The 460,107-nt window shown below is 63.9% G+C and carries 419 protein-coding genes, 9 tRNA genes, 3 rRNA genes, 9 pseudogenes and 1 riboswitch (2 of these 441 only partly in view); of the genes and pseudogenes, 158 read left to right on the top strand and 282 right to left on the bottom strand.

Annotated elements, in window-relative coordinates; genetic code table 11:
- Positions 1–393 carry the 3' portion of an aldo/keto reductase gene (locus V3C33_08200; protein ID XAS69219.1) on the top strand. Its footprint begins 543 nt before the window's first position, so only the last 393 of its 936 coding nucleotides appear in the window; its start codon lies beyond the left edge, outside the window; the stop codon is at positions 391–393.
- Positions 394–428: 35 nt separating this feature from the next.
- Here V3C33_08200 and V3C33_08195 read toward each other — a convergent pair whose 3' ends face one another.
- The gene (locus V3C33_08195) at positions 429–692 is read right to left on the bottom strand and encodes a hypothetical protein (GenBank protein ID XAS69218.1); all 264 of its coding nucleotides are present in this window, start codon (positions 690–692) and stop codon (positions 429–431) included.
- Positions 693–731: 39 nt separating this feature from the next.
- Between V3C33_08195 and V3C33_08190 the strand changes: the two genes are divergently transcribed.
- The gene (locus V3C33_08190) at positions 732–965 is read left to right on the top strand and encodes a DUF5703 family protein (GenBank protein ID XAS69217.1); all 234 of its coding nucleotides are present in this window, start codon (positions 732–734) and stop codon (positions 963–965) included.
- A gap of 32 nt (positions 966–997) precedes the next feature.
- On the opposite strand, the gene V3C33_08185 is transcribed toward V3C33_08190, so the two are convergent.
- Both V3C33_08185 and V3C33_08180 read right to left on the bottom strand, forming a co-directional pair.
- A complete protein-coding gene (locus V3C33_08185; protein XAS69216.1) occupies positions 998–2,158 on the bottom strand; it encodes an acyl-CoA dehydrogenase family protein in 1,161 nt (386 codons plus the stop codon).
- Between the two features lie 12 nt (positions 2,159–2,170).
- On the bottom strand, positions 2,171–3,475 hold the full coding sequence (locus V3C33_08180) for a M20/M25/M40 family metallo-hydrolase (protein XAS69215.1): 1,305 nt from the start codon (positions 3,473–3,475) through the stop codon (positions 2,171–2,173).
- 177 nt (positions 3,476–3,652) lie between these two features.
- On the opposite strand from V3C33_08180, the gene V3C33_08175 reads away from it, so the two are divergent.
- The 5 genes and pseudogenes from V3C33_08175 to V3C33_08155 all read left to right on the top strand — a co-directional run bounded on the left by V3C33_08175 (position 3,653) and on the right by V3C33_08155 (position 6,747).
- Positions 3,653–3,735, top strand: a tRNA-Leu gene (locus tag V3C33_08175).
- 663 nt (positions 3,736–4,398) lie between these two features.
- Complete coding sequence (locus tag V3C33_08170; protein XAS69214.1) at positions 4,399–4,695, top strand: hypothetical protein; 297 nt, start codon at positions 4,399–4,401, stop codon at positions 4,693–4,695.
- 158 nt (positions 4,696–4,853) lie between these two features.
- The gene (locus V3C33_08165) at positions 4,854–5,225 is read left to right on the top strand and encodes a VOC family protein (GenBank protein ID XAS69213.1); all 372 of its coding nucleotides are present in this window, start codon (positions 4,854–4,856) and stop codon (positions 5,223–5,225) included.
- 454 nt (positions 5,226–5,679) lie between these two features.
- Positions 5,680–6,159, top strand: coding sequence for a hypothetical protein (locus V3C33_08160; protein ID XAS69212.1), 480 nt, complete (start codon positions 5,680–5,682; stop codon positions 6,157–6,159).
- A 98-nt stretch (positions 6,160–6,257) separates the two neighbouring features.
- Positions 6,258–6,747: pseudogene (locus V3C33_08155) on the top strand (IS1380 family transposase).
- 122 nt (positions 6,748–6,869) lie between these two features.
- On the opposite strand, the gene V3C33_08150 reads toward V3C33_08155, so the two are convergent.
- Positions 6,870–7,334 (bottom strand): GatB/YqeY domain-containing protein, encoded by a 465-nt coding sequence (locus tag V3C33_08150; GenBank protein XAS69211.1) that lies wholly within the window; start codon positions 7,332–7,334, stop codon positions 6,870–6,872.
- A 515-nt stretch (positions 7,335–7,849) separates the two neighbouring features.
- Between V3C33_08150 and V3C33_08145 the strand changes: the two genes are divergently transcribed.
- The 7 genes and pseudogenes from V3C33_08145 to V3C33_08115 all read left to right on the top strand — a co-directional run bounded on the left by V3C33_08145 (position 7,850) and on the right by V3C33_08115 (position 13,259).
- Positions 7,850–8,203: a TraR/DksA C4-type zinc finger protein gene (locus V3C33_08145; protein XAS69210.1), complete on the top strand. Its 354-nt coding sequence runs from the start codon at positions 7,850–7,852 to the stop codon at positions 8,201–8,203.
- Positions 8,200–8,751 (top strand): M50 family metallopeptidase, encoded by a 552-nt coding sequence (locus tag V3C33_08140; GenBank protein XAS69209.1) that lies wholly within the window; start codon positions 8,200–8,202, stop codon positions 8,749–8,751. Before V3C33_08145 ends, V3C33_08140 begins: the two co-directional genes overlap by 4 nt.
- A 62-nt stretch (positions 8,752–8,813) precedes the next feature.
- Positions 8,814–10,370, top strand: a complete 1,557-nt coding sequence (locus V3C33_08135; GenBank protein ID XAS69208.1) for an IS1182 family transposase — start codon at positions 8,814–8,816, stop codon at positions 10,368–10,370.
- A gap of 183 nt (positions 10,371–10,553) precedes the next feature.
- A pseudogene (locus tag V3C33_08130) lies at positions 10,554–10,763 on the top strand (M50 family peptidase).
- 91 nt (positions 10,764–10,854) lie between these two features.
- A pseudogene (locus tag V3C33_08125) lies at positions 10,855–11,261 on the top strand (hypothetical protein).
- A complete protein-coding gene (locus V3C33_08120; protein ID XAS69207.1) occupies positions 11,255–12,364 on the top strand; it encodes a serine hydrolase domain-containing protein in 1,110 nt (369 codons plus the stop codon). Before V3C33_08125 ends, V3C33_08120 begins: the two are co-directional and overlap by 7 nt.
- Positions 12,365–12,608: 244 nt before the next feature.
- Positions 12,609–13,259, top strand: coding sequence for a hypothetical protein (locus V3C33_08115; protein XAS69206.1), 651 nt, complete (start codon positions 12,609–12,611; stop codon positions 13,257–13,259).
- Between the two features lie 348 nt (positions 13,260–13,607).
- Here V3C33_08115 and V3C33_08110 read toward each other — a convergent pair whose 3' ends face one another.
- The 3 genes from V3C33_08110 to V3C33_08100 are packed head-to-tail and all read right to left on the bottom strand — an operon-like array spanning position 13,608 to position 17,224.
- The gene (locus tag V3C33_08110; GenBank protein ID XAS69205.1) at positions 13,608–14,519 is read right to left on the bottom strand and encodes a MaoC/PaaZ C-terminal domain-containing protein; all 912 of its coding nucleotides are present in this window, start codon (positions 14,517–14,519) and stop codon (positions 13,608–13,610) included.
- Complete coding sequence (locus V3C33_08105; protein XAS69204.1) at positions 14,516–15,856, bottom strand: 3-oxoacyl-ACP reductase; 1,341 nt, start codon at positions 15,854–15,856, stop codon at positions 14,516–14,518. The genes V3C33_08110 and V3C33_08105 overlap by 4 nt, the downstream gene beginning before the upstream one ends.
- A gap of 9 nt (positions 15,857–15,865) precedes the next feature.
- Positions 15,866–17,224 carry an acetyl-CoA C-acetyltransferase gene (locus tag V3C33_08100; GenBank protein XAS69203.1) on the bottom strand — a complete coding sequence of 453 codons (1,359 nt, stop codon included), beginning with the start codon at positions 17,222–17,224 and terminating at the stop codon, positions 15,866–15,868.
- A 62-nt stretch (positions 17,225–17,286) separates the two neighbouring features.
- On the opposite strand from V3C33_08100, the gene V3C33_08095 reads away from it, so the two are divergent.
- Both V3C33_08095 and V3C33_08090 read left to right on the top strand, forming a co-directional pair.
- The gene (locus tag V3C33_08095) at positions 17,287–18,081 is read left to right on the top strand and encodes a TetR/AcrR family transcriptional regulator (protein XAS69202.1); all 795 of its coding nucleotides are present in this window, start codon (positions 17,287–17,289) and stop codon (positions 18,079–18,081) included.
- On the top strand, positions 18,074–20,200 hold the full coding sequence (locus tag V3C33_08090; GenBank protein XAS69201.1) for an acyl-CoA dehydrogenase: 2,127 nt from the start codon (positions 18,074–18,076) through the stop codon (positions 20,198–20,200). Before V3C33_08095 ends, V3C33_08090 begins: the two co-directional genes overlap by 8 nt.
- Before the next feature lie 78 nt (positions 20,201–20,278).
- Here V3C33_08090 and glgA read toward each other — a convergent pair whose 3' ends face one another.
- Positions 20,279–21,517 (bottom strand): glycogen synthase, encoded by a 1,239-nt coding sequence (gene glgA, locus V3C33_08085; protein XAS69200.1) that lies wholly within the window; start codon positions 21,515–21,517, stop codon positions 20,279–20,281.
- A gap of 101 nt (positions 21,518–21,618) precedes the next feature.
- On the opposite strand from glgA, the gene glgC reads away from it, so the two are divergent.
- Genes glgC through V3C33_08070 form a run of 3 tightly spaced genes read left to right on the top strand, consistent with a single transcriptional unit; the run spans position 21,619 to position 25,054 of the window.
- Entirely contained in the window at positions 21,619–23,037 is a 1,419-nt protein-coding gene (gene glgC / locus V3C33_08080) for a glucose-1-phosphate adenylyltransferase (protein XAS69199.1), read from the top strand.
- 46 nt (positions 23,038–23,083) lie between these two features.
- Complete coding sequence (locus tag V3C33_08075; GenBank protein XAS69198.1) at positions 23,084–24,535, top strand: SDR family NAD(P)-dependent oxidoreductase; 1,452 nt, start codon at positions 23,084–23,086, stop codon at positions 24,533–24,535.
- A 51-nt stretch (positions 24,536–24,586) separates the two neighbouring features.
- The gene (locus V3C33_08070) at positions 24,587–25,054 is read left to right on the top strand and encodes a pyridoxamine 5'-phosphate oxidase family protein (protein XAS69197.1); all 468 of its coding nucleotides are present in this window, start codon (positions 24,587–24,589) and stop codon (positions 25,052–25,054) included.
- 33 nt (positions 25,055–25,087) lie between these two features.
- Here V3C33_08070 and V3C33_08065 read toward each other — a convergent pair whose 3' ends face one another.
- The 3 genes from V3C33_08065 to V3C33_08055 form a co-directional block, all read right to left on the bottom strand.
- Positions 25,088–25,939, bottom strand: coding sequence for a transglutaminase family protein (locus V3C33_08065; protein XAS69196.1), 852 nt, complete (start codon positions 25,937–25,939; stop codon positions 25,088–25,090).
- Positions 25,936–26,862 (bottom strand): alpha-E domain-containing protein, encoded by a 927-nt coding sequence (locus V3C33_08060; protein ID XAS69195.1) that lies wholly within the window; start codon positions 26,860–26,862, stop codon positions 25,936–25,938. Before V3C33_08060 ends, V3C33_08065 begins: the two co-directional genes overlap by 4 nt.
- Before the next feature lie 75 nt (positions 26,863–26,937).
- The gene (locus V3C33_08055) at positions 26,938–28,494 is read right to left on the bottom strand and encodes a circularly permuted type 2 ATP-grasp protein (GenBank protein ID XAS69194.1); all 1,557 of its coding nucleotides are present in this window, start codon (positions 28,492–28,494) and stop codon (positions 26,938–26,940) included.
- A gap of 119 nt (positions 28,495–28,613) precedes the next feature.
- On the opposite strand from V3C33_08055, the gene V3C33_08050 reads away from it, so the two are divergent.
- The gene (locus tag V3C33_08050; protein XAS69691.1) at positions 28,614–29,666 is read left to right on the top strand and encodes a putative sulfate exporter family transporter; all 1,053 of its coding nucleotides are present in this window, start codon (positions 28,614–28,616) and stop codon (positions 29,664–29,666) included.
- Between the two features lie 4 nt (positions 29,667–29,670).
- On the top strand, positions 29,671–32,289 hold the full coding sequence (pepN, locus tag V3C33_08045) for an aminopeptidase N (GenBank protein XAS69193.1): 2,619 nt from the start codon (positions 29,671–29,673) through the stop codon (positions 32,287–32,289).
- On the opposite strand, the gene V3C33_08040 is transcribed toward pepN, so the two are convergent.
- The 5 genes from V3C33_08040 to V3C33_08020 form a co-directional block, all read right to left on the bottom strand.
- The gene (locus V3C33_08040; protein ID XAS69192.1) at positions 32,286–33,380 is read right to left on the bottom strand and encodes a biotin/lipoate A/B protein ligase family protein; all 1,095 of its coding nucleotides are present in this window, start codon (positions 33,378–33,380) and stop codon (positions 32,286–32,288) included. The genes pepN and V3C33_08040 overlap by 4 nt on opposite strands.
- 80 nt (positions 33,381–33,460) lie before the next feature.
- Positions 33,461–33,718 carry a type B 50S ribosomal protein L31 gene (locus V3C33_08035; protein XAS69191.1) on the bottom strand — a complete coding sequence of 86 codons (258 nt, stop codon included), beginning with the start codon at positions 33,716–33,718 and terminating at the stop codon, positions 33,461–33,463.
- 187 nt (positions 33,719–33,905) lie between these two features.
- Positions 33,906–34,715, bottom strand: coding sequence for an RNA methyltransferase (locus tag V3C33_08030; protein ID XAS69190.1), 810 nt, complete (start codon positions 34,713–34,715; stop codon positions 33,906–33,908).
- A gap of 7 nt (positions 34,716–34,722) precedes the next feature.
- Positions 34,723–35,508, bottom strand: a complete 786-nt coding sequence (locus V3C33_08025; GenBank protein XAS69189.1) for a sulfite exporter TauE/SafE family protein — start codon at positions 35,506–35,508, stop codon at positions 34,723–34,725.
- 14 nt (positions 35,509–35,522) lie between these two features.
- Complete coding sequence (locus tag V3C33_08020) at positions 35,523–36,308, bottom strand: ABC transporter ATP-binding protein (protein ID XAS69188.1); 786 nt, start codon at positions 36,306–36,308, stop codon at positions 35,523–35,525.
- A 121-nt stretch (positions 36,309–36,429) separates the two neighbouring features.
- On the opposite strand from V3C33_08020, the gene serB reads away from it, so the two are divergent.
- The gene (serB, locus tag V3C33_08015; protein ID XAS69187.1) at positions 36,430–37,323 is read left to right on the top strand and encodes a phosphoserine phosphatase SerB; all 894 of its coding nucleotides are present in this window, start codon (positions 36,430–36,432) and stop codon (positions 37,321–37,323) included.
- 128 nt (positions 37,324–37,451) lie between these two features.
- Here the strand turns inward: serB and V3C33_08010 are convergent, their stop codons facing one another.
- Positions 37,452–38,210 carry an SDR family oxidoreductase gene (locus V3C33_08010; GenBank protein XAS69186.1) on the bottom strand — a complete coding sequence of 253 codons (759 nt, stop codon included), beginning with the start codon at positions 38,208–38,210 and terminating at the stop codon, positions 37,452–37,454.
- Between the two features lie 156 nt (positions 38,211–38,366).
- A complete protein-coding gene (locus V3C33_08005) occupies positions 38,367–39,092 on the bottom strand; it encodes a beta-ketoacyl-ACP reductase (protein XAS69185.1) in 726 nt (241 codons plus the stop codon).
- A gap of 142 nt (positions 39,093–39,234) precedes the next feature.
- Between V3C33_08005 and V3C33_08000 the strand changes: the two genes are divergently transcribed.
- From V3C33_08000 to V3C33_07985, 4 genes are read left to right on the top strand one after another with little or no spacing between them, the layout of a single operon-like run.
- On the top strand, positions 39,235–39,666 hold the full coding sequence (locus tag V3C33_08000) for a DUF3099 domain-containing protein (protein XAS69184.1): 432 nt from the start codon (positions 39,235–39,237) through the stop codon (positions 39,664–39,666).
- Entirely contained in the window at positions 39,663–39,944 is a 282-nt protein-coding gene (locus tag V3C33_07995) for a hypothetical protein (protein ID XAS69183.1), read from the top strand. The genes V3C33_08000 and V3C33_07995 overlap by 4 nt, the downstream gene beginning before the upstream one ends.
- Positions 39,945–40,817, top strand: a complete 873-nt coding sequence (locus V3C33_07990) for an SURF1 family protein (protein XAS69182.1) — start codon at positions 39,945–39,947, stop codon at positions 40,815–40,817. It begins immediately after the preceding gene.
- A 26-nt stretch (positions 40,818–40,843) separates the two neighbouring features.
- Positions 40,844–41,311, top strand: coding sequence for a YbaK/EbsC family protein (locus V3C33_07985; GenBank protein XAS69181.1), 468 nt, complete (start codon positions 40,844–40,846; stop codon positions 41,309–41,311).
- Here V3C33_07985 and V3C33_07980 read toward each other — a convergent pair.
- Positions 41,308–42,906, bottom strand: a complete 1,599-nt coding sequence (locus V3C33_07980; protein XAS69180.1) for an ABC-F family ATP-binding cassette domain-containing protein — start codon at positions 42,904–42,906, stop codon at positions 41,308–41,310. The genes V3C33_07985 and V3C33_07980 overlap by 4 nt on opposite strands.
- 279 nt (positions 42,907–43,185) lie before the next feature.
- Between V3C33_07980 and V3C33_07975 the strand changes: the two genes are divergently transcribed.
- The 3 genes from V3C33_07975 to V3C33_07965 are packed head-to-tail and all read left to right on the top strand — an operon-like array spanning position 43,186 to position 45,203.
- Positions 43,186–43,815, top strand: coding sequence for a biotin transporter BioY (locus V3C33_07975; protein XAS69179.1), 630 nt, complete (start codon positions 43,186–43,188; stop codon positions 43,813–43,815).
- Between the two features lie 6 nt (positions 43,816–43,821).
- Entirely contained in the window at positions 43,822–44,568 is a 747-nt protein-coding gene (locus tag V3C33_07970; protein ID XAS69178.1) for an ABC transporter ATP-binding protein, read from the top strand.
- Positions 44,565–45,203, top strand: a complete 639-nt coding sequence (locus tag V3C33_07965; protein ID XAS69177.1) for an energy-coupling factor transporter transmembrane protein EcfT — start codon at positions 44,565–44,567, stop codon at positions 45,201–45,203. The genes V3C33_07970 and V3C33_07965 overlap by 4 nt, the downstream gene beginning before the upstream one ends.
- On the opposite strand, the gene V3C33_07960 is transcribed toward V3C33_07965, so the two are convergent.
- Together V3C33_07960 and V3C33_07955 are read right to left on the bottom strand one after the other, a co-directional pair.
- Complete coding sequence (locus tag V3C33_07960; GenBank protein XAS69176.1) at positions 45,200–46,402, bottom strand: thiolase family protein; 1,203 nt, start codon at positions 46,400–46,402, stop codon at positions 45,200–45,202. The two genes, V3C33_07965 and V3C33_07960, sit on opposite strands and share 4 nt — an antisense overlap.
- Positions 46,374–47,792: an AMP-binding protein gene (locus tag V3C33_07955; GenBank protein ID XAS69175.1), complete on the bottom strand. Its 1,419-nt coding sequence runs from the start codon at positions 47,790–47,792 to the stop codon at positions 46,374–46,376. Before V3C33_07955 ends, V3C33_07960 begins: the two co-directional genes overlap by 29 nt.
- Positions 47,793–47,853: 61 nt before the next feature.
- Between V3C33_07955 and V3C33_07950 the strand changes: the two genes are divergently transcribed.
- Positions 47,854–48,744: a neutral zinc metallopeptidase gene (locus V3C33_07950; GenBank protein ID XAS69174.1), complete on the top strand. Its 891-nt coding sequence runs from the start codon at positions 47,854–47,856 to the stop codon at positions 48,742–48,744.
- Positions 48,745–48,867: 123 nt separating this feature from the next.
- On the opposite strand, the gene V3C33_07945 is transcribed toward V3C33_07950, so the two are convergent.
- From V3C33_07945 to V3C33_07920, 6 genes are all read right to left on the bottom strand, one after another.
- On the bottom strand, positions 48,868–49,200 hold the full coding sequence (locus tag V3C33_07945; GenBank protein ID XAS69173.1) for a metal-sulfur cluster assembly factor: 333 nt from the start codon (positions 49,198–49,200) through the stop codon (positions 48,868–48,870).
- Positions 49,201–49,212: 12 nt separating this feature from the next.
- Positions 49,213–50,007: a Fe-S cluster assembly ATPase SufC gene (gene sufC, locus V3C33_07940; protein XAS69172.1), complete on the bottom strand. Its 795-nt coding sequence runs from the start codon at positions 50,005–50,007 to the stop codon at positions 49,213–49,215.
- A gap of 83 nt (positions 50,008–50,090) precedes the next feature.
- Positions 50,091–50,450: a non-heme iron oxygenase ferredoxin subunit gene (locus V3C33_07935; protein ID XAS69171.1), complete on the bottom strand. Its 360-nt coding sequence runs from the start codon at positions 50,448–50,450 to the stop codon at positions 50,091–50,093.
- A 17-nt stretch (positions 50,451–50,467) separates the two neighbouring features.
- Entirely contained in the window at positions 50,468–51,754 is a 1,287-nt protein-coding gene (sufD, locus tag V3C33_07930; GenBank protein ID XAS69170.1) for a Fe-S cluster assembly protein SufD, read from the bottom strand.
- Between the two features lie 2 nt (positions 51,755–51,756).
- A complete protein-coding gene (gene sufB, locus V3C33_07925) occupies positions 51,757–53,220 on the bottom strand; it encodes a Fe-S cluster assembly protein SufB (protein ID XAS69169.1) in 1,464 nt (487 codons plus the stop codon).
- Complete coding sequence (locus tag V3C33_07920; GenBank protein ID XAS69168.1) at positions 53,220–54,008, bottom strand: MarR family transcriptional regulator; 789 nt, start codon at positions 54,006–54,008, stop codon at positions 53,220–53,222. Before V3C33_07920 ends, sufB begins: the two co-directional genes overlap by 1 nt.
- A 115-nt stretch (positions 54,009–54,123) precedes the next feature.
- Between V3C33_07920 and V3C33_07915 the strand changes: the two genes are divergently transcribed.
- Genes V3C33_07915 through V3C33_07905 form a run of 3 tightly spaced genes read left to right on the top strand, consistent with a single transcriptional unit; the run spans position 54,124 to position 56,799 of the window.
- Complete coding sequence (locus V3C33_07915) at positions 54,124–55,092, top strand: ABC transporter ATP-binding protein (GenBank protein ID XAS69167.1); 969 nt, start codon at positions 54,124–54,126, stop codon at positions 55,090–55,092.
- Positions 55,089–55,847 (top strand): ABC transporter permease, encoded by a 759-nt coding sequence (locus V3C33_07910; protein XAS69166.1) that lies wholly within the window; start codon positions 55,089–55,091, stop codon positions 55,845–55,847. Before V3C33_07915 ends, V3C33_07910 begins: the two co-directional genes overlap by 4 nt.
- 7 nt (positions 55,848–55,854) lie before the next feature.
- Positions 55,855–56,799 (top strand): COX15/CtaA family protein, encoded by a 945-nt coding sequence (locus V3C33_07905; GenBank protein XAS69165.1) that lies wholly within the window; start codon positions 55,855–55,857, stop codon positions 56,797–56,799.
- Positions 56,800–56,818: 19 nt separating this feature from the next.
- Here V3C33_07905 and V3C33_07900 read toward each other — a convergent pair whose 3' ends face one another.
- The gene (locus tag V3C33_07900) at positions 56,819–57,703 is read right to left on the bottom strand and encodes a dihydrodipicolinate synthase family protein (GenBank protein XAS69164.1); all 885 of its coding nucleotides are present in this window, start codon (positions 57,701–57,703) and stop codon (positions 56,819–56,821) included.
- Positions 57,704–57,718: 15 nt separating this feature from the next.
- Positions 57,719–58,684, bottom strand: a complete 966-nt coding sequence (locus tag V3C33_07895) for a heme o synthase (GenBank protein ID XAS69163.1) — start codon at positions 58,682–58,684, stop codon at positions 57,719–57,721.
- 499 nt (positions 58,685–59,183) lie between these two features.
- Here V3C33_07895 and tkt point away from each other — a divergent pair, with 499 nt between their 5' ends.
- From tkt to pgl, 6 genes are read left to right on the top strand one after another with little or no spacing between them, the layout of a single operon-like run.
- On the top strand, positions 59,184–61,301 hold the full coding sequence (gene tkt / locus V3C33_07890; GenBank protein XAS69690.1) for a transketolase: 2,118 nt from the start codon (positions 59,184–59,186) through the stop codon (positions 61,299–61,301).
- A 31-nt stretch (positions 61,302–61,332) separates the two neighbouring features.
- Positions 61,333–62,451: a transaldolase gene (gene tal / locus V3C33_07885; GenBank protein ID XAS69162.1), complete on the top strand. Its 1,119-nt coding sequence runs from the start codon at positions 61,333–61,335 to the stop codon at positions 62,449–62,451.
- A 5-nt stretch (positions 62,452–62,456) separates the two neighbouring features.
- A complete protein-coding gene (locus V3C33_07880) occupies positions 62,457–64,091 on the top strand; it encodes a glucose-6-phosphate isomerase (GenBank protein ID XAS69161.1) in 1,635 nt (544 codons plus the stop codon).
- A gap of 15 nt (positions 64,092–64,106) precedes the next feature.
- A complete protein-coding gene (gene zwf / locus V3C33_07875; protein ID XAS69160.1) occupies positions 64,107–65,666 on the top strand; it encodes a glucose-6-phosphate dehydrogenase in 1,560 nt (519 codons plus the stop codon).
- Positions 65,663–66,604: a glucose-6-phosphate dehydrogenase assembly protein OpcA gene (locus V3C33_07870; protein XAS69159.1), complete on the top strand. Its 942-nt coding sequence runs from the start codon at positions 65,663–65,665 to the stop codon at positions 66,602–66,604. Before zwf ends, V3C33_07870 begins: the two co-directional genes overlap by 4 nt.
- Complete coding sequence (gene pgl, locus V3C33_07865; protein ID XAS69158.1) at positions 66,594–67,412, top strand: 6-phosphogluconolactonase; 819 nt, start codon at positions 66,594–66,596, stop codon at positions 67,410–67,412. The genes V3C33_07870 and pgl overlap by 11 nt, the downstream gene beginning before the upstream one ends.
- Here pgl and V3C33_07860 read toward each other — a convergent pair.
- From V3C33_07860 to V3C33_07780, 17 genes are all read right to left on the bottom strand, one after another.
- On the bottom strand, positions 67,365–67,760 hold the full coding sequence (locus V3C33_07860) for an RNA polymerase-binding protein RbpA (protein ID XAS69157.1): 396 nt from the start codon (positions 67,758–67,760) through the stop codon (positions 67,365–67,367). The two genes, pgl and V3C33_07860, sit on opposite strands and share 48 nt — an antisense overlap.
- Positions 67,761–67,881: 121 nt before the next feature.
- The gene (gene secG, locus V3C33_07855) at positions 67,882–68,139 is read right to left on the bottom strand and encodes a preprotein translocase subunit SecG (protein XAS69156.1); all 258 of its coding nucleotides are present in this window, start codon (positions 68,137–68,139) and stop codon (positions 67,882–67,884) included.
- A gap of 49 nt (positions 68,140–68,188) precedes the next feature.
- Positions 68,189–69,004, bottom strand: a complete 816-nt coding sequence (tpiA, locus tag V3C33_07850) for a triose-phosphate isomerase (protein ID XAS69155.1) — start codon at positions 69,002–69,004, stop codon at positions 68,189–68,191.
- Between the two features lie 72 nt (positions 69,005–69,076).
- Positions 69,077–70,303, bottom strand: coding sequence for a phosphoglycerate kinase (locus tag V3C33_07845; protein XAS69154.1), 1,227 nt, complete (start codon positions 70,301–70,303; stop codon positions 69,077–69,079).
- Positions 70,304–70,313: 10 nt separating this feature from the next.
- A complete protein-coding gene (gene gap, locus V3C33_07840) occupies positions 70,314–71,324 on the bottom strand; it encodes a type I glyceraldehyde-3-phosphate dehydrogenase (protein ID XAS69153.1) in 1,011 nt (336 codons plus the stop codon).
- Positions 71,325–71,591: 267 nt separating this feature from the next.
- Positions 71,592–72,215, bottom strand: coding sequence for a superoxide dismutase (locus V3C33_07835; protein ID XAS69152.1), 624 nt, complete (start codon positions 72,213–72,215; stop codon positions 71,592–71,594).
- A gap of 181 nt (positions 72,216–72,396) precedes the next feature.
- Positions 72,397–73,377, bottom strand: a complete 981-nt coding sequence (whiA, locus tag V3C33_07830; protein ID XAS69151.1) for a DNA-binding protein WhiA — start codon at positions 73,375–73,377, stop codon at positions 72,397–72,399.
- Between the two features lie 9 nt (positions 73,378–73,386).
- A complete protein-coding gene (gene yvcK / locus V3C33_07825) occupies positions 73,387–74,406 on the bottom strand; it encodes a uridine diphosphate-N-acetylglucosamine-binding protein YvcK (GenBank protein XAS69150.1) in 1,020 nt (339 codons plus the stop codon).
- Positions 74,406–75,329: an RNase adapter RapZ gene (rapZ, locus tag V3C33_07820; GenBank protein XAS69149.1), complete on the bottom strand. Its 924-nt coding sequence runs from the start codon at positions 75,327–75,329 to the stop codon at positions 74,406–74,408. The genes yvcK and rapZ overlap by 1 nt, the downstream gene beginning before the upstream one ends.
- 100 nt (positions 75,330–75,429) lie before the next feature.
- Positions 75,430–77,436 (bottom strand): excinuclease ABC subunit UvrC, encoded by a 2,007-nt coding sequence (gene uvrC, locus V3C33_07815; protein XAS69148.1) that lies wholly within the window; start codon positions 77,434–77,436, stop codon positions 75,430–75,432.
- A 71-nt stretch (positions 77,437–77,507) separates the two neighbouring features.
- Positions 77,508–78,176, bottom strand: a complete 669-nt coding sequence (locus V3C33_07810; GenBank protein ID XAS69147.1) for a lysophospholipid acyltransferase family protein — start codon at positions 78,174–78,176, stop codon at positions 77,508–77,510.
- The gene (locus V3C33_07805; GenBank protein ID XAS69146.1) at positions 78,163–78,879 is read right to left on the bottom strand and encodes an HAD hydrolase-like protein; all 717 of its coding nucleotides are present in this window, start codon (positions 78,877–78,879) and stop codon (positions 78,163–78,165) included. Before V3C33_07805 ends, V3C33_07810 begins: the two co-directional genes overlap by 14 nt.
- A gap of 111 nt (positions 78,880–78,990) precedes the next feature.
- Positions 78,991–81,918, bottom strand: a complete 2,928-nt coding sequence (gene uvrA, locus V3C33_07800; protein ID XAS69145.1) for an excinuclease ABC subunit UvrA — start codon at positions 81,916–81,918, stop codon at positions 78,991–78,993.
- Between the two features lie 45 nt (positions 81,919–81,963).
- Entirely contained in the window at positions 81,964–82,344 is a 381-nt protein-coding gene (locus tag V3C33_07795) for a GntR family transcriptional regulator (protein ID XAS69144.1), read from the bottom strand.
- Positions 82,341–84,062 (bottom strand): ABC transporter ATP-binding protein, encoded by a 1,722-nt coding sequence (locus tag V3C33_07790; GenBank protein ID XAS69689.1) that lies wholly within the window; start codon positions 84,060–84,062, stop codon positions 82,341–82,343. Before V3C33_07790 ends, V3C33_07795 begins: the two co-directional genes overlap by 4 nt.
- A gap of 89 nt (positions 84,063–84,151) precedes the next feature.
- The gene (locus V3C33_07785; protein ID XAS69143.1) at positions 84,152–85,903 is read right to left on the bottom strand and encodes an ABC transporter ATP-binding protein; all 1,752 of its coding nucleotides are present in this window, start codon (positions 85,901–85,903) and stop codon (positions 84,152–84,154) included.
- A gap of 154 nt (positions 85,904–86,057) precedes the next feature.
- Positions 86,058–86,837, bottom strand: a complete 780-nt coding sequence (locus V3C33_07780) for a trans-aconitate 2-methyltransferase (protein XAS69142.1) — start codon at positions 86,835–86,837, stop codon at positions 86,058–86,060.
- Positions 86,838–86,960: 123 nt separating this feature from the next.
- On the opposite strand from V3C33_07780, the gene V3C33_07775 reads away from it, so the two are divergent.
- The 3 genes from V3C33_07775 to V3C33_07765 all read left to right on the top strand — a co-directional run bounded on the left by V3C33_07775 (position 86,961) and on the right by V3C33_07765 (position 91,364).
- Positions 86,961–89,507, top strand: a complete 2,547-nt coding sequence (locus V3C33_07775; GenBank protein XAS69141.1) for a DUF3516 domain-containing protein — start codon at positions 86,961–86,963, stop codon at positions 89,505–89,507.
- Between the two features lie 23 nt (positions 89,508–89,530).
- Positions 89,531–90,031 (top strand): GNAT family N-acetyltransferase, encoded by a 501-nt coding sequence (locus V3C33_07770; GenBank protein XAS69140.1) that lies wholly within the window; start codon positions 89,531–89,533, stop codon positions 90,029–90,031.
- Between the two features lie 61 nt (positions 90,032–90,092).
- Complete coding sequence (locus tag V3C33_07765) at positions 90,093–91,364, top strand: alpha/beta fold hydrolase (protein ID XAS69688.1); 1,272 nt, start codon at positions 90,093–90,095, stop codon at positions 91,362–91,364.
- A gap of 4 nt (positions 91,365–91,368) precedes the next feature.
- Here the strand turns inward: V3C33_07765 and V3C33_07760 are convergent, their stop codons facing one another.
- The 4 genes from V3C33_07760 to coaE form a co-directional block, all read right to left on the bottom strand.
- Positions 91,369–92,745 carry an MFS transporter gene (locus tag V3C33_07760; protein XAS69139.1) on the bottom strand — a complete coding sequence of 459 codons (1,377 nt, stop codon included), beginning with the start codon at positions 92,743–92,745 and terminating at the stop codon, positions 91,369–91,371.
- Positions 92,746–92,801: 56 nt separating this feature from the next.
- Positions 92,802–93,830, bottom strand: coding sequence for a TerC family protein (locus V3C33_07755; protein XAS69138.1), 1,029 nt, complete (start codon positions 93,828–93,830; stop codon positions 92,802–92,804).
- A 205-nt stretch (positions 93,831–94,035) separates the two neighbouring features.
- Positions 94,036–96,135, bottom strand: coding sequence for an excinuclease ABC subunit UvrB (uvrB, locus tag V3C33_07750; protein ID XAS69137.1), 2,100 nt, complete (start codon positions 96,133–96,135; stop codon positions 94,036–94,038).
- A 79-nt stretch (positions 96,136–96,214) separates the two neighbouring features.
- Positions 96,215–97,429, bottom strand: coding sequence for a dephospho-CoA kinase (gene coaE, locus V3C33_07745; protein XAS69136.1), 1,215 nt, complete (start codon positions 97,427–97,429; stop codon positions 96,215–96,217).
- Between the two features lie 22 nt (positions 97,430–97,451).
- Between coaE and V3C33_07740 the strand changes: the two genes are divergently transcribed.
- Together V3C33_07740 and V3C33_07735 are read left to right on the top strand one after the other, a co-directional pair.
- Positions 97,452–98,153, top strand: a complete 702-nt coding sequence (locus V3C33_07740; GenBank protein ID XAS69135.1) for a YigZ family protein — start codon at positions 97,452–97,454, stop codon at positions 98,151–98,153.
- Complete coding sequence (locus V3C33_07735; protein ID XAS69134.1) at positions 98,137–98,709, top strand: GNAT family N-acetyltransferase; 573 nt, start codon at positions 98,137–98,139, stop codon at positions 98,707–98,709. The genes V3C33_07740 and V3C33_07735 overlap by 17 nt, the downstream gene beginning before the upstream one ends.
- 132 nt (positions 98,710–98,841) lie before the next feature.
- Here the strand turns inward: V3C33_07735 and rpsA are convergent, their stop codons facing one another.
- From rpsA to polA, 4 genes are all read right to left on the bottom strand, one after another.
- A complete protein-coding gene (gene rpsA, locus V3C33_07730) occupies positions 98,842–100,323 on the bottom strand; it encodes a 30S ribosomal protein S1 (GenBank protein XAS69133.1) in 1,482 nt (493 codons plus the stop codon).
- Between the two features lie 168 nt (positions 100,324–100,491).
- On the bottom strand, positions 100,492–101,445 hold the full coding sequence (locus V3C33_07725) for a polysaccharide deacetylase family protein (GenBank protein XAS69132.1): 954 nt from the start codon (positions 101,443–101,445) through the stop codon (positions 100,492–100,494).
- A 30-nt stretch (positions 101,446–101,475) separates the two neighbouring features.
- A complete protein-coding gene (locus V3C33_07720) occupies positions 101,476–102,762 on the bottom strand; it encodes a GNAT family N-acetyltransferase (GenBank protein XAS69687.1) in 1,287 nt (428 codons plus the stop codon).
- A 123-nt stretch (positions 102,763–102,885) separates the two neighbouring features.
- The gene (gene polA, locus V3C33_07715; GenBank protein XAS69686.1) at positions 102,886–105,525 is read right to left on the bottom strand and encodes a DNA polymerase I; all 2,640 of its coding nucleotides are present in this window, start codon (positions 105,523–105,525) and stop codon (positions 102,886–102,888) included.
- Between the two features lie 178 nt (positions 105,526–105,703).
- Between polA and V3C33_07710 the strand changes: the two genes are divergently transcribed.
- Positions 105,704–106,168, top strand: a complete 465-nt coding sequence (locus V3C33_07710; protein XAS69131.1) for a hotdog fold thioesterase — start codon at positions 105,704–105,706, stop codon at positions 106,166–106,168.
- Between the two features lie 23 nt (positions 106,169–106,191).
- Here the strand turns inward: V3C33_07710 and V3C33_07705 are convergent, their stop codons facing one another.
- The 3 genes from V3C33_07705 to V3C33_07695 form a co-directional block, all read right to left on the bottom strand.
- On the bottom strand, positions 106,192–106,767 hold the full coding sequence (locus tag V3C33_07705; protein ID XAS69130.1) for a dihydrofolate reductase family protein: 576 nt from the start codon (positions 106,765–106,767) through the stop codon (positions 106,192–106,194).
- A gap of 102 nt (positions 106,768–106,869) precedes the next feature.
- A complete protein-coding gene (locus V3C33_07700; GenBank protein XAS69129.1) occupies positions 106,870–107,091 on the bottom strand; it encodes a hypothetical protein in 222 nt (73 codons plus the stop codon).
- On the bottom strand, positions 107,088–108,299 hold the full coding sequence (locus V3C33_07695) for an inorganic phosphate transporter (GenBank protein XAS69128.1): 1,212 nt from the start codon (positions 108,297–108,299) through the stop codon (positions 107,088–107,090). The genes V3C33_07700 and V3C33_07695 overlap by 4 nt, the downstream gene beginning before the upstream one ends.
- Positions 108,300–108,618: 319 nt before the next feature.
- On the opposite strand from V3C33_07695, the gene V3C33_07690 reads away from it, so the two are divergent.
- Positions 108,619–108,747, top strand: a complete 129-nt coding sequence (locus tag V3C33_07690) for a hypothetical protein (GenBank protein XAS69833.1) — start codon at positions 108,619–108,621, stop codon at positions 108,745–108,747.
- A gap of 31 nt (positions 108,748–108,778) precedes the next feature.
- On the opposite strand, the gene V3C33_07685 is transcribed toward V3C33_07690, so the two are convergent.
- Complete coding sequence (locus tag V3C33_07685; protein XAS69127.1) at positions 108,779–109,429, bottom strand: hypothetical protein; 651 nt, start codon at positions 109,427–109,429, stop codon at positions 108,779–108,781.
- 121 nt (positions 109,430–109,550) lie between these two features.
- Here V3C33_07685 and V3C33_07680 point away from each other — a divergent pair, with 121 nt between their 5' ends.
- Positions 109,551–109,772: a hypothetical protein gene (locus V3C33_07680; GenBank protein XAS69126.1), complete on the top strand. Its 222-nt coding sequence runs from the start codon at positions 109,551–109,553 to the stop codon at positions 109,770–109,772.
- Positions 109,773–109,828: 56 nt separating this feature from the next.
- On the opposite strand, the gene V3C33_07675 is transcribed toward V3C33_07680, so the two are convergent.
- The gene (locus V3C33_07675; protein XAS69125.1) at positions 109,829–110,269 is read right to left on the bottom strand and encodes a VOC family protein; all 441 of its coding nucleotides are present in this window, start codon (positions 110,267–110,269) and stop codon (positions 109,829–109,831) included.
- A 552-nt stretch (positions 110,270–110,821) separates the two neighbouring features.
- Between V3C33_07675 and V3C33_07670 the strand changes: the two genes are divergently transcribed.
- Positions 110,822–111,442 (top strand): L-threonylcarbamoyladenylate synthase, encoded by a 621-nt coding sequence (locus tag V3C33_07670; protein ID XAS69124.1) that lies wholly within the window; start codon positions 110,822–110,824, stop codon positions 111,440–111,442.
- Between the two features lie 221 nt (positions 111,443–111,663).
- Here the strand turns inward: V3C33_07670 and ligD are convergent, their stop codons facing one another.
- The 8 genes and pseudogenes from ligD to V3C33_07630 all read right to left on the bottom strand — a co-directional run bounded on the left by ligD (position 111,664) and on the right by V3C33_07630 (position 116,398).
- Positions 111,664–112,686, bottom strand: a complete 1,023-nt coding sequence (gene ligD, locus V3C33_07665) for a non-homologous end-joining DNA ligase (protein XAS69123.1) — start codon at positions 112,684–112,686, stop codon at positions 111,664–111,666.
- A gap of 245 nt (positions 112,687–112,931) precedes the next feature.
- Positions 112,932–113,387 (bottom strand): DUF6176 family protein, encoded by a 456-nt coding sequence (locus V3C33_07660; GenBank protein ID XAS69122.1) that lies wholly within the window; start codon positions 113,385–113,387, stop codon positions 112,932–112,934.
- A 114-nt stretch (positions 113,388–113,501) separates the two neighbouring features.
- Positions 113,502–113,855 (bottom strand): hypothetical protein, encoded by a 354-nt coding sequence (locus tag V3C33_07655; GenBank protein XAS69121.1) that lies wholly within the window; start codon positions 113,853–113,855, stop codon positions 113,502–113,504.
- Entirely contained in the window at positions 113,852–114,124 is a 273-nt protein-coding gene (locus tag V3C33_07650) for a PadR family transcriptional regulator (protein ID XAS69120.1), read from the bottom strand. Before V3C33_07650 ends, V3C33_07655 begins: the two co-directional genes overlap by 4 nt.
- 222 nt (positions 114,125–114,346) lie before the next feature.
- Positions 114,347–114,670: a recombinase family protein gene (locus tag V3C33_07645; GenBank protein ID XAS69119.1), complete on the bottom strand. Its 324-nt coding sequence runs from the start codon at positions 114,668–114,670 to the stop codon at positions 114,347–114,349.
- Positions 114,671–114,916: 246 nt separating this feature from the next.
- Positions 114,917–115,471, bottom strand: coding sequence for an SDR family oxidoreductase (locus tag V3C33_07640; protein ID XAS69118.1), 555 nt, complete (start codon positions 115,469–115,471; stop codon positions 114,917–114,919).
- A 46-nt stretch (positions 115,472–115,517) separates the two neighbouring features.
- Positions 115,518–115,691 (bottom strand): annotated as a pseudogene (locus V3C33_07635) (SDR family NAD(P)-dependent oxidoreductase).
- Positions 115,688–116,398, bottom strand: coding sequence for a hypothetical protein (locus tag V3C33_07630; protein XAS69117.1), 711 nt, complete (start codon positions 116,396–116,398; stop codon positions 115,688–115,690). The pseudogene V3C33_07635 and the gene V3C33_07630 overlap by 4 nt, the downstream one beginning before the upstream one ends.
- Before the next feature lie 81 nt (positions 116,399–116,479).
- On the opposite strand from V3C33_07630, the gene V3C33_07625 reads away from it, so the two are divergent.
- From V3C33_07625 to V3C33_07610, 4 genes are all read left to right on the top strand, one after another.
- On the top strand, positions 116,480–116,980 hold the full coding sequence (locus V3C33_07625) for a MarR family transcriptional regulator (protein ID XAS69116.1): 501 nt from the start codon (positions 116,480–116,482) through the stop codon (positions 116,978–116,980).
- A 101-nt stretch (positions 116,981–117,081) separates the two neighbouring features.
- Positions 117,082–117,285 (top strand): hypothetical protein, encoded by a 204-nt coding sequence (locus V3C33_07620; protein ID XAS69115.1) that lies wholly within the window; start codon positions 117,082–117,084, stop codon positions 117,283–117,285.
- 128 nt (positions 117,286–117,413) lie between these two features.
- Positions 117,414–117,689: a hypothetical protein gene (locus V3C33_07615; protein ID XAS69114.1), complete on the top strand. Its 276-nt coding sequence runs from the start codon at positions 117,414–117,416 to the stop codon at positions 117,687–117,689.
- A gap of 291 nt (positions 117,690–117,980) precedes the next feature.
- The gene (locus tag V3C33_07610) at positions 117,981–118,205 is read left to right on the top strand and encodes a hypothetical protein (GenBank protein XAS69113.1); all 225 of its coding nucleotides are present in this window, start codon (positions 117,981–117,983) and stop codon (positions 118,203–118,205) included.
- A gap of 110 nt (positions 118,206–118,315) precedes the next feature.
- On the opposite strand, the gene V3C33_07605 is transcribed toward V3C33_07610, so the two are convergent.
- Positions 118,316–119,599 (bottom strand): cyclopropane-fatty-acyl-phospholipid synthase family protein, encoded by a 1,284-nt coding sequence (locus tag V3C33_07605; protein ID XAS69112.1) that lies wholly within the window; start codon positions 119,597–119,599, stop codon positions 118,316–118,318.
- A gap of 431 nt (positions 119,600–120,030) precedes the next feature.
- On the opposite strand from V3C33_07605, the gene V3C33_07600 reads away from it, so the two are divergent.
- From V3C33_07600 to V3C33_07570, 7 genes are all read left to right on the top strand, one after another.
- Positions 120,031–121,302 carry a 3-hydroxyacyl-CoA dehydrogenase family protein gene (locus V3C33_07600; protein ID XAS69111.1) on the top strand — a complete coding sequence of 424 codons (1,272 nt, stop codon included), beginning with the start codon at positions 120,031–120,033 and terminating at the stop codon, positions 121,300–121,302.
- Between the two features lie 80 nt (positions 121,303–121,382).
- Positions 121,383–122,564: an acyl-CoA dehydrogenase family protein gene (locus V3C33_07595; GenBank protein XAS69110.1), complete on the top strand. Its 1,182-nt coding sequence runs from the start codon at positions 121,383–121,385 to the stop codon at positions 122,562–122,564.
- 9 nt (positions 122,565–122,573) lie between these two features.
- Complete coding sequence (locus V3C33_07590; GenBank protein ID XAS69109.1) at positions 122,574–124,199, top strand: AMP-binding protein; 1,626 nt, start codon at positions 122,574–122,576, stop codon at positions 124,197–124,199.
- On the top strand, positions 124,196–125,395 hold the full coding sequence (locus tag V3C33_07585) for an acetyl-CoA C-acetyltransferase (protein ID XAS69108.1): 1,200 nt from the start codon (positions 124,196–124,198) through the stop codon (positions 125,393–125,395). Before V3C33_07590 ends, V3C33_07585 begins: the two co-directional genes overlap by 4 nt.
- The gene (locus V3C33_07580; GenBank protein ID XAS69107.1) at positions 125,379–126,062 is read left to right on the top strand and encodes a helix-turn-helix domain-containing protein; all 684 of its coding nucleotides are present in this window, start codon (positions 125,379–125,381) and stop codon (positions 126,060–126,062) included. Before V3C33_07585 ends, V3C33_07580 begins: the two co-directional genes overlap by 17 nt.
- 28 nt (positions 126,063–126,090) lie before the next feature.
- Positions 126,091–126,960: a helix-turn-helix transcriptional regulator gene (locus V3C33_07575; protein ID XAS69106.1), complete on the top strand. Its 870-nt coding sequence runs from the start codon at positions 126,091–126,093 to the stop codon at positions 126,958–126,960.
- 117 nt (positions 126,961–127,077) lie between these two features.
- Positions 127,078–128,433, top strand: a complete 1,356-nt coding sequence (locus V3C33_07570) for an MFS transporter (protein ID XAS69105.1) — start codon at positions 127,078–127,080, stop codon at positions 128,431–128,433.
- Between the two features lie 328 nt (positions 128,434–128,761).
- Here V3C33_07570 and V3C33_07565 read toward each other — a convergent pair whose 3' ends face one another.
- The 6 genes from V3C33_07565 to V3C33_07540 form a co-directional block, all read right to left on the bottom strand.
- Complete coding sequence (locus tag V3C33_07565; protein XAS69104.1) at positions 128,762–129,817, bottom strand: DUF2891 family protein; 1,056 nt, start codon at positions 129,815–129,817, stop codon at positions 128,762–128,764.
- 24 nt (positions 129,818–129,841) lie between these two features.
- Positions 129,842–130,813 (bottom strand): DUF979 domain-containing protein, encoded by a 972-nt coding sequence (locus tag V3C33_07560; protein ID XAS69103.1) that lies wholly within the window; start codon positions 130,811–130,813, stop codon positions 129,842–129,844.
- Positions 130,810–131,532, bottom strand: a complete 723-nt coding sequence (locus tag V3C33_07555; GenBank protein XAS69102.1) for a DUF969 domain-containing protein — start codon at positions 131,530–131,532, stop codon at positions 130,810–130,812. Before V3C33_07555 ends, V3C33_07560 begins: the two co-directional genes overlap by 4 nt.
- A 206-nt stretch (positions 131,533–131,738) precedes the next feature.
- Positions 131,739–132,419 (bottom strand): GntR family transcriptional regulator, encoded by a 681-nt coding sequence (locus V3C33_07550; protein ID XAS69101.1) that lies wholly within the window; start codon positions 132,417–132,419, stop codon positions 131,739–131,741.
- A 437-nt stretch (positions 132,420–132,856) separates the two neighbouring features.
- Positions 132,857–135,517, bottom strand: coding sequence for an ATP-dependent helicase HrpB (gene hrpB / locus V3C33_07545; GenBank protein ID XAS69100.1), 2,661 nt, complete (start codon positions 135,515–135,517; stop codon positions 132,857–132,859).
- A 496-nt stretch (positions 135,518–136,013) separates the two neighbouring features.
- Positions 136,014–136,211, bottom strand: a complete 198-nt coding sequence (locus tag V3C33_07540; protein XAS69099.1) for a hypothetical protein — start codon at positions 136,209–136,211, stop codon at positions 136,014–136,016.
- 388 nt (positions 136,212–136,599) lie between these two features.
- On the opposite strand from V3C33_07540, the gene V3C33_07535 reads away from it, so the two are divergent.
- Complete coding sequence (locus tag V3C33_07535) at positions 136,600–137,205, top strand: PadR family transcriptional regulator (GenBank protein ID XAS69098.1); 606 nt, start codon at positions 136,600–136,602, stop codon at positions 137,203–137,205.
- A 273-nt stretch (positions 137,206–137,478) separates the two neighbouring features.
- Here the strand turns inward: V3C33_07535 and V3C33_07530 are convergent, their stop codons facing one another.
- Positions 137,479–138,735 carry an FAD-dependent oxidoreductase gene (locus V3C33_07530; GenBank protein XAS69097.1) on the bottom strand — a complete coding sequence of 419 codons (1,257 nt, stop codon included), beginning with the start codon at positions 138,733–138,735 and terminating at the stop codon, positions 137,479–137,481.
- Positions 138,728–139,033: pseudogene (locus tag V3C33_07525) on the bottom strand (MFS transporter). Before V3C33_07525 ends, V3C33_07530 begins: the two are co-directional and overlap by 8 nt.
- A 533-nt stretch (positions 139,034–139,566) precedes the next feature.
- Between V3C33_07525 and V3C33_07520 the strand changes: the two are divergent.
- The gene (locus V3C33_07520; protein ID XAS69096.1) at positions 139,567–140,151 is read left to right on the top strand and encodes an HhH-GPD-type base excision DNA repair protein; all 585 of its coding nucleotides are present in this window, start codon (positions 139,567–139,569) and stop codon (positions 140,149–140,151) included.
- A 230-nt stretch (positions 140,152–140,381) separates the two neighbouring features.
- On the opposite strand, the gene V3C33_07515 is transcribed toward V3C33_07520, so the two are convergent.
- Complete coding sequence (locus V3C33_07515; GenBank protein XAS69095.1) at positions 140,382–141,938, bottom strand: IS1182 family transposase; 1,557 nt, start codon at positions 141,936–141,938, stop codon at positions 140,382–140,384.
- Between the two features lie 194 nt (positions 141,939–142,132).
- On the bottom strand, positions 142,133–142,408 hold the full coding sequence (locus V3C33_07510; GenBank protein XAS69094.1) for a hypothetical protein: 276 nt from the start codon (positions 142,406–142,408) through the stop codon (positions 142,133–142,135).
- A gap of 352 nt (positions 142,409–142,760) precedes the next feature.
- On the opposite strand from V3C33_07510, the gene V3C33_07505 reads away from it, so the two are divergent.
- Together V3C33_07505 and arfB are read left to right on the top strand one after the other, a co-directional pair.
- Positions 142,761–142,982 carry a hypothetical protein gene (locus V3C33_07505; protein XAS69093.1) on the top strand — a complete coding sequence of 74 codons (222 nt, stop codon included), beginning with the start codon at positions 142,761–142,763 and terminating at the stop codon, positions 142,980–142,982.
- A gap of 347 nt (positions 142,983–143,329) precedes the next feature.
- Positions 143,330–143,752, top strand: coding sequence for an alternative ribosome rescue aminoacyl-tRNA hydrolase ArfB (gene arfB, locus V3C33_07500; protein ID XAS69092.1), 423 nt, complete (start codon positions 143,330–143,332; stop codon positions 143,750–143,752).
- A gap of 147 nt (positions 143,753–143,899) precedes the next feature.
- Here the strand turns inward: arfB and V3C33_07495 are convergent.
- The 5 genes and pseudogenes from V3C33_07495 to V3C33_07475 all read right to left on the bottom strand — a co-directional run bounded on the left by V3C33_07495 (position 143,900) and on the right by V3C33_07475 (position 147,000).
- A pseudogene (locus tag V3C33_07495) lies at positions 143,900–144,097 on the bottom strand (DUF4913 domain-containing protein).
- 359 nt (positions 144,098–144,456) lie between these two features.
- Positions 144,457–144,876: a transposase family protein gene (locus V3C33_07490; GenBank protein ID XAS69091.1), complete on the bottom strand. Its 420-nt coding sequence runs from the start codon at positions 144,874–144,876 to the stop codon at positions 144,457–144,459.
- 335 nt (positions 144,877–145,211) lie between these two features.
- The gene (locus V3C33_07485) at positions 145,212–145,580 is read right to left on the bottom strand and encodes a Fic family protein (GenBank protein XAS69090.1); all 369 of its coding nucleotides are present in this window, start codon (positions 145,578–145,580) and stop codon (positions 145,212–145,214) included.
- Complete coding sequence (locus tag V3C33_07480; GenBank protein XAS69685.1) at positions 145,577–145,777, bottom strand: ribbon-helix-helix protein, CopG family; 201 nt, start codon at positions 145,775–145,777, stop codon at positions 145,577–145,579. The genes V3C33_07485 and V3C33_07480 overlap by 4 nt, the downstream gene beginning before the upstream one ends.
- Before the next feature lie 311 nt (positions 145,778–146,088).
- Positions 146,089–147,000, bottom strand: coding sequence for an SDR family oxidoreductase (locus V3C33_07475; GenBank protein ID XAS69089.1), 912 nt, complete (start codon positions 146,998–147,000; stop codon positions 146,089–146,091).
- A 345-nt stretch (positions 147,001–147,345) separates the two neighbouring features.
- Between V3C33_07475 and V3C33_07470 the strand changes: the two genes are divergently transcribed.
- Together V3C33_07470 and V3C33_07465 are read left to right on the top strand one after the other, a co-directional pair.
- Positions 147,346–147,669 (top strand): hypothetical protein, encoded by a 324-nt coding sequence (locus V3C33_07470; protein ID XAS69088.1) that lies wholly within the window; start codon positions 147,346–147,348, stop codon positions 147,667–147,669.
- A gap of 491 nt (positions 147,670–148,160) precedes the next feature.
- Positions 148,161–149,093, top strand: coding sequence for a ribonuclease Z (locus V3C33_07465; protein XAS69087.1), 933 nt, complete (start codon positions 148,161–148,163; stop codon positions 149,091–149,093).
- 793 nt (positions 149,094–149,886) lie between these two features.
- Here V3C33_07465 and V3C33_07460 read toward each other — a convergent pair.
- Positions 149,887–149,968: transfer RNA gene (locus tag V3C33_07460), tRNA-Leu, on the bottom strand.
- A gap of 207 nt (positions 149,969–150,175) precedes the next feature.
- Here V3C33_07460 and V3C33_07455 point away from each other — a divergent pair.
- Positions 150,176–150,781, top strand: a complete 606-nt coding sequence (locus V3C33_07455; protein XAS69086.1) for a response regulator — start codon at positions 150,176–150,178, stop codon at positions 150,779–150,781.
- 115 nt (positions 150,782–150,896) lie between these two features.
- Here V3C33_07455 and pyk read toward each other — a convergent pair whose 3' ends face one another.
- From pyk to hisI, 11 genes are all read right to left on the bottom strand, one after another.
- Positions 150,897–152,387, bottom strand: a complete 1,491-nt coding sequence (gene pyk / locus V3C33_07450; GenBank protein XAS69085.1) for a pyruvate kinase — start codon at positions 152,385–152,387, stop codon at positions 150,897–150,899.
- A 73-nt stretch (positions 152,388–152,460) separates the two neighbouring features.
- A complete protein-coding gene (locus V3C33_07445) occupies positions 152,461–153,918 on the bottom strand; it encodes a glutamate synthase subunit beta (protein XAS69084.1) in 1,458 nt (485 codons plus the stop codon).
- Positions 153,911–158,527, bottom strand: a complete 4,617-nt coding sequence (gene gltB / locus V3C33_07440; protein XAS69083.1) for a glutamate synthase large subunit — start codon at positions 158,525–158,527, stop codon at positions 153,911–153,913. The genes V3C33_07445 and gltB overlap by 8 nt, the downstream gene beginning before the upstream one ends.
- A gap of 265 nt (positions 158,528–158,792) precedes the next feature.
- Complete coding sequence (gene lgt / locus V3C33_07435) at positions 158,793–159,953, bottom strand: prolipoprotein diacylglyceryl transferase (protein ID XAS69082.1); 1,161 nt, start codon at positions 159,951–159,953, stop codon at positions 158,793–158,795.
- Between the two features lie 3 nt (positions 159,954–159,956).
- Positions 159,957–160,763: a tryptophan synthase subunit alpha gene (trpA, locus tag V3C33_07430; protein XAS69081.1), complete on the bottom strand. Its 807-nt coding sequence runs from the start codon at positions 160,761–160,763 to the stop codon at positions 159,957–159,959.
- Positions 160,763–162,172, bottom strand: a complete 1,410-nt coding sequence (gene trpB, locus V3C33_07425) for a tryptophan synthase subunit beta (protein XAS69080.1) — start codon at positions 162,170–162,172, stop codon at positions 160,763–160,765. Before trpB ends, trpA begins: the two co-directional genes overlap by 1 nt.
- Before the next feature lie 94 nt (positions 162,173–162,266).
- Positions 162,267–163,085, bottom strand: a complete 819-nt coding sequence (trpC, locus tag V3C33_07420; GenBank protein ID XAS69079.1) for an indole-3-glycerol phosphate synthase TrpC — start codon at positions 163,083–163,085, stop codon at positions 162,267–162,269.
- A 2-nt stretch (positions 163,086–163,087) separates the two neighbouring features.
- Complete coding sequence (locus V3C33_07415) at positions 163,088–163,375, bottom strand: HGxxPAAW family protein (protein XAS69078.1); 288 nt, start codon at positions 163,373–163,375, stop codon at positions 163,088–163,090.
- Between the two features lie 89 nt (positions 163,376–163,464).
- Entirely contained in the window at positions 163,465–164,130 is a 666-nt protein-coding gene (locus tag V3C33_07410) for a Trp biosynthesis-associated membrane protein (protein ID XAS69077.1), read from the bottom strand.
- Complete coding sequence (locus V3C33_07405) at positions 164,130–165,704, bottom strand: anthranilate synthase component I (GenBank protein XAS69076.1); 1,575 nt, start codon at positions 165,702–165,704, stop codon at positions 164,130–164,132. The genes V3C33_07410 and V3C33_07405 overlap by 1 nt, the downstream gene beginning before the upstream one ends.
- A 76-nt stretch (positions 165,705–165,780) precedes the next feature.
- Complete coding sequence (gene hisI / locus V3C33_07400) at positions 165,781–166,188, bottom strand: phosphoribosyl-AMP cyclohydrolase (protein XAS69075.1); 408 nt, start codon at positions 166,186–166,188, stop codon at positions 165,781–165,783.
- 112 nt (positions 166,189–166,300) lie between these two features.
- Between hisI and V3C33_07395 the strand changes: the two genes are divergently transcribed.
- The gene (locus V3C33_07395; GenBank protein ID XAS69684.1) at positions 166,301–166,945 is read left to right on the top strand and encodes a TIGR03085 family metal-binding protein; all 645 of its coding nucleotides are present in this window, start codon (positions 166,301–166,303) and stop codon (positions 166,943–166,945) included.
- Between the two features lie 75 nt (positions 166,946–167,020).
- Here the strand turns inward: V3C33_07395 and hisF are convergent, their stop codons facing one another.
- The 15 genes from hisF to V3C33_07320 all read right to left on the bottom strand — a co-directional run bounded on the left by hisF (position 167,021) and on the right by V3C33_07320 (position 178,938).
- Positions 167,021–167,797 (bottom strand): imidazole glycerol phosphate synthase subunit HisF, encoded by a 777-nt coding sequence (gene hisF / locus V3C33_07390; GenBank protein ID XAS69074.1) that lies wholly within the window; start codon positions 167,795–167,797, stop codon positions 167,021–167,023.
- Between the two features lie 44 nt (positions 167,798–167,841).
- A complete protein-coding gene (gene hisG / locus V3C33_07385) occupies positions 167,842–168,684 on the bottom strand; it encodes an ATP phosphoribosyltransferase (protein XAS69073.1) in 843 nt (280 codons plus the stop codon).
- Between the two features lie 109 nt (positions 168,685–168,793).
- Positions 168,794–169,057 carry a phosphoribosyl-ATP diphosphatase gene (locus V3C33_07380; protein ID XAS69072.1) on the bottom strand — a complete coding sequence of 88 codons (264 nt, stop codon included), beginning with the start codon at positions 169,055–169,057 and terminating at the stop codon, positions 168,794–168,796.
- A gap of 136 nt (positions 169,058–169,193) precedes the next feature.
- A complete protein-coding gene (ribH, locus tag V3C33_07375) occupies positions 169,194–169,679 on the bottom strand; it encodes a 6,7-dimethyl-8-ribityllumazine synthase (GenBank protein ID XAS69071.1) in 486 nt (161 codons plus the stop codon).
- A gap of 19 nt (positions 169,680–169,698) precedes the next feature.
- Positions 169,699–170,418: a GTP cyclohydrolase II gene (gene ribA / locus V3C33_07370; GenBank protein XAS69070.1), complete on the bottom strand. Its 720-nt coding sequence runs from the start codon at positions 170,416–170,418 to the stop codon at positions 169,699–169,701.
- Positions 170,415–171,128: a 3,4-dihydroxy-2-butanone-4-phosphate synthase gene (gene ribB, locus V3C33_07365; protein XAS69069.1), complete on the bottom strand. Its 714-nt coding sequence runs from the start codon at positions 171,126–171,128 to the stop codon at positions 170,415–170,417. The genes ribA and ribB overlap by 4 nt, the downstream gene beginning before the upstream one ends.
- Positions 171,125–171,790 carry a riboflavin synthase gene (locus V3C33_07360; protein ID XAS69068.1) on the bottom strand — a complete coding sequence of 222 codons (666 nt, stop codon included), beginning with the start codon at positions 171,788–171,790 and terminating at the stop codon, positions 171,125–171,127. Before V3C33_07360 ends, ribB begins: the two co-directional genes overlap by 4 nt.
- Entirely contained in the window at positions 171,790–172,893 is a 1,104-nt protein-coding gene (gene ribD / locus V3C33_07355) for a bifunctional diaminohydroxyphosphoribosylaminopyrimidine deaminase/5-amino-6-(5-phosphoribosylamino)uracil reductase RibD (GenBank protein ID XAS69683.1), read from the bottom strand. Before ribD ends, V3C33_07360 begins: the two co-directional genes overlap by 1 nt.
- Before the next feature lie 44 nt (positions 172,894–172,937).
- Complete coding sequence (gene pnuC, locus V3C33_07350; protein XAS69067.1) at positions 172,938–173,651, bottom strand: nicotinamide riboside transporter PnuC; 714 nt, start codon at positions 173,649–173,651, stop codon at positions 172,938–172,940.
- Between the two features lie 95 nt (positions 173,652–173,746).
- Positions 173,747–173,900, bottom strand: a riboswitch (FMN riboswitch).
- Positions 173,901–174,002: 102 nt separating this feature from the next.
- Entirely contained in the window at positions 174,003–174,668 is a 666-nt protein-coding gene (rpe, locus tag V3C33_07345) for a ribulose-phosphate 3-epimerase (protein ID XAS69682.1), read from the bottom strand.
- Between the two features lie 78 nt (positions 174,669–174,746).
- A complete protein-coding gene (locus V3C33_07340; GenBank protein XAS69066.1) occupies positions 174,747–176,312 on the bottom strand; it encodes a transcription antitermination factor NusB in 1,566 nt (521 codons plus the stop codon).
- Complete coding sequence (gene fmt, locus V3C33_07335; protein XAS69065.1) at positions 176,309–177,229, bottom strand: methionyl-tRNA formyltransferase; 921 nt, start codon at positions 177,227–177,229, stop codon at positions 176,309–176,311. The genes V3C33_07340 and fmt overlap by 4 nt, the downstream gene beginning before the upstream one ends.
- Complete coding sequence (def, locus tag V3C33_07330) at positions 177,226–177,828, bottom strand: peptide deformylase (protein ID XAS69064.1); 603 nt, start codon at positions 177,826–177,828, stop codon at positions 177,226–177,228. The genes fmt and def overlap by 4 nt, the downstream gene beginning before the upstream one ends.
- A 99-nt stretch (positions 177,829–177,927) precedes the next feature.
- Positions 177,928–178,773 carry a cytochrome gene (locus V3C33_07325; GenBank protein ID XAS69063.1) on the bottom strand — a complete coding sequence of 282 codons (846 nt, stop codon included), beginning with the start codon at positions 178,771–178,773 and terminating at the stop codon, positions 177,928–177,930.
- Between the two features lie 90 nt (positions 178,774–178,863).
- A tRNA-Val gene (locus V3C33_07320) sits at positions 178,864–178,938 on the bottom strand.
- 229 nt (positions 178,939–179,167) lie between these two features.
- Between V3C33_07320 and V3C33_07315 the strand changes: the two genes are divergently transcribed.
- The 7 genes from V3C33_07315 (at position 179,168) to V3C33_07285 (ending at position 181,000) form a co-directional block, all read left to right on the top strand.
- Positions 179,168–179,240, top strand: a tRNA-Gly gene (locus V3C33_07315).
- Positions 179,241–179,286: 46 nt separating this feature from the next.
- A tRNA-Cys gene (locus tag V3C33_07310) sits at positions 179,287–179,357 on the top strand.
- 39 nt (positions 179,358–179,396) lie between these two features.
- Positions 179,397–179,471 (top strand) — tRNA-Val (locus V3C33_07305).
- A gap of 58 nt (positions 179,472–179,529) precedes the next feature.
- A tRNA-Gly gene (locus V3C33_07300) sits at positions 179,530–179,602 on the top strand.
- Between the two features lie 52 nt (positions 179,603–179,654).
- Positions 179,655–179,729, top strand: a tRNA-Val gene (locus V3C33_07295).
- Between the two features lie 145 nt (positions 179,730–179,874).
- Positions 179,875–180,132, top strand: coding sequence for an antitoxin (locus V3C33_07290; protein XAS69062.1), 258 nt, complete (start codon positions 179,875–179,877; stop codon positions 180,130–180,132).
- A gap of 256 nt (positions 180,133–180,388) precedes the next feature.
- The gene (locus V3C33_07285) at positions 180,389–181,000 is read left to right on the top strand and encodes a benzoate/H(+) symporter BenE family transporter (protein XAS69061.1); all 612 of its coding nucleotides are present in this window, start codon (positions 180,389–180,391) and stop codon (positions 180,998–181,000) included.
- 12 nt (positions 181,001–181,012) lie between these two features.
- Here V3C33_07285 and zapE read toward each other — a convergent pair whose 3' ends face one another.
- The gene (gene zapE / locus V3C33_07280) at positions 181,013–182,050 is read right to left on the bottom strand and encodes a cell division protein ZapE (GenBank protein ID XAS69060.1); all 1,038 of its coding nucleotides are present in this window, start codon (positions 182,048–182,050) and stop codon (positions 181,013–181,015) included.
- 210 nt (positions 182,051–182,260) lie between these two features.
- Here zapE and V3C33_07275 point away from each other — a divergent pair, with 210 nt between their 5' ends.
- From V3C33_07275 to ybaK, 3 genes are read left to right on the top strand one after another with little or no spacing between them, the layout of a single operon-like run.
- Complete coding sequence (locus tag V3C33_07275; protein XAS69059.1) at positions 182,261–183,178, top strand: sulfurtransferase; 918 nt, start codon at positions 182,261–182,263, stop codon at positions 183,176–183,178.
- 54 nt (positions 183,179–183,232) lie between these two features.
- Positions 183,233–183,694 (top strand): SufE family protein, encoded by a 462-nt coding sequence (locus V3C33_07270; protein XAS69058.1) that lies wholly within the window; start codon positions 183,233–183,235, stop codon positions 183,692–183,694.
- A gap of 18 nt (positions 183,695–183,712) precedes the next feature.
- On the top strand, positions 183,713–184,210 hold the full coding sequence (ybaK, locus tag V3C33_07265; GenBank protein ID XAS69057.1) for a Cys-tRNA(Pro) deacylase: 498 nt from the start codon (positions 183,713–183,715) through the stop codon (positions 184,208–184,210).
- A 32-nt stretch (positions 184,211–184,242) separates the two neighbouring features.
- Here ybaK and V3C33_07260 read toward each other — a convergent pair whose 3' ends face one another.
- Positions 184,243–185,439, bottom strand: a complete 1,197-nt coding sequence (locus V3C33_07260; protein ID XAS69681.1) for an alpha/beta fold hydrolase — start codon at positions 185,437–185,439, stop codon at positions 184,243–184,245.
- Between the two features lie 192 nt (positions 185,440–185,631).
- Here V3C33_07260 and V3C33_07255 point away from each other — a divergent pair, with 192 nt between their 5' ends.
- From V3C33_07255 to V3C33_07215, 9 genes are all read left to right on the top strand, one after another.
- Positions 185,632–186,123: a hypothetical protein gene (locus tag V3C33_07255; GenBank protein ID XAS69056.1), complete on the top strand. Its 492-nt coding sequence runs from the start codon at positions 185,632–185,634 to the stop codon at positions 186,121–186,123.
- Positions 186,124–186,137: 14 nt separating this feature from the next.
- A complete protein-coding gene (msrB, locus tag V3C33_07250) occupies positions 186,138–186,617 on the top strand; it encodes a peptide-methionine (R)-S-oxide reductase MsrB (protein ID XAS69055.1) in 480 nt (159 codons plus the stop codon).
- Between the two features lie 168 nt (positions 186,618–186,785).
- Positions 186,786–188,180, top strand: a complete 1,395-nt coding sequence (locus V3C33_07245; protein ID XAS69054.1) for a DUF6421 family protein — start codon at positions 186,786–186,788, stop codon at positions 188,178–188,180.
- Complete coding sequence (locus tag V3C33_07240; protein XAS69053.1) at positions 188,180–188,953, top strand: SDR family oxidoreductase; 774 nt, start codon at positions 188,180–188,182, stop codon at positions 188,951–188,953. Before V3C33_07245 ends, V3C33_07240 begins: the two co-directional genes overlap by 1 nt.
- 93 nt (positions 188,954–189,046) lie before the next feature.
- On the top strand, positions 189,047–190,156 hold the full coding sequence (locus tag V3C33_07235; GenBank protein ID XAS69680.1) for a low specificity L-threonine aldolase: 1,110 nt from the start codon (positions 189,047–189,049) through the stop codon (positions 190,154–190,156).
- A gap of 61 nt (positions 190,157–190,217) precedes the next feature.
- Positions 190,218–190,868 (top strand): DUF3000 domain-containing protein, encoded by a 651-nt coding sequence (locus V3C33_07230; GenBank protein ID XAS69052.1) that lies wholly within the window; start codon positions 190,218–190,220, stop codon positions 190,866–190,868.
- Positions 190,869–190,926: 58 nt separating this feature from the next.
- Positions 190,927–192,312, top strand: coding sequence for an HRDC domain-containing protein (locus tag V3C33_07225; protein ID XAS69051.1), 1,386 nt, complete (start codon positions 190,927–190,929; stop codon positions 192,310–192,312).
- Positions 192,313–192,602: 290 nt separating this feature from the next.
- Positions 192,603–193,880, top strand: coding sequence for a thiolase family protein (locus tag V3C33_07220; protein XAS69050.1), 1,278 nt, complete (start codon positions 192,603–192,605; stop codon positions 193,878–193,880).
- A complete protein-coding gene (locus V3C33_07215) occupies positions 193,877–196,033 on the top strand; it encodes a 3-hydroxyacyl-CoA dehydrogenase NAD-binding domain-containing protein (GenBank protein XAS69049.1) in 2,157 nt (718 codons plus the stop codon). Before V3C33_07220 ends, V3C33_07215 begins: the two co-directional genes overlap by 4 nt.
- A 70-nt stretch (positions 196,034–196,103) precedes the next feature.
- Here the strand turns inward: V3C33_07215 and V3C33_07210 are convergent, their stop codons facing one another.
- From V3C33_07210 to V3C33_07160, 11 genes and pseudogenes are all read right to left on the bottom strand, one after another.
- Positions 196,104–197,672: an ATP-binding cassette domain-containing protein gene (locus tag V3C33_07210; GenBank protein XAS69048.1), complete on the bottom strand. Its 1,569-nt coding sequence runs from the start codon at positions 197,670–197,672 to the stop codon at positions 196,104–196,106.
- Positions 197,656–198,495 carry an energy-coupling factor transporter transmembrane component T gene (locus V3C33_07205; GenBank protein ID XAS69047.1) on the bottom strand — a complete coding sequence of 280 codons (840 nt, stop codon included), beginning with the start codon at positions 198,493–198,495 and terminating at the stop codon, positions 197,656–197,658. Before V3C33_07205 ends, V3C33_07210 begins: the two co-directional genes overlap by 17 nt.
- A complete protein-coding gene (locus tag V3C33_07200) occupies positions 198,416–199,225 on the bottom strand; it encodes an ECF transporter S component (GenBank protein XAS69046.1) in 810 nt (269 codons plus the stop codon). Before V3C33_07200 ends, V3C33_07205 begins: the two co-directional genes overlap by 80 nt.
- Positions 199,226–199,364: 139 nt before the next feature.
- The gene (locus tag V3C33_07195; protein ID XAS69045.1) at positions 199,365–200,402 is read right to left on the bottom strand and encodes a nucleoside hydrolase; all 1,038 of its coding nucleotides are present in this window, start codon (positions 200,400–200,402) and stop codon (positions 199,365–199,367) included.
- 11 nt (positions 200,403–200,413) lie between these two features.
- Positions 200,414–201,391, bottom strand: a complete 978-nt coding sequence (locus V3C33_07190; protein ID XAS69044.1) for an aldo/keto reductase — start codon at positions 201,389–201,391, stop codon at positions 200,414–200,416.
- Between the two features lie 154 nt (positions 201,392–201,545).
- Complete coding sequence (locus tag V3C33_07185) at positions 201,546–202,106, bottom strand: hypothetical protein (GenBank protein XAS69043.1); 561 nt, start codon at positions 202,104–202,106, stop codon at positions 201,546–201,548.
- Positions 202,103–202,496: pseudogene (locus V3C33_07180) on the bottom strand (DUF402 domain-containing protein). Before V3C33_07180 ends, V3C33_07185 begins: the two are co-directional and overlap by 4 nt.
- A 13-nt stretch (positions 202,497–202,509) precedes the next feature.
- Positions 202,510–204,483 (bottom strand): 1-deoxy-D-xylulose-5-phosphate synthase, encoded by a 1,974-nt coding sequence (dxs, locus tag V3C33_07175; GenBank protein XAS69042.1) that lies wholly within the window; start codon positions 204,481–204,483, stop codon positions 202,510–202,512.
- A 134-nt stretch (positions 204,484–204,617) separates the two neighbouring features.
- Positions 204,618–207,446 carry an aconitate hydratase gene (locus tag V3C33_07170; protein XAS69041.1) on the bottom strand — a complete coding sequence of 943 codons (2,829 nt, stop codon included), beginning with the start codon at positions 207,444–207,446 and terminating at the stop codon, positions 204,618–204,620.
- Between the two features lie 177 nt (positions 207,447–207,623).
- On the bottom strand, positions 207,624–208,988 hold the full coding sequence (locus tag V3C33_07165; protein XAS69040.1) for a TRAM domain-containing protein: 1,365 nt from the start codon (positions 208,986–208,988) through the stop codon (positions 207,624–207,626).
- Positions 208,985–210,961, bottom strand: coding sequence for an APC family permease (locus V3C33_07160; GenBank protein XAS69039.1), 1,977 nt, complete (start codon positions 210,959–210,961; stop codon positions 208,985–208,987). Before V3C33_07160 ends, V3C33_07165 begins: the two co-directional genes overlap by 4 nt.
- 120 nt (positions 210,962–211,081) lie before the next feature.
- Between V3C33_07160 and V3C33_07155 the strand changes: the two genes are divergently transcribed.
- The gene (locus V3C33_07155) at positions 211,082–211,753 is read left to right on the top strand and encodes a TrkA family potassium uptake protein (protein ID XAS69679.1); all 672 of its coding nucleotides are present in this window, start codon (positions 211,082–211,084) and stop codon (positions 211,751–211,753) included.
- Positions 211,753–212,514, top strand: a complete 762-nt coding sequence (locus V3C33_07150; protein XAS69038.1) for a TrkA family potassium uptake protein — start codon at positions 211,753–211,755, stop codon at positions 212,512–212,514. Before V3C33_07155 ends, V3C33_07150 begins: the two co-directional genes overlap by 1 nt.
- On the opposite strand, the gene V3C33_07145 is transcribed toward V3C33_07150, so the two are convergent.
- From V3C33_07145 to dut, 4 genes are all read right to left on the bottom strand, one after another.
- Positions 212,481–213,242 carry a DUF3159 domain-containing protein gene (locus V3C33_07145; GenBank protein XAS69037.1) on the bottom strand — a complete coding sequence of 254 codons (762 nt, stop codon included), beginning with the start codon at positions 213,240–213,242 and terminating at the stop codon, positions 212,481–212,483. The two genes, V3C33_07150 and V3C33_07145, sit on opposite strands and share 34 nt — an antisense overlap.
- Entirely contained in the window at positions 213,239–213,547 is a 309-nt protein-coding gene (locus V3C33_07140) for a hypothetical protein (protein XAS69678.1), read from the bottom strand. The genes V3C33_07145 and V3C33_07140 overlap by 4 nt, the downstream gene beginning before the upstream one ends.
- A 76-nt stretch (positions 213,548–213,623) precedes the next feature.
- Positions 213,624–214,355 (bottom strand): DUF3710 domain-containing protein, encoded by a 732-nt coding sequence (locus V3C33_07135; protein ID XAS69036.1) that lies wholly within the window; start codon positions 214,353–214,355, stop codon positions 213,624–213,626.
- Between the two features lie 111 nt (positions 214,356–214,466).
- Positions 214,467–214,997, bottom strand: coding sequence for a dUTP diphosphatase (gene dut, locus V3C33_07130; protein ID XAS69035.1), 531 nt, complete (start codon positions 214,995–214,997; stop codon positions 214,467–214,469).
- Positions 214,998–215,093: 96 nt separating this feature from the next.
- On the opposite strand from dut, the gene V3C33_07125 reads away from it, so the two are divergent.
- Positions 215,094–215,582: a DUF3093 domain-containing protein gene (locus V3C33_07125; GenBank protein ID XAS69034.1), complete on the top strand. Its 489-nt coding sequence runs from the start codon at positions 215,094–215,096 to the stop codon at positions 215,580–215,582.
- A gap of 30 nt (positions 215,583–215,612) precedes the next feature.
- Here V3C33_07125 and V3C33_07120 read toward each other — a convergent pair whose 3' ends face one another.
- Positions 215,613–215,912: a DUF4193 domain-containing protein gene (locus V3C33_07120; protein ID XAS69033.1), complete on the bottom strand. Its 300-nt coding sequence runs from the start codon at positions 215,910–215,912 to the stop codon at positions 215,613–215,615.
- 263 nt (positions 215,913–216,175) lie between these two features.
- Here V3C33_07120 and sepH point away from each other — a divergent pair, with 263 nt between their 5' ends.
- Complete coding sequence (gene sepH / locus V3C33_07115) at positions 216,176–217,558, top strand: septation protein SepH (GenBank protein XAS69032.1); 1,383 nt, start codon at positions 216,176–216,178, stop codon at positions 217,556–217,558.
- 16 nt (positions 217,559–217,574) lie between these two features.
- On the opposite strand, the gene V3C33_07110 is transcribed toward sepH, so the two are convergent.
- The 4 genes from V3C33_07110 to V3C33_07095 form a co-directional block, all read right to left on the bottom strand.
- The gene (locus V3C33_07110) at positions 217,575–218,285 is read right to left on the bottom strand and encodes a thymidine kinase (protein XAS69031.1); all 711 of its coding nucleotides are present in this window, start codon (positions 218,283–218,285) and stop codon (positions 217,575–217,577) included.
- Complete coding sequence (locus tag V3C33_07105) at positions 218,278–219,447, bottom strand: nucleotide pyrophosphatase/phosphodiesterase family protein (protein ID XAS69677.1); 1,170 nt, start codon at positions 219,445–219,447, stop codon at positions 218,278–218,280. The genes V3C33_07110 and V3C33_07105 overlap by 8 nt, the downstream gene beginning before the upstream one ends.
- Before the next feature lie 70 nt (positions 219,448–219,517).
- Entirely contained in the window at positions 219,518–220,261 is a 744-nt protein-coding gene (locus tag V3C33_07100) for a DUF5998 family protein (protein ID XAS69030.1), read from the bottom strand.
- A gap of 45 nt (positions 220,262–220,306) precedes the next feature.
- Entirely contained in the window at positions 220,307–223,042 is a 2,736-nt protein-coding gene (locus V3C33_07095; GenBank protein XAS69029.1) for a GNAT family N-acetyltransferase, read from the bottom strand.
- A 65-nt stretch (positions 223,043–223,107) separates the two neighbouring features.
- Here V3C33_07095 and V3C33_07090 point away from each other — a divergent pair, with 65 nt between their 5' ends.
- Both V3C33_07090 and V3C33_07085 read left to right on the top strand, forming a co-directional pair.
- Complete coding sequence (locus V3C33_07090; GenBank protein ID XAS69028.1) at positions 223,108–225,624, top strand: DNA topoisomerase IV subunit A; 2,517 nt, start codon at positions 223,108–223,110, stop codon at positions 225,622–225,624.
- Between the two features lie 19 nt (positions 225,625–225,643).
- Positions 225,644–226,162: a DinB family protein gene (locus V3C33_07085; GenBank protein XAS69027.1), complete on the top strand. Its 519-nt coding sequence runs from the start codon at positions 225,644–225,646 to the stop codon at positions 226,160–226,162.
- A gap of 8 nt (positions 226,163–226,170) precedes the next feature.
- Here V3C33_07085 and V3C33_07080 read toward each other — a convergent pair whose 3' ends face one another.
- The 5 genes from V3C33_07080 to V3C33_07060 are packed head-to-tail and all read right to left on the bottom strand — an operon-like array spanning position 226,171 to position 232,979.
- Complete coding sequence (locus tag V3C33_07080; protein XAS69026.1) at positions 226,171–226,515, bottom strand: GNAT family N-acetyltransferase; 345 nt, start codon at positions 226,513–226,515, stop codon at positions 226,171–226,173.
- Between the two features lie 27 nt (positions 226,516–226,542).
- The gene (locus V3C33_07075; GenBank protein ID XAS69025.1) at positions 226,543–226,806 is read right to left on the bottom strand and encodes a hypothetical protein; all 264 of its coding nucleotides are present in this window, start codon (positions 226,804–226,806) and stop codon (positions 226,543–226,545) included.
- Between the two features lie 9 nt (positions 226,807–226,815).
- Positions 226,816–230,283 carry a thiol reductant ABC exporter subunit CydD gene (cydD, locus tag V3C33_07070; protein ID XAS69024.1) on the bottom strand — a complete coding sequence of 1,156 codons (3,468 nt, stop codon included), beginning with the start codon at positions 230,281–230,283 and terminating at the stop codon, positions 226,816–226,818.
- 6 nt (positions 230,284–230,289) lie between these two features.
- A complete protein-coding gene (cydB, locus tag V3C33_07065) occupies positions 230,290–231,339 on the bottom strand; it encodes a cytochrome d ubiquinol oxidase subunit II (GenBank protein XAS69023.1) in 1,050 nt (349 codons plus the stop codon).
- 32 nt (positions 231,340–231,371) lie between these two features.
- The gene (locus V3C33_07060; protein XAS69022.1) at positions 231,372–232,979 is read right to left on the bottom strand and encodes a cytochrome ubiquinol oxidase subunit I; all 1,608 of its coding nucleotides are present in this window, start codon (positions 232,977–232,979) and stop codon (positions 231,372–231,374) included.
- A gap of 270 nt (positions 232,980–233,249) precedes the next feature.
- Between V3C33_07060 and V3C33_07055 the strand changes: the two genes are divergently transcribed.
- Together V3C33_07055 and V3C33_07050 are read left to right on the top strand one after the other, a co-directional pair.
- Positions 233,250–233,636 (top strand): BlaI/MecI/CopY family transcriptional regulator, encoded by a 387-nt coding sequence (locus V3C33_07055; protein ID XAS69021.1) that lies wholly within the window; start codon positions 233,250–233,252, stop codon positions 233,634–233,636.
- A gap of 6 nt (positions 233,637–233,642) precedes the next feature.
- Positions 233,643–234,632 carry a M56 family metallopeptidase gene (locus V3C33_07050; GenBank protein XAS69020.1) on the top strand — a complete coding sequence of 330 codons (990 nt, stop codon included), beginning with the start codon at positions 233,643–233,645 and terminating at the stop codon, positions 234,630–234,632.
- Positions 234,633–234,697: 65 nt separating this feature from the next.
- Here the strand turns inward: V3C33_07050 and V3C33_07045 are convergent, their stop codons facing one another.
- Positions 234,698–236,806: a DNA topoisomerase IV subunit B gene (locus tag V3C33_07045; protein ID XAS69019.1), complete on the bottom strand. Its 2,109-nt coding sequence runs from the start codon at positions 236,804–236,806 to the stop codon at positions 234,698–234,700.
- A 224-nt stretch (positions 236,807–237,030) separates the two neighbouring features.
- Here V3C33_07045 and V3C33_07040 point away from each other — a divergent pair, with 224 nt between their 5' ends.
- Entirely contained in the window at positions 237,031–237,252 is a 222-nt protein-coding gene (locus V3C33_07040; GenBank protein ID XAS69018.1) for a hypothetical protein, read from the top strand.
- A 123-nt stretch (positions 237,253–237,375) separates the two neighbouring features.
- Here V3C33_07040 and V3C33_07035 read toward each other — a convergent pair whose 3' ends face one another.
- The 4 genes from V3C33_07035 to V3C33_07020 form a co-directional block, all read right to left on the bottom strand.
- Complete coding sequence (locus V3C33_07035; GenBank protein ID XAS69017.1) at positions 237,376–238,710, bottom strand: RNA polymerase sigma factor; 1,335 nt, start codon at positions 238,708–238,710, stop codon at positions 237,376–237,378.
- Positions 238,711–239,002: 292 nt separating this feature from the next.
- Positions 239,003–240,226: a DUF4192 domain-containing protein gene (locus V3C33_07030; protein ID XAS69016.1), complete on the bottom strand. Its 1,224-nt coding sequence runs from the start codon at positions 240,224–240,226 to the stop codon at positions 239,003–239,005.
- A 93-nt stretch (positions 240,227–240,319) separates the two neighbouring features.
- Positions 240,320–241,660 carry an MFS transporter gene (locus tag V3C33_07025; protein ID XAS69015.1) on the bottom strand — a complete coding sequence of 447 codons (1,341 nt, stop codon included), beginning with the start codon at positions 241,658–241,660 and terminating at the stop codon, positions 240,320–240,322.
- 35 nt (positions 241,661–241,695) lie between these two features.
- Positions 241,696–242,634 carry a PAC2 family protein gene (locus tag V3C33_07020; protein ID XAS69014.1) on the bottom strand — a complete coding sequence of 313 codons (939 nt, stop codon included), beginning with the start codon at positions 242,632–242,634 and terminating at the stop codon, positions 241,696–241,698.
- Positions 242,635–242,894: 260 nt separating this feature from the next.
- Between V3C33_07020 and V3C33_07015 the strand changes: the two genes are divergently transcribed.
- The 4 genes from V3C33_07015 to V3C33_07000 all read left to right on the top strand — a co-directional run bounded on the left by V3C33_07015 (position 242,895) and on the right by V3C33_07000 (position 248,507).
- Positions 242,895–244,421: a leucyl aminopeptidase gene (locus V3C33_07015; protein XAS69013.1), complete on the top strand. Its 1,527-nt coding sequence runs from the start codon at positions 242,895–242,897 to the stop codon at positions 244,419–244,421.
- A 330-nt stretch (positions 244,422–244,751) separates the two neighbouring features.
- On the top strand, positions 244,752–246,134 hold the full coding sequence (gene lpdA, locus V3C33_07010; protein XAS69012.1) for a dihydrolipoyl dehydrogenase: 1,383 nt from the start codon (positions 244,752–244,754) through the stop codon (positions 246,132–246,134).
- 115 nt (positions 246,135–246,249) lie between these two features.
- Positions 246,250–248,022: a 2-oxoglutarate dehydrogenase, E2 component, dihydrolipoamide succinyltransferase gene (sucB, locus tag V3C33_07005; protein XAS69011.1), complete on the top strand. Its 1,773-nt coding sequence runs from the start codon at positions 246,250–246,252 to the stop codon at positions 248,020–248,022.
- 131 nt (positions 248,023–248,153) lie between these two features.
- Positions 248,154–248,507 (top strand): hypothetical protein, encoded by a 354-nt coding sequence (locus tag V3C33_07000; protein XAS69010.1) that lies wholly within the window; start codon positions 248,154–248,156, stop codon positions 248,505–248,507.
- Here the strand turns inward: V3C33_07000 and V3C33_06995 are convergent.
- Positions 248,504–248,635: a hypothetical protein gene (locus V3C33_06995; GenBank protein XAS69009.1), complete on the bottom strand. Its 132-nt coding sequence runs from the start codon at positions 248,633–248,635 to the stop codon at positions 248,504–248,506. The genes V3C33_07000 and V3C33_06995 overlap by 4 nt on opposite strands.
- Positions 248,636–248,918: 283 nt before the next feature.
- Here V3C33_06995 and V3C33_06990 point away from each other — a divergent pair, with 283 nt between their 5' ends.
- Positions 248,919–249,347: an OsmC family protein gene (locus tag V3C33_06990; protein XAS69008.1), complete on the top strand. Its 429-nt coding sequence runs from the start codon at positions 248,919–248,921 to the stop codon at positions 249,345–249,347.
- Between the two features lie 111 nt (positions 249,348–249,458).
- Here V3C33_06990 and V3C33_06985 read toward each other — a convergent pair whose 3' ends face one another.
- A complete protein-coding gene (locus V3C33_06985) occupies positions 249,459–252,935 on the bottom strand; it encodes a S41 family peptidase (GenBank protein XAS69676.1) in 3,477 nt (1,158 codons plus the stop codon).
- 74 nt (positions 252,936–253,009) lie between these two features.
- Between V3C33_06985 and V3C33_06980 the strand changes: the two genes are divergently transcribed.
- Positions 253,010–253,906, top strand: coding sequence for a TIGR01777 family oxidoreductase (locus V3C33_06980; protein ID XAS69007.1), 897 nt, complete (start codon positions 253,010–253,012; stop codon positions 253,904–253,906).
- A gap of 34 nt (positions 253,907–253,940) precedes the next feature.
- Here V3C33_06980 and V3C33_06975 read toward each other — a convergent pair whose 3' ends face one another.
- The gene (locus tag V3C33_06975) at positions 253,941–255,671 is read right to left on the bottom strand and encodes a serine/threonine-protein kinase (GenBank protein XAS69006.1); all 1,731 of its coding nucleotides are present in this window, start codon (positions 255,669–255,671) and stop codon (positions 253,941–253,943) included.
- Positions 255,672–255,813: 142 nt separating this feature from the next.
- Between V3C33_06975 and lipB the strand changes: the two genes are divergently transcribed.
- From lipB to V3C33_06955, 4 genes are all read left to right on the top strand, one after another.
- Positions 255,814–256,482 (top strand): lipoyl(octanoyl) transferase LipB, encoded by a 669-nt coding sequence (gene lipB, locus V3C33_06970; protein XAS69005.1) that lies wholly within the window; start codon positions 255,814–255,816, stop codon positions 256,480–256,482.
- The gene (gene lipA, locus V3C33_06965; protein XAS69004.1) at positions 256,479–257,486 is read left to right on the top strand and encodes a lipoyl synthase; all 1,008 of its coding nucleotides are present in this window, start codon (positions 256,479–256,481) and stop codon (positions 257,484–257,486) included. Before lipB ends, lipA begins: the two co-directional genes overlap by 4 nt.
- 90 nt (positions 257,487–257,576) lie before the next feature.
- Entirely contained in the window at positions 257,577–258,329 is a 753-nt protein-coding gene (locus V3C33_06960) for a DUF4191 domain-containing protein (protein ID XAS69003.1), read from the top strand.
- Between the two features lie 105 nt (positions 258,330–258,434).
- Positions 258,435–258,791 (top strand): DUF3817 domain-containing protein, encoded by a 357-nt coding sequence (locus V3C33_06955; GenBank protein XAS69002.1) that lies wholly within the window; start codon positions 258,435–258,437, stop codon positions 258,789–258,791.
- Between the two features lie 3 nt (positions 258,792–258,794).
- On the opposite strand, the gene V3C33_06950 is transcribed toward V3C33_06955, so the two are convergent.
- Complete coding sequence (locus V3C33_06950) at positions 258,795–259,232, bottom strand: RDD family protein (protein ID XAS69001.1); 438 nt, start codon at positions 259,230–259,232, stop codon at positions 258,795–258,797.
- Positions 259,233–259,505: 273 nt separating this feature from the next.
- Between V3C33_06950 and glnA (V3C33_06945) the strand changes: the two genes are divergently transcribed.
- On the top strand, positions 259,506–260,930 hold the full coding sequence (glnA, locus tag V3C33_06945; protein ID XAS69000.1) for a type I glutamate--ammonia ligase: 1,425 nt from the start codon (positions 259,506–259,508) through the stop codon (positions 260,928–260,930).
- A 146-nt stretch (positions 260,931–261,076) separates the two neighbouring features.
- Here the strand turns inward: glnA (V3C33_06945) and V3C33_06940 are convergent, their stop codons facing one another.
- On the bottom strand, positions 261,077–261,277 hold the full coding sequence (locus V3C33_06940; protein XAS68999.1) for an AsnC family protein: 201 nt from the start codon (positions 261,275–261,277) through the stop codon (positions 261,077–261,079).
- Between the two features lie 480 nt (positions 261,278–261,757).
- Between V3C33_06940 and V3C33_06935 the strand changes: the two genes are divergently transcribed.
- A complete protein-coding gene (locus V3C33_06935; GenBank protein XAS68998.1) occupies positions 261,758–263,242 on the top strand; it encodes an EAL domain-containing protein in 1,485 nt (494 codons plus the stop codon).
- 28 nt (positions 263,243–263,270) lie between these two features.
- Here V3C33_06935 and V3C33_06930 read toward each other — a convergent pair whose 3' ends face one another.
- The 6 genes from V3C33_06930 to glnA (V3C33_06905) form a co-directional block, all read right to left on the bottom strand.
- The gene (locus V3C33_06930; protein ID XAS68997.1) at positions 263,271–263,807 is read right to left on the bottom strand and encodes a GNAT family N-acetyltransferase; all 537 of its coding nucleotides are present in this window, start codon (positions 263,805–263,807) and stop codon (positions 263,271–263,273) included.
- Positions 263,808–263,887: 80 nt separating this feature from the next.
- Positions 263,888–264,319: a VOC family protein gene (locus V3C33_06925; GenBank protein XAS68996.1), complete on the bottom strand. Its 432-nt coding sequence runs from the start codon at positions 264,317–264,319 to the stop codon at positions 263,888–263,890.
- A gap of 97 nt (positions 264,320–264,416) precedes the next feature.
- Positions 264,417–265,166 carry an amino acid ABC transporter ATP-binding protein gene (locus tag V3C33_06920; GenBank protein ID XAS68995.1) on the bottom strand — a complete coding sequence of 250 codons (750 nt, stop codon included), beginning with the start codon at positions 265,164–265,166 and terminating at the stop codon, positions 264,417–264,419.
- Positions 265,163–266,656, bottom strand: a complete 1,494-nt coding sequence (locus V3C33_06915) for an amino acid ABC transporter substrate-binding protein/permease (GenBank protein XAS68994.1) — start codon at positions 266,654–266,656, stop codon at positions 265,163–265,165. Before V3C33_06915 ends, V3C33_06920 begins: the two co-directional genes overlap by 4 nt.
- Before the next feature lie 123 nt (positions 266,657–266,779).
- Positions 266,780–269,791, bottom strand: a complete 3,012-nt coding sequence (locus tag V3C33_06910) for a bifunctional [glutamine synthetase] adenylyltransferase/[glutamine synthetase]-adenylyl-L-tyrosine phosphorylase (protein XAS68993.1) — start codon at positions 269,789–269,791, stop codon at positions 266,780–266,782.
- A 9-nt stretch (positions 269,792–269,800) separates the two neighbouring features.
- The gene (gene glnA / locus V3C33_06905) at positions 269,801–271,141 is read right to left on the bottom strand and encodes a type I glutamate--ammonia ligase (protein XAS68992.1); all 1,341 of its coding nucleotides are present in this window, start codon (positions 271,139–271,141) and stop codon (positions 269,801–269,803) included.
- Between the two features lie 262 nt (positions 271,142–271,403).
- On the opposite strand from glnA (V3C33_06905), the gene panB reads away from it, so the two are divergent.
- Positions 271,404–272,309, top strand: coding sequence for a 3-methyl-2-oxobutanoate hydroxymethyltransferase (panB, locus tag V3C33_06900; protein XAS68991.1), 906 nt, complete (start codon positions 271,404–271,406; stop codon positions 272,307–272,309).
- Between the two features lie 100 nt (positions 272,310–272,409).
- On the opposite strand, the gene V3C33_06895 is transcribed toward panB, so the two are convergent.
- Positions 272,410–272,574: an SPOR domain-containing protein gene (locus V3C33_06895; protein ID XAS68990.1), complete on the bottom strand. Its 165-nt coding sequence runs from the start codon at positions 272,572–272,574 to the stop codon at positions 272,410–272,412.
- A 124-nt stretch (positions 272,575–272,698) separates the two neighbouring features.
- Here V3C33_06895 and map point away from each other — a divergent pair, with 124 nt between their 5' ends.
- The 3 genes from map to V3C33_06880 all read left to right on the top strand — a co-directional run bounded on the left by map (position 272,699) and on the right by V3C33_06880 (position 275,225).
- Positions 272,699–273,577, top strand: a complete 879-nt coding sequence (map, locus tag V3C33_06890) for a type I methionyl aminopeptidase (protein ID XAS68989.1) — start codon at positions 272,699–272,701, stop codon at positions 273,575–273,577.
- Between the two features lie 72 nt (positions 273,578–273,649).
- Positions 273,650–274,453, top strand: coding sequence for an ROK family protein (locus V3C33_06885; GenBank protein XAS68988.1), 804 nt, complete (start codon positions 273,650–273,652; stop codon positions 274,451–274,453).
- A gap of 13 nt (positions 274,454–274,466) precedes the next feature.
- The gene (locus V3C33_06880; GenBank protein ID XAS68987.1) at positions 274,467–275,225 is read left to right on the top strand and encodes an SDR family oxidoreductase; all 759 of its coding nucleotides are present in this window, start codon (positions 274,467–274,469) and stop codon (positions 275,223–275,225) included.
- Between the two features lie 99 nt (positions 275,226–275,324).
- Here the strand turns inward: V3C33_06880 and nrdR are convergent, their stop codons facing one another.
- From nrdR to V3C33_06865, 3 genes are all read right to left on the bottom strand, one after another.
- Positions 275,325–275,822 (bottom strand): transcriptional regulator NrdR, encoded by a 498-nt coding sequence (gene nrdR, locus V3C33_06875; GenBank protein ID XAS68986.1) that lies wholly within the window; start codon positions 275,820–275,822, stop codon positions 275,325–275,327.
- A 145-nt stretch (positions 275,823–275,967) separates the two neighbouring features.
- Entirely contained in the window at positions 275,968–277,344 is a 1,377-nt protein-coding gene (gene hisD, locus V3C33_06870) for a histidinol dehydrogenase (GenBank protein ID XAS68985.1), read from the bottom strand.
- Positions 277,345–277,388: 44 nt separating this feature from the next.
- The gene (locus tag V3C33_06865; protein XAS68984.1) at positions 277,389–277,922 is read right to left on the bottom strand and encodes a hypothetical protein; all 534 of its coding nucleotides are present in this window, start codon (positions 277,920–277,922) and stop codon (positions 277,389–277,391) included.
- 138 nt (positions 277,923–278,060) lie between these two features.
- Between V3C33_06865 and V3C33_06860 the strand changes: the two genes are divergently transcribed.
- Positions 278,061–278,561, top strand: a complete 501-nt coding sequence (locus V3C33_06860; GenBank protein ID XAS68983.1) for a flavin reductase family protein — start codon at positions 278,061–278,063, stop codon at positions 278,559–278,561.
- A 26-nt stretch (positions 278,562–278,587) separates the two neighbouring features.
- On the opposite strand, the gene dnaE is transcribed toward V3C33_06860, so the two are convergent.
- From dnaE to dinB, 23 genes are all read right to left on the bottom strand, one after another.
- Positions 278,588–282,118, bottom strand: coding sequence for a DNA polymerase III subunit alpha (gene dnaE / locus V3C33_06855; protein ID XAS68982.1), 3,531 nt, complete (start codon positions 282,116–282,118; stop codon positions 278,588–278,590).
- A 51-nt stretch (positions 282,119–282,169) separates the two neighbouring features.
- Complete coding sequence (locus V3C33_06850) at positions 282,170–283,096, bottom strand: RluA family pseudouridine synthase (protein ID XAS68981.1); 927 nt, start codon at positions 283,094–283,096, stop codon at positions 282,170–282,172.
- Positions 283,089–283,661 carry a signal peptidase II gene (gene lspA / locus V3C33_06845; GenBank protein ID XAS68980.1) on the bottom strand — a complete coding sequence of 191 codons (573 nt, stop codon included), beginning with the start codon at positions 283,659–283,661 and terminating at the stop codon, positions 283,089–283,091. The genes V3C33_06850 and lspA overlap by 8 nt, the downstream gene beginning before the upstream one ends.
- Positions 283,662–283,742: 81 nt before the next feature.
- Positions 283,743–284,435, bottom strand: coding sequence for a DivIVA domain-containing protein (locus V3C33_06840; GenBank protein XAS68979.1), 693 nt, complete (start codon positions 284,433–284,435; stop codon positions 283,743–283,745).
- Between the two features lie 176 nt (positions 284,436–284,611).
- Positions 284,612–284,899: a YggT family protein gene (locus V3C33_06835; protein ID XAS68978.1), complete on the bottom strand. Its 288-nt coding sequence runs from the start codon at positions 284,897–284,899 to the stop codon at positions 284,612–284,614.
- Between the two features lie 119 nt (positions 284,900–285,018).
- Positions 285,019–285,549, bottom strand: coding sequence for a cell division protein SepF (sepF, locus tag V3C33_06830; GenBank protein ID XAS68977.1), 531 nt, complete (start codon positions 285,547–285,549; stop codon positions 285,019–285,021).
- 88 nt (positions 285,550–285,637) lie between these two features.
- Complete coding sequence (locus V3C33_06825; GenBank protein XAS68976.1) at positions 285,638–286,405, bottom strand: YggS family pyridoxal phosphate-dependent enzyme; 768 nt, start codon at positions 286,403–286,405, stop codon at positions 285,638–285,640.
- On the bottom strand, positions 286,398–287,090 hold the full coding sequence (locus V3C33_06820; protein XAS68975.1) for a polyphenol oxidase family protein: 693 nt from the start codon (positions 287,088–287,090) through the stop codon (positions 286,398–286,400). The genes V3C33_06825 and V3C33_06820 overlap by 8 nt, the downstream gene beginning before the upstream one ends.
- Positions 287,091–287,098: 8 nt before the next feature.
- Positions 287,099–288,337 (bottom strand): cell division protein FtsZ, encoded by a 1,239-nt coding sequence (gene ftsZ, locus V3C33_06815; GenBank protein XAS68974.1) that lies wholly within the window; start codon positions 288,335–288,337, stop codon positions 287,099–287,101.
- 189 nt (positions 288,338–288,526) lie between these two features.
- Complete coding sequence (locus V3C33_06810; protein XAS68973.1) at positions 288,527–289,417, bottom strand: FtsQ-type POTRA domain-containing protein; 891 nt, start codon at positions 289,415–289,417, stop codon at positions 288,527–288,529.
- Positions 289,410–290,786, bottom strand: coding sequence for a UDP-N-acetylmuramate--L-alanine ligase (murC, locus tag V3C33_06805; GenBank protein XAS68972.1), 1,377 nt, complete (start codon positions 290,784–290,786; stop codon positions 289,410–289,412). Before murC ends, V3C33_06810 begins: the two co-directional genes overlap by 8 nt.
- Positions 290,783–291,883: an undecaprenyldiphospho-muramoylpentapeptide beta-N-acetylglucosaminyltransferase gene (gene murG / locus V3C33_06800; GenBank protein XAS68971.1), complete on the bottom strand. Its 1,101-nt coding sequence runs from the start codon at positions 291,881–291,883 to the stop codon at positions 290,783–290,785. The genes murC and murG overlap by 4 nt, the downstream gene beginning before the upstream one ends.
- Positions 291,884–291,889: 6 nt before the next feature.
- Positions 291,890–293,224 (bottom strand): putative lipid II flippase FtsW, encoded by a 1,335-nt coding sequence (ftsW, locus tag V3C33_06795; protein XAS68970.1) that lies wholly within the window; start codon positions 293,222–293,224, stop codon positions 291,890–291,892.
- A 2-nt stretch (positions 293,225–293,226) separates the two neighbouring features.
- A complete protein-coding gene (murD, locus tag V3C33_06790; GenBank protein ID XAS68969.1) occupies positions 293,227–294,804 on the bottom strand; it encodes a UDP-N-acetylmuramoyl-L-alanine--D-glutamate ligase in 1,578 nt (525 codons plus the stop codon).
- A complete protein-coding gene (gene mraY / locus V3C33_06785) occupies positions 294,786–295,895 on the bottom strand; it encodes a phospho-N-acetylmuramoyl-pentapeptide-transferase (protein ID XAS68968.1) in 1,110 nt (369 codons plus the stop codon). Before mraY ends, murD begins: the two co-directional genes overlap by 19 nt.
- Positions 295,892–297,364: a UDP-N-acetylmuramoyl-tripeptide--D-alanyl-D-alanine ligase gene (gene murF, locus V3C33_06780; protein ID XAS68967.1), complete on the bottom strand. Its 1,473-nt coding sequence runs from the start codon at positions 297,362–297,364 to the stop codon at positions 295,892–295,894. Before murF ends, mraY begins: the two co-directional genes overlap by 4 nt.
- A gap of 6 nt (positions 297,365–297,370) precedes the next feature.
- Positions 297,371–299,026, bottom strand: a complete 1,656-nt coding sequence (locus V3C33_06775; protein XAS68966.1) for a UDP-N-acetylmuramoyl-L-alanyl-D-glutamate--2,6-diaminopimelate ligase — start codon at positions 299,024–299,026, stop codon at positions 297,371–297,373.
- An 81-nt stretch (positions 299,027–299,107) separates the two neighbouring features.
- Positions 299,108–300,922, bottom strand: a complete 1,815-nt coding sequence (locus V3C33_06770; GenBank protein XAS69675.1) for a penicillin-binding protein 2 — start codon at positions 300,920–300,922, stop codon at positions 299,108–299,110.
- Positions 300,923–301,035: 113 nt separating this feature from the next.
- Positions 301,036–301,716, bottom strand: a complete 681-nt coding sequence (locus tag V3C33_06765) for a hypothetical protein (protein XAS68965.1) — start codon at positions 301,714–301,716, stop codon at positions 301,036–301,038.
- Positions 301,713–302,705 (bottom strand): 16S rRNA (cytosine(1402)-N(4))-methyltransferase RsmH, encoded by a 993-nt coding sequence (gene rsmH, locus V3C33_06760; protein ID XAS68964.1) that lies wholly within the window; start codon positions 302,703–302,705, stop codon positions 301,713–301,715. Before rsmH ends, V3C33_06765 begins: the two co-directional genes overlap by 4 nt.
- Positions 302,706–302,900: 195 nt before the next feature.
- Positions 302,901–303,329 carry a division/cell wall cluster transcriptional repressor MraZ gene (gene mraZ, locus V3C33_06755; protein ID XAS68963.1) on the bottom strand — a complete coding sequence of 143 codons (429 nt, stop codon included), beginning with the start codon at positions 303,327–303,329 and terminating at the stop codon, positions 302,901–302,903.
- 361 nt (positions 303,330–303,690) lie between these two features.
- The gene (locus tag V3C33_06750; protein XAS68962.1) at positions 303,691–304,065 is read right to left on the bottom strand and encodes a DUF3040 domain-containing protein; all 375 of its coding nucleotides are present in this window, start codon (positions 304,063–304,065) and stop codon (positions 303,691–303,693) included.
- 261 nt (positions 304,066–304,326) lie between these two features.
- Positions 304,327–305,553: a DNA polymerase IV gene (gene dinB, locus V3C33_06745; GenBank protein XAS68961.1), complete on the bottom strand. Its 1,227-nt coding sequence runs from the start codon at positions 305,551–305,553 to the stop codon at positions 304,327–304,329.
- 74 nt (positions 305,554–305,627) lie between these two features.
- On the opposite strand from dinB, the gene V3C33_06740 reads away from it, so the two are divergent.
- Positions 305,628–306,158 carry a hypothetical protein gene (locus tag V3C33_06740; GenBank protein XAS68960.1) on the top strand — a complete coding sequence of 177 codons (531 nt, stop codon included), beginning with the start codon at positions 305,628–305,630 and terminating at the stop codon, positions 306,156–306,158.
- A complete protein-coding gene (locus tag V3C33_06735) occupies positions 306,155–307,249 on the top strand; it encodes a polyprenyl synthetase family protein (protein XAS68959.1) in 1,095 nt (364 codons plus the stop codon). Before V3C33_06740 ends, V3C33_06735 begins: the two co-directional genes overlap by 4 nt.
- A gap of 56 nt (positions 307,250–307,305) precedes the next feature.
- On the opposite strand, the gene V3C33_06730 is transcribed toward V3C33_06735, so the two are convergent.
- Entirely contained in the window at positions 307,306–307,659 is a 354-nt protein-coding gene (locus V3C33_06730; GenBank protein ID XAS68958.1) for an Rv2175c family DNA-binding protein, read from the bottom strand.
- A 242-nt stretch (positions 307,660–307,901) separates the two neighbouring features.
- Between V3C33_06730 and V3C33_06725 the strand changes: the two genes are divergently transcribed.
- Together V3C33_06725 and pknB are read left to right on the top strand one after the other, a co-directional pair.
- Complete coding sequence (locus V3C33_06725) at positions 307,902–309,254, top strand: LysM peptidoglycan-binding domain-containing protein (GenBank protein XAS68957.1); 1,353 nt, start codon at positions 307,902–307,904, stop codon at positions 309,252–309,254.
- A 110-nt stretch (positions 309,255–309,364) separates the two neighbouring features.
- Positions 309,365–311,476: a Stk1 family PASTA domain-containing Ser/Thr kinase gene (gene pknB / locus V3C33_06720; GenBank protein ID XAS68956.1), complete on the top strand. Its 2,112-nt coding sequence runs from the start codon at positions 309,365–309,367 to the stop codon at positions 311,474–311,476.
- A 73-nt stretch (positions 311,477–311,549) separates the two neighbouring features.
- On the opposite strand, the gene V3C33_06715 is transcribed toward pknB, so the two are convergent.
- Positions 311,550–312,941, bottom strand: coding sequence for a 3-deoxy-7-phosphoheptulonate synthase class II (locus V3C33_06715; protein ID XAS68955.1), 1,392 nt, complete (start codon positions 312,939–312,941; stop codon positions 311,550–311,552).
- A 72-nt stretch (positions 312,942–313,013) separates the two neighbouring features.
- On the bottom strand, positions 313,014–313,877 hold the full coding sequence (locus V3C33_06710; protein ID XAS68954.1) for a lysophospholipid acyltransferase family protein: 864 nt from the start codon (positions 313,875–313,877) through the stop codon (positions 313,014–313,016).
- 111 nt (positions 313,878–313,988) lie between these two features.
- Between V3C33_06710 and V3C33_06705 the strand changes: the two genes are divergently transcribed.
- From V3C33_06705 to V3C33_06695, 3 genes are read left to right on the top strand one after another with little or no spacing between them, the layout of a single operon-like run.
- Positions 313,989–314,777, top strand: a complete 789-nt coding sequence (locus V3C33_06705; protein XAS68953.1) for an alpha/beta fold hydrolase — start codon at positions 313,989–313,991, stop codon at positions 314,775–314,777.
- Positions 314,774–315,589 (top strand): alpha/beta fold hydrolase, encoded by an 816-nt coding sequence (locus V3C33_06700; GenBank protein XAS68952.1) that lies wholly within the window; start codon positions 314,774–314,776, stop codon positions 315,587–315,589. Before V3C33_06705 ends, V3C33_06700 begins: the two co-directional genes overlap by 4 nt.
- Positions 315,582–316,169 carry a hypothetical protein gene (locus V3C33_06695; protein ID XAS68951.1) on the top strand — a complete coding sequence of 196 codons (588 nt, stop codon included), beginning with the start codon at positions 315,582–315,584 and terminating at the stop codon, positions 316,167–316,169. Before V3C33_06700 ends, V3C33_06695 begins: the two co-directional genes overlap by 8 nt.
- 33 nt (positions 316,170–316,202) lie before the next feature.
- Here V3C33_06695 and V3C33_06690 read toward each other — a convergent pair whose 3' ends face one another.
- Positions 316,203–317,228 (bottom strand): ROK family glucokinase, encoded by a 1,026-nt coding sequence (locus V3C33_06690; protein ID XAS69674.1) that lies wholly within the window; start codon positions 317,226–317,228, stop codon positions 316,203–316,205.
- A gap of 243 nt (positions 317,229–317,471) precedes the next feature.
- On the opposite strand from V3C33_06690, the gene V3C33_06685 reads away from it, so the two are divergent.
- A complete protein-coding gene (locus V3C33_06685) occupies positions 317,472–319,286 on the top strand; it encodes a long-chain fatty acid--CoA ligase (protein ID XAS68950.1) in 1,815 nt (604 codons plus the stop codon).
- 103 nt (positions 319,287–319,389) lie between these two features.
- Here the strand turns inward: V3C33_06685 and V3C33_06680 are convergent, their stop codons facing one another.
- Positions 319,390–320,763 carry a hypothetical protein gene (locus V3C33_06680; protein ID XAS68949.1) on the bottom strand — a complete coding sequence of 458 codons (1,374 nt, stop codon included), beginning with the start codon at positions 320,761–320,763 and terminating at the stop codon, positions 319,390–319,392.
- A 106-nt stretch (positions 320,764–320,869) separates the two neighbouring features.
- A complete protein-coding gene (locus V3C33_06675; GenBank protein ID XAS68948.1) occupies positions 320,870–324,265 on the bottom strand; it encodes a pyruvate carboxylase in 3,396 nt (1,131 codons plus the stop codon).
- A 309-nt stretch (positions 324,266–324,574) separates the two neighbouring features.
- Here V3C33_06675 and V3C33_06670 point away from each other — a divergent pair, with 309 nt between their 5' ends.
- Entirely contained in the window at positions 324,575–325,396 is an 822-nt protein-coding gene (locus V3C33_06670) for a ParA family protein (protein ID XAS68947.1), read from the top strand.
- Between the two features lie 77 nt (positions 325,397–325,473).
- Here the strand turns inward: V3C33_06670 and V3C33_06665 are convergent, their stop codons facing one another.
- The 5 genes from V3C33_06665 to gcvH all read right to left on the bottom strand — a co-directional run bounded on the left by V3C33_06665 (position 325,474) and on the right by gcvH (position 328,551).
- Positions 325,474–326,070, bottom strand: a complete 597-nt coding sequence (locus tag V3C33_06665; protein ID XAS68946.1) for a MerR family transcriptional regulator — start codon at positions 326,068–326,070, stop codon at positions 325,474–325,476.
- Positions 326,071–326,311: 241 nt separating this feature from the next.
- Positions 326,312–326,815: a bifunctional nuclease family protein gene (locus V3C33_06660; GenBank protein ID XAS68945.1), complete on the bottom strand. Its 504-nt coding sequence runs from the start codon at positions 326,813–326,815 to the stop codon at positions 326,312–326,314.
- On the bottom strand, positions 326,815–327,531 hold the full coding sequence (locus tag V3C33_06655) for a MerR family transcriptional regulator (GenBank protein ID XAS69673.1): 717 nt from the start codon (positions 327,529–327,531) through the stop codon (positions 326,815–326,817). The genes V3C33_06660 and V3C33_06655 overlap by 1 nt, the downstream gene beginning before the upstream one ends.
- A 23-nt stretch (positions 327,532–327,554) precedes the next feature.
- Positions 327,555–328,031 (bottom strand): FHA domain-containing protein, encoded by a 477-nt coding sequence (locus V3C33_06650; protein ID XAS68944.1) that lies wholly within the window; start codon positions 328,029–328,031, stop codon positions 327,555–327,557.
- 133 nt (positions 328,032–328,164) lie between these two features.
- A complete protein-coding gene (gene gcvH, locus V3C33_06645) occupies positions 328,165–328,551 on the bottom strand; it encodes a glycine cleavage system protein GcvH (GenBank protein XAS68943.1) in 387 nt (128 codons plus the stop codon).
- A gap of 118 nt (positions 328,552–328,669) precedes the next feature.
- Between gcvH and V3C33_06640 the strand changes: the two genes are divergently transcribed.
- The 3 genes from V3C33_06640 to V3C33_06630 are packed head-to-tail and all read left to right on the top strand — an operon-like array spanning position 328,670 to position 329,901.
- Positions 328,670–328,828, top strand: a complete 159-nt coding sequence (locus V3C33_06640) for a hypothetical protein (protein XAS68942.1) — start codon at positions 328,670–328,672, stop codon at positions 328,826–328,828.
- Positions 328,825–329,022: a hypothetical protein gene (locus V3C33_06635; protein XAS68941.1), complete on the top strand. Its 198-nt coding sequence runs from the start codon at positions 328,825–328,827 to the stop codon at positions 329,020–329,022. The genes V3C33_06640 and V3C33_06635 overlap by 4 nt, the downstream gene beginning before the upstream one ends.
- Positions 329,023–329,025: 3 nt before the next feature.
- A complete protein-coding gene (locus V3C33_06630) occupies positions 329,026–329,901 on the top strand; it encodes a DNA-formamidopyrimidine glycosylase family protein (GenBank protein ID XAS68940.1) in 876 nt (291 codons plus the stop codon).
- Between the two features lie 131 nt (positions 329,902–330,032).
- Here V3C33_06630 and V3C33_06625 read toward each other — a convergent pair.
- The 10 genes from V3C33_06625 to V3C33_06580 form a co-directional block, all read right to left on the bottom strand.
- Positions 330,033–330,109: transfer RNA gene (locus V3C33_06625), tRNA-Pro, on the bottom strand.
- Positions 330,110–330,248: 139 nt separating this feature from the next.
- Entirely contained in the window at positions 330,249–331,799 is a 1,551-nt protein-coding gene (gene der / locus V3C33_06620; GenBank protein XAS68939.1) for a ribosome biogenesis GTPase Der, read from the bottom strand.
- On the bottom strand, positions 331,796–332,494 hold the full coding sequence (locus V3C33_06615) for a lysophospholipid acyltransferase family protein (GenBank protein XAS69672.1): 699 nt from the start codon (positions 332,492–332,494) through the stop codon (positions 331,796–331,798). Before V3C33_06615 ends, der begins: the two co-directional genes overlap by 4 nt.
- A gap of 67 nt (positions 332,495–332,561) precedes the next feature.
- Positions 332,562–333,275, bottom strand: a complete 714-nt coding sequence (gene cmk / locus V3C33_06610; GenBank protein ID XAS68938.1) for a (d)CMP kinase — start codon at positions 333,273–333,275, stop codon at positions 332,562–332,564.
- Positions 333,275–334,384 carry a prephenate dehydrogenase gene (locus V3C33_06605; GenBank protein ID XAS68937.1) on the bottom strand — a complete coding sequence of 370 codons (1,110 nt, stop codon included), beginning with the start codon at positions 334,382–334,384 and terminating at the stop codon, positions 333,275–333,277. The genes cmk and V3C33_06605 overlap by 1 nt, the downstream gene beginning before the upstream one ends.
- Before the next feature lie 3 nt (positions 334,385–334,387).
- A complete protein-coding gene (locus V3C33_06600; GenBank protein XAS68936.1) occupies positions 334,388–335,638 on the bottom strand; it encodes a pseudouridine synthase in 1,251 nt (416 codons plus the stop codon).
- A gap of 109 nt (positions 335,639–335,747) precedes the next feature.
- Positions 335,748–336,428, bottom strand: coding sequence for an SMC-Scp complex subunit ScpB (locus V3C33_06595; protein XAS68935.1), 681 nt, complete (start codon positions 336,426–336,428; stop codon positions 335,748–335,750).
- Positions 336,425–337,210 carry a ScpA family protein gene (locus V3C33_06590; protein XAS69671.1) on the bottom strand — a complete coding sequence of 262 codons (786 nt, stop codon included), beginning with the start codon at positions 337,208–337,210 and terminating at the stop codon, positions 336,425–336,427. The genes V3C33_06595 and V3C33_06590 overlap by 4 nt, the downstream gene beginning before the upstream one ends.
- Before the next feature lie 107 nt (positions 337,211–337,317).
- Positions 337,318–338,217 carry an AAA family ATPase gene (locus tag V3C33_06585; GenBank protein ID XAS68934.1) on the bottom strand — a complete coding sequence of 300 codons (900 nt, stop codon included), beginning with the start codon at positions 338,215–338,217 and terminating at the stop codon, positions 337,318–337,320.
- A 267-nt stretch (positions 338,218–338,484) separates the two neighbouring features.
- Entirely contained in the window at positions 338,485–339,825 is a 1,341-nt protein-coding gene (locus V3C33_06580; GenBank protein XAS68933.1) for a cation:dicarboxylase symporter family transporter, read from the bottom strand.
- Between the two features lie 139 nt (positions 339,826–339,964).
- Between V3C33_06580 and V3C33_06575 the strand changes: the two genes are divergently transcribed.
- Both V3C33_06575 and V3C33_06570 read left to right on the top strand, forming a co-directional pair.
- On the top strand, positions 339,965–341,602 hold the full coding sequence (locus tag V3C33_06575) for a sensor histidine kinase (protein ID XAS68932.1): 1,638 nt from the start codon (positions 339,965–339,967) through the stop codon (positions 341,600–341,602).
- Entirely contained in the window at positions 341,599–342,318 is a 720-nt protein-coding gene (locus tag V3C33_06570; protein ID XAS68931.1) for a response regulator, read from the top strand. Before V3C33_06575 ends, V3C33_06570 begins: the two co-directional genes overlap by 4 nt.
- A 48-nt stretch (positions 342,319–342,366) precedes the next feature.
- Here V3C33_06570 and V3C33_06565 read toward each other — a convergent pair whose 3' ends face one another.
- The gene (locus V3C33_06565; protein ID XAS68930.1) at positions 342,367–343,785 is read right to left on the bottom strand and encodes an AMP-binding protein; all 1,419 of its coding nucleotides are present in this window, start codon (positions 343,783–343,785) and stop codon (positions 342,367–342,369) included.
- On the opposite strand from V3C33_06565, the pseudogene V3C33_06560 reads away from it, so the two are divergent.
- From V3C33_06560 to V3C33_06550, 3 genes and pseudogenes are all read left to right on the top strand, one after another.
- Positions 343,736–344,728: pseudogene (locus V3C33_06560) on the top strand (MmgE/PrpD family protein). The gene V3C33_06565 and the pseudogene V3C33_06560 sit on opposite strands and share 50 nt — an antisense overlap.
- Complete coding sequence (prpB, locus tag V3C33_06555) at positions 344,729–345,634, top strand: methylisocitrate lyase (GenBank protein ID XAS68929.1); 906 nt, start codon at positions 344,729–344,731, stop codon at positions 345,632–345,634.
- 67 nt (positions 345,635–345,701) lie between these two features.
- Complete coding sequence (locus V3C33_06550; GenBank protein ID XAS68928.1) at positions 345,702–346,841, top strand: bifunctional 2-methylcitrate synthase/citrate synthase; 1,140 nt, start codon at positions 345,702–345,704, stop codon at positions 346,839–346,841.
- Between the two features lie 74 nt (positions 346,842–346,915).
- On the opposite strand, the gene V3C33_06545 is transcribed toward V3C33_06550, so the two are convergent.
- The 4 genes from V3C33_06545 to V3C33_06530 form a co-directional block, all read right to left on the bottom strand.
- Positions 346,916–347,407, bottom strand: coding sequence for an 8-oxo-dGTP diphosphatase (locus tag V3C33_06545; GenBank protein XAS68927.1), 492 nt, complete (start codon positions 347,405–347,407; stop codon positions 346,916–346,918).
- Positions 347,408–347,539: 132 nt separating this feature from the next.
- Positions 347,540–348,538: a site-specific tyrosine recombinase XerD gene (gene xerD / locus V3C33_06540; GenBank protein XAS68926.1), complete on the bottom strand. Its 999-nt coding sequence runs from the start codon at positions 348,536–348,538 to the stop codon at positions 347,540–347,542.
- A complete protein-coding gene (locus V3C33_06535) occupies positions 348,538–349,200 on the bottom strand; it encodes an NUDIX hydrolase (GenBank protein XAS68925.1) in 663 nt (220 codons plus the stop codon). Before V3C33_06535 ends, xerD begins: the two co-directional genes overlap by 1 nt.
- Before the next feature lie 38 nt (positions 349,201–349,238).
- Positions 349,239–351,011, bottom strand: a complete 1,773-nt coding sequence (locus tag V3C33_06530; protein XAS68924.1) for a CTP synthase — start codon at positions 351,009–351,011, stop codon at positions 349,239–349,241.
- Between the two features lie 78 nt (positions 351,012–351,089).
- On the opposite strand from V3C33_06530, the gene V3C33_06525 reads away from it, so the two are divergent.
- Positions 351,090–351,608, top strand: a complete 519-nt coding sequence (locus V3C33_06525) for a DUF2867 domain-containing protein (protein XAS68923.1) — start codon at positions 351,090–351,092, stop codon at positions 351,606–351,608.
- Between the two features lie 26 nt (positions 351,609–351,634).
- On the opposite strand, the gene recN is transcribed toward V3C33_06525, so the two are convergent.
- The 14 genes from recN to V3C33_06455 form a co-directional block, all read right to left on the bottom strand.
- Positions 351,635–353,374, bottom strand: coding sequence for a DNA repair protein RecN (gene recN, locus V3C33_06520; GenBank protein ID XAS68922.1), 1,740 nt, complete (start codon positions 353,372–353,374; stop codon positions 351,635–351,637).
- 3 nt (positions 353,375–353,377) lie between these two features.
- Positions 353,378–354,418: an NAD kinase gene (locus tag V3C33_06515; GenBank protein ID XAS68921.1), complete on the bottom strand. Its 1,041-nt coding sequence runs from the start codon at positions 354,416–354,418 to the stop codon at positions 353,378–353,380.
- Positions 354,419–354,431: 13 nt separating this feature from the next.
- Complete coding sequence (locus V3C33_06510; protein ID XAS68920.1) at positions 354,432–355,244, bottom strand: TlyA family RNA methyltransferase; 813 nt, start codon at positions 355,242–355,244, stop codon at positions 354,432–354,434.
- Between the two features lie 2 nt (positions 355,245–355,246).
- Complete coding sequence (locus V3C33_06505; GenBank protein XAS68919.1) at positions 355,247–355,501, bottom strand: hypothetical protein; 255 nt, start codon at positions 355,499–355,501, stop codon at positions 355,247–355,249.
- A 9-nt stretch (positions 355,502–355,510) separates the two neighbouring features.
- On the bottom strand, positions 355,511–356,500 hold the full coding sequence (locus tag V3C33_06500; GenBank protein ID XAS68918.1) for an HAD-IIA family hydrolase: 990 nt from the start codon (positions 356,498–356,500) through the stop codon (positions 355,511–355,513).
- Positions 356,501–356,506: 6 nt separating this feature from the next.
- The gene (locus V3C33_06495; GenBank protein ID XAS68917.1) at positions 356,507–358,072 is read right to left on the bottom strand and encodes a hypothetical protein; all 1,566 of its coding nucleotides are present in this window, start codon (positions 358,070–358,072) and stop codon (positions 356,507–356,509) included.
- A 257-nt stretch (positions 358,073–358,329) separates the two neighbouring features.
- Positions 358,330–359,726 (bottom strand): IS3 family transposase gene (locus V3C33_06490; GenBank protein ID XAS69670.1). Its coding sequence is split into 2 segments (ribosomal slippage): positions 358,330–359,348 and positions 359,348–359,726, totalling 1,398 coding nucleotides; the frame shifts between segments, so codons are not numbered across the junction.
- A 221-nt stretch (positions 359,727–359,947) separates the two neighbouring features.
- Positions 359,948–360,064 (bottom strand): 5S ribosomal RNA (gene rrf / locus V3C33_06485).
- Between the two features lie 205 nt (positions 360,065–360,269).
- Positions 360,270–363,408 (bottom strand): 23S ribosomal RNA (locus tag V3C33_06480).
- Between the two features lie 523 nt (positions 363,409–363,931).
- A 16S ribosomal RNA gene (locus V3C33_06475) occupies positions 363,932–365,458 on the bottom strand.
- The 16S, 23S and 5S rRNA genes sit together here, the layout of an rRNA operon.
- Before the next feature lie 274 nt (positions 365,459–365,732).
- Positions 365,733–365,918 carry a hypothetical protein gene (locus V3C33_06470; protein ID XAS68916.1) on the bottom strand — a complete coding sequence of 62 codons (186 nt, stop codon included), beginning with the start codon at positions 365,916–365,918 and terminating at the stop codon, positions 365,733–365,735.
- A 66-nt stretch (positions 365,919–365,984) separates the two neighbouring features.
- Positions 365,985–367,298 (bottom strand): tyrosine--tRNA ligase, encoded by a 1,314-nt coding sequence (tyrS, locus tag V3C33_06465; GenBank protein ID XAS68915.1) that lies wholly within the window; start codon positions 367,296–367,298, stop codon positions 365,985–365,987.
- Positions 367,299–367,366: 68 nt separating this feature from the next.
- Positions 367,367–369,595 (bottom strand): AAA family ATPase, encoded by a 2,229-nt coding sequence (locus V3C33_06460; protein XAS68914.1) that lies wholly within the window; start codon positions 369,593–369,595, stop codon positions 367,367–367,369.
- A 105-nt stretch (positions 369,596–369,700) separates the two neighbouring features.
- Positions 369,701–370,258, bottom strand: a complete 558-nt coding sequence (locus tag V3C33_06455; GenBank protein ID XAS68913.1) for an adenine phosphoribosyltransferase — start codon at positions 370,256–370,258, stop codon at positions 369,701–369,703.
- On the opposite strand from V3C33_06455, the gene V3C33_06450 reads away from it, so the two are divergent.
- A complete protein-coding gene (locus V3C33_06450) occupies positions 370,240–370,824 on the top strand; it encodes a GNAT family protein (GenBank protein ID XAS69669.1) in 585 nt (194 codons plus the stop codon). The two genes, V3C33_06455 and V3C33_06450, sit on opposite strands and share 19 nt — an antisense overlap.
- On the opposite strand, the gene V3C33_06445 is transcribed toward V3C33_06450, so the two are convergent.
- Positions 370,794–371,447 carry a DNA-3-methyladenine glycosylase gene (locus V3C33_06445; GenBank protein XAS68912.1) on the bottom strand — a complete coding sequence of 218 codons (654 nt, stop codon included), beginning with the start codon at positions 371,445–371,447 and terminating at the stop codon, positions 370,794–370,796. The two genes, V3C33_06450 and V3C33_06445, sit on opposite strands and share 31 nt — an antisense overlap.
- 81 nt (positions 371,448–371,528) lie before the next feature.
- On the opposite strand from V3C33_06445, the gene V3C33_06440 reads away from it, so the two are divergent.
- Both V3C33_06440 and V3C33_06435 read left to right on the top strand, forming a co-directional pair.
- Positions 371,529–373,022 (top strand): AlkA N-terminal domain-containing protein, encoded by a 1,494-nt coding sequence (locus V3C33_06440; protein XAS68911.1) that lies wholly within the window; start codon positions 371,529–371,531, stop codon positions 373,020–373,022.
- A complete protein-coding gene (locus V3C33_06435) occupies positions 373,019–373,528 on the top strand; it encodes a methylated-DNA--[protein]-cysteine S-methyltransferase (GenBank protein ID XAS68910.1) in 510 nt (169 codons plus the stop codon). The genes V3C33_06440 and V3C33_06435 overlap by 4 nt, the downstream gene beginning before the upstream one ends.
- A gap of 43 nt (positions 373,529–373,571) precedes the next feature.
- On the opposite strand, the gene V3C33_06430 is transcribed toward V3C33_06435, so the two are convergent.
- From V3C33_06430 to argC, 9 genes are all read right to left on the bottom strand, one after another.
- Complete coding sequence (locus V3C33_06430; protein ID XAS68909.1) at positions 373,572–374,327, bottom strand: maleylpyruvate isomerase family mycothiol-dependent enzyme; 756 nt, start codon at positions 374,325–374,327, stop codon at positions 373,572–373,574.
- A gap of 118 nt (positions 374,328–374,445) precedes the next feature.
- Complete coding sequence (argH, locus tag V3C33_06425) at positions 374,446–375,897, bottom strand: argininosuccinate lyase (GenBank protein XAS68908.1); 1,452 nt, start codon at positions 375,895–375,897, stop codon at positions 374,446–374,448.
- Positions 375,898–375,902: 5 nt separating this feature from the next.
- Positions 375,903–377,108: an argininosuccinate synthase gene (locus V3C33_06420; protein XAS68907.1), complete on the bottom strand. Its 1,206-nt coding sequence runs from the start codon at positions 377,106–377,108 to the stop codon at positions 375,903–375,905.
- 97 nt (positions 377,109–377,205) lie between these two features.
- On the bottom strand, positions 377,206–377,742 hold the full coding sequence (locus tag V3C33_06415) for an arginine repressor (GenBank protein XAS68906.1): 537 nt from the start codon (positions 377,740–377,742) through the stop codon (positions 377,206–377,208).
- On the bottom strand, positions 377,743–378,756 hold the full coding sequence (gene argF, locus V3C33_06410) for an ornithine carbamoyltransferase (GenBank protein ID XAS68905.1): 1,014 nt from the start codon (positions 378,754–378,756) through the stop codon (positions 377,743–377,745).
- Positions 378,753–380,012, bottom strand: coding sequence for an acetylornithine transaminase (locus V3C33_06405; protein ID XAS68904.1), 1,260 nt, complete (start codon positions 380,010–380,012; stop codon positions 378,753–378,755). The genes argF and V3C33_06405 overlap by 4 nt, the downstream gene beginning before the upstream one ends.
- Positions 380,009–380,965, bottom strand: a complete 957-nt coding sequence (gene argB / locus V3C33_06400) for an acetylglutamate kinase (protein XAS68903.1) — start codon at positions 380,963–380,965, stop codon at positions 380,009–380,011. Before argB ends, V3C33_06405 begins: the two co-directional genes overlap by 4 nt.
- Positions 380,966–380,999: 34 nt before the next feature.
- Positions 381,000–382,166, bottom strand: a complete 1,167-nt coding sequence (gene argJ, locus V3C33_06395) for a bifunctional glutamate N-acetyltransferase/amino-acid acetyltransferase ArgJ (GenBank protein ID XAS68902.1) — start codon at positions 382,164–382,166, stop codon at positions 381,000–381,002.
- The gene (argC, locus tag V3C33_06390) at positions 382,163–383,206 is read right to left on the bottom strand and encodes an N-acetyl-gamma-glutamyl-phosphate reductase (protein ID XAS68901.1); all 1,044 of its coding nucleotides are present in this window, start codon (positions 383,204–383,206) and stop codon (positions 382,163–382,165) included. The genes argJ and argC overlap by 4 nt, the downstream gene beginning before the upstream one ends.
- A 176-nt stretch (positions 383,207–383,382) precedes the next feature.
- On the opposite strand from argC, the gene V3C33_06385 reads away from it, so the two are divergent.
- The 4 genes from V3C33_06385 to V3C33_06370 all read left to right on the top strand — a co-directional run bounded on the left by V3C33_06385 (position 383,383) and on the right by V3C33_06370 (position 391,086).
- Positions 383,383–384,471, top strand: a complete 1,089-nt coding sequence (locus tag V3C33_06385) for an acyl-CoA desaturase (protein ID XAS68900.1) — start codon at positions 383,383–383,385, stop codon at positions 384,469–384,471.
- Positions 384,472–384,606: 135 nt separating this feature from the next.
- Positions 384,607–385,572 (top strand): quinone oxidoreductase, encoded by a 966-nt coding sequence (locus tag V3C33_06380; protein ID XAS68899.1) that lies wholly within the window; start codon positions 384,607–384,609, stop codon positions 385,570–385,572.
- Between the two features lie 199 nt (positions 385,573–385,771).
- Positions 385,772–389,680, top strand: a complete 3,909-nt coding sequence (locus V3C33_06375) for a Pls/PosA family non-ribosomal peptide synthetase (protein XAS69668.1) — start codon at positions 385,772–385,774, stop codon at positions 389,678–389,680.
- Positions 389,681–389,718: 38 nt separating this feature from the next.
- Entirely contained in the window at positions 389,719–391,086 is a 1,368-nt protein-coding gene (locus V3C33_06370; GenBank protein XAS68898.1) for a M1 family metallopeptidase, read from the top strand.
- On the opposite strand, the gene V3C33_06365 is transcribed toward V3C33_06370, so the two are convergent.
- From V3C33_06365 to pheS, 3 genes are all read right to left on the bottom strand, one after another.
- Positions 391,079–391,714, bottom strand: coding sequence for a 4'-phosphopantetheinyl transferase superfamily protein (locus V3C33_06365; GenBank protein XAS68897.1), 636 nt, complete (start codon positions 391,712–391,714; stop codon positions 391,079–391,081). The two genes, V3C33_06370 and V3C33_06365, sit on opposite strands and share 8 nt — an antisense overlap.
- 312 nt (positions 391,715–392,026) lie before the next feature.
- Positions 392,027–394,585, bottom strand: a complete 2,559-nt coding sequence (gene pheT / locus V3C33_06360; protein ID XAS68896.1) for a phenylalanine--tRNA ligase subunit beta — start codon at positions 394,583–394,585, stop codon at positions 392,027–392,029.
- A gap of 2 nt (positions 394,586–394,587) precedes the next feature.
- A complete protein-coding gene (gene pheS, locus V3C33_06355) occupies positions 394,588–395,649 on the bottom strand; it encodes a phenylalanine--tRNA ligase subunit alpha (protein ID XAS68895.1) in 1,062 nt (353 codons plus the stop codon).
- Between the two features lie 250 nt (positions 395,650–395,899).
- On the opposite strand from pheS, the gene V3C33_06350 reads away from it, so the two are divergent.
- Both V3C33_06350 and V3C33_06345 read left to right on the top strand, forming a co-directional pair.
- Positions 395,900–396,346, top strand: a complete 447-nt coding sequence (locus V3C33_06350) for a hypothetical protein (GenBank protein ID XAS68894.1) — start codon at positions 395,900–395,902, stop codon at positions 396,344–396,346.
- The gene (locus V3C33_06345) at positions 396,346–396,996 is read left to right on the top strand and encodes an SIMPL domain-containing protein (protein XAS68893.1); all 651 of its coding nucleotides are present in this window, start codon (positions 396,346–396,348) and stop codon (positions 396,994–396,996) included. The genes V3C33_06350 and V3C33_06345 overlap by 1 nt, the downstream gene beginning before the upstream one ends.
- Before the next feature lie 14 nt (positions 396,997–397,010).
- Here the strand turns inward: V3C33_06345 and pcp are convergent, their stop codons facing one another.
- On the bottom strand, positions 397,011–397,652 hold the full coding sequence (pcp, locus tag V3C33_06340; protein ID XAS68892.1) for a pyroglutamyl-peptidase I: 642 nt from the start codon (positions 397,650–397,652) through the stop codon (positions 397,011–397,013).
- Between the two features lie 100 nt (positions 397,653–397,752).
- Between pcp and V3C33_06335 the strand changes: the two genes are divergently transcribed.
- On the top strand, positions 397,753–398,898 hold the full coding sequence (locus tag V3C33_06335) for an Rv2578c family radical SAM protein (GenBank protein XAS68891.1): 1,146 nt from the start codon (positions 397,753–397,755) through the stop codon (positions 398,896–398,898).
- On the opposite strand, the gene V3C33_06330 is transcribed toward V3C33_06335, so the two are convergent.
- Positions 398,895–399,332, bottom strand: coding sequence for a (deoxy)nucleoside triphosphate pyrophosphohydrolase (locus tag V3C33_06330; protein ID XAS68890.1), 438 nt, complete (start codon positions 399,330–399,332; stop codon positions 398,895–398,897). The genes V3C33_06335 and V3C33_06330 overlap by 4 nt on opposite strands.
- A 192-nt stretch (positions 399,333–399,524) precedes the next feature.
- Here V3C33_06330 and V3C33_06325 point away from each other — a divergent pair, with 192 nt between their 5' ends.
- Positions 399,525–400,733 carry an MFS transporter gene (locus V3C33_06325; protein XAS68889.1) on the top strand — a complete coding sequence of 403 codons (1,209 nt, stop codon included), beginning with the start codon at positions 399,525–399,527 and terminating at the stop codon, positions 400,731–400,733.
- Here V3C33_06325 and V3C33_06320 read toward each other — a convergent pair.
- Positions 400,730–401,659 carry a cation diffusion facilitator family transporter gene (locus V3C33_06320; protein ID XAS68888.1) on the bottom strand — a complete coding sequence of 310 codons (930 nt, stop codon included), beginning with the start codon at positions 401,657–401,659 and terminating at the stop codon, positions 400,730–400,732. The two genes, V3C33_06325 and V3C33_06320, sit on opposite strands and share 4 nt — an antisense overlap.
- 206 nt (positions 401,660–401,865) lie before the next feature.
- Between V3C33_06320 and V3C33_06315 the strand changes: the two genes are divergently transcribed.
- A complete protein-coding gene (locus tag V3C33_06315) occupies positions 401,866–402,135 on the top strand; it encodes a GlsB/YeaQ/YmgE family stress response membrane protein (protein XAS68887.1) in 270 nt (89 codons plus the stop codon).
- 106 nt (positions 402,136–402,241) lie between these two features.
- Here the strand turns inward: V3C33_06315 and V3C33_06310 are convergent, their stop codons facing one another.
- The 4 genes from V3C33_06310 to infC form a co-directional block, all read right to left on the bottom strand.
- On the bottom strand, positions 402,242–403,150 hold the full coding sequence (locus tag V3C33_06310) for an RNA methyltransferase (GenBank protein ID XAS68886.1): 909 nt from the start codon (positions 403,148–403,150) through the stop codon (positions 402,242–402,244).
- 25 nt (positions 403,151–403,175) lie between these two features.
- Complete coding sequence (gene rplT, locus V3C33_06305; GenBank protein XAS68885.1) at positions 403,176–403,700, bottom strand: 50S ribosomal protein L20; 525 nt, start codon at positions 403,698–403,700, stop codon at positions 403,176–403,178.
- Between the two features lie 119 nt (positions 403,701–403,819).
- The gene (rpmI, locus tag V3C33_06300; GenBank protein ID XAS68884.1) at positions 403,820–404,014 is read right to left on the bottom strand and encodes a 50S ribosomal protein L35; all 195 of its coding nucleotides are present in this window, start codon (positions 404,012–404,014) and stop codon (positions 403,820–403,822) included.
- 118 nt (positions 404,015–404,132) lie between these two features.
- A complete protein-coding gene (infC, locus tag V3C33_06295) occupies positions 404,133–405,374 on the bottom strand; it encodes a translation initiation factor IF-3 (GenBank protein XAS69667.1) in 1,242 nt (413 codons plus the stop codon).
- Between the two features lie 375 nt (positions 405,375–405,749).
- Between infC and V3C33_06290 the strand changes: the two genes are divergently transcribed.
- Positions 405,750–406,136, top strand: a complete 387-nt coding sequence (locus V3C33_06290) for a DUF1844 domain-containing protein (protein ID XAS68883.1) — start codon at positions 405,750–405,752, stop codon at positions 406,134–406,136.
- A gap of 89 nt (positions 406,137–406,225) precedes the next feature.
- Here the strand turns inward: V3C33_06290 and V3C33_06285 are convergent, their stop codons facing one another.
- From V3C33_06285 to V3C33_06250, 8 genes are all read right to left on the bottom strand, one after another.
- Positions 406,226–407,527, bottom strand: a complete 1,302-nt coding sequence (locus tag V3C33_06285) for an MFS transporter (GenBank protein ID XAS68882.1) — start codon at positions 407,525–407,527, stop codon at positions 406,226–406,228.
- A gap of 59 nt (positions 407,528–407,586) precedes the next feature.
- Positions 407,587–408,417 (bottom strand): SseB family protein, encoded by an 831-nt coding sequence (locus V3C33_06280; GenBank protein ID XAS69666.1) that lies wholly within the window; start codon positions 408,415–408,417, stop codon positions 407,587–407,589.
- An 88-nt stretch (positions 408,418–408,505) separates the two neighbouring features.
- A complete protein-coding gene (gene priA, locus V3C33_06275; protein ID XAS68881.1) occupies positions 408,506–409,252 on the bottom strand; it encodes a bifunctional 1-(5-phosphoribosyl)-5-((5-phosphoribosylamino)methylideneamino)imidazole-4-carboxamide isomerase/phosphoribosylanthranilate isomerase PriA in 747 nt (248 codons plus the stop codon).
- A gap of 71 nt (positions 409,253–409,323) precedes the next feature.
- Complete coding sequence (locus tag V3C33_06270; GenBank protein XAS68880.1) at positions 409,324–409,482, bottom strand: hypothetical protein; 159 nt, start codon at positions 409,480–409,482, stop codon at positions 409,324–409,326.
- The gene (hisH, locus tag V3C33_06265; GenBank protein ID XAS68879.1) at positions 409,483–410,244 is read right to left on the bottom strand and encodes an imidazole glycerol phosphate synthase subunit HisH; all 762 of its coding nucleotides are present in this window, start codon (positions 410,242–410,244) and stop codon (positions 409,483–409,485) included.
- On the bottom strand, positions 410,241–410,867 hold the full coding sequence (gene hisB, locus V3C33_06260; protein ID XAS68878.1) for an imidazoleglycerol-phosphate dehydratase HisB: 627 nt from the start codon (positions 410,865–410,867) through the stop codon (positions 410,241–410,243). Before hisB ends, hisH begins: the two co-directional genes overlap by 4 nt.
- 58 nt (positions 410,868–410,925) lie before the next feature.
- Positions 410,926–412,044: a histidinol-phosphate transaminase gene (locus tag V3C33_06255; protein ID XAS68877.1), complete on the bottom strand. Its 1,119-nt coding sequence runs from the start codon at positions 412,042–412,044 to the stop codon at positions 410,926–410,928.
- A gap of 101 nt (positions 412,045–412,145) precedes the next feature.
- A complete protein-coding gene (locus V3C33_06250; GenBank protein XAS68876.1) occupies positions 412,146–412,529 on the bottom strand; it encodes a LysM peptidoglycan-binding domain-containing protein in 384 nt (127 codons plus the stop codon).
- Between the two features lie 338 nt (positions 412,530–412,867).
- On the opposite strand from V3C33_06250, the gene lexA reads away from it, so the two are divergent.
- Complete coding sequence (gene lexA / locus V3C33_06245; GenBank protein ID XAS68875.1) at positions 412,868–413,617, top strand: transcriptional repressor LexA; 750 nt, start codon at positions 412,868–412,870, stop codon at positions 413,615–413,617.
- A gap of 64 nt (positions 413,618–413,681) precedes the next feature.
- Here the strand turns inward: lexA and V3C33_06240 are convergent, their stop codons facing one another.
- Together V3C33_06240 and hflX are read right to left on the bottom strand one after the other, a co-directional pair.
- The gene (locus tag V3C33_06240) at positions 413,682–415,751 is read right to left on the bottom strand and encodes an ATP-dependent DNA helicase (GenBank protein ID XAS68874.1); all 2,070 of its coding nucleotides are present in this window, start codon (positions 415,749–415,751) and stop codon (positions 413,682–413,684) included.
- Positions 415,744–417,327, bottom strand: coding sequence for a GTPase HflX (gene hflX, locus V3C33_06235; protein XAS68873.1), 1,584 nt, complete (start codon positions 417,325–417,327; stop codon positions 415,744–415,746). Before hflX ends, V3C33_06240 begins: the two co-directional genes overlap by 8 nt.
- 330 nt (positions 417,328–417,657) lie before the next feature.
- Between hflX and V3C33_06230 the strand changes: the two genes are divergently transcribed.
- Positions 417,658–418,272: a methyltransferase gene (locus tag V3C33_06230; protein XAS68872.1), complete on the top strand. Its 615-nt coding sequence runs from the start codon at positions 417,658–417,660 to the stop codon at positions 418,270–418,272.
- Here V3C33_06230 and dapF read toward each other — a convergent pair.
- From dapF to V3C33_06200, 6 genes are all read right to left on the bottom strand, one after another.
- Positions 418,253–419,197: a diaminopimelate epimerase gene (dapF, locus tag V3C33_06225; protein XAS68871.1), complete on the bottom strand. Its 945-nt coding sequence runs from the start codon at positions 419,195–419,197 to the stop codon at positions 418,253–418,255. The two genes, V3C33_06230 and dapF, sit on opposite strands and share 20 nt — an antisense overlap.
- 117 nt (positions 419,198–419,314) lie before the next feature.
- Positions 419,315–420,241 (bottom strand): tRNA (adenosine(37)-N6)-dimethylallyltransferase MiaA, encoded by a 927-nt coding sequence (gene miaA, locus V3C33_06220; GenBank protein ID XAS68870.1) that lies wholly within the window; start codon positions 420,239–420,241, stop codon positions 419,315–419,317.
- Positions 420,231–421,781: a tRNA (N6-isopentenyl adenosine(37)-C2)-methylthiotransferase MiaB gene (gene miaB, locus V3C33_06215; protein ID XAS68869.1), complete on the bottom strand. Its 1,551-nt coding sequence runs from the start codon at positions 421,779–421,781 to the stop codon at positions 420,231–420,233. The genes miaA and miaB overlap by 11 nt, the downstream gene beginning before the upstream one ends.
- A gap of 55 nt (positions 421,782–421,836) precedes the next feature.
- Entirely contained in the window at positions 421,837–422,337 is a 501-nt protein-coding gene (locus V3C33_06210; GenBank protein ID XAS68868.1) for a regulatory protein RecX, read from the bottom strand.
- Between the two features lie 73 nt (positions 422,338–422,410).
- Positions 422,411–423,463: a recombinase RecA gene (gene recA / locus V3C33_06205; GenBank protein XAS68867.1), complete on the bottom strand. Its 1,053-nt coding sequence runs from the start codon at positions 423,461–423,463 to the stop codon at positions 422,411–422,413.
- 203 nt (positions 423,464–423,666) lie between these two features.
- On the bottom strand, positions 423,667–423,891 hold the full coding sequence (locus V3C33_06200; GenBank protein ID XAS68866.1) for a DUF3046 domain-containing protein: 225 nt from the start codon (positions 423,889–423,891) through the stop codon (positions 423,667–423,669).
- A 41-nt stretch (positions 423,892–423,932) separates the two neighbouring features.
- On the opposite strand from V3C33_06200, the gene V3C33_06195 reads away from it, so the two are divergent.
- Entirely contained in the window at positions 423,933–424,442 is a 510-nt protein-coding gene (locus tag V3C33_06195; GenBank protein ID XAS68865.1) for a MarR family transcriptional regulator, read from the top strand.
- Positions 424,443–424,529: 87 nt separating this feature from the next.
- Here the strand turns inward: V3C33_06195 and V3C33_06190 are convergent, their stop codons facing one another.
- The 12 genes from V3C33_06190 to V3C33_06135 form a co-directional block, all read right to left on the bottom strand.
- Positions 424,530–424,982: a helix-turn-helix transcriptional regulator gene (locus tag V3C33_06190; GenBank protein XAS68864.1), complete on the bottom strand. Its 453-nt coding sequence runs from the start codon at positions 424,980–424,982 to the stop codon at positions 424,530–424,532.
- Between the two features lie 137 nt (positions 424,983–425,119).
- Entirely contained in the window at positions 425,120–425,614 is a 495-nt protein-coding gene (locus tag V3C33_06185; GenBank protein XAS68863.1) for a CinA family protein, read from the bottom strand.
- Positions 425,611–426,267 (bottom strand): CDP-diacylglycerol--glycerol-3-phosphate 3-phosphatidyltransferase, encoded by a 657-nt coding sequence (gene pgsA / locus V3C33_06180; GenBank protein ID XAS68862.1) that lies wholly within the window; start codon positions 426,265–426,267, stop codon positions 425,611–425,613. Before pgsA ends, V3C33_06185 begins: the two co-directional genes overlap by 4 nt.
- Positions 426,268–426,276: 9 nt before the next feature.
- Positions 426,277–429,180 (bottom strand): DNA translocase FtsK 4TM domain-containing protein, encoded by a 2,904-nt coding sequence (locus tag V3C33_06175; GenBank protein XAS68861.1) that lies wholly within the window; start codon positions 429,178–429,180, stop codon positions 426,277–426,279.
- 93 nt (positions 429,181–429,273) lie between these two features.
- Positions 429,274–430,965, bottom strand: a complete 1,692-nt coding sequence (locus V3C33_06170; GenBank protein ID XAS68860.1) for a ribonuclease J — start codon at positions 430,963–430,965, stop codon at positions 429,274–429,276.
- Positions 430,966–431,006: 41 nt separating this feature from the next.
- A complete protein-coding gene (dapA, locus tag V3C33_06165) occupies positions 431,007–431,915 on the bottom strand; it encodes a 4-hydroxy-tetrahydrodipicolinate synthase (GenBank protein ID XAS68859.1) in 909 nt (302 codons plus the stop codon).
- A 79-nt stretch (positions 431,916–431,994) separates the two neighbouring features.
- Positions 431,995–432,753: a carbon-nitrogen hydrolase family protein gene (locus V3C33_06160; protein XAS68858.1), complete on the bottom strand. Its 759-nt coding sequence runs from the start codon at positions 432,751–432,753 to the stop codon at positions 431,995–431,997.
- Between the two features lie 82 nt (positions 432,754–432,835).
- Complete coding sequence (locus tag V3C33_06155; GenBank protein XAS68857.1) at positions 432,836–433,231, bottom strand: hypothetical protein; 396 nt, start codon at positions 433,229–433,231, stop codon at positions 432,836–432,838.
- Between the two features lie 350 nt (positions 433,232–433,581).
- Positions 433,582–434,604 (bottom strand): agmatine deiminase family protein, encoded by a 1,023-nt coding sequence (locus V3C33_06150; protein XAS68856.1) that lies wholly within the window; start codon positions 434,602–434,604, stop codon positions 433,582–433,584.
- On the bottom strand, positions 434,601–435,605 hold the full coding sequence (locus tag V3C33_06145; protein XAS68855.1) for a nitrilase-related carbon-nitrogen hydrolase: 1,005 nt from the start codon (positions 435,603–435,605) through the stop codon (positions 434,601–434,603). Before V3C33_06145 ends, V3C33_06150 begins: the two co-directional genes overlap by 4 nt.
- Positions 435,606–435,701: 96 nt before the next feature.
- Complete coding sequence (locus V3C33_06140) at positions 435,702–436,295, bottom strand: TetR/AcrR family transcriptional regulator (protein ID XAS68854.1); 594 nt, start codon at positions 436,293–436,295, stop codon at positions 435,702–435,704.
- A complete protein-coding gene (locus V3C33_06135; protein XAS68853.1) occupies positions 436,288–437,826 on the bottom strand; it encodes a cytosine permease in 1,539 nt (512 codons plus the stop codon). Before V3C33_06135 ends, V3C33_06140 begins: the two co-directional genes overlap by 8 nt.
- Before the next feature lie 207 nt (positions 437,827–438,033).
- Here V3C33_06135 and V3C33_06130 point away from each other — a divergent pair, with 207 nt between their 5' ends.
- Positions 438,034–439,269 (top strand): heparan-alpha-glucosaminide N-acetyltransferase domain-containing protein, encoded by a 1,236-nt coding sequence (locus tag V3C33_06130; protein XAS68852.1) that lies wholly within the window; start codon positions 438,034–438,036, stop codon positions 439,267–439,269.
- A 36-nt stretch (positions 439,270–439,305) separates the two neighbouring features.
- Here the strand turns inward: V3C33_06130 and V3C33_06125 are convergent, their stop codons facing one another.
- The 9 genes from V3C33_06125 to V3C33_06085 form a co-directional block, all read right to left on the bottom strand.
- The gene (locus V3C33_06125; protein XAS68851.1) at positions 439,306–439,812 is read right to left on the bottom strand and encodes a hypothetical protein; all 507 of its coding nucleotides are present in this window, start codon (positions 439,810–439,812) and stop codon (positions 439,306–439,308) included.
- Positions 439,813–439,817: 5 nt separating this feature from the next.
- Positions 439,818–440,576 carry a 4-hydroxy-tetrahydrodipicolinate reductase gene (dapB, locus tag V3C33_06120; GenBank protein ID XAS68850.1) on the bottom strand — a complete coding sequence of 253 codons (759 nt, stop codon included), beginning with the start codon at positions 440,574–440,576 and terminating at the stop codon, positions 439,818–439,820.
- Positions 440,577–440,677: 101 nt separating this feature from the next.
- The gene (locus V3C33_06115; protein ID XAS68849.1) at positions 440,678–441,175 is read right to left on the bottom strand and encodes a molybdenum cofactor biosynthesis protein MoaE; all 498 of its coding nucleotides are present in this window, start codon (positions 441,173–441,175) and stop codon (positions 440,678–440,680) included.
- Positions 441,165–441,689: a MogA/MoaB family molybdenum cofactor biosynthesis protein gene (locus tag V3C33_06110; GenBank protein ID XAS68848.1), complete on the bottom strand. Its 525-nt coding sequence runs from the start codon at positions 441,687–441,689 to the stop codon at positions 441,165–441,167. Before V3C33_06110 ends, V3C33_06115 begins: the two co-directional genes overlap by 11 nt.
- Complete coding sequence (gene moaC / locus V3C33_06105) at positions 441,686–442,180, bottom strand: cyclic pyranopterin monophosphate synthase MoaC (protein ID XAS68847.1); 495 nt, start codon at positions 442,178–442,180, stop codon at positions 441,686–441,688. The genes V3C33_06110 and moaC overlap by 4 nt, the downstream gene beginning before the upstream one ends.
- Positions 442,168–443,391 carry a gephyrin-like molybdotransferase Glp gene (glp, locus tag V3C33_06100; protein ID XAS68846.1) on the bottom strand — a complete coding sequence of 408 codons (1,224 nt, stop codon included), beginning with the start codon at positions 443,389–443,391 and terminating at the stop codon, positions 442,168–442,170. The genes moaC and glp overlap by 13 nt, the downstream gene beginning before the upstream one ends.
- A 23-nt stretch (positions 443,392–443,414) precedes the next feature.
- A complete protein-coding gene (locus V3C33_06095) occupies positions 443,415–445,064 on the bottom strand; it encodes a molybdopterin-dependent oxidoreductase (GenBank protein ID XAS68845.1) in 1,650 nt (549 codons plus the stop codon).
- Complete coding sequence (locus V3C33_06090) at positions 445,054–446,259, bottom strand: HAMP domain-containing sensor histidine kinase (protein XAS68844.1); 1,206 nt, start codon at positions 446,257–446,259, stop codon at positions 445,054–445,056. The genes V3C33_06095 and V3C33_06090 overlap by 11 nt, the downstream gene beginning before the upstream one ends.
- Positions 446,246–447,016, bottom strand: a complete 771-nt coding sequence (locus V3C33_06085) for a response regulator transcription factor (protein XAS68843.1) — start codon at positions 447,014–447,016, stop codon at positions 446,246–446,248. Before V3C33_06085 ends, V3C33_06090 begins: the two co-directional genes overlap by 14 nt.
- Positions 447,017–447,148: 132 nt before the next feature.
- Here V3C33_06085 and moaA point away from each other — a divergent pair, with 132 nt between their 5' ends.
- Together moaA and V3C33_06075 are read left to right on the top strand one after the other, a co-directional pair.
- Positions 447,149–448,306, top strand: coding sequence for a GTP 3',8-cyclase MoaA (gene moaA / locus V3C33_06080; protein ID XAS68842.1), 1,158 nt, complete (start codon positions 447,149–447,151; stop codon positions 448,304–448,306).
- A 4-nt stretch (positions 448,307–448,310) separates the two neighbouring features.
- Positions 448,311–448,577 carry a MoaD/ThiS family protein gene (locus V3C33_06075; GenBank protein XAS68841.1) on the top strand — a complete coding sequence of 89 codons (267 nt, stop codon included), beginning with the start codon at positions 448,311–448,313 and terminating at the stop codon, positions 448,575–448,577.
- A 95-nt stretch (positions 448,578–448,672) separates the two neighbouring features.
- Here the strand turns inward: V3C33_06075 and V3C33_06070 are convergent, their stop codons facing one another.
- Entirely contained in the window at positions 448,673–449,797 is a 1,125-nt protein-coding gene (locus V3C33_06070) for a helix-turn-helix transcriptional regulator (protein XAS68840.1), read from the bottom strand.
- 110 nt (positions 449,798–449,907) lie between these two features.
- Here V3C33_06070 and V3C33_06065 point away from each other — a divergent pair, with 110 nt between their 5' ends.
- Positions 449,908–450,189 (top strand): hypothetical protein, encoded by a 282-nt coding sequence (locus V3C33_06065; GenBank protein XAS68839.1) that lies wholly within the window; start codon positions 449,908–449,910, stop codon positions 450,187–450,189.
- Positions 450,190–450,274: 85 nt separating this feature from the next.
- Here the strand turns inward: V3C33_06065 and V3C33_06060 are convergent, their stop codons facing one another.
- Both V3C33_06060 and V3C33_06055 read right to left on the bottom strand, forming a co-directional pair.
- Complete coding sequence (locus tag V3C33_06060; protein XAS68838.1) at positions 450,275–450,736, bottom strand: DUF1579 family protein; 462 nt, start codon at positions 450,734–450,736, stop codon at positions 450,275–450,277.
- A 68-nt stretch (positions 450,737–450,804) separates the two neighbouring features.
- Entirely contained in the window at positions 450,805–452,148 is a 1,344-nt protein-coding gene (locus V3C33_06055) for a pitrilysin family protein (GenBank protein XAS68837.1), read from the bottom strand.
- A 239-nt stretch (positions 452,149–452,387) separates the two neighbouring features.
- On the opposite strand from V3C33_06055, the pseudogene V3C33_06050 reads away from it, so the two are divergent.
- The 4 genes and pseudogenes from V3C33_06050 (at position 452,388) to V3C33_06035 (ending at position 455,283) form a co-directional block, all read left to right on the top strand.
- A pseudogene (locus V3C33_06050) lies at positions 452,388–452,957 on the top strand (hypothetical protein).
- Positions 452,941–453,690: a 5-oxoprolinase subunit PxpA gene (locus V3C33_06045; GenBank protein XAS68836.1), complete on the top strand. Its 750-nt coding sequence runs from the start codon at positions 452,941–452,943 to the stop codon at positions 453,688–453,690. The pseudogene V3C33_06050 and the gene V3C33_06045 overlap by 17 nt, the downstream one beginning before the upstream one ends.
- Before the next feature lie 73 nt (positions 453,691–453,763).
- Positions 453,764–454,411, top strand: a complete 648-nt coding sequence (pxpB, locus tag V3C33_06040; protein XAS68835.1) for a 5-oxoprolinase subunit PxpB — start codon at positions 453,764–453,766, stop codon at positions 454,409–454,411.
- A complete protein-coding gene (locus V3C33_06035; protein ID XAS68834.1) occupies positions 454,411–455,283 on the top strand; it encodes a biotin-dependent carboxyltransferase family protein in 873 nt (290 codons plus the stop codon). Before pxpB ends, V3C33_06035 begins: the two co-directional genes overlap by 1 nt.
- 16 nt (positions 455,284–455,299) lie before the next feature.
- Here the strand turns inward: V3C33_06035 and V3C33_06030 are convergent, their stop codons facing one another.
- On the bottom strand, positions 455,300–456,628 hold the full coding sequence (locus V3C33_06030) for a DUF445 domain-containing protein (GenBank protein XAS68833.1): 1,329 nt from the start codon (positions 456,626–456,628) through the stop codon (positions 455,300–455,302).
- A gap of 50 nt (positions 456,629–456,678) precedes the next feature.
- Between V3C33_06030 and V3C33_06025 the strand changes: the two genes are divergently transcribed.
- Genes V3C33_06025 through V3C33_06010 form a run of 4 tightly spaced genes read left to right on the top strand, consistent with a single transcriptional unit; the run spans position 456,679 to position 459,139 of the window.
- Positions 456,679–457,554, top strand: a complete 876-nt coding sequence (locus tag V3C33_06025) for a glycerophosphodiester phosphodiesterase family protein (protein ID XAS68832.1) — start codon at positions 456,679–456,681, stop codon at positions 457,552–457,554.
- Between the two features lie 39 nt (positions 457,555–457,593).
- Complete coding sequence (locus V3C33_06020) at positions 457,594–458,073, top strand: hypothetical protein (GenBank protein ID XAS68831.1); 480 nt, start codon at positions 457,594–457,596, stop codon at positions 458,071–458,073.
- Positions 458,070–458,831, top strand: coding sequence for an AzlC family ABC transporter permease (locus tag V3C33_06015; GenBank protein ID XAS69665.1), 762 nt, complete (start codon positions 458,070–458,072; stop codon positions 458,829–458,831). Before V3C33_06020 ends, V3C33_06015 begins: the two co-directional genes overlap by 4 nt.
- A complete protein-coding gene (locus V3C33_06010; GenBank protein XAS68830.1) occupies positions 458,828–459,139 on the top strand; it encodes an AzlD domain-containing protein in 312 nt (103 codons plus the stop codon). The genes V3C33_06015 and V3C33_06010 overlap by 4 nt, the downstream gene beginning before the upstream one ends.
- 170 nt (positions 459,140–459,309) lie before the next feature.
- Here the strand turns inward: V3C33_06010 and V3C33_06005 are convergent, their stop codons facing one another.
- Positions 459,310–460,107 carry the 3' portion of a transposase family protein gene (locus tag V3C33_06005; protein ID XAS68829.1) on the bottom strand. 324 nt of this gene lie beyond the right edge of the window, so 798 of the gene's 1,122 nt are visible here — the last part of the coding sequence; its start codon lies beyond the right edge, outside the window; the stop codon is at positions 459,310–459,312.

The following is a 460,107-nucleotide window of genomic DNA, read 5'->3' as shown; positions in this document are numbered from 1 at the left end:
AAGCCCGAAGGCGAGCTTATTCCGGCGATTGAAGATGCGGGGCTGGGGCTGATGGCGTGGGCGCCGCTGGGCCGCGGGGTGCTGAGCGGAAAGTACCGTGGCCATATCCCGTCCGACTCCCGGGCCGCGCACAACAGGCTTGCCACCTATGTGGAGCCCTATCTTGAGGATCCTGCCTCCCGGGTAGTGGAAGCAGTGGCCATGGCCGCGCGCGGGCTGGGCCGGACATCCCTGGATGTATCACTGAGCTGGCTGCTCTCGCAACACGGCGTGGCCACGGCAATTGTGGGGGCAAGAACCCCGGTGCAGCTCAAGGATATTCTGGACTCTCAACTGACACCGCTGCCGGCCGAGATATCCCGCGCCCTCGAGGACGTCTCCAGCCTTTCCTGACAGGCAGGCCCACAGGTATTGCCTGACGCGGGAACTCAGTCTTCGAGGATCTCCAGGTCCTCGTCTTCAACGTCCGCGTCATCCTCGTCATCCTCTTCGTCATCAAAGACCTGAAGAGGAGTCACTTCGCTATAGGCCTCATAGAGTGAGTCCTCATAGACTTCGAACGCATCTGCAACGGCAAAAAACGCCGCTTCCACCGCGGGATCCCCCTCGCCACGGCGGGCAGAAGCTGCCACCAGATGTTCTTCCAGTGCGGAGGTCAGGGACTGAAGCGCGACACGCGGATCGATGCTCATGAGTTCACGTTAGCCGGAAAAGGACGAAAATGGAGAGCAATGAAGGAACAATTTCTCACCAGCTCGGTCCTGCGGGAACGGGATTACCTGAGGCAGTACGAGTATCTGGTACTGACGGTCAGTCCTGACGATTCGCTGCCCGATGCGCGCAGACGCATTGTGGAACATTCTGAATACGGCAAGTGGGAGCTTGAACGCAGCCGGATCTATGTGGGCGGCGGAAGGCGCTTCTGGCTGCGGAGAAGGGTTACCCAGGTCCGGAGGACCGTCTGACTCGCCAGTCCGGTGGGACTGCCTGAATTTTTCTAGCTTTCCAACGGTCCCAGCCATGCGTTGGCAACGGTGTTGTGCGCCGATTCGTCGTCGGACGGGTGGAACATTCCGGCCAGCACGTCCCGATACAGCCTCTCGAGTTCCGCACCCTGATAGTAGCTGGAGCCGCCGGATACCCTGATGGCCAGGTCAACCACACGGCGAGCCGTCTCGGTGGCGTGGATCTTCAGCCCGACAAGTCTCGGAAACCACTGCGGTCCGTGGTCCGCCAGCTCATCCACGTCCCGGGAGACTTCAGCCAGCTGCGGGTAGAGCGAGTCCATGGCCATGGCGGCCTTGGCCACTTTCCACCGGATGTCCGGATCCTGGGCGTAGCTGCGCCCGCCGTTTTTGAACGATGTCCGTCGTTTCACAGCCTCCACTCCCAGCGCGAGGGCGCGTTCACCGATGCCTGAGTAGACGGCGGCGAGCAGGGTTTCAAAACAAGAAAAGACAGCGAAGATCAGCGGATCCTGATTCGGCCCAACCGGCAGCTTGCGGAATACCCTCTCAGCGGGCACCACAACGCCCTTCAGCACAGTGGTGTTCGATTGGCTCGCCCGCATGCCCAGGGTGTTCCAGTCATCCAGGATTTCGTAGCCCGGAGCGTCGCGGGCGATGAAGCCGTGCACCAACTCCCCCTCGCCGTTACGTCCTGCACTGTCCTTGCCGAAGATCCCCAGCCGGGTCCAGGCCGGGGACAGGCTCGTGAAGATTTTGGTTCCGGTGAAGCTATAGCTGCCATCCGGACGAGCCGTGGCGTCGGTGCGGGAGTCAAAGAGCACGGAGTCGTTTCCTGCTTCGGAATTCCCGAACGCGAAGATCTCGCCCCTGCCTGCCTCCTCCAACACAAAATCAAGGGAGTGATCTCCCCTTGCCGCGAGCACGTGCGCGACGCCGGTCCAGACCAAATGCATGTTGATGGCCAGTGCGGTGGCCGGGGCTGCCGTCGCCAGTCTGCGCTGAAAGCCGGCGGCCGCTGCGAGACCGAGCCCCAGTCCGCCGTCGGCTACCGGAACAAAAATCTTCAGGTAACCCGCGTCCGCAAGCTCCGCGAGATCCTCGTGGAAGAAGGAGTTGTCACGGTCATAACCCGCGGCCCTGCCGCGGATCCGTTCCAACAAGGCGTCAGGAAGCAGCTCTTCCGGCGTCACTGACTGGCCCGATCAGTAGTTGGTAAGCAGGGTATTGAGCACCCTGGCACCGAATTTGAGGGAATCCGCGGGGACCCGCTCGTCCACGCCATGGAACATGCCCGTGAAGTCGAGGTCGTCCGGCAGAAGCAGCGGCGCAAAGCCGTAACCGGTGATCCCGAGCTTGCTGAGGGCTTTGTTGTCGGTTCCGCCGGACAGCGTATAAGGAAGCACCCGGGCGCCCGGATCCTCCGAGTGGAGCGCATCAATCATGGAGTCCACCAAATTGCCCGCGAACGGAACCTCCAGGGAGACGTCCTGGTGGACGTAGCTGACGTCCACACCGGCGCCCGCAAGTTCGCGGACGATTTCCAGCACCTGGTCCTGCTGACCTGGAAGAGTCCGGCAATCCACCAGTGCCTCGGCCGACTCGGGGATGACATTGTGCTTGTAGCCGCCCTTGAGCAGAGTGGGATTAGCGGTGTTCTGGAGCGTGGCGCCGACAAAACGGGCTACCGTGCCCAGCTCCTTCAGGATCTTCTCCGGGTCATCGGGATCGAACTCAACGCCTGTCAGCTCTGTGACGCCGTCCAGGAACTGCCGTGTGGTGGGCGTCAGTTCAATTGGCCATTTGTATTCGCCGATCCGGGTTACGGCGCCGGCCAGCCGCGTTACTGCGTTGTCCGTGTTGATCTGCGAGCCATGGCCGGCCCGGCCATGGGCGACCAGCCGGAGCCAGGAGATGCCCTTTTCCGCCGTCTGCAGCAGGTAGGTCCGTTGTCCGCCAATAGTGGCCGAAAATCCGCCCACCTCCGAAATTGCCTCGGTGGCGCCCTCGAAAATATCCTGCCGGTTCTTCACCGCGTACTGGGAACCGTGGGTGCCGCCGGCCTCCTCGTCAGCGAAAAAGGCAAAAATAATGTCCCGCTTGGGCTTGCGTCCGGTACGGGCAAAATTGCGCATAACAGACAGGATCATTGCGTCCATGTCCTTCATGTCCACAGCACCGCGGCCCCAGATCAGGCCATCCTTCAGCTCTGCACCGAAGGGATCCACAGACCATTGTTCCTTCAGCGCCGGGACAACATCCAGGTGTCCGTGGACCACCAGGGCACTGGCCGAAGGATCCTCACCTGCGAGCCTGGTAACGACGCTGGCGCGGCCTGGTCCGGACTCGAAAATTTCAGCGTCCAGCCCCACCTCAGCAATCAGTCCCGCCGTGTACTCCGCGGCAGCCCGCTCGCCGGGACCTGAGCCGTCTCCGAAGTTGGACGTATCAATCCGGATGAGCTCCTGGCAGATCCGGACAACTTCATCCTCGGGCCGGATGTCAGACATTATTCACTCCTGGTGCACTGGGGAAGACAGTTCAGGACCAGAGCCGGTCCGTGTAGGTTCAGCCTACCCACTCGCCACGATTCCATCTTTCCGCAAAGTTCGTGTTAGAGTTTTTCTCGCTGCTTCGGAGAAAAGCGAACCGCTGAAAGGCGCAAGTCGTGGTCCGAAATACCACCTGCGCGGGTGGCGGAATGGCAGACGCGCTAGCTTGAGGTGCTAGTCCTCGAAAGGGGGTGGGGGTTCAAGTCCCCCTCCGCGCACAAAGGGAAACCCCTAGAATCCAAGGATTCTAGGGGTTTTTTTGTGTCTTCAACCATGGGATGGGCGTTTTCACCACACGTACCCTCAGATACGCTACCCGTCACCGGTTCGACGCATAGTGATGGTCGTCGCATACATAGAACCAGGGGAACGAAAAGACGGCACGATTACGCACCGGTGGATTGACCCGGACACCGATGCGCGTAGAACCCCGAAGATGGACTCAAAGAAAAGCGCGAATTTCCTCCTCACAGTCCTCAAAGCCCATGCCTGCAGCAACGCTGAGTCGGCGCTGGACAACGCCAGGGACTACTTCGCGGGCGCGGCTATGCGGTGTCTCGCCTCACAGGTGGAGTTTCGAGACATGGTGACCTGGATCATCAGCACGCCGCGGCTGCTTGTTGGCGGCTACGCTCGCACGGCCATCGGCAGGCATGGGTGCTCCGCTGACGCCACGGTATTCGGCGTTCGGTGCGGTTCACGCCCGGCTAGCAGTTCGGCATTTTTTGGCGGGCGTGTCGTACAGACTCGGGGTCCGGGCGTCGATCCGTCCCTCGGCGTCGGTGGTCATGGGCGCAGTGTACGTCAGCTACTTGACATGCCAAGGGACTGGGTCGAGTACTTGGCATGTCAAGTACGTCCCCGCCATCTAAGGAGCAGATATGGACGCCAAGCCCTACGGAGTTGTGCACTTCTTCGCAGGAGGAACCCAGGAGCAGTACGAGGCATCGATTGCCGCGGTTCACCCAGGCGATGGGCGCTTGCCTGACGGCCAGACCTTCCACGCGGCGGGCGCTTCCGCCGGTGGCTGGACGATCATGGCCGTCCACAATTCGAAGGAGAGCTGGGAACAGTTCCGCGACAGCATCCTCCTTCCACGGATGCAGCAGGGCATCGAGGGTGGATTCGCATCGCCCCCTGAAGAGACTGTCTTCGAGGTGTACAAGATCGTTTCCTAGCGGTACGGAGCGGTATGGGAGGCCGCCCGAGTGGTCTGGGCGGCGGCCTCCCCTGCGCTTGTCGGCTTCGGTGCAGAAGCTTGTCCGCGCCCGGCACGACTTCAGATATGACAGTCTGTTCACGCCGACCGGTACGGGCCGGCCCAAGGAGGTTACTGATGATCACTGCAACGATGGTCGTGGCGACGATTCCGGTCACGGACCTGGATCGCGCGAAAAAGTTCTACGGCGACACCGTCGGCCTGACGTTCCTGTGGGAGACCCCAGTCGCCGTCCGGTACCGCTGCGGGTCCGTCAGCGAGATCTCCGTCTTCAAGCGCCCGCCCATCGCGACCGAGCACACCCTTGCCCACTTCGAGGTGGATGACATCGAGGCCGTGGTCCAGGACTTGGCCGCCAGGGGCGTCGAGTTCCTCGACTACGCCGAAGGTCCCCTCGCCACCACGGGCCACATCGCTCAGCTCGGTCCCGCGCGCGCCGCGTGGTTCCGCGATCCCGACGGCAACACCCTCGGGCTCCGACAGGGTTAGTTCGACGCCCTCGTCGCGTCACCCCGACGAGCCGCCACAGGTCAACGGGGGCTTCTGGTGTCGACCGCGACTCGGCTATGTCGGTTCGCATTTTTGCTGCCGTCATCGTTCCGATAGTGGAACCTTGAGTGGGCATTTAATCTGGCGCTCGACTTGAACGCCGGCCTGGTCGAGACAACCCCCGTCGCGACAAATCTGGGCTCAGGCGGCTCACGGCGATGACGGGTTCTCCCGACCGCTTGACCACCAAATGCTTCGGCCCCTGCGGGAAGCCCCCGCGCCTACGACGTCGTCGACGATCCGGAAGTCGAAGAGACTGAATGCACGGCCCAGCATCGCGATTGTATTGAGGCGTTGCCCACGTACTGCCACACTCTATCCATTCGTTCGGGTTGCCCTCATGACAAGCACCCCTCATCGAGGCGGGACGCTGCATTCGACGAAAGAGTCGCGCATGACACTCAAGATTGTCGGCGCGGTGTGTGGACTCGCGTGGGCGTCCAGCCTCCGCGGATACATGGCCGAGGTCGCCGGTGCAGGCTTGACGGTGGACCGGCTCGGCACGTTCGGTCTCATTCTCCTTCCCGGCGCGGTCGCGGGCGCGCTCCTGGGGTGGTCCGAGTACCTCCGGAGGTCCGGCGGTGCTCGCGGCTGGCGCTGGCTCGCACTCGCGCCCCTCGCTTTCCTCGCGGTGTTCGCGAGCCCGGACGCGATCGTCGCGCTCGTGACGACGGGGAACGGCGGCGGCGCCGTAGAGGTGGTGCTGGTCGGGATACTCGGCGGCTACGCGCTCTCCAGCCGAGAGCCGACCTGGGCGCGCGTCGTCTGGCATCGTCGCACTCGCCATCGTTCCTGGGCCGTCCAGTTCTTCTCGCTCCTCGCAGTGCTCGCGCTGGCGAGTGCGATTCCGCACCGGAAGGTCATCGCCGCCTGATCCGAGCCGCTCCCAAGCTTGGCTCCTGCCTCGCCGCCCGCCGATCGGAACAACTACATCGAATTCCCGTATCGCACCCTCTCGAATCCCATGCGGCCGTGAGCGCCGCGCTCAATGCCGGGGCCGCCGTCTCGATCACCGCCCGGATGAACCGCACATCAAACGGGCCATCGCGGGCATTGCCGAGGCCGCATGGATCCCGATCCAAGACACCAACGCGGACTGTGACGAGGCCACCGGACAATGGATCTCGGCCGTGGAGGTCGCCGAAGCCCCTTCGCCGCGTTCCCCTCCGAGAGCAAATCCCGGCAGGCGCCCGGGAGCCTGATCGTGCGCAGGATTCCGGAACTAAATCCGCAAGAGAGTACCGGGCAGGAGACGCTCTTTGCTACCCACCGGTTCCATACATTCTTCACCACCGCGCCGGCCGGGAACTCGATAGCCTGGCGGCGGACAAAACCCATCGCGGAAATGCCACTATCGAGCAGATTAGTGCTGATCTGAAGGACGGTGACCTGGCCCACCTGCCGTCCGGGAACGGCGAACGCCGCCTGGCTGGTCCTGTCCGTGATGGCGTTCAATCTCACAGACCTCTTCGAAAAGACCGGTCACGGGGCAGGGAGGCCGATCATTTCCTGCTGCCGTGACAGCATTTTCACGGAATCCGCCGAAAATCGCAGACCCTCAATCAGCGGCCCGGTGGAGCAAGGCTAAGTGAGGCGGTTGCGGACGATCTCGCTGACAGCCTTGCCGTGGAAGCGGCCGGCGACCTTGGCGGTGACAGGCTTCATCACTGCGCCCAACTGCCGCATCGTGAGTTCCTGGCCGTCGGCCCTCAGGTCCGCAATGGCCTCGTCGACGATGGTCTCAACCTCAGCCTCAGTCAGCGGCTTCGGCAGGTATGCCTCGATGATCTGTGCTTCGGCAATTTCCGACACGGCACGGTCTGTCTCTCCGGCCTTGGTGTAGATGCCGGCGGTGTCGCGGCGTTTGGCGGCTTCCTTCTGCAGCAGGGCCGTCACTTGTGCGTCGTTCAGCTCAACCGGCGTCCTGCCGGACTTCTCGCGGGTTTCAATCTCGCCCAGCACATTACGCACCGTGGTGAGTGCGACCTTGTTGCGGTCCTTCATGTGGATGACGACGTCAGCGTGCAGGCGTTCCTTCAGGGTAGTCATGGTTCTCCCCGCTCCTTGATGTGTTCCTCATGTGCGTATCCCGTGCACCCCTGCCGCACTTCCCGGAAGGGAATCGACCACGCCCCGGAACCAGGTCCAGCCACAGCACGATCACTTTCAGTCTAACCGGGAGGTCATGGTCAGAGTCCCATCGGTCACGGGATGCGCACCGTCGACCTGAATGCCCCGTCAATGACGTGTAGCCGGGTCGGCATCCCACTATGCGCACCTTGGTGGTGCCGTAGCGGTGCTGCGGAGACCTCCGGCGCGGATGCCTCGAGAACACCGGACAGGGCGTGATCGACTTCTCGGGCGGGTGTAAGTTCAAGCAACAACGGCACTTCGCGCGTCTTCCCAAGCGACTTTGAAGAAGTTCGCACGCCTGGCCTCGCTCATGGGTGGCGTGGTTGGAACAACGGATAATCCTCATCGTTCAGTGGAACAAAAATGCCCTGTTTCGTTTGTCGTAAATTATGTCCCGAGCGAACGCCATTCCCGCGCTAGCCTTGATCCCTATGGCTGACTACGAAACTTTTCGGATGCTCCTCGAAGACGAACGCGCGCGCAAACTTGCGTTGTTGCCTGCGCTGCGGGAGGACATACGCTCGGCAAGCGCGGCCCGGCGGGATTCAAATGTCGACGACGAACACGATCCGGAAGGTGCCACGATCGCCTTTGAGCTATCCCAGGCCTCAGCATTGCTGGAGCAGAGCAGAGCCGGACTCGTGCAGGTCGAAGGGGCCCTTGCACGGATTGCCGACGGCAGTTATGGAAATTGCGCTGTGTGCGGCGAATCCATTGCGGAGGGGAGGCTGGAGGCGAGGCCCTGGACTCCCTACTGTCTGGTTCATGCAAAAGGCAAAGCATGACTGACCTGTTCCGGGGGCTGTGGGAAAAGATCATCTCAGGCTTCGGCCAGGCTGGGGTCCCCGAGGTGTCAGTCGGCGAGCTGGCCCTGGTGGTTCTGATCGCCACGGTGCTATCAATCCCGCGGGCGACTTGGAAGTACTTCGGTCTTATGGCCACGGTGACCCATGAGCTCGGTCACGCGTTCGCCGCCCTGATGAGCGGTCAGCGGCTGGGCGGCATCAAGCTCAGGCTGGATCATTCCGGCACCACCACGTCTTTCAGCCGGGGCCGGCTCCCTGCCGTCTGGTCCGGATTCTGGGGTTATCCGGTCCCTGCCGTGACTGGCGCAGCCTTGGTGTGGTCCGGTTTCAATGGCTGGGGTCCTGCCGCCATGTCAGTGGGAACCCTGATTCTGCTTGCAGCCCTCGTGTTCATCAGAAACGCCATCGGGTTGCTGATCATGCTGGCGGCGGCCATTGTTGCCGCCGCGCTGGTTCTGTTTGTTCCGGCGGAACTGACCGGCCACGTGGTGATCATCTTGGGGCTTGCCTTCCTAGGACGCTGCTGATTAATCCGGCACTTTAAGGCGCGCCTCCGGGCGGATTCCCGGGGATGGTTAAGACTTGGTGTATGCAGGGTCGCGATGATGGTCAACGTCAGCTTTTGGATGCCGATGCCCTGGCCGGGCATATGCTCCCGGCCGGGTCGGTGTTCAGGTTCCTCGCCGAGAACCGGCACGAGTTGTTCCCGGACGATGCGTTCGCGGACCTGTTCGCCTCCGGCCGCGGCCGCCCGTCGACCCCGGCGGACGTGATCGCTTCGGTCATGGTCCTGCAGACCCTCCATAATCTCTCCGACCGCGAAACCGCCGAGGCATTGACCTTTGACCTGCGGTGGAAGGCGGCGTGCGGGTTCGGCCTGGATCAGGGCGCGTTCCACCCGACGGTGTTGACGTATTGGCGCCGGCGCCTGGCGAAAAGTGACCGTCCGCACCGTATCTTCGAGGCCGTCACGGAGGTCATCGCCGGCTCGGGTGCGCTTTCCGGACGCAGGCGCCGGGCCATTGATTCAACAATCCTTGAGGACGCGGTGGCCCGGCAGGACACGGTCACCCAGTTGATCGCGCAGATCCGCCGGGTCGGCCGGGAAATCCCCGGCGCGGACCTGGTGGTAGCGGGTCTGAGCGGCCATGATTACGCCAAGCCCGGGAAACCCGACATCGCCTGGGATGACAGGGGTGCCCGGGATGATCTCGTGTCCGCGCTGGTCGCCGACGCCCTGACCCTGCTGAGCAGTATCGATGCCGAATCCCTGGACGATGCGCAGCAGGAAACGGTCGCACTCCTGGCCTTGGTCGCCGGACAGGACGTCGAACCGGCCGAAGGGTCCGACGGCACGGACGGGCGGTGGAGAATCGCCCGCAAGGTCGCCCCGGACCGGGTCATTTCCACGGTTGACCCGGAAGCCCGGCACGCGCATAAGAGCCGGCAGAAGAAGATCGACGGGTTCAAAAGCCACATCGTGATAGAGCCCGAGACCGGCCTGGTCACCGCCGCGGCCCTGACGAAAGCGGCCGGCGCGGACAACAGCGACGCGGCCCGCGGTGCCGAACTCATTGCCGCCGACACCAGCATCGGAACCGGGCAGGTCGACGTTTTGGGTGATTCAGCGTATGGCAGCGGCGATTTGCTGGCCGCTGTCACTGCCGCCGGCCATACCCCGATCATCAAACCGATGCCACTGGGCCGTGCCGTCCCCGACGGTTTCACTGTCGATGACTTCAGCATCGACGAGAGCGCGAAAACCGTGACCTGCCCGGCGAAGATCACCCGTGCGATCAGTGCGAAAGGACGGGTAAGTTTTGGTGGAGCCTGCGCATCGTGCCCGCTGATGAGCCGGTGCACGACGGCGAAGAACGGGCGGAAAATGCAGATCCACCCCCACGACCGGCTCCGCCGTGAACACCGGGCCAAGGCTACTGACCCGGAGTTCCTGGCGGACTACCGGCAACACCGGCCCATGGTCGAACGCTCGATCGCGTGGATGACCCGCGGAGCCAGACGCGTCCCTTACCGCGGGGTCACCAAGAATAATGCCTGGTGGATGACCCATGCTGCCGCAATCAACCTCAAACGACTCCTCAACCTCGGATTGACCGGCCGGAACGGGACGTGGGCACTTGGATAACACCCCGGACCAGGACCGCCACGCAGAGACCGGCCCGAACGGCGGCCAGAAGCCCCGCGGAGCGCCCAAGACTGGCGACGGACCAGGATTTCAGCCCCGCAGGGCCCCAACCGACGTCCGGCTCCGGCAAAAAAATGGCCCTCCGGAATACCCGGGCGTCATAGATCCGCCTAAATCAGCAGGCTCCTAGTGGCCGCCGTCCGGGACCTCGGGAAGCTGGTGCACGTCCATCTCAGACGAAGGGATCAGCTGCCGACGTCCGATGCCTACCTGCTGTACAGGGCCACGTCCATCCCCTCCGTCGTATGGATCGCACTCTTTGCGGGCCTTGTAGCAGGGTCATGGTTTGTAGCCTGGCAACCGATCTCCCGGATTCTGGCCACTGCAACATAGGCCCGGAGCATGAGCCGGGATCCCAGCAGCACGGTAGCAAGCGCCACGGAACCCAGCGCCGTAGAACACGGCGACGTAGGGGCCCGGCTCCCCGTTGCTCTATCCGGAACACCTGCCCGAAGAGATCGATTCGGTCCACAAACGAGTCTCCACTGAGGTGAACAACGGCGTGTACCGTTGCGGCTTTGCCGGTTCGAGGAGGCCTACGATGCCGCGTATCTCCGCCTTTGGACCGCCCTCGGCTGGCTGGAGGGGCGGCTATCACCGCAGCACTACTACATCGCGCATCAGGACATCAATCCCCGCCGGGATCTTCCCGCAGGGCCCCGATCTCCGGGGCTGGCTGACACCCCGCGGCAGGAAGTCCCTCGGCGGCAGGCCATTCGGCGGTGGACCTCGCCGGGGTCACGTGAAGCCGGGGAGGAAATCTTGCCCGGAGACGGAGCGGAATGGGCGCACTGCCCCGCCTTCGGAGCCACTAGGGTTGATCCATGCTAATTTCCCAGGGATCTGTTTTGCACGGCTATGACAAGGTCAGGGAGCTGTTTGAGTCTTTCCTCCTCGAGGACCCGGACTACAGCGCGCAGCTTGCCGTCTACCGGAACGGCGTCAAAGTGCTGGACCTGAGCGGCGGCCCGCACATCGCGGCCGATTCGATCACGGGCGCTTACTCGTGCTCCAAGGGTGTCGCCGCCATGGTGGTTGGTCTGCTGGTCCAGGACGGCCTGCTGGATCTTGACCGGACGGTGACCCACTATTGGCCCGAATTCGGCGTGCACGGAAAGGACCGGCTCACAGTCCGCGGGGCGTTGTCCCACCAGGCTGGCCTGCTCGGTGTGGAGGGCGGCTTTGCCCTCGAAGAATTCACCACCGCCGCAGCGGCTGCCAGGCTGGCCGCTGCCGAGCCGCTGTGGCGCCCTGGGAACGCATTTGGCTATCATGCACTCACCATCGGGATACTGATGGAGGAACTGTGCCGGCGCACTACAGGTGACACCCTGCAGAACATCTATGATCAGCAGATCCGACAGCCGTACCGCGTCGACTTCTTCCTGGGTCTCCCCGAAGACCAGGAACCCCGGTACAGGGCCGTGATGTACGACGACGACCCCCTCCAGCCGTGGCAGGATCCGCTGGGTCTGGACGGACTTAACGGCAACGCCGCCGTAAGCACCGTTATGGAGCTTCCCAATCAACGTGCCATCCGTGCGGGTGGCATGAGCAGCGCGGGAGGGGTGGGATCGGCCGACGGGCTCGCCCGTGCCTACGCCGCCGCCACAACCGGCGTCGACGGCCTTGCACCACTCCTGACAGGGGAGACCATCCGAATCATGGCCCAGGAACAGGTGTGGGGCCTGGACCGGACGTCCGGCCTGGACAACGCCTTTGCCGTGGTGTTCATGAAACCGCATCCGTCCAGGAATTTCGGCAGCCACCGGGCATTCGGGCACGAGGGCGCCAACGCCGCTCTCGGGTTTGCCGATCCCGCCTACGGCCTGGGGTTCGGCTATATTCCGCAACGGCAGGAGGAGGGCCGGACCCCTGGTCGTGCGCACCGTCTGGCAGCTGCCGTGCGGCAGTCTTCCAGCGTCTTGTCGTAGTGATGTCCTGGCCCTGGGGTGGGCGGGATGCCAGCGGTGGGCACGGGCCAGCAACCCGGCCGGCTTTCGCCCGACAGCTCCTGAAGGCACAAACGCGGGCCTGTCAGCTGCCTTCGCCTGGTCAAGGCTGCAGCTTGCCGCCAAAGGAGCGCTGGCCGCAGGCCTTGCATTTCTCATTGCGCCACTGATGCCAGGCTCGGCGGCGGAGTATCCCTACTATGCCCCACTTGGCGCGCTGGTTTCGATGTACCACAACGTAGCCGGGTCGGTCGGACAGGGTCTGCAGACTTTGCTGGGCCCGGCCTTGGGAATAGGCCTGGCGTTTCTCCTGGTAAGCATCAGCGATCCCTCCCCGTTGACGGTCGCCGTGGTCATGGGCCTGGGGGTACTTCTTGCGGGATTGCCCGGAATCGGTTCGGGCCGGGACTGGATTCCGACGGCGGCCCTGCTGGTATTGCTGACAGGCGGCAGCAACCCGGAAGATTCCTCCTTCGGGTACCTCGTCCAGATGGATGGGCGTTGCTGTGGGAATAACGTGAACTTATTGGTCTTCCCGCCACTGCACTTCAACGCGGCGGCGGTCAGCCTGGCTGAACTCCGGCTGGCTCTGGCGCGGCAGCTGGCGGACATGGCCGCGGCGCTCAAAGAGAAATGGCCGCCGGAGCACGAGGACTGGTCGCGCCTTTCTGAAAATCTCGCGGAGGCGGCACGCACGGTCCGGGAGGCCGTCAACGAAGCCGATGCCAGCCGCCGGGCCAATCCGCGCCGCCGCTTCCATCCCCGGGATGTGGATCTTGACTACCAGAACCTCCGCGAGCTGGAACGCGTGACTTTCCACATCCAGGACATGACCGATGTCTTATCCGACGTCATCTGGGAGGACAACGCACCGTAAGTCATAGCGTTCCGGGACAGCGGGCCGCTCGCTGAGGCAACGGCTGCGGTAGGCCGAGTCCTTAAATCGTTCCACGATGGGGACCTTGTGACGCAGCGCCAGCTGTTCGCCGACGCCGAAGCGTCCGTAGCAGCCGCAATAGCGGGCACAGCCGGCGCAAGACAGGACGATGCCGCTGCGAGCGCGGCGGAATCCATTCTGCTGAGTCTGCACCGGATACTCCGTGTGGTCCGGCCTGCTGGCTAGGGGACGGCAAAGAGCGCGAAGCGATATGGGCGGCCACCCAAAAGGGTGAGCGCCCGCCGTCGTACGCCCTTTTTGCCCGGGATGCCATGAATCTGCCGGCAGCTACAGAGCAGCGACCGAGCCGCTGAAGTGCCGGCGGCCGGACCGCGGATTCCAGGCGACATAGTCGGAACGGCGCCACGCCCCGCCTTCCGGCTGGACGGTAGTGATGTCCAGGGCGACGCGGGCCGGCAGGAAAACCGGTGCTTCGAAGGAGACCTCCCAAATGAAGGAATCGCCCTTGGCCGCCCCCACATCCGCCAGGGCCCTGGATGCCAGGTACATTCCGTGCGCGATAGAGCGGCGCATACCCAATGCCTTGGCCGACAGCACGCTGAGGTGGATCGGATTGAAGTCTCCCGAGACAGCTGCGTAGGCGCGGCCCGTGTCCACCCCCAGATGCCAGAGCGCCGTGGGATCCGGGGCCCTGAATGCCACGGGCTCAACAGGAGACGAAGGCTTGTCTATGCCCGGCACGAACACACCCTTGGCGAGGTAGGTGGAGGTCCCCCGCCAGCGGATAGCGGTGTTTCCCGAGCCGCGGACCTCGGCAATGACGTCCAGCTGGGTTCCCGCGCGGTGCCCCCGCAGGTTCTCTGCCCAGGCAGTGACATCCAGTGCTTCAGTGAACAACACTGGACTGTGCTGCTCCACCCGGTTTTTCAGGTGGATCATGCCCAGCAGCGGCAGCGGAAAGTCATCGCGGTTCATAACGCTCATGGCTACCGGAAAAGCCAGTGCATGGATAAAGCCGGCCGGGAGGATATCGCTTCCTGTTTCTCCGATCAGGTGCTGGTAGGCCGTGAGGTTTCCCACTCCGGCCTGCACGCCCCTGACTTCGTGGGATGCAACGGGCAACGTGTCACCGGCACTGGATCCCAGCACACGACGCCGGGCGGCTGCTGCGGCGGCGTTCACGTACAGCTTTGACAGCGACGGCATCTCTCCCAGGATGACGGGGGGAACGCCGGTCATGCCCCGACCAGGTTCTGTCCGCAGACCCGCAGCACCTCGCCGGAGATGCCTCCGGCGGCGTCGCTGGCCAGGAAGGCGATGGCTTCGGCCACATCCCCGGGCTGCCCGCCCTGTTGCAGCGAGTTGAGCCTGCGGGCAATTTCGCGGGTGGCGAAGGGAATCCGGGCCGTCATCTCTGTTTCGATGAAACCCGGCGCCACTGCGTTGATGGAGCCTCCGTGGGCTGCCAGCAGCGGCGCCGTGGCGCGGACCATGCCCATCACGCCGCTCTTGGAGGCGGCATAATTGGTCTGCCCGCGGTTGCCGGCGATGCCGCTAGTGGACGCAACCGACACAATGCGGGGTGCGTCCCGGAAGTGCTCCGATGCCAGCAGCGCGTTGTTGATCCGGAGCTGCGCGGCAATGTTAACAGCGATCACCGAGCTCCACCGGCCCTGGTCCATGTTGGCGAGAAGCCTGTCCCGCGTAATCCCGGCGTTGTGAATGACGATGTCCAGGCGGCCGTGTCTTTCAACTGCGTGGTCGATGATCCGCCGGCCCGCATCTTCCCTGCTGATGTCCAGCTGAAGTGCGGTTCCCCGGACTTCGTTGGCGACCTCGGCGAGGTGGTCCCCTGCCCCGGGAATGTCGACGACGATCAGTGTGGCACCGTCGCGGTATAGAGTCCGCGCGATCGCGGCACCGATCCCACGTGCGGCACCCGTAACAACGGCGACTTTGCCGGCGAGGGGCTTCTCGACGTCGTCGGGCAGCTTTCCTTCGGCCGAGGTTACGGTAAGGAACTGGCCATCGACAAAAGCGGAACGGCCGGACAGGAAGAACCTCAGCGCGCCCAAAACACTGGGACTCGTGGTGATCACATCCTCAGCCAGGACAATCCCGTTCCCCGTGGCGCCGGAACGGAGCTCCTTCGCCAGCGAGCGCAGCAGGCCATCCACCCCCTGACGTGCAGCCGCAGCCGCCGGTGTGCCGGCGGCGCCTGACTCATGTGAAATAGTGACCACTCTCGCATTGGAGGCGAGGTCCCGCAGTGACGATGCAGCAGACAGGACAGGCTTTTCCAGGTCCTCGGGGCTGGCCAGCTCGTCCAGGACCAGGATGATGGCGCCGAGTCTTTCCTTGGGTACTGCGTGGCGGCGTACATCGAGATCCCAGGACAGGAGCGTTGCTGCGAGCCTGTCTGCGCCGTCGGTGGAGCCCTGGATCAGGATGGGGCCGGTGATGAGCGGCTGCCCTGGCTTGTGGCGGCGAAGCACGACGGGCTGCGGAAGTCCCAGTTTTCTGGCGATGTCCCTGCCAAAGCCCCCGCTCACAAAGTGGGTGTATTTGTCTGTCATCCGGTCCCCCTAGTGTGATTCGAGAATTGCGGCGACGCCCTGGCCGCCGGCGGCGCAGATGGAGATGAGGCCGCGTGCCGGGCGTCCATCAACCTGGCCCCTGGCATGAAGCATTTTGGCCAGCGAGGCCACGATGCGGCCGCCGGTGGCCGCAAAAGGGTGTCCCGCCGCCAGGGACGAGCCATTGACGTTCAGCTTGGCACGGTCAATGCTGCCAAAAGCCCCGTCCAGGCCCAGACGGGTGCGGCCGAACGCCTCGTCTTCCCAGGCGGCCAGGGTGCTCAGCACGGTGCCTGCGAAGGCTTCGTGGATTTCGAAGAAGTCGATGTCGTCGAGGGTCAGGCCGTTTCGGGCCAACAGGCGCGGCACCGCGAAGGCCGGTGCCATCAGCAGTCCGTCCTTGCCGTGGACGAAGTCCACCGACGCCGCTTCACCGTCCAACACGGTGGCCAGTTTGGGAAGATCATGGGCATCCGCCCACTCTTCGGAGGCCAGCAGCACGGTGGCAGCGCCGTCGGTGAGCGGAGTAGAGTTGCCGGCCGTCATAGTGGCCTCTGCGCCGAGGTTCTTGCCGAAGACAGGCTTGAGTGTGGCCAGTTTTTCCATAGTGGTGTCGGCACGGAGGTTGGAGTCCTTGCTGAGGCCGCGGTATGGGGTCAGGAGGTCATCAAAGAAACCCGCGTCGAAGGCGGCTGCCAGGTTGTGGTGGCTGTCGCAGGCCAGTTCGTCCTGAGCCTCGCGGGTGATCTTCCACTGGGCAGTGGTGAGTGCCTGATGCTCCCCCATGGACAGCCCGGTGCGTGGCTCACCCGTGTTGGGGGCATCCGGCGCAAGGTCCTTCGGCCGAAGCCGGCTGAGGATCTGCAGGCGCTGCGGGAGTGTTTTGGCCCGGTTCAGGTCCAGGAGCACCTCGCGGAGTCCTTCGCTGACGGCGATGGGGGCGTCCGATGCCGAGTCGACGCCCCCGGCGATGGCGGAATCGATCTGGCCCAGTTTGATCTTGTTGGCCATTCCAAGAACCGTCTCCAGCCCGGTGGCGCACGCCTGCTGCAGGTCGTAGGCAGGGGTTTCCGCAGAGAGTGCAGAGCCCAGAACTGCCTCACGGGTGAGGTTGAAGTCCCGGGAGTGCTTGAGGACAGCGCCCGCGGCCACCTCGCCGATCCGCTCCTCCTGAAGCCCGAAACGGGCGATGAGGCCATCCAGCGCTGCCGTAAGCATGTCCTGGTTCGAAGACTTGGTGTATGCCCCTCCGGTCCGGGCAAACGGGATCCTGTTGCCACCCACCACCACTGCCTTGCGAATCTGCCGTGCAGGCTGGTGTGCGGCTGTTTCCTCTGGTCCGGTTTCGGACTGTCCGTTTACGGACATGTGCTGTCTCCTTTGATCAAAGCTGGTTACCGATACCCAGCGTACCTGATACGCTGGGTATCGTGAACATCCTCCATCCAGAACTTTCGGCGGCCTCCGGTGCTGCCGCCGTTGACGGCCGCGCCGCCCGCTGGCAGTCCCACCGTGAGGAACGACGCCGTGAACTCATCAAGTCGGCACGCCGGGCAGTACACGCGCTCGGCAGCGACGCGTCCATGGAAGACATAGCCGCGGCGGCAGGGACATCGAAGTCTGTTTTCTACCGTTACTTCGGCGACAAAGCCGGCCTCCAGCAGGCGGTGGGCGAAGTGGTCCTCAGCCAGATGCAGCGGCGCATCCGTGATGCGGCTCAGAGTGCCCAGACTCCGCGCGAAGGACTGCTGGCCATGGTGTCCGCCTACCTCCAGATGGCGGAGACCAGCCCCAACGTCTACACCTTTGTCACACGCCATTCCCCCGGCGATCCGGACGGTGGCCAGGGTGTCATTGCCACGGCAGGCGCCCTGGGGCACTTCTTCGAATCAATCGGGGACATGATCGCCCGTCCCATGCGCGCCCACCTCGGTCAGGGCACCGGCAAGGAAGCGGTGATCGGCTACTGGCCCACCGCCGCAATCGGTCTGGTGCGCAACGCCGGGGAACAGTGGCTGGGGAGCCCCGCCGCACCCACGAAGCCGAACCAGGAGACCATGGCGCGGCAGATAACCGACTGGCTGTGTGTGGGCATCGCCCCGGAGCTGGACACCGGGGCGGCCCCCACCGAATCGGATGGTTTTTCGCCGGAACAACCTTCGGCAGAGAAACCCTCGCCAGAGAAACAACTTGTCAGAACCAAAGAAGGAAATCGACATGACTGAAGTAGTGGACCGCCCCGCCGGCGATGCCACCCGGCCGGCAGCTGCCGCCGTGCCCGCTCACGGCCGGCCCGCTGACGGCCAACCGGCCGTCGACGTCGCCGCACTCGGCGAGCAACTCCTGGGCAAGTGGGCCCACATCCGCAAGCAGGCCCGCGGACTGGCCGCACGCCCGGAAATGCACAAGACCGAAGGACTGACCCACACCGAACACCGCAAGCGTGCGTTCGGTCAGCTGAAGTATCTGGTGGACAACGACGCCGTCCACCGCGCGTTCCCGTCCGCACTCGGCGGCTCGGATGACCACGGCGGAAACGTGGCCGGCTTCGAGGAACTGGTCACTGCCGATCCGTCCCTGCAGATCAAGGCCGGCGTGCAGTGGGGTCTCTTTGGCTCCGCAGTGATGCACCTGGGCACCGATGAGCACCACACCAGGTGGCTGCCGGGCATCATGAGCCTGGAGATTCCTGGTTGCTTCGCCATGACCGAGACCGGCCACGGCTCGGACGTTGCCAGCATTGCCACCACCGCCACCTACGACGCCGCAACGCAGGAATTCGTGGTGCACACACCCTTCCGTGCAGCCTGGAAAGATTACATCGGCAACGCCGCCATTGACGGACTCGGGGCCGTGGTCTTCGCCCAGCTGGTCACCAAGAACGTCAACCACGGGGTGCACGCGTTCTACATGGACCTGCGTGATCCCCTGACCAAGGAATTCCTGCCGGGTATCGGCGGCGAGGACGACGGCATCAAGGGCGGCCTTAACGGAATAGACAACGGCCGGCTGCACTTCAACAACGTCCGGATCCCCCGCACCAATCTGCTGAACCGATATGGCAACGTAGACCCCGGCGGCTCGTACACCTCACCGATCGCCAGCCCTGGCCGCCGCTTCTTCACCATGCTGGGCACTCTGGTCCAGGGCCGGGTGTCCCTCGACGGCGCTGCTGTTGCCGCTTCCAAGATCGCCCTCAAAACTGCCATCCAGTACGCCACCGAGCGCCGTCAGTTCAACGCCTCCTCGCTCACCGAAGAAGAGGTCCTGCTCGACTACCAGCGCCACCAGCGCCGTCTCTTTACCCGGCTGGCAACCACATACGCCGCCAGCTTTGCACACGAGCAGCTGCTGCAGAAGTTCGATGACGTCTTCTCCGGCGCCCACGACACCGATGAAGACCGGCAGGATCTCGAAACACTGGCCGCCGCCCTCAAACCGCTCAGCACGTGGCATGCACTGGACACACTCCAGGAATGCCGCGAGGCCTGCGGCGGCGCCGGCTTCCTGATCGAGAACCGCTTCGCCTCGCTGCGCGCCGACCTGGACGTCTATGTCACCTTCGAAGGTGACAACACGATCCTGCTCCAGCTTGTGGCCAAGCGGCTGCTCGCGGACTATGCCAAGGAATTCCGCAGTGTCAATTTCGGTGTGCTGGCGAGGTATGTGGTGGGCCAGGCAGCTGACGTTGCCATCCACCGCACTGGCCTGCGGCAAGTGGCCCAGTTCGTGGCCGATACCGGTTCGGTCCAAAAGTCCGCTTTGGCTCTTCGGGACGAGGAAGGACAGCGCACGTTGCTGACGGACCGCGTCCAGTCCATGGTGGCTGAGGTAGGCGCTGCCCTCAAGGGCACCAACAAACTGCCCCAGCACCAGGGCGCAGCCATATTCAACCAGCATCAGGATGACCTGATCGAAGCGGCCCAGGCACACGCCGAACTGCTGCAGTGGGAAGCCTTCACCGAAGCCCTCGGCAATGTCACCGATCCGGGCACCAAGAAGGTGCTGACGTGGCTCCGCGATCTCTTCGGCCTCTCGCTGATCGAGAAGAACCTGTCCTGGTACCTCATGAACGGCCGCCTCTCCATGCAGCGCGGACGCACTGTGGGCGACTACATCAACCGGCTTCTGGTCAAGATCCGCCCGCATGCAGTGGATCTGGTGGATGCCTTCGGCTACGGCCCCGAGCACCTCCGCGCCTCCATCGCCACCGGCGTTGAAAAGGTCCGTCAGGACGAAGCCCGTGAGTTCTTCCGCGCGCAGCGTGCCAGCGGCCGGGCTCCGGTGGAAGAAAAAGTGATCCTGGCCCGCAAGAAGATTGAAGCCGGCGTCGCCAAGCGCTGATGCGCCAGGCACCGTCTATCTCAACGGGCTGACCACGACGGCGCCGCTCCCCACATCTGGGGAGCGGCGCCGTCGTGGTTAATTGCCGGCTGTAACGGCTGATGTCGCCGGCAAGTCGCCTCCGGCGAGCACTGAACGGTACACCGCGAGTGTGGATTCCGTAATGGAATCCCAGGAAAAGTGTTCCTCGGCCCTGCGGCGGCCAGCCTCCCCCATGGCCCGGGAACGCTCGGGATCAGACACCACCTCGGTGAGGGCGGCCGCGAATTCGGTGACGAATTTTTCCGGGTCCAGGGGCGTGCCCGTGCCGTCGGTCACCTGCTCGATCCCGACCAGAAGCCCGGTTTCGCCGTGAAGGACAACCTCGGGGATACCGCCGGTGGCGCTGGCCACCACGGCCGCACCGCAGGCCATGGCCTCAAGGTTGACGATGCCGAGCGGTTCGTAGATGGACGGGCAGGCGAAAGCGGTGGCATGGCTGAGGACCTGGATGAGCTCGTTGCGGGGCAGCATCCGTTCGATCAGCACCACTCCGCTGCGCTGGCTCTGGAGCTCCTCGATCAGCCGGGCGGTCTCGGCCGCCAGCTCGGGAGTGTCCGCTGCACCGAGGCACAGGACCACCTGCACATCCGCCGGAAGCTTCGCTGCGGCCCTCAGCAGGTACGGCACGCCCTTCTGGCGGGTATTGCGGCCGACGAACACCACGCTGGGCTTCTCCGGGTCGATGCCCAGGGCGCGGATGGCGTCGTCGTTTTCGTCGCGGGCCCACATCGCGACGTCGATGCCGTTGTGGACCACACGGACCTTGGCGGGATCGACATCCGGGTAGCTGCGCAGGATGTCCTGGCGCATGCCTTCCGACACGGCAATGATGGCCGCGGCGGCTTCGTAAGCGGTCTTCTCCACCCAGGACGACACCGCATAGCCGCCGCCCAGCTGCTCCGCTTTCCAGGGACGCAGCGGCTCAAGGCTGTGGGCGCTGAGCACGTGCGGGATGCCGTGCAGCAGGGATGCCAGGTGGCCGGCCATGTTGGCGTACCACGTATGTGAATGGACCAGATCGGCGCCCGCAACGTCCGGGACAATCCTCAGATCCACGCCAAGGGTCTGGACCGCGGCGTTGGCTTCGCCGAGGTCCTCCGGCACCGGATAAGAGGTCACTCCGGCCCCGTGGTAGTCAGCGTCCCGGGGGGCACCGAAGGCACGAACCTGCAGGTCAACATGCTTTGCAAGTACCCTGCTCAGCTCGGCCACGTGGACGCCGGCGCCGCCGTAAATCTCGGGCGGGAATTCTTTAGTCACAATGTCTATTCGCACGATACCCAAGGTAGTCCTTCCGGCGTATCTGTTCTAGTGTGAAGGAGTCCGGGCGTACCGGACTGTTGGGGTGTTACAAGGACGTACAGGGAGCTACCACTATGCCGACGAAGAAAGTTTTGGCAATTGTCCTGGCTGGCGGCGAAGGAAACAGGCTCATGCCGCTGACGGCAGACCGGGCCAAGCCTGGAGTGCCTTTTGCGGGCAGCTACCGGCTGATCGACTTTGCGTTATCCAACCTGGTGAATTCGCGCTATCTGCAGATCGTGGTGCTCACACAGTACAAGTCGCACAGCCTCGACCGCCACATTTCCGAGACCTGGCGGATGTCCACCCAGCTGGGCAATTACGTGGCCTCGGTCCCGGCGCAGCAGCGCGTGGGCAAGAGCTGGTTCCTTGGCAGCGCAAACGCCATTTACCAGTCCCTGAACCTGATCCACGATGCCAACCCGGATATTGTGGTGGTGGTGGGAGCCGATCACGTCTACCGCATGGACTTCGCGCAAATGGTTGATCAGCACATTGCCAGCGGCGCCAAAGCGACCGTTGCCGCTGTTCGCCAGCCTCTGAACATGGCGGACCAGTTCGGCGTCATCGAGGTGGATCCCAACGATCCCCAGAAGATTGCCGCGTTCGTGGAAAAGCCCGCCGCCACTCCCGGCCTGGCAGCTGACCCCACCCAGTTCCTGGCTTCCATGGGCAACTACGTCTTCGACGCCGACGCCCTCGTGGATGCGCTTCACGTGGATGCTGAACGCCTCGACACCAAACACGACATGGGCGGGGACATCATTCCCTACTTCGTCAGCCAGGGTGAAGCCGGCGTCTACGACTTCACCCTCAACGACATCCCCGGTTCCACGGAGCGGGACCGCACCTACTGGCGGGATGTGGGCACCATCGATTCCTTCTACGACGCCCACATGGACCTCATCTCCCCCATGCCGGTGTTCAATCTCTACAACTCCGAATGGCCCATCTACACCCGCCAGAGCATTTCGCCCCCAGCCAAGTTTGTCCGCGGCCGGGGGAACACCGTGGGCACGGCGCTGGATTCGATTGTTGCCAGCGGCGTGGTGATCTCAGGCGGCGTTGTGGAGGGCTCGGTGCTTGCCAACGATGTCTACGTGGGGACGGCCAGCCGCGTCCTGGACTCGGTGCTGATGAACAACGTCCGGATCGGTGAGGGAGCAGTGGTCAAGCGCACCATCATCGATAAGAACGTCAAGGTCCCTGCCGGTGCCGCAATCGGCCTCGATCCGGAACTGGACCGCGCCCGGGGCTTCAAGGTCACTGAATCCGGCATTACGGTGCTGTCAAAGGGCCAGGAGGTACCGGAGCCCGGAGATGCCGAGCGTGCCCTCTCTGCAGCCAACCTCCATCTTGTTCCCGACGCCGTCAAGGCGGCTACCGCCAACTACCCGGAAATCCGGGAATCGGTGGAAAAGGCAGCGGAGGCGAAGGCAGGCGCAGCTGGTGCCGCGGCCACGGACAGGGAGTCCGTCGCGAGCAGCTCCTGACCGCCCGCGGCGGGCCGGGGGTCCGTCAGGCTGTAAAATCGGGACAATGAGCTCCTCCGATCTGACGCCTGAAGAAATCCGGGCCTGCCTGAAGGTCCTGAACACCATCCACGTCTATGACGAGGAGCACCCTGACTACGTATCGGTGCGCCGTGCCACCGGCAAGATGTTCAAGGCTGTAAAGCGGCACCGCAGGGTCACCAAGCGTGATCTGATTGCCGAATCGGACCGCGCAGTCATGGCCCAGACAGCCACGGCGGCCCCGGACCGGATCGACGACGAAACCCGGGGGAACAAACTCGAGACGTCCGCCACCGGCAAAGTGGCCGGTCACCTGATCCGGTCCCGGCCCTGCTACATCTGTAAGAAGCACTACACCCAGGTGGACGCCTTCTACCACCAGCTTTGCCCGGAATGTGCAGCGTTCAACCACAGCAAACGCGATGCTCGGACGGACCTCACAGGACGGCGCGCCCTGCTGACCGGCGGCCGGGCCAAGATCGGCATGTACATAGCTCTTCGCCTACTCCGCGACGGCGCGCACACCACCATCACCACCCGGTTCCCCAAGGATGCGGCACGCAGATTTGCCGCCATGGAGGACAGCGCAGACTGGCTCCACCGGCTGCGGATCGTGGGCATAGACCTTCGTGATCCGTCGCAGGTCATGGCACTCACGGATTCCCTCAATGCCGCCGGGCCGCTGGACATCATTATCAACAACGCCGCGCAGACCGTGCGCCGCTCGGGTAATGCCTACAAGCCGCTTGTCGATGCCGAGGATGATCCGCTGCCGGCTGCGCTTGACGTGGCCAACGGAGGCCCTGAGCTGGTCACGTTCGGCCACGCGCACGACAAGCACCCCCTGGCCCTTTCCAGCAGCGTTACCGAGCACCCGGTGCTCGCCGGGGATGCCATCACCTCGCTGGCGCTGTCCACCGGATCGGCGTCGCTGGAGCGGATTGCGTCAGGGACGGCAATCGACGCGGGCGGCCTGGTTCCGGATCTGGCCAGCATCAACAGCTGGACCCAGGTGGTGGATGAGGTGGACCCGCTCGAGATGCTGGAAGTCCAGCTCTGCAACGTGACAGCCCCGTTCCTGCTGGTGAGCAGGCTTCGTGATGCCATGAAGCGCTCCACGGCGCGCCGCAAATACATCGTGAACGTCACGGCCATGGAAGGCCAGTTCTCGCGTGCCTACAAGGGCCCCGGGCATCCGCACACCAATATGGCCAAAGCCGCGCTGAACATGATGACGCGCACCAGTGCCCAGGAAATGCTTGAAGCCGATGGCATCCTGATGACCGCCGTGGATACCGGCTGGATCACCGATGAACGCCCGCACTACACCAAGGTCCGGCTGATGGAAGAAGGCTTCCATGCGCCGCTGGACCTGGTTGACGGTGCTGCCCGCGTTTACGATCCGATCGTGACGGGCGAGAACGGCGAGGACCACTACGGGGTTTTTCTGAAGGACTACAAACCCGGCCCCTGGTAGACCTCGGGCTCTGCCTGTCCCGCCTGGTTCTGGTGGCGTAAGCTCAGCGGCATGAACAGTGAAGCTTCACCTGAGGTGGAAAGCCTGGAAAGCCATGAGTGCTGGAGCCTGCTGCGCACCGTGTCAGTGGGCCGGTTGGCGGTCTGGGTCGATGACCACCCCGACATTTTCCCGCTCAACTACACCGTGGATCACGGCACGCTCGTTTTCCGGACAGGCGGCGGCACCAAACTGGATGGGGCCCTGGCGGATGCCCCGGTGGCGCTGGAAGCCGACGGCCTGGACACCGGCTCCGGAATGGCCTGGAGTGTCGTGGTCAAGGGAATGGCGGCCGCCGTCAGCGGCACGGAAGAGGTCCTGGACACCGCTGCTCTGTATCTTTTCCCCTGGCAGGCGGGCACGAAGGACCACTTTGTCCGCATAGCGCCGGGGTCCATCACCGGGCGGCGGTTCAAGGTGACTCCGCCCATGACCTGGTGGACGCAGCAGGGCGGGGCACCCAGGTCCGCTCCCGAATGAGTGGTCCGCTCCGGTGGCCCTGACACCCGCCGGCTATGCCAACCGGGTGATCTCCACGCTGACGTTGAGCGCTGAGCCTCCGCCGCCGGACAGAATGCCCTTGAGCGGCGGAACATCGCGATAGTCACGGCCCCGCGCCACGGTGACGTGGAAGTCGCCCGCCGGCTTGTGGTTGGTGGGATCCCAGCTCCGCCATTCGCCGTCCCACCATTCCAGCCATGCATGGGATTGTCCGGCAACCGTCTCACCGATGTCCGCTGTCGAACTCGGGTGCAGGTAACCGGAAACGTAGCGTGCCGGGATACCGCAACTGCGGAGTGCACCGATAGCCAGGTGTGCGAGGTCCTGGCAGACGCCCTGCCGTTGCCCCCAGGCTTCTTCCGCGCTGGTGGTGACGGCCGTGGAGCCCTTCATGTAGGCCATTTCGCCGCTCATCCATTCGAAAACAGCCAGGGCTGCCTCATGCGGGTTTTTGCCTTCCACCACACCGGGAATGATTGCCAGGACTTCCTCGCCGGGTGCGCTCAGCCGGGACTGCGGAATCCAGTCGCTGAACTGGTTGAGGGTCTCGGGTGCCCGGATTACATCCCAGCCCACGATGTCCGCGTCCGAGGGAATGCGTTCAGCCCGGTGGACTTCCACGGTGGTGGTGGCCAGGACCTCAAGGTGCTCGTGCGGCATCTGCATGTCGAAAGCCGTAACGCGGGTCCCCCAGTAATCGCGGTAGCTGCTGAGGGCGGCCTGTGACGGCGAAACCTTCATCGAGGATTCCAGCACCACCTGCTGGGGATCCGTGAGCGGCGTCATGCGGGCCTCGTTGTAGGACAGCGTGACGCGCTGGTTGTAGAGGTAGCCGGTCTTGTGGGTGATGCTAAGCCGGGTCATGAAACTTCTCCCACCCAGGCGAGTTCGTCCGCCTGATTGAAGTACTTACGGGAAATGGCGTCCGAGGCCTGGGATACTGCCTTCTGCACACGCTCCATGTGCTCCGGGAGTTCGGACATCAGATCGTCCGTCCGGTGGAACTCAAGGAAGGTGCGTGCCTGGCCGACAATGCGGCGGGCGTCGTTGATGAAGCCGACCCGCTGTGCTGAGGGATCAAGTTTGGCGAGGCATTCGTCGGCGTCGCGCAGCGCGTAAACGATGGACCGGGGGAAGAGCCGGTCCAGAAGCAGGAATTCCGCTGCATGCTGGTCCCCGAACGCGGCGCGGCGGGTCCGCAGGAAGGATTCGTAGGCGCCGGCGCAGCGCAGCATGTTGACCCATGACATTCCCGCCGAGAGGACGTCACGGGTGGACAGCATGCGGGCTGTCATGTCCGCGCGCTCCAGCGACCGCCCAAGGACCAGGAAGAGCCAGCTTTCGTCGTGGCTGACAGTGGTGTCGGCCAGGCCGCTGACCATCGCGGTGCGCTCCAGGACCCAGTTGCAGAACCGGTACGTCCCCACTACGTCCTTGCGGTGCTGGTTCAGCCCGTAATAGGTGGTGTTCAGGCTTTCCCAGAGTCCAGAGGACACCGTTTCCCGGGCGCGCCGGGCATTCTCGCGGGCGGCTCCCAGCGACCCGGCGATGGATGTGGCACTGTGCTTGTCATATGCCAGTGCGTGCAGGAGCTCATTGAGCCCGAACTCCTCACTCTGCGGCCGTGCACCCATCACCGCCAGGAGTGCTTGGGCAACGCTTCGCTGCTCCTCCATAGGCAGGTGGTTAAGGCGCTCCAGGTGAACGTCCAGGATGCGGGCAGTGCCATCTGCCCGTTCAACATAACGGCCGATCCAAAAAAGGGACTCGGCAATACGGCTAAGCATTCGCGGTTACCTCCTGCGTGCCGGACTTGTAGGTAAATGAGTCTGTGAATGAATGGACCGGTACCAGTCTCCGGATCACTGCTGCTGCTCTGTCTGGCGGTCGCGCCAATTACTCTCAACCGGCCACACCGATACACGTTCGCGCACCGTGATGGCGGGGCGCGGCAGGGTTTCCACCGGGACCTGCGGGGAATCCGCCAGCACCCACGTGTCCTTGGAACCGCCGCCCTGGCTGGAGTTAACGATCAGCGAACCCTCTTTAAGCGCCACGCGGGTGAGACCGCCGGGAAGCACCCAGACGTCCTCGCCGTCGTTCACTGCGAACGGGCGAAGATCCACATGGCGGGGGCCGAACTTGTCGCCGCTGAGCGTGGGCACCGTGGACAGCTGCAGGACCGGCTGTGCGATCCAGCCGCGGGGGTCGGCGATAACCCGCTTGCGTAGGGCGGCGAGTTCGTCCTTGGACGCATCCGGACCGATCACCAGGCCTTTGCCGCCGGAACCGTCCACAGGTTTGACCACCAGTTCGGCAAGCCGGTCAAGGACGTGCTCCCTGGCTTCCTTTTCCTCGAGCCGGAAGGTATCCACGTTGGCAATGACCGGTTCCTCATTGAGGTAGTACCGGATCAGATCCGGTACGTAGCTGTAGACAAGTTTGTCGTCCGCCACTCCGTTGCCCACTGCGTTGGCGATGGTCACACCGCCGGCGCGGGCGGCGTTTACCAGGCCGGGGCAGCCCAGCATGGAATCGGAGCGGAACTGCAGGGGGTCCAGGAATTCGTCGTCGATCCGCTTGTAGATGACGTCCACGCGCTGTTCGCCCGCGGTGGTGCGCATGTAGACACGGTTGCCGCGGCAGATGAGGTCGCGCCCCTCAACGAGCTCCACGCCCATCAGGCCGGCAAGGAGGGTGTGCTCGAAGTAGGCACTGTTGAAGACGCCGGGCGTCAGGACCACTACCGTGGGGTCGTCGACGCCGGACGGGGCGGTTTTGCGCAATGCCGACAGGAGGCGGCGGGGGTACTCTTCCACGGGCCGGATGAGCTGCTGACCGAAGGCCTCGGGCAGGCCCTTGGCCATGGCCCGGCGGTTCTCCAGCACATAGCTGACGCCGGACGGCACCCGGACGTTGTCTTCGAGTACGCGGAAAGTGCCCTCGGCATCACGGACCACGTCAATGCCGGACACGTGGACCCGCACGCCGCCGGCAGGTTCGAACCCCTGGACGGCTCGGTGGAAGTGGGCGCTGGTGGTGACCAGCTGCCTCGGGATCACACCGTCGGCCACAACCGTCATTTTGTCGTAGACGTCGTTGAGGAACGCTTCCAGGGCACGGACGCGTTGTGCCACGCCCCTTTCCAGCACATCCCACTCGTTGGCGGGGATCACCCTGGGCACAATGTCCAGCGGGAACGGCCTCTCCTCCCCCGCGAAGTCAAAGGTGACGCCGCGGTCCAGGAAGGTCCGCGCCATGGAATCGGCGCGTGCGCTGACGTCGGCCAGAGACAGTTCGCGGAGGGCCCCGGCCACCTGCCCATAGGATTTTCGGGCTTTTTGGCCCGGGGCAAACATCTCGTCATAGGCACCGGATCGGCCGGCGGCCTCGGAGTAATCCTGGAATAGGTCAGACATGGACATTAGCCAACCACCTTTTTGTTTCGAAATCATTACCCGCACCCATTGTGGCGTGTTGGAACCGGGCCTCCGGTTCGTGTTTTCCGGCACTCGTCCGGCAAGGTAGGTGGGTGCCAATCTTCAGATTCCCGAGGGCCCTGTCCGGTGGGCTCCACGGGCAGGCTGGCCGGCTGCTGCCCGGCCTCCTGACGGCCGTGTTGGCCCTCGCAATGGCGTTCACCGTCCACGCTGCCGTGCCCGCGCTGCCGGCCATGACGTTGGCCGTGGTCCTGGGTCTGCTGGCCGCCAATCTGCCCGCTACCGCGGTCTGGGTGGCAGGCCGGGCCCGGCCCGGCCTGGACTTCGCCGGCAAGCACCTCATGCGGGGCGGAATCGTGCTGCTCGGACTCAAGGTCAGCATCATGGATGTCCTGGGCCTCGGCTGGTTCGCGTTGCTGCTGATCGCAGGAGTGGTGCTGGCAAGCTTTGCCGGAACCTATGGAATCGCGCGCGCCTTCAGGCTTCCGGGTGAAACGTCCCTCCTGATCGCCACCGGCTTTTCGATCTGCGGCGCCTCGGCGATCGGTGCGATGGCGGCCGTGCGCCGGATCAGGCATGTGGACACGGTTCTGCCGGTGGCACTAGTGACGTTGTGCGGAACCCTGGCCATCGGTGTACTGCCCCTGCTGATGCATCCGCTTCAACTCAGCGCCGGGACGTTCGGCGCCTGGACCGGAGCGTCTGTGCACGATGTCGGCCAGGTGGTGGCCACGGCGCAGACCGCAGGCACGGCGGCACTTGGCATCGCCGTCGTCGTCAAACTGACCAGGGTGATCCTGCTGGCACCCATGGTGGCCGCCGCGGGGGTCCAGCAACGAATGGCGGCCCGGCGGCAGGCACAGCCGGGTGGCCAGGAGACAGGCAAGCTGCCACCGGTGATTCCGTTGTTCGTCATCGGCTTTGTGGCGATGGTGGGCCTGCGGTCCACGGGATGGCTTTCCGCCGGCTGGCTCGAGGCAGGAGCGGGACTGCAGGACATCCTGCTCGGCGCTGCACTCTTCGGACTGGGCTCGGCCGTGCGGATCCGCACACTCCTGCACACAGGATCCCGGGCCGTGCTTGCTGCCCTGGCGTCCTGGCTGCTGATCGCCGTGCTGGGTCTCGGGGCCGCGGTGCTCATGATTAGATAGCTGGGTGTCAAATGAGAATCTGCAACGCGATGAAGCGGCAATACGCTCGGCCCTGATCACCACCCACAGCTACGACGTCTCCCTCGACGTCCGTCTGGCCGCCGATCCGGAGGTCCCCGGCTACACCAGCCGCAGCGTCATCACCTTCTCGGCCTCGGAACCGGGATCCTCCACATTCCTGGATTTCATCAACAGCGACGTGCACAGCGTCTTCCTCAACGGCAGGGGACTTTCTGTTGCCGACGTCGTTGAGGGGGCCCGGATCCGGCTCGACAACCTGCAGGCAGAGAACCAGGTGACCGTCACCGGGACTGCCCCCTACAGCCGCTCCGGCGAAGGCATGCATCGCTTTGTGGACCCGGCCGACGGCAAGTGCTACCTGTACACCCAGTACGAGCCCGCAGATGCCCGGCGCGTATTCGCCAACTTTGAGCAGCCGGACCTCAAGGCCGGGTTCACCTTCCATGTGATGGCGCCCTCCGAATGGCACGTCGCCTCCAACGGCGTTGAAGCATCGCGCACCCAGCTGACCAGCGATCCCGCGACGAGCCGCTGGGACTTTGCCGGCACCAAGCCGATTTCCACCTATATCACCACTGTCCTGGCCGGCCCGTACTTCAAGGCAGAGGACCACTGGAGCAAAACGCTCGACGACGGCACTTCCCTTGACGTCCCGCTGGCACTTTACTGCCGGGAATCAATGGCGGAATCCTTTGATGCAGACGAGCTCTTTGCACTCACCAAAAAGGGCCTGGACTTCTTCAACGAGCTGTTCGACTATCCATACCCGTGGGGCAAGTATGATCAGGCGTTTGTGCCCGAATACAACCTGGGCGCCATGGAAAACCCTGGCTTGGTCACCTTTACTGAGAGCTATGTGTTCACATCCCGGGCAACTGATTCGCAGTACCAGGCCCGTGCCAACACCTTGATGCACGAGATGGCCCACATGTGGTTCGGCGATCTGGTGACGATGCAGTGGTGGGATGATCTGTGGCTCAAGGAATCGTTCGCGGATTACATGGGAACGCTCGGCGTTGACCGCGCCACGGGTTGGGATACGGCGTGGGTGAACTTCGCAAACAACCGCAAGTCCTGGGCCTATCTGCAGGATCAACTGCCCACCACCCACCCGATCGTGGCCGATATCCCTGACCTCGAGGCGGCAAAACAGAACTTCGACGGCATCACCTATGCCAAAGGCGCTTCCGTCCTGAAGCAGCTGGTGGCCTACGTGGGATTTGATGCCTTCATCGCCGGATCCAGAAAGTACTTCAGAGACCACGAATACGGCAACACCACCCTTGCAGAGCTGCTGGCTGCCCTGGGCACCGCCTCCGGCCGCGACCTGACAGACTGGGCGCAGCAGTGGCTGCAGACCTCCGGGATCTCCACTCTGAGCACGGAGATCGAAGCGAACGACGGTGTACTCGGCGCAGTGACCATCGTCCAGGACGCCGAGGATCCCGTAACGGGACGGCAGGAGCCACGCCCGCACCGGCTGCGCGTGGGACTGTACAACTTTAATGGTGACGGGGCCCTGGTCCGGTCAGGAAGCGTGGAAACAGACGTCTCCGGCCCGTCGACGACGGTGGCGGAATTGGACGGCCGGCAGCAGCCGGCCCTTCTGCTCGTCAATGATGAGGACCTCAGCTACGCCAAGGTCAGGCTTGATCCGGTATCTGAAACCACTGTCCGCAACTCGCTGGACAAGATCAGCGACCCCATGGTGCGTGCGCTGTGCTGGACGGCACTGTGGAACTCCGCCCGTGACGGTGCAGCTCCGGCTTCCTCCTACGTCGAAGCAGTCCAGCAGTTCGGACCGTCCGAAACGGGCATCGGTGTTCTGCTGAACATTCTCGGGAACGCCTCGACGGCAATCGAACGCTACGTCCCGGCGGAGGACCGGGACGCCGTCCGCGGTACGCACCTGGCAACCGCAGCCGCCCAGCTGCATGCAGCCGCGCCGGGCTCCGACCACCAGCTGGCCTGGGCACGGACCCTGGCCGCGGCCAGCCGTCAGGACCCGGCCCGGCTGCCGTTGCTTCGGGGCATCCTGGACGGCACCGCGGTGGTGGACGGCCTGGCCGTTGATGCGGAACTGCGCTGGAACCTCTGGCACGCGCTGGCGGCCAACGGCCAGGCCGGCCCGGCGGAACTGGAAGCGGAGCTGGCCAGAGACACCACGGCATCCGGACGTGCCGGGCACGCCACTGCGCTCGCAGCCAGGCCTGACGCTGGCGTGAAGTCAGCGGCCTGGGAGGCCGCAGTCCATGGAACGGAGCTCTCCAACCAAATGCTCAGCGCCACGATTGCGGGCTTCACCACGGCTTCCGTGGAGCTGCTGGACCCCTACGTGGAGCCATACTTCGACTGCCTCGAATCCGTTTGGGCCGGGCGAAGCATGGAAATCGCCAGCCGGATCATCCGCGGTCTCTATCCGGCAGCTCAGGATCTTGGGCCGGCACTCTTGTCTCCGGAACAGCACCCGGTGATCGTGCGCACTGACTCGTGGCTGGAGGAACATGCCGATGCGCCGCGTGCACTCCGAAGGATCATCATCGAACAGCGGAGCCACCTGGACCGGGCATTACGGGCACAGGCAGCGTCACTTTCCGTCTAAGGAACCCTGTTCAGCCACTCTTCGGTGCCAAACTTGGCCGCCACCCGTTCGCGGGCGGCGGCCAGTTCCGTTTCCGTGAGTTCTGACGGCGTGGCCGCGTAGCGTTCACTGAAGACATCGATCATGTCCGCAATGATTTCAGTTCGGGCCAGCCCGGTCTGACGGCGCAGCGGGTCAACGCGCTTCTTGGCGCTCCGCGTGCCTTTGTCCGAGAGTTTTTCCTTGCCGATCCGGAGCACCTCCACCATCTTGTCGGCGTCGATGTCGTAGCTCATGGTGACGTGGTGCAGCATGCCGCCGTTCGCCAGCCGCTTCTGGGCGGCCCCGCCGATCTTGCCCTGGTCGGTGGCAATGTCGTTGAGCGGGACGTAAAAGGCCTTAATGCCCAGTTTCTGCAGGGCAGCCATGACCCAGGCGTCCAGGAAGGCATACGAGTCGGCGAAGCTGATTCCGTCCACGAGGGTCTGCGGGAGGTAAAGCGAGTATGTGATGCAGTTTCCCGCCTCCATAAACATCGCTCCCCCGCCGCTGATCCGGCGGACAACGGTCACGCCGTGACGGCCCACGCCGTCGGGGTCGATCTCGTTGCGGACAGACTGGAAGCTGCCGATCACCACTGACGGCTCCTCCCAGTCCCAGAACCGGAGGGTGGGGTTGCGGCGCCCGGCGCCGACTTCCTCCGTGAGAACCTCGTCCAGGGCCACGTTGACCTGCGTGGGCAGGACAGTGGGGGCAATGACGTTCCAGTGGTGGTCTGACCACGCTGTGGCCCGGGACAATGCCCGGCGGACTGCCACGGCCACGGCTTCGGCTGAGAATCCGAAGAGGACCGCGTCCGTGGGCAGCGCGGCTATCACACCAGCGGTGATCTCGGCCGCCGTCGAGGTCTCCGGGAGACCTGTGAGCCCCCGGTTGATGTCCAGCAGGGCTTCGTCGGGCTCCAGGAAGAAGTCACCGCTGAGGGACACCTTCGCGAAGCGGCCGTCGACGACGTCGAGATCCACCACCACGAGTTTGCCGCCGGGCACCTTGAACTCACCGTGATGGCCGGCGACGTTGTTGTCAGCTGCGGAAAAAGAGGCGGAAGTCATGCCTCCCATCCTGCCCCAGGAACGCAAAAAGCCCGCACCGTGAGATGCGGGCTTTTAAAAGAACCTTGGAGGCGAAGTTATTACTTCGTGCCGCCGAAGCCCTTGAAGCGAGCATTGAAGCGCTCGACGCGGCCTGCAGAGTCCATGATGCGCTGCTTACCCGTGTAGAACGGGTGGGACTCGGAGGAGATTTCGACGTCAATAACCGGGTAGGTGTTTCCGTCTTCCCACTCGATGGTCTTCTTGGAAGACACGGTGGACTTGGTCAGGAACTTGACGCCGGAAGCCAGGTCGTTGAAAACAACAGCTTCGTACTTCGGGTGTGTATCAGACTTCATAATGGGACCTTTGTTCGCACAACTGGATTTTGCCAGCTGCCAGGTATGAATGGGATGTCGGCCGCAGAACGGTCATGAACGAGCACGAAGTGCCCGGACCAACACTCAATCCTAGCCTAAACGCGCCCCCGGGACGAACCGGGCGGGTTCGTTGAGCCACACCCCCGGGTAGAGCAGCCGGTTGGGCTCATACCCTTGGGCGGAGTTCCCAGAACGCCACTGCTGACGCCGCAGCGACATTAAGCGAGTCAACGCCTTCGCGCATTGGAATTTTCACGGCCAGATCGACGACGGAAAGCGTGTCCGCGCTCATGCCTGCACCTTCGGTTCCCAGCACCAGGGCAAGTTTGTCCGGATTGCGCGCGGCCAGTACGTCGAGATCGACGGCATCCGGAGTGAGCTCCATGGCGGCCACCGTGAATCCCTGCCCCTGGAGCCGACGGAGGTCATCCGGCCAGCTTTCCAGCCGGACCCACGGCACCTGGAACACCGTGCCCATGCTGACCCGGACACTACGCCGGTACAGCGGATCGCCGCAGCGGGGCGAGACCAGTACGGCGTCCACATCCAGGGCGGCAGCGGAACGGAAAATCGCACCCACGTTGGTGTGGTCCACAATGTCCTCAAGTACCGCCACCCGACGGGCGCCGGCCAGCAGTTCAGCCAGAGGCAGCGGTGCCGGACGGTGCATGGCCGCCATGGCTCCGCGGTGCAGGTGGAAGCCGGTGATCGCCTCGAGCAATGCGGCGCTGCCGACATACGCCGGCACGTCCGGGTACTTCTCGAAGACATCGTTGAGATCGCGCAGCCACTTCTCCGCCAGGAAGAAAGACCGGGGCCGGTGTCCGGCAGCCAATGCGCGGCGCAGGACCCGGGAGGACTCGGCGATGTACATTCCCTCCGCGGGTTCCCTGACCTTGCGAAGGTGCACATCGGTCAGCTGCGTGTAGTCGGAGACACGCGGATCATCCGCGGATTCAAGGTAATGGAAGGTCACCGGCTGGTCATTTCAGCACATTGGCGATCATGAAGCCCAGTGCGACCAGGCCCAGGGCGAAAATCACGCCGCGCAGGATCACCGGCGACAGCTTCCGGCCCACCCTGGAACCGATGAAGCCGCCGATCAGGGAGCTGACAGCAATCAGCCCGACTACAGTCCAGTTGATCCGTCCGAAGGCAAAGAGCAGGTACGACGCCGCCGCCACAACATTGACGCCCAGCACCAGGAAGTTCTTCATGGCATTTGCATTCTGGATGGTGCCGGTCATGAAAATGCCCAGGATGCCCACCAGCAGGATGCCCTGGGCCGCCACGAAGTAGCCGCCATACACCCCGGCCAGATAGACGAGCACCACCAGAGTCACACCGTGACGTTTGTCCCGGATGGCGTGTTCAGGGTTTTCCTCCCTGTTGCGCACCCATTTCTGCAGCCGCGGTTGGAACACCACCATCAGCAGAGCAAGCACGATCAGTACGGGGGCGGCGTAGTAGAAGACTTTTTCCGGCAGGTGCAGCAGCAACCAGGCACCCGAGATGCCACCCAGCAGGGACGCCGGCAGAAGTCTGAGCAATTGCCGGCCGCGGCCCTCAAGTTCCTGGCGGTACCCCCACGCTCCGGCGGCGTTTCCGGCCACCAGCCCCATTGCGTTGCTGATGGAAGCCGTCACCGGGGCGATGCCCAGGGCGATCAGCACCGGAAACGTTACCAGAGTGCCCGAACCCACCACGCTGTTGATGGTTCCGGCCCAGAGGCCGGCGAAGAAAATGAAAACGCTGCTGAGAATCTCCACGCTCAGTGGTCCGCTCAGCGGCGGGCAGTAGCGGTATAGCGTCCGGCGTTGACCGTCACATCAAGCGGAAGTCCGAACGTCTCGCTCAAGTGCTCGGCAGTGAGGACCCCGGCCAGGGGGCCTGCGGCCACCACACCGCCGTCGCGCATCAGCATTGCATGCGTGAAGCCGGGCGGGACTTCCTCGAGGTGGTGGGTCACCAGCACGATTGCCGGCGCGGCCTCGTCTCGGGCAAGTTCGCTGAGGCGGTGCACCAGGTCCTCGCGCCCACCGAGATCCAGACCGGCGGCGGGTTCGTCCAGCAGGAGCAGTTCGGGGTCGGTCATCAGCGCACGGGCGATCTGCACACGCTTGCGCTCGCCTTCGGAGAGAGAGGCAAAGGGTCGGTTGAGCAGCGGACCCATGCCCCACTCATTCAGCAGGGCGAAGGCCCGGCGTTCGTCGTCCTTGTCGTAGCCCTCACGCCAGCGGCCGGTCACGCCGTAGGCGGCCGTCACAACAACGTTGAGGACTTTCTCATGCTCCGGAATCTGGTTAGCCAACGCTGCGGACGACAGGCCGATCCGCGGCCGGAGTTCAAACACGTCAACGGCGCCGAGGATTTCCTCAAGGATGCCGGCCATTCCGCTGCTGGGGTGGATCCGGGCGGCGGCAATCTGAAGCAGGGTGGTCTTGCCGGCACCGTTGGGCCCGAGAATCACCCAGCGCTCGCCTTCCTTGACCTGCCAGTCCACCTTGTTCAGGAGCGTTTTGGCCCCACGGACAACGCTGACAGAAGCCATTTCAAGAACATCACTCATAGGAGTAGACACTAGGACAAAACAGGTGCTGACTGATAACTGAAACTCCTCCTCAGCCCATGCGGCGGCAGGCGGCGGGATGAATTCGGGCATCACCTCCCCGCTGGCTAAGATTGCAGCCATGACTTCGAACGTGACTGCGGTCAGCTACGGCGTGAACTTATCCCCTGTGGAACTGGAGCACCTCCGGTCCCTGCTGACCGGTTGCGGTGCGATATTCGAGTCGGAGTCACGCCGCGGAGACCAGCGGTACGAGGTCTATACAGTGGATTTCACCTTGGGCTCCGGGACCTCGGCAGACATCGCGGCGCTGCGCCGGCAGGTGGCCGGTGCGGCACGCGACGGAGCGGATACGGCAATCGTTCCGGGCGGGCTGCGGCACGCTCCCCGCAAGCTCCTCATCATGGACGTCGATTCCACGCTGATCCAGCAGGAAGTGATTGAACTCCTGGCCGCCTATGCAGGCAAACGCGAGGAAGTAGCCGCCGTGACCGAAGCAGCCATGCGCGGCGAGCTGGATTTTGCCCAGAGCCTGCACGCCCGCGTAGCGGTCCTCGCAGGGCTGCCGGCCGCCGTCGTCGACTCCGTTCGTGCCGAGGTCAAGCTCAGCGAGGGTGCGGCGGAACTGGTGGCCGCATTCAAGTCCGCAGGCCACGTGGTGGCGGTGGTTTCCGGCGGTTTCAACCAGATCCTTGGTCCGATCGCCGAGGGTCTTGGCCTTGACTACTGGATTGCCAACGAGCTGGAAATCGTGGACGGCTCACTGACAGGGAAGGTCCTGGGTGCCGTGATCGACCGCGCCGCCAAGGAGAAGTACCTGCGCGAGTGGGCTGCTGCCGAGGGCATTGCCCTGGAACACACCATTGCCGTGGGCGACGGGGCCAATGATCTGGACATGCTCAGCACGGCCGGGATCGGCGTGGCGTTTAATGCGAAGCCGGCGGTCCGGGCCGCCGCCGACGCGGCTGTGAACATGCCCTATCTCGACGCCGTGCGGCACATCGCTGGCGTCTGACGAAACGTACGTCCACTCGCTGGCCCCCTGGTCTCGGGCCTCAGGCCCCAGGCCTGTATGATGACGCAGCGAAGGCCCGGTGCAGCTGCACCGGGCCTTCGCTGCGATCTGAAATTCAGTATGCGGGGCTACTCTGCACTTTTACTTTTGTCGAAGTAGTCGGCTCCGCCAACGTATTCAGTGTGTCCGGTTTCCACGTCGGCCGTCGCCATCCTGGCCACCTCGGCAGCGAACTCGGAAACGGAGTACAGCCTCCCGGCCTCGGCGCGGCGGGCTTCAATGGCACCAGGGTTGGAGCGGTCCAGAAGCGTGGCGGTGACGGTGCCTTCGATCATGTCACCGGAAACCACCACGAGGGAGATTCCCTTGTCTGCCAGGTTCGGAACCAGTTCGCGGAGCGCATCCTCGCCGGCACGCTTGCTGCGGGCAACGGGTTCGTACTCTGGCATGGTGGCAACTGAGTCAATGAAGTGCGCCTGATGGCTGGTGACGAAGACCACCCGGGAACCCTCGGGCATCAGCGGCACGGCGGCGTTCAGCATGCTGATCTGGGCATCCCGGTTCAGCTTGAGGGCGTAACCCTCTTCCATGCCGGATTCCATTCCGCCGGATGCGTTCAGCACCAGGATGTCCAGGGAGCCGAATTCCTCCATGGCTGCACTGGCCAGTGCGTGCACGCCCTCAGCAGTGGTCAGGTCTGCGCCAACGGCGGCGGCACGGCCTCCGGCGGCCTGGATCTCCGACACCACTTTGTTGGCCCGGGGCGCCTTCTGACGGTAGTTTACGACGACGGCGGCACCCTCGCCGGCCAGGAATTTGGCAACTTCTGCGCCGATTCCCCGTGAAGAACCTGTGACAATCGCGGTCTTCTTATCCAGCAGTCCCATTCGAGCTCCTTCTCATTCAAAACGTGCAAACACTGTGGGTCTGCAGTCCATCATGCCAGCGGGCGCGGACATTTCCCTTGTTTGAACTCAACAAAGAAGGTCACACCGCGTGCCGCTTCCGGCAGCATCAAGGTCAACCCGCCAAGGAAGTTCCGGCTAGTGACCCATGCCCAGGCCGCCGTCGACCGGAATGACGGCGCCCGAAATGTAGGCCGCTTCGTCGCTGGAAATCCACCGCACAACATTGGCCACCTCGGAGGCTTCCGCAAAGCGGCCGGCCGGGACCTTGGACAGGTATTCCTTTTGGGTTGCCTCGGGCAATTCGGCAGTCATCTCCGTATTGATGAAGCCGGGCGCCACAACATTGGCCGTGATGCCGCGGGAGCCCAGCTCTCGGGTCAGTGAACGGGCAATGCCGACCAGGCCGGCCTTCGACGCGGCATAGTTGACCTGGCCCGGTGCACCGTAGAGGCCGGAGACTGAGGAAATGAGGACCACACGGCCCTTGCGCAGCTTGATCATGCCCTTGGATGCCCGCTTGATCACGCGGAATGCGCCCGTGAGGTTGGTGTCGATCACGGAGGTGAAGTCGTTTTCGCTCATGCGCATCAGGAGGGTGTCCTTGGTGATGCCGGCGTTGGCCACCAGGACTTCAACCGGACCATGTACGGCCTCCACCTCGGTGAATGCCGCATCCACTGAGGCTTCGTCGGTGACGTCGGCCTTGACGCCGAGGATCCCCTCAGGCAGGCTCGACTCGCTGCGGTATGTGACCGCCACTTTGTCGCCGTTGGCCAGGAACGCCTCGGCAATGGCAAGGCCGATTCCACGGTTACCACCCGTGACAAGTACGCTGCGGGCTGCGGATACTGCTTCAGGCATGTGGTGCTCCGGAATTCTGCGGTGCCTCAAGCACCGCCGTGAAGGGCTGGAAATTTCCTGCCTCCGATCTTAGCCCCCGTTTGGGCGGCGCCACCGATGGTGAGAGAATTGAGGCAAGCCTTTGGAGCGTGATCAAACAGCCGTGACCCTTGAAAACCGAGCCGGACAGCCGATGCCCGGCAACCCTGACGCCGTATCAGGCGATTCCGCGGTCCACAGCATCACGGACGCCGCCACTGCCCATTCCGAGGACATGCGGCAGCGCATGATCAAGTACGCGGTGGCCATGGGAATCCGGATGGTGTGCCTGATCCTGATTTTTGTTGTGGACGGCTGGTTCAAGATCATCGCGGTAGCCGGAGCCGTGTTTCTGCCGTGGGTTGCCGTGGTCATCGCCAACGGAAGCGACAAGGCTGACATCCACAGTGACACCCTGCTGGACGCTGCCCCCCTGGCCGAACTCGAAGCCCCCGCAAGTGCTCCGCTCGACGATGTGGCGCCCTCCACGGTTCTGCAGGGCGAGCTGATCGATGATGACGAAGACAACGACGGCCAGGGACGGCAAGCTTCGTGAGTATTTTCAACCTGGCCGCTGACCCTGCCGGATCAGACCGGACTGCCGGCATCATGTGCTCGCGAAAAGCCTGCCGCGCAGACGCCTCGTGGCAGCTGCTGTGGAACAACCCCAAGATCCACACGCCTGAGCGCCGCAAAGTCTGGCTCGCCTGTAGCGAACACAGGGGATGGCTTGAAGACTATCTGCAGACGCGCGGGCTCTGGAAGCAGACCCTCGCTCTGGATTCCGGGGCATCCGATGAGCCTTTCCCCGCCATTTCAGGCCAGGACCACTGAATGTACCGTTTTCTCTTTTCCAGCAAATGGCTGGGGTACCTTTTGCTGGCCGCAATCTTCGCCGCTGCCTGTGTTTCGCTTGGCCGCTGGCAGATGGACCGCCGGGCTGAGACGCTCGCTGAAATCAACCGCGTCACGTCCAACTACTCGGCCGCCCCGCTCTCCTTTACCGAGGTCCGGGATGAGTTCACTCAGCTGGACCCGGCCCGGGAATGGACCCAGGTTGAGGTCAAGGGCGTCTACGACGTCTCCGGCCAGAGGGTAGTCCGCAACCGTCCGCTCAACGGCCAGCCTGGCTATGAAGTAGTGGTGCCGTTCAGGCTCCACACAGGCGAAACCGTGGTGATTGACCGCGGCTGGCTACCCATCGGCAACAACAACCCCGGCCGGCCCGACGTCATCCCCGGACCGCCTGCCGGCGACGTGACGGCGGTGGTGAGGCTCAAACCCGGTGAACCTCAGCTGGAGCGGGGAGCACCCGAAGGCCAGCTGGCGTCCATCGATCTGCCGGCCTATGCCGCAGAGCTGGGGTACCCCGTCCTCACCGGCGCCTATGGCCGGCTGGCGTCCGAGTCGCCCGCAGTGGCGGACCTGCCCGTGCCGTTCCCTATGCCGGCCACTGAGGAGGGGACCCATCTGTCCTACTCGCTGCAATGGTTTGCCTTCGGAGTCCTGATGTTCGTCGGCTTCGGCTATGCGGCCCGGCAGCAGGCCCGGAACGCTGAGATTGACGCCGCGAATCCCGACGCCGACGACGCCCCGCATCACGCTGCCGCTTCGGCAGCCCGCCGTCGTCCGCCTGTTCCGCGAAAACGGAAGTACGCGACCTCGGAAGAAGAGGAAGACGCCATCCTGGACGCCCGGGGCTACTGATGCAGTGCTACTGAAGGAGCCGGGACATGTTTCCTGATCCAGTCACCAATGTGAAGGACGCCCTGCTGGACGCGGGCGCTGTAGACACAGTTACGGTTTTTCCGGAAGAAGTTCCGACGGCGGCTGCCGCGGCCGCCACACTGGGCTGCGACGTCGCTGCCATCACAAACAGCCTGGTGTTTGAACTCGACGGCGCCCCGCTGCTGATCCTCGCCAGCGGCGCCGCGAAGGTGGACACCCGCCTTGTCGCAGAACTGCTGGGAACAGGAAGGATCCGCAGGGCAACCCCGGAATTCGTCCTTCAGCACACCGGCCAAGAGATCGGCGGAGTCGCCCCGGTGGGCCACCCGGAAAAAATCCGCACCCTCCTGGACATCGCCCTGGAACAGCACAAAACGCTCTGGGCCGGAGCAGGAGACCACAACTCCATGTTCTCCATCAGCTACAAAGAGCTCCAGCGAATCACCGACGCCGAACCGCTCCAGGTCCGCTAAGCGAGCGTGATGAGGTCCAGGTAGTCCTCGTTCCAAAGATCTTCGACGCCATCGGGCAGCAGAACCACACGCTCCGGATTGAGGGCTTCGACGGCACCTTCGTCGTGGCTGACCAGGACTACGGCACCGCTGTAGTTGCGCAGGGCACCGAGGATTTCGGCGCGGCTGGCGGGGTCGAGGTTGTTGGTGGGCTCATCGAGCAGGAGCACGTTTGCGCTGGAAGCCACAATGGTGGCCAGAGCCAGGCGGGTCTTCTCACCGCCGGAGAGGACTCCGGCAGGTTTGTCGACGTCGTCGCCGGAGAACAGGAATGAACCCAGGATTCCGCGCACCTCGGCGTCCTGCATGTCAGGGGCGGAGGACCGCATGTTTTCCAGGACCGTCCGGTCGACGTCCAGCGTTTCGTGCTCCTGGGCGTAGTAGCCCACCTTGAGGCCATGGCCGGGCACAACCTCGCCGGTGTCGGGCTTGTCTACGCCTGCCAGCATCCGCAGCAGGGTGGTTTTGCCTGCACCGTTGAGGCCAAGAATGACCACCTTGGAGCCGCGGTCGATCGCGAGATCAACGTCAGTGAAGATTTCCAGCGAACCGTAGGACTTGCTGAGTCCCTCGGCCGTGAGCGGGGTCTTGCCGCACGGCGACGGATCCGGGAAGCGGAGAGCGGCCACGCGGTCGTTGGCGCGCACTGCCTCCAATCCGCTGAGGAGCCGCTCGGCGCGCTTGGCCATGTTCTGCGCGGCAACGGCCTTCGTGGCCTTGGCACGCATCTTGTTGGCCTGGTCGAAGAGGACCTGGGCTTTCTTTTCGGCATTTGCGCGTTCACGCTTGCGGGCGCGCTCGTCAGTTTCGCGCTGCAGGAGGTAACGCTTCCAGTCCATATTGTAGAAATCGATCTGGGCGCGGTTGGCATCCAGCAGAAAGACCTTGTTGACGGTTGCCTCAAGCAGCTCGGTATCGTGGCTGATCACGATCAGCCCGCCCTGGTGGTTCTTCAGGAAGTCACGCAGCCAGGAAATGGAATCGGCGTCCAGGTGGTTGGTCGGCTCATCAAGGAGCATGGTTTCGGCCCCCGAGTACAGGATCCGGGCGAGCTCCACGCGGCGGCGCTGACCGCCGGAAAGGGTCTTGAGCGGCTGGTTAAGCAGGCGCTCGGGCAGTGCCAGGTTCGAGGAAATGGCCGCTGCTTCAGCCTCCGCCGCGTAGCCGCCGCCGGCCAGGAATTCGGCTTCAATCCGGTCGTAACGGTTCATGGCCTTGCGCTGGACCTCGGCGTCCTCGCTTGCCATGTCGGCGTGCGCCTGCTTCAGCTTGCCCACCACAACGTCCAGGCCACGGGCGGACAGAATCCGGTCGCGGGCCAGCTGCTCCATGTCCGGGGTGCGCGGATCCTGCGGCAGGTAACCGATCTCGCCGCTGCGGGTCACTTTGCCGGCCGCGGGCAGGCCTTCGCCGGCAAGTACGCGGGTCAGCGTGGTCTTGCCAGCACCGTTACGGCCAACCAGGCCGATCTTGTCTCCCTTGTCGATCCGGAAGCTCACCTGGTCCATGAGCAGCCGGGCGCCGGCGCGCAGTTCAAGATCCTGGACGGTAATCAAAGCAGGTAAGGCCTTTCACAACAGGGAACGCCGCAGCACAACAGGTGGAGTCTGGAACAAGCCGGGGCAGGGTGGCCGAGAGAACGGCCTGTCCAAGTCTACCGGCCACAGATTCAGTCCGTGACCGGAAGCCCGATACGGCGAGGCACGTCACGTTTGTGCCCTGCCGTCAGCATCCCCTTCCACTTTTAGTAGGTCCCCTACAAAATGGCTGGATTCGGTGGCCGGTAACGTCAGGATCAGCCAATAATTCTTTGTACATCCCCGACAGGACTTCACATGAGCCAGACTGACACTGCCGTCAACGGCAAAACCCGCGCACCTCGTCAACCCTGGAACGCCACGGATCTGGGCCTCATCGCGGTGTTTGCCGCGCTGGTGGCCGGAGCCGCGCTTGTTCCCGGCATTCCGGCGAATGCTTTTGGCATCCCCATCACTTTCCAGACCCTCGCCGTGATGCTCACCGGGCTGGTGCTGGGTGCAGGCCGCGGTTTTGCCGCCGTCGGGCTTTACACCCTGCTGGGCCTGGCCGGCCTGCCCATCTTCAGCGGCGGCCGCAGTGGTCTGGGAATCCTTGCGGGTCCTTCAGCCGGGTACATCATCGCGTTTCCCATTGCAGCGGCGGTGGTGGGCTGGCTTGCCGCCGTGGTGATCCGGCGGGTGGGGGGTGCCAGGACGCTCTGGCTGTTCGCGGCCGCCACGGTGACCAGCATCGCAGTGGTGCATTCACTGGGCATCGCAGGCATTGTGATCAACACCAAGGCGCCCCTGGGCCAGGCCTTCGTTGCTGACCTGGTGTTTTATCCGGGCGACATCATCAAGAATGTCCTCGCCGCCGTAATTGCCGTAGCCCTGCACCGTGCCTTCCCGGACCTGCTGGTCCGGCGCGCCCGGCAGCCAGCCAAATAAGGGACCATGAGTTCACTCGTATTCGAGGGCGTCTCGGTTCGGGTGGCCGTGGAGGGCCACCCGGAACCTAAAGTCCTGCTCGAAGACATCTCACTGACTTTGGCCGAGCGGCGCATCGGCATCATCGGCGCCAATGGCTCCGGCAAATCCACCCTGCTGCGGATGATCAACGGCCTTGTGCCGCCGAGCTCCGGCACGGTCACCGTTGACGGATCCTGCACCGTCCGGGACGTCCGCGGTGTCCGCCGACAGGTGGGATTTGTGTTCACGGACCCGCTGTCGCAGCTGGTGATGCCCACCGGACGTGAAGACGTTGAATTGTCACTCCGGCGTTCCGTCCGCAATGGGACAGAACGCCGGCAGCTTGCGGAGGCAGCGCTGAATGGCATGGGGCTGCTGCACCTTGCAGACCAGAGCATCTACGAGCTCTCCGGTGGGGAACGCCAGCTCCTGGCCCTCGCGGCCGTGCTCGCGGTCAACCCCAGTGTGCTGGTGCTGGACGAACCCTCCACCCTGCTTGACCTGCGCAACAGGGAACTCCTGCGCCGTACCCTTGACGGCCTCAGCCAACAGATCGTGATGTCCACCCACGATCTGGAACTCGCGCTGGACATGGACCGCCTCCTGGTCATCGATTCAGGGCGTGTTGTATTCGACGGCGATCCGGCCGCCGCGGTGGACCATTACCGCACCCTGTGCGCCAGAGGCCTAGAGGCGCACAGGCCCGCCACGCACGCCCCGGGAACACCGTGAGGGGCCACGGCTTCCTCCTGGCCAACTACGTGCCAGGGGATTCAGTGATCCACCGGGCTCCGCTGGCGCTGAAGTTCCTGGTGGTGGTGGGCTGCGGTCTGGCATCGTTCCTGACCGTGGACTGGCGGCTCTCGGCTGCGTCCCTGGGTCTGATGTGCTCGTTGTTTCTGCTGACGGGGGCCGGCCCGGTGCGGCTCTTCCGGGCCGTGCGTCCGCTGGTTCCGGTCCTGCTGGCCATCGGGCTGTTCCAGTGGTGGCAGCTTGGAGCGCCGACGGCCGCGCGGATCGTCCTCAATGTCCTGGTCTGCGTGGTTGCCGCTTCACTGCTGACTGCAACCACTCCCATGCAGCGGCTCCTGGATGGAGTGGTGTCCCTCGCCACGCCGTTCCGGCGTTTCGGGGCCGACCCCGAGCGTTTTGCCCTGACCATTGCGATCATGCTGCGGAGCATTCCGTTTATTGCCGGCGCATTCTCGGATGTCCGCGATTCGGCGCGAGCCCGCGGGCTGGAACGCAATCCGCGCGCCCTGGTCCTGCCGGTCTTCATCACCACTGTAGCGTTCGCGCGGCAGACCGGCGAGGCCCTGGCCGCCCGCGGACTGGGCGAAGCCGAGGACCGAACTCCAGCAGGCTAGGCGCCAGCCAGCCTGACGTAACGGAAGAGCGCGGCCGTGCCCATTCCACCCGCGATGCTGATCATGGCCAACGCCAGTTTCGCTTCATCCGGGGTGTGCCGTGCCTGAGCCAGGAGCCTCGTCACCAGAACAGCCCCCGAGGCCCCGTACGCGTGGCCCAAAGCCAGTGCGCCGCCGTCGAGGTTTGCCCGCAGCGGATCGATGCCGAGCCGGTCCAGGCAGGCAAGGGTCTGTGAGGCAAATGCCTCGTTGAACTCCACCAGCTCCACCTCACCGGCTGCTGTGTGCCGGGACGAGAGCAGCCGGCCGGCGGCAACGGCCGCGCCGATCCCCAGGGACCGTGGGTCAACGCCGGCCGTATGGGTCCCCAACACCAGCAGTCCGTCGCGCGCACCCAGCTCGCGTGCGCGCCTGAGCGAAGTGATCACGACGGCGGACGCAGCGTCCGCGTCAAAGCATGAGTTTCCGGCGGTGACTGTCCCGGATTCCACAAACGCCGCCGGGAACCTTGCCATCACCGTTTCGCCCAGGCCGGTGCGAGGGCCGTCGTCTGAACAAACCGTTACGCCGGCCGTTTCGAGCGGGGTGATTTCGCCGTCGAATACTCCTGCAGCCGCTGCCGCAACAGCCCTCCGGTGGCTCCGCAGGGCGAACTCATCCTGCCGTGCACGGCTGATGCCGAACTCCACTGCCACGTTCTCGGCGGCCACGCCCATGTCAGGGTCTCCGTAGCTGAGCGGCACAAACCGGGCCCGGCTGAAGAACTCCGGGCCGCCGTCGGCATTCCTGTGTGCCCGCAGCGGCGCGGTGCTGATGCTCTCCACTCCCCCGGCCAGATAGGCACCGTTGCCGCCGGCGGCCACGAGCTTCGACGCAAGCACGATCGCATCCAGGCCGGAACCGCATTGCCGGTCGACGGTCATGCCGGGAACACTCACCGGCAGCCCTGCCTCCAGCGCAGCAAACCGGGCCACGTTGCCACCGCCGCCCACGGCATTGCCCATCACGACATCGTCCACGGCGGCCGGGGCGAGGCCTGTTTCCACCAGCAGCCGGCGCAGGACCGGGGCGAGCAGTTCGTGGGCGCGAAGATGGTGGAGCGCCCCGTTGGAACGGCAGACGGGCGTGCGCAGGGCCGCTATGACCACGGGCTGCCGGTCCTCCGCAAGGTCAGCCAAGGCGGCGGATCCTCCGGTCATGGCTGTCAATCCACTCGAGGAGGATCCGCCGGCTGACCTTGCCCCGGTCTGTCAGGGGCAACTCCGCCAACGCGAAGTACTGCAGCGGACGCTTCTCGCGCGGCAGGACGTTCTCCAGCCCGGATCTGAGCTGGGTCGCGGTGATCCCGCCATGCGAAGCCACAACGCCCGCAATCACACGCTGTCCGCGGATGTCATCCGCCATACCGGCGGCGACGGCAGCTGCCACGCCGGGCACCGAAGCAAGGGCCAGCTCCACTTCGTGCGGATAGACGTTTTTGCCGGCGGTGATGATCATGTCCGAACGCCGTCCCAGTATGTGGAGTTCGCCGTCGTCAAGGTAACCCTGGTCCCCCACGGTGAACCAGCCGTCGAAAGAGCGCAGTGCCTGCCCGTCATCACCCCAGAGGTAGCCGTTGCTCACCATGCCGCTGCGGACGCTGATATTTCCGGCATCGCCGTCGGGAAGGCTGGCACCGGAGTCATCCAGGATCCTGACCTCGACGCCCGGGAACGGTTTGCCGATCCCCGTACCGCCCGCGTCCAGGGGCTCTCCCGCGCGAAGCCCTGTGCCGGAAACGAAGCTCAGTTCCGAGGCACCGTAATACTCGAAAATGGTGGCATTCGGGGCCCAGCGGCGGGCTGCCTCGAGGGTCCGCGCGTCCAGCTTGGAGCCGGCACAGATGATGGTCCGGACGCCGGAGGCATCCACGCAGCCGGTCAACCCGCGCTCGCTGAGAAGCCGGAGCATGGTGGGGACCAGTACCAGCCGGGTGATGCCGTCATGGCTGATGGCGGCGTGGACGTCTCCCACATCGAAGGATTCGAGGGTGTGGAATTCCGAACCCGCGTAGAGGCATTCCGCCAGTGCATAAAGGTTCAGGCTGGCGGCAAGCGGCCCGGGAGCCAGCGTTTTGTCGTCCTGGCCAAGCCCGAAGAACTTGATCGAGGCATCGAAGGACTGCTGCCACGAACGCCGCGAACGCGTGAATGCCTTGGGAACCGACGTGGTGCCTGAAGTCAGGCCGATCAGGAAGGAAGACCCAGGATCACCATCCGTCAAAGTACCGTCAGTCAATGAAGCGTCGCCGCCGGCCACCTGGGAATGCACGGACTCGCCCAGACGCTGAAGGACGTCCTGGTGGATCTGAGGGGGCCACGTGGGATCCAGCACAGCGCATTGCCCCTCCCCTGCCACGGCGGCAGCGAAAGCGATCGCAAAGTCAACGGAATTCGCTTCGGCCAGCACCGTCACAGCGGGCGCGGTACCCGCTGCCACCGCCGCTTGGTCCCGCAGCCGGGCCCAGCTAATGCGCCGGCCCGCCACAACGACGGCGATGTCATCGGGGCGTTCATCGGCCCAGCGCTGGATTCTGTTGAGAAAAGGCATCGGATCAACTTTACCGGGTGGACTCCGCTCAACGCGTTCCGACAGCGATTATTCTGGCAATATGAGTTTCAATGACGGAGTCCAGCTGGACCCATCCCAGGTGGAAGACCGGCGCGGCGGCATGCGCCGCGGCACGCGGATAGGAGGAGGGATCGGCGGCGGGATCGTCCTTCTCCTGGCCGCACTCTTCGGCATCAATCCGCAATTGTTGGAAGGCCTCACCGGCACTGGTCAGGAACAGCCCGGCCAGGGCCAGGGCACCGCACCTGTCTGCGCCACCGGCACGGACGCCGACCAGCGCCTGGACTGCCGCATCACCGGCACCGTCAACAGCCTCAATGCCTTCTGGCCGGCCTACCTGCGGGACTACAACGTGGAATACCCACAGCCTCATACGGTGATTTTCAGCGGCGGCACCAACACCGGCTGCGGTGCGGCCACCACCGAGGTGGGGCCGTTCTACTGTCCCACGGACACCACTGCTTACTTCGACCCAGGCTTCTTCCAGGAGCTGGTGGACCGCTTCGGTTCCTCCGGTGGACCGCTGGCCCAGGAGTACGTAGTGGCGCACGAGTTCGGCCACCATATCCAGAACATCCTGGGCAATCTCGACCAGGCCCAGCAGGATCCGCAGGGACCGCAGTCTGGTGCGGTCCGCGTTGAGCTGCAGGCTGACTGCTATGCCGGCCTCTGGGTCCGGCACGCCACCACGCAGCAGGATCCCAAAACAGGGCAGCCGTTTCTGGAGAAGCTCACACAAAAGGACCTCAACGACGCGCTCTCTGCCGCATCATCCGTGGGCGATGACCGGATCCAGAAAGCCGCCACGGGCCGCGTGTCCCCTGAAGGCTGGACCCACGGTTCCAGCGCCCAGCGGCAGAAGTGGTTCTACCAGGGCTACAAAACCGGCGATATCAACAAGTGCGACACTTTCGGGGTGGCAAAGCCTTAGTTCAATCGGTTGCTCCGTAAGTCCCGTTTTGGCGCCCCAAAAGGGCACTTATGGAGCAATCGATGATACTGCGACGGCTGTCGGCCACTTTCCGGGGTAGGTGGCCGACCGCCGTCGTCATATCTAGATGTTGAACCCTAGGGCGCGCATCTGGTCTTTCCCGTCATCGGTGATCCGCTCGGGACCCCACGGGGGCATCCAGACCCAGTTCAGACGCCACTCGTCCACAATGTCGTCCAGGGCCTTGCCTACCTGCTCCTCGATGACATCTGTGAGCGGGCATGCCGCGGTGGTGAGGGTCATGTCGATCAGCAGGGCGCCGTCGTCGTCCGAGTACTTCAGGCCGTAGAGCAGCCCGAGGTCCACAATGTTGACCCCGAGTTCAGGGTCAATGACGTCCTTGAGTGCCTCTTCGACATCCTCGAGACCCGTGCGGGCCGCTTTGATATCAGTCATGGCTGTTCCTAACTAGGCCTGGACCGCGGCAGCTGCCGCAATGGTGGCTGCCCCTGCGCCGGTGGCGTAGCGGTCGTAACCCTCTTCTTCGAGGCGGTCGGCAAGCTCGGGGCCGCCTTCCTCGACAACCTGACCGTCCACGAAAACGTGGACGAAGTCAGGCTTGATGTAGCGGAGGATCCGGGTGTAGTGCGTGATGAGCAGTGTGCCCATGTTGCCCTCGGCGTGTGCGCGGTTAACGCCCTCGGAGACAACCTTCAGCGCGTCAACGTCCAGACCTGAGTCGGTTTCATCCAGGATGGCGAACTTCGGCTTGAAGAGTTCCAGCTGAAGGATCTCCACGCGCTTCTTCTCGCCGCCGGAGAAGCCTTCGTTGACGTTGCGCTGGGCGAAGTCGGCGTCGATACGCAGCTGCTGCATGGCAGCCTTTACGTCCTTGGTCCAGGTGCGCAGGGCCGGCGCGGTCCCGTCGATGGCGGTTTTGGCGGTGCGCAGGAAGTTGGTCATGCTGACGCCGGGGACCTCAACGGGGTACTGCATGGCCAGGAAGACGCCGGCGCGGGCGCGCTGGTCAACGCTCATGGCAAGTACGTCTTCGCCGTCCAGGGTGATGGAACCGGTGGTGACCTTGTAACGCGGGTGCCCGGCGATGGTTGACGCCAGGGTGGACTTGCCGGAACCGTTGGGGCCCATGATGGCGTGGGTCTGGCCGGTCTTGATGGTCAGGCTGACGCCCTTCAGGATCTCTTTGGTACCCTGCTCGGTCTCAATGCTGACGTGCAGGTCCTTGATCTCAAGAGTAGACATATGTCTTGTTCTCCTCTGCGCCGTGCCTTCCGGCAACGGTGCGGTTTCTTGTCTGGAAGTTTCTGGTTCTGACGCTGATGTGGCTAGCTGAAGGTGGGGGCTTCGGCGCCGTTCAGGACGTTGGTGAAGTCCACGTAGACCTCGTCGCCGTGGATCTCCACGGAGAACACGGGCACGGGATCGTAAGCCGGCAGCTGGATCGGTTCGCCGCTGCGCAGATCGAACTGGGAGCCATGGCCCCAGCATTCGATCATGCAGCCTTCGATCTCGCCTTCGGACAGCGAGATATCCGCGTGCGAGCATGTATCTCCGATGGCGTGGATCTCTCCCATCGAATCCTTCACGATCGCGACGGGGTAGTCGTCGATCAGGATCCGCAGCGCCTGCTTGAGCTGGATCTCGCTGGCGTTGCACACAAGCTCGCCCTTTGGCTGTTCAGTCATCTGTAGTCCTGTGCTGTCTAGTTGTTCGTTACGGCGAGTTCGCGCTCAACAGCCTCGGTCAGGCGCTCTTCGAGGGCCGGAACCTTAATCTGCTGGATGATCTCGTGCAGGAAGCCACGGACCACCAGGCGGCGGGCCACATCCTCCGGAATGCCGCGGGCCATAAGGTAGAACAGGTGTTCGTCGTCGAGACGACCGGTGGCGCTGGCATGGCCGGCACCCTTGATCAGACCGGTTTCAATCTCAAGATTGGGAACAGAATCGGCGCGGGCACCGTCGGTGAGCAACAGGTTGCGGTTCGCCTCGTAGCTGTCCGTGCCTTCGGCTTCCTTACGGATCAGGACGTCACCAACCCAAACCGCATGGGCGTTGCGGCCCTGAAGCGCACCCTTGTAGAGCACATTGGACTTGCAGTTCGCCACTGCGTGGTCAACGAAAAGGCGCTGCTCGAGGTGCTGGCCGGCATCGGCGAAGTAGAGGCCGAACAGCTCAACCTCACCGCCGGGAGCTGTAAAGCGGGCGGAGGGTGTCACACGGACGAGGTCTCCGCCGAGGCTGACAACGACGTGCTTGAACTTGGCATCGCGGCCGATCTTTGCCTGCTGCGAGGACGCGTGGACGGCGTCGTCATTCCATTCCTGGAGTGAGATGACCGTGAGCTCAGCGCCGTCTTCAACAACGATTTCAACGTTCTCGGAAACGACCGCCGTGCCTTGGTGATCCAGCACAACAACAGACTTGGAGAATTTTTCCGCAACAATTACCAGGTGCTGGGCGGAAGCGTCCGTACCCCGTCCGGTGAGAAGCACGCTGATTTCGGTGTCTGCCTGGAACTCGGCCGGAACCGTTATCACGGTGGCTTCGGTGAAGTTCTCCCAGGAGTTGGCGGAGACGCGGTCCTCCGGGATGGCTGCGGAACCGATGCGCTTGTCATCGCGTCCCACGGTTTCAACCGTGACGCTGGCCGGGGCCGTCACGGCTACGGCCGGAGCCGCACCGTCGAGAACCTCCGAGTGAAGTCCGCGCAGACGCTTCAGCGGTGTGAACCGCCAGTCTTCTTCCAATCCGGTCAGCGGCTTGAAGTCAGCCAGCTTGTAAGAGGTCAGGCGGCCGGCGCGTGAGCTGTCCGGAATGCCGACGCCGCCACCGTGTGAGCGGCTCCTGGCTGAATCTCCTGCCAGCGGAGACTTGAGGCCTGCCGCATTGATAGGTGAAAGGCTTTCGCCTTCCTCGGTGAAACCGTTGATGAACGGCTGGGCTGAGGGCGCGCCGATGCGCGCTTTTTCGGTAGTGATATCAGTCATCGTTATCCGACGGACCCTTCCATCTGCAGTTCAATCAGTCGGTTCAGCTCAAGTGCGTATTCCATCGGCAGCTCACGGGCGATCGGCTCGATGAAGCCGCGGACGATCATCGCCATGGCCTCGTCTTCGCGCATGCCGCGGGACATCAGGTAGAACAGCTGCTCTTCGCTGACGCGCGAAACAGTAGCCTCGTGGCCCATGGTCACGTCGTCTTCACGGATGTCGATGTACGGGTAGGTATCCGAGCGGCTGATGGTGTCCACCAGCAGCGCGTCACACCGCACCGTGTTGGCCGAGTGCTTTGCACCTTCGCGGATCTGGACGAGGCCGCGGTACGCTGCGCGGCCGCCGCCGCGGGCTACGGATTTGGAGACGATTGAGCTCTTGGTGTTCGGAGCAATGTGCACCATTTTGGACCCGGTGTCCTGGTGCTGGCCGGCGCCGGCAAAGGCGATGGACAGCGTCTCGCCCTTGGCATGCTCGCCTACGAGGTAAACCGCCGGGTACTTCATGGTCACCTTGGAGCCGATGTTGCCGTCTACCCACTCCATGGTGGCGCCTTCTTCACAGATGGCACGCTTGGTCACCAGGTTGTAGACATTGGTGGACCAGTTCTGGATGGTGGTGTACCGGACGCGGGCGCCCTTTTTCACGATGATTTCCACAACAGCCGAGTGCAGTGAGTCCGAGGTGTAGATCGGAGCGGTGCAGCCCTCGATGTAGTGAACGTAAGAGCCTTCGTCAGCGATGATCAGCGTGCGTTCGAACTGGCCCATGTTTTCCGTGTTGATGCGGAAGTATGCCTGCAGGGGAATGTCAACGTGGACGCCCTTGGGGACATAGACGAAGGAACCGCCGGACCATACAGCCGTGTTGAGTGAAGCGAACTTGTTGTCGCCAACGGGAATGATGGTGCCGAAGTATTCCTGGAAGATCTCGGGGTGCTCGCGCAGCGCCGTATCCGTGTCCAGGAAGATGACGCCCTGGGCTTCCAGGTCTTCACGGATCTGGTGGTAGACCACCTCGGACTCGTACTGTGCGGCCACGCCGGATACCAGACGGCTGCGCTCAGCTTCCGGGATACCCAGCTTTTCATAGGTATTCCGGATGTCCTCAGGCAGGTCTTCCCACGTGGCAGCCTGCTTCTCCGTGGAGCGGACAAAGTACTTGATGTTGTCGAAGTCGATGCCGGAGAGGTCTGCACCCCAGGTGGGCATGGGCTTGCGGTCGAAGTACTTCAGGCCTTTCAGACGAAGGTCAAGCATCCATTGCGGCTCGTTCTTCTTGGCCGAAATGTCGCGGACGACCTCGTCGTTGATGCCACGGCGGGCGTTGGCGCCGACGTCGTTCTTGTCTGACCAGCCGTACTCATACGTGCCGATCCCATGGAGCTCGGGATTCTTTTCCAGAATCTCCGAGATCACAGTGTCTTCGGCTACCGCTTTCTCTGATAGTTGGTCCGTCATCACGGCCTTTCTTGCTGATGGTTGGATACTTCGTCCAGGTTGTCCGGTGCCGCTGCGTGGACGTGAGTCCCCTTCGCGGCCGGGCGGCCTGTAGGTATATGGGTGGTACAGACGTGTCCGCCGCCGGCGAGGGTGGAAAGGCGCCGGACGTCGACGCCCACAAGCCGGGAAAAGACCTCGGTTTCGGCGTCGCAGAATACGGGGAACTGTGCGGCCAGCTGCTGTATGGGGCAATGTCCCTGGCAGAGCTGGACACTGGACAATGCTGCGGGCAAGGGAGCTTTGGCCTCCATCGATGCAGCCGATGCGACGTAACCGTCCCGCGACAGTGCAGCTGAAAGCGCCCTTGAACGCGCAGTGATGTCGTCACCGGCGAGATCGATTTCGGGGGCGTACCGCCGTTCCATTTCGGCAAAGCGCCCGACGGCGAACTGGCGGACGGCGTCCATCCCCGCCGTTTCCTCGAGCTGCTGGAGGGCGGAACTGGCAATGTTAAGATAGTCATTGCCCAGGGTGGTCTGGCCTTGGGAACTGAGGACGTATCGGCGGGCGGGTCGGCCTGCACCTGCTCCTGCTCGGGCCACGCGCTTCACTTCGATGACACCGCCGCGGGAAAGATGGTCCAGGTGGCGGCGGACGGCGGCAGGTGTAAATCCCAGCATGTCACCGAGTTCGGCGGCGCTGACCGGGCCGTGTTCCAGCACCGCACTCAGGACGCGGTCCCGGGTGCGTTCGTCAGCGTCGGCCGCGCCATGCCCGGCAAGGGGCACAGAAATAGAGTTGCTCATGGAATACACAACATAATCATGTCCTAATTTAGTCCCACCTTCCAGTAAGGCAAGGCTGACCTGCAGTCACAATGGCGTTCACAGGACCTCCTACTACTTCACGTAGAATGCTTGGGTGCGTTCCCCCGAATCCCCGGTACTGTCCATCAGCGGGTTAATAAAGGATGTTGGGCCGCTGGCCACTCTGGACGGCAAGATGCTCCGGATCGTCAGTGGTGTCTCCCTTGTGGCCGAACGGGGGCAGGTCACGGCACTGCTGGGGGCCAATGGCGCCGGCAAAACCACCACCATTGAATGCGCGCAGGGCCTCCAGAAGCGCACCGCCGGGGACATTTCCCTTCTTGGCCAAGATCCCGGAGCTGCAGGCGCTTCGCTTCGGTCCCGCGTGGGCGTGATGCTTCAGGACGGCGGCCTCCCGCCGTCGGCCCGGCCGATCCCCCTCCTGAAGCATATTTCCGGCATGTACCTGAACCCGCGGCCGCTGGATGAACTTGTCCAGCGGCTCGGAATTGACACCTTCAGCCGGACCAACGTTCGCCGGCTCTCCGGCGGGCAGAAGCAACGGCTGGCCCTCGCAGCCGCCCTGATCGGTAATCCCGAGGTGTTGTTTCTCGATGAACCGAGCGCAGGCCTGGATCCGCAGTCGCGGCAGCTGGTCTTCGAGCTGATCTCAGAGCTCCGGGACGCGGGAATGGGAATTATCCTGACCACCCATCTGATGGATGATGCTCAGCGGCTGGCCGACTACGTCTACATTATCGACTCCGGCAGAAACGTTGCCGAAGGGACCGTTGCCCAGCTCCTGAAGCGCAACCATTCGGCCGGTGCCGGTGCCGGGCACGTCCGCACCCTCCTGTTCGATGCGCCGCCGGGTCTGGACTTCGCCGGAGTCCTTCCGGCCGGTGTGGAAATCAGGGAGGGCCGGGCAGGAAGCTACTCGGCCACCGGCCTCCTCACACCGCAGGACCTTGCTGCATTGACCGCCTGGTGGGCCGCTCAAGGGGTTATGCCGGGCTCCATGAGTATGGAAGCGCGCAGCCTCGAAGATGTCTTCCTGGACATCTCAGGAAAGGAAATCCGATGATTGCCGCTTCCAGTGGCGCGCCGGCCCCGCTTATCCAGCGGATCCTGCTGCAGGGCAAATACGAATCCCTCACCATGATCAGGAATGGCGAGCAACTGATCCTGGCGATTGTCCTGCCGCTCCTGACGCTGATCGGGCTTACTGTGACGCCCCTGCTGGACGGGCTGGGCGCCAGTCGGATCAACGTGGCAGTCCCGGGCATCCTGGCGCTGTGCGCCATGTCCACCGCCTTCACCGGCCAGGGCATATCCACCGGCTTCGACCGCCGGTACGGTGTGCTCCGTTTCCTTTCCACCACCCCTCTTGGCCGCACCGGGCTCATCGCCGGGAAGGTCCTGGCAGTACTCGCTGTCCTCACTCTGCAGGTGATCGTGGTGGCCGGGGCAGCTCTGTTCCTCGGCTGGCAGCCTGACGGGTCAGGCTGGCTGCCGGGACTGGCCCTGCTGGTACTGGGAGCCTCCGCTTTCACCGCGCTGGGGCTTCTGGTTGCAGGAACCGTCCGACCTGAGGCCACCCTGGCCATCACCAATCTCCTCTGGATACTCCTGGGCGCGCTGGGCGGGATCGTTATTCCCTCCGAGCGCCTGCCTGCCCTGGCACACGGCATCGTCCAGTACCTGCCGTCCGGTGCCCTTGGCCAGGCATTGCGGGATGCTTTCCTGCACGGCACCGTAAATGGTGGCGCTGCCCTTATTCTGCTGTTGTGGATGGTCCTCGCCGGCGCCGCAGCAATCCGTTGGTTCAAGTGGAATTGAGAAAAACGTGAGCACGGCTTCGCGCCTCCCCCAGATTGTCAGCCGCATAACGTCCAAGCTGCCTGTCACTGTCGATTCAACGGTGCGGCGCCTTGCCATGCTGTCGCTGATCGGCCAGACGTTGCTGGTGGTGACCGGCGGTGCCGTTCGGCTCACCGCCTCCGGACTGGGCTGTCCCACGTGGCCGCGCTGTACCGAGACCTCCCTGCTCAACACTCCTGAAATGGGAATCCACGGCTTCATCGAATTCGGCAACAGGCTGCTTACCTTTGCTCTGGCCGCCGTCGCTGCCATGATGCTTGTCTACTTGTGGAACCTCCGCAAGGAACGCAAAGACCTCTTTCTGCTGGCGCTGGGCCTCCTGGCCAGCATTCCGGCGCAGGCTGTCATCGGCGGCGTCACGGTGCTCACGAACCTCAACCCCTGGGTGGTGGGACTGCATTTTCTGGTGTCCATGGCTCTGGTGGTCTTCGCAACACTGCTGGTCAACAGGGCCTACGGCAGGACCGGCCGTTTTGCGACCGTCAGGCTCCCCCCGTTGGCTGGCGTGCTGCGTCCGCTGATGGTCGCCGTCGCATTCTTCGCCGCCGTGGCGGTGACTCTCGGGGTTGTGGTGACCGGGGCCGGCCCTCACGCAGGTGACGCCGATGCACCCCGGAACGACCTCGACTGGGATCTCCTTTCGCACGTCCACGCCGTCCCCGCATACCTGATCACCGCGGGGGCACTCTTCGCCGTCCTGATGGTGCTCACAGGGCGGGTTACAGGCCCTTTCCGGACCTCGGTGTTTTTGCTGCTCGGCGTCACCGTTCTTCAGGCAGTCATCGGCTTCAGCCAGTACTACAACGGCATCCCTGCCCTGCTGGTGGCCGCACACATGTTGGGAGCGGCACTCCTGATGAGCGCGGCCACCAATACCGCCGACATTGCCCGGTTCAGCCCTCTCAAGTAGCTGGCAGGTACGGGTGCGCCTAGCTGATTCCGGCAGCCTCCAAGGCAAGCGCAAGGGTCAGTTCTTCGGCGGCGTCCAGGGGCAGGAGGGGCAGCCGCGGTGGGCCGGTCCGGACCCCGCAGAGCCGCGCCAGGCTGTGGAGCACGGCGCCCTTGGGCAGGGTGGCCAGCACTGCCACAAGCGACGTGAGCCGCGCGGAAGCGGCCGCCACCGCGGCGGGATCACCGGCACCGACGGCGGCACGAACCGCCAGGTATAGCTCCGGCACCACCGCGGCCGGGCCGCTGTGCCAGGCTGTCGCGGCCGTTCCGGCCGCTATCATCAGGTCGCCGCTGAGTCCATGTGAGAACCCGGCGGGCACCTCTGCCGCAAGCCCTGCCTGCCGTGCTGCAAATTCTCCGGCTGTTGCGGCATTGTCTTTGAATCCAACCACCGTGGGTAGCCCGGCGAGTTCCGCCACCACGTCCAGCGCAAATTCATATCTGGTGGCGCGGACATTCTGATACACGCAGATGGGTAGAGCACTGGAGGATGCCACTATGCGCGTCTGGTTCAGTACTTCCTTGTCCGTCAGCGGGTGGTAGGAAACCGTGGAAAGCAGGACGCCCTGCGCCCCGGCAGCTTCAGCGTCGGCCACATGCTCCAGAATTTCGCGCGTACCCACAGAGCTCACACCGGCGATGACGGGGACGAGGCCGGCCGCAGCATCGACGGCGGTCCGGACCACCAGCGCACGCTCACCGCGGTTCAGGTAAGGAAAGCTACCGGAGCTCCCCAGCACGGAAATGCCGGACACACCGCTGCCGGCCAACTCCGCGACGTGAAGCCCCAAAGAATCAAGGTCCAGTCCACCGTCGGAGTCTGTAGGAGTAATGGGATAGGCAAGCAGGCCGCTGAAGATCACGGCACCAGCCTACGGCTACTGGCCGCCCATGATGGACGAACCGACAAACGGATCCACTGCGAGTGCAATGAACAGGAGCGTGAGGTAACTGATGGAGCCATGGAAGACCTTCATGGCTCCCTTATCCGAGACGTCGCCGCCCTGGGCACGGTTGTGGAGGGCATGTGACTCGTAGAGGAACCAGGCCCCCGCAAGCACGGCCGTGACGGTGTAGACCCATCCCGCTCCGCCGACCGGCACCAGCAGCAGCGAACACACCACCATGGCCCAGGCATAGAGGACAACCTGGACGGACACAACCTTGGCGCCGGCAATGGCACCGAGCATGGGTACGTTGGCGTTCCGGTAGTCCTCGCCGTAGCGCATGGACAGCGGCCAATAGTGCGGTGGCGTCCAGAGGAAAATCACCATGAACAGCACCATTGCGGGCCATTCAACGGTGTTGGTGACGGCGGCCCAGGCGATCAGTACGGGGAAACAGCCTGCCGCTCCGCCCCACACGATATTTTGGGCCGTGCGGCGCTTCAGGATCATGGTGTAAATAACGACGTAGAAAACGATGGCCCCGAGGCCCAGCCATGCGGACAGCGGGTTGGCGCCCAACCAGAGAATGGCAATGGCAGCCGCGCCAAGGACCCACGCGAAAACAAGGGCCTCGCGGGGCGTGACCTCGCCGGTGACCAGCGGCCGTTTCTCCGTGCGGTGCATCAGTTTGTCGATGTCGCGGTCAAGGTAGCAATTGAAGACGCCGGCGCTGCCTGCGGCGAACGCGCCACCCACAAGAGTGGCGAGGATCAGCCCGATAGACGGGAATCCACGCTCGGCGTAGATCATGGTGGGCAGTGTGCTGACCAGCAGGAGCTCGATCACCCGGGGTTTGGTGAGAGCAAAGTACGCCTTTGCCTTGCGGGCGAGTCCGGCCTTCCCCATAACCGGGGAAGCGTTCAGCGGCGTATCTGTTGTGCTCACGTTGGCAGTCACTCTGTTCTGTCTGGCTGTTTTCCCCGGCTGATCGGCAGCACGGTTCAGTCCCCACGGCGGCATCTGACAGCTGCGGAATCCCGCCGGGGGGCCCGCGCTGTCTGCCGGTGGCCTCCGCTTATCATACCGCGGCCAGGTGGCCGCATAAGGCGGCTGATTCAGCCCGCATGATCGTGGACGCGCCGATTCGCGCAGATTAACTCAACCTCACCGACGCCCGAGGGACAAGGTGATTCATAAACGCGAAATTGAGTCCATTTGGTGAGATTTACACTGACCGGAGTTTGGAATAGAGCTAAGCTGTCTGCAGATCAGCGCGCAACGGGATTCGCCAGAAAACGCATTCCCACTCATCACCTGCGACTGAATGATAGATCAACGTTTCAATGGTGAACGGCTGGTAAATACACACCGCAGCGGGCACCGAACTGTGCCCGGGATCGGCGTGTCCATACCGCCTGCCGTCAGCACAGAGAGGGGCCCGGTTTTCGTGCCACATTTGGAAGAGCAAGAACTGTCATGGACCAGCTTGGACCAGCGCGCCGTTGACACGGTCCGCATTTTGGCCGCGGATGCTGTGGAAAAAGTAGGCAATGGCCACCCCGGCACTGCCATGAGCCTGGCTCCGGCCGCGTACCTTCTCTTTCAGAAGCTGATGCGGCACGATCCCAGGAATCCGGGCTGGCTGGGACGCGACCGTTTTGTCCTGTCCCCCGGCCATACATCGCTGACGCTGTATATCCAGCTGTTCCTTTCCGGCTACGGCCTGGAGCTGAAGGACCTGCAGGGTCTTCGCACCTGGGGCTCGCTGACCCCCGGGCACCCCGAGTACCGGCACACTGCCGGTGTGGAGATCACCACGGGCCCGCTGGGACAGGGTCTCGCCTCATCCGTCGGCTTTGCTTACTCCCAGCGCCGCCAACGCGGACTCTTCGACCCGGAAGCGGAACAGGGTGCGAGCCCGTTCGACCACACCATCTGGGTCATCGCTTCCGACGGCGACCTCCAGGAGGGTGTCACCTCCGAGGCCTCATCCCTCGCGGGGCACCAGGAACTCGGCAATCTTGTTGTTATCTACGATGAGAACCACATCTCCATCGAAGACGACACCGACATCTCCTTCACCGAAGACGTCCTGAAGCGCTACGAAGCCTACGGCTGGCATACCCAGCGCGTGGACTGGACCAAAACCGGTGAATACGTCGAAGACGTCCAGGAGCTTTACTCCGCACTGGTCACCGCTAAGGCCGAAACCACCAGGCCTTCCATTGTTTCGCTGCGCACCATCATCGGCTACCCTGCGCCGAAGAAGCAGAATACGGGCAAGATCCACGGTTCCGCCCTGGGCGCCGAGGAAGTCGCAGGACTCAAGAAGGTGCTGGGCTTCGACCCTGCCAAGTCCTTCGACGTCGACGAAGACGTCCTGGCCCACGCCCGCGCCGTGGTGGACCGCGGCTCCGCCGCACGCAAGGAATGGGAAGAGTCATTCACCGCCTGGCAGTCCGCCAACCCTGAGGCTGCCGGCCTGCTCGAGCGTGTGGAGGCCCGCGAGCTTCCGGCCGGGATGGATGGCGCCCTGCCCGTTTTCGCGGCCGGCAAGGACGTCTCCACCCGTGCAGCATCGGGCAAGGTCCTCAACGCACTGGGCCCGGTCATGCCGGAACTGTGGGGCGGCTCCGCTGACCTCGCCGAGTCCAACAACACCACCATCGAGGGTTCACCCTCGTTCATCCCGGCGTCAAGGCAGACCGACGCCTGGTCCGGGAACCCGTACGGGCGGGTGCTGCACTTCGGCATCCGTGAGCACGCCGCCGCTTCGATCGTGAACGGGATCAGCCTCCACGGCCGGACCCGCGCGTTCTCCGGCACGTTCCTGATCTTCAGCGACTACCAGCGCCCGGCCATCCGCCTCGGCGCGCTGATGGGCGTCCCGTCCCTGTACGTCTGGACCCACGACTCCATCGGCCTCGGCGAAGACGGCCCCACGCACCAGCCAGTGGAGCAGCTCGCGTCACTGCGCGCCATCCCGGGCCTGGACGTGGTCCGCCCCGGAGACGCCAACGAAGTCTCCGCGGCATGGAAGACCATGCTTCAGAACCACGAAAACCCGGCCGGTATTGTCCTGACCCGCCAGAACATCCCCACTTATGCGCGGGGCGAAGGCCCGGCCGACGGCGATGTCTTCGGATCCACCGCAGGAGTTGCGAAGGGCGGCTACGTCCTCGCCGAGGCATCGGCGGACGGCAAGACCGTCCCGGCCCGGGCAATCCTGATCGGCACCGGCTCTGAAGTGCAGCTGGCTGTCAAGGCCCGGGAGGCACTCCAGGCCGAGGGCATCCCCACCCGTGTTGTCTCCATGCCCTGTGTGGAGTGGTTCACCAAGCAGGACCCCGCCTACCGGGAATCAGTATTGCCTGCAGCAGTGAAGGCCCGTGTCTCCGTCGAGGCCGGCCTGGCTCTGGGCTGGCGCGAATTCGTCGGCGACGCCGGACGCTCCGTCAGCCTCGAGCACTACGGCGCCTCAGCGGACTACAAACGCCTCTTCCAGGAATTCGGCATCACAGCAGCAGCAGTTGCCGCCGCCGCCAAGGAATCCCTCGCCGGACTCCAGTCCTGACACGCACCCACCAGTTTCTAGGAGATTTTAAATGACTACAACTCCCACACAGCAGCTCTCCGACGCCGGCGTATCCATCTGGCTCGATGACCTCTCCCGCGAAAGGCTGTCCAGCGGCAGCCTGCAGAAGCTGATTGATGAAAAGAACGTTGTCGGTGTCACCACGAACCCCAGCATCTTCCACGCAGCGATCACCACGGGCCACTACTACGATGGCAAGATCGCCGAACTCGCAGCAAAGGGCGCAAGCCTCGAAGAGACGATCTTCGAGATCACTACCACTGACGTAGCCGATGCCTGTGAGCTGTTCGCACCTGTTGCGGCTGCATCCAAGGGTGTTGACGGCCGCGTCTCCATCGAGGTGGATCCCCGCCTCGCCTGGGACACCGCCGGCACTATTGCCGAAGCCAAGCACCTGCACGCCAAGGTGAACAAGGACAACGTCCACATCAAGATTCCGGCAACCCTTGAAGGCCTCGGGGCCATCACGGCCACGCTGGCCGAGGGCATCAGCGTCAACGTGACCCTGATCTTCTCCCTTGAGCGCTACCGCGCCGTCATCAACGCATTCCAGAGCGGACTGGAGCAGGCCAAGGAGAACGGCCACGACCTCTCCACTATCCACTCAGTGGCGTCGTTCTTCGTATCCCGCGTTGACTCCGAGATCGACAAGCGCCTTGACGCCATCGGCACCGATGAAGCCAAGGGCCTCAAGGGCAAGGCAGGCATTGCCAACGCCCGTCTCGCGTACCAGGTCCACGAAGAGCTTTTCTCAACCGAACGCTGGGCGGTGCTGGCCGAAGCCGGTGCACTCCCCCAGCGTCCGCTCTGGGCCTCCACAGGCGTTAAGGATCCGGCATACCCGGACACTCTGTACGTCACGGAACTCGTGGCACCCGCCGTGGTGAACACCATGCCTGAGAAGACTCTCGAGGCCGCGTTTGACCACGGCACCGTCACCGGAGACACCGTCACCGGCGGCTACAACGATGCCAACGCAACGCTGAATGCACTTGACGCCCTGGGCATCTCGTATAACGAAGTTGTGGCCGTGCTGGAATCCGAAGGCCTGGACAAGTTTGTGGCCAGCTGGAAGGAATTGCTGGCTGACGTCGAGGGCGCCCTCGCCTCTGCACGGAAGGACTCCTAGTCCACATGGCCACTCTCAGCTACGACGCCACGGGCGCTGCCCGGAAGGCCCTTGAGCAGCACCTCCCCGCTCTGGTGCAGGACCGCATTGCCACGAGGATTTTCGCCAAGGACCACACGCTGTGGGGCCCCGATGCAGAATCCGAATCGGCCGTCCGCCTCGGCTGGGTCGAGGCCGCAGCCGTCTCGCAGCCGCTCGTGGACGGCATCCTGGAGCTCCGGGATGCCCTGAAGGCTGAAGGCGTCACCCGTATTGTCCTTTGCGGCATGGGCGGCTCCTCACTTGCTCCCGAGGTCATCGCCGGTACCGCCGGCGTAGAGCTGACCGTGCTGGACAGCACTGACCCCGAACAGGTCAGCGCTGCCCTTGCTGACCGGCTGGAAGAGACCGCAATCGTGGTCTCCTCCAAGTCGGGTTCCACTCTGGAAACAGATTCGCAGCGGCGGGTCTTCGAACATGCGTTCAACGAGGCCGGAATCGATGCCAAGAGCCGGATCATCATCGTCACCGATCCGGGTTCACCGTTGGACAAAGCGTCCAGGGAAGCCGGCTACCGGGCCGTTTTCAACGCGGATCCGAACGTCGGCGGACGCTATTCGGCCCTCACTGCGTTCGGGCTGGTGCCTTCCGGCCTGGCTGGCGTGGACATCCAGGCTTTCCTGGACGAAGCCGAAGAAGCGGCCGAAATCCTGAACGAGGACGCCCCGGAGAACATCGGCCTGGCCCTCGGAACGGCCCTGGGCGGAACCAATCCGCTGCGCAACAAGATTGTGATCGCCGAGAACGGCTCCGGCATCGTGGGCTTCGCTGATTGGGCTGAACAGCTCATCGCCGAATCCACCGGCAAGCTCGGCACCGGCGTCCTGCCGGTGGTGGCCGGTCCGGCATCGCCGGAGGTTTCCTCCGGCGCCACGGACATCCTGGTGGTGCGGCTGGTTGCCGCGGACGCCGACGTCGAACTTGGTGAAAACGAAGTTGCCATTGCCGGCGGGCTGGCCACCCAGATGATGGTGTGGGAATTTGCCACGGCCGTGGCCGGCCGACTGCTGGGCATCAACCCGTTTGACCAGCCAGACGTCGAAGCCGCGAAAGTGGCCGCCCGCGGTCTGCTGGACGCCCAGCCGGAACCTGGCCCCGCAGCCTTTGTGGACGGCGCCATCGAGATCCGCGGCGGCGAATGGCTTGGTGATTCCCCGACGGTTTCGGCAGCCCTGTCATCGCTGCTCGCCGAACTTGCCGCTGACAGCTACCTCAGTGTCCAGGTTTATTTCGACCGGCTGGCGTACGCGCCGCTTGGGGGTATCCGGGATCAGCTTGCGGTAGTCAGCGGCCGTCCGGTCACCTTCGGCTGGGGCCCGCGCTTCCTCCATTCCACGGGGCAGTTCCACAAGGGCGGACCGGCAATCGGCGTGTTCCTCCAGGTCACTGCGTCATCCGCCGAAGATCTTGCCATCCCGGACCGTCCGTTCACGTTCGGCGAACTGATCTCCGCACAGGCTGCCGGCGATGCGCAGGTCCTCAGCGAACACGGACGTCCCGTTCTCCGCCTGCACCTGACTGACCGCGCCGCCGGTGTTGTCCAGCTGCAGGAAATCGTCTCAGCGCTTGCCGGCCAGGCAGCATCCGCCCCTGAAAGTTAAGGCACCGAAGCAACCATGCCAGAAACTGAAAACGGCAGAAAGCCGGCCTCCCGGGGGCGTAACCCGCTCCGGGATCCGCGTGACCGCCGTCTGAACCGGATCGCCGGTCCCTCATCGCTTGTCCTCTTCGGGGTGACGGGCGACCTCGCACGCAAGAAGCTCATGCCCGCCGTCTACGATCTCGCCAACCGCGGGCTGCTGCCGCCCAGCTTTGCTCTGGTGGGCTTCGCACGGCGGCAGTGGGACAACGAGGACTTCGCGGCGGAAGTCAAAGAGGCCGTCAAGGCCTATTCACGGACCCCGTTCGATGAAGCGGTCTGGAACCAGTTGTCTGAGGGCATCCGTTTCGTTGAGGGAGAGTTCGACGACGATGCCGCCTTTGAGCGGCTTGGTGACACTATCGCCGAACTTGATGAGCACCGCGGAACGCGCGGGAACCATGCGTTTTACCTGTCCATTCCGCCCAAGGCATTCGAGCTGGTGTGCCGGCAGCTGTCCAAGCATGGACTGGCGCAGGCCGACGGTGACAAGTGGCGCCGGGTGGTGATTGAGAAGCCTTTCGGAAACGATCTGGAGTCCGCGCGGCAGCTTAACGACATCGTGGAGTCGGTTTTCCCGCCGGACGCTGTCTTCCGGATCGACCACTACCTCGGCAAGGAGACGGTGCAGAACATTCTGGCACTGCGCTTCGCCAACCAGCTGTTCGAGCCGCTGTGGAACGCCAACTACGTGGACCACGTCCAGATCACCATGGCCGAGGACATCGGAACCGGTGGACGTGCCGGGTACTACGACGGCGTGGGTGCAGCGCGTGACGTCATCCAGAACCACTTGCTGCAGCTGCTGGCTCTCACCGCCATGGAAGAACCCATCTCCTTCAACGCAGATGATCTCCGAGCCGAAAAGGAAAAGGTCCTGGCTGCCGTCAAGCTTCCGGATGATCTGTCGTCGCACTCTGCCCGCGGCCAGTTCGCCGGCGGCTGGCAGGGCGGCGAACAGGTCCAGGGCTACCTCGAGGAAGACGGCATTCCGGCCGATTCGACCACCGAGACGTTCGCTGCGATCCGCGTTGACATCAACACCCGGCGCTGGAACGGCGTGCCGTTCTATCTGCGTGCCGGCAAGCGGCTGGGGCGCCGTGTCACTGAGATCGCGGTGGTGTTCAAGCGTGCTCCCAACTTGCTCTTCCTGGATCACAGCGAGGACGACTTCGGCCAGAACGCCGTGGTGATCCGGGTGCAGCCTGACGAAGGTGCCACCATCCGTTTCGGATCCAAGGTTCCCGGCACCCAGATGGAAGTGCGCGATGTCACCATGGACTTCGGCTACGGCCACTCGTTTACCGAGTCCAGCCCGGAAGCCTACGAGCGTCTGATACTGGATGTGCTGCTGGGCGAGCCCCCGCTGTTCCCCCGGCACCAGGAGGTCGAACTCTCCTGGAAGATCCTGGACCCCTTCGAAGACTACTGGGCGGGCCTGGCCGAACAGCCCGACCCCTATGCTCCCGGAAGCTGGGGGCCTGCCTCGGCCGACGAACTCCTTGCCCGTGACGGACGAACCTGGAGAAGGCCATGATTGTAGATCTTCCCGACACCACAACCTCCAAGATCTCTAAAAAGATAATGTCCCTGCGCGAGCAGGGCGGCGTTATAGCCCTTGGCCGTGTGCTTACCCTCGTGGTTGTGACCAAGTCCGGGCTGGAAGAGGAAGCGATCGAGGCAGCCAACGAGGCCAGCCGTGAACATCCCTGCCGGATCATTGTGCTGGCTGATGCCGGCTCCAAGGCACCGGATAAACTTGACGCCCAGATCCGCGTGGGCGGCGACGCCGGCGCCTCGGAGGTCATTCTGCTGCGCGGTTTCGGTGAGCTGGCTCATGAAAGCGAGTCTCTCGTGGCCGCTCTCCTGCTGCCGGATGCACCGATCGTGGCCTGGTGGCCCCACGGCGCGCCGCAGAGTGCCTGCGACACGTCGATCGGACGGATCGCACACCGCCGGATCACAGACTCGGCCAACGAGGCCGATCCCCAACAGGCCCTGGAGAACATCCGCAAAACATACAAGGCCGGTGACACGGACCTCGCCTGGACCAGGTTGACCAACTGGCGCATCCAGCTGGCTGCCGTGCTGGACCAGGTGGATTCGTCTCCGGTGACGGCAGTGGCCGTTGAAGGGGCCTCCGACTCCCCCAGCACCATCCTGCTGGCGGCCTGGCTTACGCTGGCACTTGATGCTCCCGTCACGATTGTCGCGGATCCGGCCGGTACAGGAATCCGGCGTGTCCGTCTCACCCGGGCCAGCGGCGACGTGCAGCTGTTCCGCCCCGGGCTCTCCGTGGCCGAACTGACCCAGCCGGGTCAACCTGCGCAGCGGATTTCTCTTCCGCGTCGCAGCCTGCGTGACTGTCTGGCCGAAGAACTGCGCCGGCTGGATCCCGACGAGGTGTTCGGCGAAGTGATTACTATTGGACTGCCACGAACCAATCTAAGGAGCGTCCGTCCCAGTGAGCGTTGAACCCAGAGTAAGCATCCACCCTGATTCCTCCGTACTGATGGCCGCCATTGCGGCCCGGCTGATCACCAAACTGGTGGATGTCCAGGACAAACACGGCGAGGCCACGGTGGTGCTGACCGGGGGTACCGTGGGCATCGGAACGCTGAAGGCTGTCGCGGACTCCCCGGCGGCTCCCGCCGTCGATTGGTCAAAGGTGAACTTCTGGTGGGGCGATGAGCGCTTTGTTGCGGCCGGCGATGCCGACCGCAACACGGGCCAGGCCCGGGGGGCACTGCTGTCCCACATTGCGGTTGATCCGGCCCGTGTGCACGAACCGGGTTCCACCGACGATTTTGGCAGTCCTGAAGAAGCGGCCGCGGATTACGCCCGCAGGCTCAGCGAAGCTGCCCAGGCCGAGCATTCTGCCGATACCTCGGACGACCGACCGGAAAACCCGGGAACCCTTCCCCGTTTCGATGTGGTGCTTTTGGGAGTCGGCCCGGACGCACATATAGCATCGCTCTTCCCCGAGCAGGGCGGAATCCGGGAAAAAGAGCTCACGGTAGTGGGCGTCCGCAATTCACCCAAACCGCCATCGGAGCGCATTTCGCTGACACTTCCAGCCATCAACACGGCTGCTGAAGTGTGGATGGTAGTGGCCGGCGAAGACAAGGCCGGCGCTGTAGGCCTGGCCCTTGCTGGTGCCAATCCGGTTCAGGTTCCGGCGTCCGGTCCGTCAGGCCGGTCCCGGACACTGTGGCTCATCGACGAAAACGCAGCCTCACGTGTCCCGGAGCAGCTCGTCCGCAACGAGTCTGCGGGCTCGTAGTTTTTCGAGCGCTCCGGCCAGAAGGTCCTCGGCGTCCTGGCTGGAGCGCCGTTCTTTAACATATTCCAGATGGCTCTTGAAGCCTTCGTCGGCTGGTTCCCGCAGTGCCGAATCGTCGTTGTTCCTCGACGCCTGCCCTCCGCACCTGCGGCAGTCCCAAAGGACAGGGATCTGGCTCTCCGGCAGCTTAACAAAAACAGGCCGCGTCTCGTGTCCTTTGGCGCACCAATAGGAAACACGAATACGCGGCAACCGCTCGCCGACGATCTCATCGGGCTGGTTTTTCGGACCTGATCCTTCCGTGGCACCCACACGGGTGCCACGGAATCCTGATGCAGTATGCACCATAGGGAACTCCTGGCTACTGGACTTACCGGCTGTTGGAGGCCAACAGCCACAGTTTAGTTCGGAATCCCCGATGGCGGCAGTGCCACGACCTGGCAGACAGGCGAATCCGGGGCAAATTCCCCTATGAATCGCCGCCTGAGGTGAAGCGCATCAGCAGACCCAATGCGATGATCACAACGCCCCAGGTGATACCGAGGATGACAGTAAACCTGTTCAGGTTCCGTTCTGCCACACCGGACGAACTCAGGCCGGAGCTCATACCGCCACCGAACATGTCCGACAGACCGCCACCCCGTCCTTTATGGAGGAGGATAAGAAAAGTCAGCAGAAGGCTGGTGATGCCCAGGAGAATCTGCAGAATGACATGAAGAACGTCCACGACGGCCTTTCAGAAGATTGGAATGGCGGGAGTCCCGGCTGTGTCCGGACTAATCCGTCAGCAGGTGACTCTCGAACCTGACAATATTAGCAAACTCCGCTGGATCAAGGCTTGCCCCGCCAACCAACACGCCGTCGACGTCGGCTTCGTTCAGGATGGCCGCAACATTGTTGGCCTTGACCGAACCACCGTAGAGCAGCCGGACCTTGGCCGCAACGTCGCCATCAAACAGCTCAACGAGTTCCGCACGGATCGCGGCGCACATTTCCTGAGCGTCGTCCGGCCCGGCAACTTCGCCGGTTCCGATAGCCCAAACGGGCTCGTACGCCACCACCAGCTTGGCGGCCTGCTCGGCGGTGAGGCCGGCAACAGCTGTGCGCAGCTGCTTGAGTGTGTGCTCCACATGGGTGGCGGCTTGCCGGATCTCGAGACCCTCGCCGACGCACAGAACAGGGGTGACTCCGTGCCGGTAGGCGGCGTTGACCTTGGCGTTCAGGACGTCATCGGTTTCGTTGTGGATGGTCCGGCGTTCGCTGTGGCCCACCAGCGCGTATTTGCAACCCAGCTTGTTGAGGAACTGGCCCGAAGTATCACCGGTATAGGCGCCGGAGTCGAACTGGGACAGGTCCTGGCCACCATAGGCGATGCTCAGTTCATCGCCCTGGACCAGGGTCTGCACACCGCGGAGGTCCGTAAACGGCGGAAAGACAGCAACCTCCACGCGGTTGTAGTCGTGCTTGGCGTCAGACAGGGTCCAGGCCAGTTTCTGCAGGAGGGTGATGCCCTGGACATGGTCCATGTTCATCTTCCAGTTGCCCGCGATGAAAGGCGTGCGGTCAAAAGTGCCGTTCGTTGACGTGGTCATGTGTTCTCCAAAAAGTGCTTGTTATGTGAAGAGCCGGCAGGGTGCCCTCAGGCACCCTGCCGGCTGCAGTACTTAGCGGTCCAGGACGCTCAGGCCGGGGAGTTCCTTGCCTTCAAGGTATTCCAGGCTGGCGCCTCCGCCAGTGGAAATGTGTCCGAACTGGTCATCGGCAAAGCCGAGCGAACGCACCGCGGCCGCGGAATCCCCGCCACCCACCACGGTGAAGGCGTCGACTTCAGTCAGTGCCTTTGCCACAGCACGGGTGCCGCCGGCGAATGCCTCAAATTCGAAGACACCCATGGGTCCGTTCCAGAACACGGTTTTTGCGTCTCTGATCCGCTCAGCAAATGTCTTTGCGGAATCAGGCCCGATGTCCAGACCGATGCCCTGCGCCCCGAAGCTGCTGCTTTCGATTGCTTCGGCTCTGACGGTCTCGTGGTCTGCGTCCGCGGCGAACCTGGCAGCAACCACAACGTCAGTGGGAACCACAAACTCAGTGCCCGCGTCCGCGGCACGCCGCAGATAATCCTGGACTACCGGGATCTGGTCCTCTTCCAGCAGGCTGCCTGCTACCTTGTGGCCCTCGGCTGCAAGGAAGGTGAAGAGCATGCCGCCGCCAACCAGTATGGTGTCGGCCTTGCCGATCAGGTTGTCGATGACCGCCAGCTTGTCCGAAACCTTTGAACCGCCAAGAACCACCACGTAGGGCCGCTGCGTATCAGCCGTGAGCTTGCGCAGCACCTCGACTTCGGTGTGGACGAGGTCGCCTTGGTACGACGGAAGCCGGGTGGCGACGTCGTATACGCTGGCATGCTTGCGGTGCACCGCACCGAAAGCGTCATCAACAAACGCTCCGTTACTGCCCGTCAGGGCCACCAGTTCATCGGCGAACCCGCCGCGCTGGTCGTCGTCCTTGCTGGTTTCGCGCGCGTCGAAACGCACGTTCTCCAGAACCAGTACTTCGCCGTCCTGCAGCGAGGATGCGAGCTCCTTTGCCGAGCTGCCGACTGTGTCCTGCGCCAGGCTGACCTTGAATCCGGCCAGCTCGGCCAAGCGTGCGACGGCGGGCTTCAGGGAGTACTTGTCTTCTGGTGCGCCCTTGGGGCGTCCCAGGTGTGCTGTTACCAGCACGCGGGCACCGGCGTCCGTGAGCTTTCCCAGCACTGGCAGAGAGGCTTTGATGCGGCCGTCGTCAGTCACTGTAGAGCCGTCGAGCGGCACATTCAGGTCACTTCTGACAAGAATGTACCGCCCGCGGACACCTTCAGCGATCAGTTCGTTGAGGGTGTGGAATGTCATGTCTCTAACCCTAGCCCAGCTTGGATGCGACGAGCTCCGTGAGATCCACGAGCCGGTTGGAGTAGCCCCATTCGTTGTCATACCAGGAAACAACCTTGACCTGGTTGCCGATCACCTTGGTGAGGCCGGAGTCGAAGATCGACGAGGCCGGATCGCCAACGATGTCCGAGGAGACGATCGGTTCGTCGGTGTAGCTCAGGATGCCCTTGAGTTCCACCGACTCGGACGCCGCCTTGAGTGCGGCGTTGACTTCCGCGACGGTGACCTCGCGCGAAACCGTGACCGTCAGGTCAGTGGCGGAACCGGTGGGGACGGGCACGCGGATGGCGTAGCCGTCCAGCTTGCCCTTCAGCTCCGGCAGGACCAGGCCGATTGCCTTGGCCGCGCCGGTGGAGGTGGGGACCATGTTGATGCCGGCAGCACGCGCACGGCGGAGATCGGAATGCGGGCCGTCCTGCAGGTTCTGGTCTGCGGTGTAGGCGTGGATGGTGGTCATCAGGCCACGTTCAATGCCGAAGGAGTCATTGACGACCTTGGCCAGCGGGCCGAGGCAGTTGGTGGTGCAGGATGCGTTGGAGATGATGTTGTGCGCAGCCGGATCGTAGAGCTCGTGGTTGACACCCATCACGATGGTGATGTCCTCATCGGAAGCCGGGGCGGAGATCAGGACCTTTTTGGCGCCGGCGTCAATGTGCTTCTGCGCTGCGGCGGCCTTGGTGAAGAAACCGGTGGATTCGATGACGATGTCGACACCGAGCTCGCCCCAGGGCAGCTTGGCGGGATCGCGTTCAGCGAGAACCTTGATGGACTTGCCGTCCACCACGATGTTGCTGTCGACAACCTCGACAGTCTGGGTGAGGCGTCCGCCGACGGAGTCGTACTTGAGCAGGTGCGCCAGCGCTTCAGGGCTGGTGAGGTCGTTGACTGCAACGATCTCGAGGTCGGCTCCCTGTGCCAATGCGGCGCGGAAGTAGTTGCGTCCGATACGGCCAAAGCCGTTGATACCAATACGGGTCGTCACTTTTTCAGTCTCCTTGGTGCTCTTGCAAGCACACTTAGTTGAGTCAGGCGTTCAAAGCCAACTAACAGATCCCGCACGCCATTGGGCAGAGATGATTACCAGATCGGAGGGCGACCAGCCACATTGCTGAAGGCTGACCGCCTTCCGTGATCCATCTTACGTTTAAGGGGGTCTGCCCCCGCAAGTGCAGGGGCAGACCGTCCACGATTCGGCCTAAAGCGGGCTAAATGTGAGGTTTGTTACAACCGCCTGTACGGCAGATCACGTTCAGAGCGTGATCAGGCCGCTGGCGTTGGTGCGTGCAGCTTCGAACCGCTTGGCTACGTCTGCCCAGTTGACGATGTTCCAGAATGCCTTGACGTAGTCAGCCTTGACGTTGACGTAGTCCAGGTAGAAGGCGTGCTCCCACATGTCCAGCATCAGCAGAGGTGTGGTGCCCACTGCTACGTTGCCCTGCTGATCGTAGAGCTGTTCGATGAGGAGGTTTCCGCCAATGGGCTCGTAGGCCAGGAAAGCCCACCCGGATCCCTGCAGGGCAAGTGCCGCTGCGCTGAAGTGTGCACGGAATGCGTCGAAGGAACCGAAGGCGTCATCGATTGCTGCGGCCAGCCCGCCTTCCGGCTTGTCTCCGCCGTCCGGGGAAAGGTTGTGCCAGAACACCGAGTGGTTGATGTGGCCGCCGGTGTGGAACGCCAGATCCTTGGACAGGCGGTTGATGTTGGCGAAATCGCCCTTGTCACGTGCTTCGGCCAGCTGAGCCAGTGCGTTGTTGGCTCCGGCCACATAGGCAGCATGGTGCTTGCTGTGGTGCAGCTCCATGATCCTGGCTGAGATGTGGGGCTCCAGCGCTGCATAGTCGTAGCTGAGTTCAGGCAGTACGTACTCGGTCACAAAATCCTCCAATGTCGTGGACAGTTTGTCCGGTTCGGTAACTCTCGGATTGTGCATCCGGGTGGCTGAGCACCCGGAAAATTCCGGTGGCGGCTATCCTGTCCGTCCGGCCGATGCCATGGTCATACCTCTGCCGCGCGGCAGGTATTTCCACCACCTGGTTTCGATTCTAGGGGCGGTGTTACTCGTCCAGCATTTCGGGCGTCACATTGGCATCCGTGCCCGGGATGTTCAGGTCAATGGCCCGTTTGTCGGCCATGGCCAGCAGCCTCCGGATCCTGCCCGCAATCGCGTCCTTGGTCATGGGAGGATCTGCCAGCCGGCCGAGCTCGTCCAGGCTCGCCTGCTTGTGGCCCACCCTGAGCTCACCGGCGTATTTCAAGTGGTCGGGGACGTCGTCGCCCAGGATCTCCAGAGCGCGGTCCACCCGGGCACCGGCGGCCACCGCGGCCTGGGCGGAGCGGCGGAGATTCGCATCGTCGAAGTTGGCGAGCCGGTTGGCGGTGGCCCGGACTTCCTTGCGCATGCGCCGTTCTTCCCAGACCATCAGCGCATCGTGTGCGCCCATCCGGGTCAGCAGGGCGGCGATGGTGTCACCGTCCCGGATCACCACGCGGTCCACTCCCCTGACCTCACGGGCTTTGGCCTGGATTCCAATCCGCCGGGCAGCACCCACCAGGGCAAGTGCCGATTCCGGCCCGGGGCAGGTGACCTCCATGGAGGAGGACCGGCCGGGTTCGGTCAGTGATCCGTGTGCCAGAAACGCACCCCGCCAGACGGCCTCGGCATCGGCCGCCGAACCGTTGACCACTGCCGAAGGAAGGCCGCGGACGGGACGGCCGCGTGCATCAAGCAAGCCGGTCTGCCGGGCCAGTGCCTCACCGTCGCGGACCACTCTCACCACGTAACGGCTGCCGCGGCGCAGCCCTCCGCCGGACACCACGATGATCTCGCTCTGGTGTCCGTAGACTTCTGCGATCGCGGCCCTGAGCCGGCGCGCTGTGGACGCGAGGTCCACCTCGGCCTCGATCACGATCCGGCCTGAAATGATGTGGAGTCCGCCGGCGAAACGGAGCATCGCTGAAACTTCAGCCTTGCGGACTGAGGACTTCTTGACGTCCAGACGGGACAGTTCTTCTTTAACCGATGCTGTCAGTGCCATGGCACCTTCCTAACTGTTCCCGAAAATATCGTGGTAAGCCGTTGCCAGACGCAGGGGGTCATGGACGGGACGGCGGCCCAACGCCCCTACTTTACCCAAGACAACCTCGGCGCCGATCATCCCGGCGGCCTTCTCGAATTCAGGCAGGTCCGGAACGGAAGCCGGATCGGCAAGTACAACGTCCACACTGAAGTCCGGTGCGTATTTGCGAAGCGCATGAAGGTGGTCGGCCGCGGACATCCCGGAGGTCTCCTTGGTGTCCGTGGCCAGGTTCATGGTGAGGCACCGCTTGGCGGCGGTATCGCACAGGGCCTGCCGCATTTCGGGAAGCAGCAGGTGCGGAAGCACCGAGGTGTACCAGGAGCCGGGCCCGAGGATCACCCAGTCAGCCAGTTCTATGGCGGTCAGCGCCTCGATACACGCCGGTGCGCCATCAGGAACCAGCCTTACCCGTTCCAGGGAGCCGGCCACAGCGCACTTGGCCTGGCCGCTGATGGTCTGAATGGCGTATGTGCCGTCAGGAGCCGTGATGCGGACGTCCCCTTCGATGGTCAGCGGCACGGTGGACATAGGCAGCACCTGACCGCGGGCGCCGAGCAGCGCCCCCGCCCATTTGAGGCCGGCAACGGCATCACCAAGGAGCTCCCAGAGCGTCACGATCAACAGGTTGCCCATGGCGTGTTCATCAAGGGAACCGCCCTGCCCCTTGCCCGGCTGGAAGCGATGTTGCATCACGTCCCGCCAGGTGCGACCCCAGTCGGTATCGTCGCAGAGTGCGGACAGTGCCATCCGCAGGTCGCCCGGCGGGAGGACACCGTACTCTTCGCGCAGACGGCCGGAGGAACCGCCGTCGTCCGCTACAGTCACGATTGCCGTGAGTTCAGAGGTAAGCAGCCGCAAAGCGGACAAGGAGGCCGAGAGCCCGTGGCCGCCGCCGAGAGCAACCACGGACGGTCCCTTGTCCTGCTGGCCCGACGTCATGCCGTTCGCAGGCGGAATCAGCGGCAACGGGCCGGTAAGCAATCCCATTATTCGCGGCCCAGGTCCCGGTGCGTTGTGGTCACCGTGACGCGTGGATATTGGGCCAGCTTTTTGGAAAGCTCGACGGCGACAGCCACCGAACGGTGTTTCCCGCCGGTGCACCCCACGGCGATGGTGGCGTAATGCTTGTTTTCCCGGCGGTAGCCGTCCAGGACCGGTTCCAGCGCCAGCACATAGCGGTCCACGAAACTCTTGACTCCCTCGGCTTCAAGGACGTAATCGCTGACGTCCTTGTCCAGCCCGGTATGCGGACGAAGTTGGGGCACCCAGTGCGGATTCGGAATGAAGCGGACGTCGGCAACATAGTTCGCATCCACGGGCAGGCCGTATTTGAACCCGAAGCTCATGACATTGAGCCGCAGCGCCACCGGACCGGTCTCGCTGAAGAGTTCGGTGATGGCCGTAGCGAGTCCATGGACGTTGAACTCGGAAGTGTCCAGTACGACGTCGGAGGCGGCGCGCAGTTCCTTCAGCAGCTCGCGCTCGGCTGCTATTCCGTCAAGGATGCGTCCGCCGCCCTGAAGCGGATGCGGCCGCCGGCCCTGCTCAAAACGACGGACCAGGACGTCATCATTGGCATCGAGGAACAGTACGCGGAAGGTGACACCACTCGCCTCGAGCGCGCCCAGCGCGGCGCGGATGTCCGCAAACAGTGCTTTGCTTCGTACATCAACCACAACGGCAAGCTTTGGAATCGACTGCGGGGCGTGGGACACCAGCTCGGCCAGGGTGCCCAGCATCTGCGGCGGCAGATTGTCAACGACATACCAGCCGTGGTCTTCCATTGCATCCGAGGCCGTGCTGCGTCCCGCCCCGGACATTCCCGTCACCACGAGCAGCTCCGCTTCGAGGGGCTTGACCGGCGTCAAACCGTCCTGCCCCGTTCCGGACCCTGCCGTTGACTCTGCCATCAATCAAGCCCCATTCCTGCTATGTATTTTGCGTTGTCATTCGTCTAGCACCAATTGCGGAATCCCCGTTCCTTACCCTAGCTAAGATTCCGTGCCCTAGCTAAGTTTCGAGGATTTCGCCGGTGGTCATATTGACCGCTGGTATCGTCTCGTTCGATTCCGCAGCAGCGCGGAAGTGGCTGACAATGGAGGCTGCCAGTGATGGCCCGATCCCCTTTGTGGCTGTCAGTTCCGCTTCTGACGCAGCCTTGATGCCCTTTACCGAGCCGAAATGGGCAAGGAGCGCCTTGCGTTTGGACTCGCCGAGCCCCGCAACACCGTCCAGGGCGGAGACCGTCATGGCTTTCCCCCGCTTCTGCCGGTGGAAAGTGATGGCAAACCGGTGTGCTTCATCACGGATCCGCTGCAGCAGGTAGAGGCCCTGCGATGTACGCGGCAGAATCACCGGGAAGTCGCTGTCCGGCAGCCAGACCTCCTCCAGCCGCTTGGCCAGGCCCACAACGTAGACGTCCTCTATCCCGAGCTCTGCGAGGGCGCGGGCCGCCGCGTTGACCTGGGGCTTGCCGCCGTCCACCACCACCAAGTTGGGCGGGTAGGCAAAACGGGCTCTGGGCGCGGGTGTCGTGGTGTCCGCCACGGAGGCATCAGCTGCCGAAGCCAGGGCAGCCTGATGGCCAGGAAGCTGCGCCGCCTCGACCTGTGCAGTCTTGTCCAGGAGATAGTGCCGGAACCGCCGGGTCAGGACGTCATGCATCGCGGCCGTGTCGTCAGCAGCTGCGGCGCCCGTCACGGAGAACTTCCGGTAATCGGACTTCTTTGGCAGGCCGTCCTCGACCACCACCATGGATGCCACCACGTTGGTGCCCTGGACATGGGAAACGTCGAAGCACTCAATCCGCAGGAGCGCCACCGGCAGGTCCAATGCTTCCTGCAGCTCCACCAGCGCCTGCGACCGGACCGTCAGATCGCCGGCCCGGCGTGTTTTGTGCAGCTTCAGGGCGTGCTCGGCGTTCTCCCGCACCGTGGACATCAGCGCTGCCTTGTCACCGCGCTGCGGCACGCGGACGTCCACTTTAGCGCCGCGCAGCCCGCCCAGCCACTCGGTGAGATCGGCGGCATTGCTCGGCGCCACCGGGACGAGAACCTCGCGGGGCAACCGGCCGTGACTGTCGCCGTCCTCACCATAGACCTGCTGCAGCAGGTGCTCCACCAGGTCAGGTGTAGTGGAATCCTCCACCTTTTCAACGACCCAGCCGCGCTGACCGCGGACTCTGCCGCCGCGCACGTGGAACACCTGGACGGCAGCCTCCAGCTCATCTTCGTGGATCGCAAAGACGTCAGCGTCTGTATCCTCGGCGAGGACCACCGCGTTGCGCTCGAAGACCTTCCGCAGCGCGGAGATGTCGTCACGGAGGCGGGCGGCGCGTTCGTAGTCCAGCTCAGCCACGGCCGCCGCCATTTCCCTATCCAGCTTTCCGATAAAGCGTTTGGCCTCGCCGCCCATAAATGAACAGAAATCCTCCGCCAGCGCCCGGTGCTCTTCGGGTGTGACACGGCCAACACACGGCGCGGCGCATTTGTCGATGTAGCCCAGCAGACACGGCCTGCCGCTGGCTTGGGCACGCTTCAATACACCGGGGCTGCAGCTGCGGACCGGAAAGACCCTGAGCAGGGTGTCCATGGTCTCCCGGATGGCACCGGCCGTATACGGACCGAAATACCGCGTGCCCTTCCTGCGGTCGCCGCGCATGACCTGCACCCGGGGGAACTTCTCTCCCATGGTGAGCGCCAGGTAGGGGTAGGTTTTGTCGTCCCGGAACACTACGTTGAAGCGCGGCTTGAATTCCTTGATCCAGGTGTATTCCAGCTGCAGCGACTCCAGCTCGCTTCCCACCACAGTCCATTCAACACTGCTCGCCGCATGGACCATGGCGTGGGTCTTCGGCAAAAGGCCCGCCGGGTTGGCGAAGTAGGAGTTGAGCCGGGACCGGAGGCTCTTGGCCTTGCCCACGTAGATGACCCGGCCCTGCGGATCGCGGAACCTGTACACGCCCGGGTTGGTGGGAATCTCCCCTGTCCGGGGTCTGTAACTCGCTGGATCTGCCACTGTTCCAGTCTACTGAGGCGCTGCCTTGCCTGCGGCCGGGCCCCGCTCCGGGCTCCGGGCTCCGATCCGTACTATTCGACGGTTTTGCTTTGGTTGTAGCTGGTGGAGCGCTCCTGGCCGCTCAGTTCGGCGATGGCATCCATGATCCGGTCGGTGACCTGCCGCCGGGCAGGAAGGGAATGGTCCGGGCCTGTCTTCTCAAAGTAGAGGGGCTCCCCGACCTTCATGATGAAGTGCTGCGGCTTGACGGCGTTCCGGCCCGCCGGTTGCAGGTTTTCCGTGCCGATCAGACCCACCGGAATGACCGGGGCTCCGGTGGTCAGCGCAAGCCAGCCGACGCCGGTGCGGCCGCGGTACAGGATGCCGTCCCGCGAGCGTGTTCCCTCCGGGTAGATTCCGATTCCCTTGCCAGATTCCAGGATGTCAAGCAGCGTTTTCAGCGCCTGGACACTGGCTGCCTGTTCACCACGATCTACCGGAATGGAACCCACGGCTTCGAAGAACGACTTCATGACACGGCCCTTGACACCCGTGGTGGTGAAGTACTCGGCCTTGGCAAAGAAGGCCACGGGGCGAGGCATGAGGGCCTGGACGATCACACTGTCCAGGAATGACAGGTGGTTCGGGGCAACAATGAACGGCCCGTCCTTGGGAACATTCTCGAGACCAATGACAGTGGGCCGGCAGGTTCCGGCAATGAGCCCGCGGGTAGTCCAGCGGATCGCATCAAACAGTGCCATCGTTTTGCACCTCGCTCATGGCTGCGCTGTGGATCGATTCGAGGTGTTCAACGGTTTGCAGCAGGGCAGCCGTGTTGTCGACAACGGTCACAGCTCCCGCTTCCTGAAGCTCTCCATCCGTTGCAAAGCCCCAGCTGACCCCGATGCAGTCGAGGCCGTTTGCGATGGCACCTGCGACGTCCTGCGCCCGGTCGCCCACCATGATGGCGTGCTGCGTGCCCAGGTCCGACAAGGCGGCGGCGATGATCCCGGTCTTGCCGACTGGTCCGTCGGCCGCGGCAGATTCATCCGCCGCCGATCCCCTGATGAACTGGAAAAGGCCGGCGATTCCGTGGTGTTCCAGGACGGTCCGCGCCAGACCTTCCGGTTTCTGGGTGGCCACTGCAATCGGACGGCCGGCCGCAACGAAGTTCTCCAGCAACCCGCGGATTCCCGGATACAGCCGGCCCTGGGCAATGCCGGTGGCCAGATAATACTGCCGGTAGATGCGTATTGCCTCGTCCAGTTGGCCGGCCGGAACCATCGCAACGTTCAGGAGCGAATCGCTGAGTTTGGGACCGATCATCGCATCCAGCAGTTCCTGGCTGGGAACGGGAATGCCCAGTTCCCCGAGAGCCGAAGCAATTCCGTCTGATATTCCGCCGGCCGGATCGACAAGAGTGCCGTCCAGGTCGAAGATTACGGGCACTGTTGAAAGAGTCACCGGCTTAGTTTCTCACGACAGCACTAATGCCCGAAACTCGCATGCCCGCAGAGGAATACTTCCGCGCCGGCCCACGGCATTTCCAGGCCCGCGCGTTGCACATGCCTTCCGCTAGCGCAGAATGTCCGCCAGGAACGACGCCGTGTAGCTTTCAGTGGACTTTGCGAGCTGCTCGGGCGTGCCCGTTGCAACGATCTGGCCGCCGCCGGATCCGCCATCAGGGCCGAGGTCCACGATCCAGTCCGCGCTCTTGATGACATCCAGGTTGTGTTCGATGGTTATTACCGTGTTGCCTTTGTCCACCAGTCCCTGGAGCACCATCAGCAGTTTACGGATGTCCTCGAAGTGGAGACCGGTGGTTGGCTCGTCCAGGACATAGACGCTGCGGCCGTTGGAACGCTTCTGCAGCTCCGCAGCCAGCTTCACCCGCTGGGCCTCACCTCCGGAGAGAGTGGTTGCGGGCTGGCCCAGACGTACGTAGCCGAGTCCGACGTCGACCAGCGTGTTCAGATGCCGTGCAATCGGCGAGAAAGCAGCGAAGAACTCTGCACCTTCCTCGATGGGCATGTTCAGCACATCCGCGATGGTCTTGCCCTTGTAGTGCACTTCCAGTGTTTCGCGGTTGTACCTGGCACCATGGCAGACCTCGCACGGAACATAAACGTCCGGCAGGAAGTTCATCTCAATCTTCAGCGTGCCATCGCCGGAGCAGGCTTCACACCGGCCGCCCTTGACGTTGAACGAAAAGCGTCCCGGCTGGTAACCGCGGACCTTGGCCTCGGTGGTCTCGGCGAAGAGCTTCCGGATGTTGTCAAACACACCGGTATAGGTGGCGGGGTTGGAACGGGGTGTACGGCCGATAGGGCTCTGATCCACGTGGACCACTTTGTCCAGGTGCTCCAGCCCCTGGACGCTCCGGTGGCGGCCAGCCACCTGCTTGGCTCCGTTGAGCTTGTTTGCCAGCACTTTATAGAGGATCTCGTTGACCAGTGTGGACTTTCCGGAGCCGCTCACACCCGTTACCGCTGTGAAAAGACCCAGCGGGAACGCGGCGTCAACGTTGACCAGGTTGTTTTCACGGGCGCCGATGACCTTGAGCTCACGCTTCTTGTCATACTTCCGCCGCTTCTTCGGGATTTCGATCTTTTTCCGGCCCGACAGGTAGTCGCCCGTCAGCGATTCTGTGTTCTCCAGCAGCTCCTTGTACGAACCGGAGTGCACCACCCGTCCACCGTGCTCGCCGGCGCCCGGGCCGATGTCCACGATCCAGTCCGCCTCCTGGATGGTGTCCTCGTCATGCTCCACCACAATGAGCGTGTTTCCGAGATCGCGCAGCCGTGTGAGGGTTTCAATCAGCCGGCGGTTGTCCCGCTGGTGCAGCCCGATGGACGGCTCGTCAAGGACGTACAGGACGCCCACGAGCCCGGAGCCGATCTGGGTCGCGAGCCTGATCCGCTGGGCCTCTCCGCCTGAAAGTGTGCCCGACGGCCGTTCAAGGTTCAGGTATTCCAGTCCGACATCCAGCAGGAAAGTCAGCCGTGCCTGGATCTCCTTGAGCACCTGATGGGCAATCTGCGCTTCGCGTCCCGTGAGCACCAGGTTGTTCAGGAATTCCGCACACTGGCGCATGGGCATGGCGGCCACATCGGCAATGGATTTCTCGTTGATCAGAACGGACAGCGAGGCCGGATTCAGCCGGGCGCCGTTACAGACCGGGCACGGGATCTCCCGCATGTATTCCTCGTAGCGGTTCCTGGCCCAGTCGGAGTCCGTTTCACCATGCTTGCGGTGGACGTACTGGATGGCGCCCTCGAAGCCGGTGCTGTACTTGCGCTCCCGGCCGAAACGGTTCCGGTACTGGACCACAACGTTATGGTCCTTGCCATGCAACACGGTCTGACGGACGTCGGCGGAAAGCTTCTCCCAGGGCGTGTCCATGGAGAATTCCAGCTCTTTGGCCAACCCCGCCAGCAGCCGGTTCCAGTATTCCGTGGTGGCGGTGCCAAGAGACCACGGCGCGATGGCGCCCTGGCCCAGAGAGAGCTCCGGATTGGGGACGATGAGCTCCTCGTCCACTTCCAGTTTTGTGCCAATGCCACTGCATGCCGGGCAGGCGCCGAACGGATTGTTGAACGAGAATGACCGCGGCTCGATTTCGTCGATGGCCAGCGGGTGTTCATTGGGGCATGCAAGGTTTTCCGAGAACGCCCTCAGACGGCCACGGGCGTCGGCGTCAAGATCCACGAACTCTGCCAGGACCCTGCCTTCGGCCAGGCCGAGTGCCGTCTCCACGGAATCGGTCAGCCGCTGGCTGATGCCCTCCTTGACCACCAGCCTGTCCACCACCACTTCAATGCTGTGCTTGAACTGCTTGCCCAGCTTGGGAGGTTCGTTGAGCTGGATCAGCTCGCCGTCCACCCGGGCGCGTGAGTAGCCCTTGGCGGTCAGCTCCTTGAAGAGTTCCACGAACTCCCCCTTACGTCCGCGGACCACGGGCGCGAGCACCTGGAAGCGTGTTCCGTCGTCCAGTTCCAGCAGCTGGTCCACAATCTGCTGGGGCGTCTGCTTTGTAACGGGCTCGGCACAGACAGGACAGTGCGGCCGCCCCACCCTGGCCCAGAGCAGGCGCATGTAGTCGTAGATCTCGGTAATGGTTCCCACGGTGGAGCGGGGGTTCTTGCTCGTGGACTTTTGGTCAATGGACACCGCAGGCGAGAGACCTTCGATGAAATCGACGTCGGGCTTGTCCACCTGCCCGAGGAACTGGCGCGCGTAGGCCGACAGCGACTCAACATAGCGGCGCTGACCCTCGGCAAAGATGGTGTCGAACGCCAAGGAGGATTTCCCGGACCCGGACAGTCCCGTGAAAACGATCATGGCATCGCGGGGAAGATCGAGATCAACGTTGCGCAGGTTGTGTTCACGTGCCCCCTTCACTATGAGGCGGGACAGGTCCGGGCGCGCCGGCTTGGGTCCGTCTACAGGCGCGACGGCGGACTTGTTTTCAACGGCTGTTTCTTCAACTACGGCTTTGGGCACGGACTAATGCTAATCGAAAACTTCTTCGAATATCCATGCGGCCGGCTATTCGGCGTCGTAGGCCGCGGCGAACAGCTGCACGGCCTCGGCGAACGAAACCCCTTGTGCCTTGGCGGCCCCTGCGAAATCTGCGGCGGCGGCTGTCACCGCGCCCCAACGCTCATCCCGGGCGCAGACCACCGTCCCGTTCCGCCCCCGTGTGGCCACTACCCCTGCCGCCTCAAGTTCCTTGTAGGCACGCGCCACCGTGTGGGGTGCCACGCCGAGGAGCCCGGCCAGGCTTCTGACCGCGGGCAGCCTGGTGCCGGCAGATAGCGTGCCCCGGTCCGCCTGCTCGATCACGTGCAGCCGCAACTGATCAAAAAGCGGCACCGAGCTGCTTTCGTTGGGTTTCCAGTTCCCGGGAAAGGAAACGCCCGCGCTCACAGGCCGGCCCCCATATTCCCGCGCTTCCGGCTGCGTCCGGCAAACTGGGCGGTGTAGAGGTTTGTGTAGAATCCCTTCGCCGCCAGCAGGTCAGGGTGGGTTCCGTGTTCAACGATGCGTCCGTGGTCCATGACCAAGATTAGATCAGCGTCCCGGACGGTGGACAAACGGTGGGCAATAACAAAGCTGGTCCGGCCACTCCGCAGCCGTTGCATCGCTTCCCTGATCAGGACCTCAGTCCTGGTGTCCACGGAGCTCGTGGCCTCGTCCAGGATCAGGACACTCCGGCCTGCCAGCTGTGCCCTGGCAATGGTGATGAGCTGGCGCTGGCCCTGGCTCAGCGAGCCGCCCCCATTGCCCAGCATGGTGGCGTAACCCGCGGGCAGCGACCTGACAAAATGATCCACGTGGCTGGCCTTGGCCGCCGCGATCACGTCAGCGTCGCTGGCCCCGGGACGGCCGTATTCAATGTTCTCCCGGATGGTCCCCGTGAACAGCCACGCGTCCTGAAGCACCATGCCGAACCCGCTGCGAAGGACATCCCGGGGCATGGCTGAGATATCGATCCCATCCATCGTGATCCGGCCCGAGTCGAGCTCGTAAAAACGCATCAGCAGATTAACAACGGTGGTTTTACCGGCCCCGGTGTGGCCAACGATTGCGACGGTCTGGCCGGGCTCCACCGCGAAGGAGAGATCCCTGACTGCGGGTGAAACCGGGTCATAACCGAACGTTACGTGGTCAAATACGATCCGGCCGCCTGGTTCAGCGGTGGCCCCCACAACGTCCGGCTCCGCCGGAATCTCGTCAGCATCCAGCAGCGAAAAAACCCGCTCAGCCGAGGCCGCGCAGGATTGCATAAGGGTCAGCATGCCGCCGATCTGGCCCATGGGCTGGGTGAACAGCCGGCTGAACTGGATGAATGCCTGGATTCCGCCGATGGTCATGGCGCCCGCGGCCACCTGCAGTGCCCCCACCACGGCGACGGCAATGTAGTTGAGATTTGAAACAGCCACCATGAGAGGCTGCACAATGCCGGAAGCATACTGTGCGCGCGCCGCGGTGAGGGCAAGACGGTCGTTGCTGCCCCCGAAGACTGCCGCTGCAGCCTCCTGACGGCTGAACGCCTTGATGACCTCATGGCCCGTGACGTATTCCTCGATGTGGGCGTTCAGCTCCCCCGTTGCCGTCCACTGATCGGCGAAGTGGAACTGGGACTTCCTGGCAACCAGCACCGTGATGAGCGTGGAAAGCGGTACGGATGCCAGTGCTATGGCGGCAAGCAGCGGCGAGATCCACAGCATCATGGCCAGTGCACCGCAAAGCATCAGGACGGACATAATCAGCTGTGTGAGCAGCTGGTTGAAGGTCTGCGAGATGTTGTCAATGTCATTGGTGGCCCGGCTCAGGACGTCACCGCGTGTTTGCTCCTGGAAGTGGGTTGACGGCAATCTGTGCAGTTTCTCCTGCACTGACGCCCGCAGGCCATAGATGAGCCGCTGGACGGCGCCGGCTGTGAGCGCGCCCTGGATCCAGCTGAACAGCGACGCGCCAACATACATCAGCGCTACCGTCACCAACAGCGCCGCAAGTTTCCCTTGGTTAAGAGTTCCGCCATAAAAACCGTCAACCACAACGTCGGTGGCGTCACCGAGGAGCTTGGGGGCGGCCACGTTAAGCGCCACGAATCCGCAGGTGGCGGCAACCACCGTCAGCATCCGCCATTTGACGGGCCCCAACAGGCCAAGCAGCCTCATCGCCGCTTGCCGGAACCGCGCCGGGTTCTGCCCCGCAGCGGCGGATTCCGTCACGGGGAGTCCTCCAGTGCAAGCTGGGAGGCAGCTATCTCACGGTACGTCCGGGAGGATTCCAGAAGCTCAGCGTGGGTGCCCTGCGCCACGAGACGTCCATCGTCAAGCACGAGTATGAGACTGGCGTCGACGATTGTGGAGACCCGCTCGGCGACGATTATCGTCACGGCCCCATCCAATGTGGGCGCCATGGCATCACGCAGCCGGGCTTCGGTAGCGTAGTCAAGGGCTGAAAAGCTGTCATCAAAAAGATAAACGGGGGCTTTCCGCAGCAAGGCCCTGGCAATGCAGAGCCGCTGCCGCTCACCGCCTGACAGCCCCGTGCCGCCCTGGGCCACGGCGGACTGCAGCCCGCCGGGCAGCTTCCGGACAAAGTCCTCAGCCTGCGCTGTGCGGAGGGCCAGCCACAGCTCCAGATCCGGCGCGGACGGCGCCGCAACCCGCAGATTTTCCGCCACGGTTCCCGCGAAGAGGTATGCCTGTTGCGGCACCATGGAGAGACAGCCCCTGAGGTGGTCCAGCCGGAGCGAGCGGATATTGTGTCCTGCGATTCTGATTTCCCCGGCCGTTGCATCGAGAAAGCGCGGCAGCAGGTTGAGCAGTGTGGACTTGCCGCTGCCCGTTGATCCGATGATGGCGGTGGTGGTTCCAGGGCGTGCTGTAAAGGTGACGTTTCCGAGCACAGCGGCTTCAGCGCCCGGGTAGGAGAAACCGACATTGCGGAACTCCACTGCCCCCTTTAGGGCACCCCCTGCTGCCATGGCCAGGGGGTCGGCGGCGTCCGCCGCGTCTGAGATGGCAGGTGCGGTGTCAAGCACTGCCTGGATACGCTCTGCGCAGACTGCGGCTCGTGGGGCTGTCATAAACACGTACATGGCCATCATGATGGCCATCAGGATCTGCAGAATGTAGGCGATGAAGGCGGTCAGCGAACCGAGCTGCATCTGGCCGTCCTCGATCCGGTGCCCGCCGAACCAGACCACGCCCACGGAGGAAAGGTTCACCACAATCATGATCAGGGGCAGCATTCCTGCCACCATCAGCGCGGATTGCAGGTTGTTGCCCGTGAGTTGGCGGTTCGCTTCGGCGAACCTGCTTGTTTCGTGACGCTGACGGACAAAGGCACGGATGACGTTGGCGCCGATGATCTGTTCCCGCAGCACTCCACCGATGCGGTCAACCAGTTCCTGGCCGCGCCGGTAGAGGGGCACCAGCCGGCGCACAATCAAGTACATGATCAGCAGCAGCACCGGCACAATGGCAATCACGATTCCGGATAGCGCCACATCCTTGTGCAGAGCCAGCGCAATGCCTCCGATTCCCATGACTGGCGCGGCCACCAGCATGGTGAAGACAAGCACCGCGAGCGACTGGATCTGTTGGACGTCGATGGTGGCGCGCGTTATGAGGCTCGGTGTGCCGAAGGCCGCGACTTCCTGGGAGGACAGGTTCTGGATTTGGGCAAAAAGCTCCCGGCGCAGCTGCCGCCCCAGCTTCATTGCCACGGATGCACCGAGGTATCCCGCCCCCAAAGCAGCGAGTACCTGCATGGCGGCGATGCCCGACATCCAGCCGCCCAGCCGGAGAATCAGTCCGGTATCACCTTTGACGATTCCATCGTCGATGATGCTGGCATTGATCGTGGGCAGGAGCAGATTCCCTGCGGTCTGGACAAGCTGCAGGAGCAGAATGGCCGTGACAGCAACCTTGTGGCCCGCAAGCAGCCGCGCCATCATTCGGACAAGCACCGTACCTCCATGCGTAGATCGGGAGTCGGATCCAGAATCAGCAAGACGCCAGCCGCCATTAGCTGCCCCGCCATTGTAAGCCACATCACACTGCGCATTGTTCTCACACGCTGTGAAAACAACGTGATCCGGCCGAATCCGCCGGATCAAAGCGTCAGTGGCGCTTGCGGGCCACGGCGAAAATTCTGCGGAACGGGAAGACTGTGCCGTGCTCCATGGACGGATAGGCCTCGTCCAGAAGGGCAGAGTATTCGGATTCGAACGCCTCCGCATCTTCTGGTGGCAGCGCAGCCAGGACAGGCCGCAGCCCGGTACCCCGGACCCATTCCAGTACCGGATTCTTCCCCGGAAGTACCTGCTGGTATGTGGTCTCCCAGGCCTCAGCCGAACATCCGGCGTCGAGCATGGTCTGCAGATAACTGGCCGGCTCGGCTACCGCACCGTCATGCCGCAATACGCCGTCGAGCTTTGCAGACCATTCGGCTGACTCCGCCAGCTCCCGCATCAGCACGTGCGAAGGAGAGCTGAAGTTTCCCGGCACCTGAAGGGCGAACCAGGCTCCGGGCGTCAGCGCTGCCGCCCAGCCGGCCAGTAATTCCAGGTGGCCGGGCACCCATTGCAATGCGGCGTTGGTAACCACAACGTCTGTCTCGGCTGCGGGCGTCCACTCCGCGATATCGGCAAGTCCGAAGCTCAGGCCAGGCGCGGCTTCCTCATAAGGGGCGGATCTCGCCAGCATCTCGGCTGAGGAATCCAGGCCCAGTACCTCGGCGTCCGGCCAGCGCTCTGCAAGTGTTGCAGTCAGGTTGCCCGGCCCGCAGCCCAGATCCACCACGTGGCGGGGAGCCGAGGCATGGACGCGGCCCGTCAGGTCGAAGTAGGGTCTGTCCCGGTAATCACCGAACTGGACATATTTTGCTGGATCCCATTTCAAGTCTGCCTCCGGGGGTTCGTGCTGGCACCGACACCGTGAGCCTAGCCCTGCCCCGCCCGCACACCAAGGCGGCAGCCTCCCCCGGCGCCGTGGTGTCGGTGCCTGGCACTAAGCTGGAAATCAATGAAACTCGTTGAACAGCTTCCTGCCCCGGCCGAACGAAACCCCACGGGTGCAGGCGCCGACCCGGACGGGCTGTACACCCGGTTTGTCGAGTGGACGGAAAGCCGCGGCCTTGAACTCTATGCGGCGCAGGACGAGGCCATCATGGAGCTGGCCTCCGGAGCCAATGTCATCCTGGCGACGCCCACCGGATCCGGCAAGTCTCTCGTGGCCATCGCGGCGCACTTCCAGTCCATGGCGCGAGGCGAACGCAGTTATTACACGGCCCCCATCAAAGCCCTGGTCTCGGAGAAGTTCTTTGCCCTGTGCGAGATCTTCGGGGCAGAGAACGTTGGCATGATCACCGGCGATTCCGGCGTCAACCAGGATGCGCCCATCATCTGCTGCACCGCGGAAATCCTCGCAAACATCGCTCTCCGTGAAGGCACCGCGGCAGTGTTGGGCTCCGTCATCATGGACGAATTCCACTTCTATTCCGATCCCCAGCGCGGCTGGGCGTGGCAGGTCCCGCTGCTGGAACTCCCCCAGGCGCAGTTTCTGCTGATGTCCGCCACCCTTGGCGATGTCAGCCGCTTCGAGGCCGGCATTACTGAACTCACCGGGCGTCCGACGACGACTGTCAGTTCCGCTGAGCGTCCCATTCCGCTGCACTACTACTACCACCAGACCCCGGTCCACGAAACGCTCGAAGAGCTGCTGTCCACCAAGCAGGTCCCGGTGTATGTGGTGCACTTCAGCCAGATCGAAGCCATTGACCGGGCCCAGACCCTGATGAGCATCAACGTCTGCACGCGCGAAGAGAAGGACCGGATTGCGGAGCTGATTGCCGGGTTCCGGTTTGCCGCCGGCTTCGGCAAGACCCTGAACCGGCTGGTGCGCCACGGTATCGGCGTCCACCACGCCGGGATGCTGCCGAAGTACCGTCGCCTGGTGGAGCAGCTGGCCCAGGCCGGTCTGCTGAAGGTCATCTGCGGCACCGACACCCTGGGCGTAGGCATCAACGTTCCCATCCGCACGGTGCTGCTCACGGCGCTCAGCAAGTACGACGGCGTCCGGACACGGCTGCTGAATTCCCGTGAATTCCATCAGATCGCGGGCCGGGCCGGCCGCGCAGGCTACGACACCGCCGGCACTGTGGTGGTACAGGCCCCCGAGCATGTGGTGGAAAACGTCAAAGCCATGGCGAAGGCCACTGCCAAGTTCGGCGACGACCAGAAAAAGCTCCGCCAGGTGGTCAAAAAGAAACCGCCTGAAGGCTTCGTGTCCTGGGGCGAGCCCACCTACACGCGCCTGGTTGGGTCCGTCCCGGACCCGCTCACCTCAAGCTTCACCGTGACCCACTCAATGCTGATGAACCTGATGGAACGCCCCGGTGATCCCTTCAAGGCCGCCCGGCGCCTGCTGACTGAAAACCATGAGCCCCGGTCTTCCCAGCTCCAGCTGATGAAAAAGGCACTGGGCATCTACCGGGAACTGCTTGCTGCCGAAGTGGTGGAACGCATCCCGGGGAAGCAACAGGGGACGGACGGACGGACCGTCAGGTTGACCGTCCATCTGCAGGCCAACTTTGCACTCAACCAGCCACTCTCACCGTTCGCGCTGGCGGCGCTGGAACTGCTGGACCCGGAGTCGGCATCGTATGCCCTGGATGTGGTTTCCGTCATTGAAGCCACCCTCGAAAAGCCCCGGCAGATCCTCTCAGCCCAGCAGAAGAAGGCACGTGGCGAGGCGATCGCCGCCATGAAGGCCGACGGCATAGAATACGACCAGCGAATGGCCATGCTCGAGGAAGTCACATACCCGCAGCCACTGGCGGAAATCCTGGGCGAAGCTTTCGAGGTCTACCGCAAGGCGGCGCCCTGGGTGGGCGACTTCGAGCTCGCCCCCAAGTCCGTGGTGCGGGACATGTACGAACGCGCCATGAACTTCGGCGAGTTCGTCCAGTTTTACGGTCTGGCGCGCTCGGAAGGCATTGTGCTTCGCTACCTCGCCGATGGCTTCAAAGCCCTGCGGCAGACGGTCCCCCAGGATGTCCTCCGGGAAGACCTTGAGGACCTCATTGCCTGGCTGGGTGAGCTGGTCCGCCAAGTGGATTCCAGCCTGCTCGACGAATGGGAGGAGCTGACCTCCGGTGCTGTGCTGACGCCGCATGATGCGCCGCCACCACCGCCGCCGTCGCTCACGTCCAACATCCGTGCATTCCGCGTCATGGTGAGGAATGAAATGTTCCGGCGCGTGGAACTGTTTGCGGATGAGAGCGCCACCGCGCTGGGCGAGCTCGACGGCGGTGCGGGGTGGGATGCCGCACGCTGGGAAGACGTTTTGGACGACTACTTTGACGAACACAACGACATCGGCACCGGGCCTGACGCGAGGGGTCCGGGTCTGCTGATGATCACCGAGGAACCCGGCCTGTGGAAGGTCCGGCAGATCTTCGATGACCCTGCAACGAACCACGACTGGGGAATCTCGGCCGAAGTGGATCTGGCAGCCTCCGACGAAAGCGGTACCGCGGTGGTCCGGGTGACGGACGTCAACAGGCTCTGATTGCCCCTAGTAAGCTCGGATGCATGAGTGTAATCCGGCCCGCAACCGTTGAAGATGTCCCCGCAATCCTGCAGATGATCCATGAACTCGCCATCTACGAAAAGGAACCGGACGCCGTCCGGAACACCCCGGATATGCTGACCGGAGCTTTGTTCGGCCCGAACCCGCAGGTGTTCGCCCATATCGCAGAAAATGCGGCCGGAGAAGTACAGGGGTTTGCCCTCTGGTTCCTCAACTACTCCACGTGGGAAGGCGTCCACGGAATCTACCTCGAAGACTTGTACGTCACACCTGATTCGCGCGGCGAGGGCCATGGCAAGGCGCTGCTGCAGCATCTGGCGGCCACCGCCGTCGAACGCGGTTATGCGCGCGTTGAATGGAGCGTTCTGAACTGGAACGAACCGTCCATTGACTTCTACAAAAGGCTCGGCGCCTTCGCGATGGAGGAATGGTCCACGTTCCGGCTGACGGGAACGGCGCTGGAGACCTTCGGCAGCAGGAAGGAAGCAGGCGTCCGTGGCTGAATCGGCCAAAACCGCGACCTCAGCTGCGCATTCGGTCAGGGCGCGCCATGAATTCCGCGGCATGCGCACGGCGGAGCACTATTTCTCGGTTCCGCTGGACCACTTCGCGTCCGGCCGCAGCACGGAAACCATCACCGTTTTTGCCCGCGAGTACGTTTCCACCGACCACACCGAGGCTGAAGCGGCGCAGCTCCCCTGGCTCGTCTATCTGCAGGGCGGGCCCGGAGGGCGAGGCAACCGGCTGGCCTCGCTGGGCGGCTGGAGCAAGGCCGCCGCCAAGGACTTCCGGATACTGATGCTGGACCAGCGCGGAACCGGTCTGTCATCCCCCATCGACCGAAACACCCTGCCGCTGCGTGGTTCTGCCCGGGAACAGGCAGAATACGTGACACATTTCCGGGCAGATTCGATCGTGGCAGATGCCGAACTGATCCGGCATGCCCTTGGCTCCGGACCATGGACCATCTACGGCCAAAGTTTCGGCGGTTTCTGTGCCCTCAGCTATCTGTCGTTCGCGCCGGAGGGGCTGCGGGAAGTCCTCATCACGGGTGGCCTGGCCCCGCTTACAGGATCAGCTGACCGGGTGTACCGGGCTACCTTCCGTCGCGTGGCGGAACGGAATGCCGAATACTTCCGTTGGTATCCCGAAGACCGGCACACTGTAAACCGTATCGTGCTCCACCTGACACAGACTCCGGAATTCCTGCCTGGCGGCGAGCGGCTCACGGTGGAACGGTTCCAGATGGTGGGTGCATTCCTGGGCGGAAATACCCGAGTGGATGGACTGCACCATCTGTTGGAGGATGCGTTTACTGAAACTCCCGACGGCGTCCGGCTCAGTGACCCGTTTCTGGAACAGCTCCGCGGACTTGTCTCACGCGCCGCCAATCCGCTGTATGCGTTGATGCATGAATCCATTTACGGCCAGGGGAAATCGACGGACTGGGCCGCCTGGCGCGTGCTGCAGGACTTTCCGGAGTTCGCGCCGGACGCCGCGGAAATTCTCCTCACCGGGGAGATGGTGTACCCGTGGTACTTCGAGCAGGACGCTGCGCTGCGCCCGTTGCAGGAAGTGGCCGGGCTGTTGGCGGCGAAGGACGACTGGAAACCGCTGTACCTTCCAGACCGGCTGGCTGCCAACACCGTCCCGGCGGCTGCGGCGGTGTACAGCGATGACATCTACGTTGAGCGGGAACTCTCCCTGGAAACGGCGTCGGCGGTCCGTGGACTCCAGGTCTGGGAGACCGGAGATTTCCACCACGACGGGATTGCGGATGATGGAGAGGCGATCTTCGCCCGGCTGTTGGGCATGACCCGGTCAGTCCGGAACTGACCTTTCAGCGTGTGACGGGCACCCGGTGCCGGAATGTGACGGCCACAACGGTGGCGATCACTCCGGCGGCGATCACGGCCGCAGCCATGTTCAGGCCCTGGTATCCGATCCAGCTCATCACCAGCCCGGAGAATCCTGCCCCGACGGCGCCGGCGGCGCTCATGGTGGTGTCCGAGACGCCCTGAACGAGCACCCGGTGGTCGTCGGCCACGCTTTCGGCCAGCAAGGTGGAGCCGGCGATGGTGGCCGCGGACCAGCCCAGGCCCAGCAGCACCAGACCCATGGTGACCAGCACTGGTTCGGCTGAACCGAATCCGGCGCAGCGGGCCGCGATCAACAGCAGTCCGTGCCCCATCAGGATGGTGCGGATTCTGCCAATGCGGTCCGTGAGCCAACCCATGACCGGTGACAGTGCATACATCCCGGCGATGTGCAGCGAAATGGTGAAACCGATCAGGATGAACACATCCGTGCTCGCGGCATGCGTGTGCCCGTCCGCATGGACGGCCAGCGGTCCTTCCGTGAGCAATTGCAGATGCAGTGGAGTCATGGACATCACCGCTGCCATGCAGCCGTGGGCCGCCACAACGGACAGAAGGGCAAGTCCGGCCCGTGGCGACGCCCTGACAGCAGCCAGCCCCCTTCGGAGGGAACGACGGCGGCGCGGAGCCGGGCCAACCGGTGCCGGACCCGAAGTCGCCGGCCGTGCCGATTCCACCGCTGTGCCAGCGGTGGCGGCCTCTTCCCTCAGCCGCAGTGCCAGGAGGAGCGGATCCGGCCTGAGACCGACAAACAGCAGCAGGGCCGCAAGCGCCAGTCCGGCCGTTGAGAAGACGAATGGTCCGGCGATGGCGGGCAGACCAAGAGCTTCCCCCACGGCTGCACCCGGCCTGATCAGGTTGGGGCCGGCAACAGCCCCGGCTGTTACGGCCCACACCACGATGGCCAGTGAACGTCCGCGGTGTTTTGCATCCGCCAGGTCCACGGCGGCGAACCGCGCCTGGAGATTGGCCGCAGTGCCCAGTCCCAGCAGCGCTGCCCCTGCGAGCAGCACCGGAAACAGGCCACTCACCGTTGCCGCGATCACCAGGACGGCGCCCAGCATGGCAGCCAGCAGGCCGGCCATCAGGCCTGTCCGGCGGCCCCGCCGTTCAGCCAGTTCCGCCAACGGCAGCGCGGCCAGTGCGGCGGCCATTGTCATAGTGGTGGTGACCGAACCAGCCCACGCATTCGAACCGGAGAGCTGAACTGCCAGGAGGGAACCCACAGACAAGCTGGCACCGCTCCCCACACCGCTGAGCAACTGCGCGGAACTCAGCAGCAAAACGGTACGGCGCTGGATCTTATGCGGGTCCAGCGCCGTAACGGTAAGAATAGTCACCGTACGAGCATCGGGCGGAGGGCGCCCCGGGTCCAGGGGACTGGACCCGGGCCGCACTAGTCGGCGTCGCTCAGGCTTTTCTTCGAGTCTTCCTCAAGCCGGGAGTCCAGCTTGGCCTTTTGTACCCCGGAACTCAGCAGGCTGGCGACGACGGCGATGATGATGGTGCCGACGATGACAGCAAGCGAAACATAGGTGGGGATTTCCGGAGCCCATTCGATGTGCTGGCCGCCGTTAATGAACGGAAGCTCATTCACGTGCATGGCGTGCAGGACCAGCTTGACGCCGATGAAGGCCAGGATCACGGACAGTGCGTGCTTCAGGTAGATCAACCGGTTCATCAGGCCGCCCAGCAGGAAGTACAGCTGGCGCAGGCCCATCAGCGCAAAGATGTTCGCCGTAAAGACGATGAACGCGCTCTGGGTCAGGCCGAAGATCGCGGGAATGGAATCCACCGCGAACAGCAGGTCCGTCATGCCGATGGTCACAAAGACGATCAGCATCGGGGTGAAGACCTTCTTGCCGTTGACCACGGTGCGGAGCTTACCGCCGTCGAACTTCTCCGACATGGGGAACACCTTGCGGAGCTTGGCGATCAAAGGATTTTCCCTGTCCTCTTCGTCTTCGCCGTCGTCCTGGGCCTGCTTCCAGGCTGTCCAGAGCAGGAAGGCGCCGAAGATGTAGAAGACCCAGCTGAACTGTTCGATGACGATGGCGCCCAGCAGGATGAAGATCCCGCGCAGGATAAGCGCGATGATGATGCCCACCATCAGCACTTCCTGCTGATATTTACGCGGCACGGAGAAGCGCGCCATGATGATGATGAAGACAAACAGGTTGTCGATGCTGAGGCTGTATTCAGTCACCCAGCCTGCGATGAACTGTCCGCCGTACTCATGGCCGGCGAAGAAGAACATGGCGCCGGCAAAACCAAGGGCCAGAGCGACGTAGAAGGCCACCCACAGCCCGGCTTCCTTCATGGAGGGCTCGTGGGGTCGCCGAAGGACCATAAGGAGGTCAAACGCGAGAATGATGCCGAGGACGACGAAGGAGCCGACCTCGAACCAGACGGGAAGTGTGGGCACAGAAATACCTTTCGCAGGGTACAGAGATGCGGTGTAAGTCTCTCCGGCAGGCCTGGCGCACTTGGTGCTAAATGGCTGCCCGCTACGCCCGGCAAGGCAACTGTGCCTTGCGTGTTGACGATCGTAGCGCTCGGGATACTCCCCTACGTGAGATCAACTTTACCCTAGACTGCGGAGGGAACGTCCATGTGAAGTCCGGTGCCGCCTATGCGTGGCCGGCGGCCTGCATCTGGCGCAGTTCCTTTTTCAGTTCACCCACTTCGTCACGGATCCTGGCTGCCACTTCGAATTGCAGCTCCGCCGCGGCGCCGTGCATCTGCTCCGTCAGCTGTTGGATGAGCCCCACGAGATCTTCCGCCGGTGCGGCAGCCAGTCCGTCCGCCCGGACCATGGTTGCGCCCTTGGCTGCAGCCTTCCCCCGTTTGGCGCCCTTGGCCAGTCGGTTGTTGTTCAGCAGCTCCTGGGTGTCGGCGTCTTCCCTTGCCAGCTGGTCAGTGATGTCCGCAATCTTTTTCCGCAGCGGCATGGGATCCACACCGTTCTCGGTGTTGTAGGCAACCTGGATTTCCCGGCGGCGGTTCGTTTCATCGATCGCCTTGGCCATGGAGTCCGTGATGCGGTCGGCATACATATGGACTTCGCCCGATACGTTTCTCGCGGCACGGCCAATGGTCTGGATCAGGGACGTGGCCGACCGCAGGAAGCCTTCCTTGTCGGCATCGAGGATGCTGACAAGGGAAACCTCGGGAAGGTCGAGGCCCTCCCGGAGCAGGTTAATGCCCACGAGAACGTCGAAACTCCCCATCCGGAGTTCACGGAGCAGCTCGATGCGCCGGAGGGTATCGACGTCCGAGTGCAGGTACTCCACCTTGATGCCGTGCCCCAACAGATAGTCCGTGAGGTCCTCCGCCATGCGTTTGGTCAGTGTGGTGACCAGGACGCGCTCGTTCTTTTCCACACGGTTGCGGATCTCACCGAGAAGGTCATCGATCTGGCCCTTGGTGGGTTTCACCACCACTTCCGGATCGATCAGGCCGGTGGGCCTGATGATCTGCTGGACGAAGCCGTCCGCCTTACCGAGTTCGTACTTGCCCGGGGTGGCCGACAGATAGACGGTCTGGCCCACGCGCTCCAGGAACTCGTCCCATTTGAGCGGCCTGTTATCCATAGCGGACGGCAGGCGGAAGCCGTGGTCGACCAGGGTGCGCTTTCGGGACATGTCGCCTTCATACATGGCACCGATCTGCGGCACGGTGACATGTGATTCGTCAATGACCAAGAGGAAGTCGTCCGGGAAATAGTCGATGAGGCAGTGCGGCGCCGTACCGCCCGCCCGGCCGTCGATGTGGCGTGAATAGTTCTCGATGCCGTTGCAGAAGCCCATCTGCTGCATCATTTCGAGGTCATAGGTGGTGCGCATCCGCAGGCGCTGGGCTTCCACGAGTTTGTTCTGGCCCTCGAGGACGCTGAGGCGCTCCGCGAGTTCGTCTTCGATTGCCTTGATGGCGCGCCCCATCCGCTGGGGACCGGCCACATAGTGCGAAGCAGGGAAGACGTACATTTCCGTTTCATCCCGCAGCACGTCACCTGTCACCGGGTGAAGCGTGGAGATGTTCTCGATCTCGTCCCCGAAGAACTCAATGCGCAGGGCCAGTTCCTCATACATGGGGATGATTTCCACGGTGTCCCCGCGGACGCGGAAGGTGCCGCGGTGGAAGTCCATGTCATTGCGCGTGTATTGCATGGCGACGAACCTCCGGAGGAGATCGTCCCGGTTCATCTGGGCACCGCGGCGGAGCGTCACCATCCCTGCAATGTATTCCTCCGGCGTACCCAGGCCGTAGATGCAGGAAACCGAAGCGACAACAATCACGTCACGGCGGGTCAGCAGGGCATTGGTGGCAGAATGCCGGAGGCGTTCAACTTCCTCGTTGACGGAAGAGTCCTTCTCAATGAAGGTATCCGTCTGCGGGACGTAGGCTTCCGGCTGGTAGTAGTCATAGTAGGAGACGAAGTATTCCACGGCGTTGTTGGGCAGCAACTCACGGAATTCGTTGGCGAGCTGGGCGGCCAGTGTTTTGTTCTGGACCATCACCAGGGTGGGCCGCTGGACCTGTTCGATCAGCCAGGCAGTAGTGGCACTCTTGCCTGTGCCGGTGGCGCCGAGCAGCACCACGTCCTTTTCGCCGTTGTTGATGCGCTCCGTAAGCTCGGCTATGGCCGTTGGCTGGTCACCGGCGGGCTGGAACTCGCTGATGACCTCAAAGGGGGCCACGACACGATTGATTTCCTGGGCAAGGCTCATGAATCTAATGTACCGCCGGCCACGGTCAGTTACTGTCCTGATTGCGCTTCCGCCGGCACCGGCAGGACTATGTACGCCGTCAGGGGAAGTACGACGGCGGTACCCACGCTGTGCGCTGCGCCCACGCTTCCATGGCGGGACCGGCAACCGCCGTGAACCAGCGTTCCTTGGATGCGGCGTAACCGGCGGTGGTGGAATTTTCGGCGTGCCGTGCGGACACGCGGCGCTTCTCCGCAAGGTACTCCCCCAGCGCCGCGGGATCGTCCCGCAGCCAGTCGCGGAAGCACAGGGCGAAGCGCCGGCCTGGAGAATCCGCGGCGCGGACATGGAGGTTGACCGGCCTTCCCGGATCCGCGTTCCCATGCAGCCGTTTTTGCCACAGCTCCGGGTGCGGATGCGGGGGTTTGGGGTCGTCCGCCCAGTTGCCGGGCCACTTCGGAAAGCCTGCCGCTGCCAGCTCAGGGGCGATCCGGTCTGCAGTCTCCAGGTCCACCACAGTCAGCTGCAGGTCGATCACATCCCTGGCGTCCAGCCCCGGCACGGAGGTGGAACCGATGTGATCCACAGCAAGAACAGCATCCGGGGCTGCGGCCTTGAGCCGGGCAGCCAGAAGAGCCGCCTGACGCGGCCAGTCCGGATCTGCGGACGTCAGCACAGGCCCGCCTGCCCGGGGAGCAACGGCGCCTTCCCGGAGGTTTACGGAAAAGGGCTCAAACCGCTGCCGCCACAGGCGGTCCACGGACTCGTGGAGCTCTGCGAGGGTACCGGTGTTCTCCAGCACCGCGTCGGCTGCAGCCAGCCTGTTCTCCCGTGAAGCCTGCGCCGCCATCCGGGACCGCGCCTCGTCCGCCGACATCTTCCGGTGGTCCAGCATGCGCTGTGCGCGGATGTCATCCGGCGCGTCCACGACCAGGACCAGATGGAAGCCGGAGCCTTGGCCGGTCTCCACCAGCAGAGGAATGTCCTGGACCACAATGGCTCCGGCCGGAGCGGCGGCGATCACCGCTGCGGCGCGCTCCCGGACCAGGGGATGGACGATGCCATTCAGCACCGCAAGCCGCTCAGGGTTGTTGAATACCACGGCGCCCAGTCCTGCGCGTTCCAGCCTGCCGGCACTGTCCAGCATGCCTGGTCCGAAGGCCTCCACAATGGCTGTGAGGCCTGCCGTGCCCGGCTCAACCACGTCACGCGCCAGGGCATCCGCGTCGATGAGCAAGGCGCCGAGTTCACGCAACCGCGCAGCCACCACTGACTTGCCTGAGGCGATACCGCCCGTCAATCCGATCTTCAGCACCCCACCAGACTAAACTGAACCGGTGGCTGATGTGGCGGATCCCCGGGAGAGCAGAGCCACGGCTTACACCACGCTCGCGCGCGGTCCCGATTCCCGCCATGAGCTCGAAATCAAACGGTCCAGGTTCATCACGGTTCTGCGCCGCACCGAGGATGAGGAATCCGCCCGTTCGCTGGTTGCCGGTCTTCGCCGTGAGTTCCACGACGCCCGCCACCACTGCTCCGCCTTTGTCCTGGGACCGGACCGGGACGTCCAGCGCTCAAATGACGACGGCGAGCCGTCCGGCACCGCCGGCATCCCCATGCTGGAAGCACTCATCAGACGCGAAACCGTGCCCGGGGTGACGGACCTCAGTGACTTAAGTGCCGTCGTCGTACGCTACTTTGGCGGAATCCTGCTCGGTGCGGGCGGGCTGGTCCGCGCCTATTCCGAATCCGTATCCGCCGCCTTGGATCTGGCGCCCCTGGTGCGGCGAAGCCGACTTCGGATCTGCGCCGTCGAGGTGGATCACGCCGCCGCTGGGCGGCTGGAGAACGACCTCCGGTCAGCCGGATTCGTTATGGCGGAGACCAGCTACGGGGCGCACAACACCATGCTCCGGCTTGCACTGACGGATGATCAGCGTGAGATTGCCGGCGCAGCGGAGCGCCTCGCGTCGATGACGTCGGGACGCGTTGGGCTTCGGCCCGAGGGAACGGAGTGGCTTGATGTCCCGATTGCCTGATGCCGAACAGGGGCCGGGCGCACACCAGCCGCACGTCCGTCTGGCGGATGTCGACGAGAATATGCTGGAGCAGCTGCTTGGACTGGCGCTCCACGACGCGGAACCGGACGAGGTCACTCCCCCGCTGGGGACCGGCGCAGGCTGGAATCCTGAACGCATCGCTTGGTTCCGGGCCTATCACCGCGGGGCTGCCGCAGGGCTTAATGGTCCGGCGCAGGAGAAGAGCTGGGCTGTCCTCAGTGCAGACCAGCTGGCCGGTTCCATCCGCCTCAAACGGGCCGGGCTGCATGTAGTGGGAGCAGGAGACACTGAGGAAGGCGCAATCGCAGTGGAGACGGGCATCTGGCTGGGACGGGGCTTTCGCGGCCAGGGCGTCGGCACTGCGGCCTTGCGGCTGGTCCTCGCTGCAGCGCGGCGGGCCGGAGTGCACAGCGTGGTGGCCAGGACCACCCGAGGAAACCCTGGTGCGCAGCGGATTCTCACCGCAAGCGCCGCGAACTTGGCGTTCGACGGCGACTCGGTCACCGCCGTCGTTGCCCTCACTCCGCCGGACTAGTTCAAAACCGTTCCCAGACAGCCGTGCCGGTTGGGGCAGTTGTGCCGGTTGAGGGTGTCGGGCCGGTCAACAACAAAGCGGGCCCCTGCGAATCGCAGGGGCCCGCTTCAGTCAGCCAAAGGCTGGTGGCAACTAGTTGCCGGTCAGCTTCTCGCGCAGTGCTGCAAGAGCCTCATCCGAGGCGAGCGTGCCGCCACCGGTGTTGGACTCAGCCGCAGCCGGCTCGGAGGAGTAGCTGGTGGTGCCTGAATCGCTCTCACCGGACGTTGCGGCCGCAGCGTCATCGACAGCGTGCTGGGCAACCTGCTTCTTGTGTGCTTCCCAGCGGGTCTGGGCGTCAGCGTACTGCTGCTCCCAGACTGCACGCTGGTTCTCGTAGCCTTCAAGCCACTCGTTGGACTCCGGATCGAAGCCCTCCGGGTACTTGTAGTTGCCCTCTTCGTCGTACTCAGCGGCCATGCCGTAGAGCGCCGGATCGAATTCGGTGCTGTCGGCGTCGACGCCCTCATTAGCCTGCTTGAGGGAAAGGGAGATGCGGCGGCGCTCGAGGTCGATGTCGATGACCTTGACGAACAGCTCGTCGCCAACGGAGACAACCTGCTCAGCCAGCTCAACGTGGCGGACTGCGAGCTCGGAGATGTGGACCAGGCCTTCGATGCCGTCTTCGACGCGGACGAATGCGCCGAACGGAACCAGCTTGGTGACCTTACCCGGAACAACCTGCCCGAGGGCGTGGGTGCGGGCGAAGGTCTGCCACGGATCTTCCTGCGTAGCCTTGAGCGACAGGGAGACGCGCTCGCGGTCCAGATCGACCTCGAGAACCTCCACTGTGACTTCCTGGCCAACTTCGACAACCTCGGACGGGTGGTCGATGTGCTTCCAGGACAGCTCGGAAACGTGAACCAGACCGTCTACGCCGCCCAGGTCCACGAATGCACCGAAGTTGACGATGGAGGAAACGACGCCCGGACGGACCTGGCCCTTTTCCAGCTTGTTGAGGAACGTGGAGCGTACCTCGGACTGGGTCTGCTCGAGCCATGCACGGCGGGAAAGAACAACGTTGTTGCGGTTCTTGTCCAGCTCGATGATCTTGGCTTCGATCTGCTGACCGATGTACGGAGCCAGGTCGCGCACACGGCGCATCTCGACGAGGGATGCGGGCAGGAAGCCGCGCAGACCGATGTCGAGGATAAGACCACCCTTGACAACCTCGATGACGGTACCGGTAACGACACCGTCTTCTTCCTTGACCTTCTCGATGTCGCCCCAGGCGCGCTCGTACTGAGCACGCTTCTTGGAGAGGATCAGGCGGCCTTCTTTGTCTTCCTTGGTGAGCACCAGGGCTTCGACCAGATCGCCAACGGAGACAACGTCTCCGGGATCAACGTCGTGCTTGATGGAAAGCTCGCGGGAGGGGATGACACCTTCGGTCTTGTAACCGATGTCGAGCAGGACTTCGTCGCGGTCGACCTTGACGACGGTACCTTCGACGAGATCCCCGTCGTTGAAGTACTTGATGGTGGCGTCGACTGCTGCGAGGAAGTCCTCAGCGGTACCGATGTCGTTAATCGCGACTACGGGGGTACCGGGCTTCTCGGTGGAGGTGATGGTCATGTAGTAGGGGCTCCGTTGTGGATAGTGAGTCGGTCAGGCAACCGCCGCACACACGAATGAACGCAATATGCGGAACACGGCAAAGCACCGGGTTATCCTGATTTGTGGATTGAAGATCTGTGCACGTAGTACACGCCCGTTTATTCTAGTCGCACTCGCCAACGCCGGTCAAAGCGCCGCAGGACGTCCAGCAGGCAGGACACTGCCCAGCCGGGCAAACGTAATTCCCTGGCCAAGGAGGCGCGGCAATACCTGCGCATATCCGGAGGCTGTACCGCTGCCCGGTTTGTTGAAGTGGGAAATGACAATGTCTCCGGACACGACCCTGCCTACCTCGGCGGCGACTGTGGCCGCATCGAACGTTGCCCCGGCATCGCCGTTCACCGTGAAATTCACAGGCAACAAACCCACGCGGCGGGTGATTGCGGCGGAAACTTCGTCGTAGAAGGCCGTTCCGGGCCGGAAGAACCGCGCCTGGTGTCCGGTGATTTCCTGCAGGACACCCTGGTTTCCCATGAGCTCGTCGTAGACCTGGCCAACATCTGCCGTGCCCGCGATGCCATAGGCGGATTTGCCGTTCACGGACAACGGCCGATGCAGAAAACCATGGTTCGCCAATTCAAAAAGCGGATCGTGAGCCAGTTCGGTGGCCAATGCCCGGTTGACCTGGATCCAGCGTTCATTGACAAAGAGCGTGGCTGCGACGTTGAGCTTGCGCAGCGTGGCCAACAACTGAACGTCGCACCCGGCGCCGCCTGGACCTCCGCACGCATCAAAGGTCAGCGCAACGTGCCGCGCCTGGGACTTGTTGACCACCCCGGTGACGTGCAGCCCCCACTCCTGCGGCCGCCGGGCGGCAAATTCGGCAACGATCTGTTGTTTTGACGGCGGTGCCGGGCGCGAGGGTTCCGCCGTGGGCGTTTCCGCAGGGCCGGTCCTGGACGGAGCCGGAGTGGCCAGATCCACGGGCGTCGGCGTCCTTGAAGGCAGCGGTGTTGCCTCCGACGGCCGGCTTGCCCCGGTTGAAGCGGAACACGCCGTCAGCGCCGCCGACGCAAGGCCGGCTATGCCAAGCAACAGTGAACGGCGGCCGGACAGTACCGGCCCCTGGATTTCCCCCATGGATACCCTTTGATTCAGGCAGTGAACACCCTAGAAGTGGGTCAGGCAGTGGGTGGCGCGCTCAACGGCGAACATGCCCCTTGCCTTGAGCGCCGCGCCCTGCTGATTTTCGCGTATCCGCCCTGCTGCCGCCAGTGTAACGGGGCAGACGGCCCCCAGGTAAATCGATGAGAGTGCAGAAGCGTCCAGAGTCAGTTCTGCTTCGGCCGGATCACAGGGCACGACGGCGGCCTCGCCGCCACTGACTTCCATAGCGAACACTCCTGCGGCAAAGCCCAGCGAGTCATCAATGGCCAGAACCAGCCGGCCATCCGCCGGGTAGTGCCGCGCGGCCAGCGCTTTCTCAACATCCAGAATGCGGAGCCAAAGCATGTCCCGGCCGTCGGAGGAATCCACGCAGCGGGGATCCGCCAGCGCCCACGTCAGCGGATCATCCACGGGGGCGTCGGCCCAGCTGATACGCTCCACCAGGTCAATGGCACCGAGGAACTGCCAGAGCTCCAGGTAACCCTCATTGGTGGAGGCCACCAGATCCACGATTTCCATGGTGTAGGGCTTAATGTCCCAGCCCAGGAATTTGTACGAGACGTAGCCGTCCACATCACCGGCGGGCCCGTAGTGAAGAGCCACCTTGACGGCGTCATCGTGTTTGCCGTCCCGGCCCAGTTCACCGGAAGCAGCAAACCGGTAGTACTCCTGGCGGTCGATGGAACCGGGGGTCAGCCGCTGCACCCTTGCGAATACCTGAGGTGCTACGTCCAGGAGTACTTTCCTGTCGGCAACCTCAACCGTGCCCACAGGCACATGCTCCAGACTGAAGCGGGCGGTGGTATCCACCTTGACCGTGCGTTCAAAACTGGCCACCCCATAGCCGAAGCGTCCATAAATGGAACCTTCCGATGCCGTCAGCGCCGCCATGGCCAGGCCATCCTTGCGGGCCAGCTCAAGGTCTTCGGTCATCATCCGGCGCAGCAGCCCGCGGCGCCGATGGGATGTGCGTACGGTGACGGCAGTGACCAGCCGTGTCTCCAGCTGGCGGCCGAAGCCGATGTTCAGATCCTTGCGAAGCGTGCCGAACGTTGCCACCGGGACGTCTGCCGGCAGCGCATGGGCAGCCAGGTTCCCGGTCTGGTAGGCGCCGGTCAGTACCCGCTGATCCGCCCGGTACATTTCGATGATCTTTTCGACGTGCTCCGGACTCCGTTTGGTGTCGTGGAAGCCGAAGGCCACCGCCTCCACCCAGGTTTCGGTCCCGGAATAACCAGGGTCCCCTTTGGGCACTGCGTTGAACCGCCGGATGTCATAGTCATCATTCAGATTAGCCACGCTCCAGAGCCTAGCCAACTGCTCTGCCACGGCGCCAGCACCAACACGGTCCGGCGCCGGGTAGCCTCAGAGCCGCACCACAGGCTGGCGCAGGCTGGTCTTTCCATACACTGGCTAGTGGCCGGCGTCGTGCCAGCTGGAGCCCACACCGATCTGGACATCCAGTGGCACTGTCAGATCCGCAGCCGCCCCCATCTGCTCCGTCACCAGTTTCTCCACGGCCGCGCGTTCGCCGTTGGCAACTTCGAGCACCAGCTCATCGTGTACCTGCAGCAGTATCCGTGACTTCAGGCCATGCGCGGCCAGCTCGGCAGAAACACCCAGCATGGCCCGCTTGATGATGTCCGCCGCGGAGCCCTGGATGGGCGAGTTCAACGCGATGCGCTCGGCATTTTCCCTAAGCTGCCGGTCTGTGCTTGTCAGATCCGGCAGGTAGCGCCGCCGGCCCTCGATAGTGGATGTGAAGCCGTCGATCCGGGCCTGGTCCACCACACCGCGGAGGTAGTCGCGGACGGCTCCGAACCTGTCGAAGTAGTCCTTCATCAGGGTGCGGGCCTCGTCTACGGAAAGTTCCAGCTGCTTGGACAGTCCGAACGATGTCAGCCCGTACGCAAGGCCGTAGGACATCGCCTTGACCTTGGAACGCATGGCGCTGGTGACCTCTTCCGGCGCAACATGGAATATGTGCGAGCCCACATACCGGTGCAGGTCCTCGCCCTCCTTGTAGGCCTTGATCAGTCCTGCGTCACCGGACAGGTGCGCCATAATGCGCATTTCGATTTGCGAATAGTCAGCGGAAAGCAGGCATTCGTAGCCGTCGCTGACCACAAAGATGCCACGGACGCGGCGGCCTTCCTCACTGCGGACCGGGATGTTCTGCAGGTTCGGGTTGTTGGAGGAAATGCGTCCCGTGGCCGCGACATTCTGGGCGTAGGTGGTGTGGATGCGGCCGTCTTCAGCAACGGACTTCTTGAGCGTCTCCACCATCTGACGCAGCTTGGCCGATTCCCGGTGCGCCATGAGCTGGACCAGGAATTCATGCCCGGTTTTCTCCAGCAGGTTCTTCAGCGAGGCGGCATCCGTCGTGTAGCCGGACTTGATCTTCTTGGTCTTCGGCAGTTGGAGTTCTTCGAAGAGAACGGTCTGCAGCTGCTTGGGTGAACCGAGGTTGACTTCATGCCCGATCGCGGCGAACGCCTGTTCCTGTGCGTTCTCGATCACCTTGGCGAGATCCGCCAGCTGATCGTTCATCCGTTCCATGGACACGGAAATACCGGCCATTTCAAGATCCGCGAGGACGCGGCTGACCGGAAGCTCCAGGGTGGTCAGCAGCTCCTCCGCCTTGCGCTCCCTCAGCTCCGATTCGAAATGCCGGCTCAGCGAATGCACGACGGCGGCCTGCTGGACCAGCGCGCCGGTTGCGGCGGCGTCGTCCTCACCAAAGGCCAGCTCAAGCTGGCCGGTCTTCGCCGCGGCAGCGGAGACACTGATTTTAAGGTGGTGCTGGGCAAGCTCGGCCAGCTCATAGCTGCGCCGGTCGGGCTGAATCAGGTACCCGGAGATTGAGGTGTCGTCCACCACGCCCTCCAGACCAAGTCCACGGGCTGTGAGCCCCTTCAGAGCTGCCTTGAAGCCGTGCATGACCTTGGCCGAATCCGGGTCCACGAGCCACCCGGCCACAGTACTGTCGGCTTCGGCGTCCAGAGCTGTCAAGTCCACGTACGCTGCCGCGTCGTCCCGGACAATCGCCAGGGCCGACGCGTCATCTCCGATGCGGCCAGGCATCAGCTCCACCGCAAGGGCTGAGCGTTTGCCGGCCCCGGCGTCGAGGAATGACTTCAGTTCCGCCTGACCCGTCAGCACCGAGAAGGCCGGCGCATCAATGGATTCTGGTTCCGCGGCCGAAGCGTCGTTTCCGTACAGGGCAAAAAGCCGGGTACGGAGCGTCTTGAACTCAAGGGTGTCGAAGAGTTGCTCCACGGCGTTGTGGTCCGGCCGGGGTTCCTCCAGTTCGTCCAGCGTGACCGGCAATTCAAGGTCACGGAGCAGGTGATTGAGCCGGCGGTTCCGTTTGACAGAGCCGACGTGTTCACGGAGGGAGTCCCCCACCTTTCCGCCGATGGCGTCCAGGTTTTCCAGGATTCCCTCGAGACCACCGTAGAGGTTGATCCACTTTGCGGCGGTTTTGGGGCCCACTCCGGGAACTCCGGGCAGGTTGTCAGCCGTTTCCCCGACCAGCGCCGCGAGGTCCGAATACTGGGGCGGCGTGACGAAGTACTTTTCCTGGATTGCCGCAGCGTCCATCCGTGGGATGTTGCTGACACCTTGTTTCGGATACAGCACAAAAACGTTGTCCGTTATCAGCTGGAAAGCGTCCCGGTCACCGGAGACCAGCAGCACCTCGAATCCGGCGTTGTCAGCCATTGTGGCCAGCGTGGCCAGGATGTCATCGGCTTCGTAGCCCGGCATCTTGATGGTCTTGATGCCCCACGCGCCCATCACCTTGTCAATCAAGTCGATCTGCCCGCTGAACTCGCGCGGAGTCTCGTTCCGGCCGCCTTTGTATTCGGTGTATTCGGCTTTCCTGAATGTGGTTTCGTCCGAGACGTCAAAGGCCACTGCCACGTGCGTGGGCTTCTGTTCCTTGATGAGGTTGATCAGCATCGAGGTGAACCCGTGCACCGCATTGGTGTGCTGACCCGTGGCCGTGGCGAAATTTTCGGCGGGGAGCGCATAAAAGGCGCGGAATGCCATGGAGTGCCCGTCCAGGACCATCAGCCGTGGCTGGCCTGTGAGGGGTACCACAGGCGCTTCTGTCGCGGAAACGGTTGGGCCTGCGGTGGCAGGCGCTTCCTCAGCCGGCATGATCTCGGCTGGGGAAGGGGAAAGGTCCGGTTTGGTAGTTTCGCTCACAGGTGCCAGCCTAGTTCCCATGATGGACAATTTCACGCCGGGCCCGTTCACCGATGAGCTGACGGCTGCCGGGGTTCCGGACGAAATGCACGAATGGCTGGGCCGGCACGGCGTTGGCGCCTTGGTGGTGAAGATGGGAATTACGTTCCTGGAGATGAGCCCGGAACGTGTTGTGGCCACCATGCCTGTTGAAGGCAACACCCAGGTGGCAGGAATCCTGCACGGCGGCGCCCATGTGGTGCTGGCTGAAACGCTGGGCTCATTTGCGGCCGGGATGCACGCCGGGCCGCGGCGGCAGGCTCTCGGGATCGAGGTGGGAGCAACCCATCACCGGGCCATCGCGTCCGGTACCGTGACCGGCACGTGCACAGCGATCCACCTGGGTCGCACGCTGACCACCCACGAAATTGTCATGACTGACGAACGGGGCCGCCGGCTGTCAACGGCGCGCATCACCAACCTGATCCGCGACATCGGTGCCTAAGGTATGGGCCAAGTCGACAGGGCCTAGGACTTCGGGGCCCAGGACCTCGGGGCTGTGTCCGCACCGAAACTGTACCGGAGCTCCACAATCCCCCGCCCCAGTGTCTGCGAGGCGGTCAACTCAAGCGGCGGCGTCGGGCCTTCCATCGGGAGCAGCGGCTTGCCGGTCCCCAGCACCACCGGAATGATCGAGACGATCAGTTCGTCCAGCAGTCCGGCGTCGGCAAACTGGGAGGCGAGGTCTCCGCCGCCCACAACCCACACGTTTTTCCCTCCGGCATCATTCCTGAAGTCCTGGATGAACTCGCGGACGTCCCCGCGCACAAAGGTGATATCCGACCCCGGCGGAGCAGCCAGCTCGTGGTGGGTGAAAATCCAGCAGGGCGTGGCGGGATACGGCCAGCTGCCCGATTCATGGGCCATGATCCAGTTGAAGGTCTCACCGCCCATTACAATGCAGCCGACGTCCTCCATAAAGGATTCGTAGCTTTTCTTGCCGCCGTCAAAGCCGTCAAACTGCAGCAGCCAGGCAAGGTCGTCGTCTGCCGTGGCGATAAACCCGTCGAGTGAAGAAGCCACAAAGTACTGGAGTCTGGACATGGATCAAGCCTAGCCATTTCGACACGGGGTTCCCATAGCCGGTCCGCACATCGGCCGGCGCCGTTGACCCGGCTGCCGAAGCCCATCCGGGTTACGCCGGAGTCACTTGCTGAAGTACGGGATGATCAGATAGAGGCCGAACAACACGGCAGCCCCACAGAGGCCGAAGCAGCCATACGCCAGGGACCGCATCCAGCGCGGGGTGGTCTGTTCCGCGTCCCCGGCGATCGCCGTCAGCCGGACGCCCAGGGAATACAGGACAACCACGGTCAATGCGGAGACCAGCGTGGCCCCGGCCACGGCGATCAGTTCCAACCACTTCATCGCTGCGGCCCCTTCGACTTGTTGGATTTACCCCCGGCAAGGGACTTCTTTTTCCGGAAACGGACGGCGTGTCCGGCTTCCTCGACCTCCACTGCGTTGTGGTGACCGACCTGGGATTTCCGCGAATAGACAAACATGAACACCACGGCGCCGGTTCCGGCCACTGCGGCAATCACCACACCCGCCGCTCCGGTCTTGACCAGCAGCGCGGTCAGCGCGCCCATGATGCCGGCGGCAGGAAGTGTGAAAAGCCAGCCGACGGCGATGCGCCCCGCTGTGCCCCAGCGCACCGAGGTGCCCTTGCGTCCGAGGCCGGAGCCGATGACGGACCCGGAGGCCACCTGCGTGGTGGACAGGGCGAAGCCCAGATGGGACGACGCCAGGATTGCCGACGCGGTGCTGGTTTCCGCCGCGAAGCCCTGCGCAGGCTTGACTTCAGTGAGGCCTGATCCCATGGTGCGGATGATGCGCCACCCGCCGGCGTAGGTGCCCACGGCAATCGCGAGGGCGCAGGCGCCGATGACCCAGAGCTGCGGGCCGGTGCCGGTGCGCTGGGTTCCGGCGGAGATCAGGACCAGGGTGATGATGCCCATTGTCTTTTGTGCGTCGTTGGTTCCGTGGGCAAGTGCCACAAGGCTGGACGTGAAGATCTGTCCGGTGCGGAAGCCGCCGCGCTTCTGCGTGAGTTTGTCTCCGGTTTCCGGGTTGTGCCGGGACGTAAGTGCATACGCAAGCCGGGTGCAGAGGTAGGCCACCAGCCCGGCGATCACCGGTGCAAAGACTGCCGGCAGTATGACCTTTTGAAGCATGGTTTCGAAGTTCACGGAATGGATGCCGATGCCGGCGATTGCGGCGCCGATCAGACCTCCGAAGAGGGCGTGGGACGAGCTGGAAGGGAGACCCTTGAGCCAGGTCAGCATGTTCCACAGAATGGCGCCCATCAGACCGGCAAAGATGATGTCCGGAGTGATCTGGATGCCGTCAGAACCTTCGCGGATGATTCCGCCGGAAATGGTCTTTGCCACTTCCGTGGACAAAAATGCACCCACCAGGTTCAGGACCGCTGCGAGCGTAACTGCCGTCTTCGGCTTGATGGCGCCGGTGGCAATGGGGGTGGCCATCGCGTTCGCGGTGTCATGAAACCCGTTGGTGAAGTCGAAAAATAGTGCCAGCGCTATAACCAGCGCCACCATGAAGGTGATTTCCACCTGTTGCCCAATCTGCAGAGTCGACGTTCAGCAGTTCCATTTCCACTGTCTGCCCTGCAAAGCATAGTTCACCAGGTGTTTGGCTGGAATGACTTGCGGTGTTTACAGGACCGGTTTGAAACCCTATAGATCGTACGCGTCAACCGCATCAGGACAAAACATGGCCGGAGGTGCCCGTCCGGGGCAACCTGAATCCAGCTGTCACGGCCGGCCGCGGCTTCAGCCAGCAGGGAACCACCACTACACCGCTCGACATGGTGGCGGTCAACCGAATGAGCCGATACCACCCGGCCATCGAGGCGCCGAAGCGGATGCGCACATGGTTCCCGGCGCTGACGAATTGGCGGAACTGTGCCACAGCCAGCTCGCAGCCCACTCCAAATACATCCGTGAGCGCCTCGAGGACCTGCCCAAGATCCGCGACCGGGTATGGACGACGCCGGCCTGAAACCTACCCGGCAGCTTCAGCGTGCCTACGCCTACCCGGTACCCAGCATCCGCGCAACTTTCTCCTCCAGTGCGGCAACACTGGCGTCCGGCAGGACAATCAGGCCTTCCAGTTCCCGGCGGGCCCTCTTGTACGCAGTCTGCCGCTCGGCCGGCGTCGCCGCTTCATCTTCGGCTATTCGCAGCAGCTTCCGGGCCGTTGCAAGCCGCCGGCGCTCCACCACTGAGAAGTTGCTGTCCTTGATCCGTCTGGCTTCCCGCTCGGCGACGTCGAAGGCGATCTCGAATCCGTTCACGGCCGCCCGGTAGTTGACCAGCCTGGATCTGGTTGTGATATCGCCCGGGGCGGCCGGGCGCAGTCCATCAGCTTCGCGTTTGGCGCGCAGGAAAGCCACCGTGAGGGGCTCCCGGACATCCGTCATCACCGGAAAGTCGATGAGTTTGCCGACGTCCAGCTCGTAGTCGAGCCAGCGGCGGTTAACGGAGTTGTGGGCCGAAAGCAGAACCTCAACCTCGCCCGCGCTGGACTGTTCCGCCTGATTCTTGAGCTTGTAGAGTTCGATCCGGCGCTGGTGCCTCCGTTCATTTGACTTCGACCATGCCCGCCCCCACCCACCAACAATGCCGCTCAACGGAAAGACCAGCCACCAGTAGTGGCCTATGAAATCAAAAATTGGCTGCACGCCTCCATCGTTGCACCGGGCGCCATTCACCTCAAGGGAAAATGCCGGCGCTGCGCAGCTGCTTCCCTTTCCGGGTACGGGCACGGCGGTATCCTCGATGCGTCATCCGGGGAGAACCCCAATGGCTGCTGAGGAGCTTTGCCGGCGACTGAGCGAAGACGGCGACGGCTCGGCCGCAGCCATCCGAGAACTGACGCCGGGACTGGAGCAGACCGCGGAGCACTTCTCCTCCCCGGGCAGCCAGGCCTCAGCCTTTCAGGCCCGCGGCGCCGTCATCCTTGCGGCAGGGCATCCGGAGGACAGCTGGAAGCCGCGCTGGAACATACCGATGCCGCCTTGCTAGCTATGCGCCCGGGCCTGGGCGTCGGCGGTCTCGGCAACGTATAGGGGGCAACAGGTTCATGCGGGCTGTTGCTGGGCGGATCCCGGCCGTGCACCTGTAATGTTGACCATCCACGCGATGCCGAACTTGTCGGTGCACATTCCGAAGCTGTCACCCCAGGGCGCAACCTCAAGGGGAACTGTGACCGAACCGCTGCCGGAGAGCTGGTCCCAATAGCCGCGGAGCTCGCTGTCGTCCTCGCCGCTGAGCGAGACAGTGAAGGTGTTGCCCGGTTTGAACTCCATGGCATTGGGCGTGTCAGAACCCATCAGCACCATGCCGTTGTCCGTTGTCAGCATCCCGTGCATGATTTTGTCCGCCTCAGCCGGATCCTCACTCGCATGGAAATCGCCGAAGGTGTTGAGGGCAAGTTCGCCGCCGAAGACGGTCTGGTAGAAATTCAACGCCTCCCTGGCGTTGTCCTGGAAGCCAAGGTAAGGGTTGAGCCTAGTGGTCATCACTGTGTCTCCTCCTGTGGTTGTTCAGTCCGGGGCACCGACGGATACGGATGCCTTCCTGGCAGGGACACTACAAATGTTGCCCCACTTTGGGCCGGCTTCATAGGGGGCCAGCGAAACCAATTCCAGCAGCTCATCCACGCGGGTGGCGATGCGCTCCTTGTCCCGACTTTCGCTTGGCCCGGGTATCGCCGGGCGACCTTGACCAGCAGGATGCTGGCTCCGTTAACGCCGTCGGCAGCCACAGACATGGCGGGAGAGGACTTTTCGCGGATTCAGTCCCGGATACCTCGCGGGGTTCTCGGCTGCCCGAGGCCAACCAGAAGGAGATCAAGAACAAGGGCAAGAGCGACGACGCCGACGACGCCGGTCGCAAGAGAATCGAACGAACTTGCAGCACCCGGCCTGGAATGGCCAGAGAAGGTAACGCCGCCCGGACTCTGACCCGCAGAAGTGTGAGAAATCTTCTGCTTTTTCAGAAACGCATGTGCTCAGATGCCTCGGAACGGAGCCGTGAGTGCACAAATCGGCGTCGGGCCGTAGGCTCGTTCCATGGCCAGATACTTCGACGTCCACCCCCAGGATCCACAACCCCGCGCCATCGCCCAGGCTGTGGATCTCGTGCGGTCCGGTGGGCTGATCGTCTACCCCACGGACTCCTGTTATGCGCTGGGGGCACAGCTGGGTAACAAGGACGCCCTGGATCGGATTCGCGCAATCCGACACCTCGACAGCAAGCACCATTTCACGCTGGTATGCAAGGACTTCGCCCAGCTTGGCCAGTTTGTGAACATCGGCAACGACGTGTTCCGCAGCATCAAATCGGTCACGCCCGGCAGCTACACCTTCATTTTGCCCGCCACGAAAGAGGTTCCGCGGCGGCTGCTGCATCCGAAGAAGAAAACGGTGGGCGTGCGCATCCCTGACAACAGGGTTGTCCAGGCGCTGCTGGCCGAGCTGGGCGAACCCCTCCTTTCCAGCACACTTCTGCTGCCGGACCAGGAGGACCCGCTGACGCAGGGCTGGGAAATCAAGGAGAGGCTCGATTACGAGGTGGACGCCGTGATCGATTCCGGCGACTGCGGCTCCGAACCGACAACAGTTGTGGACTTCTCGAACGGCACTGCAGAGATTGTGCGCCGAGGAACAGGCGACCCCTCCCGGTTCGAATAGGAAATGCTCACCCCTCTGGTGCTGCTGGCTGAAGACGTGCGGGCTAGCGATCGGCAGGTTGCTTTGTTGTGAGCCAGGCAAGGTCCAGCGCGGCCCACCTCCGCGGCGCACAAAACCATTCGAACCCAGCTAGTCCGCTCCCGCGACCTCACTGGAGCCGAGGCAAAGGCAACCGTCTCGATTCCGGAGAACTGAGCCGACCGGATTGCAACAGACGCCTGTTAGCCCTTGTTGCGTGCCCGGCTGGGCTGCACCCGCGGGGGTTCACCCGGCATCTTGGGGAAGTCCGGAGGGAAGGGGAGCTCACCAAGACCCCTTGCTACGTCGGCTTCCCACCAACCAAGCAGTGCGTCTATGGTCCCGGGCTCTGAGTGGAAATCAGCCCATGGATTGCCGACGGATCTCAGCCGCCCCGGCACAGTGGCTATGGTGTAGGCCTTCGGATCCGCGTTCCCCAGCTCATCCCAGGTGATAGGGCAGGAAACCTGTGCGTCCTCAAGGGCCCGCGGACTGTAGGCGCCGGCCATGGTCCGGTCACGGTTCGCCTGGTTGAAATCGACAAATATCCGGGTACCGCGCTCCTCTTTCCACCAGGCAGTTGTGATTTTGTCCGGCATCCGCCGCTCGAGCTCGCGGGCGGCAGCGATCACAGCATGACGCACGTCCAGGAACTCGCGGGCGGGTTCGATGGGCGCGAAGACGTGCAGTCCGCGGTTTCCGGAGGTTTTCACGAACGCATTCAGTCCAGCCTCCTCGAGGACAGATTTCAACTCCACGGCTGCAGGGATGGCGTCTTCGAATCCAGTTCCGGGCTGCGGGTCGAGGTCGATCCGTAACTCGTCGGGGTTGTCCGGGTTCCCTGCGCGCGACGGCCACGGGTGAAACACCACCGTGTTCATCTGAACAGCCCACACGGCAGCTGCAGTTTCATCCATGACCAGCTGTGGATGTGACCGGCCGCTGGGATAAACCACAGGTACCGACCGCACAAAGTCCGGGGCGCCCTTCGGCGGATTCTTGGAGAAGAACTGATCGCCGTCAATGTTGTCCGAAAACCGTTGAAGGGACACTGGCCGATCACCGTTGGCTGCAAGGAAGGACTCCCCCACCTCCGAGATGTAGCGGGCAAGATCGAGCTTGGTCAGGCCAAGTTTCGGCCAAAGAATCCTGCTGGCGCTTGATATGCGCATTTCCCGTGGACCATGGGGGCCATCTACGCTGAGATGGGCTTGTTCGCTGGTCATGGGGCAAACTTACCCCGCACAGCTCCTCACGTCAGCCCCCTCCGACCATTGCTTCGCGTCCGCTTCGTCAACGGACCACAAGCTCCCGGAATACGATTGAGTCGCCCGCATCAGCGATGTGACTGTTAGCGGACAATGGCGGTGAATTCGCAGGATGAGTTGGCGGTTTCTGCGTCCGCCCGGCGGAACGCTCTGCGGGACGGAGACTAGGTGCGCGTATCATTTTTGTGCGCCCGCGACGCAAGTCAGTCTATCGAACCCGTTCGGCCCCACTGCGTCATTACGGCGCCGATGTGCTGGGGGGTCAGCATGAACTTCGGCGTCAGCTCCTCCCAACCCGGTTGCTTGACCCGACGACTATAGGCTCCGTGGTCGGCACTCATTTGAAGAGATTCATCGAGGCCGCCGCCGTTGGTGCCCATCAGGCTCACGTGATAGATCCGCAGGGTACCGTCCGCCTCCTGGTGCTTGAACGTCGCCTCAAAGACCTGCCTTTCGTTGGACAGCGCCTCTTCGTGTTCGTCATAGCGGTCATTGATCGCCGCCATCCACGCCTCGAACTCATCTTCCTTGCCCGCGACGATCGGAGCGCGGCTTAGCTCAAGCCGCGGCCCTCCAGGCACCGAGGACGGCATGGGGTGTTCCGGGAAACCCTCTCGTGGTTCCGGGCGAAACGGGGTGAAGGGTTCTCTCTCAGCCATCGCTACATGCTCCATGGCGGGCGACCATTCTGCAACCCCGCCGCGCACCGACTGCGCCGATAATTCCCGCTCCCGATTAGTTCCGCCGCACCCACGCAGACGGCAAGACCGGAATCACCCCGCCGATGGCCGCTTGCCGTATAGCACGGCGGAAAACCCCGCGCAACCGAGGGCCCCTGCCAGCAGCCATGGCGCGCTCCACCAATGGCCGGGCAGCTCCACCCATCCATGCGCGAGCCTGGGAACGCACGCGGCGATACCGACCGCGGCAGCGAATACGAGAGCTGAGCTGACCGAGACTGCCCAGCCAGCGTGCCGTGCCAGCTGCTGCGCTCGAAGACGTGCGGCAAGGAGCACCATGTCAACCACAGCCGCCACGGGCCGCGGCGATTGCCGGCAGAGGTCAGCCATCTCATCCCAGTAGCGGGCACTCCACGAGCGCGGAAACAGAAACCTCAGCATATTCATGACCGCACCACCTTCAAGCGTTCTCTGCCGACGGCGACGATCGCCCCGAGCTGGTCAATGGACTCACGCACCGCGCAGACACCTGAGTCGGTTATCTGGTAAGGGCGGCGCCTGTCCGCACCGGGCACCGCCGTGATGTGTCCGAGTTGCTCCAGACGCGAGATCGCCCCGTACAGCGTTCCGGGTCCGGGCCTGGTCCCGGCCCGTTCTGCGATGTCGCTGGCGATCGCGTAGCCGTGCTGGGGTCCCTCCAGCAGGCTGAGCAGCACCTGCAGAGAAGGTCCTGAGATCGTTTCCGTATGCGTTCCGCACTCTCCTCCACTAGTACGCTGAGCGTACTATGAATCTAGTACGTTCAGGGTACTAAGACAAGGGTTCTCTGGTGGGCAACTCTGGGTGCATGACGACGCACGGAGCTTCAAGCCGTGCTGGCGTTGTTGTGGGCTCTGGGGCCGGCCACCTGCCTCCATGGACAAAAGGGATAAACGCGGCTAAAGCTGTCCATGGGCGCTTCGGTTATCCAGCCAAGGCTCCGTCAGTGACTTGAAAACAATCCCCCGCTCCCCCAGCAACGTGATGATCCCCGCCAGGTCTTCGGTGCTGCGTCCCGGCCGGGTCAGCTCCGTGACCACTAAATGATTGCCCGGCTGCAAATATCTCAAACACTCCTGCCACTGGGGTCGGACCTGCGTCGCTCCGGATGCCTGCTCCATAAACACCTTGAACGCCCCGGTCGCCACCACGGCATCCACCTGGGATTCCATCGTCTGCTCTTTCGTGCTGACCCTGGCATAACAGACGATGATCTGCGCCAAGCCGGGGCCCTCTTCTCTCGCTTGGATGGAGCGCCAAGCACGCACCAAAAATGATGCCTGCACCACCCGCCAACAAGCCGCAGCTCGCCGCCGCAGCCTGAAGCGTAACTAAGCTAGCAGGCTGCCTGAGCGCGAACTGCCAGTGGCCATTACGGTTGGATCGCTTTTCGCTGATGGAACGATCCATGTTTATTGACTCGCTAGCGGCTGCCGCATAGAAACGGGCCAGATGGCTGGAACGGCACATCACCGGTTACCGGATGGGCTCCCCTGCAACGCTGGACCAGACCAGGCATTAGTCCTCTTCAGCCGATGCCCTGCGGGAGGGTCACGGGGCGAGCGTGAACGCAGGGTGCCGGCGAGCCGTCCGCCGTCCACGGCGCGCACGGTGCCTGTGACGAATGAGGAGGCGCCGGAGCACAGCCACAACGCGGCCGCCGCGATCTCCTCGACGCGGCCAACCCGACGGAGCGGCACGGCAGCCGATGCACCGGTCTGCACAGCCTCACCCGCCGCCGCAAGCCGGCCGGTGAGGATCGGGCCCGGCGCGATCGCGTTGACCCGGATGCCGTATGCCGCGTAGTCAAGGGCGGCGACCCGGGTCAGACCGCCGATACCGAACTTGCTGGCCACATAGCCGCTCAGCCCGGCGACTCCCTGTTCGCCCGCGGTCGAGGACATTTTCACGATTGCCGCGCCGTCCGCGGCCTCCCGCATGAGCGGGCCCCCGCCCGCGGCATTGTTGACGGAGGCGTCGAGCCGTCCGAACCGTGACCGGATGCCTGCCTGCCAGCAAGTCACGGACCGAACGCTCGCTCGTCACGTCGGTCGGCATCGCAACGGCGAGTCCGCCGTCACCGGTGATCGCCTTCGCCTGCCGCGACATTGCGACCTCATGGCGCGAGGCGAGTACGACGTGCGCACCGGCCGCGGCCAGAGCCGCAGCGATCGCCGCGCCGATCCCCCGACTCGCGCCGGTGACCAGCGCAACCTTCCCGTCGAGTCGGTCGACGCCGGTCATCGGGGTTCTCGATTCGCGGCGGCCCTGTTCTGTGGCAGGAGGAAGCCAGCTGCGACGAGCCAGAGGAGCCCGCCGAAGCGCCCGATCGGGAGCAGGAATTGGACCGGCTCGATGGCCATCGAGAGGAAGCTCAGTTCAGACAGGGCTGCGATGACGAGGCCGGTCCAGGCAAGCCAGCGCGGCACCAAGCCCAGGATGAGGGCCGGCACTGCGATTCCGGCGATGAGGAGCCCCATGCCGACTACGTAACCGACCCCGCCGGCAATGAATGCGAGAAACGACAGCGCGTGGGTGAGCGTCACGTCGGTGGTGATCTCTGGGCGGCTCAGCAGCCAGCCCACCAGAGCCGAGAGCATAAGGAACACCGCGGCAGTCATGCCGCCGAAGAACCCGATCGCTGGACCGGGAACCCGAACTCCGAGGCGGAGCTGCCGGGCGTAGACAGTGGCCGCATAGATGCCCAGCGGCACGGCTGAACCGAACTGGATCGTGCTGGCAAGCCGCACTGCATCCGGGTTCTCCTGAAAGTACGCGGCGACCTGCGCCGCCGCAGAGAACGGCGAGACAAACGTCTGGCCACCCGTCATGACCGCGCTCGTGACCAGGCCGGCGACGGTGAGTCCGAGGCTCACGACCGCCAGGATGCCCGGGTTGGGTCCGCCCGAGCGGACCATTTGGCCGGCGCGGGGAAGGGGAACGTCAGTCATGATCACGCCTTTCCAGTAATTGAGTCACATCAAGAATGATTCATCTCTTGAATTGTTCTGTCAAGCAGGTAATCTGTAGCCATGGACTCACCCGCCGCACCCCGGCCGAAGCGCACCGCCTTCCTGCTCTCACAGCTGGGCGCACTGGCATCGTCGCGCTTCGCCGAACGCACCGGGGAAATCGGGCTCACCCCGAGCGATGCGGGCGTGCTTCGCCTGATCGGCAGGGCCCCCGGGCAGAGCCAACGGGCACTCGCCGACCGGCTGGGGGCCGTGCCGAGTCGCATGGTTTCCCTCATGGACTCGCTGCAGGCCCGCGGCCTCGTGGAGCGGGAGCGCAGCAGCACCGATCGCCGGAACTACGAACTTCGTCTGACCGTCGAGGGCGCGCAGGTGCTGCGACAGCTGCGAGAGATCGCCGAAGCGCACGAGGCCGAACTCCTGGCGCCACTCACCCGCGAGCAGACTGCCCAGCTCGGAAGCCTGCTCGCCCAGCTCGCGGGCGCCAACGCTCTCGACCTGGACCTCCACCGCGATGCCGGTCGTGAGGATCCCGGCACGACCGCCCAGCCTCACCCGTAGCCCACGCCACCCGTTGACTTCGACGGAGATTTGCCGGGGTGGCAGGGCATGCGCCGCTTCCCTGGGGTAACGTCTGTATCTCAACTCGTTGAGGAGTCCAAATGAGCTACAAATATCGAACGGTCAGGGTTCGCGGTACGGACATAGTTGGAACCATAGCGCGCAAACACGGAAGCGGTCCCGAGATTTACGAAACCTCGAAAAACCTGAACACGTCGATGGTCCCGGTCTTTTTCCAGGAGACAGGCGAGGTCCGGTTCTTCGACAGCACTCAACTTGAGGACGTGGTGAATCCGGCCGTTTAGCTGAGACAGCCCGGACGGCACTCTCACAGACCCTTTTTGGGAAGCTCCTTGCCCTTGGCTACACGATCAACGAGAACTTCACCGATGAGACGGCCGCGTGCATCGTGTTCAGCGACACGATCTACGCCATGCTCCTCACCCACGCCAAATTCGCCGAGTTCACTAGTCAACCGATCGCCGACACCCAGAACTCGACGGCGGCGATCCTCGCCCTCTCCGCGGACAGCCGCGCGGATGTAGATGCCCTCGCCGACAAAGCCATCGCGGCCGGAGGTACGCAAACCTACGACCCATCGGATCTCGGCTTCATGTACAGCCGCGCGTTCCGCGACCTCGACGGCCACCACTGGGGAGTGCTGTGGATGGACGAGCAGGCGTCCAGGAGCGGGCCGCCCGCATCGTAGGAGTGGCGCTGACCCGCGGTGAGGAACCGACGGCCCTTCCGCATCCACCGCCCTGGCGCGAGGCTGGATGTGCTGACGGCGGCCTGATGGTTTCGGCCGTCTTGACCGGCGGGATCGTGAACGACACCACCTTGATTGCGGCCACCTTGCAACAGATCCGAGTTCCGAGGATCGGCCGCGGAAGGCCCGGGCCCGGCTCCCTGATCCGCCTCGTCGACGCCGTCCTGGCCGAGCAGCACGACATACATCAGCGAATCGCGCCAAATGTACCGAGGACGGAAGCAAACCGCAGTGCCCCATTTTGACCTGGTTATCGGTTCAGACTCCGGAAATTCCCTCCCGGGACCGGACCTCCGTCTTTGGAATATAGCCATCGTTGAAGACGGCCGGCTGTACTGCGAGGGTCCGGAGTGCGCCAAAATCAATGTCATTGCAGGACACGGAGTATTCAGCAGTCTCAAGACACTTGTTGTTAGCCTGAACGACGCCAGCACTGCAGAGATCACCGCCGATTGATTCGTCCATCCAGCAGGCTCCAGCGCTGTAAGTTACAGGGACGGGGTCGAGCTTGACCCAGGGGTCTGGTGATCGTTGACGGGTTCCAGCGCACCCCGAATCTCGCACCCTCAGATCCAGGCGGTCCGGCGAAGCGGCGGTTCGGTGCCGCCGGGGCGTTGCACGAGCACCTGGTTGACGCCCGTTATTCCAGCCTCGAAGCCCAGGGCGCTGGCGGCCATGTACAGCCGCCATACCCGGGCCCGTCCTACGCTGGCGGTCTGCACGGCCTCATCCCAGTGTTCTTCCAGGCGCTGCACCCAGGCCCGGAGGGTCAGTGCATAGTGTCGGCGCAGACCCTCGACGTCGAGCACTTCCAGTCCGCCGGATTCGAGTGCGCCGATCATCTCGGCGAGGCTGAGCATCTCGCCGTCGGGAAAGACGTAGCGGGGAATGAAGGAGTCGGGGTCCGGGCGGGTCGGTCCGGCGTTCCACGAGATGGCGTGGTTGAGCAACCGGCCGCCGGGGCGCAGTAGGTTCTGCAGATGGGCGACATAGTGGGCGATCTGCGCGCGGCCGACGTGCTCGGACATGCCGATGGAGCTGATCGCGTCGAACGGTCCGTCGTCGACGTCGCGGTAGTCCTGGACCCGGATGTCTACGCGGTCGGTCAGCCCGGCTTCGGCCACACGTTTGCGGGCCAGCCTCGCCTGTTCGGCGGAGAGCGTGACCCCGATGACCGTGACCCCATAGCGCTGCGCGGCATGCAGGGCAAAGCTGCCCCAGCCGCAGCCTACGTCCAGCACCCGCATGCCAGGCTGCAGCCCAAGCTTGCGGCAGACCAGATCGAGTTTTGCGTCCTGGGCGGCGTCCAGACCCGTGCGCTCGTCGTTCCAGACCGCGCAGGAGTAAACCATCGACGGACCGAGGACGACGGCGTAGAAGTCGTTGCCGACGTCGTAGTGGTGCGAGATCGCCGCGGCGTCGCGGCTCTTGGAATGCCGCCGGCCGTGCCGGGCGACATTCGCCTCTTCCGGGGGCGGCGCGGGATTCGGCCCCAGTGCGCCGAGCCGGACTGCAGTCTTGAGCAGCGTCCAAAGTTCCCTTCCGGTCGGCGGCCGGAACGGTCCGGGCTCGGCGAACTTGCCGGCGGAACTCAGCGCGGTGAAGGCCGCGAAGACATCGCCCGGAGCATCAATTTCTCCGGCGACGTAGGCGCGGCTCAGACCAAGCTGTCCGGGCGACCAGAGGATCCGGCGCAAGGCCCGCCGGGACCGGAACACGATAACCGGCGCGTCGGGCGGGCCGGCTTCCGAGCCGTCCCAGGCGCGCAGCCGGACCGGGATCTCATTGGTACCCAGGACTGTGGCCAGCGCTTCGGCCAGCCGTGATGCCACACCCGTCGTTCTCGTCATGTTCGTTGCCTCTCCTCCGGTGCCGGGGCCAAGCTGGACGTAAACACGACCCGTGGGTCAACACTACGGGCGCGAAGCAGCCGACGGCAGACGCTTAAGGCAGAAACCCCCGGGAAAGGGGTTTTCTGCTCGTCAAAGTAACTCTGTGCCCGAGGTGGGACTAGTACCGGCCCCACGCTCCTGCAAACACTGGACACTCGCGGGAGCGTTCCGAGACCGAATCAGCCGGGTACCGGCACCACCGGCCGGAAGCCCAAAGTGTGCACATCGGGCACAACGGCCTTCATGCCTGCTAGAGGGGAACATCCCAGAAGATTCGCGAAATCCAAGAGGTCGCGGTTCATCCTCAGCGGCGGTCAAGCGTCCGCGCACCATTCGTTGAAACTCAGTTTCATTTGACATGACACTGAGGTTCACGATAGAACGGTGTTATGGTTCCTGACACTGTCGTAGAAACCGGCCCGCTCGCGGGGGCTGGCAAAGATGCCCGCAAATCGCCTGGAAAGTCGGCCCGTGCCTATGCCGCGGCCCTCCTGGACCCTGAACGGCAGGCGGCGGCAGGCGCTCCCGGCGCCGACCCCCGCCCCGTCCGCAGCGTTGGAGTGATCGGAGCGGGGCTCATGGCCAGCCAGCTCGCCATGGTCTTTGCCCAGCAGCTTGGAGTTCCGGTCCTGATCACCGATCTGTCCCAGGCCAAGGTGGATGGCGCGCTAGCCTGGATCGCCGCACACCTGGACAAGCAGGTGTGCCGCGGGCAACTCGACGAAACTGCGGCGCGGGAGCTGGGCCGTCTCGTCCGCGGAACGGTGGACAAGCGCGAGTACCGGAACTGTGACGTGGTCATTGAGGCCGTCTTCGAGGAGCTGAGCGTCAAACGTGCTGTCTTCGCGGAGATCGAGCCGCTGTTGCGCAGCGATGCGCTGCTGCTGACCAACACCTCGTCCCTCTCCGTGACGGCGATGGGCCACTGCCTGGTCCATCCGGAACGCCTGGTGGGACTGCACTTCTTCAATCCTGTGGCCGTGCTGCCGCTCGTGGAAATCATCAGGACTGAAAAGAACGACGACGTCGGCCTCGCCACCGCCTGTTCGCTCGCCCGGCTTCTGGGCAAGACTGCGGTCCTGGTGACGGATACTCCGGGCTTTGTGGTGAACCGGATCCTGACCCGGCTGTTCTGCGAACTGCTGCAGATCATTGATGACGGGGCGGATATTGAACTGGCGGATCATGCCCTGGACCCACTGGGACTGCCCATGACTCCGCTGACGCTGCTGGGTTTCATCGGACCCGCAGTCCAGCTGCACATCTGCGAGACCATGCACTGCGCCTACCCGGACCGTTTTTATGTCAGCACGAGCCTGGCAGCCATTGCGGATGCCCGGCTGCGCGGCTACCTGGATAAGTCCGGCACCGTGCTTCCCGAGGCGGCCGACCTGCTGCCGCGTGCCGACGTCGGCAGTCCGGCACCGCCCCCTGACGCAGACGCCATCAGGACACGGATCCTTGATGCCCTGGCCGAGGAAGTGGGCCTGATGCTGGCCGAAAAGGTGGTCGCCGGTCCGGCGGAAGTGGATCTGTGCATGCTTCTCGGCGCCAACTTCCCGCAGCATCAGGGGGGCCTTACACCGCTCCTTGACCTCAGCGGCGCCTCCCGGCGCGTCTGGGGAAGGGATTTCCACCCGGGCTCCGGATTCGCCGACTAGACCGGGCGCGGCCCGCCCCAGTTCACCCCCGCGCCCTCCACGCCGTTCTTCAAACAACTTCCCGCTAAGGATGCAAGCCCATGCCTGACTATGACGTCGCCGCACCACTGGACACGGACTACTACGCCGTCTTCGCGAACATTCCCGCACCCGAACGCGAGGTGTGGAGGCGTGCCCGGGCCTTCACCGAGGAGGCCCTGCCGCAGATGAACGACTACTGGGAACGCGCCGAGTTCCCCGCCCACCTGGCCAAGCGGATGGGCACTATGAACCTGCTGGCCGATGGCATTGACGTGCAGGGCTTGGAGCCGATGTCCCCGCTGGCCGCCGGACTGGTCAATATGGAGGTTTCCCGTGGGGATGGTTCGCTGGGCACGGTGATCGCAGTCCAGGGCGGCCTGGTGCTGCGGACGATTGCCCTTTTTGGCTCGGAAGCCCAGCGCAGGACCTGGCTGGGACCGCTGGCCCGCGGCGAAAAGCTCGGCGCCTTCGCCCTGACGGAGCCCGACCACGGCTCGGATTCCGTCGCCCTGGAAACCACCGCCTCACTCGACGGGGAGGATTACGTCCTCAATGGCGAGAAAAAGTGGATCGGCAACGGCTCCGTCGGGGATGTCACGGTGGTCTGGGCACGCGATGATGCCGGCAATGTCCGCGGCTTCCTGGTGGAACAGGACCGGGAGGGTTACGAGGCCGAGACCATCACCGGAAAGGCCTCGCTGCGCGCCATCCACCAGGCCCGGATCAAGCTCAATAACGTGCGAATTCCAAAGGCTAGCCTGCTGCCCGGTGCCCGCACGTTCAAGGACACGTCCGAAGTCCTGGTTGCCACGCGTTTGGGTGTGGCCTGGTCCGCGCTCGGCCACGCCACCGCCGTCTATGAAGCCGCGTTGAACTATGCCACGCAGCGGACACAGTTCGGCAAACCGCTGGCGAAATTCCAGCTGGTCCAGGATCGGCTCGCGTACATGCTCTCGGAGCTGACCAGCATGCAGCTGCATTGTTTCCACTTGGCGGGCCTTGATGCGGCCGGCCAGATGCGCCCCACCCAGGCCGCGATGGCGAAGTACCACAACACCCGCAAGGCCCGCGAGCTGGCTTCCATTGCCCGTGACATGTTGGGCGGCAATGGCATCCTGCTGGAAAACCACGTGATCCGGCACCTGCTGGACATCGAATCCATTCATACCTATGAAGGCACGCAAAGCATTCAGACCCTATTGATCGGCCGCGATGTCACCGGACAAAGCGCCTTCGCCTAAGGATTCACCATGACCACATTTGAGCTTCCCAATGAATCTCCGCTGAGCCCTCTGCGGTTCCTGCAGCGGTCGGCCGAGGTGTTCGGGCAGAAGACGGCGATCATCCACGGGGACCGGTCCTACACCTACCGGGACTTCGCTGCCGAAGTCCAGCGGCTGGCCAAGGTGATCAAGAGCAGGATCCAGCGCGGCGATCGGGTGGCCTTCTTGTGTCCCAACGTGCCGGAACTGCTGATTGCCCACTTTGCTGTCCCCCTGGCCGGTGGTGTCCTGGTGGCCCTGAATTCGCGGATGACCGCCCGGGAGCTCCAGTACATCCTGGAGCACTCCGAAGCCAGGCTGCTGTTTGCCGATTCGGAACTGCTGGGCACCGTCGCGGGACTGGACCTGGGTCTGACGCAGCTGGCCGAGGTGGTCGAAGTGCCTGACAGCACCATCAAATACCCGGATGTCCCGGCGGGCCTGGGCGCTACGCAGTATGCGGATTTCCTCGCCGCGCCGGAAATCCGGGACGCAGATCTTCCGTGGGGCGTCCAGGACGAACGCGCCCCGATCACCCTGAACTACACCTCAGGCACCACGGGCAAGCCCAAGGGCGTGCTGTACTCGCACCGCGGGGCCTATCTGAACTCGCTCGGGGAAACCTTCCACAATCACTTTACCGGCGACACGCGCTACCTCTGGACGCTTCCGATGTTCCACTGCAACGGCTGGTGCACCACGTGGGCCATTACGGCGGTGGCCGGCGTCCACATCTGCCTGCGGGCCGTGCGCGCGGACACCGTCTGGGACGCCATCGACACCCTCGGCGTCACCAACCTGTGCGGCGCCCCAACGGTGTGCAGCATCATCGCCGGCGCACCCCAGGCCCACACACTGGAGCTGCCGCTACGGATCACGACGGCGGGAGCGCCGCCGTCGCCCGCGATCATCACCTCCCTGGAGTCAATCGGGATCAACGTGGTCCACGTTTATGGGCTGACCGAGGCGTATGGTCCCTACACCATCTGTGAGTACCAAGCGGCGTGGGATGATCTGTCCGTCCAGGACAGAGCCGTGAAGATCTCCCGGCAGGGTGTGGGGATGCTGCAGGCCGAGACGGCGCGCATCGTGGACCTGGACATGCGCGACGTCCCGGCCGACGGTGCAACCCTGGGCGAGATCGTGCTGCGGGGCAACAACGTGATGCTTGGTTATTTCAAGGATCCCGAGGCCACAGCCGACGCCTTCCGCGGCGGTTGGTTCCACACCGGAGACCTCGGCGTCATGCATCCCGACGGCTACATCCAGCTCAAGGACCGGGCCAAGGACATCATCATCTCCGGCGGCGAAAACATCTCCACCATCGAAGTGGAGCAAGCCATCATCAGCCACCCCGCGGTACTGAACGTGGCCGTGATTGGCGTCCCGCACGAGAAATGGGGCGAACGGCCGGTGGCCTTTGTGATCCGCAGCAGCTCCAGCTCGGTCACGGCCGAGGAGATCCGCTCGCACGTGAAGGGCCTCATCGCCGGATTCAAGGTTCCGGACAGGATCCTTTTCCCCGAGGAGCTCCCCCACAACTCCACCGGCAAGGTCCTGAAGTCGCGATTGCGCGCCCTGGACATCAGCACCAGAAAGGAGGGCACCAAATGAGCCGCCAGGACATAGTCATTGTGGGCGCGGCCCGTACGCCCCAAGGAAAACTGATGGGGCAGCTGTCCTCGCTGAGCGCTGTGCAGCTTGGCGCCGCCGCCATCGCCGCAGCCCTGGAACGTTCCGGGATCGAGCCGGCGGCCGTCCATGCGGTCATCGTGGGCCAGGTGCTGACGGCCGGTGCGGGCCAGAACCCGGCGCGCCAAAGCGCCGTTGCGGCAGGAATACCGCTCAGCACCCCCGCCGTCACCGTGAACAAGGTCTGCCTCTCCGGGCTGAGTGCCATCATCCAGGGCGTCAGGCTGCTCAAACTCGGCGAGGCAGACGTCGTCGTCGCCGGCGGCCAGGAATCCATGAGCCAGGCGCCGCACCTGCTCACCGGCTCGCGCGCAGGCTACCTCTACGGTGGCATCACGGCCGTGGACTCGGCCGGCCACGATGGACTCACGGATGCCTTTGACCAGGAGCTGATGGGCATTGCCACGGACCGCGCCAATGCTGAGCTTCAGCTCTCCCGCGAGGAGCAGGACTCTATCGCGGCGTTGTCCCACCAGCGGGCGGCCGCCGCCCAGGACGAGGGGAGATTCAGCGCCGAGATTTCCCCCCTTGCGGTGCCGCAGAAACGCGGCGCACCCGCACTCGTAAGCCAGGACGAGGGCGTCCGCCCGCAGTCCACCAAGGAGGTGCTGGCCGGACTGAAGCCGGCCTTCACGGCGGCGGGGACCGTCACGGCAGGCAATGCCTCGCCGCTGAGCGACGGCGCCGCCGCCGTCGTGATGGTGACCCGCGCTTACGCCGATGCCCACGGGCTTGAGGTGCTCGCCGTCGTCGGCCCCGCCGGGCAGATCGCCGGGCCGGACACAGCGCTGCCGGACAAGCCGGCGCAGGCAATCACCGCGGCCCTGGCCCGCGCCGGCTGGACGGCGGAGGAGCTTGACTTCGTGGAGATCAACGAGGCGTTCGCCTCGGTGGTGGCGCACTCAGCGGCGGAACTGCGCCTCAGTTTGGACAAGGTCAACGTCAACGGCGGGGCCATCGCCCTCGGACATCCGATTGGAGCCTCCGGAGCGCGGCTGGTGGTCTCTGCCGTCCATGAGCTGATGCGGCGCGGCAGCGGCAAATCCGCCGTCGCGCTCTGCGGCGGCGGCGGACAGGGCGACGCGCTGCTACTGTACCGGGATGGCATCAGTGGCTAATTTCCGTTCCGAGGTGGCCGAGGCCGCCCTGGATCTGTTCACCGACAATGGCTATGACCCGACCAGCGTGGACGACATTGCCCAGGCCGCCGGAATCTCCCGCAGCACCTTCTTCCGCCAGTTCCGCGCCAAGGAAGACGTAATCTTTGCGGACCACGAAGCCTTGCTCAGTGAGCTGACCACCTACCTGGCGGCGAGCCATCCGGATCCGTGGGCGGCTGTCTGCCAGGCCGCGGCACTGGTCTTCGGGAAGTTTTCCGAACGCCGGAAAGTGGCCCAAAAGCGCTACCACGTGGTGCAGGCGGTGCCCGCACTCCGGGACCGGGAAACGATCATGGTCTCCCGCTATGAACGGCTGTTCTCCGACTACCTCCGCCAGGCGCTTCCAGGCGTATCAACCCTTGATGCAATCCGGTTCGCCGCCGCGGTCACGTCAACACATAACTACGTGCTGCGCGAAATGATGCTGGATTCGCCCCGTGGTTCCCTCAAGAACCTGGAACACGAGCTGCTGGCGGTGCGCCGCATTTTCGGGGTGCTGCCGCAGGGGGACCCTGCATCCATCCCCGCCGAGGATGACCTGGTAGTGGCCGTTTTTTCCCGCTCGACACCCACCGCCGAGGTGGCGCGTCGTATCCAGGACAAGCTGGACGGCCGCTCCGTCTAACTGCTCCATCTAGCTGGGGAAGGGCCCTATGACAGGGCATGACAATGACGTTTACCGGCCGAGTGATCGCGATCTGCTGAAGAGAGCGATCAGGGAGACCGCCGCACGGACGGGCACCGGGGTGTTCTTCGCAGGCCTCGTGAACCGCACCGAACTCACCATCACCGAGTTCTTCGGCACCTCAACACACGGCCTGAGGAACCTCAGCGTGCAGCCCGGCGAGGGGGTCGGCGGACGGGCCCTCTCCCAGGCACGCGCCATCGAGGTGGCCGACTACTTCGACTCCGACCACATCACCCATCACCATGACGATGCCGTGCGCATCGAGGGCCTGCGGACCATGGTCGCGCTCCCGGTCCTCGTGGACGGCCGTGCCCGGTGCATCCTTTACGCGGCGACGCGCGGGCCCATCTCGATCGGCGAGTGCGCGGTTGATGAACTCAGCGCCAGCGCCTCGAGGATCTCGCGGGAACTGACGATTCGCGACGAGGTGGACCACCGGGTCTCGATTCTCCGGGTGGTCCACAGCCTGGCCGCGGAGCCACGGGACCGGGACCTCCTCGAGACCGTCCGGCTGGCGCATGCCGAACTCCTGTCCGTTGCCCGCACCACGGATGATCCCGAACTCGCCCAGCGCATCCTCGCCGTGACCGCACGGCTCGAGGGCTCCGACGCCGGCTCCGACGGCACGCCGGGCGGTGCCCCGCGCCTCACCCGACGGGAGACGGATGTGCTCGCCCAAGTGGCGCTCGGCTGTTCCTATGCCGAAGCCGGCAACCGGCTGTCACTCAAGGCAGTCACTGTGAAGAGTTACATGCAGTCGATCATGACGAAACTGGACGTTCACGGCCGCACGGAAGCCGTAGTGGCCGCGCGCAGGCACCGCCTTTTGCCCTGACCGGTCGCGCTAAAGCACCTCCATCGGGAGGTGGTGGCGAACGCACGGCGCTGACACGATGACATCTCCGCGTCGAAACAACATCGTCTCGACGACCGATGTCAAAGGAGATATCGCATGCTCGAAAGCCTCGCACCGGTTGCGACCCGGTCCGGTCCGCGCCGCACCTCGATGGCCCGGGTCGCCGTCGCCAGCTCGATGGGCAGCATCATCGAGTTCTACGACTTCCTCATCTACGGCACGGCAGCGGCCCTCGTCTTCCCCCAGGTCTTCTTCCCGGCACTCGGCCCGGCCGCCGGCACTCTCGCCTCGTTCGGAACCTTCGCCGTCGCCTTCGTCTCGCGCCCCCTCGGTGCCGTCCTCTTCGGCCACTTCGGTGACAGGATGGGGCGCAAGAAAACGCTGGTCAGCACACTGCTCATCATGGGCATCGCGACGGTCACCATCGGGCTACTGCCCGACGCCAGCTTGATCGGGGTCGCCGCACCGATCATCCTGGTTGTTCTCCGCTTTCTTCAGGGATTCGCCGTCGGCGGCGAATGGGCCGGCGCTGCACTGCTGGCCGCCGAGTACGCCCCGCCCAAGCAGCGGGGCCTCTTCGCAGCCTTCCCCCAGCTGGGCCCGTCCATTGGCTTCGCCCTCGCGAGTGCGACCTTCCTCATCATCAATCTGTCGCTCGGCGACAAGTCGGCGGCATTCCTCACGTTCGGCTGGCGCATTCCGTTCATTGGGAGTGCCGTGCTCGTCATGATCGGTCTCTACATCCGCCTCAAGATCGAAGAGACTCCCGTCTTCAAGGAGGCCAGCGACGAGAGCGCCGTCTCGGCGGTCCCGCGCAGCCTGCCCGTGTGGGAGTCAGTGCGCAACCAGCCACGCCAGATCCTCCTGGGCGGCGCCTCCACCATGATGCTCTTCGCCTTCTTCTACATCGGTACAGCCTTCCTCAGCAGCTACGGCACCAGCGCCGAGGGCCTTGGCCACAGCCGACCGACCATCCTGTCGCTGGGAATCGTCGGCGCGATGTTCTTCGCAGTCGGAACTATTGCCTGCGCAATCCTCTCCGACCGGATCGGCCGCCGAGCCGTAATCGTCGGCTCTTGCGTCGTGGCGATACCCTGGTCGCTCCTGCTCTTCCCGATCCTCGACCTAGGCACGACCTGGTCGTTTGGGATCGGGCTGTCGGGCACGCTTCTCATCGTCGCCGGAATCTACGGTCCGGTCGGCGCCTTCCTGCCAGAACTCTTCGCCACCCGCTACCGCTACACGGGTGCCGGAATGGCCTACAACCTTGGAGCGCTCGTCGGCGGTGGTGTCACGCCGCTCGTGGCGACATCGCTCGGTGCCAGCCTTGGAAGCCCCTCCATCGGCCTGCTTCTCGCCGGCGTAAGCCTGGTGAGCCTGCTCGCCACTTTCGGGCTCCCGGAGACCCGTGGCATCGATCTCGCCGCGTCCGGAAGCACAGCTGCACGGTGACTGTGCAGTCGGTCACCCGCGTCGATGTCGGGTCTCCCTGGCACGCGCGGATGCACGGCACTTGATTGCGGACCGGCCTGGCTCGTTCATAAGGACGCGGTCGGATGTCGGGGGCTAGACTTCGTCGGCCACCACCTTCCCAGGCAGTCGATGTCAGTTGGCCGCCACGGAAATCGGTGACCGACCATGGGGGAGGCTGGTAATAACCAGGCACCAGATGGCTGCCACGATCAACAGTGGGATCGGCAGATAGGTGCGGTTAGCGATGTAGTTGGACCCGGCATCAGCCGGGTCGTCGTGAGCGCACGCAAATAACTCGACTGTTTTGCTAGTCGAGTGAGGTGAGTGCGTCCCAGGCGAAGCTGGCCAGCCAGTGGCTGGACATGAACTCCTCCGTAATCACGGCATTCAGCCCGGCCGTCAGCAGCGGGTCCAGCGCTGCGTCCAGCACGGCCAGAGCGGCACTCTCCCGGCCGTCGGTGTTCTGGCTGGGACTGCCCTCGCCGCGAAGCCTGTTGCGGATGCGGATGATCTGCCCGGCGCGGGTGAGGTTTAGCCCGTTCAGGTGCGCCAGATAACCATCGCTCTCATCCGTCACGGTCGCCGGAGCCAGGATGCGCGAACCGGCGCTGAGCCCGGGCAGGAAGGCCTCAAACCATGCCGCAAAGTCCTTCGCACCCAGAGCCTTAGCCATGAGATCGGCCTCGCTCAGACCTGCGGAGAGGAAGTCCTGACCGCTCAGTTCCCACTCTCCCGGCCAGCCGGCGTCGTCCTTGAACCAGGCCAGGGCGGCCCGCTCACAGACGGCGGCAGCCTCGTCCCGGCCCAGGGCGCGGAAGGAATCAAGCATCATCGCCAGGCCGAAGGCGGCGTTGGTGTGCACGCCATGCCGCACGGGGAACTGGGCCTTGGCGGTCCAGCCCGCCACAAGAGAAGCCGCAATGTCCACCAGCGGGTCCAGGGACTTGCCCCAGCTGCGCGACTGCCCGTCCTGTGCCGTGGCGGCAGCCGCGGCCAGGCGCACCAGCCAGGCCCAGCCGTATGGGCGTTCCCAACTGGGGTTGGCAAGCATGTAGGCGCCCTCCACTGCCAGGTTCTCCGCCGTCAGCGTAGTACCCATGGCGGCACGCAGCGCGGCGTCCCGCTCGGGGTCGAGCCCATGTTCCAGCAGGCTCACGCCCAGCCAGTGCATGTGCACGCAGGAGTGCCAGTCGAAGGACGTGTAGAAGGACGGGTGCATTTGCTGCGGGCTGGGCCTGTCATCCTGTGACTTCTCCACGTGATGGGAGGTGTATGGGTAGGGCCGGGACAGGTTATCCAGCACGATGTCCGCGTAGGCGTTGGCCAGCTGGTCCATCCGGGTGGCTGCGTTGGTGGCTGCCATGGTGCTCCTTTTCGGGTGCGGGCTTTAGTTGAAGGCGAGGAAGTACATCAGCACAATGTTTGCGCCCAGCAGCGGAACCGCCGTGGCAACCTGGGCCTTGATGACGCCGTACTTGTTCTTCATTTCCAGCAGCGCGGCCGGCACCAGGTTGAAGTTGGCGGCCATGGGCGTGCATAGGGTGCCGCAGAAGCCGGCCAGCATGCCGATCGCGAAGATGATGGCGGGGGTACCGTGGAAGGTCTGCACCAGCACCGGCCAGCCGATGGCGGCCGTCATGATCGGGAAGGCCGCGAACGCGTTGCCCATCAGGACGGTGAAGAGGAACATGCCCACGGAGTAGACAATGACTGCGGCCAGCAGCGAGCCCTCGGGCAGGACGCCCTTTGCCAGCGTGCCAACAGCGGTTCCCACGCCGGCCTTGGTGAACAGAATGCCTAGGGTGGAGAGCATCTGCGGCAGCAGTGCGGCCCAGCCGATGGACTCCAGAATGCGGCGTCCTTCGAACACGGGGGCCAGTTTCTTCCTGGGACGCAGGATCAAAACGGCCACGACGGCGGCAACCACCGCGCCGACGGCCAACCCCACCAGCGTGGTGTTGGTGGGGTCAAAGACGGGCTCTCCGCCGATCTTCAGCACCGGAGCCAGAAGCACGATGATGACCGTGACCACCGGCAGGGTCAGGGCCGGGATGAATAGCTTGTTGCCGAACTTGGCAGCGAATTCGGTGCGCTTTTCGACGCTGGTGGACTCGGCCTTTCCATCCCCCAGCTGCCCGGTGCTGGCAAGAAGCACCAGAACCAGCACGGCGACGCCCAAGATCCACGGCGGGGCTGTGCCCGCCTGGACCCAGGTGCCGTAGAAGAAGCACAGGCCCAGCAGGCCCCAGAAGGTGGAGCTACCCCAGCGCCTAGGGTGGTTGGTCTCCCTGGCAATCAGGAGGGCCCACGCCACAAAAAGAATTCCAATCAGCCAGAAGACTGCTTCAACCTTGATCATGCGTTGCCTCCGGCGGTAACGGTCTGTGCGATCTTCACTTCTTCCTCGACCTGGCGGACGTCTTTGTCCAGCTGGCGGTCAAGCCGCAGCAGGCGGAAGCCGTGGATCAGGAAGGCGATGATGGCGGTGGGGATGGCCCAGACGGCCAGTTCCAGCGGCTCCAGGTGCAGCCCGTAGGTGGTGTCCACAAACGTGGTGATCAGCAGGATTGAGCCCACGGCCACGAAGATGTCCTCGCCAAAAAACACGCCAACGTTGTCCGCAGCGGCGGAGTGGCCCTTGATCTTTTCCTTGACCTTCTCCGGCACCTTGCCGTAGCGGCGCAGCGCGGCACCCTCGGCCATCGGGAACACCAACGGGCGCACGGTCTGGGCATGTCCGCCGATGCTGTTCAGGCCCAGGGCTGCGGTGCCCTGGCGAACCAGCAGATATCCCAGGAGCACCCGCCCGGCCGTCAGCTTAGCCAGCTTGCTGATCAGAGCCTTGGCCTGCTCCTGCAGACCAAAGCGCTCGATGATGCCGATCACCGGCAGCACCACCACAAAGATGGTCACCGAGCGGCTGCTGGCAAAGCCGGAGCCAAAGGCGTTCAGGATTTCCAAGGGGCTCAAGCCGCCCAGGAGCGCGGTGACAATGCCGGAGACGGTAACAACAATCAATGGGTTCAGGCGGATGGCAAAGCCAACAATCACCAGCAATACCCCGATGAGCACGAGCATAATTTTCCATTCCCATAAGGACATGACCAAGCTGCGGACGTGTGTAGTTGGTGCGGCACGGCCAGCGGCCCGCGGAGGACTTCCTCATCCACGCAGCAGTGGCGCCTGTCACTGTGACCCACAGCATATGCTTTTGTTGAACAATCTGGCAAGGGGGTGCTCGAAGGCGCCGGCGGCAGGTTCCACCGTCGTTGTCCGGAAATGTATTAGACCGGGGTCACGGCGGCCAAAAGCTGAGCCTCGGCCCGCTCCAGATAGTTCCCCATGAACTCGGCTGCGGCCGCAAGCTCACCGGCGGCCATCAGCTCAATCAGGTGCGCATTGTCTGCAAGATACGGCTCGTGGAAGTCCGGGTTGGCGCCCATGCCATGGAAGACCAGCCGCATTTCAGCCAGCACCTGGGACATCAGCCCGTTCAGCCGCTCACTAGCCGCCCGCGCCACCACGGCACGGTGGAAATCCTGGTTGGCTCCGGCCATTCCGTCAATGTCTCCCCGAGCCTGCGCCTCACGCCCCACGGCCACAATGGCTTCCAGATCACTGACGGACGACGACGGCGACCACATCAGTGCGGCCGGCTCCAGAAAGCGGCGGACCCGGTAAATTTCCCGGATGTCATCGGCCGTGGGATGGGCCACGAAGACTCCGCGGTTGGGAATACGGGTGATGATGTGCTCGGCATGCAGGGTGGTGAAGGCTTCGCGGAGCGTATTGCGCGAGACACCCAGGGCCTCCCCCAGTGCCTCCTCGGAGAGCTTGGTACCCGGGGCCAGCTGGCCGTCGGCAATACGCTGGCGCAGCTGCTCAGAGACCCACATTCCGGTATGGGCGTGCGTGGCACCCTTAGCGAATGGGTGCAGTTCTTCCAAAACCCGAGCAAGCGTCATGCTCCCAGCCTATTCTGCGCCGCCCCTCGGGACGGAATGCGGGACGGAATGCGGGACGGAACGCTGACCGGACGCGGCCTGTCGGGCGTTACAGTCTACCGGCACCCGATTTCGTCGGCCCAATGTAGAACAGCGACTCACCGTGACGTTTCCAGGCCTTGTTGATCCGGGCAGTCGGCGGTTTGGAGAGCAGGTCGACGTTGGCCACAGTAAATCGGTCCCACCCAGTTGTTGATGTGCCGGTAGTCCAGATTATCTGCGGGGATGTGGCCGATGACGTCCCGGACGTGGAGATCCAACAGGGTCTGGTACAACGTGATGGTTCGGCTGGACGGACGTGTCAGGAGGTCAATTTGCTCCAGGATCACCTGCGCGACGGCAGGCTATTCCTCTGGTTCTCGATCATGGTTTGTTGCGCGATTTCAAACGATTGGGAGTCACTTCCTGCCCTTGGTCCTTGCTGTCGGCGGCGCCGTCCACGGGTCCTCCGGCCAGGGATGTTTCGGATAGCGGCCCCGCATTTCCGCACGGACCTGCGCGTAGGGTCCGGACCAAAAAGAAGCCAAGTCGTCTGTCACGGCCAATGGCCGCCCGGCAGGCGAGAGCAGGTGGAACAGCACCGGCACTCTCCCGCCCACCAACCGCGGTGTCTGTGCCCAGCCGAAGCACTCCTGCAGCTTGACCGCCACCACCGGCCGGCCGCCGTCGTCCCCCACATCCGGGTAGTCGATCCGCACTCGCGAACCGCTTGGCACTTCGAGCCGCTCCGGTGCCAGCTCGCCCAGCCGTGCCGCGTCGGGCCACGGCAGGAGCCGCCGCAAGGGATCGGCCAGATCGATCGCGCTCGTGGCGGTCCCGCCGGCCAGGGCCTCGAGCTCCGGCGCGAGCCACTCGTCCAGCCGGGCCAGCAAAGCCTGCTCGGAAACGTCCGGCCAGGGATCACCCAGTTCCCGGTGCTGAAGGGCGAGGCGGCGCCGCAAGGTGTCCGCCGCCGTCGACCACCCGATCATCCCCAGACCTTCCCTCTTCAGCGCGCGGGCCACCGCCGCGCGTCCCTCCGCCGCGGACGGCCGAACCGGCGTGGACGACAGCACGATCGCTCCCATCCGGCGTTCCCGCCGAGCCGTGACCCGGCCCTGGCTGAACTGCGCGTCGACGGTTTCGCTCAGGAGATGCCGGGCGGCGGTCTCCGCCGTGTGCGCCGTAAGCGGCGCCGCGGAACGGATGAGGGCGCCGGTCCCTGCCGCGTCGCGCCCTTGCGCGCGCGCCACTTCGGCCACGGCCAGCCATTCGTGCCCGGACAGGGGGCTGCCTGCGGGCAGACCAGCCCTCGTTCCGGACGACAGCAGGTAGCGCTCCGGGCCCGCATCCGGGACGCGGCGCGCCACACGGTCCGGGAACGCCAGGGCGACGACGAAACCGACGGCTTCCGCGGCGGTCACCGGCACATCCATTGAGGAGGGCACGACGCCGGACCGCTCCTGGCGTGCGATTCCCTCCATCCGTCGGACGTCCTCCGCCCAGCGCCGGGCCGCCGGCACGTTGCCCGTTCGCAGCGTGGTCAAAAGACGCGTGAGATCAGCGCCGGGAGCACGCTGGTCCCCGGAAACAAGCGCGACGGCCTCCGCCGCAGTGCGGTGGCCCACCACGGCGGCGCCGGCCAGGAGGGCGCGGGCCAACCGCGGGTCGGCGGGAACCCTGGCCAGGGTTTTGCCCAGGTCCGTAGCGTGGCCGTCGGCTGCCACCGCGCCGAGTTCCCGCAGCACCTCTTCGGCCTCATCCATCGCTGCCTGCGGCGGGGCGTCCGGAAGTGCCAGTCCCCGACCACCGGGCGCTCCCCAACAGGCCAGGACCAGGGCGGCACCTGTCAGGTCTGCCACTGTGATTTCCGGGGTCCGGTGAGCCGGTGCCGCACCAAAGGACTTCTGGTCGAAGCAACGGACCACCCTGCCTGGCCCCTGGCGGGCCGCCCGTCCGGCGCGCTGTTCGGCGGACGCCCGGGAACAGGACACTGTCACCAGGCCGGACATGCCGCGGTTGGAGTCGCGCCGCGGCTCGCGGGAGAGCCCCGAATCGATGACCAGCCGGACGCCCGGCACTGTCAGGGACGACTCGGCGAGCGCCGTGGAAACGATGATCCTCGGGGGTCCGCCGGGCTCCCGCCCGGAAACGGCGCGGTCCTGCTCCCCCGGCCCGACCTGGCCATGAAGCTCCAGTACCTCCGCACCAACCCGGCCGCGCAGCCGGGCAGCGACGTACGATACCTCCCACTCTCCGGGGACGAACACCAGGGCGTCGATGTCCAGGCCAGTGGCCAGCGCTTCGGCGTGCGACGCCGCGGCCGTGTCCGCGACATGGTCCAGGAAGGCGCGTGTCACTCCCCGTCCATCCAGCCGTGGCAGTGCCGCGGGTTCCCAGTCCGTTTCCAACGGGTACAGCGCGGCCGGACAGTCGACGACGGGAGCCGGCCCGCCGCCGTCGTGGTTCCCGATCAGGGCGGCGAACCGCGGCGCGTCCAGGGTGGCGGACATGGCGACAAGCGTGAGGTCACCGCGCAGCTCGCGGACCTCGGCGAGCATGCCGAGGAGCAGATCGGTCTCCAGCCCGCGTTCGTGCACCTCGTCGAGAATCACGGCTGTGGTGCTCCCCAGCCCCGGGTCCGCGAGCAGGCGGCGCAGCAGGATCCCCGGGGTGACGAACTCAATCAGGGTGTCGGGGCCTGTCTGGCGTTCCCCGCGGACCGTGTACCCGACGCGGTCCCCGAGCCGGCTGCCGTCCAGGGCGGCAAGGCGCCGGGCTGCCGAGCGCGCGGCGACGCGGCGTGGCTGGGTCACGACGACGCGCGGCCGGGGGCCATTCTCCCGTGTCTGGTGTGAGGTGATGCCGAACGCGATGTTGGCGAGCAGCGGCGGAACGAGCGTGGTCTTGCCCGTGCCCGGAGGCGCAAGCACCACCGCGGTTCCTGCCGAACCTCCCGCATGCAGCGCAGCGGCGAGCTCCCCCAGCGATTCCGCAAAGACCAGGCCGGCCCCGATGGTGCCCAAATCGAAGGGCCCAGGGTCGCATGCGGGGTCCAGTGGGACGGGCGGAGGAGTCACACATCCATTGTGCCTACAAAATTCATGGCCGGCGCTCTGCCTCGCGTCGCCAGGCGCCCGCGGCCCCACACTCCGCCGCAAACTGAACATCACAGCCGCGTCCGACGGCCCGGTCCGGGTCCTATAGGACCCAGTCCAGAGGCTAGGGTGTGGACAATGTCCACACCCTCTTTTCATGCCGTTGCAGCACTCGCAGGTCTCCAACTCAGGCGCAAATGGAGCCCCCAAAGAATCGGTAGATTGTGACTCCACCGAATTGCGACACCCGGACGAACTTCAAACACATCACCCACCTCTCCCCCTTCATCACCAGATACACGTATTTGAAACGGCAGCGACCCAAGGCAACGCATTGAACGACTACCGAACCGACCAGCGCGTGCGCGGTTCAATGAACCACGCCGCCCCTGCAAGTCGTCTCCGCCGGATTGCCTGCACGACGTGACGCAACAAGAGGAAGGCTCCGCTTTGCAGAGCCCTCCTCTCTTGCCGGCGGCTAAACCTTTTCGCTGATCCTGTCAGGCTCCAGAGCGGCGCCTTCCTCCAGCTGCGCGATGTAGGTCCACATTCTGGCTTCCTCCGTCTGAACCTGAGGCTCCGGGGTCTCCTTAGAACTCGTGTCCCCGTGCCCTTCGGCTTCCCGAGCGGCATCCTTCCTGTAGTTCTGCCATCCTTCGCACGATGAATAGCACATCACAGACCTCCTTAAGTGGCTGTCCCTTCATCGTCCTCCCAACAAACAAGCAAGTCGACCCCCAAACCGCCAACACACGGCAATCACGGGCGGCGCCTGGCCGCTTCCTGACACCAGACGCGGTGCAGGACGACTACCTCCAATAACGACCCGTCTCGACGAACGCGTCGGTGCACGCGTCGACTCGGGCCCGCCTTGACCTGAAGCGGGTCCTCCGCGCCTCGGTCCAGGCGGTGCGTTTGTTGCCGTTGATCAACGCGCGGAAACACGCGACCGATTCCAACCAATTAACCTTGACCGGCGATACTCACCGATATATCGTTAACTATCGCCGAAGAACCCGGAGATCATCAGAAAAACTCAACCGAAGTGGAAGGACGATGCCGCTATGAAAGGCATTCGCGAAAGCAAATTCGCAGACTGCGGACAAGGAATGGAACGCTTCGGGCGCGGCAGGAGCCGCCGCGGCCCCCACGGACACGGGGGCTACGGGCCGGGCCGCGGGTTCGGTCCAGGTTTCGGTCCGGGCTTCGGTCCTGGCTTCGGTCCTGGCGGCTCACGTCGAGCCAACAAGGGCGATGTCCGTTCCGCGATTCTGTCACTTCTGGCCGAATCACCGTCCAACGGCTACGGGCTGATCAAAGCGATCGAGGAGAAAACTTCCGGAGCTTGGCGTCCAAGCCCGGGCTCCGTTTATCCGACGCTTCAGCAGCTTGTAGATGAAGAACTCATCGCACCTGTAGGCGAAGGCCGGCGCACCGAGTACACACTTACCGACGCCGGGACGGCCTATGTGACCGACCACGCCGAGGAACTGGACAACGCGTGGAACACCGATCCCCAGGGATCCGGGCCCGCCTTCCATCAGAGCGTGGGAAAGCTCATGGGAGTCATCCACCAATTCCGCTTCTCGGCAACCGACGAACAACGCAAAGCCGCAATGGAAAAAATAGACGAAACCCGCCGCGCGCTCTACCACATCCTCGCCGATTAGACCCGTAGTTCCGAAGCCCTGGCTCGGAACCGGCGGTGGCATGGAGCGCGTCCGGAGCATCTGATGGGTCATTCGATGACAGGTCTGGGGAGACGGTGTCGAAGGTCCGCCTGATTGTCGACGGACATCGCCGGTCCTCATCGACTTCGATGGAGCTGCGTGTCCCACTGGCCTGGCACACGCCATGTCGGAACGTCGAGCCGAAGGCTCGCAGACCCACGGAGGTGACCCCTGATGCCATGAGAGCAATGTCGACAGGGACCCGTCGCCGGGTCAGGCAGGAAGCCGGTTCGCCAGACTGGAGTGAGTCGCGTCAACGGCCGGCACGCCGTCGCCATCCTGGCCGTACAGCCAGTCGTTGTACCGGAAGTCGTTGTCCTTCCGGCTCTTGAAGAGCAGGTTGCGCAGCGTCCGGGCCAGTCCGGAGACGTGCCAGGATTCGCCCCAGATGCGGGCGGTGCGCTGGACCCGGGCCGTGCGCCCGGCGCGGAGGTGGTTGAATTCCTTGATCGCGTCGTCCCAGGCATCCGGGTTGACGCCGTCCGCGGTGAAGACGGTGCCGTTGCTGACGTCCTGCAGCACGGCTGCGTCTTCGAGCGCCTGGCAGGCGCCCTGGGCGAGGTACTGGAGCATGGGATGGGCGGCGTCGCCCATCAGCACCATCCGGCCGGCGACCCAGTTTTCGATCGGGTCGCGGTCGTACATGGGCCAGCGGATACCGGTGCCCAGGTTCTTCAGCGCTTCCTGAACGGCCGGGACGCAATCCTTGTACGCAGCCTCAAGCTCCTCCACTCCGCCGTACTGCTCTTCGCCGCGTTCGAAGGAGGCGGACTTGAAAACGGCCACGGTGTTCAGCAACTCGCCCTTGCGCAGCGGGTACTGCACGAGGTGGCAGTCCGGTCCGAGGTAGACGATAACGTCCTCGAGGTCGGCCTTGGGCGTGTTTTCGGTGATTGGCACGGTGCCGCGGTACGCCACGTAGGCCGAGGGGACCGGCTGGTCGTTGGCCACGAGCGGACGCAGGGTGGACTTGAGTCCGTCGGCGCCGATCACGACGTCGGCCTCGTAGTCCACGCCGGCGGCGGTGTGGATCACACCCCGGCCGTTCACGGTTTCAACACTCTCGACCATGACGTCGTTCACAAGCTTGACGCCCGCCGATTCACAGCCTTCGAGCAGGACCCGGTGCAGGTCGCTGCGGTGGATCACAACGTACGGCGCACCGTAGCGTTCCTCGAATTCCCCGCCGAGCGTCTGACGCGTGAGCTCCTCGCCGGTGACGGCGTCGCGGAAGACCAGATGTTTGGGCTGGACGCCGATTTCCAGTGCCTTTTCCAGAAGGCCCCAGCGCCGGAGGACTCGGGATGCGTTGGGGGCCATCTGCAGCCCTGCGCCGACCTCGCCGAATTCAGGGGCCCGCTCCACGAGGGTGACGTTGGCGCCGTTTTCACGCAGCGCGAGGGCTCCGGCCAGTCCGGCCATTCCCCCTCCGATGACGAGGACATCGGTGGACGTGGCATGCTCAGACATTGCTGGCTCCTGTTGGTGAGGGTGAGGGAGAGATTGAGAGTTTTGACTTCAGTTTGAGGCCGACGGCGGCCAGCAGGACGGCGGCGATGGCGGCTGCACCGGCGAAGGCGAGGAAATAGGAATTGACGCCCAGCCCGGCGGCCAGCAGGAGACCACCTACCTGGGGTGCGGCGACGGCGCCGATGCGGCCCGTCCCCAGCGCCCAGCCCAGCGCGGTCCCGCGCAGGTGCCCGGGATAGTGGCTCGCGACGGCGGCGATGATGAGGCACTGCGTGCCGTGGGTGCCGACGCCGGCAAGGCGTGAGCGGCCTGGGCGTCTGCATCAGGGACTCTCGTCGATGACGCCCTCGACGCGGCCAGAACCCTCAGGCCCGAAACCGGAGAATTACCCACCAGCCAATCGGATCGATAGGCGTCGAAGGCTGGACAATTCACTCATAGCCGCCCTATGACTCCGGTTCAAGGGGACACGTCGGGCGTGTCATGCTATTGCCTCAACGAGAAACGCAAACGTGAGGGGCTCCATGGCGGAGATAGTCACGAAGCTGTTGAAACTGTTGGACGACCTCATCGACGACGCGAGGAAAGTAAGCCTGTCCACCAACCCCGACACTGAGTTGGGGCGATTTGACTGCGGCGTATTTTGGAAGAACTCAAGGACGCCGCAGAGACTTCGGCCATGCCCGACTTGAAGATGGAACAGCTTCACAACGAGGTCAAGACACTCGACGCCAGCCAACTGACCTTAAGCAGTCCCAACTCCGCCAACGAACAAGATGGTGCGATGAACTGGCATGGACGGGGACCCAGAGCAGGGGGGAGGATGGGCGCATGGAACTGCACATCACTGGCGACCCCGCCGCCGACAAACTGCTCAGCGATGACGCTTTCGCGCTGCTAACCGGTATGCTGCTTGACCAGCAGGTGACCATGGAGTCGGCGTTTGCCGGACCCGAAAAGATCATGACGCGCATCGGCTCCATGGACCCTGCCGCGATCGCTGAATACGACCCGGCAGGCTTCGTTGAGATCTTCAAGGAGCGTCCGGCCATCCACCGCTTCCCCGGCTCCATGGCCAGCCGCGTTCAGGCCCTCGCCGAGACCGTACAGCGCGATTGGAATGGGGACACAATTGCCATCTGGACACGGGACGACCCTGACGGCCAGGAAGTGCTCCGCCGGTTGAAAGGACTGCCCGGATTCGGGGAGCAAAAGGCGAAGATCTTCCTCGCACTGCTCGGCAAGCAGTGCGGACTCCAGGCAGAAGGCTGGCGAGAGGCTGCTGGCCCCTACGGCCAGGAGGGCGCATATCTTTCTGTCGCCGACATCGTGGACCCGGAGTCGCTGAGAAAAGTGCGCGCCAGCAAGCAGGCTGCCAGGGCCGCCGCCAAAGCCGCGAAAGCATCCGGGCACTGACAAGAAGAACGAGCTGAATCACGACGGCGGCCAAGGCCCCCTAGGAGCCTGCTGATTTAGGCGGATCTATGACGCCCGGGTATTCCGGAGGGCCATTTTTTTGCCGGAGCCGGACGTCGGTTGGGGCCCTGCGGGGCTGAAATCCTGGTCCGTCGCCAGTCTTGGGCGCTCCGCGGGGCTTCTGGCCGCCGTTCGGGCCGGTCTCTGCGTGGCGGTCCTGGTCCGGGGTGTTATCCAAGTGCCCACGTCCCGTTCCGGCCGGTCAATCCGAGGTTGAGGAGTCGTTTGAGGTTGATTGCGGCAGCATGGGTCATCCACCAGGCATTATTCTTGGTGACCCCGCGGTAAGGGACGCGTCTGGCTCCGCGGGTCATCCACGCGATCGAGCGTTCGACCATGGGCCGGTGTTGCCGGTAGTCCGCCAGGAACTCCGGGTCAGTAGCCTTGGCCCGGTGTTCACGGCGGAGCCGGTCGTGGGGGTGGATCTGCATTTTCCGCCCGTTCTTCGCCGTCGTGCACCGGCTCATCAGCGGGCACGATGCGCAGGCTCCACCAAAACTTACCCGTCCTTTCGCACTGATCGCACGGGTGATCTTCGCCGGGCAGGTCACGGTTTTCGCGCTCTCGTCGATGCTGAAGTCATCGACAGTGAAACCGTCGGGGACGGCACGGCCCAGTGGCATCGGTTTGATGATCGGGGTATGGCCGGCGGCAGTGACAGCGGCCAGCAAATCGCCGCTGCCATACGCTGAATCACCCAAAACGTCGACCTGCCCGGTTCCGATGCTGGTGTCGGCGGCAATGAGTTCGGCACCGCGGGCCGCGTCGCTGTTGTCCGCGCCGGCCGCTTTCGTCAGGGCCGCGGCGGTGACCAGGCCGGTCTCGGGCTCTATCACGATGTGGCTTTTGAACCCGTCGATCTTCTTCTGCCGGCTCTTATGCGCGTGCCGGGCTTCCGGGTCAACCGTGGAAATGACCCGGTCCGGGGCGACCTTGCGGGCGATTCTCCACCGCCCGTCCGTGCCGTCGGACCCTTCGGCCGGTTCGACGTCCTGTCCGGCGACCAAGGCCAGGAGTGCGACCGTTTCCTGCTGCGCATCGTCCAGGGATTCGGCATCGATACTGCTCAGCAGGGTCAGGGCGTCGGCGACCAGCGCGGACACGAGATCATCCCGGGCACCCCTGTCATCCCAGGCGATGTCGGGTTTCCCGGGCTTGGCGTAATCATGGCCGCTCAGACCCGCTACCACCAGGTCCGCGCCGGGGATTTCCCGGCCGACCCGGCGGATCTGCGCGATCAACTGGGTGACCGTGTCCTGCCGGGCCACCGCGTCCTCAAGGATTGTTGAATCAATGGCCCGGCGCCTGCGTCCGGAAAGCGCACCCGAGCCGGCGATGACCTCCGTGACGGCCTCGAAGATACGGTGCGGACGGTCACTTTTCGCCAGGCGCCGGCGCCAATACGTCAACACCGTCGGGTGGAACGCGCCCTGATCCAGGCCGAACCCGCACGCCGCCTTCCACCGCAGGTCAAAGGTCAATGCCTCGGCGGTTTCGCGGTCGGAGAGATTATGGAGGGTCTGCAGGACCATGACCGAAGCGATCACGTCCGCCGGGGTCGACGGGCGGCCGCGGCCGGAGGCGAACAGGTCCGCGAACGCATCGTCCGGGAACAACTCGTGCCGGTTCTCGGCGAGGAACCTGAACACCGACCCGGCCGGGAGCATATGCCCGGCCAGGGCATCGGCATCCAAAAGCTGACGTTGACCATCATCGCGACCCTGCATACACCAAGTCTTAACCATCCCCGGGAATCCGCCCGGAGGCGCGCCTTAAAGTGCCGGATTAATCAGCAGCGTCCTAGGCACCCGTTCCGCGCTTTCCACCTCGATCGAGGGTCGGTGTTGCTGACCACTGGATTCCTGATCGGTCAGAAACGAGAACCGTCCTGCGGCGCGTGCCAGGGATGCAGCGGCGCTGATTACACGCAGGCCGAGGAATCCATACGCGGCATTTTGGCCCCGTAGTCTCGGAGCGCCAACTCGAACGCGTACTCGGTTTCCTTGACCGTGCCAAGACGACGGCGGCACGTGTACGGGCGGGCGGCCAGCGACTGGACCGCCCCGGCTTCTTCCTTCCATTGACCGTCATCACGGACGTTGCCCAGGATAGCGAGCTCGTCCAGAAAGAAGTCTTTGGACCAGTAGTCACCATCCAAAAGGAAGCATCCGACGAAGAGATGCTTCGCTTTGCCCACGGGGTGCCGTGCAGGCTCTCAGCCAGCGTCTGGACATCCAGCCTCAAGCGGACCATGCGTTTCATGCGCGACTTGAACTTTGGCACCGTCTGGATCAATGGACAGTTGTCCACTGTTCCCGATGCCATTCGGCGGCTTCGGCGAATCCGACTATGGCAAGGAGTTGTCGTCGCTTCCATCGACGAATACTCCCAAGTCAAGCACGTAATGATCGCGAGGATCGACTAACGGATCCCGAATCCGGCCACCAGGCTGAAGGCCGCGGGTGAGGAAGGAGATAGGAGCCTTGAACTTATGTCCTCCGCACCTGCGGAACGGCCGCTGGAAAGCCATCCCCTTGGGAGTTAACAAGTTGGACACAGATCAGGTCGTTGCCGATTTCCGCGTCAACGACCAAAGCCACATGTATGAAAGATTGAACGCTGCAGTCGCAACTGCTCACGCCGAAGGCCTTGCCGACAAGATCCGCGGTGTTCTCGTCACCCGACACGACTTTTCCCGGTTCAACGTGACCCTGTCGTGCGATGTTCCATTCGGTCTCGTTATTGAGCGCGACCATGCAAGCCGACTCTGAGATGCAGCGCTTCAGGGCAGCTGACGCTGAAGGCGCAGTCGGCGCCAGGCAGAATTACCGCGCCCAGGGCATTGCCTGAAGCGGCGCCATCGGCGCACCCGTAGGGGTGCAGGCCAGCGCCGAGACCCCGTGCGGACCGTGCCGCCGGAGCGTCCCCGCACCACGAAAGCCATGAAACGTGTCCGGTGATGGCAGGCATCGACACGAATGTGAATCAGAAATTCCAGTACTGCGACTACTACAATTTTCATCTTCCTCGCGGGCTTCCTGGCCCGGGTCGATAAGAATTACGGCAGCGAGCCGGATATGCGGTCTTCGATCCGCCCATATCGTGCAACGCTGGTTGCATGGATCTGGAGGTGTCGCCCGCGCTCACGATTCCCACGTCGGAACTCGGCTGGCGGTTCTCGCGTTCGTCCGGGCCAGGCGGTCAACACGTCAACACCTCGGACAGCCGCGTCGAGCTCTCGTGGAACGTCGGCGACTCGGCGGCGCTTTCGGATGGCCAACGGCTGATGCTGGTCACGCGTCTCGGACGACGTCTCATCTCCGGGGTGATCACCGTGACCGTCTCCGAGCGGCGCTCTCAGCTGCGCAATCGCGAGATCGCCCTGGCCAAGCTCTCCGACCTCGTGGCAGAGGGTCTTGCTCCCGAAGCTGCTCGCCGCCGGGTGACCAAACCCACCCGGGGCTCGAACCGTCGGCGCCTCGCCGCAAAGGAACAGCGGGCGGCGACGAAACGGCAACGAAAGCGTCCGTCCGCCGAGTAGCACCGTCCAGTCGACAATTTTCAGCCGCGGGGCAGCGGGAGCGTGTAAATAGCGACCTGCTCGCAGTGAAATAGGCGAGCTCGGCGAGGGTCAGCCCGACGAATGCAGGTGTGGGCATCGTCCTACGCGGGCGTCCTCAGGCACGGTTCAAGCTCCGGCGGCCCTCACGTCCGCAAGCCAACCGGCAGGTACCTTCTTGCGCTCCAAGTGTTCAGAGTCCCTGTGACCGGATTTGTCGCAGTTGTAGAAGGCGCCCTGGCGGTCCAACAGGACACGCATGTGGTGGCCGGCGTGGTCACGCCACCACACGCTCATTCCCGCGGCTCCGTCGCGGCGCAGATGCTCGACGACGCGACGGGCGCCTTCGCTTCCGACCAATCACGCCCGCCCGCCCCTCGCCGTTGATGCCACTGTCTGATGACGCGCCAGAGCAATCGAGGACGACCAAGGTACAAGAGCACGCTCAGGAAGTCTTGTCGATAACCGCGCATCCAGATATGGACAGGCATGACTGATCAACCACAGCAAGAACGGCGACCAGAAGGCCCCGGTCCCGCGCACCACCCGGCGGTGGACATTCCTGACACAGTCCATGGCGGGCGTCCCGCCAGAGCATTCGGAAAGTCATTCACACAGACCTCATGGGAGCATGAACTCGTGTCAGCAGAAATAGCCAAGGAGGGCTTCACCGATGAGCCACGGCATCACACGCACGCGGGTGTGGACAATGTCCACACAACGTTTGGACTGGCAATGACAGCCGGCTTCACCTGAGCGGTGACCCAGACGCCGATGGCGGTATCGAAAGCGTCCCCATCCACTCGGGCAAGCACGCGTTGCATGGTGGTCACGTGCGGGACGCTGATCCCCGCTTTGGCCAGTGGCTTGCGTCCCGTGTCGGCCGCCCATTCAGCGATTTCAGCGAAAGACTTCGCCCCGGAAAGGACCGCGCAGATCGCCAGCACCAGGATCCCGGTCAGCCCATACCGGACGCCCCGGCGCTTCCTCGGATCAGGGACAGAAGCAAGGACCTCCCGCATCGTTCCCGGCGTCACGGCCGACTTCACATCCTCTGGGATGTGTTCCAACTGGCGAGCAAGGGACTTGATAGGGGAAGATGGCACGAAGGAACTCCTGGCTAAACAGCGATCTTGAACAATCACCTGTTTAGCAGGAGTTCCCCTACTTTTAAAAGCACCCCACCCGGCGCGTGTCAGCGCCTATCCGCCGGACGAGCTCGACGACTTTGCATCAGCCCTGGACTAGTACCTCACGACATTCTGATGACTTTAGGGACTTCACGATTCAGCCGCCTGCTTCAGCCATTCTCGTCGCGGGCTACAGCAGAAATGACATGACCACGCTGATAGCGAAGCATGCGGAGAAGCCCGTTTGTCGGCGTCGGACGCCCGGGACAGAAAGGTGGCCCGCAAGAGGCCCGATGGTTTGATCCTCGGGGCTAACGCTGCAGCATGTGCTTCGAGATCAGGGCGCTGCTGTGTTCGAGTCCGATGTCGCCGGCAGCCACACAGACGACAAGGTCAAAGCCCTCATCTGTAGTGAAATCATGGCGGCACCCGTTGATCCAGAGCATAAGCACCATCAGAATCCAGGCCGTCCGTTTGTTGCCGTCAATCAACGGGTGGAAGCGGGCCACGGATTCCAGGAGCGCCGCCGCCTTCAGCGGCATCACAGGATAGGCCTCAACGCCTATGACCGCGGTTGCCGGGCGTGCCAGCGCCGAGGCCAGCAGGCCCACGTCACGGACGTGGAAGCTGTAGCTGTCGATCACCTGCAAGGCATCCTCAATCTCGAGGTAGGCAGTCACGCGTCCTCAAGGCGCTTCAGCAGCTCAGCGTCATGACTCATCACAAAGTCCAGACCGGCACTGATATCGCGGCCGCGCCGGTGCCGCTGTAGAACCAACTCCGCGCCCTGAAGAAGCAGCGCCGACTTCGAGGTGTGCTCCTCGGCCGCGAGCTGCTCCAGCTGCCGGTCAAGTTCTTCGGGTACACGCAGATTCATTGCCACACTCACATGGTACCAAACCAGTACCTACCAATTCGGATCCCGCCGGTCCCCGTCACCGCTGCGTTTCGCATCATTGACCAGCTCATTCCGATCGAAAGCCCGACAGTGGGGATTGTGTTCGGCGCCGGCGATTCACCTCCGAGTGACGCCGGAGGTCTGGAAGGCATCCGGCGTCGAGAGTACGCCCGCCACCCGGCAGCTGGGTGCGACAGGATACAGGATACGACGGTCGAGAAGTCTGGCGAGTTTTGGGGCCACCCGCACCGACGGTGCCTCGAGCGCTGCGAACCCAGTCTTCCCGGCAGCTATCCGCGAACCGGGTGTCCGAGACCACTGACGAACCTGGCAATGGCGTCCTCGGCGGTTGGCGGCGGGCCGAAGACCTCGCTTTGGCGCGTGGTGTCGGCGATGTAGCGCCCCGTCTGGAACCAGTCAATCATCGCCGCCAAGTCCTTGGGCACCGGGTTGACCGGCGCGAGCAGGACGCCGATCGCGCGAATGAGGCCGGTCGGGATGGTCCGGACACGGATGTGCTCGTCGAGTAGCCGGCCGGCGATGGCAGCGATGTCCTGCATGGCGACCGGGCGGTCCCAGCCGATCTCGATACGCTCACCGTCGACTCCTTCAGCGTCGACCGCATCGGCGAGGTAACTCGCGAGGTCGGAGGTCAGCACGAAAGTCAGCGGTGTCCGAGCTGACCCGAGCCACGTGAGCCGCCGCTTGATGAACGGGTCGCCACCGAACCGCGTGACCTGGTCGAGGAACGCACCGGGACGCAGCGCCACGAACGGGACACCAAGTTCTTCCAGCCTGTCCTCGGCGAGCTTCTTGTGCCAAAAGTGCGGGACCTGTGGAGTCTGGTCACAACTGAGGATGCTCGTGAGCACGAACCTGCGGACTCCGGCGCGACTGGCTGCCTCGACGAGGTTAGCGTTGCCGACGGTGTCGATGTCCGCGCTGTCACCCTTGCTGTGCCGCGTATAGCCGGCCGCCGAAGTGATCACGGCATCGATGCCATCCATGGCGCTCAGCAGCGAACCGGGGTCCATCATGTCGCCTCGGGCAATGTCGACCCCGGCGGTTTGGAGGCCGGTCGCGTCGGAGTCGGGGCGAACCAGGGCTCGCGTCCGCTTACCTCGGGCCAGCAGCTCCGTGACAACCTGACCCCCAAGCATGCCGGTGCCACCCACCACAAGTACGGGTCCGCTGCCGCTCATTCATGCATCCTCACTCTTGGTTGCCGCTGGCACTTGGTGCGCCGCCCGGCGTGGCGTGAAGCCCGCTGTGCCATCGACAGGATCCGGACAGAATCATGAGTGTCCGGATGACCGCGCGTCCGTCCAGGCATTTGGTCAGATTCATGCTGCTTTCAAACGCGAAGGCGCTCAATGCCGGCCCCTGTGGCCCAGCGTGCCCTGCCCCGCCCCGTGGGTCAAGCGCCCCGCGAAACATTTGTCCTGCGTCCGGCGCACAGGCGGCCACTGCGCAGCCATCCATCGCAACGTCCGCCGGGACACAGGCCGCCCATAACGGCACCCGTCAGGGCCGAGCTGCACGACGCCATGAGGGAAATCATCCGGTGGGCCGACAGCACGGCGGTGCGGCGTGAACTGATGTGGACCGGCCGCGAGATCGGCCACCGGATCGTCCAGTACGGTCCGAGGGGCACGCGCGAAGCATTCGCCGACTGGGATCAGGACGGACATCGAGACGTTCAACAGGCTTCTCTTACGATTCGTCGACCTCCGTCCAGGGCGGACAACATGACGCCGCGTTCGCCGGAAGCCATGCCGCGGCTCGGCTTGGATCGATTCATGTCCGTTGAAATCTCGGTCCGTCACGCTGAACCGCTCCGGCCGGCCCGGGCGACCCCGGTGCTCTGCTGATCCAGAACCGCGCCGCCGTGGCATCGCTCAGGTCGACGCGGCCACGCCAATGGCTCTCGCCGTGGAGCCGCCACCACCGTCTAACCGCACAAAAAGCAGGCCGACGAGGTAAGAAGCCATCAGAAGCGGCTGCGAAGGTACCCCTCCGGGAGTCAGGTTAGCTCGAATCCGTACTCAGCTTTGAACGTCCACCGTAAGGAGAGAAGAGATGACACCAAGAAATAGTCGCTTGAGCAGGGATCGCCGCAAGAACACACCGTCCGCTCAGCTGCTGGCCGGACGGGATCCGAGCATACGGACGCTTGTCGTGTGCGCCGGCGACCCACGGCGGCAGGACCGGCTCCGCGGCGCGCCGCCCGACGAGCTGGAACACGGGAGCAGGCCCAGGGGGTGTCGTGGTTGTCCGCGGCGTCGCGACGAAACAAAGTGGAGGGGGCGCCGGCGCTGAACACGCCGGAGTCCCCTCGCCATCGAGTGGCAGACTGGGCTCCATGCGTGAGTTCGTCGTCCTCGGCACCGCCTCGCAGGTCCCGACCCGGACCCGCAACCACAACGGGTACCTGCTGCGCTTCGATGGAGAGGACTTTCTCTTCGATCCCGGAGAGGGCACGCAGCGGCAGATGCTCCACGCCGGAGTCACCGTCTCCCAGATCACGCGTATCTGCCTCACCCATGTGCACGGCGACCACTGCTACGGCCTGCCTGGCGTTCTTTCCCGCATGGCCCTTGACAAGGTCAACCACCCTGTCCACCTGCACTATCCTGGCTCCGGCGAGGACACGGTCCGGGCTCTCGTGTCCCTCGCCTCCCCGGGCATAGATCTACGGCTGCATCCGCATGGAGGCTTTGCCTACGGGGGCATCGAACACGCGGGCCCCGGCCACAGGGCTGCCGAGCCGATCGCGCCGGGCCTGTACGTCCGGGCACTCAACCACCGCATCGAGGCTTACGGCTATCAGTTTGTGGAGCCAGACGGGCGCACGCTCCTTCCTGACCGACTCGCGGCGGCCGGGATTGCGGGACCCGACGTCGGCCGCCTGGAGCGCGAAGGAAACTTGCATGGCGTGAGTCTGGAGGACGTGAGCGTGCCGCGGCCCGGTCAGCGCTTCGCCTTCGTCATGGATACCGCGCCCTGCCAGGGCGCGCAGGAACTGGCGGAGGGGGCCGACCTACTCATCACCGAGTGCACCTTCAGCGACGACGACGCCGAGCTCGCCTCGCAGTTCCGCCATCTCACGGCGGGGCAGGCGGGCGAGCTGGCAGCATCATCGGGCGCGGGGACCCTCATCCTCACCCACTTTTCTTCGCGCTACGGGGACGTTGCCCCACTCGCCGAGCAGGCCCGGAGCCGCGCCGGTGGAGCCATAGTGGTTGCCGCGAATGACCTTGACCGCTTTGCCTTTCCGCAACGCCGTGCGTTCTAACGACGCCTCTGGACCTTCGTACCTGCCTCGCCCACCCAAACACTGCGAACCGAACACAGTGCCGAATTCCGCTGAATCACCCCGGGCTGCCTGGATCATGGGCGCCGAGGCTGCTGCCGCCTATCGGGCCGGAAATTCGCAGGTTTCGATGACCCGAAAACATTGTGTCGGGGAATGCGAGGATGCGCTGGATACCCTCTGCCGTCCTAAACCTCCAGAGCCGGCGCGAACCGGCGCCTCCGACACCAAGAACCAGGCCGATCGCGTCGCCCAGCGGTGATGATGATGGTGCGTTCATGCTGTGTCAGGGATCGAATGAGCCATCGGCCACCTGAGACGCAGTAAAGCCGCTGGTCAGAGCCTGATCGGGCCCTGCCGGGTTCGAACCGGTGCCCCCTGTGAACCGGCGACGTCGCCGTTTACAAGTCGGTTGCCTTGGCCAACTGAGCTAAGAAGCCCGGGACCAAGCCCCGTTCAGGTGGCACATTTGCGCTGGTCGGTGATGAGATCGACAGGCGATCCCGTCATTGACCATGGGCGCGATGCGGCCGCTCAGATCAATGAAGCGGCGGGCACTGGAGGGCGCACGCCCGCTCCCCCGCTATTTAGTCATGTTGCCCAGCCCCGGGCCCACCATGAAGAAGTAACAAGCCAACAACAGCCGCCCAACCCAAGGAAAGAGGCACCCGGCCACAGCAACGGCCCCCAACTAAAAATGGCCCTTCAGGGGCTCATAAAAGGAGATTTGTGCACAGTCAGAGGCCCAAAGGGCCCCTGACCTGCGATAACACTGTGCCCGAGGTGGGACTCGAACCCACACACCTTTCGATACCGCATTTTGAGTGCGGCGCGTCTGCCAATTCCGCCACTCGGGCGCGGATTACACGGAAGTAACAATCGTAGGCTCACAGCAGAGTTGTGAGCAACGCGATGACCTCCAGTGCGCGAAATTACTCTACATGCAGATAGGCTGAATTCCAGAATCGCGCCAGTGACGCCGCAATGAACCATGCAGATCCAAGTACAGCCGCGGGCACACCTAAGATAGTCAGGTTCCCGCCGTACCTTTTCAAGGAGATCCCGTGTCAGAACAGACGGAGTCAAACCCCACGTCCAAGCCGGCGCGCCGCGTAATTGTCGCGGAGGACGAAACCCTTATCCGCCTGGACATCATCGAGATCCTCCGGGGCGAAGGCTATGACGTCGTGGGCGAAGCAGACAACGGCGAGAAGGCTGTCCAGCTGGCCGAGGAGCTCAAGCCTGACCTGGTGCTCATGGACGTCAAGATGCCCGTGATGGACGGCATCTCAGCCGCGGAGAAGATCGTCAAAGCACGCATCGCCCCCGTGGTGCTGCTGACGGCCTTCAGCCAGAAGGAACTCGTTGAACGCGCCCGCGATGCCGGTGCCATGGCCTACGTGGTCAAGCCCTTCACCCCGGCCGATCTCATCCCGGCCCTGGAGATTGCCTTGTCCCGCCATGAGGAAATCAAGGCCCTCGAAAGTGAAGTGACGGACCTGCAGGAACAGTTCGCCACCCGCAAGCTCGTGGAGCGCGCCAAGAGCCTCCTCACCACCAAGATGGGCCTCACAGAGCCGGAAGCGTTCCGGTGGATCCAGAAGACCTCCATGGACCGCCGCCTCAGCATGCGCGAAGTCGCCGAGACCATCATCAACCAGGTCAACTAGCGCCGGCGCTCCAATACCGCGACAGGCAGCAAGGCAGCACTCAAAAGGGAGGGCCCGCGTGGCGGGGCCCTCCCTTTTGGCTTGCTCGGCTCACATCAGCTGATCAGGCGCCAGCCTAGTTCCTCTTCTTCTTTTCCGGCCACGGACCAAGTTTTTCCTTGTTTCCGGTTGACTCGCCCAGGCGCGAAGTATCGGCTAGGTCGCCCACCTTGTGGACCTTGAGCGAGTTGGTGGAGCCGGCCTTTCCGGGAGGGGAACCGGCGGCGATAACCACGAGGTCGCCGTCGTCCACCAGCTTCATGTCCAGAAGGCTGCGGTCAACCTGTGCTGTCATTTCATCCGTATGGCCCACCATCGGGACCAGCACCGGCTGGATGCCCCAGGTCAAAGCCAACTGGTTCCAGACGTGCTCCACCGGAGTGAATGCGAATACCGGCTTGATGGGGCGCAGACGGGACAGGCGGCGGGCAGAGTCACCTGACTGGGTGAAAGTACAGATGTACTTTGCATCCAGCTGATCGGCGATTTCGACGGCGGCACGGGTGATGGCGCCACCGCGGGTCTTGGGCTTGGTGCCCAAGGGAGGAACGCGCTCGAGGCCGTGTACTTCGGTGGACTCGATGATCCGGGCCATAACCTTGACCGTCTCGATCGGGAACTTGCCCACGCTGGTCTCGCCTGACAGCATCACTGCATCGGCACCGTCGAGCACTGCGTTGGCGCAGTCCGAAGCCTCGGCGCGGGTGGGGCGAGGATTGTCGATCATCGATTCGAGCACCTGGGTGGCCACGATGACCGGCTTGGCCCAGCGGCGTGCCAGTTCGATGGCGCGCTTCTGGACGATCGGCACTTCCTCCAGCGGAAGCTCAACGCCGAGATCGCCGCGGGCCACCATGATGGCGTCGAAGGCGTCGATGATTTCGTGCAGTTGCTCCACGGCCTGCGGCTTTTCGATCTTGGCGATCACCGGCACACGGCGGCCTTCTTCATCCATGATTTCGTGGACGCGCTTGATGTCCGTTGCGTCACGGACGAAAGACAGCGCCACGAGGTCAACGCCACGGCGCATGGCCCAGCGGAGATCGTCCTCGTCCTTTTCGCTCAGTGCCGGTACGTTCACCGCAACGCCGGGCAGGTTGATGCCCTTGTTGTTGGAAACCATGCCGCCGACAGTCACCTGGGCGACCACCTTGACGGCATCCACCTCGATGGCACGCAAAGCGACCTTGCCGTCATCAATCAGCAGGGCGTCACCGACGTTGACGTCCTGGGTGAGGGTCTTGAGCGTGGTGGAGCAGATTTCCTGCGTGCCGGGCACGTCTTCGGTGGTGATGGTGAAGATGTCGCCGACAGCCAGCGCATGCGGACCATCAACGAACCGGCCGAGTCGGATCTTGGGTCCCTGGAGGTCAGCCATGATTGCCACAGGCTTACTGAGCTGCGCCGCAGCCTTGCGGACGTTCTCATAGGTGATGTCGTGCACGGTGTAGTCGCCGTGGCTCATGTTCATCCGGGCAACGTCGACGCCGGCTTCAAGCACCGCGAGGGTGTTCTCAAAGCTGGCGATTGCCGGTCCGAAGGTGGCCACAATTTTTGCGCGTCTCATATACCTACCCTAGTAGTCTCTTGCGTTGATTAAGTTGTCGTGGAGGTGAACTTCCGTGGGCTCCGGATTGAGACTAGAGGACCGCGATTGCCCGCTCAGTCGGCGAAACGGGGGCCGGAAGAATGGTGCTGCCCATCAGGAACTTATCCACCGCGGCGGCGCAGGCGCGGCCTTCGGCAATAGCCCACACAATGAGAGACTGGCCGCGCCCGGCATCGCCGGCCACAAACACTCCCTCGGTGTTGGTCATGTAGTAACCGTCGCGGGCCACATTTCCGCGGCCGTCGAATTCCGCGCTGACCTGCTCGGTGATGCCTGCCGGTTCCGCACCCGTGAAACCAAGCGAAAGGAACACAAGGTCCGCCGGGATGATCCGTTCTGTTCCGGCTTTGGGCAGCCGGCGCCCGTCAACGAATTCAGTCTCGGCAACCTTCACGCCGGTCAGTTTGCCGTCTTCGCCGACAAACTCCACGGTAGAAGCGAGGTATGTGCGTTCGCCGCCCTCTTCGTGCGCGCTGGCAACTTCGAAAAGGGTAGGGAACGTGGGCCAGGGCTGGTTGGTGTTGCGCTCCACCGGAGGCTGCTTGCCGATCGCCAGCGTGGTTACGGAAGCTGCCTGGTGACGGTGCGCGGTGCCCAGGCAGTCCGCGCCGGTATCGCCGCCGCCCAGGATCACAACGTGCTTGCCCTTCGCGTGGATCTGGTCCTCCACGGTCTCCCCCGCAACCACACGGTTGGACGGAACGAGGTAGTCCATGGCGTAGTGGACGCCTTCGAAGTCGCGGCCGGGAATCGGCAGGTCACGGGGCACGGTGGCGCCGGTGGCAACCACCACGGCGTCGTACCGGCGGCGAAGCTGTTCCCACGTCACGTCGGTACCCACGGAAACACCGGTACGGAAGCGGGTGCCCTCCGTCTTCATCTGCACGATCCGGCGGTCCACCTGCTCCTTTTCCATCTTGAAGTCAGGAATGCCGTAGCGGAGGAGCCCGCCGATTTTGTCGTCACGTTCGTAGACAGCCACGGTGTGGCCCACGCGGGTGAGCTGCTGCGCCACTGCGAGACCGGCCGGCCCGGACCCCACAACGGCCACCGTCTTGCCGGTCAGGCGTGTCGGCGGCAGCGGGTTGACCCAGCCGTTCTCGAAGGCTTCGTCGATGATGGAGACTTCAACCTGCTTGATGGTGACCGCAGGCTGGTTGATGCCCAGCACACAGGACGCTTCACACGGTGCCGGGCAGAGCCGGCCGGTGAATTCGGGGAAGTTATTGGTGGCGTGCAGCCGCTCGATTGCTTCCTCGCCCTTGTCCCGCCAGGTGAGGTCGTTCCACTCGGGAATAAGGTTGCCCAGCGGGCAGCCCTGGTGACAGAACGGCACGCCGCAGTCCATGCAGCGGCCGGCCTGGCTCTTGAGGACGCCCTTTTCCTGGGCCTCGTAGACTTCCTTCCAGTCCATGATGCGGACCGGAACGGGACGGCGTGGCTGGGTTTCGCGTTGACGTACTTTCAGAAATCCGCGTGGATCAGCCACCGGTCACCTCCAGGATTCGAGACCATACTTCTTCGCCGTCGGGATCCAGGCCCTCTTCGATGGCGTCAAGACGGGTTTGCAGGACAGCCGCGTAGTCACGCGGCAGCACTTTGGTAATGCGGGCAGCGGTGTCGTCGAAGTTTTCGAGCAGACGTGCGCCCAGAAGCGATTCGGTTTCCTCAACGTGCTTGACCAGGAGTCCGTGCACAATGTCGCGGTCCTCGGCGTCGAGCTCCAGCAGTTTCAGTTCGCCGGTTTCCAGGGCCTGCTTGTTCACGCGGGTGGTCTGGAGGTCCAGGACGTAGGCCGTGCCGCCGGACATGCCGGCACCGAAGTTGCGGCCGGTCCGTCCGATGATAAGTGTCTGGCCGCCGGTCATGTACTCGCAGCCGTGATCGCCGATGCCTTCCACCACAGCCGTGGCACCGGAGTTGCGGACCATGAAGCGTTCGCCGACCTGGCCGCGCAGGAACATCTCACCGCTCGTGGCTCCGTAGCCGATGACGTTTCCGGCGATCACATTGAGCTCGGCCTGGAACACGTTGGTGCGGTCCGGACGGACAATGATCCGGCCGCCGGACAGGCCCTTGCCCACATAGTCGTTGGAGTCGCCGCACATCCGCAGCGTGATGCCGGCCGGCAGGAAGGCGCCCAGCGACTGGCCGGCGGTACCGGTCAGCGTAATGTCAATGGTGTCGGTTGCCAGGACGTCCGTGCTGAATGTCTTGGTCACCACATGGCCCAGCATGGTGCCCACGGAGCGGTCCGTGTTGATGACGTCCACGGCGATCTTCACCGGGCTGCGGTCGCTCAGGGCTTCCGCTGCCATGGCGATCAGCCGCTGGTCGAAGTGCTTGTCCAGCTCATGGTTCTGGCCGGTCAGGTTGCGCAGCGGCGCGTCGTCGTCGAACTCGAGCCCGTGCAGGATCGGATCCAGGTCCAGCCCTTCGGCCTTCCAGTGGTTGATCGCGTCGCGGGTGTCCAGCATTTCGGCGTGGCCGATCGCCTCCTCAAGGGTGCGGAAGCCGAGCTCGCCGAGAATCTCCCGAACTTCCTCAGCGAGGAACTCGAAGAAGTTGACCACGAACTCCGGCTTGCCGCTGAAGCGGGACCGCAGCTCGGGGTTCTGGGTGGCAACACCCACGGGACAGGTGTCCAGGTGGCAGACGCGCATCATGATGCAACCCGAAACCACCAGCGGTGCCGTGGCGAACCCGAATTCCTCGCCGCCGAGCAGTGCGGCGATCACAACGTCGCGGCCCGTCTTGAGCTGGCCGTCAACCTGCACCACCACGCGGTCGCGCAGGCCGTTGAGCATCAGGGTCTGCTGGGTCTCCGCGAGACCCAGCTCCCACGGCACACCGGCGTGTTTGAGCGAGTTCAGCGGCGAGGCGCCGGTACCGCCGTCGTGGCCGGAAACCAGTACGACGTCGGCCTTCGCCTTGGTGACACCGGCGGCAACAGTGCCGATTCCCACCTCGGAGACGAGCTTGACGTGCACCCTTGCGGAAGGATTGGCGCGCTTGGCATCGTAAATGAGCTGCGCGAGGTCCTCGATCGAGTAGATGTCGTGGTGCGGCGGCGGCGAAATGAGCCCCACACCGGGAGTTGAGTGGCGCGTCCGGGCAACCCAGGGGTAGACCTTCTGGGCCATCAGCTGGCCGCCCTCGCCGGGTTTGGCGCCCTGGGCCATTTTGATCTGGATGTCGTCCGCGTTGCTGAGGTACAGGCTTGTGACGCCAAAGCGGCCCGAGGCGATCTGCTTGACCGCGGAACGGCGCTCGGGATCCAGCAGGCGGTCCACATCCTCGCCGCCTTCACCGGTGTTGGACTTCGCGCCCAGCCGGTTCATGGCGATGGCGAGGGTCTCGTGGGCTTCCTTGGAGATGGAACCGTAGCTCATGGCACCCGTGGAAAAACGCTTGACGATGCTGGAGACGGGCTCCACTTCCTCGAGCGGCACGGCAGGGCGCTGCCCGTCCTTGAACTTCAGCAGGCCGCGCAGGGTCATGAGGTTCTCGGACTGGTCGTCAACGCCCCGGGTGTAGGACTTGAAAATGTCATAGCGGCGCTCACGCGTGGCGTGCTGCAGGCGGAAGACCGTCTCCGGGTTGAAGAGGTGAGGCTCACCGTCGCGGCGCCACTGGTATTCGCCGCCGCCAAGCAGGGAACGGTGCGGCTGTTCGATGCCGCCTTCTGGGTAGGCCATCTGGTGCCGGGCCGAAACTTCGGCAGCGATGACATCGAGGCCCACGCCGCCCAGCTGGGAATGCGTGCCGGAGAAGAATTCGTCCACGAGCTCCTGGCCCAGGCCGAGTGCTTCGAACGTCTGGGCGCCGGTGTAGGAAGCCACCGTGGAGATGCCCATCTTGGACATGATCTTCAGCACGCCCTTGCCCAGGCCCTTGATGAGGTTGTACACGCCGTCCTGCGGCGTGACGCCGACAACATCTCCGGTGCTGATGAGCTGCTCCACGGATTCCATGGCCAGGTAAGGGTTGACGGCGGACGCGCCGTATCCAATAAGCACGGCGACGTGGTGCGTCTCGCGGACATCGCCGGCCTCCACCACGAGCGCGGTCTTGGTGCGGTTGGCGCTGCGCAGCAGGTGGTGGTGCACGGCGCTGACCAGCAGCAGCGAGGGAATGGGTGCCCACTGGGCATTGGAATCGCGGTCCGAGAGGACAACGTACTGGACGCCGCGGTTGATGGCGCCGGAAACCTGCTCGCAGATTTCGGTCAGCCTGGCACGCAGGGCGTTCTCACCGCCTTCGGGGCGGTAAAGTCCGCGCACCTTCATGGCCACTTTGTCGCCGTCGGCGCTCTCGATATTGGCGATCTTGGCGAGCTGGTCGTTGTTGATCACCGGGAACGGCAAAGAAATCTGGGGCTGGCGGACCTGCTTGACGTCAAGCAGGTTGCCGTTGGGGCCGATGGCACACGTCAGCGATGTGACGAGCTCCTCGCGGATGGCGTCCAGCGGCGGGTTGGTGACCTGGGCGAACGACTGCACGAAGTAGTCGAAGAGCAGGCGCGGCCGCTTGGACAGCACGGCAACCGGGGTGTCCGAACCCATGGCGCCCAGGGGCTCGGCACCGGTACGGGCCATGGGGCCCAGCAGGATCCTGAGTTCCTCTGTGGTGTAGCCGAATGTCCGCTGGCGGATGTTGACCGAGGCAGCCGTGTGCATCACGTGCTCGCGCTCCGGCAGATCGTTGAGGTCAATCAGGTTTGCCTTGACCCAGTCGGCCCAGGGATTCGCCGCGGCGACCTCGGCCTTGACCTCGGCGTCTCCGATGATCCTGCCGGCGTCGGTGTCCACAAGGAACATCTTGCCGGGGGAAACGCGGCCCTTCTTGACCACCTTGGAAGGCTCGACGTCGATCACGCCCACCTCGGAGGCGAAGATGACCAGGCCGTCTTCGGTGATCCAGTAACGTCCCGGACGCAGCCCGTTACGGTCCAGCGTTGCGCCCACCAGATTGCCGTCCGTGAACGACACCGCTGCTGGCCCGTCCCACGGTTCCATCAGCAGGGAGTGGTACTCGTAGAAAGCACGGCGTGCGGGATCCATGGTGGCGTGGTTTTCCCATGCCTCGGGGATCATCATCATGATGGAGTGCGTGATCGGGCGGCCGGAAAGCCAGAGCAGCTCGGCGACCTCATCGAAGGAAGCCGAGTCGGAAGCACCCGGCGTGCAGATCGGGTACAGCTCCTCCGGCGAATCCCCCAGCAGCGGGTTGGCGAGCTGCGACTGGCGCGCCCGCATCCAGTTCCGGTTGCCCTTGACCGTGTTGATTTCGCCGTTGTGCGCGATGGTCCGGAAGGGCTGGGCCAACGGCCAGGACGGGAAGGTGTTGGTGGAGAAGCGGGAGTGGACAATGGCCAGTTTGGTTTTGAAGCGCTTGTCCGAAAGGTCCGGGTAGAACGGCTCAAGCTGGGCTGTGGTGAGCATGCCCTTGTAGACAATGGTGCGTGAGGACAGCGACGGGAAGTACACGCCGAACTTGTTCTGGGCCCGCTTGCGGATCCGCCAGGCCCTGGAATCGAGTTCGTTGCGGTCCAGCTGCTCGCCGGTGGAAGAGGCAAAGAAGGGCTGCGAAAAGTACGGCATGCAGGCGCGGGCCATGGCACCCACCAGATCGGCGACGATGGGGACTTCGCGCCAGCCGAGGACCGTCAGGCCCTCATCAGCGGCCAGGCCCTCGATGCCGGTCTTTGCCGCATCGGATTCACGCTGTTCTGCGGGCAGGAACGCCGTACCCACTACGTACTGCCCGGGAGCAGGGAGCTCAAACTCGCTGACCGCACGGAAGAATTCGTCCGGCACCTGCATGAGGAGGCCCGCGCCGTCACCGGTGCCTTCGTCGGCGCCCACAGCACCGCGGTGCTCAAGGTTGCGCAGGGCAGTGAGGGCCGCGTCAACGATGTCGTACCCAGGCTCTCCGCGGAGGGTGGCGATGATCGCAAGACCGCAGGCGTCCTTCTCCTGATCCGGGTTGTAGAGCCCACGTGCCTCGGGGAGCGCCGCGAACCGTTTAAACGGTGACATGACGGCGTCCGGCTGGTTCGGCTCGGACCAGCTGGGACTGTGAAGAGTTTGGGTCATGGGAGACGTCCTTCCTCCTGATCGTGCGTATGGAAGGGACAACATTGGCCCCACTCAGAGCGCCGGTGTGACGGGCGCAACAAAGTGTTACTTACTGGAATTGTAGGCCAGCCGGGTCTGCAGAACTAACAGTTACGCGGACCTCTGGCCCGGGCTTGACCGGCCAGCAGCTCTGTGCTGTCCGGGCTGGGCCCTGATGCCACGACGCTGTGGTGACGGGCTCTCCGAGCGGTAACTCTGTGGCCCTGCTTTTGCCGGTACCGGACTACTTGGTACTTCCGGCTTCCGGCGCGGCTCCGGTGGTTTTATGTACCGCTTCCGTTGGGGCAGAAGGATGCCCCGGACCGCTGTGGTTATCAGGGAGATTATCACGCGATTCACTATCTGAGACACCAGAGTCCGCATCCCGGACGGCCTGGCGTTCCGTCGCGGCAGCCGTGCCGTCGGCTGGAGGGTCCGCATCAGCGGGCTCGACGGCGGCATCCGCGGTTGCGTCGTCGTCGTCCTTTTCCTCGACTTCAGCCGGTTCGCGGCCGGGCAGATACGGGCTGTCCCGTTCGGCCCCCTTGCGCAGGCCCAGGACCATAAATACGATCAGGGCCGCCACAAAGACAAAGATGCTGGTCCAGACATTCAGCCGGGTGGTGATGCCGAAGAGGTTGATCTGCTCGGCATCGTCTATCCGCATTGCTTCGATCCATACCCGGCCCAGGGTGTAGTACATCGCGTAGACCCAGAAGAGCCGCCCGCGCCGGAAGTGGAATTTACGGTCCAGCGCCAGCAGGATGACCACGCCCACGATGTTCCAGAGGGACTCGTAGAGGAAGGTGGGGTGGAACAGGGTTTCCGCCGGCATCCCGGCGGGGAAGTTCGCGTTGTCCGCATCAATCTGCAGACCCCACGGCAGAGTAGTGGGGCCGCCGAACAACTCCTGGTTGAAGTAGTTACCCCAGCGTCCGATCGCCTGCGCGAGAAGCAGCCCCGGAGCCGCGGCGTCAAGGAAGGCCGTCAGCTTGAGGCCTGCCCGCCGGCAGCCGATCCAGGCTCCAAGCGCGCCCAGCACCACTGCACCCCAGATCCCGAGGCCGCCGCGCTGGATCTGCGGAATCAGCCCGAGGTCGCCGGTACCGTCAAAGCCGGGACCGAAGTAGGCGTCCGGGGAGGAAACCACATGGTAGAGCCGGCCGCCGATGATGCCGAACGGGATGGCCCAGATGACAATGTCCCACACGCTGCCTTCCGGCGTTCCGCGCCTGGCCCAGCGGACCGATGTCAGCCAGAGGCCGCCAATGATTCCGGCCAGAATGCATAGGGCGTACGCGTGGATCCGCAGCGACCCCCACGGCAGCGGGATATCGAAACCGGACCAGTCCGGGCTCGGAATGCTCGCGGGAACAAGGGCCGCCGCGTGGAGGAGAGTCTGCATTGTTTAGGCTACTTCCCTGGTGAGTCCTGCACTGAGGTCTTTGGTGAGGCCGGCAACTGCCTCCACGCCGCCGTCGCGGATGGCGGCAACCAGCGCCGTTCCCACGATGACGCCGTCAGCGTAGGCGGCGATTTCGCGCACATGCTCGGCGTTGGAAACACCCAGACCCACACACACCCGCTCAGCGCCTGCGGCGTGGGTATCAGCCACCAGCTTCTCGGCGCTGCTGCTGACCGCCTGCCGGGTGCCGGTGACACCCATGATCGAAACGGCATAGACAAAGCCGCGGCTTGCCCCGACGGTCATCGAAAGGCGTTCCGGCGAGGACGACGGCGCCACAAGGAAAACGCGGTCCAGGCCGTACTTGTCGGAGGCCGCAAACCATTCCGCAGCCTCATCCGGGATCAGGTCCGGCGTGATGAGCCCGGCTCCCCCGGCGTCGGCCAGGCGGCGTGAAAATTCGTCCACGCCCATCCGCACCACGGGGTTCCAGTACGTCATGACCAGCACGGCGACGTCCGTGGCTGCCGTGATGCCGGCAACAACGTCAAACACGCTTTCCACCCGGAAGCCGTTCGCTATGGCCTCGGTGGTGGCGGCCTGGATCACCGGGCCGTCCATCACCGGATCCGAATACGGGATCCCGATCTCGATGAGGTCCGCACCGTTCCGCGCCATGGCGATACCGGCGTCGATGGTGGCCTGGACGTCCGGGTAACCGGCTGGAAGGTAGCACACCAGGGCGGAGCGCCCGGCGGAACGTGCGCGGTCGATGGCCGCCGCGGACTTGCTTGCGGTCTGCTCAGTCATCAGTTCTGGTTCCCATCTGATTCAGCAAGGTTTGGCTTCATGGCGTCGGATTCCGCATCACGGGCGTCGGCGATCCGTTCGGCCGGTCCTTTAGGCTTCCGGGTGGAGAGGTTGGTGCCCTTGACGCTGCCGTCTTCATCGAGCATGTCGAACCAATCGGCGGCCGTCTCCACATCCTTGTCGCCGCGGCCGGAGAGATTCACGATCATCACCGTCTCGGACGGGTCGGCTTTTCCCTCGGTGAGCCGCTTCCCCACCTTGATGGCGCCGGCCAGCGCGTGCGAGGACTCGATGGCCGGAATGATCCCCTCCGTCCGGCAGAGCAGCTTGAAGGCATCCATGGCCTCGCTGTCCGTGATGGGCTCGTAGGTCACGCGCCCGATGTCGGCCAGGTAGGCGTGCTCCGGACCAACGCCGGGATAGTCGAGCCCGGCAGAAATGGAGTGCGACTCGATGGTCTGGCCGTCATCATCCTGCATGAGGTAGGAGCGGGCGCCATGCAGCACACCGGGCTTGCCCAGCGTAATGGTGGCTGCGTGACGGCCGGTGTCCACTCCGTCGCCGCCGGCTTCGAACCCGAACAGCTGTACGGACGGGTCATCGAGGAAGCCGTGGAAGACGCCGATCGCGTTGGAACCGCCGCCGATGCAGGCGCAGACGGCGTCAGGCAGTTTGCCGGCCTGTTCCAGAATCTGGGCTCGGGCTTCTTCGCCGATCACTTCGTGGAAGAAGCGCACCATGGCCGGGAACGGGTGGGCGCCCGCGGCCGTGCCCAACAGATAGTGGGTGTTATCAACGTTGCTCACCCAGTCGCGAAGGGCATCGTTGATGGCGTCCTTGAGCGTCTGCGATCCGTTGGTCACTGGCACTACGGTGGCCCCGAGCAGCTGCATGCGCGCCACGTTGAGTGCCTGGCGACGGCAGTCCTCGGCGCCCATGTAGACGACGCATTCGAGCCCCAGCAGTGCAGCGGCAGTGGCACTTGCCACACCGTGCTGGCCGGCGCCGGTTTCAGCGATGACGCGGGTTTTGCCCATCCGCTTGGCCAGGAGGGCCTGCCCCAAAACATTGTTGATCTTGTGCGAACCTGTGTGGTTCAGGTCTTCGCGCTTTAGGAATACCCGTGCGCCGCCGGCATGCCCGGAGAACCGCTTCGCCTCCGTCAGGAGCGAAGGACGGCCGGAATAGTTCTTATTCAGGTCCGCGAGCTGCGCCAGGAAGTCGGGGTCCGCTTTGGCTTTCTCGAAGGTATCCTCAAGCTCGTCCAATGCAGCGATGAGCGACTCCGGCATCCAGCGGCCGCCATAGGTGCCGAAGTACGGCCCCGGAGCGTGGCGCAGGGAATGTCCGCCCTGCAGAAATGCGTCTGCCGCGTTGTCGTCAGCGTTCGCCGAGGGTGCGTCAACCATCAGTCTCACCGTCCTGTTCCAGTTGATAGTTCAAAAACCAGTTCTGCCGGCGTCCACCTGCCGGCAGGTTACGGAGTGACTCCGTGGGAAAGCTTCAGGCCCGTGCGGCGATGGCCGCAGCACCGGCTGCAGTAAATTCGGCGATCCGCTCACGCGGTGTGGAGTCGCTGACCAGCGCCTCGCCCACCAGGATCGCGTTGGCGCCGCTTGCGGCGTAGCGGGTGACGTCCTCAACACCCCGTACGCCGGATTCCGCCACGATCACCGCTTGGGTGGGGATCACCCCGGCGAGGGAGGCGAATAGTGAACGGTCGACGTCGAGCGTTTTGAGGTTGCGCACGTTGACGCCGATAATCCTGGCTTCAGCGGCAACCGCGCGTTCGATCTCTTCAACGGTATGGGTTTCCACCAGCACGTTCATTCCGAGCTCGTGGCTCAGCGCGCTGAACTCCTGCAGCTGGGCATCGGAGAGGGCCGCAACGATGAGCAGGATCAGATCCGCGCCGTGGGCACGGGCTTCCCAGATCTGGTACTCATCCAGGTTGAAGTCCTTGCGGAGCAACGGGACATCCACCCGGGCCCGGACGGCATCCAGATCCGCGAGGGAGCCGTTGAACCGCCGCTTCTCGGTGAGCACGCTGATCACGGCGGCACCGCCGTCGGCATACTGGACCGCCAGGGAGGCGGGGTCAACGATCGTGGCGAGATCGCCCTTGGAAGGGCTGCGCCGCTTGATTTCGGCGATCACCTTGAGCTCGTCGCGCCGGTCGGAAGGGCCGCCAAGGGCGGCCCAGGCATCGCGGGCAGGCACAGCGGCCGCGGCCCGGTCTTTCAGCTCGGCAAGCGAAACGAGGCGCTTCCTGGCCTCCATATCCTCCTTGACACCCGCGTTGATGTCATCGAGAACAGTCACCGTTAGTGGCCGGAGTTGTTCAGCTTGCTGCCGCCCACGCCGTAGCCGGCCTTGCGCATGACATAGCCGGCGATCAGACCGATAACCATGACGACCGCGCCGGCAATGAAGATGGGCGTATTTGCAATCACGAAGGCAATCGATGCGATGAGTGCGCCGACCAGCATGACGATCACGCAGGTCCAGGCTGCCGGGCTGTTGCCGTGGCCGGGGGCTTCGCTGTGATCGACGCCCTGATGGGCTCCTGCCGCAATGGCGGACTTGGACGCGGGAACAGTGGCTTTGCTCATGGAAATCTCCTCAGGATGAATACTGCTTACATTCTGCCATTTTTTGGCCGTGCCTTGCGTATCGGCCAGCCGTGGACGAAAGGGGCCGCTCAGGTGGGATCGTCACCGCGTGAGAGCCTGTCCCAGCTGTCGATCTCATCAACGGGACCAGCCGGTGCCGGTGCGCTGCCGGCGGCTGTGGCGTCGTACCTGGTCCGTGTCTTCCAGTGGCGTCCAGCAGGAATGATCAACAGCCCGCTGAGCGCCAACAGTGAACCGGTGACGACGGCGAGGGACGGGAACGCCGTAACTGTCACCTGGACGTTGCTTCCCGTGATGCCGGTGGCGGCTGCAATCGAGCCTTGGGCGGCCGCCAGCGGATCAGTCAGAACCGTGACCGCTGCTGTAATGATGCCGGCCGATGCCAGGACAATGATGGCGGTGATGATCCACCGGGCAATGCGTCCGGCGATGGAGGCGGCAAGGCCTCCCGCCAGGGCCGCCAGGGCAAGGGCCGTGACCGTTGTGGCTGCCTTGCTGCCCTGTACCTGAAGACCGTTTTGGCCAGCGGCCGCCTGGCCCAGCTGCTCGGGATCCAGATGCACGTCCATCCACGTCTGGGTGGTTGTGCCGAACACTGCCAGTGCAAGGAGGGCGATTCCAAGGACGAGGGTTGATTTGCGTGCCCAGGCCGGTGTGCCGGCGCCGCCGCGGACTTTCCCGGCCGTTTTTCCCGAAACGGCACCGTCCGAAACAGGATTTTCCGAAACCGGCATTATGCCTCCGTCTTGCGGGAAACTGAGTCCGGCACCGAGTCAGCGGTGATGTTGTGCAGCGAGCCTGCCGTATGTACGGCATGGAGCGGCGCTGCCGCCTTGTTGACGGTCTCCTGCGCCTCCGTCGGGTTGTTGGAGTCAGCCACAATGCCGCCGCCGGCCTGCACGTACGCGCGGCCTTCGCGCAACATGGCGGATCGGATGGCGATGGCCATGTCCATATCACCGGCGAAGTCCAGGTAGCCCACCACGCCGCCGTAAATTCCGCGGCGGTGGGGTTCCAGCTCGTCCAGCAGCCGCAGCGCCCTGGGCTTCGGCGCGCCCGACAGGGTGCCGGCCGGGAACGTTGCCTTCAGGACGTCGTAGGCGTTTGCGCGGGGGGCCAGTTTGCCCACCACGGTGGAGACCAGGTGCATGATGTGGCTGAAGCGCTCCACCTCCATGAACTGCGTGACGTCCACCGTGCCGGCCACGCAGACCTTGGAGAGGTCGTTGCGGGAGAGGTCCACCAGCATGAGGTGTTCGGCGCGTTCCTTCTGATCCGCCAGCAGCTCCTCGGCCATTGCCTTGTCTGCTTCAACGGTCCTGCCGCGCGGCCGTGAGCCGGCGATGGGGTGCGTGATGACTTCTTCACCGGTCACCGTCACGAGCGCCTCAGGAGAGGAGCCCACAATGGAGTACTCGCGGCCGTCCGCATCCGCAAGGCTGAAGATATACATGTAGGGGCTCGGGTTGGTGTTGCGGAGCACACGGTAGACGTCCAGTGGCGACGCGCCGCACTCCATTTCGAAGCGCCGGGAAATGACCACCTGGAAGACTTCGCCGTCCACGATCGCTTCCTTGCCGCGGTCAATGGCGGCCAGGTAGGACGGTTCGTCCCAGCGTTCCTGCACACTGGAGGCGAAATCCAGGGCGGCTGTTTCCAGAACGGACACCGGCTGCTCCACAGGAGTGCTGACGCGTGCCAGCAGCGCTTTCACACGGGCCACGGCATCAAGCCAGGCTTCATCCACGCGGTCTGAACTGCCGTCAAAGTTGATAGCATTGGCGATCAACAACACGGTGCCGTCCATGTTGTCGTGGACAGCCATATCAGTCACCAGGTTCAGGGCCATTTCGGGCAGGTGGAGATCATCCTCGGGCGGGCTGGTGAGTTTCTCCCAGTGCCGCACGGTCTCCCATCCCAGGAAGCCAACCAGGCCGGAGGTGAACGGCGGCAGACCTTCGAACCGCTCGGTGCGCAGCGCCTCGATGGTGTCGCGGATGGCATCCACCGGACTCCCGTCCACCGGCACTCCCGCGGGCGGCTGACCGAGCCAGTGGGCCTGCCCGTCCCTGGTGGTGAGGGTGGCGCGCGATTTGGAGCCGATGAAGGAATAGCGGGACCAGACTCCGCCCACCGCCGCTGATTCCATCAGGAATGTTCCGGGCTGGCCCTGGGCGAGCTTGCGGTAGAGGCCAATGGGCGTTTCGGCGTCAGCCAGCACCTTGAGCGTGACAGGTATGACGCGGCTGTGGCCGGCGAGTTCCCGGAACTCTTCCAGGCCCGGACTGATGATTCCAAGGTCCTGCATGGCTATGGTTCTCCGCCTGTTCTTGTGTGGTGCCCGAAGCTGGGAATGAAGGGTGGATCCGGTTCAGCGGGCGGATTCAGCCGGCGTGACCGATTTCGATGTCGATGCCCCGGCCGTCGAAACACGTCCGGGTTCCGGTGTGGCAGGCCGCGCCCACCTGATCGACGCTGACAAGGAGGGCGTCGCCGTCGCAGTCCATTGCCAGTGATTTAACCCACTGGACATGGCCGGACGTGTCCCCCTTGCGCCAGTATTCCTGACGTGACCGGGAGTAAAAGGTGACTCGGCCACTGGTCATGGTGCGGTTCAGTGCCTCGTCGTCCATCCAGCCCAGCATGAGAACTTCATGGGTGTCGAACTGCTGCACAATCGCCGCCACCAGGCCGGCACTGTCACGCTTGAGGGCGGCGGCGACCCCGGCGGGAAGCGGGCTTCCGGTCAGTGCTGTACCGGAGCTGGGGGCGGGGGCGGGCTGCTCAGACATCAGATCAAGTCTAGTGCCTCTCCCAGGCGCGGGGATCAGTGTGAAGAACAGCACGAAATCGGCGGCGGTTCCACTGCGCAACTCCTGCGGTCTCGTGCTAGTTTCACAAGTGATGCATTTCGTCGATCCGTCCCGAGAATTTTTGGCCGAAACGTTGTTGGCGGCCGGCCCTGACTCCCCCACGCTCTGCCGAGGGTGGCGCACCAGGGATCTGGCTGCGCACCTTTACCTTCGGGAACGGAAGGCGGCTGTTCGACTGGGGCTCGTGATCAAGAGCCTGGCCAAGGCTTCGGACAAAGCCACCGCAAAACTGGCAGCGAAGCTTAAGACCGCGGACGACTTCACGGAGCTCGTCAACACCTTCAGGTCCGGCCCTCCGGTGCTCTCACCGATGAAGATCAGGGCGCTGGATGAGAGCTCCAACCTGATCGAATACTTTGTCCACACCGAGGACATCAGGCGCGCCGTTGACCGCTGGGCTCCCCGTGCCCTTGACGAAGCCTATTCGGACGCGCTGTGGGACGAACTAATTAAGCGCGCCGCCATCCTGTACCGGGGCGTTGACCTGGGGATTGTGCTGGTACGCCCCTCCGGCCCAAGGCATGTGGCCAAGCGCGCTCCGGTTTCGGTGGCCATTGTAGGGGAACCCGGTGAGCTGCTGATGCACGCCCACGGTCGAACACGGCATGCCCTGGTGACGTTCGAAGGCCAGCCCGATGCCGTAGCCCTGCTGCAGTCAGCCGAAGTCGGTCTCTAGACAGCAACGCGGGGTCACTTACGGCCCAAAAACCTGCGTTGGACCGGCCGTAAGTGACCCCGCGTTCGGGGAATATCAGCGAACTTTGAAGCCTGCTTCGCGGATGGCGTTTTTGACCTCCGAGATCATGCTGTCCGGTCCGAAGTGGAATATCGAGGCAGCCAGCACCGCATCCGCACCGGCCACAACGGCGGGCGGGAAGTGTGCTGGCTCGCCGGCACCGCCGGACGCAATGATCGGGACGCGAACGGCAGCCCGCACCAACCGGATCAGCTCCAGGTCGAAGCCGTCTTTGGTGCCGTCGGCGTCGATCGAGTTCAGCAGGATCTCACCGACACCGCGGTCAGCCGCTTCCCTGGCCCAGGCGATGGCGTCGATGCCTGTCCCCTGCCGGCCGCCGTGGGTGGTTACTTCAAAGCCCGACGCCGTGGGCTCGGATCCGGGGCGGGTGCGGCGGGCATCAACGGACAACACCAGGACCTGGGATCCGAAGTGGCGCGTGATCTCGTCGATGACGCCAGGCCTGGCCACGGCAGCCGTGTTGATGGACGCCTTATCCGCGCCGAACCGCAGCAACTTGTCCACTTCAGCCACTCCGCGGACACCGCCGCCCACGGTAAGCGGGATGAAGATTTCCTCCGCGGTCCTACGGACAACATCAAAGGTGGTTTCCCTGTTTCCCGAGGAAGCCGTCACGTCCAGGAACGTCAGCTCGTCCGCGCCGGCGTTGTCGTACCGGTGCGCGAGTTCAACGGGGTCCCCGGCGTCGCGGAGTCCTTCGAAGTTGATGCCTTTGACCACACGGCCGGCATCTACGTCCAGGCACGGAATGACGCGTACGGCTACAGCCATGACTTCTCCTGAATTGGCGGTGACTACTTGAGTGGGAGCGTGGCTTAGATGCGGCAGGCGTGGATGCTGCTGACCAGAATGGCGCGGGCACCGAGGTCGTACAGCTCGTCCATGATCCGGTTGGTTTCCTTTTTGGGCACCATGGATCGGACGGCAACCCAGTCGGAATCACGCAGCGGCGATATCGTGGGAGACTCCAGGCCGGGGGTCAGGGCGGCACCCTGCTCCACGAGTTCCTTGCGGATGTCGTAGTCCATCAGGACATACTGTCGTGCCACCAGGACGCCCTGCAGCCGACGGATGAGAACCTCGGCTGCAGGATTCCGTTCGCCCTTGCGCCCGATGAGCACGGACTCCGAACGGAGGATCGGATCACCGAAGATCTCCATGCCGGCGGCCTTGAGGGTATTGCCGGTTTCAACGACGTCGGCAATCGCGTCCGCGACGCCCAGCCGGACCGAGGACTCCACGGCGCCGTCCAGCCGGACCACCTTGGCGCTGATGCCCCGTTCCGCGAGGTAGTCGCGAAGGAGACCGTCGTAACTCGTGGCCAGGCGCTTTCCTTCAAGCTGTTCGACGCCCGTGAAGTCACCTACGGGGCCGGCGAAACGGAACGTCGACGCCGCAAAACCGAGCGGCAACAGTTCCTCCGCCTCCACCTGCGCGTCCAGCAGCAGATCGCGGCCGGTGATGCCGACGTCGAGCGTTCCCTGCCCGACGTAGACGGCGATGTCACGGGGCCGCAGAAAGAAGAATTCGATGTCATTGTCCGGGTCCACCATCACCAGCTCGCGGGTGTCGCGGCGCTGTCGGTAGCCGGCCTCGGACAGCATGGCGGAGGCGGCTTCGGACAGGGATCCCTTATTGGGTACGGCTACTCGCAGCATGGAAAAGTCCTTCTAGGTTGGGAAGTCTATGGATCAGGCAATCGGGCCACGCATTGCACCTGCAGTTCCGGGCGCCGGATTTCTTCGGCGGGAACAGGTGCGGTCGTGGCTAGAGATGCTTGTAGACGTCTTCCAGGGTGAGTCCTTTGGCGAGCATCAGGACCTGCAGGTGGTACAGCAGCTGGGAGATTTCCTCCGCAGCGGCTTCATCGGATTCATACTCCGCAGCCATCCATACTTCGGCTGCTTCCTCCACGACCTTCTTGCCGATGCCGTGGACTCCGGACTCCAATTCAGCGACGGTGCGGGAGCCTGCCGGACGGGTGGCCGCTTTCTCACTCAGTTCAGCGAACAGCGTCTCGAAATTCTTCACGCCCTCCAGCCTACTTGCTCGCGGCCGGAGGGCGCCTGTCCGCCCGCTGCATGACGGCCCCCATGTGAGCGAACACACATGTTGTTCCGGTCGGGCTGAACTGGCTGGGTTGCCGGCTTCAATGCTGGTTGCACTGCTAGGTGTACTGCCGGAGCAGAACTGCCGTTGCGAGGGCCGCTGTGACGGCCTCATGGCCCTTGTCTTCAGAGGATCCCGGCAGCCCGGCCCTGTCCAGGCCCTGCTCCTCGGTGTCACACGTCAGCACGCCGAAGCCGACCGGAATTCCCGTTTTGACGCTGACATCCGTCAGCCCCATGGTTGCCGCCTGGCACACGTAGTCAAAGTGCGGGGTTCCACCACGGATGACGACGCCGAGCGCCACCACCGCGTCGAAGTGCGGGGCCAGCCGCGCGGCAGCAACCGGGAGCTCAAAGCTGCCGGGCACCCGTAGCACTGTCGGTTCGTTAATGCCGGCGTCCTTCGCGGCGCGCAGTGCGCCGTCCAGGAGCCCGTCCATGATCTGGGTGTGCCAGCTGGCAGCCACGATGGCCAGCTTCAGCTGCGACGTTTCCGCCGGGCTGAGGGTGGTGAGGTCGATGTCAGGTGCGCCGTGTCCGCTCATGTAATGATCCTTGGTCCGTTCAGTCTTGTTCGTGTTCGAAATTGTCTTGTGCCGTGCCAGCCACGCCGGCCGCCTGGGTGTCCAGGGTCAGCCGGTGGTCCATGCGGTCTTTTTTGGTCTGCAGGTAGCGGATGTTCTGGTCGCGTGACGGCACCTCGGTGGGTACCATTTCAACGACCTTCACCCCTGCCTTGGCAAGCCGGTTCTGCTTGTCCGGATTATTGCTCAGCAACCGGACCTCGTGCAGACCCATTTCAGCGAGAATCTGGGCAGCGGCGTTGTAGCAGCGCGCATCCACGGGCAGGCCCAGCTGTTCATTGGCCTCCACCGTGTCAAAGCCGGCCTCCTGCAGCGCGTAGGCCTTGATTTTGTTGGCCAGCCCGATTCCCCGGCCCTCCTGTCCGCGCAGATACAGGAGAGTGCCGCCAAATTCCTCGATCATCTCAAGGGCATAGGCCAGCTGCTCACCGCAGTCGCAACGGTACGATCCGAAGACGTCACCGGTGAGGCATTCGGAATGAAGCCGTACCAGGGGCGCTTTGCCGGCCTCGGGCGCGTTCGGTGAACTGACGGCAAGGTGCTCGGCGCCGGTCACCAGGTCAGTCCAGGCCTGCGCCACGAAATCGCCGAACGCGGTGGGGAGCTGCACTATGGGTCCGCCGCTGACCGGGTGCTTGACCCGGAGGTTCGCCACGTGGCCGGGGTTGCCGGCGTTGCTGTGGGCTTGGGAAGCCGTCATCGTTTCTCCTCTACTCCTTCTGGACCAGCTGCCGGGCTGCCCGGCTGCGCGGACTGCCGGGCACTGGTTTCCAGATGTACCACCAGGTCCTCAATCGAGATCAGGGGGCAGTCATGCTCTGCAGCAAAACGGCGCAATCCGTCCAGTCGCATCATTTCACCATCGTCGTACACCAGCTCTGCAATCACGCCCACTGGCTCAAGGCCGGCGAGCCGGCAAAGGTCCACGGCCGCTTCGGTGTGGCCGGGGCGTTCACGCACTCCTCCGTTAACGGCCCGCAGCGGGAAAATATGCCCGGGCCGGGTGACGGATGCGGGCCCGCTGCCGGGATCCGCGAGGATGCGGGCTGTCAGTGCACGGTCCGTGGCGGATATTCCGGTACTGACACCCACGGCAGCGTCGCAGGAAACCGTATAGGCAGTGCCCTTGGCGTCCTGGTTTACTTGAACCATCGGTGGCAATGCCAGGGCATCGGCGCGGGCGCCGTCCAGGGGAACGCAAATCACACCGGAACTGTACCTGATGGTCCAGCCCATGAGGGCAGGGGTGGCATGCTGGGCTGCAAAAATGATGTCGCCTTCGTTTTCCCGGTCCTCGTTGTCCACCACCAGGACCGGCCGGCCGGCGGCCATGGCCCGCACGGCGTCCTCGATCGGATCGAGCTTGGCCGCATCCTGCTGCGCCGGATCCAGCCGGGCTGCGCCGCTCACTGGGCGTCCCCTGCGGCCGAAGCGCCGCCAGCCGCTGTCCCGCCGGAAATCCCGCTGGTAAAGGACAGCAACCGCTCGGTGTATTTGGCGAGCACATCCACCTCCAGATTCACCCTGCTGCCTGCTGACTTTGCCCCGAGTCCGGTCTCGGCGAGCGTGGTGGGGATCAGGCCCACTTCGAACCACGGGGCCGTTTCCGCAGCGGGGCTGACCGCTGTGACCGTGAGTGAGACGCCGTCGATCGCGATTGAGCCTTTTTCAGCGACATAGCGGGCCAGTCGCGGCGGCACGCCGAACCGCAGCCGGTCCCAGTTACCCTTGGCCTCGCGCTCCAGAAGTTCCCCGACGCCGTCGACATGCCCCTGGACCACATGACCGTCCAGGCGTCCACCGGCCGGAACGCAGCGTTCGAGATTCACCGCGTCACCGGCCGCGAGTTCGCCCACGGTGCTGCGGACAAGGGTCTCCCCCATAACGTCCACGCTGAAATCCTTGCCGTCGATCTCCGTGGCCGTAAGGCACACGCCGTTGACGGCAATGGAGCCGCCAAGTGCCAGGCCTTCCGTGGTGCGCGGGGCACGGAGACGGACGGTGGCGCTTGAGTCACCGTTCCTGTCGACTGACAGGACTTGTCCCTGCTCGGCAATAATTCCGGTAAACATCAGTGGCCTCCCATGGCTGTGCCCGCCGCTGTGCGGGACTGTATTGAATCAAATGACGTTGTGTCTGGCGTGCTTGGCTTTGTGGCGTGGGCATCAGCCGGCTCAGGGCGCAGATGCAGCCGCAGGTCCCGGCCCAATGCCTGGACGGCGCCCCCGGAGGCCGGATCCCATTCCCATCGCTGGGAGTGTTCCAGGGTGGTGATGCCCAGGCCATTCAGCGCAGGGGTTCCGGAGCCAAGCAGGGTGGGTGCAAGATACACAATGAGCTCATCCACCAGTCCGGCTGCGAGGAACGAACTAAGGATCCTGGAGCCGCCTTCCACCATGACATGCCGTACCCCGGCGGAGAACAGCAACGCCAAAGCCTCGTGCGGATCGCGGGTGGGCAGGTGGAGGATCCGGCCGTCGTCGCCGTGTATGGCTGCATCAGCCGGAATTTCGCGGAGGCCCATCACGGCACGCAGCGGCTGTTTACCGGCGGCTTCCCCGGATGCACCCCGCGCTGTGAGCCGCGGATTGTCCACGAGCACAGTCTGCGTGCCGACGAGAATGGCGTCGATCCTGCCGCGGAGGGCGTGATTGTCCGCGAGCGATTCCGGGCTCGAAATCCATTGGCTGGTCCCGTCCTCGGCCGCTATGCGGCTGTCCAGGGTCTGGGCGATGTGGAGCGTCACAAACGGCCGCTTACTATCAACGGACTGGAACCATTGGCGGTTCAGCACACGCGCACGGTCAGCCGCCAGCCCGCTCCGCACCTTGACTCCTGCGGCGCGGAGGGTTGCGGCCCCTCCTGCCGCAGGATCATGTGGGTCGTCAACGGCATAAACAACATTGGCGATCCCGGCGTCGATGATTGCCTGAGCGCAGGGGCCGGTGCGTCCGCAGTGATTACAAGGCTCCAGGGTGACCACCATGGTTGCTCCGGCCACGTCCACTCCGCCGATCCGTGCCTGCGCGATGGCATCGGCTTCGGCATGGGCGGTACCCGCGCCGCGGTGATAGCCCGTCACCAGATGCCGGCCATCGAGACTTACGACGGCGGCCCCCACCAGGGGGTTTGCACCGCGCGGCCCCAGCAGGGCCGCTTCGAGCGCGGCATCCATCGCGGCTACTTCGGCCGGGCTGAACGTTTCCTCTGGTATTTCTGTCACTGGGTCACCGCCGGATCCGGGAAAGCCGTTTCCACGGTCACAGGGTTTTCCGCTGTTGCGGTGCCGTTGTTCTTCGAGGCCCGCCACCAGACAAAGAACCCGGTCAGCGTGAAGAAGCCGTAGAAGAGGTACATCAAGGCACTTGCGTAGTAGCCGGCGCTGAACAGCAGCGGCACTCCCACAATGTCCACGGCCACCCAGACGAGCCAGAATTCCGTCCAGCCGCGTGCCATGCCGTATGTGGCGAGTAGCGATCCCATGAACGTCCAGGCGTCGGCCCATACCGGCGGGTAGGATCCCAGTGAATCAAAGAGCGGCGTCAGTGCGGCTGTTCCGGCCACCAACGCGAGGACAAGAACCAGCCTGGTGCTGTTGCTCGCCCAGCGCGGCGCGATGGCGGTGGAGGATCCGGCGGAGTCCCGGCTTTGCTGCCAGCGGTGCCAGCCGTACAGAGCGACCGCGATAAACATGACCTGGCGGCCGGCCTGACCCCAGAGGGTTGCCGGGGTTGCCGAGCCGAAGACGTTGCCAAGGAAGACTGTCAGGAGCAGAAGATTGCCGGCGATGCCCACCGGCCAGGCCCAGACCCTGCGGCGCATGCCGCCCACGGCACTTGCCAGGCCGAAAATATTTCCAAGCACTTCGCGAAGAATAAGCGCAGACCCACCAACCGGGATCTGTGCTTCGAAGAGCCATCGCAGAAAGTCCATGTGCGTGTGTCGTTCCTTCCCTCAAGAACCGCGATGGCTCCGGGGGTATACGACAGCGCAATGCTGCGGCGTCTACAGACACCGCAGGTATAGCTGTACGTGCTTCTCTCATCCAGACTTTAACTGTCGGTACCGGAATTCCACCGGTTCAACCGTTCGCCGGGTCCTTTCCTGGGAGGGAAAGCACCGGCTTGCGGGTCGCGGACTATAACCGCCGGTTCGGACTTACACCGACCCCGGAGCACGTATTGTGTGTTGCTATTCTGACACAACCCACTGCCTGGTCAGACTATTCCCGGCGCTCCGGCGAGTACTTCCGTAACTTTCGCCTCGGTGACGTGGTTCTGCCAGCTAGCGGCCCTGCTGGCTGCCTGCCTGCCGCAGGCGTTCAATCGCTGCCGCCGGATCGTCGACGCCGTACACCGCAGATCCCGCGACAAAGACGTTAGCTCCGGCTTCGGCTGCCCGGAGAATGGTCTCTTCCGTGATGCCGCCGTCCACCTGCAGCGCCACTCCGATCCCCGACCCGTCGATCGCTGCCCTCGCCCGCCTGATTTTCGGCAGCGTCAGGTCCAGGAACGACTGGCCCCCGAAGCCCGGTTCCACGGTCATGATCAATAGCATGTCCAGCTCGGAGAGCATGTCCAGGTACGGCTCAACGGCGGTGCCCGGCCGCAACGCCATTCCTGCTTTGGACCCTCGGGCGCGGAGCTCGCGTGCCAGTTTTACCGGCGCAATGGAAGCCTCGGCGTGAAAGGTCACCGAGGCAATGCCTGCATCTGCGTATGCGGGTGCCCAGCGGTCGGCATCTGCTATCATCAGGTGCGCGTCGACCGGCACCGGGCTGACAGCCTGAATCCGCTGGACCACCGGCAGACCGATCGTCAGATTGGGAACAAAGTGGTTGTCCATTACATCCACGTGCACCGCGTCGGCGTTGCTGATCCTCTGTAGCTCAGCCTGGAGGTTCACGAAGTCGGCGGAGAGGATGCTCGGGTTGATGCAGCACTGCGGCATATCTGGACCTTTCATGTTTTTTGGTGGAGCTGCGATTCCGCTGGATCAGGGCTTCTCTTGGACCAGCGTTCCTTTCGATCAGCGTTTCTTGTGAATGAGGGCGAGGAACATGGCATCGGTCCTGTGCACGTGAGGCCACAGCTGGGCCGTGAGCTCGTGACCAGACTCCAGGTTGCCCGTCAGGCTCACACTGTTCAGGGCTTCGCCGGCATCCAGCAATTCAAGGTCATCGCGCTTGCGCAGTGCATCGCTCACCACTGCGGTCGTTTCCGCGGGATGGGGCGAACACGTCACATATGCCACCACGCCGCCGGGCTTCACCGCGTCGAGGGCCGACTTCAGCAGCTCACGCTGGAGCGGGCCAAGATCCGCAAGGTCCTTGGGAGTGCGGCGCCAGCGTGATTCCGGGCGACGCCTCAATGCCCCGAGCCCGCTGCAGGGAACGTCCACCAGTACACGGTCGAAGTTGTCCGGCTGTTCAGCGCCCACCTCACGGCCATCGCCGGTCCGGACCTGCCAGACGTCGGAGGGCACTGCGGCCAGGGCCTGGCGGACCAGCTTGGCCCGGTGCGGTGCGGGTTCGTTGGCCAGGAGCGTGGCGCCCTGTTCATTGGCCAGCGCGCCCAGCAGCGCTGCCTTTCCGCCCGGCCCTGCGCACAGATCCAGCCAGATTTCACCGCTGCCAAAGCCGTCGCCGAGGTCAACGGCTGCCATGGCGCGGGCCACCAGCTGCGAGCCGACGTCCTGCACCCTGGTGCTGCCTGCGCGGACTGATGCAAGCCGGCCCAGGTCTCCGCCGCTGGAAAGCGCCGAGCCTTCCACCAGCTCGCCGGGGGTGGCACCGTTTTCCAGTGCTTCGTCCAGGCTCCCCAGACCGGGGAGCGCCACAAGATTAACCACGGGGGCTGCATTGTCGGCTTCAAGAAGGTCGGTGATTTCACCAACGGGACGGCCGTGGGCCACGAGTGACTGCCTCAGTGCGCGCACAATCCACTCGGGATGGGCGTACCGGATCGAGGCAATCCTGGTGGCATCGGTTTCGTCGCTGACCAGAAGTTCAAGCCACTCCTCCAGCGTGTGCGCCGAGACCTTCCGGAGCACGGCATTGATCAGGGCCGATGGGCCTGCTCCGATCACCGCACGGGCCAGGCCGACCGTCTGGTCCAGCGCAGCATGGGCAGGGACGCGCATGGCAAGCAGCTGGTGGCTGCCGATCCGCAGGGCGTCGAGAATAGCGGGATCGAGCTGATCCAGCGGCCTGTCAACGCAGCGGGCAAGAATGGCGTCGTAGGTGCCCTGGCCGCGCAGGGCGCCGTAGCTCAGCTCAGTGGCGAAGCCGGCATCCCGCTTGTCCAGCCCGTGGTGGCGGATCCGGGCAGGCAACACCAGGTTGGCATACGCGTCTTCGGCGGCCACCGCACGCAGCACCTCGAAGGCCACGAGCCGCGCAGGGTCCGCACGGCGGGTCCGCTGGGAAGGGGCGTTTTCGGTGAAGCTCCGCTGTGACGTCCGGTTTCGTTCCCGGCCCTGGGCATTCCGGTTGCTGCCGTCGCGGCCTGCGCCGCTGCGCTGGCCGCTGCCCTGTTGTCCCCCGCCGCTTTGGCCCTTGCCTCGGCCGCCGCCGGTTGTGCCGGACTCGCTCATTCGAATACCACGCTTTCAAGTGAAGCCTGTCCGCGCGCCCAATCAGCGGCGGTCATCATCTTTTTGCCCGAAGGCTGGATCCTGGTGAGCTCAACAGCATGTGAACCGGTTCCCACCAGCACGTTCTTTTCGCTCAGTGCCAGCCGCCCGGGCGCCAAATCCTGCATATCCGGACGAAGCAGCACCGGTTCCAGCTTGATCCGCTGTCCGTCCAAAGTAGTCCACGCCCCCGGTTCAGGCGTGACCCCGCGTGCCCTGCGGCCGATGGCCAGGGCCGGCTGGAGCCAGTCGATCCGGCCATCCTCAATGGTGAGTTTGGGGGCCAGGGAGACGTCGCCGTGCTGCACCTGCGGTGAGGCTTTTCCGGCAGCAATCGCTGAGAGCGTCTGCGTGAGGAGGATGGCGCCGCTGTGGGACAGGCGCCCCAAAAGCGCGCCCGCGGTGTCATCGGGCCGGACGGACTCAGTCAGGGTTCCCAGGACCGGTCCGGTATCCAGGCCTTCCTCGAGCAGGAACGTGACGGCACCGGTGATGTCATCCCCCGCAATGACGGCTCTCTGCACGGGGGCTGCGCCACGCCAGGCCGGGAGCAGTGAAAAGTGCAGATTGATCCAACCATGGGCAGGGACGTCCAATGCGGCGCGCGGAACCAATCCACCGTAGGCCACGATCGCGGCAAGATCCGGGTTTATGGCCGCGATTTTGGCTGTGACCTCGGCGCCCACCTTGGCAGCGCGGATCACCTCAATGCCCAGCTCGGCAGCGCGCGCGGCAACCGGCGACGGCGTCAGCACCCGTTTACGTCCAATCGGCGCGTCAGGACGGGTCAATACGGCAACGACGTCGAATCCCGCCTGGATGAGGGCGTCCAGTGAGGGCACCGCTACGGCGGGGGTACCGGCGAAGAGCACCCTCATTCGGCGGCACCAAAGCTGCCCGCACCTGAGCCGCCGGCACCGAAGCCCGCGCCACCGAAACTGGACCGGACCGTCCTGGCCCGCTTCGCCGTCGTGCGTTCCGCAATGGCGTCATAGTTGGCGTTGCGGATTGAGCGCAATGCTGTTTTCCGGTCCTCGCCTTCCAGACGGTCGGTGTAGAGAATGCCGTCCAGGTGGTCTGTTTCATGCTGGAAACAGCGGGCCAGCATTCCCTCGGCGTCCACAGCAACGGGGTTACCGTGGAGGTCGAAGCCCGTGATGTGGGTAGCGCGGTACCGGCGGACAGGGAAACCCAGGCCTGGAATGGACAGGCAGCCTTCCATTTCATCTGGCTGGTGGTCATCGCTGTTTTCCAGCACCGGGTTGATGATGTGGCCCTCGATGCCGCCGATCCGGTACGTGAAGACCCGCTGGCTGACTCCCACCTGGGGCGCGGCCAGGCCTGCTCCCTCCACATCCTCCATGGTCTCGGTCATGTCGGCAACCAGCCTGGCGACTTCCGGCCCGAATTCCGTCACGGGATCAGCAACTGTGCGGAGCACAGGATCGCCGATGATGCGGATATTCAGAATGGCCATGTGCAGTCTTTCCTCACGGTGGACGTTAAAGGGAACCAGACCAGTTTAGTTGCACCGGCGCTAATGCGCTGAGCTCTGGACGGCGGCGCCGTTAACCGCTCAGGGAGACGACGGCGGAGCCACCGGGAGAAGCGCTGTTCCGGCGCTGGCGGAGTCGGCATTCATCTCCCACACGCGGCGAAGGGCGCAGAACTTCCACCAGTGATGCTTCAAGACTTCCGGGTTGGCGCGTACCGGGCGCACCTCTGTTTCACCGACGGCCACGGCAAGGAGAACCGGATCTTCACCGTATTTCCAGGCTTCCCATTCCCCGGCGACCGGGTCCACCAGGCTTTCCTCCGCCTTCATGCCTGCCACTAGTTGCATGACCACTTTGTCGTCCAGAGGTTTGACCGTACCTTCCCGGGTGGTGCCTTTGGTCTTGTAGTCGATGAGGCAGATCCGGCCGTTGATCTTTGCCACGAGATCCAGTGTTCCTGCATAGCCGACTGTTTTGTTCCACACCGTGATTTCGGGAGCTATGGGCTCCACCCGGAACAGTTCCCACCATTCGTCAAAACGCGCTGCAAACGCTTCCTCGCCGTTGGCGGCAAGGGCCTCGCGGGTTTCCTTCATGCTGTGTGGCTTGCCCAGGGCACGGAGCGAAACCTGCTCGGCGTAATTGTGGACGCGGTCTCCACGCCTGGCTGCGTCGTCACGGTAGACCTCAGCCGCTTTGGCCGCCCGGTTCACGGCCTGGCGGATTTTGGCCGGGCTACCCAGGCATTCGGCAAGCAGGGGATCCTTCGCCAGACTGCTTGCGCCCATGTAGCCAAACCAGCCGTCCAGGCCATGCGGCTGCTGGCCGATCACGGTGGTGATGGAGGGAACGGCAAACGCGTCGGACGTGGACCGCGCGTACATCCGGCCGTATCCGGTGGCGTGGGCAAGAAGTGGATCAGTCATGCAAAGACTCTTTCACAGGGGGCTGACAGAATGGCCGGAAACCAAAAAGCCCGTTCCCCCCTCGGTCTGAGCGGGAACGGGCTTTTTCATTGGTGGGCGATACTGGGTTCGAACCAGTGACCTCTTCGGTGTGAACGAAGCGCGCTACCACTGCGCCAATCGCCCCAATGCATTTGAATGCTAGCCGACCTCCGGGCTTTTCGGAAATCGGAGCCGGAGGCGGCCGGAATTACACCGCTGTAATTCGCAACTTCCCCTAGATTTCAACGATGCACGGACGTCGGGCGCTGATACGCAAGCACCGATTTGGAGAATCCCTGAACCTCCTATAGAGTTTTTACTCGTTGGAACGCGAGGAAATGCCGGCCACGGCAGCGAATCACTGCTCCAGAATGCGGACGTAGCTCAGCTGGTAGAGCACCACCTTGCCAAGGTGGATGTCGCGAGTTCGAATCTCGTCGTCCGCTCGCAGGACACTGTCACAGCAAGGGTTCTTCGGAGTCCTGCTTACACGGTGGGTTGGCCGAGAGGCGAGGCAGCGGCCTGCAAAGCCGTTTACACGGGTTCGAATCCCGTACCCACCTCGGTGAAAACCATGGTTTCCGGTTCAGTCCGGTGGCAATGGGCGATTGGCGCAGCGGTAGCGCGCTTCCCTGACACGGAAGAGGTCACTGGTTCGATCCCAGTATCGCCCACCAAAGCAAGGTGACTTGCTTGTTGCAGTACGTGCGGCCCTGGCCGCAATGGACTTCATGTGCGGACGTAGCTCAGCTGGTAGAGCACCACCTTGCCAAGGTGGATGTCGCGAGTTCGAATCTCGTCGTCCGCTCTCTTCTCTTTGAGAGACATCAAACCCAAGGGTTGACCGGTCTTCCGGTTCCGGGCGATTGGCGCAGCGGTAGCGCGCTTCCCTGACACGGAAGAGGTCACTGGTTCGATCCCAGTATCGCCCACCAAGGCAAGCAGCTCCCCGGAGCTGCTTTTTTGTTGCCGTTTTGCTAGTTGACAGCTTTTGTCAACGAAGCCTTGGCACGATCGCCCGTCGGGGCTAGGATCGATTGCGGAGGAGCGATCTGGCTCCGCAACTGAAGGGAGGTGCTCGTGGGACTATTTGACGATCTTAAGGGCAAGGCTCAGGATCTCATCCACGGCAACGGGCAGACCATCAAGGACGGCATCGAAAAAGCCGGCGACTTCGTCGATTCAAAGACCGGCGGCAAGTTCGCCGATCACGTCGATTCTGTCCAGGGTGGCGCGTCCAACTTCGTTGACAACATTGACGGACAGCCTGACAGTGCACCGGCTGCTGAAGCAGCACCAGTTGCTGAAGACGCACCCGTAGCCGACAAGGCTCCGTAACCGGGACATCCCGGTTATCCAGGACTTGCCCTAGTACGTCAGAGGGGTGCCGGTCCCGCCGAGAGGCGGCGCCGGCACCTTTGGCGTTTAAGCCGGCTTCGCAGAACCCGCTCTTCGGGCGCACCGCTATTCACCGCTTTCACCGCTGAAGCCAGCTGCCGGTGACGCACGTGGGTATGCCGAAGTCCGCATCAGCCACCAGCCAGGCCTCAGCCCCTCCCGTTCCAGCCGCCTGTCCCGCCCCATCGTGGCGGGCGTGGTTACAGCCCTTGTTGGCTTTACGTCGTCGTTCGCGGTGGAAATGGCCGGCCTGCGCGCGGTCGGCGCGGATCCCGCCCAGGCGGCTTCACGGCTGCTGGCACTCACTCTCGTTTTCGGCGTCGGCGTCCTGTGGCTGTCCTGGCAGTCAAGGGTCCCCGTGACGCTGGCTTGGTCCATTCCGGGGGCCGCGCTGCTGGCAGGTTCCGGAACGGTCGACGGCGGGTGGTCGGCCGCCGTCGGAGCCTTCCTTGTGACCGGCGTTCTGATCGCACTAACAGGCCTCGTCCCCCTGGCTGTCATCGGAATCCTGCTGGCCGTTAGTGGAATCGGAATTCCGCACGACACGTTGCTTCCTGCGCTCGTCCGGACCACACCCGCATTCAGCCTCGAGGCCGTGGCCGGGATTGCCGTGCCGCCTTTCATTGTGACCATGGCGTCACAGAACATCCCGGGTGTGGCCGTGCTGAAATCGTTCGGGTTCGAAGCCCCGTGGCGCCCCTCCATGCTGGTCACGGGGCCTGATCGCCGCCTCCGGCCTCAGCTTCGCCGGCATCGGGGCCGCGTTCTGGGCGCTGGCAGCCGGGCTCGCGGTCCGCTGGGCGCTTAAGAACCGGGACGGCTAAGAAGGCTCGTGGTTCTGGCCCTCACGTGCTAGGGCCGTGAGCCGTGAGACCGCCCGGTGGTACTTCTTGGTGTAGCCGCCGGCCATCATCTCTTCCGTAAAGAGCTGGTCGAACGGCACGCCGCTGGCGAGAATCGGGACGTCCTTGTCATACAGGCGGTCAGCCAGCACCACGAACCTCAGAGCCACAGCCTGTTCGGTGATGGTCTCCACGTTGCGCCACACCACGCCGTCGATCCCGTCGAGCAGCTTACGGTAGCGGCTCGGATGCACGCCGGCCAGATGGGCGATGAGGGTCTTGAAGTCGTCCTGCGCCACCGTCTTGCCGTCGAACTCGGCTCTCATGTGGGCGGCCAGATCATCATTGCGCAGCGGCAAAGGCGCTGCCGGCAATCCTCGGTGGCGGAAGTCCTCGCCGTCGACTCTAAGGACGTCAAACTGGTCGGCCAGCACCTGGATTTCACGCTGGAAGTCCACTGCGGCAAAACGGCCATCGCCCAGGGACCCTGGCAGCGTATTGGACGTCGCAGCAAGCTTGACGCCGGCGTCAGCCAGTTCCCGCATCAGCCGGGACATCAGCACTGTGTCACCCGGATCATCGAGCTCGAATTCATCGATGCACACCAGCTTGTAGTGGCTCAGCGCTTCAACGGTCTTGCGGAAGGACAGTGCTCCCACCAGGTTGGTGTACTCCACAAAGGTGCCGAAGGCCTTGGGGCCCGGAGCCGCATGCCAGAGCGAAGCAAGCAGGTGGGTCTTGCCCACACCGAATCCGCCATCAAGGTAGATGCCCGCCCTCGAGGTGTCCTTCTTGGCAAAGAGCCTCTTGAAAAGTCCAGCCCCGTCACCGGCGCCGACTCCCGCGGCGAAGGTCGCCAGCCCTTTGACGGCCGCAGACTGGCTCGGCTGCGCGTGGTCGGGCCGGTAGCTGGCAAAAGACACCTGGCCGAACCTCGGCGACGGGTAAAAACCCTTGAGGAGCTCGTCCACCGAAACTGCCGGAGTGCGGGCGGCAAGCTGTTCGATCTGTACCAAGGTGGTCCGTTCTGCTGGTGACTTGTCCCCAGAAAGAATACCGGCAATGCACCAACCGTCTTCGATGTAGCGCCTGCGCACCCCCGGTCACGTGACGAAGGCCACATTTCCCCCTGTTAACGCGGGGCAGCATTCGGCTGAGGCCGTGGCTAGTGTTGGAGCAGGGTCCACACCGTCCCGCCAGTCCGTTTTCAATGAAAGGCCATAGCCATGTCCTACCCAGTTGAACAGAACGAAAAATTCGCCGCCTACGCCCACCCGGAACGGCTCGTGTCCACCGAGTGGCTCGCTGCCGCTTTGGACGGCGGCGCCTTGCAGGACGGCAAGCTCGTGGTCGTCGAATCCGACGAGGACGTCCTGCTGTACGAGACCGGCCACATCCCGGGATCAGTCAAGATCGACTGGCACACCGATCTGAACGACCAGGTCAACCGTGATTACGTGGACGGGGCGGCTTTTGCCGCGCTGGCCGCCGCCAAAGGAATTTCCCGCGACACCACCGTGGTGATCTACGGCGACAAGTCCAACTGGTGGGCCGCGTACGCCCTCTGGGTCTTCACGCTGTTCGGCCACGAGGATGTCCGCCTGCTCGACGGCGGCCGCGACAAGTGGATTGCCGAAGGCCGCGAACTGACCACCGACGCGGCGGCGCCGGCCGCCGTCCACTACCCTGTGATCGAACGGCATGACGCTCCGATCCGGGCCTTCAAGGACGACGTCCTGGCACACTTCGGCAAGCCGCTCATCGATGTCCGCTCCCCCGAGGAATACACAGGTCAGCGCACGCATATGCCGGCATATCCGGAGGAGGGCGCGCTCCGCGGAGGACACATCCCCACCGCAGCCTCCATCCCTTGGGCACGCGCCGCTGCCGAGAACGGGACGTACCGCAGCCGTGAGCAGCTGGACGCGCTGTACCTGGGCGAAGCCGGATTGGCCGCGGGCGACGACGTTGTGGCCTACTGCCGTATCGGCGAGCGCTCCAGCCACACGTGGTTTGCGCTTAAGTACCTGCTGGGCTTCGAGACTGTCCGGAACTACGACGGCTCATGGACCGAGTGGGGCAATGCGGTCCGTGTGCCGATCGCCAAGGGCGCGGAGCGCGGCTCCGTCCCGGCCACCAAATAGGACACATCGGAACATTCAAGGATGCCGGACGCAAAACTGGGTAAGCTGGAATGGATGACTACCTATGCCCTTCCCGCCGCGCTGGCGGAAATTGTTGATGACTTCCAGGCGCTGACCGAACCCGATCGCCTGCAGTTGCTGCTTGAGTTCTCGCGGGAGCTGCCGGAGCTGCCGGAGCGGTTGAAAAACCACCCTGAGCTGCTGGAGCAGGTTATTGAGTGCCAGTCGCCGCTGTTCCTTACCATCGAGACAGAGAAGAATGATGCCGGTTCGCCGGACAGCGTCCGGCTCTTCTTCAAGGCCCCGCCGGAGGCCCCGACAACCCGCGGGTTCGCGAGTGTGCTCCGTGAAGGCCTTGACGGACTTACGGCGCAGGAAATCCTTGCCGTCCCCGACGACATGCCGGAGCTGCTGGGGCTCACCCGGGCCATCACACCGCTGCGTATGCGCGGCATGACCGCCATGCTCGGCCGGATCAAACGCAAGGTTGCCGCCACCGCAAGGCTGCAGTCCTGACGGCCAGCTGAAGTTTCAATGGCGCGAAAGCAGGCTTCACAGGGAACGCCGGCCACGGCCGTTTTGGCTGTGGCCGGCGTTCCCTTTGGTGCGCGGCCCTACGTTCATGACCCCTCGGCCGCCAGCTACGGCGCGGAGGCGGCCGAAGCTCTTGGTGTAGACCCTGCCACGGTCTTCAAGACGCTGATGGTGGACGTCGACGGCAGACCAGCCGTCGCCGTGGTCCCGGTCAGCGGAAACCTGGACCTCAAGGCCTTTGCCTCTGCTCTGGGCGGCAAGAAGGCCGTCATGGCGGATTCTGCCGCTGCGGAACGGCGTACCGGATACGTCCTTGGCGGCATCTCCCCCCTCGGCCAGCGGCAACCCTCGCCGACGGTCGTTGATGACAGCGCCCTGGCCCTCGCAACCATGCTCGTTTCGGGCGGCCGCCGCGGGCTCGACGTCGAACTGGCGCCGGCGGATCTCATCCGGATTACGGGCGCCGCCACCGCCCGGATCGGCACGGGAAAGCGCTAGACAGCGGGAATCCGGCAGGCATCTCCGGCAGCCTACTGCCCCGGATTGAGCCTGGGGGCCAGCTGCTGCTGCAGCCAGGCCCGGACCAGGTTATCCCAATGCAGCGGGTCCACGTTCCACTCCTTGGTGTGCCTTGCCTTGCTGAAGGTTTCGAAGGTGACCATCTCCGGATTCTTCTCGGCGAGGACGGCCGAGGGCCCGTACGGAACGTATTCGTCGTCGACACTGTGGATGATCAGGGTCGGCGTCCTCAGCTCCACGGCCCTGGATACCCAGTCCATGGTCTTGAGGTCCACGGGTGCGGCAAGACCGGTAAGCCGGCGGCCCAGCGGATGGCTCATCATGAGCTGGCCATACCGCCCCACGAGTGACGGGATCCTGTTCAGTTCTGCGTGGTGGGCCAGCACATTCACCCAATTGATGACCGGAGCGTCCAGCACCATTGCCCTGATGAGGTGGTGGTACCTGGATAGATCGGCTGTCTGGAGGCAGATGGCGCCGCCCATGGACCACCCGAAAAGGACCACTTCCCTGGCACCGTTCGCCAGGGCAAAGGCAATGGCCGATTCGACGTCGCGCCATTCCGTTGATCCCAGACCGTAACGGCCATCGTTCGCTGACGGCGCCAGGCCGTCATTCCGGTAGGACACCAACAGGCTGGTCAGTCCGAGTTCCCGTGCCGTCCGCACAGCCCGGAGGCCTTCCTGCCTGGTGGCACCGCGGCCATGGACCATGATTGCCCACGTTTCCGCCTCCGGCGCTGCCCGCACCAGCCAGGCGGGGGCCGTTCCGCCGTCGACGTCGATCAGCACTTCCTCGGCTGGCATTCCGATGGCTGAGGGGTCGGGGTAGACAGCGCCGCTCCACCAGCCGTGGCGTGCGGACTTCAGATCCCCGCTGTATACATGCTCCACCTCCCGCAGAACCGTGCGTTCGGCCGGTGAGTAGGACAGGATGCGTCCGATCCGCGCATAGCCATTGCCGCCGTCGAAAAACAGTCCGTAAGTACCGTCAATCGTGGAATCGGCGGTGGCGGCCAGAATGATCTGAAGGCCACGGCCTTCCCTGATGACCGCCAGCACCTCCTGGTCCTCTTCCCGCTGCCTGGCGGGCGTGATCACGCGGCGGGCAAAGTACAGCGCCAGCGCTGAGGAACCAGCAGCCACAAGACCGGCGGCTGCGCCTCCGGCGATGATGCCGCCCAGCGTCCATTTGGCGCGGAGGGTCATCCGGCCGGTGCCGGCGGTGCGGGTCCGGCTCAGCCCCGGATCCGGGGTGGTATGCAGGGAGGATGCCATGCAACCATTCTTACCGCAGCCGGGGCTGTGGGCACATTCTGCCCCGAAGGCACGCCGGGCATCGGCGGAACCGCACCGCACCAAATGGATGCAGCGGACGTGGCGCAGGACTAGGCTGATGGCATGAGCGATCCAATCGTCATTCTGACAGAAGAGCCGCTGGGCGCGGACGACCGCATTAACATCGAACGCCTCGTGGACGGGGGCGACACGCCCCTCGTGGTGCTGGTGCCCTCGAATACGGAAAGGCACCTGCTGGTGGATTTCCTGGAGAATCTTTCCATGCTGGATATCGCCAAGGCATTCCGGGAGCTGACCTCGCAGACTCCGGATCCCGTGGCTGAGCGGGCTGAAGCTTCCGAAACCCTGGAAGTATCGCTCGGCGCCCTCGAGGGGCTCGGAAGCGGCGTCAGCGGCGAAATTGTGGACGGCGGTGCGGTCAACGGTCTGGTGTCCAAAGTCAAGGCCTTGGGTGCGGCGCAGGCTGTGGTTATCACCCGTCCGCACGCCGTGGCCGACACCTTCCACACCGACTGGGCCAACAAGGCCCAGGACCAGCTGGGTCTTCCGGTTCTGCATTTGTATGCCGGCTCGGGATTTATCGGAGACTCCTGAGCGTTGATCAGACTATGAGCGCTTCAGGAAACACATCGAATTCCCAGGACACCGCGGACGGCCAGACGAAAGTCACAAAGACCGCCGCCGAGTGGCGGCAGGAACTGACGCCGGAGGAATACCGCGTGCTGCGCGAGGCCGGGACCGAACGCCCCTACACAGGCGAGTATTGGGACACGCACACCGCCGGCGTCTATCAGTGCCGGGCGTGTGGCACCGAGCTGTTTACCAGCAACGAGAAATTCGATTCGCATTGCGGCTGGCCGTCCTTCTGGGCCCCGCTGGCCGAAGGCACTGTCAGGTACATCCATGACCGCACCATGGGCATGGCCCGCGTGGAAGTCCGCTGCGCCACGTGTGATTCCCACCTTGGACATGTGTTCGACGGCGAGGGCTACGGCACTCCCACCGATCAGCGCTTCTGCATCAACTCTGTTTCACTCAAGCTGGTCTCCGCAGACGCTGGCACCGGGAAAGGCCCTGCCGGGGCCTGAGCACGGGCCGGGCTTCCTGCCCAGGCAATCCGCCGCTGGAGCTGGAGCCGTCAATCCGCGCCCGATGCACAAGACTTCCTTACGCTCAAGCATATTTTGAATTAGGAGCTCTGATTGCTTGCTACGCTCGGCGTAGATGCTCAAGCAACCAGAAAGGCGAAGTCGACGATGACGAAGACAGCAATAACCGCACCTGCCCGGATCTCCGCGGACAACCCCCAGTGGACCCGGCTCAAGGCTGCCGCCTCTTCACTCCAGACGCTCCAGATCCAGGACGGTTCGGTCCCGGATCCGGCTGACCACACCGCAGCCGCCGGACTCGTCACCGGCATCATCGGAGCAGTCGAAGCCCTGGCCCCGGCTTTCCCGCACGATGCCGCGTACCTGGATGCACTCACCGTCGACTTCAGGGCCTGGATGGACTCCGGCTTCGGAGTACCCGATTTCCTGGACTCGCTGCTTGCCTTCCAACCGCAGGCATACCGCGAGGACGGGCTGCAGCACCTGGTGGTCTTCCCCATGTACACCCAGAACGGCAGCAGCAGCCGGCTGGTGGAAGCCGTCTTGATCGAGGTCATCTGGCCCGAGTTCATTGCCGGGCTGGAGGCAGGAGACTATTCCAACAAGCTGTTTGTACCCATCCGGTTCCTGGACTTCACACCGGGCTACAACACCAATTCCGCAGTGCTCTTTCCGGAGACGGTGGGCGTCCGCAAGACCCCTGCCTTCACATGGGGCGCGATCTTTGCCGACCGGGAAGCTGCCCGGTTCCGGCGCGTCCTCCGTTCAGCTGCGGAAACCACGTCCCTGGAGCTTCCCGCTGGGGCCGCAGAGCTTCTGGAGGACCAGGAGCTGACCCAGGCCACCTTTGTTATGTGGGATCTGATCCACGACCGCACCCACATGCGCGGTGACCTGCCTTTTGACCCCTTTATGATCAAGCAGCGGATGCCTTTCTTCCTCTACTCGCTCGAAGAACTCCGCTGCGATCTCACCGCCTTCCGCGAATCCGTCCGGATTGAAAGGGACGAGGATGCGGCGCCGGAGGCACGACGCCACGCCAAACTGGTCCAGTATGCCGTGATCTTCGACCGCATATTCCGCTTCGCCATCACCGGCAGCCGGGTCCGCAACTACGACGGCCTCGGCGGGCAGCTGCTCTTTGCCTGGATGCATCAGCACCACGTCCTGCACTGGACGGACAGTCGCCTGAGCATCGACTGGGACGAGGTTGCCGATGTCGTGATTGAGCTGGGTACCCGGATCGAGGAGCTCTACTGGCGCTCGATCGACAGGCCCAAAACGGCACACTGGCTGGCGGCCTATGAACTGATTTCCGGCACCGTCACCCCCAGCCCGGCCTCGGTCTGGGCAAAGGGTCACGGCGCGCTGCCGCTGGACGGCCCGCCGCGCGGGCTGACCGACCAGGTGCTCGACGACGAATTCCCGCTCTCCATGTTCTACGAGGCGCTGGAAAAGAAGATGCGCCCTGTTATCGAGTCCACGGCAGGCATCACAGGGTCTTCAGACCCGGGACAGGCAACATCCGGGATGGCTGCCTGATGACGTCGGCGGATGCACTCAAAGTCCTGGTCACCGGCGGAAGCGGCGCCTCGGGGATCGCCACGGCGCGGGCCCTCCATCAAGCCGGCTTCAGAGTATTTACGGCCGGTTCGGACAAGTCCCGCATTGAGGCAGCAGCAGCCGAGGCGGGCAACGGTGTAACCCCGCTGGTGTGCGATCTCGCGAAGGTGTCCGAGGTCCGGGCAATGCACGGCGCGCTCTCGGAGTCGGCTGGCCCCATGGACGGTGTGATCCACCTGGTGGGCGGCTGGCGTGGAGCCAAGGGCATTGCTGACCAGAGCGACGACGACTGGGACTTTCTGGAACTTGGTGCCATCACAACGCTCAGGAACGTCTCCCGCGTGTTTTACGGGGATCTGGAGGCGTCCGGAACCGGCCGTTTTGCCATGGTGTCCTCGACGGCGGTCAGCGCGCCCACCGCAGGTGGCGCCAGTTACGTAGCGGCCAAGGCAGCCGCCGAAGCCTGGACGATGGCAATCGCCGACGGCTTCCGACGCGCCCAGACGGAGGCGTCCGGTTCCAGCCGGCCCGGCTCCGTCCAGCCCGGTTCCAGCCCGTCCGCATCCGGTCACGGCAGTGCCGCCGTCGTCCTTGTGGTCAAAGCGCTGGTGGACGCAGAAATGCGCCGCCAGCACCCGGAACGCACGTTCCCCGGGCATACCGACGTCGAAGACCTGGCTGCCGCCGTCGTCGGCCTCTTCGGCCGGCCGGCCACCGAGCTTAATGGGCTGCGGCTGCCGCTTACCCGCTGACAACCGCAGTCCGGCGCCGGGCCCCTGACACCCGGCCTCCGGCGCGGGAAATCCGGTGCAGGAACTACATAGACTGAAAGCGTGACAAAAGCGATGACAACCACAGTTGATACTGCCCCTGCAAACCCCGCGGCCCGGCTGCATGACCCTTCCGTCCGCGGTTTCGCCTCGGATAACTATTCAGGAGTCCACCCGGAAGTCCTTGCAGCCTTGGCTGCTGCCAACGAGGGGCACCAGGTGTCCTACGGTGAAGACGACTACACCGCGCACCTGCAGGAACTTATGGAACGGCATTTCGGCGCCGGGATCGAGTGCTTCCCCGTCTTCAACGGAACAGGCGCCAACGTTCTCTCGCTGCAGTCCCTGCTCCCCCGCTGGGGCGCTGTTGTCTGCGCGTCCACCGCCCACATCAACATGGATGAAAACGGTGCCCCGGAACGTATCGGCGGCATCAAGCTGCTTCAGGTGCCCACACCGGACGGCAAGCTGACACCCGAACTGATCGACCGCGAAGCCTGGGGCTGGGGCGATGAACACCGTGCACAGCCGCTGGCAGTCTCCATTACCCAGACAACGGAGCTCGGCACCTGCTACACACCGGCTGAAGTCCGTGCGATTGCCGATCACGTCCACGCCAAGGGCATGAAACTGCATATGGACGGCGCCCGGCTGGCAAACGCGGCGGCCCACCTCAACGTGCCGTTGCGCGAGTTCACGCGCGACGCCGGGGTGGACATCCTTTCCTTCGGCGGCACCAAGAACGGGCTGCTGTTCGGCGAAGTGGTCATCGCGCTGAATCCGGAGGCTGCCCACGGCCTGATCTACCTTCGCAAGATGAATATGCAGCTCGCGTCCAAAATGCGGTTTATGTCAGCACAGTTCATCGCTCTCCTGGAGGGCGATCTGTGGCTGCGCTCAGCGCAGCACGCCAATGCAATGGCTGCGAGACTCAGGTCCGCGGTGGATGCCATTGAGGGCGTGGAGCCAACACAGAAAACAGAATCCAACGGTGTTTTCGCGATCCTCCCCGAAGGTGTTGCCGACCGCCTGCGCGAGTCTTTCCGTTTCTACGACTGGAACGAAGCTGCCCGCGAGGTCCGCTGGATGTGTTCCTTTGACACCAGCGAGGACGACATCGATTCCTTCGTCGACGCGATCAAGCGGGAACTCTCCACCGGCCCGGCCGGGCCGCTTGCCGGTTAGGGTGCAGCGCCGGACGGCGAGCCTGCGGGCTTTGTCGTCGAGTCTTGAGTACCCTGCGAGAGTGAACGCACTCGCCCAGGTTCCCGCAGAGTTTCTCCACGCTCTGGGGACACTCCGGAAAGCACAATGCCGAAGTGAGCTGCGACTGGACGAAATTCCTGCGCCCTCACGGCTGGCGCCCTTCGCGGTAGCGCTGGGTGCCGAAGTCATCGTGCCCAGCCAGGGAAGCGGGACTGTCCCTGTCCACGGTCCGGCCGCAATGGCCCTGGCCAGGTCGGCCGGCGGGGACGATGCTGAGGATAACGAGCTGGCCACCGGCCGGTTTATCCTGCTCTATGATCCGGACGGCTCGGACGTCTGGGACGGCCAATTCAGGATTGTGACATACATCCGTGCCCAGCTGGAGGCCGAGATGGGCAATGACGAGATGCTGGGTTCGGTGGCGTGGACGTGGCTGGTGGAAGCACTGGAAAACCATAAGGCCCCGTACCGCTCGGCCGGCGGGACGGCCACCAGGGTGCTGTCCGAAAGCTTTGGCACATTGTCCGGCAGGCCCGGCTCAATCGACATCGAACTCCGCGCTTCCTGGACCCCCACCCGTGCAGATGTCAGCTCCCATCTGGAAGCCTGGTCGGATATGGTGTGCACGTTCGCGGGCCTCCCGCCGCTTCCCGACGGCGTCTCCGCACTACCCCGGCGTCGCCGCAACTAGCGGTCCGCTCCCATGACGAAACCGCCCTGCCGCGGGTTGTCGGTAAACTGAAGGCATCATGACCCCTCAAAACCCGGAAAACACCACAGCCGGCGCTCCGGCTGCTGAAACCACTCCCCACATCTTGGTGGAAGGCTTTGACAGCCGCATCCCCGAAGTCATCGACCTCGACGCCCCGCGTGACGGCGTCCCGCTGGTCATCGAAACCCCATCCGGCCTGGAACGCTGCGCCGCCGCGATTGCGGCCGGAACGGGACCGGCAGGGGTGGACGCCGAGCGTGCCTCGGGCTTCCGCTACGGCCAACGCGCGTTCCTGGTTCAGATCCGGCGCGAAGGTTCCGGGACGTGGCTGATCGATCCCGAACCCTTTGACGACCTGAACATCATCAACGATGCCCTCAAGGGTGTCGAATGGATTCTGCATGCAGCCAGCCAGGATCTGCCCTGCCTGTCAGAACTCGGTATGTGGCCGGACAAGCTCTTCGACACCGAGCTCGCCGCAAGGATCGCCGGCCTTCCCCGGGTTGGCCTTGCTGCGGTGATTGAGCAGCTCCTGGGCTTCGGCCTGGCCAAGGAGCACTCCGCCGCCGACTGGTCCACCCGGCCGCTGCCGGAGCCGTGGCTTCGCTACGCCGCGCTGGACGTGGAAGTCCTGACGGAGCTGCGTGAAGAACTCATCGAGCTGCTCGACGCCGACGGCAAACTGGGATTCGCTGAAGAAGAATTTGCCGCCATCCTTGGCGCCGGGCAGGCGCCGCCCAGGGTTGACCCGTGGCGGAAGACTTCCGGACTCCACCAGATCAGGGACCGCCGCCAGCTTGCTGCGGTGCGTGAAATGTGGCTGGAACGGGACGCCCTGGCACAGAAGCGCGACGTCGCCCCGGGCCGGCTGATCCCGGACTCGTCCCTCGTTGCCGCGGCCAAGGCAATGCCTGCCACAGTTCCGCAGCTCCTGGGCACCAAGGGCTTCCATGGGCGTGCTGCCCAGCGCGAGGCGCCACGCTGGATCCGCTGTATCGCCGCAGCCAGGGACCTCGAGGACTTGCCTCCGCTTCACCTTCCCACAAATGCCCCGCCGCCACCGCGCGTCTGGTCCGATCGGGATCCAGAGGCGGCTGAACGGCTCACCACGGCCCGCCCGCTGCTGCAGGAAAAAGCCGACCAGCTGAATATTCCGTTGGAGAATCTACTCACGCCGGACTTCCTGAGGCGTGTGTCCTGGAGCCCGCCGGCAGACATCAGCGAAGCCTCAGTTGCGGCAGAACTCCGCACCCTGGGCGCACGTGAGTGGCAGATCGATCTGACAGCGCCGCTTATCACCGAGGCCTTCCTCAACCCGCAGCCGCTGCCGCCCAAGGTGCCCAAGGAGCCCAAAGAGCCCAAGGTGCCCAAGGAGCCCAAAGAGCCCAAGGAGCCCAAGGCAGCATCCGACGCCGACAGCTAGCTGGGCGGTTACGCTCCCGGTCTGATGAAGCGCCCGTCAAGCTCAAGCCGCAAGTCGCAGCCCGAGCCAGCCCGAATACTTCGAAGCAGCCGAAGCTGCTCCCCCAGCCGGCAGCTGGATACTGGCGGCGAGGCAAATCACCGCCATGGGTGTACCGTCTCCCCCAACCCCGTGAACCGCAGTGCTTGCACACTATGTTACTCACGAGTAACATAGTGATTAATGCCGTCCGGATAGCTGACGCCCCCATGGCCTGTGTCCGGCAACAATGTCTCGATGAGGAGCAACACGTGAGCCAACACCGAAGCAGCGGGAATCCACGCACTGTCCGCGACGTCGTATTTGTGGACGGCGTCCGGACGCCCTTCGGCCGGGCAGGCGAGAAGGGCATCTATGCCGGGACCCGCGCTGACGACCTTATGGTCAAGTGCATCCGCGAGCTGATGCGCCGCAATCCTTCCCTGCCGGCGGACCGGATCGACGAAGTCGCCGTGGCGGCGACCACCCAGACAGGAGATCAGGGCCTCACCCTTGGCCGCACCGCTGCCCTTCTGGCAGGCCTCCCCCGCACGGTGCCCGGCTTCGCGATCGACCGCATGTGCGCCGGCGCCATGACCGCTGTGACCACCACGGCAAGCGGCATCGGTTTCGGCGCCTACGACGTGGTGATCGCCGGTGGCGTGGAGCACATGGGTAACCACCCGATGGGTTCCGGGGCTGACCCCAACCCGCGCTTTATGTCCGAACGGCTGGTGGATCCCGCGGCTCTGAACATGGGAAACACCGCCGAGAATCTGCACGACCGCTTCCCGGCCATCACCAAGAACCGCACCGATGCCTATGCCGTGGCATCGCAGAACAAGTTCGCGGCTGCGTACAACAACGGCCAGATCCAGCCGGACCTGGTACCCGTGGCCACCATCAAGCCCGGCCAGGGCTGGACCGTCAACAGTGTTGATGAACCGCCGCGCCCCGGGACGACGCTCGAGGATCTCGCCGCCCTGCGCACACCGTTCCGCGCCCACGGCCGGGTCACGGCAGGCAATGCGGCAGGACTGAACGACGGCGCCACGGCCGCGGTTCTGGCATCCTCCGACGCAGCGGCTGAACTTGGCCTCCCGGTCAAGATGCGCCTGGTCAGCTACGCCTATGCGGGCGTCGAACCCGAGGTGATGGGCATCGGACCTGTCCCGGCCACCGAAAAGGCGCTGAAGAACGCCGGTCTCGGCATCGAGGACATCGGGTTGTTTGAAATCAACGAGGCATTCGCCGTGCAGGTCCTCAGCTTCCTGGACCACTTCGGAATTTCCGACGACGACCCCCGCGTCAACCGCTACGGCGGCGCGATCGCCGTCGGGCACCCGCTGGCATCCTCCGGCGTCCGGCTGATGAACCAGCTGGCCCGGCAATTCGAAGAAGACCCTTCCGTGCGGTACGGCATCACCACCATGTGCATCGGTCTGGGCATGGGCGCCACCGTCATTTGGGAAAACCCGCACCACGCCGACTACAGTGGCGCAACAACGGGCACCGCCGCAGAATCTGAGACTGAAGGAGCCGCCGCATGAGCGCCGCAGATTTCCACAAACTGGCCGAACTCTTCCCTGACGAGACGATCACCCATTCACTCGTCCAGGACATTCAGCTTCCGGCAGTGCCTGGCAAGGCCAGTGCAGGCATTTTCGCGCTGATCACCCTGGACAACGGCCTGGACCACTCGAAGCCCACCACGCTGGGGCCGAATACCCTGGTGGAACTTGGCACGGTTCTGGAAAACCTCAGGGAACGCGCTGCCCGGGGCGAAATCGTTGGCGTTGGCGTCACCGGCAAGCCCTACTTCCTGGTGGCCGGCGCTGACCTGTCTGCCGTGAAGTCGCTGGACGACCGTGAGCACGGCCTCTGGATGGCGCAGCTGGGCCACGACGTCTATGCCACGCTTTCCAACCTCGGTGTGCCGAGCTTCGCGTTTATCAACGGCGTGGCCCTGGGCGGCGGACTCGAAATCGCCCTGCAGTCCAACTACCGCACGGTGTCCACCGGCGCGGGTGCACTCGCACTCCCCGAAGCCTTCATTGGCCTGGTTCCGGGCTGGGGAGGCGTCTACCTCCTGCCGCGCCTCATCGGCCCCGAGAACGCCGTCAAGGTGATGATCGAGAACCCGCTCAGCAACAACCGCACGCTCACAGGTCCGCAGGCCTTCAACCTCGGCATCGCTGACGCCCTGTTCGAACCCGCCGACTTCGTCGAGCAGTCGATCGCCTGGGCCGCGGGCATCGTCTCCGGCGAGAAGACAACGGACCGGCCCAACGCCGTCGAGCCTTCCGATCCGGCCGTGGCCGGACGCTGGACCGCTGCCGTGGCAGCCGGCCGCGCGCTGGTGGAGTCCAAGACGTCCAACGCATCCCCGGCTCCCGGCAAGGTCCTGGACATCCTCGAGGCCAACCGGACCATGTCGCAGTCCGAATCGGCGGCGCTGGAATGCGAAACGCTCGCTGATCTGATGCAGACCGACGAGTTCCGTTCCACCGTGTACGCGTTCCTTGACCTGGTTCAGAAGCGTTCCAAGCGTCCTGCCGGCGCACCCGACCGCAAGCTGGCCCGTCCGGTGACCAAGATCGGTGTGGTGGGTGCAGGCCTTATGGCAAGCCAGCTGGCACTGCTCTTCGCGCGCCAGCTCAAGGTTCCCGTGGTGATGACGGATATCGACCAGGCCCGTGTGGACAAGGGTGTGGGTTATGTCCATGCAGAGGTGGACAAGCTGCTGGGCAAGAAGCGGATCAGCCCGGACGCCGCCAACCGCACCAAGGCCCTCGTCACCGGTTCGGTCTCCAAGGAAGCCTTCGCGGACGCCGATTTCGTGATCGAGGCCGTCTTCGAGGAACTCAACGTCAAAAAGCAGGTCTTCGCCGAGGTGGAGGCCATAGTCTCCGCCGAGTGCATCCTGGCCACCAACACCTCGTCGCTGTCCGTCACGGCCATGGCAGAGGACCTGTTGTATCCGGAACGTCTCGTGGGCTTCCACTTCTTCAACCCGGTAGCCGTGATGCCGCTGCTGGAGATCGTTCGCGCGCCGAAGACCGACGACGCCGTGCTGGCCACCGCGTTCGAGCTCGCCAAGGGCCTGAAGAAGACGGCTGTTCTGGTGAAGGATGCGGCCGCGTTTGTGGTCAACCGGCTCCTCCTGCGCCTGATGGGCGAAGTGACGGCGGCCTTCGACGAAGGCACCCCCGCCGACGTCGCAGACAACGCACTTCGTCCCATGGGACTGCCGATGACCCCGTTCACCCTGGGCGCCATGGTGGGCCTTCCGGTGGCCCAGCACGTCCAGGAATCGCTGCATGCAGCTTTCGGCGAGCGCTTCGCTGTCTCCCAGAACCTGCAGAAGCTGATCGACAACGGCGTGAAGTCCCTGTGGGCTCCCGGTGCCGACGGCTCGCAGGAGATCCCGGCCTCCACACTGTCCCTGATGTCCTTCGGCACTTCCCCGTCCACCGGGGAGGACGTGCTGCGCCGGACGCAGGACGCACTCGCCGAGGAGATCGGCCTGATGCTCGAAGAAGGTGTCGTGGCCGGGCCGGAGGACATCGACCTCTGCGTCATCATGGGTGCCGGCTGGCCCATGTTCCTGGGCGGCATCACACCCTATCTGGACCGTGTGGGTGCCTCCGAACGCGTCAACGGCAAGCGCTTCCTGGCACCGGGTGTGGCCTCCCGGCCTTAGCGGCTGAATTACGCCAAGCACGACGGCGGCGGGTGATCTTCCACAAGAACATCACCCGCCGCCGTCGTGCTTAAACCGTCCAGCCGGCCGGGGCCTGCACGCCGTAGCCTTCGCCACCAGTGAAGTGCGCGGCCAGTACGTCGTCGAACGGCCCGTCAGCCACCAGCCGGCCTTCACTCAGGACAAGAAGCCGGGCGCACGTCCGGTATGCAAAATCCAGATCGTGGGTCACCAGCAGCACCGCCGCGCCACGTTCGGTCTCCGTCTCGATTGCCGCCGCCAGAACGTCCCTGCCATCACGGTCCAGCGAGACAGTGGGCTCGTCGAGGGCCAGCACCCGCGGACGCTGTGCGAGCACGGCCGCGAGGGCTGTCAGTCGCTGCCCGGCCGCGGAAAGTTCATAGGGGTGCACTGCGGCATCGTCCACAAGGCCCGTGCGCCGCAGGGCAGAATCGGCCCGTTGCTGCCTGGCTTCCGGTTCAAGCACGGACTCCAGGAGGCCGGCCGCGACTTCCCGCAGGACCGTGCGTTCGAACAGCTGCTCCCGCGGCTGCTGCAGCAGGGTGCCGATCCTGGCGGCACTGCCTGCCGCTGCGCCGGGCTCAGCACCGCACAGGCGCACAGTTCCTGCCTGCGGATACGAGAGCCCGGTCAGGAGCCTGAGGAGGGTGGACTTACCGGAACCGTTGGCACCGGCGATCGCGATCCGTTCGCCGGGTTCCACACTGAAGCTGATCTCTTTCACGGCGGGGACCAGTGCGGGCGACGGACGCCACGGACGGGGCTTCCGCCAGCCATAGCTGAAGCTTGCCGCACGGACGGACAGCGCCAGACCTGCCTCCGATGGGCTGGCTGGCGCAGGGCGTGGAGAGAGGGATCCGGCGACGTGTCCGGTAACAACCGGGAGGTCCTGCTCCTTCACCGCTCGCGCGGCGTCGTCCGGCGTGCCCAGGAAAACCGTCTGCCCGCGGTTGAGCAGCAGCACCCGCTCAGCCAGTTGGCCGGCACCGCCCAGCTCCTGGGACAGGATCAGGATCCCCGCCCCGCTGGCCAGAAGCGCGCTGATGGCCGCCGTCACGGTTTTCCGTGCTCCGAAATCCAGCCCGGCCAGAGGCTCGTCCAGCACCAGTAGCGCGGGCCGGCTGGCCATCGACGCAGCCATCACCACGAGCCGTTGCTGGCCACCGGACAACAACGCGGGATCCTGTTCCAACAAGGCCGGAATACCCAGGGTCTGCGCCATCTGCCGGACCGTGTCCTGCATCTGGGCCCTCGGCATCCCCGCATTTTCCAGCGGGAACGCAATCTCCTCTGCCACGGTGGGGGCAACGGTGGACAACTGTGCCGCCGCGTCTTGGCCTGCGTAGCCCACCAGGCTGCTCCAGTACTGGTGGTTGATGCGCTCCGGCTGGATACCGGCGTAGGCGACCACCTGGCCGCCGAGTTCAAGGCTGCCCGTCATCGTGCCCCGGTGCTGGCCGGGAAGCACACCCGCCAGGATCAGTCCAAGCGTCGATTTTCCGCTGCCCGAGCCTCCGGCTACCAGCAGGCATTCACCCGGGCGGACGTCAAGAACCACCTTTCCGAGTACTGGCCTTGCTGCCTCCGGATATCTGAATGATTCAAGCTCCAGACGCATTCGAGCCTCCCGCCGGGCCGAACCAGATCGCCAGAAACACCGGCAGACCGGCCAGTACCATCCACCGGAAGGCAGCCTGCTTCTTCGAATCCGGCACCTCGCGAAAGCTGGTGCGCTGGTTTCCGGCCCCGAACCCCCGGGTTTCGAGCGCGATGGTGCGCTGTCCGGCGTCGTGCATCAGCGACAACAACAGCGGCACTGCCAGCACGCGGAGGGAATGCAGCCTGGCCGGAAGCGAACGGCCGCCACGGAATCCCCGGAGCTGCTGGGCTTCCCGGATACGTTGCACGCGGCGGCTGATATCAGGGGCGATGGCGAGCGTGGAGCACAACACGAAGCCGAGCTGGGCCGGCAACCTGTACCGGGCGAAAACCGCCATGATGTCTGCGGGACGGGTGTTGAATGAAAATGCCAGCAGCACTGCAGCAAATACCGCGGCACGCAGGATCGTGGCTCGGGCAAAGCTGAGGCCCTCCACCGTCAGCCTGGCCGGTCCTATGGACCACAGCACTCCGTGACCCTCCGGAAAGAAAAGGCCGTGCGTCAGGAACAACGATGCCGCCAGTGGCAGCAGCACCAATCCGCACGCCGGCCACACCCGGTGTGCCGTCCCGTTCGCAAATGTGACGGCAGCAACTGCCAGCAGCACCGCAAGGGACAGCGCCCAGTGCCCCACCGCCGTCGGCACCACTATAGCGGCGACGACGATGGCAAGCCTGGTAAGGGGGTTCAGCCGGCCCAGCCTACGAATCCTTCGTCCCTGCCAGCACCCGGAAGCGCCGGACGAAGGGGAACAGGAGAGTGATCCTGCCCGGCAGCGCATAGACCAGCACCGCCACCACCGTGAATACAATGGCCTTGTCCATGGGGTCCGAAATCAAGGCCTGTTTGGTGATGGCGGCAAGCAAGGAGTCGCCCATGGCCCTGAAGGCGCTGACGATCGCTCCCGTTGCGACCCCGGAGGTCCCGCCGAAGACGAACGCCGCCACCGGTGCAGAGACAACGCCGGCCAGCATGCCGGTGATAAACCCAGCCACGGGCGCGAGGTAGAACCGCCGGAAGAATCCGTGGCGTGCGGCAATCCCGGCGAGGAATCCGATCAGGGCGGCTCCGGCGGCAAACGGCAGGACAGTGGGGTTGAAGAAGGACCAGACAATGCTGCTCAGGGCACCGGTAGCGGCCCCAGCCGCCGGGCCGGCGAGGACGGCTATTAGAACAGTGCCAATGGCATCCAGGTAAAACGGCACCAGGGTGCTGCCAATAAACTGTCCCATCACGATGTTGAGCACCAATGCCACCGGAATCAGCACCACCGTGGAGGTGGGAAGTGTGGGCAGTACTCCGACAATCAGCAGGATGGCTCCCACCAGAAACCCTGACAGCGCGACCAGCGCAGAGGCGCTGCCCGGTCCCGCAGCGATGTCCACCGGCTGGTTCAGCACCAGGTAGATGTACGTTGCCACGATGGCTGCGGCCCCCAGGATCTCCAGGGTTCGGCGTTTCCGGGATGCAGCCGGCTCGGATTCAGGAAGCGTCAGGGACGTGGATGACATGGCTGTTCCTTTGTACTTTTCTGGCTGTGGGCCCAGGTTGTGCGGATGCACGTCGCCTATGTCACCTCGGCAGACGTCCGGGAGACGCTATCGCTCCCGGAACCGCACACCAGCTTAGCCGGGGTTCGGTTGACTGTTTCTAATCATCGCTTCGGGCCCGCCGTGCCGCAAGGGCACCCAGCGAGGAAACCAGTTCGTCAAACGCCGATACGGGATCGTTTTCGAAAACGATCCGCGCATTCGGCGGTTTGCCCCACAGGTTCCTGTAGTCAGCCACCGTGGTGCCCATCAGCAGCGGCGAATCTGTTTCGACGTCCACGGTTGCCAGCCGGGTGGTGCAGCTGAGAGTGCCCGCGGCAACGCCCGCCGCGAAGTAGTCGTGGACGTGGGCAATGTAACCCTGGCCGTACAGCCTGTGGAACTCAAAATAGAAACGCAGCGCATCGGAGAGGTGGCGGATCAGTTCGTTGTCCGACGTGCTGCGGAGGTCTTCCGGCTGCTCAGGCAACACCAGTTCCTCCTTGCCGCAGCCCGCGGCGGCAGCAAGCCGCCTGACATGCTCCGGGTTCATCTCCATCCGCTCTGTTGAATCCAGAGAGCAGACGATCGGCAGACGGTCCGGCGGCAGCCCGATGTACGCCTGAAAGACTTCCTTGGCCGCATGGGGATCCACATGGGTGTTCCACTCGGCTGTCGGCGTGGTGTTGCCCTGGTGGTAGAAGCTGCCGCCCATGATCACAACGTTTTTGAGCAGCTCGGGCATGCGGGGTTCACGCCGGATGGCCATGGCAAAGTTGGTCAGGGGCGCCGTGATGAGGGCCGTAAGCTCACCCGGCTGCGCACGGGCGGCCTCCACCCAGACGTCCACCGCATCCCGCGGGGAGATGGTGCCCTGCGGCTCGGGAAGGACGGCATGCCCCAGTCCCTGCGGCCCGTGGGTTTCCGGCGTGGTCACCAGCGGAACAACCAGCGGGGATTCCGCGCCGACAGCAACCTCCACTCCGTACCGCCCGCAGAGCTCCAGGATTGAGATCGTGTTCCGGGCCACCTGGATGGCATCCACATTGCCGGGCGAGGCCGTCACGGCCACCAGCTCAACGTCCCGCAATGAGGCAAGGTAGGCCAGTGCCAGGGCATCGTCAATTCCGGTGTCAACGTCCAGCAGCAGTTTGGTCACGCGGCTCCCATTTAGAAGAGCGCCACTTTGGGCGTCGTCGGGAAAATATCGTCCAGTTCGGCACGCTCATCCGCGGTGGGCACCCAGGCCACCGCTTCCGCGTTCTGACGGATCTGCTCGGGTTTTGTAGCACCGGCAATCACGCTGCTGACCGAAGGCTGGGCCGCCAGCCAGGAGAACGCCACCTGGATTTCGGTGAGCTCCCTCGCGGCGGCAAACGCGCTGAACCTGCCCAGCTGGGCCCAGTCGGCGTCGTGCACCAGGTTGGTGCGCGTGTGGCTCAGCCGGGAACCCTCCGGAGCCTTGTCCGGGGAGTACTTGCCGGTCAGCAGGCCGTTGGCCAGCGGGAAGTAAGGCAGCACGCCCAGGCCGTAGGCCTCGGCCGCAGGAGTGACTTCCAGCTCGGCGCGGCGGTCCAGCAGGTTGTAGTGGTTTTGCGTGGAAATAAAGCGCGCCCCTCCTCGAGCCCGGGCCACATACTCTGCCTCGGCGATCTGCCAGCCGGCCCTGTTGGAATGACCGATGTACCTGACCTTGCCACTCGTCACCAGATCGTCCAGCGCGGCCAGCGTTTCGTCAATCGGCGTCAGCGGATCCGGCACGTGGAACTGGTAGAGGTCGATCCAGTCAGTGCCTAGCCGGCGCAGCGAGGCCTCAGCAGCCTGGACGATGTAGCGGCGTGATCCCCGTGCGCCGAAGTCATTCCCGTTGGCCCCGCGCATGTCCATGCCGAACTTCGTGGCCACAATGGCGTCCTCGCGGCGCCCGGCCAGCGCGTTGCCCAGCATGGTTTCGCTGAGGCCGGGTTCCCGCCCGTAACTGTCGGCAACGTCAAAGAGCGTTACACCGGCATCCAGCGCAGCATGGACGACGGCGTCAGTCCCCTCCTGCGACTCGGTGACAGTAGTGGGGCGGCCCAGATTATTGCAGCCGAGTCCCACAACGGAGACGGTTAATCCGGAATTTCCAAGGCGGCGGTATTCAGTCATGGGTTCACCCTATAACGCCTCCCCAGGCCTCAGATTTCAGCGCTGCGGAAACTCCAGCCCACGGTTGTCCGTGGCATCCTGCAGCCGCGCGAACGTCTTTGGGCCCAGGCCAGGCAGCCTGGGGAGTTGCCGCTCGCCGAAAGCCGCCAGCAGGTTAGAGGGTGAAGTTATTGGCCTGTTTGGGCGAGTGCTTGAGCTTGAAGGCCTCCGGCTCGCTGAATGATGCGGCCCCGATGCTGAGCTTGGTGAAGTCCAGGTCCTCGCCGCGGATGCAGATCTTAATGGCGCTGACGGCTTTGTTCACATCCGGGCAGAGGCAGAAAATGTTCAGCTTGGAGTCACTGAATTCAGTGCGGTCAACAATCCCCAGCCCGCGCCAGGCCAGGTGGCTGATGAGGGCGTCCTTGGCCTTCTCTTCCAGGTAACGGTCCCGGTCTGTGCCGTCCTTGGTCTTGAGCGCATACTGGGCAACCACCCAGAACTGTTCTTCGTCCGGGATCTCAGCGTAGCCGTCTTCCGCGCACTGCACGGCGAAGGCATCCATCAGGCTTTCGGCAGCCGCGGCATCGGCAACATCGGTCTCGTCTGTTTTGCTCTGGTGCCCCACCACGCCGTAGTTCATCACGAACTGGCTGTAGTCCTCGTCAAACCAGGCCTCCCTGAACTGGAGGACCCCTTCTTCGTCGCGTTTATAGACCCGGATAATTCCGCTCATGCCCGTCCTTTCCTGAACCATTCGCGGTCGGTGCCGTCGAACGGTGGATCTTGTGCCTTTACGGCCTGATACAGCTGATCGGAGGCTGACCGGATGCGGTGCACCACGTCAGCCGGGTAGTTCATCTGGAGCCGGTGCTCGGCAAACTCGTCCTCGTCGTCCACAAACACGCCACGCCTTACCGAGCGAATAACATCCAGATCCATGTCGATCATGTGGAACTCAGTGACTCCCGGCCGGATGGGCTTCCACTCGTGACCGGTGGCGAGGTCGACGTAGATCCGCAAGTCCCCCATGCTGGTCCTCGCCCAGATAACGGCCCGGCACCACCCAGTGCGCTGTTCCGCTCCACTTGCGGTTCCAGGTCACCACCAGATCGCCTGGCGTCAGATTTCCGGTTCCCTCACAAAATCGGCAGACTGCCGGTGCTGGGGTGTTCCTGTCCCGGGAGGGGACGGGCGAAAGGTACCTTGGTCCCCAGAACCTGCGCAACGACGTCGTGCGTTATCTTCTGGGCAGTCAGCCCAACACCTTCCATGACCTGGCTGCGCGTGCCGTGGTCAAGGAACTCAACAGGCAGTCCCACTTCATTCAGGGCGGTGTCGACTCCCGCCGCCCGCATTTCCTGCCGGATCCGGGAACCCACGCCGCCGGCGCGGACACCATCCTCTATGCAGATCACCAGGCGGTGATGGGAAGCCAGCGCGATGATGGACCTGCGGACCGGAAGAACCCAGCGCGGGTCGACCACGGTGGTGCTGATGCCGTGCGCGCCGAGCCGGTTGGATACATCAAGGGCGAGCTCGGACATGGCACCGACGCTCACAATCAGGACGTCGTTTTCGGTGGAACCCGAAGGGCGGCGGGCCAGGACGTCCACGCCGTCGCTGAGCCGTTCCAGTGCTTCAACCTCGGCGCCCACATTGCCCTTGGAATACCGGACCACACTGGGTGCGTCCTCGATGGCAACGGCCTCGCGGAGCTCTTCCCGGAGGCGTGTTGCATCGCGCGGCGCAGCAAGGTGCAGGCCCGGGACAATCTGCACCATGGGCATGTCCCACATGCCGTGGTGGCTCGCACCGTCCGGCCCGGTCACCCCGGCACGGTCCAGGACGATTGTCACCCCGGCCTTGTGAAGCGCCACATCCATCAGGAGCTGGTCGAACGCACGGTTCAGGAACGTGGCATAGATGGCCACCACGGGGTGCAGGCCGCCGAAAGCCATGCCGGCAGCAGACGTCAGGGCGTGCTGCTCAGCTATGCCGACGTCAATCACGCGCTCCGGGTGGCGGGCCGCGAACTTGTGCAGGCCCACCGGGATCAGCATGGCACCGGTGATGCCGACGATGTCGGGTCGTTCGTCCGCAATCTCGGCGATCTCATCAGCAAAAACGGACGTCCAGGTCTGTGCTCCGCCGCCCTCTGTGGGCTCGCCCGTCTCGGGGTCGATAATGCCGACGGCGTGGAACTGGTCAGCCTCGTGGGCGCGGGCCGGCGCATAGCCGTGGCCCTTCTCCGTCATGGCATGGACAATGACGGGACCGGCGTAGTTCTTCGCCGTGGACAGGGCATGCTCCATGGCCTGCAGATTGTGTCCGTCCACCGGGCCGATGTACTTCATGCCCAGATCCTCGAACATGCCCTGCGGCGCCCACCAGTCCTTGATGCCCTTTTTCATGGCGTGCAGGCTCTTGTAGGTGAACTGGCCAACGGGGCCGCCGTTCTGGAGCCTTTTCTTCCACCAGTCCAGCGTCCCTTCGTAAGCGGGCGCGGCGCGGAAGGAATCGATGGTGGGCCGCAGCGAGGCCAGATAGTCTGCAAATCCGCCCACCGTGGGGGCATACGAGCGTCCGTTGTCGTTGACAACGATCACCACCCGCCGGCGTTTATCCGCGGCGATGTTGTTGATGGCTTCCCATGCCATGCCGCCTGTCAGGGCGCCGTCGCCCACCACTGCGATCACGTAGCGGTCGCCGTCGCCGGTCAGCTGCCGGGCGCGGGAAATGCCGTCGGCCCAGGACAGTGATGATGAGGCGTGGGAGCTTTCCACGATGTCGTGTTCGGATTCCGCCCGTGACGGATACCCGGACATCCCGCCCTGCTGGCGCAGTGTGCTGAAGTCCTGGCGCCCGGTCAGCAGTTTATGGACGTACGACTGGTGCCCGGTGTCAAAGACAATGCTGTCCCGGGGAGAGTCAAAGATGCGGTGCACCGACATGGTCAGCTCCACCACGCCAAGGTTCGGGCCGAGGTGCCCACCCGTCTGCGAGACGTTGCGGATCAGGAAGCTCCTGATTTCCGCCGCCAGCTGCGCCAGCTGGGCTGCGGACAATTTGCTCAGGTCCTGCGGATTCCGGATGGTGTCCAAGATTCCCAACGGCCCCTCCTTCGGGTGGGTAGACGTGCTTTTTAACTCTAACGCCTCCGCTGGCCGGCAAAGCCGAAGCCCCGGCCGGTCAGTGACCGGCCGGGGCTTCGGCTTGTGGAGGCGTTGCGTTGAGGCAGAACCCGCTAGTTAGCGGAGATCTGGCGCAGGACATACTGCAGGATGCCGCCGTTGCGGTAGTAGTCTGCTTCACCCGGGGTATCGATGCGGAGCACGGCGTCAAAAGACTTCGCCGAGCCGTCTGCAGCCGCTGCGGTGACCTTGAGCGTCTTCGGCGTGGTGCCGTTGTTCAGCTCGGTGACACCCTCGACAGCGAAGACCTCTGTACCTGTCAGACCCAGGGTGGCTGCGGACTCGCCGGCCGGGTACTGCAGGGGCAGGACGCCCATGCCGATCAAGTTGGAGCGGTGGATGCGCTCGTAGCTCTCGGCCACAACAGCCTTGACGCCCAGGAGTGCGGTTCCCTTGGCTGCCCAGTCACGGGACGAACCGGAGCCGTACTCCTTGCCTGCCAGGACCACCAGCGGGATGCCGGCTGCCTGGTAGTTCTGAGCGGCATCGTAGACGTAGGCCTGCGGGCCGTCAGCCTGGGTGAAGTCACGCGTGAATCCGCCCTCAACACCCGCTCCGTCGTTGAAACCGGCCAGGAGCTGGTTCTTGATGCGGATATTGGCGAAGGTTCCGCGGATCATGACTTCGTGGTTGCCACGGCGTGAGCCGTAGGAGTTGAAGTCCTTGCGCTCCACACCGTTGGCCAGGAGATACTGGCCTGCCGGCGTGTCGGACTTGAAGGAGCCGGCCGGGGAGATGTGGTCGGTGGTGACCGAATCTCCCAGAGTCAGCAGAACGCGCGCACCGGAGATGTCGGAAACCGGTTCCGGCTGCGCCTTCATGCCTTCGAAGTACGGGGGCTTCCGGACGTACGTGGAGTTGGGGTCCCAGGCGAAGGTGTCGCCGGCTGGGGTATCAAGGGCCTTCCAGCGGTCGTCGCCGTCGAAGACACCCTCATAACCGCGGGCGAACATTTCCTTGTCGATCGAGGAATCGATGACCTGCTGGACTTCAACCGGGTTCGGCCAGATGTCCTTCAGGAAGACGTCGTTCCCGGCCTCGTCCTGGCCCAGGGAGTCTGTGTCGAAATCGAAGTCCATGGATCCGGCCAGGGCGTAGGCGATGACCAGCGGCGGCGAGGCGAGGTAGTTCATCTTGACGTCCGGGTTGATCCGGCCCTCGAAGTTGCGGTTGCCGGAGAGAACGGCGGTCACGGAAAGGTCGTTGGCCTGGATGGCCTCGGAAATTTCAGCTTCCAGCGGCCCGGAGTTGCCGATGCAGGTGGCACAGCCATAGCCCACGATGTAGAAGCCAAGCTTCTCCAGATACGGGGTCAGGCCGGACTTCTCGTAGTAGTCAGTGACCACCTTGGAACCCGGAGCCACGGAGGTTTTGACCCACGGCTTGGAGGCCAGGCCCTTGTCGACGGCGTTGCGTGCCAGGAGGGCAGCAGCGAGCATCACGGAAGGGTTGGACGTGTTGGTGCAGGACGTGATCGAGGCGATGGACACCGCGCCGTGGTCCAGTTCGAACTCCCGGCCGTCTTCCATCTTGATGTGCACAGGCTGGGACGGACGCCCGTGGGCACCGTTCGCTGCGGACATCACGCGTTCGATTTCCGTGGTGTGGGAATCGGCGTGAGTGAAGGAGGGCGGGTCCGAGGCAGGGAAGGACTCGTCCAGCGACTCGTCCACGCTGCCGGCGTCGAGCGTCACGTAGTTGTGGATGTCCTTGCGGAACTGCTCCTTGGCATCCGTCAGCTCGATGCGGTCCTGAGGACGCTTCGGACCGGAAATGGAGGGCACAACAGTGGAGAGGTCCAGTTCGAGGTACTCGGAGAACCTGATCGTCCGTGAAGGATCGTGCCAGAGGCCCTGTTCCTTCGCGTAGGACTCCACGAGTGCCACATTCTCATCCGAGCGGCCGGTGAGGCGCAGGTATTCCAATGTGACGTCGTCGATCGGGAACATTGCAGCCGTGGAACCGAATTCCGGGCTCATGTTGCCGATGGTGGCGCGGTTGGCCAGAGGTACGGCGGCAACACCTTCGCCGTAGAACTCCACGAACTTGCCCACAACGCCGTGCTTACGCAGCTGCTCCGTGATGGTGAGGACGACGTCCGTGGCGGTGGCACCGGCAGGGATTGACCCGGTCAGCTTGAAGCCCACAACGCGCGGGATCAGCATGGAAACAGGCTGGCCGAGCATCGCGGCTTCGGCTTCGATTCCGCCGACGCCCCAGCCCAGCACGCCCATGCCGTTGACCATGGTGGTGTGTGAGTCGGTACCAACGCAGGTATCCGGGTATGCACGCAGGGCGCCGTCCACTTCACGGGTCATCACGGTGCGGGCCAGGTATTCGATGTTCACCTGGTGCACGATGCCGGTTCCCGGCGGGACGACCTTGAAGTCATCAAATGCTGTCTGGCCCCAGCGAAGGAACTGGTAACGCTCGCCGTTGCGCTGGTATTCGATCTCCATGTTGCGCTCCAGTGCGCCGGCGTTGCCGAAGGCATCGATCTGCACGGAGTGGTCGATCACCATTTCGGCGGGAGCCAGCGGATTGACCCTCTTGGGGTCGCCGCCGAGCTCCTTGACTGCCTCGCGCATGGTGGCAAGGTCAACCACGCAGGGAACGCCGGTGAAGTCCTGCATGATCACACGGGCTGGCGTGAACTGGATTTCAGTATCGGGCTGGGCATTTGGATCCCACCCTGCCAAAGCGCGGACGTGATCGGCCGTGATGTTCGCGCCGTCCTCGGTCCTCAACAGGTTTTCAAGCAATACCTTGAGGCTGAACGGAAGGTTTTCTGCACCTTCAACGGAGTTCAACCGGAAAATTTCGTATTCGGTTCCGGCTACATTAAGTTTGCCTTTTGAACCGAAGCTGTCCACAGTGCTCATCGCAGGACTCCTCTCGCAACAGTTTCATCTTTGTCGCGCCGCTGACCCCTTACTAGTTAGGTCAGCCTAACTAGTACAAGCATCAGTACAAAGTCGTACGGATTGCCGGCACTGAATACAGGGATCAGCCGTGAAGACGGAGCGCGACGACGGACTACTCCGCCCATCCTAGTGGTTTCAGCGCTGGCGAGTCAGTAACGCCACCGTCTCCATGTGATGGGTGTGCGGATACAGGTCGAAGGCCCGCAGGCCTGCCAGCCCCCAGCCGCCCTCCTGGAAATAGCCCAGATCGCGGGCGAATGACGCCGGATCACAGGAAACGTACGCGATCGCCCGGGGTCCGGCCCCGATCAGCTGGTTCACGACGGACTTCCCGGCACCGGCCCGCGGCGGGTCCAGCACCAGCGCGTCAAAATTGCGTGGCTGCTGCCGCAGCACCCGTTCCACCCGCCCCTGGACGATCTCCACCTGGGAGGCGTCGTGGAGGTTCTTGCGCGCATCCCGGCTGGTGCCCGGCGAGCCTTCGACCGACAGCACGGAGCCGGTCACGCCCACGGCATCGGCCAGCGGCGCCGTGAACAGCCCGGCCCCCGCATAGAGATCGGCCACCACAGCTCCCGGTTCCAGGAACCCGCCATCATGCAGGAACCCGGTCACCGCACCCACCAGCGCGGCCGGGGCCCCGCGGTGGATCTGCCAGAAACCGGCACCCGTGACCCGGTAGTCGTGTCCTGCGGCGGATTCCTGTACCCACGTCCGCCCGCGCAGCTGCTTCGCCTCGCCCTTGAGGGGATCGAAGCTCGCCACAGAAATATCTGCGGGCAGCTGGGCCAGGATTGCACTGAGCCTTTTTGCCCTGGTTCCCTCAGCCGGAGCCAGCAGTACCAGCGGACGTGACCCGTTGGCCGGTGCCGCAACCTCCACACGTTCAATGCCCTCAAGATCCACATCCCACAGCCGAAGCCCGTTGATGCCGGCCACTGCGAGCGGCATCTCCTTGACCGGAATGATGTGATCCGAGCGGTGTGCGTGCATGCCCAGCCTGCCGCCCGGTGTTACCCCGAAACTGGCGCGCGTGCGCCACGCAAGGCCGGTGTCGACGTCGTGCGATGGGTCCTCTGAATCGTCACCTACGGCTTCCACTACAGTGGAACGGTCGACGCCGGCGAGCCGCTTGAGCTGTTCGGCCAGCACTTCTGCCTTGAGACCGCGCTGGCGCGCCAGCGAGATGTGTCCGAATTCAGCGCCGCCGACGGGCGGGTGGCCGTGGGACCACGAACGCCGCGAATCCGCCACATGCCAGAAGTGGTCAACGCGGTCCGGGGATGCCTCGAGCACCTCAACCACATCGGCCCGCCAGAACTTGGAGGTCTCCCCCGCGTCCGTCAGCCGGATCCTCGCTTTTTCGCCTGGAATGCCGTGCCGGACAAAAATGACCCTGCCCTCATGCCGGGCAACGCAGTGGCCGCCATGGGCCACCGGCCCGATGTCAACCACCAGCCCGGTGGCTGTGTGGGCGGCTGTCTGTGCTTCGGGGCTCATTGGATATCCTGCAGGTTTTTGGCTTCCTCGGATGATTTCAGCTGCCACGGAACACTGGCAACCATGACGCCGGGTTCAAAGTGAAGCCTGGTCTTGATGCGCAGTGCCGTCTGGTTGTGGACCAGCTGTTCCCACCATTTGCCCACCACGTATTCCGGGATGTAGACCACAATCAGGTCACGGGGCGAGTCCCGCCGCATGTTCTTGACGTAGTCCATGATGGGCGTGATGGTCTCGCGGTAGGGACTCGCGAGAATCGTCAGCGGGACCGGTATTTCAAGCTTTTCCCAGTCCGCCAGCGTATGCGCGGTTTCCTCCGCGTTGATGTCCACGGTGATGGCATCCAGCCGGGACGGTCTGGAAGCGCGGGCGTAGGCCAGGGCACGCAGCACCGGCTTGCGGACGTGTGAAACCAGCAGCACGGCATGCACCCGGGAGGGCAGCGCACGTGGGGAAGAGTCCTCGTCCACGGCAAGTTCCTTGGCCACATTGTCGTAGTGCGCACGGATGCTCCACATGATGAGGAACAGTGCAAGCATGGCCAGCAGTGCGATCCAGGCGCCCTGTTCAAACTTGGTGATCAGCACGATGACCAGCACCAGGGCCGTCATGCCGAAGCCGATCATGTTGATGGTGCGTGACTTGATCATCCGCCGGCGCAGCGTCTTGTCCTTCGCGAGCTTGAGCTCCCGCCCCCAGTGCCGGATCATGCCCAGCTGGCTCATCGTGAAGGAGATGAACACGCCCACGATGTAGAGCTGGATGAGCTTTGTGACGTCGGCATTGAAGGCGACGATCAGCACCAGCGCCCCGGCTGCCAGCGCGAGGACGCCGTTGCTGAAGGCCAGGCGGTCCCCCCTGGTGCGCAGCTGGCGCGGGAGATAGCCGTCCTGGGCCAGGATGGAGCCGAGCACCGGAAAGCCGTTGAAGGCCGTGTTGGACGCGAACACCAGGATGACGCCGGTGGCGGCGACGACGAGGTAGAACGGGATGGAACCGGCGCCGAAAATGGTCTGGGCAATCTGGCTGATGGCCGGGTTCTGGATATAGTCCTCCGGCAGTGGCTTCCCGTTCAGCAGGAACTCCGTCGCCGGATCCAGCACAATGTGCACCCGGGTGGCATTGGCGAGGTACATGATCCCGGCAAGCATGGCGGCACCAATAACTCCCAACAGCAGCAAAGTGGTGGCGGCGTTTTTGCTCTTGGGCTTTTTGAAGTTGGGGACACCGTTGCTGATGGCCTCAACACCGGTCAGCGCCGCTGCACCCGAAGAGAACGCGCGGAGCAGCAGGAATGCGCCGGCAAGGCCCACCAGCCCTTCGTCAAACCCTGCTGTCGGGACGATGGTGAACGCCGCGGAGGGAGCCTCGCCGAGCTGCCCGGTGGCGGCCTGGAAGACGCCCACTGCTGTCATGCCGAGAATGGATGCCATAAAGATGTAGGTAGGGACGGCAAAGACGCTGCCGGCTTCCTTGATTCCGCGCAGATTCACGAGGGCCAGCAGCACAACGCCGATGGTGGCGATGAGGGCCTGCTGACCGTGCAATGAGGGCACAGCGGTAGTCAGGTAGGCCGCGGCGGAGGACATGGACACCGCCACCGTAAGGACGTAGTCCACCAGCAGGGCCGAGGCCACCGTCAGCCCGGCGTATTTGCCCAGGTTGACGTTGGCGATCTCGTAGTCACCGCCGCCGGAAGGATAGGCGTGGACATTCTGCCGGTACGAGGCAACAACGGTGAGCAACACCACCATGACGGCCAGCCCCACCCAGGGCGAAAACGCCACGGCGCTGACCCCCGCAAGGGCAAGCGTGAGCAGGATCTCGTCAGGCGCATACGCCACCGACGAAAGGGCATCGGAGGCGAAAATCGGAAGCGCAATCCGCTTCGGCAGCAGGGTGTGGGCCAGGCGGTCATTCCGGAAGGGCCTCCCCACCAGCACCCGCTTCACTGCATTCAGTATTGTCAGCACTCCACAAAACTAGTCTGATTCGCACGCTATGTCATGACGGTATTCCGGCGGCAGCAATCCGGCGGCATGCCGGTAGAGTCTTACGCAGCAGGAGCAGGCAATGAAGTTGAGGAGGCATGGGTGGCGCACTTCGTGATTATGGGTTGTGGCCGGGTAGGGGCAACCCTGGCGCATACGCTCGAGGACGCTGGCCATTCAGTGGCAATCATCGATCAGGATGACCGCGCCTTCCGCCGGTTGCGCCCCGGTTTCACCGGCCGGAAAGTCACCGGCGTGGGCTTCGACAGGGAAACCCTCAAACACGCCGGCGTCGCGGAGGCCTATGCCTTCGCTGCCGTGTCCAGCGGAGACAATTCCAACATCCTGGCCACGCGGGTTGCCCGCGAGACCTTCCATGTCCCCCACGTTGTGGCGAGAATCTACGATCCGGGCCGCGCCGAGATCTACCAGCGCCTTGGAATCCCCACGGTGGCCGCGGTCCGCTGGAGCGCGGACCAGGTACTGCGGCGTATTCTTCCGGAGCAGCACCTGGTCGGTGATTTCCGCGAACCCTCCGGCCGGCTGTTGCTGGCCGAATTGGACCTGAATGCGGGCTGGATCGGTCGCCCCGTGGGCGCCATCGAAAAAGCCGCCGACATCCGGATTGCCTACCTCACGCGTTTCGGTGAAGGCATACTGCCCGCCCCGGGAACCGCGTATCAGGAAGGCGATACCGTCCACGCCATGCTGAGGGTGGACCGAAGCACCGAAGTTGCCCAGGTTCTTGCCAAAGAGCCCGTCAAGGAGTCGTAGTGAAAGTCGTTATTGTCGGCGCGGGAAGCGTCGGATCCTCGATTGCCCGCGAGCTGCTGGCCCATAAACACGAGATCTTGCTGATCGATCTCAAACCTGAGGTCATTGGCCGCAGCGGTCTCCGCGGCGCCCACTGGCTGGTGGGAGATGCCTGTGAGCTCAGCACGCTGCAGGACGCCAAGCTTGAAGATGCCGAAGTGGTGGTTTCCGCCACCGGTGATGACAAGGTCAACCTCGTGGTTTCCCTCCTGGCCAAGACCGAATTCGGTGTGGGCCGCACGGTGGGACGTGTCAATAACCCCAAGAACGACTGGATGTTCAACGATTCGTGGGGCGTGGACGTCGCGGTGAACACACCGCAGCTGATGACCGCCCTTGTGGAGGAGGCCGTTGAAATCGGTGACCTCGTCCGGCTACTGACGCTTCAGACGGGTGTCTCATCCCTTGTTGAATTCACGGTCCCCCATGACTCCCACGTCATCGGTCTGACTGTCGGTGGCATTGACTGGCCCGAAGACTCCACCCTTGTGGCCATTCTCCGGGATCAGGCTCCCATCACGCCCAGCCGCGATGACGTGATCGACGGCGGCGACGAACTGTTCTTTGTCACCACGATCGCTGCCGAGGACCAGCTGCGTGCGCTGCTGGCCCCGGAGTCGGCGGACCAGCCCGAGGCTGACGCGCGGGTCTCAGCGCCCGGCCAGGAAGAGGAATTCAGCCGGCCGGCTCATCCTTCGGAGGACGACGCCTTCGACGGCTGAGTGTCGGGAGCGGCGGGCGCGGGTCTGGTAATCAGCCATGCCACCCACAGTCCCAGAATGTACAGCGGGGCGCCCATGATCAGGCGCGTGGTGGCCAGACCCGCCAGGCCGTCTTCACCCATGAAGTACAACGGCACCTGCACCAGGAGCCGGAGAACCAGCACCGCGACGATGATCCAGGTGCCCAGGCGGTAGGCCTTCAGGCGGGCAGGATTCCTGCGCCAGTCCAGCCCTTCGTTCCGGAGAAAGCCGAACAGCAGTCCGGCCACCGGCCACTTCACGGCGATGGAGATGACCATGGCAACGATGTACGCGGCATTGGTGAAGAATCCAGGAACATAAAAGTCTTCTGCCTTGCCGGTTGTGTTGGCCAGCCAGGCTGAGATGCCGACGCCCACAACACCCGCAAGCGCCTGCGTGAGCGGACGGCGCTGGACAAGGCGGACAACTGTGAACACAGCGGCCATGGCCAGGGCGGCAATAAGGGACCAGGTCAACTCGCGCGTAACGGTGAAACAGATCAGGAACACCAGTCCGGGCAGGATGCTCTCGGCGATTCCCTGGACGCCGCCGGCGCTCTTGAGGACGTCGATCCGGCCGTCGATGGTACGGTGCAACCCGGCCTTGGCCGCATACCCTTCCGCCAGTGCGGCGGCTGAAGGGGGCTCCTGCGGGGCGCCGGGCTTTGGACTCCCGGATGCCGGATCCGGCTGCTCGGACTGCGTCATTGGTTCTCCTGGCGGGATAGTATTTCGTAGCGGGGATTAAAGATGGTGGGCAGCCCGTCGCTTATGGTCAGCATGCCCTCGAGGCGAAGTTCGGTGCCTGCATCAATGCCGGGAACACGACGCCGTCCCAGCCAGATGACACGAAGACGGTCACGGCGGGCGGAAACACCGCGTCTGCGTTCGGAGGCGGTGTTTCCGGGAACAGCACCGGCAGGGGGCCTCCGCCTGGGACCTTCCGGGTCGGTAACGATCGCGGTGAATGCCGCCACCTGGTTGGCCGGCATATACGTGACGGATTCGATCATCCCGTGGCACAGCACGCGGCCCCGTTCAGGGAGCCTGCTCACAGGAACCTCCGGCCCTTGGGCACGGCCGGGCGATTCAGCCAATCTGGGTGATCTCCGGCCCGCGTTCCGGTTGCTCGAACTCCGGCTCGAACTCAGGCGCGCCCTGGGGTGCGGTTCCGGTGGCGTCCTTGGGGAGTCGAAGCTGCAGAAGATCGCGGGGCGGCATGGGGCTGTCTCCGCGGATCACGACGATCTGCCGGAACAATTCCTCCAGCCCGGCTGCAGCATCGCGGTCCATGGCAGCGTCGCCGCCGAAGACGCCGCGGAGGAACCAGCGGGGACCGTCGACGCCGATAAAGCGGGCCACGCGATATCCCCTGTTGCCATCGGCCGCACCGGCCGGCAACTTGGCCACGAGCTCGGTGCCGAAGCCACCCTGGACCTCCTCGATCTGGCCGCCCTGGCTGCCTACGGACTGCCCGATCTGCTCACGGATCTCGTCCCACAGGCCCTCGGACTTGGGTGCAGCAAATGCCTGCAGCTGCAGGCTTGAGCCCTTGAGGTCCAAGGTCACTGCCACAACCCGCTGGGTGGCTTCCTCAACCTCCAGCCTCAACTGCAGACCGTCGCGTGGCGCGATCAGGAGAGCGCCGAGATCGACGTATCCATCGTGGCTCTTGATTTCGGAGACATCGAAGGGACCGCTGACGCTCCGGCCGGCGCCCTCCGGGGCTTCGACCGTGGAATCCGCTGCAGTGGTCTCCTGGGTTTCCGCGGCCTCAGCTGCTTCTTCCTTCTTGGCTTTTCTGCCACGCCCAAAAACCATCGGGTTGTCTCCTTAGTTGTGATCTTGCCGCACCGGTCCACCTGGGCCCGCTTCGGTTCTGCAGCGTCCGGCTGCGGGTCTTGTGCCTGCAGTGCCGTTGCCGGTGCGCCCTCAGGCTACCGGCGCGGCGAAGCCGCCTGTGGAACCGAAGCCCCCGGCGCCGCGCACCGATGCGCCCAATTCATTCACGGTGACGAATTCCGCGTACTCCACGCGCTGGATAACCATCTGTGCAATTCTATCGCCGCGCCTGAGTTCAATGGCATGGTGTCGGTCCGTATTCAGCAGCGTAACGGCGATTTCACCGCGGTAGCCGGCGTCAACGGTCCCCGGGGCATTCACCACTGTCAGTCCATGTTTCGCGGCGAGCCCCGAACGCGGATGGATCAGGGCCACAAAGCCGTCCGGCAGGGCGATGGAAACACCAGTGGGTACCAGCCGCCGCTCGCCAGGCTCCAGCACAACGTCGTTGCGTGCGCGGAGATCTGCCCCGGCGTCACCGGGGTGCGCATAGGAAGGGGCTTCCAACCCGGCGTCAAGCATTTTCAGCTGCACCTGCAAGGTGGGGGAACCGTACGCCGCAGTGGTGTCAGTGGCGTGGTTCAGGGTCGGAGTTTTTACGGCGGTTGTTTCGTCAGTCACAGTCATTCACTCTAACGCGCGCAGACGAATTCGTCCTAGCCGCGGCTTTCCAGGGCCCAAGATGAATTAGCCCGGGAAAAGTGGAAAACTGGGGGCATGCCCGAATCAAGCGCAGCTGTGCCTGCCTCCAACAGCTCATCCGCCGGAACCACAACCCTTTTCAGCGAAAAACTGTGGCCGACCATCTGGATCTGGCTGATTGCGGCCGGCCTGGCCGGAGCTGGCATTCTGGTCTTCGCACCCATCAGCATGGCGGCGGGTTATACGGCGGCGGCGGTGCTCTTCGCGATCATTGCTGTCATGCTGGTTCTTTCAACGCCGGCCATTACTGTCACGCCGGAATCCCTTCAGGTGGGCCGGGCCAGCATCGAACGCAGGTTCATCGGTGACGTCCGTGCATTCCGGACCAAGGAGGCCACTGCGGAACGCGGGACCCGGCTCAACGGTCTCGCCTATCTGTGCATCCGTGGCTGGATTGACCCTGTGGTGAGGATTGAAATCACGGATCCCTCAGACCGCACGCCGTACTGGCTCGCATCCACGAGACGTCCCGAAGAGCTGGTCGCGGCGCTTACGTCCCGGTAGCTCGTCCCGGTCCTGCGCATCCGGAAGTGCTCAGCTTTCGCAGTCCGTGCAGTATATGAGTCCGTCTTTTTCACGGGTGATCTGCGAGCGGTGGCGTACCAGGAAGCAGGACGCACAGGTGAATTCGTCAGCCTGTGCCGGCATCACGAGCACCAGCAGTTCCTCGCCGGACAAATCCGCTCCGGGGAGTTCGTAGCCCTCGGCCAGATCGGTTTCATCCTCTTCCAGCGCGGCTGTTGGTTTGTCGGAACGGCGGGACTTCAACTCCTCAATGGAATTCTCGTTGAGGTCTTCTTCTGACTTCCTCGGCGCATCGTAGTCTGTCGCCATTGTCTGTTGCCCACACTCCGTTTTCACTCGCTGGATGATTCATCCTTCATAACGCCGGGCACCCCCGGTTTGTGCCCGATCCGGGGCACATTTTTCCTCAAGCGGCCGGCAAAAGCCAGAGTTCGCCGGATCTGCTTTTCCAACCCGGCCGCAGGGAGCCGGAAAGTCGCGGAATATCGCGGCGCGCCCTCTGTCTTAACCGGAAAGGGCGGTGCCGGGTGGCAGAGTTTCGATTGATAGTAATGCCAGGGTGGAGGATTTGTATGCAGGATCTACGGCTTGTAGGCGTCCACGACGACGGAAGTCATCTTCTGTTAAGCGGCGCCGGCAGCGAGATGTTCCAGCTGCCCATCGACGAAGCATTGCGGGCGGCCAGCAGGCCGCCCGTGAAGACGGCGGGCGGTGCCGGCGCTGCCGCCGTTGCCATGTCCCCCCGTGATATCCAGGCAAGGATCCGCAGCGGCGCAACCGCCACGGAGGTTGCCGAGCTCTCGGGCATGCCTTTGCCGAAGGTTGAACGGTATGAGGGCCCTGTTCTGGCCGAGCGTGAATACGTCGCCCAGCAGGCCCGGAAGGTAGAAGTCGCTTCCCCGGCCCCGGGCCATGACATCTACCGCTCCGTGTTCGGCGACAACCCCGCCTCCCTGGGCGACATGGTGGCACACCGGCTGACGGCACACGGCATTGAGTCCTCATCCGTTGAGTGGGATTCCTGGCGTCGCCCTGACGGGAGCTGGACTGTGGTTGCCCGCTTCCGCACCAACCAGGACGGAAAATCCGGCATCGGCGAAGAGCCGCCGGCCATGTGGACGTTCATCCCCTCCCGTAAGATCCTCCAGAACGCAAACCGTTGGGCCCAGCAGCTCAGCGAGCTCGAACCACTGGACGGCCCCCTTCCGGCACGTCGCCTTTCTGCGGTTTCAGACCGTCCCTTTGACTTCGAGACCGACGCCGAGGCAGCAGCCCGGAACGGCGCCGGCCACGGAGGCGCCGGTAGCAGCTCCAGCGCCGGAAAGGAAGCTGACGGGCTGCTTGACATGCTTCGTTCTCGACGCGGACAGCGCCTGGGAGTCGACGAAGACGGCGACGATGCTCTGGCTCTGCTCCTGACCAACGGCGTCCCCGCAGCTCATCCCAGGCCATCCGAAGTAACCGGGCAGCCGGAGGCAGAGTCGGCGGCATCAGGCCACGCAGCGGCAGATGAGGACGAATCAGAGGCACCTGCCGCGAAGCATGATCAGCTGACACGCAAGCGTGAGGGCCGCCCCTCGATGCTGTCCCGGCTCAGCCTCCTGCCGAGGCAACATGACACTGAAGATGACACCCTGAAACTCCATGACGGCGTCAGCACGGAAACGCGGGAGATCACTATTGTGGCCTCGCCGCTGCGCCCTGCCACCCCGGCCACCCGTGCCACCCCGGCCAACCCAGCGGCCCCCGCGAAGGCCGGAGATGATTCACCAACCACCAGCGTGGGCCTGGAGGAACTGCTGGGTGGCGGAAGCTCCCGGCGGAACCAGAATGACTCCGGATCCGAATCCCGCACTGGGCATGACCCGGAGCAACCGGAACGCCAGCCGTCCAAGCCCAAGAGGTCAAGCGTCCCGAGCTGGGACGAGATCGTTTTCGGGACCAGGGGCGACTGACGCCGGCAAGCGCCGCTTACGGAACTGAATCCGGCCGATCGCCGGAGCCATGCCACAGGCAGGCATCAACTTCGAAGGGCAGGAGCTGATCCTGCTGAGCCATGATGTTGGCGCCGTGGGCAGTGACGCGGCGCATGAAGTGCCTCCGGCAGAGGGTTTCATAGCCCACTGCCGGCAGGTGTCCTTGTCCCCCGGCGGCAGCGGGATCGCCCACCACCACCTGGGCGCCCTCTGTCACCATTACACCGTCCACGGTCCTGGCATTATGCGTGGCCCGCCTGCCACACCAGCACAGGGCTTCGACCTGGAGTACCTGGACCCGGTCGGCCAATTCGATCAGCCGCTGTGATCCTGGAAACAGCCTGGTGCGAAAGTCTGCGCTGATTCCGAAAGCGAAGACGTCGACGTCGATCTCGTCCACTACGCGGGCCAGCTGCTCCACTTGGGCGGGCGTGTAAAACTGGGCTTCATCGCAGATCAGGTAGTCAACCCGCAGTCCTTTAGTGCGGCGGCTAACCACTTCGTCCCAGAAGTCTGTGCTGTCCAGGACTTCCACGGCATCCGTCTCCAGCCCGAGCCTGCTCGAGATACGCGAGCCGCCGGCACGGTCGTTTCGGCTGAACCTGGCTCCACCGCGCCCCCGGGCACGGTGGTTGTAGTCCATCTGCAGTGCCAGGGTGGATTTGCCGCAGTCCATTGTTCCTGAAAAAAAGACCAGTTCAGCCACGCGCTCCCTTTCTGCCGTCGGCCTGGAAACAGAGCACCGGGACTTCCCGTTCGCCCTTGGTCAGCGAGCCGTGCTGGCCCACCACTTCCAGTGCGGTGGGCCGGACCCTACGGGTGTCGTACAGGGCCAGCGCGTCCCGGGCGGCGACCATGATGTCCCCGATCCTGGGGGCGACGGCGGGACGCACGGCGCCAAACAGGCCGGCGGCCACAGCGTCCTCACGGGTGAACGCCCAGATCCGGTCTCCGAAGCGGCTGCGCCAGGCGTCCAGCAAGCGATCGCGCCCTGCACCGTCCGCACCGTCCTCCAGATACAGGTGGATCATCCGCGGCTCGCCCGCGGTGTGCTTCACCCCGGCGATCAGGGCCGGCTCCGCTGAGAAGTCGATCCTTTGTGACTCGGGGACGTCCAGCATGCCGTGGTCTGCCGTCAGGAGCACAGTGGTGCCTGCAGGAAGCGTGGAGTTGAGGCGCTTGACCGTGGCATCCAGCTCTTCCAGCTGATGCTCCCACTGGGCCGACTGGCAACCGTGCCGGTGACCGGCCTTGTCCAGCTCGTTGAGATAAAAGTACATCAGAGCGGAATCTGCACCGGCCATTGCCTCGGCCGCTGCGGCCGTCCGGGCATGCGGGGTCGTGGCGGAAAGGAACCGGCCACCGCGCAGAGCGGCCTGCGTCATGGGCGAATTGCTGAACTGGGGAAGGCTGACCGTGGTGACGTCCACATGGGCGGCAGCGCGCTCGAACACGGTGGGGAACGGCTGCCATTCGAACGGATCGACGCCGGCATCCCAGTTGCCCAGCATGTTGACCACCTTGTCCTGTCCGGGATCCAGGACGTCGTATCCCACCATCCCGTGCTGTCCGGGCTCCAGTCCGGTGCCAAGGCTGGCCAGGGAGGAAGCCGTGGTGGACGGAAACGCGGAGTCGAGCGAGACGGGCACACGGCCCTGCCCTGCCTGCATCACCGAACGCAGGAACGGTGTGTGCGCGGATTTCTGTTTGAGCAGGTTCCGGCCCAGACCGTCAGCCAGGACCACGCAGATCCGCTTGGCGGGCGGCAGATTCAGCCGGTTCTCAAAACCGTCGACACCCAGGCTGGCCGCCGCGCTGGTGAGGACCTCTGCAATGGAATGCTGTCCGTATGCCGGAGGTGGCGGCATTGTCACGGCGGCGCGGAACGGTTCGGCTGAATTGGCTGTTACGGCAGGAATCTCCTGGTCCGGCGCCATCTCAGCGCTGGTGCCCGCGGCTCAGGCGGTTTCCGAACACGCCCATCCGCGCACGCGGCTGCAGGGATGGGCCCGCATGCGTGGCCGGGGAGGTGGCGCCGGTATTGACGGCCCGCAGGGCCCGGGCAAACAGCTTGGCATCCTGAACTGCCTGGAGACCATCGGCTTCAGCGCTGATGCGCAGGACAATGTCCTCCTGTGCGATGGTGCCGCTGTAGCCGTGGTCAGCCTCGCATTGCGGGTCCCCGCAGCTGGCAGGACCCACGTCCAGGCGCTGGCCGCCGGACCATGCAATGGCCAAGGTCACCTCTCGGACAGGATCGGAGGACTTGTAGTTCTGCGGCTGGGCATACATGTAACTGAGTACCACCGAGCGGATCTGCGCCACCGGCACGGATTCGGTGGAGATCTGGGCAACAATCTGCTCGCCGGCGTCATCCAGCTGCTGATCGTCAACGTGCGTTATCACCAGCATGTCGTCCGTCAGCACCAGTACCGTGATGTGGCGGCGGACCTCGGCCCGGTCAAAGTGCGTCTCCAGGTGCACAAGGTGCGCCACGCAGTCACGGCCGTCAAGGGCATCGTCTACAACATCGGCCACAAGGCGGGGGTAAAAACCGGCCTGCTGGAGGGCCCCCTCCAGACTCTGACCCTGGGCGCTGTGGCTGTGTGAGCCGTGCTGGCGGTTAGCCTGGTTGTCATTGCCGGGTATTTGAGGCTTCGAGGTGGAAGGCTGGGAGCTCATCCCTCCATTTTCACAGATCGGCCGGGGACTTACTAACCGCCGCCACTAACTGCGCATGGCCCGGCGGGCACTGTCTGTTCGTTGGGCGGCGTTCGCAATCCTGACATCGGCTGACAGAATCGTGGCACCGTGCGGTCCGGAAAGGACAGGATTGAAATCCACGAGGGCGATTTCCGGGTGGTTGTCCTTGAGCCTGGTCAGCCTGGCGGCGAGGTTCTCCAGGGCAGTAACGTCCACCGCGGGCAGGCCCTGGTATCCGAACAGTTTGCGGGATGCCCGGGGGGCACGGATGAAATCCCGGACGTCGGAACCGGACAGCGGCGGCACACGGTGCGCCCAGTCGTCGAGCAGATTAACGGCGTCGCCTGCCAGCCCGAAAGATACCACCGGCCCCAGCAGCGGATCCTCGATGGCCCTGAACGTGCAGGCCTGGCCCACCGGGGCCATCCGCTGTACTTCGAGGGACGCAGAGCCATACGGCGCCAGCGCCCGGCGCATCTGCAGGATGTTCCGACGCAGCGAATCAGCGTCCTGGATGTCCAGCCGGACACCACCCAGATCAAGCCGGTGCCGTAAGGAAGGTTCAGTGGTTTTCAGTGCCACGGGCCAGCCCAGCCGTTCGGCGGCGGCCACGGCATCATCGGCTGTATCAAATCCTGCCGACGGCAGCACATCAATGCCGTAATGGGCAAGCAAGGCGGCAGCGGATCCGGCGTCCAGCTGCTTCAGCTCATCGCCCTGTACATCCCGGAGCAGCGTTTCCAGGTCCGCGCCCGCGGCTTCGGCGTCGCACCCCTCCGGTTCAACGAACAGCCCTTTGTCCCGGTCCACCCACTCTGAGTAGCGCACCACTGCTGCCAGAGCTGCGACGGCGGCGCCTGCGTTGGAGTAGCACGGTACGGACCGCTCCGGCGCGGACGTCTCCCGAATCACAGCGCCCGGCCCGCCGTCATCCGGCGTCATGGCACCTAGCATGCCCTCCACAAACACCGACTGGTCCAGAATTCCGGTGAAAGCCGCCACCACGGGTTTCCCGGCGGCCGCCGAACAACCGGCAAGCACCCCGGCGATCCTGTCCACCGTAAGCCCTCTTGCCGGGAGCAGTGCAACAACCACGGCGTGGACGGCTTCCGCCTCAAGCGTCTGTTGCAGGCTGCGGCGGAGAGCCGGCAGCGCAAGGGACATTCCGGCGTCGAGATTCACATCCGTCACGATGCTTTCCACCCCCAGACCGTGTGCTGAGGCACTGTCCGCCACCACTTTGCCCAGCGCCTGGGAATTGCTGAACACCGCCAGGCCAGGGCCCGCCGGCAACGGCTGGCCGGCCACGATCTGAGCCACATCCATCAGCTGCTCGATGGTCTCCACCCGGATCACGCCGGACTGCCGCATCATCGCATCAAGTGCGCCGGGCGGTGCCTGGGTGGTGCGCACAGCGTGGCCGGGCGGCAGCTGCAGGCCCATGGAATCAGACTTGGCCACAATCACTGGCTTGATCCGGGCGAGCCGGCGGGCGAGCCGCGAGAACTTACGCGGGTTGCCGATCGACTCCAGATAGAGGCCCACGGCGGTAGTGTCGGCGTCGTCCTCCCAGAACTGCATCATGTCGTTGCCGGAAACGTCCGCCCGGTTGCCTGCGGAAAGAAAGGTTGAAATCCCCATCCGCCGCCGGCTGGACGCCGCATAGAGAGAAACGCCGATTGCGGCGGACTGGCTGAAGAGACCCAGACCCCCGCGGCGGGCCAGGCTCGGTGCCATGGATGCGTTCAGGGACACAGCCGGATTGGTGTTGACGATCCCCAGCGACGCCGGGCCTATCACACGCATGCCGTTGGCCCGGGCCTGCCGCACGAGTTCCCGCTGCCGCGCAAGCCCGCGCTCGCCGTCTTCGGCGAAACCTGCCGAGGCCACCACAATCCCCTTGACTCCGGCGTCCGCGCACTCGTCAACGACCTTCGGCACTTCGTCATAGGGAACGGCGATGATGGCCAGCTGGACGTGATCCGGAACATCAGAGAGCCGGCCGAAGGACAGCATGCCCGCCAGTTCCAGGGCCTCCGGATTAATGGCGTAGACGGGGCCGCCAAAGCCCCCCTCGACAATGTGTTCCAGGAGCTGATATCCCACCGTGCCCCATTTGCGGCTGGCACCGATGACGGCCACGGACGACGGCGCCAGCAGGTCCCGTACGCTCCTCGCCTCCGCGCGGTGCTCACGGGATTCCATCACGGCCCGCGATTTGTCGGTGGGGTCGATGTTGAACTCCAGGCTGACCACACCGTCGTCGAAATGCCGTTTGACGTCATAGCCGGCGTCCGAAAAGACCATCAGCATTTTGCGGTTCTCCGGCAGTACCTCGGCGCTGAACCGGCGGATCCCCTTCTCGCGGGCGGCGGCGGCCAGGTGTTCCAGGAGAATGGAGCCGATGCCGCGGCCCTGGTGGGCGTCAGCAATATTAAACGCCACCTCGGCTTCGAGGGGGTCATCCAACCGGTCATACCGGCCGATCCCCATAATCTCGCCGCCGATGGTGATCACCAGCGCAACACGGTCCTTGTAGTCCACCTCAGTGAACCGCTTGAGTTCCTTGCTCGAAAGCCTGGCCTTGAAAGCGAAGAACCGCATGTAGATGGAATTCTGCGACTGCGCCGTGTGGAAGGCCTGCATGGCGTCGGCATCGGAGGGGTGGATGGGGCGCAAATGGGCTGTCCCGCCGTCCCTCAGGACGACATCGGCTTCCCAATATTCCGGATATACGCCGTCCCCGGGCCGATCCACCATAGGCTTAGCCTAGCCAATACTCCGAAATGCACCCCGCAATACTCCACAGAGGATCCACCAGCCCCATGGCCCGCCGCCAAAGTCCCTCCCCGGCAGGGGAAGTCAGCCAAGACTTCACCGAGAACATCATTGATATCGACGTCACTTCCGAGATGGAGGGCTCGTTCCTGGAGTACGCGTATTCGGTGATTTATTCGCGGGCACTGCCGGACGCCCGGGACGGCCTCAAGCCGGTCCAGCGGCGCATTCTGTACATGATGAGCGAGATGGGCCTGCGGCCTGACCGCGGCCATGTTAAAAGCGCCCGGGTGGTGGGCGAGGTCATGGGCAAGCTCCACCCGCACGGCGATACCGCCATCTACGACGCCATGGTGCGCATGGCCCAGGACTTTTCACTGCGCCTCCCCCTGATAGACGGCCACGGCAACTTCGGGTCGCTCGACGACGGCCCGGCGGCGCCCCGGTACACGGAAGCCCGCCTGGCGGCGGCGGCGCTTACCCTCACGGACCACCTTGATGAAGACGTGGTTGACTTTGTCCCCAACTATGACAACCAGCTGACCCAGCCGGACGTCCTGCCGGCAGCGTTCCCCAACCTGCTGGTGAACGGTGCCACGGGCATCGCCGTCGGCATGGCCACAAACATGGCCCCGCACAACCTGGTGGAAGTCATCTCCGCCGCCCGGCACCTCATCGCCAATCCTGATGCCACGCTTGAGGACATCATGCGGTTTGTCCCCGGTCCTGACCTGCCCACCGGCGGCCGGATTGTGGGCCTGGACGGCATCCGGGACGCCTATGCCACCGGCCGCGGGTCCTTCAAGACCCGGGCCAGGGTGGAGGTGGAGCAGCTCTCTGCGCGCCGCACCGGCCTGGTGGTCACCGAGCTGCCCTACATGGTGGGTCCGGAAAAAGTGATCGAAAAGATCAAGGACGCCGTCAACGGCAAAAAGCTGACAGGCATCAGCGACATCGTGGACCTCACCGATCGCAAGCACGGGCTGCGGCTGGTGATCGAGCTGAAGAACGGCTTCAACCCGAACGCCGTGCTCCAGCAGCTCTACCGCTACTCACCCATGGAAGACTCCTTCGGCATTAACAACGTAACGCTGGTGGACGGCCAGCCGCAGACGCTGGGGCTGCTCCAGCTGCTCTCCGTATATGTTGGCCACCGCATCACCGTGGTGCGGCGACGCACCGCGTTCCGGCTGGGGAAGAAGAAGGACCGCCTCCACCTCGTGGAGGGTCTCCTGATCGCCATCGTGGACATCGACGAAGTCATCCAGATCATCCGGTCCTCGGATGAGGCCGCGGCCGCCAGGGTCCGGCTGATGTCCATCTATGATCTGTCCGAAATCCAGGCGAACCACATCCTGGAGCTCCGGCTTCGCCAGCTCACAAAGTTTTCCCGGATCGAACTTGAGAAGGAACAGGATCAACTGCGCCGGGAGATCGAGGAACTCGAGGCCATTCTCGGCTCCGAGGAGCGCCTCCGCGGTCTTGTCTCCAGCGAACTGGCGGAAATCGCTGAAAAATACGGCACGCCCCGGCGAACGGTCCTGCTGGAATCCGAAGCAGTTTCCCCCACTGTTGCCGCAGCGCTGGCCGCCGCCCCGGGCGCCAAGGGGAAAGCGGCCCCGCTTGAACTGGAGATAGCCGACGATCCCTGCTGGGCCATCCTCACGGCGTCCGGCCAGATTGCCCGGACGTCCAATCAGGAGAGCCTCGCCGAGTCAGGCCCCCGCTCCAAACACGATGTGTTCCGATCGGTCCTGGCGACGTCGGCGCGGGCCGAGATTGCCGCCGTGACGTCGCTGGGCCGCATGCTTCGCCTCCAGGTCATGGACATGCCGGTGCTGCCGCCGATGTCCGGGTTGCCGAACCTCGCCGGCGGTGTCCCGGCCAGGGACTTCATCACCCTGCTGAAGGGCGAGTCGCTGGTGGGCTTTGCCCCGCTGGACGAAGTGCTGGCCATCGGAACGGCACAGGGCGTGATCAAGCGCGTGCAGCCCGAATACCCACTGAACCGCGAAGACTGGGAGGTCATTGCGCTCAAGGACAAGGACACAGTGGTGGGCGTCGCCCCCGCCGGATCCGAGGACGACGACCTCGTCTTCCTGACGCGGCAAGCCCAGCTGCTTCGTTTCGGTGCCGCCAGCGTCCGCCCGCAGGGCAGGACAGCCGGCGGTATGGCCGGCATCAAGCTGGCCGCCGACGATCAGGTGCTGTTCTTCGGGACAGTGGCTCCAGGCGATGATGCCGCCGTTGTGGTGACCATCGCGGGCACCAACGGTGCGTTGCCCGGCACAGCCCCCGGAGCCGCAAAGGTCACGGCCTTTACCGAGTATCCGGCCAAGGGCCGCGCCACCGCGGGCGTGCGCGCGCACCGTTTCCTCAAGGGCGAAGACACGCTGCTGCTGGCATGGGCCGGACATGGACCGGCCAAAGCGTCGTCGCTTGCCGGTGTGGCACGTTCCTTGCCCCAGGAACACGGGCGGCGTGACGGTTCCGGAATTCCGCTCTCGCAGGCCGTGGATGCAATCGGCCCCGCCATGGCGTGGGCTGATTCGGCCGCCGACTGATCCGGCCTAGACTTCTCGCATGCCTATCATCCCTGATAACAAAGACTGGACCTGGGTTCTTTCCCGGCAATGCCGCGACTGCGGTTTCGATGCGTCCACGGTGACACCGGCCACGGTGCCCGGAACCGTGCGGAACATGCTACCGCGCTGGCGTGCCGTGCTTCGCCGGGCCGACGTTGCCGAACGCCCCGATGAATCCACGTGGTCAGGCCTGGAGTACGCTTCGCATGTCCGGGACGTCTTCAGCCTTTTTGACCAGCGGCTCAACCTGATGCTGACCGATGACGACGCACAGTTTGAAAACTGGGACCAGGACAAGACGTCGGTCGAGAAAGACTACGCCAACGGCGATCCCGCCGTGGTCAGCGCCGAGCTGACGGCTGAAGGCGAGCAGGCTGCGGATTCGTTCGCCGGCGTCAGGGAAGCCGACTGGGGCAGGAAAGGCCTCCGCAGCAACGGCTCGGAATTCACGGTCCTGACGCTCGCCCAATACTTTATGCACGACGTCGTCCATCACCTGCACGATGTGGATGGCTGAGGTTCCGCCTACAGTTCCTTGTCCATGCCGGCCGCCGTAAAGCGGTGGATGGCATCTGCCAGGAGGGCGCGGGCGATGCCGCGTCCGCGGTAGTCACGCCGGACGCCCATCAGCTCGGTGTTACCCTCGAGGAAGCCTCGTGTCCCGGCGCTTTCCGCATCGTGGCTGGCCGGCTGATAACCCGCCACCAGTCCCGTGTCGCGGTCCAGCACTACGCCGCTCAGGTCCGGCCGCGCCTGCGGATCGTTAACGGTAAAGCCCCACGATTCCTCGTCCCGGGGCTCACTTCCCCAATGGTGGCGGAAGGCATCGTTGTGCGCCTGACGCACAGCCTCACTGATGCCGGGGCTCACGGCCACCAGCTCAAAACCGGGATGCAGCTAGGCTTTCCGCCCCTCCCTGTTTTTGGAAGTCCGGGCATACGCGCGCGGCACGCCGGAGGGGTCCAAGCCCAGCACAATGCTGCTGGCCGGCGGGTTCTTTGCGGACTCCATGACCTTGTCCAGCTCCGCCCTGCGTTCAAACCAGACCGGCTTCTCCACTGCAGCCGTCCGGGCAATCAGGGCGGCCCAGCCGTCCAGATCTGCTTCTGCGGGCGGCCTCCACTCGAGGTCCGCAAAGTCAACAGGCAGGTTCAGGTTCATGGCAACAGGCTAACCGGCAGGAAGTTCCTGCGCCATCACCGCCACCGAACCCCGTGTTTGCCCGGGCCGGAGCTCCAGAAGGGCGTCACCCGGATCAATGTCAGCAGGGTTGTGGGTGACCAGAACCACGGTCCGTGCGGACAGTCCGGCGCGGAGATCGGCCAGCATGGCCCGCGCTGATTCGGCGTCAAGGTGGGCTGTGGGTTCGTCCAGGAGAAGCACCTCCGCACCCGTCATCAGCGTTCTGGCCACGGCCAGCCGCTGGCGCTCACCGCCGCTGAGGAAGGCCCCTGACGGGCCGATCCGGGTGTCAAGCCCGCCTGCCAGGCGCGAGACCAGGGGCCCGAGCCCCACGGCTGCCAGGGCCTCGTGCATGTCCTGGCCGGAGGCTGTTTCTCCAGCGGCCGTCACCTCCGGGCGTCCCAGCAACAGGTTGCCGCGGATGGTGGAATCGAAGAGGTGGGCCTCCTGTGGACACCAGGCGGCTGTGCCGCTGACAGCAACCCGGCCTGCTGCGGCCGGCAGGAAGCCCAGCATCACCGAAAGCAGGGTGGACTTTCCTGCCCCGGACGGTCCCGTGACGGTAAGCCAGTGGCCGGGTTCGGCCGTTGCGGACAGGCCGGAGAATACGTTGCTGCCGCCGGGCCAGGCTGCTGACAGGCCGGCCAGCTCGATTCCCGCCACGCCGTTTCGTCCAGGCACGGCGAGCTGCCCGTCGTTTCCAACGTTTCCGGCGGTGTCCTCGCCCAGCACTCCGGACTCACTGATCCGGCGCATCACGGCGCGGAGTGCCGGGTTCTGGCGGACCGCCGTCGTGACGGCAGCATAGGGTTCCACGAGGGCCAGCTGCAGCAGCACCACAACCGCGGCAGTGGCTGGGAGCACAGATCCGGCCAGTACCTGGGGCGCCGCCAGCACTGCGGTTGCCAGTGCCGCGGCGCCGCAGGCAGCGGTCGTAGTGGCCTGGCCGAGGCCTTCTGCCCAGGCCGACCGCTGCGACGCGGCAGTGGCGGCGCGGTCCTGCGCCCGGATGTCTGCGAGGATTCCGGGAGCCACACCGTTCGCGTGGAGTTCCGCCCGGGCATCCAGCGCGGATGCGGTGCATCGGAGGACGCCGGCGCGCAGGCGCTGCTCCGTTCCCGCGGACATCCGGTCAGCCACCAGGGCGAACGCCGGAGCCAGCACCAGGCTGGCTGCGGCGGCGCCGAGAATTGCGGGAAGGCCCGCCGGAAGCAACAGCCCGGTGGCGGTGACGGCAGCTGCCGCAACTGCCACGGCGGTCACAAGCGGCAGAACCACCCGCGGGAGCAGCCCGCGGACCGTATCGACGTCGTCGATCACCGTTCCAAGTACGTTGCCTCCCTGCAGGAGGCGCCGGAGCGAGAGGGCCCGCTGGCTCAGCGATGCCCAGAGCAGGCCCCGGAGCCGGGTGAGGGACGCGAAGACTGCGTCGTGGACCAGCAGCCGTTCGGCGTACCTCAGGACCGCCCGCCCGATGCCGAAGAATCTGACACCCACTATCGCGGTGAGCAGATACAGGATGGGCGGCTGTTCGCTGGCTCTGATGATCAGCCAGCCGGACAGCCCGGTCAGTGCGACGGCGAACAGGGCGGCAAGGGCGCCCACCAGCCCGGCGGCCGCGAACCGGCCGCCCACCGGCGCCAGCAGCCGTGCCAAAAGACCGGTGGTCGAGGCGCTCGCCGTCGGCGGGACGCCGGCGGCGAAACTCGCGGAACGTGCGGCTGAGCCGGCACCGGAACCGGCGAAAAATGCGTGCGCGCCCTCTGCATCAGCGAAATCGTAGCCGGCCGTGTTCTGATCAGCTTGGCCGAAGCCCCTTGCTCCTACAGCGGGACCAGTCCGGCCGGAAACACGGACCATTAGGTCGGCGAGCTCACGGGTTTCACGGTCATGGGCCACCAGTATCACGGTCACCCGGCCGCGGAGTCCACGGATGGCTGTGCGCACCAGATTCGCGGATTGGCGGTCCAGATGGGCGGTAGGCTCATCCAGCAGCAGCACCGTTGCCCCGGCCTCGATCCTCGCCAGGCCGCGGGCCAGCGCCACCCGCCGCAGCTCTCCCGGGCTCAGCTCGGCGGGGTGTTTGCCGGCCAGATGCCCGGCCGCAGCTTTGGTGAGGCAGCGCATGGCGGCAACCTCCGCATGTCCCCTGTCAGGGCTGTCAGGGGCGAGGTACAGCTTGACCTCCTCCATGACCGTTTGCGCCACCATCACCGGATGCTGCGGGACCCAGGCGACGCCGGCCCGGCTGAACCCGGAAATTTCCCCGCGGATGGCTGTGCCGCCGCCGTGGCCTATTGTCCCCGCCAGTATCCCTAGAACAGTGCTCTTCCCGGTACCGCTTGCCCCGTCCAACGCGGTAATGAGGCCTTGCGGCGCAGTAAAACTGAGCGGCCCGACGGCGGCGGCGGACCTGCCGCTGTATGCGACCGTCAGCGCGCTGACCCTTACTCCGTTAAGTCCGCTGCCGCCGTCGGGGTCTACAGCGTCAGGGTCCACAGCGTTGGTGGCCAGTGGCACCGGTTCGGGGGCATCAATGACGTCGGTGGCCTCGGCGAGCGCCGCGCGGCCGTCATCGCTGGCGTGGTGCGCCGTTCCCAGCTCCCGGAGCGGAAGGTAGCAGTCCGGTGCGAGAATGAGAGCCATCAGCCCGGCTTCGAGCGCCATGTCCCCGTGGATTAGCCGGACGCCGATGAAAACGGCCACCACTGCTACGGAAATGGTGGCGATGAGTTCCAGTGCCAGGGCTGAGAGGAAGGCTGTCCGGAGCGTTCCTATGGTTTTGGAACGGTATTCCTCCGAAATGTCCTCGAGCGCCTTGCGCTGCGCCGACGCACGGCCCAGGCCAACCAGTACGGGCAGCCCTTTGGCGAGCTCCAGCATGTGTCCGGAAAGCCGGGACAGTGTGGTCTGTGCGTCCCGGACCCGGTCTTCGGTGTAACGGCCGATCAGCACCATAAACAGCGGAACCAGCGGAACAGTCAGCACAATCACCACGGCGCTGATCCAGTCGGCAAACAGGATGCGTGCACCCAGCAGCAGGGGAATCGCAGCGCAGTTCACGAGGGCGGGAAGGTACTGCGTGTAGTAGCTGTCCAGGGCGTCCAGGCCGCGGGTGGCCAGTACCGCCAGACCGCCGTCGGACGGCCCGGCACTGCGGGTTCCGTTCCGGAGTGCCCGCTCAAGGAGCTGCGAGCGTAGTTCCTCTTTGATGCCCAGAGCGGCCCTGCGTGCTGCGACGCCCTGTGCCCACACCGTCAGTGATCTCAGCACCACACCGGCGAAGCCCCAGCCCAGCTCTGAGCCCCAGCCGGGATCGGAGCCCATCAGGCCGGCGAACACTGACGCAACTGCCTGTGCCATCAGAACCAGTGACAGCGCCTTGAGGGCCGCGAGGAATCCGAGCCAGTAGAGGGCTTGGCGGGTGGCGGGCCCTGCCGGGAACTGCGGTCTCATGCTGGCTCAGTCCTTGCTGGCGAAGGCCTTGGCGGCGATCGCCGGGAGGAAGGTATGGGCGTCGGGAATGTGCGCTGCGCTGACGCGGCGGCGGAACACCCAGTACGTCCAGGCCTGGTAGGCAATCACCAGCGGCAATCCGAAGGCCGCCATGATGCTCATAAGTCCCAGCGTGTAATCCGAGGAGGACGCGTTGGCGATTGTCAGGTCGAACTCCGGGCTGATGGTGGAGGGCAGCACCACCGGGAAGGCCGCACCGAAGATCGAGGCGCTGCCGCACACCAGGAATACTCCGAGTGCAAGGAAGGCTCTGCCCTCAAAGCCGCGACGGGCCAACAGCCAAGCTGCAACGGCGGCGAGCACGGCCACTGCAACCGCAGCAAAGGTCCAGGCTTCACCGCTCAGCAGCTGCATGCTCACGGCCCAGCCGGCTATCGGCAGCAGGAGTACGGGCAGCAGCCGGACGAACCAGCGGCGGGCACGGTGCCGGACATCGCCGTCGGTCTTCAGCGCCAGGAACGCCAGGGCATGCAGCAGCGCAAATCCGACCACGGCCAGGCCCCCCAGTACTGCATATCCGCTGAACCAGGCCATGGAACCGCCCACCCGGTCGCCGTTGGAGTTCAGCGGCAATCCGGTGGTAGTGAGGGCCAGTGCCGCGCCGATCCCGAACGCAGCCAGGAAGGAACCGGCAGCTATGGCCCAGTCCCAGACCGTACGCCACTGGACGGTGTCCACCTTGCCGCGGTATTCGAAGGCCACGGCCCGGAATATCAGCGCCACCAGCACGACCAGCAGCGGAAAGTAGAGTGCCGAGAACAATGAGGCATACCAGAGAGGAAAGGCGGCAAACGTGGCAGCGCCCGCGGTGATGAGCCACACCTCGTTCCCGTCCCAGACTGGCCCGACTGTATTAAGAAGAACGCGCCGCTCGGTATCATTCCGGGCTAAAATCTTCATCAGCATCCCCACGCCCAGGTCGAAGCCCTCCAGGAAGAGATAGCCCGTCCACAGCACCGCGATGACTATGAACCAGATGGTCGGTAGCAGTTCCATACTGTTTATCCTCTGCTGTTCTCGTCGGGCGCTTAGTAGGCGAATGCCAGGACGTCGTCGGTGCCGGGTCTGCCGGAACCGGGCGTTCCCGCATCGGGTGAGTCGTCCTCGTCGCGATCCGTTTCTGCGTGGGCGGCAAGCTCCGGCATGGCGGACACCACCCCGCCGCGGATGTATTTGACCAGCAGCTTCACCTCAACCACCAGCAGCACGCCGTAAACGGAGGCCAGCACAATGAGCGACGTCAACAGTTCGCCGGCAGATACGCCCGGGGAGACGGCCGCCGCGGTGAACATGAAGACCTGGTCAATGCCGTTCAGATCCGGGTTGGGCGCGACCACAAACGGCTGCCGGCCCATTTCGGTGAAAATCCAGCCTGCTGCGTTGGCACCGAACGGGGCCAGGATGCCGAACACGGCCAGGCGCATAAGTCCCCTGGAGGCCGGAACAGTCCCCTTCCGCGTGAGCCACAACGTGACCAGTGCTGCCAACGCTGCCAGGCCGCCGAAGCCGATCATCGCGCGGAAACCCCAGTAGGTCACTTCCATCACGGGAACGTACTGGATTTCCTGGCCCGCCCGGTCCCCGTAAATCGGGTTGTCCGGCAAGTGTGTGCCGTAGTTGGCCTTGTAGTCATCCAGCAGGCTGTTCACGCCCTTGACCTCGGTGGTGAAATCGCCCTTGGCAAGGAAGGAAAGGATGCCCGGCACCTCGATCAGGGCCACAATGTCGTCACAGTTCTTGGACCCGAGGTTTCCCACGCTGAGCACGGAGAAGCCTGTCCCGTCGTGGCAGGCAGCTTCCGCGGCCGCCATCTTCATGGGCTGCTGTTCGAACATCAGCTTGCCCTGCAGATCGCCGGTGAGGGCGGTACCGGCGAAGGAGATCATGGCCACGACGGCGCCGATCCGGAGCGAGCGGATCCAGACTTTGTGGTCGGTACGGTCGCGTCCGGCGATGTTGGCCTCACTTGGAATGACCCGGCCGTCTGCGCCCACGGCGTCGATGCCGTCATGGCGGCGGCGCCACAGGTGGTACCAGGCGATGCCCACAAGAAACCCGCCGGCCACGGCAAGCGCGCCGAAAAGGGTGTGCGGCACGGCAACCAGGGCGGTGTTGTTGGTGAAGACAGCCCAGGCGTCCGTCATGACCGGCCGGCCCTCGATCATCTCCACACCCACGGGATGCTGCATCCAGCTGTTGGCCACGATGATGAAGTAGGCGGAGAATGCCGAGCCGATCACGGCGATCCAGAGGCAGGCCAGGTGTACGCCGCGCTTGAGCTGTTTCCACCCGAAGATCCACAGCCCAAGGAACGTGGATTCCACAAAGAAAGCCAGAAGCGCTTCCAGGGCCAGAGGTGCCCCGAAGACATCACCCACAAACCGGCTGTATTCGCTCCATGCCATACCGAACTGGAATTCCTGCACAAGACCGGTGGCAACGCCCATGATGAAGTTGATCAGGAAGAGTTTTCCCCAGAACTTGGTCATCCGCAGGTATTCGGGCTTGCCCGTGCGGTACCAGACCGTCTGGATGACCGCCACCACAAGGCCCAGCCCGATCGTCAGCGGCACCATCATGAAGTGATAAACGGTGGTGATGCCGAATTGCCAGCGTGCGATTTCCAAGGCGTCCAAGGCAGTCCCTACTTTTGGCTGGGTTCTCAATCTACAGAACTTCTACGTGGCGTAGAAGTTCAACTTCTACCGAGTGTAGAACAAATCGAAGCGAGCTGTAAACAACAATCCCACTCAGGTACGGGCGCCCACAAGGGCGCGGCACGCCGATAGTTCTACCTCACGTAGAAAGAATCCAGGAAAAGCGGTAAATTTATAGCTGGAGTAATTGGATATCGCTTCCGGCAGGCCTGAGGGCCGGCCGGTGCCGGGTGAATAGGGATGTATACGATGGCAAGTCTTGGCGAATTGGAACGGGCAGTGATGGATCTGCTCTGGGCGGGCCAGGAAGCAGCAACGGCGAACACCCTGCGTGATCTGCTGGCCAAAAGCACCGAGGCACAGGGCGGCTCCGCCGGCCACGAGGGCAAGGACCTTGCCGTCACCACTGTCCTGACGGTGCTGTCACGGCTCGAAAAGAAGGGCCTGGTTGAGCGCGAGCGGGGCACCCGGCCGCACCGGTACCAGGCCGTGTCCAGCCGCGAAGACCACACCGCCGAACTGATGCACGAGGTCCTTGGCTCGGCGCCGGACCGTGAGGCCGTGCTGGCCCGGTTCATCGGCTCCGTCACCGAAGGCGAAGCCGAAACGCTGCGCAAGCTACTCGGCCACAGCTAGCAGACCATGTTCTGGACCTCATATTTCCTGGCGGTCCTGTCGATAGTACTGGCATGGCCGGTGCCTATCCTGCTCTCCCGTGCCCTCTGGCCTGCCCGCTCCCCCTTTACCGCCATGCTCCTGTGGCAGGCCATCGCCCTTGCCGGCGGGCTCTCCATGATCGGCGCCATGCTGGTATATGGACTGGAACCCATCGGGGACAACCTGATCGCGGGACTCCGCGCCCTCACCGGAATGGTCTTCAGCAACGCGCCCACCACGGCCCTGGGCTTCTGGCACCTCTTTGCACTCTCGGCTGCGGCGCTGCTGACAGCGCACCTCGTGTTTACACTGCTGCTGACTTACTACAGGATCGAACGCCAGCGACGGCGGCACCGCGAACTCCTGGAGCTGCTGGCGTCGCCGTCCGGCGATGGCACCGGCACCATGGTCATCAGCCACGATTCCCCGGTGGCCTATTGTCTTCCCGGCGGCGCGCGGTCAGTAACCGTTCTGTCTGACGGACTGATGGCAGCTCTTGAGCCCGCGGAGCTGCGTGCGGTACTCATCCATGAAAATGCCCATCTGAACCAGCGTCACCATCTGCTGCTCTGGGCGTTTGCCGCCTGGCGCCAGGCACTCCCCTGGTTTCCCACCACCCGGCTCGCGCAGGAATCCGTGAACTCCCTCATCGAGATGCTGGCTGACGATGTTGCCCTCAAAACGGAAAGCAAAGCCACGCTCATCAAGGCCATCGCCATTGTGGCCAGCGGTTCCGCCGTGACGCCCGGCGGGCGTCCGGAAACGGGAGCCGCCGGGTTCTCCGGGACGGGATTTCAGTTCCCTGACGGCGCCGGAGGCTCCGTGTCAGCACGCACGACGGCGTCACGCGTCAGCCGCCTGCTCTCACCACAGCCTCCGCTTCCGGCCCCGCTGCGGGGCGCCGTGCTGGCGGGATGCGTTCTGCTGCTGGCTATACCCACAGGGCTGCTGATAGTCCCCGGCCTGCTCGGCTGAACCCGCCGGCCGCGCCGGTGATGGTGCCGTGGCCCCCGGGCCTGGGGCCAGGGCCAGATCCGGGGTCAGGCGTCGATGCGCTCCCGGTCCAGGCTGGCGGCACCGGCAATAATGAAGTCCTTGCGCGGCGCCACGTCAGAGCCCATCAGCAGATCAAAGGTCTTTTCGGCGAGTTCGGCGCTTTGGATGGTGACCCTGCGCAGCGTCCGGTGCCGTGGATCCATGGTGGTTTCGGCCAGCTGCTCGGCGTCCATTTCGCCCAGACCCTTGTAGCGCTGGATCGGTTCCTTGTAGCGCTTGCCGTCCTTGGCGAGCTTTGCCAGCAGTGTGTGGAGCTCGGCTTCCGAGTAGGTGTAGATCATCTCGTTGGCCTTCTGGCCGGCGTTGACCACCTCTACCCGGTGCAGCGGCGGGACGGCGGCAAACACCCTGCCCTGCTCCACCATGGGCCGCATGTAACGGAAAAACAGCGTCAGCAGCAGCGTGCGGATGTGAGCGCCGTCCACGTCGGCATCGGTCATGAGGATGACCTTGCCATAGCGGGCGGCTTCGATGGCGAAGCCCCTCCCGGACCCGGCGCCGACCACCTGGATCAACGCGGCGCATTCGGTGTTGGAGAGCATGTCCCCCACCGACGCTTTCTGGACGTTCAGGATCTTGCCGCGGATAGGGAGCAGGGCCTGGAAGTCGGAGGACCGTGCCAGTTTTGCCGTGCCCAAGGCGGAGTCGCCTTCCACGATGAACAGCTCGGAACGGGCGACGTCGTCCGTGCGGCAGTCCGCCAGCTTTGTGGGCATGGATGAGGTTTCCAGCGCATTCTTGCGGCGCTGTGTTTCCTTGTGGACCCGCGCCGAGATGCGCGATTTCATCTCGCTGACAATTTTTTCCAGCAACAGCGCGGACTGCGCCTTGTCGTTGCGGTTGGCGGAACTCAGCTTGGCAGTGATTTCCTGTTCCACTACCCGGGCGACGATGGCCCGGACCGCGGAGGTGCCCAGAATTTCCTTGGTCTGGCCTTCGAACTGGGGTTCTGCCAGCCGGACCGTCAGAACGGCTGTGAGGCCGGCGAATATGTCATCCTTCTCGATTTTGTCGTTGCCGGCCTTGAGCTTGCGCGCATTGGACTCAACGGCCTTGCGGAACGTCTTGACGAGTGCCTGTTCGAAACCGGCCTGATGAGTGCCGCCCTTGGGGGTGGAGATGATGTTGACGAAGCTGCGGACTGCGGAGTCGTAGCCGATTCCCCAGCGCAGGGCCACATCCACTTCGCAGTCACGCTCCACTTCGGCGAGCTGGCTATGGCCCCTGTCATCCAGCACCGGGACGGTCTCTTTGAACTTGCCGGCGCCGTGGAGCCGCCAGACGTCTGTGACTGCCGAATCAACGGCGAGGAATTCCACGAACTCGGAGATGCCGCCGTCGTGGTGGAAGACCTCCACGTGCGGGGCCAGCTCGCCGGGTGTGCCCGCAGCCCTTCGCTCATCCCGGACCGTCAGTTTCAGACCCGGGACCAGGAAGGAGGTCTGCCGTGCACGGGCGGCCAGTTCATCGTAGGAGAACTTCGCGTCGGGGGTGAAGATCTGGCGGTCCGCCCAGTAGCGGATCCGTGTACCTGTCACACCGCGCTTGGCTTTGCCGATGACATCAAGCACAGAGCCGTCCACGAAAGGCGCGAAGGTAGCGTCGGGCCCGGGTTTGGGGCCCGCATCCTTGAAACGTCCCGGTTCGCCACGGCGGAAGGACATTTTGTAGGTCTTGCCGCCACGGTCCACTTCAGCGTCGAGCCGGGCGGACAAGGCATTGACAACCGAGGCACCCACACCGTGAAGTCCACCGGAGGCGGTGTACGAACCGCCGCCGAACTTGCCCCCGGCGTGAAGCTTGGTGAAAACCACCTCAACGCCGGTGAGCCCGGTCTTAGGTTCAACGTCAATGGGGATGCCACGGCCATCATCGTGGATCTCCACAGAGTTGTCCGCGTGCAGGATGATCTTGATGTCGTGGCCGAAGCCCGCCAGGGCTTCATCGACCGAATTGTCGATGATTTCCCACAAGCAATGCATGAGGCCGCGGGAGTCCGTTGATCCGATGTACATGCCGGGCCGTTTACGCACGGCCTCGAGGCCCTCCAGCACGGAAAGGTGCCGGGCGGTGTAATCAGAACTAGGTGCCACTGGTGGTGAACTCCTTCAAAGACGGAACAACTGGGGCAATGAAAGCTCTTCCTAGGGTAGTCGGACAGTGTCCGTTCACCCGGCTGCCACTCCCCCGCTACTGCACGGCTCCTGCCGTTCGTTATGCACATGTGATACGCGCACAGCGAAAGTGACACATCCTTGCCATAGTTTCGCTTCGAATGCTGGTTATATAGATATACAGATCTACTTAGGAGGCCGACATGACAACAGCAGTTGCGGACCGCACGCTCAACGCAGTTGACCGGTGCGATCGTTGCGGAGCACAGGCATATGTCCGGGTTGTACTCGAGTCCTCCGGCGGTGAGCTGCTCTTCTGCGGCCACCATGCCCGTGCAGTCGAGGCAACGCTCAAGCCGCTGAGCTCCGACTGGCACGATGAGACGGGCCGTCTTCACGAGAAGGCACCGGTTCCGGTCGACTAGTCAAAGCAGTACCGCTTCAGGGTTCCTCCATCCGGAGGGACCCTGATTTTTTCCCTCCCTCTAAACAGGAAAGCCACCGCCGGATCAGATCCGGCGGCGGCTTTCCTGTTTATTGCAGAAGTTCTAGTCCAGGTAGTCCCGAAGCACCTGCGACCGTGAAGGGTGCCTGAGCTTGGACATGGTCTTGGATTCGATCTGGCGGATGCGCTCACGCGTGACGCCGTAGACCTTGCCGATTTCGTCTAAAGTCTTCGGCTGTCCGTCGGTGAGGCCGAATCGCATGGCCACAACTCCGGCTTCGCGCTCGGACAGGGTGTCCAGCACGGAGTGAAGCTGTTCCTGAAGGAGAGTGAAACTCACGGCGTCGGCAGGAACCACTGCTTCGGAGTCCTCGATCAGGTCACCGAACTCGGAGTCACCGTCCTCGCCGAGCGGCGTGTGCAGCGAAATCGGCTCGCGGCCGTACTTCTGGACCTCGACCACCTTTTCCGGGGTCATGTCCAGTTCAAGGGCGAGCTCTTCAGGCGTGGGTTCGCGGCCAAGGTCCTGCAACATCTGCCTCTGAACGCGAGCCAGCTTGTTGATGACCTCCACCATGTGCACCGGGATGCGGATGGTGCGCGCCTGGTCGGCCATGGCGCGGGTGATGGCCTGCCGGATCCACCAGGTGGCGTATGTGGAGAACTTGAAGCCCTTGGTGTAGTCGAACTTCTCCACCGCGCGGATGAGGCCCAGGTTTCCTTCCTGGATCAGGTCCAAGAACAGCATGCCGCGGCCGGTGTAGCGCTTGGCCAGCGAGACAACCAGGCGGAGGTTGGCTTCGAGCAGGTGGTTCTTGGCGCGCTTGCCGTCATGGATGACGAATTCGAGCTCGCGCTTGAACTTCGGGTCCATCGAGCCGTCGTCGGCGTTGATCTTCTCTTCAGCAAAAAGGCCGGCCTCGATGCGGAGCGCAAGGTCAACTTCCTGCTCGGCGTTCAGCAGCGCAACTTTGCCGATCTGCTTCAGGTAATCCTTGACGGGGTCGGCCGTTGCACCGGCGGACATGACCTGCTGGACGGGGGCGTCATCGTCGTCCGCATCGGAATAGACAAAACCTTTACCGCTGGCAGCTGACGCTGCCTTGGCGGCCGTAATTTCGCCGTCTTCGGCGGATTCTGAACCGTCCTGGGACGCGTCGTCGGCATCATCGTCGGGATCATCCGAGTCGTCGTCGTTCGAACGGCCGCGGGCGGACTTTCCTGCGGCTTCTGCCGCAGCCTTGGCACCGGGCTTAGGCCCGCGCTTCTTCGGCTCGGGCTTGGCCTCTGCCGAGTCGGCGTCATCGCCTGCGGCATCTTTGATGGCCTTGTTGGCAGCGCGCGTAGCTGCACGCTTGGCGTTCGTAGCCACCTGCTTCTCCTCAGGGGACAATTCAGCCTGGGCGGCGGGTTCCTTCTTCGCGGAAGACGGGGTCACAGAAAACCTTTCTAGCGGCGGTCTGTGGAATCACCATACGGGCAACACCACTATGACCCTGTCAAGTCCGTGATCAACATCAGGTGCAACCACGGCCAGCAGAGCCACTAAGTAAAACTGCCGGGGCGGCCATAATGTTCCCGTTTCAGGGACCCATTACATGCACCAGATACACGGACCCAACCGGGTCTCGGCATCCATTGTCTCACGGATTTCCCAATCAGAGCCTCAGCCCGGGCAGTCCGCCGCAATACTTCCGGCCGATCACCAGGGCATTCCGCCAGCCACAAAGCTACGCGGCGTCCGGCTCGAACTTCTGCCAGGCAGTCTCACGCCGGCCCGCCCAGCCGCAGATGGTGCCGCGGCCCACCAGCTCGGACAGCAGCTCTGCCAGCCGGTATCCGTTCTGCTCCACCAGCGCCTGATTCAGGAGGGCATCGGCAAAGGAACCCCTGCCGCGGCACCACTCGATCCATCCCCTTGCCGTCAGCGCTGCGGCTTCTGCCTCAGCGCCTCCCGCGCACGAAAGCCGCAGCAGGACCTGTTCGAGGCGCTTCATTCCGGCCCAATCGGGAACAACCGGGCTGAGTCCCAGCAGCACCTCACCATACCCGGCCGCAGACCCGTCATCGGGTCTTCGGGAACTCCCCTTTTCGGTCCCTTTCTGCGGCATGTCTTCAGCGGGTGGACGGACCGCCGCCAACCCGGAGCCGTCGTCGAATATCCCGAACTCTTCCGCCCCGCGCGCCGCCGCAGCCCGCCCGGCCGCTGTCATGACCAGCACTGCATCCCGCCACGCCGGAACGCAAAGGGATGCGCGCAGAAATGCCTTGAGCGCCGCCGTAAGGTCGGTCCCCTGGCCTGCCTGCTTGGCGCGCTCCCAGGTATCCAGGACAGCGTCGAACTGCTGCCGGCTGCCCCGCCGGCTGTTGAACTCGGCCAACCAGCGCTGTTCGGCCGCCACAACGGACGTTTCTTCGCGTCCACGCTGGCCCTGGCCTTCACCGTACAGGCGGTCGGCGGGGGGCGCTCCCACGCTGCTGCCGCGGAATACCATCTCAGCATTGAGCCTGCTGTCCCGGATTTCGTCCACGGAACGGCCTGGCAGCGGACAGCACCCGGGGTCCGTGCAGTACACATTGCGCCAATGGGTATGCCCTACGTACCAGGCATCCCGCACGGGCATCCCGGCGCATCCGAGCGCGGCTTCGAGAGCTGCCAGCAGCGGCCTATACCCATCGTCGGAGTCCATCCAGCCGTCATTGGTGAACAACATAAGGAGGGTTCCGTCGGCCGCGTCGTCTGCTTGCAGGTAATCGCCGACCGTCCTGGCGAATTCCCCGGGGTTCCGCAGACCGTCCGGCCCGGGAAGATCAACCCGAAGCGTGGCGCCCAGCCGTTTGCCCTGCATGGTCATGGCGACCAGGCTGTCCGCCGGCCAGTACCCCAGGGAGTGCGGTATGAACCCAAGGATATCCTCGGGCCCTTTGATGGTGAGGTGTTCTGAAGCTGTCATGCACCCAGCTTCAGACAGCGGTCCGCCCCGGGACAGCCGCCATTTGAGCCATGTGGACAACGTGCCCGCGGACGGGCCTGTGGAGGAGCAGTGCTAGTCGCGGAACGGCGTTCGGCGCCGCTCCAGATTGGCCCTGCGCTGCGCCGCCATTGTCTTGAGCAGAGGCGGCACCAGGACGCCCTGGGCGGCCATCTGGCGCCGGACCTTCCGCCTGCACCCGAGGATGGCAACGGCACCGATCCCCAGGAGCAGGAAGTGCACGCTCAGGGCAACGCGGAACGGTTCCAGGCCATAGAGCACACCGTTGGAGAAACCGGAGGAGTAGAGGATGTCCAGCAACAGCCCGATCAGGAAGATCGCCACCAGGGCAGCAATGAACCCGCCCACGTTGACTATCCCGGTTGCGGTGCCCAGCCGGTGCGCCGGATTGAACGTCCGTGCGAAGTCGAAGCCGATCATGGATCCCGGCCCTCCGATCGCCAGCACCACCACCAGACCTGCCAGGAGCCATAGCGGGGACCGGCCCGGGTTGAGGAGGACCGCCGCCCATGCGGCGGCGGTTCCGGCGGCGATGAGCAGGACCATGGTGGAACGGCGCAGCGGGTGACGGGATACGAACCGGCCGATCAGCGGGCCCGCGGCAATGCCTGCCGCCACGTACAGCGCCATCAGTCCCGACACGGTGCCCGCGTCCAGTCCCTGGGCGGAAATGAGGAACGGATAGCCCCAGGTCATGGCAAACACCGTGCCGCTGAACTGGATGGTGAAGTGGCTCCACAGGCCCAACCGGGTCCCGGGCTGCCGCCATGCCCGGGACAACGAGACACCGGTGGCCCGCAAGCCCTGACCTGATTCGGCCCGGGGAGTCCCCGCCGGCAGATCCTGAAGGAGCAGAACCACCAGCACGACGGCGATTCCGGACAGCCCGGCGAGCGTCAAGAACGCCGGGGACCAGCCGGCCGAGTGGAGGATCAGGGCAAACGGCACCACGCTGAAAAGCTGGCCCAGCTGTCCGGACATTCCGGTCAGCTGGGTGAGGACGGGCACGCGCGCGGGGGCGAACCATAGTGGAATGAGCCGGATGACGGAGATGAAAGTCATGGCATCTCCGGCGCCCACCAGGACACGCCCCAGTACCCCGCCGGGGATGCTGTCCGCGAATGCCAGCTGGAGTTGGCCCAGCCCCATGAGCAAGGCGCCCCCGGCGATCATGACCCGGGAGCCGAATCTGTCCACCAGCACACCCACAGGGATCTGCAGTCCGGCATAGACCAGGAGCTGCAGGACGGTGAAGAAGGAGATTGCGGAGGCGCTTGCATGGAACCGCTCGGTGGCTTCCAGACCCACCACGCCGAAGGAGGTGCGCTGCGTCACGGCCACCAGGTACGAGAATATTCCGATGGTCCAGATCAGCCAGGCGCGGGGTGCAGTCACCCCTTTATTATGCCTGTGGCCTTCAAAAACATTATTTAATGACCCGGATTTTCGCGGGCCAGGTATGCCTCAACGGCCGCGCCGAGAACATCGCCGTTAGGGAGCTGGTCGTTTTCATCGGCCAGGAGCGAGCGGCGGACTGTGCCTTCGGCCTTCTCGTCATACCGGGTTTCCAGCCGCGACACCACCTGCTGCACGTCCTCAGATGAACCAACCTGTTCCGAAATCTGCCGGATCACTTCACGCCCGGCTTCCCTCAGCCGGTCCGTTGGCAGCATCAGTGACGTTGCCGCGCCCAGATATTCCAGTCCCGCCACTGCGGCCTGCGGGTACTCGGCCTCGGCCAGATAATGAGGCACATGGATGACGTAGCCGGCCACGTTGCGCCCGGCTTCCATCAGCCTGAGCTCCAGAATGTGGCCTACGGCTGCAGGTACCTCCACGGTAGGCTTCCAGACCGAAATTCCCTCAATCAGCTCCGGCCTGTTGCCATGGACAGTCACGCCCACCGGCCGGGTATGCGGCACTGGCATGGGGATGGAGTGGATCCAGGTCACAAGGTTCACGTCAAGTTCTTCTACAATCCGCACCACGGCCCGCGAAAAACGCTCCCATTGCAGGTCCGGTTCGAATCCCGCCAGGAGCAGGAAAGGACTCCCCAAGCCGTCAACCAGCCTGTACAGTGCCAGGCTTGGCGCCTGGTAGTCCTGAAGATGGTCTTCCACGAAGGAGACGTGCGGCCTCCGGGTCCGGTAATCGATGAGCTGGTCGGCGTCGAACACGGCGACGAGCCCCGAGTCCAGCGTGTCGAGCAGCTCGCTGTTAATCTGCTTGACCACATGGCCGGCGTCGGCGAATCCAGTAAAAGCCATCACCAGATTGAGCCCGCGGAGTTCTGGGCTGTGGAACAGCTCGATGTTGCTCGCATAAAGCGCATCGGGGTCCAGCAGAGAGCCGGAAATCCGTTCAAGCACGGCATGTTCCTTTCGTGGTTGCGGGTGGATATTCTTTACAACGCCCCGGGCGGCCCCGGAATTCCTGAGCCGGGTTGTGGCGCAGCTCTCAGTGAATGCCGCGGCTGCGATGCAGAGAGACTACGATCGGAACTGGCCTTATTGACGGACTTGCAGACACCGGGTTGCGTCTCAAGCCGACGGCGGCCGGGTTCCCATGGCAGGGCGCCAAACATGCACTCCCTGCCCGAATAATCTCAGAGAATTGAGGACTGATCCTCGTGGTCAAGAATACTGAAATCAACCTTAGTGCCCTCGCACGGGACCTGAAGAAGGCCCCCAGCGACGCCGTCGTCATTGGTGTCGGGAAGGGATCAGACGGCCCGGTTCTGCTCGAAAACCCGCTGACTGCCAAGTCTGCAGAAGCACTGTCGGAATCATTGAAGGTTCTTGGCGTCACCGGAGCAGCAGACCAGATCCTCCGCCTTCCAGGCCTTCCGGAGACTGGAGCCGGCGTGATCGTCCTGGCTGGAGTCGGCGACGTCAGCAATGGCCGGAAACTTTCTGAGGAATCACTGCGACGGGCCGCAGGTTCAGCTGTCCGTCAGCTTGCCGGACTCAACACAGTAGTACTGGCACTTCCGACGGCGGGAATCGCCGATGTTGCGGCAGTCGCCGAGGGCGCCGCCATGGGCTCCTACTCCTTCACCGAGTACCGCTCGTCCAAGGAAGGACTCAAGGATCCGGTCCGGAACGTGGTCATCTTCACCGAGCTCGCCGGTGGGAAGGAACTGCAGCCGGCGCTGAACCGCGCCGCCCTGATCGGCAAGGCCGTCAACGCCACGCGCTCACTGGTCAACCAGCCGCCGAGCCACCTGTACCCGGAATCCTTCGCCGATGCTGCGAAGGAGCTGGCCAAGGGGCTGCCCGTCAAGCTGACGGTCTGGGACGAGAAGCGTCTTGAAAAGGAAGGCTTCGGCGGCATCATGGGCGTCGGCAAGGGGTCAACCCGCCAGCCGCGCCTGGTCAAGGTGGAATACTCCCCGGCCAAGGCAACAGCCAAGATCGCCCTGGTCGGCAAGGGCATTACCTTCGACACTGGCGGCATTTCCATCAAGCCGGCCCTCGGCATGGGTGACATGAAGAGCGACATGGCCGGCGCTGCCGTCGTACTTAACACTGTGCTGGCCCTCGCGGGCCTGGGCCTGCCCGTCAAGGCGACCGCCTGGCTCTGCATCGCGGAGAATATGCCCTCCGGCGCCGCATCGCGGCCGGCCGATGTGCTGACCATGTTCGGCGGCAAGACCGTCGAAGTCCTGAACACCGACGCCGAGGGCCGGCTGGTCATGGCCGACGGGATCGTGGCCGCGAGCCAGGAGTACCCGGACGCCATTATCGACGTCGCCACACTGACGGGCGCGCAGCTGATCGCCCTCGGCAACCGCACGGCTGGCGTTATGGGTTCGGAGAGCGTCACCGGTCCGTTGAAGGCCGCGGCTGAACGCGCCGGCGAGCTTGTCTGGCCCATGCCCCTGCCGGAGGAATTGCGCCCCAGCCTCGATTCGGAGGTGGCCGACCTGGCCAACATCGGCGAGCGTCACGGCGGGATGATGACGGCGGCAGTCTTCCTGCGCGAATTTGTGGGCAAGGGAAAGGACGGCGAACAGATCCCCTGGGCGCACATTGACATCGCCGGGCCCTCGTTCAACAACGGCAGCCCGTACGGCTACACCCACAAGCAGGGCACGGGCTGCACCGTCCGTACCCTGGTGGCCTATGTGGAGGGCATCCTGGCAGCCGCCGTCTAGCGCCGGCTGGCCAAACGGCCAGGGGCCGACGGCGGCATCCGTACCAGGGTGCCAAAACGTCAGGAGCGGGTGTCCGGCAAGCGCCGGACACCCGCTTTTTCCATAACTCGGCCGGGGACTGATCCGTCCGACACAGAGCCGCGTGACTCTCGACACAAGCACGCCACAAAACGTGCCGCAAGGTGGAGCATGGATAGGTGGTTCGCTAAGGTGAACTCCGGTAGTCACAAATGCAAGAGAACCTGCCTGCTGGCATAATCACGGCAGAGCAAATTCCAAGACCAGATGATGCGTACTCTCGCGTCATCGTTCACGCGAGGGAGCGTCTAAGTGGCCGATCAGGCAACTGCGCAAGAATTCGACATCCTGGTACTCGGTGGCGGCAGTGGCGGTTACGCCACGGCCCTGCGTGCTGTTCAGCTTGGCTTCACCGTCGGCCTTGTGGAAAAGGCCAAGCTCGGCGGAACATGCCTGCACAACGGCTGTATCCCCACCAAGGCGCTGCTTCACTCGGCCGAACTCGCCGATCACGCCCGTGACTCCGCCAAATACGGTGTGAACGTCACCCTTGACGGCATCGACATCACGGCCGTCAATGCGTACAAGGACGGCATCATTGCCGGAAAGTTCAAGGGCCTCCAGGGTCTCATCAAGTCCAAGGGCATCACCGTCATTGAAGGTGAAGGCAAGCTGAAGGGCACGGACACCGTGGTGGTGAACGGCACGGACTACAAGGGCAAGAACATTGTCCTGGCCACCGGTTCCTACTCCCGCTCCCTTCCGGGGCTGGAAATCGGCGGACGCGTAATCACCTCGGATGAAGTCCTCAAGATGGACTACATCCCGAAGAGCGCCATCGTCCTGGGCGGCGGTGTCATCGGCGTCGAGTTCGCTTCAGTCTGGAAGTCGTTCGGCGTGGACGTCACCATCGTCGAGGGCCTGCCTTCCCTCGTGCCCAACGAGGACGCGGCGATCGTGAAGAACCTCGAGCGTGCGTTCAAGAAGCGCGGCATCAAGTTCTCCACTGGAGTCTTTTTCCAGGGCGTCGAGCAGGATGACAACGGCGTTAAGGTCACTCTGGTTGACGGCAAGACCTTCGACGCTGAGCTGCTCCTCGTGGCCGTGGGCCGCGGTCCCGTCACAGCTAACCTGGGCTACGAGGACGCCGGCGTCACCCTGGACCGCGGCTTCGTCATCACCAACGAACGCCTGCACACCGGCGTCGGAAACATCTACGCTGTGGGCGACATCGTCCCCGGCGTCCAGCTTGCGCACCGCGGTTTCCAGCAGGGCATCTTCGTCGCCGAGGAAATCGCCGGTCTGAAGCCTGTCATCGTTGAAGACGTCAACATCCCCAAGGTCACCTACTGCGAACCAGAAATCGCAACCGTCGGTTACACCGAAACAGCCGCCAAAGCGAAGTTCGGGGACGATCAGGTGGAAACCCAGGAGTACAACCTCGCCGGCAACGGCAGGAGCTCCATCCTGGGCACCGGAGGCCTGGTCAAGCTGGTCCGCCAGAAGGACGGCCCCGTGGTGGGCGTCCACATGATCGGTTCCCGCATGGGCGAGCAGATCGGTGAGGCCCAGCTGATCGTGAACTGGGAAGCCTACCCGGAGGACGTGGCCCAGCTGCTGCACGCCCACCCCACACAGAACGAGGCCCTGGGCGAGGCCCACCTCGCGCTGGCGGGCAAGCCTCTCCACGGCTAGGCAACACCGCAAGACAACAGAGCTTGGTGCACCCGGCATGATCTGCCCGGTGCACTAAGCTCGAACAAGGCAGCAACCATCCGCACTAAAGATCAATAAGGAGAACGGGGACGACATGTCTGAATCCGTTAACTTGCCCGCCCTCGGTGAAAGCGTCACCGAAGGAACTGTCACCCGCTGGCTCAAGCAGGTTGGTGACCGGGTAGAGGTCGACGAGCCGCTGCTCGAAGTTTCCACCGACAAAGTAGACACCGAAATCCCCTCTCCGATCGCCGGCGTCATCGAGGAAATCCTCGTTGCCGAAGATGAGACCGCCGAAGTGGGCGCTCCCCTGGTCCGCATTGGTGACGGCTCCGGTTCGTCAGCTGCCCCCGAAGCACCGGCTTCGGCTGCTCCGGCCGAGGCTGCTCCGGTTAAAGAGGCTCCGGCCGAGGCTGTTCCCGCTCCGGAGGCTGCTGCGACCGCTGAAGCGGCTCCTGCTGCGGAGGCTTCTGCCGCTGACAGCGGAGAAAGCCACGAAGTGACCCTCCCCGCTCTCGGCGAGAGCGTCACCGAAGGCACCGTGACGCGCTGGCTCAAGGCCGTAGGCGACTCCGTGGCCGTGGACGAGCCGTTGCTCGAGGTCTCCACCGACAAGGTAGACACCGAAATCCCGTCGCCGGTAGCCGGCACGCTTCAGGAAATCCGCGTCAACGAGGATGAAACGGCCGAGGTGGGCTCCGTCCTCGCAGTTATCGGCTCCGGCGCCGCGGCTCCGGCTGCAGCACCTGCAGCCGCTCCCGAACAGCCCGCCCCTGCGGCAGAAGCAAAGGAAGAAACAGCCGCCGAGGCTCCCGCGGCTGCTCCACCGGCGCCCGCCGCAGCTGCACCCGCTCCTGTTGCGCCACCTGCTCCGGCTCCGGCAGCTGCACCCGCTCATGCTCCTGCTGCGGCACCCGCGGCTGCATCGGGCGCGGAGTCCAACTACGTCACTCCCCTGGTCCGCAAGCTGGCCAACCAGCAGGGTGTGGATATTTCCTCGCTGACCGGCACCGGTGTTGGCGGCCGCATCCGCAAGCAGGATGTTCTGGCCGCAGCCGAGGCAAAGGCAGCCCCGGCCGCCGCCCCTGCTGCTTCCGCCGCTCCGGCAGCTGCACCAACGGCTGCCACCGCGGCAGCGTCGTCGTTGCGCGGCACCGTGCAGAAGGCTCCCCGTATCCGCCAAGTCATCGCCCGGCGTATGCGTGAGTCCCTGGACATCTCAACCCAGCTGACCCAGGTTCACGAAGTAGACATGACCAAGGTGGCCAAGCTCCGCCTCAAGGCCAAGAACTCGTTCCTGGCCCAGAACGGCGTCAAGCTGACATTCCTTCCTTTCATTGCCAAGGCTGTTGCCGAGGCCCTGAAGCAGCACCCGAAGGTCAATGCTGCCTATGACGAGGAAAAGCAGGAAATCACGTATCACAACGCCGAGCACCTGGCGATTGCCGTGGACACTGACAAGGGTCTGCTGGTTCCAGTCATTTCCGACGCCGGAAACCTCAACCTTGCGGGCCTGGCCGGCAAGATCGCTGATGTTGCAGACCGCACCCGCAAGGGCAAGATCGGACCGGACGAGCTGTCGGGCGGAACGTTCAGCATCACCAACATCGGTTCGGTCGGAGCACTTTTCGACACACCGATCATCAACCAGCCGCAGGTAGGCATCCTGGGCACCGGCGCGATCGTCAAGCGCCCGGTTGTTGTCACCGACGAAAACGGTGACGATTCGCTGGCAATCCGCTCCATGATGTACCTCTCCCTGACATACGATCACCGTCTGGTTGATGGCGCCGATGCCGGCCGCTTCCTGCAGACGCTGAAGGCACGCCTTGAAGAAGGCGCCTTCGAGGCCGATCTGGGGCTCTGACCTCCGGTATTTCAACGACGACGGCGGGGCAGGCTCCGGTGGGAAACCTCCGGAACCTGCCCCGCTTTTTTGTGCGCGAGCTGGCCGTGGCTTTGCTACAGGACGTAGAACCTACTGGCTAAGCTGGAGCCATGAGTATTCTCTTTGACATCCTGCTGTTCTTGCACATCGTTGGCGCAGCCATGATTGTGGGCTACTGGATCGCAACAATTAAGCAGCCGACGGTCCACCCGCGTCAGCGCGACGGTGCCTTCCTCCAGCTGATCACCGGCATCGCAATGATGGGCATTCTGCCGCTGCTGCCCGATGCCGACCCCAACTACTTCAAGCTTGGCATCAAGTTCGCCATCGGCATCGCCGTGGCCGCGCTCGCCGTCATCGGCTCGCGCAAGGTCAAGAAGGGCGAAGACGTCTCCACTGGCCTGGCCCACGGCGTCGGCGGCCTGGCCCTGATCAACATTGCCATCGCAACGATCTGGCACTAAGTACCGGCTTCAGCCACCCGCCTTACCGGCCACGACGGCGACGCACCCTGCGCGGGGGCCTCGCCGTCGTCGTACTCCGGCTCTTCAGTCTTGGCGATGCACAGCCCGCAGTCGCGGGCGTAAGCCACCAGAACTGTTCATGACGGGTCGAGACCTCCGTTCCCAGCAGGGCCGACCAGAATACCGTGAGGCGTTCAGCGTCAACGGCGTTGACCATGATCGACGCCATGCGCGCCCGGGGCACGTTGCCATTGTCGTGGTGTGCGGTTTCAATGGCCACAGTGCATGTGGTCACAATCCTCTCCCGGCGGACGCCCCGTGCACAGCCACTGCATAATCCATAGGATTGAAACCGGCAGGGGTCAGGCAGCGGCCGGATCCCTGATTTCGAATCAACATTGAGGAGTGGATATGGCAGCAACACGCACCGCGCACACTGTATGGAACGGCGACCTGATGGAGGGTGCAGGCAACACGACGCTGGACAGCTCCGGACTGGGCACGTTTGAGGTCACCTGGAAGGCACGCACCGAGCAGGCGGGGGGCAAAACAAGCCCGGAAGAGCTCATCGCCGCCGCGCACTCCGCCTGCTTCTCGATGGCCTTCAGCAATATGCTTGCCCAGGCGGGCCACACTCCGGACGAGGTCCGCACCAAGGCCGACGTCACGTTCAAGCCCGGCACCGGCATCACCGGCAGCCACCTGACGGTGAACGCCAAGATCCCGGGCATTTCCGAAGAGGAATTCCAGCGGATCGCCGGCGAAGCCAAGACCGGCTGCCCTGTCTCCGGGGCGCTGGCCAGCATCGAGATCACTCTGGAAGCCACTCTGGTTTCCTAACTGCTGCCGGCAGCTCAAACTGACGCCGGCCACATCTGACGCCGAAGGCCCCGCTCCCCGCTGGATATCCAGCGGGGAGCGGGGCCTTCGGTTGTGGCCGGCGGGTCTGGTTCAGTCCGTGTGCCGGCGTTCCGGCAGCGGGGCAGGCAGGAGCCGGCGGTAGCCCTCCCGGGCCGGCGGCCGGTCGGTAGGCAGCTCCTGGATCATTTCCTTCAGTGCGCCGATGCCGTATTCAAGCTGCGGATCCCGGCCGGCTGCGTATGCATGCGGCGGGAACGTCACCTCAATGTCCGGATCCACGCCGTAGTTCTCCACACCCCAGCCGACACCGCCGCTGAACCACGTGGCGTAGCGTGGCTGGGTGACGCCGGTTCCGTCAGCGAGCGAGAAGCGGTTGTCGATTCCGACGACGCCGCCCCACGTCCGCGTGCCGATTACCGGGCCAATCCCACGCAGTTTAGAAACCTGGGTGATGATGTCGCCGTCCGAGCCGGCGAACTCATCGGCGAGGATGATGACGGGTCCGCGCGGCGCGTGGTGCGGGTAGGTCCGGGGCCTTTCCCCGCGCGGCATGCTCCAGCCAGTCACCTTGCGTCCGATCAGCTCGGCCACGAGCTGGGAGGTGTGCCCTCCACGGTTGCGGCGAACGTCCACAATCAATCCGTCCAGAGCGGTCTCGGTGTCCAGATCCCGGTGCAGCTGTGCCCAGCCGTTGGCCATCATGTCCGGGATGTGCAGGTAACCGTACCTGTGGCCGGATGCCTCACGGACTGTACGCCGGTTGGCTGCCACCCAGTCCTGGTACCGCAGGCGCTCCTCGTCCTTGACCGGTATCACGGCAATGCGCCGCTGGACGCCGGCAGCGGATCCGTGGCCGGCACCATTGCGGACGGTGAGCTCCACGGCGCGGCCGGCGGCCCCCACCAGCTGCATAGCCGGCGTCAGGGCCTCCGACAGCTGCACGCCGTCAATGGCCAGAAGGACATCGCCCGCCTTTGCATCTGCTCCGGGCCGAGTCAGCGGCGACGTTGCCAGCGGGTCCGAAGATTCCCCGGCCAGGATACGGGTGATCTCCCACCCCTCTGCGGTGAACGCGAGATCGGCGCCGAGCCTGCCCTGGCCGTTGCTGCCGTTTTCCGTCACCGCGGCCGGGCGGACGTACGCGTGCGACGTCCCCAGTTCCCCATGCAGTTCCCACAGGAGATCCACCAGATCATCGTGCGAGCCCAACCTGTCAACCAGCGGCCGGTAGCGCTTGTGGACGGAATCCCAGTCCTGGCCGGCCATGTCCTCGGTCCAGAAGAAGTCGCGCTGCAGCCGCCAGGCTTCGTCGAAGGCCTGGCCCCAGACGCTGAGCGGATCCATCATGACGCGGATGCGGCCAAGATCCACCTTGACCTGCGTGCCGGAATCGTCATCGGCCTTGGAATCGGCCGGAACCACCCGGACCTGCTTTTCATGGATCAGCACCACCTGTTTGCCGTCTCCGGAGACACGGTAGCTGTCCAGCGCTTCCACAAGCGTGGTGGTTTTCCGTTTGGCGATGTCGAACCGGACCAGGCTGGGCGGGGCATCCTTGTCTTCCAGGCTCGCCCTGCCGTCGCCGGTGACACCGGCAAGGGCGCTGTCCAGCCACAGCAGCGCGCCGTCTGTTGCGGAGAGCGACTCATAGTTGCCCTGCGGCACGGGAACACTGATCACACGGTGGGCCAAGCCTTCGGCGTCCACGCGGACGTCCGGAGCCGCCGCCTTGCCGGCCTTACCGGCCTCCGGTGCGTCAGCGCCGCCGTCGGCTTCCGCTGCGTTGTCTCCGGACTCTCGGAGGCCAATGCTGGGACCGAAGGGTGACGGCGTGTCCGCTGCCAACGCCACGAAGTACGGCTTGATGGGGCTCGGGAAGGACAGGTCGAAGGAATGGCCGTCATAGACCGGATCGAAGCTCCGGTTGGACAGGAAGGCGAGGAACTTGCCGTCCGGAGTGAACGACGGCGACTGGTCACAGAAGCGGCCATCGGTGACATCGATGATTTCTCCGTCCTGATCGGCCACTTTCACAATACGCAGGCGGCTGCGTGAACCGAAGGACGTGACCGGCTCGGACCAGCCCAGCCATTCCGAGTCCGGCGACCAGCACAGGTCGGAGATGGTGCCTTCGCCAATGCTGCTCAGCAGGGAAATCGCCCCCGTATGGGTGTCTGCGATGTAGACGTCACCGAAGGCGGTGCCAACAGCCAGCCAGCGGCCATCCGGGCTGGCCTCCATGGCGCTGGCCCTTGATGGCTTGGGGAATCCGATCCGGGTGGAGGTCCGCGGTTCTGAAGCCCGTTCGGCCGGCACTTCGGGAACGGGTGCGATATCCGCCCCGGAGTCATCAGTCACTGGCAGCCCGACGCCGGCCTGGGTCAGTCCGGCGGCCGGCACCGGTTTGGGCAGTGGGGTGCCCGGCATGTCCTCCCGGGTCTTCGAGGGCCCCGCCGCCGGGGCGGGGCCGGCGAAAAGCGGCCCGGCGATCTCCTTGATGTAAAGCGCTTCCGCGCCGTCGTGATCGGCAACGTAGGCAATGCGGCCGTCAGTGAGGGGCCGGGGCAGACGCGCACGGACACCAGGCGTGGCTTCGACGACCCGGGACGGCCCATCCTTGTGCCGGAGCCAGTGGATGGTTCCATGGGTTTCCACTGCGCTTGCGGAACCCGCCAGGTCCGGAAAGACCCCGCCCAGGTGCTTTGCCGTTTTCAGGAGCGTTGCACGGCGGGTCTGGGATGCTGAGCCCAGCGAAATATCCAGCCTGACGGCCTCGGAACCGAGATCGTGCATGATCCAGAGCTCACCCGCAGATTCGAAGATGACCCGCTTGCCGTCTGTGGCGGCGTGCCGCACATAGAAGTCCTCGTGGTCCGTGTGCCGGCGCAGATCGCCCCCACCCGGCAGCACGGAGTACAGGTTGCCATAACCTTCGTGGTCGGAGAGGAACGCGATTCTGCCGTCCACCCACAGGGGATCCGCGATGTTGCCGTCCAGCTCGGGCAGCAGCCGTTCGAACTCGCCGTTGCCGTCAGTATCGATCCACAGCTTTCCGGCACTTCCGCCCCGGTAACGCTTCCACCAGGCGGGTTCGCGGGACAGCACACTTGCCACCACCACCGGACGTTCGTCACCCAGTTCCGGGCCAAAGGCAACCGACTCAACCGGGCCGAACGGAAGTTCCTCAGCCCAGCCGCCCTCGACGGGGATGCTGTAGGCGTGCGTGTGGCGGCTCTCCGCCTGCCGGAAGGCACTCGTGACAACAACGTCTCCGGCCGCCGTAAAGCCTTTGACCTTCGTGGTGCTGTGGCCGAAATACGTCAGCTGCCGGTAGGCTCCGCCGTCCACATCCGCAATGACCACTTCCGGTGCCGTCCCCTGGATGACCGACCAGACGAGCCGCTTGCCGTCAGGGGTGAAACGGGGGTTGCGGGCAGGCAGCTGAAGGGAGGATACCCGCCATGCGCGGCCGCCGGTGAGAGGCGCAATCCATACGTCGTCCTCGGCCACAAAAGTGACCAGATCGCCGTGCAGATGCGGGAATCGGAAGTAGCTCGAAGAGGTCATCATTCGATCATAGTCAAAGTCCGTGGAAGCATCCGGGAGGTTCCGCGGCCGTGCCGGGCATGGTGAGATGGATCATGCGAATCGTGATTAGCGGCGCGTCCGGGCTTATTGGAACCGGGCTGTCCGCCAGCCTGCGCGCCGGCGGCCATAACGTGGTTGCCCTCGTGCGGCGGCCGCCTGACTCGGCGGCCGAAGTCCAGTGGGACCCTGTGGATGGCCTGCTTGACCCATCTTCCCTGAAAGATATCGACGCCGTCATCAATCTGTCCGGTGCCGGTATTGGCGACCGGCCCTGGACCCGGGGCCGGATTGGAGAGCTGTTCCGGTCGCGTCTGGACTCCACCCGCACGCTGACCGAGGCGATGGGACGGCTGGACACTCCTCCCCCGGTCTTCCTCAGCCAATCTGCCTCAGGCTTCTACGGAGATTCCGGGCCTGCCCTGCTCCGCGAAAGCCAGGGTCCCGGTTCCGGTGTTCTGGCCCGGCTGTGCGTTGAGTGGGAGGCCGCCGCGCATGAGGCCCCGGCGGGGGTACGGGTGGTGACGCCCCGCACCGGCGTAGTACTGAGCCCGTCCGGCGGCGCCCTAGGCAAGCTGCTTCCACTGCTGCGGCTCGGGATTGGCGGGCCGCTCGGTCACGGCAGGCAGTATTGGCCCTGGATCACCCTGCCGGATGTTTCAGCCGCTTTCGGATTCCTGCTGATAGCGCCCCTCACCGGACCGGTAAACGTCTGTGCGCCTGAAAGTGCCGACGTGAACTCGCTGGTGTCACAACTGGCCACGGCGCTGCACCGCCCGGCTCTCCTTCGTGTCCCCGCTCCGGTGCTCCGACTGGTGATGGGGAAACTGGCTGACGAGCTGCTGCTCGCGAGCCAACGGATGGAGCCAGCCAAGCTGGCTGACGCGGGCTTCGAGTGGCAACATGCCGCAGTCGTACAGGCTGCGGCCTGGGTGGCCGCCGGCCGTAACTGATTCTCTGTTACAGGCTCCCTGCCGGAGCACCGGATCAGGCCGCAGGCAGGATCTCAACGATCCGCCACAAACCGTCCACCGGGACCAGCACCAGACGCAGCTGCTGATCGGCGGCTGCGTGCCCTGCCGCCACCACCGCGCCGGCCGCATCTTTTTCCTCGTAGGCGGAGGTCCCTGATCTGACACCAACAACGGCCCTGCTGGCATTGCTCTCGGGCTGTGATTCAACCGCGGCCAAGGTGGTGGTGAATCCGGCCAGCACATGGCCCTTTTCGCGCAGCAGGGACACGATCTTTTCGTCTGCAGCCGCGGCTGCAGAGTCCCTGACGTTCACTTCGTCCAAAAGCTCGAACCACCCGGAGCTGAAAGCCGTGGAGCGAATCCATGCCAGCCCCCGGACGGCCTCCCGGGGGTCCCTTGAGCGGAGCTGCGCGCGGATACTCTGAGGGACAATGTTCTCCGGCTGAGCGTCGCCGGATGCGGTTTCGGATCCGGCTGAAGACGCGGGCGGGCGCTGGGCCCCGGCAACTGGCGGTTGGCCCGAAATCCACCAGGCACCGGCAAGGGCCACTCCCACGACCGCGACGGGCAGGGCGGCAATGAAAGGCCACCGCCGTGGCCTGGCTGGTTCGAGCCGGTGCGAACGACGCAGTGGCAGCTCCGGGCAGGCACCGGGCTGTCCTGGGGCGGCGTCCAGCGCAGCCGGATCCCGGGAAACGTGGTCCGGGACAACACGGCGCATTCCGAGGAGTCCGGCGCATCGCGAGGTGGACAGTCGCCTGCCGAGGGCTCGGATTTGCTCACGCGGCAATCCGCTGGAAGCGTCCGGCGCGTGCCGCCGGGTCAGCAGCTCAGGAATAACGGTGGGATGCACGGAACCTGAGAGGTCAACGGGCGCCGGACTGGCACTGCGGTAGATGACGGTGGCTAACTCCGCAGCTGTAGGACGTAACCTGCGGTTCTCGCTGAGGCCTGCCTCGAGCGCTGCGGCCAGCTCGGCCGGCACCTCCGGTATCAGCAGCGACAGCGGCGGCCTGTCTGCCGCCTTCCGGGGTGCATGGCCTGTGAGGCAGTACCACCCCAGCGCGGCAACCGAATAAATGTCCCTTTCGGGCTGCAGCCCGGCCCGAACTGCATCCAAGGGTGCCGGATCCATGAAACCCTCGGTGCCGTGATCCGAGACTCCGGCGGCATCGCCCACCATCCTTGCAATGCCGACGTCTGCCAGCATCGGTTTGCCGTGTCCGCTGAACAGTACGTTTCCGGGTGATACGTCAGAGTGCGTGAAGCCTTTGCCGTGCAGGTAGCCCAGCACCTGGGCAAGCGGAGTAATTACAGTGACGGTTTCGCCGATGCTGAGTCTGCCCCGGCTCGCAATCAGCTGCCCCAGGGAACCGCCGGGGGCATAGTCCATAACAAGTCCCAGCCGCCTGTCGGCGGCTCCGGTGACCCGGACGACGTCGTACGCCTTGACCAGGTGCTGATGGTCGAGCACCGAGAGGATCCGGACCTCACGGCGGACTGAATCCTCCGCCGTGCTCCAATCCGGCACGGCGGCGCGTGAGGCATCCGTATCCGGCGTAGCTGCGTGAGGCCCATCCAGATCCGGCACAAAGCATTTCAGCGCGAAATCGCGGCCCGTCAGTTCTTCGGTAACCAGCCACACGGTGGCGCTTCCGCCGCGGCCAAGCTGGCGGCCCACGCTGTACCCCGGAACATCCGGCGTCATTTCCTCCGAAGTGCCGCCCTGCCTGAAATCGTCCATGCTTAACAACTATCGGATTCCCGAGGATCGCGCAGAAGTTATCCACAGTCAAGGCTCCGGTCCCCGCCGGTTCCCGTCGAAGCGGATGAGAGCTTCAGCACACAATCGGGCACGACGCCGGCCGGGGACTAAGCTGGATGCCATGACTCTTGAGTTTTCACAGTTGGGTCTTGCCCCGGAGTTCGTCGAATATGCGCGCGGCTGGGATATCCAGCGCGAAATCCATGACAAAGTCGTCGCCGGCAAGGCCCCCAGTACAGTCCTTTTGCTTGAACACGCTGCCGTGTACACGGCAGGCAAGCGCACCGAAGACCACGAACGGCCTTTTGACGGAACGCCTGTTGTGGCGGTAGACCGCGGCGGCAAACTTACCTGGCACGGCCCTGGGCAGCTCGTTGGTTACCCCATCATCAAGCTGAAGAATCCTGCCGGGATCCGCGACTACGTAGACCGTCTCGAGTCCGTCATCATCGCCGTCCTCTCGGACTACGGGATCACAGCCGAACGCATCAGGGGCCGGGCCGGCGTCTGGATCGACGAAGACGACAAGGGCCCGGCACGCAAGATCGCCGCCATTGGCATCCGGGTACACGACGGCGTCACCATGCACGGCTTTGCGATCAACTGCAACAACGACCTCGCCCCCTACGCGCAGATCATTGCCTGTGGCATCACCGATGCCGGTGTCACCACGATCGCCCAGGAAACCGGCCGGGATGTGGCCCCCGCAGACCTCGTGTCGCGGATCATCGAAGAACTGCGCAAGAATGAAGACGCCCTAGTTGCGACCCCCGAAGGAGCTCTACTGTGACCCTGGCACCAGAAGGCCGGAAAATGCTGCGTATCGAGCAGCGCAATGCGGCTACCCCGGTGGAGCGTAAACCCGAGTGGATCAAGGCCAAGGTCCAGATGGGTCCTGAATATGTCCAGATGAAGAATCTGGTCAAAAAGGAAGGCCTCCACACCGTGTGTGAAGAGGCCGGCTGCCCCAACATCTTTGAATGCTGGGAAGACAAGGAAGCCACGTTCCTGATCGGCGGCTCCGAGTGCACCCGCCGCTGCGACTTCTGCCAGATTGACACCGGAAAGCCCTCTCCAGTGGACATGTTCGAGCCCACCAAAGTGGCCCGCTCCGTCCAGACCATGCAGCTGCGCTACGCCACCGTCACAGGTGTGGCCCGAGACGACCTCCCCGATGAGGGTGTCTGGCTCTACGCCGAGACGGTCCGCAAGATCCACGAACTGAACCCGGGCACCGGCGTCGAACTGCTGATTCCTGACTTCTCCGGCAAGCCGGAACACATCGAGGCCATCTGCGACTCCAAACCTGAGGTGTTCGCCCACAACGTGGAGACCGTGCCGCGGATCTTCAAGCGCATCCGTCCCGCATTCCGTTATGAGCGCTCCCTGGACGTCATCACGCAGGGCCGCAGGCTGGGCATGGTGACGAAGTCCAACCTGATCCTGGGCATGGGCGAGACCCGTGAGGAAATCTCCGAGGCGCTCCGGGACCTGCACGACGCCGGCTGCGACCTGATCACGATCACGCAGTACCTGCGTCCGAGCGAACGGCACCTGCCTGTTGACCGCTGGGTCAAGCCGCAGGAGTTCGTTGACCTCCAGCAGGAAGCGGACGAGATCGGCTTCCTCGGCGTCATGAGCGGACCGCTGGTGCGTTCCTCGTACCGCGCCGGCCGTCTCTGGGCCACCGCGATGCGCAAGAAGGGCTGGGAAATCCCGGCCGAGCTCGCGCACATTGAAAGCTCAGGCAGCACCCGCCAGGAAGCAAGCTCCCTGATCGCCGCTCACTCCTAGAACCGCACAGAAGTTTTAGGGCTGGGGGGCCGGTGCCGGACATTTCCGGCGTCCGGTCCTCAGCGATAAATCACGTAGAATTAAGGCACTATGGCGAATTCCTCTGATTCCAGCAACACCACTCCGGCGGCCAACGACGCCCCGAAGCGTGGCCTCTTCTCGCGCAAGCCCAAAGAAGCGAAGGTCAAGAAGCCCAGCCGGCTGAAGCAGATCGCTGAGGTCTTCCAGATGACCCGCCGCCACGATCCCATGGTTCCCTGGCTTATGGTGCTGTCGTTCCTTGGCGTGGTGGCTGTCAGCTTCCTGGTCGGCTTCCTCCTGGAAAACTGGGTCACCGGCCTGATCATTGGTCTCCCCCTCGGCCTCCTGGCAGCAACGCTGATTTTGTCCCGCAGGGCCGAAAAGGCCGCGTTCGCCCAGATCGAGAACCAGCCCGGCGCCTCAGGTGCCGCCCTGGGCACCCTTAAGCGTGGCTGGATCACTGAAGACCAGCCGGTTTCCGTGAACCCGCGCACACAGGATGCCGTGTTCCGCGCAATCGGCCGTCCCGGCGTCGTGCTGGTCAGCGAAGGCCCCACACACAGGGTCAAGCCACTGGTGGACGCCGAACGCAAGCGTCTCTCGCGTATCCTGCCCAACGTCACTGTCCATGTGATCGAAAGCGGCCGCGGCGAAGGCCAGGTTCCCATCAGCCAGGTCGCCAAGAAAATGAGCAAGCTGCACAAGGAGCTCACAAAAATCGAGGTCAGCGCGGTTTCCAAGCGTATTTCCTCGCTGGGTAACCGCCTCCCGATCCCCAAGGGTATCGATCCTTACAAGGCCCGCCCCCAGCGCGGCCGCTAGCAGCTTGGGAACCGCCCCGGTTACCGGCCATCAGGCCGGCTGCCGGGGCGGTTTTCGTTTGACATGTGTCGCTCAGAGAGCCATCTACCGAAGCCGGAGATTCCGATGAGATTCCCCTCGAAGCCTGCAATAATCCGAATTTTCCGGATCCTCGCCGTTGCCGAAGCGTTCAGCTGGGCTGCCCTGTTGATCGGGATGTTCTTCAAGTGGATTGCCAGGACCACGGAGCTTGGTGTCGAGATCGCCGGGCCAATCCACGGAGCCATATTCATCGGCTACGGCGTCGCCACCCTCATTCTGTGGCGGTTGCAGCGCTGGCCGTTCGCAGTGGCACTGTTCGCGGGGCTCTCGGCTGTAGTGCCCTTCGCCACGCTGCTGTTCGAACGCATTGCAGGCAAGCGCGGTTACCTCTTCGGAGCCAACGAACCGGTTCCGGCTGCACGGCAGACCGCGGGCGTATAGCCGCTACATCCGGACAAGGACAGTGTTCATGGCTTTGTCATGCAGGCCGCGGTGATCGGGATCGAAGATGACGGCGGGAAGGACCAGGCAGACCAGCAAGGTACGGACCAGGGCAGCGAGCGGACCCGCAGGGCCTCCGCCCAGTCTCACTACATGGATCCCCACTACCCGGTGTCCGATGCTGTAGCCCAGATTGCCAATGAGCAGGATCTGCTCGGCAGCGAAGACGGCCAGCGTGGCCCATGAGTTTCCGGCGAAGGCAAAGTTGCTGATCAACAGTGCAATGCCCCAGTCAATCAGAATGGCCGCGATCCGCCGGCCCGCCCGGGCAATGGATTCCGGGCCCGATTCGGGCAGCCCCAGACGCTCCCCTGGGTACTTCGAGATGCCGGACGTATCCGGGCCGGTCAGCCATGAACCGATGTCTTTGCGATCTACCACCGTCCAAGCTTAGCGACTTCTCTTGCCTCCTTATGGCGTTCACACTGTGGAACCGGATAGACCACAGTGTGGACACCGTCTACCGTTTACCTAACGGGACATTATGTAACCTGCCGGAAACAATGCTGACACGGCAGGGAAATCCCATGTCCCTAGGGTGGTAACAGTTGCCAGCGATTCTGGCGCGGGGAAATCGTTGCGTCTCCCCGCTGCCGGATTGCGCTGGTTCACATGGCTTTCCAGCCAGATATTTCATATGCGTAAGGAGCATAGATGTTCAAGACTGCGGACGAAGTCCTCAAGTTCATCAAAGACGAAGAGGTTAAGTTCGTCGATATCCGCTTCACCGATCTCCCTGGCGTACAGCAGCACTTCAATGTGCCCGCCAAGAGCGTTGACGCGGACTTCTTCGTCAACGGCCAGCTCTTCGACGGATCCTCCATCCGCGGGTTCCAGGGCATCGCGGAATCCGACATGCAGCTCATCCCGGATGTCACCACCGCGTTCCTGGACACGTTCCGCATGGAGAAGACCCTCGCGCTGAACTTCTCAATCGTCAACCCCCGCACCGGTGACCCCTACCACCGCGATCCTCGCGGCGTTGCAGAGAAGGCTGAAGCCTACCTCGCGTCCACCGGCATCGCCGACACCGCATTCTTCGCGCCCGAAGCCGAGTTCTTCGTCTTCGACAACGTCCAGTACCAGTCCTCCCCGCAGGGCAGCTTCTACAAGATCGACTCCGAAGAAGCGGCCTGGAACACCGGCCGCGAGGAAGAGGGCGGAAACCTCGGCTACAAGACCCCCATCAAGGGCGGCTACTTCCCGGTTTCCCCGACTGACAAGCAGGCCGACCTGCGTGACGCCATGTGTGTCGCTCTGGACGAGGCCGGCCTTGAGGTCGAGCGCAGCCACCACGAGGTGGGCTCCGCAGGCCAGGCTGAGATCAACTACAAGTTCACCACGCTGACCGCTGCCGCTGATGACCTGCAGAAGTTCAAGTACGTCGTCAAGAACACAGCGGACGCCTGGGGCAAGTCCGTAACGTTCATGCCGAAGCCGGTCTTCGGTGACAACGGCTCGGGCATGCACTGCCACCAGTCGCTGTGGAACAACGGCGACCCGCTGTTCTACGACGAAAAAGGCTACGCAGGCCTGTCCGACATGGCCCGCTGGTACATCGGCGGCCTGCTGAAGCACTCTTCGGCTGTCCTGGCGTTCACCAACCCCACGGTCAACTCATACCGCCGTCTGGTCAAGGGCTTCGAGGCCCCGGTCAACATGGTGTACTCGCAGGGAAACCGCTCGGCAGGTATCCGCATCCCCATCACGGGCACCAACCCGAAGGCCAAGCGCATCGAGTTCCGCGCGCCGGACCCCTCCTCCAATCCCTACCTTGCTTTCGCTGCCCAGCTGATGGCCGGCATTGACGGCATCCGCAACCGCATCGAACCGCCGGCTCCGATCGATAAGGACCTCTACGAGCTCCCCGCCGAAGAAGCCAAGGACATCCCCAAGGCACCGGGATCCCTCGAGGAAGCCCTGGATGCACTGGCCGAGGACAACGAGTTCCTCCAGGCCGGCGGCGTCTTCACCCAGGACCTGATCGACACCTGGATCGAGTACAAGTACGAGTACGAGATCCGTCCGCTCTCGCTGCGCCCGAACCCGTACGAGTTCGAGCTCTACTACGGCGTCTAGCCGCAGCTTCCGGCGGTCGAGTCCTGGCCTCCGGTGGTCGAGTTTGTCTGGACCAGGCAGGATTCACCGCAAGTAATTGAACCAACGACGGCGGCCCCCACCTTCAGTGGGGGCCGCCGTCGGCGTTTAAGCGGATGTTCAGTTCCTCAGCGCTTTCCGTACTTCTTATGGACAGCCTGTTTGCTAATTCCGAGGCACAAGGCGATTGCTTCCCATGAGAGCCCGGCCTGGCGTCCGCGGAGGACAGCCTCAGTCTCCGCCCGGGCAAGCTCCTTGTGAAGCTTGGCCACCGTATGGAGTGCCTCGACCGGGCCTTTGCCGTCCATTGAGCCGATCATGGTGTTCATCGGACACCTCCTGCCGTCAACTTTAGTTGACGAACTTGCAAGCGTCAACATTAGTTGACGGCAGCGAGTTCACCAACGAGCTTTGCCCCTGGGGCAACGCATTCCCGGTCTTCGCCATTGCCGGCAGCGTAGCCATTGCCACCCTCACCGGCGCGCCGGCCATGGCCACTCCCCGGACCGGATTCCGGGTTTCTGCTACTTCCCCTCGGGCGGAGGCTATCGGGGCATGTCCGTGTGTTTCTTGTCCAGGAGTGCGGGCAGTTGATTCATTTGCCAGGAAGTGTCGCTCTTTCTCGATCCTGATGGCATGATGAGAACCCTCAGTACCCAAGTTTTTGCATGGTGGGGGGAACCATGGCTCGAAACAGCGGGACGCCTTTATCCACAGCCGATGCGTCCGGGGTGTTGCCCGGTGTCTTTTGTGAGAGCTCCGGAGGGCCGGGCATTGGGGGCACGAATCCGGACCTTGCCGGCGGGTCTGTGAAGCGGGTATTCTTTCGCCGCAGGCGCAGGGCGATTGCTTCCCGCGAGGGGGCGTCGCTGGAGCAGCCTGTCCCGGCCGAATCGGGCGGGTCTGGACCCTTGGCGTCGGCGTCCGGTCGGTGGCTGCTGGTTATCATCTGCCTCGAGGCCGGCGTTGCGCTGTCAATCCGCCTCCCGCTGCTCTATGGCCAGCCACCGTGGGTGGCCTTTGATGGGCCCGTAGGGATCCCGGCCCTCCTGGCACTGTTGCTGGTCCCGGTGGCCGTCCACGCTGCGTGGCGTCTTGTGCGCCAGCACCGCCGTGAGCGGGCCCAAGCGAGCCGCACCGCCGGGCTGATGGACACCGTGCTGAGCGCGGGCCACGAATGGCTGTGGGCCATCGGAGGCGACGGACGCTTCACTTTCTCGAGCCCGGCAAGCAGTGAACTGGTTGGATACGAATCCTTCGAGCTGGTCGGAAAGCATTGCAGTCTCGTGATCAATCTGGATGAACTGGCGGCAGCTCGGAAGGCCGGAACCACCAGCGGCGGAGCGGACGCCAAGTGGGCCGGACTGGTCACCGGCTGCCGCCACCGGAACGGCGGCCGGGTCCTGGTTGAAGTCTCCGGCAGGCCAGTGCGTGACCGAGCGGGACGTGTCTGCGGGTTCGAGGGAACCAGCCGCGCCCTCGATGCAGGGGCAGCAAGCACCCTCGCGGCCGAAGAAGTCAGGGAGCGGGTCGAAGCCATGCTCGCCGGCCGCACGCTGCTGACGGCGTTTCAACCCGTCCGATCGCTGGAGACCGGCGCGATTGTCGGCGCCGAAGCGTTGACCCGCTTTCTCAGTTCCCCGGGCATCTCCCCGGAGGCTTGGTTTGTTGAAGCGGAGTCCGTCGGGCTTGGTGTGGATCTTGAAATTCTTGCGGTACAGACCGCTCTCGCTGCTGCCGCCTGGCTTCCTTCGCATTTGTATGTGGCGGTGAATCTCTCGCCCCGGGCGTGCCTGGATCCGTGGCTGGTCGGCCTGCTCGAGGAATCGAACGTCCCGGCCTGGCGCATCGTGCTTGAGTTGACCGAACGCCACGAGGTTGCCGATTACGAACAACTCGCCGTTGTGCTGGGCCCGCTGCGGCACGCCGGCCTGAGGATCGCCGTCGATGACGCGGGCGCAGGCTTCGCCTCCATATGCCACATCCTTGAGCTCAACCCGGACCTGATCAAACTTGACCGGAAGATCATCGCCGGAATCGACACGGATCCGGCGAAGCGGGCCTTCGGCGCGGCCATGGTTGGCTTCGCAACGGAGATCGGCGCCGGCCTCGTCGCCGAAGGAATCGAAACCGGGGCAGAACTAACCGCTGTCACCGAACTCGGCATGGCGGCCGGACAAGGCTACCTACTCGGCCGGCCCTCAGTCCGGCCCGAGGAATGGGCAACGTGGCGAAAAGTGCCACCGCGCGAGGGATGGCCTGAAAGTCCGACGAAGCAGCGGGCAGGCGATTAGCAGCGTTCGTGGTGCCGTGACCCCCGGATCATGAACGACCGGGGGCAACAATGAACGCAGCGTACATGGTCCGTTGCGGTCCGGAAAACCCGCCAAGGTACTCTCCGCGGTCTTCGTAGCCGGCTTTGGCGTAGGCCGACCGGGCGCCCGGGTTGCGTTCGTTGACTGACAGCACAACGCCGGTCTCGTCACCGCCCAGCCTTGCTGTGAGTTTCGCTGCCTCCCGCGAAGCCGCAACAGCAGCGGCTGAGCCCAGCCCGCGTCCCTGCAGCCTGCTGTCGATCAGGAAGCCCCGCAGCAGCCATGCCGAATCGTCGTCTGCCCAGCCGGCCAGCATCGCTGCCCCTGACTGAAGAGTCAGCACACCCACGGCTGTGCCTCCCGAGTCCACCACGTAAGGGTGCCTGGACCCGTCTTCCATCCCTGCAAGCATCATCCGCAGCGGATCTCCGACGAAATCGCGCTGCCCCTTCCCGAGCTCCAGTTCGGCGATCTCTCCCAGCTTGATGGCCCGTGCATCATCGTCCAGCCTTTTCAGGGGGATCAGCCAAACCGTTTCGGACATAAAACGAGCTTATCCACAAAGCACAACGGCGGCCGCCACCCAGCCGCCGGAACACAGGGTGACAACCGCCGTCGCAGTGGTTATTCGGTTGATGCGTCAGCAGGTGCTCCGGCGGGCGCGCCCGCCGGATCCATCCACATGACTTCCCACAGGTGCCCATCGGGATCCTGGAAGCTGTGGTTGTACATGAACCCGTAGTCCTGCACGTCCTGCGAGACCGTTCCGCCGGCGGCCAGCGCCTTCCGGACGGTCTCGTCCACAGCCTCACGGCTGTCCACTGAGAAGGCCAGGATGGCCTCCGTGGAACTCGTGGCGTCCGCGACTTTCTTGGACGTGAAGGTCTTGAAGAAGCCTTCCACCAGGAGCATCACGAAGGCGTTGTCGTTGACGATCATGCACGTCGCGTTTTCATCGGTGAAGTCCGGGTTGAAGGAGAAGCCGAGTGCCGTGAAAAACTCGACTGTCCTGTCGAGGTCTTTGACGGGGAGATTCAAGTAGATTTGCGTAGCCATGGGCTCAAACTAGCATCAAGCCCGGCACGCGTCAGCCCTTGGAATCTCCCCGCCACCGAACCTCCCCGCGGTGGCAGATCCGGTGCGGCAGACCTGCCTATAGAACCTTGGAGAGAAAATCCTGGGTCCGCTGCTGCCGGGGGTTGCCGAAAAGGTCCCCCGGATCGCCCTGTTCGCATATTAAACCGTCGGCCATAAAGATGACGCGGTCGGCAACCTCACGGGCAAAACCCATCTCGTGCGTGACCAGCACCATGGTCATGCCTTCCTTCGCTAGGTCCTTGATGACCTGCAGGACCTCCCCTACCATTTCGGGGTCGAGCGCCGAGGTGGCTTCATCAAACAGCATGATGTCCGGGTTCATGGCCAGCGCCCTGGCGATCGCCACGCGCTGCTTCTGACCGCCGGACAGAGACGCCGGAGGGGCATCCGCCTTCTCGGACAGCCCCACGCGTTCCAGCAGCATCAGTGCGTTGGCCCGCGCCACTGCTTTGTTCTGCTTCTTGGATTCGACCGGAGCCAGCATGATGTTCTCGATGACGCTCATGTGCGGAAAGAGGTTGAAGTGCTGGAAAACCATACCGATGTGCCGGCGGACCTCGTTGATGTCCACTTTGGGGTCCGTCAGATCGAATCCGTCGACTGTGACATGACCGCCGGTGATCTCCTCCAGTTTGTTCAGGCATCTGAGGAATGTGGATTTACCCGATCCTGAGGGGCCAATCACACAGACCACCTCGCCCTCGGCGACCTCGGCATCAATGCCTTTGAGAACTTCATTGGACCCAAACGATTTCTTCAGGCCCCGGACCGAAATTTTGCTGGCTGCACTGACTTCGGTGCTCATTTGTTGAACCTCTTATCCACGACGTTGGCCAGTTTGGTCAGAAGCATAATCACCACGAAGTACATCACGGCCACGATCAGCAGCGTCTCGGTGATCCTGAAGTTGCCGGCGTAGATCTGCTGGCCCTGGTAGAGCAGCTCGGAGAAACCGATGGCAAGCAGCAGCGAGCTGTCCTTAAGCATGATGATCAGCTGGTTGATCAGCGAAGGCGTCATGATCTTGAAGGCTTGTGGAACCACTACCTTCTGCATGGACTTGTTGTAACCCAGTCCCAGGCTCCGGCTGGCTTCCAGCTGGCCAGGGTCCACGGACTGGATGGCTCCGCGGACGATCTCGGTAATGTAGGCCGCGGAGTTAAGGCTGAGGGTCAGCACACCGGCCACCCAGATATCGATGGGCCGGCCCGTCAGCTGCGGAATGCCGAAGTAGAAGAAGAATGCCCACACGAGCAGCGGAGTGCCGCGGAACACGCTCACAAAAGTGGTGGCGATGACGCGCAGAACCACGTTGCCGGAGATCTTCAGGAAGCCCATGAAAAGACCGATCAGCATGGCCACTGCGAATGAGATGGCAGTAACCAGGACAGTGTTGCCCAGACCCTTCATCAGCGCAGGGAAACTGTTGCCCAGCAGGTCCCAGAAACTCGACTGCGCTGCCTGTGCCGGGTCCTTGAGGTACTTGTCCAGAATGGCCTGGTACTGACCGTTCGACTTCAGTTCGGCCAGCCCGGTGTTGAAGGCCGCCAGCAGTTCCGGGTTTTGGTCCTTGTTGACCGCGAACCCGTAGGATCCGCCCTGTTCCTTCCCGGTGACGGACTTCAGCCCGTTGTTCTGGCTTATGCCGTAAGCCAGTACAGGGTAATCATCAAAAACCGCGACGGCGTTGCCCGACTTCACGAGCTCGTACATCGTGGCGGACTGGTCCAGTGCCTTGACGGTGAAGCCGTATTGCCCGGCGATCGAGCTGGCGAAGGTCTCGCCCTCGCTGCCGGTCTTTGCTGTTACGGTCTTGCCCCGCAGATCCTCGTAGCCCTTGATCCCGGCGTCGCCCTTGGCGACGGCCATCTGGACGCCGGATTCAAAGTACGGCTCGGAAAAATCGTAAATGAGCTTGCGCGGCTCGGTGATGGACATACCGGCAATGACGCCGTCCACCTGGTTGGAAGACAGCGCCTGCAGCGCTGCGTTGAAGCCGAGCGACTTGATCTCCACCTCGAACCCCTGACTCTTGGCCACTTCGCGGATGATATCCATGTCGATGCCGGTGAGCTCACCGCTTCCGTCACGAAATTCAAACGGCGCGAATGTGGTGTCCGTGCCGATGACAAACTTCTTGCCGGACACGTTCGACGGCGGTGTGCCGGCTTGCGCTGTGTCCGGCGCAGCGGCGGCCCCGACGGTACAGAAAAACACTACGGCTACAGCCAGCAATGCTCCGATGACCGTGGAAGCCCGTTGCCGGACGGCCTTGGTCTGCTGGAGTCTGTGCAAGAGTTAACAACCCCTTTGGTTAGATGCGGCGCCGGGCTCCAGGAGACCGGCAAAGTACCTATAGAGGCTACCCGTAGTGGGACCGGCTCACGCTCCCGTTGATCCGGATCCGGATCAAGGTTCCTACTGTCCGTAGAAGACCTTCTCGAAAACACCCCGGGCACGCCTGCTGAGCCGAAGATAATCTTCCTCGAGGGCCGCGGCGTTTCCGGGCTCATAACCGCACCACCGTGCAACTGCCTCAAGATCCCTCCGGGACGACAGCAGCAGATCCGAAGTCCTGCCTGTCCAGATCACATTTGCCGACCGGATGCGGCTCGCGAGCCGCCATGTCTCCAGCAGGAGGGCAGCATCGGCCTCTTCCAGCAGTCCCAGGGCAGCCGCCGCCTCAAGCGCCCGGACTGTGGAAGTGGTGCGCAGTTCCGGGTGCTTTCCGGCATGCTCGAGCTGGAGCAGCTGTACCAGCCACTCGACGTCGCTCAGGCCTCCGCGTCCCAGTTTCAGGTGACGGGCGGGATCAGCGCCGCGGGGCAGCCGCTCGGACTCAACCCGCGCCTTCACCCGGCGGACCTCCCGGATATCCTGCGCCGAGAGCACCTCCGGGTAGCGGAGCGGCTCGATGAGTTCAAGGAAATCAGCGGCCAGACGGTCATCGCCCGCCATGGGCCTCGCGCGCAATAGCGCCTGGGCTTCCCACACCAGCGACCACCGGCGGTAGTACTCCCCGTACGATTCCAGAGACCGCACCATGGCCCCGCTTTTGCCTTCGGGGCGCAGATCGGCGTCGACCATCAGCACGCGCTCTGCCATGATGGCCGGCTTGAGCGGCTGGGTCAGCAGGCTGGAGACGTGCCCCACGATCTGGGCCGCCTGCTGCTGGGCCTCGTCGTCAGGGACCCCCGGCAGGCCGCGGTGGACGTACATCACGTCGGCATCGGAACCGTAGCCGATCTCCCGTCCGCCCTGCCGCCCCATGGCCACCACCAGCACGCTGGTTTTCAGCGGACCTTTTGCCGAGACCATGTTTTCGGCTACCCGCAGCGCCCCGAGCATAGCCGCGCGGTCAGTATCCGCCAGGGCGGAACCCACGTCGTCCTGCGCCAGCAGTCCGGCGCTGTCTGCTATGGCAATCCGCAGAATTTCTCTTCGCCGGATCAGCCGGATCAGCCGCATCGCGCTTCCCGGGTCCGCGTGCCGGGACATCTTCGAGCTGATTTCCTGCCACTGGGCCTCGAAACCCAGCGGCGCGAGTTCCTTGTCAGATCCCAGCCACGCCACCGACTCCGGCGAGACTTCCAGCAGGTCCGCGATGAGCCGTGAATTGGCCAGCACATGGCACAGGCGCTCGGCGGCAGCCTTCGAGTCCCTCAGCATGCCCAGATACCAGTGTGTGGTCCCCAAAGCCTCGCTGACACGGCGGAAAGCCAGCAGACCGGCGTCTGGATCCACCCCCTCGGCGAGCCAGCCCAGCAGGATGGGCAGCAGCTGGCGCTGCAGCGCAGCGCGCCGGCTGACACCGGCAGTGAGTGCCTCGATGTGGCGCAGGGCGCCCTGCGGATCAAGATACCCCAGTGCCGCGAGCCGGCCCTGGGCCGCTTCCGGTGACAGCCTGGCTTCTTCACTGCTCAGTTTGGCGGCTGTATTCAGCAGCGGGCGGTAGAAAATACGTTCATGGAGTTCTCGGACTGACCGCTTGGTTTTCTGCCAGGCCGCCATCAGCGCATCCGGGTGGGGTCGCTCGTTGGAGAACGGCCCCAGCACAGCCTTGGCGAGGGCGCGAAGTGATGCGTCCTTGACCGGCATCAGGTGCGTACGGCGCAGCTGGAACAGCTGGATCCGATGCTCGAGGAGGCGCAGGTAGCGGTAGGCGTGGTCAAAATCGGCGGCGTCGGCGCGGCCGATGTATCCGCCGGCGGAAAGCGCCGCGATAGCCGAAGTCGTGTCCCTGCAGCGGAGTGATTCGTCCGATTTCCCGTGCACCAGCTGCAGCAACTGGACCGTGAACTCGACGTCACGCAGCCCGCCGCGTCCCAGCTTGATCTGCCGTTGTTCCTCGGCGGCCGGGATGTGGTCCGTGACGCGCCTCCGCATCGCCTGCACGGATTCGACAAAACCGTCGCGGCTGGCCGACGTCCAGATCAGGGGCGAGACTGCGGCTTCGTAGCGTCCACCCAGCCCGGTGTCCCCGGCGATGGTCCGCGCTTTCAACAATGCCTGGAATTCCCAGCTTTCCGCCCAGCGCGCGTAATAGCTCTGGTGCGATGCCAGTGTACGGACCAGCGGCCCGGACTTGCCCTCAGGCCGCAGATTGGCATCCACTTCCCACAGCCCGGGTTCCCGGGCAGGGGACGAGATCGCCCGTGAAATGCCCGTGGCAAGTGTCGTGCCGATCGTATTGGCGCGGGCATCCTCCAGTCCGCCGGCTTCAATGACGTAGATGACATCGACGTCGGAAATGTAGTTAAGCTCCCGCGCTCCGCACTTGCCCATTCCGATCACGGCCAGCCCCACACCGGCCACCTCCGAAGCGTCGAACTGGTCCGCTGCCTCGGCACGGGAGACGGCAAGCGCCGCTTCAATTGCAGCGCCGGCCAGATCAGCCAGTTCAGCGCCGACGGCAGGCATAAAGTCCAGCGGATCCGCCGCGCAGAGGTCCTTGACGGCGAGGTCCACCACACCGCGGCGGTAGGCAGTCCGAAGCGCCTCATAGGCCTCCGGGCCGGACATCCCGGCCACCGGCCGGGTCGATTTCGGATCCGCACGGACGGACTTCAGCAGCCGGGCACGGAGCTCTGCCCGCTCTGCCTGGACCGGTTCCGGGCTCGCCGTGACATCGAAGGCGTCGAGGTGCTCTGGATGGCGGATCAGGAATTCGCCCAGGGCTTCCGATGCGCCGAGGACGCGGTAGAGCGGTTCGCTGGTGTCCGTATCGGCGGCAGCGAGTTCGCGCAGGTCCGGGTGCTTCTCGATCAGCCGGACCAGAGACTGCAGCGCAGTATCCGGGTTGGCTGCGAGACGGAGGCCGGCGAACAGGGTGTCCTGGTCGATGCCGTCCAGCTCGGGGGCAGCCAGAAACCTTTCGCCCTTGTCCAGATCGCTGAATCCGGCCGAAATGAGACGACGGGCAAGGCTCACCCCGGACGCCTAAAGGATGCCGAGGTTGCGCTGCAGCTCGTACGGGGTGACCTGCAGACGGTAGTCCTGCCATTCAGCGCGCTTGTTGCGCAGGAAGTGCTCGAAGACCTGTTCGCCCAGGATCTGCGGCATCAACTCGGAGTCCTCCATTGTCCTGATGGCATCGTGCAGGCTTGCCGGAAGCGGGTCATGGCCCATGGCACGACGCTCGGCCGAGCTCAGTGACCAGATATCATCCTCAGCCGCGGCAGGCAACTGGTAACCCTCCTCGATTCCCTTCAGACCGGCACCCAGGAGAACAGCGTAGGCAAGGTAGGGATTGGCGGCGGAGTCAATGCCGCGGTATTCGACCCGTGCGGACTGGCCCTTGCCGGGCTTGTAAAGCGGAACCCGGACCAGGGCGGAGCGGTTGTTGTGGCCCCAGCTCAGGTAGCTGGGAGCTTCGCCGCCACCCCAGAGGCGTTTGTAGGAGTTCACGAACTGGTTGGTCACAGCCGTGAATTCAGGGGCATGCTTCAGGATGCCGGCAATGAACTGGCGGGCAGTCTCGGAGAGCTGGAATTCGGCACCGGCCTCGTAGAAGGCGTTGGTGTCCCCTTCGAAGAGGGAAAAATGGGTGTGCATGCCGGAACCCGGGTGCGCGGTGAACGGCTTGGGCATAAAGGTGGCGTAGGTGTCCTGCTGGAGCGCCACTTCCTTGATGACGGTCCGGAACGTCATGATGTTGTCCGCCGTCTGCAGGGCGTCTGCGTAGCGGAGGTCAATCTCATTCTGGCCCGGGCCGGCTTCGTGGTGGCTGAATTCAACGGAAATCCCCACCGATTCCAGCATGGTCACAGCCGTACGGCGGAAGTCCTGGGCCACGCCGCCCGGAACGTGGTCGAAGTAGCCTCCCTCATCTACGGGTACCGGTGAACCGTCCGGGCCGGGCTCCTGGGACTTGAGCAGGTAGAACTCGATCTCCGGGTGCGTGTAGCACGTGAACCCCATGTCCGCTGCCTTGGCTAGCGTGCGCTTGAGGACGTTGCGGGGATCCGCAGCGGAGGGTTCGCCGTCGGGCGTCAGGATGTCGCAGAACATCCGCGACGTCTGTTCGGTCTCGCCGCGCCAGGGCAGAATCTGGAACGTGGAAGGATCCGGCTGTGCCAGCATGTCGGATTCAAACACCCGCGCCAGGCCCTCGATGGCGGAGCCGTCAAAGCCCAGGCCCTCTTCAAAGGCGCCTTCGACTTCGGCCGGCGCAAGCGCAACCGACTTGAGCGAACCCACGACGTCGGTGAACCACAAACGCACAAACCGCACGTCACGCTCTTCGATCGTGCGCAGGACAAACTCTTGCTGGCGGTCCATGATGGCCTCTTCTCCGGTCAACTTCCATGCCCCGGGTCCGTTGGAGACGAAGCCGGCAGCAGTTCTCGAATCACTTTACTAAGCATTCCCGTCTAATGCGGGAGCCGATGCCCCTCGTAACACAGCGTTAACACAAGGGCGGTGGTACGGGTGCTCCCTCAGCGGTAACTCCGCACCGGATCACCCGGATATATGACGAGAATCACCGGCATGCTGGCCGGGCCGGTAGCTAGGACGTCCGGTATCGCATTACGCTCTAGCCATGGCCTCTAGCAACAGCTCAGATTCAAGCGTGTCCGCTGAAGTACCCGCACCGTACGGCAACGGGCCGGCACAGCCGCCGGCTCCGCCGTCGGATTCGGCCAAAAAACCGGTGCCCAGAATCCGCACGCACCACCTGCAGCAGGCCAAGACGAACGGTGAGCACTTTGCCATGCTCACCGCGTATGAGCAGTACACGGCGGAGATTTTCGATCAGGCAGGAATCGAGGTGCTGCTGGTGGGTGACTCGGCGTCGAACAATGTGTTCGGGAACGAAACGAGCCTACCGGTCACAGTGGACGAGCTGCTTCCACTGTGCCGCGCCGTGGCACGCTCGGCCAAGCGGGCGCTCGTGGTGGCGGATCTGCCGTTTGGCAGTTACGAGGTTTCCGCGCAGCAGGCTGTTGCCACTGGCGTCCGGTTCCTTAAGGAGGGCCTGGCCCACGCCGTGAAGATTGAGGGAGGCACGTTCTACGCCGAGACAGTCCGGGCCATGGTCCAGGCCGGCATTCCGGTGATGGCGCACATTGGCTTCACCCCGCAGAGTGAGCATGCGCTGGGCGGTTACCGGGTGCAAGGCCGTGGAGATGATGCAAAACGCCTGATCGACGACGCCGTCGCGTTGGCAGACGCCGGAGCCTTCTGTGTGCTGATGGAAATGGTTCCTGCTGACACCGCTGCCGCCGTGGACGCGGCGGTTTCTGTTCCCACCATCGGCATCGGTGCGGGCAACGTCACCACCGGCCAGGTGCTGGTCTGGCAGGACATGGCAGGGCTGCGCGGCGGGAAAATGGCCAAATTCGTCAAGCAGTACGCGGATCTCCGGACCACACTCAGCGACGCGGCAAAAGCCTACGGGGACGACGTCCGCTCCGGGCAGTTCCCCGGCCCGGAGCACACCTTCTAGACTGACCGGCTCCGGATCATGCCGCGGAGCCTGTCAGCGAGGATATCAATGCTCACGGCCCTGGACGGCGATCCCGCCCCACATTCATTGGCTCAGCGCGTTATTCGTCGTCGCCCTTGTCCCAGGCTTCGTTACGGGACTTGACCTTTTCGAGCGCGTGTTCGGCCTCTTCCCGGGTCTTGTAGGGGCCGATCAGCTGGGTCCAGTCCGACAGCGCGTCCTCTTCCACCTCGTGGGTGTTCACGTTGTACCAGTATTCAGTCATCGCTACTCCTCGCTTCCGGTTGACGGAAAGCCGCTCAATCGTGGTCCCCGTAACTTAAACCGTTACGGGGCCCGGATCGGCTTTCAGTTACTTGGCGTTCTACGGTGCCTTATATGATCAATCTATGCCTTCCCTAGCCTCGACTGCACCCACCGGCACCCTGACCCAGGGAACTGTCAGCCCGCAGCTGCCGGTTCCCGCGTCCATCCCCCGCCCCGAGTACGTGGGCAAGCCGGGGCCGGCCAAATTCACCGGTTCCGAGGTCAAGTCCGCTGAGACCGTCGAGAAGATCCGAATCGCCAGCAGAATCGCCGCCCAGGCGATCGTAGAAGTAGGCAAGCACGTCGTTCCCGGAGTCACTACTGACCAGCTGGACAGGATCGGCCATGAATTTCTCCTCGATCACAAGTCCTACCCGTCTACGCTGGGCTACCGCGGCTTCCCGAAATCCCTGTGCTCATCGCTGAATGAGGTCATCTGCCACGGCATTCCGGACACCACGGTGGTGCGGGACGGTGACATCCTGAACATCGACATCACGGCATTCATCGGCGGTGTCCACGGCGACACCAACTACACGTTCCTGGCGGGCGACGTCGACGACGAGTCCCGCCTGCTGGTGGAACGCACGCAGGAATCCCTGAACCGCGCCATCAAGGCTGTGGCACCGGGCCGCGAGATCAATGTGATCGGCCGCGCCATCCAGTCCTACGCCAAGCGGTTCGGCTACGGCGTGGTCCGCGACTTCACCGGCCACGGCGTCGGTGAGGCTTTCCACACGGGCCTCATCATCCCGCACTACGACGCCGCCCCGGCCTATAACACAGTCATCGAAACGGGCATGGTCTTCACCGTTGAACCCATGCTCACCCTTGGCACCGTTGACTGGGACATGTGGCCCGATGACTGGACCGTGGTGACCCGCGACCGTAAACGCACGGCCCAGTTCGAACACACACTCCTGGTCACAGAGTCCGGCGCCGAGATCCTGACGCTGCCCTGATTCCCGCCGGAACCCGGTCAGCCATCCGGCTGCCCATCCCCCAGCCCACCCACTGCCACGAACGGAACCACATTGGCCAAGAAGGACGAGAAGACCCACAAGAACGCCCCGCTGATCGGCATCGACATCGGCGGCACCGGGATCAAGGGCGGCATTGTCGACCTGAAGAAGGGCAAGCTGGTCGGTGAGCGCTTCCGCGTTCCTACGCCCCAGCCGTCTACGCCGGAGGCCGTGGCCGACGTTGTGGCACAGGTTGTCGAGGAACTGACCTCCCGCCCGGACGCACCGGCTGCCGACTCCCACGTGGGCGTTACGTTCCCGGGAATCATCCAGCACGGTGTGGTCCTCTCGGCGGCCAACGTTGACAAAAGCTGGCTCAACACGGACATCGACGGCCTTCTCACCAAGCGCCTCGGCCGTCCGGTTGAGGTTATTAACGACGCCGACGCCGCGGGCCTGGCTGAAGCCCGTTACGGTGCAGGCGCCGGCGTGGACGGGACGGTGCTGGTGATCACGCTGGGCACCGGGATCGGTTCAGCCTTCATCTTCGACGGCAGGCTGGTCCCCAACGCCGAGCTCGGCCACCTCGAGATCGACGGTTTCGACGCCGAAAGCAAAGCATCAGCCGTGGCGCGTGAGCGCGACGGATTGAGCTGGGATGAATACAGTGTCCTGCTGCAGCGTTACTTCTCGCACGTCGAATTCCTGTTCTCGCCCGAGCTCTTTATTGTGGGCGGCGGCATCTCCAAGCGCGCCGACGAGTACCTGCCCAACCTGAAGCTCCGGACCCCCATCGTGCCGGCAGAGCTGAAGAACGAGGCAGGGATTGTGGGCGCCGCGATCGAGATCGCCGTGAAACACAACCTCGCCAAGTAGTCGGCGCAGCTCCATGAAGGACGCAGACCCAGGGGTCATGGTGGTCACCGGCGCAAGCCGCGGCATCGGCGCTGCCATTGCGGAGAAGGCAGCGCGGGCCGGCTACGCCGTCGTCGTCAATTTTTCATCAGACGCACACGGCGCTGCGTCCGTTGTCCAAGGCATCATTTCCGACGGCGGCACGGCCACCGCGGTCCAGGCGGACGTCAGCGATCCGGCTGCCGTCCGGTCGCTCTTCGATGCTGCCGGATGCCTCGGCCGGCTAACGGCCGTAATTAACAACGCCGGTATCACCGGCAACCTGATCGGCAAACTCGCGGATGTTCCCACCGCGACCGTCCAGCGGGTTATTGACGTCAACGTTTCGGGACTGATCTTCGTCTGCCAGGAGGCAATCCGCCGGCTGGGCACGGATCAGGGTGGCAGCGGCGGTTCCATCGTCAACATTTCCTCGACGGCCACCAAAGCCGGCTCTCCCGGCACCTGGGCCCATTACGCGGCGTCCAAGGGCGCCGTCGACGTTCTGACGGTGGGGCTGGCCGCAGAAGTCGCAGACCAGCGCATCAGGGTGAACTGCGTGGCACCGGGCAGCACCAACACCGGGCTGCACGCGGCAGCAGGCATGCCGGACCGTGTGGAGCGGTTGAACCCGACCATTCCGATGGGACGCGGCGCAGAGCCGGAGGAGGTGGCCGCAGCGGTTATGTGGCTGCTGTCGGAAGACGCCGGCTACATTACCGGCGCTATCCTGCCTGTTTCAGGCGGGCGCTGAACGTACCGCGCCGCGGCGTGAATGCGGCGCCCTGTCCCCAGAACCGCGGAGTGGTGCCGGTGGTGGCCCCGGCTTCCCCTCCGCTGCCACCACCGGAGCTTAGAGCGGGCTCTTCTCAGAGCTCTTGCCGTCGACGCCCTTCGCTTCAACTTCCGACTCGTGCCGGAGGAGTGAAATGGCGGACTCAAAATCTTCCAGGGATTCGAAGGCCTGGTAAACGCTGGCGAAGCGGAGGTAGGCCACCTTGTCCAGCTTCTGGAGGGGACCAAGGATAGCCAGGCCCACCTCGTGGGCGTCGATCTCCGCGGCGCCGGCAGCCCGGATGTTTTCCTCGACTTCCTGGGCAAGCATGGCCAGGTCATCCTCGGTGACAGGGCGGCCCTGGCAAGCCTTGCGGACGCCATTGACCACCTTGCTGCGGCTAAACGGCTCGCCCACGCCCGAACGCTTGATCACAGACAGGCTGGTGGTTTCCACAGTGGTGAACCGACGGCCGCATTCGGGGCACTGCCGGCGGCGCCGGATGGCGGAGCCGTCGTCAGCCATACGGCTGTCCACAACGCGGGAGTCAGGATTACGACAAAACGGACAGTACACGCTATTCCTTCCCCTGGCCGGACCGGCAGTTCAGCATCGCCGGAACACCGCCAATCAGAACCTGTGCCGGAAAGTTATTTCTTCCGAGACCAGTTTACGACTACATTTAGCTGAATAACAAGCCTGTAATTACCACATGTAGTGGTTAATTGCCCTTGGAGAACCTCGCGGTGACGGCATCCCCATGCGCCGGGAGGTCTTCCGCTCCGGAAAGGCTTAGAATATGGCCGCTGACGTGTTCCAGCGCGGACCTGCTGTAGTTGATCACCTGGATGGCGCGCATGAACGTGGTGACGTTCAGACCGGACGAAAACGCCGCCGTACCACTGGTAGGCAGGACATGGTTGGATCCTGCGCAGTAGTCCCCCAGGCTCACCGGGCTGTAGTCCCCCACAAAGATAGCTCCCGCGTTGCGAATGCGGGCAGCTACGGACGGTGCTTCCGCCGTCATGATCTCGAGGTGTTCAGCAGCGTAAGCGTCGCAGACAGCAATGCCCTGCTCCAGATCATCCACAAGCACCACACCTGACTGAGGCCCGGACAGTGCCTCAATAACGCGCTGGCTGTGCTTCGTGGATGCGGCCTGGATTTCGAGTTCCTCGCGGACTGCGGCCGCGAGGAACTCCGACTCCGTGATCAGCACGGAACCGGCCTTCGGATCGTGTTCAGCCTGGCTGATCAGATCAGCAGCCACCAACGCCGGAGTGGCAGTAGAGTCAGCCAGGATGGCGATCTCTGTAGTGCCAGCCTCGGAGTCGATACCCACCACGCCCCTGACCAGCCTTTTCGCAGTCGCGACAAAGATGTTGCCTGGTCCGGTAATAACATCGACGGGTTCCAGGGACGGACCTGCGTCGCCGGCCGGAATACCATAGGCGAAGGCGGCGATGGCCTGGGCTCCGCCGATCGCATAGACCTCTTTGATGCCAAGGAGAGCCGCCGCCGCAAGGATGGTGGGATCCGGAAGCCCGTCGCGGTCTTTCTGCGGCGGCGAGGCCAGGGCGATGGACTTTACGCCTGCGGCCAGTGCCGGCACCACGTTCATGATGACAGATGAGGCCAACGGCGCCAGTCCACCGGGGACGTAGAGTCCCACCCGGGCAACCGGAACCCAGTTCTGGCTCACCACGGCGCCGTCCCCGAGTTCGACGTCGATATTGGCGGGCCGCTGGGCCTCGGCGAAACGGCCGGCCCTGTTGATTGATTCCGTCAGCGCCGCACGGACCGCAGGGTCCAGGTTTTCCAGCGCCGCTGTGAGCGCTTCGGCCGGGACCCTGGGGTGTGTCTGCTCAACGCCGTCGAATCTCCGTGCAAGATCGCTCAGTGCCGCAAAGCCACGCTGGCGGACGTCCGCGATGATGGCCGTGACGTTCTGCTCGGCGTCTGCCGTGGCCTGGTGCCCTGCACGCGGCACCACTGCGCGGAGGCCCGCCAGGGTCAGACGGCGGCCCCGCAGGTCAACGGTCCTGAAGTTGACGGCGGAAGGATTCGGGGTGGCGGAGCTGTCCGGAGAGATAGTCACTGGTTCATTTTACGCGTCTTTCGTATTGCCCCCGCGGTGTTACGTCACTCGGGTCCGGAGGCGCCCTGAAACTGGCTCAGCAGACTAAGGATGAACGTGGCAGCTGCGGTGGCAGCCGGCCAGAGCGTCAGTACGGCGAAGGAACGCAGTGAGAAAGCGATGCTTTCGTTGACGGAGGTGTCAGCGGATCCGCCCCACCATTGCCCTGCAAGCACGCCTGTACGCCATGCAATAACTGACCCAACCAGGCCACCCACGATGCCCAGGACAAATTTAGACTGGGAGTAGCTTTTTCCGGAGAGGAGGACAGCCACCAGACATCCTGCGAACAGGAACAGTGCCGCCAGCGTCAGGTCCCGGGGCAGCCACGCCCCGGTGTTTGTGCCTGATCCAAACGCCGGATCCCGCGTCAGGAGATTCAGCCCGCCCGGCGCAAGCAGCCACCACAGCAGCCCTGCGGGAACGCCTGCGGCGGCGACGCCGGCCAGCCAGAGCCAGGGCGCGCCTTTGGCCCCTGTAGCGGTCTCCCGGGCACGTGCTTCCATGGAAATCGAAAGTGGATCTGCTGGCGGTGTCATGAAACAAACCTTAACAAATGTTCAGGCCGGTCAAACAATAGACGTGTCGGGTAATCAATATCGTCACGGCAGGTCAGGCCCATACTGTTGCATATAAGACGCACACCATACCCGGGCTAAGCAGGGAGTTCGATCACAGTGGCCTCAGATCACGCAGCCTTCGAGGGCACGTTCAAGGAAATGTTCCGTCGCCATGCGGCAGGCGTGGCAATCATCACCGTCAACTACAACGGTGTGCCTTACGGATTCACCGCGACGTCCGTTGCATCACTGTCCGCCCGGCCCCCTCGGTTTACGTTCAACATGGCGCGCAGCTCAAGTTCGTGGCCGGCGGTTGCCAACACCACCCACATAGGCCTCCACATGCTCGGCCTGGAAAACCAGGCGCTTGCCGACCGGTTTGCACGCACCCAAGACCGTTTCGGCGGCGACCACTGGGAGCTCGGCCCCTATGACGTTCCTGTTTTGAAGGATGTGGCAGGCTGGCTTATCGGCAAAATCCAGATGCGGCTCTCCTTCGAGAACAACGCCGTTGTGGTGGTGGAAGTTGTGGACGGCCAGGTGGGAGACGACGGCTCGCCGCTCCTGTACCACTCCGGCGGCTACGGCCAGCACGTCCCTCTGGACTACGAGATCTAGCCCGGACATCCAGCTGTCCTCGGAATTCAGCCGTCCAGGCAGGCCGGGCCGAGCAGCACTTTCAGGTCGCCGAAGAGCGCCGGGTTGGGGTTGACCCGCAAATGGACAGGCATGCCCATTACTTCCAACTTGGTGTCGCCCTGCAGATGGAGCCGGACCTCTGAGGTGCCCCGGTGTGTCCGCAGCACGTCACCCAGCTCGGTAACAACTGCCTCGGTGGCCTTGAAAGTCGGCATGGTGATGACCACCGGACCGTTAAGGCTGTCGCTCAGGTCCGGGACGGACAGCTCCATGCAGTTCAGGGTGATGGCACCGTCGTCGCGCTTCTGGAGCCGGCCCTTGACCACAACAATCAGGTCTTCCGCGAGCACAGAGGCAATGGGGCCATAGACCTGGCCAAAGAACATCACCTCCATGGAACCGCCCAGATCCTCCACCTCGGCGCGCGCATAGGCGTTACCGCTGGCTTTCGCGATCCTGCGGCTGAGCGAGGTGATCATCCCGGCGATGGTAATGATGGCGCCGTCGTGCGGTCCGTCTTCGCCGATGACGGACGTGATGGTCTGGTCCGAGTGCTGGCTCAGCAGTCCTTCAAGACCCTGCAGCGGATGATCGGAGACGTAGAGACCCAGCATGTCGCGCTCGAAGGAGAGTTTGTCCTTCTTTTCCCACTCCGGAAGGTCAGGAATTTCTGTGGTGAGGGATGCTTCCGGCTCCTGGTCCTCAAAGCCGGCAAACAGATCAAACTGGCCGATCGCCTCATTGCGCTTGAGCGTGATGACGGAATCGATGGCCTCCTCATGGATCATCGCCAAGGCCCGCCGGGGGTGGCCCAGGGAGTCGAAAGCCCCCGCCTTGATGAGGGATTCAACAGTCCGTTTGTTGCAGACCACGGCAGGGACTTTCAGCAGGTAATCCTTGAACGAGGTATATGCACCTTCACTTTCGCGGGCGGTAACCATGGCCTCCACCACGTTGACGCCGACGTTGCGGATGGCGGCCATGCCGAAACGGATGTCCGTACCCACAGGGGTGAAGTTCACGCTGGACTCATTGACGTCCGGCGGCAGCACCGTGATGCCCATTTTGCGGCATTCGTTCAGATACAGCGCCAGTTTGTCTTTGTCGTCGCCCACGCTGGTAAGCAGCGCGGCCATGTACTCGGCCGGATAGTGGGCTTTAAGATACGCCGTCCAGTAGGAGACGAGTCCATACGCCGCGGAATGCGCCTTGTTGAAAGCATAGTCAGAGAACGGCAGCAGGATGTCCCACAGCATCTTGATGGCAGCAGCCGAATAGCCGTTGTCCTTCATGCCCTGTTCGAAGCCCGCGTACTGCTTGTCCAGCTCGGATTTCTTCTTTTTGCCCATGGCACGGCGCAGAATGTCGGCTTGTCCGAGGGTGAACCCGGCAACCTTCTGCGCGATGGCCATAACCTGCTCCTGATACACAATCAGGCCATAGGTACCGCCAAGAATCTCGGCCAGCGGCTCCTCGAGCTCCGCGTGGATGGGGACAATGTCCTGCAGCCCGGTCTTGCGCAGAGCGTAGTTGGTGTGCGAATTGGCGCCCATGGGGCCCGGACGGTACAGGGCGATAACGGCGGAGATGTCTTCAAAGTTGTCCGGGCGCATCTGCTTCAGCAACGAACGCATCGGGCCGCCGTCGAGCTGGAAGACGCCGAGGGTATCGCCCCTGGCGAGGAGCTCATAGGCGCCCTGGTCATCCAGGCCGAGATCCTCCAGGATCAGATCAGTGCCCTTGTTGAGCTTGATGTTCTCCACGGCGTCCGTGATGATCGTCAGGTTCCTGAGACCCAGGAAGTCCATCTTGATCAGCCCCAGGCCTTCGCAGGTGGGGTAGTCGAACTGCGTTATGACCTGGCCGTCCTGCTCACGGCGCATGATCGGGATGATGTCGATCAGCGGGTCCGAGGACATGATCACCCCGGCAGCGTGCACCCCCCACTGCCGCTTCAGGCCCTCGAGGCCAAGGGCCGTCTCGAAGACCTTCTGCGAATCGGCGTCTGATTTGAGGAGCGAGCGGAGCTCCTCCGCCTCGGAGTAGCGCTTGGCTTCAGGGTTGTGGATCTCGGAGAGCAGCATGCCCTTGCCCATGACGTCCGGCGGCATGGCCTTCGTGAGACGCTCTCCGGTGGAAAACGGATAGCCCAGCACACGGGACGAGTCCTTGAGCGCCTGCTTTGCCTTGATGGTGCCGTAGGTGACAATCATGGCCACTCGCTCGTCGCCGTACTTCTCAGTGACGTACCGGATCACTTCCGAGCGGCGACGGTCATCGAAGTCGACGTCGAAGTCGGGCATGGAAACGCGTTCAGGGTTCAGGAATCGCTCGAAAATGAGCCCGTGGACCAGCGGATCCAGGTCAGTGATGCGCATGACGTACGCCACCATGGAACCTGCACCTGAACCACGTCCCGGGCCCACCCGGATGCCGTTGTTTTTGGCCCAGTTGATGAAGTCGGCCACCACCAGGAAGTAGCCCGGGAAGCCCATCTGCGTGATGACACCGACTTCGAAGTCGGCCTGTTTGCGTACGTCGTCGGGAATCCCCTTCGGGTAGCGGTAATGCAGGCCCGTTTCGACTTCCTTCACAAACCAGGACTGCTCGTCTTCCCCCTCAGGCACCGGGAAACGGGGCATGTAGCTCGCGTTCTCGTTGAACTCCACGTTGCACCGCTCCGCGATCAGCAGGGTGTTGTCGCACGCGTCGGGGTGGTCGCTGAAGATCGCCCGCATTTCCTGTGGCGATTTCAGGTAGAACTCGTCGGCGTCAAATTTGAATCGCTTGGGGTCTGCCAGGCTCGAGCCGGACTGCACACACAGAAGGGCCGCGTGGCTGGAAGCGTCCTCCGCGTGTGTGTAGTGGAGGTCGTTGGTTGCCACCATGGGCAGGCCAAGCTCCCTGGCCAGTTTGATCAGATCGCCCTGGATGTTGCGCTCGATGTCCAAGCCGTGGTCCATCAGTTCACAGAAGAAATTTTCAGCACCAAAAATATCGCGGAAATCGGAGGCTGCCTGCTTGGCGTCCTGGAACAGGCCGAGCCGGAGTTTCGTCTGGACTTCGCCCGACGGGCACCCGGTGGTGGCGATGAGGCCTTTGCCGTACGTCTGCAGGAGATCCCGGTCCATGCGTGGCTTGTACAGGTACCCTTCGAGGGATGCCAGCGAGGACATCCGGAACAGGTTGTGCATTCCCTGGGTGGTTTCCGCCCACATGGTCATGTGGGTGTAGGAACCGGCACCGGAAACGTCGTTCCGGCCGCCGTCGCCCCAGCGGACACGGGTTTTGTCCTTGCGGGCTGTTCCCGGAGTCAGATAGGCCTCGACGCCCACAATCGGCTTGACGCCGGCGTTGCGGGCTTTGTTCCAGAAATCGTAGGCGCCAAAAACAAAGCCGTGGTCAGTCGTCGCCAGGGAATCCATACCGAGTTCCGTGGTGTGGCTGAACAGGTCCCCCAGCCTCGCAGCACCGTCCAACATGGAGTACTCAGTGTGGTTGTGAAGATGGACGAACGAGTCATTGCGGGAAGTCACCGGACTAGTCTATGCCAGAGGCTGGGCGCCCGCGGGAAGCACCCCGGAGAACTAGGCCTGCCCCGACTCAAGAACCTCAAGAGCATAGGACAGATCCGGCGGGTATTCACTCGTGACAGTCACCCGCTCCCCCGTTCCGGGGTGATCAAAACCAAGCTGCCTCGCATGCAGCCATTGCCGCGTCAGCCCGAGCGTCGCGGCGAGCCGGGGATCAGCGCCGTATGTAAGGTCGCCGGCGCAGGGATGCCTGAGCGCCGAGAAATGAACCCGGATCTGGTGGGTGCGCCCTGTCTCCAGATGCACTTCAATCAAGGTTGCCTTGCCGAAGGCTTCGAGGACTTCATAGTGGGTGATGGAGGGCCGGCCGTCTTCGATCACGGCAAAACGCCAGTCGTGTCCCGGATGCCGCCCGATCGGTGCATCGATGGTGCCTTCCAAGGGGTCGGGGAGTCCCTGGACCACGGCGTGGTAGACCTTGTCCACCGTCCGCTCCTTGAAGGCGCGTTTGAGCACGGTATACGCGTGCTCGGTCTTGGCGACCACCATAACGCCGGAGGTTCCGACGTCGAGCCGGTGGACTATGCCTGCGCGCTCCGGCGCTCCCGACGTAGAGATCCGATACCCCGCACCGGCGAGGCCACCGACGACGGTGGGGCCCACCCAGCCCGGCGAAGGATGGGCGGCTACTCCCACCGGTTTGTCGATGACTACAAATTCGTCGTCGTCCAGCAGGACTTTCAGGCCTTCCACAACTTCCTCCACCACTTCAAGGGGATCCCGGCGCTCCGGGACCGTAACGTCCAGCACGGCGCCGGCCACCAGCTTGGCGGACTTGCCCAGTGCTTTGCCGTTGCTTCTGACGTTGCCTTCGGCGATGAGCGTGGCCGCGAGCGAACGCGAAATGCCCATGATGTTCGCGAGCCCGGCATCGGCCCTGTTCCCGCCCAGGTCGTCCGGAACAATTACCTGCTCAGACATTTCCGGAATCTTCGCGCTTCGGGGAGGAATGGCGTGAGCCGTCCAGGGCGATGCCCCGGAGCGTCAGCACGCAGATAATCACCACGGATGAAACAACGGCCGAGTCGGCAATGTTGAAGATCGCAAAATTGGGCAATTGGATGAAATCCACCACGTGGCCCATGGCGAAGGACGGTTCCCGGAACAGCCGGTCGGTCAGATTCCCCAGAGCGCCGCCCAGCAGAAGACCCAAAGCCAAAGCCCACAAGGCAGATCCCAGCTTCCGGAGCTGGAACAGGATGGCAACGGAAACAACAGCCATGATGATGGTGAACACCCATGTCACGTTCTCGCCGATTGAGAACGCTGCTCCGGAGTTACGGATGTAGTACCAGTGGAGGAGCGGAGGCAGGACCGGGATGCGTTCGCCTTCGATCATGTTGCCGGTGACCCACAGTTTGGTCAGCTGGTCGAATACGTAGGCAAAAACCGCTAATCCCGCAAACAGGGAAAGCAGGACCACACGCCGGGGCCGTTGGAGTGAAGGGGACGGGTGCGCTGCATCAGCGGCAAGTTCGTCAGTCATAGTGCTTTCATTCGGGAACCGTTGTTAATCACAAAAGCCGGTGGCCGAGGAATCCTCAGCCACCGGCTTTCAGAATACGTGCTAAACGTCCGCGTTGGCGCCGCCCTCAGGGGCCGCAACAGAACCGCGGGCGTCGAGATCGCGAAGCTGGCCTTCGATGTAGGCCTTCAGGCGTGACCGGTAGTCGCGCTCGAAGCCGCGCAGCTGCTCCACCTTGCGCTCCAGGACGGACCGCTGTTGCTCAAGAGCCCCGAGTGTCTTCCGGGACTTCTCCTGGGCATCGTTGACGAGGCTGCTTGCCTCGATCTGCGCCTCGGCAATGATTTTGTCCTTCTGCGCCTGGCCGTCCGCAACGTGGCGGTCATGCATCTGCTGCGCCATTGCCAGAAGGCCTGCTGCGGACTCCGCGGAGGCATTGCTGCCTGCGGCGGACGGTGCGGCGGAGGGAACGGCAGCGAGCGGCGGTGCCTGCTTCTTCTTCGCAGCGTCCGCGGCTTTGGCTTCCGCTTCTGCCTTGGCCCGCGAGTCGTCTTTATCAACCTTGGCGGGTGCGGGGACCTTTTCGACCACCGGTGCGGCTGCTGCGGACGTGGCCGGCGAGCCGGTGCCGCCTTCAGCGAGCTTCTTGCGAAGTTCGTCGTTCTCCTGGTTCAGGCGCCGCAGTTCGACGACGATCTCGTCCAGGAAGTCATCTACTTCGTCCTGGTCGTAGCCTTCGCGGAACTTGGTCGGCTGAAAGCGCTTGTTGACAACGTCTTCTGGCGTCAAAGCCATCTGGTCACCTCGTTGGTCTAGTTAGTCAGTAGGCCTTCCGGCCGTCAAAACTACGGTACCTAAATATGGTCTTGTTCCTCTAATTCAACACGGTGGTGTCAAACCGGAGTTTCTTCACGGCACAGATAACGGCTCCGTTTCCGGAACCGCTCAGGCGCTGCAAGCTCTAATGAAAATTACGCGAAATTTCTGACGATTGCCATAGCCACGCTGACGGCGATGAACAATATCAAAAAGCCCAGATCCAGCGTGATCCCGCCAAGCCGCAGCGGCGGAATGAGCCGCCGCAGGACTTTAAGCGGCGGATCCGTGACGGAGTACACAGTGTGCGCGGCCACCAGTGCCATACCCCGTGGCCTCCAGTCCCTGGCAAACATCTGGACCCAGTCGAAGACAAGCCGGATGATGAGCGACACAAAAAACAACAACAGGGCGATATAGACAAGTCCGAAAACAATTCCCATGACTTAACTCATATCTCCATGCTCATTCCGGATGCCGCAGCGTCCTGTCGATGTTTCATGTCTATTTCAGCACGGATGCCAGGCAGGTGTCCCTGCCTGGCATCCGGATAACTCTTTGGCTAGCTCTGGTTGAAAAAGGCGGCCTGTGTCTCGCTGACCTTTTTGTCATCGCCGATGACTTCGATGTAGGACGGCGACAGCAGGAAGACCTTGTTGGTGACCCGTTCGATGCTGCCCCGCAGTCCAAACACAAGTCCCGCAGAAAAATCGACAAGCCGCTTGGCATCGGCCTCACCCATGTCGGTGACGTTCATGATGACAGGAATACCGTCACGGAAGCTCTCACCGATGAGTTTGGCGTCGTTGTAGGAACGCGGGTGGATCGTGGTGATCTGACGCAGGCCTGTGGTCTCTTCGCGGCTTGACGCCGCACGCTTAATGGGTGTCACTGGTGCGCGGTATTCCTCTTCGGCGGCATAGGGCGCTTCACGGGTGACCTCGCGGACAGGGGCCGGTGCGCGGCGTTCCTCGCGGTCATGCTCCATTGAACGGTCCTCATCCTTGTGCGGTGTGTGATGCTCAGACTCATAGTGTTCATCGCCATCGGCGAGCCCAAGATAGATCATTGTCTTGCGCAGAGCGCCGGCCATGGTCGACTCCTAATCGTGTCCGTAAGCGGGCCGCCGAATTGACTTGACAGCATTGGATTCCCCGCCATTCACTTCCAATACTTCGACGCTACCCCACCACGGGACGCCAACCGAGAATATCCGAACCAATTCTCAGGTGTGTCGCACCGAACCTGATGGCGGCCTCGAGGTCCTGGCTCATGCCCGCCGAAATGCCCGTGGCCCCGGGATGTTCCGCCGTCAGCCGCGCAGATATGGCCGCCAGTCTTTCGAACGCTGCGTCCGGTTCCGCCCCCAGCGGCGCCACCGCCATGACCCCTGCCAAAGTGAGTCCTTCCGCGGATGCCAGCTGCTCTGCCAGAATGGGAACATCGGAAGGTGCGGCGCCCCCGCGATGACTGCCGGCGTCGTCGTCGAGACTCACCTGGATGAAACAAGCCAGCGGAGACCGGCCGGACTTTTCCTGTTCCGCGGCTACCGCCCGCTCCAGACCGGTCACCAGCTGCGGACGATCCACCGAGTGGACGGCGTGAGCGTACCGAACAACGGATTTGGCCTTTTTGCTCTGCAGCTGGCCGATAAAGTGCCACCGAAGCCCAAGATCCTGAAGCTGTAACGACTTCTCGGAGGCCTCCTGATCCCTGTTTTCACCGACGTCGGTGATTCCCAGGGCAGCGAGCCGGCGGACGTCGCCGGCCGGGTGGAACTTGGTAACCACTATCAACTCCGGTTCGCCGTCCCGTCCTGAGGCGGCAGCTGCCACGGCGATACGGAGCCGCACCGCGGCGAGCCCGTCCCTAAGCTGGACTTCGCGCAATTGGTTTTCACGCAGCTGAGCCCCACGAAGCTGGTCCTCTTGAGGCCGGGGATCATTCATGAGTCCATACCAATCCCGCAAACCGTCCTGTGTGTTGGTTTCTGCGATAAGAAAAAAGTTCTTCATTTTCGAGCGTGCAGGGGCCCGAATATTCAATGAGTACGCCGCCTGCTTCGAGCTGGCTCCGTGCCCCTGCCGGAAGATCCAGGGCGGGAGTACCCCATGAAGTGGTTGACCAGCAGGAAGGCACGCCTGCCGCCACGTCCGCCCGCATGCCTTCCGGCACTTCATAGCAGGTGCCGCAGATTGACGGACCGATCCATGCACGGATGTCCGTGGCACCGACCGCACGCATGCGGGCCAATGCAGCCGGGATAATGCCGGCGGCCAGGCCAGGGCGTCCGGCGTGCACCACACCCAGAACCGGCTTCCCGGACTCGGATTGCCCCAGCAGGACCACCGGAATGCAATCGGCCACCATGACGGCGAGCGGCTGCCCAACGGACACCATGGCATCCGCTGTTGGAGCTTCACCGGGAGCACCGATAAGAGCAACGTGTTTGCCGTGAACCTGGTTCATGAACCGGAACTTGACGGGCGAAATGCCGGCCTCGGCTTCCAGTCGCTCCCGGCGCTGCATTACTTTTGCGGGATTGTCGCCCACGTGAAGGGCAAGATTTCCGGCCGCGGCGTCGGTGAATGCCACCGAAACGCCGGGCCGGACTTCAGCACGCCAAAGGAACAATCGGACCTCTACTTCAGGAAGTCAGGGACATCCAGGTCATCGGAGTGGCTGCCGGACAGATCCGGCTCCACTACAGAAGGAAGGTCGACGTCGAAGCCTGAGTCGGCAGGGACGGCAGACGGACGCTGCTGGCCCCAGTTGCTCAGACCGGCTGCCCCTACACCTGCGTGCACGGGCTGGACGCGAACCTGATGGCTTCCGGACGACGGCGCCTGGGCCGGAGCGGGCGCAGCCGAGGGTGCTGCGGGACGCTGGGGTGCAACCTGGGGCAGCGACTGGTCCATGGAAGGCGATGTGGCCTTCACATCGTCGAATCCGGCGGCGATGACCGTGACGCGGGCCTCGTCACCCAGGGCGTCGTCAATGACAGCTCCGAAGATGATGTTGGCTTCCGGGTGAGCCACTTCCTGAACCAGACGGGCTGCCTCGTTGATCTCGAACAGGCCGAGATCTGAACCGCCCTGGATAGAGAGCAATACGCCGTGCGCGCCGTCGATGGACGCTTCCAGCAGCGGCGAAGCAATGGCGAGCTCGGCAGCCTTGACTGCGCGGTCCTCACCCCGCGCCGAGCCGATGCCCATAAGCGCCGAACCTGCGCCCTGCATCACGGACTTGACGTCGGCGAAGTCGAGGTTGATGAGGCCGGGTGTGGTGATGAGGTCAGTAATGCCCTGGACACCGGACAGGAGTACCTGATCCGCGGAGCGGAATGCATCGAGCACCGAGACATTGCGGTCGCTGATGGACAGCAGCCGGTCGTTGGGAATAACGATCAGTGTGTCCACTTCGTCACGCAGCGCATCGATGCCCGCTTCGGCCGAACCTGCGCGGCGGCGGCCCTCGAAGGTGAAGGGACGTGTGACCACCCCGATGGTCAGGGCGCCAAGTGAACGGGCGATCCTGGCCACGACGGGGGCGCCACCTGTACCCGTGCCGCCACCTTCGCCGGCCGTGACGAAGACCATGTCAGCGCCACGGATGACTTCCTCGATCTCGTCAGCGTGATCCTCGGCGGCCTGCTTGCCCACCTCCGGATTGGCACCGGCGCCAAGCCCGCGGGTCAGTTCGCGTCCGACGTCAAGTTTGACGTCTGCGTCGCTCATCAGCAAAGCCTGGGCATCGGTGTTGATGGCAATGAATTCGACACCGCGGAGACCGACCTCGATCATGCGGTTGACTGCGTTCACGCCACCGCCGCCGATGCCGACGACCTTGATGACGGCCAAGTAATTCTGCGGAGCTGCCACGTTACGTGTCCCTTGTTCGTGTCCTATTGCGAAAACTGATGGAGTCGAGCTTGAAGCTTTGAACCTTAACCTTCGAGTTGAAGGTTATAGTTATGTCAACTAGCTTATGTCTGTGACGGTATTTCCTATGGTTCGGACATTCAATAACCGGCGCAGCGTGTCGCGGGAATACCCGTGAAATGAGGTGATTCAGCGCGTAACAGGGTGTCTCGGGACACTGACGTCATAGACGCTCACCGGATTCGTCGGATCTTCCGGCGCTTTCAGAAGTGCTTCAAGTACCTTGGCCTTCAGCTCCTTCTCCCCCGCGTTGCCCCACACAATCGTCTGCCCGTCCACAAGCCTGAGCTCCACGGCATCAACGGACTTGGCAGAGGCGTTGGAGAGCTTGGCCAGCACCCCGGCGGGCAGCGCACCGAGAACTCCTGTGGTTGCCTGGAACAGCTCCTTGCCAATGGCACCTGCTCCGCCGTCGATTATTGGCAGCGGCACCGATGCAGGGTCCGCAGTGGTGCCGAGCTGCACACCTTCCACATCAACCAGCAGAATCTTTTCGCCCTGTTTCACCAGCGCGACCGGAACCCGCTCCTGGACCTTCACCACGAGGACGGCCGGCGGGTGCGCCTGCGTTGTCACAGACTTGACCTGGACCAGAGGTTTCAGCAGCCGGCTGACGTCGTCGTCGCTGATCTGGGGCAGCGGCTTGCCCTTCAGGGGTTCGAGGACCGCCTGGACCTGCTTGGCGGTCAGGAGCCTGGTCCCGGTCACCTCCACGGTCCTGACGGCAAGAACCGGGGAATAGATCGCCGCAGCCAGCAGACCGGCAACCACGGCCGCCACAACGCAGGCGGCAAGAATGATGTTGCGTTTGACCCTCTGGCCCGGGGGCTTGGGGAAGGACACCACATTGTTGGGCGCCGCAGGTGCGGTGGAACGCGCCTCTTGCGAAGGGTTGGCTTCTCCGGCGCTCTTCGAAGCCGAGATAGTGTCCGCGCCCGTGTGCCGCCCCGGTTCCGCAGCGCCTTTGACAGCGCGGCCCCGCTCGGCGGACTTGTACGTCGGCTTACGTGTACTAGCCACCAAGGGCCTCCACAATCAGGGGCCCGTAGGCGGTCACATCGCCGGCCCCGGCGGTCAGCACAATATCGCCGGGTCCGGCTTCCGCCACCAAGGCGGCGACGGCGGCATCACCGGCTTCGACGAGTCGCCCGCCGGAGCCTAGGTGGTCTGCAATCAGCTGGCTGCTGACGCCCGGAATCGGATCCTCACGTGCCGGGTAGATATCAAGAACCAGGGCCGTGTCAGCCGAGTTGAGTGCTTCCGCGAAGTCCTGCGCAAACTCCCTGGTCCTGGAGAAAAGATGCGGTTGGAACAGAACGTGGACCTTATGGTTGCCCGCAACGGAACGGGCAGCAGCCATCGCGGCCCGGACCTCGGTGGGGTGGTGGGCGTAGTCGTCGTAGACCCGGACTCCCCGGCCTTCGCCCTTGAGCTCGAACCGCCTGGACGCTCCGGAAAAGTCAGCCAGGGCCTTGGCGGCTGCTGCCGGTTCAACACCCAGCTCGAGGGCCACCGCAAAGGCAGCGGCCGCATTCAGTGCATTGTGCCGCCCCGGCACCTGCAGCTCCAGGGCAAAGCGCCCGGCGGGCGTGGAAAGCCAGACGTCGCCGGGTCCGCCGTCGTGCAATTTCAGCCCGGCGTCATCCGAGGTGCCGTAGAGGACTACCCGGGTACCCCGCTCCTGTGTGCGCCGCGCCAGGGCAAGGGCTCCGTCATCATCCGCACAGGCGACTAAAACGCCGTCGGACGGCAAAAGTGCCGTGAAGCGATCAAACGCTTCGTACACGGCCTCGGCCGTTCCATAGTGATCCAGGTGGTCCGGCTCGACGTTGGTGACCACCGCAATCTGCGGGCGGTAGTTCAGGAAGGAGCCGTCCGATTCGTCAGCCTCAGCAACAAACACCTTGGATCTGCCGTGGGCTGCGTTCACGCCCAGGGAAGGCACGTTGGCGCCGATCGCGAAGGACGGGTCCATCCCGGCGCCCTGCAGCAGCACCGTGATCATGGATGTAGTGGTGGACTTCCCGTGGGTCCCGGCCACGGTCACCACCTGATCGTCTGCCATGGTGGCGGCGAGGGCCTCGGAACGGTGGAGCACAGGCAGCCCTGCGGCCCGGGCGGCTACAACTTCAGGGTTGTCGGCGCGGATCGCCGATCCGGCCACCACAGTCTGGGCATCTCCGAGATTCGCTGCCGCGTAGCCCACGGCAATCCTTGCCCCTGCGGCCGCAAGATCTGCCATGACCGGCAGATCCTTGGCATCCGAACCGCTCACAGGAAGGCCGCGGGCCACCAAAATGCGCGCCACAGCGGACATCCCCACGCCACCGATCCCGATGAAATGGACGCGGCCCAGGGACGCCTGGCTCCGGATGTTGGGCGTGGTCATTCGGATACCGCTTTCAGGACAAGATCGGCCATGCGCCGATCAGCATTTCTGATGCCGAGATTTTGTGAATGCGCCGCCATTGCGGCAAGCCGTCCGGGGTCCGTGATGAGAGGGATGAGTACTTGGCGGACCCAGTCCGGCGTGAAGTCCTTGTCGAGAACCAGCTTTGCACCGCCGGCGGCCACCAGCCCGGCGGCGTTTAACGCCTGCTCACCGTTGCCGATGGGCAACGGGACAAAAACTGCAGGCACGCCCACGGCTGCTACTTCGGACACGGTGGCTGCCCCTGAACGGGCCAGCAGCAAGTCCGCGGCCGCATAGACCACTTCCATGCCGTCCACGTACTCGAGCTGACGGTATCCATCGGCCGCAAGATTTCCGCCGTGGGACGCCGGGACGGCTTTACCGTGACCCGTAATGTGAAGCGTCTGGACACCTGCCCGGGCCAGCGCATCCAGGGAGGCCCCTACTGTTCGGTTGATGCTCTGCGCACCGGATGATCCGCCGGTGACAATCAGCACCGGCTTGTCCGGATCCAGTCCCAGCGCCGCCCGCGCAGACGCTTGGGCGACCTGCCGGTCCAGCCCCGAAATCTCCGTACGCATGGGCATCCCGATGTGCTGCGCGCGGGGCAGCCGGGTTCCTTCGAACGCCACGGCCACGTGTTTGCTCAGCCTGGCTCCCACGCGGTTTGCCAGGCCGGGACGCGCGTTGGCCTCGTGGATCACAATGGGAATACTCCGACGCCAGGCGGCCAGGTACATGGGCGTGGACACATAGCCGCCGACGCCCACCAGTACGTCGGCGTTCGCCCTGTCCAGAATGCGGCCTGCCTGCCTGACAGCCCCGGCAAGGCGTCCGGGCAGCCGCAGCAGGTCCATGGACGGTTTCCGCGGGAAAGGAACGCGGTCAATGGTTGCGAGCTCCAGTCCCGCTGCCGGCACAAGCCGCGTCTCCATGCCGGCGGGCGTACCCACGGCAAGGAGACGGGCCGCCGGACGTGCGTCACGGATTGCCGCCGCAATTGCCAGCATGGGGCTGATGTGGCCGGCGGTTCCGCCGCCGGCAAGCACCACGGACAGGGATTCGGATTTCATCAAGTGCTACTTACGCTTTCGTACGGGGGTGGTGCGTCCGGCGGTGCTTCGTGAGGATCTGGCGCCAACCCTCAGGATCCGCTTGGGACGGATGTTCGGAGCCATCTGGACGCGGGCCAGCGACAACACTACGCCGATGGCACAGAGCGACATAAGGAGGGCTGAGCCGCCATACGAGATGAAGGGCAACGGCACCCCGATCACCGGCATCAGACCCGTGACTACGGCCATGTTGACGGTTGCCTGGCCCAGCAGCCAGACCATGATGGTGCCGGCGAGGACACGGTGGAACATATCTTCCTGCGCCACCACCACGCGGTAGATCGCGGCACCGAGGATGGCGAAGAGGATGAGTACGACGACGGTGCCCACCAGGCCGAGTTCCTCGCCGATGATGGCGAAGATGAAGTCGTTGTGCGCTTCCGGTATCCAGCTGTACTTTTGCCGGCTCTGGCCCAGGCCCACCCCGAACCAGCCTCCGGACGCGAGGCCGTAGAGTCCGTTGGTGGACTGGTAGTTTACGTCAGTTCCGTCACCGCAGGCACCACCGGTCCACCAGGAGGTGATCCTGCACATGCGGTTGGGGCTGGCGATCGCCATGACCGCAGTACCGGCTGCGGCAACCAGTGCCGCGAAACCAAACAGGTACAACGGAATGCCGGCAAAAAACAGGGCGGCGGCCACAATCATCATGATGATCATTCCGGTGCCGAGGTCGTTTCCGGCAAGCACCAGGGCAATAATGCCTGCAGCCACGGGCAAAACCGGAATGAGTGAATGCCGGAGCATATGCAGCAGTTTTGCCTTTCTGGTAAGCACCGTGGCCATCCACAGCGCCAACGCCAGCTTGGCCGCCTCGGATGGCTGGAGCGTGAAGAACGACCCGATCTCAATCCAGTTCTTATTGCCGTTCACGCTCGTACCGATCAGCTGCACCAGAATGAGCAGCACGAAGGCAATCCCTATTCCCAGCCACGCCAGCCGTTTGAGCCACACCACATTGATCCGGGACAAAACGAACATCATGAAGACACCGATGGCAGCGAACATGCCTTGCTTCAGGGCCGCCGTGTAGGGCGACTCCTCCGCCGCGATCGCTTCGACGCTCGACGCCGACAGCACCATCATGATGCCGATGGCGGTCAGCGCAAGCGTGGAGCCGAGAATCAGGTAATACGTTGAACCGTTCCGGGACTTTCCGGTGCCTTCCAGAGCGGACCAGAATCCGCGGTACCAGCCGCGCACCCTGGCTGGCGCCGAGAGCCTCGCGGCAGGTGCCTTGGGGATGGCTTTGGCGTCGCGCGGCTTTGCAGACGGCGGACGTGTGGGCGTGCTGACCATTGTTACTCCTCGCCGGTCTGAGCCTGCCCTTCCACTAGCTCGAGGACAGCTTCGATGAAGGCGTCGCCACGGTGAGCGTAGGAAGAGAACTGATCCATGGAAGCAGCGGCCGGGGCCATCAGCACAGTGTCACCGGAAGTGGCCAGCTGCGCCGCCGACGCAACGGCCTGGGCCATCACCGTCCCACCCGATACCGGCGAGGGGGTTGCGATGGGTCCGCCCGTTCCGGCAGTCTGCATATTTTCAGTGTCACCCGCGGGTTGTGCGATCACGGGTACATCCGGTGCGTGTCGCTGGAGAGCCTCCGCCAGGGAGGTTGTGTCCTTGCCGATCAGCACAACTGCTTTGAGCCGGCGGGCATGATCATGGACGAGTTCGTCGTAGCTGACGCCCTTGGAGAGGCCACCCGCAATCCAGATCACGCTGTCAAAAGCTGCCAGGGAAGCTGATGCAGCATGGGGGTTGGTGGCTTTGGAGTCATTGACCCACAGGACGCCGTTCTGCCGGGTGACCGGCTGAATGCGGTGGCTTCCCGGGACGTAATTCTGAATGCCTTTGCGCACGGCGGACACGTCCACACCGTAGGCCCTTACCAGTGCGGCGGCCGCCAACGCGTTGGCGACCATGTGGCGCGGCGCCAATTCACCGAGATCGGCCATGGAGGCCAGCTCGGCTGCGCTGTCCTTGCGCTCCGCTATGAAGGCCCGGTCCACCAGCAGTCCCTCCACCACGCCCAGCATGCTGATGGCAGGAGCGACAGTGGTGAAGCCAACCGCCCGGCAGCCGTCAACGACGTCTGCGTTCTCCACCATCCGTTCGGTCTCGATCTGTTCAGCGTTGAAGATGCAGGCCTTCTGCGTACCCTCATAGACTTTGGCCTTGTCAGCCAGATAGGACGTATATGAGCCGTGCCAGTCCACATGGTCTTCGGCAACATTCAGGCAGACGCTGGCCACCGGGGACAAAGATTCGGACCAGTGGAGCTGGAAGCTGGAGAGCTCAACGGCGAAGACGTCGTAGTCCACGGGATCCCGGAGTGCATCCAGAACAGGGGTGCCCACGTTTCCGACCGCAATTGCCTTCAGCCCGGCTGCCTGGAGCATTGATTCGGTGAGTCCCACAGTTGTTGTTTTCCCGTTGGTGCCGGTAATCGTCAGCCAGTCGGCGGTTTTGTGGCCCTTGCGTTCCCGCAGGCGCCAGGCGAGCTCGACGTCGCCCCACACCGGAATGTGTGCCCTCGCCGCTGCGGCCAGGAGTGCCTGGTCCGGGCGCCAGCCCGGTGACGTCACGATGAGGTCAGGTTTCGCGCCGTCGATCTTCGGCACGGACTTAACGGCGTCCTCGCCCAGAAGGACTTCCACTGCCCCGACAATCCGGAGGGTGTCGGCCTGCGCGTGCGCCGTGACGCTGGTGGCGGCGTCCACCACAACCACCCGGGCACCAAGCTCAATAAGGGTGTCTGCGGCAGCAAAACCAGAAACGCCGATGCCTGTGACCACAACGCGGAGTCCTGGCCAGTCGGAATCCCAGCTGACGAGTTCCTGAAGCCGGCTGGAATCGGTCACAGGAGAACTACCCATTCGGCGTAGAAGACGCCAAGTCCCACGGCGACAAACAGCCCGCCAAGAATCCAGAACCGTACCACCACCGTGACTTCCGCCCAGCCCTTGAGTTCGAAGTGGTGCTGCAGCGGAGCCATCATGAAGAAGCGTTTGCCACGGGTGGCCTTGAAGTAGCCCACCTGGATGATGACCGAGAGTGTGATGAGGACGAAGAGTCCGCCGATGATGCCAAGCAGCAGTTCGGTCCTGGACAGGATGGCGAAGCCGGCAATTGCACCGCCGATTGCCAGCGAGCCGGTATCGCCCATGAAAATCTTCGCCGGTGAGGTATTCCACCAGAGGAATCCAACGAGGGCCGCACTCAAGATTGCCGCCAGCAGTGCGAGATCCAGGGGATCCCGCACCGAGTAGCAGCCGCTGCCTGCCTGCCGAGGGGAACCACAGGCCTGGTTGCTCTGCCAGATACCCATGAGTGTGTAGGCACCAAAAACCATCACCGATGCACCTGCGGCGAGTCCGTCGAGGCCATCGGTCAGGTTCACGCCGTTGGTTGCCGCCGTGACGATCAGGTTGGACCAGAGTACGAAGAGAATGGCTCCAAGGACCGTGCCGCCGAAGGCGAGGTTCAGCCAGGGCAGATCACGCACAAGCGAGATGTGCGTGGATGCCGGAGTGACGCCGTTCGCATCCGGAAAGTTCAGGGCGAGGACGGCAAAGATGATGCCCACGGCAGCTTGGAGGATCAGTTTGGCTTTGGTATTCAGGCCAAGGCTCCGCTGCCGGGAAATCTTGATGAAGTCATCCAGGAAACCCACCAGGCCCATGCCCACCATCAGCATCAACAGGATCAGGGCAGAGGCTGAGGGACCCTCGGAGCGCGGATTCATGAGCCACATGATGAGATGGGTCAGTCCGTAGCTCAGCAGGACCGCGCCCACCACTACGGTGCCGCCCATGGTGGGTGTGCCGCGTTTGGTGTGGTGCGATGTGGGGCCGTCGTCCCGGATGAACTGGCCGTAACTCTTGCGGACCAGCAAGCGGATAAACAGCGGGGTTCCCACCGATGCAAACAGCAGGGCCAGGCCAGCCCCGACCAAAAGTGCGATCACAGCAGCTCGCTCCCTTCATTTGCAGTTGCTCGGGCTTGTGGAGGCAATGCTATCCGATCCCCCAGATGGCGGAGCCCAACGCTGTTGGACGACTTGAAGAGCACCAGATCACCCGGCTCGAGTTCGGCCTGCAGCAGATCGTAGGCTTCGTCGGCTGTCTCGGTAAAACTGCATTCATCACCCCAGGATCCTTCCTGGATCGCGGAAACGTAGAGGGAACGCGCTTCGCGTCCGACGACCACCAGCCGGGAGATGTTCAGCCGGACCACCTGGGTCCCTACGGCCGTGTGTTCGAGGATGGAATCCGGCCCCAGCTCGAGCATGGCGCCCAGGACTGCCCAGGTGCGGCGGCCGCGTCCCAGATCTGCCAGGGTCCGGAGGGCTGCGCGCATGGATTCGGGATTGGCGTTGTACGCGTCGTTGATGATGGTGACACCGTCCGCCCGCTCAGTCCGCTCCATGCGCCAGCGGCTGGCCGCGGCCTGAGAGCTGAGTGAAGCAGCTATGTTCTGCCCGGAAACACCAGCTGCATGTGCTGCGCCCGCGGCCGCCAGCAGGTTGCCCACATGATGTGCACCGATCAGCTGGCTGCTGACGTGGAGTCCGCGTTCAACGCCGGGGAGCACCAGCTCAAATTCGGGGTTACCGGCGGCATTGGTGTCCAGCCCCAGAGCCTGCACCTGGGGCTGTCCGGCCGATGCGTTCTGCGCCGTATACCCGAGCACAGCGGCCGGGGTACGGCCCCTCATGGCCGCCACGCGGGGGTCGTCAAGGTTGATTACAGCAGTACCGGAAGCCGGGAGCGTCTCGATGAGTTCCCCCTTGGCTACGGCAATGTTGTCCACGCCGCCAAACTCGCCGGCGTGGGCCGTTCCTATGCCAAGCACCACGCCGATTTCCGGCCGAACCATGTCCGCAAGATAGCGGATGTGCCCGATGCCGGTGGCGCCCATCTCAATCACCAGGTAGCGCGTGTCAGGATCGGCCTGGAACACTGTCAGCGGCACGCCGACCTCGCCGTTGTAGGAGCCTTGCGGGGCCACGGTGTTGCCTTCCCGGGCCAGAATTCCGGCCAGCAGGTCCTTGGTGGTGGTTTTCCCCGCCGAGCCGGTAATGCCGATGACAGTCAGCGTTTCGCCTGACGCCTCGCGCTGTGCGCGGATCCTGCGGACAGATTCCGCGGCCAGCGCGCCCATGGCCAGGACGGCATCCTTGACAACGACGGCGGGATAGTCCCGGCCTGCGTCATCGGCGACATCGCGCTCCACGAGTGCCAGGACGGCTCCACGGTCGAAGGCGGCGCCCACAAAATTGTGGCCGTCAGCGTGCTCTCCCGGCTTGGCTACATAGAGTGAACCGGGCCGGGCCTGGCGTGAATCCGTAACCACCGATTCGGGAGTGATCCCGGGTTCGGCGGCCAGGCGGCCGTTTGTGATTTCGGCGATTTCCGCCGCAGTAAATGCAATCATCTCGGTCTAGGACTCTATCCGGTCGTCTTCAAGAACGGTGAATCCCCGTGCTGTCAAGGCGTTGCGGAGCTCAACCCTGTCGTCCAGGGCAATGTTGACGCCCTTGACCTCCTGCCACACTTCATGGCCTCGTCCCGCAATCAGGATGGTGTCTTCGGGCCCCGCAAGTTCCACGGCCTGCCGGATGGCGGCATCGCGCGGAAAAGTCTCCAGTATCCGGCAGTCCAGATGAGCCGATTCCTTTGCTTCGTTGGCGCCTGCCAGGACATCTGCGCGGACAGCGGCGGCGTCCTCGTCGTGGGGGTCGTCGTCGCTGACGATCACGACGTCTGCGAGTCTCGCTGCGATGGCGCCCATGGCAGGCCGTTTACTTTGATCCCGCTGGCCCGTGGCCCCGAATACCACAATCACCTTCGAGCCGGGATGAGTGGACCGCACCGCTTCCAGGGCACGTGCCAGGGCGTCCGGATTGTGCGCAAAGTCCACCACCGACGCCGGCCGGGCGGAAACCAGCTGCATGCGGCCTGGAACTGCCACAGTGAACGGATCGTTAGTGTCCAAGGCGGCCTGGAGCGTTTCCGGATCCACACCGCTGGTGAGGACCATAACCGCGGCCAAGGCAGCGTTGGCAACGTTGAAACTGCCCGGCAGCCCTGTGTGCACCTTCAGCTCCGCCCCGTCGCGGCCCACCAGCGTGAACTCCGTACCGAGTCCCCGCGCCACCGGGTTCACAACTGTCCAGTCGGCCGGCACTGCGGACGCCGCACCGCCAGGCATAGCCGTGGCCAGTGTTGTGACGGGAATCCCGGCAGTGGCAGCGAGTTGCCGGCCCCAATCGTCGTCAACGGTCACCACAGCAGCCCGAGCACGTTCCCGTGTGAAGAGTTCGGCCTTGGTCCGGAAGTATTCGTCCATGGTGCCGTGGAGGTCCAGGTGGTCCTGCGTCAGGTTGGTGAAGCCCGCAACATCGAATACCACTCCGTCCACACGGTGGAAGGAGACGGCGTGCGAGGAGACTTCCATCGATGCGGCATCCAGGCCCCGCTCCCGCATCAGTGCCAGCAGGGCGTGGACGTCCGTGGACTCAGGCGTCGTCAGCCGGCTGGGAATCGGATCCCCGCCTGCCAGGATCTCGATGGTGCCGATCAGCCCGGCCTTCTGGCCGAGGGCGCGCAGTGCAGCGTTGATGAAATACGTGGTGGTGGTCTTGCCGTTGGTGCCCGTGACTCCGAACAGCACCGGTGCGGAACCGTCGTCCGGACTGCTCCGGTAGATCAGCGCCGACATGCGGCCTATCAGCCCGCGGGGACCGTCCACCACCAGTACCGGAACGGAAGTGTCGGCCGACAGCGCCAGCAGCCGCGCACCGGCGTCGTCTGTCACCACGGCGACTGCCCCGGCGGCGATTGCCTGCGGAACAAAGTCCGCCCCATGCCGTGTGGCGCCCGGCAGCGCAACGTAAAGGTCACCGGCCTCCACCGCCCGCGAATTCAGCGAGATCCCAGTGACGCTCACGGAGCTCGATGCCCCGGAAACAACGACGCCGATCGCCTCACCGATGGCGCCCAGCTGGACGGAGGCAACAGCGGTGGGGCGGAAGCCGCGCGCGGTGCCCTTCCCATCCGTGGGGTTGGCGGTGCCATGCGCGTTGTTCTCTGACAAGGGAGTCTCCGATGGTGCTAGTGGATCAAGACCTGCGTCAAGGAGCGTGCTCCCGTGTGCAGGCGGTGTTCGATGGACGTGCTACTTGGCGTACTGCGGCAGCCTTGCCGGTTCGCCGGTGGACGGCTGGACATTGTATGTCCGCAGCACCTGGCTCATGACCGAGCGGAACACAGGGCCCTGGGTGATTCCGTAGATGCTGCCCTTGGGCCGCTGGAGGACCACTTCAACAATAAACCGCGGATCGTCCATGGGCGCCATTCCCACGATGGAAGCGGTATACCCGCAGTACCCGGATTTGCCGTCATCGCACGGAGATTCGGAGGTTCCGGTCTTGGCACCCACCCGGTAACCATCGATCGCGGCGTCCTTGATCTGCCCCTCGGTGACCGCGCTCTCAAGAATGTTCCGCACTTGCGTGGCTGTCCCGTCCGAGACAACCTGGCGTGGTGGCTTGGCGGCTACCGTCTCCGCGGTGCCGTCCGGGTTGATGTAGCTGTCGATCAGGCGCGGCTGGAGCATTACCCCTTTGTTGGCAACGGTCTGGAACGCCCGGACGGTCTGAAGGGTCGACTGGGACACACCCTGACCAAACAGAACCGTATATTCCTGGCGGCCGTCCCACTGGTCAGCGGGTGTCAGGATTCCGGAGGCTTCGGCGGGCAGTCCGATGTCAGGTGCTTCACCGATGCCGAACTTCTGCAGCCAGTCGTGACGCTGGTCCTTCGACAGCCGCTGCCCCGCCATCACCGTCCCGGTGTTCATGGACCAGCCCAGAATTCCGGCCAGGGTGCGCTGCTCGGTGCCATGTTCGAATGAATCATTGAACGTCTGGCCGTCCACCGTATACGACGGCGGGATGGTGAAGGTGTCCAGCGGGCCGGCCTTGCCTTCCTCGATCAGGGCGGAGGCCGTGATCATCTTCTCCACGGAACCGGGTTCATAGGCTGCTGTGACTGAACGCACGCCGCGGTCCCGGGCAGCAACCTGGCCGGGGTCGTTGGGATCCGGAGCATTGGTGTCGGCCATGGCGATGATGTTGCCGGTCTTGATGTCTTCGACGATGATCACTCCCCACTCCGCGCCAAGTTTATCTGATTGGCTCTGGATGGCCTGCTGTGCGAAGTACTGGAGATCGGAGTTGATGGTGAGCTTGACGTCCTTACCGTCCTCCGGAGGCGTCAGCTGATCCACACCGACCGGGATGCGAAGGCCGTCAGCGCCGATTTCAAAAAGTCGTTTACCGGCAGTGCCCTTGAGGATGTCATCCTGGGTCTGTTCAAGACCGGCCTGGCCGGTGACGCCGTCCTTCAGGAAACCCACTATGCCGCCCGCTACTGAACCGTTGGGGTACACACGCTTGGTGGTGCCCTCGGAGACAATTCCCGGAATCTGAAGCTTGGCGACCCGGTCTTCGACATCGGGCTTAAGGTCTTTGGAAACAATGTAGTAGCGGTGATCGCCTGTGACGGCAGCTTTCACGTCCTTGGTTTCCATCCCCAGTACGGCGGCCAGTTCGGTAATGCCCTGGTCACGGGATACCTCCACCAGTTGTTCCTCGCCGTTCACCATCTCGAGACGCCAGAAGGAGTCGGTTTTGGTGTTGACGGTCTGGTCCACAACCACGTTGTAGCGGATCACGCTGTTCGCCAGGACGGTTCCGTTGGCATCAAGGATCCTGCCCCGCTCAGCCGGCAACACAACGGCCCGGCTCCGATTGTCCAATGCGGCCTCGGCCATACCGCCGATGTCCAGCCCTTGGACGAGGAAAAGCTTTCCGCCGACGACCAGTAAGAGCGCCAGCATGATGCCCAGACCCAGCCGCAGCCTCCGTGTTGCGCTCGGGGCCTTTCCGGATCCGGCTTTGGCCGGGCCTGCACCCGATTTGGCAGGTATCGGGCTTGCGGTGCTCTGCGACTTCGCTGTGCCCTGCGACTTGCCGGTCCTCTGCGCCACGATAATCCCCTGCTGCTTGGCCTGCTGACTGTCCGTCCGGTCAGTTCTGTCAGTTACTGTCCGGGCGCCTTTTGATCAGGAGCCGGGACAGAACCGCCGTGAAGATCCACGGCCGGTACGGCCGGAGGAGCTGCCACGGGGGCCCGCGCCGGTGACGCAGCTGCGGGAGCCTGGGCATCGGCATCGCTGACCGGCGTGCGGCGGGCCGGTGGATCACTGGAGGTTGCCGGCGGGACCACGTTGAGCTGACCGGAAACTGCCGGTGCCGCTATGACTGCTCCGGCCGATGCGCCCTTGACTGCCGGCGTGGCCTTACCGCTGACGGTGAGGGTGGACAGATCAATCTGACCCTTGACAGTTGAAGCTACCATTCCCAGGTCCGAGGCCTTGGCGGCCAGATTCTGCGGAGCTTCGAAATTCTGCACCTGTTGTGTCAGGTCTTGGTTCTCCTTGGTCAGGGTGGTCTGCTGGGTCCTCAGCTTGACCAGATCATACTGGGACGTTGAGACCGAAATATTGAGCACCAGGACAGCCATGAGGGCAACTGCCAGCAGAGCGAAGCACAGCACCACAAACGGGGCGCGGCGCTTACGCGGCGCGGATCGCACCACTGAAAGCGGCGTCCGTGTCTTCCTGCCGGCGCCCGGAGCGCCCGCAGGCAAAGCGCCAGCAGGCAAAGCGCGGGCATTGTTCCCCGAGACGAGGGGGAAATTCTTGACAGCAGCGATGCTCATGCGGTCCTCCTGGCTCTGATGCGTTCCACGGCGCGCAACCGGGCTGAGGCTGCGCGCGAATTCTCGGCGATCTCGACGGCGGTAGGCACCTCGGTGCCTTTGGTCAGGGTTTTGAGTTCGGCCTTGTGTTCTTCCAGCTCCACCGGGAAGCCGAGCGGCGCCGAGGACTTGGAACCCGCCTGGAAAACGCCTTTAACGATCTTGTCTTCCAGGGAGTGATAGGACATAACAACAATGCGTCCGCCCAGCGCGGTGGCCGCAACGGCCGCCGGTACGGCCCGTTCCAGGACCTCGAGTTCCTCGTTGACCTCGATCCGGAGTGCCTGGAAAGTCCGCTTAGCAGGATGTCCGCCGGACTTGGCTGCGGCGGCAGGAACAACCCCACGGATCTGCTCAACGAGTTCTCCCGTCGTGGCGAACGGCTTGACGGAGCGTGCGGCCACAATGCGGTTTGCAATACGGCCGGCGAACTTCTCTTCGCCCCATTTGCGGATGATCCGGACCAGTTCGTCTTCGCTGTAGTTGTTGACGACGTCCGCGGCTGTCTGTCCCCGGCTGGTGTCCATCCGCATGTCCAGCGGTGCATCGAAGGAGTAGGCGAAGCCACGTTCCCGTTCGTCGAGCTGCAGTGAGGAGACGCCCAGATCCATCAGGATGCCGTGCACCTCGGAAATGCCAAGATCCTCGAGGACGTCAGGGATTTCGTCGTAGACGGCATGAACCAGATCGGTGCGTGAGGCAAACGGCGCGAGTCTCTCCCCGGCCAGTGCCAGAGCCTCCTCATCGCGGTCAATGCCGATCAGATGGAGATCCGGGTAGCGCTGGAGCATGGCCTCGGCATGTCCACCCATTCCCAGGGTGGCGTCGATGGCTACCGGCGTTTCGCCCCTCAGGCGCGCAGCTTCAAATCCAGGTGCCAACAGATTGATGCACCGGTCCCTGAGAACCGGTACATGGCGTTCGGACGTCGGCTTTGCCTGGTCATTCATGCCTACGTCCTTTCTTTCTGTACTTCCTGTGGGCTCGTCCTGCGATCTGCCTGGGGGTTCGTTTCTTGAGCCAGATCCCCATCCGCGCCTATCCTTGTGTCCGCCTGGCTCCGGGGAAGTGAGCCAGGTCAACGTTCAGATGGGCGGCTGGAGATCTCGTTCAAGAAACGCGATCCGCCGATGCCGGCCCGGTCTTCAGAGAATCCCGGGAATGGCGTCGTCGGTTTCCGAGAAGGACGTTTCCTTCTCGGCCAGGTACTCGTTCCAGGCCTGGGCGTCCCAGATCTCCGCGCGGGTTCCGGCGCCAATGACGGCCAGTTCCCTGCCGAGTCCTGCGTACTCCCGGAGCGCCGCTGGAATAGTCACGCGCCCCTGCTTGTCAGGTACCTCGTCAGAGGCTCCAGAGAGAAAGACCCGGATGTAGTCACGGGCCTGCCGGGAGGAAATGGGCGCCTCCCGCATTTGCTCGTGAACACGTGCGAATTCCTGCTCACTGAAGACGTAGATGCAGCGCTCCTGGCCCCTTGTCAGGACCAGACCGCTGGCAAGTTCCTCACGGAACTTCGCTGGGAGGATGATGCGCCCCTTTTCGTCCAGACGCGGTGAATGTGTTCCTAAGAACACTGGCCCACCGCCCGTCTGCCGTCAGAAGCTGCACGTCCCCTGTGCTGCCACTACCCTCTTACATCCTCCACTTTACTCCACTTCACCCCACAGTCAACGCAACACGGCATGTTTATCCTCCGCTTGGATGAATTTTCCCCTTGTACATCAAGGGAAGTCGGGGGTGGTGGAGAGTGGAGGGATTTCGATGCCCTACGGCCGGTCGGCCGCACCCGCACAACGGAGGCCCCCGGCGCCGCGCATCCCCGGTGTCAATTGGCGGATTCCCGGGGTTAAAAGCGGAAGACCCGCCGTGGCGGGTCTTCAATTCGGCCCCGGGACGGACCTGGTGGTGCGAAGTGGAGAATTCAGGGGGTCATATTCAGGAGTCGCCGCGGCGCCTTTCATCCCAGCGCTCTTCGAGGCTGTTCATGAACGAGCTTCTGGCTTTACCGGGCTTCCCTGAATTACCGCCAGCCTTTGCCTTGCCGGCAGCCGAACTGCGCATCGTGGCGAAGTAGACGCCGGCCCCCATAACGACAAAGCCGGCGACACCCACGAAAATGTTCTGAATCGTGACACCCACCAGCAGGACGAGGATGCCTGCCAACGTACCTAATACACCAATCACCACATGGCGCGTGGACCACGGGCGTCCCGGATCCGAGCCCATTGAATTGGCGAACTTCGGATCGTCCTCGTGCAGCTGCTTCTCCAATTGCTCGAGCAGCTTCTGTTCGTGCTCCGAGAGCGGCATCACGACCTCCTTAAGTAGGCCAACGTCCTGACTGGCCGCGGCCAGTGCATCTGCTCCGACAACGATCCGCAGGCGTTAGAGGTTCCCAATCCCCCGGCATTGGGGGACTGCAAACCAAGCATACGGACGCTGGCGGGGCAATTTATCCAGACGTTCTAAATCTATGTATCTCTAAGGATAGTTTGTTGTGGGCTGTTCTGAAAGACGCCCGCCGTATCCCCGGTATCATCGGCCACTCCACACCCGGGAAGTTGACGATAATTAACGCGGATTGCTTCCCGGATCCAACAACCGGGCCGGGACCACGGACCTGTTTCCGAACTTTTCGGCGACCTTGTCCAGCGCCTGCTCGGCGGCACGCCAGTTGTCATCCCGCCGGTCAAGGCTCAGTTGCAGGGACGTTTGCGCGGTATCTTCGAGTTGCTCGGCGCGCACACCAACCAGACGGACGCTCATGCTCCGGTCCCCCAGCGACTGGAGCAGCTGGACGGCAACGGCATAGATCAGCTGCGCGCTGTCCACGGGGGTATGGACGGTCCGGCTCCGCGTCACAGTGGAGAAGTCTGCATACCGCAGTTTCAATGCGACGGTCCTGGCAACCATTCCTGAGCTGCGCAGCCGCTCTGCCGTCCTGTGGGACAGACGCAGGAGTTCCCTGTGCAGGAGGGAATCGTCAGCAGTGTCCACGGCGAAGGTTTCCTCCGCACCTATGCTCTTCTCAAGCCTGATCGGTGTCACCGCGCGTGGATCAATCCCCCACGAGAGCCGGTATACCTGTTCGCCGGTGGCGCCCAGGACTTTCTTCAGCGAGGACACCGGCGTGGCAGCTACGTCCGCCACAGTCCGGATTCCCATCCTGGCGAGGACCTCGGCGGTTTTGGCCCCCACTCCCCACAACGCATTGACCGGAAGACTGTGAAGGTACGGGACAGTCTGCTCGGGTTCAATCAGCAGCAGTCCGTCAGGCTTGCACCGGGTGGAAGCGATCTTGGCCACAAACTTACTGGCAGCGATACCCACCGAGGCTGTGATCCCCAGTTCCCGGGTCACCCGCTGCCGGATGAGTTCCCCTATCTCACGGGGCGGCCCGAGCCTTCTGATGGCTCCACCGACATCGAGGAAGGCCTCGTCAACGCTCAGCGGCTCCACAAGATCCGTGATCGACTCAAAAATTCCCATGAGCTGGGCAGACACTTCGTAGTACACCTTGTGCCGTGGTTCGATGATGACCGCCGTGGGACACATGCGGGCGGCAATCACCATGGGCATGGCTGACTTAATGCCCAATGCCCGAGCCTCGTAGGATGCCGAGAGCACTACGGACCGGTCAGCGGGGTATCCGACAATGACAGGTTTTCCGCGAAGTTCAGGGCGGCTGCGCAATTCAACCAAAACGAAAAAAGCGTCCATGTCCACGTGCATAATGCTGCTTCGACGGAGTTCCCGAAGACGTGCTTCGAGTTGCTCTGCATTCCGGTCCGGCCCCACACCTGCAATCCTATGCCCTGGGACTGACTAAACTGGAGGCTGAATCCGGCATCAACACCAGGAGGAAAGTCCCTGTGACGGTCATTGGAAATCTTAAGCCTGCGGGCCTTGCCCTACTTGCCGCCAGCGCCTTGGTGGCCGTAGCCGGGTGTACTCCCGCGGTTCCGGGAACCGCGGCATCGCAGGGCTCAGCCTCGTCATCACCGACAACCGGCAAGTCTTCCACCACGGCTCCGCCCAGCCCGTCCGCTTCGCCAGGCACATCGGCGACCGTCGGCGCCCTCGTTTCCGGTTTCCCCCAGAAGCTCCTGCTTCTGATGCCAGGCGCCACCGTGATCTCCAGCAGCTTCGACAAGACATCCTCGCCGGCTTCCGCCGCCTTGGTGGCGAGCATCGCCGCAAAGCCCGCGGCCGTCGTCGCGTTTTATACAAAGTCGCTCGAAGCCCAGAAATTCAAGGCAGTCCCGGGAGACACGGTGGGCGCAGTGGCGTCAAAGGACTTTGTACGCGGGGACAACGAAACCGTCAACATCGCCGTCGTGGACACTGCTGGAGTCTCCACTTTCACCATTGGTGCCAACGTGGCGGCTGAGTCAGCCAAGTGACGGTTGCCGAACAGCTGCGCCTGGAACAGACGGCGTTCGTCGCCGCCGTCGCCGGTGAGCTCACCGATTTCCTGACAACCCGGCAGTCGGTGATGTCCACCATCTCGCCGGACATCGAACCGATCATGGGTTCCATCTCCAACCTGGTCACCGGTGGAAAACGTCTGCGCGCGCTCATGTGTTACTGGGGCTGGCGAGGCGCCGGCGGCCCGGCCTCCGCGCAAGACGTTGTGACTGCGGGTTCGGCGCTTGAACTCTTCCAGGCAGCCGCGCTGATCCATGACGACATCATTGACCGTTCCGACACCCGCCGCGGAGGACCCAGTGTCCACCGCCGCTTCAGCCAGCTGCACGAGAGTCAGGGGTGGGCCCTGGACCCTGAGCGGTTCGGGCACGCCGCGGCAATCCTTACGGGAGACCTGTGCCTGTCCTTCAGCGAGGAAGCGTTCACGGAAATCGGCGAACATGCGGCTTCGGGGAGCCGCGCCCGGCTGATTTTCAACCTGATGCGCGCTGAGGTGATGGCCGGGCAGTATCTGGACATCCTGGAAGAGGTAGCAGGACCGGTCCGCGACCGCGCAGGGGCAGTGAGCCGGGCCCAGTCGATTATCCGTTTCAAATCTGCCAAGTACTCAACGGAGCATCCACTTGCGCTGGGCGGCGCGCTGGCGGGGGCCACGGATGAGCTGTTGCGGGGATATTCCGCCTTCGCCCTGCCGCTGGGTGAGGCATTTCAGCTACGGGACGACGTCCTGGGAGTGTTCGGAGACCCTGTCACCACGGGAAAGCCCGCGGGAGACGACCTCCGCGAAGGCAAGAGAACCGTACTGGTGGCGTTGGCCCTGGATCAGGCCACCTCCGAGGAATCGGCATTCATCGATGCGAAACTGGGCAGCCCGGAACTGAGCGACGCGGAGGTGGCAGAGATCCGCAGGATCATTGTTGACTGCGGAGCGCTCCAGGCCACCGAAGTACTGATCGAGGAGTTTGGTGCCGCAGCTTTCGCTGCCTTGGAAGAGCTCCCGCTGGAGGAACTGCCCAAGACAGCACTGCGAAAACTCGCCGAGGCCACGGTCAGCCGCGCATCCTAGGGCGACTGCTGCGTGGTGCCCGGCCTCTGATGGCATGCCGTGCCACTGACTGCTTGCTACCAGGCCAGTGATTGGGCCCGGCGGCGGATCTCCGTCTTGCGGCCTTCGCGCAGTGCATCAACGGGCCGGCCGCGGAGTGATTCGTCGGCGGTGAAGAGCCACACGATGAGTTCTTCATCGGAATAACCGGCATCAGCAAGAACCACAATGGTTCCCTTGAGGCTGTCCACAACGTGACCATCCTGGATAAAGGCGGCCGGTACCGACCGGATACGGCGTTCGCCAACCCGGAGGGCAGCAAGTGCGCGCTCATCTATAAGGCCGTGGACTTTCGTAATGGAAACGTCCAACAACTGCGCGACATCAGGCAAGGGCAGCCACTCGCCAACAAGGCTTTCTACATTACTCACGGATCAAGGTTGCCACGGCGGGCGCCATTGCGCCTAGTCGGGACCCGGGAAACAGTGCGCACCCTTGACGACACTCCAGAAAACTGCGTTTGCCGTATGTCCTGGAATTGTTGTGCTAATTGCAATTTCGTGAGAGATTCACATAGATCACATTTGTAACAGCAATAACTTGAGTAACACTAGTATCAATAGTCACATTGGCCTGAACGACAGCATTCGCCGCTGAGAAGAGGATCTTTCCCATGACGACGTCCCGCTCGCAAAAGCAGCCCCAGAGGCCGAGCCTGCCCATGATCGCGGCGACGACGGCGGCACTCCCCGCCGTCGTGCTGTCGTCTTTGGCGCTTGCCCAGCCCGCTGCCGCAGAATCACGGCCCGCAGCGATTCCGGCAACTCTTGCCGCCGCCATGCATGCTCACGCCGCTGCGGCCAGGGCGGGAGTCATCCCGGCCGCATCGGTTTCCACTGCTCTCCCGGCGGCGTTCCGCCCGACGCAGCGGACACCAAACTCCTACACGATCGCCCGGGGCGATACCATAAGCGGCGTTGCTGGACGGTACGGGCTGGACACCTATGCCCTGCTCAAGCTGAACAATCTGAAGCCGAACACCATCATTTACCCCGGACAGAAGATCAAGCTCACCGGCTCTGCATCGGCTCCGGCGGCGACGAAGGCCCCCGCAGCAGCAGCTCCGGCCGCAGCCATGTCCGGCGGAAGCACCTACACGGTCAAGTCCGGTGACACCCTTGGCGCCATCGCTGCACGGCATGGAGTCAGGCTCGCCCAAGTACTCAGCTCGAACGGGTTGAATATGGGTTCAATCATTTACCCGGGACAAAAGATCAAGATCGGCACAGGGGCTGCTGCACCGGGGTCAGCCGTGAAGCCCGCGTCTTCGTCTCCTGCAGTCAAGCCTGCGGCACCGGCAAGCTCGGGCTCCTACACCATCAAGTCGGGCGACACTCTTTCAGCGATCGCCGCCAGGCACGGTGTCAATCTCTCGGCAATTCTGTCCGCGAACCGGATCAGCGTAAGCACCATCATCTACCCGGGAAACAAGCTGGTGATCCCCGGGACGTCCGTCCAGCCGGCCGCCAGCGTCACGCCCCTCATACCCAGCTCATTCCTCGGGTTCACCTATCCGTCCGCCGTTGTCAGCTCGGCAAACCGGAATAAAGCCCTCCTCAACGCATCGCCTGTACCGTCCAGGGAGCAGATGAAGGCCATCGTTACCGATACAGCCCGGCGCATGGGCGTGAATCCTTCCCTGGCTCTGGCCTTCGCACTCCAGGAATCCGGTTTTGACCAGCGGGCCGTATCCCCGGCGAACGCCATCGGCACCATGCAGGTCATCCCATCTTCGGGACAGTGGGCCTCGGATCTGGTGGGCCGCCAGCTGAACCTGCTCGACCCCTACGACAACGCCACTGCCGGCGTGGCCATCATCCGTCAGCTGATCGCAACCAGCAAGAATCTGGACAACGCGATTGCCGGTTACTACCAGGGCCAGTACTCGGTCAGCAAGTACGGCATGTACAAGGACACCAAGAAATACGTCGCCTCCATCAAGGCGCACCAGAAGAACTTCAGCTAAGTTCTACGGGTATCGGCACCGCTGCGGCGCTGAGCAGCCAAGAGTAACGATACGGGTCCGGATCGCATGTCGATTCGGACCCGTTTCCTTGCAGCGCTTAGGATCGTAGGGTGCAGGAACACGTGCAGGGCAATCTCGTCGGAACGCTGGTGGACAACCGCTATCGCGTTCTGTCCAAGCTCGCGCGCGGCGGCATGTCCACTGTCTATCTGGCAACCGACCAGCGTCTGGAGCGGGACGTGGCCCTTAAGGTCCTCCACCCGCATCTGGTCAACGACGGTAATTTCCTGGACCGGCTCGGGCGTGAAGCCAAGGCGGCAGCGAAGCTGTCGCACGCGCATGTTGTGGGGGTACTCGACCAGGGAAACGACGGCCAGACCGCCTATCTGGTCATGGAGTACATCAAAGGACACACCCTCCGCGACGTCATTAATGCCAAGGGCGCGTTGTCGCCACGACTGGCACTCGCCTTAATTGATCCGGTGGTCGAAGGACTCGGAGCAGCGCACGCCGCCGGCCTGATCCACCGTGACGTCAAGCCGGAGAACGTCCTTATTGCCGATGACGGCCGGATAAAGATCGGCGACTTCGGCCTTGCGCGGGCCGTCACTACTTCCACCAGCACCGGCGCACTCATCGGCACCGTTGCCTACCTCTCCCCCGAGCTGGTCCTCGGCAAGCAGGCTGACGCCCGCAGCGACATATACTCGGCCGGGATCATGCTCTACGAGATGATCACCGGAAAACAGCCGTTCGACGGCGAGGTCCCCATCCAGGTGGCCTACCAGCACGTTAACTCCGCTGTCGCGGCGCCGTCGATTCAGGTTCCCGGACTTGCTGATGAACTGGATGAACTGATCCAGTGGTGCACGGCGAATGATCCCGAGAACCGTCCGGTGGACGGCAACGCTCTCCTGTCCGAGCTGCGGCACATCCGCACCCACCTCACCGACGCGGAGCTGGACCTGCAGCCCCCGGCAGCTTTGGCCGCCGCACCTGACGCTGTCCCGGGACACCCGCCCCGGACCAGCGCGACCCACGCGCCCGCACGCCCCCCGGAGCACCAGTACACCGAAGTGCTCTCTCCGGTGCAACGGCCGACTGAAATCATTTCGCACACCAGCAACCCCACCACGGTGATTCCCCAGCCCTCCTTGCCCGGCCAGAATCAGCACGCTGGACGAAATCAATACCAGGGGCCGTCCGGGGGCGCCGCCTACGGGGAGCCACCGGCCCCTGTCAGCAAAAGGACACGGCGAAAGCTGGACCGCGAGGACCAGAAGGCGCGGTCCAAAGCAGCCGCAACTCCGGTGCGTACCCTTCGCGAAGGCAACTCCCGCCGCCGGGGTGTCCTGTGGGTCATAATCCTGATCATTGCCGCCCTGCTGGCGACAGGCGCAGGCTGGTTCTTCGGGATGGGTCCCGGTTCACCGGGCACAGTCCCGCCGGTGGCAAACAAAACCGTGGCCGAAGCGCAACAGCTCCTGCGCACGGCCGGTTTCCAGTCCAGCACCAAGGATGTTTTTGACGACGACGTCGTGGCAGGACTCGTGGTGGGATCCGAACCTGATGCAGGAACCGAGATCCGTAAGTTCCAGCAGGTGTCACTGTTTGTGTCCAAGGGGCCACAGTTGTTCCCGTTGCCTAAACTGACCGGGAAATCCCTGGATGAGGCCAAGTCTGCCCTCGGTGGCGCCGAAATGACGCTGGGGCCGATCACGGAAAAGTTTGATGAGTCCGCCGCCGCAGGCACTGTCCTCGCCCAGAATCCAGCTGCTGGAACCCCCTCCAGGCACGGCACGCCGGTCAGCTTGGCCGTCTCCAAGGGGCCCCAGCCCATTCCGGTGCCGGACGTCCGTGGACAGGCCCAGGATGACGCGGTGAAGGCAATTGAAGCGAAGGGCCTCAAGGCGGTCATCGCACCGGAACCCGTCAACGACAAGAAGATCCCCCAGGGCGCCGTGGTGAGCCAGACACCCTCTACCGGGACACTCACCAGGGGTGCGTCGGTGACACTCACCGTATCCAAGGGCCCCAAGTTGGTCCGGGTTCCCAGCTTCATCGGCAAGCAGGCCAATGATGCACGCAAGGAACTGGAAAAGCTCGGCTTCGAAGTGAGGGTCGATAACATTCTGGGTGGATTCTTCGGCACAGTCCGGGATCAGGATCCCGTGGACACCGAGGTGCCCGAGGGATCAGTCATCACCCTGACTGTGGTCTAAACCCAACTGGGTAGCAGCACATGACGCTTCGCGGCCGCTGACCAGCGTGTGCTGCTACCCAGTTGGTGCGTGCTCAGTTTTTGGAAAGTGCTCCAGCGACCAGGAACGCCATCTCGAGGGACTGCATGTGGTTGAGCCGGGGATCGCAGACGGATTCGTAGCGGTCCAGGAAGGCTTCCTGATCGACGGGGTCGGCTCCGCCCAGGCACTCGGCGACGTCGTCGCCCGTCATCTCGACATGCAGGCCGCCCGGGATGGTTCCGAGGGCGTGGTGGACTTCGAAGAACCCTCGCACCTCGTCGATGACGTCGTCGAAGTTGCGGGTTTTATACCCGTTGGGCGAGGTGACAGTGTTGCCGTGCATGGGATCGGTGACCCAAAGAACCCGGGCACCCGAGGCCGTGACCTTCTCCACAAGGGCGGGAAGCTTCTCACGGATGTTTCCGGCACCCATGCGTGTGATGAACGTGAGCCTGCCCGGTTCACGGTCCGGATCCAGCTTGTCAATGAGCCGCAGGGCATCGTCGCCAGAAGTGGAAGGCCCGAGCTTGACGCCGATCGGATTGCGGACCCGGGAAAGGAAGTCAACGTGGGCGTGGTCCAGCTCGCGCGTCCGTTCTCCGATCCAAAGGAAGTGGGCAGAGGTGTCGTACGGGAACCCTGTACGCGAATCAATGCGGGTCAGGGCGCGCTCATAGTCCAGGAGCAGTGCCTCGTGGCTGGCGAAGAATTCCACCCGCTTGAGCGCCTCGAAGTCGGCACCGCAGGAAGCCATGAACTTGATGGCGCGGTCGATGTCCCTGGCCAATGACTCGTAGCGTGCGTGTGCCGGGTTCTCGGTGAAGCCCTTGTTCCAGTGGTGCACCAGCCGCAGATCGGCGAAGCCGCCCTGCGTGAAGGCCCGGATCAGATTCAGGGTGGAGGCGGAGGTGTGGTAGGCCTTGAGCATCCTGCCGGCATCGTGGCCGCGGGACTCGGGGGTGAAGTCGTAGCCGTTGACGATGTCGCCGCGGTACGCCGGAAGCGTCACGCCGTCGCGGGTTTCGTCGTTGGAGGAGCGGGGCTTGGCGAACTGGCCTGCCATACGGCCCATCTTGATCACGGGAAGGGCAGCACCATAGGTGAGCACCACCGCCATCTGGAGGATGGTCTTGACCCTGGCGCTGATCTTGTCCGCTGTTGCGGCATCGAAGGTTTCGGCGCAGTCGCCACCCTGAAGGAGGAATGCCTTGCCCTGCGCGGCTGCTGCCAGCCGTTCCCGGAGGATGTCCACTTCACCGGCGAATACCAGCGGCGGGAGAACGGAGAGTTCCTTGACAGATGCGCCGAAGACGTCCTTGTCCTGCCAGCTGGGCTGTTGGGAAACCGGCAGATCGCGCCAGGTGTCCAGTCCGGGATAATCGGCGGCACCGCTCTGCGCGGTGCTGGTCAATGGAGAGGCAGGTTTCGCAGATAGCTCAGTCACCCTCTAAGACTAGTTGCCGGACCCGGGATCAGAACACCGGAACCGTCATTAGGCATGGGAGCGCCGTCACACTCATGCGGTGCGGGAGGTCCCGTCGCCGTTCAGTCCCTCAGGCCCGCTGCCGGTCGCGGGCCTGGTCTCCGGACCAGCTTCCGGCGCCGTCTCGGACGCCGGCGTGGCATCCGGTCCGGCATTTGGTCCGGTCCCGGGGGCCGCTGCGGCTGACCCATCAGGTCCGGCTGCTTTCGCCGCGGCCTTCCCTGCCAGCTGCAGCTTCACCACTGCAGCGTATTCGTCAACGTACTCCTGACCGGAGAGGCGCATAAGCTCATACATGATCTCGTCCGCAACCGACCGCTGGATCAGACGGTCCTCTTCCAACCCCTGATATCTACTGAAATCCAGCGGCTCGCCGAAGATCATCCCGATCCGCCGGATGTTGGGCATCCGTTTCCCGATCGGCTGGACCTTGTCCGTTCCGATCATGGCCACCGGTATTACCGGAACGCCCGCCTGGAGCGCCAGCTTGGCGACGCCGACTTTTCCCCGGTAGAGCCGCGCATCGGGGCTGCGGGTTCCCTCAGGGTAAATGCCCAGCAGGCCACCGTGCGTCAGCACATCCATTCCCGCGTTGAGGGAGGCGGCAGATGCGGCACCGCCGGAGCGGTCCATGGGCAACTGGTTGGTTAGCCGGAAGAAAAGAGCGGTGAGTCGGCCCTTGAATCCTGTGCCGGTGAAGTACTCGGATTTCGCCAGAAAAATGACTGGCCGCGGCACCATAAGGGGCATGAAAATCGAGTCGGAGAAGGAAAGGTGGTTGGAGGCAATAATTGCCGCGCCCTCGGCCGGAACATTGTCCAGCCCCTTGACCCACGGCCGGAAAAGCAGCCGGAGTGCCGGACCCAGGAAGATCCTTTTCATGACCCAGTAAAACACGTGACTTACCCCTCCGGAAGGTAGCCGGCCGGCACAGCGTCGGGCCCGGCCAGCACTCCATTGCCACCCTACTCTAGTGAGATTTGCCACGAACAGTGACACGATGGACTTATGACAGAAAGCAGCACCCCGACGACGCCTGCCGCTTTCAACTACCCGGGCCATGGCCCCAACGCAAGGACCGGCATTGCCATCTGCCACGGCTTTACGGGCAGCCCGCTGAGTGTCCTGCCCTGGGCCGAGTATCTGGCTGCACAAGGTTTTGCCGTTTCGGTGCCGCTGCTGCCCGGCCACGGAACCGACTGGCAGCAGCTTGCCCGATCCAGCTGGCACGAATGGCACGGCAGCTTCGAAACCGCCTATCTGGAACTCGCTGCCCGGACGGATGCGTGTTATGTCGCCGGGCTGTCGATGGGCGGCGCAATTGCCTTGCTCACGGCCTCCCGACGGCCGGTCACCGGCGTTGTGGTGGTGAACCCGGGGCTGAGCTTTTACGACAGCCGAATCCGGATCATCGGCATCCTCAAGTACTTCCAGCGCACCACCGTGCCCATCGAAGAGGACAACCCGACGACGGCACCCACCCGGGACGGCGACTATTCGCGCACACCGCTGGCGTCAGTCCACCAACTGAAAAAGCTGTTCAGGGCGGCAGGCCACGGCCTTCGCCGTATCAGCGCACCGGTTCTGGTCTTCAAATCGATGACAGATGCGGTGGTGCCGCCATCATCGTTGGCAATGATGAGAGAGCGACTCGGATCGGACGGACTTGAGGTGGTCAACCTGGCCAACAGCGGGCACGTTGCCACGCTGGATGTGGATGCCCCTGAAATTTTTGGGCTGTCCGCGCAGTTCTTCCTGGTGCACGCACACCACAACGTATCGTCGGAGTCATCATGAGCATACTTCCGGATCACAGCCCTTTCAACAGCCCGTTCACCGGCCAGGGGCCGCGTGTGGGCGTGGCACTCTCGCACGGTTTCACCGGCAGTCCGCACGGCCTCCGTGCGTGGGCAACCTCCCTGACTGAAGCCGGCTTCGCCGTTCGGATGCCATTGCTTCCCGGTCACGGCACCACCTGGCAGGAACTGGGGCAGACACGCTGGAAACAGTGGCACGATGCCTTCGACGCCGCCTACCTCGAACTCGAAGAAGAGTGTGACTACGTATTCTCTGCCGGCCTTTCCATGGGTGGGACGCTGGCGCTGCGCATAGCTGCCACCCGTCCAGTTGCGGGGACAATTCTGGTGAACCCGGGCCTGGTCATTGACGATCCCCGTGCCCCGCTTGCGGGCATCCTGAAACTGGTGCTCAAGAGCACCCCGGCGATTGCCAATGACATCCTCAAACCCGGAATGGACGAGGGCGGGTATCCTCGGACGCCCGTCGCGGCCGCGCATGAACTCAACAAGATGTTTAAGGACACCCTCAAGCTGTTGCCCAGGATCACCGCGCCGGTCCGCGTGTTCCGTTCCACCGTGGACCACGTTGTTTCGGACTCGAGCATCGTGGCGTTGCGGCGCGGCCTGACCCATGCCCCGCTTCAGCTGAGCCGGCTCGAGAACAGCTACCACGTGGCAACTCTGGACAACGACGCCGAAGAGATCTTCCGCGGCTCAGCAGACTTCATCCGGACAGTTCTCGCCGGTTCCACCGAATCTTCCGCGAGCCAAGCCGGCCAGGCCGGTCAGGAGGTCTCCACCGATGACTAGGCCCGATTCGGGTTCCCCCGATCAGAGCGCTAACGAGGACGACGCTGTCTGGCTGGATCTTGTGGCCCGGCTTGAGGCCGACACCCCCGGCATGGGTAATGCCGGCGTCGATCCTGCCGTGGCGGGAGACACGCCTGAGGCAGCGGTAACGGCGGAGCCGGCAGAGGCTGACGGCGCGGGCGCCGCCCGGTTCAGGGATTTCGATCCGCTGGGCCTCTCCGCGTCTGTCCCGACTGAACCTTCCGCGGCAGAGCGGCAGGCTGCAGCTGCTTCAACGCCCGCGGCGGCCGATCCGTCGCCAGTCCTGCCGGGCCCGCGGGACTACGGTGTGGACGACGATGCCGGTGGATTTGTGCCGGAGGAGCCGCCCAGTTTGTCCGGTACCGACCCGTTGACCATGCTTGCATGGCTGGGTGCGGTGGGCGGACCCATAGCCTTGCTTCTGTCGGCCATGTTCTGGCGGTCAGCACCGCTGATGGCCATTCTGGGGATCGTGGCAGCCTTTGTGGTGGCTGTGGTCTACCTGATCATGAAGCTGCCGCAGGAGAAAGACGAGAACGACGACGGCGCCCGCGTCTGAGACTCCGCCGGCTGCGGTCAGCTGAGTTTCCGGTCAGCCGTGCATGCGGCTGCTGACGCGCGACAGGTCTGCGGCCCCGATCAGCCCGGCATTCGGACCCAGCGCGGCAAGCTCGATTCCGGCTGCGGGACGGAAGCCGCGGCCGGTCAGGTTCCTGGCGAACGCCTTGCGGGCCGGCTCCACGAGCAGCTCCCCTGCCGAGCACAATCCACCGCCGATCACGAACATTCCGGGGTCAAGTGCCGCGGCCAGATTGGCCAGGCCCAGGCCCAGCCACTCACCTACTTCCTCCAACAGCTCCCTTGAAGCAGCATCCCCGGAGATCGCCAGCTCGGTTACAATGGCCCCGGTAATGCGGTCGGCCTGGCTGTCTACCGCCTTCAACAGTTCCTGGGCCACCGGTGAATTGGCCAACGCCAGCACCCTGGCTTCCCGGCCCAAGGCGTTACCGGACGCGTACTGTTCCCAGCACCCGCGGTTACCGCATTCACAACGGTGCCCGCCCGGCATGATGATCTGATGGCCGAATTCTCCGGCTACCCCGAATCGACCGCGCTCGAGGCGACCGTCCATCACCATGGCCCCGCCGATGCCGGTGCCGAGCGTGATGCAGACCAGCCGGTCCTGCCCGTGCCCCGCCCCGAATCGCCACTCCGCCCAGCCAGCGGCGTCGGCGTCGTTTGTCAGGAGAACCGGACGCCGCAGGAGTCGTTGCAGGTTGTCCCTTAGAGGTTCATTGCGCCAGGCCAGATGCGGGCTGAAAAGCACAGTGCCGCCGTCGAGGTCCATCCAGCCCGCGGCACCGATGCCGACGGACCAGATCCGGTGGCCGCGGCCAAGCTCTTCGACGAGCTCCACGATCACCTGTTCAACGGCACGCGGATCACTTCCGGGTGTGGACCGCCGAGCTTCACTGAGAATCCTGCCATCGGAGTCCACCACGCCTGCGGCCACCTTGGTTCCGCCGATGTCGATGCCGATGGCCAGCCCTTTGCGTCCGAGCCTGAGGTGTTCACGGAAGCCCCGGCCGCTGGACTCCCCGTTCTGGATTTGACGCATCCTGCGGCGCCATGCCGCAGCCCTGGGGCGTGGTGCGGGCTGGTCACTGAGCAGGGGGGAATCCATAATTCCCCATTCTAGGTGGCAGTCTGTTGAGCCCGTCGATGTGTCCGGAATTAGCGGATTTCCGGTGCTTAACAGTAAAGTTACTCGCCAGTAGGTTAAATTCAGCACACCCCCGCATCAGGCGTACTAGTGTTATGTGGAACCCTGTGCGGGTCTATGGATATCAAAGGAGCTATCGTGCGCGAATTCAGAGTTCCGCCCCTGGTGAACGTACCCCCGGAAACCAACATCACCGATCTGGTGGTGCGGCAGGCCGCCAAGCCAACCAATCCCGCACTATTTTCATGTCTGGACGCCGCGGGCCAATGGCAGGATGTCCCAGCCAAGGATTTCCTGGCTGACGTCTCAGCCCTGGCGAAGGGCCTGATGGCAAGTGGCGTTGGCGTCGGCGACCGTGTTGGAATTATGTCGCGGACCCGTTACGAATGGGCCCTCATCGACTTCGCAATCTGGTTCGCGGGCGCAATCTCCGTTCCCATCTATGAAACGTCGTCGCCCACCCAGGTTGCGTGGAATCTCGGCGACTCAGGCGCGGTTGCCGCGTTCGGCGAGGCTGCACACCACGAGGACATCATCCGGCAGGCCGCCACCTCGGAAGGACTCACCGCCCTCAAGCACGTTTGGCAGCTCGAAGGCACCGGACTTGACACTGTCCGTGCGGCCGGAGCAGGCGTCAGTGACAGCGATCTGGAAGCCCGCCGCCACACAGCCAACCTCAGTGACGTCGCCACCATCATCTATACCTCGGGAACCACCGGCCGCCCCAAGGGATGCGAGCTCACGCACGGCAACTTTGTGGAACTCTCCGAGAATGCGCTGGCAACATCGTTGTCCAAGATCGTCAACGAGCAGTCGAAGACAATCATGTTCCTGCCCCTGGCCCATGTATTCGCACGGTTCATCTCTGTGCTGGCGGTCGCTGCCGGTGTCAAGGTGGCGCACACCCCTGATATCAAGCACCTGCTCCCGGATCTTCAGAGCTACAAGCCAACCTTCATCCTGGCCGTACCCCGGGTGTTTGAAAAGGTGTACAATTCGGCATTGACCAAGGCGGAGGACGGTGGCAAGGGAGCCATCTTCCACAAGGCTGCAGACACTGCCATTGCGTACTCCCGTGCCAGGCAGGACGGCCACATCGGCCTCGGCCTTAGGCTCAAGCACGCACTGTTCGACAAGCTTGTGTACGGCAAGCTCCGCGCGGCGATGGGCGGCCAGGTTGCGCACGCAGTTTCCGGTGGTGGACCGCTGGGCGAACGGCTGGGCCATTTCTTCCAGGGCATCGGCCTCCAGATCCTCGAAGGCTACGGACTGACCGAGACCACCGCCCCCATCTCCGTGAATACGCCTTCGCTGATCAAGATCGGCTCTGTGGGCGCCCCTCTCCCCGGCAACTCTGTGAAAATCGCAGACGACGGCGAGATCCTCGCCAAGGGTGTCTGCGTTATGAGGGGCTACTACAGGCGCGATGACCTCACGACTGAAGCGTTTGCAGACGGCTGGTTCCGCACCGGCGACATCGGCCAGCTGGACGAAAAGGGCTTCCTCAGAATCACCGGCCGCAAGAAGGAAATCATTGTCACGGCCAGCGGCAAGAACGTGGTTCCGGCGCTCCTGGAGGACCAGATCCGTGCCGATGCCCTGGTTTCACAGGTGCTGGTGGTGGGCGACAACCGCCCGTTCATCGGCGCCCTCGTCACCCTCGATGAAGAGGCACTCCCGGGATGGCTGCAGCGCCACGGGCTCCCGGCTACCACCTCCCTCAATGAGGCTACAGACCACACCGTGATCAAGGCGGCTGTCCAGGAACTCATCACCCACGCCAACTTGTCTGTTTCAAAGGCGGAAGCCATCAAGTCCTTCCGGATCATACCGTCCGATTTCACCGAGGCCTCGGGACATCTGACGCCGTCCATGAAAGTGAAGCGGGCACAGGTCATGAAGGACTTTGACGGCGTTATTGAGGAACTGTACAGCGCTCCCCGGCCCAAATAGGCCTCGGCGCTGAGGCACCACCCCGAGTTGTTCCGCACTGGTCTCGGCTGATGAAAGAGGGTCCTTCCGGCGTTCGCCGGAAGGACCCTCTTTCGTTCAAGTGTCAGCCCTGCTGCAGCTCGTCCACCACCAGAGCCGCCAATTCCACCGCAGCCGTCCGGGTGGCGGGCTTCAGCTGGCGGAGTTCAATCCGCGATCCTTCAGCGAGGTGACGGTCATGCGGAATCCGCACAACGTTCTTGACGCGGGAAAGAAAGTGCTGCTCGATTTCATCGATGTTTACCAGCGTCCCTTCACCGGCCGCCAAGTTGATGACCACGGTGGCCCGCGCCACCAGGTCCTGGCGGCCGTGTGCCTCGAGCCAGGACAATGTCTCGGAAGCCAGCCGGGCTTCATCCACGCTTCCGCCGGAGACCAGCACCACTGAATCAGCCTTCTCCAGGGTGCCCTTCATGACCGAGTGCACCATTCCGGTGCCGGAGTCGGTCAGCACAATGGAGTAGTAGCGGCCCAGGATATCCGTGACCGCACGGTAGTCGGAGTCATCAAACGCATGAGCCACCATGGGATCGGTATCCGAGGCCAGAATGTCCAGGCGCGATCCATCGCGGGCTGTGTAGTTGGAAAGCTGGGCGAAGGAGTTGACCGTGAATCTGTCCTTCACGAGCTGGCGGGCGGTGAAGTCCGCACGGCCCGGTGAACGGTCAGACAGAGTACCGCGGTCAGGATTGGCATCCATGGCAATGACACGGTCTTCACGGAGATCCGCCAGGACCATTCCCAGCAGGGTGGTCACCGTGGTTTTTCCCACACCGCCCTTGCGGGACAGGACTGGCACGTAGCGGGTCCGATCCCCCAGACGCAGGGCGATCCGGTGTTCCATGGCCCGCTGGATCCGGACTTTGTCCGAGTCACCAACGTTGACGTAGCCAAACGTTGCCTGGAACAGCCACAGCCGCCAGCCGCCAGCAGGAGGCGCGGCCATCTTGCTCAGAAGGCGGTCGGCGGTGAGCGCAGCTGCAGGTTCAGGGCCCTCGGCACGCTCCCGACGTTCGCTGAAGTAGTGTTCACTCAATTGGTGTTCGCTGAACTCTCGCCCGGCCGTCCCGGCGTCAGGGCCAGCATCGTCCTGCGGCTTGAAGTCTCCGGGTTCAACATCGCGGGTAACGGGAGCGCCAAGAGGGCTCCAGCCGCCTTCCGGTTCAAAAACACCGGCTGTCACGGCCGGCATTGGGACTGCCTCGGATTTCGGAGCTGACAGCGCAGTGAACGCCGAAAGCGACCCGGCGGAGGTACGGTCCTGGGCATCGGAGACCGTGACTACGCTGATTTCACCTGACGGTAAGCCAACCGCAGCCTCAACTGGGACCTCCACCGGTCCCTGCACTGCAGATGCGGCTTCTTTGGATTCCGGCGCCGTCACCTTGGGGTTCCGGGCGGGCCGCGGCGCGGGCTTGGGCGTATTCGTCTGCGTCATGGCTCCCGCTCGATGTATTGAATGCTGTGGGGACGGCCAACGCCGTCCCCACAGACTTCAGTCAGCACCCAGCCTAACGCTTTGTGCCCGCATCCATCCCGCTTGCCTACTCCACCACCAGCAGGAGATCGCCGCCCTGGACCTGTTCCACAGCCGAAATGGCCAGCCGCGAAACCCTGCCGGCTACCGGCGTCGTGATCGATGCCTCCATTTTCATGGCCTCGATCGTGGCGACGGTATCGCCCGCACTGACGGTGTCTCCGGCTTTGACCGTCACGGTGACGGCACCAGCAAACGGCGCGGCCACGTGGCCCTGCTGGGCAGGGTCGGCCTTTTCGGCAGCCTTCACGTTGCTGACCACCGAACGGTCACGTACCAGCACTGGACGGGACTGGCCGTTCAGCGTGCACATCACAGCACGCATGCCTTTCTCATCCGGCTCGGATACGGCTTCCAGCGACGCGATCAGGCGGACGCCTTTCTCCAGCTGGATGACGTGCTCTTCGCCGCGCTGAAGTCCGTAGAGGTAGTCCCTCGTGTCCAGGACCGAAAGGTTGCCATACGATTCCACGCTCTTGAGGTAGTCCCTGGTGGGTCCCTCAAAGAGCAGCCGGTTCAGCGTCTGCTGGCGGGTCTTGGAATCACCCTGGAGAGCTGCACTGTCCTCGGCGCTGAGCTCGGCGTCGCGCACCTTGATGCTGCGGCCCTGCAGTGCCTTGGTGCGGAACGGTTCCGGCCATCCTCCGGGCGGGTCACCGAGCTCACCGGACAGGAAGCCGATCACAGAGTCCGGGATGTCGTAGTTCTGCGGGTTCTCGTTGAAATCCGCGGGATCGGCGTTGAGGCCAACGAGGTGGAGGGCCAGATCACCCACAACCTTGGACGACGGCGTGACCTTGACAAGGCGTCCCAGGATACGGTCCGCAGCCGTGTACATGTCCTCAATCGCCTCAAACCGTTCACCCAGGCCAAGAGCCATGGCCTGCTGCCGGAGATTGGAGAGCTGGCCGCCGGGGATCTCGTGCTGATAGACCCGGCCCGTGGGGCCCGGCAGCCCGGATTCGAACGGCGCGTACACGCGCCGCACGGCTTCCCAGTACGGCTCGAGCGAGCTCACGCTGGCCAGGCTGAGGCCGGTATCACGGTCTGTATGGGCCAGGGCCGCCACAAGTGCAGAAGCCGACGGCTGACTGGTCGTGCCGGCAAGTGACGCGGAAGCGACGTCCACGGCATCCACGCCGGCGTCCACGGCCGCGAGCAGCGTGGCCAGCTGGCCGCCTGCCGTGTCATGGGTGTGCAGGTGGACCGGAAGATCAAACCGTTCACGGAGCGCCGCCACAAGCTTTGCAGCGGCCGCCGGGCGGAGCAGCCCGGCCATGTCCTTGATGGCAAGAATATGCGCACCGGCGTCCACGATCTTCTGGGCCAGGCCCAGATAGTAATCAAGCGTGTAGAGCTTCTCGTCCGGATCCAGCATGTCGCCGGTGTAGCAGAGGGCAACTTCGGCGACGGCGGTGCCGGTGGCCCTGACCGCGCGGATGGCAGGCGCCATCTGGTTGACATCGTTGAGGGCATCGAAAATGCGGAAGATGTCGATACCGGTGGCGGCGGCCTCGTTGACGAATGCCTCCGTCACTTCTTCCGGATATGGCGTGTAACCCACCGTATTGCGTCCACGGAGCAGCATCTGGAGGCAGATGTTGGGCAGGGCCTTCCGCAGGGCCGCAAGGCGGTCCCACGGATCTTCGCCGAGGAAGCGCAGAGCGACGTCATACGTGGCGCCACCCCAGGCTTCGACCGAGAACAGTTCAGGGAGCAGCGAAGACACCGCCGGGCCCGCGGCAACCAGATCCCGGGTGCGGACCCTTGTGGCCAGCAGCGACTGGTGGGCATCGCGGAACGTCGTGTCCGTCACGGCGACGGCCGTCTGCTGACGAAGAGCCTTGGCGAACGCTTCCGGACCGACTTCCTGGAGGCGCTGGCGCGACCCGGGCAGGAGCTCCGCTTCACCGGTTGCCGGCAGCTTGGCGGCCGGATCGGAATGGACCATAAGTTCGCCGTTGGGCTTGTTTACCGTGACTTCGGCGAGCCAGGTCAGCAGCTTGGTTCCGCGGTCGGCAGACACACGGGACTTCAGCAGCTCGGGGCGTTCGTCGATGAATGAGGTGGCAACGTTTCCGGCGATGAAGTCCGCATCGTCCAGGACCGCCTGGAGGAAGGAAATGTTGGTGGACACACCGCGGATCCGGAACTCGGCGAGAGCCCGGCGCGCGCGGGCCACGGCGGCCGGGTAATCGCGTCCGCGGCAGGTCAGCTTCACCAGCAGCGAGTCAAAGTGTGGGCTGATTTCGGCACCCGAGTAGACCGTACCGCCGTCGAGCCTTACGCCGGCGCCGCCGGCCGAACGGTAGCCGGTGATCTTTCCGACGTCGGGGCGGAAACCGTTGGCGGGGTCTTCGGTGGTGATGCGGCACTGAAGGGCGGCACCCTTAAGGTGGACTGTTTCCTGCGAGAGGCCAAGGTCCGCCAGCGATTCCCCGGCTGCAATCCGCAACTGGGCCTGGACAAGGTCAACGTCCGTGACTTCTTCCGTGACCGTGTGCTCCACCTGGATCCGGGGGTTCATCTCGATGAAGACGTGTTGCCCGGCGCGCTCACCCACGGTGTCCACGAGGAACTCGACCGTACCGGCATTGACATAGTTCAGCGCCTTGGCGAATTTGACGGCGTCACGGTACAGCGCCTGCCGGATCCCCTCGTCAAGGTTGGGGGCCGGGGCGATCTCAATGACCTTCTGATGGCGGCGCTGGATGGAGCAGTCGCGCTCAAACAGGTGGATGACGTTTCCCTCGGCGTCCGCCAGGATCTGGACCTCGATGTGGCGGGGGCGCAGCACCGCCTGCTCCAGAAACATGGTGGGATCGCCAAAAGCGGCGTCGGCTTCGCGCATGGCAGCCTGCAGCGCCTCGGGAAGTGCTTCGCGGGTGTCAACGCGGCGCATGCCGCGGCCACCACCGCCGGCAACGGCCTTGGCGAAAATGGGGAAACCAATAACGTCCGCGGCGGCAATCAGTTCGTCCACGTCCTTGGACGGCGCACTCGAGTTCAGCACGGGAACTCCAGCCTTGCGGGCTGCCTCAAGTGCGGCAACTTTGTTGCCTGCAAGCTCAAGAACTTCGGCCGGCGGGCCCACGAACGTGATGCCTGCTGCCTTGGCGGCCCGCGCAAGATCCGGGTTCTCAGACAGGAAGCCGTAGCCGGGGTAGATGGCGTCAGCGCCGGACTCTTTGGCCACGCGCACGACTTCGGCCACATCCAGGTAGGCGCGGACCGGGTGGCCCTCTTCGCCTATGAGATACGCCTCATCCGCTTTCTGCCGGTGGATTGAGTTGCGGTCCTCGTTAGGGAACACAGCAACGGTCTTGGCGCCCAGCTCGTAGCTGGCGCGGAAGGCGCGGATGGCGATTTCGCCGCGGTTGGCCACCAGAATCTTGGAAAACATACTTCTCCTGCATCATTGCGGGTGTGTCTGTAGGTGGTCACAGTGTCCAAGACGGGCGAGTGGAAACACAAATCGCTGTGGCCACTATCACTACATTATCCGTCATGTCCCCTGCGCTTTCGCCGCCTTGACGATTCCGGTCCGTACCTTCTGCTCCGATGTGCCATGCCCATGCCGGATAAGGCAGGTTTCAAGGGCGCATCAACATATGATGATGATTGGGGTGGTGGAAGCCCTCCCCCGGTGCCGGCACTGCCGGCACCGAAACTACCCCAACACGGCAACCGGCGTTAGGTATTGGTTTTTCAAGTGCAAGTAGTCAGCATCAGCAGCCTCAAAGGCGGTGTCGGCAAGACATCCGTCACCACCGGATTGGCGTCTGCGGCCCTTGCCGCCGGCATCCCCACGCTTGTGGTGGATCTAGATCCCCATGCGGACGCAAGCACAGCTCTGGGGGTACAGCCCCGTGATCAGCTGGATATCGGCAGGATGCTCAAGAACCCGCGTAAGGCCCGCCTGGCGGAAAACGTTGTGCAAAGCGGTTGGGTTGAGCGGGCGGACCACAGCGGCGACCGCCCTGCGGTGCTTGACGTGGCCGTGGGCTCTGCCTATACAGGAATCTATGACCGCCCTGATCTGGGCCGTCGCGATCTCCGCCGTCTGTCCGCAGTGCTGGCCGGTGCGGACAAGTACCAGCTGGTCCTGATCGATTGCCCGCCATCGCTCAATGGACTGACCCGGATGGCGTGGTCCGCGAGCGACAAAGTCACCCTGGTTGCCGAGCCAGGCCTCTTCTCGGTGGCCGGCACAGAGCGCACCATGAGGGCGATCCAGTTGTTCCGGCAGGAATTCGCTCCCAACCTGTCGCCGGCAGGCATTGTGGCAAACCGGGTACGCAGCGGGTCCTCCGAACACACCTTCCGGCTGGCCGAAATGGATTCCATGTTTGGCGAGCTCCTGCTGACGCCTCACATTCCGGAGCAGGCCAACTGGCAGCAGATCCAAGGGGCTGCACATTCAGTGCATCACTGGCCCGGCGACTCCGCCAAGAACGCCTCGGCCCTGTTCGATACTCTGTTGGGCAACCTCATGACGGCAGGAAACGGAATGCGCAGCCGAAGCCAGCGCTAGAGCGCCGCGTTCCCCCAACGGACAAGGCAAAGGCCGCCTTCCGAACGGAAGACGGCCTTTGCCTTGTAAACCTGTGCTTAGCCGATCTTACGGGCAGACCGCCTCTTGCTCAGTTCATCGTCCGGGAACGACTGCTCCACTGCGTGTTCGCTGGGAAGCGACGCCAGGCTGCCTTCAACTTCACGCCACACACGGCCAACAGCAATGCCAAACACGCCCTGACCACCCTGGACGAGGTCAATGACTTCATCGGCGGAGGTGCATTCGTACACGCTGGCGCCATCGCTCATCAGCGTGATCTGGGCCAGATCCTCCACACCGCGCTCCCGAAGGTGTTCCACGGCCGAGCGGATCTGCTGAAGGGAAACGCCGGTGTCCAGCAGCCGCTTGACGACCTTAAGCACCAGGATGTCCCGGAATCCATAGAGACGCTGTGAACCGGAACCCGCGGCACCGCGCACTGCGGGCTCCACCAGGCCGGTCCGTGCCCAGTAGTCCAGTTGACGGTAGGTAATGCCGGCTGCCTTGCAGGCGGTGGGACCACGGTATCCCGCGTCCTCATCAAGAACCGGAAGATCCTCTGTGAAGAGAAGGCCCTGGGCGCCGCTCGCGGGCACAGCAACACCGGCCGTCGAGGGATGCTTCAACTCGCCTGCTTCGCCTTTCGGACTCACGTGGATCCTCCTTGTCATAAGCTCCCCTGAGGAAGTTGCAGCAACAGCAATCACAGGCATGAAATTCATCCATGTAATTTGGCCGGGGTTGCACTCTTCAGTGTGACTGGCGCGGCTGTCGTATGCAATGGGAACTTGGTACCTTCGACGTTAGGCCTGCGGCGGCCCAAGGTCAAAGACGTTCGGGCTATTCAAGGGGCGTGTCGAATCTTTCAGCCTCAAGTTTAACCTTAATGTGACCTCAGCCGTCGAAATCCTCCGGCTCAACGTCGTCCAGGAACTCGCGGAACCGCCGGAGTTCGCCCTCTTCGTCCACCGTGGGACCAGGCTCGGTTTCCTCACCGTCGTCGTGTTCAGTGATTCTGACGCCCGCCTCATCCATCACGGAATCCGCGCACCAGATGCGGCACTTGGCCCGCAAAGCGACTGCCAGGGCATCGGACGCCCGGGAACTGACCGTGACGCCGTTTTCGAACTGCAGCTGGCCGTAAAAAATGTTGTCTTCCACTGCCACAATGTTCACGCTGACAATGGAATGGCCCAGCGACTCCACCACGTCCACCATTAGATCGTGGGTCATTGGCCGTGGCGGGACCACGCCCTGTTGGGCCAGGGCAATAGCGCTGGCTTCCGGCGTTCCGATCCAGATGGGTACGTGGCGTTCGCCGTGGATCTCGCGCAGCAATACCAGGGGCTGGTTGGACGGCAGTTCGATGCGGACACCCACGATCTCGACTTCGATCATCAGATGTCCATGCGTGAAATACGGTCCTGGACCAGTGCACGGTGCAGGGTCAGACAGAGATCGCTGATCTCACGGGCGGCCTCTGCAGCGCGCGCCTGGGAGGCAGCGTCCTTCCTCGAAGTCAGAGTGGCCACAGCGCGCTCCACGAGGCCGAACTCGCGTTCCGCGGCGGCTTGGAAAGGCCGGAGATGCCGGGGTTCCAGGCCATGGCTCTCCAGCTGGACGCAGGCGCGCGCCACCTGCAGGGAGTGTTCATCGAACTTGCCGTTGACGTGGCCGATCAGGCCGAAGCTCAGGAGGGACTGCAGCAGCGGAACGCTCGCCCCTGACTCCGTTCGCAGTTGCTCTTCGCTGAGCTTGCGCGCCCGGTTCTGCAACTCGGCAGCGAGCTCGTCCGAGACGATGCGCGGTGAGACAGTGACTCCGGGAGGAAGGTTCTCCGGGCGCTCTCCACGGTCGATCGCGTCCAGATATTCCTTGATGACCTTCAGCGGCAGGTACTGGTCGCGCTGAAGTGCCAGGACGAACCGGAGGCGCTCAACGTCACTGTCTGAGTACTGCCGGTAGCCGGCAGGGGTGCGGCGGGGGTTAATCAGGCCCTTTTCTTCTAGAAACCTGATTTTCGACGCCGTCATACCCGGAAAGTCATCGCTCAGCTGAGCCAGTACTTCCCCGATGTTCAGGACCTGGGGTCCACGGCGTTCCGGTTGTGCCATTGCCACGGGCAGCTGCCCCGGGATCAGGCAGGGCCTGCTGCGCGGGCAGGGCTCAAGTAGAAGGTGAGGCGGAATTTGCCGATCTGGACTTCGTTTCCGGACCTGAGCTCAACGCTGTCCACGCGGTCGTGATTGACGTAGGTGCCGTTGAGGCTTCCTGTGTCCACCACTTCAAAGCTCTTTGGCGTGCGCCGGAATTCGACGTGGCGGCGGGAAACAGTGACGTCGTCGAGGAAGATCTCGGCGTCTGGGTGGCGTCCGGCGGTGGTGATATCGGAGTCAAGCAGGAATCTGGCGCCTGAGTTCGGCCCGCTGTGAGCAACGAGCAGTGCTGAGCCCGAAGGCAGCGCCGCCACAGCCGAGCGCTCCTCCCGAGACAGTTTGGGCGCTATTGATGGCTCGTCATTAACAGGAGTGAGGTTGATCGAGGTTGTCTCCGAAGCCTGGACTTCACCCTTGCCGTATTCGCCATTGGCGTGGTTCTGTTCGTGGCCAACCATGGATTCCTCCTCTTCCGTTGCAGATATCCTGCCTGAAATCAACGCATACCGTCCGGAAAAGCCTGGCAGATCCGGTTCACGGTCCGAGTGCCGGCCATTGATCAAAATGGCCAGCCGGACGAACCGGTTAGCTTTAGCCTACCTGCTGTTCGTATTCCGATGCACTGAGCAACGAGTCTACGGCTCCGGCCTCGGCGAGCTTGACTTCCAGAAGCCAGCCCTTCCCGTAGGGGTCGGTGTTAATGAGCGCGGAATCGGTGTCCAGTGCCTCATTGCGGGCAACGATTTCTCCCGTAACAGGGGCATAGATGTCGCTGACGCTTTTGGTGGATTCGACCTCGCCCACCACATCATTTGCCGTGACGGCGGTGCCGACCTCGGGCATCTGTGCGTACACAACATCACCGAGCGCATCCTGCGCGAAGTCAGTAATGCCCACGCGGACCACACCATCGGCGTTCGGCGAAGATACCCATTCGTGCTCGGCGGTGTAGGAGAGATCTGCGGGAATGTTGCTCATCAGGGGCCTTTCATCGGGTCAATCACCAATGTCAACGGCGGCGTGCGGAACATGCCACCGGTGAAAGTATAGGCACATCCCCGCAGGCCGGGAGATGGACTCTGGCATGATGGGTGCCATGACAGAACATGCGCATGTCCCGGCCAGGAAAAAAGGCAATTGGGGCGCCGGGGTCCTGATGGGCATGTTTTACGTGCTGTTGGCAGTGGCCCTGGCCACGCCCAACCTGCTGACTTCATTCTTTGGACCGTTTGGCGCGGCCGCGGCAGACAAATGAAGGCCTTCTGGCAGGCGGAAGCCGAGCGATTGAAGGCAGCCAACAACATTGAAAAAGAAGCCCGCGGCGCCGAACGCACCGCCGCCGGCCGTCCGACGTCGGGTGCTGCCGCGTTTCTGGACGACGCCAAGACGCGCGCCGCCGATCTCTTTGACGGGAAACCGGACCTCGACGGCAGAGCCGACACGAGGTAGCGCATGCCGGAACTTCCCGAGGTGGCGGCGCTGTGCTCCTTCCTGAGGACTCACCTGGGCGGAGCCGTCCTGACGAAAGTCCAGATCGCCTCTTTCGCGGTACTCAAAACCGCAGACCCGCCCTACTCCGTGCTGGAGGGCCGGAAAATAGCCGGCGTGGAACGATTCGGGAAGTTCATCTGCCTTGATGCCGACGGTGTGTGGTTCGTCTTTCATCTCGCCAGGGCGGGATGGCTCCGCTACACGGAATCACCTTCCTCAATCCAACTTAAGCTGGGACAAAGCAACATCGCCGCACGGCTTGAGTTCACCAGGGACGGCTCCAGCACACACGTCGGAGTGGACCTGACCGAAGCGGGAACAAAGAAGAGCCTGGCCGTCTATGTCGTGCGTGATCCCCTGGACGTTCCGGGTCTAGCAGCCCTTGGACCCGATCCGCTCAGCCCCCATTTCGATGCGGCGACGCTGGCCGGGATTCTTGCTGGGAGTCGGCAACAGGTCAAGGGGCTGCTGCGAAGTCAGAGCTCCATCGCGGGTATCGGGAACGCGTACAGCGACGAGATCCTTCATGCCGCCCGGATATCCCCCTTCGCCGTCGCCAAATCCCTGGACCCGGGTGCCGTCCGGACCCTTTACGAGTCAATCCGCAGCGTTCTGGGGCGTGCCGCAACGGAGGCGTCGGGTAAGGCGCCCAGCGAACTCAAGGACTCCAAGCGGAGCCGCATGAGGGTACATGGCCGCACCGGCGAGCCCTGCCCTGTTTGCGGCGACACGGTCCGCGAGGTTTCCTTTGCCGACACAGCGCTGCAGTATTGCCCCACGTGCCAGGCCAGCGGGAAGATCCTGGCGGACCGCCGGACCTCCCGCTTCCTCAAGTAGCCTCCCCGTGACGGCAGGGCCATGTAGCCGTCTTCGAACGCGGACAAGATCTGTCCGCAGAACCATTGAGATGACATTCCGGGAACGCAGAAACGCCCCGGAGATAGTCTCCGGGGCGTTTCTGTTGTTGCTGGTCGGGCTGACAGGATTTGAACCTGCGACCCCTTGACCCCCAGTCAAGTGCGCTACCAAGCTGCGCTACAGCCCGTCAGTCCTGCCGTTCTCCGCTGGAGCGATATCCGAAGATTTTCGCCTCAGCAGTCCGGCCGAACCACCTCCAAAAGCTTACACGATTCCGGAGGGTGCCCGTGACATTTTCGCCGTGCCACGGGGCTGGTGTGTCGAAGTTAACGCTTCTTGCCGCGCTTTTCGCGGACGCGCATGTTGACCTCGATGGGCGTGCCGTCGAAACCGAAAGTCTCGCGGAGCCTGCGGGTGATGAAGCGGCGGTAACCCGGGTCCAGGAACCCGGTGGTGAACAGCACAAACTTCGGCGGGCGGCTGGACGCCTGGGTACCGTACAGGATGCGCGGCTGCTTTCCGCCGCGCACCGGGTGCGGGTGTGCGGCCACGAGCTCGCCCAGGAACGCGTTGAGGCGTCCTGTGGGAATTCGCTTGTCCCAGTTCTCGAGAGCAAGGTCCAGGGCAGGAACCAGACGGTCCTTGTGCCAGCCGGTCTTGGCCGAGATGTTGACGCGCGGTGCCCACTCGACATGCGCCAGGTCCTGCTCGATTTCGCGTTCAAGGTAGCGGCGGCGTTCGTCGTCCAGCAAGTCCCACTTGTTGAACGCCAGCACCATGGCGCGGCCGGATTCGATGGCCAGCTGCAGGATGCGGACATCCTGCTCGCTCATGACCTCGTCCACGGCCAGAAGCACGACGGCGACCTCCGCCTTTTCGAGCGCGCTCTGTGTGCGCAGCGAGGCGTAGTAATCGGCGCCCTGCGCCATGTGCTGGCGGCGGCGGATCCCGGCGGTGTCAACGAACCGCCAGGTGCGTCCGCCGAGTTCGATGTACTCATCCACCGGGTCGCGGGTGGTGCCGGCAGTGTTGTCCACCACCACACGTTCGGAACCGGCCAGCTTATTCAGGAGCGAGGACTTGCCGACGTTGGGGCGGCCGATCAGTGCGATGCGGCGGGGGCCGCCGGAGCGCTCCAGGCCTTCAATGGTGGAGAATTCCGGGAGCGTGTCCATCACGTGGTCCAGGAGGTCAGCAACACCGCGGCCGTGGAGGGCCGAAACCGGGTACGGCTCGCCGAAGCCCAGTCCCCAGAGCGTTGCGGAATCAGCCTCCTGTGCGAAGTCGTCCACCTTGTTGGCCACCATGATGACTGGTTTTTTACTCTTGCGGAGCATCTTCACAACGCCCTCGTCCGTTGCCGTTGCGCCCACGGCGGAGTCCACAACGAACAGAACGGCGTCAGCCAGTTCCACGGCCATTTCGGCCTGTTCGGCCACGCGGGCATGGATGCCGCGGGCATCGTGTTCCCAGCCACCGGTATCCACCACGGTGAAGTTACGGCCATTCCAGTGCGCCGAATACATCACACGGTCGCGCGTAACGCCGGGGGTGTCTTCCACCACGGCTTCACGGCGGCCGAGGATGCGGTTCACCAGCGTGGATTTACCCACATTGGGGCGGCCGATAATGGCCAGCACCGGGTCAAGCTTGACCGGGCCGTCGAAGTCCGGGTCATCGTAGAGGCCGCTGAGCAGCGCGGCATCTTCCTCATCAAGTTCGTAGTCATCCAGGCCGGCGCGGAGTGAGGCCGCGCGGACCTCTGCCTCGTCGTCGTCCAAGGCAGCCACCCGCTCGGCCACCTGGTCGGTGCCGGTGGGCGTGTATTCGTCTTCGCCGGCGCCGGAGTGGCCGGAGGTTTGAGTCGTATCGCTCATTGCACTTTCCTTATGTGGTGATCTGCCGGCGTCCCGGCTACTGCTTTAAGTTGTATTTGCGGGGAATCCGCGTGGGGCAAAGGCTGCCCACTGTGTTGAATTGCCTCTTGGACATGCCTCGCCAGCGCAGCGCGGATTTCCATTCCCGCCCTGTCCATTGAAGCACGGCCGGTCTCGCCGGGGTTCCGGCTGACACTGAGGGCTTCACCAAAACTGACGTGAAATCTTCTGCCCGGCCGCGGAACGGTGTCGAGGTGTTCCTGGCCCATCCGGGTACCCAGGATGGCCACGGGTACAATTTTTGCCCGTGAGTTAAGTGCCAGCCACGCCACACCGTTGTTGATTCCGGTTGCCTGGCCGCTCCCCCGGGTCCCCTCGGGGAGAATCCCGATGCAACGGCCGGAGTCGAGCATGCTCTTGCTGAGTTGGAGGGCCGCCCTGTCACCGGAGCGGTCCACCGGAAGCTGGCCGCAGGCGCGGAGAACCCGTCCCAAAAATCCTTGGAACATCTCTTTCTTGACCAGGATATGCATGGGCCGCGGGGAAGCGCCGAACATCACCGGGCCATCCAGAAAACTGATGTGGTTGCCGGCAAAAACCACGGGGCCGTCGGCCGGAACGTTGCCCCGCCCTGTCACGGATGTCCGGTAGAGGACATGGTTCAGGAACCAGCCAACCGGCCGGCTCCAGACCATGGTCCACGGACCCGGCAGCCCGGCGTCGCTGGCTTTCCCCACCAGTGTGGTTCCGCGCGTCCCGACCTCAGTCATGGTTGATGACCTTGGTAACGATGCCCAGAGCAACCTTCACGGTCTCCTCGAAGTCCAGTTCTGAGGAATCCAGCGTCACCACGCCATCCGCCGCCTGGGTGAAGTTCACCACCGTGGAGTCCTTGGCATCACGCTGCGTGACCTGAGCGGCCAGCTGCTCGGCACTTTGGGTGCCGCCCAGCTGGATCCCCCGGCGGCGCAGCCGCGCCTCCTCGCTTGCGGTGAGGAGCATGCGTACTTCCGCGCCGGGCGCGACGACGGTGGTGATATCACGCCCTTCAACCACCATGCGGCGGTGGTGCTTTTCGATCAGTTCGCGCTGGCGGCGGATGAGTTCCGTGCGGGCGCCCAGTGTAGTGGCCACGGCACTGACTGCAGAGGAGATGGCAGGTTCGCGGATGGCATCCGTCACATCGGTGCCGCCCATCCGGACGTACGTGTCATGGGGACTCGTGCTGATGTCCAGCGACATGTCCTTGGAAGCCTGTTCCACAGCAGCGCCGTCGTCCAGATCAATTCCGCTGATCAGGCAGAACCACGTCAGCGCCCGGTACATTGCCCCGGTATCCAGATACGCCAGCTTCAGCCTGCGGGCCACTTCCTTGCTCACACTTGATTTGCCCGAACCGGACGGCCCGTCGATGGCAACCACCAGCGATCTGCCTTGGCGTAGCGCCGGCAGGGTATCAATCAGTTCCTGTGTCATTACTGCAGTACCCGCCATCCGCGGTCGTTAAGGGCTTCGATCAGCAGGTCGTGCTTATTGGGCAGGACCGACAGCTCCACCATGCCCACGTTCTGCCCGGACGAGTGGTCGAGCCGGAGGTCTTCCACGTTGACGCCGATCTCCCCGATCTCAGTCAGGAGACGGGCAATCTGCCCTGGTTTGTCGTCCACAAGCACAGTCAGCCATGAATACGCCTGCGGCGGCCCGCCGTGCTTGCCTGGAATGCGGGACTGGCCTGCGTTTCCTTCGCTGATCAGCTGCGCAAGATCCAAGCGGGCTCCGGGAGCAGTGGGGTCTTCCAGCGTGCCGATGAGGCGGTTGAGATCCTCGCGCACCCCAAGAAGGATTTCCACCACTTTCCCGGCATTTGCGCCAAGGATCTGAACCCACAGCGTGGGATCACTGGCGGCAATCCTGGTGACGTCGCGCAGCCCGTTCCCGGCCAGGGACAGGGCATGCACAGGCGTGCCCTGAAGCCGGCTCGCCAGCAAGGACGACATAACCTGCGGCAGATGGGAAACCAGGGCCACCGCTTCGTCGTGCTCTTCGGCAGTGAACTGCGAAATCACAGCCCCCAGATCAGTGGCCAGAGCACGCGCAGTCTCCAAAGCGCCCGGTGAGGTCTCCTCCGCGGGGCAAAGGACCCACGGCATGGACGTGAACAGCTCGCCGCGGGCAGCAACCGGCCCGGACTTCTCACGGCCGGCCATGGGATGGGTGCCAACATAGCGGGCAAGATCCACGCCGCGACGGCGCAGTTCATCCTGGATTCCCGCCTTGATGCTGGCAATGTCAACTACAACAGCCAGCGGGTAGTCCGCCAGAGCCCGCTCCACAACATCCGCTGTGACATCCGGCGGCGCGGCAACAACCACCAGCTCAGGCTGTTCATCACCGAGCGCTGCCAACGGCAGGCCCGCGCCAATATCGACGGCGACAGCCTGGTTGGTCGGCGACGGATCGGACAGGAAAACCATCACACCGCGGCCCCGGAGGCCCAGCCCGATGCTGGCACCGAGCAGCCCTGTGCCGATGACGGCTACCGGACCGTTCAGGTGGCCGCGGCCGCGCGTGCGAAATGCCGACATGCCCTAGAGCCCTACGGATGCCAGCAGATGGCCGACTTCCTGCTTGCCAAGGTTGCGGATGCTGCCCTGGCGCTGGTCGCCCAGTCCAATGGGGCCAACCTTGACGCGCACCAGGCGCAGTACCGGGAAGCCAACGGCGTCGAACAGGCGCCGGACTATGCGGTTCTTGCCGGAGTGCAGCACAACTTCGATCAGCACGTGGCCCGGTGTAGAGTCCACCAGTTTGAAGGAGTCAACGGAGGCGATGCCGTCCTCGAGCTCGACGCCGGCCTTCAGCTGTGCGCCGACACCCTGCGGGAACGGACCGCGGACCTGGACCAGGTACGTCTTGGGTACCTCATAGGACGGGTGCGTCAGACGGTTGGCCAGCTCGCCGTCGTTCGTCAGGAGCAGCAGCCCCTCAGTGGCGACGTCCAGCCGTCCCACATGGAACAGGCGTTCGCCGTGGGTATTGCGGACAAAATCGCTGATGCAGGGCCGGCCATCGGGATCCTCCATGGTGGACACAACACCCTTGGGCTTGTTGAACACCATGTAAACAAGAGTCTCGTCCAGCTGGATGCGAAGGCCATCCACGTGAATGACCGCGGACGTGGGGTCAACGCGGACACCAAGCTCGGTGACCACCTGGCCGTCAACTTCAACACGGCCCTCGGCGATCATCTCTTCGCAGACGCGGCGCGAGGCCACCCCGGCCTGGGCCATGACCTTCTGCAGGCGGACGCCATCGGAATCGTGGAGCTCAGACTGCGGCACCTCGTTGCGCGGACCGCGCTTGCGGGCCGGCTTGCGGATGGGGCCAAGGTTCTGGCCGAACCGTTCGCCGCCAAACGCGCGGGTGCCGAACGTCTTGGCTGCACCGGACCGCGGCTTCGGCTTGAGGGCGCCGGGAGTTCCGGGAGCCTTTCCGAAACCCGGTTTGCGTGCGCCGGGCTTGCGCGCCGATGGTTTCGCGCCTGCTGTACTGCGGCCCGGGGCGGATTCGCGGCTGGGTGCCGGCTGCTCATCGGGGTCGATGAAGCGTTCCTCGCGCGGCCTGGGTGCCTTGTAGGGGCGGTCGCCGCCCTTGGAGAAATCGCGCTGGCCTCCGCCGCCGAATCCCCCGCTGCGCTGGCCGGCACCGCCGCGGCTTCCGCCGCCCTGAGCCGAGCCGCGGCTCCCCCCGCCTTGTGAGGCATTCGGTGTTGAATTGCGTTCTGAACTATTACGTCCGGAACTGTTACGTGGTGAACCCTGGCGTCCCGCCTGTGTCATGACCCGTCCTTCGTTATGTTGGCCGGTAATGCTTGTCCAAAGACAACATTAGCCAGCCATGCAGAATAAATCTGCCCTTGTGAGTACTCGTGTGCAGACAGAAACCTGCCTACATTCTTCCGGCGTCATAGAACTCTTCAATACCTTCAAGCCCCGGAAGATGCGGTGAAAGCTGAGGCAACTCAGCCACCGAGCCGATTCCCATGCGTTCAAGGAAATACGACGTTGTGCGGTACAGAACGGCACCCGACTCAGAATCAGTTCCGGAGTCTTCGATGAGTCCGCGCTGGGTAAGCGTCCGCACAACAGAGTCAACATTGACTCCTCGAATTGCAGACACCCTTGCCCTCGATACGGGCTGGCGGTACGCGATGACGGCAAGTGTTTCAAGCGCCGCCTGCGTGAGCCGGGCCGTCTGACCTTCGAGCACAAAGCCACCAACGACGTCGGCGAACTCGGTGCGCGAATATATCCGCCAGCCACCGGCGATGTTCCGCAATTCAAAACCCCGGGCGGTGGAGCTGAAGCCAGCATTGCTGGCAACGTCCATGTCCGGGGCTTTAACAGTATAGCCGTTATACTCACTCTGCAGTTCCGCCAGCAGCTGCTCGACGACGGCGACAGTCAGGTTCAGCCCGGTGGCCAGCCCGGTGGCCGTGGCCGGCTGGTCCAGCACCATCAGCACGGCTTCGATGGCCGCGCGTGCACCGCCGGGCAGCGTGGTGACATCCAGTCCAGGTTCGGGGACGGCCTGCGCGTCCGGCCCGCGCTCCGGAAATGCTTCGCTCATGGCTGCTCCTCATACTCTTCACTCAGGTTCTCGTTGCTCCAGCTGTCTCCGTTGGCTGTCCAATGCACTGTCAGATCGCCCAGCGGTGTGAGCTGGTCGAACGCCACCACCTTGTCCCGGAACATCTCGAGCAGGGCCAGGAAACGTGCCACCACAACCAGCGTGGAATCGGCGTCGGCAATCAGCGCGCGGAAAGACAGAGGCCTCCCATGTTGGAGGCGCAAACCCATGAGTTCCGCCTGCTCCCTGACGCTGACTGCATTCCCGTGAAGGTGTGTCAGCCCGACCTCCGTGGGAGCAGCCTCTTTGGGCTTAAGCGCCGCTTCTGCGAGTGCCGCGAACTGCTGGGGTGTGTGCTTCCAGACGAGCTCCGGCAGCAGGGCGGCAAAATGCCCTTCGAGCGCCACCTGCCTCGGAAACCTGCGCGACTCCAGCTCAAGGGTTGCATTGATCAGGGCCGCCACCTGTTTGAAGGCCTTGTACTGAAGGAGCCGTGCGAAAAGCAGGTCCCTGGCCTCCAACAGGGCAATGTCCTCATAGTCCTCCACCTCGCCTGCCGGGAGGAGCCTGGCTGCTTTCAGGTCAAGGAGGGTGGCGGCAATGACCAGGAATTCGCTGGCTTCATCCAGCGCCCATTCCTCCCCCAGCTTCTGTAGCTTCTTGATGTACTTGATGAATTCGTCAGTGACCGTGGCAATTGCCACCTCGGTAATGTCCAGCTGATGCTTGGCAATCAATCCGAGCAGAAGGTCAAAGGGTCCGGTGAAATTAGCCAGCCGCACCTCAAAGCCGGGCCTTTTGCCATCCGCCGGGGCGCCGCCGTCGTGCGTTCCGGTACCCTGACTGTTGGGCTCCGCTAGCGGAGTCGCTGACTCAGCCACGGCCCTGGCTAGGGCGCGCCGCCGCGCGAAATCAGCTCTTTGGCCAGGCGGCGGTAGGCATCTGCGCCGATGTGGTTGCCGGCATAGCTGGTGATCGGTTCGGCAGCCACCGTGGCGTCCGCGAATTTAATGGAACGCTTGACGACAGTCTCGAATACCTTGTCCCCGAATGCCTCGACGAGGCGGGTGATGACTTCACGGCTGTGCAGGGTGCGGGCGTCGTACATGGTGGCCAGCACCCCGTCCACCTGGAGCCCCGGGTTCAGCCGGTCCTGGACTTTCTCGATGGTTTCCACCAACAGCGCCACGGCCCGGAGGGCAAAGAATTCGCAGATCAGCGGGATGATCACGCCGTGAGCCGCGGTGAGGGCATTGACCGTCAGGAGCCCCAGGGACGGCTGGCAGTCAATGAGCACGACGTCGTAGTCGTCCTCGACCTTTTTCAGTGCGCGGTCCAGGATCTGTTCACGGGCAACCTCGTTGACCAGCTGCACCTCGGCGGCGGACAGATCGATGTTGGCGGGAAGCAGGTCAACATTCTCGACGCCGGTGTGCCGGATGGCATCGCGGATATCCACTTTGCGGTCCATCAGGACGTTGTAGACCGTGAGATCCAGCTCGTGCGGGTTGGTTCCCAGACCTGCTGACAGGGCGCCCTGCGGGTCAAAGTCCACCAGAAGCACCCTGCGGCCGTACTCGGCGAGGGCCGCTGCAAGGTTGATGGTGGACGTGGTTTTACCCACGCCGCCCTTCTGGTTGACCATGGCAATAACGCGTGCCGGTCCGTGCGATGACAGCGGCGCGGGCTCCGGAAATTCGCGGTGCGGGCGCCCGGTGGGGCCCATCACGGCATCTTCCAGATCGAGTTCCGTGCCTTCCAGAGTTGCTGAACCCTGCTCGCTGCTCACGTATCTATCCACACTTTCGATGACGGTGATTTACTGCCGCTGGATACCCAGCGCCGATCCTGCTTCCCACCAAGGCTACAGCGCCCGACACGGTATTCAACGGAACTTGATATGAGGCTCCGCCTGAGCCTTGACCTTCTGGTAGAAGTCGAGGGTTGACCGCAGGCCGACGCAAAACCGCCCGTGCAGATATTCCTGCACGGGCGGTCCTTGGAGCAGAGCAGTGGCTGTTCAGGCTTTCGCCTGCGCGTTTACTCAGGCGTTCATTCAGGCGTTCACGGGAACTGCCGGCTCCGCTGCTTCCGTCACGCCGTGGTGACCGGCAACCATGGTCAGCTCGTCGAACGGTTCTGCACCGGACAGCACGCGGTCAACCTGTTCGCCGTCGATCTCCTTGACCCAGGTACCGATCAGGACGGTGGCGACGGCGTTGCCGGTGAAGTTGGTGAGCGCACGGGCCTCGGACATAAAGCGGTCGATTCCGACAATCATGCCCACACCGCCAAGCAGCTGGGGCGCATGGGCCTGCAGGCCGGCGGCGAGGGTGGCAAGTCCTGCACCGGTAACACCGGCGGCACCCTTGGAGGCGATGATCATGAAGATCAAAAGGGAAATCTGCGCACCGAGGTCAAGCGGAGTGCCCATGGCATTCGCTACGAACAACGATGCCATAGTCAGGTAGATGGCCGTGCCGTCCAGGTTGAAGGAGTAGCCGGTGGGAACGGTGACGCCGACGACAGGCTTGGAAACGCCGAGGTGTTCCATCTTGGCGATGAGACGCGGCAGTGCTGCTTCGGAGGACGAGGTGGAGAAAATCAGCAGATACTCCCGGGCCAGGTACTTCATCAGTTTGAAGATGTTGACTCCCGCCACCACCTGGAGAATGCCGCCGAGGATGACCACGATGAAGAGTGCACAGGTGATGTAGAAGGCGATCATGAGGGTAAACATGCTGACAATCGCTTGGAAGCCGGTGGCGCCGACCACGGCAGCGATTGCGCCGAAGGCTCCCACTGGCGCAAGCCACATGATCATGATGAGGATGCGGAATACAAGCCCCTGGCCATGGGCGATGGCCTTCAGGATCGGAGCGCCCTGCGGGCCCATTTTCTGCAGCGCGAAGCCCACCAGAATGGCTGCGAGCAGAGTGGGCAGCACGGGGATATCGCCCGGAATGATGCCGAGCAGGAAGTCTGCAGTGCTGTCGGTGGCCGCCTTCTTGTTGGGGTCGTACGGCGTCAGATTCAGCCCGTCACCCGGGTGGATGAGGTTGCCGACCACAAGGCCGATCGCCAGGGCGAAGGTGGACATAACGATGAAGTAGGCGAGTGCCAGGCCGCCGACTTTGCCCACGGTTGCTGCCTTGGCGATGGAACCGATGCCCAGAACAATGGTGCAGAAGATGATCGGTGCAATCATCATTTTGATGAGCTTGATAAAGCCGTCGCCCAGGGGTTTCAGTGATTTGCCGACTTCCGGGAACAGCAGGCCGATCACCGCACCGAGGACAACGGCGACGATGACCGCGATGTAAAGATAATGGGATTTGTCCAGCCCCTTGCGGGCGGCCTTGGCAGGCGCGGCTGATTCTCCTCGTTGAGAAGCCATGATGTGTCTCCTTATGGATAATCTGGAAGACGCTGCGGCACAGTCTCTGGGCTCTTCACGTCGGTCCGGTGTGATATCCATCATTGGGTACACAGTGACTTGGCTCACCGTTGCGTTCATATTGGTCATGGAGGTGTTGATGATTCACCGCTGGAGCATCGCCCGCAGGCTGTTTGTGGCCCATTTGCTGTTTATGCTGGCACTCACCGCCATAGTGGGCACGGCCACCTTCATTGATGCCCGGGATCATGCCTATGACGAAGCCGGCCGCCGGATGGCAGCGGTGGCCACGGCGGTGGCGGACAATCCGCTGGTGCTTGGGGCCGCCGCCGCACCGGACCCATCCGCATTGCTTCAGCCCTACGCACTGAAGGTCACCGCGGACGCGGGCGCGGATTTCATCACCATCATGGCGCCCGACCGGACCCGGTGGACCCACCCACGGGACGAGGAACTAGGGAAGCCATACATCGGGTCCATCGATGCGGCCCTGAACGGCCAGGTCTTCACCGAGATCGCCGTGGGCACCCTTGGCCCCTCTGTGCGCACCATCGCGCCGGTGAAAGACCCCGGCGGCAACGTCAAAGCCCTCGTGTCCGCCGGAGTCACCGTACGGACGGTGGATGTGGCGCTCCTGGGCAGGCTGCCGGCACTCCTGGCAATTGCACTCGCACTGCTGGTGGGCGGGTCCGTGGCATCCTGGCTTCTGGGCCGGTACCTTCGCAACGTCACGCGCGGCTGGGGGCCGGAACAGCTTGCCCAGCTCTTTGCCTACTACGAATCCGTTCTACACTCGGTCCGGGAAGGTGTCATCCTGATAGACACCAAGGGCAGGGTGGTGATGTACAACGATCAGGCGGCCGAACTGCTGGGGCTGGCTCCGCGCGGGGCCGACGGCGATCCGGCCCGCATGCCTTTGCTCGCTGATCTTCCGCTGCCCGCAAGCCTCAAGGAGCTCTTTGAGTCCGGCAGAACGGCCCACGACGAAATACATCTGACGGGCTCCGGCATCCTTGTGGTGAACCAGAGCCCTGCCTTGGGTCCGGGTTCGCCTGCGGGACGGCAGCGCACGGCCGTGTTCGGAACCGTGGCCACGATCCGTGACCGCACCGAAATCGAGTCGCTCGGGAGTGAGCTCGAAACCATGCGCACGCTGTCCGATGCCCTCCGCGCCCAGACCCATGAACATGCGAACCGGCTGCACACCATGGTTTCGCTCATGGAGCTGGGCCAGACCGAGGACGCCCTGGATTTTGCCACCAAGGATCTGGAGCTGAGCCAGCAGCTCACTGATGAAATGATCAGCTCGGTCGAGGAGCCCGTGCTTAGCGCCCTCATCATGGGCAAGGCGGCGGAGGCCCACGAACGCGGTGTGGAACTGGTGATCAGTGCCGCGGGATCGGCTGCCGTGAACGGTCTGGCCGTCCAGGATCTGGTCACTATTCTTGGCAACCTGCTGGACAACGCCATCGACGCCGCTGCGGACGCCCCAGGCCCCAAACGCGTGGGCCTGACGGTGGACTCGGGCACCGCGGGCCTGGAAATCACCGTCCAGGACTCAGGACCGGGCATCGACCCCAGCTCGGTGGATGATATATTCCGGCATGGTTTCAGCACGAAGTCGGCGGGCCGCTTCGGACGGGGCCTCGGGCTGGCACTGGTCCGGCAGGCAGTTCTGCGGCTCGGCGGCACCATGACCATTACCAACTCAGGCGGGGCCCGGTTTCATGTGCTCCTGCCCCCGGCAACCCCCCGCCCTTCAGAGGAGCCACATTGACCGATATCCGCGTACTCGTCGTTGAGGATGAGCCGGTGGCTTCGGCAGCCCATGCAGCGTACGTGGGCAGGCTCGAGGGATTTTCGCTGGCCGGCACAGCGCCGGACGGCCAGTCGGCTCTCCGGCTGCTCACTGAGTTCTCGGCCGCAGGGAACGCCGTGGAACTGGTGCTGCTGGACATGAATCTGCCTGATCTCCACGGACTGGACATTGCCCGGCGCATGCGGTCATCCGGACTTTTCGCCGACATCATTGCCATCACGGCGGTCAGGGAGCTTGCCATTGTCCGCAGTGCGGTTGCCATCGGGGTGGTCCAGTACCTCATCAAACCCTTCACCTATGCCACCTTCGCGGACAAGCTGGAGAGCTACCGCCTGTTCCGCCAACAGCTCTCTTCGCCGGAATCCGGAACCACCAGGGCCGGGGCCCGGGCTTCGCAGAGTGATGTGGACCAGGCGTTTGCCAGCTTGCGTGCGCCATCGGAATTGCCTCTCCCGAAGGGCCTGGCACCCTCGACGCTCGAGGCTGTCCAGGAATTCATGAAGAAGCAGGACGGCGCCGTTTCAGCCACGGAGGTGATGGAAGCGCTGGGAATGTCGCGGGTGACGGCACGCCGCTACCTCGAATATCTGGCGGATGCGGGCACACTTTCCCGCACCGCACGCTATGGTGCTCCCGGGCGCCCGGAGAACGAATACCGGTGGGCGCGCGCATGACCGGGAGTTTCAACCCCGGCTTCAAACCGCCGTCACCAATCCCCTGCTTCAATCGCCTGTGGGCCGGAGCTTCCCGATCAGCTGATGGATGACTTCCGGATCCTCGATGGTGGAAGGAATGACGTACTCGTCGCCGTCGGCAATCTGTCGCATGGTCTTTCGCAGGATCTTCCCTGAACGGGTCTTGGGCAGGGCATCCACCACCATGACATTCTTGAAATCGGCAACAGCCCCGATGTCCCGCCGGACCAGAGCAATCAGCTCCTGCACCAAGACCGGAGCCTCCATCTCAACGCCGGATTTCAGCACTACGTAGCCGCTGGCGCGCTGGCCCTTGAGCGGGTCCGCGACGCCGATGACGGCGCATTCGGCAACAGCGGGGTGCTGTCCGATGACCTGTTCCATGGATCCTGTGGATAGTCTGTGGCCGGCGACGTTGATGATGTCATCGGTCCGACCCATAACAAAGACGTACCCTTCCTCGTCCTGATACCCCGAGTCGCCTGTCGCGTAGGCGCCGTCGAATGCCTGCAGGTATGACGACACGTAGCGGTGGTCATCCCGCCACAGGGTAGTCAGGGTACCCGGCGGCAGAGGGAGCCCGAGCACAATGTCCCCTCCACCCCGGAGGCAACTGCCTCGCCGCTCGCCGGCGGCGAAGAGGGTCCGCAGACTCGAGGTGTCATATCCGGCCAGCAGCGCCGCCTCGGGATCGGCTTTCCTGATTGCCCGCAGAGCTGTTGGTGCTGTGAAGAGGACGTTGACCCCGTGATCCTGGACCACCCAACAGAAAGCACCCGCATCCGGAGTGCCTACAGGCTTGCCCTCGTAGAGGACCGTCGTGGCTCCGGCTATCAGCGGGCCGTACACGATGTAGGAGTGACCCACTACCCACCCGACGTCCGAGGCAGTCCACATCACGTCCCCTGGACCGACGTCGTAAACGTTTTCCATCGTCCAGGCGAGCGCCACGGCGTGCCCTCCGTTGTCCCTGACAACCCCCTTGGGTGTCCCGGTGGTACCCGAGGTGTACAGGATGTAGAGCGGATCAGTGGCTTTGACGTCCACCGGTCCTGCCGGCGCGGCGGTGGCCAACTCGGTGTCCCGGTCCAGCCAGCCGTCGAAGTCAGTCACCTTGGCTGCAAAGCCGTCGCGTCCCTTGACCAGAACCGGGGTGTCCGGGCGGCCGGCCAGTTCGAGCGCCTCGGCAACGGCCGGCAGGTATTCAACGCGGCGCGACGGCTCGATGCCGCCCGATGCCGTGACCACCACCGCGGGCGCGGCGTCCCGGATGCGTGCGGCCAGCTCTTTGGGCGCAAACCCGCCGAAGACCACGGAATGGACGGCGCCCAGGCGGGCGGTTGCCAGCATGGCGATGGCGGCTTCGGGGATCATCGGCATGTAGATCACCACCCGGTCCGCGGCGGCCGGGATCGGTACGCTGCTGGGTCTCGACGTCGAAACCATCTTCCAGTCCGTGGGCCAGGCACTGCACACGACCACTGCCACGCGGCAGTCCCGCAAAGGGGAGATCTCCACCTGGAAAGCCCACGCTCCGGCCTTTGCCGGAAAGATGGCCGTTGAGGCTGTTGACCGTTCCATGCGCGGCCAGACCTCCCCCGTACCCATTTACGAAGGCGAAGACGGCGTGATCGCCTGGATGCTGGATGGACCGGAGGCCTCCTACACCGTTCCGCTTCCCGCAGCCGGTGAGGCCAAGCGCGCCATCATGGACACCTATACCAAGGAGCACTCGGCGGAGTACCAGGCGCAGGCGTGGATCGACCTCGCCCGGAAGCTCCACGGCGAACACCCGGAGGTCACGGATCCGGCCAACGTTGGCTCCGTGCTGATCAGGACCAGCCACCACACGCACTATGTGATCGGCTCGGGAGCCAACGATCCGCAGAAGTACAGCCCCACTGCCAGCCGCGAAACGCTGGATCACTCCATCCCCTACATTTTCACCGTTGCGCTGCAGGACTGCTCCTGGCACCACGTTGATTCCTACTCTCCGGAACGTGCCGGGCGGGCGGATACCGTGGAGCTGTGGCACAAGGTCACCACGGTGGAGGACCCGGAATGGACCCGCCGCTACCACTCCCTGGACATGGCCGAAAAGGTCTTCGGCGGCTCGGTGGAAATCACGCTCACCGACGGCACCGTGGTCACGGATGAGATCGCCGTGGCCGACGCGCACCCGCTCGGCGCCCGCCCGTTTGCCCGCGAACAGCATGTGAACAAGTTCCGCACGCTGGCGGCCGGTCTGGTGGCGGAAGAGGAAATCGAACGGTTCCTGGACGCCGCTGCCCGGCTCCCCCAGCTGGTTGAGGGCGAACTGGACCAGCTGAACATCCAGGCCGCCGACGGCGTCATCGATCTCGCCGCTGCACCGCAGGGGCTGTTCTAAATGCTGTACTCCAAGACCACCCCGGAACAGAAGCGTCTCCGGCTCCGGGAGTTGCTGGCTTCCGGCACCATCCAGCAGTTCCCCGGCGCCTTCAACCCGCTTTCGGCCCGCCTGATCGAGGAAAAGGGCTTCGCCGGGGTCTATATTTCCGGCGCCGTTCTGGCCAATGATCTGGGTCTGCCGGACATCGGGCTGACCACGCTCACGGAAGTGGCCACCCGGGCCGGACAGATCGCACGGATGACGGAACTTCCGTCCATCGTGGATGCGGACACCGGCTTCGGCGAGCCGATGAACGTTGCCCGCACCGTCCAGGAGCTGGAAAACGCCGGACTGGCCGGATGCCATATCGAGGACCAGTTCAATCCGAAGCGCTGCGGGCATCTGGATGGAAAGAACGTGGTGGATCTGGATACGGCCACCAAGCGCATCCGGGCAGCAGCTGACGCCCGCCGGGATCCGAACTTCCTCATCATGGCGCGCACGGACATCCGCGCCGTGGACGGGCTGGAAGCAGCGCAGGACCGGGCGAGGGCTCTCGTGGACGCCGGTGCAGACGCCATTTTCCCGGAGGCCATGAAGGATCTCAGCGAATTCCAAGCAATCCGTGATGCAGTGGACGTGCCGATCCTGGCCAACATGACCGAATTCGGCAAGAGCCGACTTTTCACCGTTGACCAGCTGCAGGGCGTGGGCGTGAATATGGTGATCTATCCGGTGACGCTGCTCCGTAGTGCCATGGGGGCTGCTGAGCGTACGCTGGAATCGATCAAGGCCGACGGAACTCAGGAGGCACAGTTAGAGGGCATGCTGACCCGTGCACGGCTGTACGATCTCGTGGACTACGAGGCCTACAACCGCTTTGACACCGGCGTCTTCAATTTCCAGATCCCCGGAAAGAACTGACGCGAATATCCAGACCGGACTACCGGCCCAGGCCGGGCTACAGGCGCAAGGAATGAAGGAGCTCAGCATGGCTGAAGAAGACATCAAAAAGGGCCTCGCCGGCGTCGTGGTGGATTACACCGCGGTGTCCAAGGTCAACCCGGACAGCAATTCGCTGCTTTACCGGGGCTATCCCGTCCAGGAGCTCGCGGCCAGGTGCAGCTTCGAGGAGGTCGCCTACCTGTTGTGGAATGGCGAACTGCCGACTCCCGGGCAGCTGGCCGAATTCACGGCGCGGGAGCGCGCAGGGCGGGCGCTGGATCCGGTGGTCAAGCAGATTGTCGATGCACTCCCCACAACGTCCCACCCCATGGATGTATGCCGGACGGCCGCGTCCGTGATGGGTGCACGGCACAAGCTCTCCGAGGATTCCTCGCCTGAGGCCAACATGGCCAAGGCCATCGATCTGTTTGCTGCGATGCCGGCGGTGGTCTCCTATGACCAGCGGCGTCGGCACGGCCAGGATGCGGTGGAGCCGCGTGAGGATCTTGGCTACTCCGCCAACTTCCTGTGGATGGCGTTCGGGGAAGAAGCGGTACCGGAAGTCGTCGAGGCCTTCAACGTCTCCATGATTCTGTACGCCGAGCATTCGTTCAACGCATCCACGTTCGCCGGCAGAGTGATCACGTCCACGCTCTCCGACCTGCACTCGGCGGTAACGGGTGCCATCGGGGCATTGAAGGGTCCGCTTCACGGCGGGGCAAACGAGGCCGTGATGCATACCTTTGATGAAATCGGCATCCGACCGGAAGAATCCCTGGATGCCGCAGCAGCACGGGCAAAGGCATGGATGGAAAATGCTCTGGCCCAGAAGAAAAAGGTCATGGGCTTCGGCCACCGCGTCTACAAGCACGGCGATTCCCGGGTGCCCACCATGAAGGCTGCCCTGGACAAGATGATTGCCCACTATGGCCGCCCCGAGCTGCTGGGACTCTACAACGGACTGGAAGCTGCCATGGACGAGGCCAAGTCCATCAAGCCCAATCTGGACTACCCGGCAGGACCCACGTACCACCTGATGGGATTCGACACCGCCATGTTCACTCCCCTGTTCGTGGCCAGCCGCATTACCGGCTGGACCGCACACATCATGGAGCAGGCTTCCAGCAACTCGCTGATCCGTCCGCTCAGCGCCTACAACGGCGTTGACGAACGGCACGTTCCCTAGCTTCCGCCGCGCCACACGGACCGCCGGCAGGATTCCTGCCGGCGGTCCGTTGTTGAGGACCACCCGTCAAGAAATCAGTGGCCGGATTGCGAGTAGTCCCGGACTTTCAGCACGGTCTCGTTGTCGTCATTGAGAACGATAACGACGTCGATAATTCCACCTGCGAGCGCCGCCGGAAGCCAGTAAAGTGCGTCCTGCCACATGTGTTCCAATGGCAGGGAATCGACGTCGAACCATTCCGGGATGATTTCCGGACTTTCGGATGGTTCCCCGCCCCAAATGCGGGTTGTGAACAGCCGTGATGCCATGTTCCATTCGGGTCTGGCGGGGAATTCAAACCTCACCAGGCCGGCGTCCCGAAGGTCAGCCTGGCGGACGGTCAATCCGGCCTCTTCCTGGACTTCCCGGCAGGCGGCCTCGGCATCGCTCTCGCCGGGTTCGACGTGCCCTCCGAGGCCAACGATCTTGCCTCTTCCAAAACCCGTCTTTTTCAGGCCCAGTAAAACCTGTCGCCTGCCACCCAGATCCCGGATCAGGAAACACAGGGTGACAGGCGTGAAGGTCATGAACTCAACACTAGCGCCGGAAGGGTTATTCCAGCGCCAGGACGGTCCCGCGCAGGCGATTGCCCGGAACCCACCCGGCGTACTCATTGTTCCGGATGCGGCGGAAATCATACAGGGTCGCTGATCGTTTTGTTAGCCCAGGGCCCGGGGATGCGCGGCCGCATAGATTTCGCGCAGGGTATCGGCGGTGACGAGCGTGTACACCTGGGTGGTGGTCACCGAAGCATGCCCCAGCAGCTCCTGGACAACGCGGACGTCGGCACCGCCCTCGAGCAGGTGGGTGGCAAAGGAATGACGCAGCGTGTGGGGCGAAACGTCTTTGGCGATGTTGGCTTTGTCTGCTGCTGCCTTCAGGATGGTCCAGGCGCTCTGCCTGCTGATGCGTCCACCCCTGGCGTTGAGGAACAGAGCCGGTGTGCCTTTGCCTTTGGCCGCCAGCAGGGGCCGCCCACGGACCAGGTAGGAATCCAGCGCCCGGGCCCCGTAGGATCCCAGCGGCACGAGGCGTTCTTTGGAGCCTTTGCCGAACAGCCGGACTATTGCGGGCCCGGCCTCCTCTGTCTGGAGCGAGATGTCGTCGACGTCGAGGCCTACGGCTTCGCTGATGCGCGCACCCGTGGAATACAGGAACTCCAGGAGTGCCCGGTCCCGCAACCCCGTCGCAGTGTCGGCGCCGGCCGCCTCGAGAATCCTGGTGACTTCGTCAACGCTGATGGCCTTGGGCAGCCTCTTGCCCGGCATGGGCGGGTGGACATCGCTGGCCGGATCCGCCGTCGTCAGTCCTTCAAGTGCCCAGAACTTGTGCAGTCCGCGGACGGCGACCACTGTTCTGGCCGCAGAGCGGACGCCGAGTGCGCTGCCGCCGTCGGAGCCGTCGGACAGGGCCTGCACGAATCCGGTCACGTGATGCCTGGTGACATCGGCGGGGCGCTGGACGCCGTCTGACGCCAGGTAATTCGAGTAGCGCGTCAGGTCCCGCCGGTAGGCAGACAACGTGTTCACGGCCAGACCGCGCTCGACGCCCATATGCTGCAAGTAATCCGTGACCGCCCGGTCTATGGCGGTCCGGGGCCGAACACCCGCGCCGCTGGACGGAGTCTCTTCCGTTGCCGGCGCCGCGCTGTCCGGCATCAGCGCTGGCTTGGATGCGCCGGCCACGGCGCATCGGACGGGCGGAGGTTCCTGAAGCCATCAGCTCGTGCTGCGGCTGCCGCAAGAATTCCGACGACGGCGGACGGGTTGTGCAGGCGGCCGTCAAGGACCGCGGCCACCGCCTCGTCCAGCGGCGTCCAGTGGAGTTCGATCTCGGCTTCCTCATCCGTGCGAACGTGGCGTTCGTGGTGCGGCACGTCGCCGATTTCGCGGGCCAGGTAGATCCGGATCGCTTCACTGGACGATCCCGGCGAATTGAAGAAGTCCGCCAGGACATTCCAGGTCCCGGCCACCAGATCCGCTTCCTCGGCAAGCTCCCGGGCGGCACCCACCACAAAGTCTTCGCCCTCCACGTCGAGGAGCCCCGCAGGGATCTCCCAGAGATCCATCCCCACAGGGTGTCTGTACTGCTTGAGCAGCAGTATCTCGCCGGCGTCGTTCATGGGGAGAACGGCCACCGCCCCCGGGTGGTCGATGTAATCACGGACCAAGGCGTCGCCGTCGTCGTGCAGCTGGAAGCTGTCACTGACAACGTCCCAGATCCGGCCTTCATAGACCCTGTGGGAAGACAAAAGACGGCGCGGGCTCGGCGCATCCGAAACCTGCCGTGCAGCATGGGGGGTTTCAGAATTGCCGGGCATCGCGCCGTCCTTTGTTGGTTCGAAGCTACTGTTCGATGCTACTTTGCGGCGGCCGTGGGGACAGGCTTGCCCGTGGCCGCGGGGGCAGCCGCGCCGCCGGTGCTCTCAGCGTGGCCGCTCTGGTGAGCCAGCGCAGCCGTCACCAGACCTGCAAACAGCGGGTGCGGACGCGTGGGGCGGGAGCTCAGTTCCGGGTGGGCCTGGGTTGCCACATAGAACGGGTGCACTTCGCGCGGCAGCTCTACATATTCCACGAGCTTGCCGTCGGGTGACGTTCCGGAGAACACCAGTCCCTCGGCCGCAATCTGCTCTCGGTACTTGTTGTTGACTTCGTAGCGGTGACGGTGGCGTTCGCTGACGGTGGTTGTCCCGTAGGTCTCTGCAACCACTGAGCCTTCATCGAGCTTGGCCTCGTAAAGCCCCAGACGCATGGTGCCGCCCAGATCGCCCTTGCCATCAACGATGTCCAGCTGCTCTTCCATGGTAGCGATGACCGGGTACTTGGAATCCGGTTCGAACTCGCTGGACGATGCGCCCTCGAGGCCCACGACGTTGCGGGCATACTCGATCACCATGCACTGCAGCCCCAGGCAGAGGCCTAGTACCGGCAGCCTGGATTCACGGGCAAACTTCAGCGCGCCCAGCTTGCCCTCGAGTCCGCGGATGCCGAAGCCGCCGGGAACGCAAATGGCGTCCACACCGCTCAGCGAGTTGACAGCCCCCTCATGCGTTTCGCATTCGTCCGACGGGACCCAACGGATCTTGACCTTGGCGTTGTTGGCGAATCCGCCGGCGCGCAGGGCCTCTGTCACGGAGAGGTAGGCATCAGGCAGGTCGATGTATTTGCCCACCAAGGCAATTTCAACACGGTGTGCCGGGTTGTGGACGGCCTCGAGCAGCGCATCCCACTTGGTCCAGTCCACGTCCTTGAACGGCAGGTCCAGGGCGCGCACGATGTAGCTGTCCAGCCCCTGGGTGTGAAGCGTTTTGGGGATGTCATAGATGCTGGGGGCGTCAGGACAGCCGATGACAGCGTCGATGTCCACATCGCACGCGCGGCCGATTTTTTCCATCATGGACGCGGGAAGTTCACGGTCGGATCGCAGCACGATCGCGTCGGGCTGGATGCCCAGGGAGCGCAGGGCTGCCACGGAGTGCTGCGTCGGCTTGGTCTTCAGTTCCTGTGAGGGCCCGATGTAAGGCACCAGGGACACATGGAGGAAGAACACATTTCCACGGCCCACATCCTGGCGGACCTGGCGTGCCGACTCGAGGAACGGCTGGGATTCGATGTCACCCACCGTGCCGCCGATTTCCGTGATGATAACGTCCGGGGCAGTCTTGGCTTCAGCCGGCAGACGCATGCGGCGCTTGATCTCGTCCGTGATGTGCGGGATGACCTGGACGGTGTCGCCGAGGTATTCGCCGCGGCGCTCTTTGGCGATAACCGTTGAGTAGATCTGGCCCGTTGTGACGTTGGCCGAACCCTCAAGGTTTTCATCGAGGAAGCGCTCGTAGTGTCCGATGTCCAGGTCAGTCTCGGCGCCGTCGTCGGTCACGAAGACTTCGCCGTGCTGGAAGGGGTTCATTGTGCCCGGATCCACGTTCAGATAGGGATCGAGCTTCTGCATAGTTACAGACAAGCCGCGTGCCCGCAGCAGGTGACCGAGGCTCGAAGCCGTCAGTCCTTTGCCGAGCGAGGACGCCACACCACCGGTGACGAAGATGTGTTTGGTCGTCTTGGACGAGCCCGGGAACCGGGAATTTACACGGGAATTTGATCGCTGCACCACGGAATTCGAGCCTATCATCAATTGGTCCTTCCGCGGGTCGATTAACAGTTTCCCCAAAGGCTTCAGTCTCCCGTGCGGTCACCCTACGATCAAGGGGTGACCACACAGGAATCATCAGGCGGACCCGCGGACGGGCGGCAATCCGGGGCGGATGCCCGGATCAGTCCTGTTTTCCGTTCGTTGGCCCTGGAATCCATTCCGGTCCCCGACTACGCAGATGTGATTGTCCTCCCAGTTCCCGCGGGCTGCCCAACGGATCCCCGGCTCTGGGCGGACACAGTTTTTTCGCTCGGATCCATGCCCGCCTGGATCCGGCTTCTGATGGGACTCCGCCAGAGGGCTGTGGGCATGATCGGTATCCGCCGGGCGCCGGCCAACGCGTTCGCGGTGGCAGAGGTCCGAGGTGAAGAGGCGCTCATCAGCGCCGACGACGCTCATCTGGACTTCCGCTGCGGTGTGGCGCTCGACGCCGGGGCCAGGCTCTTGCGGATCACCACGGCTGTGCGCCTCAAGGGCTGGCGCGGGCGGCTGTACTTTGCGCCGGTGCGGGTCCTGCACCCGCTGGTGGTGCACGCCATGATGGCGCGGGCCATCCGCCGCCTCTCACGCCACTAGCGGGAGCCCTTGCCGGGAGAACTCCGCTAGACCTGCTGCGGGAGCAGTTTGGCGTCGTCCAGCAGCTCCTGGGCATGCGCCTGGGCCGACTCCGAGTCCTCCTGGCCGGCCAGCATTCGCGCCAGCTCTTTGACCCGTTCGGGCCCGTCCAGCAGCTGGACGTCGCTGGAGGTGAACCCTGTGGCGGTGGCACCGTCGGCGCCCCTGACGGACGTTTTGGTGACCCTGATGTGCTGATCGGCGAAGGCGGCCACCTGTGGCAGGTGGGTGACCACCAGAACCTGCACATGGCGTGCAAGCATGGCCAGCCGGCGCCCGATTTCCACGGCTGCCCGTCCGCCAACCCCGGCATCCACCTCATCAAAAACGAAAGTGGGCACCGGATCCACGGCGGCAAGAACTACCTCAATGGCCAGCATCACACGGGAAAGTTCGCCGCCGGAGGCGCCCTTCCCCAGTGGCCGGGCAGGTGCACCCGAGTGGGGCTGGAGCAGGAAAAAGATTTCATCCGCGCCGAAGGGCCCCAGCTGCCCGCCGGCTTCGATGTTGATGACCAGGGTGGCATCCGCCATGGCCAACGCTTTCAACTCTGCGCTGACCCTGGCTGAGAGGTCCTTGGCAGCCTTGGCACGGATTTTGCTGATGCTGGCGGCCTGCTTCCGGAGCTCCGTCTCTGACTGCACCACTTCAGCGTCGAGGGCGTCGATCCGGGTGGAGTCGTCCTGGAGTTCATCGAACCGCACGCGCGCCTTGTCGGCCCACACCAGCACTTCGTCGATACTGGGTGCATATTTGCGGACGAGCCTGGCCAACACGGAGCGCCGGTCCTCGATCTCGGCGAGCCGTTCCGGCCCTTCCGTGTCCAGGCCTGCCTGGTAGCTGGCCAGTTCGACAGCGATGTCGTTCAGGAGGAACCCCACCTCGGCCAGGCGTGCCGCGGCAGCGCCCAGCTCGCCATCGTGTTCGGCAACATGCTCAAGGGTCCGCTTGGCTGAATCCACCAGCGAGGTGGCATCGCCGGCATCGCCGTAGTCCTCGGCGATGATTGCCTCGTGGGCCGTGGAGGCAGCAATCCGCAGCTCCTCGATGTTGGCCAGTTTCACCGCCTCCGCCTTGAGGGTCTCGTCCTCCCCCGGCTCCGGATCCACTTCATCGATTTCCGCCAAGGCAATCTGCAGCGACTCCGCCTCACGCAGGCGGTCACGCGCAGCGCTGCGAAGCGTTTCAAGTTCAGTCTGGATAGCCTTCCAGTGCCGGAATAGCTCCTGGTATCCGCCGAGGGCCGCTGCCAGGGCTTCGCCTGCGAACTTATCCAGGGCACCCCGCTGGGCCACCGCACCCTTGAGCCGGATCTGATCCGACTGCCCATGCACCACCACCAGCGTTTCGCCGATCTCGGCGAGCACCCCCACCGGGGCGGCTCTGCCACCCAGATACGCACGGCTGCGCCCGTCAGCGCCCAGCCTGCGCGCCAGCAGCAGTTCAGCTCCGCCGGCGAACTCCTCAACCTCAGCGCCAGCCTCGCGGGCGCGTTTCACGGCGGGATGCCCGGCGTCGAGCTTTAACACAGCTTCCGCAGAGGCACTTTTGGCGCCGCTCCGGACCGCACCGGCATCGGATCTGGCGCCCAGAAGGAGCCCGACGGCGGTGACCACCATGGTTTTTCCGGCGCCGGTTTCACCGGTCACCACGCTCAGCCCCGGGCCCAGCGGTAGTGTGGCGTCCGTGATGACGCCCAGATCGCGGATTCTCAGTTCTTCAAGCATGATTCACTTTGCAGTCGTGGGATCAGTTGTCTGGCCGGGCACCGCATGTCCGGGTCCAGCGTTCCGGGGCGCGGCCGGAAGCGGCATGGGCCGGGGTGTACGGATCACCGGTACGGGTCCGGTGTGAATGACCTCCGATTGTGGAACCGGGCCCCTCCAGCCGTGAATCGGCAGCTCAAACTTACGGACCAGCCGGGCTGAAAAGGGTGTTTGATGGGTTCTGGCCAGGCGCACGGGGGTGGCTGATTTTGTCACTTCCACACGGGCCCCGGGTGGTAGATCCACGGAGCGCCGTCCGTCGCACCACAACACGCCCTGCGCGTCTGTCCTGTTCAGGATCTCCACCGCAAGCCTGGAGCGTGGTGAAACCACCAGGGGTTTGGCGAACAGGGCATGGGCGCTGATGGGGACAATGACCAGCGCCTCAACCTCCGGCCACACTACGGGCCCGCCTGCCGAGAAGGCGTAGGCCGTGGATCCGGTGGGGGTTGCGAGCACAACGCCATCACAACCGAAGGAGGTCAGCGGCCGCTCGTCCACCTCCGTGACCACCTCGAGCATCCGTTCCCGGTTGCCTTTTTCAATCGCTGCCTCGTTCAAGGCCCAGGTGTGCCAGATTTTCTGCCCGCGCACCCACACCTGGACGTCGATGGTCATCCGTTCCTCCACCGTGTAGTCACGGCGGGCAATCCACTCCACGGTCTGCGTCAGATCCGCACGTTCGCTTTCGGCCAGGAAACCCACGTGGCCCAGGTTGACGCCGAGGAGCGGAACATCCACTTCGCGGACCAGTTCGGCCGCGCGCAGGATGGTTCCGTCGCCGCCAAGAACCATCACCAGCTCCACCTCCGGCAGCTGCACATGGTCGTGGAGGATCTCCACGGGCTGGTCCAGCCGGCCGAAATGCCGCTCCATTTCGCCGAGCTCGGACTCCTGCATCACCGGCACGATCCCGAAGGCATGCAGTTGGACGCACGCATCCCAGGCAGCCCTGAGTGATTCCTCGCGGCCTGTGTGGGCAAGGACCAGTACACGCCTGCTCATCGGGTTCCGCTTTCTAGTGGTTCGGCCAGATATTTCCAAGCAACGCAGCGATGGCTGCGTCCCGCTCTTCGATCTTAGGCAAGTCTTGGGTGATCCTGCGCTTTATCCACAGGAAGTATTCGACGTTTCCGTCCTGTCCGGCCAATGGGCTGGCCGCCAGGCTGCACAGATCGAGCCCGGCATCGAGGGCAGCGTTGGCGACTTTTTCCACTGCCATCCGCCGTTCCCGTTCCGAATTCACCACGCCGGTGCGTCCCAGCCGGTCTTTCCCGATTTCAAACTGGGGCTTGACCATCAGCACCAGATCACCTCCAGGTTCGGTGCAGGCAGCAAGCGGGAAGACCACCAGGGTCAGCGAAATGAAGGACAGGTCCGCCACCGTCAGTTCGGCAATACCGCCGATGTGTTCCGGTGCCATGTAACGGACATTCAGCCCTTCGTGGACGGACACGCGCGGATCGCTTCTGAGCTGGGGAACCAGCTGTCCGTGCCCGACGTCGACCGCCACCACATGGGCCGCGCCTCGCCGCAGCAGCACCTCGGTGAATCCCCCGGTGGACGCCCCGGCGTCAAGGCATCGCTTGCCCTCTACCGCGATGCCGGGAAAGACGTCAAGGGCACCCGCAAGTTTGCGGCCTGCGCGGCTCACGTACGTGTCCTCGCCGTCGTCCTCGACAGTCAGGTCCCGGTCGTCCGGGATCTGCAGGGATGCCTTGGACAGCGACTGACCGTCAGAGCTCACCTTTCCCTCGGCAATAAGTGTTGCGGCATGCGTGCGTGATCTCGCCAGCCCGCGGCTGACGAGCGTCAGATCAAGTCTTGCCATCGTCAGGCTTCACCCGTCCGGGATCCTGTGTCTTCATTCAGTGCTTCAAGCAAGGCGTCGTGGACCTCCGTGTAGACAGCGTTATGGTCCGCCACAGGAAGCCCGGGCAATCCATCGAGCCGGCCAAGCAGAGCCGCCACGCCGGGGTCGTTGATCCAGACCCCGCGCCCGTCTGCTTCGGCGGCATTGGTGCCGGGAGACTCCGGCCATTCAACTACGGGCTGGACTTCTCCCGGGTTTTCAGTCGGCTCGGTCATGGCACCAGTCTAGTGATCCAGCCACTCAAGCCGCGGAGCCGTCGCTTCTGCAGCCTGAGGCTTGGACTGCCACCACGCTGCAAACGCAGCCCGCCAGGAGTCGAGCCGGTCCTGCCCGCCACTGATCCGGACCGAGTCCCCGCTGACCTCGGCGAAGCCGGCACCGCAGCGGAAGCCGCCGCCGTCGGGCTCCACGGACGGATACGGCAAATGGAGATCCGCGAGGGTACTGATGACGTAGTCCGGCCGTTCCGCCGTTCTGGCCGCCAGAATCGATTCCCTGGAATCGACGCCGGTCAGCACGGCAACTGTGGCAAATCCCGCGTTATTGCCACCGAGGATGTCAGTGTCCAGGCGGTCGCCCACCACCAGTGGCCGTTCAGCTGCGAGGCGTTTGGCAGCAGTGTGGAACAGCGGCGCTTCGGGCTTGCCGGCGACCAGGGGTTTCTGACCGGTGGCCGCTGCCACGGCCGCAACCAGTGTGCCGTTGCCCGGTGCGATGCCGCGTGCCTGCGGAATGGACATGTCTGTGTTGGTGGCCACCCAGAGTGCACCGGCTGCAATGACGTATGACGCCTCCGCCAGATCCTTCCAGCCGATGTCGGGGTTGAATCCCTGGACCACCGCTACAGGATCCTCCTGGGCGCTGTGCACAGGTTTCAGGCCCACCAGCTCGATTTCATGGGCCAGGGCGGGACTTCCTGTCACCAGCACATGGGCACCGGCTGGAAGCAACGAGGAAAGCAGCTCCCCCGCGGCCTGCGAAGAGCTGACAACCTGGCGGTCCTCAGCCGGTGCACCAAGCTCGCGGAGGTGCGCGGCAACCTGCGCAGGGGTGCGGGACGCATTATTGGTGACATAACCAAGCCCCACCCCGATTCCCGCAAGCTGCTGCAGGGACTCCACAGCGCCCGGAATGGCATGCGGTCCGGCGTAAACCACGCCGTCCAGGTCAGCCAACAAAGCATCAAACAGTGATATCAGTGGGACGTCGGCCATACCTGATTAGTCCTCCGAGCGTTCCGGCTGTCCGGAATCCGCATCCTCGCGGGCATGGCCGCCGGCTTCGGAGCCCTGTTCGACGGCGACGGATTCGTTGCCGTCTACGCCGTTTTCGATGTGTTCATCTTCATCGTCATCGGCTTCTGCAGAATCAACGTCTGACTCGGCGTCGTCGGACTCAAAGTAGTCCGATTCGACGTCGTCGGATCCTTTGTCAAGCAAGGGCTTCTGTGACTGGTCCGCGGACGGCGCCGCGCTCTCCACGGGCGTCTTTTCCTGAGACTTGTCAGCTTCAGGCGCAGAGTCAGCAGCAGCCCGGGCCAGGAGACGGCGTCGTTCCGCTTCCTCACGGGCTTCCTCTTCCTCGTCCCAGCCGAGGTCAACGATGTCCGGTTCTTCGTCCGCCCCGATTCCGAGTGCGTTTTCGGCCACAACGGCCTGGCGCAGCCACTTTCCGGCGTCGGCTTTGCGGCCGGCAGCCGTCAGTGCGTCTGCATAGGCACGGAACAGCCGGGGGCTGTATGAGAAGGCTCGGTTGATGTCGAGTTGGGAAATTTCGAGTTCGGCAACGGCGGCATCCAGCTGGCCGAGATCGGACCGGGCTCCTGCGGCGACGATGGCAAGCTCAACTTTTCCGGGCGCATCCAGATCCTTGGCCTCCTCGGAACGGACAACGTCGAGAGCGCGGTCCGGGCGCCCCAAGCCGCGTTCGCAGTCCGCCATGACCGGCAGGTGCGCGTTGGAACCACTGATCCGACGGTACGTGCGGAATTCCCGCAGGGCTTCGCCGTAGTGTCCGGCAGCGTAAGCCGTCAGTCCCACCGCTTCACGGACGGCAGAAAGCCTGCCGCCACGGCGGCTGGCGGCCAGAGCATGCTGGAATGCCAGCTCCGGCTCTTCATCAATCAGTCGGCCTGCCATGACCAGGTGACGGGCAACCCACTCGGCGCTGTTCTCTTCGAGGGTCTTGATCTGGTGTTGGGTGGCGCGGTCCAGCTCCTTACCCGTGACGTCGTCGTCGATCTCGGGCGAGCGTTCGCGGTCCGGGCGGTTGGCGCTGCGGAGATCACGGGCATTGGGAACGCGTGCGGGCCGCTCTTCTGCGCGGTCCCGTCCGAACTGGCGCGGGCCGGAATCACTGCGCTCATGGCTGCGCGGCGCTCTGTCCTGACGGTCGCCGAAAGGCTTGCGGCCATCTCCGCCTCCGAAGCTGCGACGCTCGCCGTCACCTTCGCGACGAGGACGGTCACCGTAAGGCTTGCGCTCACCGCCACCAAAGGATTTGTTGTCGCGGTCACCGTAAGGCTTGCGCTCACCGCCACCAAAGGTACGGCGTTCGCCGTCGCCTTCTCGGCGGGGACGATCACCAAACGGCTTACGGTCTCCTGCGCCGGGCGCACGACGCGGGCCGTCGCTTCCACCGCTGCCCCGGTTGTCCTGGGAACGGAATCCCCTGGGCTCTCCGCCGGAATTATTGGTTCCGCGGAACGAGCCGCCGTTGGAACCGCGGTCGCCGCGGGACTTGCCGGCGTCTTTTCCGCCGCGATTCCCGCCGTTGTGCTCAGCCATGATGGATTCCTCCTGTTTTGAGCTGACAGCTCGCGCAAGCGCAGCCGCTCATATCCGTATTTCGTTGTCCTACGCAACCCGAATCAAACGCTTCGAAGTCCGTACATCTCATGCAATTCTAGGCGAGACCCCTCAGCCCGACTAACGCCCTGCCCGTCAGAAGCATTGGCGTGTGAAGACTCACAGTCCGGGAGGCAACCCATGTGCCGGACGGGACGGGGACCGGAATTTGTCAAGGCGAATGAGGCCAGTGGGAGTTAGGCTGCTGCTTTTGTTTCGTTTTTCTCGGCTGGTTTGTTGATCCATGCCGTGTCGGGGATGACCAGGATTTTGGGGTCCTTCCTGGTGGCGAATCGTTCGGGGTTCCTCTGGCGTGCTGCGGCCAGGGTTTTCGAGCGCTCGACGGCTTTGCCGGCGGCAAGGCCGTAGTGGACATCTGCGGGGGTGTTCAGGCCTATTCCGGTGTGGCGATGAGTGTGGTTATACCCGTCGACGAAGGACGCAATGAAGGTCCTCGCATCGGGCAGCGAGCCGAAGCGTTCAGGGAACACGGGAGCGAACTTCAGCGTCTTGAACCACGCCTCGCTGTACGGGTTGTCATTGCTTACCCGGGGCCGAGAATGCGACCGGGTGACCTCCAAGTCAGAGAGCAATGCGGCAACCGTTTTACTCGTCATGGACGTCCCACGGTCGGCGTGGACGATCTCCGGGATGCCGTGAATGCCGAAGATCTCCTTCATCATCTCCACCGCCAGCTCCCCGGACTCATGGGCGTGGACGTAGGCTCCGACAATGTAGCGGGAGTAGATGTCGATCATGACGTAGCAATCGAGGTATTTCCCCTTCACTGGACCGGCGAGTTTGGTGATGTCCCAGGAGTAGACCTGGCCGGGCCCTGTCGCGATGAGTTCCGGAATCGTCCTGGGGGGATGGCGTGCCTGCCGGCGGCGTTCCTTGACCTGGCTGTTCTCGGCCAGAACCCGGTAGAACGTGGAGATTGAACACAAATAGATCCCCTCGTCCAGGAGCTGGGCGTAGATCTGGACCGGCGGCAGGTCCACGAATCGCTCCGAATTCACCGTGGCCAGGATCCGTGCGCGTTCGGCTGGGCTGATCTTGTTCAGTGGGGCCGAGGCGGGCATCAAATCGGTCACCGGTGTCCGGGGCTTACGGGTCGCTGTGGCCCTCGATATCCCGGCCAGGAGGGCCGCTTCCCTGGTTGGAATGTCCGCCTTTGTAAGGTCGGTATAGGCTCTGGTCAGGGTTTCTTGTACCAGGGCTGTTGTTCCGCGCTTTCGGAGATATCCTCCAAAAGCTGTCGTGCTTTTTCCATAATCGATAACGCAGCTTCCGTCCGTGCCAGCTTGCGTTCACTCACCTCCAGCTGCCGGCGTAGACGAGCGATTTCTGCTTGTTCAGCAGTGAGTTTGCCGATCGTCTCACCGGGCTTTTTGCCCTCGAGCACGCCGGCATCACGGAGCTTGCGCCACTCGGTGATCTGCGAGGAATACAGGCCCTCGCTCCGCAGGTAGGCTCCGCCGCCGGTGCCGTCATCACAGGCCTGCTGGTAGGCGTCCAGGTGGGCTAATTTTTGTGCCGGAGTGAACGACCTTCGAGGACTCGGGCCACCGGCGCGGGGGCCAGGATTACTCATGGACCCATCTTCCCGCACCGGGGAAATTGTGGAGATAGACATTAGTGATGTTCCTGATTCTCGCCCTACGAATTAGACGAAGTTGCTATGAGGTACTGGCCTCACCCAACCCTGACACGTAGGGGGACTCGCAGGGGTGGTGTTGTGTTTTGTGTTGGGTGGTTAATGTGGGAGAGCCCCCGACCTGGTGGTTGGGGGCTCTCGACCTTTTTTTAATGGTTGTCCGGCGGTGACCTACTCTCCCACACCCTCCCGGGTGCAGTACCATCGGCGCTGTGGGTCTTAGCTTCCGGGTTCGGAATGGGACCGGGCGTTTCCCCCACGCTATGACCGCCGTAACCCTTGCTCCCGTCCCGCACACCGGGGTGTGGGGTGGGAAATCTGGTGTTACAACTGTGGTGTTGTTATTCAGTTGTGGTGTTCCCTGCAACAAGCCGGTAAGGGTTTGTTGTTTGGGAACCACATAGTGGACGCAAGCAGTCTTGTTTCTTTGTACCACCCTTGGTGTGAACGTCTTTTGAAGGATCCGTTCACGGGTGGTGTGTGGTGTAAGTTATCGGCCTATTAGTACCGGTCAGCTTCACGAGTCGTTAGTCCTCGCTTCCACATCCGGCCTATCAACCCAGTGGTCTGGCTGGGGGCCTCTCACACCCGAGGGTGTATGGAAATCTCATCTCGAAGCGAGCTTCCCGCTTAGATGCTTTCAGCGGTTATCCCATCCGAACGTAGCTAATCAGCGGTGCACTTGGCAGTACAACTGACACACCAGAGGTTCGTCCGTCCCGGTCCTCTCGTACTAAGGACAGCCCTTCTCAAATTTCCTGCGCGCGCAGCGGATAGGGACCGAACTGTCTCACGACGTTCTAAACCCAGCTCGCGTACCGCTTTAATGGGCGAACAGCCCAACCCTTGGGACCTACTCCAGCCCCAGGATGCGACGAGCCGACATCGAGGTGCCAAACCATGCCGTCGATATGGACTCTTGGGCAAGATCAGCCTGTTATCCCCGAGGTACCTTTTATCCGTTGAGCGACGGCCATTCCACAATGTACCGCCGGATCACTAGTCCCGACTTTCGTCCCTGCTTGAGATGTCTCTCTCACAGTCAAGCTCCCTTGTGCACTTACACTCGACACCTGATTGCCAACCAGGCTGAGGGAACCTTTGGGCGCCTCCGTTACTTTTTAGGAGGCAACCGCCCCAGTTAAACTACCCATCAGGCACTGTCCCTGACCCGGATTACGGGCCGAAGTTAGATGTCCAAAGTGACCAGAGTGGTATTTCAACGATGACTCCACCCGAACTGGCGTCCGGGTTTCAACGTCTCCCACCTATCCTACACAAGCCACTCCGAACACCAATACCAAACTATAGTAAAGGTCTCGGGGTCTTTCCGTCCTGCTGCGCGTAACGAGCATCTTTACTCGTACTGCAATTTCGCCGAGTTTATGGTTGAGACAGCGGGGAAGTCGTTACTCCATTCGTGCAGGTCGGAACTTACCCGACAAGGAATTTCGCTACCTTAGGATGGTTATAGTTACCACCGCCGTTTACTGGGGCTTGAATTCTCAGCTTCGCCTTGCGGCTAACCGGTCCTCTTAACCTTCCAGCACCGGGCAGGAGTCAGTCCGTATACATCGTCTTGCGACTTCGCACGGACCTGTGTTTTTAGTAAACAGTCGCTTCCCCCTGGTCTCTGCGGCCCCTGCACGCTCCCCACAGCAAGTGTGGTTCACGATGGGGGCCCCCCTTCTCCCGAAGTTACGGGGGCATTTTGCCGAGTTCCTTAACCATAATTCTCTCGATCGCCTTAGTATTCTCTACCTGATCACCTGTGTCGGTTTGGGGTACGGGCGGCTAAAACCTCGCGTCGATGCTTTTCTAGGCAGCATAGGATCACTGAATCCCCCCTCACGGGAGTCCCATCGGGTCTCAGGCATCATGAACAGCGGATTTGCCTACCGTTCGCCCTACATCCTTGGACCGGGACTACCATCGCCCGGCTCAGCTACCTTCCTGCGTCACACCTGTTAATACGCTTACCTCCCAGGATCAGGTCCCGCGCTCCACCAAAACCCGCACACCCCGAAGGGCGATTGGGCAGGTCTCGGGCAGTTAGTATCCCCTGTTCAGCATGGACGGTTTTTCGCCGGTACGGGAATATCAACCCGTTGTCCATCGACTACGCCTGTCGGCCTCGCCTTAGGTCCCGACTTACCCAGGGCAGATTAGCTTGACCCTGGAACCCTTGATCATTCGGCGGACGGGTTTCTCACCCGTCTTTCGCTACTCATGCCTGCATTCTCACTCGTGTAGGCTCCACCGCTGGTTTACACCGCGACTTCACTGCCCACACGACGCTCCCCTACCACTCCAGACGCCTGAACCAGAAGAACAAGTCTCCGGCTTAGCTAATATCTGAAATCCACAACTTCGGCGGTGTACTTGAGCCCCGCTACATTGTCGGCGCGGAATCACTTGACCAGTGAGCTATTACGCACTCTTTTAAGGATGGCTGCTTCTAAGCCAACCTCCTGGTTGTCTTCGCAACTCCACATCCTTTCCCACTTAGCACACGCTTAGGGGCCTTAGTTGGTGGTCTGGGCTGTTTCCCTCTCGACTATGAAGCTTATCCCCCACAGTCTCACTGCTGCGCTCTCACTTACCGGCATTCGGAGTTTGGCTGACGTCAGTAACCTTGTAGGGCCCATTAGCCATCCAGTAGCTCTACCTCCGGTAAGAAACACGCAACGCTGCACCTAAATGCATTTCGGGGAGAACCAGCTATCACGAAGTTTGATTGGCCTTTCACCCCTACCCACAGCTCATCCCCTCCATTTTCAACTGAAGTGGGTTCGGTCCTCCACGACGTCTTACCGTCGCTTCAACCTGGCCATGGGTAGATCACTTCGCTTCGGGTCTAGATCACGCCACTGCAACGCCCTGTTCAGACTCGCTTTCGCTACGGCTTCCCCACACGGGTTAACCTCGCGACGTAACACTAACTCGCAGGCTCATTCTTCAAAAGGCACGCCGTCACCAGAATCAGACTGGCTCCGACGGATTGTAAGCACACGGTTTCAGGTACTGTTTCACTCCCCTCCCGGGGTACTTTTCACCTTTCCCTCACGGTACTGGTCCGCTATGGGTCATTAGGGAGTATTTAGGCTTATCAGGTGGTCCTGACAGATTCGCACGGGATTTCTCGGGCCCCGTGCTACTTGGGATACTTCCCAGGCGGTACACAACATTTCGGTTACGGGGCTCACACCCTCTCTGGCCGGCCTTTCAAGACCGTTCACCTATGCCTGTACTACTCACCTCACTGTCCCGGCAGAGACAGAACGGAAAGTCCCACAACCCCGACCATGCAACGCCCGCCGGCTATCACACATGGAACGGTTTAGCCTGATCCGCGTTCGCTCGCCACTACTGACGGAATCACTGTTGTTTTCTCTTCCTGCGGGTACTGAGATGTTTCACTTCCCCGCGTTCCCCCCACGCACCCTATGTGTTCAGATGCGGGTCACCAGATCACTCGCGCGCCTGGCGGGGTTTCCCCATTCGGACACCCTGGGATCACAGTCCGGTTATCGACTCCCCCAGGCTTATCGCAGATTCCTACGTCCTTCTTCGGCTCCTAATGCCAAGGCATCCACCGTGTGCTCTTAAAAACTTGACCACAAAAGATCAAAAAAACTAATTCACGAGAGAACCACAGAAACCACCCACACACACCATCCCGAAAGACAGCACACGCACGGACAGATCCAGGTTCATATTCTTGGAAATTGCTTCTTATAAAAGATGCTCGCGTCCACTATGTAGTTCTCAAACAACAACCCCAAACCACACACCCCACACACAACCCCCGAAGGAGAACCACGTGCGTGATCGATGCAGCCAGGAAACCAGAAACAAACAAAACCCGCGGACACGGCAAAAGCCATGAACCCGCGGCCCTGTTGCCTCAGGACCCAACAGTGTGCCAAACACTAAACCACCCACTCACCCCCGCACCGTTCCAGGCACCCTCCCGAAGGAAAACACCGTACTAAGCACCGGAGAAAACCGGCAGCCGCTATTCGCTGATATTCCACCCATGAGCACCCGCCGCGGAACAATCGTCCGCGAAACGGGCTGTACTCCTGACAACCCCCGCCCCCCGCATACACGGAAAACAGGACATTGTAGGTGCTCCTTAGAAAGGAGGTGATCCAGCCGCACCTTCCGGTACGGCTACCTTGTTACGACTTAGTCCCAATCGCCAGTCCCACCTTCGACAGCTCCCTCCCACAAGGGGTTAGGCCACCGGCTTCGGGTGTTACCAACTTTCGTGACTTGACGGGCGGTGTGTACAAGGCCCGGGAACGTATTCACCGCAGCGTTGCTGATCTGCGATTACTAGCGACTCCGACTTCATGGGGTCGAGTTGCAGACCCCAATCCGAACTGAGACCGGCTTTTTGGGATTAGCTCCACCTCACAGTATCGCAACCCTTTGTACCGGCCATTGTAGCATGCGTGAAGCCCAAGACATAAGGGGCATGATGATTTGACGTCGTCCCCACCTTCCTCCGAGTTGACCCCGGCAGTCTCCTATGAGTCCCCGCCATAACGCGCTGGCAACATAGAACGAGGGTTGCGCTCGTTGCGGGACTTAACCCAACATCTCACGACACGAGCTGACGACAACCATGCACCACCTGTGAACCGGCCTCAAAGAGGGGAGCACATCTCTGCGCTTTTCCAGTCCATGTCAAGCCTTGGTAAGGTTCTTCGCGTTGCATCGAATTAATCCGCATGCTCCGCCGCTTGTGCGGGCCCCCGTCAATTCCTTTGAGTTTTAGCCTTGCGGCCGTACTCCCCAGGCGGGGCACTTAATGCGTTAGCTACGGCGCGGAAAACGTGGAATGTCCCCCACACCTAGTGCCCAACGTTTACGGCATGGACTACCAGGGTATCTAATCCTGTTCGCTCCCCATGCTTTCGCTCCTCAGCGTCAGTTAATGCCCAGAGACCTGCCTTCGCCATCGGTGTTCCTCCTGATATCTGCGCATTTCACCGCTACACCAGGAATTCCAGTCTCCCCTACATCACTCTAGTCTGCCCGTACCCACCGCAGATCCGGAGTTGAGCCCCGGACTTTCACGGCAGACGCGACAAACCGCCTACGAGCTCTTTACGCCCAATAATTCCGGATAACGCTTGCGCCCTACGTATTACCGCGGCTGCTGGCACGTAGTTAGCCGGCGCTTCTTCTGCAGGTACCGTCACTTTCGCTTCTTCCCTACTGAAAGAGGTTTACAACCCGAAGGCCGTCATCCCTCACGCGGCGTCGCTGCATCAGGCTTGCGCCCATTGTGCAATATTCCCCACTGCTGCCTCCCGTAGGAGTCTGGGCCGTGTCTCAGTCCCAGTGTGGCCGGTCACCCTCTCAGGCCGGCTACCCGTCGTCGCCTTGGTGAGCCATTACCTCACCAACAAGCTGATAGGCCGCGAGTCCATCCAAAACCACAATAAAGCTTTCCACCCCCCGCCATGCGGCAAGGAGTCATATCCGGTATTAGACCCGGTTTCCCAGGCTTATCCCAGAGTTAAGGGCAGGTTACTCACGTGTTACTCACCCGTTCGCCACTAAAACCCCCAGCAAGCTGGGGATCATCGTTCGACTTGCATGTGTTAAGCACGCCGCCAGCGTTCATCCTGAGCCAGGATCAAACTCTCCGTTGAAGTAAAACAAAAACAGACACAACCAACACCCCCGGGAAAACGGGACGTGAAGGCCGCACAAAATTTGAAACCAGCTGTAAAAACCAGACCCCAACCACGGGGTGGCAGGATCCGGCAAATTCAACCAATTCATATAAAATAAACCGGTATCAACAAACTTGGCACACTATTGAGTTCTCAAACAACAGACACATTCGAATAATTCTCGAAACAAATTCATAAACAATGAATTCTTTTGTTTCGCATTTCTTCGCTGCGATGTTTATAGCTTATTTCATTCATATTCACTTTGCAAATCCGGGTTATTTTCCCGATATTCACCTGGTGGAATGAATCCGCCCATCAGAAGTTGAAGCTTTTCTTCATTCATGCAAGCAGCACAGCTGCTTTGCACACATGACGAATTGCTTCTCAATTGAAGGGGGTTGTCGCCACTCAGCGGCGGCGACTCAGAAGACATTACACGCTCCCCCGCAGCCGTGCAAATCGGCCGCGAAGGAGCGTGTAAACAGCCCGTAACCGAAGGTCAGGGTGCTGAAACCTCAACGGTTGCCAGGTTCTTTTTGCCCCTCCGCAACAGGAGGTACCGGCCATGCAGCAGCTCCTCCACAGGAATCACCGCGTCCGGATCTGACACCTTGGCGTTGTTCACGTAGGCACCGCCTTCACCGATTGTCCGGCGGGCCGCGGACTTGCTGTCTGAAAGGCCTGTTGCCACGAGCAGATCAATAATGCCCATGCCTTCGGCGGCTATCCGCGCCGAAGGAAGCTCGGCGGTGGCAGCTTCCAGCGTCTGCTCGTCCAGAACCGACAGGTCACCGTTACCGAACAGGGCAGCGGAAGCGGCGATTACTTTTTCGGTGGCATCCACGCCGTGAACAAGGGACGTGACTTCGAAAGCAAGTCTCCGCTGCCCGTCACGGGCGAACGGACGTTCTGCGATGGAAACTTCCAACGCCTCAATCTCGGCCCTGCTCAGGAAAGTGAAGATCTTCAGCCGGTCAGCGACGTCGGCATCTGCCGTGTTGAGCCAGAACTGGTAGAAGGCGTAGGGGCTGCACATTTCCGGATCAAGCCAGATCGCATTGCCTTCGCTCTTTCCGAACTTGGTTCCGTCAGAGTTGGTGATGAGCGGTGTGCCCAGGGCGTGGACAATTCTGCCCTCCACCTTGCGGATGAGCTCGGTGCCACTGGTCAGGTTGCCCCACTGGTCAGATCCGCCGGTCTGCAGGACGCAGCCGTAGTCGCGGTTGAGCTGGAGATAGTCCATGCCCTGCAGGATCTGGTAACTGAACTCCGTGTAGCTGATGCCTTCGTCCGAGCTGAGACGTGATGCCACGGCATCCTTGCGGAGCATCGTGCCGATGCGGAAGTGCTTGCCGATCTCGCGCAGGAAGTCGATGGCGCTCAGCGGGGCGGTCCAGTCAAGATTGTTGACCATGCGTGCGGCGTTGTCGCCCTCGAAACTGAGGAACCGGCGGACCTGGGCCTGCAGGTAGCCAACCCACTCGGACACAGTGTCCTTCGTGTTCAGGGTGCGCTCCGCCGTCGGACGAGGGTCACCGATCAACCCGGTGGACCCCCCCACCAGCCCCAAAGGCTTGTGCCCCGCAAGCTGCAGCCGCCGCATAAGCAGCAGCTGCACGAGGTTGCCAAGGTGGAGGCTCGGGGCGGTGGGGTCGAAGCCGCAGTAATAGGTCACCGGATCTCCGGCGAGGAGTTTCTCCAGTTCCGTCTCATCGGTGGAAACGTGGACAAGACCGCGCCACTTAAGCTCCTGCCAGATATTGGCAAAGCCCGGATCGTTCTGTTGGGACTCGAGATTAGTTAGGTGTGACACGTGATCTAAGTTAGCAGGATTGGCGGGGCGGAGGCGTCGGATTACCCGACTGCCCGCCCCGCCGGGACTCAGCGTTCGATGCCTGCCGGGACTCCGGCAGCCGCGATCAGCCGCAGCCGCTGGGTGGGCCGCGTCATGGCAACGTAGAGATCTCCGACCCGTCCGTGCTTGTGGTTCAGCATCATGGAAGGCTCAAGCACCACGACGCCGTCGAATTCCAGGCCCTTGGCTTCCCGCGGGCTGATGACTACAACGTCCTGTTCGTAGCTTCCGGCGCCGGTGCCGACGCGCCGTCCGTAAACCGCGCGCAAAGCGGCGGTGGCTTCCGGCAGGAGCTGGCCGTCGGCAATTACTGCCAGCAAACCGCCGTCGAGCGCTGCAAGCTCCTCCGGAAGCACTTCCACGAGCCGGCTGACGATGCTGCCCGGCTGCACACGGTCAATAACCGGGGACCAGCGGCCTTCGCGGACAGCCTTGGGCACTGAAACCACGAGGCCCGCTGCGTTCGCCATCCGGGCGGCGGCCTCGGCGATCTGGGACGGTGTGCGGTAGTTGACCGTCAGCTCTTCGAGCTGCCAGCGGTCGCCGAACATCGGCGCCAGGGCACTCTGCCAGGAATTGGCGCCGGAAACGGAACTGGTCTGCGCAATGTCCCCCACGATGGTGAACGATTTCAGCGGGCAGCGGCGAACCAGGAGCCGCCACTGCATGGGCGAAAGCTCCTGGGCCTCGTCCACCACGATGTGCCCGAAGGCCCAGGTGCGGTCGCTTGTGGCGCGCTCGGCTGCCGTCAGCCTGGCCTCGCGTTCCTGGTTCTGGTCCACCAGTTCCTCGGCGGTCACCAGGACGTCCACGCCTGCTGTTTCCATATTGACCAGAGTCTGCTTTGCATTCGCGATGTCGCGTGCGCGGTCATGTTCCTGCTGGGCCAGACCGCGGCCGGCAGCCGGATCCAATTCGCCAAGGAGCTCGGCTGCTTCGTCCAGCAACGGAACATCAGCTTCGGTCCACGGGGCGTCCGCGGGACGAAGCAGCAAGGCACGCTCCTCCAAAGTGAGCTTGGGGGTGCAGGCCTCCAGGACTGACTGTTTGCTGAGCAGCTCGCTGATCAGCTTCTCCGGGGTCAAGGGCATCCAGCACAAATTCAGTGCAATGCGGACGTCGCGGGACGTGCGGACGTCCTCAGCAAGATAGGAGCGGTCCGCATTGTTGCCGATGCTGCCGGCCTCCACGAGCTCCGTCATCTGCTCAGTCAGCTCGCGGAGCAGGATCTTGACGAAAGTCACGCGCGACTCGTTGTGCGGTTTGCCCGTGGAACGCGCCCGTTCGCGTGCCCGGCGGACCTGCCGCGGGGTGAGGACCAGCCGGCGTCCGTCGACGTCCAGGATCCGGTCTTCCAGGGGAATCCGCTGACGGTGGGCAACCGCGTTGGCCACCACGCCAGCCATGTCCAGGCGGCCCTTGATGGCGGCCACGGTGGAATCCGGCTCTGCCACAGCGTTGATGCCGGGCATCAGCCTGCCGACGCTCGCCATCACCACGCCGGTTTCACCAAGCGAAGGCAATACCCGTTCGATGTACTTCATAAAGGACGACGACGGGCCCACCAGCAGCACGCCGGCGGACTTGAGCCGGTCACGGTGCGTGTACAGCAGGTACGCCGCGCGGTGCAGGGCAACGGCCGTTTTTCCCGTGCCTGGACCACCCTGGACCACAACGGCCCCGGAAATGGAGGACCGGATGATGCGGTCCTGCTCCGACTGGATGGTGCCGACAATGTCCGACATCCTCCCGGTGCGTTTGGAATTCAGCGCTGCGAGCAATGCGCCCTCGCCCTGCAGTGAAGCGTTGTCTGCCAGCATGTCGGCATCCAGGACGTCGTCCTCGATGGCCTTGACCTCGCGGCCCTGCAGAATCAGGTGCCGGCGGCGGCGGACGCCCTGCCGGTCAAACGCGGTGGCCTGGTAAAAGTGTCCGGCTTCAGGCGCGCGCCAGTCCACCATAAGCCGCTGCAGGTCCTCGGTGGTGAGGCCGATGCGGCCGATGTACTGGGCTTCACCGGAGTCAAGATCCAGCCGGCCAAACACAAGGCGGTCGTCGACGGCGTCGAGTTGCGCCAATCGGTCCTCGTACAGCGCCGCAAAAGCGTCACGTTCCGAGACGTTCTGCATGGTACCCACAGCACCGGCGCGCCGCACCTGGGCCAGCTGCGTGCGTTTTTCGTCGCGCAACTCGTCAAGCCGTGCGTACAAACCGGCAACATAGTCGCGTTCCTGGGCCAAATCGGCGTCGTGCATCAAAACGTTCCCCTATCGCAAAAGACAGACCGTCCATTCTACAACCATTTCCGTAAACGCGTTGAAACTTCAGTAACGCGGAAACCGGTCGCGGCTGACCACCGGTCAGAGGCGGAGGAGCGACCTGACGCGGTGCCCGGTCAATGCTGAGCGACCGCGCAGCTCACCGAGTTCCATCACGACTCCCACGCCCGCCACGTGGACCCCGCATCGCTCGAACAGCCGCGTGGCAGCGCCGAGCGTTCCCCCCGTTGCCAGGACGTCGTCAAGGATCAGCACCCGGCTTCCGGCCGGCACATCGGTCGTATGCAGCTCAAGCGAGGCTGTGCCGTATTCCAGGGCATAGTCCTCTGAATAGACCTCCCGGGGCAGCTTGCCTGCCTTCCGGACGGTTATCACTCCGGTGCCGGTGGCATAGGCGGCGGCCGAGGCCAGTAGGAAACCGCGGGCTTCGATACCTGCAACGGCGTCGAACTGGCCTTTGAACGGCTCCGCCAGCGCGTCAACAACGGCCCGGAAAGCCACCGCATCGGCGAAAACGGGGCTCAGGTCCTTAAAGACGATCCCGGGTCTGGGGTGATCCGGGACCGTGGCGCAGAGGCTGGTGATCAGCTCATCCACAGACGCGGTTCTTTTGACTTGGCCTGGCTCGCTTTGATTCACCCGTCCACCCTACTGGGTGGCACCAAAGCCTTGTTCCACCGCCCGCTCACGAATGTTCATTCTTAAAACCGCGACTACCCATTTCCAGACGCCGCCAGTGGTTCCTTTCCCGGCTGGACGATCCGTCCGCATTCCCCTTTGCCGTCACGGACCAGCGCACAGGTGCGCTGCTTGGAACCACGTCGCTCTATGACTATCTGCCCCAGCAGCAGCGGGTTGAGACAGGCGGCACGTTCTACGGCCGTCAGTTCTGGGGCAGCCACGTGAACCCCGCCAGCAAGCACATGCTGCTGGCATACGCCTTTGATGTCCTGTCCGTCCACCGGGTTGGTTTCCGCTGCGATGCCCGGAATGTCCGAAGCGCCGCAGCGATCGAACGGCTCGGCGCGCAGTTTGAGGGGGTGCTGCTCGGACACCGCGGTGCCCCCGACGGCGGCCGTTCCGACACCGCGGTCTTCTCGATCCTGCGGCACGAATGGCCGGTGCTCAGGGAACGCCTTCAGCAGCGGCTCGCCCCGTTCGCCCTGCCGCAGGACTACGCCGGGCGCGCCGTCGCGGCCTTGTAATTGGAAACCGTTGGATCGCCGCTGATCCAGAAACGCCACGGGTATTGGTCCGAACCGCCGGCGCCCGCCACCCCGACTCTCGGACCGGAGCTGGTGTCCAGGGCGGGACGCGGCGGCAGCTCGAGGTTGAATGGGGCTTCCAGGGCGTCCCGGCCACTGTCCGCCGTCGTCAGTCCCATTGCCGTGGCGAGTCTCGCGGGCCCCCTGGCAAGATCCCTGGCTGATTTCGATGTCGGCCGCCTGGCAAGCGCCAGCTGGTGGCCAGCAATGACTTCGCCGGCCCGCAGCAAAACGGCTGATGCTACGCCGCCGGGACCGCAGACGATGTTGGCGCAATAGTGCATCCCGTAGGTGAAGTACACGTACAGGTGACCTGCGGGCCCGAACATCGGGGCGTTACGGGGAGTGGGGCCGCGAAATGTATGGGACCCGGGGTCCGGATGCCGGGAATCCCCGGGGCCCAGATATGCCTCAACTTCCGTGATGCGGACGGACACTGTTCCGTCCGGCGAATCGTGGGTCAGGGTTGATCCCAGAAGCAACGGGGCAACCTTACGGGCGTCTCCGGACAGCAGCTCGCGCAAAGTGACCCGCGGTTCGACGGAATGGCTGCCCGTGCTCATGCTCCGACTTTACCGAATGCCGCTCACGGCCATGTCCGATTTCCGCTAGCAGGGGGTTCCGGAAGCTGGCAGGATGGAGTGATGGACTTCTGGCAGCGCTACCGTGCGATCGACGCACGCGACACCCGTTTCGACGGGCAGTTCTACACGGCGGTGCGCACCACCGGTATCTATTGCCGGCCCTCGTGCCCCGCCAGGACTCCGAAAGCCGAAAATGTCACGTTCTACGAAACCTCCGCTGCCGCCCACGACGCCGGTTACCGGGCCTGCAAGCGCTGCCTCCCGGAAGCCGTTCCCGGAACGCCTGCCTGGAACATCCGCTCGGACATCGCCGGGCGCGCCATGCGTCTGATCAATGACGGCGTCATCAACCGCGACGGCGTGGAAGGTCTCGCCGCACGCCTGGGCTATTCCTCCCGCCAGCTCAACCGCATCCTCAGCAACGAACTTGGCGCCGGTCCGCTGTCCCTGGCGCGCGCCAGCCGGGCACAGACCGCCCGCACCCTGCTCGTATCCACACCCATGAAATTGGCCGACATCGCTTTCGCCGCAGGATTCAGCAGCGTCAGGCAGTTCAACGAGACCGTAGGCGAAGTCTTCGAGATGACGCCCACCGCACTGCGTGGAACCGCGCGGCATCAGCGGGCGCCGGCAGCGACCACTGCACTGACGCTCAACCTCCCCTACCGCGAGCCGTTCGATCCCGGCATTTTTGACTTCCTGGCCGTCCGGGCCGTCCACGGAATAGAGACCGGGACATCAACCTCCTACGCCCGCTCGCTGCGGCTCCCCCACGGCGATGCCCGCTTCAGCGTTGATTTTGCCGCCGGCGCGCCGGGCCGGCCGCTGGTGCTCACCATCAGCGCGGTGGACCTGCGGGATCTCCCCGTGCTGTTGAGCAGGATCCGCCGGCTTTTTGATCTCGACGCCGATCCCGTGGCGATTGATGGCGCGCTGGGTTCGGATCCGAGGCTGTTGGCCGTGGTTGCGGGAAGTCCCGGAATCAGGATGCCGGGCGCCGTGGATCCCCAGGAACTGCTGATCAGGGCAATGATCGGGCAGCAGATCACTGTGGCAGCGGCACGAACCGCCTTGACCCAGTTGTCAGCGGCCGGCAGCGACAGCCTCGTTCCGGAAGACGGGCTGCACCGGATGTTTCCCACCGCAGCCCAGATCGCCGACACCGGCTTTGAACTGCTTCGCGGCCCGCAACGCCGGATCGATTCCATCCGGGCGGCCGCTGCTGCCATGGCATCGGGGGAGCTCGACTTCGGCTACGGCGATGATCTGCCCGGCCTGGAGGCCAAGCTTCTGCCGCTGGCCGGGGTTGGTCCGTGGACCGTGGGCTACGTGGCCATGCGTGTGATCGGCGCCCCGGACGTCTTCCTGGCAAATGACGCCGCCGTGCGGAACGGGATCCGCTCCCTGGCTGAGCGCCAGATGACCGGTGTACGGATATCCCCGCTCAATCTCGATTTCCGCGAGGTCAGCCCCTGGCGGTCCTACGCGACCATGCACTTGTGGCGCGCAGCTGCAGCCCCGAAGACCAACAACCTAACGAAGGCGATGACATGAAAGCCCAGCTGTTGACCATGACCACCCCGGACGGACCATTCACCATCATTGCGCATGAAGGCGCCGTGCTGGCGTCCGGCTGGACAGCCGAGGCCGCCGAGCTGACGGGCCAGATCCATCCGGAGCTGATGCCCGAGGACTTTGACGCTGTCCAGGACCTCGGCGCCATTTCCGAGGCCGTGGATGCTTTCTACTCGGGCGACCCCGTACCGGCCATGAACGTGCGGGTACTGCAGAAATCGGGCCCCTTCCGCAGCCATGCCTGGGACGTGCTGCGGACCGTCAGCCCGGGAACGCCGGTAACCTACACCGAATACGCCCAGCTGTCCGGAAATCCGAAAGCGGTCCGGGCCGCGGCCAGCGCCTGTGCACTCAACGCTGCGGCCCTGTTTGTGCCGTGCCACCGGGTGGTAAGGACCGACGGCACACTCGGCGGATTCCGCTGGGGGCTGCGCGTCAAGGAGAGCCTGCTGGCGCGCGAAAAGGAGAATACGGCCCGCCCCTGAGTGAGTGCTGCTGACGTGAAGTCCGGGATCGACAGCAACCGGTTTATTTGGTGGTCGGCACCCCGGACGGCCACGGCAAAAGCTCCGGGAGGTCCACGCCGTCGGCCGCTGCAGATGCCCGGAGGCTGCCCATGGAGGGCTCCCGCCCGGCAAGCCACGCTGCAATGTCGGTGATCATGCCGTTGATGGCGGTGGAGCGGCCGCCGCTGCCGATTGCCACCGGAGGAAGTCCGAGCGGCAGGAGGACAAACTTCTGGCCGGCGGGGACACGGGCGGCCAGGAAATCAAAGAGGTGTTCACAGAACGTCCGGCTCCACGTCTCCGGGCCACGGCCGGTGCCGAGATCCGACGTGTGGATCACCAGCTCGCGCCACAGGGCCAGTCCGCCGTCGAGCACTACTCCCCCGCGGTACGCAATGGGAATCTGCCACCCGGCCCCGTTCGCCGCGTCAGGTCCGTCCAGGGCATCAAAAGCACGCAGGGCCCGTTCCAGCGCCACAGCCAGATCCGCCCGGTGTTCGTCAGCGCTGTGTCCGGCGGCCATTTCGATCGCTTGGGTGCGTCCTTCGTAACCGCCGTCGTAGAGCTCCACGGACTTGCCGCGCGCTGCGTATTCCAGCTGCCGCGCCATCGCATTGGCGATCCCGGTAATGTGCGCCAGGACGTGTCCGCGCGTCCAGCCGGGCAGTTCCGAGGGCGACGTGACGTCCGCGCCGGTGAGCTTGGCTGCAGTGGAGGCAACGACGTCGGCCGCTTTGTGCAGTTCGGCGAGAAGCATCTCAGGTGTGATTCCGGTCATGGCGCCCATCCTAGCGGACAGTTAATGAGAGTTAACGCACTGCGAGGTGACACGTCACGGCCATGATCTTTGAAATCACTGCCGCAAAGTGCCACCTCGCAGATGGTGTCAGGCCCGTTCAGCCGGCGTATGCCTGCACAGCGGAGATTTCCGCTTCGAGCGCCACAAGCTGGCGTTCGACGGCGGCCGGCGCGGTACCGCCCTGGGAGTTCCTGCTGTTGAGCGAACCCTCGGTGCTGAGAACCGTGCGGACCTCCGGGGTCAGGTGCTCCGAAATGGCTGCGTATTCGGCATCCGTCAGATCCCAGAGTTCGACGCCGCGGCTTTCGGCCTGCTTCACGGCGGCGCCTGAGAGTTCATGCGCTTCCCGGAACGGAACTCCCTGGCGGACCAGCCACTCGGCAATGTCCGTTGCGAGCGCGAAGCCCTGCGGGGCCAGCGATTCCATCCGCTCAGTGTTGAACTTCAGGGTGGCGATCATGCCGGAAACCGCAGGGAGCAGGAGCTCCAGCGTGTCCGCAGCGTCAAAGACCGGTTCCTTGTCCTCCTGCAGATCGCGGTTGTACGCGAGCGGCAGGCCTTTCAGGGTTGCGAGCAGCCCGGTCAGGTTGCCGATCAACCGTCCGGCTTTTCCCCGTGCCAGTTCGGCCACGTCCGGATTCTTCTTCTGCGGCATGATGGAAGATCCGGTGGAGTAGGAATCGTGCAAGGTCACAAAGGAGAACTCCTTGGTGGCCCACAGGATGACTTCCTCCGAGACGCGGGACAGGTCCACCCCGATCATGGCTGTAATCCACGCGAACTCGGCGAAGACATCGCGGGAGGCGGTGCCGTCGATCGAGTTGTGCGTGGCAGAGAAGAAGCCAAGATCAGCCGCAACCGCCTCCGGATCCAGGCCCAGTGACGAACCTGCCAGGGCGCCTGAACCGTACGGCGAAACGCCTGCGCGCTTGTCCCAGTCCTGGAGCCGCTGCACATCGCGCAGCAGGGCCCAGGCATGGGCCAGCAGATGATGGCTCAGCAGCACCGGCTGGGCATGCTGCAGGTGCGTGCGGCCGGGCATCGCCACACCGTGGTGCGCCTTGGCCTGCTCCACCAGGGAAGCGATGGTGGCCAGCACACCGCGGGCAATGATCCGGGCATGGTCGCGCAGGAACATACGTCCCAGTGTGGCCACCTGGTCATTGCGCGAACGCCCGGCCCGGAGCTTGCCGCCGAGCTGCGTTCCAGCCCGCTCGATCAGACCGCGCTCCAGCGAGCCGTGCACGTCCTCGTCCGATTCCGAGGGGATGTACGCGCCGGAGGCTACGTCATCGTCCAGCCGTGTGAGCGCCGAGAGCATGCCTTCGAGCTCGCCGTCTTCCAATAGGCCGGCCTTGTGCAGCACGCGGGCGTGCGCCATGGAACCGGCAATGTCGTAGCGGGCCAGCCGCCAGTCAAAGTGCGTGGACTTGCTGAGCGCGGCAAGGGCATCTGCGGGGGCGCCGGCGAAGCGCCCGCCCCACAGGGCGCCTTCGTTGGTGTGCCCGGTCTTCGGGGTCTCGCTCCCCACCGGATTCTGCTCGGCCACCGGGGCTACTTTCCTGAGGCGCGGAGATCGCGGCCGGAGGCAACCTTGGCGGACATGCCCCACAGCTCGATGAAGCCCTTGGCCTGTGACTGGTCGAAGGTGTCGCCGGTGTCGTAGGTGGCGAGGTCGAAGTCATAGAGGGACGTCTCGGAGCGGCGGCCGTTCACGATCGCCTGCCCGCCGTGTAGAACCATGCGGATGTCACCGGAGACGTAGCGCTGGGTGTCGTCGATGAAGGCATCCAGGGAACGCTTGAGCGGCGAGAACCACTGGCCGTCGTAGACCAGCTCTGCCCAGCGCTGGCCAACCGTGGCCTTGAAGCGGGCCTGCTCGCGCTCGATGGTGATGTCCTCAAGGTGCTTGTGGGCGGTGATGAGGGCCATGGCGCCCGGCGCCTCGTAGATTTCGCGGGACTTGATGCCAACGAGGCGGTCCTCGACAACGTCGATCCGGCCAACACCCTGGGCCCCCGCGCGGCGGTTCAGTTCCTTGATGGCCTGGAGCGGGGTGACCTTCACTCCGTCGATCGCTACCGGCACACCGGCTTCGAAGCTGATGGTGACCTCATCCGGTGCCGGCGGGAATTCCGGGGTGGCGGTGTAGTCGTAGATGTCCTTGGTGGGCGCGTTCCAGATGTCCTCGAGGTAGCCGGTCTCAACCGCGCGTCCCCAGACGTTCTGGTCGATCGAGTACGGGTTCTTCTTGGTGGTTTCGATCGGCAGTCCCTTCTCCTCGGCGAAGGCGATTGCCTTGTCGCGGGTCAGGGCGAGGTCGCGGACCGGCGCGATGCACTTCAGGTCCGGGCCCAGTGTCTGGATGCCCACCTCGAAGCGGACCTGGTCGTTGCCTTTGCCGGTGCAGCCGTGGGCCACCGTGGTGGCGCCGAATTCGCGAGCCGCCTTGACCAGGTGCTTGACGATCACCGGACGCGAGATGGCGGACACCAGCGGGTAGTGGCCCTGGTAGAGGGCGTTAGCCTTAAGCGTGGGCATGCAGTATTCGTTGGCGAACTCATCGCTGGCATCAGCCACATAAGCCTCTACGGCGCCGCAGCTCAGGGCACGCTGACGGATCGTCTCCAGCGATTCGCCGCCCTGTCCGACGTCGACGGCCACGGCGATGACCTCGGCACCGGTGGCTTCACCGATCCAGCCGATGGCTACGGAAGTATCCAGGCCACCGGAGTAGGCCAGAACAATACGCTCAGTCACGGAAATGCTCCTTATTGTTTGTTGGTTCTTGATTGTTTGGTGAAAGCCTGACACATCGTCGTGCGGGCTGGTCTGTGGATGTTGCTGGCTGGTTCGGTTACGGGCCGGTGCCGGCTTCTTCCGCGAGCTGGAGGAAGCGGGCGGCAAGGGCGGCGCCGCCGAGCGGATCGCGGGTGACCAGCAGTACTGTGTCGTCCCCGGCGATGGTGCCAAGGATTGAGGGCATCACGGAGTGGTCAATCGCCAGTGCCAGGAAGTTGGCCGCTCCGGGCGGGGTCCTGAGCACTGCGATGTTGGCCGAGGCCTCCGCCGTGACCAGGAGTTCCCCGCACAGCCGGGAAAGCCGCGCATCGAGGATTTCCTGCGTGACACCGCTTTTGGCCGCACGCTCACCACCCTCGCCCGGCACCGCGTAGACCAGGACCCCTTCTTTTCCGCGGACCCGGACTGCACCCAGCTCCACGAGGTCGCGGGACAAAGTGGCCTGGGTGACCTGGACGCCGTCGTCGGCCAGCAGGGCTGCAAGCTCTGCCTGGGAGCGCACCGACTCACCCGTCAGGATGGCGGTGATCCGCGCCTGGCGAGCTGTTTTGGTGGCCGGGCTCGCGCCCGGCGACGCTGGCTGGACGGACATTCAGGCGCGTCCCTCAACGGGCGAGAGTCCTTCAACCGGCGACAGTCCCTCAACCACGGCAAGGCCAGACCGGTGCATGAGCCACGCCATAAGGGCCTTCTGGGCGTGAAGCCGGTTTTCGGCCTCGTCCCAGACGATCGACTGCGGGCCGTCAATGACACCGGCCGAAATCTCGTAGCCCCGGTATGCCGGAAGGCAGTGAAGAACGACGGCGTCTTCCGCAGCTTGTGCCATGGCGGCCTCATCCACGGAGTACTCACGGAAAAGCTCCAGCCGGGCCTCCTTTTCGGCTTCCTGGCCCATGGACACCCAGGTGTCGGTGGCCACGACGTCGGCGCCCTTGAGCGCTTCGGCCGCGTCTGTCGTGATGAGTACGGAGCCGCCGGTTTCAGCAGCTCGTTCCTGCGCGGCGGCCACAATGTCTGCTGCGGGAAGGTAGCCTTCGGGACCGGCGATCCGGACATGCATTCCGGCGGTGACCCCGGCAAGCAGGTAGGAGTTGGCCATATTGTTGGCCGCGTCGCCGAGGTAGCTCATGGTGAGGCCTTTGAGCTCACCCTTGTGTTCCTTGACAGCGAGCAGGTCTGCCAGAAGCTGGCAGGGGTGGTAGTCGTCGCAGAGCGCGTTGATGACCGGCACCCTGGAGTTTTCCGCCATGGCCACCAGACCGGCGTGCGCCGAAGTCCGCCACACGATGGTGGAGACCATCCGCTCGAGCACCCTGGCGGTGTCCTCCACTGATTCCTTGTGGCCGATCTGTGCCTCACCGGGGTTGATGATCAGGGCGTTGCCGCCCATGTCCGCCACACCCGTAGCGAAGGACACCCGGGTGCGCGTGGACGTTTTGTCGAAGATCACGGCTACGGTCTTACGGCCGTTTCCTTCGCCGGCGAACGGCTGGACGCTGTAGGGCGCGGCCTTCATCCGGGCTGCCAGGTCAAGGACCTCGGCCTGCTCGGCCGGGCTGAGGTCGGTGTCCTTGAGGAAGTGACGGGTTCGGGTTGAGGAGGTCACTGCGCGTCCCTTGCGGTCTGGAGGATGGCCGGCAGGGCGGCCATGAAACGGTCCGCCTGTTCAACCGTGAGAATGAGCGGAGGTGCCAGCCGGATGGTGCGCGGGCCCGGGCTGTTGATGATAAAGCCTGCGTCCAGCGCGGCGGTAACGGCTGCAGGTGCCACGTCAGCATCGAGGTCGAAGCCGATCAGCAGGCCCTCGCCACGGATCTCTGTGACACCGTCGACGCCGGCCAGGGCCGAACGCAGGTACTCACCCACGAGTTCAACATTCTGCAGTACGCCCTGGCTCTCGATGGCGTGGAGCGTCGCCAGCGCGGCAGCTGTGGCTACCGGGTTTCCGCCAAAGGTGGTGCCATGCTGGCCTGCGGAGAGCAGCGACGACGGCCACCCGCCAAAGGTAATCAGGGCACCCACCGGGAACCCGCCTCCCAGCCCCTTGGCCAGGGTGACTGCGTCCGGGACGATGCCGGCGTCCTCACTGGCCAGCCACTTTCCGGTGCGGCCGATGCCGGTCTGGACTTCGTCCAGGATCAGCAGTGCGCCGGCCCTGGACGTGGCGTCGCGGGCCGCAGCCAGATACCCGGCCGGCAGCGGCCGGACGCCTGCTTCGCCCTGGATGGGTTCCAGGAAAACGGCGGCCACGGTTTCATCAACAGCGCCGCGGAGTGCTTCGACGTCGCCGAACGGGATGTGGACAACACCTCCTGGCAGCGGCGCAAAGGGTGCGCGGTAGGCCTCCTTGGCCGTCAGCGCCAGCGCTCCCATGGTGCGCCCGTGGAAGGCACCCTCCAGTGCGATGATTTTGGTCCGCGGGGCATTGCCCGGGGCCGCTGAATTCCGCCGGGCCAGCTTGAAGGCCGCCTCGTTGGCTTCGGTGCCCGAATTGGTGAAAAACACCTTGGAACCGGCCGGCGCTTTTGTGAGGGACAGGAGTTTCTCGGCGAGGGCAATCTGGGTGGGACTCGTGAAGAAATTGGAGACGTGCCCCAACGTGGCCAGCTGGCTGGAAATCACTGAGGTCACAAACGGGTGGGCGTGCCCCAGCGCGTTGACGGCAATGCCGCCGAGCAGATCCAGGTATTCCTTGCCGTCGGCGTCCCATACGAGGCAGCCGGCGCCGCGCACCAGCACCCGCTGCGGTGTGCCGAAGACCCCCATCAATGAAGACGCATAGCGGGCAAGCCAGTCCGCCCCGGTACCGTGGCCCTGGGCCTCGACCAGTGCGGTCACAGGGGACTTCTCTATCGGGCTCATGCGTTTACTTCCTCGTCTGGTACCACTTGCGTGCCGATGCCCGCCGTCGTAAATGTTTCAAGCAGCATGGAGTGCGGCAGGCGGCCGTCCACGATGTGGGCGCGTTCCACCCCGCCGTCCACGGCCTTGAGGCACGCCTGCATTTTGGGGATCATTCCGGACTCGAGCGAGGGCAGCAGTTCCCGCAGTTCAGACGCTGTGAGCGACGAGATCAGCGATGACGGGTCGGGCCAGTTGGCGTAGAGGCCTTCGACGTCGGTGAGAATGACCAGTTTGGATGCTCCCAGGGCTTCCGCCAGGGCAGCCGCTGCAGTGTCCGCATTGACGTTAAGCACCTGCCCGGTGGTCCGGCCTGCGTTCTGGCCGGCGGCCTTGCCGTCGTCGGCAATCTCGGGGGCCACCGTTGAGATCACCGGGATGCGCCCGGCATCGAGGATGTCCACAATGCCCTCCGGGTTAACGCCCACCACTTCACCCACCAGGCCCAGATCCACTTCCTCGCCGTCAATAACCGTGCCGGTGCGTACGGCGCGCAGCAGGCCGCCGTCTTCACCGGACATACCCACGGCGTATGGTCCGTGCGAGTTGATCAGGCCCACAAGTTCACGCCCCACCTGGCCGGTGAGGACCATACGCACCACGTCCATGGCTTCGGGGGTGGTGACGCGGAGTCCGCCCTTGAACTCGGATTCGATGCCCAGCCGGCTGAGCATCGAATTGATCTGCGGACCGCCGCCGTGCACCACCACGGGGTGGATTCCCACGTGGTGGAGGAACACCACATCCTCGGCAAACGCACGCCGGAGGTCGTCATTGACCATCGCGTTTCCCCCGTACTTGATCACCATGATGGTGCCGGCAAAGCGCTGGATCCACGGCAGAGCCTCGATCAGGGTGCCGGCTTTGCTCTGCGCATCAAGCATGGAGGTGTTCTCGCGTGTCTGGGCATTCATGGAGGCTGTTCCTTTGGGGAGGTGGCTGCGGGGATCAGCTCGAGTAGGCGCTGTTTTCGTGGACGTAATCGTGGGTAAGGTCATTGGTCCAGATGGTGGCCTCCGACTCCCCTGCCTGGAGGTCGATCTCCACCAGTACTTCGCGGGGTTCAAGGTCCACCAGATTCCGGTCCTGGCCGATGCTGCCGTTCTGGCAGATCTGGATGCCGTTCATTGAAACGTTCAGCGCGTCCGGATCAAAAGCGGCGTCCGTGGTGCCTACCGCCGACAGCACACGGCCCCAGTTGGGGTCCTTCCCGAAAATGGCGGCTTTGAAGAGGTTTGAGCGTGCAACGGCGCGGCTGACGATCTCCGCGTCCTGTTCACTGGCGGCATTAAAAGTCCGGATGGCGATGTCGTGGCTGGACCCCTCGGCGTCGCCGATGAGTTTGCGGGCCAGCTCGGCGCAGACCTCGGTCAGTCCCGCACCGAACACCTCGGCCGAGGGAAAGGCCCCCGAGGCGCCGGATGCCAGCAGAACCACGGTGTCGTTGGTGGACATGCAGCCATCCGAGTCCGCCCGGTCAAAGGTGACGCGGGCGGCGTCCCGGAGGACGACGTCGAGCAGTTCCGCCTCGACGCCGGCGTCCGTGGTGAGGACCACCAGCATGGTGGCGAGCCCGGGTGCCAGCATGCCGGCACCCTTGGCGATGCCGCCGATGGTGAATGCCCGGCCGTCAGCGTCCTGGCCGGTGAATACCGCCTGCTTGGGCACGGAGTCGGTGGTCATGATCGCATGCGCTGCATCCGCGCCGCCGTCTTCACTGAGGGCAGCGGACGCGGCGTCTATGCCGGGAACAATCCTGTCCATGGGAAGCTGCTCGCCGATCAGGCCGGTGGAGCAGACAAACACATCGGCGGCCGAAATGCCGAGCACTTCGGCCACCTTCTCCGCGGTGGTGTGGGTGTTCTGGAATCCCTGCGGACCGGTGCAGGCATTCGCACCGCCGGAGTTCAGCACCACAGCGTCAACGCGGCCATCCGAAACAACCTGGCGGGACCAGTGCACCGGCGCGGCGGCAACACGGTTGGAGGTAAAGACGGCGGCAGCGGCCTTGGACGGACCGTCGTTGACTACCAGCGCGAGGTCCGGATTTCCAGAGGTTTTGAGGCCGGCCCTCACACCGGCGGCGCGGAATCCCTTGGGTGCGGTAATGGTCACGGGGCAACTCCCTGCAGGTTGAGGCCGGCGGTTTCCGCCAGGCCGAGCGCAATATTCATGGACTGCACGGCGCCGCCGGCCGTCCCCTTGGTGAGGTTGTCGATGGCGCACGTGACGATGACTCGGCCCGCGTGCTCGTCAAACGCCAGCTGCATCACCACATGGTTGGAGCCCTGGACCGATTTGGTGGACGGCCATTGCCCTTCCGGGAGGAGATGGACGAAAGGCTCGTCGTCGTAGGCGTCAGCCCATGCCCGGCGAAGTTCGTCCGCGGTGACACTGCGTCCTGCCTGCGGCCGCGCCTTGGCAGTGGCCGTCGTGAGGATGCCGCGGCTCATCGGTGCAAGGGTGGGTGTGAAGGAGACCGTGACGGGCTCGCCCGCGGCGTTGGACAGGCCCTGTTCGATCTCCGGCGTGTGGCGGTGGCCGCCGCCCACGCCGTAGGGGCTCATGGAACCCATGACTTCGGAGCCGATCAGGTTGACCTTTGCTGCCTTGCCGGCACCTGAGGTACCGGAGGCAGACACAATAACGACGTCGTCAGTCAGGAGCAGATTCTTGGCGAACCCCGGTGTCAAAGCCAGCAGGGCCGACGTCGGGTAGCAGCCCGGCACCGCGATCCGGGTTGCGCCTCTCAGCACTTCCCGCTGGCCCGGGAGCTCCGGAAGCCCGTAGGGCCATGTCCCGGCATGCGCCGAACCGTAAAACTTCTCCCAGGCGGCGGGATCCTGCAGCCGGTGATCCGCACCGGCGTCGATCACCAGGGTACCTTCGGGAAGCCCGGCGGCAATTTCGGCGGAGGCTCCGTGCGGCAGAGCAAGAAACACCACGTCGTGACCGGCGAGGTTCTCCACCGTGGTGTCTTCGAGGATTCTGCTGGCGAGGCCGTGCAGATGCGGCTGCAGCTCCCCCAGCCGGGATCCGGCGTTGCTGTGGGCCGTGACGGCACCGATCGTTACGTCCGGGTGGCCGGCCAGCAGGCGCAGCACTTCTCCGCCGGCGTAGCCGCTGGCGCCGGAAACAGCAACAGAAATAGTCATGATCAGAACTATACAGCAATAATATTCATTGATGCCGATATTTATGCATGCGTTTTTTGGGTCCGCGCGCCCGGACCCAACCGGCCCTGGCGTATGCTGGATAGAGGGTGAACCACACCGCGCAGTCCGAACGTCGGCTGAAGCGTTGCCCGTAAGCAGTGACGAGGCAAACAGCTATGGCCCCCACTTCCACCTCTGAGCGCCCGAAGACGCGCGTCCGGCAGCCAAATGCCGTGGTCCTCAGTTATTCCGAACTTCTCAAGACGGTCCGCGCGGCGGGTCTGCTGGAACGCCGGCGTCGTTTTTACATCAGCGTCTTTTCGTGCCTCGTTGTCCTGATGACGGCCACCTGGTTCGGTTTCGCCCTGATTGGCGAGAGCTGGTTCCAGCTGCTGATCGCGGCCGCCCTGGGCATTCTTTGTACCCAGCTGTGCTTCCTGGCCCACGAGGCCGGACACCGCCAGATCTTTGCTTCCCGTCGCGCCAATGACTGGTCGGCGCGGATACTCGCCACCTCGGTAGCGGGAATCAGCTACTCGTGGTGGGAGCAGAAGCACGGGGCGCACCACAATCACCCGAACGTCATTTCCAAGGATCCGGACATCGCAACGGGCGCCCTGGCGTTTCACACTGAAGCGGCCGCGGGCCGTCAGGGGCGCTTCTCCTTCCTCACACGCAAGCAGGGCTGGTTCTTCTTCCCGCTCCTGTTTCTCCTGGGCTTCAGCCTGCAAATGGATTCCATCAAGTTCATCGTCCGGCGCGCCAAGGTGACCCACCGCTGGGTGGAGATCCCCATCCTGGCCCTCCGCCTGACCGCATTGCCTTTCCTCGCCTTCTGGTTCCTCCCGCTCGGTATGGCATTCGCCTTCATCGGCGTCCAGCTCGCCGTCTTCGGTTTCTACATGGGCGCTTCCTTCGCGCCGAACCACAAGGGCATGCCGGTACTCCCAGCCGATAGCCGGGTGGATTTCTTCAGCCGCCAGGTGCTGACGTCGCGGAACATCTCCGGTGGCCGTTTTATGGACATCCTCCTCGGCGGACTCAACCGTCAGGCGGAGCACCACCTCTTCCCCGACATGGCCCGCCCGCAGCTCCACCGTGCGGCAGCGATTGTCCGCCAATACTGCGACAAGCACGGTATTCCCTACACGGAAACCACACTGCTGCAGTCGTACGGCATCATTGTCCGTTACCTGAACGAGGTAGGTCTCGCCGCCGGGCGACGCTTTGAGTGCCCCATGGCTGCCGTTTCGGGCCGCTACTAGGACCCAGGCTTCTGCCTCAAAGTTGCACAACGCGTTTGTTACTCCGGAGTCAGGAACTTCGCCGCCAGCTCGACCATCCATAGGATGGTTTGAGGATCCGGTCGTTGGAAGTTCCTGCCCGGAGGAGGAGATCCCATGATGCACGCAATCGTCGCCCGGCAACAGGGCGGCCCCGAAGTCCTGGAGATTGCCGAGGTTGACCGTCCGGTCCCCGGCCCCGGCCAGCTGCTGGTCAAGGTGGCCGCCGCCGGCGTCAACTTCATTGATACCTATCAGCGCAGCGGCATATACAACGTTCCGTTCCCGTTCACGCCCGGCTCCGAAGCAGCCGGCACCGTTGAGGAACTGGGCAACGGCGTCGACGGGATTTCCGTGGGCAGCCGCGTCGCCACCGCTGAGGGGTCCCGCTGCTACGCGGGATATGCGCTGCTGGACGCCGAGAAGGCGCTGCCCGTACCTGACGGCGTCGACGACTTCACCGCCGCGGCCATCCCGTTGCAGGGAATAACGGCCCACTACCTCATCAATTCCTCCTTCCGGGTGGAACCCGGACACACCGTGCTGACGCACGCAGGTGCCGGCGGCGTTGGACTCCTGCTGATCCAGCTGCTCAAGTCCCGCGGCGCCCGCGTCATCACCACGGTCTCCTCGGATGAGAAGGAAGCACTGGCCCGGGAGGCCGGAGCCGACGACGTGCTGCGGTACGAAGGATTCGCGCAATCGGTCCGGGAGCTCACCCGCGGCACCGGTGTGGACGTGGTGTACGACGGCGTGGGGAAAGACACCTTCGACGGCTCGCTTTCCAGCCTCCGCACCCGCGGGACACTGGTCCTTTTCGGAGCAGCATCCGGACCCGTCCCGCCGTTCGATCCGCAGCGGCTTAACTCAGGCGGGTCGCTGAGCATCACCAGGCCGACAATGCGCCACTTCCTGCTCAACGCGCAGGAACGCCGCTGGCGGTCCGCTGAAATCTTCGGTGCGGCAGCTGACGGGAGCCTGAAAGTCCGGATCGGAGCCAGCTATCCGCTGGGGGAGGCCGCGCAGGCTCACAGGGACTTGGAACAACGGCTCACCACCGGAAAAGTACTGCTGGTTCCTTAAGTGGTAACGCCAGCCCAACTCCGGACAAACACGGGGCGAACTGCGTCACCTTCCGTTCACCTTGCTTAGAGAGACTTCGTCTGTGACTGAGCCGCAACATCAAACCAACAGCGCGCCACCTGCTCTGTCTGCCGGCAACCCGGTCGGTAGCCCGGACCCTGCGTTAGGCGCCCTGCCGGATGTTGCCGCAGTCCGTACCGTGTTTCCAGCCCAACTGCCGGGGGCCGTTGCCGCACCTCCGGAGCGGACCCTTGTGGATATCCTGCAGGACACGGCAGCCGGTTTTCCCGATGCGTCTGCCCTGGACGATGGCCGCCAGTCCCTGAGCTATGCACAACTGATGACCGCAGTGCGTGCTGCTGCCCGCGATCTCCACCTTGCCGGCCTTGGCGCCGGCGACAAGATCGGTGTGCGCATCCCCTCGGGCACCAATGAGCTCTACGTCGCGATCCTGGCCATTCTGCTGATCGGAGCCGCCTATGTTCCGGTGGACGCGGACGATCCCGACGAACGGGCCAAGCTGGTTTTCGGCGAGGCCAGGGTGGCTGCCATCCTGCGGGCAAACGGGGTAGTTGTCACGGGCAGCAAGCGGCCCAGACCCTTCGCTGCGCCGCGGACGGCTCAGCCGGACGATGATTCCTGGGTGATTTTCACGTCCGGGTCCACGGGAACCCCCAAGGGGGTGGCCGTACAGCACCGTTCGTCCGCCGCGTTCGTGGACGCCGAGGCCAGGATCTTCCTGCAGGACGAGCCAATCGGACCGCAGGACCGCGTGCTCGCAGGGTTGTCGGTGGCATTCGATGCCTCCTGTGAAGAGATGTGGCTTGCCTGGCGGCATGGCGCCTGCTTGGTCCCAGCTCCCCGTGCCTTGGTACGGACGGGCATGGACCTTGGCCCTTGGCTCATCAGTCATGGCATCACCGTGGTGTCCACCGTGCCCACTCTTGCCGCACTCTGGCCTGCCGAGGCGCTTGAGAATGTCCGTCTCCTCATCTTCGGGGGCGAGGCGTGCCCGCCTGAATTGGCCGAACGTCTTGCCGTCGACGGCCGCGAAGTCTGGAACACCTATGGGCCCACCGAGGCCACGGTGGTGGCTTGTGCAGCACCGCTGGGTGGACCCGGACCCGTCCGGATCGGCCTTCCACTGGACGGTTGGGATCTTGCCGTGGTCGGCCCCGACGGATTACCGGTGGGAGAAGGGGAACTCGGCGAGCTCATCATCGGCGGTGTGGGCTTGGCGCGTTACCTGGACCCGCAGAAAGACGCCGAAAAATATGCACCCATGCCGTCGCTTGGCTGGGACCGTGCCTACCGTTCCGGCGACCTGGTCCGCTATGAAGCCGCCGGACTCGTTTTTATGGGCCGTGCCGACGAACAGGTTAAACTGGGCGGACGCAGAATCGAACTCGGCGAAATCGACGCCGCTCTGCAGTCCCTGCCGGACGTCGCCGGTGCGGCGGCAGCGGTACGTACGACGGCGGCCGGGAACCAGATCCTGGTGGGGTACCTGGCGCCCGCAGGAGATATTGAGATCAATCTGGCCGCCGCGCGGGAACTGCTGGGGGTAAGCCTGCCGGCACCACTTATTCCCCTGCTGACCATTGTTGATGCCTTGCCCACCAAAACCAGCGGCAAAGTGGACCGGCATGCACTGCCGTGGCCCCTGGCAGGCTCCGGAGCCGCCGATGCCGACTCCGCACCGCTGAATTTGCCGGACGATGCACGCTGGATCGTGGAGCAATGGAGCGCGGTACTGGGCAGCAACGCGCCCAACCTGGACGCCGATTTCTTCGCCCACGGCGGCGGTTCGCTCGCTGCGGCACAGCTCGTCTCGGCGCTGCGTGTCCGCTACGCCACCATCACGGTCGCGGACATCTACGCCACGCCACGCATCGGTGCCCTGATTGATACCGCGCGCCAGTCCCTGCCTGATGGCGTGGCCACGGGTCCGGCCCCCGTACGGTCCGTCCGGCCCACGGCACTCAAGTCCCAGGTCTTCCAGACCCTCATGGGCATTCCGCTGCACATCCTGGTGGGAATGCGCTGGCTCACCTACCTGATGACCGCAAATAACCTGTTGTTCTTTTTGGCCGGCTTCGGGGCAGCTCCCACAGTGTCCTGGTGGTGGGTCGCCGCCTCGTGGCTTGTTTTTGTCAGCCCCCTGGGCCGCATGGGTATTTCAATCGCGGCGGCACGCACGCTGCTGCGGAATGTGGGTCCGGGGACGTATCCGCGCTCCGGCAAGATCCATCTGCGTCTCTGGCTGGCCGAGCAGATCCAGGATCTATCCGGCGCGATCAGTCTCGCCAGCGCTCCATGGGTGCCCTACTACGCGAGGGCGCTCGGCGCCAAAATCGGCAGCAACGTCCATCTGCATTCGCTGCCCCCGGTGACGGGATTACTGTCCTTGGGCAGCGGCAGCAACATTGAGCCCGAAGTTGACCTGTCCGGCTGGTGGATCGATGGCGACTTCGTTCACATCGGTGCGGTCCACGTGGGCGCCGGCGCCACGGTGGGCACACGGAGCATATTGATGCCCGGTGCCAGCATCGGGGCAGGCGGACAGGTGGAACCCGGTTCGGCAGTACTCGGCAAGGTCAAGGCCGGCCAATGGGTTGCCGGCTCGCCTGCCGAACGCCGCGGCAAGGCCAAACATGACTGGCCGGAAACACCCGCCAGCAGTACGCTGGTGGGCCGGCTCTGGTTCGTGGCCTTCGCTGCGGCCTCGTCAGTGCTGGCCTTGATCCCCTATGTGTCTGCAGCTGCCGCCGCACTGGTGGTCTTCCTCTTGATCCGGGGACACGAATCCCTGTCCGCGGCGCTCCCGCAGCTGATCGTGTCCATGCCTGTGGCTGCGCTGGCCTGGTTCCTGATCAATCTGCTGCTGATCCTGGGCACGACGCGTCTGCTGGGCGTAGGCCTCAAGGAAGGCTACTACCGCGTGCGGAGCCGGATCGGCTGGCAGGTGTGGGCCACGGAACGGGTCCTTGATCTGGCCCGCGATCTGCTCTTTCCCATCTACGCGAGCCTGTTTACTCCGGTGTGGCTCCGGCTGCTCGGCGCCAAAATCGGCAGGAACGTTGAGGCGTCCACAGTGCTGCTGGTTCCCAAGATGACCACCGTGGGCGAGGGTGCGTTCCTGGCCGACGACACAATGGTGGCCTCCTATGAACTCGGCGGCGGCTGGATAAAGATTGCCCCCGCCAAGATCGGCAAACGTTCTTTCCTGGGAAACTCCGGGATGATCGCGGCCGGAAGGAACGTACCGAAGAATTCACTCGTAGCGGTGCTGTCCGCCACGCCTGCCAAAGCCAAATCGGGGACGTCGTGGCTCGGCAGCCCGCCGGTGAGGCTCCGCCGCACTGCTGTTGCATCGGACAACACGCTGACGTTCCAGCCGCCGCGGAAGCTGAAGATTGCCAGGGCTCTTTGGGAGCTGTGCCGTTTTGTTCCAGTAGTACTTACAGTGACTCTCGCGGCCGGCGTAATGCTGGCCTACGATTGGTTGGCCACAGCCTTCAGCTACGGCGCAGCTGCTGTTCTGGGCGGACTCGTGGTTCTGCTGGCAGGCGGCCTGGCAGCCGCAAGCGCCGTGGCAGCCAAATGGCTGCTGGTGGGTCGGATCAAGGCCGGCGAGCATCCGCTGTGGAGCTCTTTCATCTGGCGGAACGAAGTGGTGGACACCTTCATCGAGATGGTCAGCGCCCCCTGGTTCGCGCGCTCCGCCACCGGCACCCCTGCCCTCGTGTGGTGGCTCCGTGCCCTCGGCGCCAGGATCGGCCGCGGTACCTGGTGCGAAAGCTATTGGCTGCCCGAGGCGGACCTTGTGACCCTCGGCGAAAGCTCCACAGTGAACCGAGGCTGCGTGATCCAGACGCACCTGTTCCACGACCGGATCATGAGCCTGGACACTGTTACGCTCGAGGACGGAGCCACCATGGGTCCTCACGGCGTTATCCTTCCGAGGGCCACCATCGGCAACGGCGGTACTGTTGGACCGGCGTCGCTGGTCATGCGGGGGGAAACCGTACCTGCCGCAACGTACTGGATGGGCAATCCTGTCAGCCCGTGGACGGGACCGGCGGTTCCCGCTCCACGGCTCAAGTAGCCTCCATTCCCGAGACCGCAATATTTGAGGCCCGTTGTATGAGTTCCACAGAATCACCCGGCATCAGCGCACCCGCGCCCGTGGCCGAATCAGCCGGCGCACCGGACCCGTACATGCCGGGACAGGGCACCGATGCGTTCCGGGTGTCCCGCTACGAACTGGACCTTGACTATAAGCTTGCCAGCAACCGGCTCAGCGGCCGTGCGGTGCTGGAGGCCGTTGCCTTGCGGGGGTCTTCAGCGATAGTGCTGGACCTGACCGGATTGCGTGCCGTCAAGGTCCAGCTGAACGGCAGGAAGATCCGCAGATTCAGCCAGCGGGCCGAGCAGCTGGTGATCGTGCCGGATGAGGCGCTTGAGGCCGGCGACGACTTTACGCTGGACATCCGCTATGAGGGCAACCCGGCACCCCGCAAGGGGCTCTGGGGCGAGGTGGGCTGGGAAGAACTCACGGACGGCGTATTGGTGGCCGGGCAGCCCAACGGGGCGGCCTCGTGGTTCCCCTGCAACGATCATCCCCGGCACAAATCGAGCTACCGGATCTCGGTGACCACAGATGGCAACTACAGGGCGGTCTGCAATGGCCGGCTGGTGGTGCACAGCAGAAAATCCAGCCGGGAAACGTGGACGTACGAGCAGATCGAACCGATGGCCACCTACCTCGCCACGGTTCAGATCGGCCGGTACGACATCGTGGCGCTCAACCGTGGCAGCGCACCGGGCAGCGTGCCCCAATTCGCCGCCGTCGGGGCGGCGATGGTCAACGGCGCGCGCGAAGGACTGGCCCGCCAGCCTGACATGATGCGTACGTTTATCAACTGCTTCGGCCCATATCCGTTCCCGGAATACACGGTGGTAGTTACCGAGGACGAGCTCGAGATCCCCCTCGAAGCCCAGACGCTTTCCATTCTGGGCCGCAACCATCTGGACCATGGCTGGGAATCCCAGCGCCTGATAGCCCACGAACTCTCGCACCAGTGGTTCGGCAATTCGCTGACCGTCAGCTCGTGGCGGGACATCTGGCTGCACGAAGGTTTTGCCTGCTACGCCGAATGGATCTGGTCCGAAGAAGCAGGCGTCATGTCGGCGGCGGACAGGGCGCGGGCAGCGTGGCGGAAACTAGGCGAGGGAATCCAGGATCTCCTGGTGGGCGATCCGGGGCCTGAGCTCATGTTCGATGACCGGGTGTACAAGCGCGGCGCCCTTGCACTGCACGCTCTCCGCACCCGGTGCGGAGATCTGGTCTTCTTTGCGCTCCTTCAGGAATGGACGCGGGGCAATCGCCACGGCTCCGTGTCGACGGCCGAGTTCATCCTGACCGCAGACCGGGTCACCGGGATCGATTCCGAGTCCCTGCTCCATCCGTGGCTGTTTGAAGAAGCCCTTCCGCCGCTGCCCGTCAGCTGACCGCGACCGCGGCCACCAGACTGTCCGGGAGCCCGCTGACGGACGGCTCCAGATCCGTGATCTGCGGACGGTACCGGACGTCGAGGTCCGCCGGCGGCACAGTCAGGCCCTCCCCTGTCATCTTCAGCCAGGCTTCCTTTCTGGCCCACAGCCGGGTCCGCTCGTTCAGCAGTTCCCGGCCGGCGAGAGGCGCGATGTCGCGGCGTTCAGAGTCCGTCAGGGCGACCGCGTCGAATCCGGGGAAGTCCATCCGCCGCGGATCTTCAACGTCAACGCCGAGCCGTAGTCCCGGCGCCGGCGACACGACTGCTGCCACCAGCGTCCATCCCGGTGCCCGCGAGAGGCTCAGCAACAGCGGCGAGGGAACGCCGTTGCTGGAGTATCCGGGCTTGCCGTGAGCAATTCCAGGCCCGCTGCCGCAGCGGGGACAGCTGTAGTGGACGGCGAGTTCCGACGTCGGGATCTCCAGCAGTTCTGCCGCAAACCGGCGCTGGGCTGCCCGTCCGGATAGAAAGGCTGCCCGCGGCTCAGGCCGCATGGCCGCAGCCCGCCGGCGTTCAATCCCGTCCAGCAGCCGGGCGTCTGCCGGGATATGCGGGAAGGCGCGGAATACCACGTCTGATGACATCGATTCCGCGCCTCCCTGGCATCACTTCACAACAGTAGCGACGCTTCAAACGCGTAGCCTCACTTCAAAATTACACGACGCCGGAGCTGGTGTTGGCACTGTCCATCCAGCGCTGGCCCGTGTACATGTTTGTGGCCCCGCAGCTACTGCAGGGATCCACGCTTCCGTTCCGGGCTTCACTTTGACGTCCCAAAACCGGCGCTGAGGGCGAGGCCGGCCACGAGGCTGAAGATCCTGACGGCACTTCTGAGGATGGAGGACACAAAAAATCCCCGCAGCCAGACGGCTGCGGGGATTCAGTGGGTTGTCTGCCTAACGCTGGACGGCTCCGAAACGCTCGAACGCCAGCGCCACGGCGCTCTCGCGGGCAGCTGAGGCTTCGTCAGCCGTCAGTGTGCGGTCCTGTGCCCGGAACCGAAGTCCGAACGCCAGTGACTTCTTGCCGTCCTCGATGCCCTTGCCCGCATACACATCGAAGAGTCCGACGTCTTCCAGCAGCTCGCCGGCCCCCTCACGCAGGGCTGCAAGAACTTCATCCGCCGGAACATCCTGCGGCACCACCAGCGCCACATCCTGGGTAGCCACCGGGAATGTGGAAATGTGTCGGGCTACGATCACGTCCGCTGCCGCTTCGAACAGCGCATCGGCGTTGAACTCGAGAGCAACCGACCGTGCCGGCATGTCATGTGCGGCCAGCACTTTCGGGTGCAGCTCGCCTGCGTAGCCCACCACGTCACCGGAGCGCAGCGATAGCTGCGCGGCCCGGCCCGGGTGGAACGCCTGGTGGCTTCCCTGGCTGACCACGATCTCCACACCAAGAACGTCGCCGGCGAGCTTCGCGATGTCCAGGGCGTCGGCCCAGTCCCAGGCCCGCGGGCTGTGGGCGGCCGTCGCCGGCGAGTCATGACCCGTCAGCAAGGCACCGATGTGCAGCGGCTGGTGCGGGACGCCGTCGTACAGTGCATCCAGCACCTCATCGGCAGGCTTGACGCCCAGCGGCGGGATCGATGCAGTTCCCACCGCCTCGCCGGGCAGGAACACAAGTCCCGCTTCGTAGAGGGCCAGGTCACGGAAGCCGCGTGAGTGGTTGCGCTTGGCCACTTCAATCAGCCCGGGAAGCACGGAGGTGCGCAGGAAACCGTGCTCCTCGCTGATGGGGTTGGCCAGCTTGACAGCCGTACGGACGGCTCCCTGCTCAGCCACGCCGAAGGTGTTGTTGGCCGCCTTGGAAACGAACGGGTACGCGAGGACCTCGGTCAACCCGGCGTCCGCGAGAGCCTGGACGAGACGGCGCTTCTGCTGCTGCGTACGGCTCAGCCCGCGGCCCGGCGGCGCGACGGGAAGTGTGGCCGGGATGTTTTCGTAACCCACCAGCCGCGCGATTTCCTCGGAGAGATCTTCCTTGGTTTCCAGGTCATTGCGCCAGCTTGGAGCGGTGACTGTATAGGAAACACACGAGCCCGCTACCTCGTTCTTCTGGACCACCGCACCGAGGTCCTCGAGGGACCCGGTGATCTGCTCCACTGTGAAGTCGATGCCGATCCGGGCCGCGGCGTACCCGGCGGGCAGCTCTATCGTGACGGCATCGGGAGCGGTCCCGACGTCGGTACCCGTTTCGTCAGCGGTGCCGCCGGCGAGCTCGACGAGCAGGTCCACAACACGCTGGGCGGCAATGCCGCCGAGCTGCCAGTCCACGCCACGCTCAAAGCGCTTGGACGCTTCGGACGGCAGCCTGTGGCGGCGGCGGGCCCGGGCAATCGAGACTTCATCGAAGTGCGCAGCCTCAATGAGGATGTTCGTGGTAGTGCCGGACACCTCGGTAGTGCCACCGCCCATAACGCCGGCGATGCCGATGGCGCCGGAGCCGTCGGCGATCAGGAGGTCCTCGGCGTCGAGCGTGCGCTCCTTCTCATCCAGGGTGATGATCTTCTCTCCCGCCACGGCCCGGCGGACCACGATGTCGCCCGACAGCTTGTCGAGGTCATAGCAATGGTTCGGCTGGCCGAGCTCGATCATGACGTAGTTGGAGATGTCCACTGGCAGTGAGATCGAGCGAATGCCTGCAAGACGCAGGCGCGAGGACATCCACGGCGGTGTGGGCCGGGTGGGGTCGACGCCGCGGACCGTGCGGGCCACAAAGCGATCACAACCGGGTTTGCCGTAGATCGGGGCATCGTCGTTAAGCTTGACGCCGTGGCCGCCGGACAGCGATGCCGGGGCGCTGACCCTGGACGCCGGGTCGGTGAACGACGTTCCGGTGGCGTGGGCGTATTCACGGGCGGCGCCCCGGATGGAGAACGCGTACCCGCGGTCCGGCGTCACGTTGATTTCGGCGGCCTGGTCGTGGAGGCCCAGCAGCTCCATGGCGTCGGAGCCGATCTCCGGATCCAGGCCGATGCGCGAGAGCACCAGGATGCCGTCGTGGTCTTCTCCGATGCCGAGTTCACGCACGGAGGCGATCATGCCTGCGGACAGGTGGCCGTAGGTCTTGCGCGCGGAGATCCGGAAGTCGCCGGGCAGCACGGCGCCGGGCAGGGTAACCACCACCTTGTCGCCTTCCACGAAGTTGTGGGCGCCGCAGATGATGCCCTGCACCCCGGAAGGGTCGATGCCATCACCGGTGAGGGTCTGTTCCTGCCCTTCGGGGACAACCCGGACCTGGCACCAGTTGATGGTCTTGCCATTGGACTGTGCTTCTTTGACCAGACTCAGGACCTGGCCCACCACGATCGGACCCTTGAGGGCGTCCGTGGGGCGGTGGACTGCTTCTTCTTCAAAACCGACCTTGACGAGCTCCGCCATGACGTCTTCGGCCGTTGCATCGGCCGGGACCTGCGCGAATTCACGCAGCCAGGAAAGTGGGATACGCACGGTTAGATCTCCATCCCGAAGTGCTCGCTGAAACGTACATCGCCTTCAATCATGTCTCGCATGTCGCCTACCTCATTGCGGAACATCAGGGTGCGCTCGATGCCCATTCCGAAGGCAAAACCCGAGTATATGTCGGGGTCGATGCCGGCGGCCCGCAGAACGTTGGGGTTGACCATGCCGCACCCGCCCCACTCGATCCAGCGCGGTCCGCCCTTGGCGCCGGGGTGCCAGATGTCCAGCTCGGCGGATGGCTCGGTGAAAGGGAAATAGTTGGGCCGCAGGCGGATCTGGGCCTCATCGCCGAACATCTGGCGGGCAAAGTGCTCCAGTGTCCCGCGGAGATCGGCCATGCTCAGCTTCAGGTCTATGGCGAGGCCTTCGAACTGGTGGAATACCGGTGTGTGCGTGGAATCGAGTTCGTCCGTGCGGAATACCTTGCCCGGGCACAGCACGTAGATGGGAAGTTCGCGTTCCAGCATGGAACGCACCTGCACCGGCGAGGTGTGGGTGCGCATCAGCAGGTGGGCTTCGGGAGGTTCCACGAAGAACGTGTCCTGCATTTCGCGTGCCGGGTGGTCCGGCTTGAAGTTCAGAGCGTCGAAATTGAACCATTCGGATTCGACTTCCGGCCCCTCCGCGATTTCCCAGCCCATGCCCACAAAGATGTCTGCCACGCGGTCCTGAAGCGTGGACAGCGGGTGGCGCGCACCTGCGCGGCGGCGGCGCGGTGCAGCGGTGACGTCCACGGTCTCCTCCACCAGGATGCGTGCATCGTTCTCGGCTTCAAGCTCGGCGGTCCGGGCGGCGAGCGCCTGGTTGACCCGCCCGCGGGAGGAGCCCATGAGCTTGCCGGCGGCAGCTTTCTGGTCCTTGGAAAGGCCGCCGATTTCGCGGTTGGCCAGGCTCAGCGGCGATTTTTCGCCGGTATGGGCAAGCCTCACGGCCTTGAGTTCATCGAGGGAGGCGGCGCCGGCAATCGCGGCGGTGGCATGGTCTACAGCGGCTGTGATGGCGGCTTCATCCAGAGGGTTCGGGATGGCAGCGCCCGGCAAAGTTTCAGTCATCTACTGTTCTTAGCTACGAGTCGGGTTTGCCAATGACCGGTGCTGCTGTGCACGGTTCCCGGGCAGCGCGTCCGTCACTGGCAAGTCATTGCATGGAGTCATTCAATGACACGGGCAGGGCTCGCCGGATGCTGACCGGCAGGCACTGTCTCCCAGTCTAATTGAACGTGCGGGGCTGCCCGAACCTGAGGCCGGCCGGACCGGCGCTGCATGACACGCGGCGTGGAAAGGCCGGCGTTACCATGGCCTCATGACGTGCGGACAGCGGCTGCGGCAGATTGCAAACATGCTCAATGCTTCCACCTTGCTGGGATGGCTCCTGGCAAAAATTGCCCGGACTGAAATCGCAGCCGGCCCGCGCGGGCTGGTCGTTGCCACCGGATACCGCTGGCGGCTTCCGTTTGCCGGCGCGTTTGCCGTGGGCAACGTGGTGCTCTACCGCGGCCAGCGTCAGCAGGCCCTGGCCAATCCGGTCCTGCTTGGCCACGAGGAAAAGCACAGCACCCAATACGCATGGTGCCTGGGTCTGCCGTTTCTGCTGTTCTATTTCATCGCCGCCGGCTGGTCGCAACTGCGGACCGGCAATCCGGCGTCGCGCAATTTCTTTGAACGCCAGGCCGGGCTGGAAGCCGGCGGATACATCGACATCAACAGACGAAGGCCGGCTCCCGAAGGTGCCGGCGGAATCGAGGCGTAATGAGCGGGATCCCAAGAACCATCACTGTCACCGGAGCAGGGAGCGCGGAGGCTGTTCCGGACCTGCTGACTCTTTCCATCGGTGTGGAGTGCCGGCGGGACAACGTTGGCGCAGCTTATGCGGACGCAGGAAAGGTCTCGGCCGCGATCTCGGCCGTGCTGCGGCAGCACGGCGTCGGGAACGCGGACATCAGCACCACGGGGCTGAACGTCCGTGCCGACCTCGCCTGGCAGGAAGGCGAAGGCCAGAAAGTTACCGGCTATGTGGCGTCCAGCATCCTCAGCGTGCGTGTCCGCAGCGTGGCGGGTTCATCGGAGGTCATTGCGGCCGCCGTAGAAGCGGGTGGCAACGACGTCAGGTTGAACGGGCTGGAACTCGGATTTGCCGATGCGGCCGCCGTTTCGGTGCTGGCCCGTGAAGCGGCCTGGCAGGATGCCCTCGCTTCGGCGCAACAGTTTGCCACGCTGGCTGCTGCGGAACTTGGCGGGGTTCTCTCCGTGACCCAGCATTCAGACGTGCCGCCGCCTATTCCCGTCGCCAAGATCCAACGCGCCATGGCCGCCGAAGCAATCAACGTGGAGGCCGGCGAATCCAGCGTGAGCGCCGCCGTGACTGTCGTGTGGGAGCTGCGCGGCTTACCGGCCGGCTGAGCCGGTGCATGACGTCAGTGCGTGGCGCCTGCCGCCATCGTGATGTCCTTTGCGGTTGTCAAAGCGGTTCGAACGACGACGGCGAGCCCCCGCGCCATAACATCCACAGGTAGCGCGGGGGTACGGCTCCCCTGCGGCAGCTGCCCGGGTTCGAACGGAATGTGGATAAACCCGCCTCGAACACCGGGGCGGGACGCCAGCTCATGCATCAGGGCATAGAAGACGTGGTTGCAGACGTAAGTCCCTGCGGTCTGGGAAACGTCGGCGGGCATACCGGCTGAGTTCAGCGCCTGCAAAACGGCTTTCACCGGCAGCGTGCTGAAGTAGGCAGCCGGTCCGCCGGCAACCACTTCCCGGTCCACAGGGCGGTTGCCGGCATTGTCCGGTATCCGCGCGTCGTCGCAGTTGATGGCAATGCGCTCCAGGGATATCCGGTCTCTGCCGCCGGCCTGACCGACGCAGATCACCAGCTCCGGGCGGCGGCTATCCAGTGCTTCCCGCAACATGCTGATGGACTCACCGAAAATGCAGGGCAGTTCGACTGCCGCCACGGCCAGCCCTTCGGCTTGCAGGATGGCACTGGCCTGCACGGCCGCCGTCCATGAGGGATTGGTGGTTTGACCGCCAAACGGCTCGAAGCCGGTGATGAGAATCATGGCTCCAGCCTAGTGCCAGCTCATCACCGTGCAGCTGCGGATGATCCATAACCAGCGCGGGGCCTTGACTTAAATTCGAACATACATTCGAATGGTAGTCATGAGATGGGACGCACAAGCACTCAGGCCGGCGCCCGGAGACAACACCGGGAGCAGCGTATCCCCGGCCGCCCCGGCCGCGGATGCGCTGCTCCCGCTGGCCGGGCTTGTGCGTTCCGTCTCCACCCCGGAGTTTTCCGGGATCACCTTCCATGAGGTCACCGCCAAAACGGTGCTCAACAAGGTGGTTGCCGGTTCCCGCATGCCGTTCGAATGGACCGTCAACCCCTACCGCGGCTGCAGCCATGCCTGCGTCTACTGCTTTGCCCGCAAGAGCCACACGTATCTGGAATTCGACGCCGGACTCGATTTTGACAGCCAGGTGGTGGTCAAAATAAATGCGGCGGAAATCCTGCGGAAGGAACTGGCCAAGCCGTCATGGGGGCATCACCATGTCGCTCTGGGCACCAATACCGACCCGTACCAGCGCGCCGAAGGCCGGTACCGGCTGATGCCCGGAATCATCGGTGCACTTGCTGACTCAGGCACTCCCCTGTCCGTCCTTACCAAAGGCACCCTGCTTGCCAGGGACATTCCGCTGCTGAAGCATGCTGCGGCACAGGTCCCGGTAGGTGTGGGCATTTCACTTGCCATGACTGATGAGCAGCTCTCGGAAGCGGTGGAGCCTGGCACCCCGGGACCGCGCGCGCGGCTGACACTCATTTCCAGGCTCCGCGACGCCGCGCTGCCATGCGGCGTCATGGCCATGCCCATCCTGCCCTGGCTGTCGGACAGCGACGAAGCCCTCGATGCCCTCTTCGGGTCCCTGGCAGCTGCCGGGGCCACGGGGGTTACAGCTGGCGCCCTCTACTTGAAGCCGGGCACGCGCGAATGGTTCATGCAATGGATTACCGTCAGGCACCCTAAGCTGGCCGGGCGCTACCGGCGGCTCTACGGGACGGGATCCTACGCTTCCAAGGAGTACCGGGAGTGGCTGGCGGGCAGGATCCGCTACTTCAAGTCGAGGCACGGATTGTCCGGATCCCACGGCTTCAGCCACGGTGACCTCAATGACGACCCCCGTGGCGAAGAGGCACGGTATCCGGCCGGCAGCCTTCCCCCGGCGGCCGGTGCCGCGGGGCAGGGCGGCCAGCGGAATGGCCGCCAGGCCCCGGAGCCTCCTGCCCGGCAGCCCACACTTTTCTAGCTGCCCCGCTGCTCCAGAGTCTCGAGGAGCGCCCGGACAATCGGGAAGTCAGCGGGGATCCACGGCAGGCTGAGAGCTTCGTCACTTTCGTCAATGCGGACCCAGCGCACTTCATCGTGATCCTCGAGCGGATACGGCTCACCGTCGGCGATTTCTGCAAACCAGACACGCATGGACGCGTGTGCATTCAGGGGCCAGCCGGACTCAGATGCGGCCGCCAGTTCCGTTCCCAGCGCTACCTTTATGCCCAGTTCTTCCCACAGTTCACGGTGAAGTGCGTCCTCGGCTGTTTCGTCGGCTTCGACCTTGCCGCCAGGGAATTCCCACATGCCGGCGAACCGCGGTGGCGCCGTGCGCCGTGCCACGAGCAGCCGGGTGGGCTCCTTCAGGGAATCCAGTACCGCGCCGCCCACTACATTGATCAGTCCAGTCACGGCCCCAGTCTATGGGGGAGAATGGTGAAGGCCGATTCAGCTCCGGGAACTTCAAATTCCCGGAATATGCGGTCCCGCACCTCTGGTGTACAAATCTGATTTAAGAAACTCTACTGTCGTTTGAGAACACCACCGTCGGTTCAAAGCGCCGCAGCCGCGGCGCCAGCCGGACCCACCCCGAAAAGCAGGCTCATGACAACCACCGCCCAGGCCACACCCGCGTCCAAGACCGGCACCAGGAACCTCGCCCTCGCCTTTTTGTCCCTGGCCATGGGTGGCTTCGGCATCGGCGTCACGGAGTTCACCATGATGGGCCTCCTCAAGGAAGTGGAACGGGGGCTCAATATCAGCACACCCGAGGCCGGGCACCTGATCTCCGCTTACGCTCTTGGGGTGGTGGTCGGAGCCCCGCTGCTGGCAGCCGTCGGGGCGAAACTCCCGCGCAAGCATCTGGCACTGGGGCTGATGCTCTTCTTCAGTCTCGCCAATCTGACCTCATACATTGCTCCGGACTACGGCAGCATGCTGGTGTCAAGGTTTGCAGCCGGCCTTCCGCACGGAGCGTTTTTCGGCGTGGCCGCCGTCATTGCGGCTTCACTTGTTGCCCCCACCAGGCGGGGGTGGGCCATCTCGATGGTGATGGCTGGGCTGACGGTCTCAAACGTGGTTGGGGTGCCGATCGCCACGTGGGTGGGCCAGACCTACGGCTGGCGCCTGCTGTTCGTGCTCGTAGGAGCGATCGGTCTGGTCACTCTGGCAATGCTGTGGAACTTCGTGCCGTTCGAGAAGGCCCATCCTGACGCCAGTATCCGACGCGAGCTGGCTGCGCTCAAGAGGCTGCAGGTGTGGCTGGCCATCCTGATCGGCATCGTGGGCTTTGGCGGTTTTTTCGCCACCTACACCTACATTGCGCACACCATGACGTCCGTGGCCGGCATTCCGTCATCCATGCTTCCCATTGTTGTGGCGCTCTACGGGCTTGGCATGGTGGCCGGCAACATTGTGGGCGGCAGGATTGCGGATAAGTCTGTCATGGGTACCATCTACCGGGTCTTGCCCGGGATCGCCGTGGCCCTGGTGGTCTATGCCGTTGCCGTGCACTGGCCCTGGTCAGCGCTTGTGATGGTCTTTGTGGTCGGTGCTGCCGGATCCATGCTGGTCCCGGCACTCCAGACCCGGCTGCTGGACGCATCACCGGACGCGCCGTCGCTGGCATCTTCACTCAACCATGCCGCCCTTAACGTAGCCAACGCCCTGGGCGCGTTCCTGGGCGGTGTAGTCATTGCCTGGGGTTGGGGGTACGTTGCCCCGGCTCTCGTCGGAGCCGGACTGGCCATCCTCGGTCTAGCCGTTGCAGTGATCAGCGGTGTGCTGGAACGCCGGAAGCCGCTGGCTGCCTAAGGGGCGGTGCCTGCCTCCACGCGCTGCACATCCGGCTCAAGGTAGATGACGCGGGCAATCGGAACCGCCGCGCGGATCCGTACCTCGGCGTTGTCTATTGAAGTGGCGATCGCCTGACCCGAATCGGCTGCACCCACAGTGATCTTCGCGGCCACGAGGAGTTCCTCGGGACCGAGGTGAAGGGTCTTGAGATGGATGACGGCAGTGCCGTCGGCTTCGATGGCAGCCCTGATTTTGGCGGAGTCATCTTTAGTGGCTGATTCTCCCAGCAGCAGGGATTTGGTCTCCACAGCGAGTATCACGGCAATGGCCACCAGCAGCAGGCCAATCATGCCTGTTCCGAGGGCATCCCAAATTCCGTCGCCGGTGAGGAGCGTCATTCCCACGCCGAAGAGCGCGAAGACCAGGCCCAGAAGGGCGCCCAGGTCCTCCAGAAGAATGACAGGAAGTTCCGGTTGCTTGGCATTCCTGACGAAGCTCACCCAGCCCTGTGTGCCCCGGATGTGATTGGACTCGATGATCGCGGTCCGGAAGGAGAACGACTCCGCCACGATGGCACCGATAAGGACGGCGAGGGGCACCCACCAGAAATCGCCTTCGATGGCGTGCGGGTGCTGGATCTTTTCCCAGGCTTCGAAAAGCGCGAAGAGACCACCAACGCTGAACAGCACAATAGAAACGATGAACGCGTAGATGTACCGTTCGCGCCCGTAACCGAAGGGGTGCTCGGGGCTGGCGGCCCGCTTGGCACGCTTGCCGCCCACCAGCAGCAGAACCTGGTTACCGGAATCGGCCATGGAGTGGATGGCTTCAGCAAGCATGGACGAGGACATCGTCAGTACAAAAGCAACGAACTTCAGTACAGCAATGGTCAGGTTTGCAGCCAGAGCCGCGACGATCGCCTTGTTACCGCCATTTGCAGCCAAGGTGGCTTCACCTCTTCAGAGTTAAGGGACAGAGCATCAGTGTCGGGCAAGATTATCTGCATTCCTGCCAATGAATACCGTACCCGTACCGGGCTCCGAGACGCACCAAATTGAAACACTAAGCCTGCTGACAATAGCAAGGCGGTGTGTTAGCTTGAAGCCATGATCGGGACGGATCGATTCCCGATGAATATGAAGGAGGAGACATGGGATTTCTTGCTTGGATTATTCTCGGCCTCATCGTAGGGGCCATCGTCAAGGCCGTAATGCCCGGTAAAGTCGGCGGCGGATGGATCACCAGCCTTGTATTGGGCGTTGTTGGCGCGATTCTCGGCGGCTGGATTGGAAACCTCTTGTTCGCCAAGGGTGACATGGGGTTCTTCGATATCGGAACCTGGATCCTGGCGATCGTCGGCGGCCTCGTAGTGGCCGGCGTTTATGGCGCCATCACCGGACGCAGCAAGACCACGTCCTGATTCCCCTCAATCCAACATAACGCGAAAAGCGGGGCCTCGGCGATTCAGCCGGGGTCCTTCTTCGTGGAGGCACACTGTGTGGACTGCAGGTTCGCCCCGCGGCGAACTATCCGTGCCGCACCTGTACCTGCTGGGACCTTGCGCTGGCATACAGGCATACAGTGGCAGCCGTTCCGAGGTTCAGGCTTTCCGCCGCGCCGTATACGGGGACAGCCACCCTGTGGTCGGCCAGGGACAGTTCGGCGTCCGAAAGACCCTGTGCTTCATTGCCAAAGAGCCAGGCAGTGGGGTTCTCCAGTGCGTAGACCGAAACTTCGGCGGAGCCGCCGAGCCTGCGTGCGGCGTTTTCATCCTGGAGCCGGTCCAGGTTGAGTTGACCGTAGCCGTCGGCAGCCAGGATGCCTATCCCCCGTGACCTGCACGCGGCCACGAGCTCTTCGATGTCTGCACCCAGTACCACCGGAAGATGAAACAGTGAACCGGCGGTAGAACGGACGGCCTTGGGGTTGTAGATGTCGACGCTCGATGCGGTCAGGACAACGGCGTCGGCGCCGGCAGCATCTGCGGCCCGCAGAACTGTTCCGGCGTTTCCCGGGTCACGGACCTGGCACAGCACGGCGATCAGGCGGGGTCCGGCGTCGAGCACTTCCCCAAGACTCACGTCGACAAACCCGCAGACGGCGACGATTCCCTGGGGATTCACGGTATCCGCCATGGCCGCCAGCACTTCATCGGTGGCAAGGCGCAGATTTGTGCCAGCGGCCAGTCCCTCAAGCTCCGGAAGCCGGTCCAGGCAGGATTCACTTGCGTAGACCTCATGCACAACGCCGCGACCACCCGCGGAGAGGCGCTCACGATGCAGAACCAGTGCTTCCCGGACTGACTGCGGCCCTTCCGCGAGAAACTGCCCGCGCCTTAAACGGGCCGGACGCCCTGCAAGTTTCGCCACATCCCGTATCCGATCAGCTCGGGGGTTGGAGAGTGGGAAGTCTTGCGGGCGCCCGGTTTCGTTCATATAAGAACTTTAGTGGCTGTTGCTACTAGTCCTTGATCTGCTGGCGTGCTTCGCCACCCGCCGGCTTCTCGGAAGCGGAAGCCTTGGCCGGTGCCTCAGGAGCATCTGCAACCTTGGCAGCCTTCGGCGCCTTGGCGGCCTTTACTGCCTTCGGAGCTACTTCAGCCGACGTCGCGGCCGGAGCGGAGGTGTCAGCCGGCAGGAAATCCTTGGCGATCTGCACCAATGCGGCGAAAGCGTTGGCGTCGGAAACGGCCAGCTCGGCGAGCATACGGCGGTCAACCTCGACCTCAGCGGCCTTCAGGCCCTGGATCAGGCGGTTGTAGGTCAGGCCGTTGGCGCGGGAAGCAGCGTTGATACGCTGGATCCAAAGACGACGGAAGTCGCCCTTCTTCTTCTTGCGGTCGCCGTAGCTGTACACAAACGAGTGCAGCAGCTGCTCTTTGGCCTTCCGGTACAGGCGTGAGCGCTGTCCACGGTAGCCTTTTGCGCGTTCGAGAATAACCCGGCGCTTCTTGTGGGCGTTTACCGCCCTCTTCACACGTGCCACGTGCGTACTCCTTCAGAATTCTGATCCCAAGCGTCTACTGCCGGTAACCCGGCCGGCCTGAGAAGCCTTTTTTGACAGTTGACTGGTGCCAGGTGGCAGTCAGTCAGTGAACTTGGAAATTAGATGCCGAGCATCTTCCGGATGACCTTGGCATCGCCCTTGAAGACGATCTTGTCGCCGGCAAGGCGGCGGGTCAGCCTGGAGGACTTGTGCTCGAGGTAGTGGCGGCGGTTGGCCTGCTGGCGGCGCAGCTTGCCGGTACCGGTCAGCTTGAAGCGCTTCTTAGCACCGCTGTGGGTCTTCATCTTCGGCATGGGAACCGATCTCCTTACGTGTCCGCAGACATTGTCTGCAGTTCTTTCGTGCAGCCGCCCCTGCGGGCGGCATGCTGGTTGCTGACTGCCTGAAGGCGATGCCTTCCGCAGTTTTGAACTAGGTGGTCTTCTTGCTGGCAGGCTTAGGAGCGGCCTTGGGTGCAGCAGGCCTCGCGGCAGGCTTCGGCGCAGCAGGCCTCGCCACCGGCTTGGGCGGCGGCGCCGGAACTCCTGCCGGCTTCGGAGTCACTGGAACTGCGGCAGCCGGCTTCTGCGCTTCCGGAGCCTTGGCGGCTGCGGGAGCAGCCTTGGCCACTACGGGCTTTGCGGCGGCCGCAGTGTTGGATACCGGAGCAGTCTTCGGGGCTTCCTGCTTCGGAGCCGCAGCCTTGGGAGCTTCCTGCTTCGGAGCCGCAGCCTTCGGGGCTTCCTGCTTCGAAGCAGCAGCCTTCGGGGCTTCCTGCTTCGGAGCCGCAGCCTTCGGGGCTTCCTGCTTCGGAGCAGCAGCCTTCGGGGCTTCCTGCTTCGGAGCAGCAGCCTTCGGGGCTTCCTGGACGGGAGCCGCTTCAGCCGGTGAAGCCGCAGCCGGGGCTTCCTTCTCAGGAACTTCTGCAGGCGTTTCAACAGCGGCGGCAGCAGCGCCCTCAGCAGTAACTACTTCAGACCCGGGAGCCTCACCCGCCGTATCCGTCACAGAATCCGCCTCAGTTTCCTCGGGGGAAATAACATAGCCTTCCGGAAGCAGGTCTGCCAGAGACTGGGTCAAAGGAGCCTGGTCGTCGCCGGAAACATCAACGCGGCCGTTTGCCCTGGCTTCGTTCTGCGCCTTGGCCTCCGCACGCTGTGTTGCGCGCCGCGCTTCTGCTTTGGCTTCAGCCTTGTTCTTCAGCGGCCCCACGACCATAACCATGTTGCGGCCGTCGATACGCGGGCTGGACTCAACAACGCCCACTTCCGCCACGTCGTCAGCAAAACGCTGGAGCAGGCGTATGCCCATTTCCGGACGCTGCTGCTCACGGCCACGGAACTGGATCATTGCCTTGACCTTGTCACCGGCTCCGAGGAAGCGGAGAGCATGCCCGCGCTTGGTCTCGTAGTCATGGGTGTCGATCTTCAGCCGGAAACGGATTTCCTTCAGAACCGTGTTGGTCTGGTTCTTGCGTGCCTCACGTGCCTTGACGGCGGCCTCGTACTTGTACTTGCCGAAGTCCATCAGCTTGCACACCGGAGGCTTGGCCTGCGGAGCAACTTCAACGAGATCAAGATCGGACTCGGCAGCCAAACGCAGGGCATCCTCAATACGGACAATTCCTACTTGTTCGCCTGCAGGGCCGACCAGCCGCACCTCGGGGACGCGGATACGCTCATTGATTCTTGGCTCGCTAATGTTAAAGCTCCTGTGATTGTGGTGAGTATTCCACCGGCAAAATAGAGAAGGCCCCCAATTGCCGGAGCAATCGAAGGCCTCGAAGATCGGTGGTACCTGCCTCCGGAGAAGCTGTACGCAGTTATTGCAGGCTGGTGCCTGAAGAAACTGCCCGACCAGGTACCCGGCAACCTTGCTTCCCGGAAAATACATCCTGACGGGAAAACGGCTGACGCGGGTGGGAGAGAACTCCGCTTGCAAACTGACATCGATTCTACAGAAAGATACCCGCTTACCGCACCTTGGCGGCAGTGGGTTTCCACACAGCAAAATAACGACATTCAGTCGGTCTATGACAAGCTTACCAGTATGAGCACTTCAGACAGTAATTCACACGTTTACGAGCCCGCTGATGCCCAGGGCGACGTGTCCCGGCAGATCCGCGACATCTCCGAGGTGCCGGCCATCGAGGTCATCACCACGGCCGCCGTCCACCTTATGAGCGCAGCAGCCGTAAAGCTGGGCCTCGCGGCTGAGGACAACGCGGAAGAGCTCAAAGACCTCGATGAGGCACGCAAGCTCATCACCGCCCTCGCAGGCCTCGTGACGGCCTCTGCACCGGAGATCGGTTCCCAGCACGCCGGACCCTTGCGCGACGGGCTGCGTTCCCTCCAGCTGGCGTTCCGCGAAGAATCAGCTATCCCTGATGCTCCGGGCAAGGGTCCAGGCGAGAAGTACACCGGAGCAGTTAACTGAGGGCCGGCGGCAGCTTCGTTTTTCCCCACTGAATTTACGACGACGGCGGGCGGCCCACGGGGGTCTGCCCGCCGTCGTCTTCGGTTAAGTCAGCCGTTGGCAAAGCGCAGCCGGCGGCGCTGCTGGAGCGCCAGGCCGACAAGGCAGAGAATCACTCCCGCCGCGCCTACTGCAACGAAGCCGCCGGACGGTCCGACGCCGTCGATGAAGACGCCAGCCAGCGGCGCACCCAGTGCTACGCCGGCTGTGAGAGCGGACCCGTACCAGCCCATGGCTTCACCCCGCCGTGCCTCGTTGACGAGATCTGCCACTTTCTCTGACGCGGCAGACAGCACCGGAGCACACAACAGCCCGGGGAGCAGCGACAAGAGGCACAGGGCCCACGTGTCCTGCGCAAAGCCCATGGGAATGGTCAGCGCCGCCATCCCCAGCAGCAGCAGGAGAGGCGAAATGGGACGGTGCATGGCTCCGTAGATCAGCCCGCCCACCACCGAAGCCGCGCACCAGAATACGAAGACCAAGCCGATCTCGCCCTGGCGGCCACCTGTTTCCAGGGCAGCCACAATCCCTACATCGGTGCCGCTGAGGACCATGCCTGTGCCGGCGGCAACTGCGAACACGGCCGCAACCGAGGCGGTGAACCAGGTGAAGTTGTTGGCCACCGTGCGCCTGATGCCTGCCCTGCGGCTGCTGCCCCCGGCTGCCGGGGCCAGTTCGGATGCTGCCCCCCGCAGGTGGGCCGGGGCTGCGGCCACCACAGCCGCTTCAGCGGCCTCCAGCTGGTCAGCTTCGCCCGTGGCATCCTGTGTAGCGCTGCGTGTCGGGGGGTTGAACCATATCAGAAAGAGCCCGGCCAGCGACGTGGAAACGCCGACAATGGTCAGGCCGATGACAGAGAAGCCGCTGGTCGCCACGATGGCGCCGGCAGCGGGGCCGATCATGAAAACCATCTCCGTGGTGATTGCGTCCAGGGCAAAAGCGGTTCTGCGCTGGTCGCCGGAGGCCAGAACACCCAGGGACTGACGGATCACGCTGAAGATGGGCAACGTGAGCAGGCCTCCGACGAAGACCAGTGGTAGGAGCCATTCATAGGCAACGTGCGGAACGATCGACCAGATGACGGTCTCGGAGATTACGGACGGAATCAGCGCCTTGCGCAGGCCAACGGTGTCAACGCGGCGTCCGCGCCACGGCGCCCCGACGGCGATGCCGATGGTCATCACGGCTGCCGCCGCACCGGCGGCAGCGTATCCCTGGTCCAGGGTCAGCACAATGTGCAGGGTCAACAGGACGCCTGCGGCTGAATGCGGTATGCGGGCGACCATGCCGACCACCAGGAGACGCCTGACGGGGCGGACGGCCAGGAGCTCACGGTAAAGAGCGAAATTCACGAACTACATCCTTCATCCTGCCGGCGGCAGCACCAGGATGATCCCGCACTGACCTTCAGCTACTCTGCTGCACGTTTCAACGTGACTTCGATCGAGTCAACACGTTCACCAAACAATTCATTCCGTGCCCACGTCTCATGGAGACCGCCCACCACTCCTTGGACGCCGGCCGAATCCAGGCCGTCTTCCAGGAAGAGCACCACCCGGAGTTCGGGCCCGGCGCCGCCGCCGGAAAGCGGACGTCCGCTGCCCGTGGAGGATCCAACGCCGCCGCCCGGCAGGATGTCCATCCGCCGCACGGCCGGACTCCCCGCCACGGCCGCGGCCAGTGCCTCAGCAAGCTCCGGATCAGCGTACGACGGCGTCCAGTCCCGTTGCTGCGCCAACGCCCATATGGCCGGCCGACGCACCACAAAGGTGATGTCCGATCCCGGATCAATGACCAGCAGCTCGACGCCTTCGGCCACGGCGGACAGCGCTGCCCGGGCGGCGAAGACCGCCACCGGGCGGGCCTCCGGATGCCATGCTGCCAACGACTCCGCCGAGGTAAAGACGGGCATTGCCGTCCGCCCGTCCGGCGCCTTGAGAGTTACGAGTGCCATGTCGGCCTGCTTGTCCGAATGGAGTCCGCCCGCTCCCTCGGCTTCTTCGGCGAGCTGGGCGACGATCGGGACGAATACCCGGGCCGTAGCCAGCGACGCAACTACCGCCGCTTCGTCGCCCTGGTCCTCAAGGAGTGCCGCAACAGCAGCCAGATAACCGGCGTCGGCGGTGCCGTCGTCGTCCTCAAAATTGTGGACCCGGGCGTCTTCGCCGGCCAGGCTGCGCCCAGCCCACGGCTGACCCGCAGAGTCAGCTACTCCGCCCGGCACTGACAGGGCCGCCGCGATGTGTCCCGGAAGCCGGCGCGGGGGCTGATTTTGACCTGCCGGATGCCCGCCGTCCGGGGCCGGAACCTGCTGCCCCGTGTCCGGCCGTTTAGCGGCGGCCGGCAACGTCGAGTGCCTCCGGCAAGGTGAAGGCCCCGGCGTAGAGAGCCTTTCCCACAATCGCGCCTTCAACGCCCAGCGGGACAAGCGCCCGGAGGACCTTGAGGTCGTCCAGACTCGAGATACCGCCGGAGGCAACCACTGGCTTTCCCGTCTTTTCAACCATCTGGCGCAGCAGGCCAACGTTGGGGCCCTGAAGTGTGCCGTCCTTTGTGACGTCCGTGACCACATAGCGGGAACAGCCTGCCTCTTCAAGCCGGCCCAGAACCTCCCAGAGGTCGCCGCCCTCTTTGGTCCAGCCGCGGCCGGCAAGTGTGGTTCCGCGGACGTCCAGTCCGACGGCGATCTTGTCACCGAAGCGTTCAATGGCGCGGCGGGTCCACTCCGGGTTCTCCAGCGCGGCTGTGCCGAGGTTCACGCGTGCCACGCCGAGGCCCAGTGCGGCTTCCAGCGATTCGTCATCGCGCAGGCCGCCGGAGAGCTCCACCTTGATGTCCAGCCGGCCCACAACCTCGCGCAGCAGCCCGGCGTTCGAACCACGGCCGAATGCCGCGTCAAGGTCCACCAGGTGGACCCATTCCGCGCCCTGCTGCTGCCAGTTGAGCGCTGCATCCAGCGGCGTGCCGTAGCTGGTCTCGCTGCCGGCCTCGCCTTGGACCAGCCGGACGGCCTGGCCGTTCACAACGTCGACGGCGGGCAGCAGTTCAAGTACCGGCAGCTCGTTAGCGGTGGTCATCACAGTTCCTCAGTTTTGATTGGAGACGTTGAGCGTGGAGAAAGTTGATCGTGGGGAACGGGCACGGCGAGTCAGTTGCCCGGCAAAGTCAGCAGATAGGCCGCCAGCAGTGCCATCCCGGCTAGGACGTAGAACACTATCTGGGTCCAGAGCGGCTTGTTTTGCTGTTTGAAGGACAGGGCGCCCCCCACCAGCACGCCGGCGAGTCCCATGAGCACAATGGACCACATCTAGGAGGCCTCTTCCGCGGTGGGATTCTGTCCGGGAAGCGGTTCAGCGGAAACCTTGCGGAGGCCAGAGACCCAGTTGCGCAGGAGACGCGCACCGGCGTCACCCGACTTCTCCGGGTGGAACTGAGTGGCGCAAAGGGGCCCGTTCTCCACGGCGGCAATGAACGGGGCGCCGTGTTCCGACCAGGTGACCAGGGGCGGAGTCATACGGGGCTGCAAAACCTCGAAGTCCCATTTCTGGACCCCATACGAGTGAACGAAGTAAAAGCGCTCGTTCTCCACGCCTTCAAACAGCTTGGAACCCCCCGGTACCTTCACTGTGTTCCAGCCCATGTGCGGGACAACTTCCGCAGGAAGAAGCTCGACTGTGCCGGGCCACTCCCCCATGCCCACAGACTCCGTGCCGTGTTCCACCCCGGCCTCGAAGAGAACCTGAAGTCCGACGCAGATGCCCAGGACAGGCCGGCCACCGGCAACCCGGCGGCCGATCATCCGGATGGCATCCACGGATTTCAGCTCCCGCATGACAGTTTCGAAGGCTCCCACGCCGGGAACCAGGAGGCCGTCCGCGTTAAGGACGTCCTCCGGCTTGGAACTGAGGATGACTTCGGCGCCGGCCCGTTCAAGCGCACGGACGGCGGAACGGACGTTGCCGGAACCGTAGTCCAGGACGGTGACAGTCGGTTTCCCTTCCGGCGACGATGGCTTCGCCGAGGCGGCCGGATTCACGATGGTGCCCCCCTGAAGGATTTTGCCCGTCACAGGGCGCCCTTGGTGGACGGAATGCCATGAACCCGCGGATCCGGTTCCACGGCAGCACGAAGCGCCCGCGCAAATGCCTTGAACTGTGCCTCCACGATGTGGTGGGGATCCCGGCCTGCAATGACGTTCATGTGCAGGCAGATTCCGGCGTGCAGGGTAATGGCCTCGAAAACATGGCGGGTCAGCGAGCCCGTGAAGTGGCCGCCGATCAGGTGGTATTCCTGGCCGGCAGGTTCCCCACCGTGCACGAGGTACGGGCGTCCGGACACGTCCACCACCGCATGGGCCAGCGCCTCATCCAGCGGAATGGTCGCTTCGCCGAAACGGCGGATACCTGCCTTGTTGCCCAACGCCGTGCGGAGCACTTCGCCGAACGTAATGGCTACGTCCTCCACAGTGTGGTGCACATCAATGTGGGTGTCACCGGTGGCTTTGACCGTCATGTCAATGAGTGAATGCTTACTGAAGGCCGTCAGCATGTGGTCGTAGAAAGGAACCGAAGTACTGATGTCCGATACGCCGGTACCGTCGAGGTTGATCTCTACCAGAACGGAAGATTCGCTGGTGGCACGCTCCATGCGTGCTGTCCGGGCCTCGGCAGCCGTGGATCCGGGGTCGCTCATGTTGATGTGTCCTTTAGACGAAGGAGTGGTGAAGACGTGACGGGGTGGAGTCTCCAGTTTAGGCCGGGAGCGCGGCCTGCCGGTTCAGGATGCTTTCGAGTGACTGGAGGAATGCTGTGGTTTCCGTCTCAGTGCCGGCCGTAACGCGCAGGTGCCCCGGAATTCCGATGTCCCTGACCAGAACACCGGAATCCAGCAGGCCCTGCCAGACGTCATGCGGGTTTGCAAGACCCCCGAAGAAGACATAGTTGGAGTCCGAGGCTGCGGGTTTGAGTCCCATCCGGGTGAGTTCCGTGACGATCCGGTCCCGCTGGTCCTTGATGTCGCGGACGTCGGCCATCAGCGCCTCCCGGTGCCGCAGCGCCGCAAGTCCTGTTGCCTGGGTGATAGCGGAGAGGTGGTACGGAAGCCGGACCAGCCGAAGGGCGTCAGCTACTTCCGGTGCTGCAGCCATGTAGCCAAGGCGGGCTCCGGCCAGGGCAAACGCCTTGCTCATGGTGCGGGAGACGATGAGGCGTTCCCGGCCCGGCAGCAGCGTAAGGGCGCTGGGCGTGCCGTCGTGTGCGAACTCGTGGTAGGCCTCGTCAACGATCACGATGGTCTGGCTGGCCTCGCCCGCCGCGTAAACGGCGTCCACAACATCCAGGCCGAGGCCCGTGCCGGTGGGGTTGTTGGGTGAGCACAGGAAGACGATGTTCGGCTGCAGCTCCCGGACCTGCTGCGCTGCGGATTCGGCGCTCAGTCCGTAGCCTTCGGCGCGCCGGCCCGCAATGTATTCGGTGTCAGTTCCGCTGGCCAACAGCGGGTACATGGAATACGTGGGCGGGAATCCCAGTGCTTTGCGACCCGGACCTCCGAACGCCTGGAGGATCTGCTGGAGCACTTCATTGGAGCCGTTCGCTGCCCAGATGTTTTCCGCTGCGAGACCGTGACCCAGGTACTCGGCCAGCGCTTCCCTCAGTTCAGTGAATTCCCGGTCCGGGTAGCGGTTGAGTCCCGCAGCGGCTTCCGTAACAGCCTCGGCGATGGCTGCCCGGACATCAGCCGGGACACCATGGGTGTTTTCGTTGACGTTGAGCAAGATGGGGACATCCAGTTGCGGGGCACCATAGGGGCTCAGTCCGCGGAGATTGGTCCGGAGGGGAAGTCGGTTTAGGCGTTCTAGCTGGTCGCTCACCTGAACAGTTTAAGTGCCCGGGCCGGTGCCCGGAAAATATGACGTCCTGAAGCCCTGCTGAAAGCTCGTCCTTGGACGGGGCAATCCAATTGGAGGGACGCCTACTTGAACGGGACGAAGAGCTGCTGGCCAGGCATCACGCGACCGGCGTCAAGATTGTTGAGCTGCACGATATCCGCAATCACATCTCGGGGGTCCCGCTCAGGTGCAACGGCCGTAGCAATGGCCCAAAGGGACTCGCCCGCCTGGACTGTCACGGAGACTGTAGGCGTCGCCGACAGGTCCGCCGCAGAATCCGCAGCTTTGGCCGGTGCGTTGAAGAACCCGGCCAGCGACATCAGGATGGCCACCAGCACGACGAGCGGCAGGCCGATGAGAACGATCCGGCCACGATGGGTCAGGCGGAGCCTCCGCTGCGCCCTTCTGACCGACGGCTCTGACGGCGGCTGTGAGATTAAATCCTGAAATGCTGATGTAGCTGACATGAACTGAGCCCTCCTGGACCATGCTGTGCTGCCCGGTGTGCCTGTATGACTGCCTGCCCGGCGTTGCTGTGGCGCCCGGATTTTCGAATGTCCGCTCGCGACAGGAAATCAACTAGAACACATGTTCGAACTTTGCTATTTCAGTTTTAGCACTTATCAACGAATATTGTCGAGACTCGCTAGAACAAATGTTTGAAAAAGCTTTGCGGCTGGCCTACGTTTGGAGTCAGATAACAACCACCTCTGCAGTTGATCAGCAGGGTCTGACAATTTCAGACCAGGTGTTCCCGGCAACTGCAGCCGCGGATGCCGGGTGCAACCGAAAGGCGTTGGCGAACATGGCAGCACAAGCCTCCAGTGGCAGGGCTACCCAGCGGGGCCAGCAGCCACAACGGACGCCCAAGGGACTGACCGTCCGGCAGAAGAAGATCCTGGAAACCATCCAGCGGTCCGTCAATGACAACGGCTATCCCCCGTCCATGCGTGAGATCGGAGACACCGTCGGACTGGCCAGTCTGTCCAGCGTCACGCATCAGCTTTCACAGCTTGAAAAACTGGGCTATTTGCGTCGTGACCCCAAGCGTCCGCGCGCCATGGAGGTGCTGATGCCGCTCACCCTGGACGGTGGCAACGCAAAGTCATCCGGTGCAGGGAAGAACAACCGGCTGCACAGCGTTGGCGGCGCGTCCGTTTCGGAGCTGGCCAGCGCCATGGATACCGCGATGGTGCCCCTGGTGGGCCGGATCGCGGCCGGTGGCCCCATCCTTGCCGATCAGGTGATTGAGGACGTTATGCCGCTGCCACGCCAGCTGGTGGGTCACGGCGAACTGTTTATGCTGAGGGTTGCCGGTGACTCCATGGTGGACGCGGCAATCTGCGACGGCGACTGGGTGGTGGTGCGCAGGCAAAGTGACGCCGTCAATGGTGACATCGTGGCTGCGCTTCTGGATGACGAAGCCACCGTCAAGACCTTCCGCCAGCGTGACGGCCATACCTGGCTTCTGCCGCAGAACACGCAGTACGAGCCCATACTCGGCGACCATGCCACCATCATGGGCAAAGTTGTTTCAGTACTTCGTTCCCTCTGATGTCTTCCGGCTCACGCAGCATCCCACCCGCCGGGATCAGGACTCCTGGCGTCGAGGCTACTGATCAGGACTGTGCTAAGGACTGCTCCCTGGCAAGCCTTTCCAGCGCGGCAAACGCAATTTTTCGGTCTGTGGTGGGCCAGAACGGCGGCAGTGCCGCCCGGAGGAATCCGCCGTAGCGTTCCGTGGACAGGCGGGAATCCAGTACCGCCACCACACCCCTGTCCCCCGTGGAACGGATGAGCCTTCCTGCGCCCTGGGCCAGCCTGATGGCAGCGTGCGTGGCGGAAACGGACATAAAACCGTTGCCTCCGGCCTGCGCAACGGCGCGTGAACGCGCTGTCATCAGCGGATCGTCCGGTCGCGGAAACGGGATGCGGTCAATGACCACCAGCCGGCAGGAACCGCCGGGAACGTCCACACCCTGCCACAGCGACATGGTGCCGAACAGGCAGGTATCGGGTTCGTCGGCAAACTGCTTCACAAGGGAAGTCATCGTGGAGTCACCCTGGCAGAGAATACTGACGTCGAGGCGTGGGCGCATGGCCTCGGCGGCGTCTTCGGCGGCCCTCCGCGACGAAAAGAGACACAGTGCCCCGCCGCCGGATGCACGGATCAGCGCTTCGAGTTCATCAAGTGCGTCGGGAGAGGTGCCCCGGCCAGGCTTGGGCAAGTGCCCGGCCACGTACAGAATGCCCTGCTTGGGGTAATCGAACGGTGAGCCGACGTCGATGCCCGTCCACCTCGGAGCTCCGTCGCCCACCAGCCCCAGGCCCCCTGCTAGCGGTTCAAAGGCTGAGCCAATGGCCAGAGTGGCTGAGGTCAGCACTACGGTGTGTCCGGCAAACAGGCCCTCCCGGAGGCGGCCCGCCACGCTGAGCGGGGCCACATTGATGAGCGCAGGAGACGTTTCGTCGGGTTGCGAGTAACCCTGTTGCGGGTCAAAGGTACTGTTCCGGGAAAACCACACCACTTCACGGTTTTCCCGAGCGGCGATCAGCCGCTCGCACAGCTCCAGAATCACCAGAAGACGTGAACGTGCCAGTTGCCTCCCGCCGTCGGCTGTGTTTGCACTGTCCCCCTTGGAATCGGACAGCGCTGCCCTGGAGGCTTCGCGGAGCTGGTCAACGCAGTCGAGCTGTTCGTCATTGAGCCCGTTGGGCAGGAGCCCGCTGGCCACCCCGGCCAGGGCGAGCTCCAGGTTGGCGGCCGCAGCGTTGAGGGCGTCCACGGTGATGCCTGTATTCTTCCGGGCACCGGACGCGGCGGCTTGGACCATGGCCACGGAGAGCTGGCCGGAGACAGCCCCGGTCACACGGTCCTGCAGCTCGTGGGCCTCGTCAACCACAACAACGTCGTACTCAGGCAGGACGGCAAGCCCTTCGAACGCGCTGACGGCCAGCATGGCATGGTTGGTCACCACAACATCGGCCTCGGCTGCATTCTGCCGCGCAAGTTCGCTGAAACACTCCGCCGCGAGGGGACACTTCTGCGCCCCGAGGCACTCCATGGATGTGACCGACACCTGGCGCCAGGCACGGTCCGTCACACCCGGCAGGAGTTCGTCGCGGTCTCCGCTGGCTGTCTTTTCGGCCCATTCGCGCAGCCGGACAACCTCCTTCCCGAACTGCGACGACGGACCCCCGATGGCTGCCGCGAAATGCGGGACACTGGTGTCCTCACCCAGGGAAAACAGTTGGCCTTCCGAGGGCTCCTCAGAGGGGAAGCCGCCTTCAACCTTGTGCCTGCAGACATAGTTGGAGCGTCCTTTGACGAGCGCTATCTTCACAGGCCTTTCGAGCGCCGGCGTGATGGTCTCCAGCAACCGGGGAAGATCCCGTCCGACGATCTGTGTCTGGAGTGCCAGGGTGGCGGTGGACACCAGAGTGGGTTTGTCGCTGACCAGTGAATGCGCAATAAGCGGAATCAGGTAGGCCAACGACTTACCCGTGCCTGTGCCTGCCTGCACCAGCAGGTGGTCGCCGGTTTCGATCGCCCGTGCTACCTGCCTGGCCATCTCATGCTGGCCGCTGCGGCTCTGGCCACCCATGCCGGCAACGGCCCGGTCGAGCAGCTCAATCACGAACTGCTCGCCTGCCGAGCCTTCGATTTCCCCCGCCACCAGCTCAGTCATTGCTGATGAATGATTCCAGTTCAGCCGCGAGGCCCTCCCTGACCATAACCACGGCGCGGGTGCCGTTTTCTTCGTGATCCAGGCTGAGGATCTCTGCATCGGCGTCGTGGATCTTACTGATCAGATCACCGCGGTCGTAAGGGATGAGCAGCTCCAGTTTGACGCCGGGCCTGGGAATGGCTTCGCTGATAGCCTTGAGCAGTTCCGCGATTCCCTGTCCCGTTCGGGCAGACACCACAACATGGCGCGGTTCGCGCTGCTTAAGCCGCTCCACCACAAACGGATCAGCGGCATCCACCTTGTTCAGTACGATGATCTCGGGGACCTTGCGTGCATCCACTTCGCTGAAAACGGCGCGGACGGCAGCGATCTGACCTTCCGGATCCGGGTGCGAGGCGTCCACGACGTGCAGGATGAGGTCCGAATCAGCCACTTCCTCCAGCGTGGACCGGAATGCCTCCACCAGCTGGGTGGGAAGCGACCGGACAAATCCCACGGTGTCAGCCAGGGTGTAGCCAAGTCCGTCCGCGGTCTCAGCTTTGCGGACGGTGGGGTCAAGGGTGGCGAACAGCGCGTTTTCGACCAAGACCCCGGCGTCGGTGAGCCTGTTCAGGAGCGAGGATTTTCCGGCGTTGGTATAACCGGCAATGGCCACTGACGGAACTGAATTTCGACGGCGGTTGGCCCGTTTGGTCTCGCGAGCCGGCTTCATTGCGGCTATCTCGCGCCGCAGCTTGGCCATGCGGGTGCGGATCCGGCGCCTGTCCAGCTCGATCTTGGTTTCACCGGGGCCACGTGAGCCCATGCCGGCGCCCGCGCCGCCCACCTGGCCACCGGCCTGGCGGGACATGGATTCGCCCCAGCCGCGCAGGCGCGGCAGGAGGTATTCCAGCTGTGCCAGCTCAACCTGCGCCTTGCCTTCACGGCTCTTGGCATGCTGCGCAAAGATGTCCAGAATCAGTGCTGTGCGGTCAATGACCTTGACCTTGACGATGTCCTCAAGGCCGCGCCGCTGGGACGGAGCCAGCTCGGCGTCCACCACCACGGTATCCGCCCCCGTGGACGTCACGATCTCTTTGAGTTCCAGCGCTTTGCCTGACCCCAGGAACGTTCCGGGGTCCGGCTTGGCGCGGCGCTGGACCAGTCCGTCAAGGACTTCGGAGCCGGCAGTTTCGGCAAGGGCGGCGAGCTCGCGCAGCGAGTTCTCTGCGTCCGCGAGTGTGCCTTCGCTCCACAACCCGGCAAGGACCACACGTTCCAGTCGCAGCTGCCGGTATTCGACCTCTGTGACATCCTCAAGTTCCGTGGAGAGACCCGCTGTACGGCGCAAGGCGCGGCGTTCTTCCAGGTCCTGCTGATCGCCGTCGTAGCTGGTGTGTTCCTCGTCCAGTCGTGAGATTGCCTGGGCCTTGCCGAACAGGGCCCGCCTGTCCGCGTCCCCTGCGTCGGCGTCCGTACGGGAGACGTTCCTGGCCGGGACATCCTTGGAGAGAATCCGGTCGATGACAGCCTGGATCTCCTCAGGACTCATGTCCTGGGCAGCTGAATCGGACCCGGGGTTGTGCTGGCTGGTCATGGTCTCCTTTGAAGGTTCGGCACCTTCAGAATAGTGCCGATTGTTTGTCTGTGGTGCGGTATTCGCGCTGGGCTGATGACTATTGGTCATCCAGGCCTCCTGAAGTGCCTGCGGCAGCCGTGCTGAGGCAGGAAGAAGTGGTTCCGAAATTGGAAATGAGTGTGACGGGCGCCTAATGGCGCACTGAGCGGAAGGTGATTACCTGCGTCGCTGCGGGACGGGGCTGTGCCCGGTCCGGCTACTCAAAAATCATGAACATGCCTTCAAGATTAGCAGACGGCCATCCCGCTGGTTTCCCTTCGGGCCCGAGGCCAACTAATCTGGCCAGTTATGGAGTCTGCACACTATTTCAGCGCATCGCCCGCAGGGCCCTTCACCCGCAAGTCGCTGACCGTGGAACTGGCTGGTGAAAAGCGGAGGCTGCAGACGTCGTCGGGCATCTTCAGCCCTGACGGAATCGACAAGGGAACCGCAGTGCTGCTCGCCGATGCTCCTGCTCCCTCGCCGAAGGGCAATCTCCTGGACGTCGGCTGCGGCTGGGGTCCGATCGCCCTTACCATGGCTCTCCGAGCTCCCCATGCACGTGTCTATGCCGTGGATGTCAATGAGCGCTGCGTAACGCTGACCAATGAAAATGCCGCTTTACTGGGGCTTGACCACCTCACAGCCAGCACGCCGGAGGCGGTGGATCCGGAGGTGCGTTTCGACACAATCTGGTCCAACCCACCCATCCGGATCGGCAAGGATGAGCTGCATTCGCTGCTGAAGCTGTGGCTGCCCCGGCTGGCAGCTGGAGGTTCCGCCTGGCTGGTGGTCCAGAAGAACCTGGGCGCGGATTCCCTTCAGCGCTGGCTGGCCGAGGAATTGGACGAGTCGTTCACCGTCAGCCGCGAAAGCACGTCAAAATCATTCAGGATCCTGCGCGTCAGGAAAGCGTCCCGCTAGCCACGATCACCGCGGGCCCGCTCAGTTCAACATGTTCGCGGCCGGCCGCCCCGGGAAAGAATTTAACGCCGACGACGCCGCCAGGAACGTTAATGTGCCAGGCATCCGGTGCGCTGGTCCCCGCCCAGTGACGGGTCGCCACGGCTGCAGCGCAGGCTCCGGTGCCGCACGACTGGGTTTCGCCCACGCCCCGCTCGTGGACGCGCATGGTGACTGTTCCCACGCCGTCGTTGACCAGCGGCTCGGCCGGCACCACAAATTCCACGTTGGTGCCGTTGGCGGGCACGGGATCGACGACCGGCGCCGTGAACAGCCGTGTTGCCTCCAGCTCGGACAACTCCGCCAGGGCCACCACAGTGTGGGGGTTGCCCATGCTGACGGACAGCGCCGGACGCGGGACTTCCAGGCCGTCGGCGGTGACGAGTGAGTCCATGGCCTTGGCGGCTGCGTCACCCGGGAAGATGAACTCCCACGGCCCCATATCCACAGCATAGCCGTCGCCGGTGCGGACAACGGACTTGATTCCGGCCCGGGTGCCGATGTTCAGAGAGCCGCCGGCCGGAAGCTTCACCAGTCCTTCGGCGATCAGGAAATGCACAAACACCCGGACACCGTTGCCGCACATTTCCGACAGTGAGCCGTCTCCGTTGCGGTAGTCCATGAACCATTCGGCGTCCGGACTGGCTGCCAGGAGTTCCTGGCCCTCGGGGAGGAGGCGCGACGGCACGGCGCGGATCAGGCCGTCTCCGCCGATTCCGCGGTGCCGGTCGCAGAGCGCGGCGACCTGGCCTGCTGTGATCGTGTGGATGCCTTCAGGATCCGCGATGAGAACAAAGTCATTGCCCGTTCCATGCCCCTTCGAGAAGCGGAGACCGCTCAGGTCAGAGTCGGTTCGCGCAGGGGTCGCTTCGAGGGTCTCATCCATGGTTCAAGGTTACCGGCATGCCGGGGCTGCCCGGGAAATCAGCGGCCGACTGCAGCGGCGTCGGTGGGGGCGGTGTCCGTGGCAGCGGCGCTGGGGCAGCGGCGCAGGGCGAACAAGTCAGTGGCAGAGCGCGGCTGCTTTGGCGACCAGTTCCGGGTCCTGCCAGTCCAGCCAGTGGATCCGGGGGTCAGCGCGGAACCAGGTCAGCTGCCGCCTGGCGAACTGCCTGGTGGCTACAATCGTTTCCTCCGCGGCCTGCCCCGCATCGGATTCGCCGTCCAGCACTCGGAGGAACTGGGCATAGCCCAGCGCACGCGGTGCGGTCCTGCCGCGGCGCAGACCGGCCGCATCAAGCCGCTTCACTTCCGCGAGCAGCCCGTTGCTGACCATCCCATGGACGCGATGGGCCAGTCGTTCGCGCAGCAACTCCCGGTCCACCTCAAGCCCGATCTGGACCGCCGGCTGGTAATAATCGCGTCCGGGCATAAACGAGCTGAACGGGCGGCCCGTCAGTTCAAAAACTTCCAGGGCGCGAATCACTCTGCGGGAGTCCGCGACTCTACCGGCGGACACGGGATCGACTGCCCGCAGCCTGTCGATCAGTGGCGCGGGGCCAGCTGACTCCAGCTCGGCTTCAAGCCTGGTCCGGATGTCCGGATCCGTGCCGGGGAAATCGAGGACATCCAGTGCTGCGCGGACATAGAGTCCGGATCCGCCCGCAAGGATTGCACGCTTGCCCCGGCCGTGGATGTCAGCAATTGCGGTTCGGGCCTGCTTCTGGAAATCCGAGACGCTGGCTTCCTCAGTCACGTCGAGCGTATCCAGCATGCGGTGCGGTACTCCCCTGCGCTCGGCCAGACTGATTTTTGCCGTGCCGATGTCCATACCGCGGTAGAACTGCATGGAGTCGGCGTTGATCACTTCGCCGTCCAGCTGGAGCGCCAGCTCCACGGCGAGGTCCGACTTTCCCGAGCCGGTTGGCCCCACCACGGCTATGACGGGCGGCGGTGCCTGCCTGTCAGCGGCCACTGCTTCAGAGGGCACGAAGAGGCAAAGAAGGCATACCCAGCGAAACGCCGGCCTTCCGGGCGTTGTTGCCGGCGCCGCCGGGCACCGGCGCGCCGCAGGAATCGGCCAGCGACCTGTCCCAGGCGTCGCCTGCACGGGACCGCCTGAGCGTGTAATCGGCAACCGTGGGATCGGCGACCAGATGGAAGGACGCCGCATCGGTGATGGTGACTGTCACCAAATCGCCTGGGCGGGGAGCCTGGGCGCCTTCAGGGACTGAGAAATGTACCAGCCGCTGGTCCCGGGAACGGCCGGACAACCGGTGCGTTTCCTCAGCCTTCCGGCCCGACTGCGCAGTGACCATAACTTCGACCCGGCGACCGAGCTGCGTTGCATTCTCTTCGGCGGCGATGCGGTCCTGCAAAGCGGTCAGCCGTTCAAACCGCTCCTGGACAACTGCCTTGGGGAGCTGATCCGGGAGGTCCGCCGCGGGCGTGCCGGGCCGCTTGGAGTACTGGAACGTGAAGGCGGTGGCAAAACGGGACTTTTCCACGACGTCGAGCGTTGCCTGGAAGTCCTCTTCCGTCTCGCCTGGAAAGCCCACAATGATGTCCGTGGAAATGGCAGCGTGCGGAATCTTCTCGCGCACCTTGTCCAGGATCCCGAGGAACTTTGTGGAGCGGTAGGACCTCTTCATGTCCTTGAGTACCTTGTCCGAGCCGGATTGAAGCGGCATGTGGAGCTGGGGCATGACGTTGGGGGTTTCGGCCATGGCGTCGATGACGTCGTCGGTGAAAGCTGCCGGGTGGGGGCTGGTAAAGCGCACCCTTTCCAGGCCCGGGATTTCGCCGCAGGCGCGGAGGAGCTTGGAGAACGCCTGGCGATCTCCGAATTCGACGCCGTACGAATTCACGTTTTGGCCCAGGAGCGTCACTTCAATGGCACCGTCGTCGACAAGCGCCTGGATCTCGGCAAGGATGTCGCCGGGCCGGCGGTCTTTCTCCTTGCCCCGGAGCGCCGGGACGATGCAGAACGTACATGTGTTGTTGCAGCCGACCGAGATGGACACCCATCCCGAGTACACGGAGTCCCTCTTGGTGGGCAGCGTGGACGGAAAAACATCCAAAGACTCGAGGATCTCCAGCTGGGCTTCATTGTTGTGCCGTGCCCTGTCCAGAAGCGCCGGCAAAGCCCCCACATTGTGGGTACCGAAGACAGCATCCACCCACGGGGCCTTCTTAAGAATGGTCTCGCGGTCCTTCTGCGCCAGGCAGCCGCCCACGGCTATCTGCATTCCGGGGTTGGCTTCCTTGACCGAGGCCAGCATCCCCAGGTTGCCATAAAGCTTATTGTCAGCGTTTTCCCGCACGGCGCAGGTGTTGAAGACCACTACGTCCGCCTGCTTGCCGTCTGCCGGCACGTAGCCTGCATCCTCGAGCATGCCCGCCATCCGTTCGGAATCGTGCACGTTCATCTGGCATCCGAAAGTACGCACCTGATAGGTGCGGGGCTGCAGCGTGCTGATGTCTGCTGAAGGGATGGTGCCGGCCGCTGGGGAAGGAATGGTCAAACTCACCTGTTAAGGGTACCGGGTCGGGCGGGGCTGTATGCAGCGCGGGCGGTGAAGCCTGTCAACGCCCGGCTGCGGCATCCAGTACCTCGCCTACGATCCGGAACGCATGCGAGGGCTGATAACCCTTGCGTGCCAGCATGGACGCCAGCCGGCGCGTGGTTTTGTCCCGCTCTGCGCGGTCGGGGAAATCAACCCCGGACCTGACTTTACGTTCGACCAGTTGGCGTGCCGCTGATTCCTCGTCCTCGTCGCTGAGCTGTTCCAGGGCGAGAGCCGCGGTGTCGGCATCGATCCCCTTGTCCGCCAGTTCGCGGCGCAGGGCACCTTTGGCGAGCTTGCGGGATTGCGCGCGGTTGCGGACCCACAGCTGTGCAAACTCGGTGTCATCGATAAGCTGAACCTCTTCGAAGCGGTCCAGCACCGACTCTACTACGTCTTCGGGGATACTCCGCTCTGCAAGCTTGCGGGCCAGCTGCAACCGGCTCTTGGGGGAACCGGTCAGCTGCCGCAGCACGATGGCCCGCGCAGCCGAAGCCAGATCGGGTTCGGGATCCGCCACCCCGTCTGAGGCGTCCGCTGGCTCCGCGTCAGGCCCTGTGCCAGCGAATCCTGACCCCGAGCGCCGCCTGCCCCTAGAAACCGTCAACGGCCTTCAGCTTCGGCGTTGCTTCGGTCTCGGCAGCCGGCTTGACGCCCACGCCGAGCTTTTCCTTGATGAGGCGCTCAAGTTCAGTGGCGAGCTCAGGGTTGTCACGCAGGAACCTGCGGGAGTTTTCCATGCCCTGGCCCAGCTGGTCGCCGTCGTAGGTGAACCAGGAACCCGACTTCTTGATGATGCCGTGCTCAACACCCATGTCGATGATGCCGCCCTCGCGGGAGATCCCCAGGCCATAGATGATGTCGAATTCAGCGATCTTGAAGGGCGGGGCCATCTTGTTCTTGACGATCTTGGCCTTGGTACGGTTGCCGACCGAATCAGCGCCTTCCTTCAGCGTCTGGATCCTGCGGACGTCGATACGGATGGAGGCGTAGAACTTCAGAGCCTTGCCACCGGTGGTGGTTTCGGGTGAACCGAAGAAGACACCGATCTTTTCACGGAGCTGGTTGATGAAGATGGCAGTGGTTTTGGTCTGGCTCAGGCGTCCGGTGATCTTACGCAAGGCCTGGCTCATCAGACGGGCCTGGAGGCCAACGTGGCTGTCGCCCATATCGCCTTCGATTTCCGCACGCGGAACCAGAGCAGCCACGGAGTCGATGACAATGACGTCAAGCGAGCCGGAGCCGATGAGCATGTCCATGATTTCCAGCGCCTGCTCGCCGGTGTCCGGCTGGGAAACCAGGAGTGCATCCGTATCCACGCCCAGCTTTGCGGCGTATTCGGGATCGAGTGCATGCTCGGCGTCGATGAAGGCGGCAATGCCGCCCAGGCGCTGGGCGTTGGCTACTGCGTGCAGCGCGACGGTGGTTTTACCCGAAGATTCCGGTCCGTAGATTTCGACGACGCGGCCACGGGGCAGGCCGCCGATTCCCAGAGCCACATCCAAGGCGATGGAACCGGTGGGGATGACCTCAATAGGGGCACGGACTTCATCGCCCAGCCGCATGACGGAACCCTTGCCGAACTGCTTATCAATCTGCGCAAGCGCTGCTTCAAGCGCCTTCTCACGATCCGGGGCTGCCGCCATGGTTCACACCTCTAATGCTTTCTCGCTTTGGAGTGGCCTCAGTGGCCGTCTATTTGTCATCTCTGACGCTAATGGCACGCACCGACATTCTTACCGGATGACATCGGGTATGTGGATAACCCACTGTGAAAAGCATAGCTTTACCCGAACAGATATTCGAACAATCATGCGGCGTGTCAGGACCGCGTGTCAGGACGGGAGCGTCAGTTCCTGACGGGTTTGATGTCGCGGCCCAGGCGCCGCTCCGCCGGAACGTCCTGGACATCGCAGACGGCCAGCCACACGGTGCGGGGATTCACACCGGCCGCGAGGGCCTGGTCAGCGGTCCGGCCGCCGACGCCCGCCAGGACGAGTGAACTACCCAGAACCCGGGAGTAACCTGCCCCGAATTCATCATCCATAAGCCGCCAAAAGTCGCTGATCCGCACCAATAGAGTCTCTCACGGCTGTGGACTCTAGAATGGTTGCCATGAGCAACTCAGCTGACGTCCCCGGTGGCCATGGTTCCGCCGATGACACTGTCGATGCGGCACTGAAGACGGTGGAGCACCAGATCAGTCTCTTCTGGCGCCGGGCACGCTCAGTGTCCCATCAGCTATCCCGTGAGGTCCACCCGGACATGGAGCCGGCGGCGTATGGCCTCCTCACGGTGATCCGGAGGGAAGGGCCCATCAGGCTGACCGATCTGGCATTGTGCATCGGAGTGGGCAAGCCCTCCGTCAGCCGCCAGATCGCGTTTCTGGAGAGTATAGGTCTGGTGTTCAAGGAGGCAGACCCCCTGGACGGGCGTGCCCAGTCCATCAGGCTCACGCCCAAAGGTGAAGAGAAGATGCACCAGGTCCAGGATGCCCGCCGCCAGGTTTTCCGTGAGCGTCTGGGCGAATGGCCGGTTGCGGACCTTCAGACCCTGGCCGAATACATGGCCAAGCTCAACGCGACGTACGAACGCGACGGCTTCCCCAAAGACGGTACGCCCTAAGGGGCTCCGCACCGTAGCCATCAGCTGACACAACAAAAGCCTCCGGCGAAGTGCCGGAGGCTTTTGCGATAAGTTCTGGCCTTAAGGTTACCGGGCTCCTGAGAGCAGGCCCTTGGCGAGTTCATTGTTGAGTTCAACGTTGAGGTCGCGATCAAGATCACGGCCGTAGCGCTGGGAGAATTCCTGCGGCACGGTGTCCGGAACGGCTACGCCTTCAGCGATGGCAACGCGGTCGCTGACTTCACGGAGCATGCTGGACAAAGGAACATCCAGGGCCGAGCAGATCGAGGACAACAGTTCTGAGGATGCTTCCTTCTGGCCGCGCTCCACTTCGCTCAGGTACCCCAGGGATACACGGGCGCTGTGCGAGACTTCGCGGAGTGTACGCCCCTGACGCTGGCGGACATCGCGCAGTACATCACCAATTTCGTGACGAAGTACAACCATCTTGCGCCCCTTCTGTTCGCTCTTGGCCTGATCGGCGAGGCCCACATCCTTCCAGCGGACAACGCCGTTAACGGATACGGGCTGCTTTACCATCTGTATCGCCTTGCTCCCTCGTTAGTCCGATTCACCGTGGGGCGAACCGTTGTGATCTTTTCATCCTAGGCGCCTCCAGGATCCGGAGGCGACACAATGTAACAACTATCGGTACCGGGGATTTGTTCCCGGCAGCTTTACGCCCGGTAGCCCGGAGAAGATAGAGCTTCGAGAAGGCGGTCCAGGGCGGCCGCACAGGCGTGTGCCCTGATCTCGGCCCGGGTTCCTTCGAAGGCGTATGGGAAAGACATGGATCCTTCAGCAGTTGCGATGCCGATAAACACCGTACCCACACCCTTGCCGTCGTGTTCTTCGGGCCCGGCGACACCCGTGGTTGAGACCCCGATGTCCGCGACGCAGACCTTCCGGACACCGGCCGCCATCGCCGCAGCGACATCGCCGTCCACGGAGCCGACGGCGTCAAGCAGCCGGCGGGATACGCCAAGGACGTCTGCTTTGACGGAGTTCTGGTAGGACACCACTCCGCCCTGCAGTATGGCGGAAGCGCCCGGCGTGTCAGCCAGCATGGCGGCCACCATGCCGGCGGTAAGGGATTCCGCCGTGGCCACCGTCAGGCCCCGCTCCACGGCACTTTTCACTGTTTCTTCGGCAATGCGGTGCAGATTTGTCATGGCTTCTCCTGTGCTTCCGGACGCTGTGCTTCGTACTGACGGGCACGTTTGCCCTGGGATCGGAGCTTGAGTGCTTCCACCACATATTCGACGCCGGTCCACACCGTGATCAGGACCGCAACCAGCATGACCGCGAGTGCTACCCAGGCCAGCCAGGGGGCGAGGCCGCCAAACGGCAGCAGGTAGAGCAGGATGGCCGCAGTCTGGACGACGGTCTTGAGCTTTCCACCGCGTGAGGCCGGGATCACGCCGTAGCGGATCACGAAGAAACGCAGAGCCGTGATGCCCCATTCGCGGACCAGAATCACCAGCGTGATCCACCAAGGCAGCTCATTCAGAACGGACAGCATGACCAGGGCAGAGCCGATCAGCAACTTGTCCGCGATCGGATCGGCAATTTTACCGAAATCGGTAACCAGTCCCCTGCTGCGGGCGATGTCGCCGTCGAGCTTGTCCGTGTAAATCGCGACGGCGAACGCCGCCACAGCGGCCCACCGCCAGATACCTGACTCGCTCTCCAGACCCGGCGCATCCGCGAGGAGGAACCAGACGAAGAACGGCACCAGCACAATGCGCAGCATGGTGAGGATATTTGGCAGATTCCAGATTCCGGAATTGCCGGAGCCGGCCGCGGTTGCTTCGGTGCTAGTCACCCTCTTAGGCTACCGCCCGGTGAGTGACCAGGCGTCCTCGGATCCGTCGTCGTCCTCGCCTGAGTTTCCGGTGGTGCCATCGGCGCCGTCGTAATATTCCACAGCCTTGCTGCGGCTCTCCAGGTCCGTTGCCACGAGATCCTCTGCGTAGCCGCCCTGGGCGATGTTTGAGTTGGCGTTGTCGCTGAGGGCTGCGGTCTGCGAATCCGGCGCTGCAGGCGCTTCCTGACCCTTCATGGCCGCAAGCACCGCCGCAAGGTCATCAGGCTTGACCAGAACATCGCGGGCCTTGGAACCTTCGGACGGGCCCACCACTCCCCTGGATTCAAGCAGGTCCATCAGGCGGCCGGCCTTGGCGAAGCCGACCCGCAGCTTGCGCTGCAGCATGGAGGTGGAGCCGAACTGGGTGGTCACCACCAGCTCCGTGGCCTGCAGCAGGACATCGAGATCGTCTCCGATGTCGTCGTCGATCTGTTTCTTCGGCGCCTCAACGGCAACGTCGTCGCGGTAGACAGCCTGCAGCTGCCCCTTGACATGCTCCACAACCCTGTGGATCTCGGACTCGGTGACCCAGGCTCCCTGAACACGCATGGCCTTGGAGGCACCCATGGGCAGGAACAGCGCGTCGCCCTGCCCGATCAGTTTTTCCGCCCCTGGCTGGTCCAGCACCACGCGTGAGTCCGTGACGGAGGAGGTGGCGAACGCCATCCGGGATGGCACGTTCGCCTTGATCAGGCCGGTGACAACGTCCACGGACGGCCGCTGGGTGGCAAGCACCAGGTGGATGCCGGCGGCGCGGGCCAGCTGGGTGATACGGACAATGGAATCCTCGACGTCGCGCGGGGCCACCATCATCAGGTCCGCGAGCTCATCCACAATCACCAGGAGGTACGGGTAAGGGCGGATGACACGCTTGGAGTCCCTGGGCGGCTGCACCTTGCCGGCACGCACCGCCTTGTTGAAGTCGTCAATGTGTTTGAATCCGTAGTTGGCGAGGTCATCATAGCGGGCATCCATTTCGCGGACCACCCACTGCAATGCCTCGGCGGCTTTCTTGGGGTTGGTGATGATGGGCGTGATCAGGTGCGGGACGCCTTCGTATGCCGTCAGTTCCACGCGTTTGGGGTCCACCATGACCATGCGGACCTCGTCGGGGGTCGCGCGCATCAGGATCGAGGTGATCATGGCATTCACGAACGCAGACTTACCGGCACCGGTGGCACCGGCCACCAGGAGGTGCGGCATTTTGGCGAGGTTCGCCACGACGTAGCCGCCCTCAACGTCCTTGCCGACACCGATCACCATGGGGTGCTCCGTACGGCGGGCATTCTGGCTCCGGAGCACATCGCCCAGTGACACGGTCTCGCGGTCCGTGTTGGGGATCTCGATGCCGATCGCGGACCGTCCGGGGATGGGGCTCAGGATGCGCACGTCCGAGCTGGCGACGGCATAGGAGATGTTCTTGGACAGCGCCGTGACGCGTTCCACCTTGGTGCCCGGGGACAGTTCGATTTCGTACCGCGTCACGGTGGGGCCGCGGCTGAAGCCGGTGACCTGCGCCTCTACATTGAACTGGTTCAGGGTCTCGGTCAGCGACGCGACAATCGCATCGTTGGCCTCGGTGCGCTCCTTGGGGATGGAACCGGGAGTCAGGACGTCCGACGACGGCAACGTGTACGTGACGTCGCCTGCCAGCGAGAGCTGCTCCGTGCGCTGGGGAATGGGGGTGGGCAGGGGCGGGGCGGTCACGGGCCGGGCCGGCACATGGGGGGCCGCTGGGGCCGGGGTTCCGGCAACCGCGTTCAGGGAACCGGCGGCCACCATGCCCGGAGTCACCAGCGGGATGGCCTCCGTTGCACCCTCCGGCGCCTTGGCGCCAAGGCCCTGGGAGGTTTTGATCTTCTCGACGGCGATCTCGGCCCGGGTGGGCCGGCGCACGCCTGGTGCCACGGAGCTGGATCCATTACCGGCCGGGGCGTCGTCGTCAATGACTGCATGTTCGAAGGCTTCATCACCCACATAGGCTTCCAGGCCGGCGTCGGCGTCCTTGCCGAAAAGGCGCATGCGCTTCTTCTTTTTCGGCGCGGCGGAAGCTTCGTTTTCGAAGAGGTAACTGCGGTCGTGGCGGTCGTCGCTTTCGCCCGGCTCCTGGAGGTCGATGCCCATCAGGTGTTCGTAAGCGCCGCGGAGCCGCCTGGGAATGGCACCGAAAGGGGTGGCGGTGATGATCAGCAGCGATACAAACGCGAGCAGCCCGTACACGGCAACAGGGACCGCCGCATGGATTGCAGCCAGCGGCGCCGCCGCCAGGTAACCCAGCATGCCGCCTGCCTGCCGGAGCCCGCCGAACCCCTGTGCCACCGTGGGCTGGCCGCCGATGATGTGGGCCAGCCCGCAGCCGGCGAAGGTCATGATGAGGAAGCCTATGCCGATGCGGTTGTTCCCGCGGCCGTCCGCCGGCTGGCGGAACAGCCTCAAGGCGCAGACGAACAGCATGAGTGGCAGCAGGAGGGACATCCAGCCGAACGTTCCGTTAACGATGCCGTAGACGGTGTCCGGGAACCAGCCCTTCAGGCCCCACCATGCGAAGGTTGCAACAAAAACACCGAGCGCCAGATTGAACAGCGCCGCGCCGTCGCGGCGGTCCTCTGCGGCGAGGTCGCTGACGTCATGGCCGATCCGGCGGATGCCGCCGCCCACCAGATGTCCGATGCCCAGCCAGGTACCCCCGGCGACCCTCAGCAACCAGGGCTGCCGTGGTTCAACGGCGGCGAGCTTCCGGGTGCGGGCGGTGCCGGATGAACCACCCGGCCGGCTAGTTTTGGACGCGGCCGGGCCGGAGCCCCTGCTGGCGGAGCTGCCTGATTTACCGCTGGAGTTGCCTCTAGGCGCGGACGAAGTACGTGTGGCCATACCCGCCACGGTACCCGAACGCGCGCTCAAATCCGCGGATTTCCGGGCTATCAGCGGCTGTGTTCAGCTTCGGCTGGCAGCCAGCCGGCCGCCTCAGGCCTCGAGAACCACCGGAATGATCATGGGCTTGCGGCGCAGCTTCCGGTTGACCCAGGTACCCACCACGCGGCGGACAACCTGCTGCAACTGGTGCGTGGTGTGGTCCGTGCGGTTGAGCACGGCTTCCTCAAGCGCTGCGTTGATCCTGGGGATGATTTCATCGAAGACGGAATCATCCTCGGCAACACCCCGCGCGTGGATTTCCGGCCCGGAGACCACTTTGCCCGTGGTCCGGTTGATGACCGTGATGATGGAGATGAAGCCTTCATCGCCGAGGACCTGGCGGTCCTTCAGATCGGCGTCGGTGATTTCCCCGACGCTTGACCCGTCGACGTACACGAACCCCACCTCAACCTGACCCACGACGTCGGCTTGGTGGTCCCGGAGGTCGATCACGGTGCCGTTGTCCGCGAGAACAATGTTTTCGTCGGGAACACCGGACTCCAGCGCAATTTTACCGTTGGCGATCAGGTGCCGCGTTTCACCGTGAACCGGCATGGCGTTGATCGGCTCCAGGATGTTGTAGCAGTACAGCAGCTCACCTGCGGCGGCGTGGCCGGATACATGGACCTTGGCGTTGCCCTTGTGGATAACGTCCGCGCCGAGCTTCAACAGCCCGTTGATGATGCGGTAGACCGCGTTCTCGTTGCCCGGAATCAGGCTTGAAGCCAGAATGACGGTATCGCCATCGCCCACCACCACCCGGTGGTCGCCGTTGGCCATCCGGGACAGTGCCGCCATCGGCTCCCCCTGGGAGCCAGTGGACATCAGCACCACACGGTTGTCCGGCAGGTTGTCGATGTTCTTGATGTCCACCAGAATGCCGTCCGGCACATCGAGGTAGCCCAGCTTGGAGGCGATGGCCATGTTACGGACCATGGAGCGGCCTACAAAAGCCACCTTGCGGTTGTGTTTGACCGCAGCATCGAGCACCTGCTGGACACGGTGGACGTGCGAGGAGAAGGACGCCACGATGATGCGCTTGGTGGCCTGGCCGAAGAGCCGGTCAAGCGTGGGCCCGATTTCCTTTTCGGCAGTGGTGAAGCCCGGTACATCGGCATTGGTGGAGTCCGACATGAAAAGATCCACACCCTCTTCGCCCAGCCGTGCAAAGTGGCGGAGATCCGTGATGCGGCCATCAAGCGGCAGCTGGTCCATCTTGAAGTCGCCGGTGTGCAACACGGTGCCGCCCGCGGTGCGGATGAACACGGCCAAGGCGTCGGGGATCGAGTGGTTGACGGCCACGAATTCACATTCGAAGGGGCCGAACTTCTCCACCTGTCCTTCGGCGACGGTGAGGGTGTAGGGCTTGATCCGGTGTTCCTGAAGCTTGGCTTCAATGAGCGCCAGCGTCAGCTGCGATCCCACCAGGGGGATGTCGTTGCGCAGCCGGAGCAGGTAGGGAACGGCGCCGATGTGGTCTTCGTGACCGTGGGTCAGGACGACGGCCACAATGTCGTCAAGCCGGTTCTCGATGTAGGAGAAATCGGGCAGGATCAGGTCCACGCCGGGCTGGGTTTCCTCAGGGAACAGGACACCGCAGTCCACCACGAGCAGTTTGCCGTCGATTTCGAAGACAGCCATGTTGCGGCCGATTTCCCCGAGCCCGCCCAGCGGAACAATCCGCAGGGTGCCCTTGGGGAGGCGGGGCGGCGTGACAAGGCCGGGAAGGGCGATTTGGGTCATAATGCACTACTTTCCAGGCGGAAGGGCGCCGGTCTTTGCCCTCAGGAAAAGACCAGCCCTGCTTCCGCCAAATCCTCGCGGATGATTTCGATCTCGGCTTCGCCCGGCTCCACGAGGGGCAAACGGACAACCGAGTTGGGCAGGACTCCCTGCCACTTAAGAACCTGCTTGGCAGCTACAGCACCCTGAATGTGGGTCATCACTGCACGGACCACGGGGTCCAGTTCGAAATGTATGGTGCGGGCGGTCGCAAAGTCGCCTGCATGTGCGGCATTGATCATCGCACGGAATTGGCGGGTGGCCACGTGGGCCGTGACGCTGACCAACCCGACGGCGCCTGCCGCCATCCAAGGGAGGGTAAGTCCGTCGTCGCCGGCGTAAACATCCAGATCGGTGTTGGCCATCACCCGCGTGGTTGACGCGAAGTCAGCCTTGGCATCCTTCAGCGCCACGATCAGCGGGTGGTCGGCGAGCCGGATCATGGTTTCGGCAGTGATGGGGACACCGGCGCGGCCGGGGATGTCGTAGATCATAACCGGCAGCTCGGCGGCGTCGGCAATGGCCTCCATGTGTGCCTGGATGCCGGCCTGGCTGGGCTTGTTGTAGTAGGGGGTGACCAGCAACTGGCCGTCCACGCCTGCCCTGGCAGCCCGCCGGGCCATTTCGATGGAGTGCGAGGTGTGGTTGGTGCCCGTTCCGGCAATAACCTTGGCGCGCCCGCCGACCGCTTCCACCACAACGCGGAAAAGGGATTCCTTTTCATCGTCCTCGAGGGTGGATGTTTCACCAGTGGTGCCGGAAATAACCAGTCCGTCGCAGCCGTCGTCGACAAGCTTGCTGGCCAGCTCTGCGGACTTCTTGTAGTCCACTCCACCGTCGGCGCTGAAGGGGGTGACCATTGCGGTCACAAGAGTTCCGAAAGTGTACGAGCGAATGTCAGAGTCAGCCATATGAAAAACGTTACCCTGTCACCGGCAAGTTAGGACAATGGCGGGGGCGTGATGATCGTCAAATTCAGGCGCTCCGGCGTCACCTAGCCGCAGGCCGGAATCGCTGGAGCGTGCTCCTCTGCAGCACCGCCGTGACCACTTCGGTACCGGTGCCCGAGGCCTGCCGGATCACCGTGCCGTCCGGACCCCAGAACCCGCTCAGTCCACACGACGGGCCCAAAGCGGAGTCCCCGCCAAGATTGGCCAGAATCCCGAACATCCTGTTGTCCATGGCCCTGGCGCCAAGATGGAGGGCCAGCCGGAGTTCTTCGCCCTCCGTGTACAGCGCCGAAACAGCGTAAGCGTCCGCCCCGGTCTCAGCTGCGGCGCCGGAGTGGCCGGGCACGGCGGCATCGAAGCAGATGGCGAGTGCTATTTTCCAGCCGTCCAGCTCGACGACAACCGCGCCGTCTCCTGGGATGAACAGAAACTTTTCCTCGCCGTGGAGATGGGTCTTGAACCCGGAATCGGTCTGACCTCCGGGGTGGATGGCCATCGAAGCCAGCCGCGGCGTGCCGTCAGCTTGCCTGAGGGCACCGCCCACAACGGCGGTGATTCCGGTACGCCGGCAGATTTCGCGGATGCCGTCAAGGCGCTGGTCAGCTTCTGAAAGCCAATGGACCGGATCCTGCAGAAGCTGGAGGTCGTACCCCGTCAGTGACAGCTCCGGGAAGATCACCAGCCTGGCTCCGTGGGATTCGGCATCCTCGATCAGGCGCACGTGTTCCGGCGCGTTGACGGGGATCCCGCCGCTGAGGGCACGGTACTGGATGGCGGATACAGTCAGCGCGGCAGTCACACCCCCATCCTAGGCAATGACGCGAGGTGCCGTTCTCGGGTAACGGTGCCGTTTTCGGGTAACGGTGTCCTGGGCAACGGTGTCAGGCGTCGTGGCCGTGGAGCTGCTCCCTGGATTCAGGCACGGCCCTTGCCGTCTGCGGCCCGGAAGCATCACAGTACCGGCTGAGCGCCGCCTCCCGCAGAGTCTCCGCCCAGGAAGCCATCCGCTGGGCCGCCCTGACGTAGTGGAAGAGCTCGGTGGGGGTGAGGGCCTCGAGATCCGTTTCGGAAAGGCGACGTGCCAGCTCGGCCCCCGCGCACTGCGCCGAAAGAGCAATGCCTTCGCGGTGCCACTGCACATCGTCGGACGACTCCCCGGCAATCAGCTGCCTGAAGAGGAAATCCACCACACCGGGGCTCATCGCTTTCAACGGTCCCGCAGTCCGGGACGTGTCATCCGGGCGGTCCAGTGGGCCAGGCTCTGATGAGTTGTTCATTCCGCCATATTATTCGAACATATATTCGAATGCAAGACTTCTGCCGGGCTGACGACGGCTGTCCCGTCGATACAGCAAACGAGGGTGCCACCGCGTTCCCGCAGCGTGCGGACCTCCACCTGAGTGGCCCGCCGGTAGACGCCCCGGCGCTGGCCGACGGCGTTTGCCCGTTTGTCACGCGCCAGCCATGCGGAGATTGCTGCGCCATTGTGGACTTTTCGACGCCCCGATGGTCTTCCGCTTCGCAAAAGAACGGGCGCTACGCGCATTTACGTAGCGCCCGTTCTTTTCCGTGTCGCCCGTTCTTTTCCGTGTCGCCCGTCCGGAACCGGGCACGTTCAGTCTCCTGGTCAGGCAGCGGCCGGCTGATGCTGGGTGATGCAGTGGATTCCGCCGCCCCTGGCAAAGATGGGCCTGGCATCTACCGTCACCACAGTGCGGCCAGGGTACGCCTGCTCGAGAATCCGCTTGGCCCCGGCGTCGGCGGGATCATCGAAGCTGCAGGCGATCACGCCTCCGTTGACCACCAGGTGGTTGATGTAGCTGTAGTCCACCCAGTCGTGCCCGTCGCGGAGGATGTCCGGGGCTGGCACCTCCACTATTTTCCAGCTGCGGCCCTGTGCATCCCGGGTCTGGGCGAGCAGCGCAATGATGTCCCGCGTGATGTCGAAGTCCGGGTGCGATTCGTTGCGCTGGGAATGGACCAGCAGCACGCCGGGCGATGGGATGACGGCCACGATGTCTACGTGGCCGCGGGTCCCGAAGTCCTTCGTGTCCCGCGTCAGCCCGCGGGGCAGCCAGATGACGTTGGTGGCCCCGATGGTGCGGGCCAGCTCGGCTTCGACATCGGCCTTGGACATTCCCGGGTTCCGGTCCGGATCCAGCTGGACGGTTTCAGTGACCAGGACGGTGCCGAGGCCGTCCACCTGGATTCCGCCGCCTTCATTGACCATGGGGCTGGGCAGGAGCTCGGCCTCCGCATGGCGGACAACCTCCGCGCCGATGGCGGAGTCCATGCTCCAGCTGGCCCAGTGCTGTTGCCCCCAGCCGTTGAAGATCCAGTCGACGCCGCCCAAACGGCCGCCGTCGCCGGTCACAAATGTTGGCCCGATGTCCCGCATCCACGCGTCATCCAGCGGCGCTTCCACGAGATCGATGTCCGCCGAAAGATACTTCCGGGCGGCATCCACATCATGGGGGTCCACCACCATGGTGACCGGCTCAAAACCCGCCACGGCGTGCGCCACACCGGACCACGCCGCGCGGGCCTCATGGGTTTCTTCCGCGGAGTTGCCCAGGGACGAACGCTCCGGAGGAAACGCCATCCACACCCTGTCCTGCCGGGCTGTTTCGCTCGGCATCATCCAGCTCATGCCTGGACAGCCAGCTGCTTGCCGGAGACGGCGCCGTAGGGGCGGCCGGTGTCGACGTCGGACGTGAGCTCGCCGTAGGTGTCCGGGCGGCGCGTGGTCAGGAACGGAAACAGGTCCAGCCAGTCCTTGCGCTGGTCCAGGTCAAGATCTGCCACCAGCACCGCTTCCTGGTCTCTGGGCGCCTGCACCAGAACGCGGCCGTAGGGATCGGAGATGAACGATGAGCCGTAGAAGTTGATGTCGCCTTCGTCGCCCGTCCGGTTGGGGACCACCATGAACGTGCCGTTGGTGATTCCGTTGCCCACGATGACGTGCTGCCAGAGCGGCTGGTGGTCGAAACCCGGGAAGGTGGGTTCCGAGCCGATGGCGGTCGGGTAGACCAGAATTTCCGCCCCGGCCAGGGAGTACAGCCGGGCGACCTCCGGGAACCATTCGTCCCAGCAGGTGGGGAGCCCGACGGCGGCCCCGTCCAGTTCCGCGGGACGGTACACAGGGTAGGCGTCTTCGGCTGGCCCCGCCCGGAAATACGTGTCCTCGTAGTACCCGGCGCTGACGGGAATGTGGGTCTTGCGGGTGCGTGCCAGCAGTTCGCCTTGAGGCGAGACGAGGATGGCGGTGTTGAAACCCAGGCCGTCGGGGCCGTCAGCCCGCTCATACAGCGAGGCGTGGACCGTGACGCCGTGCTTCCGGGCAGCGCTCGCCGCGAATTCAAACGTGGGGCCGCTGAGCAGGTCTTCGGCGTCCTTGGCGGGGGTGCCGCCTGCCCGGACGTTGGCCGGGTACTTCGAGAGCGTCAGTTCCGGGAGGAACACAGACCGGGCACCGGCGTCGGCGCCTTGGCCGACGGCCTGGGTGAGTACTGTCTTGAGCTCCGCGGCGTTCTCCCGCCACCGGTGCTGGACCAGCGCGACACGCAGGGGCTGGCGGCTGCTTTCCTGGCTCCTTGTATCCCCGCTCCGTGCGTACGAGACGGGCAGCTCGGTGTTGGCAATGATGTCCATGGTGGTACTTCCTAACGGGACCCTAAGGGTCCTGGCATGACAGCGGAATTCCGTCGGAATCGCGTCGATCAACAAGGCTAAAAATGGGAAGGTGGTTCATTTGCCAGGGTCCTGCGCCGCTGGCGGGAAGCCGGCGGTAAGTGAGTCGATCGCCGTCGTAAGCAGTAATCGTGCGTGATCTGCGGTGATAAAGCCGCTGAGCCAGCGGCCGGAGATGCCTTCCACCAGACTTGTGAGGATCTCTGCCGTCACCGCTGCCTCGTCCTGGCTTATGCCGGCATTGGCTGCCGCGATGGCGTGGGCGATCTCACGGTTCCATTCCGCCGTCGTCCGGGACAGTGGCTCCGCCAGTTCCTGTTCGAAGATGGAGCAGGCGCGCAGTTCGTTCCAAGCCACGGAGTTCCGGCGGACGTCGGCGTCGTCCTTGATTTCGTCAAGGAGCAGGTGCCGGAAATGCCGTGTGCGGTCGCCGGCATCGGATGAGGGAGCGGAGTCGTCCTTGCTGACCTGTTTGTTGATGTGTTCAAGGGTTGCGGCAAGCAGGCCTGCCCGGTCCGTGAAGTGGTAGTAGAGGAGCCCCGGCGAGACGCCTGCCTCCGCTGCCACATCGTTGACCCGCATTCCCCGGACCCCGTTCCTGGCGATGCAGGTGGTGGCGGCGGTGAGGATCCTGGCTAGTTTTTCACTCATGGTTTGACAGTAATACGTGCTCACCTCTCTCCGGCGACGTCTCCGCCTGGGCGGCGGGCGGTTCCGGCCACAACCGGAGGGCCAGCAGGTAGCCTGCGGCTCCGATCACCGTGGATCCCACGAAACTGAGATCGATCCCTCCGGCGAGCTGCGAGAACGGACCTGTGTAAAGGGTGGTGTCCGTTGCCAGCACGCCAAACAACGAGCCGACTGCCCAGGGGATCACCGCACGGAGGTTCCAGCCGTTGCTGAACCAGTACCGTCCGCGGGGGCCGTTTCCCCTGAAAAGCTGGAGATCCGCGGCATGGTACTTGCCCCGGCGGGCTATCAGGAACCCCAGCACGTTGATTGCCACCCAGGGCCCCGCGAATCCGTTGAGAATCAGTGTCATGGCCGTAATGGAGTCCACAGCGTTGAAGACAAAGACACCCAGGTAGAGGAGCCCGACGGCGATCGCGGAGGTGATGAGGGTGGTGTGGATGCGGCGGAGCCTCGGAAACAGGGCCTCGAGATCCAAGCCGCTGGCATAGAGGTTCAGTACACCCTGGCCGAGTCCGCCGGCCAGGGCAATGATGAGGATGGGCAGAAGGTACCAGGCAGGTGCAGAGCGCACCAGATCCGCAACGTAGGAGCCGCCCAGCTCGGGAATGGCCGCGGCCGTGAACGCACCGAAAAGGGCGGTGACGAAGAGGCCCAGGAACACGCCCAGGCAGGCGGAGCCGACCACGGATCGGTCCGAATGCCGGGTGCTGGAAATGCGCCGGCTGTAGTCGCCCAGGGTGGGCGCGTAGGACAGGGGCCCTCCGACGGAAATGACGGCGGACAGAATCCACGTGGGCCAGAAGTCGCCCAGGAGGTAGTCGGCATGGACCGTGGTGGGGCTGAAACCGGGGGCGAAGGCAACGACGCCCATCAGCAGCAGGACCCCGACAACCGGGGCGACGAACTTCTGCATCGCCACCACTGTGCCGTGGCCGAAGAGAGCCACCAGGACGATCTCCACGGAAATCACGGCGTAGCCGATTGCCAGCGTGATGCCGCTGACCGGCACTCCGAGCAGCCGTTCCGCGGCGGCAACGAGTGCGTCGCCTGAGGTCCACACCGCAATGGCAGCATAGGCAAGGGCGAAAAGCAGAGTAAGGCCGGAACCGATCAGCCTCCCGCGGGTGCCGAAGTGTGCCGCGCTGGAGACGGTGTTGTTGGTGCCGGTCCGCGGTCCGAGCAAAGCCAGTGGGCCGATCAATGCCGTGCCCACGAGGAGCCCGGTCAGGCTTGCGGTGGCGGCGCCGACGAAGTCGAGACCGAACGTTATGGGCAGCCAGCCAAAAACGATGACCGAAAACGCGAAGTTGCCGCCGAAGAACACGGTGAAGAGGTTCCTGGGGCGCGACGTGCGTTGCTCGTCCGGAATGAACTCAATGCCGGCCGCCTCAATGCGGCCAAAACGGTCCCTGTGCGCGGACGCGGCACCGGCGGGATCCGCGTCCTTGCGAATGCGCATGCTGATCATGGCGAGCCTTTCGTGAGTCACATCACCTTTGATGTGTGGCTCCTACTCTAATCCTGACTGAAATTTCAGTCAAGACTTTCGCAAAAAAGACATCTCATGGGGTCAGTACGTCAAAAGCGCCCGCCCCAGGGCGTTCGCGGAATCCACGCAGGCAATTTATCTGCCACGCGCCCCAGCCGGAGATAAGACGGCCGGGATCCGGACGGCCTGATGTGAGACGATCGGCTCATGACCTCCCGTGGCACCGCCGCATCCTCCCGGACAGCGAAAAGCCCCGCCACCACGCCGCGCCTGGGCGGGATCGACGCAGCCCGCGGACTGGCGTTGCTTGGCATGATGGCCACCCACCTGCTGCCGACCTTCGAATCGAACGCCAACCTGGCACCCACGTGGATCGGGCTGACATTCTCCGGCCGTTCGGCCGCACTGTTTGCTGTGCTGGCCGGAGTCGGACTCGCGCTCTCAACGGGCAAGCAGCAGCCCCGCGAAGGCAGCAGCCTCCGGGCGGCACGGCGGGGCATCGCCCTCCGCGCGCTGGTGATAGCCGCCGTCGGACTCATGCTCGGCGGGTTGGACGTCAACGTTGCAGTCATCCTGGTCAACTATGCTGCCCTGTTCCTCTGCGTCCTGCCGTTCATCGGCCTGAAGCTCAGGCCGCTGTGTGCGTGGGCCGCCGGCTGGATTCTGGGCTCTCCTGTCGTCGCCTACCTGCTGCGGCCGTGGCTTCTGGCTGCCGAGCCGCCGCTGCAGCTTGGCCACAATCCGTCCTGGGAAGATCTGGGCACTCCCGCACGGCTTCTCGGCGACCTCTTCCTCACCGGCTACTACCCCGTGTTCCAGTGGCTGTCCTACCTCCTGATCGGGCTTGTGATCGGCCGGTTGGCGCTAACGACGGCGGTCATCCCGGTGGTGCTGTTGGCCGGCGGAGCTACTGTGGCCGTGCTGGCCAAGTTCCTGGGCACGCTGATGATGGACGATCTGGGCGGGAAATCAGCCCTCCAGTCGATCCTGACAGACCCTGGCTATCCCCTGGACAGCCTGCTTCAGGTCAACCTCAGCGGTGTGCGGCAAGAGGGATCGTGGTGGTGGCTGGCGTCCAGCGCACCGCATTCCGGGACCACACTGGATCTTTTGCACACTTCCGGAGTGGCGGCTGCCGTGGTGGGAGCCTGCCTGCTGCTCGGCAGGCTGGGTGACTGGCTGAACCTGGATCTGCTGCTTCCGCTGTGCGGCGCCGGAGCCATGACGCTCACCCTGTACACCGCCCATGTGTGCGTCGTGTCAGCGTTCTATCTGAAGCCGCTGCCGCAAGGGTGGACCGAAGACGGCATCTACTTTGCCCACGCGGCCACGGCAATGGCAATCGGCATGGCATTTGTCCTGCTCAAGAGGCGCGGCCCGCTGGAATGGCTGGGCCACGCAGCCAACCAAGTCGCCAGCCATCAGCAGGCCGGAATCCGCTGACGTGGCGCAGGCAGCCAGGCGACGTGCCGCAGGCTGCTAGGCCGCAGGGCCGCCAGTGCCCGGCACCGCCGGGATCCTGGCGCGAAACAGCTTTACGGCGTCGCGCATGGAGGCACGCGCGCGCTTGCGGTCCCCTGCAGCGTCGTAGGCGCAGCTGAGACGGAACCACGAACGCCAGTCGGCCGGCGCGGCTTCGGCCTCTGCCCTGTACAGCTCAAACTCCTGGTCCGCACCCTCACGGATGATCCGCCCGGCCGGTGTACGTGGCAGGTTATCCACGGGCAGGCCGTCTTCGGCTTCAAGGATCCTGGCCATCTGTTCGGTGCGGGCGCCGAACAGCAGCTCCCGGACCATGGCCCAGGCGCCGATCAGCGGCAGCACGAGATAAGCCGCGCCGATGGCCTTGGCCACGCCATTGGAATCAAGCAGCAGCAGCACGGACCGTTGGAATGACACCACCAGGTAGAAGACAAGCAGGAGCGTCACAGCACCCACCCAGATCTTGGTGCGGTTCTTCTTCAGCGCCATGAGGAAACTGCCCACAGTGATCAGAGCCCCAGATCCAGGTAGCCGTCAAGGCCAACAGTGAGGCCCGGATGTGCCCCTACTCCGCGGATGCCGAGCAGCACGCCTGGCATGAACGACGCACGGTCAAAAGAGTCATGGCGGAATGTCAGCTGCTCCCCCGGCCCGCCGAGCAGTACTTCCTGATGGGCCACAAGCCCCCGGAGCCTGACGCTGTGCACCCGGACGCCATCCACGTCGCAGCCTCTGGCACCGGCGCGTTCCGTGCTGGTGGCATCGGGGCTGGCAGGCACATTGGCCGCTGCGCGTTCTGCCGCAATCAGCTGGGCAGTACGGACAGCCGTGCCGGACGGTGCGTCAACCTTGTCCGGGTGGTGGAGCTCAATGATTTCCACGGATTCGAAGTATTTCGAGGCCTTGGCTGCGAACGCTGATGCGAGCACGGAACCCAAGGCGAAGTTAGGCGCGATCAGCACTCCGGTGTCCGGATGTGCGGCCAGCAATGACTCGAGATTTTCCAGCCGTCCGGCGTCCCAGCCCGTTGTTCCCACCACGGCGTGCATGCCGTGTTCGACGGCGAAGCGCACGTTGGCTTCCGTACTTTCGGGAACGGTGAGGTCCACCACGAACCTGGCACCTGAGGCGGCCAGCGTCTCCAGGGAATCGCCACGCCCCAGGGCGGAAACGAGCTTCATGTCCGCGGCGGCTTCGACGGCCTTGACTGCCTCGGCGCCCATGCGCCCGTTCGCGCCCAGCACGGCGACTGCGAGTTGATCGGTCATGGCGTTAACCCTACCGTCGGGGCGCCTTACCCAAGGAACCCGCGGAGATGCGTTACCTCACCTCCGCACAGGGCAGCTGGGGCCGTCCGGGCGGACTGCCTCTAGCCGCCCGCACCGACCCACTCGACGGTCCCGTCCGCGAAGAACTGTTCCTTCCAGATGGGCACCTGCTCCTTGATCCGGTCCACCAGCTCGGAGCACACGGCGAACGCCTGGCCGCGGTGCGCGGCCGAGACGGCGCAGACCAGCGCGGGGTCGCCGATTTCGAGCGTGCCCACCCGGTGGGCGGCCCAGATACGGACGGGCTGCGAGCCCGGGTCAGCACCGGCGGATTCGTCGGCGTCGCCGCCTGCGTGTTCGGCTGTGTGTTCGGCCACGAGCTGCGCCACAACATCGGCCATCACCTGGTGAGCCGTGGGGTGCGCGCTGTAGCTGAGACGCATGACTTCCTTGCCGGCGTCGTGGTTTCTGACCACACCGCTGAAACTGACCACGGCACCCGCGGTGTCCGATTCCACCGCGGCGATGGCCTGGTCCACGGAGATGGGGTCCGCGCTCAAAACGGCGTGGACCACTTCGAATGCTGATTCAGTGCCCATGTCCGCCCTCCAGCTGATCGCACAGGTGCCCGATCACCGGATCGAGCACCGACAGTCCTTCCATAACACCCTGGGGTGATCCGGGCAGGTTGACAACAAAGGTCTTCCCGGCAGCCCCGGCATGGCCCCGGCTCAGCATGGCCATGGGGGTCTTAACCGCTCCGGCCCGCCTGATGCCCTCCATGATGCCCGGAATTTCACGGTCCAACAGAGAAATCGTCATTTCTGGGGTGCGGTCATCCGGACTCAGCCCGGTGCCGCCACTGGTGATAACGACGGCGGGCTCCTGGGTCAGCAGGGCACGGATGGCCGCGCCCACAGGCTCGCCATCGGGCACCACCATGGCAGGGAACGGCTCAAAGCCGTGTTCCGTGAGCCAATCGATGATGACGGGACCGGTCACGTCCTGATAGATACCCGCCGCGGCGCGTGTGGAGGCAATCACTACGCCGGCCTTCCGGCCTTGTGCCTCTCCGTGACGGTGTGGTTCAGTGTTGCTTAGTGGGCTGCTCATAGGGTCCAGTCCCCGCTCTTGCCGCCGCTTTTGGCCAGCACTCTGATATCGGTCAGTACCGCGTGTTTGTCCACGGCCTTGATCATGTCGTACACGCTCAGGGCCGCCACGGAAGCAGCAGTGAGGGCTTCCATTTCAACGCCGGTGACGCCACGGGTTTTCACGGTGGCCAGAATGGCAACTGAGTCCGGTCCCAGTTCGAAATCCACCGTGACCTTGGAAATGGGCAAGGGGTGGCACAGCGGGATGAGCTCTGACGTTTTTTTGGCGGCCATGATTCCGGCCACCCGTGCCACCGCCAGGGCATCGCCCTTGGGCAGCCCGCCGGACCCCAGCAGTGCCAGCACCTCCGCCGTGCTGCGGACCGTGGCCGAGGCCGTGGCTTCGCGGGTGGTCTCGGGTTTAGAGGAGACGTCGACCATCTGGGCTGTACCGTCACTGCGCAGGTGCGTCAGCCCGGCCCTGTTATCTTGTGCATTCACAGCATCCATACTTCCACCTCGGCGCCTTCCGCGAGCGCCGGGATCCCAACGGGCACATGGACCAGGGCGTTCGAGCGTGCCAGGGCATGGACCAGGTGGGAGCTTTCGCCGCCTTCAAGCCTGACGGTCCCGTCCGGCTGGAGGGTTCCGCGCCTCACCTGGTGCTTTCCGTTGGGCGAGGTGAGCGCCCCGGCGAGCCTGGCCCTGACCACGGGCCGGGCCGCCGGCGAACCGAAGAGCCCGCCGATGACCGGCCGTAGAAACATTTCAAAGGAGATCAGACAGCTGACGGGGTTGCCGGGGAAGCCAAGAAAAGGGACGCCGTTGAACGTGCCTATCCCCTGCGGTCCGCCCGGCTGCATGGCTACGTGCATGAAATCGACGTCCTGCCCGGCCATGGCCTGCCGCACCACCTCATAGGCGCCCTTGCTGACGCCTCCTGTGGTGACGATCAGGTCCACCGCCGGTGCGTGGAACTTCAACAGATCACGGAGCTCTTCCGGGCTGTCTGTGGAGATTCCTGCCCGCACCACCCCGATGCCCGCCTGCCGCATGGCCGACTCAAGCAAGGTGCCGTTTGCATCGTAGATCTTGCCCGCGGCCAGCGGCTGGCCCGGCTCCACCACTTCGTCCCCGGTGGTGACCAGCAGGACTGTCAGCGCCTTGTGCACGGTGACCTCGGAGATACCCAGCGCGGCGAGCAGGCCCAGCTGTCCCGGACCCAGGAACGTTCCGCGGCCAAGAGCCAGCTCGCCGGCTTTGACGTCGCTCCCGGCATACCGGACAAATTCCCCGGCCGCAGCCGCAGGGAGCCTGACGGTGGCTGGTTCGCCGGGCTCCGGAAACGAGTCCGGTGTTGCCCGTTCAACAGGTACGACGGCGTCTGCCCCCGCCGGCATCATTGCTCCCGTCATGATGGGGGCAGCTGTGCCGTGTTCCAGCGCCGCCGGGGCGGCACCTGCCGGGACCGGCGAAACAACACGGAGCTCCGCACCTCCGCGCGGTACGTCGGCACTGCGGATGGCGAAGCCGTCCATCTGGGAGTTGGCGAACGGCGGCAGGCTGAGCGGCGCCGTAACGTCCTGCGCCAGGCCCCGGCCCAGTGCATCCAGCAGCGCCAGCTGTTCGGTGTGCTCCCTTGTGTGAAGCGGCGCGAGCAGTCTTTCGACCGCTTCGCGGTGATCCGTTACGGTCCGGTGCGACTGCGTGGGGCTGTGCATGTTCCTGCCTTCGGATCGGGCGGCTATGGCGTCACCTCAACTCTAATGGTGTGGAGGCCGGTGGCTCCATCCGGGGCGACCGGTCTCCGTTCCTCGGCCTGCGCAGCCCCGTTGAGATCGGTGGCACGCACCTGGACCTCGTACTGCCCGGGTGTCAGGTCAATGCCCAGTTGCCATTGGCGCCACGTGTCCAGGGATATCCCGGGGGCCAGGCGGGCTTCCTGCCAGGCGCCCCGGTTGACCCGGAGCTCCACCCTGCTTACCCCGGTGTGCTGCGCCCAGCTCACTCCACCGAACATCACTGTTCCGGCTGTAGCGGAGCGCCCGTTGCGGGGCACATCGATCCGCGACGACGTTTTGATGGGGCCATGGTCCGTCCAGCCGCGCGGCGTCCAGTAGGCGACGTCATCCGCAAAGCGGGTGACTTTAAGCTCTGTGATCCATTTTGTGGCCGAGACATAACCATAGAGCCCGGGAACAATCATCCGCACCGGGAAGCCATGTTCCAGCGGCAGCGGCGCTCCATTCATGCCCACCGCCAGCAGGGCGTCGCGGTTGTCCGTGAGAACCTCCAACGGGGTGCTGGCGGTCCAGCCATCGGAGCTTCTGGACAGCACCATGTCAGCGCCAGGCGTCGGCCCGGCCATTGACAGCAGCTCCCTGACGGGCCAGCCAAGCCAAAGCGCGTTCCCGATCAGGTCCCCGCCCACCTCGTTCGACACACAGGCGATGGTGATGTGGCGTTCCGTCATGGGTTTGGCCAGAAGGGTCGCAAAATCGAGTTCAATCTCACGCTCCACCATTCCGGTCACCTTGAGAGTCCACTTTTCCGGATCAAGAACAGGTACGGAGAGCGCCGTGTCGATCCGGTAGAAATCGGGATTCGGCGTGACCAGAGGATCCATGCCCTCGAGCCCCACTTCGGCTCCGGCGGGAATGGCCGGTGCAAGGGACCGGGCTGAAGGCAGCAGCAGTTTGCTCCTGACCTCGTTCACGCCGGCGGCAGCGCCGCGCCACGCGGTTGCCAGCACTCCGCCCACGGCAGCAACGGCGGCCCCGCCTGCCAGCAACTGCAGAAAGCTTCGCCGGGCGGGCAATGTGGAGTCGGCCGAGGCCCGCCAGGCCCCCAGCCGTGTCATGAGCCAGCGCAGCAGCACGATGCCCAGCCCGGCGGCCACCAGCGGGACCGGAATCGCGTTGGGCGTCACCTGTGCCCGGGTCAGGACGGCAACGAGGCCCACAACCCCAAAAACGGCAATGACCGCGGCACCTGCGAAGCGCCGCCGCCATTCGAGGACACCGGCCAGCCCTGCCAGGGCTGCCATCACCAGCGCCATGCCCGCCAGCAGCGCCAGTTTGTCCGCCGTGCCAAACAGCGAAATGGCCCATTCCTTCACCGCGGGCGGGGCGGCGTCGATGACTGCCCCGCCGACGGCTGTCATAGGCGAGACCGACGGACTGACCAGACCCGCCAGGAGCTCTCCCAGCACCACGCCGGTTCCGGCAGCGACAACCCCGGCAGCAACGGCCCAACGCGCCGGCTGAATGCCCGGCCCGGAATCGTGGTGCGGGGGCTGCTTCCCGTCCGGCGCCGAACCATTGTGCTGCCCCGTACGTGCCTGCTGCCCCGTACCGGCCCCGCGTACCGGTCTGATTTCCTGGTCATGCGTCATGGGCTGCTCCTGAACTCTGGTTTGCCGGCGTCCGGGTGACCGTCCCGTCTGCGGGGAGCCGCAGTGCGAACCGGCATCCGCCGTCGACGTTTTCCACGGTGACGCTGCCGCCATGGGCCCGGACGATGCCGGCCACCATACTCAGGCCAACGCCGGCGCCGCTGTAGCGCGTTGCATCCGGTCCATTTCCGTCTGCGAACCCTGCCCGGCTGCGCGCGGCGTTCCTCTGCCAGCCGGTCTCGAACACGTGCGGCAGGTCTTCCGGGGCGATCCCGCCGCAACTGTCCGTCACGGCCACAAAGGCATGTTCGCCGTCCCGGCCCACAGCCACGTTCACGCCGGAACCGGGGTGGCTGTAGATAATGGCGTTCAACAGGACGTTGCGGACCGCCCGTCCCATGGACGGTCCGTCCGCGAGGGCAAGGCACTCACGGTCTCCGCCGCCGTCGAGCGTGATCTTCCGCTGTGCAGCCAGCGGCGCAAGGTCCGCAATGGCATCGCTGGCGAGATCGTAGAGATCCAGCGGTTCCGAGGTCAGTCGAAGCGTGCCGGCCTGGATTTTGGACAGCTCCAGAAGGTCGTTGACCATCACCGCCATCTGGTCGGTCTGTGCGATGATCTTGCGGTGGTAGCCGGAAACGTCGCTGGCCATTCCGTCCTCAAGCGCTTCCGCCATGGCCCGCATGCTGGCGAGCGGAGTGCGGAGATCATGAGAGATCCAGGAAACGAGCTCCCGGCGTGACATTTCGACGGCGGCTTCGCGCTGCCTGGATTCCTCGAGCCTGCGGCCGCTCAGTTCCAGTTCACCCGCAAGGGCGGTGAGTTCGGCACCCATGACCGGCACCGGGCGCCCCGGACTCTCGCCGCGGCCGATGCTGCGGGCGGCTTCGGACAAGGCGCTCGCGTTCCGCGAGACGCGGGCTCCAAGCACCAGCGAAATGGCCACTGCGGCGACTGAGGCGATCCCCAGGATGTACCACATGGCCTCGAGGTCCCGGGCGGAAATGAACATCGCATTGAAGGCACTGACCATGCCTGCCGTCAGGACCGCGACCGTGGCGAGCACCACTACGCAGATCTGCACAGCGAACGATGTCCGGCGCAGGGCCCGCAGGACCAGCAGCGAGATGGCACCGATCACCACGGCCCACAGCAGGGCCCAGCCGATGATCGCGAAGAGCTCAGCGGCCTGCATCAGCGGCCTCACCGTCCGGGGCGGTCCGGTCCTGTTCCGCGGGAGCGTCCAGCCGGTACCCGACGCCCCAGACGGTTTTCAGAAGCACTGGCCGGGTTGGGTCGTCCTCGATCTTTTCGCGCAGCCGGCGGACGTGGACCGTCACGGTGGAGAGGTCGCCGAACTCCCAGCCCCACACCGCCCGGATAAGGTCCTCGCGGCTGAATGCCTGGTTGGGCCGTCGGAGCAGGAAAGCGAGCAGATCGAACTCGCGGACTGTGAGGGACAGCGGTTGTCCGTGATGTGCCACAGTGCGGGCGGCCGGATTGAGCCGGAATCCGGCAATCTCAACGGCCGGTTCCGGGCTGAATTCCTGGATGCTACGGCGCAACACCGACTTCACCCGCAGCACCAGCTCCCGCGGCGAGAACGGCTTGGTGATGTAATCGTCAGCGCCAACTTCCAGGCCCAGGATCCGGTCGTCCTCCGTTCCCAGCGCCGTCAGCATGATCACCGGGACACTCATGGTCTCCCGGAGCCTGCGGCAGACTTCCGCACCATCCAGTCCGGGAAGCATGCGGTCCAGAAGGATCAGGTCCGGTTGCCTCGAGGAAGCCAGCTGGAGAGCGGTGAAACCGTCCCGGGCAAGATCCACCTGGAAGCCGGACCGCACCAGATAATCACGCACCACATCGGCGATGGTCTGTTCGTCTTCCACGAGCAGAATGCGCCGATTTCCGATGGCGACCGGGGCCGGAGCGGTCTGGGACTTGTTCACCTCTCCAGCATAGGTTCGGCGCCCCGCTGCGGCACCGGTTCCGGGCGGCGGAGCCGGATCCGTAGGACTTCCGTAAGATCCCGGGACGTCATCGGAGTGATGGTTGCAGCAAAGGTGGCGTAGCCTGAATTCATGAATGTTCAGCTTGGTATGCCGCAGCCCCGCGAGGACGGCAGGTCCGGTTCCGAGGACCGGGGTGGGCCGTCGGTGTCCGCGCGTCCCGCGGATGCACCCGCGGGACTGGTGGACCGCTTCGGCCGGCGCGCCACTGACATGAGACTCTCATTGACCGACAAATGCAATCTTCGCTGCACATACTGCATGCCGGCCGAAGGGCTGGAATGGCTGGCCAAACAGGCGGTGATGTCGGCCGGGGAAATCGTCCGGATTGTGCGGATCGGCGTTAATCAGCTGGGCGTCCGCGAGCTCCGGCTGACCGGCGGGGAACCTCTCGTGCGGGCTGACCTCATCGACATCATTGCTGCCCTCCGGCAGGCACACCCTGAGTTGCCAATCTCCATGACCACCAACGGTGTTGGTCTGGACAAAAAAGCGGCCGCTCTCAAGGCTGCCGGCCTCTCCCGCATCAACGTCTCGCTGGACTCACTGCACGAGGAGACGTTCGCGCAACTCACCCGCCGCCCGTTCCTCAACAAAGTGCTGGCCGGTGTGGACGCAGCCTGGGCTGCCGGACTTGGCCCGGTCAAGCTCAACGCCGTGCTGATGCGGGGAATCAATGACACCGAATCCCCGGCGCTGCTGGCCTGGGCCCTTGACCGGGGATACGAGCTCCGTTTCATCGAGCAGATGCCGCTGGATGCCGATCACGGCTGGACACGGCGGAACATGATCACGGCTGCGGAAATCCGTGAGCTGCTCTCCACCGACTATGTCCTCAGCCCCGATCCACGGGCGCGGGACGGCGCACCTGCAGAACGCTTTGAAGTACGACGCCGGGTGGCGGGCTCGGCTGGAACGTCCGGTACCGCCGGGGCATCCGGCCCCCTGCTGGGAACAGTCGGCATCATTGCCTCCGTCACGGAACCGTTCTGCTCTGACTGCCGCCGGACGCGGATCACGGCAGAAGGCAAGATCATGAGCTGCCTGTTCTCCCGAGAGGAGTTCGATCTGCTGGGCCTCCTCCGTGAAGGCGCCAGCGACGAACAACTGGCGGAACGCTGGCAGGATGCCATGTGGGTCAAGCCGAAGGCTCACGGCATGGACCATGTCGGACTTGACGCCCCGGACTTCGTCCAGCCGGACCGCAGCATGAGTGCCATCGGAGGCTGAGCTGTTGAACGTACGTTACTTCGCTGCCGCACGCTCTGCTGCAGGTGTGGAAGAGGAGCGCTTCGACCTTCCCGCGGGCGCTTCGGTGGAATCGCTGCTCGCGGCCGTCCTTGGGGTCGAGCGGCCCGAACCACCCACGGGCACTCCCCCGCTGGCCCGTATCCTGGCCCGCAGCAGCTTCCTGCTCAATGAGGTTGCGGTGCGGGACCGTTCCCAGGTGCTCCGCCCTGGCGACGTTGTTGACGTGCTGCCGCCCTTCGCCGGCGGCTAGCCACCCACGCCACTCCTCAAGCCCGTTGCTCTCTCACTTCTGGTCGCTATTTGCCGCGTTTGGGGACGAAAAGTGAGAGAGCAACAGAGAGTCGCTCATGGCAGGAACGCGGCGTCGTCCCGGGCATTTCCGCCCAGCGCCAGGGCCAGAACACCAGAGCGGCTGTGGACCCCGGTTTTGACGAAGATCGACTTGAAATGATCCTGGGCCGTGTAACCGGCAATCCCCATCCGTCGTGCAAGCTGCTCGTTCTCCAGCCCCGCGGCAAGCAATGCAAGTGCCTGGCGCTCTCTTGCTGTGAGCCCGTACGAGCGAACGAAGACGCCCAGCCGGGCAGCCGGAGGGCATTCCTGGATGGTGACAGCCACGGGCGGCGAGGCCACCGGCGTGCCCGTGCTGTCCGGTGAGTCCATCCGGGCAGCCCGCAGCGCCGCCCACTGGCCACCGCCGATGTGCACCCGCGCCGCGGCGGCATGCACATCCACCCTGTATTCCTTGGCAAGCAGCTGACCCACCACGTTGTACACTTCTGCGGGTATCGCCGAGTTGGGACCGGGCGAACGCTGAAGCAGTCCCAACCATTGCTCAGCAGACGCCGTCTGCCCCAGGACGCGCATCTCCTCGTCCATCACCAGCACGGCCTGCGGCGGGGGCGGAGGCGTGTGCCGTTCATCGTCATACGAGCGGAACTGGGCGGCGCGGCTGCGCCGGAACCCTGTGGTGATGGCGGGTGCCAGCGAGGCAAGAAACCCGGTCTCGGCGTCGCTGAACGGTGGATCGTCACTTCCCCGCCACAGGTCCAGCCACGACCAGATCCCGTACTGGTCCGCATACACCACGGAAACGATGTCGCCCACGCCATAGCTGCGCAACATGCCCTCGAACGGGCCTCTCCGCGACAAGGCCCCACCAGTGGTACCGGCCAGGGTCGCCACTGGTGACGGAGCCGTGGATAGGGCCGTCCATCTGTTCACCGGGCTCGTGTACTTGGCTTTGATCAGTTGCGGCAGCCGTGCAGCCACGTCCTCCGGGACCTGGGCCATCGGGGCGACGCCCGTGGCCGTCTCCGGGTCGGACAGCGGCCAGGCATAGGCGCTGAAGCCCAGAGTCCGGCGCATTTCCGCCAGGGCCGCGGCCCGCAGCTCATGGTCCTCCCCACCGGAGCGGAAGAGGGTCTCGATCCGTTCCCGGCTTCTGTTGACCGTCCATGACGTCGCCATGAACCCAGTATGCGCCCGGCAGCAGGACTGGAGTACCCCAGAAATCTGGGATACATCGGGCAGCCCGGGCGACCTACTCTGGGGGCACAGACTCACAGAAAGGCACCATCATGTTCACCCTTCAAATTGAACACGGCATCAAGGACTTCGGAATGTGGAAGGCAGCATTTGACCGGGATCCTGTAGGCCGGGAGGCTGCGGGAGTTGTGGCGCACCGGATCAGCCGGCCACTCGACGGCTCTCCGTACCTCTACATCGAACTGGACCTCGAAACTCAAGCTCAGGCGGCGGCGTTGCTGGCCAATCTGCAAGAGCGGGTCTGGAAGTCTCCGGCCAGCTCCCCGGCCCTGGTCGGAGCGCCGCAAACCCGGATTGTCCGGTCCGCCTACTAAGGTCAACCCCCGCCGTTGCTCTATCACTCATGGTTGCCATTGGCCGCTCTTGGAGACCAAAGCTGATAGAGCAACGGCGGGTTGCTTACACCCTGGTGCAGACGGAGGTCATGAACGGACTGAAGTCCGGAGCGTCACCGAGGCGGAGTTCGGCACTGTGGGTCAGCACGCCGTCGTCCACCCGGAACGTGTGGCGTGCGGTGCCGCGGTTGCTCTGCCGTTCGACGGTCAGGGTGCCGTTGTGCCAGGTGCCTCGGGCCGGCGCCGCCGGCGGCCGGCCCATGCTGTCCACGTAGTACCAGAGTGTGTCCCCATGGTCCGGGTCAACAGTGAACACGCCGTGGCCCTCGAAGTGCGAACCGTCCGGTTCGCTGTGCCGGTAGCTCTGCACCACCGCGCATCCCCCCGCGGCACGCGTGTACGTCACCTCCGCCGCGGCCGTCCGGGCTCCGCCCCAGGTGGAGGCGACAAAAGACGTAGTGCCCTGCCAATGCCCGAGGAGTACTTCCAGCGCCTCATGCGCAGTGCCCGGTTGCGGACGGTCCATGGTCCCTCCAGAGTCAGCCCGGTTTTATCATCACGCGGCGGGGCGGACATGTCCAGAGGGGCGCCGGCTCAAAGTCCGAAAGTTTCGGTTTCCTCGAAAGGACCCACAACCGTGACAGTCCGCGGCGCGGCAGCCAGTTCGCGGGCAAGCTCCTGGACCTGCGCGGCGGTCACCGCCTTGATGAGGCGCAGGGTCTCGTCGATGTCCTGGTACTCGCCGGACACCAGCTCGGCCCGGCCCAGCCTCGACATCCGGGACCCCGTGTCCTCAAGAGCCAGCACAATGCCGCCGCAGAGCTGGCCTACGGCCTTGCTGAGTTCGTCGTCGGAGATTCCGCCGCCCGCCAGCTTGTCGAGTTCCGCGCCGAGAAGGTCAAGCACCTGCCGGACCTTTGAAGGCGTGCAGCCGGCGTACATGCCGAAGTAGCCGGCATCAGCGTAGGAGGAAGCGAAGGAGTAGGTGGAGTACACCAGGCCCCGCTTTTCGCGGATTTCCTGGAACAGCCGTGAGGACATTCCGCCGCCCAGAACAGCGTTCAGCACGCTCATCACAAAACGGCGGTCGTCGGTGGCAACTATCGTGGGGCAACCCATGATGATGTTGGCCTGTTCAACCGGACGCTTGACCACGTGAAGGCCTGCGGTGCCGGCGATGTCCGCCCGCTCGGTGGAGCGCCGGTCCACCGGAGCAGCGTCCGGCTCGAGGGCCCAGCCGGCAGCGTGCAGGGCATCAACCACCAGACCACAGACGACGTCGTGGTCCAGTCCCCCGGCTGCCGTGATGACAAGCTCGTCCGGACGGTAGTAGCGGCGGTAGTGCTCCCAGACGGAATCCCGGGCAACAGCCCTGATGGCATCCGGGGTGCCGCCGATCGGCCGGCCAAGCGGGTGTGTTCCCAGTACGGCCGCCACAAAATTCTCGTGGGCCACGTCCGTGGGATCGTCGCTGTCCATGGCGATTTCCTCAAGGATGACGTCGCGTTCCTGCTCCATCTCCTCGGAATCCAGCACGGCACCGGTGATCATGTCTGCAATGACATCAATGGCCATGGGAAGGTCCGTGTCCAGCACCCGGGCGAAATAGCAGGTGCTTTCCTTCGCGGTGGCCGCGTTCGATTCCCCGCCCACCTCGTCAAAGGCAGAGGCAATCTCGAGTGCGGTGCGCCGCTTGGTGCCCTTGAAGAGCAGATGCTCGAGGAAGTGTGTGGAACCATGCTGCCCGGGGGCTTCATCGCGGGAACCCACGCCAACCCAGAAACCGATGGTGGCCGAGCGCTGGCCTGGCATCGCTTCCGTCAGTACGCGCACACCGCCCGGGAGGACTGAGCGCCGGACTATGGACCCGCCATCTGCTCCGTGGATCAGGGTGTCACCATGCTGGTTCTGCACTAGAGGCAGGGGTACGACAGTCATCAAGGCCTTTCAGGAATACGGGTTCCAAATCTGCCTGCAATCGTACCAGCGGGGCTACCGTTGATCTTAACGGCGGCGGGGCCGGTGGATCATCCACCGGCCCCGCCCCGGGTTTGGGGTGTTGGGTCTTCATGGGTATTGCAGCCCCCGCGCCCGGCGCCGCGGCGCCCCCGGCGGCGCCCAGGGGGGGGGGGGGGGGGGGGGGGGGGGGGGGGGGGGGGGGGCGGGGGGGGGCCCCCACGGCGGTGGTCCCGGGCATCGGAACCATTGCCTCCCTGGGGCTCTCGGCCGCGGCCACCGTCGCCTTCCTCGAAGCCACGGCCCTGTATGCAACATCGCTCGCCGAGCTCCACGGCATCCACTTGGTGGATCCGGACAAGGCCAGCACCATGGTCATGGCGGTCATGCTGGGCGAAGAAGGAACCGCGCTGCTGGGTTCGCTGAGCGGCCAGGCCATGGGCAACGGCAAGGGCGCAACGCAAGCCTGGGGCAACGTCCTGTCCCGCAAAATGCCCGTGTCCGGGTTCGGTGCCGTTCGGAACCGCATCCAGAAGGCCTTTCTCCGCAGTCTCGTCAAGCGTCAGGGCACGGCACTGTTCGGCAGGGCGCTCCCGTTCGGCATCGGAGCCGTAGTGGGCGGTGCCGGCAACCTCCTGATGGGCCGGGCCGTCGTCGCAAATGCCAAAGAAGCCTTCGGCCCCATGCCGGACACCATCCCGGGGGAACTGCAGGCCATAGCCCCGGCGCCGGACAACTTCAAACCGCAGAACCTCACGCTGGAAGGCGGCAACAGTGGACCTCAACGCTGACCTGGGGGAGTCGTTCGGCTCCTGGACCATGGGCGACGACGCCGCAATGTTCCCGCTGGTCACCAGCGCAAACGTGGCCTGCGGCTTCCACGGCGGCGATCCCGTCACCATGCTGGACAGCTGCCGCGCGGCCTTCGAACTCGACGTCACCGTGGGCGCGCACGTGGGCTACCGCGACCTTGCCGGATTCGGCCGCCGGTCCATGGACATGTCCTTCGATGAACTGTTCGGCGACGTCCTCTACCAGCTCGGTGCCCTGGACGGCGTGGCCCATGCGGTGGGCGCCTCGGTGGACTACGTCAAGCCGCACGGCGCCCTCTACAACCGGCTGGTGCATGACGCCGAGCAGGCATCGGCCGTTGTCGCCGCCATCCAGGCGTACGATCCGGGCCTGCCGATCCTGGGGCTGCCCGGCTCGGTGCTGCTGGAGCAGGCCAAGGAAGCCGGCCACCCGGTCTTCGTGGAGGCCTTTATCGACCGCGCGTATCTGCCGGACGGCACCCTGGTGCCGCGCTCGCAGGAAGGTGCAGTACTGCACGACGTCGGCGCGATCGTTGAGCGGGCAGTCCGCCTTGCCGTGAAGGGCGAGGTAGCGGCCGTGGACGGGACTGTTGTGCAGGTCCGGCCCGACTCCCTGTGCATCCACGGCGATACTCCCGGAGCTGTTGGCATGGCGGTCGCCGTCCGCGCCGGCCTTGAAGAAGCGGGCGTGGAGCTTGAGTCATTCGCCTGAGCCGCTGACTCCTGACCCTCCGACTCCCGGGCGGCCGGACCATGGGCGGCCGTCAGTTCTGCCACTGACGGTATTGCCCTGCGGGGACAGCGCCTTTCTGCTGGAGTTCCCTGATCTGGCCGCCGTGGTGGCCTACTATCGCGGCCTGAACGGGCCTGTACCTTCGGCCGCATCGGCAGCCGGAGGCAGCCTGCCATCCGGGGTCATCGACGTCGTGCCTGCTGCGCGGACAGTTCTGGTGAGCTTCGACCCCGAGGCGATCGCGCCGTCGGACGTTCTTGACTGGCTGCACGGCGTCTCCTCCAAGGGTGCCCTTCCCACCGGGAGCGCTGAAGTTTCCGGGCGTGAAGTGAGCTTGGTTGTCAGCTACGGCGGGCCCGACCTCGCCGAAGTGGCGCAGTACCTGGGGCTTGGCGAGGCTGCGGTGGTGAAGCTCCACACCGGTTCACTGTGGACTGCCGCGTTTGCGGGGTTCGCGCCGGGCTTCGTTTATCTCGTCACGGACCACGAACGGCTGCGTGTGCCCCGGCGCAACACACCCCGCACCTCGGTTCCGGCCGGAGCAGTGGGGCTTGCCGGCGAATTCAGCGGAGTCTATCCCCGGTCCTCGCCCGGCGGCTGGCAGATCATCGGAACCACTACGGCGGCACTCTGGGACGCGTCACAGGCTGAACCGGCGCTGATCCGGCCCGGCGATTCCGTGCGGTTTGTGGAGGCCTGATGGGCATCGTGGTGATGAAGCCCGGGCCGCTGACGCTCGTGGAGGATCTGGGGCGCCGGGGTTCGGCGGCCCTTGGCCTCAGCCCGTCCGGAGCGCTGGACCGGAAGTCGCTGGCACTGGCCAACGCGTTGCTGGGAAACGCGGCCGGAGCCGCCGGGCTGGAAGTACTCCTGGGCGGACTTCGCCTGCGATTCGTGACCGCGTCCACGGTGGCCGTGACCGGAGCCGAGGGCCGCGTGACGGTGAACGGCGAGGAGATCGCGCTCAATCAGGCCGTCCGGGTGGGACCTGGCGCTGCGATGGATTTCGGCGTGCCTGCTTTTGGATTGCGTTACTACCTGGCCGTATCGGGCGGTTTCGACGCGCCCGTATTGCTCGGGTCGCGCAGCGCCGATGTGCTGTCCGGCGAGGGGCCGCCGCCGCTGCAGGCAGGGGACTCCGTCGGCTTTGGGCCCGGCGCCGGCGCCCAGCCTTCCGGCACGCCGGCCGCCGCTCTGGTCTTCAGGCGCGCGCCGGACCCGCTGCGCCCCATGGCGCTGCGCGTGGACCGCGGCCCCCGCGCAGACTGGTTCGAATCCGGTTCCTGGCGGCGGCTGACCGGCCAGTTCTGGCAGCTGTCTCCGGAATCCAACAGGGTGGGGGCGCGGCTCCTGGGCCGGCCGCTCACCCAGGTGCGCACCGACGAGCTGCCCAGCGAAGGCATGATGCACGGCTCCATCCAGGTGCCGCCGTCGGGCCTTCCCACAGTATTTCTGGCCGATCACCCGGTGACCGGCGGGTACCCGGTGATCGCCGTGGTGAAGCGGGCAGATCTGGATCTGCTGGGGCAAGCGCGGCCGGGCCAAAGGATCCGCTTCCTCGGCCAGGCCTAAGCGCGAACGGGCAGGGCTAGCCGAAGACCAGGTGCGCCGCCGTGAAGATCGCCAGGCCGGCCAGGGACCCCACCACGGTGCCGTTGATCCGGATGAACTGCAGGTCCTTGCCCACCTGGAGCTCAATTTTCCGCGAGGTTTCCTCGGCGTCCCAGCGGGCCACGGTATCGGTGATGACGCCCGCGATGTCTGAGCGGTACGTCTTGACCAAGTAGCCCGCGGCGTCGCCGATCCACGCGTTGACCTTGCCGGCCAGCTCGTCGTCGTTGACCAGCCTGGAGCCGAAATCGCGGACGGCGGCTTTGAATTTCACGGTCAGTTCGCTGTCAGGATCATCGACGGCGGTGAGCAGCGCGTTTTTGACCGTGCCCCAGGTGCGGGAGGCGAGTTCGCGGACCTCGGGGTCGCCCAGGACCTGTGCCTTGATGTCGTCCGCGCGGGCGATCATGGCGGGATCGTGCTGCAGGTCCTGAGCCAACGAGGTCAGGTATGTGTCGATGGACCGGCGCACCTGATGGTTCGGATCCGATTGCACAGCCCGCGTGAATTTGAGGATCTCCACATACACTTTGTCGCCCACGAGCCCGTCCACGAACTGCGGAACCCACTGCGGCGAACGGTCCGAGACCAGCCGGCTGACAGTCTCGTGGTTGTCCGCCACCCAGTCGGCGGTCCGGTCCACCAGCAGGTCCACGAGTTTGTGATGGTGGCCGTCGGCGAAAATCCGCTCGGCCATCCTGCCCACGGGAGGTCCCCACGGCGGAGCCACCAGATGCTTGCGCACCATGCCCTCGATGACCGACTGGACGTCGTCGTCTTTCAGCACTTTGAACGCACCGCGGATGACGGCCGCACCCTCCTTGGCCACGCGCTCGGCCCCGCCGGGGCCGGACAGCCACTCGCCGGCCTTGTGCGCAATGTTGATGCTGGCAAGCTTGTCCTGGACCACTTCCTCGGACAGGAAGTTGGTCTCCACGAACTCGCCGAGCGAGGCGCCGATCTGGTCCTTGCGGCGCGGAATGATGGCGGTGTGCGGGATTTTCAGACCCATGGGGTACTTGAAAAGAGCCGTGACGGCGAACCAGTCGGCGAGTGCGCCCACCATGCCGCCCTCGGCCGCAGCACGGACATACTGGAGCCAGGGGTATTCCTTCTGAAACGCGTACGCAAATACGAAAACGACGGCCATGGCGATCAGCAGGGCCAGCGCCACGAGTTTCATTTTCCGCAGTGCAGCGGCCTTTTCGGCGTCGCCTTCGCTCAGCTGATTACTCGCGACGGCGGTGCGGGCCGCCGGATGGCCGGCTGCGGCGGGCTGGGTAGTTGGCTCAGAGTTCACCTGCATGAGCCCAGCCTAGCCCGGCTTCCGTAGCCGTCGTCCGCTAGCGTGTCAGCATGACAACCGACGAGTCCGTCCCTACCCGTCCCTTGGTTTACGCGCACAGGGGTTCCAGCGCGGCCTTCGCCGAACACACTCGCGCCGCCTACCGGCGTGCCCTGGCCGACGGCGCCGACGGAGTGGAGTGCGACGTCCATCTGACCAGGGATCAGCACTTGGTCCTGCTTCATGATGCCAATCTGGACCGCACCTCGGACGGCACGGGGCCCGTGGCCGAACGGACCCTCGAGGAACTGCGCCAGCTGGACTTCTCCTCTTGGAAGGGTGCCCGGATCCCGGACGAATACGGTGCAAAGTCCGAACAGCTGCTGACCCTGCCCGAAATGCTGGATATTCTGCGCGCAGCGGGCCGCGAGATCGGGCTGGCGATCGAACTCAAGCATCCCAGCCCCTATCAGCTCAGGCTTGAGGACCGGCTGCTGGAGGTTCTGACGGACGAAGGCTGGGATCCGGAAACGTCATCTCTGGAGAACATCCGTGTCTCCTTCATGAGCTTCAGCCCCGACTCCATCAAACACCTCCTCAAGACGGTTCCAGCCGAATTCATCTGCCAGCTGGTGGATGACATCAACGTGGAGGAAGTCCGCGAGGAACTGGGCCTGGGGGCCCTGACCGGCGGTGCCGTGGCCAATATGATGAAGGCTGCGCAGCTGGAAGGCGAACGGATCCTGGACAACTGCGAAGTGGGAATGGCCGGCCCCGGAATCGACTACGTCCGCCAGCACGCCCGCACCGTGCAGCGCTGGCTGGAATCCGGCCGCCGGTTCCGGGTATGGACCGTGGATTCAGAGAAGGACGTGGCGCTGTGCCAGGGCCTGGGCGTCCACGAGATCACCACCAACAAGCCCGTCCAGGTGCTGGCCCAGCTGTAGCGGTTAACACCCCGGCCGCGGCTGTGGTTGAGTGGTGCCATGCCTTTCACCTGGTCCGGCCGGGCCACCCAGACTGTGTCCGCGGTTGCCATGAGCGCCCTCCTGATGGCCAGCGCCATGAAGCACTTCCGCGAGCCCGGATTCTTTTACCAGGTGGTGCCCGACGTGCTGTGCCGTGATGATTCCGGCCGCGATGAGTCCGTCCATGAGGCAGGCGGAACGCCGGACGGACCGTTGGCATTGATGTCGCGTGAGGAATGGGTGGCGGTCAGCGGACTGCTCGAGGCGGGCGCCGCTGTCGGGCTCCTCATCCCGGCCACGCGCCGGGCAGCGGCCACCTGCGTTACCGTGATGTTCGCCGCGTTCCTCGCCGGGCACCTGGACGCCCTTCGCCGCGCGTATGGGCCCCGGGGATCGCCGAAGCAACGCAAGGCACACACCGTCCGCCTTCCGCTCCAGGCACCGCTGATTTTGTGGGCGTGGAGCCTGCGGAAGCCGGACGCCGGGCTGCGGCGGTGAAACTCCTGGAGTCGCCGGCCGTGCGGGTGGGGCTCTCCATCAGCATCGCCACCGGGCTCTATGGCGTTTCGTTCGGGGCCCTGTCAGTCACGTCAGGGCTCGATTTCTGGCAGACCATGGCCCTGAGCCTGTTGCTGTTCAGCGGTGGGTCGCAGTTTGCGTTTATCGGTGTGGTGGCAGGCGGCGGATCGGGCGTCGCCGCGATGAGCGCGGCCACACTGCTGGGCATGCGCAACGGAATCTATGGAATGCAGCTTAACGCACTGCTCCATCCGCGGGGCTGGCGCAGATATGTGGCCGCCCAGCTGACCATTGATGAATCGACGGCCACCAGCAGCGGACAAACCGAACCGGGCGAACAACAGCGCGGTTTCTGGACAGCCGGAATCGGTATATACGTGCTCTGGAATATCTTTACGGCAGTGGGTGCGCTGGCAGGCAGCGCCCTGGGCGACCCCAAACAGTGGGGGCTCGACGGCGCCGCCGTGGCAGCGTTCCTGGCACTGTTGTGGCCAAGGCTGAAGGGCCGTGAACCGGTGGCCATCGCCGCGGTGTGCGCGCTGGCCACCGTGCTCGCCGTGCCGTTCGTGCCGGCCGGTGTGCCCATCCTTGTCGCTGCGGTTGTGGCGGCAGTGATCGGCTGGTTCAGCCATGGCCGCAGCGATGAAGGGCTCGAGCCGGACGTGGATCCCTACGCCGAGCATCATCATGGTGGCCGTCATCATGGTGAGTCCGCATCCCGTGGAGGTGCTGCATGAACCTCTGGATGTGGCTGCTGCTGGCCTGTGTGCTGGCCTATGCCTGGAAGCTCGTGGGCTATCTGGTGCCCGCCAAGCTGCTGAAGAACCCCAGGATGTCCCGCGTGGCGGGCACCATGACCATCGGGCTGCTGGCCTCGTTGACCATTGTGAACGCCGTGGCCACGGGGCAGTCCCTGGCTCTGGATGCCCGGCTGGGTGCCCTCGCCGCAGCCGCAATTGCGCTCCTCTTCCGTGCACCGTTCCTGGTGGTGGTCCTGGCAGGCGCGGGTGCGGCTGCTGCGCTGAGACTCGTCGGCTGGAACTAGGGTCCAACGTGGCCGAGCCAGGCCGCCTGACCAGCCCGGCCGCCCTCTCCCCGGCCGGATCCTCCGTAGTGCCTCAAGTCAAGATGCTCGCGAAATGCCGGCGGTGATGGCATTGGTTTTGTCTTTGGCCAGGGCGATGAGTTTGTGTTGGATGGCCGTGATGGCGCGGGTCAGTTCGGCGGGGTTGGTGTCGTTGAAGAGCCGGCGAAGTCGCTGGCGCGCTCCGGTGTCAGGACGGCTGAGTCCATGACCCGCTGGTAGGGGGTGCGTGGCTTGTCATGGACCCGGGTCTTCTTTCCGTTCCTGTTCGAACGCCAGCCGATGGCTTTCGTGGTCGCGGTGAACATGTTCAGCCGCACCCTCACGAGCGGGTAGAGCTCGTTGAGCAGCCGGAGCTCTTCGGCGGTGTTGTAGCGGTAGTGGAAGGCGTGGCGGCGCACCACGTCGCCGTTCTTCTGTTCGACGTGGGCGTTGTCGTTGGATTTGTAGGGCCTGGCCCGGGTGAAGAACAAGTCCCGCTCACCGGCCCATTCGATCAGGGCGTGGTTGATGAATTCACCACCGTTGTCGGTATCCAGGCCCACGAGCGGGAACGGCAGCCTGGCCTCGATGCCTGTCATTGCCTCGATGACCCACCGGTGGGCGCCGTTGTTCACGGCCATGTTCTCCGTCCAGCCGGTGAACACATCGGTGACCGTGAGGGAGCGGATGAACTCCCCGGCCAGGGTCGGGCCGCAGTGCAGCACCAGATCCGCCTCGACGAACCCCGGCGCCTGTTCGTGCTCATCCCCGGCCTTGCGGACCTGGATCGAGTTGCGCAGCAGCGGCCCGGGTTTCGTCCCGGACAGGCCAAGTATCCGCGCACCGTCCCGGGTCGGCTTCAGCATCCTGTCGCTCGTTGCCCCGGAGACGGCCAGCAGCTGCGCCCACGTCTCCTCGTTCAGACGTCTCTGATCCAGCTCGTGAAA

Source organism: Micrococcaceae bacterium Sec5.7 (genome assembly GCA_039636785.1).
Classification (GTDB): Bacteria; Actinomycetota; Actinomycetes; order Actinomycetales; family Micrococcaceae; genus Arthrobacter.
Note: the sequence above shows the minus strand (reverse complement) of the source record. Positions and strands in the feature narration are given on the sequence as shown.

What these genes read in the sequence shown, in the direction of transcription:
- V3C33_08195 (XAS69218.1), bottom strand. Translation starts at nt 692, where the DNA reads ATGAGCATCGATCCGCGTGTCGCGCTTCAGTCCCTGACCTCCGCACTG.
- V3C33_08190 (XAS69217.1), top strand. Translation starts at nt 732, where the DNA reads ATGAAGGAACAATTTCTCACCAGCTCGGTCCTGCGGGAACGGGATTAC.
- V3C33_08180 (XAS69215.1), bottom strand. Translation starts at nt 3,475, where the DNA reads ATGTCTGACATCCGGCCCGAGGATGAAGTTGTCCGGATCTGCCAGGAG.
- V3C33_08170 (XAS69214.1), top strand. Translation starts at nt 4,399, where the DNA reads ATGGACGCCAAGCCCTACGGAGTTGTGCACTTCTTCGCAGGAGGAACC.
- V3C33_08165 (XAS69213.1), top strand. Translation starts at nt 4,854, where the DNA reads ATGATCACTGCAACGATGGTCGTGGCGACGATTCCGGTCACGGACCTG.
- V3C33_08160 (XAS69212.1), top strand. Translation starts at nt 5,680, where the DNA reads ATGACACTCAAGATTGTCGGCGCGGTGTGTGGACTCGCGTGGGCGTCC.
- V3C33_08150 (XAS69211.1), bottom strand. Translation starts at nt 7,334, where the DNA reads ATGACTACCCTGAAGGAACGCCTGCACGCTGACGTCGTCATCCACATG.
- V3C33_08145 (XAS69210.1), top strand. Translation starts at nt 7,850, where the DNA reads ATGGCTGACTACGAAACTTTTCGGATGCTCCTCGAAGACGAACGCGCG.
- V3C33_08140 (XAS69209.1), top strand. Translation starts at nt 8,200, where the DNA reads ATGACTGACCTGTTCCGGGGGCTGTGGGAAAAGATCATCTCAGGCTTC.
- V3C33_08135 (XAS69208.1), top strand. Translation starts at nt 8,814, where the DNA reads ATGCAGGGTCGCGATGATGGTCAACGTCAGCTTTTGGATGCCGATGCC.
- V3C33_08120 (XAS69207.1), top strand. Translation starts at nt 11,255, where the DNA reads ATGCTAATTTCCCAGGGATCTGTTTTGCACGGCTATGACAAGGTCAGG.
- V3C33_08115 (XAS69206.1), top strand. Translation starts at nt 12,609, where the DNA reads ATGTACCACAACGTAGCCGGGTCGGTCGGACAGGGTCTGCAGACTTTG.
- V3C33_08110 (XAS69205.1), bottom strand. Translation starts at nt 14,519, where the DNA reads ATGACCGGCGTTCCCCCCGTCATCCTGGGAGAGATGCCGTCGCTGTCA.
- V3C33_08105 (XAS69204.1), bottom strand. Translation starts at nt 15,856, where the DNA reads ATGACAGACAAATACACCCACTTTGTGAGCGGGGGCTTTGGCAGGGAC.
- V3C33_08100 (XAS69203.1), bottom strand. Translation starts at nt 17,224, where the DNA reads ATGTCCGTAAACGGACAGTCCGAAACCGGACCAGAGGAAACAGCCGCA.
- V3C33_08090 (XAS69201.1), top strand. Translation starts at nt 18,074, where the DNA reads ATGACTGAAGTAGTGGACCGCCCCGCCGGCGATGCCACCCGGCCGGCA.
- glgC (XAS69199.1), top strand. Translation starts at nt 21,619, where the DNA reads ATGCCGACGAAGAAAGTTTTGGCAATTGTCCTGGCTGGCGGCGAAGGA.
- V3C33_08075 (XAS69198.1), top strand. Translation starts at nt 23,084, where the DNA reads ATGAGCTCCTCCGATCTGACGCCTGAAGAAATCCGGGCCTGCCTGAAG.
- V3C33_08070 (XAS69197.1), top strand. Translation starts at nt 24,587, where the DNA reads ATGAACAGTGAAGCTTCACCTGAGGTGGAAAGCCTGGAAAGCCATGAG.
- V3C33_08065 (XAS69196.1), bottom strand. Translation starts at nt 25,939, where the DNA reads ATGACCCGGCTTAGCATCACCCACAAGACCGGCTACCTCTACAACCAG.
- V3C33_08060 (XAS69195.1), bottom strand. Translation starts at nt 26,862, where the DNA reads ATGCTTAGCCGTATTGCCGAGTCCCTTTTTTGGATCGGCCGTTATGTT.
- V3C33_08055 (XAS69194.1), bottom strand. Translation starts at nt 28,494, where the DNA reads ATGTCTGACCTATTCCAGGATTACTCCGAGGCCGCCGGCCGATCCGGT.
- V3C33_08040 (XAS69192.1), bottom strand. Translation starts at nt 33,380, where the DNA reads ATGACTTCCGCCTCTTTTTCCGCAGCTGACAACAACGTCGCCGGCCAT.
- V3C33_08035 (XAS69191.1), bottom strand. Translation starts at nt 33,718, where the DNA reads ATGAAGTCTGATACACACCCGAAGTACGAAGCTGTTGTTTTCAACGAC.
- V3C33_08020 (XAS69188.1), bottom strand. Translation starts at nt 36,308, where the DNA reads ATGAGTGATGTTCTTGAAATGGCTTCTGTCAGCGTTGTCCGTGGGGCC.
- serB (XAS69187.1), top strand. Translation starts at nt 36,430, where the DNA reads ATGACTTCGAACGTGACTGCGGTCAGCTACGGCGTGAACTTATCCCCT.
- V3C33_08010 (XAS69186.1), bottom strand. Translation starts at nt 38,210, where the DNA reads ATGGGACTGCTGGATAAGAAGACCGCGATTGTCACAGGTTCTTCACGG.
- V3C33_08005 (XAS69185.1), bottom strand. Translation starts at nt 39,092, where the DNA reads ATGCCTGAAGCAGTATCCGCAGCCCGCAGCGTACTTGTCACGGGTGGT.
- V3C33_07990 (XAS69182.1), top strand. Translation starts at nt 39,945, where the DNA reads ATGTACCGTTTTCTCTTTTCCAGCAAATGGCTGGGGTACCTTTTGCTG.
- V3C33_07985 (XAS69181.1), top strand. Translation starts at nt 40,844, where the DNA reads ATGTTTCCTGATCCAGTCACCAATGTGAAGGACGCCCTGCTGGACGCG.
- V3C33_07975 (XAS69179.1), top strand. Translation starts at nt 43,186, where the DNA reads ATGAGCCAGACTGACACTGCCGTCAACGGCAAAACCCGCGCACCTCGT.
- V3C33_07970 (XAS69178.1), top strand. Translation starts at nt 43,822, where the DNA reads ATGAGTTCACTCGTATTCGAGGGCGTCTCGGTTCGGGTGGCCGTGGAG.
- V3C33_07960 (XAS69176.1), bottom strand. Translation starts at nt 46,402, where the DNA reads ATGACCGGAGGATCCGCCGCCTTGGCTGACCTTGCGGAGGACCGGCAG.
- V3C33_07955 (XAS69175.1), bottom strand. Translation starts at nt 47,792, where the DNA reads ATGCCTTTTCTCAACAGAATCCAGCGCTGGGCCGATGAACGCCCCGAT.
- V3C33_07950 (XAS69174.1), top strand. Translation starts at nt 47,854, where the DNA reads ATGAGTTTCAATGACGGAGTCCAGCTGGACCCATCCCAGGTGGAAGAC.
- V3C33_07945 (XAS69173.1), bottom strand. Translation starts at nt 49,200, where the DNA reads ATGACTGATATCAAAGCGGCCCGCACGGGTCTCGAGGATGTCGAAGAG.
- sufC (XAS69172.1), bottom strand. Translation starts at nt 50,007, where the DNA reads ATGTCTACTCTTGAGATCAAGGACCTGCACGTCAGCATTGAGACCGAG.
- V3C33_07935 (XAS69171.1), bottom strand. Translation starts at nt 50,450, where the DNA reads ATGACTGAACAGCCAAAGGGCGAGCTTGTGTGCAACGCCAGCGAGATC.
- sufD (XAS69170.1), bottom strand. Translation starts at nt 51,754, where the DNA reads ATGACTGATATCACTACCGAAAAAGCGCGCATCGGCGCGCCCTCAGCC.
- sufB (XAS69169.1), bottom strand. Translation starts at nt 53,220, where the DNA reads ATGACGGACCAACTATCAGAGAAAGCGGTAGCCGAAGACACTGTGATC.
- V3C33_07920 (XAS69168.1), bottom strand. Translation starts at nt 54,008, where the DNA reads ATGAGCAACTCTATTTCTGTGCCCCTTGCCGGGCATGGCGCGGCCGAC.
- V3C33_07910 (XAS69166.1), top strand. Translation starts at nt 55,089, where the DNA reads ATGATTGCCGCTTCCAGTGGCGCGCCGGCCCCGCTTATCCAGCGGATC.
- tal (XAS69162.1), top strand. Translation starts at nt 61,333, where the DNA reads ATGACTACAACTCCCACACAGCAGCTCTCCGACGCCGGCGTATCCATC.
- V3C33_07880 (XAS69161.1), top strand. Translation starts at nt 62,457, where the DNA reads ATGGCCACTCTCAGCTACGACGCCACGGGCGCTGCCCGGAAGGCCCTT.
- zwf (XAS69160.1), top strand. Translation starts at nt 64,107, where the DNA reads ATGCCAGAAACTGAAAACGGCAGAAAGCCGGCCTCCCGGGGGCGTAAC.
- V3C33_07870 (XAS69159.1), top strand. Translation starts at nt 65,663, where the DNA reads ATGATTGTAGATCTTCCCGACACCACAACCTCCAAGATCTCTAAAAAG.
- V3C33_07860 (XAS69157.1), bottom strand. Translation starts at nt 67,760, where the DNA reads ATGGTGCATACTGCATCAGGATTCCGTGGCACCCGTGTGGGTGCCACG.
- tpiA (XAS69155.1), bottom strand. Translation starts at nt 69,004, where the DNA reads ATGACCACGTCAACGAACGGCACTTTTGACCGCACGCCTTTCATCGCG.
- V3C33_07845 (XAS69154.1), bottom strand. Translation starts at nt 70,303, where the DNA reads ATGACATTCCACACCCTCAACGAACTGATCGCTGAAGGTGTCCGCGGG.
- whiA (XAS69151.1), bottom strand. Translation starts at nt 73,377, where the DNA reads ATGGCACTGACAGCATCGGTTAAAGAAGAACTGTCCCGTCTGGACGTC.
- yvcK (XAS69150.1), bottom strand. Translation starts at nt 74,406, where the DNA reads ATGGGATTGCTTACCGGCCCGTTGCCGCTGATTCCGCCTGCGAACGGC.
- rapZ (XAS69149.1), bottom strand. Translation starts at nt 75,329, where the DNA reads ATGGCAGAGTCAACGGCAGGGTCCGGAACGGGGCAGGACGGTTTGACG.
- V3C33_07810 (XAS69147.1), bottom strand. Translation starts at nt 78,176, where the DNA reads ATGGCACTGTTTGATGCGATCCGCTGGACTACCCGCGGGCTCATTGCC.
- V3C33_07790 (XAS69689.1), bottom strand. Translation starts at nt 84,062, where the DNA reads ATGCTGACGGTGGTTGCCGCCACCTGCGGATTCGTGGCGCTTAACGTG.
- V3C33_07775 (XAS69141.1), top strand. Translation starts at nt 86,961, where the DNA reads ATGAAACTCGTTGAACAGCTTCCTGCCCCGGCCGAACGAAACCCCACG.
- V3C33_07770 (XAS69140.1), top strand. Translation starts at nt 89,531, where the DNA reads ATGAGTGTAATCCGGCCCGCAACCGTTGAAGATGTCCCCGCAATCCTG.
- V3C33_07765 (XAS69688.1), top strand. Translation starts at nt 90,093, where the DNA reads ATGCGCACGGCGGAGCACTATTTCTCGGTTCCGCTGGACCACTTCGCG.
- uvrB (XAS69137.1), bottom strand. Translation starts at nt 96,135, where the DNA reads ATGAGCCTTGCCCAGGAAATCAATCGTGTCGTGGCCCCCTTTGAGGTC.
- V3C33_07735 (XAS69134.1), top strand. Translation starts at nt 98,137, where the DNA reads ATGTCCCGATTGCCTGATGCCGAACAGGGGCCGGGCGCACACCAGCCG.
- rpsA (XAS69133.1), bottom strand. Translation starts at nt 100,323, where the DNA reads ATGACCATCACCTCCACCGAGAAGCCCGGTACCCCCGTAGTCGCGATT.
- V3C33_07725 (XAS69132.1), bottom strand. Translation starts at nt 101,445, where the DNA reads ATGGGGGAAATCCAGGGGCCGGTACTGTCCGGCCGCCGTTCACTGTTG.
- polA (XAS69686.1), bottom strand. Translation starts at nt 105,525, where the DNA reads ATGGCATTCCGCGCCTTTTATGCGCTCCCCGCCGAAAATTTCGCCACG.
- V3C33_07710 (XAS69131.1), top strand. Translation starts at nt 105,704, where the DNA reads ATGATGGACAATTTCACGCCGGGCCCGTTCACCGATGAGCTGACGGCT.
- V3C33_07705 (XAS69130.1), bottom strand. Translation starts at nt 106,767, where the DNA reads ATGTCCAGACTCCAGTACTTTGTGGCTTCTTCACTCGACGGGTTTATC.
- V3C33_07700 (XAS69129.1), bottom strand. Translation starts at nt 107,091, where the DNA reads ATGAAGTGGTTGGAACTGATCGCCGTGGCCGGGGCCACGCTGGTCTCC.
- V3C33_07690 (XAS69833.1), top strand. Translation starts at nt 108,619, where the DNA reads ATGGTTCCCGGCGCTGACGAATTGGCGGAACTGTGCCACAGCCAGCTC.
- V3C33_07680 (XAS69126.1), top strand. Translation starts at nt 109,551, where the DNA reads ATGGCTGCTGAGGAGCTTTGCCGGCGACTGAGCGAAGACGGCGACGGC.
- V3C33_07675 (XAS69125.1), bottom strand. Translation starts at nt 110,269, where the DNA reads ATGACCACTAGGCTCAACCCTTACCTTGGCTTCCAGGACAACGCCAGG.
- V3C33_07670 (XAS69124.1), top strand. Translation starts at nt 110,822, where the DNA reads ATGGCCAGATACTTCGACGTCCACCCCCAGGATCCACAACCCCGCGCC.
- ligD (XAS69123.1), bottom strand. Translation starts at nt 112,686, where the DNA reads ATGACCAGCGAACAAGCCCATCTCAGCGTAGATGGCCCCCATGGTCCA.
- V3C33_07660 (XAS69122.1), bottom strand. Translation starts at nt 113,387, where the DNA reads ATGGCTGAGAGAGAACCCTTCACCCCGTTTCGCCCGGAACCACGAGAG.
- V3C33_07655 (XAS69121.1), bottom strand. Translation starts at nt 113,855, where the DNA reads ATGAATATGCTGAGGTTTCTGTTTCCGCGCTCGTGGAGTGCCCGCTAC.
- V3C33_07630 (XAS69117.1), bottom strand. Translation starts at nt 116,398, where the DNA reads ATGACTGACGTTCCCCTTCCCCGCGCCGGCCAAATGGTCCGCTCGGGC.
- V3C33_07625 (XAS69116.1), top strand. Translation starts at nt 116,480, where the DNA reads ATGGACTCACCCGCCGCACCCCGGCCGAAGCGCACCGCCTTCCTGCTC.
- V3C33_07620 (XAS69115.1), top strand. Translation starts at nt 117,082, where the DNA reads ATGAGCTACAAATATCGAACGGTCAGGGTTCGCGGTACGGACATAGTT.
- V3C33_07615 (XAS69114.1), top strand. Translation starts at nt 117,414, where the DNA reads ATGCTCCTCACCCACGCCAAATTCGCCGAGTTCACTAGTCAACCGATC.
- V3C33_07605 (XAS69112.1), bottom strand. Translation starts at nt 119,599, where the DNA reads ATGACGAGAACGACGGGTGTGGCATCACGGCTGGCCGAAGCGCTGGCC.
- V3C33_07600 (XAS69111.1), top strand. Translation starts at nt 120,031, where the DNA reads ATGGTTCCTGACACTGTCGTAGAAACCGGCCCGCTCGCGGGGGCTGGC.
- V3C33_07595 (XAS69110.1), top strand. Translation starts at nt 121,383, where the DNA reads ATGCCTGACTATGACGTCGCCGCACCACTGGACACGGACTACTACGCC.
- V3C33_07590 (XAS69109.1), top strand. Translation starts at nt 122,574, where the DNA reads ATGACCACATTTGAGCTTCCCAATGAATCTCCGCTGAGCCCTCTGCGG.
- V3C33_07585 (XAS69108.1), top strand. Translation starts at nt 124,196, where the DNA reads ATGAGCCGCCAGGACATAGTCATTGTGGGCGCGGCCCGTACGCCCCAA.
- V3C33_07580 (XAS69107.1), top strand. Translation starts at nt 125,379, where the DNA reads ATGGCATCAGTGGCTAATTTCCGTTCCGAGGTGGCCGAGGCCGCCCTG.
- V3C33_07575 (XAS69106.1), top strand. Translation starts at nt 126,091, where the DNA reads ATGACAGGGCATGACAATGACGTTTACCGGCCGAGTGATCGCGATCTG.
- V3C33_07570 (XAS69105.1), top strand. Translation starts at nt 127,078, where the DNA reads ATGCTCGAAAGCCTCGCACCGGTTGCGACCCGGTCCGGTCCGCGCCGC.
- V3C33_07565 (XAS69104.1), bottom strand. Translation starts at nt 129,817, where the DNA reads ATGGCAGCCACCAACGCAGCCACCCGGATGGACCAGCTGGCCAACGCC.
- V3C33_07560 (XAS69103.1), bottom strand. Translation starts at nt 130,813, where the DNA reads ATGATCAAGGTTGAAGCAGTCTTCTGGCTGATTGGAATTCTTTTTGTG.
- V3C33_07555 (XAS69102.1), bottom strand. Translation starts at nt 131,532, where the DNA reads ATGCTCGTGCTCATCGGGGTATTGCTGGTGATTGTTGGCTTTGCCATC.
- V3C33_07550 (XAS69101.1), bottom strand. Translation starts at nt 132,419, where the DNA reads ATGACGCTTGCTCGGGTTTTGGAAGAACTGCACCCATTCGCTAAGGGT.
- V3C33_07540 (XAS69099.1), bottom strand. Translation starts at nt 136,211, where the DNA reads ATGTGCTATTCATCGTGCGAAGGATGGCAGAACTACAGGAAGGATGCC.
- V3C33_07535 (XAS69098.1), top strand. Translation starts at nt 136,600, where the DNA reads ATGAAAGGCATTCGCGAAAGCAAATTCGCAGACTGCGGACAAGGAATG.
- V3C33_07530 (XAS69097.1), bottom strand. Translation starts at nt 138,735, where the DNA reads ATGTCTGAGCATGCCACGTCCACCGATGTCCTCGTCATCGGAGGGGGA.
- V3C33_07520 (XAS69096.1), top strand. Translation starts at nt 139,567, where the DNA reads ATGGAACTGCACATCACTGGCGACCCCGCCGCCGACAAACTGCTCAGC.
- V3C33_07515 (XAS69095.1), bottom strand. Translation starts at nt 141,938, where the DNA reads ATGCAGGGTCGCGATGATGGTCAACGTCAGCTTTTGGATGCCGATGCC.
- arfB (XAS69092.1), top strand. Translation starts at nt 143,330, where the DNA reads ATGGATCTGGAGGTGTCGCCCGCGCTCACGATTCCCACGTCGGAACTC.
- V3C33_07480 (XAS69685.1), bottom strand. Translation starts at nt 145,777, where the DNA reads ATGAATCTGCGTGTACCCGAAGAACTTGACCGGCAGCTGGAGCAGCTC.
- V3C33_07475 (XAS69089.1), bottom strand. Translation starts at nt 147,000, where the DNA reads ATGAGCGGCAGCGGACCCGTACTTGTGGTGGGTGGCACCGGCATGCTT.
- V3C33_07470 (XAS69088.1), top strand. Translation starts at nt 147,346, where the DNA reads ATGAGGGAAATCATCCGGTGGGCCGACAGCACGGCGGTGCGGCGTGAA.
- V3C33_07465 (XAS69087.1), top strand. Translation starts at nt 148,161, where the DNA reads ATGCGTGAGTTCGTCGTCCTCGGCACCGCCTCGCAGGTCCCGACCCGG.
- pyk (XAS69085.1), bottom strand. Translation starts at nt 152,387, where the DNA reads ATGAGACGCGCAAAAATTGTGGCCACCTTCGGACCGGCAATCGCCAGC.
- gltB (XAS69083.1), bottom strand. Translation starts at nt 158,527, where the DNA reads ATGACCCAAACTCTTCACAGTCCCAGCTGGTCCGAGCCGAACCAGCCG.
- lgt (XAS69082.1), bottom strand. Translation starts at nt 159,953, where the DNA reads ATGCAGACTCTCCTCCACGCGGCGGCCCTTGTTCCCGCGAGCATTCCG.
- trpA (XAS69081.1), bottom strand. Translation starts at nt 160,763, where the DNA reads ATGACTGAGCAGACCGCAAGCAAGTCCGCGGCGGCCATCGACCGCGCA.
- trpB (XAS69080.1), bottom strand. Translation starts at nt 162,172, where the DNA reads ATGGTTGACGCACCCTCGGCGAACGCTGACGACAACGCGGCAGACGCA.
- V3C33_07415 (XAS69078.1), bottom strand. Translation starts at nt 163,375, where the DNA reads ATGAGCAAAGCCACTGTTCCCGCGTCCAAGTCCGCCATTGCGGCAGGA.
- V3C33_07410 (XAS69077.1), bottom strand. Translation starts at nt 164,130, where the DNA reads ATGCCGGTTTCGGAAAATCCTGTTTCGGACGGTGCCGTTTCGGGAAAA.
- V3C33_07405 (XAS69076.1), bottom strand. Translation starts at nt 165,704, where the DNA reads ATGCAGGACCTTGGAATCATCAGTCCGGGCCTGGAAGAGTTCCGGGAA.
- hisI (XAS69075.1), bottom strand. Translation starts at nt 166,188, where the DNA reads ATGTCTGAGCAGCCCGCCCCCGCCCCCAGCTCCGGTACAGCACTGACC.
- V3C33_07395 (XAS69684.1), top strand. Translation starts at nt 166,301, where the DNA reads ATGCATTTCGTCGATCCGTCCCGAGAATTTTTGGCCGAAACGTTGTTG.
- hisF (XAS69074.1), bottom strand. Translation starts at nt 167,797, where the DNA reads ATGGCTGTAGCCGTACGCGTCATTCCGTGCCTGGACGTAGATGCCGGC.
- hisG (XAS69073.1), bottom strand. Translation starts at nt 168,684, where the DNA reads ATGCTGCGAGTAGCCGTACCCAATAAGGGATCCCTGTCCGAAGCCGCC.
- ribH (XAS69071.1), bottom strand. Translation starts at nt 169,679, where the DNA reads ATGAGCGGACACGGCGCACCTGACATCGACCTCACCACCCTCAGCCCG.
- ribA (XAS69070.1), bottom strand. Translation starts at nt 170,418, where the DNA reads ATGACGGCTTCCCAAGCCCACAGCAACGCCGGCAACCCCGGCCACGTG.
- V3C33_07360 (XAS69068.1), bottom strand. Translation starts at nt 171,790, where the DNA reads ATGTTTACCGGAATTATTGCCGAGCAGGGACAAGTCCTGTCAGTCGAC.
- ribD (XAS69683.1), bottom strand. Translation starts at nt 172,893, where the DNA reads ATGGATGCCGCGCTCGAAGCGGCCCTGCTGGGGCCGCGCGGTGCAAAC.
- pnuC (XAS69067.1), bottom strand. Translation starts at nt 173,651, where the DNA reads ATGGACTTTCTGCGATGGCTCTTCGAAGCACAGATCCCGGTTGGTGGG.
- rpe (XAS69682.1), bottom strand. Translation starts at nt 174,668, where the DNA reads ATGCCGCAGTGCTGCATCAACCCGAGCATCCTCTCCGCCGACTTCGTG.
- V3C33_07340 (XAS69066.1), bottom strand. Translation starts at nt 176,312, where the DNA reads ATGAGCGAGTCCGGCACAACCGGCGGCGGCCGAGGCAAGGGCCAAAGC.
- fmt (XAS69065.1), bottom strand. Translation starts at nt 177,229, where the DNA reads ATGAGGGTGCTCTTCGCCGGTACCCCCGCCGTAGCGGTGCCCTCACTG.
- def (XAS69064.1), bottom strand. Translation starts at nt 177,828, where the DNA reads ATGGCCATTCTGAATATCCGCATCATCGGCGATCCTGTGCTCCGCACA.
- V3C33_07325 (XAS69063.1), bottom strand. Translation starts at nt 178,773, where the DNA reads ATGACTGATCCACTTCTTGCCCACGCCACCGGATACGGCCGGATGTAC.
- V3C33_07275 (XAS69059.1), top strand. Translation starts at nt 182,261, where the DNA reads ATGTCCTACCCAGTTGAACAGAACGAAAAATTCGCCGCCTACGCCCAC.
- V3C33_07270 (XAS69058.1), top strand. Translation starts at nt 183,233, where the DNA reads ATGACTACCTATGCCCTTCCCGCCGCGCTGGCGGAAATTGTTGATGAC.
- ybaK (XAS69057.1), top strand. Translation starts at nt 183,713, where the DNA reads ATGGCGCGAAAGCAGGCTTCACAGGGAACGCCGGCCACGGCCGTTTTG.
- V3C33_07260 (XAS69681.1), bottom strand. Translation starts at nt 185,439, where the DNA reads ATGACCCTCCGCGCCAAATGGACGCTGGGCGGCATCATCGCCGGAGGC.
- V3C33_07255 (XAS69056.1), top strand. Translation starts at nt 185,632, where the DNA reads ATGAGCGATCCAATCGTCATTCTGACAGAAGAGCCGCTGGGCGCGGAC.
- msrB (XAS69055.1), top strand. Translation starts at nt 186,138, where the DNA reads ATGAGCGCTTCAGGAAACACATCGAATTCCCAGGACACCGCGGACGGC.
- V3C33_07245 (XAS69054.1), top strand. Translation starts at nt 186,786, where the DNA reads ATGACGAAGACAGCAATAACCGCACCTGCCCGGATCTCCGCGGACAAC.
- V3C33_07240 (XAS69053.1), top strand. Translation starts at nt 188,180, where the DNA reads ATGACGTCGGCGGATGCACTCAAAGTCCTGGTCACCGGCGGAAGCGGC.
- V3C33_07235 (XAS69680.1), top strand. Translation starts at nt 189,047, where the DNA reads ATGACAACCACAGTTGATACTGCCCCTGCAAACCCCGCGGCCCGGCTG.
- V3C33_07225 (XAS69051.1), top strand. Translation starts at nt 190,927, where the DNA reads ATGACCCCTCAAAACCCGGAAAACACCACAGCCGGCGCTCCGGCTGCT.
- V3C33_07215 (XAS69049.1), top strand. Translation starts at nt 193,877, where the DNA reads ATGAGCGCCGCAGATTTCCACAAACTGGCCGAACTCTTCCCTGACGAG.
- V3C33_07210 (XAS69048.1), bottom strand. Translation starts at nt 197,672, where the DNA reads ATGCGTCTGGAGCTTGAATCATTCAGATATCCGGAGGCAGCAAGGCCA.
- V3C33_07205 (XAS69047.1), bottom strand. Translation starts at nt 198,495, where the DNA reads ATGCGCTGCCGGGCAGGATCACTCTCCTGTTCCCCTTCGTCCGGCGCT.
- V3C33_07200 (XAS69046.1), bottom strand. Translation starts at nt 199,225, where the DNA reads ATGTCATCCACGTCCCTGACGCTTCCTGAATCCGAGCCGGCTGCATCC.
- V3C33_07190 (XAS69044.1), bottom strand. Translation starts at nt 201,391, where the DNA reads ATGACTGAATACCGCCGCCTTGGAAATTCCGGATTAACCGTCTCCGTT.
- V3C33_07185 (XAS69043.1), bottom strand. Translation starts at nt 202,106, where the DNA reads ATGAGCGGAATTATCCGGGTCTATAAACGCGACGAAGAAGGGGTCCTC.
- V3C33_07170 (XAS69041.1), bottom strand. Translation starts at nt 207,446, where the DNA reads ATGAGCACTGTGGACAGCTTCGGTTCAAAAGGCAAACTTAATGTAGCC.
- V3C33_07165 (XAS69040.1), bottom strand. Translation starts at nt 208,988, where the DNA reads ATGAGCCCCGAAGCACAGACAGCCGCCCACACAGCCACCGGGCTGGTG.
- V3C33_07145 (XAS69037.1), bottom strand. Translation starts at nt 213,242, where the DNA reads ATGACGCAGTCCGAGCAGCCGGATCCGGCATCCGGGAGTCCAAAGCCC.
- V3C33_07140 (XAS69678.1), bottom strand. Translation starts at nt 213,547, where the DNA reads ATGATCGAATCCGTCACGTATATGCCGGCCAACCAGGTGGCGGCATTC.
- V3C33_07135 (XAS69036.1), bottom strand. Translation starts at nt 214,355, where the DNA reads ATGGTTTTTGGGCGTGGCAGAAAAGCCAAGAAGGAAGAAGCAGCTGAG.
- V3C33_07125 (XAS69034.1), top strand. Translation starts at nt 215,094, where the DNA reads ATGCCCGAATCAAGCGCAGCTGTGCCTGCCTCCAACAGCTCATCCGCC.
- V3C33_07120 (XAS69033.1), bottom strand. Translation starts at nt 215,912, where the DNA reads ATGGCGACAGACTACGATGCGCCGAGGAAGTCAGAAGAAGACCTCAAC.
- sepH (XAS69032.1), top strand. Translation starts at nt 216,176, where the DNA reads ATGCAGGATCTACGGCTTGTAGGCGTCCACGACGACGGAAGTCATCTT.
- V3C33_07105 (XAS69677.1), bottom strand. Translation starts at nt 219,447, where the DNA reads ATGCCGCCACCTCCGGCATACGGACAGCATTCCATTGCAGAGGTCCTC.
- V3C33_07100 (XAS69030.1), bottom strand. Translation starts at nt 220,261, where the DNA reads ATGAGCTCCCAGCCTTCCACCTCGAAGCCTCAAATACCCGGCAATGAC.
- V3C33_07095 (XAS69029.1), bottom strand. Translation starts at nt 223,042, where the DNA reads ATGGTGGATCGGCCCGGGGACGGCGTATATCCGGAATATTGGGAAGCC.
- V3C33_07090 (XAS69028.1), top strand. Translation starts at nt 223,108, where the DNA reads ATGGCCCGCCGCCAAAGTCCCTCCCCGGCAGGGGAAGTCAGCCAAGAC.
- V3C33_07085 (XAS69027.1), top strand. Translation starts at nt 225,644, where the DNA reads ATGCCTATCATCCCTGATAACAAAGACTGGACCTGGGTTCTTTCCCGG.
- V3C33_07075 (XAS69025.1), bottom strand. Translation starts at nt 226,806, where the DNA reads ATGAACCTGAACCTGCCTGTTGACTTTGCGGACCTCGAGTGGAGGCCG.
- cydD (XAS69024.1), bottom strand. Translation starts at nt 230,283, where the DNA reads ATGAGACCGCAGTTCCCGGCAGGGCCCGCCACCCGCCAAGCCCTCTAC.
- cydB (XAS69023.1), bottom strand. Translation starts at nt 231,339, where the DNA reads ATGGAACTGCTACCGACCATCTGGTTCATAGTCATCGCGGTGCTGTGG.
- V3C33_07055 (XAS69021.1), top strand. Translation starts at nt 233,250, where the DNA reads ATGGCAAGTCTTGGCGAATTGGAACGGGCAGTGATGGATCTGCTCTGG.
- V3C33_07050 (XAS69020.1), top strand. Translation starts at nt 233,643, where the DNA reads ATGTTCTGGACCTCATATTTCCTGGCGGTCCTGTCGATAGTACTGGCA.
- V3C33_07040 (XAS69018.1), top strand. Translation starts at nt 237,031, where the DNA reads ATGACAACAGCAGTTGCGGACCGCACGCTCAACGCAGTTGACCGGTGC.
- V3C33_07030 (XAS69016.1), bottom strand. Translation starts at nt 240,226, where the DNA reads ATGACAGCTTCAGAACACCTCACCATCAAAGGGCCCGAGGATATCCTT.
- sucB (XAS69011.1), top strand. Translation starts at nt 246,250, where the DNA reads ATGTCTGAATCCGTTAACTTGCCCGCCCTCGGTGAAAGCGTCACCGAA.
- V3C33_07000 (XAS69010.1), top strand. Translation starts at nt 248,154, where the DNA reads ATGAGTATTCTCTTTGACATCCTGCTGTTCTTGCACATCGTTGGCGCA.
- V3C33_06990 (XAS69008.1), top strand. Translation starts at nt 248,919, where the DNA reads ATGGCAGCAACACGCACCGCGCACACTGTATGGAACGGCGACCTGATG.
- V3C33_06985 (XAS69676.1), bottom strand. Translation starts at nt 252,935, where the DNA reads ATGACCTCTTCGAGCTACTTCCGATTCCCGCATCTGCACGGCGATCTG.
- V3C33_06980 (XAS69007.1), top strand. Translation starts at nt 253,010, where the DNA reads ATGCGAATCGTGATTAGCGGCGCGTCCGGGCTTATTGGAACCGGGCTG.
- V3C33_06975 (XAS69006.1), bottom strand. Translation starts at nt 255,671, where the DNA reads ATGGACGATTTCAGGCAGGGCGGCACTTCGGAGGAAATGACGCCGGAT.
- lipB (XAS69005.1), top strand. Translation starts at nt 255,814, where the DNA reads ATGACTCTTGAGTTTTCACAGTTGGGTCTTGCCCCGGAGTTCGTCGAA.
- V3C33_06960 (XAS69003.1), top strand. Translation starts at nt 257,577, where the DNA reads ATGGCGAATTCCTCTGATTCCAGCAACACCACTCCGGCGGCCAACGAC.
- V3C33_06955 (XAS69002.1), top strand. Translation starts at nt 258,435, where the DNA reads ATGAGATTCCCCTCGAAGCCTGCAATAATCCGAATTTTCCGGATCCTC.
- glnA (XAS69000.1), top strand. Translation starts at nt 259,506, where the DNA reads ATGTTCAAGACTGCGGACGAAGTCCTCAAGTTCATCAAAGACGAAGAG.
- V3C33_06940 (XAS68999.1), bottom strand. Translation starts at nt 261,277, where the DNA reads ATGAACACCATGATCGGCTCAATGGACGGCAAAGGCCCGGTCGAGGCA.
- V3C33_06930 (XAS68997.1), bottom strand. Translation starts at nt 263,807, where the DNA reads ATGTCCGAAACGGTTTGGCTGATCCCCCTGAAAAGGCTGGACGATGAT.
- V3C33_06925 (XAS68996.1), bottom strand. Translation starts at nt 264,319, where the DNA reads ATGGCTACGCAAATCTACTTGAATCTCCCCGTCAAAGACCTCGACAGG.
- V3C33_06920 (XAS68995.1), bottom strand. Translation starts at nt 265,166, where the DNA reads ATGAGCACCGAAGTCAGTGCAGCCAGCAAAATTTCGGTCCGGGGCCTG.
- glnA (XAS68992.1), bottom strand. Translation starts at nt 271,141, where the DNA reads ATGGACCGCCAGCAAGAGTTTGTCCTGCGCACGATCGAAGAGCGTGAC.
- panB (XAS68991.1), top strand. Translation starts at nt 271,404, where the DNA reads ATGGCCTCTAGCAACAGCTCAGATTCAAGCGTGTCCGCTGAAGTACCC.
- V3C33_06895 (XAS68990.1), bottom strand. Translation starts at nt 272,574, where the DNA reads ATGACTGAATACTGGTACAACGTGAACACCCACGAGGTGGAAGAGGAC.
- map (XAS68989.1), top strand. Translation starts at nt 272,699, where the DNA reads ATGCCTTCCCTAGCCTCGACTGCACCCACCGGCACCCTGACCCAGGGA.
- V3C33_06880 (XAS68987.1), top strand. Translation starts at nt 274,467, where the DNA reads ATGAAGGACGCAGACCCAGGGGTCATGGTGGTCACCGGCGCAAGCCGC.
- V3C33_06865 (XAS68984.1), bottom strand. Translation starts at nt 277,922, where the DNA reads ATGACACCGCCAGCAGATCCACTTTCGATTTCCATGGAAGCACGTGCC.
- V3C33_06850 (XAS68981.1), bottom strand. Translation starts at nt 283,096, where the DNA reads ATGTCTGAGCAGGTAATTGTTCCGGACGACCTGGGCGGGAACAGGGCC.
- lspA (XAS68980.1), bottom strand. Translation starts at nt 283,661, where the DNA reads ATGACTGACGAACTTGCCGCTGATGCAGCGCACCCGTCCCCTTCACTC.
- V3C33_06840 (XAS68979.1), bottom strand. Translation starts at nt 284,435, where the DNA reads ATGGCTTTGACGCCAGAAGACGTTGTCAACAAGCGCTTTCAGCCGACC.
- V3C33_06835 (XAS68978.1), bottom strand. Translation starts at nt 284,899, where the DNA reads ATGGGAATTGTTTTCGGACTTGTCTATATCGCCCTGTTGTTGTTTTTT.
- sepF (XAS68977.1), bottom strand. Translation starts at nt 285,549, where the DNA reads ATGGCCGGCGCTCTGCGCAAGACAATGATCTATCTTGGGCTCGCCGAT.
- V3C33_06825 (XAS68976.1), bottom strand. Translation starts at nt 286,405, where the DNA reads ATGAATGATCCCCGGCCTCAAGAGGACCAGCTTCGTGGGGCTCAGCTG.
- murC (XAS68972.1), bottom strand. Translation starts at nt 290,786, where the DNA reads ATGACCACGCCCAACATCCGGAGCCAGGCGTCCCTGGGCCGCGTCCAT.
- murG (XAS68971.1), bottom strand. Translation starts at nt 291,883, where the DNA reads ATGAAATCCGAATCCCTGTCCGTGGTGCTTGCCGGCGGCGGAACCGCC.
- ftsW (XAS68970.1), bottom strand. Translation starts at nt 293,224, where the DNA reads ATGGTCAGCACGCCCACACGTCCGCCGTCTGCAAAGCCGCGCGACGCC.
- murD (XAS68969.1), bottom strand. Translation starts at nt 294,804, where the DNA reads ATGGGTAGTTCTCCTGTGACCGATTCCAGCCGGCTTCAGGAACTCGTC.
- murF (XAS68967.1), bottom strand. Translation starts at nt 297,364, where the DNA reads ATGATTGCATTTACTGCGGCGGAAATCGCCGAAATCACAAACGGCCGC.
- V3C33_06765 (XAS68965.1), bottom strand. Translation starts at nt 301,716, where the DNA reads ATGAGCATCGCTGCTGTCAAGAATTTCCCCCTCGTCTCGGGGAACAAT.
- rsmH (XAS68964.1), bottom strand. Translation starts at nt 302,705, where the DNA reads ATGAATGACCAGGCAAAGCCGACGTCCGAACGCCATGTACCGGTTCTC.
- V3C33_06750 (XAS68962.1), bottom strand. Translation starts at nt 304,065, where the DNA reads ATGCCGCTCTCGGAGCACGAACAGAAGCTGCTCGAGCAATTGGAGAAG.
- V3C33_06725 (XAS68957.1), top strand. Translation starts at nt 307,902, where the DNA reads ATGACGACGTCCCGCTCGCAAAAGCAGCCCCAGAGGCCGAGCCTGCCC.
- V3C33_06705 (XAS68953.1), top strand. Translation starts at nt 313,989, where the DNA reads ATGACAGAAAGCAGCACCCCGACGACGCCTGCCGCTTTCAACTACCCG.
- V3C33_06700 (XAS68952.1), top strand. Translation starts at nt 314,774, where the DNA reads ATGAGCATACTTCCGGATCACAGCCCTTTCAACAGCCCGTTCACCGGC.
- V3C33_06695 (XAS68951.1), top strand. Translation starts at nt 315,582, where the DNA reads ATGACTAGGCCCGATTCGGGTTCCCCCGATCAGAGCGCTAACGAGGAC.
- V3C33_06690 (XAS69674.1), bottom strand. Translation starts at nt 317,228, where the DNA reads ATGCGTCAAATCCAGAACGGGGAGTCCAGCGGCCGGGGCTTCCGTGAA.
- V3C33_06680 (XAS68949.1), bottom strand. Translation starts at nt 320,763, where the DNA reads ATGACGCAGACGAATACGCCCAAGCCCGCGCCGCGGCCCGCCCGGAAC.
- V3C33_06675 (XAS68948.1), bottom strand. Translation starts at nt 324,265, where the DNA reads ATGTTTTCCAAGATTCTGGTGGCCAACCGCGGCGAAATCGCCATCCGC.
- V3C33_06660 (XAS68945.1), bottom strand. Translation starts at nt 326,815, where the DNA reads ATGATCGAAGTCGAGATCGTGGGTGTCCGCATCGAACTGCCGTCCAAC.
- V3C33_06655 (XAS69673.1), bottom strand. Translation starts at nt 327,531, where the DNA reads ATGGCACAACCGGAACGCCGTGGACCCCAGGTCCTGAACATCGGGGAA.
- V3C33_06650 (XAS68944.1), bottom strand. Translation starts at nt 328,031, where the DNA reads ATGGTTGGCCACGAACAGAACCACGCCAATGGCGAATACGGCAAGGGT.
- gcvH (XAS68943.1), bottom strand. Translation starts at nt 328,551, where the DNA reads ATGAGCAACATTCCCGCAGATCTCTCCTACACCGCCGAGCACGAATGG.
- V3C33_06640 (XAS68942.1), top strand. Translation starts at nt 328,670, where the DNA reads ATGACAGAACATGCGCATGTCCCGGCCAGGAAAAAAGGCAATTGGGGC.
- V3C33_06635 (XAS68941.1), top strand. Translation starts at nt 328,825, where the DNA reads ATGAAGGCCTTCTGGCAGGCGGAAGCCGAGCGATTGAAGGCAGCCAAC.
- V3C33_06630 (XAS68940.1), top strand. Translation starts at nt 329,026, where the DNA reads ATGCCGGAACTTCCCGAGGTGGCGGCGCTGTGCTCCTTCCTGAGGACT.
- der (XAS68939.1), bottom strand. Translation starts at nt 331,799, where the DNA reads ATGAGCGATACGACTCAAACCTCCGGCCACTCCGGCGCCGGCGAAGAC.
- V3C33_06615 (XAS69672.1), bottom strand. Translation starts at nt 332,494, where the DNA reads ATGGTCTGGAGCCGGCCGGTTGGCTGGTTCCTGAACCATGTCCTCTAC.
- cmk (XAS68938.1), bottom strand. Translation starts at nt 333,275, where the DNA reads ATGACACAGGAACTGATTGATACCCTGCCGGCGCTACGCCAAGGCAGA.
- V3C33_06605 (XAS68937.1), bottom strand. Translation starts at nt 334,384, where the DNA reads ATGTCGGCATTTCGCACGCGCGGCCGCGGCCACCTGAACGGTCCGGTA.
- V3C33_06600 (XAS68936.1), bottom strand. Translation starts at nt 335,638, where the DNA reads ATGACACAGGCGGGACGCCAGGGTTCACCACGTAACAGTTCCGGACGT.
- V3C33_06595 (XAS68935.1), bottom strand. Translation starts at nt 336,428, where the DNA reads ATGAGCGAAGCATTTCCGGAGCGCGGGCCGGACGCGCAGGCCGTCCCC.
- V3C33_06580 (XAS68933.1), bottom strand. Translation starts at nt 339,825, where the DNA reads ATGGCTTCTCAACGAGGAGAATCAGCCGCGCCTGCCAAGGCCGCCCGC.
- V3C33_06575 (XAS68932.1), top strand. Translation starts at nt 339,965, where the DNA reads ATGATTCACCGCTGGAGCATCGCCCGCAGGCTGTTTGTGGCCCATTTG.
- V3C33_06565 (XAS68930.1), bottom strand. Translation starts at nt 343,785, where the DNA reads ATGGTTTCGACGTCGAGACCCAGCAGCGTACCGATCCCGGCCGCCGCG.
- prpB (XAS68929.1), top strand. Translation starts at nt 344,729, where the DNA reads ATGCTGTACTCCAAGACCACCCCGGAACAGAAGCGTCTCCGGCTCCGG.
- V3C33_06550 (XAS68928.1), top strand. Translation starts at nt 345,702, where the DNA reads ATGGCTGAAGAAGACATCAAAAAGGGCCTCGCCGGCGTCGTGGTGGAT.
- V3C33_06545 (XAS68927.1), bottom strand. Translation starts at nt 347,407, where the DNA reads ATGACCTTCACGCCTGTCACCCTGTGTTTCCTGATCCGGGATCTGGGT.
- xerD (XAS68926.1), bottom strand. Translation starts at nt 348,538, where the DNA reads ATGCCGGACAGCGCGGCGCCGGCAACGGAAGAGACTCCGTCCAGCGGC.
- V3C33_06535 (XAS68925.1), bottom strand. Translation starts at nt 349,200, where the DNA reads ATGCCCGGCAATTCTGAAACCCCCCATGCTGCACGGCAGGTTTCGGAT.
- V3C33_06530 (XAS68924.1), bottom strand. Translation starts at nt 351,011, where the DNA reads ATGATAGGCTCGAATTCCGTGGTGCAGCGATCAAATTCCCGTGTAAAT.
- recN (XAS68922.1), bottom strand. Translation starts at nt 353,374, where the DNA reads ATGCTTGAAGAACTGAGAATCCGCGATCTGGGCGTCATCACGGACGCC.
- V3C33_06515 (XAS68921.1), bottom strand. Translation starts at nt 354,418, where the DNA reads ATGAGCAGGCGTGTACTGGTCCTTGCCCACACAGGCCGCGAGGAATCA.
- V3C33_06510 (XAS68920.1), bottom strand. Translation starts at nt 355,244, where the DNA reads ATGGCAAGACTTGATCTGACGCTCGTCAGCCGCGGGCTGGCGAGATCA.
- V3C33_06505 (XAS68919.1), bottom strand. Translation starts at nt 355,501, where the DNA reads ATGACCGAGCCGACTGAAAACCCGGGAGAAGTCCAGCCCGTAGTTGAA.
- V3C33_06500 (XAS68918.1), bottom strand. Translation starts at nt 356,500, where the DNA reads ATGGCCGACGTCCCACTGATATCACTGTTTGATGCTTTGTTGGCTGAC.
- V3C33_06495 (XAS68917.1), bottom strand. Translation starts at nt 358,072, where the DNA reads ATGGCTGAGCACAACGGCGGGAATCGCGGCGGAAAAGACGCCGGCAAG.
- V3C33_06470 (XAS68916.1), bottom strand. Translation starts at nt 365,918, where the DNA reads ATGTCTTCTGAGTCGCCGCCGCTGAGTGGCGACAACCCCCTTCAATTG.
- V3C33_06460 (XAS68914.1), bottom strand. Translation starts at nt 369,595, where the DNA reads ATGCACGACGCCGATTTGGCCCAGGAACGCGACTATGTTGCCGGTTTG.
- V3C33_06445 (XAS68912.1), bottom strand. Translation starts at nt 371,447, where the DNA reads ATGAGCACGGGCAGCCATTCCGTCGAACCGCGGGTCACTTTGCGCGAG.
- V3C33_06440 (XAS68911.1), top strand. Translation starts at nt 371,529, where the DNA reads ATGGACTTCTGGCAGCGCTACCGTGCGATCGACGCACGCGACACCCGT.
- V3C33_06435 (XAS68910.1), top strand. Translation starts at nt 373,019, where the DNA reads ATGAAAGCCCAGCTGTTGACCATGACCACCCCGGACGGACCATTCACC.
- V3C33_06430 (XAS68909.1), bottom strand. Translation starts at nt 374,327, where the DNA reads ATGACCGGAATCACACCTGAGATGCTTCTCGCCGAACTGCACAAAGCG.
- V3C33_06415 (XAS68906.1), bottom strand. Translation starts at nt 377,742, where the DNA reads ATGTCCGTCCAGCCAGCGTCGCCGGGCGCGAGCCCGGCCACCAAAACA.
- V3C33_06405 (XAS68904.1), bottom strand. Translation starts at nt 380,012, where the DNA reads ATGAGCCCGATAGAGAAGTCCCCTGTGACCGCACTGGTCGAGGCCCAG.
- argB (XAS68903.1), bottom strand. Translation starts at nt 380,965, where the DNA reads ATGAATGCCCAGACACGCGAGAACACCTCCATGCTTGATGCGCAGAGC.
- argC (XAS68901.1), bottom strand. Translation starts at nt 383,206, where the DNA reads ATGACTATTTCTGTTGCTGTTTCCGGCGCCAGCGGCTACGCCGGCGGA.
- V3C33_06385 (XAS68900.1), top strand. Translation starts at nt 383,383, where the DNA reads ATGGCCCCCACTTCCACCTCTGAGCGCCCGAAGACGCGCGTCCGGCAG.
- V3C33_06380 (XAS68899.1), top strand. Translation starts at nt 384,607, where the DNA reads ATGATGCACGCAATCGTCGCCCGGCAACAGGGCGGCCCCGAAGTCCTG.
- V3C33_06370 (XAS68898.1), top strand. Translation starts at nt 389,719, where the DNA reads ATGAGTTCCACAGAATCACCCGGCATCAGCGCACCCGCGCCCGTGGCC.
- V3C33_06365 (XAS68897.1), bottom strand. Translation starts at nt 391,714, where the DNA reads ATGTCATCAGACGTGGTATTCCGCGCCTTCCCGCATATCCCGGCAGAC.
- pheS (XAS68895.1), bottom strand. Translation starts at nt 395,649, where the DNA reads ATGACTGAAACTTTGCCGGGCGCTGCCATCCCGAACCCTCTGGATGAA.
- V3C33_06350 (XAS68894.1), top strand. Translation starts at nt 395,900, where the DNA reads ATGACGTGCGGACAGCGGCTGCGGCAGATTGCAAACATGCTCAATGCT.
- V3C33_06345 (XAS68893.1), top strand. Translation starts at nt 396,346, where the DNA reads ATGAGCGGGATCCCAAGAACCATCACTGTCACCGGAGCAGGGAGCGCG.
- pcp (XAS68892.1), bottom strand. Translation starts at nt 397,652, where the DNA reads ATGATTCTCATCACCGGCTTCGAGCCGTTTGGCGGTCAAACCACCAAT.
- V3C33_06335 (XAS68891.1), top strand. Translation starts at nt 397,753, where the DNA reads ATGAGATGGGACGCACAAGCACTCAGGCCGGCGCCCGGAGACAACACC.
- V3C33_06325 (XAS68889.1), top strand. Translation starts at nt 399,525, where the DNA reads ATGACAACCACCGCCCAGGCCACACCCGCGTCCAAGACCGGCACCAGG.
- V3C33_06315 (XAS68887.1), top strand. Translation starts at nt 401,866, where the DNA reads ATGGGATTTCTTGCTTGGATTATTCTCGGCCTCATCGTAGGGGCCATC.
- V3C33_06310 (XAS68886.1), bottom strand. Translation starts at nt 403,150, where the DNA reads ATGAACGAAACCGGGCGCCCGCAAGACTTCCCACTCTCCAACCCCCGA.
- rpmI (XAS68884.1), bottom strand. Translation starts at nt 404,014, where the DNA reads ATGCCGAAGATGAAGACCCACAGCGGTGCTAAGAAGCGCTTCAAGCTG.
- V3C33_06290 (XAS68883.1), top strand. Translation starts at nt 405,750, where the DNA reads ATGAGCACTTCAGACAGTAATTCACACGTTTACGAGCCCGCTGATGCC.
- priA (XAS68881.1), bottom strand. Translation starts at nt 409,252, where the DNA reads ATGACCACCGCTAACGAGCTGCCGGTACTTGAACTGCTGCCCGCCGTC.
- V3C33_06270 (XAS68880.1), bottom strand. Translation starts at nt 409,482, where the DNA reads ATGTGGTCCATTGTGCTCATGGGACTCGCCGGCGTGCTGGTGGGGGGC.
- hisB (XAS68878.1), bottom strand. Translation starts at nt 410,867, where the DNA reads ATGAGCGACCCCGGATCCACGGCTGCCGAGGCCCGGACAGCACGCATG.
- V3C33_06250 (XAS68876.1), bottom strand. Translation starts at nt 412,529, where the DNA reads ATGTCAGCTACATCAGCATTTCAGGATTTAATCTCACAGCCGCCGTCA.
- lexA (XAS68875.1), top strand. Translation starts at nt 412,868, where the DNA reads ATGGCAGCACAAGCCTCCAGTGGCAGGGCTACCCAGCGGGGCCAGCAG.
- V3C33_06240 (XAS68874.1), bottom strand. Translation starts at nt 415,751, where the DNA reads ATGACTGAGCTGGTGGCGGGGGAAATCGAAGGCTCGGCAGGCGAGCAG.
- hflX (XAS68873.1), bottom strand. Translation starts at nt 417,327, where the DNA reads ATGACCAGCCAGCACAACCCCGGGTCCGATTCAGCTGCCCAGGACATG.
- V3C33_06230 (XAS68872.1), top strand. Translation starts at nt 417,658, where the DNA reads ATGGAGTCTGCACACTATTTCAGCGCATCGCCCGCAGGGCCCTTCACC.
- dapF (XAS68871.1), bottom strand. Translation starts at nt 419,197, where the DNA reads ATGGATGAGACCCTCGAAGCGACCCCTGCGCGAACCGACTCTGACCTG.
- recA (XAS68867.1), bottom strand. Translation starts at nt 423,463, where the DNA reads ATGGCGGCAGCCCCGGATCGTGAGAAGGCGCTTGAAGCAGCGCTTGCG.
- V3C33_06195 (XAS68865.1), top strand. Translation starts at nt 423,933, where the DNA reads ATGAGCAACTCAGCTGACGTCCCCGGTGGCCATGGTTCCGCCGATGAC.
- V3C33_06190 (XAS68864.1), bottom strand. Translation starts at nt 424,982, where the DNA reads ATGGTAAAGCAGCCCGTATCCGTTAACGGCGTTGTCCGCTGGAAGGAT.
- V3C33_06185 (XAS68863.1), bottom strand. Translation starts at nt 425,614, where the DNA reads ATGACAAATCTGCACCGCATTGCCGAAGAAACAGTGAAAAGTGCCGTG.
- V3C33_06175 (XAS68861.1), bottom strand. Translation starts at nt 429,180, where the DNA reads ATGGCCACACGTACTTCGTCCGCGCCTAGAGGCAACTCCAGCGGTAAA.
- V3C33_06170 (XAS68860.1), bottom strand. Translation starts at nt 430,965, where the DNA reads ATGACCCAAATCGCCCTTCCCGGCCTTGTCACGCCGCCCCGCCTCCCC.
- dapA (XAS68859.1), bottom strand. Translation starts at nt 431,915, where the DNA reads ATGGCTGACTCTGACATTCGCTCGTACACTTTCGGAACTCTTGTGACC.
- V3C33_06155 (XAS68857.1), bottom strand. Translation starts at nt 433,231, where the DNA reads ATGAACAACTCATCAGAGCCTGGCCCACTGGACCGCCCGGATGACACG.
- V3C33_06150 (XAS68856.1), bottom strand. Translation starts at nt 434,604, where the DNA reads ATGAGCTGGATGATGCCGAGCGAAACAGCCCGGCAGGACAGGGTGTGG.
- V3C33_06145 (XAS68855.1), bottom strand. Translation starts at nt 435,605, where the DNA reads ATGGACATCATTGCCAACACCGAGCTGCCCGTCTCGTACGCACGGAGC.
- V3C33_06140 (XAS68854.1), bottom strand. Translation starts at nt 436,295, where the DNA reads ATGAGTGAAAAACTAGCCAGGATCCTCACCGCCGCCACCACCTGCATC.
- V3C33_06130 (XAS68852.1), top strand. Translation starts at nt 438,034, where the DNA reads ATGACCTCCCGTGGCACCGCCGCATCCTCCCGGACAGCGAAAAGCCCC.
- dapB (XAS68850.1), bottom strand. Translation starts at nt 440,576, where the DNA reads ATGACCGATCAACTCGCAGTCGCCGTGCTGGGCGCGAACGGGCGCATG.
- V3C33_06115 (XAS68849.1), bottom strand. Translation starts at nt 441,175, where the DNA reads ATGGGCACTGAATCAGCATTCGAAGTGGTCCACGCCGTTTTGAGCGCG.
- V3C33_06110 (XAS68848.1), bottom strand. Translation starts at nt 441,689, where the DNA reads ATGAGCAGCCCACTAAGCAACACTGAACCACACCGTCACGGAGAGGCA.
- moaC (XAS68847.1), bottom strand. Translation starts at nt 442,180, where the DNA reads ATGGATGCTGTGAATGCACAAGATAACAGGGCCGGGCTGACGCACCTG.
- glp (XAS68846.1), bottom strand. Translation starts at nt 443,391, where the DNA reads ATGCACAGCCCCACGCAGTCGCACCGGACCGTAACGGATCACCGCGAA.
- V3C33_06095 (XAS68845.1), bottom strand. Translation starts at nt 445,064, where the DNA reads ATGACGCATGACCAGGAAATCAGACCGGTACGCGGGGCCGGTACGGGG.
- V3C33_06090 (XAS68844.1), bottom strand. Translation starts at nt 446,259, where the DNA reads ATGCAGGCCGCTGAGCTCTTCGCGATCATCGGCTGGGCCCTGCTGTGG.
- moaA (XAS68842.1), top strand. Translation starts at nt 447,149, where the DNA reads ATGAATGTTCAGCTTGGTATGCCGCAGCCCCGCGAGGACGGCAGGTCC.
- V3C33_06070 (XAS68840.1), bottom strand. Translation starts at nt 449,797, where the DNA reads ATGGCGACGTCATGGACGGTCAACAGAAGCCGGGAACGGATCGAGACC.
- V3C33_06065 (XAS68839.1), top strand. Translation starts at nt 449,908, where the DNA reads ATGTTCACCCTTCAAATTGAACACGGCATCAAGGACTTCGGAATGTGG.
- V3C33_06060 (XAS68838.1), bottom strand. Translation starts at nt 450,736, where the DNA reads ATGGACCGTCCGCAACCGGGCACTGCGCATGAGGCGCTGGAAGTACTC.
- V3C33_06055 (XAS68837.1), bottom strand. Translation starts at nt 452,148, where the DNA reads ATGACTGTCGTACCCCTGCCTCTAGTGCAGAACCAGCATGGTGACACC.
- V3C33_06035 (XAS68834.1), top strand. Translation starts at nt 454,411, where the DNA reads ATGGGCATCGTGGTGATGAAGCCCGGGCCGCTGACGCTCGTGGAGGAT.
- V3C33_06030 (XAS68833.1), bottom strand. Translation starts at nt 456,628, where the DNA reads ATGCAGGTGAACTCTGAGCCAACTACCCAGCCCGCCGCAGCCGGCCAT.
- V3C33_06025 (XAS68832.1), top strand. Translation starts at nt 456,679, where the DNA reads ATGACAACCGACGAGTCCGTCCCTACCCGTCCCTTGGTTTACGCGCAC.
- V3C33_06020 (XAS68831.1), top strand. Translation starts at nt 457,594, where the DNA reads ATGCCTTTCACCTGGTCCGGCCGGGCCACCCAGACTGTGTCCGCGGTT.
- V3C33_06010 (XAS68830.1), top strand. Translation starts at nt 458,828, where the DNA reads ATGAACCTCTGGATGTGGCTGCTGCTGGCCTGTGTGCTGGCCTATGCC.